Annotated in this window: 359 protein-coding genes, 7 tRNA genes, 4 pseudogenes and 1 riboswitch (1 of these 371 only partly in view); of the genes and pseudogenes, 185 read left to right on the top strand and 185 right to left on the bottom strand. The window is 70.8% G+C overall.

Translation table 11 applies throughout. From position 1 onward, the window contains the following. The first annotated feature begins 190 nt into the window (after window positions 1–190). Entirely contained in the window at window positions 191–946 is a 756-nt protein-coding gene (locus HQN59_RS06970; protein ID WP_176067400.1) for a TIGR04255 family protein, read from the top strand. Between the two features lie 368 nt (window positions 947–1,314). Further along, the gene (locus tag HQN59_RS06965) at window positions 1,315–1,809 is read left to right on the top strand and encodes a hypothetical protein (protein WP_176067398.1); all 495 of its coding nucleotides are present in this window, start codon (window positions 1,315–1,317) and stop codon (window positions 1,807–1,809) included. Between the two features lie 350 nt (window positions 1,810–2,159). Here the strand turns inward: HQN59_RS06965 and HQN59_RS06960 are convergent, their stop codons facing one another. The 7 genes from HQN59_RS06960 to HQN59_RS06930 all read right to left on the bottom strand — a co-directional run bounded on the left by HQN59_RS06960 (window position 2,160) and on the right by HQN59_RS06930 (window position 9,493). Next, a complete protein-coding gene (locus tag HQN59_RS06960; RefSeq protein ID WP_176067396.1) occupies window positions 2,160–2,639 on the bottom strand; it encodes a hypothetical protein in 480 nt (159 codons plus the stop codon). Then, entirely contained in the window at window positions 2,636–2,998 is a 363-nt protein-coding gene (locus tag HQN59_RS06955; RefSeq protein WP_176067394.1) for a hypothetical protein, read from the bottom strand. Before HQN59_RS06955 ends, HQN59_RS06960 begins: the two co-directional genes overlap by 4 nt. A 256-nt stretch (window positions 2,999–3,254) precedes the next feature. Further along, window positions 3,255–3,330: transfer RNA gene (locus tag HQN59_RS06950), tRNA-Thr, on the bottom strand. Between the two features lie 73 nt (window positions 3,331–3,403). After that, window positions 3,404–4,657, bottom strand: coding sequence for a diphosphate--fructose-6-phosphate 1-phosphotransferase (locus HQN59_RS06945; protein WP_176067392.1), 1,254 nt, complete (start codon window positions 4,655–4,657; stop codon window positions 3,404–3,406). Window positions 4,658–4,667: 10 nt separating this feature from the next. Beyond that, window positions 4,668–7,349 (bottom strand): aminopeptidase N, encoded by a 2,682-nt coding sequence (pepN, locus tag HQN59_RS06940; RefSeq protein WP_176067390.1) that lies wholly within the window; start codon window positions 7,347–7,349, stop codon window positions 4,668–4,670. Window positions 7,350–7,368: 19 nt separating this feature from the next. Further along, window positions 7,369–8,473, bottom strand: a protein-coding gene (gene prfB / locus HQN59_RS06935) for a peptide chain release factor 2 (RefSeq protein ID WP_176067388.1) whose coding sequence is annotated in 2 segments (ribosomal slippage) — window positions 7,369–8,391 and window positions 8,393–8,473 — 1,104 coding nt in all. Because the reading frame shifts where the segments join, the coding sequence is not laid out codon by codon here. 78 nt (window positions 8,474–8,551) lie between these two features. Continuing rightward, entirely contained in the window at window positions 8,552–9,493 is a 942-nt protein-coding gene (locus HQN59_RS06930) for an alpha/beta fold hydrolase (RefSeq protein WP_176067386.1), read from the bottom strand. Between the two features lie 80 nt (window positions 9,494–9,573). On the opposite strand from HQN59_RS06930, the gene HQN59_RS06925 reads away from it, so the two are divergent. After that, entirely contained in the window at window positions 9,574–10,065 is a 492-nt protein-coding gene (locus tag HQN59_RS06925; RefSeq protein WP_176067384.1) for a GNAT family N-acetyltransferase, read from the top strand. Continuing rightward, complete coding sequence (locus HQN59_RS06920; RefSeq protein WP_342451141.1) at window positions 10,062–11,792, top strand: acetate--CoA ligase; 1,731 nt, start codon at window positions 10,062–10,064, stop codon at window positions 11,790–11,792. Before HQN59_RS06925 ends, HQN59_RS06920 begins: the two co-directional genes overlap by 4 nt. Window positions 11,793–11,849: 57 nt before the next feature. Here the strand turns inward: HQN59_RS06920 and HQN59_RS06915 are convergent, their stop codons facing one another. Beyond that, window positions 11,850–12,317, bottom strand: a complete 468-nt coding sequence (locus tag HQN59_RS06915) for a CHRD domain-containing protein (protein ID WP_217703865.1) — start codon at window positions 12,315–12,317, stop codon at window positions 11,850–11,852. Between the two features lie 143 nt (window positions 12,318–12,460). Here HQN59_RS06915 and HQN59_RS06910 point away from each other — a divergent pair, with 143 nt between their 5' ends. Both HQN59_RS06910 and HQN59_RS06905 read left to right on the top strand, forming a co-directional pair. Beyond that, the gene (locus HQN59_RS06910; protein ID WP_176067382.1) at window positions 12,461–13,423 is read left to right on the top strand and encodes a YihY/virulence factor BrkB family protein; all 963 of its coding nucleotides are present in this window, start codon (window positions 12,461–12,463) and stop codon (window positions 13,421–13,423) included. An 89-nt stretch (window positions 13,424–13,512) separates the two neighbouring features. Beyond that, on the top strand, window positions 13,513–14,565 hold the full coding sequence (locus HQN59_RS06905) for a YihY/virulence factor BrkB family protein (RefSeq protein ID WP_176067380.1): 1,053 nt from the start codon (window positions 13,513–13,515) through the stop codon (window positions 14,563–14,565). A gap of 54 nt (window positions 14,566–14,619) precedes the next feature. Here the strand turns inward: HQN59_RS06905 and HQN59_RS06900 are convergent, their stop codons facing one another. Further along, complete coding sequence (locus HQN59_RS06900; RefSeq protein ID WP_342451140.1) at window positions 14,620–15,258, bottom strand: M23 family metallopeptidase; 639 nt, start codon at window positions 15,256–15,258, stop codon at window positions 14,620–14,622. Window positions 15,259–15,260: 2 nt separating this feature from the next. After that, a complete protein-coding gene (locus HQN59_RS06895; protein ID WP_176067378.1) occupies window positions 15,261–16,268 on the bottom strand; it encodes a L,D-transpeptidase family protein in 1,008 nt (335 codons plus the stop codon). 152 nt (window positions 16,269–16,420) lie between these two features. Between HQN59_RS06895 and HQN59_RS06890 the strand changes: the two genes are divergently transcribed. The 5 genes from HQN59_RS06890 (at window position 16,421) to HQN59_RS06870 (ending at window position 20,688) form a co-directional block, all read left to right on the top strand. After that, window positions 16,421–17,647, top strand: coding sequence for an MFS transporter (locus HQN59_RS06890; RefSeq protein WP_176067377.1), 1,227 nt, complete (start codon window positions 16,421–16,423; stop codon window positions 17,645–17,647). A 328-nt stretch (window positions 17,648–17,975) separates the two neighbouring features. Further along, window positions 17,976–19,178 (top strand): SorT family sulfite dehydrogenase catalytic subunit, encoded by a 1,203-nt coding sequence (sorT, locus tag HQN59_RS06885; protein WP_176067374.1) that lies wholly within the window; start codon window positions 17,976–17,978, stop codon window positions 19,176–19,178. 31 nt (window positions 19,179–19,209) lie between these two features. After that, entirely contained in the window at window positions 19,210–19,569 is a 360-nt protein-coding gene (gene sorU / locus HQN59_RS06880; protein ID WP_176067531.1) for a SorU family sulfite dehydrogenase c-type cytochrome subunit, read from the top strand. An 18-nt stretch (window positions 19,570–19,587) separates the two neighbouring features. Further along, on the top strand, window positions 19,588–20,271 hold the full coding sequence (gene plsY / locus HQN59_RS06875) for a glycerol-3-phosphate 1-O-acyltransferase PlsY (RefSeq protein WP_176067373.1): 684 nt from the start codon (window positions 19,588–19,590) through the stop codon (window positions 20,269–20,271). Window positions 20,272–20,334: 63 nt separating this feature from the next. Then, window positions 20,335–20,688, top strand: a complete 354-nt coding sequence (locus tag HQN59_RS06870; RefSeq protein ID WP_176067371.1) for a RidA family protein — start codon at window positions 20,335–20,337, stop codon at window positions 20,686–20,688. A 49-nt stretch (window positions 20,689–20,737) separates the two neighbouring features. On the opposite strand, the gene HQN59_RS06865 is transcribed toward HQN59_RS06870, so the two are convergent. After that, window positions 20,738–21,964, bottom strand: coding sequence for a tryptophan--tRNA ligase (locus HQN59_RS06865; protein ID WP_176067369.1), 1,227 nt, complete (start codon window positions 21,962–21,964; stop codon window positions 20,738–20,740). A gap of 56 nt (window positions 21,965–22,020) precedes the next feature. On the opposite strand from HQN59_RS06865, the gene purN reads away from it, so the two are divergent. The 3 genes from purN to HQN59_RS06850 all read left to right on the top strand — a co-directional run bounded on the left by purN (window position 22,021) and on the right by HQN59_RS06850 (window position 25,348). Further along, complete coding sequence (gene purN / locus HQN59_RS06860) at window positions 22,021–22,653, top strand: phosphoribosylglycinamide formyltransferase (protein ID WP_176067367.1); 633 nt, start codon at window positions 22,021–22,023, stop codon at window positions 22,651–22,653. 76 nt (window positions 22,654–22,729) lie between these two features. Further along, the gene (locus HQN59_RS06855) at window positions 22,730–23,989 is read left to right on the top strand and encodes an RsmB/NOP family class I SAM-dependent RNA methyltransferase (protein WP_176067365.1); all 1,260 of its coding nucleotides are present in this window, start codon (window positions 22,730–22,732) and stop codon (window positions 23,987–23,989) included. A gap of 135 nt (window positions 23,990–24,124) precedes the next feature. Further along, on the top strand, window positions 24,125–25,348 hold the full coding sequence (locus HQN59_RS06850; RefSeq protein ID WP_176067363.1) for a DesA family fatty acid desaturase: 1,224 nt from the start codon (window positions 24,125–24,127) through the stop codon (window positions 25,346–25,348). Window positions 25,349–25,550: 202 nt separating this feature from the next. Here the strand turns inward: HQN59_RS06850 and rpmG are convergent, their stop codons facing one another. The 3 genes from rpmG to trxB form a co-directional block, all read right to left on the bottom strand. Continuing rightward, window positions 25,551–25,721, bottom strand: coding sequence for a 50S ribosomal protein L33 (gene rpmG / locus HQN59_RS06845; protein ID WP_176067361.1), 171 nt, complete (start codon window positions 25,719–25,721; stop codon window positions 25,551–25,553). An 18-nt stretch (window positions 25,722–25,739) separates the two neighbouring features. After that, on the bottom strand, window positions 25,740–25,973 hold the full coding sequence (gene rpmB / locus HQN59_RS06840) for a 50S ribosomal protein L28 (protein ID WP_176067359.1): 234 nt from the start codon (window positions 25,971–25,973) through the stop codon (window positions 25,740–25,742). A 76-nt stretch (window positions 25,974–26,049) separates the two neighbouring features. Beyond that, window positions 26,050–27,006, bottom strand: coding sequence for a thioredoxin-disulfide reductase (gene trxB / locus HQN59_RS06835; protein ID WP_176067357.1), 957 nt, complete (start codon window positions 27,004–27,006; stop codon window positions 26,050–26,052). A gap of 171 nt (window positions 27,007–27,177) precedes the next feature. On the opposite strand from trxB, the gene HQN59_RS06830 reads away from it, so the two are divergent. The 3 genes from HQN59_RS06830 to lolA all read left to right on the top strand — a co-directional run bounded on the left by HQN59_RS06830 (window position 27,178) and on the right by lolA (window position 30,947). Then, window positions 27,178–27,840, top strand: a complete 663-nt coding sequence (locus HQN59_RS06830) for a Crp/Fnr family transcriptional regulator (RefSeq protein ID WP_176067356.1) — start codon at window positions 27,178–27,180, stop codon at window positions 27,838–27,840. A gap of 64 nt (window positions 27,841–27,904) precedes the next feature. Continuing rightward, a complete protein-coding gene (locus tag HQN59_RS06825; RefSeq protein ID WP_176067354.1) occupies window positions 27,905–30,280 on the top strand; it encodes a DNA translocase FtsK in 2,376 nt (791 codons plus the stop codon). Window positions 30,281–30,329: 49 nt separating this feature from the next. Beyond that, entirely contained in the window at window positions 30,330–30,947 is a 618-nt protein-coding gene (gene lolA, locus HQN59_RS06820; RefSeq protein WP_176067352.1) for an outer membrane lipoprotein periplasmic chaperone LolA, read from the top strand. 153 nt (window positions 30,948–31,100) lie between these two features. On the opposite strand, the gene HQN59_RS06815 is transcribed toward lolA, so the two are convergent. Both HQN59_RS06815 and HQN59_RS06810 read right to left on the bottom strand, forming a co-directional pair. Then, on the bottom strand, window positions 31,101–32,354 hold the full coding sequence (locus HQN59_RS06815) for a beta-ketoacyl-[acyl-carrier-protein] synthase family protein (protein WP_176067350.1): 1,254 nt from the start codon (window positions 32,352–32,354) through the stop codon (window positions 31,101–31,103). After that, window positions 32,338–32,613: an acyl carrier protein gene (locus tag HQN59_RS06810; protein ID WP_176067348.1), complete on the bottom strand. Its 276-nt coding sequence runs from the start codon at window positions 32,611–32,613 to the stop codon at window positions 32,338–32,340. The genes HQN59_RS06815 and HQN59_RS06810 overlap by 17 nt, the downstream gene beginning before the upstream one ends. Window positions 32,614–32,723: 110 nt before the next feature. Between HQN59_RS06810 and HQN59_RS06805 the strand changes: the two genes are divergently transcribed. The 10 genes from HQN59_RS06805 to HQN59_RS06760 all read left to right on the top strand — a co-directional run bounded on the left by HQN59_RS06805 (window position 32,724) and on the right by HQN59_RS06760 (window position 43,172). Continuing rightward, a complete protein-coding gene (locus HQN59_RS06805) occupies window positions 32,724–34,112 on the top strand; it encodes an AAA family ATPase (protein WP_176067346.1) in 1,389 nt (462 codons plus the stop codon). Between the two features lie 370 nt (window positions 34,113–34,482). Then, complete coding sequence (locus tag HQN59_RS06800; RefSeq protein WP_176067344.1) at window positions 34,483–35,406, top strand: branched-chain amino acid ABC transporter permease; 924 nt, start codon at window positions 34,483–34,485, stop codon at window positions 35,404–35,406. Between the two features lie 7 nt (window positions 35,407–35,413). After that, window positions 35,414–36,631: a branched-chain amino acid ABC transporter permease gene (locus HQN59_RS06795; protein ID WP_176067342.1), complete on the top strand. Its 1,218-nt coding sequence runs from the start codon at window positions 35,414–35,416 to the stop codon at window positions 36,629–36,631. Continuing rightward, window positions 36,624–37,451 carry an ABC transporter ATP-binding protein gene (locus tag HQN59_RS06790; protein ID WP_176067340.1) on the top strand — a complete coding sequence of 276 codons (828 nt, stop codon included), beginning with the start codon at window positions 36,624–36,626 and terminating at the stop codon, window positions 37,449–37,451. The genes HQN59_RS06795 and HQN59_RS06790 overlap by 8 nt, the downstream gene beginning before the upstream one ends. A gap of 52 nt (window positions 37,452–37,503) precedes the next feature. Further along, window positions 37,504–38,241 carry an ABC transporter ATP-binding protein gene (locus HQN59_RS06785; protein WP_176067337.1) on the top strand — a complete coding sequence of 246 codons (738 nt, stop codon included), beginning with the start codon at window positions 37,504–37,506 and terminating at the stop codon, window positions 38,239–38,241. Window positions 38,242–38,342: 101 nt separating this feature from the next. Continuing rightward, the gene (locus HQN59_RS06780) at window positions 38,343–39,380 is read left to right on the top strand and encodes an NAD(P)H-dependent flavin oxidoreductase (RefSeq protein WP_176067335.1); all 1,038 of its coding nucleotides are present in this window, start codon (window positions 38,343–38,345) and stop codon (window positions 39,378–39,380) included. Beyond that, window positions 39,377–40,018: a LysE family translocator gene (locus tag HQN59_RS06775; RefSeq protein WP_176067333.1), complete on the top strand. Its 642-nt coding sequence runs from the start codon at window positions 39,377–39,379 to the stop codon at window positions 40,016–40,018. The genes HQN59_RS06780 and HQN59_RS06775 overlap by 4 nt, the downstream gene beginning before the upstream one ends. Window positions 40,019–40,268: 250 nt before the next feature. After that, complete coding sequence (locus HQN59_RS06770) at window positions 40,269–41,606, top strand: NAD(P)/FAD-dependent oxidoreductase (RefSeq protein WP_176067331.1); 1,338 nt, start codon at window positions 40,269–40,271, stop codon at window positions 41,604–41,606. A gap of 28 nt (window positions 41,607–41,634) precedes the next feature. Further along, window positions 41,635–42,366 (top strand): lysophospholipid acyltransferase family protein, encoded by a 732-nt coding sequence (locus HQN59_RS06765; RefSeq protein ID WP_342451139.1) that lies wholly within the window; start codon window positions 41,635–41,637, stop codon window positions 42,364–42,366. Then, window positions 42,363–43,172, top strand: a complete 810-nt coding sequence (locus HQN59_RS06760) for a glycosyltransferase family 2 protein (protein WP_176067329.1) — start codon at window positions 42,363–42,365, stop codon at window positions 43,170–43,172. Before HQN59_RS06765 ends, HQN59_RS06760 begins: the two co-directional genes overlap by 4 nt. 188 nt (window positions 43,173–43,360) lie before the next feature. On the opposite strand, the gene HQN59_RS06755 is transcribed toward HQN59_RS06760, so the two are convergent. From HQN59_RS06755 to HQN59_RS06685, 15 genes are all read right to left on the bottom strand, one after another. Then, window positions 43,361–43,873 carry a hypothetical protein gene (locus HQN59_RS06755; RefSeq protein WP_176067327.1) on the bottom strand — a complete coding sequence of 171 codons (513 nt, stop codon included), beginning with the start codon at window positions 43,871–43,873 and terminating at the stop codon, window positions 43,361–43,363. A gap of 93 nt (window positions 43,874–43,966) precedes the next feature. Continuing rightward, window positions 43,967–44,590, bottom strand: coding sequence for a hypothetical protein (locus HQN59_RS06750; protein WP_176067325.1), 624 nt, complete (start codon window positions 44,588–44,590; stop codon window positions 43,967–43,969). 71 nt (window positions 44,591–44,661) lie between these two features. Beyond that, window positions 44,662–45,396, bottom strand: a complete 735-nt coding sequence (fabG, locus tag HQN59_RS06745; protein ID WP_176067323.1) for a 3-oxoacyl-ACP reductase FabG — start codon at window positions 45,394–45,396, stop codon at window positions 44,662–44,664. After that, entirely contained in the window at window positions 45,393–45,890 is a 498-nt protein-coding gene (locus HQN59_RS06740; RefSeq protein ID WP_176067322.1) for a hotdog family protein, read from the bottom strand. The genes fabG and HQN59_RS06740 overlap by 4 nt, the downstream gene beginning before the upstream one ends. After that, a complete protein-coding gene (locus tag HQN59_RS06735) occupies window positions 45,887–46,693 on the bottom strand; it encodes a polysaccharide deacetylase family protein (RefSeq protein WP_176067529.1) in 807 nt (268 codons plus the stop codon). Before HQN59_RS06735 ends, HQN59_RS06740 begins: the two co-directional genes overlap by 4 nt. Window positions 46,694–46,734: 41 nt before the next feature. Next, on the bottom strand, window positions 46,735–49,263 hold the full coding sequence (locus tag HQN59_RS06730; RefSeq protein ID WP_176067320.1) for an MMPL family transporter: 2,529 nt from the start codon (window positions 49,261–49,263) through the stop codon (window positions 46,735–46,737). A gap of 11 nt (window positions 49,264–49,274) precedes the next feature. After that, window positions 49,275–49,955: a LolA-related protein gene (locus HQN59_RS06725; protein ID WP_176067318.1), complete on the bottom strand. Its 681-nt coding sequence runs from the start codon at window positions 49,953–49,955 to the stop codon at window positions 49,275–49,277. Further along, window positions 49,915–50,877: a lysophospholipid acyltransferase family protein gene (locus HQN59_RS06720; protein WP_176067316.1), complete on the bottom strand. Its 963-nt coding sequence runs from the start codon at window positions 50,875–50,877 to the stop codon at window positions 49,915–49,917. Before HQN59_RS06720 ends, HQN59_RS06725 begins: the two co-directional genes overlap by 41 nt. Beyond that, a complete protein-coding gene (locus tag HQN59_RS06715; RefSeq protein WP_176067314.1) occupies window positions 50,874–51,368 on the bottom strand; it encodes an ApeI family dehydratase in 495 nt (164 codons plus the stop codon). Before HQN59_RS06715 ends, HQN59_RS06720 begins: the two co-directional genes overlap by 4 nt. Next, window positions 51,365–52,726, bottom strand: a complete 1,362-nt coding sequence (locus HQN59_RS06710; RefSeq protein WP_176067312.1) for an AMP-binding protein — start codon at window positions 52,724–52,726, stop codon at window positions 51,365–51,367. The genes HQN59_RS06715 and HQN59_RS06710 overlap by 4 nt, the downstream gene beginning before the upstream one ends. A 76-nt stretch (window positions 52,727–52,802) precedes the next feature. Further along, entirely contained in the window at window positions 52,803–53,459 is a 657-nt protein-coding gene (locus HQN59_RS06705; RefSeq protein ID WP_176067310.1) for a COG4648 family protein, read from the bottom strand. A 20-nt stretch (window positions 53,460–53,479) separates the two neighbouring features. After that, the gene (locus HQN59_RS06700) at window positions 53,480–53,749 is read right to left on the bottom strand and encodes a phosphopantetheine-binding protein (RefSeq protein ID WP_176067308.1); all 270 of its coding nucleotides are present in this window, start codon (window positions 53,747–53,749) and stop codon (window positions 53,480–53,482) included. Between the two features lie 185 nt (window positions 53,750–53,934). Then, a complete protein-coding gene (locus HQN59_RS06695) occupies window positions 53,935–54,924 on the bottom strand; it encodes a Bug family tripartite tricarboxylate transporter substrate binding protein (protein WP_176067306.1) in 990 nt (329 codons plus the stop codon). Beyond that, entirely contained in the window at window positions 54,921–55,937 is a 1,017-nt protein-coding gene (locus HQN59_RS06690) for a CsgG/HfaB family protein (protein WP_176067304.1), read from the bottom strand. Before HQN59_RS06690 ends, HQN59_RS06695 begins: the two co-directional genes overlap by 4 nt. Window positions 55,938–56,118: 181 nt before the next feature. Then, window positions 56,119–57,165, bottom strand: a complete 1,047-nt coding sequence (locus HQN59_RS06685) for a CDP-6-deoxy-delta-3,4-glucoseen reductase (protein WP_176067302.1) — start codon at window positions 57,163–57,165, stop codon at window positions 56,119–56,121. Between the two features lie 90 nt (window positions 57,166–57,255). Here HQN59_RS06685 and HQN59_RS06680 point away from each other — a divergent pair, with 90 nt between their 5' ends. Together HQN59_RS06680 and HQN59_RS06675 are read left to right on the top strand one after the other, a co-directional pair. Further along, window positions 57,256–58,275, top strand: coding sequence for an NAD-dependent epimerase/dehydratase family protein (locus HQN59_RS06680; RefSeq protein WP_176067300.1), 1,020 nt, complete (start codon window positions 57,256–57,258; stop codon window positions 58,273–58,275). Continuing rightward, window positions 58,272–59,171, top strand: coding sequence for an NAD(P)-dependent oxidoreductase (locus HQN59_RS06675; protein WP_176067298.1), 900 nt, complete (start codon window positions 58,272–58,274; stop codon window positions 59,169–59,171). The genes HQN59_RS06680 and HQN59_RS06675 overlap by 4 nt, the downstream gene beginning before the upstream one ends. A gap of 115 nt (window positions 59,172–59,286) precedes the next feature. Here the strand turns inward: HQN59_RS06675 and HQN59_RS06670 are convergent, their stop codons facing one another. After that, on the bottom strand, window positions 59,287–60,348 hold the full coding sequence (locus HQN59_RS06670) for a S1C family serine protease (protein WP_176067296.1): 1,062 nt from the start codon (window positions 60,346–60,348) through the stop codon (window positions 59,287–59,289). Window positions 60,349–60,520: 172 nt separating this feature from the next. After that, window positions 60,521–61,114 carry a rhomboid family intramembrane serine protease gene (locus HQN59_RS06665; RefSeq protein ID WP_176067294.1) on the bottom strand — a complete coding sequence of 198 codons (594 nt, stop codon included), beginning with the start codon at window positions 61,112–61,114 and terminating at the stop codon, window positions 60,521–60,523. Between the two features lie 120 nt (window positions 61,115–61,234). Here HQN59_RS06665 and HQN59_RS06660 point away from each other — a divergent pair. Next, window positions 61,235–61,319 (top strand) — tRNA-Leu (locus tag HQN59_RS06660). A gap of 32 nt (window positions 61,320–61,351) precedes the next feature. Here the strand turns inward: HQN59_RS06660 and HQN59_RS06655 are convergent. Next, on the bottom strand, window positions 61,352–62,344 hold the full coding sequence (locus HQN59_RS06655; protein WP_176067292.1) for an acyltransferase family protein: 993 nt from the start codon (window positions 62,342–62,344) through the stop codon (window positions 61,352–61,354). Window positions 62,345–62,443: 99 nt separating this feature from the next. On the opposite strand from HQN59_RS06655, the gene cysM reads away from it, so the two are divergent. From cysM to HQN59_RS06640, 3 genes are read left to right on the top strand one after another with little or no spacing between them, the layout of a single operon-like run. Then, on the top strand, window positions 62,444–63,358 hold the full coding sequence (gene cysM, locus HQN59_RS06650) for a cysteine synthase CysM (protein WP_176067290.1): 915 nt from the start codon (window positions 62,444–62,446) through the stop codon (window positions 63,356–63,358). A gap of 25 nt (window positions 63,359–63,383) precedes the next feature. Beyond that, complete coding sequence (locus HQN59_RS06645; RefSeq protein ID WP_176067288.1) at window positions 63,384–63,920, top strand: NUDIX domain-containing protein; 537 nt, start codon at window positions 63,384–63,386, stop codon at window positions 63,918–63,920. 48 nt (window positions 63,921–63,968) lie between these two features. After that, window positions 63,969–64,196, top strand: a complete 228-nt coding sequence (locus HQN59_RS06640; protein ID WP_176067286.1) for a sulfurtransferase TusA family protein — start codon at window positions 63,969–63,971, stop codon at window positions 64,194–64,196. Window positions 64,197–64,240: 44 nt separating this feature from the next. On the opposite strand, the gene galU is transcribed toward HQN59_RS06640, so the two are convergent. After that, on the bottom strand, window positions 64,241–65,107 hold the full coding sequence (galU, locus tag HQN59_RS06635; protein ID WP_176067284.1) for a UTP--glucose-1-phosphate uridylyltransferase GalU: 867 nt from the start codon (window positions 65,105–65,107) through the stop codon (window positions 64,241–64,243). A 95-nt stretch (window positions 65,108–65,202) separates the two neighbouring features. On the opposite strand from galU, the gene HQN59_RS06630 reads away from it, so the two are divergent. Continuing rightward, complete coding sequence (locus HQN59_RS06630; RefSeq protein WP_176067282.1) at window positions 65,203–66,180, top strand: NAD(P)-dependent oxidoreductase; 978 nt, start codon at window positions 65,203–65,205, stop codon at window positions 66,178–66,180. On the opposite strand, the gene HQN59_RS06625 is transcribed toward HQN59_RS06630, so the two are convergent. Further along, window positions 66,122–69,079 carry a valine--tRNA ligase gene (locus tag HQN59_RS06625; protein ID WP_176067280.1) on the bottom strand — a complete coding sequence of 986 codons (2,958 nt, stop codon included), beginning with the start codon at window positions 69,077–69,079 and terminating at the stop codon, window positions 66,122–66,124. The two genes, HQN59_RS06630 and HQN59_RS06625, sit on opposite strands and share 59 nt — an antisense overlap. Window positions 69,080–69,655: 576 nt before the next feature. After that, window positions 69,656–70,633 (bottom strand): GMP reductase, encoded by a 978-nt coding sequence (locus HQN59_RS06620; protein WP_176067278.1) that lies wholly within the window; start codon window positions 70,631–70,633, stop codon window positions 69,656–69,658. A 175-nt stretch (window positions 70,634–70,808) separates the two neighbouring features. On the opposite strand from HQN59_RS06620, the gene mdtD reads away from it, so the two are divergent. The 3 genes from mdtD to HQN59_RS06605 all read left to right on the top strand — a co-directional run bounded on the left by mdtD (window position 70,809) and on the right by HQN59_RS06605 (window position 75,591). Then, window positions 70,809–72,215 (top strand): multidrug transporter subunit MdtD, encoded by a 1,407-nt coding sequence (gene mdtD / locus HQN59_RS06615; protein ID WP_176067276.1) that lies wholly within the window; start codon window positions 70,809–70,811, stop codon window positions 72,213–72,215. Between the two features lie 45 nt (window positions 72,216–72,260). Next, window positions 72,261–74,756, top strand: coding sequence for a UvrD-helicase domain-containing protein (locus tag HQN59_RS06610; protein WP_176067274.1), 2,496 nt, complete (start codon window positions 72,261–72,263; stop codon window positions 74,754–74,756). A gap of 142 nt (window positions 74,757–74,898) precedes the next feature. Next, entirely contained in the window at window positions 74,899–75,591 is a 693-nt protein-coding gene (locus HQN59_RS06605; protein WP_176067272.1) for a VIT1/CCC1 transporter family protein, read from the top strand. Window positions 75,592–75,666: 75 nt separating this feature from the next. Here the strand turns inward: HQN59_RS06605 and HQN59_RS06600 are convergent, their stop codons facing one another. After that, window positions 75,667–77,211 carry a CzcE family metal-binding protein gene (locus tag HQN59_RS06600; protein ID WP_176067270.1) on the bottom strand — a complete coding sequence of 515 codons (1,545 nt, stop codon included), beginning with the start codon at window positions 77,209–77,211 and terminating at the stop codon, window positions 75,667–75,669. 140 nt (window positions 77,212–77,351) lie between these two features. Between HQN59_RS06600 and HQN59_RS06595 the strand changes: the two genes are divergently transcribed. Next, the gene (locus tag HQN59_RS06595) at window positions 77,352–78,611 is read left to right on the top strand and encodes a glutamate carboxypeptidase (protein ID WP_176067268.1); all 1,260 of its coding nucleotides are present in this window, start codon (window positions 77,352–77,354) and stop codon (window positions 78,609–78,611) included. 12 nt (window positions 78,612–78,623) lie between these two features. Here the strand turns inward: HQN59_RS06595 and HQN59_RS06590 are convergent, their stop codons facing one another. The 8 genes from HQN59_RS06590 to HQN59_RS06555 are packed head-to-tail and all read right to left on the bottom strand — an operon-like array spanning window position 78,624 to window position 86,118. Beyond that, entirely contained in the window at window positions 78,624–79,982 is a 1,359-nt protein-coding gene (locus tag HQN59_RS06590) for a DUF58 domain-containing protein (protein ID WP_176067266.1), read from the bottom strand. 23 nt (window positions 79,983–80,005) lie between these two features. Continuing rightward, entirely contained in the window at window positions 80,006–80,995 is a 990-nt protein-coding gene (locus tag HQN59_RS06585; RefSeq protein ID WP_176067264.1) for an AAA family ATPase, read from the bottom strand. Then, on the bottom strand, window positions 80,992–82,395 hold the full coding sequence (locus tag HQN59_RS06580) for a DUF4350 domain-containing protein (protein WP_176067262.1): 1,404 nt from the start codon (window positions 82,393–82,395) through the stop codon (window positions 80,992–80,994). Before HQN59_RS06580 ends, HQN59_RS06585 begins: the two co-directional genes overlap by 4 nt. Further along, window positions 82,392–83,129: a DUF4129 domain-containing protein gene (locus tag HQN59_RS06575; protein ID WP_176067260.1), complete on the bottom strand. Its 738-nt coding sequence runs from the start codon at window positions 83,127–83,129 to the stop codon at window positions 82,392–82,394. Before HQN59_RS06575 ends, HQN59_RS06580 begins: the two co-directional genes overlap by 4 nt. Continuing rightward, complete coding sequence (locus HQN59_RS06570; RefSeq protein WP_176067258.1) at window positions 83,113–83,844, bottom strand: hypothetical protein; 732 nt, start codon at window positions 83,842–83,844, stop codon at window positions 83,113–83,115. The genes HQN59_RS06575 and HQN59_RS06570 overlap by 17 nt, the downstream gene beginning before the upstream one ends. After that, on the bottom strand, window positions 83,841–84,857 hold the full coding sequence (locus tag HQN59_RS06565) for a stage II sporulation protein M (RefSeq protein WP_176067256.1): 1,017 nt from the start codon (window positions 84,855–84,857) through the stop codon (window positions 83,841–83,843). Before HQN59_RS06565 ends, HQN59_RS06570 begins: the two co-directional genes overlap by 4 nt. Window positions 84,858–84,870: 13 nt before the next feature. Beyond that, window positions 84,871–85,560 carry an RDD family protein gene (locus HQN59_RS06560; protein WP_176067254.1) on the bottom strand — a complete coding sequence of 230 codons (690 nt, stop codon included), beginning with the start codon at window positions 85,558–85,560 and terminating at the stop codon, window positions 84,871–84,873. Between the two features lie 48 nt (window positions 85,561–85,608). Beyond that, window positions 85,609–86,118 carry an RDD family protein gene (locus tag HQN59_RS06555; RefSeq protein ID WP_176067253.1) on the bottom strand — a complete coding sequence of 170 codons (510 nt, stop codon included), beginning with the start codon at window positions 86,116–86,118 and terminating at the stop codon, window positions 85,609–85,611. A gap of 152 nt (window positions 86,119–86,270) precedes the next feature. Here HQN59_RS06555 and HQN59_RS06550 point away from each other — a divergent pair, with 152 nt between their 5' ends. Then, window positions 86,271–88,085 (top strand): OPT/YSL family transporter, encoded by a 1,815-nt coding sequence (locus tag HQN59_RS06550; RefSeq protein WP_176067251.1) that lies wholly within the window; start codon window positions 86,271–86,273, stop codon window positions 88,083–88,085. Between the two features lie 125 nt (window positions 88,086–88,210). Continuing rightward, on the top strand, window positions 88,211–89,014 hold the full coding sequence (locus tag HQN59_RS06545; protein ID WP_176067249.1) for a hypothetical protein: 804 nt from the start codon (window positions 88,211–88,213) through the stop codon (window positions 89,012–89,014). A 7-nt stretch (window positions 89,015–89,021) separates the two neighbouring features. Here the strand turns inward: HQN59_RS06545 and HQN59_RS06540 are convergent, their stop codons facing one another. The 7 genes from HQN59_RS06540 to HQN59_RS06510 all read right to left on the bottom strand — a co-directional run bounded on the left by HQN59_RS06540 (window position 89,022) and on the right by HQN59_RS06510 (window position 94,758). After that, window positions 89,022–90,557, bottom strand: a complete 1,536-nt coding sequence (locus tag HQN59_RS06540; RefSeq protein ID WP_176067247.1) for an alkaline phosphatase D family protein — start codon at window positions 90,555–90,557, stop codon at window positions 89,022–89,024. Continuing rightward, window positions 90,554–90,907 (bottom strand): hypothetical protein, encoded by a 354-nt coding sequence (locus HQN59_RS26005; protein ID WP_246294710.1) that lies wholly within the window; start codon window positions 90,905–90,907, stop codon window positions 90,554–90,556. The genes HQN59_RS06540 and HQN59_RS26005 overlap by 4 nt, the downstream gene beginning before the upstream one ends. Further along, window positions 90,894–91,586 carry a P-loop NTPase family protein gene (locus HQN59_RS06530; RefSeq protein ID WP_176067245.1) on the bottom strand — a complete coding sequence of 231 codons (693 nt, stop codon included), beginning with the start codon at window positions 91,584–91,586 and terminating at the stop codon, window positions 90,894–90,896. Before HQN59_RS06530 ends, HQN59_RS26005 begins: the two co-directional genes overlap by 14 nt. Before the next feature lie 179 nt (window positions 91,587–91,765). Continuing rightward, a complete protein-coding gene (locus tag HQN59_RS06525) occupies window positions 91,766–92,542 on the bottom strand; it encodes an SDR family oxidoreductase (protein ID WP_176067243.1) in 777 nt (258 codons plus the stop codon). Beyond that, complete coding sequence (locus HQN59_RS06520; RefSeq protein ID WP_176067242.1) at window positions 92,535–93,341, bottom strand: BPSS1780 family membrane protein; 807 nt, start codon at window positions 93,339–93,341, stop codon at window positions 92,535–92,537. The genes HQN59_RS06525 and HQN59_RS06520 overlap by 8 nt, the downstream gene beginning before the upstream one ends. After that, on the bottom strand, window positions 93,338–94,306 hold the full coding sequence (locus tag HQN59_RS06515; protein WP_176067240.1) for a homoserine kinase: 969 nt from the start codon (window positions 94,304–94,306) through the stop codon (window positions 93,338–93,340). The genes HQN59_RS06520 and HQN59_RS06515 overlap by 4 nt, the downstream gene beginning before the upstream one ends. Window positions 94,307–94,419: 113 nt before the next feature. Next, on the bottom strand, window positions 94,420–94,758 hold the full coding sequence (locus HQN59_RS06510; RefSeq protein WP_176067238.1) for a hypothetical protein: 339 nt from the start codon (window positions 94,756–94,758) through the stop codon (window positions 94,420–94,422). A gap of 99 nt (window positions 94,759–94,857) precedes the next feature. Between HQN59_RS06510 and polA the strand changes: the two genes are divergently transcribed. After that, window positions 94,858–97,617: a DNA polymerase I gene (polA, locus tag HQN59_RS06505; protein WP_176067236.1), complete on the top strand. Its 2,760-nt coding sequence runs from the start codon at window positions 94,858–94,860 to the stop codon at window positions 97,615–97,617. A 78-nt stretch (window positions 97,618–97,695) separates the two neighbouring features. On the opposite strand, the gene HQN59_RS06500 is transcribed toward polA, so the two are convergent. The 4 genes from HQN59_RS06500 to HQN59_RS06485 all read right to left on the bottom strand — a co-directional run bounded on the left by HQN59_RS06500 (window position 97,696) and on the right by HQN59_RS06485 (window position 103,293). Beyond that, on the bottom strand, window positions 97,696–99,609 hold the full coding sequence (locus tag HQN59_RS06500) for a Mur ligase family protein (protein ID WP_176067235.1): 1,914 nt from the start codon (window positions 99,607–99,609) through the stop codon (window positions 97,696–97,698). Window positions 99,610–99,626: 17 nt separating this feature from the next. Continuing rightward, window positions 99,627–100,586, bottom strand: coding sequence for a methyltransferase (locus HQN59_RS06495; protein WP_176067233.1), 960 nt, complete (start codon window positions 100,584–100,586; stop codon window positions 99,627–99,629). Continuing rightward, window positions 100,573–102,072, bottom strand: coding sequence for an iron-containing redox enzyme family protein (locus HQN59_RS06490; RefSeq protein WP_176067231.1), 1,500 nt, complete (start codon window positions 102,070–102,072; stop codon window positions 100,573–100,575). The genes HQN59_RS06495 and HQN59_RS06490 overlap by 14 nt, the downstream gene beginning before the upstream one ends. 246 nt (window positions 102,073–102,318) lie before the next feature. After that, entirely contained in the window at window positions 102,319–103,293 is a 975-nt protein-coding gene (locus HQN59_RS06485; protein WP_176067229.1) for a Ppx/GppA phosphatase family protein, read from the bottom strand. A 195-nt stretch (window positions 103,294–103,488) separates the two neighbouring features. On the opposite strand from HQN59_RS06485, the gene HQN59_RS06480 reads away from it, so the two are divergent. Further along, entirely contained in the window at window positions 103,489–104,256 is a 768-nt protein-coding gene (locus HQN59_RS06480) for a ZIP family metal transporter (RefSeq protein ID WP_176067227.1), read from the top strand. Between the two features lie 52 nt (window positions 104,257–104,308). Here the strand turns inward: HQN59_RS06480 and HQN59_RS06475 are convergent, their stop codons facing one another. From HQN59_RS06475 to HQN59_RS06460, 4 genes are all read right to left on the bottom strand, one after another. Further along, window positions 104,309–104,746, bottom strand: a complete 438-nt coding sequence (locus tag HQN59_RS06475) for a universal stress protein (RefSeq protein ID WP_176067225.1) — start codon at window positions 104,744–104,746, stop codon at window positions 104,309–104,311. 111 nt (window positions 104,747–104,857) lie between these two features. Next, the gene (locus tag HQN59_RS06470) at window positions 104,858–105,736 is read right to left on the bottom strand and encodes a sulfurtransferase (RefSeq protein WP_176067223.1); all 879 of its coding nucleotides are present in this window, start codon (window positions 105,734–105,736) and stop codon (window positions 104,858–104,860) included. Then, window positions 105,733–106,665: a DMT family transporter gene (locus HQN59_RS06465; protein WP_342451138.1), complete on the bottom strand. Its 933-nt coding sequence runs from the start codon at window positions 106,663–106,665 to the stop codon at window positions 105,733–105,735. The genes HQN59_RS06470 and HQN59_RS06465 overlap by 4 nt, the downstream gene beginning before the upstream one ends. A gap of 33 nt (window positions 106,666–106,698) precedes the next feature. Beyond that, entirely contained in the window at window positions 106,699–107,808 is a 1,110-nt protein-coding gene (locus HQN59_RS06460; protein ID WP_176067221.1) for an aromatic ring-hydroxylating oxygenase subunit alpha, read from the bottom strand. 333 nt (window positions 107,809–108,141) lie between these two features. On the opposite strand from HQN59_RS06460, the gene xseB reads away from it, so the two are divergent. The 4 genes from xseB to folE2 all read left to right on the top strand — a co-directional run bounded on the left by xseB (window position 108,142) and on the right by folE2 (window position 112,058). Next, window positions 108,142–108,348, top strand: coding sequence for an exodeoxyribonuclease VII small subunit (xseB, locus tag HQN59_RS06455; protein ID WP_246294709.1), 207 nt, complete (start codon window positions 108,142–108,144; stop codon window positions 108,346–108,348). Continuing rightward, window positions 108,345–109,232: a polyprenyl synthetase family protein gene (locus HQN59_RS06450; protein ID WP_176067219.1), complete on the top strand. Its 888-nt coding sequence runs from the start codon at window positions 108,345–108,347 to the stop codon at window positions 109,230–109,232. The genes xseB and HQN59_RS06450 overlap by 4 nt, the downstream gene beginning before the upstream one ends. Next, window positions 109,229–111,151: a 1-deoxy-D-xylulose-5-phosphate synthase gene (gene dxs, locus HQN59_RS06445; protein WP_176067217.1), complete on the top strand. Its 1,923-nt coding sequence runs from the start codon at window positions 109,229–109,231 to the stop codon at window positions 111,149–111,151. Before HQN59_RS06450 ends, dxs begins: the two co-directional genes overlap by 4 nt. A gap of 115 nt (window positions 111,152–111,266) precedes the next feature. After that, on the top strand, window positions 111,267–112,058 hold the full coding sequence (gene folE2 / locus HQN59_RS06440; protein WP_176067215.1) for a GTP cyclohydrolase FolE2: 792 nt from the start codon (window positions 111,267–111,269) through the stop codon (window positions 112,056–112,058). A 228-nt stretch (window positions 112,059–112,286) separates the two neighbouring features. On the opposite strand, the gene HQN59_RS06435 is transcribed toward folE2, so the two are convergent. From HQN59_RS06435 to HQN59_RS06410, 6 genes are all read right to left on the bottom strand, one after another. Further along, the gene (locus tag HQN59_RS06435) at window positions 112,287–113,750 is read right to left on the bottom strand and encodes an alpha/beta hydrolase domain-containing protein (RefSeq protein ID WP_176067214.1); all 1,464 of its coding nucleotides are present in this window, start codon (window positions 113,748–113,750) and stop codon (window positions 112,287–112,289) included. A 201-nt stretch (window positions 113,751–113,951) separates the two neighbouring features. Further along, window positions 113,952–114,842: an SPFH domain-containing protein gene (locus tag HQN59_RS06430; protein ID WP_176067212.1), complete on the bottom strand. Its 891-nt coding sequence runs from the start codon at window positions 114,840–114,842 to the stop codon at window positions 113,952–113,954. A gap of 15 nt (window positions 114,843–114,857) precedes the next feature. Beyond that, window positions 114,858–115,499, bottom strand: a complete 642-nt coding sequence (locus HQN59_RS06425; RefSeq protein WP_176067211.1) for an L-threonylcarbamoyladenylate synthase — start codon at window positions 115,497–115,499, stop codon at window positions 114,858–114,860. A 71-nt stretch (window positions 115,500–115,570) separates the two neighbouring features. Then, window positions 115,571–116,539, bottom strand: a complete 969-nt coding sequence (locus HQN59_RS06420; protein WP_176067209.1) for a 3',5'-nucleoside bisphosphate phosphatase — start codon at window positions 116,537–116,539, stop codon at window positions 115,571–115,573. 28 nt (window positions 116,540–116,567) lie between these two features. After that, window positions 116,568–118,331, bottom strand: coding sequence for a single-stranded-DNA-specific exonuclease RecJ (gene recJ, locus HQN59_RS06415; protein WP_176067207.1), 1,764 nt, complete (start codon window positions 118,329–118,331; stop codon window positions 116,568–116,570). 10 nt (window positions 118,332–118,341) lie between these two features. Next, the gene (locus HQN59_RS06410) at window positions 118,342–119,298 is read right to left on the bottom strand and encodes a hypothetical protein (protein WP_176067205.1); all 957 of its coding nucleotides are present in this window, start codon (window positions 119,296–119,298) and stop codon (window positions 118,342–118,344) included. Window positions 119,299–119,364: 66 nt separating this feature from the next. Here HQN59_RS06410 and HQN59_RS06405 point away from each other — a divergent pair, with 66 nt between their 5' ends. Together HQN59_RS06405 and HQN59_RS06400 are read left to right on the top strand one after the other, a co-directional pair. Next, window positions 119,365–120,621: a lipoprotein-releasing ABC transporter permease subunit gene (locus HQN59_RS06405; protein ID WP_176067202.1), complete on the top strand. Its 1,257-nt coding sequence runs from the start codon at window positions 119,365–119,367 to the stop codon at window positions 120,619–120,621. Beyond that, on the top strand, window positions 120,614–121,387 hold the full coding sequence (locus HQN59_RS06400) for an ABC transporter ATP-binding protein (protein WP_176067200.1): 774 nt from the start codon (window positions 120,614–120,616) through the stop codon (window positions 121,385–121,387). The genes HQN59_RS06405 and HQN59_RS06400 overlap by 8 nt, the downstream gene beginning before the upstream one ends. A 40-nt stretch (window positions 121,388–121,427) precedes the next feature. Here HQN59_RS06400 and HQN59_RS06395 read toward each other — a convergent pair whose 3' ends face one another. Beyond that, window positions 121,428–121,724 carry a DUF2277 domain-containing protein gene (locus HQN59_RS06395; protein ID WP_176067198.1) on the bottom strand — a complete coding sequence of 99 codons (297 nt, stop codon included), beginning with the start codon at window positions 121,722–121,724 and terminating at the stop codon, window positions 121,428–121,430. A gap of 50 nt (window positions 121,725–121,774) precedes the next feature. After that, on the bottom strand, window positions 121,775–122,131 hold the full coding sequence (locus HQN59_RS06390; RefSeq protein ID WP_176067196.1) for a PilZ domain-containing protein: 357 nt from the start codon (window positions 122,129–122,131) through the stop codon (window positions 121,775–121,777). Window positions 122,132–122,413: 282 nt separating this feature from the next. Between HQN59_RS06390 and HQN59_RS06385 the strand changes: the two genes are divergently transcribed. Next, window positions 122,414–123,028 carry an alpha/beta hydrolase gene (locus HQN59_RS06385; RefSeq protein WP_217703863.1) on the top strand — a complete coding sequence of 205 codons (615 nt, stop codon included), beginning with the start codon at window positions 122,414–122,416 and terminating at the stop codon, window positions 123,026–123,028. Between the two features lie 6 nt (window positions 123,029–123,034). On the opposite strand, the gene HQN59_RS06380 is transcribed toward HQN59_RS06385, so the two are convergent. The 15 genes from HQN59_RS06380 to map all read right to left on the bottom strand — a co-directional run bounded on the left by HQN59_RS06380 (window position 123,035) and on the right by map (window position 130,762). After that, on the bottom strand, window positions 123,035–123,490 hold the full coding sequence (locus tag HQN59_RS06380) for a metallophosphoesterase family protein (protein ID WP_176067192.1): 456 nt from the start codon (window positions 123,488–123,490) through the stop codon (window positions 123,035–123,037). Between the two features lie 13 nt (window positions 123,491–123,503). Then, on the bottom strand, window positions 123,504–123,854 hold the full coding sequence (locus HQN59_RS06375; protein ID WP_176067190.1) for a hypothetical protein: 351 nt from the start codon (window positions 123,852–123,854) through the stop codon (window positions 123,504–123,506). A gap of 56 nt (window positions 123,855–123,910) precedes the next feature. Then, window positions 123,911–124,363 carry a DUF2784 domain-containing protein gene (locus tag HQN59_RS06370; RefSeq protein ID WP_342451137.1) on the bottom strand — a complete coding sequence of 151 codons (453 nt, stop codon included), beginning with the start codon at window positions 124,361–124,363 and terminating at the stop codon, window positions 123,911–123,913. Further along, window positions 124,360–124,740, bottom strand: coding sequence for a VOC family protein (locus HQN59_RS06365; protein WP_176067188.1), 381 nt, complete (start codon window positions 124,738–124,740; stop codon window positions 124,360–124,362). The genes HQN59_RS06370 and HQN59_RS06365 overlap by 4 nt, the downstream gene beginning before the upstream one ends. A gap of 31 nt (window positions 124,741–124,771) precedes the next feature. Further along, on the bottom strand, window positions 124,772–125,230 hold the full coding sequence (locus HQN59_RS06360; RefSeq protein ID WP_342451136.1) for an MAPEG family protein: 459 nt from the start codon (window positions 125,228–125,230) through the stop codon (window positions 124,772–124,774). Beyond that, on the bottom strand, window positions 125,206–125,475 hold the full coding sequence (locus tag HQN59_RS06355; RefSeq protein WP_176067186.1) for a YciI family protein: 270 nt from the start codon (window positions 125,473–125,475) through the stop codon (window positions 125,206–125,208). The genes HQN59_RS06360 and HQN59_RS06355 overlap by 25 nt, the downstream gene beginning before the upstream one ends. A 40-nt stretch (window positions 125,476–125,515) precedes the next feature. Then, a complete protein-coding gene (locus HQN59_RS06350; RefSeq protein WP_176067184.1) occupies window positions 125,516–125,806 on the bottom strand; it encodes a hypothetical protein in 291 nt (96 codons plus the stop codon). Then, entirely contained in the window at window positions 125,803–126,219 is a 417-nt protein-coding gene (locus HQN59_RS06345; protein ID WP_176067182.1) for a hypothetical protein, read from the bottom strand. The genes HQN59_RS06350 and HQN59_RS06345 overlap by 4 nt, the downstream gene beginning before the upstream one ends. A gap of 16 nt (window positions 126,220–126,235) precedes the next feature. Further along, complete coding sequence (locus HQN59_RS06340; protein WP_425342693.1) at window positions 126,236–126,994, bottom strand: TSUP family transporter; 759 nt, start codon at window positions 126,992–126,994, stop codon at window positions 126,236–126,238. 54 nt (window positions 126,995–127,048) lie between these two features. Next, on the bottom strand, window positions 127,049–127,540 hold the full coding sequence (locus HQN59_RS06335; protein WP_176067179.1) for a TspO/MBR family protein: 492 nt from the start codon (window positions 127,538–127,540) through the stop codon (window positions 127,049–127,051). Between the two features lie 123 nt (window positions 127,541–127,663). Continuing rightward, window positions 127,664–128,182: a GFA family protein gene (locus HQN59_RS06330; RefSeq protein WP_176067177.1), complete on the bottom strand. Its 519-nt coding sequence runs from the start codon at window positions 128,180–128,182 to the stop codon at window positions 127,664–127,666. A 244-nt stretch (window positions 128,183–128,426) separates the two neighbouring features. Continuing rightward, window positions 128,427–128,663 (bottom strand): hypothetical protein, encoded by a 237-nt coding sequence (locus HQN59_RS06325; RefSeq protein WP_176067175.1) that lies wholly within the window; start codon window positions 128,661–128,663, stop codon window positions 128,427–128,429. 6 nt (window positions 128,664–128,669) lie between these two features. Next, a complete protein-coding gene (locus tag HQN59_RS06320; RefSeq protein ID WP_176067173.1) occupies window positions 128,670–129,212 on the bottom strand; it encodes a cysteine hydrolase family protein in 543 nt (180 codons plus the stop codon). Window positions 129,213–129,342: 130 nt separating this feature from the next. Continuing rightward, window positions 129,343–129,765 (bottom strand): hypothetical protein, encoded by a 423-nt coding sequence (locus tag HQN59_RS06315; RefSeq protein ID WP_176067171.1) that lies wholly within the window; start codon window positions 129,763–129,765, stop codon window positions 129,343–129,345. A 250-nt stretch (window positions 129,766–130,015) separates the two neighbouring features. Then, on the bottom strand, window positions 130,016–130,762 hold the full coding sequence (map, locus tag HQN59_RS06310) for a type I methionyl aminopeptidase (RefSeq protein ID WP_176067169.1): 747 nt from the start codon (window positions 130,760–130,762) through the stop codon (window positions 130,016–130,018). A 102-nt stretch (window positions 130,763–130,864) separates the two neighbouring features. Here map and HQN59_RS06305 point away from each other — a divergent pair, with 102 nt between their 5' ends. Next, window positions 130,865–131,230 carry a hypothetical protein gene (locus HQN59_RS06305; RefSeq protein ID WP_176067167.1) on the top strand — a complete coding sequence of 122 codons (366 nt, stop codon included), beginning with the start codon at window positions 130,865–130,867 and terminating at the stop codon, window positions 131,228–131,230. Window positions 131,231–131,254: 24 nt separating this feature from the next. Here HQN59_RS06305 and HQN59_RS06300 read toward each other — a convergent pair whose 3' ends face one another. The 23 genes and pseudogenes from HQN59_RS06300 to HQN59_RS06190 form a co-directional block, all read right to left on the bottom strand. Continuing rightward, a complete protein-coding gene (locus HQN59_RS06300) occupies window positions 131,255–131,674 on the bottom strand; it encodes a GNAT family acetyltransferase (RefSeq protein ID WP_176067165.1) in 420 nt (139 codons plus the stop codon). Between the two features lie 59 nt (window positions 131,675–131,733). Then, window positions 131,734–132,156 (bottom strand): VOC family protein, encoded by a 423-nt coding sequence (locus HQN59_RS06295; protein WP_176067163.1) that lies wholly within the window; start codon window positions 132,154–132,156, stop codon window positions 131,734–131,736. Continuing rightward, the gene (locus HQN59_RS06290) at window positions 132,153–132,662 is read right to left on the bottom strand and encodes a GFA family protein (protein WP_176067161.1); all 510 of its coding nucleotides are present in this window, start codon (window positions 132,660–132,662) and stop codon (window positions 132,153–132,155) included. The genes HQN59_RS06295 and HQN59_RS06290 overlap by 4 nt, the downstream gene beginning before the upstream one ends. 257 nt (window positions 132,663–132,919) lie before the next feature. Further along, a complete protein-coding gene (locus tag HQN59_RS06285) occupies window positions 132,920–133,345 on the bottom strand; it encodes a VOC family protein (RefSeq protein ID WP_176067159.1) in 426 nt (141 codons plus the stop codon). A gap of 59 nt (window positions 133,346–133,404) precedes the next feature. After that, entirely contained in the window at window positions 133,405–134,445 is a 1,041-nt protein-coding gene (locus tag HQN59_RS06280; RefSeq protein ID WP_246294708.1) for an alpha/beta hydrolase family protein, read from the bottom strand. 48 nt (window positions 134,446–134,493) lie between these two features. After that, window positions 134,494–134,919: a GNAT family N-acetyltransferase gene (locus HQN59_RS06275; protein WP_217703861.1), complete on the bottom strand. Its 426-nt coding sequence runs from the start codon at window positions 134,917–134,919 to the stop codon at window positions 134,494–134,496. 71 nt (window positions 134,920–134,990) lie between these two features. Beyond that, on the bottom strand, window positions 134,991–135,377 hold the full coding sequence (locus HQN59_RS06270) for a TfoX/Sxy family protein (RefSeq protein ID WP_176067157.1): 387 nt from the start codon (window positions 135,375–135,377) through the stop codon (window positions 134,991–134,993). A gap of 11 nt (window positions 135,378–135,388) precedes the next feature. Beyond that, window positions 135,389–135,793, bottom strand: coding sequence for a nuclear transport factor 2 family protein (locus HQN59_RS06265; protein WP_176067155.1), 405 nt, complete (start codon window positions 135,791–135,793; stop codon window positions 135,389–135,391). Continuing rightward, a complete protein-coding gene (locus tag HQN59_RS06260) occupies window positions 135,774–136,046 on the bottom strand; it encodes a cysteine-rich CWC family protein (protein ID WP_176067153.1) in 273 nt (90 codons plus the stop codon). The genes HQN59_RS06265 and HQN59_RS06260 overlap by 20 nt, the downstream gene beginning before the upstream one ends. A 93-nt stretch (window positions 136,047–136,139) precedes the next feature. Then, the gene (locus HQN59_RS06255) at window positions 136,140–136,592 is read right to left on the bottom strand and encodes a PaaI family thioesterase (RefSeq protein ID WP_176067151.1); all 453 of its coding nucleotides are present in this window, start codon (window positions 136,590–136,592) and stop codon (window positions 136,140–136,142) included. A 230-nt stretch (window positions 136,593–136,822) separates the two neighbouring features. Next, window positions 136,823–137,299, bottom strand: a complete 477-nt coding sequence (locus HQN59_RS06250) for a hypothetical protein (protein WP_176067149.1) — start codon at window positions 137,297–137,299, stop codon at window positions 136,823–136,825. A gap of 96 nt (window positions 137,300–137,395) precedes the next feature. After that, the gene (locus HQN59_RS06245; protein WP_342451135.1) at window positions 137,396–137,728 is read right to left on the bottom strand and encodes a bleomycin resistance protein; all 333 of its coding nucleotides are present in this window, start codon (window positions 137,726–137,728) and stop codon (window positions 137,396–137,398) included. A gap of 254 nt (window positions 137,729–137,982) precedes the next feature. Continuing rightward, window positions 137,983–138,600 carry a LysE family translocator gene (locus HQN59_RS06240; RefSeq protein WP_176067145.1) on the bottom strand — a complete coding sequence of 206 codons (618 nt, stop codon included), beginning with the start codon at window positions 138,598–138,600 and terminating at the stop codon, window positions 137,983–137,985. A gap of 93 nt (window positions 138,601–138,693) precedes the next feature. Beyond that, window positions 138,694–138,960 (bottom strand): hypothetical protein, encoded by a 267-nt coding sequence (locus tag HQN59_RS06235; RefSeq protein WP_176067142.1) that lies wholly within the window; start codon window positions 138,958–138,960, stop codon window positions 138,694–138,696. A 158-nt stretch (window positions 138,961–139,118) separates the two neighbouring features. Then, the gene (locus HQN59_RS06230) at window positions 139,119–139,532 is read right to left on the bottom strand and encodes an OsmC family protein (RefSeq protein ID WP_176067141.1); all 414 of its coding nucleotides are present in this window, start codon (window positions 139,530–139,532) and stop codon (window positions 139,119–139,121) included. A gap of 79 nt (window positions 139,533–139,611) precedes the next feature. Beyond that, entirely contained in the window at window positions 139,612–139,992 is a 381-nt protein-coding gene (locus tag HQN59_RS06225) for a Rid family hydrolase (RefSeq protein WP_176067139.1), read from the bottom strand. A 94-nt stretch (window positions 139,993–140,086) separates the two neighbouring features. Continuing rightward, complete coding sequence (locus HQN59_RS06220) at window positions 140,087–140,326, bottom strand: hypothetical protein (RefSeq protein WP_176067137.1); 240 nt, start codon at window positions 140,324–140,326, stop codon at window positions 140,087–140,089. A 92-nt stretch (window positions 140,327–140,418) separates the two neighbouring features. Further along, window positions 140,419–140,565 (bottom strand): annotated as a pseudogene (locus HQN59_RS26000) (sodium/proton-translocating pyrophosphatase); the annotation flags it as partial. An 847-nt stretch (window positions 140,566–141,412) separates the two neighbouring features. Next, entirely contained in the window at window positions 141,413–141,748 is a 336-nt protein-coding gene (locus HQN59_RS06210; RefSeq protein ID WP_176067133.1) for a hypothetical protein, read from the bottom strand. Between the two features lie 346 nt (window positions 141,749–142,094). Further along, a complete protein-coding gene (yidD, locus tag HQN59_RS27000) occupies window positions 142,095–142,559 on the bottom strand; it encodes a membrane protein insertion efficiency factor YidD (protein WP_176067131.1) in 465 nt (154 codons plus the stop codon). An 82-nt stretch (window positions 142,560–142,641) separates the two neighbouring features. Next, the gene (locus HQN59_RS26995; RefSeq protein ID WP_425342692.1) at window positions 142,642–142,848 is read right to left on the bottom strand and encodes an HNH endonuclease; all 207 of its coding nucleotides are present in this window, start codon (window positions 142,846–142,848) and stop codon (window positions 142,642–142,644) included. Beyond that, window positions 142,824–143,189, bottom strand: coding sequence for a hypothetical protein (locus tag HQN59_RS06195; RefSeq protein ID WP_176066329.1), 366 nt, complete (start codon window positions 143,187–143,189; stop codon window positions 142,824–142,826). The genes HQN59_RS26995 and HQN59_RS06195 overlap by 25 nt, the downstream gene beginning before the upstream one ends. Before the next feature lie 188 nt (window positions 143,190–143,377). Further along, on the bottom strand, window positions 143,378–143,629 hold the full coding sequence (locus HQN59_RS06190; protein WP_176067127.1) for a hypothetical protein: 252 nt from the start codon (window positions 143,627–143,629) through the stop codon (window positions 143,378–143,380). Window positions 143,630–143,763: 134 nt separating this feature from the next. On the opposite strand from HQN59_RS06190, the gene HQN59_RS06185 reads away from it, so the two are divergent. The 3 genes from HQN59_RS06185 to ftsH all read left to right on the top strand — a co-directional run bounded on the left by HQN59_RS06185 (window position 143,764) and on the right by ftsH (window position 150,762). Continuing rightward, on the top strand, window positions 143,764–145,131 hold the full coding sequence (locus HQN59_RS06185) for an integron integrase (RefSeq protein WP_176067125.1): 1,368 nt from the start codon (window positions 143,764–143,766) through the stop codon (window positions 145,129–145,131). A gap of 3 nt (window positions 145,132–145,134) precedes the next feature. Then, the gene (locus HQN59_RS06180; RefSeq protein ID WP_176067123.1) at window positions 145,135–148,311 is read left to right on the top strand and encodes an error-prone DNA polymerase; all 3,177 of its coding nucleotides are present in this window, start codon (window positions 145,135–145,137) and stop codon (window positions 148,309–148,311) included. 282 nt (window positions 148,312–148,593) lie between these two features. After that, entirely contained in the window at window positions 148,594–150,762 is a 2,169-nt protein-coding gene (gene ftsH, locus HQN59_RS06175) for an ATP-dependent zinc metalloprotease FtsH (protein WP_176067121.1), read from the top strand. Window positions 150,763–150,805: 43 nt separating this feature from the next. On the opposite strand, the gene HQN59_RS06170 is transcribed toward ftsH, so the two are convergent. Beyond that, complete coding sequence (locus HQN59_RS06170; RefSeq protein ID WP_176067119.1) at window positions 150,806–151,306, bottom strand: GNAT family N-acetyltransferase; 501 nt, start codon at window positions 151,304–151,306, stop codon at window positions 150,806–150,808. Continuing rightward, a complete protein-coding gene (locus HQN59_RS06165) occupies window positions 151,303–151,656 on the bottom strand; it encodes a GFA family protein (protein ID WP_176067117.1) in 354 nt (117 codons plus the stop codon). Before HQN59_RS06165 ends, HQN59_RS06170 begins: the two co-directional genes overlap by 4 nt. A gap of 354 nt (window positions 151,657–152,010) precedes the next feature. Between HQN59_RS06165 and HQN59_RS06160 the strand changes: the two genes are divergently transcribed. The 3 genes from HQN59_RS06160 (at window position 152,011) to HQN59_RS06150 (ending at window position 153,403) form a co-directional block, all read left to right on the top strand. Continuing rightward, window positions 152,011–152,196, top strand: a complete 186-nt coding sequence (locus HQN59_RS06160; RefSeq protein WP_176067115.1) for a hypothetical protein — start codon at window positions 152,011–152,013, stop codon at window positions 152,194–152,196. An 82-nt stretch (window positions 152,197–152,278) separates the two neighbouring features. Beyond that, entirely contained in the window at window positions 152,279–153,115 is an 837-nt protein-coding gene (locus tag HQN59_RS06155; RefSeq protein ID WP_176067113.1) for a 2OG-Fe(II) oxygenase, read from the top strand. A 96-nt stretch (window positions 153,116–153,211) separates the two neighbouring features. Further along, window positions 153,212–153,403 (top strand): hypothetical protein, encoded by a 192-nt coding sequence (locus tag HQN59_RS06150; protein ID WP_176067111.1) that lies wholly within the window; start codon window positions 153,212–153,214, stop codon window positions 153,401–153,403. Between the two features lie 97 nt (window positions 153,404–153,500). Here the strand turns inward: HQN59_RS06150 and HQN59_RS06145 are convergent, their stop codons facing one another. Next, complete coding sequence (locus HQN59_RS06145; RefSeq protein WP_176067109.1) at window positions 153,501–154,607, bottom strand: S-(hydroxymethyl)glutathione dehydrogenase/class III alcohol dehydrogenase; 1,107 nt, start codon at window positions 154,605–154,607, stop codon at window positions 153,501–153,503. Window positions 154,608–154,832: 225 nt separating this feature from the next. On the opposite strand from HQN59_RS06145, the gene cls reads away from it, so the two are divergent. Further along, entirely contained in the window at window positions 154,833–156,086 is a 1,254-nt protein-coding gene (cls, locus tag HQN59_RS06140; RefSeq protein WP_176067516.1) for a cardiolipin synthase, read from the top strand. 21 nt (window positions 156,087–156,107) lie between these two features. On the opposite strand, the gene HQN59_RS06135 is transcribed toward cls, so the two are convergent. After that, window positions 156,108–157,817, bottom strand: a complete 1,710-nt coding sequence (locus HQN59_RS06135) for a phospholipase D family protein (protein WP_246294707.1) — start codon at window positions 157,815–157,817, stop codon at window positions 156,108–156,110. On the opposite strand from HQN59_RS06135, the gene HQN59_RS06130 reads away from it, so the two are divergent. Next, window positions 157,816–158,355, top strand: coding sequence for a peroxiredoxin (locus HQN59_RS06130; protein WP_176067107.1), 540 nt, complete (start codon window positions 157,816–157,818; stop codon window positions 158,353–158,355). The genes HQN59_RS06135 and HQN59_RS06130 overlap by 2 nt on opposite strands. Before the next feature lie 211 nt (window positions 158,356–158,566). Further along, a complete protein-coding gene (locus tag HQN59_RS06125; protein ID WP_176067105.1) occupies window positions 158,567–159,097 on the top strand; it encodes a hypothetical protein in 531 nt (176 codons plus the stop codon). Window positions 159,098–159,325: 228 nt separating this feature from the next. Here HQN59_RS06125 and HQN59_RS06120 read toward each other — a convergent pair whose 3' ends face one another. After that, entirely contained in the window at window positions 159,326–159,718 is a 393-nt protein-coding gene (locus HQN59_RS06120; RefSeq protein WP_176067497.1) for an FKBP-type peptidyl-prolyl cis-trans isomerase, read from the bottom strand. Between the two features lie 112 nt (window positions 159,719–159,830). After that, on the bottom strand, window positions 159,831–160,472 hold the full coding sequence (locus HQN59_RS06115; protein ID WP_176067103.1) for a DsbA family protein: 642 nt from the start codon (window positions 160,470–160,472) through the stop codon (window positions 159,831–159,833). 94 nt (window positions 160,473–160,566) lie between these two features. On the opposite strand from HQN59_RS06115, the gene HQN59_RS06110 reads away from it, so the two are divergent. Beyond that, a complete protein-coding gene (locus tag HQN59_RS06110; protein WP_342451134.1) occupies window positions 160,567–161,058 on the top strand; it encodes a hemerythrin domain-containing protein in 492 nt (163 codons plus the stop codon). A gap of 1 nt (window position 161,059) precedes the next feature. Here HQN59_RS06110 and HQN59_RS06105 read toward each other — a convergent pair whose 3' ends face one another. After that, on the bottom strand, window positions 161,060–162,706 hold the full coding sequence (locus HQN59_RS06105; RefSeq protein WP_217703860.1) for an ABC transporter ATP-binding protein: 1,647 nt from the start codon (window positions 162,704–162,706) through the stop codon (window positions 161,060–161,062). Here HQN59_RS06105 and HQN59_RS25785 point away from each other — a divergent pair. The 3 genes from HQN59_RS25785 (at window position 162,696) to HQN59_RS06095 (ending at window position 164,835) form a co-directional block, all read left to right on the top strand. Continuing rightward, entirely contained in the window at window positions 162,696–163,091 is a 396-nt protein-coding gene (locus tag HQN59_RS25785; protein WP_217703858.1) for a hypothetical protein, read from the top strand. The genes HQN59_RS06105 and HQN59_RS25785 overlap by 11 nt on opposite strands. 21 nt (window positions 163,092–163,112) lie before the next feature. Further along, window positions 163,113–163,850 (top strand): class I SAM-dependent methyltransferase, encoded by a 738-nt coding sequence (locus HQN59_RS06100; RefSeq protein ID WP_176067099.1) that lies wholly within the window; start codon window positions 163,113–163,115, stop codon window positions 163,848–163,850. 124 nt (window positions 163,851–163,974) lie between these two features. Next, the gene (locus HQN59_RS06095) at window positions 163,975–164,835 is read left to right on the top strand and encodes a PEP-CTERM sorting domain-containing protein (RefSeq protein ID WP_176067097.1); all 861 of its coding nucleotides are present in this window, start codon (window positions 163,975–163,977) and stop codon (window positions 164,833–164,835) included. Window positions 164,836–164,896: 61 nt separating this feature from the next. Here HQN59_RS06095 and HQN59_RS06090 read toward each other — a convergent pair whose 3' ends face one another. Both HQN59_RS06090 and HQN59_RS06085 read right to left on the bottom strand, forming a co-directional pair. Then, window positions 164,897–165,190, bottom strand: coding sequence for a hypothetical protein (locus tag HQN59_RS06090; RefSeq protein WP_176067095.1), 294 nt, complete (start codon window positions 165,188–165,190; stop codon window positions 164,897–164,899). Window positions 165,191–165,320: 130 nt separating this feature from the next. Next, on the bottom strand, window positions 165,321–167,153 hold the full coding sequence (locus HQN59_RS06085; RefSeq protein ID WP_176067093.1) for a glutamine--tRNA ligase/YqeY domain fusion protein: 1,833 nt from the start codon (window positions 167,151–167,153) through the stop codon (window positions 165,321–165,323). Between the two features lie 145 nt (window positions 167,154–167,298). On the opposite strand from HQN59_RS06085, the gene HQN59_RS06080 reads away from it, so the two are divergent. Further along, window positions 167,299–167,643, top strand: coding sequence for a hypothetical protein (locus HQN59_RS06080; protein ID WP_176067091.1), 345 nt, complete (start codon window positions 167,299–167,301; stop codon window positions 167,641–167,643). Window positions 167,644–167,786: 143 nt separating this feature from the next. On the opposite strand, the gene HQN59_RS25995 is transcribed toward HQN59_RS06080, so the two are convergent. Continuing rightward, window positions 167,787–168,260 (bottom strand): hypothetical protein, encoded by a 474-nt coding sequence (locus HQN59_RS25995; RefSeq protein ID WP_246294706.1) that lies wholly within the window; start codon window positions 168,258–168,260, stop codon window positions 167,787–167,789. A 22-nt stretch (window positions 168,261–168,282) separates the two neighbouring features. On the opposite strand from HQN59_RS25995, the gene HQN59_RS06075 reads away from it, so the two are divergent. From HQN59_RS06075 to HQN59_RS06065, 3 genes are read left to right on the top strand one after another with little or no spacing between them, the layout of a single operon-like run. Further along, window positions 168,283–169,839 (top strand): M14 family metallopeptidase, encoded by a 1,557-nt coding sequence (locus tag HQN59_RS06075; RefSeq protein WP_342451133.1) that lies wholly within the window; start codon window positions 168,283–168,285, stop codon window positions 169,837–169,839. Window positions 169,840–169,897: 58 nt separating this feature from the next. Then, window positions 169,898–170,800, top strand: coding sequence for a cytochrome b/b6 domain-containing protein (locus HQN59_RS06070; RefSeq protein WP_176067087.1), 903 nt, complete (start codon window positions 169,898–169,900; stop codon window positions 170,798–170,800). After that, complete coding sequence (locus tag HQN59_RS06065; protein WP_176067085.1) at window positions 170,797–171,585, top strand: molybdopterin-binding protein; 789 nt, start codon at window positions 170,797–170,799, stop codon at window positions 171,583–171,585. Before HQN59_RS06070 ends, HQN59_RS06065 begins: the two co-directional genes overlap by 4 nt. A 65-nt stretch (window positions 171,586–171,650) precedes the next feature. On the opposite strand, the gene HQN59_RS06060 is transcribed toward HQN59_RS06065, so the two are convergent. Together HQN59_RS06060 and HQN59_RS06055 are read right to left on the bottom strand one after the other, a co-directional pair. Further along, complete coding sequence (locus HQN59_RS06060; RefSeq protein WP_176067084.1) at window positions 171,651–173,192, bottom strand: flagellin N-terminal helical domain-containing protein; 1,542 nt, start codon at window positions 173,190–173,192, stop codon at window positions 171,651–171,653. 148 nt (window positions 173,193–173,340) lie between these two features. Next, window positions 173,341–174,939, bottom strand: coding sequence for a helicase HerA-like domain-containing protein (locus tag HQN59_RS06055; protein WP_176067082.1), 1,599 nt, complete (start codon window positions 174,937–174,939; stop codon window positions 173,341–173,343). An 86-nt stretch (window positions 174,940–175,025) separates the two neighbouring features. On the opposite strand from HQN59_RS06055, the gene HQN59_RS06050 reads away from it, so the two are divergent. The 9 genes from HQN59_RS06050 (at window position 175,026) to HQN59_RS26760 (ending at window position 183,335) form a co-directional block, all read left to right on the top strand. Continuing rightward, on the top strand, window positions 175,026–175,754 hold the full coding sequence (locus tag HQN59_RS06050) for a YebC/PmpR family DNA-binding transcriptional regulator (RefSeq protein WP_176067080.1): 729 nt from the start codon (window positions 175,026–175,028) through the stop codon (window positions 175,752–175,754). 27 nt (window positions 175,755–175,781) lie between these two features. Next, entirely contained in the window at window positions 175,782–177,107 is a 1,326-nt protein-coding gene (purD, locus tag HQN59_RS06045) for a phosphoribosylamine--glycine ligase (protein ID WP_176067078.1), read from the top strand. 20 nt (window positions 177,108–177,127) lie between these two features. After that, window positions 177,128–178,060 carry an oxygen-dependent coproporphyrinogen oxidase gene (gene hemF, locus HQN59_RS06040; RefSeq protein WP_176067076.1) on the top strand — a complete coding sequence of 311 codons (933 nt, stop codon included), beginning with the start codon at window positions 177,128–177,130 and terminating at the stop codon, window positions 178,058–178,060. After that, window positions 178,057–178,638, top strand: a complete 582-nt coding sequence (gene nadD / locus HQN59_RS06035) for a nicotinate-nucleotide adenylyltransferase (protein ID WP_342451132.1) — start codon at window positions 178,057–178,059, stop codon at window positions 178,636–178,638. Before hemF ends, nadD begins: the two co-directional genes overlap by 4 nt. Then, window positions 178,639–179,463, top strand: a complete 825-nt coding sequence (gene rsfS, locus HQN59_RS06030; protein ID WP_176067074.1) for a ribosome silencing factor — start codon at window positions 178,639–178,641, stop codon at window positions 179,461–179,463. It begins immediately after the preceding gene. Window positions 179,464–179,512: 49 nt separating this feature from the next. Next, the gene (rlmH, locus tag HQN59_RS06025; RefSeq protein WP_176067072.1) at window positions 179,513–179,980 is read left to right on the top strand and encodes a 23S rRNA (pseudouridine(1915)-N(3))-methyltransferase RlmH; all 468 of its coding nucleotides are present in this window, start codon (window positions 179,513–179,515) and stop codon (window positions 179,978–179,980) included. Beyond that, entirely contained in the window at window positions 179,980–180,615 is a 636-nt protein-coding gene (locus HQN59_RS06020) for a Maf family protein (protein WP_176067070.1), read from the top strand. Before rlmH ends, HQN59_RS06020 begins: the two co-directional genes overlap by 1 nt. Before the next feature lie 69 nt (window positions 180,616–180,684). Then, on the top strand, window positions 180,685–182,166 hold the full coding sequence (gene rng / locus HQN59_RS06015) for a ribonuclease G (RefSeq protein ID WP_176067068.1): 1,482 nt from the start codon (window positions 180,685–180,687) through the stop codon (window positions 182,164–182,166). Then, window positions 182,163–183,335 (top strand): glycosyltransferase family 9 protein, encoded by a 1,173-nt coding sequence (locus tag HQN59_RS26760; protein ID WP_176067066.1) that lies wholly within the window; start codon window positions 182,163–182,165, stop codon window positions 183,333–183,335. Before rng ends, HQN59_RS26760 begins: the two co-directional genes overlap by 4 nt. Before the next feature lie 47 nt (window positions 183,336–183,382). On the opposite strand, the gene HQN59_RS26755 is transcribed toward HQN59_RS26760, so the two are convergent. The 4 genes from HQN59_RS26755 to HQN59_RS05990 form a co-directional block, all read right to left on the bottom strand. After that, a complete protein-coding gene (locus tag HQN59_RS26755) occupies window positions 183,383–184,504 on the bottom strand; it encodes a glycosyltransferase family 9 protein (protein WP_176067064.1) in 1,122 nt (373 codons plus the stop codon). Then, entirely contained in the window at window positions 184,501–185,091 is a 591-nt protein-coding gene (locus HQN59_RS06000) for a peroxidase-related enzyme (RefSeq protein ID WP_176067062.1), read from the bottom strand. The genes HQN59_RS26755 and HQN59_RS06000 overlap by 4 nt, the downstream gene beginning before the upstream one ends. Further along, on the bottom strand, window positions 185,088–186,836 hold the full coding sequence (msbA, locus tag HQN59_RS05995) for a lipid A export permease/ATP-binding protein MsbA (RefSeq protein ID WP_176067060.1): 1,749 nt from the start codon (window positions 186,834–186,836) through the stop codon (window positions 185,088–185,090). Before msbA ends, HQN59_RS06000 begins: the two co-directional genes overlap by 4 nt. A 149-nt stretch (window positions 186,837–186,985) precedes the next feature. Then, window positions 186,986–187,762, bottom strand: a complete 777-nt coding sequence (locus tag HQN59_RS05990; protein ID WP_176067058.1) for a glycosyltransferase family 2 protein — start codon at window positions 187,760–187,762, stop codon at window positions 186,986–186,988. Window positions 187,763–187,854: 92 nt separating this feature from the next. Here HQN59_RS05990 and tolB point away from each other — a divergent pair, with 92 nt between their 5' ends. The 6 genes from tolB (at window position 187,855) to HQN59_RS05960 (ending at window position 191,780) form a co-directional block, all read left to right on the top strand. Further along, the gene (gene tolB / locus HQN59_RS05985) at window positions 187,855–189,171 is read left to right on the top strand and encodes a Tol-Pal system beta propeller repeat protein TolB (RefSeq protein WP_425342690.1); all 1,317 of its coding nucleotides are present in this window, start codon (window positions 187,855–187,857) and stop codon (window positions 189,169–189,171) included. Between the two features lie 43 nt (window positions 189,172–189,214). Next, complete coding sequence (gene pal, locus HQN59_RS05980) at window positions 189,215–189,787, top strand: peptidoglycan-associated lipoprotein Pal (RefSeq protein ID WP_176067056.1); 573 nt, start codon at window positions 189,215–189,217, stop codon at window positions 189,785–189,787. 11 nt (window positions 189,788–189,798) lie between these two features. After that, complete coding sequence (gene ybgF / locus HQN59_RS05975) at window positions 189,799–190,596, top strand: tol-pal system protein YbgF (protein WP_176067054.1); 798 nt, start codon at window positions 189,799–189,801, stop codon at window positions 190,594–190,596. Continuing rightward, on the top strand, window positions 190,593–191,348 hold the full coding sequence (locus HQN59_RS05970) for a tRNA threonylcarbamoyladenosine dehydratase (protein ID WP_176067052.1): 756 nt from the start codon (window positions 190,593–190,595) through the stop codon (window positions 191,346–191,348). Before ybgF ends, HQN59_RS05970 begins: the two co-directional genes overlap by 4 nt. A gap of 242 nt (window positions 191,349–191,590) precedes the next feature. Next, window positions 191,591–191,663: transfer RNA gene (locus tag HQN59_RS05965), tRNA-Lys, on the top strand. Window positions 191,664–191,704: 41 nt separating this feature from the next. Further along, window positions 191,705–191,780 (top strand) — tRNA-Lys (locus HQN59_RS05960). 232 nt (window positions 191,781–192,012) lie between these two features. Here the strand turns inward: HQN59_RS05960 and HQN59_RS05955 are convergent. From HQN59_RS05955 to HQN59_RS05935, 5 genes are all read right to left on the bottom strand, one after another. Then, window positions 192,013–193,290, bottom strand: coding sequence for a TRAP transporter large permease (locus tag HQN59_RS05955; RefSeq protein ID WP_176067050.1), 1,278 nt, complete (start codon window positions 193,288–193,290; stop codon window positions 192,013–192,015). Continuing rightward, window positions 193,287–193,781 (bottom strand): TRAP transporter small permease, encoded by a 495-nt coding sequence (locus HQN59_RS05950; RefSeq protein WP_176067048.1) that lies wholly within the window; start codon window positions 193,779–193,781, stop codon window positions 193,287–193,289. The genes HQN59_RS05955 and HQN59_RS05950 overlap by 4 nt, the downstream gene beginning before the upstream one ends. 98 nt (window positions 193,782–193,879) lie before the next feature. Beyond that, window positions 193,880–194,851, bottom strand: a complete 972-nt coding sequence (locus HQN59_RS05945; RefSeq protein WP_176067046.1) for a TRAP transporter substrate-binding protein — start codon at window positions 194,849–194,851, stop codon at window positions 193,880–193,882. Between the two features lie 151 nt (window positions 194,852–195,002). Then, window positions 195,003–195,701 (bottom strand): DUF899 family protein, encoded by a 699-nt coding sequence (locus tag HQN59_RS05940; RefSeq protein ID WP_176067045.1) that lies wholly within the window; start codon window positions 195,699–195,701, stop codon window positions 195,003–195,005. A 176-nt stretch (window positions 195,702–195,877) separates the two neighbouring features. Beyond that, window positions 195,878–196,231: a DUF1428 domain-containing protein gene (locus HQN59_RS05935; protein WP_176067044.1), complete on the bottom strand. Its 354-nt coding sequence runs from the start codon at window positions 196,229–196,231 to the stop codon at window positions 195,878–195,880. A gap of 378 nt (window positions 196,232–196,609) precedes the next feature. On the opposite strand from HQN59_RS05935, the gene HQN59_RS05930 reads away from it, so the two are divergent. Further along, on the top strand, window positions 196,610–197,320 hold the full coding sequence (locus tag HQN59_RS05930; RefSeq protein ID WP_425342689.1) for a Crp/Fnr family transcriptional regulator: 711 nt from the start codon (window positions 196,610–196,612) through the stop codon (window positions 197,318–197,320). A 49-nt stretch (window positions 197,321–197,369) separates the two neighbouring features. Here the strand turns inward: HQN59_RS05930 and HQN59_RS05925 are convergent, their stop codons facing one another. The 8 genes from HQN59_RS05925 to HQN59_RS05890 form a co-directional block, all read right to left on the bottom strand. Next, a complete protein-coding gene (locus HQN59_RS05925; protein ID WP_176067042.1) occupies window positions 197,370–198,338 on the bottom strand; it encodes a Bug family tripartite tricarboxylate transporter substrate binding protein in 969 nt (322 codons plus the stop codon). A 173-nt stretch (window positions 198,339–198,511) separates the two neighbouring features. Beyond that, the gene (gene kce / locus HQN59_RS05920) at window positions 198,512–199,453 is read right to left on the bottom strand and encodes a 3,5-dioxohexanoate:acetyl-CoA acetone transferase (RefSeq protein ID WP_176067040.1); all 942 of its coding nucleotides are present in this window, start codon (window positions 199,451–199,453) and stop codon (window positions 198,512–198,514) included. A 44-nt stretch (window positions 199,454–199,497) separates the two neighbouring features. After that, window positions 199,498–200,232, bottom strand: a complete 735-nt coding sequence (locus HQN59_RS05915; RefSeq protein WP_176067038.1) for an ABC transporter ATP-binding protein — start codon at window positions 200,230–200,232, stop codon at window positions 199,498–199,500. Beyond that, window positions 200,229–200,984 carry an ABC transporter ATP-binding protein gene (locus HQN59_RS05910; RefSeq protein ID WP_176067037.1) on the bottom strand — a complete coding sequence of 252 codons (756 nt, stop codon included), beginning with the start codon at window positions 200,982–200,984 and terminating at the stop codon, window positions 200,229–200,231. The genes HQN59_RS05915 and HQN59_RS05910 overlap by 4 nt, the downstream gene beginning before the upstream one ends. Continuing rightward, entirely contained in the window at window positions 200,981–202,267 is a 1,287-nt protein-coding gene (locus tag HQN59_RS05905; protein ID WP_176067035.1) for a branched-chain amino acid ABC transporter permease, read from the bottom strand. Before HQN59_RS05905 ends, HQN59_RS05910 begins: the two co-directional genes overlap by 4 nt. Then, on the bottom strand, window positions 202,267–203,208 hold the full coding sequence (locus tag HQN59_RS05900; RefSeq protein ID WP_176067033.1) for an ABC transporter permease subunit: 942 nt from the start codon (window positions 203,206–203,208) through the stop codon (window positions 202,267–202,269). Before HQN59_RS05900 ends, HQN59_RS05905 begins: the two co-directional genes overlap by 1 nt. Before the next feature lie 53 nt (window positions 203,209–203,261). Further along, on the bottom strand, window positions 203,262–204,503 hold the full coding sequence (locus HQN59_RS05895; protein ID WP_176067031.1) for a branched-chain amino acid ABC transporter substrate-binding protein: 1,242 nt from the start codon (window positions 204,501–204,503) through the stop codon (window positions 203,262–203,264). A 44-nt stretch (window positions 204,504–204,547) separates the two neighbouring features. Next, window positions 204,548–205,339 carry an SDR family oxidoreductase gene (locus tag HQN59_RS05890; RefSeq protein ID WP_176067029.1) on the bottom strand — a complete coding sequence of 264 codons (792 nt, stop codon included), beginning with the start codon at window positions 205,337–205,339 and terminating at the stop codon, window positions 204,548–204,550. Between the two features lie 230 nt (window positions 205,340–205,569). Here HQN59_RS05890 and HQN59_RS05885 point away from each other — a divergent pair, with 230 nt between their 5' ends. The 5 genes from HQN59_RS05885 (at window position 205,570) to HQN59_RS05865 (ending at window position 213,963) form a co-directional block, all read left to right on the top strand. Then, complete coding sequence (locus tag HQN59_RS05885) at window positions 205,570–207,531, top strand: helix-turn-helix domain-containing protein (protein WP_176067027.1); 1,962 nt, start codon at window positions 205,570–205,572, stop codon at window positions 207,529–207,531. 241 nt (window positions 207,532–207,772) lie between these two features. Then, window positions 207,773–209,491 carry a tannase/feruloyl esterase family alpha/beta hydrolase gene (locus HQN59_RS05880; RefSeq protein ID WP_176067025.1) on the top strand — a complete coding sequence of 573 codons (1,719 nt, stop codon included), beginning with the start codon at window positions 207,773–207,775 and terminating at the stop codon, window positions 209,489–209,491. A gap of 103 nt (window positions 209,492–209,594) precedes the next feature. Further along, the gene (locus HQN59_RS05875) at window positions 209,595–210,197 is read left to right on the top strand and encodes a hypothetical protein (RefSeq protein WP_176067024.1); all 603 of its coding nucleotides are present in this window, start codon (window positions 209,595–209,597) and stop codon (window positions 210,195–210,197) included. Between the two features lie 120 nt (window positions 210,198–210,317). Next, window positions 210,318–211,904 carry a carboxylesterase/lipase family protein gene (locus HQN59_RS05870; protein ID WP_176067023.1) on the top strand — a complete coding sequence of 529 codons (1,587 nt, stop codon included), beginning with the start codon at window positions 210,318–210,320 and terminating at the stop codon, window positions 211,902–211,904. A gap of 304 nt (window positions 211,905–212,208) precedes the next feature. Next, window positions 212,209–213,963 carry a carboxylesterase/lipase family protein gene (locus HQN59_RS05865; protein WP_176067021.1) on the top strand — a complete coding sequence of 585 codons (1,755 nt, stop codon included), beginning with the start codon at window positions 212,209–212,211 and terminating at the stop codon, window positions 213,961–213,963. A 144-nt stretch (window positions 213,964–214,107) separates the two neighbouring features. On the opposite strand, the gene HQN59_RS05860 is transcribed toward HQN59_RS05865, so the two are convergent. The 3 genes and pseudogenes from HQN59_RS05860 to HQN59_RS05850 form a co-directional block, all read right to left on the bottom strand. Then, window positions 214,108–214,824, bottom strand: a complete 717-nt coding sequence (locus tag HQN59_RS05860; protein WP_176067019.1) for a hypothetical protein — start codon at window positions 214,822–214,824, stop codon at window positions 214,108–214,110. Window positions 214,825–215,213: 389 nt separating this feature from the next. Beyond that, a pseudogene (locus HQN59_RS05855) lies at window positions 215,214–216,497 on the bottom strand (PQQ-dependent sugar dehydrogenase); the annotation flags it as partial. Next, entirely contained in the window at window positions 216,494–216,931 is a 438-nt protein-coding gene (locus tag HQN59_RS05850) for a DUF2231 domain-containing protein (RefSeq protein ID WP_176067016.1), read from the bottom strand. The gene HQN59_RS05850 and the pseudogene HQN59_RS05855, both read right to left, overlap by 4 nt. Window positions 216,932–217,089: 158 nt before the next feature. Here HQN59_RS05850 and HQN59_RS05845 point away from each other — a divergent pair, with 158 nt between their 5' ends. The 7 genes from HQN59_RS05845 (at window position 217,090) to HQN59_RS05815 (ending at window position 224,657) form a co-directional block, all read left to right on the top strand. Then, on the top strand, window positions 217,090–217,530 hold the full coding sequence (locus tag HQN59_RS05845) for a FecR family protein (protein ID WP_217703856.1): 441 nt from the start codon (window positions 217,090–217,092) through the stop codon (window positions 217,528–217,530). A gap of 4 nt (window positions 217,531–217,534) precedes the next feature. After that, window positions 217,535–218,170 (top strand): OmpA family protein, encoded by a 636-nt coding sequence (locus HQN59_RS05840; RefSeq protein WP_176067012.1) that lies wholly within the window; start codon window positions 217,535–217,537, stop codon window positions 218,168–218,170. Between the two features lie 12 nt (window positions 218,171–218,182). After that, window positions 218,183–220,285 carry a CHASE2 domain-containing protein gene (locus HQN59_RS05835; RefSeq protein ID WP_176067010.1) on the top strand — a complete coding sequence of 701 codons (2,103 nt, stop codon included), beginning with the start codon at window positions 218,183–218,185 and terminating at the stop codon, window positions 220,283–220,285. 34 nt (window positions 220,286–220,319) lie between these two features. Beyond that, window positions 220,320–221,324: an SGNH/GDSL hydrolase family protein gene (locus HQN59_RS05830; RefSeq protein ID WP_176067008.1), complete on the top strand. Its 1,005-nt coding sequence runs from the start codon at window positions 220,320–220,322 to the stop codon at window positions 221,322–221,324. Between the two features lie 167 nt (window positions 221,325–221,491). Continuing rightward, entirely contained in the window at window positions 221,492–222,346 is an 855-nt protein-coding gene (locus tag HQN59_RS05825) for a DUF3014 domain-containing protein (RefSeq protein WP_342451131.1), read from the top strand. Continuing rightward, window positions 222,343–223,536, top strand: coding sequence for a cation:proton antiporter (locus tag HQN59_RS05820; protein WP_176067006.1), 1,194 nt, complete (start codon window positions 222,343–222,345; stop codon window positions 223,534–223,536). The genes HQN59_RS05825 and HQN59_RS05820 overlap by 4 nt, the downstream gene beginning before the upstream one ends. Further along, complete coding sequence (locus tag HQN59_RS05815; protein ID WP_176067004.1) at window positions 223,536–224,657, top strand: YbdK family carboxylate-amine ligase; 1,122 nt, start codon at window positions 223,536–223,538, stop codon at window positions 224,655–224,657. Before HQN59_RS05820 ends, HQN59_RS05815 begins: the two co-directional genes overlap by 1 nt. A 9-nt stretch (window positions 224,658–224,666) precedes the next feature. On the opposite strand, the gene HQN59_RS05810 is transcribed toward HQN59_RS05815, so the two are convergent. Next, window positions 224,667–225,026, bottom strand: a complete 360-nt coding sequence (locus HQN59_RS05810; protein ID WP_176067002.1) for a hypothetical protein — start codon at window positions 225,024–225,026, stop codon at window positions 224,667–224,669. 257 nt (window positions 225,027–225,283) lie between these two features. On the opposite strand from HQN59_RS05810, the gene yghU reads away from it, so the two are divergent. The 12 genes and pseudogenes from yghU (at window position 225,284) to HQN59_RS05750 (ending at window position 238,895) form a co-directional block, all read left to right on the top strand. After that, a complete protein-coding gene (yghU, locus tag HQN59_RS05805; RefSeq protein WP_176067000.1) occupies window positions 225,284–226,153 on the top strand; it encodes a glutathione-dependent disulfide-bond oxidoreductase in 870 nt (289 codons plus the stop codon). A gap of 43 nt (window positions 226,154–226,196) precedes the next feature. Next, window positions 226,197–226,834, top strand: a pseudogene (locus HQN59_RS05800) (glutathione S-transferase family protein). Between the two features lie 77 nt (window positions 226,835–226,911). Beyond that, window positions 226,912–227,586 (top strand): response regulator transcription factor, encoded by a 675-nt coding sequence (locus HQN59_RS05795; RefSeq protein ID WP_176066998.1) that lies wholly within the window; start codon window positions 226,912–226,914, stop codon window positions 227,584–227,586. Further along, entirely contained in the window at window positions 227,573–228,976 is a 1,404-nt protein-coding gene (locus HQN59_RS05790; RefSeq protein ID WP_176066996.1) for a sensor histidine kinase N-terminal domain-containing protein, read from the top strand. The genes HQN59_RS05795 and HQN59_RS05790 overlap by 14 nt, the downstream gene beginning before the upstream one ends. Window positions 228,977–229,110: 134 nt before the next feature. Continuing rightward, window positions 229,111–229,809, top strand: a complete 699-nt coding sequence (locus HQN59_RS05785) for a TerC family protein (protein ID WP_176066994.1) — start codon at window positions 229,111–229,113, stop codon at window positions 229,807–229,809. Between the two features lie 10 nt (window positions 229,810–229,819). Next, on the top strand, window positions 229,820–230,251 hold the full coding sequence (locus HQN59_RS05780) for a universal stress protein (protein WP_176066992.1): 432 nt from the start codon (window positions 229,820–229,822) through the stop codon (window positions 230,249–230,251). A 364-nt stretch (window positions 230,252–230,615) separates the two neighbouring features. Continuing rightward, complete coding sequence (locus tag HQN59_RS05775; RefSeq protein WP_217703855.1) at window positions 230,616–232,244, top strand: MFS transporter; 1,629 nt, start codon at window positions 230,616–230,618, stop codon at window positions 232,242–232,244. 407 nt (window positions 232,245–232,651) lie between these two features. After that, window positions 232,652–233,914, top strand: coding sequence for an MBL fold metallo-hydrolase (locus HQN59_RS05770; protein ID WP_176066990.1), 1,263 nt, complete (start codon window positions 232,652–232,654; stop codon window positions 233,912–233,914). Between the two features lie 145 nt (window positions 233,915–234,059). Further along, window positions 234,060–234,680: a methylamine utilization protein gene (locus HQN59_RS05765; protein ID WP_176066988.1), complete on the top strand. Its 621-nt coding sequence runs from the start codon at window positions 234,060–234,062 to the stop codon at window positions 234,678–234,680. Then, complete coding sequence (locus HQN59_RS05760) at window positions 234,677–237,082, top strand: putative bifunctional diguanylate cyclase/phosphodiesterase (RefSeq protein WP_176066986.1); 2,406 nt, start codon at window positions 234,677–234,679, stop codon at window positions 237,080–237,082. The genes HQN59_RS05765 and HQN59_RS05760 overlap by 4 nt, the downstream gene beginning before the upstream one ends. Window positions 237,083–237,201: 119 nt before the next feature. Beyond that, the gene (locus HQN59_RS05755; RefSeq protein ID WP_342451130.1) at window positions 237,202–237,939 is read left to right on the top strand and encodes a hypothetical protein; all 738 of its coding nucleotides are present in this window, start codon (window positions 237,202–237,204) and stop codon (window positions 237,937–237,939) included. Window positions 237,940–238,130: 191 nt separating this feature from the next. Next, the gene (locus HQN59_RS05750) at window positions 238,131–238,895 is read left to right on the top strand and encodes a hypothetical protein (RefSeq protein ID WP_176066985.1); all 765 of its coding nucleotides are present in this window, start codon (window positions 238,131–238,133) and stop codon (window positions 238,893–238,895) included. Window positions 238,896–238,997: 102 nt separating this feature from the next. Here the strand turns inward: HQN59_RS05750 and HQN59_RS05745 are convergent, their stop codons facing one another. Together HQN59_RS05745 and HQN59_RS05740 are read right to left on the bottom strand one after the other, a co-directional pair. Next, window positions 238,998–239,201, bottom strand: a complete 204-nt coding sequence (locus HQN59_RS05745) for a DUF2783 domain-containing protein (protein ID WP_176066983.1) — start codon at window positions 239,199–239,201, stop codon at window positions 238,998–239,000. Further along, window positions 239,198–240,856 (bottom strand): FAD-dependent oxidoreductase, encoded by a 1,659-nt coding sequence (locus tag HQN59_RS05740; RefSeq protein ID WP_176066981.1) that lies wholly within the window; start codon window positions 240,854–240,856, stop codon window positions 239,198–239,200. The genes HQN59_RS05745 and HQN59_RS05740 overlap by 4 nt, the downstream gene beginning before the upstream one ends. 173 nt (window positions 240,857–241,029) lie before the next feature. Here HQN59_RS05740 and HQN59_RS05735 point away from each other — a divergent pair, with 173 nt between their 5' ends. The 4 genes from HQN59_RS05735 to HQN59_RS05720 are packed head-to-tail and all read left to right on the top strand — an operon-like array spanning window position 241,030 to window position 243,561. After that, window positions 241,030–241,530, top strand: a complete 501-nt coding sequence (locus HQN59_RS05735) for an aminoacyl-tRNA deacylase (protein WP_176066979.1) — start codon at window positions 241,030–241,032, stop codon at window positions 241,528–241,530. 37 nt (window positions 241,531–241,567) lie between these two features. Then, window positions 241,568–242,599 (top strand): metal-dependent hydrolase, encoded by a 1,032-nt coding sequence (locus HQN59_RS05730; protein ID WP_176066977.1) that lies wholly within the window; start codon window positions 241,568–241,570, stop codon window positions 242,597–242,599. A 37-nt stretch (window positions 242,600–242,636) separates the two neighbouring features. Further along, window positions 242,637–243,080: a hypothetical protein gene (locus tag HQN59_RS05725; RefSeq protein ID WP_176066975.1), complete on the top strand. Its 444-nt coding sequence runs from the start codon at window positions 242,637–242,639 to the stop codon at window positions 243,078–243,080. 13 nt (window positions 243,081–243,093) lie between these two features. Beyond that, complete coding sequence (locus tag HQN59_RS05720) at window positions 243,094–243,561, top strand: DUF6152 family protein (RefSeq protein WP_176066973.1); 468 nt, start codon at window positions 243,094–243,096, stop codon at window positions 243,559–243,561. Between the two features lie 15 nt (window positions 243,562–243,576). Here HQN59_RS05720 and HQN59_RS05715 read toward each other — a convergent pair whose 3' ends face one another. Together HQN59_RS05715 and HQN59_RS05710 are read right to left on the bottom strand one after the other, a co-directional pair. Beyond that, window positions 243,577–246,180 (bottom strand): DUF1631 family protein, encoded by a 2,604-nt coding sequence (locus HQN59_RS05715; RefSeq protein ID WP_176066971.1) that lies wholly within the window; start codon window positions 246,178–246,180, stop codon window positions 243,577–243,579. 284 nt (window positions 246,181–246,464) lie between these two features. Beyond that, window positions 246,465–247,274, bottom strand: coding sequence for an ElyC/SanA/YdcF family protein (locus HQN59_RS05710; RefSeq protein WP_176066969.1), 810 nt, complete (start codon window positions 247,272–247,274; stop codon window positions 246,465–246,467). Between the two features lie 135 nt (window positions 247,275–247,409). On the opposite strand from HQN59_RS05710, the gene msrA reads away from it, so the two are divergent. Next, on the top strand, window positions 247,410–247,949 hold the full coding sequence (msrA, locus tag HQN59_RS05705) for a peptide-methionine (S)-S-oxide reductase MsrA (RefSeq protein ID WP_176066967.1): 540 nt from the start codon (window positions 247,410–247,412) through the stop codon (window positions 247,947–247,949). Between the two features lie 239 nt (window positions 247,950–248,188). Further along, on the top strand, window positions 248,189–249,187 hold the full coding sequence (locus HQN59_RS05700; protein WP_176066965.1) for a manganese catalase family protein: 999 nt from the start codon (window positions 248,189–248,191) through the stop codon (window positions 249,185–249,187). 136 nt (window positions 249,188–249,323) lie between these two features. On the opposite strand, the gene HQN59_RS05695 is transcribed toward HQN59_RS05700, so the two are convergent. Together HQN59_RS05695 and pdxH are read right to left on the bottom strand one after the other, a co-directional pair. Beyond that, entirely contained in the window at window positions 249,324–250,646 is a 1,323-nt protein-coding gene (locus HQN59_RS05695) for an Nramp family divalent metal transporter (protein WP_217703854.1), read from the bottom strand. A 242-nt stretch (window positions 250,647–250,888) separates the two neighbouring features. Then, entirely contained in the window at window positions 250,889–251,524 is a 636-nt protein-coding gene (gene pdxH, locus HQN59_RS05690; protein WP_176066961.1) for a pyridoxamine 5'-phosphate oxidase, read from the bottom strand. Window positions 251,525–251,767: 243 nt separating this feature from the next. On the opposite strand from pdxH, the gene HQN59_RS05685 reads away from it, so the two are divergent. Beyond that, window positions 251,768–252,397, top strand: coding sequence for a nucleotidyltransferase family protein (locus HQN59_RS05685; protein ID WP_176066959.1), 630 nt, complete (start codon window positions 251,768–251,770; stop codon window positions 252,395–252,397). Window positions 252,398–252,428: 31 nt separating this feature from the next. Here the strand turns inward: HQN59_RS05685 and HQN59_RS05680 are convergent, their stop codons facing one another. Both HQN59_RS05680 and gloA read right to left on the bottom strand, forming a co-directional pair. Beyond that, window positions 252,429–253,034, bottom strand: coding sequence for a gamma-glutamylcyclotransferase (locus HQN59_RS05680; protein WP_176066957.1), 606 nt, complete (start codon window positions 253,032–253,034; stop codon window positions 252,429–252,431). Window positions 253,035–253,130: 96 nt separating this feature from the next. Next, window positions 253,131–253,517 (bottom strand): lactoylglutathione lyase, encoded by a 387-nt coding sequence (gene gloA / locus HQN59_RS05675; RefSeq protein ID WP_176066955.1) that lies wholly within the window; start codon window positions 253,515–253,517, stop codon window positions 253,131–253,133. 304 nt (window positions 253,518–253,821) lie between these two features. On the opposite strand from gloA, the gene HQN59_RS05670 reads away from it, so the two are divergent. Beyond that, a complete protein-coding gene (locus HQN59_RS05670; RefSeq protein WP_176066953.1) occupies window positions 253,822–254,304 on the top strand; it encodes a MarR family winged helix-turn-helix transcriptional regulator in 483 nt (160 codons plus the stop codon). Further along, window positions 254,285–255,547 (top strand): MFS transporter, encoded by a 1,263-nt coding sequence (locus tag HQN59_RS05665; protein WP_176066951.1) that lies wholly within the window; start codon window positions 254,285–254,287, stop codon window positions 255,545–255,547. Before HQN59_RS05670 ends, HQN59_RS05665 begins: the two co-directional genes overlap by 20 nt. 24 nt (window positions 255,548–255,571) lie before the next feature. On the opposite strand, the gene HQN59_RS05660 is transcribed toward HQN59_RS05665, so the two are convergent. After that, a complete protein-coding gene (locus tag HQN59_RS05660; RefSeq protein WP_176066949.1) occupies window positions 255,572–256,534 on the bottom strand; it encodes an MBL fold metallo-hydrolase in 963 nt (320 codons plus the stop codon). Between the two features lie 177 nt (window positions 256,535–256,711). On the opposite strand from HQN59_RS05660, the gene HQN59_RS05655 reads away from it, so the two are divergent. Beyond that, window positions 256,712–257,287 (top strand): hypothetical protein, encoded by a 576-nt coding sequence (locus HQN59_RS05655; RefSeq protein WP_176066947.1) that lies wholly within the window; start codon window positions 256,712–256,714, stop codon window positions 257,285–257,287. Window positions 257,288–257,381: 94 nt separating this feature from the next. On the opposite strand, the gene HQN59_RS05650 is transcribed toward HQN59_RS05655, so the two are convergent. After that, window positions 257,382–260,303 (bottom strand): aconitate hydratase, encoded by a 2,922-nt coding sequence (locus tag HQN59_RS05650; RefSeq protein ID WP_176066945.1) that lies wholly within the window; start codon window positions 260,301–260,303, stop codon window positions 257,382–257,384. A gap of 198 nt (window positions 260,304–260,501) precedes the next feature. Between HQN59_RS05650 and HQN59_RS05645 the strand changes: the two genes are divergently transcribed. From HQN59_RS05645 to HQN59_RS05600, 10 genes are all read left to right on the top strand, one after another. After that, complete coding sequence (locus tag HQN59_RS05645; protein ID WP_176066943.1) at window positions 260,502–261,902, top strand: surface carbohydrate biosynthesis protein; 1,401 nt, start codon at window positions 260,502–260,504, stop codon at window positions 261,900–261,902. 14 nt (window positions 261,903–261,916) lie between these two features. After that, window positions 261,917–262,981: an N-acetylneuraminate synthase family protein gene (locus HQN59_RS05640; protein ID WP_217703853.1), complete on the top strand. Its 1,065-nt coding sequence runs from the start codon at window positions 261,917–261,919 to the stop codon at window positions 262,979–262,981. Beyond that, window positions 262,978–264,135, top strand: a complete 1,158-nt coding sequence (gene neuC, locus HQN59_RS05635; protein ID WP_176066941.1) for a UDP-N-acetylglucosamine 2-epimerase — start codon at window positions 262,978–262,980, stop codon at window positions 264,133–264,135. Before HQN59_RS05640 ends, neuC begins: the two co-directional genes overlap by 4 nt. A 32-nt stretch (window positions 264,136–264,167) precedes the next feature. Next, window positions 264,168–264,884, top strand: coding sequence for an acylneuraminate cytidylyltransferase family protein (locus tag HQN59_RS05630; RefSeq protein WP_176066939.1), 717 nt, complete (start codon window positions 264,168–264,170; stop codon window positions 264,882–264,884). 92 nt (window positions 264,885–264,976) lie between these two features. After that, a complete protein-coding gene (locus tag HQN59_RS05625) occupies window positions 264,977–267,364 on the top strand; it encodes an ELM1/GtrOC1 family putative glycosyltransferase (protein ID WP_176066937.1) in 2,388 nt (795 codons plus the stop codon). 167 nt (window positions 267,365–267,531) lie between these two features. Continuing rightward, the gene (locus HQN59_RS05620; RefSeq protein ID WP_246294705.1) at window positions 267,532–268,680 is read left to right on the top strand and encodes a fatty acid desaturase family protein; all 1,149 of its coding nucleotides are present in this window, start codon (window positions 267,532–267,534) and stop codon (window positions 268,678–268,680) included. Beyond that, window positions 268,677–269,693 (top strand): diacylglycerol kinase family protein, encoded by a 1,017-nt coding sequence (locus tag HQN59_RS05615; RefSeq protein ID WP_176066935.1) that lies wholly within the window; start codon window positions 268,677–268,679, stop codon window positions 269,691–269,693. Before HQN59_RS05620 ends, HQN59_RS05615 begins: the two co-directional genes overlap by 4 nt. After that, a complete protein-coding gene (locus tag HQN59_RS05610) occupies window positions 269,690–271,477 on the top strand; it encodes an ATP-binding cassette domain-containing protein (protein ID WP_176066933.1) in 1,788 nt (595 codons plus the stop codon). The genes HQN59_RS05615 and HQN59_RS05610 overlap by 4 nt, the downstream gene beginning before the upstream one ends. Continuing rightward, window positions 271,470–272,432, top strand: coding sequence for a lysophospholipid acyltransferase family protein (locus HQN59_RS05605; protein WP_176066931.1), 963 nt, complete (start codon window positions 271,470–271,472; stop codon window positions 272,430–272,432). The genes HQN59_RS05610 and HQN59_RS05605 overlap by 8 nt, the downstream gene beginning before the upstream one ends. Further along, on the top strand, window positions 272,429–273,430 hold the full coding sequence (locus HQN59_RS05600) for an NAD-dependent epimerase/dehydratase family protein (RefSeq protein ID WP_176066929.1): 1,002 nt from the start codon (window positions 272,429–272,431) through the stop codon (window positions 273,428–273,430). The genes HQN59_RS05605 and HQN59_RS05600 overlap by 4 nt, the downstream gene beginning before the upstream one ends. A 136-nt stretch (window positions 273,431–273,566) precedes the next feature. Here the strand turns inward: HQN59_RS05600 and HQN59_RS05595 are convergent, their stop codons facing one another. Together HQN59_RS05595 and HQN59_RS26750 are read right to left on the bottom strand one after the other, a co-directional pair. Next, window positions 273,567–274,529, bottom strand: a complete 963-nt coding sequence (locus HQN59_RS05595; protein WP_217703851.1) for a hypothetical protein — start codon at window positions 274,527–274,529, stop codon at window positions 273,567–273,569. Further along, on the bottom strand, window positions 274,526–275,653 hold the full coding sequence (locus HQN59_RS26750; RefSeq protein WP_342451129.1) for a CDP-alcohol phosphatidyltransferase family protein: 1,128 nt from the start codon (window positions 275,651–275,653) through the stop codon (window positions 274,526–274,528). The genes HQN59_RS05595 and HQN59_RS26750 overlap by 4 nt, the downstream gene beginning before the upstream one ends. A gap of 79 nt (window positions 275,654–275,732) precedes the next feature. On the opposite strand from HQN59_RS26750, the gene HQN59_RS05585 reads away from it, so the two are divergent. The 6 genes from HQN59_RS05585 (at window position 275,733) to HQN59_RS05560 (ending at window position 282,776) form a co-directional block, all read left to right on the top strand. Next, window positions 275,733–276,623, top strand: coding sequence for a metallophosphoesterase family protein (locus HQN59_RS05585; RefSeq protein WP_176066927.1), 891 nt, complete (start codon window positions 275,733–275,735; stop codon window positions 276,621–276,623). Between the two features lie 68 nt (window positions 276,624–276,691). Further along, window positions 276,692–277,135, top strand: coding sequence for an HIT family protein (locus HQN59_RS05580; RefSeq protein WP_176066925.1), 444 nt, complete (start codon window positions 276,692–276,694; stop codon window positions 277,133–277,135). Window positions 277,136–277,301: 166 nt separating this feature from the next. Next, window positions 277,302–279,590 carry an LptF/LptG family permease gene (locus tag HQN59_RS05575; RefSeq protein WP_176066923.1) on the top strand — a complete coding sequence of 763 codons (2,289 nt, stop codon included), beginning with the start codon at window positions 277,302–277,304 and terminating at the stop codon, window positions 279,588–279,590. Continuing rightward, window positions 279,587–280,801, top strand: a complete 1,215-nt coding sequence (locus HQN59_RS05570) for a CDP-alcohol phosphatidyltransferase family protein (RefSeq protein ID WP_176066921.1) — start codon at window positions 279,587–279,589, stop codon at window positions 280,799–280,801. The genes HQN59_RS05575 and HQN59_RS05570 overlap by 4 nt, the downstream gene beginning before the upstream one ends. Continuing rightward, window positions 280,801–281,943 (top strand): dATP pyrophosphohydrolase, encoded by a 1,143-nt coding sequence (locus tag HQN59_RS05565; protein ID WP_176066919.1) that lies wholly within the window; start codon window positions 280,801–280,803, stop codon window positions 281,941–281,943. The genes HQN59_RS05570 and HQN59_RS05565 overlap by 1 nt, the downstream gene beginning before the upstream one ends. Beyond that, window positions 281,940–282,776, top strand: a complete 837-nt coding sequence (locus tag HQN59_RS05560) for an NTP transferase domain-containing protein (protein WP_176066917.1) — start codon at window positions 281,940–281,942, stop codon at window positions 282,774–282,776. Before HQN59_RS05565 ends, HQN59_RS05560 begins: the two co-directional genes overlap by 4 nt. A 188-nt stretch (window positions 282,777–282,964) precedes the next feature. Here the strand turns inward: HQN59_RS05560 and HQN59_RS05555 are convergent, their stop codons facing one another. Both HQN59_RS05555 and HQN59_RS05550 read right to left on the bottom strand, forming a co-directional pair. Continuing rightward, the gene (locus HQN59_RS05555) at window positions 282,965–283,765 is read right to left on the bottom strand and encodes an NTP transferase domain-containing protein (protein ID WP_176066915.1); all 801 of its coding nucleotides are present in this window, start codon (window positions 283,763–283,765) and stop codon (window positions 282,965–282,967) included. Between the two features lie 103 nt (window positions 283,766–283,868). Further along, window positions 283,869–284,525: a 4'-phosphopantetheinyl transferase superfamily protein gene (locus tag HQN59_RS05550; RefSeq protein WP_176066913.1), complete on the bottom strand. Its 657-nt coding sequence runs from the start codon at window positions 284,523–284,525 to the stop codon at window positions 283,869–283,871. 215 nt (window positions 284,526–284,740) lie between these two features. Between HQN59_RS05550 and HQN59_RS05545 the strand changes: the two genes are divergently transcribed. The 4 genes from HQN59_RS05545 to spt all read left to right on the top strand — a co-directional run bounded on the left by HQN59_RS05545 (window position 284,741) and on the right by spt (window position 290,198). Further along, entirely contained in the window at window positions 284,741–286,684 is a 1,944-nt protein-coding gene (locus tag HQN59_RS05545; RefSeq protein WP_176066911.1) for a non-ribosomal peptide synthetase, read from the top strand. A 199-nt stretch (window positions 286,685–286,883) separates the two neighbouring features. Then, the gene (locus HQN59_RS05540; protein WP_176066909.1) at window positions 286,884–288,704 is read left to right on the top strand and encodes a fatty acyl-AMP ligase; all 1,821 of its coding nucleotides are present in this window, start codon (window positions 286,884–286,886) and stop codon (window positions 288,702–288,704) included. Between the two features lie 10 nt (window positions 288,705–288,714). Continuing rightward, window positions 288,715–288,984, top strand: a complete 270-nt coding sequence (locus HQN59_RS05535; protein ID WP_176066907.1) for a phosphopantetheine-binding protein — start codon at window positions 288,715–288,717, stop codon at window positions 288,982–288,984. Beyond that, window positions 288,981–290,198, top strand: a complete 1,218-nt coding sequence (spt, locus tag HQN59_RS05530; protein WP_176066905.1) for a serine palmitoyltransferase — start codon at window positions 288,981–288,983, stop codon at window positions 290,196–290,198. The genes HQN59_RS05535 and spt overlap by 4 nt, the downstream gene beginning before the upstream one ends. A gap of 7 nt (window positions 290,199–290,205) precedes the next feature. Here spt and HQN59_RS05525 read toward each other — a convergent pair whose 3' ends face one another. Together HQN59_RS05525 and serC are read right to left on the bottom strand one after the other, a co-directional pair. After that, window positions 290,206–291,396: a phosphoglycerate dehydrogenase gene (locus HQN59_RS05525; RefSeq protein WP_176066903.1), complete on the bottom strand. Its 1,191-nt coding sequence runs from the start codon at window positions 291,394–291,396 to the stop codon at window positions 290,206–290,208. Then, window positions 291,389–292,471: a 3-phosphoserine/phosphohydroxythreonine transaminase gene (serC, locus tag HQN59_RS05520; RefSeq protein ID WP_176066901.1), complete on the bottom strand. Its 1,083-nt coding sequence runs from the start codon at window positions 292,469–292,471 to the stop codon at window positions 291,389–291,391. Before serC ends, HQN59_RS05525 begins: the two co-directional genes overlap by 8 nt. 147 nt (window positions 292,472–292,618) lie before the next feature. Here serC and HQN59_RS05515 point away from each other — a divergent pair, with 147 nt between their 5' ends. Further along, a complete protein-coding gene (locus HQN59_RS05515; RefSeq protein ID WP_176066899.1) occupies window positions 292,619–294,085 on the top strand; it encodes a PQQ-dependent sugar dehydrogenase in 1,467 nt (488 codons plus the stop codon). Here HQN59_RS05515 and HQN59_RS05510 read toward each other — a convergent pair. The 5 genes from HQN59_RS05510 to HQN59_RS05490 form a co-directional block, all read right to left on the bottom strand. After that, window positions 294,072–296,183 (bottom strand): EAL domain-containing protein, encoded by a 2,112-nt coding sequence (locus HQN59_RS05510; protein WP_176066897.1) that lies wholly within the window; start codon window positions 296,181–296,183, stop codon window positions 294,072–294,074. The genes HQN59_RS05515 and HQN59_RS05510 overlap by 14 nt on opposite strands. Further along, complete coding sequence (locus tag HQN59_RS05505) at window positions 296,180–297,046, bottom strand: alpha/beta fold hydrolase (protein WP_176066895.1); 867 nt, start codon at window positions 297,044–297,046, stop codon at window positions 296,180–296,182. The genes HQN59_RS05510 and HQN59_RS05505 overlap by 4 nt, the downstream gene beginning before the upstream one ends. Before the next feature lie 227 nt (window positions 297,047–297,273). Then, window positions 297,274–298,095 (bottom strand): hypothetical protein, encoded by an 822-nt coding sequence (locus HQN59_RS05500; protein WP_176066893.1) that lies wholly within the window; start codon window positions 298,093–298,095, stop codon window positions 297,274–297,276. Then, the gene (locus HQN59_RS05495; protein ID WP_425342688.1) at window positions 298,092–299,147 is read right to left on the bottom strand and encodes an HpcH/HpaI aldolase/citrate lyase family protein; all 1,056 of its coding nucleotides are present in this window, start codon (window positions 299,145–299,147) and stop codon (window positions 298,092–298,094) included. Before HQN59_RS05495 ends, HQN59_RS05500 begins: the two co-directional genes overlap by 4 nt. Window positions 299,148–299,160: 13 nt before the next feature. Beyond that, a complete protein-coding gene (locus HQN59_RS05490; protein WP_176066891.1) occupies window positions 299,161–300,147 on the bottom strand; it encodes a malate dehydrogenase in 987 nt (328 codons plus the stop codon). 300 nt (window positions 300,148–300,447) lie between these two features. Between HQN59_RS05490 and sdhC the strand changes: the two genes are divergently transcribed. The 26 genes from sdhC (at window position 300,448) to arsC (ending at window position 325,975) form a co-directional block, all read left to right on the top strand. Further along, window positions 300,448–300,879, top strand: coding sequence for a succinate dehydrogenase, cytochrome b556 subunit (gene sdhC / locus HQN59_RS05485; RefSeq protein ID WP_176066889.1), 432 nt, complete (start codon window positions 300,448–300,450; stop codon window positions 300,877–300,879). Window positions 300,880–300,913: 34 nt separating this feature from the next. Beyond that, window positions 300,914–301,276 carry a succinate dehydrogenase, hydrophobic membrane anchor protein gene (gene sdhD / locus HQN59_RS05480; protein ID WP_176066886.1) on the top strand — a complete coding sequence of 121 codons (363 nt, stop codon included), beginning with the start codon at window positions 300,914–300,916 and terminating at the stop codon, window positions 301,274–301,276. Further along, window positions 301,276–303,084: a succinate dehydrogenase flavoprotein subunit gene (gene sdhA, locus HQN59_RS05475; RefSeq protein ID WP_176066884.1), complete on the top strand. Its 1,809-nt coding sequence runs from the start codon at window positions 301,276–301,278 to the stop codon at window positions 303,082–303,084. Before sdhD ends, sdhA begins: the two co-directional genes overlap by 1 nt. A 60-nt stretch (window positions 303,085–303,144) precedes the next feature. Next, on the top strand, window positions 303,145–303,849 hold the full coding sequence (locus HQN59_RS05470) for a succinate dehydrogenase iron-sulfur subunit (RefSeq protein WP_176066882.1): 705 nt from the start codon (window positions 303,145–303,147) through the stop codon (window positions 303,847–303,849). 1 nt (window position 303,850) lies between these two features. Continuing rightward, window positions 303,851–304,201, top strand: coding sequence for a succinate dehydrogenase assembly factor 2 (locus HQN59_RS05465; RefSeq protein WP_176066880.1), 351 nt, complete (start codon window positions 303,851–303,853; stop codon window positions 304,199–304,201). Beyond that, window positions 304,198–305,511, top strand: coding sequence for a citrate synthase (gene gltA / locus HQN59_RS05460; RefSeq protein ID WP_176066878.1), 1,314 nt, complete (start codon window positions 304,198–304,200; stop codon window positions 305,509–305,511). The genes HQN59_RS05465 and gltA overlap by 4 nt, the downstream gene beginning before the upstream one ends. Window positions 305,512–305,839: 328 nt before the next feature. Further along, on the top strand, window positions 305,840–307,249 hold the full coding sequence (gene leuC, locus HQN59_RS05455) for a 3-isopropylmalate dehydratase large subunit (protein WP_176066876.1): 1,410 nt from the start codon (window positions 305,840–305,842) through the stop codon (window positions 307,247–307,249). 61 nt (window positions 307,250–307,310) lie between these two features. After that, window positions 307,311–307,955 carry a 3-isopropylmalate dehydratase small subunit gene (gene leuD, locus HQN59_RS05450; protein WP_176066874.1) on the top strand — a complete coding sequence of 215 codons (645 nt, stop codon included), beginning with the start codon at window positions 307,311–307,313 and terminating at the stop codon, window positions 307,953–307,955. Window positions 307,956–307,995: 40 nt separating this feature from the next. After that, window positions 307,996–309,099, top strand: coding sequence for a 3-isopropylmalate dehydrogenase (gene leuB / locus HQN59_RS05445; RefSeq protein ID WP_176066873.1), 1,104 nt, complete (start codon window positions 307,996–307,998; stop codon window positions 309,097–309,099). Window positions 309,100–309,181: 82 nt separating this feature from the next. Beyond that, entirely contained in the window at window positions 309,182–310,312 is a 1,131-nt protein-coding gene (gene asd / locus HQN59_RS05440) for an aspartate-semialdehyde dehydrogenase (protein ID WP_176066871.1), read from the top strand. Between the two features lie 205 nt (window positions 310,313–310,517). Further along, the gene (locus HQN59_RS05435; protein ID WP_246294704.1) at window positions 310,518–313,274 is read left to right on the top strand and encodes a motility hub landmark protein FimV; all 2,757 of its coding nucleotides are present in this window, start codon (window positions 310,518–310,520) and stop codon (window positions 313,272–313,274) included. 28 nt (window positions 313,275–313,302) lie between these two features. Then, window positions 313,303–314,088: a tRNA pseudouridine(38-40) synthase TruA gene (gene truA / locus HQN59_RS05430; protein ID WP_176066867.1), complete on the top strand. Its 786-nt coding sequence runs from the start codon at window positions 313,303–313,305 to the stop codon at window positions 314,086–314,088. Window positions 314,089–314,124: 36 nt separating this feature from the next. Beyond that, window positions 314,125–314,778 (top strand): phosphoribosylanthranilate isomerase, encoded by a 654-nt coding sequence (locus HQN59_RS05425; protein ID WP_342451128.1) that lies wholly within the window; start codon window positions 314,125–314,127, stop codon window positions 314,776–314,778. A 21-nt stretch (window positions 314,779–314,799) separates the two neighbouring features. Next, window positions 314,800–316,050 (top strand): tryptophan synthase subunit beta, encoded by a 1,251-nt coding sequence (trpB, locus tag HQN59_RS05420; RefSeq protein WP_176066865.1) that lies wholly within the window; start codon window positions 314,800–314,802, stop codon window positions 316,048–316,050. Then, window positions 316,047–316,844, top strand: coding sequence for a tryptophan synthase subunit alpha (gene trpA / locus HQN59_RS05415; RefSeq protein WP_176066863.1), 798 nt, complete (start codon window positions 316,047–316,049; stop codon window positions 316,842–316,844). The genes trpB and trpA overlap by 4 nt, the downstream gene beginning before the upstream one ends. A 10-nt stretch (window positions 316,845–316,854) precedes the next feature. After that, complete coding sequence (gene accD / locus HQN59_RS05410) at window positions 316,855–317,727, top strand: acetyl-CoA carboxylase, carboxyltransferase subunit beta (protein ID WP_176066861.1); 873 nt, start codon at window positions 316,855–316,857, stop codon at window positions 317,725–317,727. Between the two features lie 67 nt (window positions 317,728–317,794). Next, complete coding sequence (gene folC, locus HQN59_RS05405; protein ID WP_176066859.1) at window positions 317,795–319,135, top strand: bifunctional tetrahydrofolate synthase/dihydrofolate synthase; 1,341 nt, start codon at window positions 317,795–317,797, stop codon at window positions 319,133–319,135. A gap of 80 nt (window positions 319,136–319,215) precedes the next feature. After that, complete coding sequence (locus HQN59_RS05400) at window positions 319,216–320,184, top strand: SPOR domain-containing protein (protein ID WP_176066857.1); 969 nt, start codon at window positions 319,216–319,218, stop codon at window positions 320,182–320,184. 6 nt (window positions 320,185–320,190) lie between these two features. Continuing rightward, window positions 320,191–320,703 (top strand): CvpA family protein, encoded by a 513-nt coding sequence (locus HQN59_RS05395; protein ID WP_176066855.1) that lies wholly within the window; start codon window positions 320,191–320,193, stop codon window positions 320,701–320,703. Window positions 320,704–320,723: 20 nt separating this feature from the next. After that, complete coding sequence (gene purF / locus HQN59_RS05390; protein ID WP_176066853.1) at window positions 320,724–322,298, top strand: amidophosphoribosyltransferase; 1,575 nt, start codon at window positions 320,724–320,726, stop codon at window positions 322,296–322,298. Further along, a complete protein-coding gene (locus HQN59_RS05385; RefSeq protein ID WP_176066851.1) occupies window positions 322,295–323,554 on the top strand; it encodes an O-succinylhomoserine sulfhydrylase in 1,260 nt (419 codons plus the stop codon). The genes purF and HQN59_RS05385 overlap by 4 nt, the downstream gene beginning before the upstream one ends. After that, window positions 323,551–324,951 carry a glutamate--tRNA ligase gene (gene gltX / locus HQN59_RS05380; protein WP_176066849.1) on the top strand — a complete coding sequence of 467 codons (1,401 nt, stop codon included), beginning with the start codon at window positions 323,551–323,553 and terminating at the stop codon, window positions 324,949–324,951. The genes HQN59_RS05385 and gltX overlap by 4 nt, the downstream gene beginning before the upstream one ends. Window positions 324,952–325,033: 82 nt before the next feature. Beyond that, a tRNA-Ala gene (locus HQN59_RS05375) sits at window positions 325,034–325,109 on the top strand. Window positions 325,110–325,148: 39 nt separating this feature from the next. Next, window positions 325,149–325,224: transfer RNA gene (locus HQN59_RS05370), tRNA-Glu, on the top strand. A 42-nt stretch (window positions 325,225–325,266) separates the two neighbouring features. Next, window positions 325,267–325,343 (top strand) — tRNA-Asp (locus HQN59_RS05365). Between the two features lie 275 nt (window positions 325,344–325,618). Beyond that, complete coding sequence (gene arsC / locus HQN59_RS05360) at window positions 325,619–325,975, top strand: arsenate reductase (glutaredoxin) (RefSeq protein ID WP_176066847.1); 357 nt, start codon at window positions 325,619–325,621, stop codon at window positions 325,973–325,975. Between the two features lie 101 nt (window positions 325,976–326,076). Here arsC and HQN59_RS05355 read toward each other — a convergent pair whose 3' ends face one another. From HQN59_RS05355 to HQN59_RS05340, 4 genes are all read right to left on the bottom strand, one after another. Continuing rightward, entirely contained in the window at window positions 326,077–326,238 is a 162-nt protein-coding gene (locus HQN59_RS05355; protein ID WP_176066845.1) for a hypothetical protein, read from the bottom strand. A 180-nt stretch (window positions 326,239–326,418) separates the two neighbouring features. After that, window positions 326,419–327,675 (bottom strand): pyridoxal-dependent decarboxylase, exosortase A system-associated, encoded by a 1,257-nt coding sequence (locus HQN59_RS05350; RefSeq protein WP_176066843.1) that lies wholly within the window; start codon window positions 327,673–327,675, stop codon window positions 326,419–326,421. A 22-nt stretch (window positions 327,676–327,697) separates the two neighbouring features. Next, complete coding sequence (locus tag HQN59_RS05345; RefSeq protein WP_176066841.1) at window positions 327,698–328,390, bottom strand: GNAT family N-acetyltransferase; 693 nt, start codon at window positions 328,388–328,390, stop codon at window positions 327,698–327,700. 115 nt (window positions 328,391–328,505) lie between these two features. Continuing rightward, on the bottom strand, window positions 328,506–330,146 hold the full coding sequence (locus HQN59_RS05340; RefSeq protein WP_176066839.1) for an acyl-CoA ligase (AMP-forming), exosortase A system-associated: 1,641 nt from the start codon (window positions 330,144–330,146) through the stop codon (window positions 328,506–328,508). 184 nt (window positions 330,147–330,330) lie between these two features. Here HQN59_RS05340 and HQN59_RS05335 point away from each other — a divergent pair, with 184 nt between their 5' ends. The 10 genes and pseudogenes from HQN59_RS05335 to HQN59_RS05295 all read left to right on the top strand — a co-directional run bounded on the left by HQN59_RS05335 (window position 330,331) and on the right by HQN59_RS05295 (window position 340,868). Then, window positions 330,331–330,594 (top strand): acyl carrier protein, encoded by a 264-nt coding sequence (locus HQN59_RS05335; protein WP_176066837.1) that lies wholly within the window; start codon window positions 330,331–330,333, stop codon window positions 330,592–330,594. Further along, the gene (locus HQN59_RS05330; RefSeq protein WP_176066836.1) at window positions 330,594–331,445 is read left to right on the top strand and encodes a hydrolase 2, exosortase A system-associated; all 852 of its coding nucleotides are present in this window, start codon (window positions 330,594–330,596) and stop codon (window positions 331,443–331,445) included. Before HQN59_RS05335 ends, HQN59_RS05330 begins: the two co-directional genes overlap by 1 nt. Beyond that, complete coding sequence (locus HQN59_RS05325) at window positions 331,442–332,335, top strand: hydrolase 1, exosortase A system-associated (protein ID WP_176066834.1); 894 nt, start codon at window positions 331,442–331,444, stop codon at window positions 332,333–332,335. The genes HQN59_RS05330 and HQN59_RS05325 overlap by 4 nt, the downstream gene beginning before the upstream one ends. A 70-nt stretch (window positions 332,336–332,405) precedes the next feature. Continuing rightward, entirely contained in the window at window positions 332,406–333,185 is a 780-nt protein-coding gene (locus HQN59_RS05320; protein ID WP_176066832.1) for a tetratricopeptide repeat protein, read from the top strand. Between the two features lie 190 nt (window positions 333,186–333,375). Further along, entirely contained in the window at window positions 333,376–334,659 is a 1,284-nt protein-coding gene (locus HQN59_RS05315) for a glycosyltransferase (protein ID WP_246294703.1), read from the top strand. Between the two features lie 49 nt (window positions 334,660–334,708). Continuing rightward, window positions 334,709–337,093 (top strand): diguanylate cyclase family protein, encoded by a 2,385-nt coding sequence (locus HQN59_RS05310; RefSeq protein WP_176066830.1) that lies wholly within the window; start codon window positions 334,709–334,711, stop codon window positions 337,091–337,093. A gap of 252 nt (window positions 337,094–337,345) precedes the next feature. Further along, window positions 337,346–338,710 (top strand): annotated as a pseudogene (locus HQN59_RS25975) (S8 family peptidase); the annotation flags it as partial. Window positions 338,711–338,713: 3 nt separating this feature from the next. After that, window positions 338,714–339,712 carry a discoidin domain-containing protein gene (locus HQN59_RS25970; protein WP_342451142.1) on the top strand — a complete coding sequence of 333 codons (999 nt, stop codon included), beginning with the start codon at window positions 338,714–338,716 and terminating at the stop codon, window positions 339,710–339,712. Between the two features lie 5 nt (window positions 339,713–339,717). Then, on the top strand, window positions 339,718–339,882 hold the full coding sequence (locus HQN59_RS05300; RefSeq protein ID WP_176066826.1) for a hypothetical protein: 165 nt from the start codon (window positions 339,718–339,720) through the stop codon (window positions 339,880–339,882). Further along, entirely contained in the window at window positions 339,879–340,868 is a 990-nt protein-coding gene (locus HQN59_RS05295) for a right-handed parallel beta-helix repeat-containing protein (RefSeq protein ID WP_176066824.1), read from the top strand. Before HQN59_RS05300 ends, HQN59_RS05295 begins: the two co-directional genes overlap by 4 nt. On the opposite strand, the gene HQN59_RS05290 is transcribed toward HQN59_RS05295, so the two are convergent. From HQN59_RS05290 to HQN59_RS26670, 7 genes are all read right to left on the bottom strand, one after another. Then, window positions 340,865–341,527 carry a methyltransferase domain-containing protein gene (locus HQN59_RS05290; RefSeq protein ID WP_342451127.1) on the bottom strand — a complete coding sequence of 221 codons (663 nt, stop codon included), beginning with the start codon at window positions 341,525–341,527 and terminating at the stop codon, window positions 340,865–340,867. The genes HQN59_RS05295 and HQN59_RS05290 overlap by 4 nt on opposite strands. Next, complete coding sequence (locus tag HQN59_RS05285) at window positions 341,520–342,275, bottom strand: glycosyltransferase family 2 protein (RefSeq protein WP_176066822.1); 756 nt, start codon at window positions 342,273–342,275, stop codon at window positions 341,520–341,522. The genes HQN59_RS05290 and HQN59_RS05285 overlap by 8 nt, the downstream gene beginning before the upstream one ends. 4 nt (window positions 342,276–342,279) lie before the next feature. Further along, entirely contained in the window at window positions 342,280–343,053 is a 774-nt protein-coding gene (locus HQN59_RS05280; protein ID WP_176066821.1) for an SDR family NAD(P)-dependent oxidoreductase, read from the bottom strand. Further along, a complete protein-coding gene (locus tag HQN59_RS05275; RefSeq protein WP_176066819.1) occupies window positions 343,050–344,426 on the bottom strand; it encodes an FAD-binding protein in 1,377 nt (458 codons plus the stop codon). The genes HQN59_RS05280 and HQN59_RS05275 overlap by 4 nt, the downstream gene beginning before the upstream one ends. After that, window positions 344,390–345,370 (bottom strand): flippase-like domain-containing protein, encoded by a 981-nt coding sequence (locus HQN59_RS05270; RefSeq protein ID WP_176066817.1) that lies wholly within the window; start codon window positions 345,368–345,370, stop codon window positions 344,390–344,392. Before HQN59_RS05270 ends, HQN59_RS05275 begins: the two co-directional genes overlap by 37 nt. A gap of 52 nt (window positions 345,371–345,422) precedes the next feature. Beyond that, window positions 345,423–347,336 (bottom strand): hypothetical protein, encoded by a 1,914-nt coding sequence (locus HQN59_RS05265; RefSeq protein WP_176066815.1) that lies wholly within the window; start codon window positions 347,334–347,336, stop codon window positions 345,423–345,425. 347 nt (window positions 347,337–347,683) lie between these two features. Next, window positions 347,684–351,022: a hypothetical protein gene (locus HQN59_RS26670; RefSeq protein WP_176066813.1), complete on the bottom strand. Its 3,339-nt coding sequence runs from the start codon at window positions 351,020–351,022 to the stop codon at window positions 347,684–347,686. A 270-nt stretch (window positions 351,023–351,292) separates the two neighbouring features. Continuing rightward, window positions 351,293–351,378: riboswitch (cyclic di-GMP riboswitch) on the bottom strand. Window positions 351,379–351,699: 321 nt separating this feature from the next. Here HQN59_RS26670 and HQN59_RS05255 point away from each other — a divergent pair. After that, complete coding sequence (locus tag HQN59_RS05255; protein ID WP_342451126.1) at window positions 351,700–353,295, top strand: asparagine synthetase B family protein; 1,596 nt, start codon at window positions 351,700–351,702, stop codon at window positions 353,293–353,295. Between the two features lie 26 nt (window positions 353,296–353,321). On the opposite strand, the gene HQN59_RS05250 is transcribed toward HQN59_RS05255, so the two are convergent. After that, the gene (locus tag HQN59_RS05250) at window positions 353,322–354,074 is read right to left on the bottom strand and encodes a class I SAM-dependent methyltransferase (RefSeq protein WP_176066809.1); all 753 of its coding nucleotides are present in this window, start codon (window positions 354,072–354,074) and stop codon (window positions 353,322–353,324) included. A 152-nt stretch (window positions 354,075–354,226) separates the two neighbouring features. Between HQN59_RS05250 and HQN59_RS05245 the strand changes: the two genes are divergently transcribed. After that, window positions 354,227–355,327, top strand: a complete 1,101-nt coding sequence (locus tag HQN59_RS05245; RefSeq protein ID WP_176066807.1) for a glycosyltransferase — start codon at window positions 354,227–354,229, stop codon at window positions 355,325–355,327. 63 nt (window positions 355,328–355,390) lie between these two features. Here the strand turns inward: HQN59_RS05245 and HQN59_RS05240 are convergent, their stop codons facing one another. Then, window positions 355,391–356,254: an FkbM family methyltransferase gene (locus HQN59_RS05240; RefSeq protein WP_176066805.1), complete on the bottom strand. Its 864-nt coding sequence runs from the start codon at window positions 356,252–356,254 to the stop codon at window positions 355,391–355,393. 303 nt (window positions 356,255–356,557) lie between these two features. On the opposite strand from HQN59_RS05240, the gene HQN59_RS05235 reads away from it, so the two are divergent. Continuing rightward, complete coding sequence (locus tag HQN59_RS05235; protein WP_176066803.1) at window positions 356,558–357,376, top strand: ABC transporter permease; 819 nt, start codon at window positions 356,558–356,560, stop codon at window positions 357,374–357,376. A gap of 57 nt (window positions 357,377–357,433) precedes the next feature. On the opposite strand, the gene HQN59_RS05230 is transcribed toward HQN59_RS05235, so the two are convergent. The 3 genes from HQN59_RS05230 to HQN59_RS05220 are packed head-to-tail and all read right to left on the bottom strand — an operon-like array spanning window position 357,434 to window position 360,793. Then, window positions 357,434–358,174, bottom strand: a complete 741-nt coding sequence (locus HQN59_RS05230; protein WP_176066801.1) for a class I SAM-dependent methyltransferase — start codon at window positions 358,172–358,174, stop codon at window positions 357,434–357,436. Window positions 358,175–358,178: 4 nt separating this feature from the next. Beyond that, the gene (locus tag HQN59_RS05225) at window positions 358,179–359,477 is read right to left on the bottom strand and encodes a glycoside hydrolase family 99-like domain-containing protein (RefSeq protein WP_176066799.1); all 1,299 of its coding nucleotides are present in this window, start codon (window positions 359,475–359,477) and stop codon (window positions 358,179–358,181) included. Continuing rightward, on the bottom strand, window positions 359,474–360,793 hold the full coding sequence (locus HQN59_RS05220) for an ABC transporter ATP-binding protein (RefSeq protein WP_176066797.1): 1,320 nt from the start codon (window positions 360,791–360,793) through the stop codon (window positions 359,474–359,476). Before HQN59_RS05220 ends, HQN59_RS05225 begins: the two co-directional genes overlap by 4 nt. A 492-nt stretch (window positions 360,794–361,285) precedes the next feature. Here HQN59_RS05220 and HQN59_RS05215 point away from each other — a divergent pair, with 492 nt between their 5' ends. The 8 genes from HQN59_RS05215 to HQN59_RS05180 all read left to right on the top strand — a co-directional run bounded on the left by HQN59_RS05215 (window position 361,286) and on the right by HQN59_RS05180 (window position 369,572). After that, the gene (locus HQN59_RS05215; RefSeq protein WP_176066795.1) at window positions 361,286–362,368 is read left to right on the top strand and encodes a glycosyltransferase family 2 protein; all 1,083 of its coding nucleotides are present in this window, start codon (window positions 361,286–361,288) and stop codon (window positions 362,366–362,368) included. A 5-nt stretch (window positions 362,369–362,373) separates the two neighbouring features. Then, window positions 362,374–363,435: a glycosyltransferase family 2 protein gene (locus tag HQN59_RS05210; protein WP_176066793.1), complete on the top strand. Its 1,062-nt coding sequence runs from the start codon at window positions 362,374–362,376 to the stop codon at window positions 363,433–363,435. Between the two features lie 37 nt (window positions 363,436–363,472). Then, window positions 363,473–364,654, top strand: coding sequence for a glycosyltransferase (locus HQN59_RS05205; RefSeq protein WP_176066791.1), 1,182 nt, complete (start codon window positions 363,473–363,475; stop codon window positions 364,652–364,654). 81 nt (window positions 364,655–364,735) lie between these two features. Further along, window positions 364,736–365,746, top strand: coding sequence for a glycosyltransferase (locus tag HQN59_RS05200; RefSeq protein ID WP_176066789.1), 1,011 nt, complete (start codon window positions 364,736–364,738; stop codon window positions 365,744–365,746). Window positions 365,747–365,759: 13 nt separating this feature from the next. Further along, complete coding sequence (locus HQN59_RS05195; protein ID WP_176066787.1) at window positions 365,760–366,713, top strand: glycosyltransferase family 2 protein; 954 nt, start codon at window positions 365,760–365,762, stop codon at window positions 366,711–366,713. Window positions 366,714–366,786: 73 nt separating this feature from the next. Continuing rightward, complete coding sequence (locus HQN59_RS05190; protein WP_246294732.1) at window positions 366,787–367,467, top strand: glycosyltransferase; 681 nt, start codon at window positions 366,787–366,789, stop codon at window positions 367,465–367,467. A gap of 67 nt (window positions 367,468–367,534) precedes the next feature. Beyond that, complete coding sequence (locus HQN59_RS05185) at window positions 367,535–368,578, top strand: glycosyltransferase family 2 protein (RefSeq protein WP_176066783.1); 1,044 nt, start codon at window positions 367,535–367,537, stop codon at window positions 368,576–368,578. A 73-nt stretch (window positions 368,579–368,651) separates the two neighbouring features. Then, a complete protein-coding gene (locus HQN59_RS05180) occupies window positions 368,652–369,572 on the top strand; it encodes an FkbM family methyltransferase (protein WP_176066781.1) in 921 nt (306 codons plus the stop codon). Between the two features lie 1,603 nt (window positions 369,573–371,175). Here HQN59_RS05180 and HQN59_RS26745 read toward each other — a convergent pair. The 8 genes from HQN59_RS26745 to HQN59_RS05140 form a co-directional block, all read right to left on the bottom strand. Next, a complete protein-coding gene (locus HQN59_RS26745) occupies window positions 371,176–372,084 on the bottom strand; it encodes a class I SAM-dependent methyltransferase (protein WP_176066779.1) in 909 nt (302 codons plus the stop codon). Window positions 372,085–372,125: 41 nt separating this feature from the next. Then, window positions 372,126–373,112, bottom strand: a complete 987-nt coding sequence (locus HQN59_RS05170) for a hypothetical protein (protein WP_176066777.1) — start codon at window positions 373,110–373,112, stop codon at window positions 372,126–372,128. Further along, window positions 373,109–374,086 carry a polysaccharide deacetylase family protein gene (locus tag HQN59_RS05165; protein ID WP_176066774.1) on the bottom strand — a complete coding sequence of 326 codons (978 nt, stop codon included), beginning with the start codon at window positions 374,084–374,086 and terminating at the stop codon, window positions 373,109–373,111. Before HQN59_RS05165 ends, HQN59_RS05170 begins: the two co-directional genes overlap by 4 nt. After that, window positions 374,086–375,420, bottom strand: a complete 1,335-nt coding sequence (locus HQN59_RS05160; RefSeq protein WP_176066772.1) for a putative O-glycosylation ligase, exosortase A system-associated — start codon at window positions 375,418–375,420, stop codon at window positions 374,086–374,088. Before HQN59_RS05160 ends, HQN59_RS05165 begins: the two co-directional genes overlap by 1 nt. A gap of 59 nt (window positions 375,421–375,479) precedes the next feature. Next, a complete protein-coding gene (locus HQN59_RS05155; RefSeq protein WP_176066770.1) occupies window positions 375,480–376,676 on the bottom strand; it encodes a glycosyltransferase family 4 protein in 1,197 nt (398 codons plus the stop codon). Next, window positions 376,673–378,031, bottom strand: coding sequence for a UDP-glucose dehydrogenase family protein (locus tag HQN59_RS05150; RefSeq protein ID WP_176066768.1), 1,359 nt, complete (start codon window positions 378,029–378,031; stop codon window positions 376,673–376,675). The genes HQN59_RS05155 and HQN59_RS05150 overlap by 4 nt, the downstream gene beginning before the upstream one ends. A gap of 79 nt (window positions 378,032–378,110) precedes the next feature. After that, window positions 378,111–379,316 (bottom strand): TIGR04063 family PEP-CTERM/XrtA system glycosyltransferase, encoded by a 1,206-nt coding sequence (locus HQN59_RS05145; protein ID WP_176067465.1) that lies wholly within the window; start codon window positions 379,314–379,316, stop codon window positions 378,111–378,113. Window positions 379,317–379,321: 5 nt separating this feature from the next. Next, window positions 379,322–380,699: the 3' portion of an XrtA/PEP-CTERM system amidotransferase gene (locus tag HQN59_RS05140; protein ID WP_176066766.1), read on the bottom strand. 563 nt of this gene lie beyond the right edge of the window; 1,378 of the gene's 1,941 nt are visible here — the last part of the coding sequence; its start codon lies beyond the right edge, outside the window; it ends in the stop codon at window positions 379,322–379,324.

Raw genomic sequence — 380,699 nt, 5'->3', positions numbered from 1 at the left:
GCTTGCGCGTCTTCTTGGTCGAGAGATTCAGGCCGAGTCCGAGCTGCTTCATGCTCGCCATCGTCGCGCCGGCGCCGACCTCATGCAAGACGGGTCAGCACGGGGTTATGCAGACCTTCCCTAGGCGGTCAGCTCTTCCAGCTGCTCTGAGGTACGCTCTTATGATCGGATAAACAAAGGAACGCCGCGGATGCCCCGCTACCAACGGAACTTTCTGACAGCGGTGATCTGTCGTGTCGACTTCGAGCGTCTGCCCGTGCTCGGGGCCGCCGAGCGGCCGCCTCTCTCGCTCGCGATCGGCGAACTTTTCCCGGCTCTCACTACCAAGCCTAATACCGAGCTGGCGGTGAGCGTGGGGCCAAGCGGAACCCATGTTAGTCAGAAAACACCGTCGACCATATATGAGCATCGCAGGGCCGGCGAGGAATTCCCTTTTGTCGCCCTTAGTTCCGAACACATCGCCCTAGAGTACAGGAAGGGTTACCAGGACTACTTGTCTTTCCGCTCAGAGATCGCTCACGTGATGCGAGCGTTGCTGGAGCAGCATCCCACATTGATCGCCAATCGGGTTGGTCTGCGCTACATCAACCAGATAGTTTTTCCCACCGGTGCCCCGCTTGATTGGAACGGCCTTATCAATCCCGAGCTTGTCGCCAGCGTGTCTGCAGGTTTGCCGGGTGGAATGAAGCTGGCGCGCTCTCTTCATCAGATGCAATCGTTCAACGATGAAGTGACCCTCACGAGTACCTACGGCGCGTCTAATCCCGACTATCCGGGCGAGCTTGTAAGGCGTCATTTCGTACTCGACTTCGATGCTTCCCGGACACGAGTCGCGTGTAGCGATTTGATTGAGGCAATTGGCCGCCTGAATGCCGCTTGCGAAGACGCATTTGAGCGCAGCATCTGTGACGAATTGCGAAACATTATGGGGCGCATTGATGACTAACCATCAACCCTTACCGACTCAACCTGATAGTACTGCCGAATCAGGCAAGGCCGTGACTGCTAGCACCCCAACGCTGGTGCACATGTCAGAAGAGCTCGAGAAGGCCATAGAGTCGCTAAGAAATGAACTCGCGCTCGCTATACCGACCTACGAAGCGGCCAATGTGAGTTTTTCGACTTCGGTAGACGACGTACGTCGCGCGATCGACCTGTTGCGCGAGGAATTGGCTCAGTCGGCGGCACGATACGCGACGGCGCAGCCGCGCAGGATCGTTACGCGATATGCCCTTAAGTAACCTAGAGCCTCGGTACTATCGTTCGGAGCTACCTAGATACGAGCAAGGGGACGTCCTACGGGACGTTGTCTTGGTGGAGTGGGCTGAAGAGCAAGGCGGCACCATCGAAGTTCGGTCCAGACAGCTACCGTACTGTGTAATCCTGTCCCAGGATTGTGACCTCGAGCACGATTACAACCAACGCCAAGACTCCACCAGAGCAGACAACGACAAGTACCTCCTGACGCTTTTGCTCGCGCCGGCATACCCGGCCGAGATATTCCGCGAAGGCGCCCACCTCCAGGAGCAAGACCTTAAGATGCAGCGCATCAACAGTACGGCGTGGAAGCAACTCACTCAGAATGGCATGATGAGGTATCACTTCCTCACTGGACGAGCGGAGCTTCAGGTCCCGGACCTCGTTATAGACTTCAAGAGCTTCCTTACAACACCGCGCGAGGTGCTTTATCGGCCGGAGTTCGCGTCGAACTACTTGGTGACCTTGGAAGTCATTTTCCGCGAACATTTATCCGGTCGTTTCGCGCACTACTTGAGCCGCATAGGGCTGCCTGATTTTTCCTCGCCGTAACTGGAACACCCGTTAAGGTGCGGCGTTTAGCGCAGCCCCGCTTCTAGAGGTGCACGCGGGTCGCGATTTGACTGCCTCACCTTCGCGCACATCCGCTGAATCGAGCGTTGCGCCGAGCGGGATCCTGCCGCCGATCCGGAGATCGGTCACATGTTGCCGGTGCAGCAGGCGTTCGACCGCCTGGAAACCTGGCCGCTCGCGGACCCTGCCGAGGCTGCAAAGGCGTTCAGCGGTCGCTTCTGCCGGCCTCGTGGAGTATTGCCCCACCCCAAAGAAACCCCTGAAATTCCGGCCGCCTACAACCGAGCTGGGAGGTGCGGGCGATGGAACCAGGCCGTCGGCACCCAAAGCTACGCTACACGCCCGCGAGGGAACTGAGCGTCTTTACTGTCAGGAACAGCGTCTTCTTGGGTAAGCGGAAACCGACGGCCGAGGGCAAAAGGCCCAAGTTCGACGCGCAAATCGCTATCGTCCGCGATCCAGACTATTTCAGTAGGAGAAAAGATGTGAGATAAGGCTTTGGCGGCTCGAACCGGCTCAAAGCCCATCTCCGTGGCTCTAGTTACGTCCATGCTGAGGGTAAGCAAGCCTTCTGGTTCCTCGGCATAGCGGCGAGCAAGCACTACGAACGACTCATCCTGCTTCAGCTCGATACGCAGCGCGGCGGCCATGAACCAGCCTAGGTCATCGACAAACGTTTGGAATTGTCCCTGAGCCAGCCCTTCGTCGCTGTACTTAATAACCAAGACGGGCTTGAAGGCTGCAGACTCCTCCAGGTTCCTCACCGGGATCCAGGAAACGCGAGGTTCCTCCACGTCTTTCCCTTTCACAGCTGAAGGTCAACGCCACCCTGCAAGTTCAGCTGGCCGACGTATCGAACGCGTGTGAAGCGTACCGGAATCATGGCGAAGTTCGGGTTAGCAGGAACCAGCACCGCATGGCCAGATTGCGCAGACCACATCTGCAGACAGCCGAGCATCGGCACTCTGTAGCTCGGCGGTAGTGGGGTTTCGAACTCGACGCCATCTTGGTTGGGTGGTAGCGGGCCATAGTACGCCTTCACAGCCGCTATGGCGCCGCCATTGGGCGCTTGCCCCCAAACCTGTCCAGAGTTCAGCTGAAGAACCATGACCCCGAGGTCTTGGTTGGGGAGGCCCGTTGCGACTCGATGATAGATCTCGATGGGCAAGGGACCTCCCATAGCTGCTTGCCAAGCAAGCCGTTGAGGTAGCTGTACGCTGGCGGGAATAGCCCAAAACCAGCGCTAAGCCATTGACTTGTATCTGAGCCTGGCGGAGAGGGCGTACGCTCCGTACCACTAAGAAAGCGAAGGGGCGGCAGGCCGATCGAACAACCCTGCGCCCTTCGTCTTACATCGGCCCTTACATGGCACTTCTTGCGTAGTGAACAGCTTGGCTAAACCGCAGCCAAGCTGTTGATTTTGTTGGTGCCGGTGAGAAGAGTCGAACTCCCGACCTTCGCATTACGAATGCGCTGCTCTACCAACTGAGCTACACCGGCGTTGCACCCCGAGCAAGGCTCGGCGGCAAACCCGAGATTCTAGCCTACGGCCGAGTCGATGGGCGCCGTTCGCTCAGGCCTTGATGTCGAACGGTGTCAGCTTCTTCTCGACCAGCGCGTTCTTCAGCGTCACGTACACCGGCAGGCCGTCGCGATAGGTGGGTGCGTCCTCGCCCTGGATCAGCGGTTGCAGATAGCGCCGGCATGCATCGGTGATGCCGAAGCCGTCTTCGGTGATGAAGTCGCGCGGCATGAACTTTTCTACATTGGCGACTTCCGACAGCGGCGCCGAGCCGATGCGCCACTCGTAGGGCGCGTCGGAAACGCGTTCGATCGTCGGCATCACCGCATTGGCGCCATCGAGCGCGAGCTCGACCGCGCGCCGGCCGACCGCGTAGGCCTGCTCGACGTCGGTCCTCGACGCGATGTGGCGTGCCGCGCGCTGCAGGTAATCCGCGGTCGCCCAGTGGAACTTGTGGCCGAGCGCTTCCTTGACCATGCCGGCGACGACCGGCGCGGCACCGCCGAGCTGGGCGTGGCCGAATGCGTCGCGGGTGCCCTGCTCGGCGAGGAACGTGCCGTCGGGGTGGTGACAGCCCTCCGACACCACCACCGTGCAGTAGCCGTATTCCTTGACCTTGCGGTCGACCTGCGCGATGAACGCGGCGCGATCGAACTCGATCTCGGGGAAGAGGATCACGACCGGGATGCCGTGCTGCTCGATCAGGCCGCCGGCGGCGGCGATCCAGCCGGCGTGGCGCCCCATCACCTCGAGCACGAACACCTTGGTCGACGTGCGCGCCATCGAGCGCACGTCGAACGACGCCTCGAGCGCCGACACCGCGACGTACTTGGCGACCGAGCCGAAGCCGGGGCAGCAGTCGGTGATCGGCAGGTCGTTGTCGACCGTCTTCGGCACGTGGATCGCCTGCAGCGGATAGCCCATCGACTGCGACAGCTGGCTGACCTTGAAGCAGGTGTCGGCCGAATCGCCGCCGCCGTTGTAGAAGAAGTAGCCGATGTCGTGCGCCTTGAAGACCTCGATCAGGCGCTCGTACTCGCGCCGGTTCTTGTCGAGCGACTTCAGCTTGTAGCGGCACGAGCCGAACGCACCCGACGGCGTCGAGCGCAGCGCGGCGATGTCGGCGTCGCTCTCGCGGCCGGTGTCGATCAGGTCTTCGGTGAGCGCGCCGATGATGCCGTTGAGGCCCGCGTACACGGTGCCGATGCGGCCGGCGTTGCGACGCGCGGTCTCGATCACGCCGCAGGCCGAGGCGTTGATGACGGCGGTGACGCCGCCCGATTGCGCATAGAACGCGTTCTTCACGGGGCTTCCTTCAGGTCTGGGGTTCGTTGCCGAGCGCGCGCCCGACGATCTCGCGGGTGTCGCTCGAGAGCGTGGGATGCGCGGCGACGCGGCGCAGGGCGGCCTCGGCAAGGCCGCGATACGGCTCGGCGAGCTGCTTCCAGCGGTCCATCACGCGCGCCATGCGCGCGGCGAGCTGGCGGTTCATGGCGTCGAGCTCGAGCACGCGGTCGGCCCAGAACGCGTAGCCGGCGCCGTCGGCGCGATGGAAGCCCGCCGGGTTGCCCATGCAGAACGCGCCGATCAGGCTGCGCGCGCGGTTCGGGTTGGCGAGGCTGAAGTCGGGGTGATGCAGCAGGCGCTTGACGGCCCCGAACACCTCGCCGTCGCGCTCGGGCGCGCTCGCCTGCATCGAGAACCACTTGTCGATGACGAGCGGCTCGTTCGCGAAGAGCGCGTGGAAGCGCTCGAGCGCGGGCTTCGCGAGCGCGGCGTGCGAGCCGAGCAGGGCGCCGAGCGCACCCTGGCGGTCGGTCATGTTCGACGCGTCCTTGACGCGCTGGTAGGCGCGGCCCGGCCACGCCTCGTCGCCGCGCGCGACCGCGTCGATGCAGAGCATCGAGAGCGCGAGGTTGACGAGCGCGCGGCGGCCGGCGTCGACCGGGTCGGGCCGGTACGCGCCGGTCACCTGCAGCGTGTCGTACGCCCACTCCCAGTCGGCGCGCAAGGCGCCCGCGAGCTGCGCCTTCATCGACTCGCGCACCGCGTGGATGCGCTGCGGGTCGACCCGCTCGAGCTGCTCGGCGACGTAGATCTCGCTCGGCAGCGTGAGCACGAGCTCCTTGAACGCCGCGTCGAGCTCGGGGCTGCGCAGCACGCGCCGCATGGCGTCTACGAACGCGCTGTCGAGCGTGTCGGGCGCGTCGCCGGCGACGGCGGCGAGGATGCGCGCGAGGGCCAGGCGCTGGCCGGCTTCCCAGCGGTTGAACGGGTCGCTGTCGTGGTTCAGGAGGACCAGCAGCTCGTCGTCGCCGAGGCCGTCGGAAAGCACGACCGGCGCCGAGAAGCCGCGCAGCAGCGACGGCACCGGCGGCTCGTCGACGTTGACGAAGGTGAAGAACGCCTTCGCCTCGTCGAGCACCAGGAGGCGCGAGGTCGCGCTGCTCGGCGTCTCGTCCTCGAGCTCGACCGGCAGGGCGCGCCCCGAGCGGCCGATCAGGCCGACGGTGATCGGGATCACGAACGGCTCGGCACCCGGCCCGGCGGTCGGCCCCGGCGCCTGCTCGAGCCCGAGCGTGTAGGTGCGGGTCGGCGCGTCGTAGCGGCCGCGCGCGGTGACGCGCGGCGTTCCGGCCTGCGCGTACCAGCGCTTGAAGCCCGGCAGGGTGCGTGCGAGCTCGCTCTCGGCGTTGGCGTCGGCGATGGCCTGCGCGAAGTCGTCGCAGGTGACGGCCTGGCCGTCGTGACGCTCGAAGTAGAGCGTCATGCCCCTGGCGAAGCCGTCGCGTCCGACCAGCGTCTGCATCATCCGCACGACCTCGCCGCCCTTCTCGTAGACGGTCGCCGTGTAGAAGTTGTTGATCTCGACGTAGCTGTCGGGCCGCACCGGGTGCGCCATCGGCCCGGCGTCCTCGGGGAACTGCACCTGGCGCAGGCCGCGCACGTCCTCGATGCGCTTGACCGCGCGCGCCGATGCGCTTTCGACCATGTCCATGCTGAATTCCTGGTCGCGGAAGACCGTCAGGCCCTCCTTCAGGCTCAGCTGGAACCAGTCGCGGCAGGTGACGCGGTTGCCGGTCCAGTTGTGGAAGTACTCGTGGCCGACGACCGACTCGATGCCGAAGTAGTCGGTGTCGGTCGCGGTCGCCGGCGTCGCCAGCACGTACTTCGTGTTGAAGATGTTGAGGCCCTTGTTCTCCATGGCCCCCATGTTGAAGTCGCCGACCGCGACGATCATGAAGCGCTCGAGGTCGAGCGGCAGCTTGAAGCGCGCCTCGTCCCACACCACCGACGCGACCAGCGAGTTCATCGCGTGCTCGGTCTTGTCGAGATCGCCACGCCGCACCCACACCTGCAGCAGGTGCTCGCTGCCCGAGCGCGTGCGGATGTGCTGCTCGCGCGCGACCAGGTCGGCCGCGACCAGCGCGAACAGGTAGCTCGGCTTGGGGAACGGGTCGTGCCACTTCGCGAAGTGGCGCCCGCCTTCGAGCTCGCCCTGCTCGACGAGGTTGCCGTTCGAGAGCAGCACGGGGTACTGTGCCTGGCTCGCGCGCAGCGTGACGGTGTAGACCGCCATCACGTCGGGCCGGTCGAGGAAGTAGGTGATGCGTCGGAAGCCCTCGGCCTCGCACTGCGTGAAGAAGCCGCCGCCCGAGGTGTAGAGCCCCGACAGCTGGGTGTTCTTCTCGGGGCAGCAGGTGTTCCTGATCTCGAGCGTGAAGTCGCCCTCGGGCAGGTTGTCGATGACCAGGAAGCCGGGCTCGTGGCGGAACGACACCGACTGCCCGTCGGCGAGCACGCGCGTCAGGTTGAGCTCCTCGCCGTGCAGGCGCAGCGGCCCGGCGGGCACGGCGCGGTTGCGCTCGACGGTCATGCGGTTGATGACCATCGTCTTGGCCGGATCGAGGTCGAACGTCAGCTCGACCGTGCGGATCCAGAACGGCGGCGGCGCGTAGTCCTCGCGGCGCACGAGCGGGGCGGTGTCGGTTCGCATGGTGCTTTCGTGGCGTGGGTCAGACGCCTTGCTTCAGGCTCGCTTCGATGAAGGGGTCGAGGTCGCCGTCGAGCACCTTCTGCGTGTTGCTGATCTCGAGGTTGGTGCGCAGGTCCTTGATGCGGCTCTGGTCGAGCACGTAGCTGCGGATCTGGTGGCCCCAGCCGACGTCGGTCTTGGTGTCCTCGAGCTTCTGCTGCTCGGCCATGCGCTTTCTCATCTCGTGCTCATAGAGGCGCGAGCGCAGCATCTGCCAGGCCTCGTCGCGGTTGCGGTGCTGCGAACGGTCGTTCTGGCACTGCACGACGATGCCGGTCGGCACGTGCGTCAGGCGCACCGCCGAGTCGGTCTTGTTGATGTGCTGGCCGCCCGCACCGGAGGCGCGGAAGGTGTCGGTGCGCACGTCGGCCGGGTTGATGTCGATCTCGATCGAGTCGTCGACCTCGGGGTAGACGAAGAGGCTGGCGAAGCTCGTGTGACGGCCGCCCGCCGAGTCGAACGGGCTCTTTCTCACCAGCCGGTGCACGCCGGTCTCGGTGCGCAGCAGGCCGAACGCGTAGTCGCCCTCGACCTTGATGGTCGCGCTGCGGATGCCGGCGACGTCGCCCTCGGTCTCTTCCATGACCTCGGTCTTGAAGCCCTTGCGCTCGCAGTACTTGAGGTACTGGCGCAGCAGCATCGACGCCCAGTCGCACGCCTCGGTGCCGCCCGCGCCGGCCTGGATGTCGATGAAGCAATTGCTCGGGTCGAGCGGGTTGTCGAACATCCGCCGGAACTCGAGCTCCTTGATCGCGTCCTCGAGCTTGGCCGCGTCGGCCTCGATCGCGAGCAGGCCGTCGGTATCGCCGTCGGCCTTCGACATCTCGTAGAGCTCGCTGTTGTCGGCGAGGTTCGACGTCAGGTGGTCGATCGTCGAGACCACCGTCTCGAGCGAGCGCTTCTCGCGGCCGAGTTCCTGCGCCCGCTTGGGCTCGTTCCAGACGTTGGGGTTCTCGAGGGCGGCGTTGACCTCGTTCAGCCGCAGAGCTTTGCGGTCGTAGTCAAAGATACCCCCGTAGGTCGACCGTGCGCTTCGTCAGGTCGGCCAGGCGAGTACCGATTGCATTGATGTGTTCGACGTCCATGTGGTGCTCGCGAAATGAGTTCAGCCGCGGATTTTCTCACGCGCCCTCTGCAGGTGCCCGCGGTGGCGGGGAAGGGCTTCAGCCGGCGAGGAAGCGCTCGAGCAGGCGGGCGAGCTCGTCCGGGCGGTCGTGGTGCAGCATGTGGCCGGCCGGCGCCAGCACGTGGCGTTCGGCATTCGTCACGACGTCGAGCCGGCGATGGAACTCTTCCTTCGTGTAGCGGTTGCCCCACCACGTCTCGGGGCTGCTGAGGTCGCCTTCGACCCACAGCACCGGCGCGCTGATGCGCTTCCAGAACTCGAGCCACTCGTCGACGCGCGGCAGGATCGGGTTCGGCCGCTTGTGCGCCGGGTCGCCGAGGATCTCGAACTCGCCCGGCGTGCCGTCGGCGTTCGTGACCTGGCGCGACCAGTGCGCGGCGAGCCAGGCCGCTCGATCCGGGCGCAGCAGCGGGTTGGTCTTGCGCAGGCGCTCGGCGACCGCATCGAGGTTCGCATAGGTGCGCAGGGACTGCACTTCCTTCAGCGAGTCGAGCCACTCGCGCATGCGGCCCGGCGCCTGCTCGGCCTTCGACGCCGGCATGCCGAAGCCTTCGAGGTTGACGAGGCGGCGGATGCGTTCGGGCCGCACGCCGGCATAGAGCATCGCGACGTTGCCGCCCATGCTGTGGCCGACGAGGTCGATCGGGCGTCCGCCCGCCGTCTCGGGCAGCGCGTCGAGCACGGCGTCGAGGTCGCCAAGGTAGTCGGGAAACCAGTACGAGTCGGCCTGCGGCGCATCGGTGAGGCCGAAGCCGCGCCAGTCGAGCGCGATCGCGAAGCGGTTGTCGGCGAGCGCATCCATGACGAACTGGAACGACGCGGCGACGTCCATCCAGCCGTGCAGCAGCACGAGCGGCGGGCGCGCGGCGCTCACGCTTGCCGCGTCGCCCCACTGCAGGACGTGGTGCGCGAGGCCGCGTGCCTCGAGGAAGGTGCTGCGCGCAGCGCGCCGCGGCGCGTAGGGTCCGGTGTCGTCCATCGCGGCAGACTGTAGCGGTGTCGCCGGGCACCGGGTCTGCCGCAGGGCGCGCGCCCCGGGGCCGATGCAAGAATGCCTCGATGACCTCGCCACCCGCTTTCGCGCTACGCGCCGCAGCGCCGCGCGACCTCGACGCGATCGTCGGCCTGATCGGCGAGCTCGCCGAGTACGAGCACCTCACCCACCTGCTGCAGGTCACGCCCGAGCGCCTCGCGCCGCACCTGTTCGGCGAGCGGCCGGTCGCCGAGGCGTGGGTGGCCGAGCTCGATCACGGTGCGGTGGTCGCGTTCGCGCTCTTCTTCACCAACTTCTCGACGTTCCTCGCGCAGCCCGGGCTCTATCTCGAAGACCTGTTCGTGCAGCCCGCCGAGCGCGGCCGCGGCATCGGCCGTGCGCTGCTCACCCGCCTGGCGCAGCTCGCGGTCGAACGCGGCTGCGGCCGCTTCGAGTGGAGCGTGCTCGACTGGAACGAGCCGGCGATCCGCTTCTACGAGCGCATGGGCGCGACGGTGATGCCCGACTGGCGCATCTGCCGCATCGCCGGCGACGCCTTGCGCGGGTACGCGGCGTGACCGCGGCGCGCACGCGGCGCACGCCCAGCGCGCCCCGCGACGACCACGCGGCGCTGCACGCGGCCTTCCGCTGGCAGGTGCCGGCCGACTTCAACATCGCGGCGGTCTGCTGCACGCGCTGGGCTGAGGCGACCCCCGACGCCATCGCCGTGATCTACGAGCACGAGGACGGCACGCGGGCCGACTTCAGCTTCGGCGAGCTCGAGTCCGCGTCGAGGCGCCTGGCGGCCGCATTGACGCAACTCGGCGTCGCGCGCGGCGACCGCGTCGCGATCGTGATGCCGCAGCGCTTCGAGACCGCGGTCGCGCACATGGCGATCTATCGGCTCGGCGCGGTGGCGATGCCGCTCTCGATGCTGTTCGGCCCCGACGCGCTCGAGTTCCGCATCAACGACAGCGGTGCGCGCCTCGCGATCGTCGACGAGTCCGGGATCGGCAACGTGCGCGCCGCTCGCCCGCTCTGCGCCGGGCTCGAGACCGTGCTCTCGGTCGGCCGCGCCGAAGGGGAGGGCGACGTCGACTGGAGCGCGGCGCTCGCCGACGCGCCGCCCGCCGCGCCGACGGTCACGACGGCCGCCGAGGAGCCGGCAATCCTCATCTACACCAGCGGCACCACGGGCCCGCCGAAGGGCGCCCTGCTGCCGCAGCGGGTGCTGATCGGCCACCTCACCGGCTTCATCGCGAGCCAGGACTGGTTCGGCTTCGATCCGTTCGACCCCACGAAGCCTTCGGGCGCGGTGTTCTGGTCGCCGGCCGACTGGGCCTGGGCCGGCGGCTTGATGGACTCGCTGCTGCCTGCGCTCTATTTCGGCCGACCGATCGTCGCCTACCAGGGCCGATTCGCGCCGGACACGGCGTTCGCGCTGATGGAGCGGCACGGCGTCACCCACAGCTTCCTGTTCCCGACCGCCCTGAAGGCGATGATGAAGGCGGTGCCGCGACCGCGCGCGCGCTACCGGCTGGCGCTGGAGGCGATCATGAGTGCCGGCGAGGCGGTCGGCGACGCCGTCTTCGCGTACGGCCGCGACGAACTCGGCCTCACCATCAACGAGATGTTCGGCCAGACCGAGGTCAACTACATCGTGGGCAACTGCGCGCGCTTCTGGCCGGCGCGCCCCGGCAGCATGGGCCGGCCGTATCCCGGTCATCGCATCGCGGTGATCGACGACGCCGGCGTCGAGTGCCCGCGCGGCACGCCGGGCGACGTCGCGATCCATCGCCTCGATGTCCACGGCGACCCCGACCCGGTGTTCTTCCTCGGCTACTGGAACCGGCCCGACGCGACCGCCGCCAAGTTCACCGGCGATCCGAACGACAGCTGGTGCCGCACCGGCGACCTCGCGGTCATGGACGACGACGGCTACCTCTGGTACCAGGGTCGCGGCGACGACGTCTTCAAGGCCGCCGGCTACCGCATCGGCCCGAGCGAGATCGAGAACTGCCTCGTCAAGCACCCGGCAGTCGCCAACGCGGCGGTGGTGCCCAAGCCCGATGCCGAGCGCGGCGCGCTGGTCAAGGCGTACGTGGTGCTGGCGCCCGGCCATGCGGCGTCGGACGCGCTGGTCGACGAGCTGCAGCGCCACGTGCGCGGCAAGCTCGCGCCGTACGAGTACCCGAAGGAGATCGAGTTCATCGATGCCTTGCCGATGACGACCACCGGCAAGGTGCAGCGCCGCGTGCTGCGGCTGCGCGAGGCGGAGCGGGCGGCGGTGCCGCCCTCACGCTGAGCGCCGCGGCAAGCGCGGCGTCAGCGTTCGAACGTGCGGCCTCGACGGCCGCGCGTTTCAGAGCGGCTTGACCTGACCGCGGATCTCGCCGCCGGGGTTCTGCGCGGTATGCACGTTCACGTACCAGCGGCCGGCCAGCAGGTCGGCCTCCTGCGCCGGGGTCAGCGTCGCGGTGCCCTGGATCGGGCTCGCGGCGCTCGGGAACGGCACCACGACGCCGGCGTTCTGGCCGGGCTCGGCCGGGCCGTGGAAGTGCGCGGCGGTCGCCGGGCCGCTGAGGCCGCTGTAGGTGGCGGCCCAGGTCAGCGTGCGCGTGTTGTGTTCGTAGGTGGCGGTCAGGAAGCCCGCGCCACCGGTCTTGACTGGCGGCACTTCGCTGGTGCCCGAGAGCTGCGCGGCGAGCGTGCTGACCTTCGATGCCGCCTCGCTCTGCGCACTCGACGAATTCGACATGCTGCCGCAGCCACCGAGCGCCACCGCGACGGCGACGATGGCGGATTGCAGTGCGATTCGTGAGCTGATCATGAGGGGCCTCCTGGAGTGTGTTGGGGTTCGAACGTGGCAAGCGCGGGCAGGGCCGCGCCGGGCGCCGCATCATAGGTCCTGCAACCCGGTGCGTACGCTCCAGCGCAACGCCGTTTCATTTTGGAAACCCTCGTACTTTCCCTATGTCCCGACCTCCGATCCGCACCCTGCTGCAGCAGGCGCTCACCGCCTGGCGCGACGACCACGCGTCGAGCCTGGGCGCCGCAATCGCGTACTACGCGCTGTTCTCGCTGGCGCCGCTGCTGCTGATCATCGTGTCGATCGCGGGGCTGGCCTTCGGCCGCGAAGCGGCCGAAGGGCGCGTCGTCGCCGAGCTGAGCGGGCTCATGGGAATCGACAGCGCCGCGGCGCTGCAGGCGCTGCTGCGCAGCGTGTCGCGGCCCGAGCAGGGTGCGTTCGGCACCATCGTCGGAACGCTGCTGCTCGTGGTCGGCGCGACGGGGGTGCTGAGCGAGCTGCAGGACGCGCTCGACCGCATCTGGCAAGCGCCCGAGCGACCGGTCGGCTCCGGGCTGATGCAGCTGCTGCGCGGCCGCGTCGCCGCGCTCGGCATGATCATGGCGGTCGGCTTCCTGCTGGTCGTCTCGCTCGCGCTGAGTGCGGCGATCAGCGCACTGACGCAGTGGTCCGGGCAGGAGCCGACCGGCTACGGCCTGCTTCTCGAGGTGGTCAACTTCGCACTCAGCTTCGGCTTCGTCTCGGTCGCGTTTGCCGTGCTCTACAAGGTGATGCCGCGCGCCCGCATCGCCTGGCACGACGTGTGGGTGGGCGCGACCTTCACCGCGCTGCTGTTCACCGCCGGCAAGTTCCTGATCGGGTACTACATCGGGCGCGCCGGCGTCGCTTCGGGGTTCGGGGCCGCCGGCTCGGTGATCGTGCTGCTGGTCTGGATGTACTACTCGGCGCAGCTCTTCCTGCTGGGCGCCGAGTTCACCTGGGTGTACGCGCACGCCTGCGGCTCGCGGCAGCACCTCAAGGCCGAGACTTCGGCGGCGCCGATCGAACCTGTGGTCGAGCCCACCGAGCTGCTGTCCGAGTCGCGCCAGCGCCTGCGTGACGCACTCGAGCCGGCACGCCGCCGCTGACTTGGCGGGCGCGGCACTTGCCTGCGTCTCGTCACAACAAACCCGCGGCTGCCGCATGGCGGCGCCGCGCCGACGAGGGGGAAGCGGGCATGAACCTGAAGGGAATCATCAAGCCGTCGCAGATCTGGCCGCTGATCAAGCAGTCGGTGAACGCGTGGATCGACGACTACGCCCCGAGCATGGGCGCGGCGCTCTCGTACTACACGATGTTCTCGATCGCGCCGCTGCTGCTGATCGTGATCTCCGTCGCCGGGCTGGTGTTCGGCGACGAGGCGGCGCGGGGCGAGATCTTCGCCCAGCTCGGCGGCCTGATGGGCGCCGATGCCGCCAAGGGTGTCGAGGGTCTGCTCGCCAGCGTCAGCAAGCCCGAGGAGGGCATCGTCGCGACGGCGGTCGGCCTGGTGGTCCTGCTGATCGGCGCGACGACGGTGTTCGGCGAACTGCAGGACGCGCTCGACCGCATCTGGCGTGCGCCGGTGCGCGACAAGAGCGGTGGCATCTGGGGCCTTCTGCGCGCGCGCCTGCTCTCGTTCGGGATGATTCTCGGGATCGCCTTCCTGCTGATGGTGTCGCTGGTCGCGAGTGCCGCCCTTTCGGCGCTCGGCAAGTGGTGGGCGCCGTTGTTCGGCGGCTGGGAAGTCCTGCTCCAGATCGTCAACTTCCTCGTCAGCTTCGTCCTGGTGACCGGCATCTTCGCGATGATCTACAAGATCATGCCGCGCGTGAAGGTCGAGTGGCGCGACGTCTGGGTCGGTGCCGCCGTCACCTCGCTGATGTTCACCATCGGCAAGTTCCTGATCGGGCTCTACATCGGCAAGAGCGGGGTCGCATCGGCGTACGGCGCGGCCGGCTCGCTGGTGGTGGTGCTGCTCTGGGTCTACTACTCGGCGCAGGTGTTCCTGCTCGGCGCCGAGTTCACCTGGTGCTATGCCAAGTCGCACGGCTCGCTGCAGGGCGTCGCCGACGCGGCGGCACCCGACGCGGCCGCCGGTGTGCCGACGCGCAGCGACGACGGCGTGTCGAAGGACGCCGCTCCGCCCAAGCCCGAGCGCTCGGTGCCCGAGAAGATCGGTCTTGCGGTCGGTGCCGTTGCGGCGGCTCGCATGGTGCTGGCGGCGCTATCGACCGACAAGCCGCGGTAGGCGCGCGAGCGCTCGAGGGCTGCTGCCCCGCGGTGCGCCGGCCGCGGGTCGGGCTCAGCGCGTCTTCGGCACCAGCAGCGGGTACGGGTTGATCGGCGTGCCCTTCCACCACTGCCGTTCGGGGCCGAGCTTGAACAGCGCGAAGTGCAGGTGCGGCGCGTCGGGGCGCGCATTCCCGGTCGAGCCGACATAGCCGATCAGGTCGCCTCGACGGAGCTGCATGCCTTCCCGGATGCCGGGCGCGTAGCCGGCCAGGTGCGCGTAGTAGTACGCGTACGTGCCGGTCGGGTCGAACTGGTAGAGCGTGATGCCGCCGGGCTTGCTGTCGAACAGCTTGGCGACGGTGCCGTCGGCGACCGCGTGCACCGGCGTTCCGTGCGGCGCCATGATGTCGATCGCCTCGTGCGCGCGCTCGCCGCCACCGCGCGACTGATCGAACATGTCGTTCAGCTCGCCCGGCGCGACCCCGGGTACCGGGATCAGCAGCGCGCCGCCCGACGCCTCGGGAGCCGATGGCGCCGAGGCCGGCGGCGGTGGTGCAGGGACGGGCGTCGGTGCCGACGCCGGAGCGGGAGCGCTCGCGGGCCCTACCGGCGCCGGCACGTCGACGCGCTTGCAACCGGCGGCCAGCGCCACTGGCAGCATCAGCCAGCGCCAATCCGGCGCTCGCGTGCGCCGCGGCGACGCCGTCACCGCTACTCCTGGACGTCGACGACGAGGCCGGGCTTGACGAGCAGCGCGAGGCGCTCGACGTCCCAGTTCGTGAGGTGAAGGCACCCGTGCGTCTCGGCGCGGCCGAGCTTCTCGGGTGCCGGCGTGCCGTGGATGCCCCAGTGCGGCTTGCTGAGCCCGATCCAGGTCACGCCGACCGGGTTGTTCGGGCCTGCCTTCAGCACCGTCTTCTGGTGCTCGGGCTTGGCGTCCCACATGAGCTTGGGGTCGTAGGTGAAGGTCGGGTTCTTCACCTCGTTGACGATCTTGAGCTGACCGACCGGCAGCGGGTCGTTGGCGCCGCCCATGCTGATCGGGAACGCGGCGAGGACCTGCTCGTTGGCGCCGAGCACCCAGAGCAGCCGATCGGCCTTGTGCACGCGCAGCAGCGTGGCTTGCGGGAGCTTGTCGGGATTGCGGCCGATGTCGGCGACGACGATCTCGTCGCCCGCCTCGAAGCGCTTGCCGGGGTTCAGCTCGCGCAGCAGGCGCGGCGACATGTGGAAGCGTTCCCCCAGCATCTCGGTGACCGTCTCGTAGCCGAGCACAGGCAATTGCGCGCGCTCCATGACGTCGGCCGGGACCTTGGTGAACGGACCTTCGGCGTCGGCCGGCGTGATCGCATAGACAGCCGCCACACGCCCTGGGTCGGCCCGCAGCGCTTCCCAGGTCGCCGCGTCCACGCGGCCGCTCGGCTGCAGGTTGCGGGCACGCTGGAATGCGCTGACGCTGCGCCGCATGTTGGTGCTGAAGCGCCCGTCGATCTCGCCGGGCGAGAACCACGCGCGGTCGAGCAGGATCTGGGCACGGATCACCGCGGGGCCGCGCGAACCGTTCTGCAGCAGCGGGGTGTCGGTCGCCTCGTTGAGCCGAGCGGCTGCCGTCGCGGGGTCGACCGGCGCGGCGGCCGCTCGCCGGGGCTTGGCGTCGGCGAGCACGGGTCCGCAGGCCAGCGCCGCCAGCATCGAGAGGAGGGTGCGTCGGGTCGTCATCGCGGGTTCCGCAGGGAGTCTGGGGCGGCATCTTCGACGCGCGGCGTCGCGCCGCGACTAGGACGACGCCCCGACTTGAGGCACCGGCCGTCCGACAACGGGCACGCGGTGCGCCGCGAGCGCGAGAATCGCCGTTCCGCACCAGCGCCGCCATGCAGCACGCCGCCGACTCCCGTTACGCCTGGACCCGGCTCGGCGTCTCGCTCGCGCTGATGACGATCGGCAGCGGTGCGATGTACGTGATGGCCGTCGTGCTGCCGCCGGTGCAGGCCGAGTTCGGCGTCGCGCGCTCGTCGGCCGCGCTGCCGTACACGCTGCTGATGATCGGCTTCGGCTTCGGCGGCGTGCTGATGGGGCGCCTCGCGGACCGCTTCGGCGTGATGCTGCCCGCGCTGATCGGCAGCGCCGGCCTCGCGGCCGGCTTCGTCGGCGCCGGCTTTAGCACGAGCCTCGGCACGTTCGCCGTGCTGCACGGCGTGCTGCTCGGCCTTTTCGGCGCCTCGGCGACGTTCGGGCCGCTCGTCGCCGACACCTCGCTCTGGTTCCTGAAGCGCCGCGGCACCGCGGTCGCGATCTGCGCCAGCGGCAATTACCTCGCCGGCGCGATCTGGCCGCCGATCGTCCAGCGGTCGATCGAGGCGTTCGGCTGGCGCCACACCTACATCGGCCTCGGCGTGTTCTGCGCGCTGACGATGCCGCTGCTCGCGATGCTGCTCCGGCCGCGGCCGCCGCTCGCGCGCGACGCGGCGCCGGGCAGCATCGACTCGGCGGCGCGCCAGCGTCCGTTCGGGATGTCGCCGCGGGCGGCGCAGGCGCTGCTCTGCGTCGCCGGCACCGCCTGCTGCGTCGCGATGGCGATGCCGCAGGTCCACATCGTCGCGTACTGCGGCGACCTCGGCTACGGCGCGGCGCGCGGTGCGCAGATGCTCTCGTTGATGCTGGCCGCCGGCATCGTGAGCCGGCTCGTCTCGGGCGCGATCTGCGACCGCATCGGCGGTCTGCGCACGCTGCTGCTCGGGTCGGTGCTGCAGGGAATTGCCTTGCTGCTCTTCCTGCCGTTCGACGGCCTCGCGTCGCTGTTCGTGATCTCGGCGCTGTTCGGGCTGTTCCAGGGCGGGATCGTTCCGTCGTACGCGATCATCGTTCGGGAGCACTTCGCCCCGGCCGAAGCCGGGCAGCGCGTCGGCACCGTGCTGATGTTCACCCTGTTCGGCATGGCGCTCGGCGGCTGGGTCTCGGGCAAGGTGTTCGACCTCACGGGGTCGTACCACGCCGCGTTCGTCAACGGCATCGGCTGGAACCTCGTGAACCTCGCGATCGCGCTGCTCCTGCTCTGGCGCACCGGGCGCGGACGCCGCTTCGCGCCGCTGCCGGTCTGAGCGACCCGGCCGGCCGGCGCCCGCTCGGCCGCCGTCTTCGGCAGCGCCGGGCCGTACGTTCGAGCGATCCGCGCGCGTCATTCGGATTGGACCAACCAATGCGGCGCATCGGTCCGACCAGCCGTCACCTGCGTCGGGCGTGACACACGCCGCTGTCGCGCGTCGCGCCGACGCGACAACGAGCCCGATCTGCGCGAACTAGTTGGTCCGTCTCCCGACGACGTGCCGGCACGCGGTTTCACGACCCCACCCCACTCCGATACTGCGCCCGCGCGGCCCCCACCAGGGTGCGGCCGCTGCCTTTCCACTGCCTCGAGATCGGAGCCCGATGAGCACGAACGACTTTCCCCTGCGCCGCCGCCAGCTGCTCGCCGGCAGTGCGAGCGCGCTCGCCGCGAGCGGCCTTGCCACGTTCACCCGGGGTGCCTCGGCGCAGACCGCGCGTCCGTTCCCGCCGAACCTCGAGTGGAAGGACCCGGCCAACTTCATCGTCCACAACGCGCGCGAGCTCGAGACCAAGCGCAGTGCGTTCGGCACCAGCGCGATCACGCCGGCCGAGCGCCTGTTCGTGCGCGCCAACCTGCCGACGCCGGACCCGTCGATCGTCGCCGACCGCGACGCCTGGACCGTGTCGATCGAAGGCGTGCGCAACCCGCGAACGCTGAGCATCCGCGAGCTCAAGGCGATCGGCATCGAGACCACGACCTCGGTGCTGCAATGCTCCGGCAACGGCCGCGGCTTCTTCCCGAGCAAGCCGACCGGCGCGCAGTGGACCGTCGGCGCATCGGGCTGCGTGGTGTGGAGCGGCGTGCCGATCCGCTACCTGGTCGACGCGCTCGGCGGCCTCGATGCCGGCGTGCAGTTCATCACTGGCACCGGCGGCGAGAAGCTGCCGGAGGGCGTCGACCCGCTGAGCGTGGTGGTCGAGCGCTCGGTCCCGCTGCGCGCGCTTCCCGACGCCCTGCTCGCATGGGAGATGAACGGCGCGCCGCTGCCGCTGATCCACGGTGGCCCGCTGCGCCTCATCGCGCCCGGCTTCCAGGGCATCAACAACGTCAAGTACATCAAGCGCCTCGCGTTCAGCGCGACCGAGTCGAAGGCGCGCATCCAGCAGCTCGGCTATCGCATGGCGCCGCTCGGCGGCAAGGCCGACCCGAGCCAGCCGTCGGTCTACGAGATGGGCCTCAACTCGTGGGTCAACGGCCCGGGCGCCGACGGCGCCCCGGTCAAGGCCGGCACGGTGTGGGTCCACGGGGTCGCGTTCAGCGGCGGCACGCCGATCCGCAAGGTCGAGGTCTCGACCAACGGCGGTCGTGACTGGCTGGAAGGGAACTTCATCGGTCCCGACCTCGGCCGCTTCGCGTGGCGCCAGTTCGCGCTGCCGGTGAAGATGGCGCCCGGCACCTACCAGGTGACGAGCCGTGCCACCGATGCGAGCGGTGCGGTGCAGGTCGAGAACCGGGTCGAGAACCTGAGCGGCTACAACAACACCAGCTGGCGCGATCACATCGTCGCCGTCACGGTGGCCTGACGCGGTGACGACGACATCCCGGGTGCGCTCGCTGCGGCCGCCGCTCGATGCGCGCCTCGCCGCGGCGCTCGCCGCACTGCTGCTTGGTGCCGGCATCGCGGTCGCGCCGCGCGCCCATGCCGCCGACGACGCGGCGCAGCTCGCGCTCGGCAAGGCCCTCTTCACGAAGGACGCGAGTCCGGCGTGCGCGGTCTGCCACACGCTCAGGGACGCCGGCGCCGCCGGCGAGGTCGGCCCCAATCTCGACGAGCTGCAGCCCGACCCCGCGCGCATCACCAAGGCGCTCAACAACGGCATCGGCAACATGCCGTCGTTCAAGGGCTCGCTCAGCCCGGCGCAGATCGAGGCGCTGGCGCGCTACGTGTCGAAGGCGAGTCGCGCCACGAAGTAGAGAAGCGACAATCCAGCAATGGATGCGTCGACCTTCACCGCGCTGGCGTCCCTGGCCGGCTACCTCATCGGTTCGCTCTCGTTCGCGGTGATCGTGAGCCGCCTGATGCGCCTGGACGATCCGCGCACCTACGGCTCGAAGAACCCCGGCGCGACCAACGTGCTGCGCTCCGGCAACCGTGCCGCCGCGGTGCTGACGCTGGCGCTCGACGCGCTCAAGGGCTACGTCCCGGTGGTGCTGGCGGCATGGGTCGCCGCCGAGCACCGCTTGTCGTCCGACGCCACCGAGTGGGCGCTGGGCTGCGTCGGCCTCGCCGCATTCCTCGGCCATCTCTGGCCGGTGTTCTTCCGCTTCCAGGGCGGCAAGGGCGTCGCCACCGCCGTCGGCGTGCTGTTCGGCCTCAACCCGTGGCTCGGCCTCGCGAGCCTCGCGACCTGGCTGATCATCGCCGCGTTCTTCCGCTACTCGTCGCTCGCCTCGCTGGTCGCGGCGGTGTTCGCGCCGTTCTTCCAGCTGTTCGGCTGGGGCGGCGGCCCGATCGCGCTCGTGCTGGTGGTGATGGCGTTCCTCTTGTTCTGGCGCCACCAGGGCAACATCAGGAAGCTGATCGCCGGCACCGAGAGCAAGCTCGGCGCGCGAGCGGCCCCGCCGGCCGCGAGCCCGACGCGACCTGTCGCGCGGCGCCGCCAGCGCTCGCGCTGAAGGCGCTGTCGCCTGCCGCGTCACGCGCGTGACGCGGCGTCACTCCACCTCGAAGGAAACCTCATGACGCAAGGACTGCGCCGCTTCCACGTCGGCGATCGTCTCTCCGAGATGACGATCTTCAACCAGACCGTCTATCTCGCCGGCCAGGTCGCCGCCGACGCGAGCGCCGACATCCGTGGCCAAACCCGGCAGGTGCTGGGCGAGATCGACAAGCTGCTCGCCGAAGCCGGCACCGACAACGCGCACATCCTGATGGCGCAGATCTTCCTGCCCGACCTCGCCGACTTCGACGCCATGAACGAGCTCTGGGAAGACTGGGTCGCGCCGGGCGACGCGCCGCCCCGCGCGACGATCCAGGCGAACCTCGCCAAGCCGCAATGGAAGATCGAGATCGTGGTCACCGCCGCGCTCTGATGCAGCACGGTCGACGTCGTCGAGGCCGGCTCCGCCGGCCGGCCGGGCCTCAGTAGCTGAGCCCCATCGCGTCGCGGACGCTGCGCATCGTCTCGCGGGCGACCGTCCGTGCGCGCTCGGTGCCAACCTCGACGATCCAGTGCAGCTTCCGGGGGTTGGTGAGATACGGCTCGGCGCGCTCGCGCCACGGCTGCTGCTCGGCCTTGATCGCATCGATGACCGGCTGCTTGCAATCGAGGCAGCCGATGCCGGCGGTGCGGCAGCCGTGCGCCGCCCACGCCTTGGTCGGCTCGTCCGAGTAGACGAGGTGGAACTGCCAGACCGGGCAGCGTTCCGGCTCGCCGGGGTCGCTGCGGCGCACGCGCGCCGGGTCGGTCTGCATGCGGCGAATCTTCTTCTCGACCTCGGCCGGCTCCTCGCGCATCGCGATCGCGTTGCCGTAGCTCTTGCTCATCTTCGCGCCGTCGAGCCCGGGCAGGCGCTTCACCTCGGTGTGCAGCGCGTGGGGCTCGCGCAGGATCGCCTTGCCGGTGCCGCGCAGGTAGCCCTCGAGGCGCTCGCGGTCGGCCGCGCCGAGGCTCGCGCTGTCCGCGATCAGCGTCCGCGCGTCCTCGAGCGCCTGTTCGCTGCCGCCCTCCTGGAACGCCTTTCGCGCCGCCTCGAACGCGCGCGCGCCGGCCTTGCCGAGCTTGGCCACGGCCGCCTGCGCGAGCGCCTCGTGGTTCGGCTCGCGGCCGTACAGGTGGTTGAAGCGGCGCGCGACCTCGCGCGTGATCTCGACGTGCGGGGCCTGGTCCTCGCCGACCGGAACGTAGGCCGCGTTGTAGATCAGGATGTCGGCGGCTTGCAGCAGCGGGTAGCCGAGAAAGCCGTACGTGGCGAGGTCCTTGTCCTTGAGCTTCTCGATCTGGTCCTTGTAGGTCGGCATGCGCTCGAGCCAGCCGAGCGGCGTTCCCATCGCGAGCAACGTGAAGAGCTCGGCGTGCTCGGGCAGCCGGCTCTGGATGAAGATGGTCGAGCGGTCGGGGTCGATGCCGGCGGCAAGCCAGTCGGTCACCATGTCGTAGGTGTTCGCCGCCACGACCTCGCGATCCTCGTAGTGCGTGGTCAGCGCGTGCCAGTCGGCCACGAAGTAGAAGCAGTCGTAGCCGTCCTGCAGGCGTACCCAGTTTTTGAGCGCGCCGTGGAAGTGGCCGAGGTGCAATGCGCCGGTGGGCCGCATGCCCGAGAGCACACGCTCCCTGGGCGAGGTGTCGGGCAGGGAATCGGTCGTCATCGGCGGCTTTCGTGGGGGCCGTGATTGTAGGTTCCGGCCCGTACACTGCCGCCCGCATGAAGAACATCGTGATCGCGATCTCGGGCCGTGGCTCGAACATGGAGGCCATCGTCCGCGCTTGCGAAAGCGAGCGGTGGGACGCCCGGATCGCGCTCGTCGTCAGCAACCGCGCCGACGCCGGCGGGCTCGTCTTCGCGCGCGAGCGCGGCATCGCCACGGCGGTCGTCGACCACAGAACGTTCGCCTCGCGCGAGGCGTTCGACGCCGAACTGGCGGACGTCATCGACGCCGCCGCGCCGGCGGTGGTGGTGCTCGCCGGGTTCATGCGCATCCTCACGCCGGGGTTCGTCGCGCGCTTCGCCGGGCGACTCGTGAACGTGCACCCCTCGCTGCTGCCGGCGTTCCCCGGGCTCCATACGCACCGGCGCGCGCTCGACGCCGGCTGCAAGGTCGCCGGCGCGACGGTGCACCTCGTGACCGCTGAGCTCGACCACGGCCCGATCGTCGCGCAGGCGGTGGTCCCGGTGCGCGCCGGCGACACGCCCGACGACCTGGCGGAGCGCGTGCTGGTGCAGGAGCACGTGCTCTACCCGCGCGCGGTGCGCTGGCTCGCGGCCGGCGAGCTGCGCATCGACGGCGACGTGGTGCATCACACGCGCGGCGAGTCGCAGCTGCTGGTCGCGGCCTGAGGCCGGCGCGCGCTCGTCGGAGCGCCCGCGGCCCGCGGCGCCGCGGGCGTCGAACCCGGCCCGCGATAATTCCGCGATGCATCCGAACGCCCTCATCGAGCACGCGACCGAGCTGCTGCACCGGGTGTTGCGCTTCGACAAGCCCGCCGATGCGGTGGTCTCCGATTTCTTCCGCGAGCACCGCGAGTTCGGACCGCGCGAGCGTGCGACCCTCGCCGAGACCGCCTTCGACGTGCTGCGTCAGCGCCTGCTGTACCAGCACCTGGCGCAGTCCGGTAGCGGGGAGATGGAGCGCCGCCTCGCGATCCTCGGCTGGCACGGCAACGCGGGGTTCCTGAGGGCGGCGCTCAGCGACGCCGAGCGCGCCTGGCTCGACCGTGTCGGGCAGATCGACCGCGCGAGCTTGCCGGAGAAGCTGCGCCACAACCTGCCCGACTGGCTTGCCGAGACGCTGCAGCCGCAGCTCGGCGACGAGTTCTGGCCGTGGGTCGAGCGCGTCTCGGCGCCGGCACCGCTCGACCTGCGCGTCAACACCTGGCAGGCCGACCGGAATGCGGTGCAGGCCGAGCTCGCCGCCGCCGGTATCGACGCGCAGCCCACGCCGTACTCGCCGATCGGCCTGCGGATCGACGGCAAGCCGGCGCTGCAGAAGCTCGACGTCTTCAAGCGCGGCGCCGTCGAGGTGCAGGACGAGGGCAGCCAGCTCCTCGTGATGCTGACCGGCGCCAGGCGCGGCGAGATGGTGGTCGACTTCTGCGCCGGGGCCGGCGGCAAGACGCTCGCGCTCGGCGCGCAGATGCGCAACACCGGCCGCCTCTACGCCTTCGACGTGTCCGGGCACCGCCTCGCCGCGCTCAAGCCGCGGCTCGCGCGCAGCGGACTCTCGAACGTCTACCCGGTGCAGATCGCGCACGAGCGCGACGACCGGATCCAGCGCCTCGCGGGCAAGATCGACCGCGTGCTGGTCGACGCGCCGTGCTCCGGGCTCGGCACGCTGCGCCGCAACCCCGACCTCAAGTGGCGGCAGTCGCCGGAAGGCATCGCCGACATGCGGCCGAAGCAGGCCGCCATCCTCAAGGCGGCGGCGCGCCTCGTGAAGCCGGGCGGGCGCCTGGTCTACGCCACTTGCAGCCCGCTCGAGGCCGAGGACGAGGACGTGGCACGCGAGTTCGCCGAGAGCCATCCGAACTGGGCCGCGCTGCCGGTGTCCAGCCTCCTGGAGGCGGCGCACGTCGCGGCGGCCCAGACGCTGGTCGCCGGCGAATACCTGCGGCTCTGGCCGCATCGGCACGGGACGGACGGTTTTTTCGCCGCGGTCTGGCAAAAGGGCGGCTGAACCGGTCCTCCCGAGGGAACCAAGCCCGCGAACAGCACTCCATATCCTGCGTTTCATAGGGGATTGCCCAAACCCCTTTGAATAGAATGCGAGGCTGCCCGAATCCCCGGGTGGACCAACGGAGAAAGCTGCTCGATGGATGTTCTGATTTCGGTGCACGACGCGCTGGTGGACTGGTTGGCTCATGGTCTGGCGTCGTTCAGCGGGTGGGAGATCCTGGCTTTCACGCTGGTCGCGACGCACATCACGATCGCGTCGGTGACCATCTTCCTGCACCGGGCGCAGGCACACCGCGCGCTCGAGCTGCATGCGATCCCGTCGCACTTCTTCCGCTTCTGGCTCTGGCTGACCACCGGCATGGTGACCAAGGAGTGGGTTGCGATCCACCGCAAGCACCACGCCAAGTGCGAGACCGAGGACGACCCGCACAGCCCGCAGACGCGCGGCATCAAGACCGTCCTGCTGACCGGCAGCGAGCTCTATCGTGCCGAGGCCAAGGTCGACGAGACGGTCAAGAAGTTCGGCCACAACACGCCCGACGACTGGATCGAGCGCAATCTCTACACCCGCTACAGCTGGCAGGGCGTCGGCGTGATGCTGATCATCGACCTGCTGCTGTTCGGCGCGGTCGGTGCCACCGTGTGGGCGGTGCAGATGCTGTGGATCCCGATCACCGCCGCCGGCATCATCAACGGCCTCGGCCACTGGTGGGGCTACCGCAACTTCGAGGCGGTCGACGCCAGCACCAACATCTCGCCGCTCGGCCTGATCATCGGTGGCGAGGAGCTGCACAACAACCACCACACCTACCCGACGTCGGCCAAGCTGTCCGTCAAGCCGTACGAGTTCGACATCGGCTGGGCCTACATCCGCGGCCTCGAGATGCTCGGTCTCGCGAAGGTTCGCAAGACGGCGCCGCAACTCAAGCTCGGCAGTGTCAGGCCGGTTGCCGACGGCAAGACGCTGGAGGCGATCATCGCCAACCGCTACGAGGTGATGGCCAAGTACGCGCGCGGTCTGCGCCGCGTGAGCAAGTCCGAGCTGCAGCGTCTCAAGAGCGAAGGCGTGACCTGCGAGAACCGTCTGGGTGCGTTGCAGGCCGCGCGTCGCTGGCTGCACCGCGACGCCGACAAGATCCCCAGCTCGGTCAAGCCGCAGCTCGAGCAGGCGATCGCCGTCAGCCCGGGCCTGGCTCAGCTGGTCGCGATGCGCGAGGAGCTGCGCTCGCTCTGGACCCGCACCAACGTGTCGGCCGAGCAGCTCGTCGCCGACCTGCAGGCCTGGCTGCGCAAGGCCGAAGAGAGCGGCATTGCCGCGCTCCAGGAGTTCGCCTTGAAGCTGCGCGCCGCGCACGCCTGACCGGCGCCCGCGACGCGGGCACGCCGAACGAGAAAGGGTCGCGCAAGGCGACCCTTTTCGTTTGTGGGGTCGGCGAAACGGTCCGTGTTCGTGCGGCTGTTCTGCGTGCGGCCGGTCGCCCAAGAACAAAGAGCCGCATCAGCGGCTCCACAAAAGCAAAGAGCCGCATCAGCGGCTCTTTGTCATCGCAAGCTCGAGCGTCTTACTTGAGCTTGGTTTCCTTGTAGGCGACGTGCTTGCGCGCCACCGGGTCGAACTTCATCATCTCGAGCTTTTCGGGCGTTGTCTTCTTGTTCTTGTCGGTCGTGTAGAAGTGACCGGTACCCGCCGTCGATTCGAGCTTGATCTTCTCGCGTCCGCCTTTTGCTGCCATGGTGTGCTCCTCGTGCGGTTAGATTTCGCCGCGCTGACGCAGGTCGGCGACGACGCTCTCGATGCCGACCTTGTCGATGAGGCGCAGACCGGCGTTCGACACGCGCAGGCGCACCCAGCGGTTCTCGGCTTCGATCCAGAAGCGGCGGTACTGCAGGTTGGGCAGGAAGCGACGCTTGGTCTTGTTGTTCGCGTGGGAAACGTTGTTGCCGACCATCGGCCCCTTCCCGGTGACTTGACAGACGCGTGACATGACGCTTCTCCGTTGAGCAAAGCCGATGATTATAGCGTGTCCAGCTGCGCCGGCTACCCCTGCGTCCCGCTCGGGTTCACCCGGCCTGCTCGAGGAAACGCTGCGCGTCGAGCGCGGCCATGCAGCCGGTGCCTGCGCTCGTGATCGCCTGGCGATACACATGGTCCTGCACGTCGCCGGCCGCGAACACGCCCGGCACGCTGGTCATCGTCGCCATCCCCGAGAGCCCGCTGTGGGTGAGGATGTAGCCGTCCTTCATCTCGAGCTGGCCCTTGAACACCTCGGTGTTCGGCTGGTGTCCGATCGCGATGAAGCAGCCGCTCACCGCCAGCTCGCTCGTGCGGCCGTCCTCCGTGCTGCGCAGGCGCACGCCCGTCACCCCGCTCGCATCGCCGAGCACCTCGTCGAGCGTGTTCCACAGGTGCAGGTGCATCTTCCCCTCGGCCACGCGGGCCATCATCTTGTCGACGAGGATCGCCTCGGCGCGGAACTTGTCGCGACGATGGATCACGTGCACGTTGCGGGCGATGTTCGAGAGGTAGAGCGCCTCCTCGACCGCGGTGTTGCCGCCGCCCACCACGCAGACGTCCTGGCCGCGATAGAAGAAGCCGTCGCAGGTGGCGCAGCCGCTCACGCCGCGGCCCATGAAGGCCTGCTCGGAGGGCAGGCCCAGGTACTTGGCCGACGCCCCGGTCGCGACGATCAGCGTGTCGCAGGTGAAGGTGTGCGAGTCGCCTTCGAGCCTGAACGGCCGTGTCGAGAGGTCGACGCGGTTCACGTGATCGAACACGATCTGCGTATCGAAGCGCTCGGCGTGCTTGAGGAAGCGCTGCATCAGGTCCGGCCCCATCACGCCGTCGACGTCGGCCGGCCAGTTGTCGACCTCGGTGGTCGTCATCAGCTGGCCGCCCTGCGCAATGCCGGTCACCAGAACCGGCTTGAGGTTGGCGCGTGCGGCGTAGACCGCGGCGGTGTAGCCGGCGGGGCCCGAGCCGAGGATCAGGACTTTGGCGTGGGGATGAGGGGTGGTCATCGGGTCGGGAGTGTGGCGACGAGGCCAATCGGAGGGGCCGAAGTCTGACATGCGGCCGAAAAGGACTGGCATCAAGGCGTGCAATGGTCACAATAATGGCGCTGTCGCAGCCGAGAAGGCTGCCGCAGGCGCTCAATCCGTGGCGGACTGCTCAACGAAAGGCTTACCCAGATGGCGATGCTGTCGAACCTCGATCTGATCCGACGCGTGCCCCTGTTCTCGCTGCTGACCAACGAGCAGGCGCAGGGCATCGCCGACAGCGTGGTCAAGCGCCGCTTCCGGCGCGGCGAGATCGTCGTCGAGCACGGCAAGAAGTCGAACGCGCTGTTCATCCTGCTCACGGGGCGCTGCCGCGTGCTGACCGCCGACTCGCGCGGCCGCGAGGTCATCCTCGCGGTGCTGCAGTCGGGCGACTACGTCGGCGAGATGAGCCTCATCGACAACGAGCCGCACTCGGCCACCGTGCGCGCCGAGCTGCAGACCGACATGCTGATCCTCGGCCGCGCCGAGTTCGCTCGTTGCCTGCCGGAGAACTCGAGCCTTTCCTACGCGATCATGCGCGGACTCGTGCAGCGCCTGCGCAGCGCCGACCGCCAGATCGAGTCGCTCGCGCTGCTCGACGTGTACGGGCGCGTCGCCCGCACGCTGCTCGACATGTCCGAGATGGAGGGCGACCAGAAGGTGATCCGCAGCAAGGTGTCGCGCCAGGACCTCGCCAAGGTGGTCGGCGCCTCGCGCGAGATGGTCAGCCGCGTCATGAAGGACCTCGAGAGTCGCGGCATGGTGCAGACCCAGGAGAACGGCTGGGTCGTGATCAAGGAACTCGGCACCTGATTCCGGCGCTTGCCGGGCGGCATCGCGGCCGCGCCGGCGGTCGACGCTCGGCGACAATCGGCCGATGACGTTTCCCCTCGCTTCCCTGAGCGGCGATGCGGCGCTGCCGGGCCTCAAGCGCGGCAGCTCGCGCGGCGCTGCCCGCACTCCGGACCCGACGCCGGCCGAAGCCGAGCCGCGCTGGAGCATGCAGGCCAAGCTGTTCGTCGGCGGCATCCTGTGGCTGCTGGCGTTCATCGCGCTGGCCACCCACAACCCCGGCGACGCCGCGTTCTCGACCACCGGCAGCAACGCCGTCACGATGAACAAGGCCGGCGCGATCGGCGCCTGGTGCTCGGACCTCGCGTACTTCCTGCTCGGCTATTCGGCCTGGTGGCTGATGCTGTGCGGGCTGCGCAGCTGGCTCGGTGCGCTTGCCCGGGTGCTGCGCGGCTCGGCGGGGCCGATCGTGCGCGACGTCGTCGGGCCGCCGTGGTGGCACGCCTGGCTCGGACTCGTGCTGGTGCTCGCCGCGAGCACCGCGCTCGAATGGACGCGGCTCTACCAGTGGGAGCCGAGCATCGCGGGCGGGCACGCCGGCGGCGTGCTCGGCTACAGCCTCGGGGTCGCGAGCCAGCGCCTGCTCGGCTTCGCCGGGTCGGGTGTGCTGTGGATCGCGGTGCTGGTCGCCGGCACCTCGTTCGCGCTGCGCTTCTCGTGGCTCGGCGTCGCCGAGGCGATCGGCGGCGCGCTCGAGTCGCTGCGCAGCCGCAGCGTCGAGCGCATCGAACGCGCCGAGGACGCTCGCCTGGGCGCCCAGGCGGTGCGCGAGCGCGAGGAAGACGTCGGCGTCGAGCAGCAACTCCACGAAGTGCACCTGCCGATCGTGATCGAGCCCACGGTGGTCGACGTGCCCAAGAGCGAGCGCGTCGTCAAGGAGCGGCAGAAGCCGCTCTTCTCGGAGCTCGTCGACACCAAGCTGCCGCAGGTCGATCTGCTCGACGCCGCGCCGCCGCGCATGGAGTCGGTCGCGCCCGAGGCGCTCGAGATGACGTCGCGCATGATCGAGAAGAAGCTGCGCGACTTCGGTGTCGAGGTGCGCGTGGTCGCGGCGTCGCCGGGCCCGGTGATCACGCGCTACGAGATCGAGCCGGCGGTCGGCGTGAAGGGCGCGCAGGTGGTCAACCTCGCCAAGGACCTGGCGCGCTCGCTCGGGCTTGTGAGCATCCGCGTGGTCGAGACCATCCCCGGCAAGACGACGATGGCGCTCGAGCTGCCGAATGCCAAACGTCAGACCATTCGCCTCTCGGAAGTGCTGGGCTCCCAGTCGTACCACGACGCATCCTCCCAGCTGACCATGGGCCTGGGCAAGGACATCGTCGGCCAGCCGGTGGTCGCCGACCTCGCGAAGATGCCGCACTGCCTGGTCGCCGGCACCACCGGCGCGGGCAAGTCGGTCGGCATCAACGCGATGATCCTCAGCCTGCTCTACAAGGCCGAGGCGCGCGACGTCCGCCTCATCCTCATCGACCCGAAGATGCTCGAGATGAGCGTCTACGAAGGCATTCCGCACCTGCTCTGCCCGGTGGTCACCGACATGAAGCAGGCCGCGCACGCGCTCAACTGGTGCGTCGGCGAGATGGAGCGGCGCTACAAGCTGATGAGCAAGCTGGGCGTGCGCAACGTCACCGGCTACAACAAGCGCATCGCCGAGGCCGCCGAGCGCGGCGAGACGATCGCCAACCCGTTCAGCCTGACGCCCGAGGAGCCGGAGCCGCTCGAGCGCCTGCCGTTCATCGTGATCGTGATCGACGAGCTCGCCGACCTGATGATGGTGATCGGCAAGAAGATCGAGGAGCTGATCGCGCGGCTCGCGCAGAAGGCGCGCGCGTCGGGCGTGCACCTCATCCTGGCGACGCAGCGGCCGAGCGTCGACGTCATCACCGGCCTCATCAAGGCCAACATTCCGACCCGGCTCTCGTTCCAGGTGTCGAGCAAGATCGACAGCCGCACCATCCTCGACCAGATGGGCGCCGAGGCGCTGCTCGGCATGGGCGACATGCTGTACCTGCCGTCCGGGACCGGGGTGCCGATCCGCGTGCACGGTGCGTTCGTCAGCGACGAGGAAGTGCACCGCGTCGTCAACTACCTCAAGAGCCAGGGCGAGCCGAACTACATCGACGGCATCCTCGAAGGCGGCACCCTCGACGACGGCGGCGATCCGTCGACCGCCGACCTCGCGGGCGGTGGCGGCGGCGAGAACGACCCGATGTACGACCAGGCCGTCAGCGTCGTCCTGCAGCACCGGCGCGCGTCGATCTCGCTGGTGCAGCGTCATCTGCGCATCGGCTACAACCGCGCCGCGCGCCTCCTGGAACAAATGGAGAAATCCGGGCTCGTATCGGCGATGGCAACCAACGGCAACCGCGACATCCTGGTGCCGCCGCGCCCGGCCGAATAGACCCGCCGCCGCCGCGTCGACCGCAGGCGCGGCCAACGGAAGCTCCCGAATGAGAACACTCGTCTGCGCCCTCGGCCTCGCCTCGGCGGCGCTCGTGGCTCCGGCACACGCCGACCCCGCCGCGACGCTGCGCGAGTTCGTGCGCGACGTGAAGAGCGGCACCGCGACGTTCACCCAGACCGTCACCTCGCCCGACGGCGCGCGAAGGAAGACATCGACCGGCAGCTTCGAGTTCGCGCGCCCGAACCGCTTTCGGTTTGCCTATCAGAAGCCGTTCGAGCAGGTGATCGTCGCCGACGGCCAGAAGGTCTGGATCCACGACGCCGACCTCAACCAGGTGAGCACGCGCAAGCTCGGCGCCGCGCTCGGCGCGACGCCGGCGGCGCTGCTCGCCGGCGGTTCGCTCGACGGCGACTTCGAGATCTCGAATGCGCCGCCCGCCGACGGTCTCGAGTGGGCCGAGGCGAAGCCGAAGGCGAAGGACGATGCGTTCCAGTTCTTCCGCGTCGGCTTTCGCGGCAAGGACCTCGCGGCGCTCGAGATCGTCGACAGCTTCGGTCAGCGTTCGCTGCTGCGCTTCGGCAACTTCGTGGCGAACGCGCCGGTGCCCGCGGAGCGCTTCCGCTTCACGGTGCCCGCGGGCGCCGACGTGATCGAGCAGCCCTGACGGGCTGCTTGCCGGACGACGCGCTCGCACGGAGTGACGCGGCGGGGGCCGGCCCGTTCCGCGCTCCTCAGGGTGTAGCGCCGGCGCGGGTCGGCGGGGAGCCTGTCGGGGAAGACCGGTCACGGCGTCGCGTCGACGACGCCGCGCCGGCACTCAGGCGTCGAGCCGCGACGCGATCAGCACGGCGTTCGTGCCGCCGAACGCGAACGAGTTCGACATCGCGTGGGCGAGCGCGGGCGCGGGGCGCGCCTCGCCGAGCACCAGGTCGAGCGCGAATGCCGGGTCGACGGCGCTCGTGCCGGCGGTCGGCGGCAGACGGCCGGCATCGAGCGCGCGCAGGGTCGCCAGCAACTCGACCGCGCCGCCGGCGCCGAGCAGGTGGCCGTGGATCGCCTTGGTCGAGCTGACCGGCACGCCGGCGGCGCCGAACACCGTGGCGAGCGACGTCGCTTCGGCGGCATCGCCGGCGAGCGTCGCGGTGCCGTGCGCGTTGACGTAGCCGATCGCTGCGGCGTCGAGGCCGGCGTCGGCGAGCGCCGCCCGCATCGCGCGGGTCTGGCCGGCTGCGTCGGGGTTGGTGATGTGGACGCCGTCGCAATTGGTCGCGTAGCCGGTGAGCGCCAGACGCGGGCGCGCGCCGCGCTCGCGCGCGGCGGCGGGCGCTTCCAGGACGAACGCCGCGGCGGCTTCGCCGAGCGCGAAGCCGTTACGGTCGGCCGCGAACGGCCGGCACACGGCGGAAACGTCGCCGCCGGCCGGCACCGGCGCCAGCACGCGCATCGCCTGCCAGCTCGCGAGCACGCCGGGCGTGAGCATCGACTCGCTGCCGCCGGCGATCGCGACGTCGATCCAGCCGGCGCGGATCGCCCGCATCGCCTCGCCGATGGCGACCGCCGCCGACGCGCACGCGCAGGCGTAGGCGAGAGCGGCACCGCGCGCGCCGAAGCGAAGCGCGAGCTCGGCGACCGGCGCATTCGGCATCGTGGTGACGACGCTGGTCGGGCGCATGCGGCGGCGGCCGGCGTAGACCGTGCGGCAGGTCGCCTCGAAGGTCGCTGCGCCGGCCATCCCGCTGCCCCAGAACACGCCGAGCCGCTCGTGCTCGGCGCGTTCGTCGAGGCGCGCCGCCCGCGCGGCCGCCTCGGCGGCGGCGAGCGCCATCGCGGTGCCGCGGTCGAGCGGGACGCGCGACGGCGCAACGACAGTGCTGGCGTCGAACGCTGCCGGGGCGACGACCACCGGCGGCAGGTCGATTCCGGGCAGATCGAGGCTTTGCACGCGAAGGCCCGAGCGGCCGGCGAAGAGCGCGCCATCGAAGGCCGCCAGGTCGTTGCCGAGGGGGCTGACGACGCCGACGCCGCTGACCGCGACCGGCGCCCCGGCGGGCCGGCTAGCCGGCGACGTCATCGACCGGTTGCCGGGCCGCGACCGCCTCGTCGATCAGGTCCGAGAGACGCTCGAGCGTGACGCCCGCCTCGCGCGGATCGAGCCGGTCCTCGGGGATGCGCACGTCGAAGCGGTCCTCGACCGCGAAGACGAACTCCATCAGCGCGAGCGAGTCGAGGCCGAGCCCGTCGAGCGTGGCCGCGGGGTTCGCCTTCTCGGCGTCGACGTGGAACTGATCGACCAGAACGGAGGCGATCGTCGCGAAGGTCGGAGGGTTCATGCAGGGCGGCGCTGCAGCCGGAAGGCCGATGATCGATCTTATGTCGGCGGCCCGTTTTCGACCGGCGCGGCAGAATCGCGCGCCATGTCGCCGCTTTCCGTGCGTTTTCCGTGAGCCAGGCATCGCTCGAGCTCGACGCACCCGACGTCGGCGCGCCGCTCGCCGAACGCCTGCGCCCGAAGACGCTCGACGAGGTGATCGGCCAGCGCCACCTGCTCGGGCCCGGCAAGCCGCTGCGCGTCGCGTTCGAGTCCGGGCGCCTGCACTCGATGATCCTGTGGGGCCCGCCCGGCGTCGGCAAGACGACGCTGGCGCGCCTGATGGCCGATGCGTTTGCGGCGCAGTTCATCGCCATGTCGGCGGTGCTCGGCGGCGTGAAGGACATCCGCGAGGCGGTCGAACGCGCGCAGGCCGCGCGCGCGGCGGGCCGCGCGACGGTGGTGTTCGTCGACGAGGTGCACCGCTTCAACAAGAGCCAGCAGGACGCCTTCCTGCCGCACGTCGAGTCGGGCCTGCTGACTTTCATCGGGGCGACCACCGAGAACCCGTCGTTCGAGGTCAACTCGGCGCTGCTGTCGCGCGCGACCGTGCACGTGCTGAAGACGCTCGACGACGCCGACATGACCGAGCTGCTCGTGCGCGCGCAGGCGCTGCTCGCCGCGCCGCCGCTCACCGATGCGGCGCGCACCCGGCTGATCGGCTATGCCGACGGCGATGCGCGCCGGCTGCTCAACGCCTACGAGAACCTGGTCGCGACGGTGCGGGCCGGGCAGCGACCGGCCGGTCGCGACGGGGTGGAGTCGCCGAGCCACGCCGCGGCGCCGGAAGCGATCGACGAGGCGGCGCTCGAACAGGCGCTCGGCGAGCAGCTCCGCCGCTACGACAAGGGCGGCGAGCAGTTCTACGACACGATCTCGGCGCTTCACAAGGCGGTCCGCGGCAGCGACCCGGATGCGTCGCTCTACTGGTTCGTGCGCATGCTCGACGGCGGCGTCGACCCGCGCTACGCGGCGCGCCGCATCGTGCGGATGGCAAGCGAGGACATCGGTCTCGCCGACCCGCGTGCGCTGCGCCTCGCGCTCGACGCCGCCGAGGTCTACGAGCGCCTCGGCTCGCCCGAGGGCGAGCTCGCGCTCGCGGAGGCGGTGGTCTACCTCGCGGTCGCGCCCAAGAGCAACGCGGTCTACCGGGCCTACAACGACGTGCGCGCGTTCATCAAGCGCGACACCACGCGGCCGGTACCGCTGCGCCTGCGCAACGCGCCGACCGCGCTGATGAAGAGCCTGGACTACGGCAAGAACTACCGCTACGCGCACGACGAGGCCGGGGGCTTCGCCGCGGGCGAGAGCTACTGGCCCGACGGCCTCGAGCCGCCCCGCTTCTATCAGCCGGTCAGCCGCGGGCTCGAGATCCGCATCGGCGAGCGGCTCGCCGAGCTGCGCGCGCTGAACGACGCGGCGCGCGCGGAGGCGCCGGCACCCGATCCGACGGACGGCTGAAGCGCCGGCGCCGGGCGCGCGCCGAGCGGGCTTCGCGACCGCGCTGCCGCTCGTGGCCTGATGCGGCGTCTGACCGCAGTTACCCGCTGAGGCGCCGCGACGCTCGGGCACAGAATGGTCGGACCGGCCGTGCCTCGGCGCTGCCGGCGAGAGCCGCCGCCGCGGCCGCGTCGAGCCAGCCGACGTGCACAACCGAGACCCTGCTCGATACGCGTTCGCCTGCCGGCGCGTGCCGCGCCGGACGTACGCCGGAGCGTCGCAGGCTCGGGCTGGCGCGGATCGTGCTGCGACCCTGGCGCGAGCGTCTGGCCGGCCCGCGCCTGAACCCTAGAATCCGCCCGACCCGCGGCCCGACCCGAAAGCCAATCGAATGGATACCTTCATCCAGCAGATCATCAACGGTCTGGTGCTCGGCAGCGTCTACGCGCTCATTGCACTCGGCTACACGATGGTCTACGGCATCATCAACCTCATCAACTTCGCGCACGGCGAGGTGCTGATGGTCGGTGCGCTGACGAGCTGGACCGTCGTCACCGCCCTGGCCGATTACGGCCTGCCGGGCTGGCTGCTGCTGCTGATTTCGCTCGCCGCGGCGATCGTCGTCTGCACCATCCTCAACTTCGTGATCGAGAAGGTCGCGTACCGGCCGCTGCGCAACGCGCCGCGCCTCGCGCCGCTGATCACCGCGATGGGCATGAGCCTGCTGCTGCAGACGCTCGCCATGATCATCTGGAAGCCGACCTACAAGTCGTACCCGATCCTGCTGCCGAGCGAGCCGTTCTTCATCGGCGGCGCGGTGATCAACACCGTGCAGATCGTCATCCTCGTCGTCACCGCCGTCACGCTCGCCGGGCTGATGTACCTCGTCAACCGCACCCGGCTCGGGCGCGCGATGCGGGCCACCGCCGAGAACCCGCGCGTCGCCGCGCTGATGGGCGTGCGGCCCGACACCGTGATCTCGGCGACGTTCGTGATCGGCGCGGCACTCGCCGCGCTCGCCGGCGTGATGTACGCGGCCAACTACGGCTCGGTGCAGCACACGATGGGGTTCCTTCCGGGCCTCAAGGCGTTCACCGCGGCGGTGTTCGGCGGCATCGGCAACCTCGCCGGCGCGATGGTCGGTGGCGTCCTGCTCGGCCTCATCGAGTCGTTCGGTGCGGGCTACATCGGCATCATCACCGGCGGCGTGCTCGGCAGCCACTACCAGGACATCTTCGCGTTCGTCGTGCTGATCCTGGTGTTGACGCTGCGTCCGCAGGGCCTGCTCGGCGAGCGCGTCGCCGACCGCGCGTGAGGTGGCGATGAACCTGCGCAGCAACCGGCTCGTCGTCTTCCTCGTCGCGGCGCTCGCGCTGCTGGTGGTGCCGTTCGCGATGCAGCACATCTCGATGGTGCTGAGCGGCAACCCCGGCAACGCCTGGGTCCGCATCGTCGACATCGCGCTGCTCTACGTGCTGCTCGCGCTCGGCCTCAACATCGTGGTCGGCTACGCGGGGCTGCTCGACCTCGGCTACGTCGCGTTCTACGCCGTGGGCGCGTACATGTTCGGCCTGCTCGCGTCGCCGCACCTCGCGAGCACGTTCCCGTGGATCGCCCAAATGTTCCCGAACGGCATCCACACGCCGCTGCTGCTGGTGGTGCCGCTCGGTGCCTTGCTGGCGGGCGCCGCCGGCGTGCTGCTCGGCGCGCCGACGCTCAAGCTGCGGGGCGACTACCTGGCGATCGTCACGCTCGGCTTTGGCGAGATCGTGCGCGTCTTCATGAACAACCTCGACGCGCCGGTCAACATCACCAACGGCCCCAAGGGGCTGAGCGGCATCGACGAGATCAAGATCCCGTTCACCGACTTCAGCCTCGGCACCACGCACGAGGTGTTCGGTCTCGAGTTCCCGAAGGTCACGAACTACTACTACCTGTTCGTCATCCTCGTCGTGCTCGCGGTGGTGATCTGCTACCGGCTCGAGCGCAGCCGGATCGGCCGCGCGTGGATGGCGATCCGCGAGGACGAGGTCGCCGCCAAGGCGATGGGCATCAACACGCGCAACCTCAAGCTGCTCGCATTCGGCATGGGCGCGACCTTCGGCGGCGTCGCCGGCGTGATGTTCGCGTCGTTCCAGAGCTTCATCTCGCCCGAGTCGTTCAGCCTGCAGGAGTCGATCATGATCGTCGCGATGGTCGTGCTCGGGGGCATCGGGCACCTGCCGGGCGTGATCGTCGGCGCGCTGCTGCTGGCGGCATTGCCCGAGGTGCTGCGCTACGTCGCCGGGCCGCTGCAGCAGATGACCGACGGCCGTCTCGACGCCGCGATCCTGCGCCAGCTGCTGGTCGCGCTCGCGATGATCGGCATCATGCTGGCGCGCCCGCGGGGCCTCTGGCCTTCGCCCGAGCACGGCCGCGCACTGCCGCAGCCCAAGGTCGGCGCCGAAGGCGAGCCCGATCCGGCGCTGCCGCAACCGGTCGCGAGCGGCACCAGCGCGGCGACCAACGACCCGCACCCGAGCGGCACCCGCCATGCGTGAGGCCAGCGTCGAAAGCCAGCCGGCGCTCACGGCCGGTGCCGGCACCCGTCCGCCGGTGCTGCAGGTGCGTGGCGTCTCCAAGCGCTTCGGTGGCCTGCAGGCGCTGTCGGACGTCGGCATCACGATCCAGGAAGGCCAGATCTACGGCCTGATCGGCCCGAACGGCGCCGGCAAGACAACCTTCTTCAACGTGATCACCGGGCTCTACACGCCCGACGCCGGCAGCTTCGAGCTCGGCGGCCGGCGCTACGAGCCGTCGGCGGTGCACGCGGTCGCCAAGGCCGGCATCGCGCGCACCTTCCAGAACATCCGCCTGTTCGCCGACATGACCGCGCTCGAGAACGTGATGGTCGGCCGCCACGTGCGCACGCACTCGGGGCTGATCGGCGCCGTGTTCCGCACCGCCGCGTTCAAGGCCGAGGAGGTCGCGATCGCCGAGCGCGCGCGCGAGCTGCTCGACTACGTCGGCATCGGCGCGCTCGCCGACTACAAGGCGCGCACGCTGAGCTACGGCGACCAGCGCCGCCTCGAGGTGGCGCGCGCGCTCGCCACCGAGCCCAAGCTGATCGCGCTCGACGAACCCGCGGCCGGCATGAACGCGACCGAGAAGATCGTCCTGCAGCAGCTGATCGAGCGCATCCAGGCCGACGGCCGCACCATCCTGCTGATCGAGCACGACGTGAAGCTGGTCATGGGTCTGTGCGACCGCGTCACCGTGCTCGACTATGGCAAGCCCATCGCCGAGGGCACGCCGGCCGAGGTGCAGCGCGACCCGAAGGTGATCGAGGCCTACCTCGGCGCCAGCCACAAGCCGCACTGATGCGCGCACCCGAACCCTCGACCGCCGACCGCCTGCCGCCATCACCGCGCCCATGACGCCGAACCCGACCCCGTCCGCGGCCGCGCCGCTGCTTCGCGTCACCGGCCTGCGGGTCGCCTACGGCGGCATCCAGGCCGTCAAGGGCATCTCGCTCGACGTCGCGGCCGGCGAGCTGGTGAGCCTGATCGGTGCCAACGGCGCCGGCAAGACCACCACGCTGAAGGCCATCACCGGCTCGCTGGCGGCTGCCGGTGGCGACATCGAGTTCCTCGGTCGCAGCATCCGCGGCCAGGGCCCGTGGGAGCTCGTCAAGCAAGGCCTCGTGATGGTGCCCGAGGGGCGCGGCATGTTCACCCGCATGACGATCACCGAGAACCTGCAGATGGGCGCGTTCGTGCGGCGCGATGCCGACGTCGCCGCCGACATCGACCGCGTGTTCTCGATCTTTCCGCGCCTCAAGGAGCGTCGCAACCAGCTCGCCGGCACGATGAGCGGCGGCGAGCAGCAGATGCTCGCGATGGGGCGCGGCCTCATGGCGCGGCCCAAGCTGCTGCTGCTCGACGAGCCGTCGATGGGCCTGTCGCCGCTGATGGTCGACAAGATCTTCGAGGTCGTCGGCGACATCCACGCGCAGGGAACGACGATCCTGCTGGTCGAGCAGAACGCGAGCCGCGCGCTCGAGCTGGCGTCGCGCGGCTACGTGATGGAGTCGGGCGAGGTCACGATGGGCGGTGCCGCAGACGACCTGCTGCACGACCCGAAGGTTCGCGCGGCGTACCTGGGCGAGTAGGGCGGCCGGGCCGCACGGCGGCCGCAACGTGGCGAAACCGGTTTGACGGCGTTCGGAGCGCGGCCGGAGAATCGCTCGCCGTTCTCTCCTGGTGCGACACCATGAACCTGCAGCAGCTCCTCGGCATCGACCTGCCGATCATCCAGGCGCCGATGGCGGGCGTGCAGGGTCCGGCCCTCGCGATCGCGGTGTCGAATGCGGGCGGTCTCGGGTCGCTGCCCTGCGCGATGCTCGCGCCCGACGCGCTGCGGCGCGAGCTCGCCGCGATCCGCGCGAACACCGAGAAGCCCTTCAACGTCAACTTCTTCGCCCACGAGCAGCCGGTCGCCGACGCCGGCCGCGAGGCGGCCTGGCGCGCCGCGCTCGCGCCCTATCACCGCGAGTTCGGCATCGACGCGGCGACGATCCCCGAAGGTCCCGGCCGCCTGCCGTTCAGCCACGAAGCCGCCGATCTGCTTGACGAGTTCCGGCCCCCGGTCGTGAGTTTCCACTTCGGACTGCCGGCGCCCGACCTGCTGCAGCGGGTGCGCGCCATGGGCGCCAAGGTGCTGGCGTCGGCGACCACCGTCGACGAGGCGCTCTGGCTCTCGGAGCGTGGCGTCGATGCCGTCATCGCGCAGGGCCTCGAGGCCGGCGGACACCGCGGCATCTTCCTCTCGGACGACCTCACGACCCAGGTCGGCACCTTCGCGCTGGTGCCGCAGATCGTCGCCCGTGTCAGGGTGCCGGTGATCGCCGCCGGCGGCATCGCCGATGCGGACGGCGTCGCCGCCGCGCTCGCGCTCGGCGCCGCCGGGGTGCAGCTCGGCACGGCTTACATGCTGTGCCCCGAGGCGACGACGAGCGCGCTGCACCGCACCGCGCTCACCAGCGACGCGGCGCGTCACACCGCGCTCACCAACCTCTTCACCGGACGGCCGGCGCGCGGCATCGTCAACCGCCTGATGCGCGAACTCGGGCCGATCGGACCCGCGCCCGAGTTCCCGCTCGCCACTGCCGCGATCGCACCGCTGCGCGCGCGCGCCGAGCAGGCCGGCAGCGGCGACTTCTCGCCGCTCTGGGCCGGCCAGAACGTCAGCGGCTGCCGCGCCGTTCCGGCCGCCGAGCTGACGCGCGCCCTGATGCCGGACCGACGATGAGCGACGCGGCGCCGGCGCTGCCGCTCGTCGCCGCCTTCGTGCTGGCGAGCACCGCACTGGCGGTAACGCCCGGCCCGGGCGTGGTGTACGTCGTCACGCGCACGCTGGCGCAGGGCCGGCGCGCCGGCCTGGTGTCGGTCGCCGGCGTGGCGCTCGGCAACTGGGGCAACGCGCTCGGCGCCTCGCTCGGCCTCGCGGCGCTGTTCGCAGCCTCGGCGCTGGCCTTCACCGTCGTCAAGGCCGCCGGCGCGCTCTACCTGTTCTGGCTCGCGTGGCAGACCTTGCGCGGCGCCGGGCCGGCCGCGGCCGCGCCGCCGGGCGCGCGGACGCCCGCGCTGTTCCGCGACGGCTTGGTGGTCGCGCTGCTCAACCCGAAGACGGCGCTCTTCTTCGCCGCCTTCTTGCCGCCGTTCATCGACCCGGCCGGCTCGACGCTGCTCCAGGCCGCGGCCTACGCAAGCGCCTTCGTCGCGATCGCGGCGGCGAGCGACGCCGCCTACGTGTGCGCGGCGGCGCGCGTCGCGCCGCGCCTGCAGGGCATCGGTTCGCTGCGCCGTGCCGGCGCGTGGCTCGGCGCCGCCGTGTACGCCGGCCTCGGCGTCTACGCGCTCGCGAGCGGCTCGCGCCCGTCGCGTTGAGCGCGGCGGCCCGAGCGCGGCTCGGGCGGTCGCAAGGCGCCGTCGAACGGCCGCGCGAAGGCGATTTCGGGGCGTCCACGCTCTCGGCCGGGCGGCTCCCGCCGCCCGCGGCGCATGCGTTGGCCTGCCGTTCGTGACGCAGGCCCGCAACCGCCCGCGCAGGGGATGAAGCGGGTCGGCGCGACGATAGAATCGCGCTCCATTCGAGTGACCGCCCGGGCGCGCCCGGCGACCGTAGCCAGGAGCGCCGATGCAGAGCCGGCCGACCCAGACCGACCTCCCGCCCGCGACCGCCGTGAAGACCTGCGACGTGCTCGTCATCGGAGGCGGTCCCGCCGGCTCGACGATCGCCGCGCTGCTCGCCGAGCGTGGCCGCGACGTCGTCGTGATGGAGAAGGCGCAGCACCCGCGCTTCCACATTGGCGAGTCGCTGCTGCCGGCCAACGTCACCTTGTTCGAGCGCCTCGGCGTGCGCGAACAGGTCGAGGCGATCGGCATGCGCAAGTGGGGCGCCGAGTTCGTCTCGCCGACCCACGACCACGAGTCGGCGATCGAGTTCGCCGAGGCCCACGACAAGTCGATGCCGTACGCCTGGCAGGTGCGCCGCTCGCAGCTCGACGAGCTGCTGTTCCGCAACGCCGCCGCCAAGGGTGCGCGCACGCTCGAAGGCACCCGGGTGCGCCAGGTCGAGTTCGACGACGCCGGCGCGACCGTGCAGGTCGATGCCGCCGACGGCACCCGGGAGACCTGGCGCGTGCGTTACGTGGTCGACGCCTCCGGGCGCGACACGCTGCTCGCGAACCAGTTCCGCTGCAAGGAGAAGAACCCGCGCCACAACAGCTCGGCGCTCTACGCGCACTTCACCGGGGTCGAGCGCTCGCTCGGCAAGCGCGAGGGCAACATCCAGATCTACTGGTTCGAGCACGGCTGGTTCTGGTTCATCCCGCTGGCCGACGGCGTGACCAGCGTCGGTGCGGTGTGCTGGCCGCACTACCTCAAGACGCGCAAGAAGCCTCTCACCGACTTCTTCATGGACACGATCGCGCTCTGCCCGAAGCTCGCCGCCCGCATGCGGGGCGCGACGCTGGTGTCGGAAGTGCACGCCACGGGCAACTACTCGTATTCCAGCTCGCGCAGCAGCGGCGAGCGCTACGTGATGCTCGGCGACGCCTACGCGTTCGTCGACCCGGTGTTCTCGTCGGGCGTGCTGATCGCGATGCAGACCGCGTTCGAGGCCGTCCAGGTGGTCGAGACCACGCTCGAGCGGCCGGCTGAGGCGGCGGCCGCACGGCGCCGCTTCAACCGCCTGGCGCGTCACGGCCCGCGCGAGTTCTCGTGGTTCATCTTTCGGGTCACCAACCCGACGATGCGCGAGTTCTTCATGTCGCCTCAGAACCCCTTCCGCGTCAAGGAAGCGCTCATCTCGCTGCTCGCCGGCGACATCTACGGCAAGACGCCGATCTGGCTGTCGATTTTTGTCCTGAAGGTGCTCTATTACCTCGTCTCGATCGGCAATCCCCGGCGAACCTGGGACGCCTGGCAGCGGCGCCGCTTCAACATCCGCGACGTCGGCGCTCCCGCCTCCTGAGCGCCCGAGCGTCGGCCGGGTGACCGCGGTGCGGCCGCCCCGTCTCCACCATCGTCTGCTGTTCGCCGCGCTGATCGTTCAGCTCGGCGTGACGATGCTGGCGTGGGACCTCGTCTCGCCGCTGCTGCAGGCCCTCCTCAGCCGGCGCCGCGGCAGCGCGGTCGGACGCGCCGGCATCTCGTGGGTGTTCCGCTCGTTCATCGCGAGCGCGCAGGCGCTCGGCATGATGCGCGTCGACTCGGGCGCGCTCGACGCGCTGTGCGACGAGCCCGGCGGCCTCATCGTCGCGGCGAACCACCCGAGCATGCTCGACGCCGTGATCCTGACGGCGCGGCTGCCGCGCGGCGTCTGCGTCATGAAGGCCGAGCTGATGCGCAACGTCTTTCTCGGCGCGGGCGCGCGCCTCGCGCGCTACATCTGCAACGACTCGCCGCGCGCGCTCATCCGCGACGCCGCCGCGACCCTGCGCGAGGGCGGCCAGCTGGTGCTGTTCCCGGAGGGCACGCGCACCGTGAGCGGCCCGATCGACCCGTTCCGGCCCGGCATCACCCGCATCGCGCAGCTCGCGCAGGTGCCGATCCAGACCGTGATCATCGAAACCGACTCGCCGTACCTGCGCAAGGGTTGGCCGCTGCTGCGCGTGCCGCCGGTGCCGATCGTCGTGCGCGCGCGCCTCGGCGAGCGCTTCATGCCGGACGCCGATCACCGGGCGACGCTGGCGCGCCTCGAGGCCTACTTCGCGGCGGAGCTGCGGTCTTGACGCCGTCGCCGACCCACCTCGTCATCATCCCGAGCTACAACACCGGCGCCACGGTCTACGCCACGGTGCGCGCGGCACGGGCAGCGTGGGCGCCGGTCTGGGTGGTGGTCGACGGCAGCACCGACGGCACCGCCGAAGGCCTGCAGCAGATGGCGCTCGACGACCCGGCGCTGCACGTGATGGTGCTGCCGACCAACTGCGGCAAGGGTGCGGCGGTGCTGCACGCGCTGCGCGCCGCGCACGCCTCAGGTTTCACGCACGCGCTCACGATGGACTCGGACGGGCAGCACCCGGCCGACCTGATCGGGCCGTTCATGGCCGAGTCGCAGCGTCTTCCGCACGCCATGGTGCTCGGCCGACCGGTGTTCGACGCTTCGGCCCCGCTGCTACGGGTGCGCGGACGTCGCATCTCGAACGCCTGGACCAACCTCGAGACCCTCGGCGCCGGCATCGACGATTCGCTCTACGGCTTTCGCGTCTACCCGATCGCGCCGCTGATCGCGGTCATGGAAGGCCAGCGCTGGATGCGCCGTTTCGACTTCGACACCGAGGCGGTCGTGCGGCTCGCCTGGCGCGGCGTCTCGCCGCTCAACATCGCTGCGCCGGTCAAGTACCTGCGACACGACGAGGGCGGCGTCTCGCACTTCCGCTACGGCCGCGACAACGCGCTGCTGAGCTGGATGCATCTGCGGCTGATGGGCGGGTTCCTAGTGCGGCTGCCGCTGCTGCTGCTCAGGCGCGCCAGCGGCCGGCCGCCCTTCGACCTGCGCCGCCGATCCGGTCGCCGGCGGCCCGGCGGGCGCTGACCCGGACGGGCGCGGCGCGCCAGGCCTCCGGCCGAATCCCGGCCCGCCTCGAACCTGGACTTGGGCGCCGATCGGTAACGGCTTGCCTCGACGCGCGCTGCCGCGGGCCGCTGACGGCGTTCCCGTGCGAGAGCTCGGGCGCTTCAGTCAGCGAGGTGAGGTCCGGCAGGCGTCCCGCGCCAGCCAGGTCAGCCCGCGCCGCTGCCGGTCTGGCCACCGCTGCCGCGCGGCGGCGGGTTGCCGGTGCCCGGTGGCGGCCGATCGGCGCCACCGCCGCTGCCTTGGGCGCCGGTGAGCCCCTGCGACGACCCGGACGGCTGACCGTCGGCCATGCCGGTGCGCTCGCTCTGCGAGCCAAGCGTGCTGCCGGCGCGCGATCCCATGCCTTCGCCGACCGCCTGACCGGCACGATTGTCAGCCGAGGCATCGCCGCCGCTCTGCGCCATCCGGCCGGTGGTGCCACGCGAGGCGTCGGTGCGGGCGTCGGTCGCCTGCTGCGGATCGGCGCCGCCGTAGTTGGACACGCCGCCGCCGCTGCCGCTCTGGCTGCCAGCTTGGCCGCCGCTGCTGCCGGAGCCCCCGCCGTTCCCCGGCCGCGCCTCGCCACCACTCTTGCCGTCGTAGGTCTTGGGCGCGACGCCGCCTTGGGTCTCCTGATCGCGCTGGTTCTCGGGCGTACCGCCCCCTGCTGCGTTGCTCATCGCTTCTCCTGTGCTGCGGCGCCGTCGCGCCCGGTGTGGTGGCTCGGCAACCGTGGTGCCCGCCGATGCGCTGGCGTGTTCGGCGCCTCGGCCTCAGGCGCCCCGCATCAGGTCCGGCAGCCCCGGCGCCTTGGGCTCCGAGCCCTCCTGCGAGTTGGAGTCAAACAGGTTGTCGCTGCCCGTGCCGCCGGCGGCGCCAGTCTGGTTGAGGCGTTCGGCCGGGTTCGGCGAGCCGAGCCCGACGCCCGACAGGCCGGTTGCCGCCGTCTCGCCACCCGGCACCGCCGTGCGTGCGACGCCGCTGTCGTTGCCGCTTGCGGCGCCGCCCGACTCGCCGCGACCGGCGGCCGACGCGAGCGGGTCGGGGTGCGCCCCGACCGAGCCGGTCATCGCGCCCGTCGGGCCGCTCGACCCGGTGAGCGACCCGCCGGCTTCGCCGCTCCGGCTGCCGCCCGATTCGCCGGGCGACTTCACCGCGGGCGCGGCGCTGGCCGCCGCCGGCCCCGCGGTGGCGCCGCTTTCGAGCGGCGACGTCGGCGCCATCGCGCCGCCAGCCGCGCCACGCCGACGCGCGCGGTCCTCGCCGCCGGCGAAGAGATTGTCGCTCGCGTCGCCGGCCTCACCGGCAGCACCGTCGCTCTGACGTCGCTTCTTCAGAAGGACGTTGGCAGCGAGGTACGCGGCGCCGAGCGCCAGCGTGAAATTCCTGAGGCTCATGGGTGTCTCCGATCGCGACGGTGCGGTGTCGCGGAGACCATGGGCAATCGACGGACCGGCGTCGCGCGCGCTCAGATCATCGCGCCGTTGATCGAGATCACCTGCCCGCTGATGTAGCCAGCGTCGTCGGAGGCGAGGAATCCGACCAGCGCCGCGACCTCGTCGGCGCGGCCGGCGCGCTTCATCGGCACGATGCGCTCGATCGCGGCGGCGTCGAACGCGGCATCCGCCATCCCGGAGGCGATGATCCCGGGCGCCACCGCGTTCACGGTGATGCCGCGGCTCGCCACCTCGAGCGCGAGCGCCTTGGTCGCGCTGTTGAGCGCGCCCTTGGCCGCCGCGTAGTTCACCTGGCCGCGGTTGCCGGTGAGCGCCGCGACCGACGACACGTTGACGATGCGGCCCCAGCGCGAGCGGATCATCGCCATCATCAGCGGCTGGGTGACGTGGAAGAAGCCGTTGAGCGACACGTCGATCACCCGGCTCCACTGTTCGGCGCGCATCGCCGGGAACACCGCGTCGTCGTGCAGCCCGGCGTTGTTGACGACGATCTGCACCGAACCGCCGGCCAGCAGCCGGGTGCAGGCGGCGTGCGTCGCCGCCGCGTCGGTGACGTCGAACGCGATCGCCTCGGCGCTGCCGCCTGCGGCGCGGATCGCGTCGGCGACCTCGACGGCCTGCTCGAGACGCCGGTTGGCATGCACGACGACGTGGGCTCCGTTGTGCGCCAGGCGCTCGGCGATGGCGCGGCCAAGAGCGCCGCTGGCGCCGGTGACGAGGGCCCGCCGCGGAGTGGAAGCTTTCATCGGGGTTCGATCGAGGTGTTGAGGACGACGGCGGCGCGCCCGCTCGCGACCGCGCTGCCGCGGTGCGTGACGTCGAATGCGTAGAGGATCTGGCGCGCGTCGCCGGCCTGGCGCGTGGCTTCGATGCGCAAGGCGTCCGGCGGGAACGCGTCGGCTGCGCCCTCGGCCGCGTCGGTGCCCGCCGGCAGATCGTCGAGCCGCCAGCGTGCCAGCACCACGCCGCGCGCGCTCGCCAGATAGCCGGCGGAAGGCTCGACGCCCGCCGCGCGGCCGAGCAGCGCGCCGTGCAGCGCCATCGCCTGCGCCGCGTATTCGATCGTCGCGCTCGCCAGCAGGCCGCTGCGCGTGCGCAGCGGGTGGCGCGGGTCGCGGTGGTTGGTCGCGACGCAGACGATGCGCGTCGCGTCCCAGCTCTCGAGGCGATCGAGCAGGCACATCGGACCGCGGTGCGGGATCAGCCGCTCGATCGCGGCGTGGTCGAGGTGTTCGTTCATCGGTTCGCGTCGGTCGCCGGACCGTCGATCGCCTCGGGCAGCGTCACGCTGTGCAGCCCGGCGGCGGCGCAGCGCTCGAGCAGCGCGGGCAGCACTTCCAGGATCACCGGCCGGCCGCTCGGCGCGCGCGCCGCATTGCCGTCGTGCAGCAGCAGGATGTCGCCCGCGGCAAGGCCCCGCGTCAGCGTCTGCAGCACGCGTGCGGGTTCGTGGCGCACGGTGTCGAAGCCGCGCCGCGTCCAGCTGACGAGCTGCAGATCGAGGCGGCGCAGCTCGCGGTCGAGCAGCGGGTTGCGCAGGCCCGCCGGCGCGCGAAAGAACCGCGGGCGGATGCCGGTGACGGCGCTGACGGTGTCCTGCGCCGCGCCGAGCTCGCGCGCGAAGCCGCGCGGCCCGAGCAGCGAGAAGTTGTGCGCGTGGCGTTGGCTGTGGTTCTGCACGCTATGGCCGCGCGCGACGATCTCGCGGCAGAGCTCGGGGTGGCGCGCCGCCCGGTCGGCGATGCAGAAGAACGTGGCGCGCGCGCCGTGCCGGTCGAGCAGGTCGAGCACCGCCGGCGTGACGTCCGGCTCCGGGCCGTCGTCGATCGTCAGCGCGACCTCGCCGCGCTCGGCGGATGCGGCGGGCAGGCGACGCAGGTTCGGGCCGAGCCAGGTCGAGCGCGGCCACAGCCCGGCGGCGGTCAGCGCGACGTGGTTGAGCGCGACCGCCCCGGCCGCCCACTCCCACTGCCCCGGGAACGCGAGCGCGCCGGCACCGGCCCCGACGTGGCAGGCGACGCTCGCGGCGACGAACGGCGGCATGCGGTGCGACGAGGCCTCGCCCGGGCCCCCGGCGGGCCGGCTCACGCGCGTTCTCCTGCACGCGTTGCGGCGGGCGCCGCCCGCTCGTGCACGAACGCGGCCGACAGCAGCAGGCAGGCGAAGGTGCCCGGCGCGACGACGAGCCCGATCGCCTTGAGCACCGGCATGCTCGAGAGCGCGAGCAACACGAACGACGTCACCGCCGTGAGGTTGGCGAGCAGCAGCGACGCCAGCGTGTCGGCGTCGGCGCTGCCGGTCTCGCGCAGGCTGTCGAAGAAGAGCGCGTAGTTGGAGCCGATCGCGACGACGAGCAGCAGCCCCACGAGGTGCAGGATGCCGAGCGCGACGCCGCTCGCGGTCAGCACCGCCAGCACGATCAGCACCGCAGCGCCGATCGGCTGGGCGATGCCGACGAGGCGGCGCCAGCTGCGCAGATAGAGCGCCAGCAGGGCGAGCACCGCGACGGCGCCGACGCCCGCCTGCAGCAGCGCGCGCTGCAGGTAACCGGCGTAGATCGCGTCGAGCTCGCGCTTGGTGTCGACGATCTGCGCGCCGGGCACGTCGGCGAGCGCCTTGCGCACGGCCGCGGTGTCGATGCCGCGCGGGGGCGCGTGCAGGCTGAGCAGCGCGCGCCACGGCTTGCCGTCGTGGCCGCCGATCAGCATCGCGTCGACCGCTGTGCGCAGCGGCGTCTGCTCGATCGCGGCGCGGTCCAGCGGCGCGAGCCGGCGCGCCGCGTCGACGTCGGCGATGAATGGCTCGAGGCGCGCCGCGGCGATCGGTCCGTCGACGGTCGCCTGCGCGAGCCGCTCGCGCAGCGTCGCGGCATCCGGCAGCGCCGCCAGGCGCTGGCGCTGCGTCTGCGGGCTCGGCAGCATGCGCGCCGGCGAGTCGTAGCCCTGCAGCGCGCCGGCCTCGACGAGGCGGTCGAGGCGCCGGCCGGCCGCTTCGGCGGCCGCGAGCGCCGCCGCTTCGCTCGCCGCGCTCAGCACCACCAGCGTGCCGGCGTCGGCCGCACCCACGTCGGCGCGCAGCTCGGCGTCGCGTTCGATTTCGGCCGGAGAAACCGGGCTGAGGCCGGAGAGCTCGCCGCGCCACGGCGACGGCAGCAGCACGAGCGCGACCACCGCGAGCGCGGTCAGCACGAGGCACGGCACCCGCGCGCGCGGCAGTGCCGCGGTCGCGCGGCCGGTCAAATGGCCGAGGCGGGCGCGCAGCGCCGTGCCCGGGGCGCCGTTCGGCGCCAGCACCGGGAACACGAAGCGCGTCGTCAACGCCGCCGCCGCAAGGCCCGCGACCGAGAACACGCCGAGCTGCGCGAGCCCCGGAAAGCCCGCGAAGATCAGCGCCGCGAAGCCGCAGATCGACGTGAGGAGGCCGAGCCGCACGGTCGGCCAGCTGTCGCGGATCCAGTGGGCGGCGCCAGTTTCGGCGCTGTCGCTCGGTGCGGGCGCGGTCGACGCTGCCGGGCCGCCGGCCGGCGCACCATAGGGCGTCGCGCGAGTGATGGTCGCGGGTTCGGACGATGCGGACGCTGGCGTGCCGTTCGCCGCCGCGCTGATGGCGGTGCCGCCCGCCGGTCGGCGTCGCGCCTGGATCAGGTAGTAGATCGCGTAGTCGACCGCCTCGCCGATCAGCGTGGTGCCGAAGCCGAGCGTCATGCCGTGAACCTGGCCGAAGCCGAGGCTCACCGCCGAGATGCCGGCGAGCACGCCGCTGGCGACCGGCAGCACCGCGATCGCCAGCGAGCGCAGGGTGCCGAACGCGACCAGGAGCAGGGCGACGACGAGCACGCTGCCGGCGATCGCGAGGCGCTCGACCTCGCTCTTGATCCTCGCGCGCGAGGAGACCGCGAAGCTGGCCGGGCCGGTCACGACGAGGCGCAGCTCCGGATCGCCGAGTGCGGCGAAGCGCATGTTCACCGCGCCGAGCGCGCGCTCCTGGCCGTCGATGTCGGAGCCCTCAGCGTGCGTCACGGCGACGAGCACGGCGCGCTCGGTGGTTCGCGACGCCCAGACGCCGCCGACGCTTGCCGGGCCGCGCTCGGGCAGCATCGCCTCGGCCATGCGCGCCGTCTCGCCGGTCGGGTCGCGGAACAGGATCGGCTTGATCATCGACCCCGCCGGGGTGCCGAGCAGCGAGACGGTCTCGTCGATCGCGGCGCGCAATCCCTCGACCGTGAAGCGCTCGGCTGCGACTGCCGGGCTCAGCTGGTAGCGGTGCTGGAACAGGAACTCGCCGGCCGCCTGCCACGGAGCGGTGTCGCCGTTGTTCACCGAGTCGAACTCGCCGCTCGCGCGCAGCTCCGCGCCGAGCCGCCGGGACGCCGCAGCGCGCTTTTCCGCGCTGCCGCCCTCGATGCCGATCAGCACCAGGCGCGCCGCACTGCCGCTGGTCAGCTGGTCGAGCATCGCTGCCTGCTCGGCGGTGGGAGCGGTCGGCAGGAACGCCGTGAGGTCGGCGACGTAGTGGCTGCGCGCGGCGATGCCGGCCGCGACCGCGAGAAAGCCGAGCCAGACCCACAGCGCGGGCCGGCGCGACCAGCGGCGCGGCGTCGGCGAGGTGTGCATGCGGTGCGCGGTCAGCGCGCCGGCGATGCCGGGCGTGCGCCCGGCCGGGCGTTGTCGCCGGCGCGCCTGGCGTCGCCGACCGGCTCGATCGTCATCACCGAACGGTCGCCGTCGGCGAGCTGCACCGCGACCTCGCGCACGATCTCGGCGCGGCCCGAGACCCGCACCGACGCGACCTGGCCGCGCATGCGCGCCTCGCGCGGCACCAGGTCGAGCTGCCAGGCGTCGAGGCTGCCCGAGACGGTGGGAACGAACAGCTTCTCGAGCGCGGCGCGGTTTCCGGTCAGGGTGCCGCGGATCGCCTCGACGATGACTGCCGCTTCGGGCACGGCGTCCAGGTCCATCGTGCGGCTGCGTCCGCCGCGCGACATCGTCACCTGGTTGCCGCTCACGGCGAGCCGCTCGTTGGTCGGGCGCAGCGTCTCGCGCACGAACGTGTCGGGCGCCTGGAACGAGAGCCGCCCGGTCGATTCGACGGTGCGGTCGAGGATCTGCACCTCGCGACGCTCGACGAACGTCGCTTCGCCGGCACGGGTGCGGGCGAGCGCCTGCATCAGCTGCGCGAGATCGAGCGGCGCGCCGCCCGCGAGCGCCGCGCCGCCGAAGAGCCCCAGCGCCGCCGCGAGCACGCGCCGACGGGCGCCGCACGCGTCAGCCGGCAGCGTCGGATGCAGGTTCGGCAGCGGTCTCATCGAATGCCCAGAAGTCGAAGAAGTTGAACCAGTTGTACGGCGCCTCGCGGCAGAGCGCCTCGAGCGTGGCGACGTAGCGCTCGAGCCCGGCGCGGATGGCGGCGTCGCGCTCGGCCGGCGGCGTCGCGCTGAAGTCGGCGATCTGCGCGAAGCGCAGCTCGTACGCGCGCCCGCCGCGGTAGATGCCGGCCATGAAGACCACCGGCCGGCGCAGCATCGCGGCCAGGCGGAACGGGCCGTCCGAGAAGGTCGCGGGGCTGCCGAGGAACGGCACCCGCACGTTGCGCGAGCGCGCCGACTGCACCGGCAGCGTACGGTCGGCCAGCAGGCCCGCGACGCCGCCGTCGTCGAGCCAGCGCTTGAGCGCGATCATCGCGTCGACCTTGCCGAGGCCGATCGTGTGCAGGCTCGCATCCGGCGCGAGCGCCGCCAGCGTCTCGTTGATCAGCCGGGCGTTGTCCTCGTACATGACCATCGCGACGCGCAGGCCGTGTTCGTGGCCGATCGCACGCAGCGCCTCGAAGCTGCCCACATGGGCGCCGAACAGCAGGGCGCCGTCGCCGCGCTCGAAGGGGTCGAGGATGGTGCGGATGCCGGTGGCGTGCACGTCGAACTGCTCGAAGCGCTCCTGCAGCAGGTAGACGCGGTCGAGCACCGTCGAGGCGAACGCATGGAAATGGCGGTAGACGTCGAGCGCGGTCGGACGCCGGCCGAGCGCGCGCGCGAGATAGCGCCGCGACTCGCGCCGCGCCGCGCCGGCGGCCAGCACGAAGTAGAGCGCGATCGGATGCAGCAGCAGGCGCGCCCCTGGGCGGCCGAGCGCGATCGCGACGTTGCGCATCGCGCGCAGCCAGACGAGGCTCCCGCGCTCCCGGTGCTCGGTCCAGCGCGCCGGCGGGCTGGTCGCCTCGCGCGCCTTCATCGACCGCCGCCCGCGGCGGGCGCGGCGTCCGAGCGTGCCGGTGCGCGCTCGACGAGCCCGGTCGCGGCATCGCGTTCGGCGTCGGCAGCGACGATGCGCACGTCGAAGCGAAGGCCGTTCGGCGCGTCGGCGAAGCGGATCGCGAGGCGCGTGCCGGGCCCGACCGCGCCGAGGAACTTCACCTGACCGATGCGCGGCGCGCTGCCGATGCGCGCGGCGAGCGCCGGCGCGGCGGCGGCGGCCTCGAGCACCTCGGCGAGCAGCACCACGCCCGGCAGCAGCGGATTGTCGGGAAAGTGACCGTCGAACGCGGGATGGTCGGGCGCGACGTCGATCTCGACCGTGTGCAGCGCGGCGCCACGCGGGTCGGCGGCGTCGGGCGACCGCGGCACCGACGCGTCGCCCGGCTGCGCCAGCGTCGCGCCAGGGGATCGGCTGGCCACCTCGTGCGGCTCGCGCCCGGTAGCGGCGTTCGGGCCGGCGTCGCTCATCGCGCGGCGCCGCTGCCACCCAGCGTGGCCGCGGCGAACTCGGCGAGCCGTCCCGCGGTGAGCTTGCCGGTCGCCTCGCGTGGCAGCGCGTCGACGAACACGACGCGGCGCGGCAGGAACGCCGCGTCGACCCGCGTGCGCAGCGCATCGACGACGGCACGGCGCGCGAGCGTCGGGGCGACGACGAACGCGACCAGGCGGACGATCTCGCTGCCGTCGTCGGGCGGCATCCAGAACGCGCCGTCGACGACGCCGTCGATCGTGTTCAGCTGGTGGTTCAGGTGACCGAGCGAGCTGCGCTTGCCGGCGATGTTGACGAGGTCGTTCGAGCGGCCGAGCAGGCGGAAGGTCTGCGGGTCGAGCACCTCGAGCACGTCCGCCAGCGGCGTCGGCGCGCCGACATGGCCGCCGCTCACGACCGTCTGCGCGCCGTTGCCTTCGAGCGCGAGGCCGTCGAAGACGCGCCACGCGGCGCCCGCGGTGGTGCGCCGCGTCGCCACCTGGCCGGCCTCGGTGCAGCCGTAGATCTCGAGCAGCGGCGCGCCGAACGCGGCCTCGGCGCGCGTCGCGAGCTGCGGCGTGAGCGGGGCGGTTGCGCTGAGCAGCAGGTCGATCGGCGGCAGCTCGATGCCGGCGTCGAGCAGCGTCTTCAGGTGGAACGGCGTCGTCACCAGCATGCGCGGGCGCGGCGCGCGCGCCAGCGCCCGTGCGATGTCGGCCGGGTAGAACGGCCGCTCGTTGTCGAACGCGGCGCCGCCGACCAGCGCGAGCAGCACCGTCGACTCGAAGCCGTACATGTGCTGCGCCGGCACGGTCGCGACCAGCCAGACGCCGTCGAGGCTGCGGCGCCCCATCGCGTCGGCGAGCCGGCGCGCCTCGGCGCGCGCGTTGAGCACCAGGAGGCCCCAGCGCTTGAGGTGCGGCACCGGCGCGCCGGTCGATCCGGAGGTCAGGACCTGGGCGACCACGAAGTCGGTGCCGATCTCGGGTGCGGCCGCGGCGTTGCCGCGGGACTCGTCGGCGAGGTCGGGGTAGGCGAACGCCGGCATGCCGTCGACGGCGTCGGGCTGGTCGGCGAGCGCGTAGACGCTCGGGAACAGGCTCTTCAGCCGCGCCAGCGTGTCGGGCGTGTGGTTCGACGGCAGCAGGCTCGTGTGGCCGCGCGCCATCGCCGCGCCGAGCGCGACGCTGAAGCGATAGCGGTCGGCGGTCAGGCTGAGCAGCGGGCCGCGCTCGGGAAGCCGCGCGGCGAGCCGTGCCACGTGGGCGAGGTAGTCGGCGCGCGAGACGACGTGCTCGCCGCGCCGCGCGAGCGGTCGCGAGAGGTCGTCTAAGTCGAGTAGCGGGAGCGTCGTCATCGCGCGACCTCGCGGCGGCGTGCGGCGACGCGGGTTGCGCGCTGGCTCGGCGGCGCGCTCGGCGACAGCGGGGCGCTCACGGCCGACGCTGCGGCGCCGGCGGCGTCGGTGCCGCCCGCCCGTGCTGCGAATAGGCGCGCACCGCATCGATGAGGCGAGTGCGCTCGAACTCGGGATGCAGCACGAAGCGCAGCCAGTACTCGCCGATGAAGAGCACGCCCATCGCGAGCGGCGTCACCAGGTTGGCGAACACCGCCCACGCCTCGAACGGCGCGGCCACGAAGAGCAGCACCGACAGCGCCGCCATGCTCGTGAAGTACGCGACCCAGACGATGGTGAGCTTGCGCGTGTAGACCTTCTTGGCCGGTGTCAGCGGCCCGTGCACGCGGTCGGCGAGCGCCGTGATCAACGGCGTCGCACCGCGGCGCAGGGTGACGCCGAACACGGCGGCGAGCGCAAGGTGCACGGCGACGTGCTGGCCCAGGTAGACCAGCGGCGCGCTCGCGCCGGCGCCTGCCATCGCCATGCCGACCAGACCGGCGGCGAGCGCGAAGCCGAGCGCGGCGACGACGCGCCAGCGCTTGCGCCAGGCGACCAGCGAGGCGCCGACCAGCAGCGGCACCACGAGCGCCACCGCGAGCCACGCCGAGCCGGGCGCGGCGGTCATCAGCCAGTGCGTCAGCGCGACGTAGGTGAGCGTCGCGACGGCGATCGCGGCGTAGCGCATTCGCATGCCGGTGCTCGCGCGTGACCTCAGGCCTTGCGCTGCTCGGCGATGTGGTCCGCCAGGCTCGCCAGCGAGCGGAAGATGCGCACGTTGTCGGCATCGTCCGAGCGCATCTGGAAGCCGTAGCGCTGCGAGACCACGAGCGCAACTTCGAGGATGTCGATCGAGTCGAGCCCGAGACCTTCGCCGTACAGCGGCGCGTCGGGATCGATCGATTCCGGCGCGACGTCGAGGTTGAGCGCTTCGACGAGGAGAGCGGCGACTTCGCGCTGCAGGTCGGTTTGGACGAACGACATTCGGGTGGAACTCGAGGGAATCGGGGCGCCGCCGGGCCGGGCGCGAATACCGCGCCGACCGTGCCGAGGGCGGCGGGAAGGGCGCGAGTCTAGCAAAGCACCCCTGCGTCAAGACCCGGCGAAACGGTGCGGAAAGGCCGCGGGCGTGACGGCCGGCGCGCCGACGGCGCCGGCGGTCGGCGGCACTACTCGACCGTCGCGCCGCTCAGCTTGACGAGCGACTGGTACTTCGCGAGCTCGCGCTGCACGAAGGCGCCGAACTGCTCGGGCGCCATCGGTGCCGGTTCGGCGAGCAGCGTCGCGAGGCGGGCCCGGATGTCGGGTGCGTTGAGCGCGTCGACGAACGCCTTGTTGAGGCGCGCGGTCACCTCCGCCGGCAGCCGCGCCGGGCCGAACAGGCCGAACCAGGTGTCGATGTCGAACCCCGCAAGCCCCGCGAACTCGCGCGAACGGCCGGCCTCGGCGATCGTCGGCACGTCGGGCATCGCGCTCGAGCGACGCGCCGTCGTCACCGCGATGGCGCGCAGCTTGCCGGCCTTGATGTTCGCGGACGCGGCGGCGAGGTTATCGAAGTTGAGGTCGACCTGGCCCGAGAGCAGCGCCAGCTGCGCCGGGTTGCCGCCGGCGTACGGGATGTGGACCATGAAGACGCCGGCGCGCGACTTGAACATCTCGCCCGCCAGGTGCCCTGCGCTGCCGTTGCCGCCGGAGCCGTAGTTGAGCTTGCCGGGGTTGCGGCGCGCGTAGCTCACGAGGTCGGCGACGCTCGAGATACCCAGCCTGGCCGCGGTGTCGGCGTTCATCACCAGCACGTTGGGCACCTGCGCGACCAGCGTGATCGGCGTGAAGTCGCGGATCGGGTCGTACGGGATCTTCGCGTAGAGCCACGGGTTGATCGCGTGGGTGGCCACCGCGCCCATGACGATGCTCGTGCCGTCCGGCGCTGCCTTGGCGACCGCGTCGGCACCGAGATTGCCACCGGCGCCAGCGCGGTTCTCGACCACCACGGTGCCGAGCGTGTCCTTGACCTTCTCGGCCAGCGCGCGCGCGACCACGTCGAGCGGGCCGCCCGGCGGATAGGGAACGATCAAACGCAGCGGGCGCGCGGGTTGGGCGAAGGCGGCGCCACTCACCGCGACAGCGGCAGCGGCGCCGAGGACGGCTCGACGCTTCATGGTTTCTTGAGGAGGATGGTCTTGACCCAGCCGTCGCCGCGCGAGGAGGTCACCTTCGAGTAGCCGTTCTGCTCTTCGCCGAGCAGCAGCACCTCGTCGGTCCGGGTGAGAGTCTGCATTTCGCCGGCGCCGTCGCGCGGCTGGCGCAGCACCTTGACGCCGGCGATCTTCGGCAGCATCACGTCGCCGGCGGCGCCGGCGTTGGCGCGCACGCTCATCGCGGCGTTCTGCTGCGACGCTGCGCTGCCGCGCGCCTGCACCAGCGAAGGGTTCTCGCGGATGTTGCGGACGATGTTGTTCCAGTTGTCGATGAACGAGGCGACGATCACCTTGCCTTCCGGCGTGCGGGTGTAGCCACCGCCGGCGGCGGCAAGGCCGCCCCAGAGCGCACCGCCGACGGCGAAATCGGTCTTGCGCGCGCTGCCTTGCGCCGCCGCGACCTGGATGCCCGAGCGCGAGTCGACCAGCAGCAGGTTGGTTTCGGCCTCCTTGAACTTGACGCCACCGGCGATCGCGCCGAGGGCCCGGCCATGGCGACCGCCGAGCAGGCCGCCGATCGCGCCGCCGACGCCGCCGGTGTCGTTCTCGCTGAACACCACCGAAGGCGTCACGATGAAGTCGGCGGCGACCATCTGGCCGCGCCCGATGTTGGAGTCGCTCTGCAGCTCGCCCGACTTCGCGAGCGAGCGCTCCTGCATCATGCTGTTCATGCCGACGCCGCGCTCGACCACCTGGAAGCAGTTGGACTGCTGGATCAGCATGCGCAGCACCTGCGTCGGCGAGCCGAGCCCGTAGCGCTGCAGGTTGGCGCCGACCTGGCTCTGCGGCTCGACCACCGCGAGCGTGCCCTTGGGCGCGCTGCAGCGCTCGAGCTCCTCGTTCGCCCCCTGCGCGCCGTCAGGACCGGCGCCACCCGTGGCGAGCGAGCCGCCGCCGCCGAGCGTCTGCGCCGCCGCCGGCAGCACCAGGAAGGCGGCTGCGGCGAGCAGCCAACGCGAAGGGATGTGGTTCATGACGTTCCTCGGCTCGGTGGATGGCGGCGCGGCCGGCGGCAACGCGCATGCCGCGGTGAAAGGCCCCGCAACAGGGGCGGGATTTTCGCCGAAGCCGCCGGGAGCGGGTGTGTTTTCGCTCACCCGAACGGCGGATGGTCAGCCGGCGCCGACCGCGCCGCGTGCGCGCGTGCGGATGCCGTCAGGCGCCGTGCTTGTCGGCCTCGGACGTGAACGAGTCCGCGTAGAACTCGTCGTCAGGCAGCCCGCAGCGCGCGACGAAGTCACGCTCGGCGGACTCGACCATGATCGGCGCGCCGCAGGCGTAGACCTGGTGCTGCATCAGGTTCGGGTGGTCGTGCATCACCGCGTGGTGCACGAATCCGGTACGGCCGGTCCAGCCGTCCTCGGACTTGGGCTCCGAGAGCACCGGGATGTAGCGGAGGTTCGGCATCCGCGCCGCGGCGGCCTCGGCCCACTCGTGCATGTAGAGATCGGCGCGGCTGCGTGCGCCCCAGTACAGCGTCGCCCGCCGCGTGCTGCCGTTGATGTCCATGTCCTCGATGATCGCCTTGATCGGCGCGAAGCCGGTGCCTGAGGCGAGCAGGATGATCGGCTTGTCCTCGCCCGAGGTGTCGTCGCGCAGGAAGAAGCTCCCGAACGGCCCTTCGGCGCGCAGGATGTCCTTTTCCTTGAGCGTGCTGAACACCTGATCGGTGAACTTGCCGCCCGGCAGGTGACGGATGTGCAACTCGACCGCGGGCTTCTCGCGGATGGTGAGCGGCGAATTCGCCATCGAGTAGCTGCGCCGCGAGCCGTCGCGAAGGATGAACTCGATGTACTGTCCGGCGCGGTACTGCAGCGGGTCGTTGGCCGGCAGCTGCAGCTGGACGATGGCGACGTCAGGCGCGGGCTTGTCGATGCTGATCACGCGGCACGGGAGCTTTCTGACCGGGAACTCGCCGGCTCCTGGCACCATGCGCGCCTCGAGCACGATGTCGGTCTGCGGCGCGGCCTGGCAGGTCAGCATGAGCCCGGCGTCCTCTTCGGCCGGGCTCAGCGCCTTGACCTGATGCGCGCCGTGGATCACGCGGCCTTCGAGCAGGCGGCACTTGCAGGAGCCGCAGGCGCCGTCCCTGCAGCCGTAGGGCAGGCCGACGCCCTGGCGGATCGCTGCGGCGAGAATCGGTTCATCGCGCGAGACGGTGAAGGTCTTGCCGCTCGGCTGGACGGTGACGGTGAATGACATGACGGGTCCTGGATGCGGGCGCGATTTTGCGCGCAGTGCGTGGGCGCCTCCGAGCGGCGCGGTGGCGGCAGCGCCGTCGCGGCAAGCCGGATGCCGATGAGCCCGGCCGGCGTGTCGCGGTTCCGTCGCCCCGTGCTGCTGATCGTCGGCTGCGGCGACGTGGGTCTCAGGGTCGCGCGCCGGCTCGCCGGGCGCTGGCGCGTGCTCGCGCTGACGACGCAGCGCGAGCGCGTCGGCGAGCTGCGCGCTGCCGGCGTCGTGCCGCTGGTCGGCGACCTCGACGTGCCGGCGACGCTGGGCCGCCTCGGCGGCGTCGCCTACGCGGTGCTGCACCTCGCACCGCCGCCGGGTGTCGGGGCCACCGATCCGCGCAGCGCGGCGCTGATCGCCGCCCTGGCGCGCGGCGGGAGGGTGCGGCGCGCGGTCGTCGTCAGCACCAGCGGCGTCTACGGCGACTGCGCCGGCGCACGCGTCGACGAGACGCGGGCGCTCCGGCCGACGACCACGCGCGCCCGGCGCCGTGTCGACGCCGAACGGCGCTGGCGCCACTGGGGCCGCGCCGGCGGCGTCGCGGTCACGCTGCTGCGCGTGCCGGGCATCTACGGTCCCGGCCGCGGCGAGCATCCGGGGCTGCGCGGCGCCAAGGGGCAGCCGGTGTTGCGTCCCGAGGACGACGTCTACACGAACCACGTACACGCCGACGACCTGGCGCGGGCCTGCATCGCCGCGCTGCACCGCGGCCTGCCCCAGCGCGCGGTCAACGTCTCGGACGACAGCGCGCTTCGGATGGCCGACTACTTCGACCGCGCGGCCGACATCGCCGGCCAGCCGCGCCCGGAGCGCGTCTCGCGCGCCGAGGCCGCGAGTCGGCTCGGCGCCGCGTCGATGAGCTTCCTCGGCGAGTCGAGGCGGCTCGTCAACACGCGCCTCAAGCGCGAGCTGCGGGTGCGGCTGCGCTGGCCGACGGTGGAAGAGGGGCTGCGCGATCCGGGGTGGGGGTTGGCGACGGTGCGCGCTCCGCTTGCCGACGCCGCGCACGCTGCGCCGGCCCGACCCCGCGCGCACCTGCCGGTTGCCGTTGCCGAAACGCCCGGCGTCGCGTCCGCATGAAGGTGCTGCTGCTCAAGCTCGCGACGCCCGCCGCGCCGCTGGTCGACGCCATCCGAGCGCTCGATCCGTCGATCGAGCTGCTGCCCTACCACGCCGATGCGTCCGACGCCGAGCTCGCGCAGGTCGAGGTCGCGCTCGGCTGGAGCCTGCCGGTCGGCGTTGCGCCGCGGCTGCCGCGCCTCGCCTGGGTGGCCTCGGTCGCCGCCGGCGTCGAGAAGCTGCTCGCGCCCGACCTGCCGCCGCAGGTGGTGGTGTCGCGCATCGTCGACCCGGAGCAGGCGGTCGGCATCGCCCAGCACGTCGCATTGATGGCGCTGCGCCACGTGCGCGGGCTGCCGATGTACGAGGCGCAGCAGTGCGAGCGGCGCTGGGTGCGCGAGCCGATCGCCGCGGCGCACCCGCGCGTCGCGGTGCTCGGCGCCGGCGCCGTGGGCCGCGAAATCGCTCGCGTGCTCGATGCGCTCGGGTTCGCGGTGCGCACCTGGAGCCGCAGCAGCGGCGGGCCCCTCGACGAGGCGTTGGCTGCGGCCGACATCGTGGTCTGCGCGCTGCCGCTGACGCCCGCCACCCACGCGATCCTCGACGCGCACGCGTTCGCCTTGATGCCGCGCGGCGGCTACGTGATCAACGTGGCGCGCGGCCAGCACGTGGTCGAGGCAGACCTCATCGCGGCGATCCGGGCGGGCCACCTCGCCGGTGCCGCGCTCGACGTCCAGGCGCACGAGCCGCTGCCGGCCGACGACCCGCTCTGGAGCGTGCCGGGCGTCGTGATCACGCCGCACATCGCGGCGCAGTCCTCGACCGCGACGATCGCCGCGCAGTTCGTCGACGCCGTGCATCGGCATCGGCGTGGCGAACCGGTGCCGAACCGGGTCGATCGGGCGCTCGGGTACTGACCGGAGCAGCGTCGACGGTGACGCGGCCGCCCGCGTGCGTCAGGGGGACGCGCCGGCCGCGCCAGCGCGTGTCGTACCCGCGGAGCGCTTCGCGTTCAGCCGTGCCGACGCGGTGTCAGACCCCTTGCGGCCGCTTGAACGTCTGCAGGCGGTCGGCGGTGGTGGCGCGGATGGTCCGCTCGGCATCGGCGCGGCGGATGCGCAGCTCGACCTCACGCACGACGCCGCGCTGCCAAAGCGCCGTGTAGAACGCGTGCAGCGTGGTCGCCGCGCTGCCGTCGATGCCGAGGATCTCGTCGCCGACCCGCAGCCCCGCGCGCTCGGCCGGGCTGTCCTCGGCGACGCGGATCACGCGCAGGTGGTCGTCGGCCTCGATGCAGTTGACGCCGAGCCAGGCACGGCGCGACGCCGCCGAGGCACCGCGAACGCGCAGCTCCGCCAGGATGGGCTTGAGCAGGTCGACCGGCACGAACATGTTGCCGCGCAGGCCGGGAGCGCCGATGCCGGTCGCGTCGGCGACCACCAGCGAGCCGATGCCGAGCAACTCGCCGTCGGCGTTAAAGAGGCCGGCGCCGCTGTGGTCGACGCGCGCCGGCGCGGTGAAGAGGGCGTCGTCGATGTGGTATTCCCAGTAGCCCGAGAACGGCCGCCGCGACACCAGCCGCGAGATGCCGAGCGTCGCGATCTGGCCACCGCTCGCCACCAGCAGCGGCTCGCCGTCGACCAGCGCGGCCGCGTCGCCGAGCGGCGCCGGCGCGAGCGCGAGCGGCGCGAGCGCCTGCAGCAGGCCGAACCCGGTAGCGACGTCGTAGGCGACCACGCGCGCCGGCACACGCCGCCCGGCGCCGTCGACGAGATCGACGCGCTCGGCCTCGACGATCAGGTAGCCGATCGTCAGCACGAGGTCGTCGTCGCCGATGACCACGCCCGAGCCGATCCGCGCGCGGCCGAGCGTCGCCGCCGACGGCGCGTCGTCGATCGAGAGCGTCTCGACGCCGACCACGGCGTGGCTCGCGCGTTCGAGCGCCCGCGTGCGGGCTTCGGTCTGCTGCGCCTGCACCGCCGCGGTGTCGAGCGTCTGCGCGGCGAGCGGCGCGGCGAGCAGCACGGCGAGCCCGGCGAGCAGCCAGGCGGCGATGCGCCAGGCACGCGACGCGGCGCCGGTGCGGGGCGCCAATCGACGCAGGTCGCGCCTCCACGCGGGCTCGCCCGCGGGTCGAGCAGCGCCTCGGCGATCCGTGGAATCGATCGGCCGGATGTCCATCATCGCCCCCTCTCGGCCGTGGCGCGGACGTCGAGTCGCCGCGCGGGCCACGCCGATCGACAAGCAATCGGCGTTCCGAGTTGGGCTAGCGGCGGCGGTTGCCGAACGGTGGCCGTCCGGACCAGTAGCGCAGCATCAGCAGCCCGCCGAGCATGCCGCCGAGGTGGGCGAAGTGAGCCACGCCCGAGTTCATCACCCACACGCCCTGGTAGAGCTCGTAGAGCCCGAACAGCGTGACCAGGTACTTCGCACGGATCGGGATCACGAAGAACAGCAGGATGGTGCGGTTCGGGAACAGCATCGCGAACGCGAGCAGCAGCCCGAAGAGACCGCCCGACGCGCCCACCGTCGGCGACGTCGAGCCGAGCACGATGCTGACCACGATCTGCGTCAGCGCCGCTGCGAGCACGCTCGCGAAATAGAACTGCAGGAAGCGCCGGCCGCGCCAGACGTGCTCGAGCTCGGAGCCGAACATCCACAGGCCCAGCATGTTGAACAGCAGGTGCCAGAGGCTGCCGTGCAGGAACGCGTACGTCACCAGCTGCCAGGGCATGAAGTTGGTGCCGAGCGGCCACAGCGCGAACCACATCCACAGCGGATGGCCGAGCAGGCTGTCGAGGAAGAAGATGCCGACGTTCGCCAGCAGCAGGGCTTGGGTGACCGGAGGCAGCGGCGGCATGGGTGCAGGCGAAAGTCGAGCCGGCGAGTCTACGTGCGCGCGGCGCGGCGCCACTGCGCTCTCGCGACGGCGCTCGCCGGAGGCGCTGTGGCAAACTCCGCCGCTTCGTGCGAGCCCCGTGCCTCGGTGGCGAAATTGGTAGACGCGACGGACTCAAAATCCGTTCCCGCAAGGGGTGTCGGTTCGATTCCGACCCGAGGCACCAGCAGCGGGCGCATCGCGTGCGCCGTGCGGGAATCAGGCTCCCGCAGCGCCCGCCGGGCCGCCGAAGTCGCTGGCGGCCGAGACCTCGAACTTGCGGCGCCGGCGCCGGCGCGTCAGCAGACGCTGCAGGAACAGCGTCGTCGGCCGCTCTATGCGAGCGTGCACGAACCATGCGGCGAGCGCGATGGTCCCCAGCAGCGCGCCGGTGAGCCAGGGCGAGCGCGCGAAGGCTGCGGCGAAGGGCAGCGCCAGCACGATGGCGATCGGGTGGATCAGGTAGACCGCGTACGAGTGGTCGCCGAGCCGACTCGCGAGCGTCGACTTCAACTCGATGGCAAGCGCGCCGGCGACGATGCCGATCGCGCCGAGCGACCACCAGGCGGTCTCGCGACCCTGGCCCAGCCCGATGCACGCGGCGCCGACTGCGAGCAACAGCACGCCGCCGCGGCGCGAACGCGGCAGCCGGCCGGCGACGTGCGCGATCCCGATGAGGTAGCCGACCGCGAACAGCAGCATCAGGCTGCTGCGGAACATGCCGGCGCCCGCCCAGTTCCACGGGTAGAACTGCAAGGCCAGCAGGAGCAGCGGCAGCAGCCAGGGCCGCCCGAGGCCGAGTGCGAACAGCACGTAGAAGACGAGCTCGTATTCGAGCGTCCAGCCCACGTACAGCACCGGATAGCCGCCGTCCAGCAGTGCGCGGCTGAACGTCATCGACTGCGCGAGCGCGCCGGGGCTCGACGGCACGAGCGCTGCCATCAGCAGCGTGGCGAGCAGGTAGATCGGCGCGATGCGCGCGATGCGCCGATGCAGGAAGGCAGCGCGCGTCGTTGGCCGCTCATGCGTGGCGACGACCATGATGAGGCCGCTGATGACGAAGAAGATCTCGACGCCGGCGCCGCCGCGCGACCAGAACAGCCAGGCGACGAAACCGTCCGGCTCCGAGTCGAACAGGAACTGCTCGACGTGGCGCGTCACGACCATCCAGGCGGCGACGGCTCGAAGCGCCTGAATCGAAGTGATGGTCATCCGCGATTGTTTCGGGGCGCCATGGCGGCAGTGCGGGCGCTCGCCGGTAGGAAGTCACGCTCCACGCGCGGCTGCGACAATCGGCACGAAGGAGACCCCATGAGCCAGGCGCCGCAGTACCCGACGATTGAAGACACCATCGGCAACACGCCGCTGGTGCGACTGCAGCGTCTCGACCGCGCCGCCAACGAGGCTCGCGGAAACGTGATCCTGGCCAAGCTCGAGGGCAACAACCCCGCGGGGTCGGTCAAGGACCGGCCGGCGATCAGCATGATCCGGCGCGCCGAGGAGCGCGGGACCATCAAGTCGGGCGACACGCTGATCGAGGCGACTTCCGGCAACACCGGCATCGCGCTCGCGATGGCCGCGGCGATCCGTGGCTACCGCATGCTCCTCATCATGCCGGAGGACCTGAGCGTCGAGCGCGCGCAGACCATGAAGGCGTTCGGCGCCGAGCTGATCCTGACGCCGCGCTCGGGCGGTATGGAGGTGGCGCGCGACCTCGCGCTGCAGATGCAGGCCGACGGCAAGGGCATCGTGCTCGACCAGTTCGCCAATCCCGACAACCCGCGCGTCCACCTCGAGACCACGGGCCCGGAGATCTGGCGCGACACCGACGGGCGCATTACCCATTTCGTGAGTGCGATGGGTACGACCGGCACGATCACGGGCGTCTCGCGCTATCTGAAGAGCCGCAACCCGCAGGTGCGCATCGTCGGCGCGCAGCCGAGCGAAGGCTCGCGCATCCCCGGCATCCGCAAGTGGCCGCTCGAGTACCTGCCGAAGATCCACGACCCGAGCGCGGTCGACCAGACCGTCGACGTGAGCCAGGCCGACGCCGAGGAGACCGCGCGCCGCCTCGCCCGGGACGAGGGCATCTTCGGCGGCATCTCGGCGGGCGGCGCGTGCTGGGTCGCGCTGCAGGTTGCCGGGCAGGTCGAGAACGCGACCATCGTGTTCGTCGTCTGCGACCGCGGCGACCGGTACCTGTCGACCGGCGTGTTTCCGGCCTGACGGCCAGACGCCCGAAGGACCGGCAATGAGCCACGCGGTGCGCTTCTGCGTGAACTGCGCGACGCCCCTCGAGGCGATCACGGCTGACGAGGACGGCGGTCCGAAGACGCGCCTGCGCTGCCCGGCGTGCGGGTGGACGCACTGGAACAACCCGACGCCGGTGCTCGCCGCCGTCATCGAGCTCGTCGATCGTGACGGCGCGGTGCTGCTCGCCCGCAACGCGGCGTGGCCGGGCAAGATGTTCGGCCTCGTCACCGGCTTCATGGAGGCCGGCGAGACGCCGGAAGCGGGCATCGCCCGGGAGATCGCCGAGGAAACCTCGCTTGCGGTCGATACGCTCGACCTGATCGGCGTCTACGCGTTCGAGCGCATGAACCAGGTCATCATCGCGTACCACGCGTCGGCGCATGGCGAGGTGCGGCTCTCGCCCGAACTCGTCGAGTATCGGCTCGTGGCACCCCGCGACGTGAAGTGCTGGCCCGCCGGCACCGGTCACGCGCTCGCCGACTGGCTGCGCTCGCGCGGCATCGAGCCGCAGTGGCTGGGCGGCAGCGCCGCCTGAAGCCGCGGCGGGAGAGGGCCCTCGGGCGCTTACCTAGAATCCGCATCGATGCAAGCCCACAAAGAGCTCGACACCCGCGGGCTGAACTGCCCGCTGCCGATCCTGAAGGCCAAGAAGGCGCTCGCCGACATGTCGAGCGGCGACATCCTGAAGGTGGTCGCGACCGACCCGAGCTCGATGCGCGACTTCCAGGCGTTCGCGCGCCAGACCGGTCACGAGCTCGTCGAGCAGACCAGCGCGAACGCAGAGTTCGTGCACTTCCTGCGCCGGCGCTGACGCGGCGGCGACCGCAGCCGCGCCGAGGGCGCCCACGCCGGCCGTCAGAGCTCGAGGCTGCGCAGGTAGGCGCGGAAATCCTTGCCGAGGCTCGGGTCCGCCAGCGCGAGCTCGACGTTGGCCTGCAGCCAGCCTTCCTTGCTGCCGCAGTCGTAGCGCGTGCCTTCGTAGCGGTACGCGTAGACCTTCTCGTGCGCGAGCAGGCCGGCGATGCCGTCGGTGAGCTGGATCTCGCCGCCGACCCCGCGCGGCTGGTTGGCAATCTCGTCGAAGACGCGCGGGGTGAGCACGTAGCGGCCCGACACGCCGAGCAGTGACGGCGCGACCTCGGGGGCGGGCTTCTCGACGATGCCGGTGATGTCGACCAGGCGGTCGCCGTCGGGATTGCCGGCGACGATGCCGTAGCGCTTGGTGTGCTCGCGCGGCACGTCCTGCACCGCGATCATTGACGCCCTCTTCTCGGTGAAGCGCTCGACCATCTGCTGCAGGATCGGCGGCTCGCCGATCATCAGGTCGTCGGGCAGCAGCACCGCGAACGGGTGGTCGCCGACGACGTGACGCGCGCACAGCACGGCGTGGCCGAGGCCGAGCGCCTGCGCCTGCCGCACGACGACGCACTCCATGTCGTGCGGCTTGACCGCGCGGACGGTCTCGAGCAGTTCGTTCTTTCCGGCCGCCTCGAGGGCGGTCTCGAGTTCGTAGGTGAGGTCGAAGTGGTCCTCGAGCGCGCGCTTGTGACGGCTGCTGACGAAGATCATCTGGCGCACGCCCGCCGCGTAGGCCTCTTCCACCGCGTACTGGATCAGCGGCTTGTCGACGACCGGAAGCATCTCCTTGGGCATCGACTTGGTGGCCGGCAGGAAGCGGGTGCCGAGGCCGGCGACCGGAAAAACCGCATGGCGGACTAACATCGCGTCAAAATCCTTCGCTCATCTGCTGACACAAATTCTGGCATGCGCACCCACCGGACCTGCGCCCGGGACGGGCACGCTGAACGGCCGATCGCATGACCCTCCTGATCGCTGATTCGCTCGAGGCGGACGTGCTCGATTGGCTTCGCGAACGCCATGCCGTGCGCGAAGCTCCCGAACTGGCCAACGACCAGCGTGCGTTGCGGCGCGCGCTGTACAACGTGAGGGCAATGATCGTGCCGGCGAGCGTGACGCTCGACGCGCAGACGCTGCACCATGCGCCGGTGCTGCGGGCGGTGGGTCGCATCAGCGCGGGCGCCGAGAGCATCGACCTCGAAGCCTGCGCACGCGCGCGCATCGAAGTCGTGCGCAGCCCGGCCGCGTCGGCCACCGCCGAGGCCGAGTTCGCCGTCGGCGCGATGCTCTCGATGCTGCGCCGCGTTCCGGTCAGCGGTTCCGATGGTCTTCCCGTCGGGCGTGAGCTCGGCGCCGCAACGATCGGACTTATTGGCATGCCGCCCGCCGCGCGCTCGGTCGCGCAGATGCTTGCCGGTTTCGGCTCGCGCGTAATTGGTTACGACCCGGCCTTGCACGCGAGCGACGGCCTCTGGTCGCGCTGGCGCGTCGCGCCGGTCGGCCTGCGCGAGCTGATCGAGAGCGCCGACGCAGTGTGCGTGCTGCTCAGCTACTTCAGCCGCTTCCGCGGGCTGCTCGGCGAGCGGTTCCTACCGACCTGCAAGCCGAACCAGGTACTGGTGTGCCTCAGCTACTCGGGCCTGTTCGACGAGACCTGCCTCGCCGATGCGCTCAGAAGCGGCCGCATCGCTGCGGCCTGGCTCGACAGCCTCGAGCCCGGGGCTCTCGAGCCGGGCCGGCCCCTGCACGGCATCCCGACCCTGCAGGTGACGCCGCGGGTCGCCAGCATCACGCGCGAATCGCGTCAGCGCACCGCGTGGGCGGTGGCGCGCCGCATCGACGACATCCTCAACCTCGACGCCAGCGTGGCGCGCGAGTTCAGGGCGACAGCGCCAAGCGGGACTGCTGATCTCGGAGCCGGTCCATGGTTGCCGTGAAGTCGTCGACCCGACGCCGCTCCTGATCGACCACCGCTGCCGGCGCGCGCGCGAGGAAGCCGGCGTTGTCGAGCTTGGCGCGTGCCTTGGCGACCTCGCCCTCGAGACGCGCGATCTCCTTGCCCAGACGCTCGCGCTCGGCGGCGACGTCGATCTCGACGTGGAGCGCCAGGCGCGTCGCGCCCTGCACCGCCGTGGCGCTGTTCCGCGTCGCCTCGACGAACGCCGCCTCGTCGGCGAACACCTTGACGTCCGAGAGACGCGCAAGTGCCTTCAGCAGCGGCGTCGCGCTGCCGATGAACTCGGCGTCGCCCAGCGTGTAGAGCGGCACGCTCTTGCCCGGCGGCAGCTGCATTTCGCTGCGCAGGACGCGACAGGCGCCGACCAGGCTCTTGAGCGTCGCGACCCAGGCATCGGCCGCGGGATCGACCTTCTCGAGCTGCGCCTTGGGATACGGCGCCACCACGATGCCGTGCACCGGGGAGCTGTCGCTGCGACCCGCGGCCGGCGCGACGCTCTGCCACAGCTCGGCAGTGATGAACGGCGCGATCGGGTGCAGCAGGCGCAGCACGGTCTCGAGCACGCGCAGCAGGGTGCGCCGGGTCGCGCGTTGGGCGGCGTCGTTGCCGGCATGCGCGGCTTCGCGCAGCTGCACCTTCGCGATCTCGAGATACCAGTCGCAGTACTCGTCCCAGACGAACGCGTAGATCGCGTTGGCGACGTTGTCGAGGCGGTACTCCGCGAAGCCTTGCGCGACCGCCGCCTCGACGCGCTGCAGCTCGCCGGTGATCCAGCGGTCGGCCGACGAGAAGGCGAGGTAGTTGTGGAACGGCTGCCCGGGTGCGCACTCGGCCTTGGTGTGCTCGGCGAGGCCGCAGTCCTGACCCTCGCAGTTCATCAGCACGAAGCGGGTCGCGTTCCAGAGCTTGTTGCAGAAGTTGCGGTAGCCCTCGCAGCGCTTGGAGTCGAAGTTGATGCTGCGCCCGAGACTCGCGAGCGAGCAGAACGTGAAGCGCAGCGCGTCGGCGCCGAAGCCGGGGATGCCTTCGGGGAACTCCTTCTGCGTCGCCGCGCGGATCGCGGGAGCGGTCTCGGGACGACGCAGACCCGTCGCGCGCTTGTCGAGCAGCGGTTCGAGCGCGATGCCGTCGATCAGGTCGACCGGATCGAGCACGTTGCCTTCGGACTTGCTCATCCGCTTGCCGCTCGCATCGCGCACCAGGCCGTGGATGTAGACGTCGCGGAACGGCACCTCACCGGTGAAGTGCACCGTCATCATGATCATCCGGGCGACCCAGAAGAAGATGATGTCGTACCCGGTGACGAGAACCGACGACGGCAGGAACAGCTCGAGCTCGCGTGTCTTCTCGGGCCAGCCGAGCGACGAGAACGGCACCAGCGCCGACGAGTACCAGGTGTCGAGCACGTCGGCGTCGCGGCGCAGGGCCGGCGGGCTGGCGAGGCGGCCGTCGAGACGTTGCGCCTCGCCCGCGTCACCGCGTGCGTGCGCGGCCTCGGCCTTGGCGAGGGTCGCGGTGCGCCAGCGCAGCAGCGCCTCGGCCTCGTCGCGGGCGACCCAGGCGTGGCCCTCGTCGTCGTACCACGCCGGGATCTGGTGACCCCACCAGAGCTGGCGCGAGATGCACCAGTCCTGGATGTTGGTCATCCACTGGTCGTAGGTGTTGACCCACTGCTCGGGAACGAAGCGCACCCGGCCATCGGCGACCACCTCGATCGCCTTCTGCGCGAGCGACTTGCCGTCGGCGCCCGGCCGGCTCGTCGCGACGAACCACTGGTCGGTGAGCATCGGCTCGACCACCTGGCCGGTGCGCGTGCAGACCGGCACCATGTTCCTATGCGGCACTGCCTTCTCGAGCTGGCCGGCGGCTTCGAGGTCGCGCAGCACCGCCTTGCGGGCATCGTAGCGGTCGAGCCCGCGGTATGCGGCCGGGCCGTTGTCGTTGATCTTCGCGTCGAGCGTGAAGATCGTGATCATCGGAAGGTCGTGACGCAGCGCGCAGGCGTGGTCGTTGAAGTCGTGCGCGCCGGTGATCTTGACGGCGCCCGACCCGAACGCCGGATCGACGAAGTCGTCGGCGATGATCGGGATGCGGCGGTCGCAGAGCGGCAGGTCGACGTAGCGGCCGACCAGGTGCTTGTAGCGTTCGTCCGAAGGGTTCACCGCGAGCGCGCCGTCGGCCAGCATGGTCTCGGGGCGCGTCGTCGCGATGTGCATGCCGGCCATCGGCGTGCCGTCCACCGCCGCCAGCGGGCCATCGCTGAACGGGTAGAGGATGTGCCACATGAAGCCGTCGCGCTCCTCGCTCTCGACCTCGAGGTCGGAGACCGCCGACTTCAGCACCGGGTCCCAGTTGACGAGCCGCTTGCCACGGTAGATGAGGCCCTCGTCGTAGAGCTTCACGAAGGTGTCGGTGACGACCTTCGAAAGCTTCGCATCCATCGTGAAGTACTCGCGGCTCCAGTCGACGGAGTCGCCCATGCGCCGCATCTGCCGCGTGATCGTCGCGCCGGAGCTGTTCTTCCACTCCCACACCTTGGCAAGGAACGCGTCACGGCCGAGATCGTGACGGCTGACGCCCTGTTCCTGCAGCTGCCGTTCCACCACGATCTGCGTCGCGATGCCGGCGTGGTCGGTGCCCGGCACCCACAGCGTGTTGGCGCCGGTCATGCGCGCATGCCGCGTCAGCGCGTCCATGATCGTGTGCTGGAACGCGTGACCCATGTGCAGCGTGCCGGTCACGTTGGGTGGCGGCAGCTGGATCGCGAACGACGGCTTGGCAGGATCCAGCGTCGGCTGGTAGACCCCGCTCTGCTCCCACAAGGGAGCCCAGCGCGCCTCGATGGCAGCAGGCTCGAACGATTTGGCGAGTTCGGTCATTGGCAGTCGGCGCGACGCGGTTCTCTACGAGGGGACGCGCGTTCGCAGACCGCGAACGGCGGGGGTGGAATTGTAGGTGAGCGCCCTATGGGGCTGCCGCTGTGGTCACCAGCAGCTTGAGGCCCACGCGAGCCGAGATCACGGGGTAGCCCGCTCCGCTCATGGTCCCCCGGAACGCCGCTGCGCGCCGTTCCTCCTCCTTAACTTCGCTGCGCGGACCACCCCATGCTCTCGGCTCGAGCCGTGCTGCGTGAGAGCACGAGAAGCATGCGAGGCTTGAATGCCGGTGGAGGATTGCGGGCGCTCGGAGGTGGCGGTGGGTGAGCGGGCCACAATCTCGGCGGGAAAGTGACCCCCACACGAGTCAACCCAGTGAGCTCTGTTCGCTCTACGCGCCGAAATGCTCCGGTCTCGTAGGGACGCGCGGCACGCTGCTGGCCGAGAGCATGGGGTGCCCGGCGCAGCGGGGAGGGACGGGGTGTAACCCCGGCCCGGAGGACATGAGCGGAGCCGGGTACCCCGTGATCTCGGCCCGTGCGGCTCGTAGGCGCGACGCGGATCTCGGCCGCTTCCGCGCTACATCAACAGATGCTCGCCCGCGTTGTCGCCGCCGAGGATCACGTAGTTGACCTTGCGGATGTCGGCGAGCCGGGTGCCGCCCGCGTACGAGATCGAGCTCTGCACGTCCTCGCGCATCTCGCGCAGCGTGTCGGCGAGGCGCCCCTTGATCGGCTCGAGGATGCGCTTGCCTTCGACGTGCTTGTATTCGCCCTTGTTGAAGTCCGAGGCCGAGCCGTAGTACTCCTTGTAGAGCTTGCCGTCGACCTCGACGGTGCGGCCGGGCGACTCCTCGTGGCCGGCGAACAGCGAGCCGATCATCACCATGCTCGCGCCGAAGCGGATGCTCTTGGCGATGTCGCCGTGGTCGCGGATGCCGCCGTCGGCGATGATCGGCTTGGTCGCGACGCGCGCGCACCACTTGAGCGCCGAGAGCTGCCAGCCGCCGGTGCCGAAGCCGGTCTTGAGCTTGGTGATGCAGACCTTGCCGGGTCCGACCCCGACCTTGGTGGCGTCGGCGCCCCAGTTCTCGAGATCGATCACCGCTTCGGGCGTGGCCACGTTGCCGGCGATGACGAAGGTGTCCGGGAGGCGTTTCTTGATGTGGCCGATCATGCGCTGCACCGTGTCGGCGTGGCCGTGCGCGATGTCGATGGTCACGTAGTCGGCGCCGACGCCGTCGGCCGCGAGGCGGTCGATCGTCTCGTAGTCGGCCGCCTTGACGCCGGCGCTCACGGAGACGAACAGGTTCTTCTCGCGCATGCGCCGCGCGAACGCGACGTTGTCGACGTCGAAGCGGTGCATCACGTAGAAGTAGCCGTTGGCGGCGAGCCATTCGACGATCGGCTCGTCGACCACCGTCTTCATGTTGGCGGGCACCACCGGCAGCGCGAAGGTGCGCGGCCCGAACACCTGCGAGGCGTCGCATTCGGCGCGGCTTTCCACCCGGCACTTGCGCGGCAGCAGCAGGATGTTGTCGTAGTCGAAGATTTCCATGGCGCGGGGAGCGTACCCGATCGGCGCGGGGCACGGCCGCGCCGCCGCACAAGACCGTACCGGTCGCGGCGCTGCCGCGCACGTCGGTCCGATGCGCCGGCGCGCGTCTTGCCACACTCGCGCCGCGCCGACCGCTCGGCGCCCGCTCGTCTCACTGCCGCCGGAGGATGCCCCGATGCTCGACCCCGCGACCCGCCGCCTCCTGCCGTGGCTCGTCGCGATCGCGTTCTTCATGCAGACGCTCGACTCGACGATCCTCAACACCACGCTGCCGCGGATGGCCGAGAGCCTCGGCGAGAGTCCGCTGCGCATGCAGTCGGTCGTCATCGCCTACATGCTGACGGTGGCGCTGTTCATCCCGGCGTCGGGCTGGCTCGCCGACCGCTTCGGCACGCGCCGGGTATTCCTCTCGGCGATCGGCCTCTTCAGCTTCGGCTCGCTGCTCTGCGCGCTGTCGCCGAGCCTGCCGTGGCTGGTCGCGGCGCGGGTGGTGCAGGGCATCGGCGGCGCGCTGCTGCTGCCGGTCGGGCGCCTCGCGGTGCTGCGCGCGTTCCCGCGCGACGAGCTACTGAAGGTGCTGTCGTTCGTCTCGATCCCGGGCCTCGTCGGGCCCTTGGTCGGACCACCGCTCGGCGGCTGGCTGGTGGAAGTCGCGAGCTGGCACTGGGTGTTCCTGATCAACTTGCCGGTCGGCGCGCTCGGCGTGCTCGCGGCGATGCGCTACATGCCCGACCTGCGCGGCGCGGCCGGGCAGCGTTTCGACGTTGCCGGCTTCGTGCTGTTCTCGCTCGGCCTCGTGCTCGTCTCGCTCGGCCTGCAGGGGCTCGGCGAGCGGGCGCTCAGCGTCGCGCTCTCGTTGCTGATGCTCGCGGCAGGGCTCGCGGCGATGTCGGCGTACTGGTTTCACGCGGCGCGCCACGAACGGCCGCTGTTCAGCCTGGCGCTCTTCAAGATTCCGACGTTCTCGATCGGCATCGTCGGCAACCTGTTCTCGCGCCTCGGCAGCGGGGCGATGCCGTTCATGACCCCGCTCTTCCTGCAGCTCGGCCTCGGCTACTCGCCGAGTCGCGCGGGCCTCACGATGGTGCCGACCGTGATCGGCGCGATGCTGATGAAGACGGTCACCGAGCGCGTGATCCGCGGCTTCGGCTATCGGCGGGTGCTGGTCGTCAACACGCTGCTGCTGGGCCTCCTGATGGCGAGCTTCGGCCTCGTCGGGCCGGCGACCCCGCATGCCGCGGTGCTGGTGCTGCTCGGCGTGTTCGGGCTCGTCAACTCGATGCAGTTCACGGCGATGAACACGCTGACGCTCGGCGACCTCGACGACGCGCGCGCATCGTCGGGCAACAGTCTGCTCTCGGTGGTGATGCAACTCGCGATGAGCCTGGGCGTCGCCTGCGCCGGCGCGCTGCTCGCGGCGTTCGGCGGCCACGCCGGGCGCGGCGAGCCGATCGAGCTGCGCACCTTTCACCTCACCTACGTGTGCCTGGGTGTGCTGTCGGGGCTGGCCGCGGGCATCTTCGCGCAGCTCCGGCGCACCGAAGGCCCGGCCGGGCGGGCCGCGGTGGTCGACGAGGGCTGAGCCCCCGCGGGCCGGCCGGAAGCGGTCATCGCGGACAATCCCGCGATGACGTTCGACCCCCAGGCAGCGAGCTCGTCGCTGCTGCAAAACCTCAATCCGGAGCAGCTCGCCGCGGTCACGCTGCCGCCGAAGCCGGCGCTCATCCTGGCCGGCGCCGGCTCCGGCAAGACGCGCGTGCTGACCACGCGCATCGCCTGGCTGATCCAGACCGGCCAGCTCTATCCGGGCGGCGTGATGGCCGTCACGTTCACCAACAAGGCCGCCAAGGAGATGCTGACGCGGCTCGGCGCGATGCTGCCGATCCCCGTGCGCGGCATGTGGATCGGCACTTTCCACGGCCTGTGCAACCGGTTCCTGCGCGCGCACTGGAAGCTCGCGGGGCTGCCGCAGGGCTTCCAGATCCTCGATTCGAGCGACCAGTTGTCGGCCGTCAAGCGCGTCATCAAGGCGATGAACCTCGACGAGGAGCGCTACGTCCCCAAGCAGGTGACGTGGTTCATCGCCGCGCAGAAGGAGGAAGGCCGGCGTCCTCCCGACGTCGAGGTGCGCGACGAGCAGTCGCGCCTGATGGTGCAGGTGTACGCGGGCTACGAGGCGCAGTGCCAGCGCGAGGGCGTGGTCGACTTCGCCGAGCTGATGCTGCGCGTCTACGAGCTGATGCGCGACAACGCCTCGCTGCGCGAGCACTACCAGCGGCGCTTTCGCCACATCCTGGTCGACGAGTTCCAGGACACCAACCGCCTTCAGTACGCCTGGCTCAAGATGTTCGCCGGCCCCGAGACCGCGGTGTTCGCGGTCGGCGACGACGACCAGAGCATCTACGCCTTTCGGGGCGCGCAGGTCGGCAACATGGCGGCGTTCGAGCGCGAGTTCCACGTCGAGCAAGTCATCAAGCTCGAGCGCAACTACCGCTCCTTCGGCAACATCCTCGATGCCGCCAACGAGCTGATCTCGCGCAACCAGAAGCGCCTGGGCAAGAACCTGCGCACGGAGGCCGGCCCGGGCGAGCCGGTGCGCGTGCACGAGTCGCCGACCGACTACGCCGAGGCGCAGTGGTTCGTCGACGAGGCGCGCCAGCTGCACCGCGAAGGCACACCGCGCAGCGACATCGCGCTGCTCTACCGCAGCAATGCGCAGAGCCGGGTCATGGAAAGCGCGCTCTTCAACGCCGGCGTTCCGTACAAGGTGTACGGCGGCCTGCGCTTTTTCGAGCGCGCCGAGGTGAAGCACGCGCTCTCGTACCTGCGCCTGATCGAGAACCCCAACGACGACACCAGCTTCCTGCGCGTCGTCAACTTCCCGGCGCGCGGCATCGGGTCGCGCACGCTCGAGCAGCTGCAGGACGCCGCGCGCGCGAGCGGGCGCAGCCTGTACCAGAGCGTCGGCGCCCTGTCCGGCAAGGGCGGCAACAACCTCCAAGCATTCGTCGCCAAGGTCGACGCGATGCGCGAGGCGACACGCGGGCTCACGCTGCGCGAGATCATCGTCCACGTGCTCGAGGCGTCCGGGCTCGTCGATTTCTACAAGACCGACAAGGAAGGTCGCGAGCGTCTCGAGAACCTCGAGGAACTCGTCAACGCGGCCGAGGCGTTCGTCACGCAGGAAGGGTTCGGCAAGGACGCCGTCGCGCTGCCGATCGACGAGCACGGCCCCGGCGTGTTCGGCGGGACCGCGGGGCGCGCGGAGTTCAACACGCCGGGTGCCGAGGCGGTGGAGGATGGCTCCTCGATCGAGCCGGCGCGCGCGCGGCCGGGCCTGTTCGATGGCGCGGGCGGCCGGTCCGCGCCGGCGCATCAAGGCGCCGGGGCCGCGGTGCCGGACGGTGCCGCCGCGGCGCTCGCGGCCACCGTGACGCCCGACGCCGAGACCGGCGAGATCATGTCGCCGCTCGCCGCGTTCCTGACCCATGCCTCGCTCGAGGCCGGCGACAACCAGGCGCAGGCCGGGCAGGACGCGATCCAGCTGATGACGGTGCACTCCGCCAAGGGGCTCGAGTTCGACTGTGTCTTCATCACCGGCCTCGAGGAGGGCCTGTTCCCGCACGAGAACTCGGCGTCCGACCCGGAAGGCCTCGAGGAAGAGCGGCGCCTTATGTACGTGGCGATCACGCGGGCGCGCAAGCGCCTCTACCTCAGCTTCTCGCAGACGCGGATGTTGCACGGTCAGACCCGCTACAACGTCAAGAGCCGCTTTTTCGACGAGCTTCCCGAGAGCGCGCTGCGCTGGATCACGCCGAAGAACCAGGGCTTCGGCTCGGGCTACAGCCGCGAGTACCAGGCGGCGTGGTCGCGTGGCAGCGGCCTCGGCTCGATCGTGGGCACCGGGCGCGAGCCGGCGCCGCCCCCGAAGCCACTGGTCTCGGCCAAGCCGCCCGCGCACGGCCTGCGCTCGGGACAGAGCGTGTTCCACACCAAGTTCGGCGAAGGCGTGATCCTTACCCTCGAGGGCGCGGGCGACGACGCGCGGGCGCAGGTCAACTTCGGCCGCCACGGCACCAAGTGGCTCGCCCTCGGCGTCGCCAAGCTGACGCCGGTGGAGTGAGCGGTATGGCGGGGCTCTCGGCACCGGGCATTCGCGAGCCGCAGCGCCTGGGTGGCCGCGACGGCCGCTCGGGGCGTCGGGCGCCGGCCGGGGCGCGGCACGCCCCGCGCTCAGCCGCCGCGGGCGGCTGAGCAAAACCGCCGTGCGCCGCCACGTCGAGCATCACCGCAACGACCGCATCGGCTGGCTGCGCGCCGCCGTGCTGGGTGCCAACGACGGCATCGTGTCGACGGCCAGCCTGGTGCTCGGCGTCGCCGCCGCCGGCTCCGGGCGCAGCGGCGTGCTGGTGGCCGGCGTCGCCGGGCTGGTCGCGGGTGCGATGTCGATGGCGGCCGGCGAGTACGTCTCGGTCCATTCGCAGGCGGACACCGAGCGCGCCGACCTCGACCGCGAGCGCCAGGAGATCGAGGCCGATCCCGCCGCCGAGCAGCGCGAGCTGACCGCGATCTACGTCGGCCGTGGCCTCGACCTCGCGCTCGCGCGTCAGGTCGCCGCGCAGCTCAGCGCGCGCGACGCGCTCGCGGCGCATGCGCGCGACGAGCTCGGCATCACCGAAGCGCTCGCCGCGCGGCCGGTGCAGGCTGCGCTCGCCTCGGCGGCAAGCTTCTCGATCGGCGCCGCGCTGCCGCTGGCGGTCGCCGCGTTCGGGCCGGAGCCGCAGCTCGTCGCGTGGACCGCGGCGACCTCGCTGGTCTTCCTGGCGCTGCTCGGCGGCCTCGCCGCACGTGCCGGTGGCGCGAACGTCGTGACCGGCGCGTCGCGCGTCGCCGGCTGGGGCGCGCTCGCGATGGCGGTCACCGCCGGCGTCGGCGCGCTGTTCGGCGCGGTGACCTGACGCGCCGCGCGGCGCGGCGCGCGCTCGGCCGCTCCCTGACGGCGCGCCCTTCACGGGACGGTGCCCGCGCGCCGCTCACGAACGCCGCGGGTAGAGCGGATTGGGCGCGACGTACACCGTGACCTTGTGGTCGAGCAGCCCCGGCGGGGCGATCACGGCGAGTTCGAAGGCGTCGCGCCGGCCGCCGAAGTTCCAGACGAAGCTGCGCCCGCCGACGTCGAAGCGGATGGTCTCGCCGCCGGTGACGTTGACGTAGCGCGTGTCGGGGCGAATCGCGATCGTCCGGGTCACCGCCGAGGCGGCGCCGGGGTTGCCGTACATCACCTCGTTGACCGGCTCGCGGCGGGTGGCTTCGGCGGTGGTGGTGGCGGGCGCTGGCGGCGAGGCTGCGACGGGCGGCGCGGCGGTTCGCGCGGCTGGCGGCGCGGCGACGACCGGCCCGGTGCCGGGCGCGACCGACTGGGCTGACGGTGCTTCGGCGGCCGCTCGCCGAATCGGCCTCGATGCGGGCGCCGCCGGGTTCGCGGGCGCACCGCTCTCCGGCAACCGAGCGGCGCCTCCGGTCGAATCGCGTTGCCTGCCCAGCGCCTCGCCAGGCGGCGGGACACGCCGCGCCGCCGCTTCGCTGCGCGGAGCGGACGCTGCCGCGGTCCGCGCGTGCGGCGCAGGGGGACGCGCCGCCGCACCGGTGGCTGAAGCCGAAGGCTGGTCGACCGCAGACGACCGCCGCGCGTGCGAGGTCGCGCTCGCTGCGCCATCGCGCGCTGGTTGCGCCGCGTTCGGCCCTGGCGCTGCGGGCGCTGGGTTTTCGCTCGGCGGGGTGGCGACGGCATTCGGCGCCGCCGGGGTCGCCGCAGGGTTCGCGCGCGGCGGCGCGCTGGCCCCCGTCGCTGCCGGCGGCGGGCTCGGCGACGCGGGCGGCGCCAGGTCCGGGGTCGCCGCCGCGCCGCCGTCGCGCGGCGTCGTCGCCACGATCTCGGCGCCGCTGCGCGCGAACGGGTCGGCCGGACGCGGCTGCAGCCACTGCCAGGCGAGGTAGCCGACACCGGCGGCGAGCACGACGAGCGGCGCGAGGATCCGGACGCGCCGCCCCAAACCGGGCGCTGCGCCGCCGCTCGTCGGCGCGACGTGCACAGCCGCCGGGCTTGGCGCGGGTGCCGCATCGACGTACGGCAGCAGCGCGTCGATCAGTAGCTGCACGTCCGAGCGCCAGCGCGCGTGGGTCAGCTCGACGCTGTTGCGGAACGACAGGTCCTTCAGGTCGTCGGGCAGCTGCTCGGGGCGCGGCATGCTCGCCTGCTGCACCAGCACCGGAACCACCGGGATGTCGCGGCGCAGCGCGCTCGCGGTCTCGAGGCGCACGAAGTCATAGGGGTCGTCGAGGCGGCGCTTGCCGTCGGGGTCGGCGGCGTTCAGCCAGTTCCTGCCGATCAGAGCGAGCAGCACGCCGCACGACGCAACCTGCTGCTCGATCACGCGGCGGAAGTCGCGGCCCGGCTCGATGCCGGCGACGTCCATGAAGACCGCCTCCTTGCCGAAGCGGTCGACGAGGTCCTCGAACAGGCGCCCCGCGTAACCCTCGGTGTCGTCGCGCCGGTAGCTGATGAAGATCGCCCGCATGCCGCTCCTTGTGCCGCCTGCGCGCGTCGCGGCGGGCCTGGATCGCGCGTTGTATCACCGGGCCACGCGGCGGCACACGCGCCGCTATGCTCCCGCATCGTCGCGGCGGTCCTGGCCGGCGCGCCTGACCGGAGCCTTCGATGACCTTCCGCCCCCTCGCCCGACTCGCCCCGCTCGCGTTCGCGATCCGCACCTTCCTCGCCAGCGGCAGCGCGCTCGCGGCACCCGACGCCAAGCTGCTCGCCGCCGCACAGCAGGCGCAGCCGGCGCTCGTCGAGACGCTGCGCGGCCTGGTCTCGATCGAGTCGGGCAGCGGCGACGTCGCCGGCCTCGCCAAGATCGCCGACGTGCTCGACCAGCGCCTCAAGGCGCTGGGGTTCACCACGCGGCGTCACAAGTCGCCGGTCGGCGCGCAGGCCGACACGGTGGTCGGCACGCTGGCCGGCACCGGCACCCGCAGGATCATGCTGCAGGGCCACATGGACACGGTCTACCGCGAAGGCGTGCTCAAGGAGCAGCCGATCCGGCTCGACGGCAACAAGCTCTACGGCCCGGGCATCGCCGACGACAAGGGCGGCATCGCGGTGGTCCTGCACGCGCTACAGATCCTGCGCGACGCCGGCTGGCGCGACTACGCGAGCCTCACGGTGCTGTTCAACCCCGACGAGGAGGTCGGCTCGCGCGGCTCGGGCGAGCTGATCGCGAGCCTTGCCGGCGAGCAGGACTTCGTGCTGTCGTGCGAGCCGACCGCCGCCAAGGAGGTCGCCAAGACCGAGGCGCTGCTGCTCGGCGCCGCCGGGACCGCAACGGCGACGCTCGAGGTCAAGGGGCGTGCCGCGCACGCGGGCGCCGCGCCCGAGCTCGGCCGCAACGCGATCCTCGAGATCGCGCACCAGATGCTGGCCACGCGCGACCTGCAAAAGGAGATTCCGGGCGTCACGCTGAACTGGACCAACGTGATCTCGAACAAGGCGACCAACCAGATTCCCGAGCTCGCCACCGCGATCGGCGACGTCCGCATCACGACGCCCGGCGCCGAGCAGAAGCTCGACGCCGCGCTGCGCGCGAAAGTCGCCGAGACCCGGCTGATCCCCGACACCCAGACCACCGCGACGCTGGTCGTCGGCCGCCCCGCGTTCCTGGCCGGCCCGCGCGGCCGCGCGCTCGGCGAGCGCGCGCAGGCGATCTATCGCGAACTCGACCGCGACCTCGCGCTGGTGCCGATGACCGGCGGCGCGACCGACGCCGCGTTCGCGGCGCGGCCCGGCAAGGCGGTCGTCCTCGAGAGCTTCGGCCTTGCCGGCTTCGGCTATCACGCGCGCGACGAATACGTCGAGCTCGACTCGATCGTGCCGCGCCTGTACCTGATGACGCGGCTGCTGCAGGAGATCGCGAAGTAGCGGGCCGACGGCTCAGAGCAGGCCGGCGCGCTTGACCGCCCGGTAGCGGTTGACCAGCTCCGGCGCCAGCTGCTGAGGCTCGACGTCGAGCAGCAGCGCGTCGCGCGCGGCGAGACGCGCGAAGGCGTCGTCGCGTGCCTGCGCGAACAGGTGGGCGCCGGCCGCCTCGATGGCGTGGCGGTGCGTGACCAGGGGCTGCTCGGCGAGGTCGCGCAGCGCGCGCTCGCGCAGGCTGGCGAGCAGCACCAGGTGACGCGTGCGCAGCAGCGCCAGCGCGGGGCCCAGCTCGCTTGCGTCCTCGTCGCGGAAGTTGGTCAGCACCACGACCAGCGAGCGCTTGCTGCGCCAGCGCAGCAGCGCCGTCGCGGCAGCGACGTAGTCGGAGTGCGTGGCCTCCGGCTCGATGTCGTAAAGCGCGCCGATCAGCGCGTTGAGCGAGTTCACGCCCTTGCGCGGCGCGAAGCGGCGGCTCCGCTCGGGCGCGGTGCCGAAGGTGAGGGCCCCGACCTCGTCGCCGTCGCGCAGCGCGACGTAGGCGAGCAGCATCAGCGCGTCGAGCGCTGCATCGAAGTGGCTGCCGTGGCGTGCCGCGAGGCCGTCGTCGGCGCGCATGCGCCGCCCGCAGTCGAGCAGGAACACCACGCTCTGATCGCGCTCGTCCTGGTACTCGCGCACGATCGGGCGCCCTTGCCGCAGCGTCGCCTTCCAGTCGATGTCGCGGATGGCGTCACCGGCGCGGTAGTCGCTGAGCTGCTTGAAATCGGTGCCCGCGCCGCGCTGCGCGACGCTCTTGATGCCGATCTCCGCCAGGCGATGGTCGCCGGCGAGCCAGGCATAGCGCGCGACCGCGGCGAAGTTCGGGTAGACGTGGCGCGTCTCGCGCTCGCCGATGCGAACGACGAGCTCGAAGGCGCCGAGGCGGCTGCGCACGCGCAGCGTCGCGGCATCGAAGTCGACCGGCCCGCGCCGCCGCGGGCGCACGTGATAGCCGATCTCGACGCTGCTCGCCGGTGCGACGTTGCCGGCGAACGGCAAGCCGTCGACGTCGATCGACGGATCGACGCCGTCGAACAGGGCAACGCGCCAGTTCCGCGTTCCCGGGTTCGCGAGCTGCCCGCCGAGCGGTCGCCGCACGCCCACCGCGAAGGCCGCCGGCAGTGCCCGCGTCCAGTGCAGCGGCGCAGCGCGCCAGGCGCGCCGGCTGACGATCACGTCGGCGATCGCCGCGACGAGCGCGGCCGCACCCAGCCACGCGCTCGCTGCCGTGACGCTCGGCAGCGAGGCCCCGACCAGCAGCGCCGCCGCCGCCGCGCCGGCAAGCGCGGCGACGACGGCCACGCCGGCCGGCGATGGAACGAGGCCGATCCGCACGTCGGGGCTGTGGGGTGGACGGCTCAGAGCCGCGGCGCCTCGACCGCGTGCAGCAGCCCGGCCAGCAGTTCGTCGAGGCGCCGACCCTCGAGCTGCGCGTCGGGCGCGAGCAGCACGCGATGACGCAGCACCGGCAGCGCGCAGCGCTTGATGTCGTCGGGCGTCACGAAGTCGCGCGCGTCGAGCAGCGCGGCCGCGCGCGCCGCGCGCACCAGCGAGATGGCGCCGCGCGGCCCGGCGCCCGACGCGAGGCCGAGCCCGCCGCGGGTGGCGCGTGCGATCCGCACCGCGTAGTCGACGACGCGGTCGTCGACGCGCACGTACGCCGCCATCCGCTGCAGCGACTGCACCACGCGTTCGTCGGCGCGCGGCGTCACGCCGTCGAGCGGCAGGCGGTCTCCGGCCTGCTCGGCGGTGGTCCGCTGCACGATCGCGGTCTCGTCCGGCAGGCCGGGGTAAGCGATCTCGATCTTCAGCAGGAAGCGGTCGAGCTGGGCTTCGGGCAGCGGATAGGTGCCTTCGGTGTCGATCGGGTTCTGCGTGGCCAGCACCATGAACGGTCGCTCGAGCGGCAGCGTCTCGCCTTCGAGCGTGACCTGGTATTCCTGCATCACCTCGAGCAGCGCGCTCTGCGTCTTCGCCGGCGCCCGGTTGATCTCGTCGGCGAGCAGCAGGTTGGTGAATACCGGCCCGCGGCGGATGCGCAGCGTACCGATGGCACCGCCGTCGCCCGGCTCGAGCACGGCGTAGCCGGTGATGTCGGACGGCATCATGTCGGGCGTGAACTGCAGGCGCGCGTAGCGCAGCGACAGCGCCTTGGCGAGGGCCCGCGCGAGCAGCGTCTTGCCGAGCCCGGGCACCCCTTCGATCAGCACATGCCCCGACGCGACCAGCGCGATCAGCGTCTGCTCGACGGCTTCGCGCTGGCCGACCACGGCCTTGCCCACCTCTTGTCGCAACACGCCGAGCACCTCGGCGGCGCGGCTGACGTCGGCTTGCTGCAGGGTCGTCATGGGTCGTTCCTTCTCGGGTTTGACGGGTCGGGCAAGGGAGTTCGGCGTTCGCACAGTCCGCGGCGCGCGATCTCGAGCACTCCGAGCGTGCCGGCGAGCCCGCGCGGCGTGCGTTCGCGGGGCGGCTCCATCGCTTCGGCCAGCGCGTCGACGTCGATGCGGGCCGCCCCGGCGATCGCATGGGCACGTTCGCTCGTCGACAGCAGCGCGGCGTAGCCGGGCACGCGCTGCCGGGCCGTGCTCTCGAGCGCGCGCAGCGCGGCGCGATGCAGCGCGATGCCGCCGTGCTGCGCGATGAAGCTCGCGGTGCCGCCGATCTGTTCGACCATCGAGCGGCGCGCCAGCGGCGCCGGCGCGATTCGCGCACCGAAGCGCGGCGCCGCGCGCCAGAGGCCGAGGGCGAGCGCGAGTGCGGCGAACACGAAGGCGGGCCAGGCGGCGTTCCAGAGCACGCGCAGCAGCGCGGTGCGGCTCTCGTCGGCGACGAACCAGACCGCGTCGCCGCCTCGCAGGTCGAGCGTCGCCACGAGCGCGCGCGCGTTGTCGCCTTCGAGCAGCAGCCCGTTCGTCCACGCACCCGCCACCGTGCTCACGCTGATCCGGCCGGCGCCGACGGGCACCGTCGCGATCCGGTGTCCGCCCGAGCCGCTCAGCAGCCAGCTCGCCTCGACGCCGGCGTGCGGGCGCAGCGTGCTCGACGGATAGCCGCAGAGCCGATGCTGACGCGCGCTGTCGAGGCGCGGCGGCAGCGCAGGCGCGACCTCGAGCATGCGGCATGGCTTGGCGAGCGCTGTCAGCCGCGGCCAGGCAGGCGCGGAGGCCGGCGCGCGCGTGCCACGGGTGTCGCGTCGCGATCTCGCGGGCGCGTCCTCGGCGTCGGCGTCGTCCTCGCCGTCGATGTCCGTCTCGGCATCGGGCTCATCAAGAGGCGGCGCGCCCGGGGCGGCGCCGCGAGGCGACGGACTGGCCGGCGCTCGGCTGGCCGCGCCAGCGGGCGGGCGCGACGGCGGGTCGCGCACCTCCCGCAGCGGCACCCACGCGTGCAGCGCCGAGTCCTGCATGGCGATGCCTTCCGGCAGCACGAGGTGGCCACCGTCGGCGACCCAGCGCTGCAGCTGCTCGGCGCGTCCCGGAAAGAGGTTCCAGCTCACGGAGGTCAGCAGCAGGGTGGCTCGCGAAGGCGGAAGCTGCGCGAGATTCTCGGCACTGCTCACACGGGCTCCCAGACGGCGCAGCAGCGCCTTCGCGGCGTAGTGCGGGTCGCGTGTCGCCTCGCCGGACGGCGGCACCTCGCGCTCGACGTTCACGCGTTCGAGGTTGCTGCCGAGCCACCAGGCGGCGAGCACCAGCACGACCACGCCGGCGAGGGTCCAGGCGACCTTGCCGAGCCGCACCGTCACCCCAGCCGGGCCTCGAACTCGTCGCAGATCGCCAGCACGGCGGCGTCGCCCGGTTCGTGCCCGCCGTACACGGCGAATTGCCACGCAGCCACCAGGCGTGCCACGTAAGCAGCCGTGTCGCCCGCCACGGTCGCGCGTGCGGCCTGCACGCATTCGCCTTCGGTGGCGGCCGCGCCGATCGCCACGCCGTGCCGATGCACCAGCCGCGACAGCGCGCCACGGTAGAGCAGCGAGAGCGCCGCGCGGCGTTCGCCGGCCTGCCAATGCCGGCGTGCGGCGGCGCCGATGTCGGCGGGCAGGCTGTCCGGGCGAATGTCGAGATCACGCACGTGGCTCGGAATGCCGAGCGCCTGCTCGCCGGCCGCGGCGCCGCGCACTTGCATCCAGCGCCGTGCGGTGACGAGCAGCATCGCCGCCAGGGCAGCGCCGATGATCCAGGCGAGCGCGCGTCCGCCTTCGGCGAGCCAGCCGGCCAGCTTCGCGACCCAGCCGAGGGTCGAGGCGGCGTCGTTCGCGCCGGGATCGCTGCCGCCTCTCCTGAGGCGCCAGGTCGGTTCGTTGCGGGTGCCGCCGAGCAGCGGATCGGCGCGCAGCGCGGACGCGGCTTCGGCGACCTGCACCGCCGTCACGCGTTCGCCCGCGTGCAGAAGCGACGCCGGCCACGCCAGTGCGGTGGCCAGCGCGCAGACGGTTGCGGCGTGCGCGGCGCGCCGTGCTCTAGGCGGCGAATGCAAGGCGGAACTCCTGCTCGATGTCCCAGGCTTCGAGCTCGACGCGGCGGTTCAGGTACATCGCGAAGCCGGCGCCGACGAAGAACGGCTCGGCGATGCAGACGGCGAGCGCATAGGCGGCGAACGTCAGCGCCGACTCGAGGCGACCCTCGCCGAACAACGCCATGAACCAGGCGCCGCCGCGTTCCGGCGGGGCGAACCAGAACGCGAAAGCGGTGAGCCCCAGTAGCAGTGCCAACTCGACCCAGCCGAATGCCCACTGCATGGCGAACGCAACGCCGCGCCGGCCGTGCAGGATCAGGTCGCGGCGTCGCCGCGACTCGGCGCCGCGCTGCCCCTCGAGCTGGTGCACCGGCGCGACGTACGAGCGCCAGGGCGAGAAGCGGCGTCGCGTCAGGGTCGGCAACAGCTGCGACCACCACACCTCGCGGCGCGCGTTCCAGAGGTCGGTGAAGGTCGTCGGCTGACCGAACACCGCACGCGCCAGCACGAACAGCAGCGTGCGATCCAGCCACGGCTTGAACCAGAACAGCAGCAGCGACGGCAGCCAGGGCGCGAGCTCGATCGTCGAGAGGGCGAGCAGCAGCGTCACCGCCGCGACCGGTGCGCCGGTGCGCACGACTGATCGAAGGTTCGCGCCGACGAGGCGCACGCCCAGATCGCTCGCTTCCATCATCGAGCGCGGCCGCAGGTCGATCGCGATCGCGTCGACCCTCATCGCGACGCCCCGGCGCTCGCGCCGGCCGCGCTGGCGCGGCGCGGCCTGCCTTGCAGCGCGAGGTACGCGGCGATGCCGATCCAGCACGCGGCCCCGACCCCGAGCTTGACGGGTGCGTCGATCCAGCGCGCCGCCGACCAGAACGCCTCGAGCGCCGCGGCGACCACCAGCATCCCGAAGGCGCCGGCGACGAGCAGCACCGCGTCGCGTGCCGCGTGCTGCAGCGCGTCGAGCCGGTCGCGTCGGCCCGGCGCGATGAGCGCGCCGCCGAGCAGCAGGCCGGCTGCGCCCGACACCACGATGCCGGTCAGCTCGAACGCGCCGTGCGTCACCACGAACGAGTAGAAATTGCGGGCGTGCCCGGCCTGCGTCAGATAACCCGCCACGGCGCCGATGCTGATGCCGTTGTAGAGCAGGCAGAACAGGCTTCCGATGCCCGCGAACAGGCCGCTGGCGAAGCACTGGAAGGCGATCGAGACGTTGTTGCGGACGTAGTGACCGAACATCAGCCAGTCGGCTTCGGCGCCGCTACGGCCGATCGGCTCGTCGCGGTCGCCGTACATGGCGTCGAGCCCGCGCACGGCGGCGGCGTCGTGCACCGTCAGCACGAAGGTGGGCTCGAGCCAGCAGGCCACCCCGATGGCCAGCATCGGCAGCGCCAGCCCGGCGGCCGCGAGCCAGAAGCACACCGGATGACGCCGCAGCGCTGCCGGGAACTCGATCGCGAAGAGGCGCGCCAGACGCGCGAGCCCGAGTTCGCTGCGCCGGTAGACCGCCTCGTGGGCGCGCTGCGTGAGCGCCTCGAGACGTTCGACCAGATGCCTCGGATAGGCGCGGGCCTGTGCGATGGCCAGGTGCTCGCAGGCGGCGCGATAGAGCGCCGCGACCCGTGCCGGGTCGGGCCGCTGCCAGCCGGTGCCGCGGCGGCGCCACCGCGCCAGGTTCTCGAGGGCGTCCTCGAGCTCGCGCCAGGCGTCGGCGTGCTCGGCCTCGAAGCGGAGCGGAGTCGTCATGCGCGGGCAGGCGTCAGCGTTCGCCGATCAGCCAGTGGGCGACGCCGAGCAGCTCCTTGCCGGGATCGCGCCGCGCGCCCGCCGGCAGTGCCGCGCTCGCGAGCTCGGCGAGTTCATCCGCACGCGCCGGCGTCAGGCGCGGCACGCGCCCGGCCCACGCGACGATCGCGGCCTGTGCGCGCGGTGCGAGGTCGGCCGCCGGCGCGAGCGGCGCCGCCGCGGGCGGTGCGCCGTGCAGGCTCACCACGTGGCGGTGGACGACGAGGGTTCCGGCCGCGAGGTCGCCGAGCCGCTTGAAGTCCGGGCGCAGCAGCATCGAGAGCGCTCCCGCCGCGTAGAAGAAGGGCAGGAAGTCGGCCGCGCGCAGCAGGTTGCGGGTGAGCGAAGCGGCCGGCGTGATCGGCAGGCCCGAGTCCATGACGACGCGCAGCCCGACCGCGCGCTTGCCGGGCGTCGCCGCCCCCGGCAGCAGTTCGAAGAGCACGGCGTAGAACCAGTCGATCGCGAAGTACAGCAGCAGCGCCAGGCCCCAGCCGAACTCGCCCAACGTGGCGAGCAGGCGCGCGAGCGGGGCGAACAGCACCAGGCGGATGCCGAAGTCGATCACGAACGCGTAGAGCCGCGGCATCACACCCGCCGGCCGCAGCGAAAGGCCGATGCCTTCGGGCGTCTCGGCCACGTAGCGCGTGTCCAGCAGCGTCATCGCCGCCGTCGGCACCACGGCGTCGTCACGGGCGGGCGCCCGGGAAGATCAGGCTTTGACGACGATCGTGTCGGCGATGTTGTCGTGCAGGCACTTGCGCGATTCGCGGAAGATCAGCAGCGAGTCGATCAGCACGATCAGCATGCCGATATACGGCACGAGCACGATGAGGTTGACCGGCAGGATGCGCAGGCCGACGAGCCGGCCGAACGTGGCCGCGCTGCCGTCGCTGCGCACGATGCGGATGCCGAGCAGCTTCTTGCCGATGGTCTGACCCTGCGTCGCGAGCAGATAGCCGTGCAGCAGCAGGAAGAGGACAAGACCCAGCACCAGGTTGGTGAGCATGAAGCCGACCAGGGCGCCGTCGGCGGGCGGCCGGAACGGCGACAGCGGGGTCACGAACGACAGCACCGCGACCGCGATGCCCTGGATCACGGCGTCGATGATGACGGCCGCGAGTCGTCCGCCGCGGCTTGCCAGCGCGCTGGTGGACGCCGCGACGTCCTCCACATGCACCGTCGGCGGTGCGAATCGGTTGCCTTCGTCGATGCTGGCCATCGGTGTCTCGTTGGAAGTGCGGGGCCGGGCCATGCTAGCAGCGGGCCTTCGCCCGACTGGCCGGGTTTTCGCGGCGTACTGCGCACGCACGGGCTGCGGCTAGCATCGGCCGCCCGTCAACGGCGGCAGGCACTTCCCCGAAAGACTCCCCCATGCGACGAGCGAGCGAGCCGGAAACCCTGCCGCGCTGGCGCTGGCTGCCGAGCGCGGGCAGCTGGCGCTACCACGCGTTGCTCGGCGCTCTCGGCGTGCTGGTGCTGGGGCCGCTCGGCGGCGTCACCGCGGCGTACATGAACTTCTCGCTCGGCTTCTTCGTCGGCGGGCAGGTGCTGGCGGGCATCCTGGGGTCGACGGTGACGGTGGGCTATGGGCCGTCGGGCAAGCACGGCGCCAACTACGTGCAGACGGCGGCGGCGTCGGTGGCCGGCATGAGCGGGATGGGCGTGCTGATCCAGGCGATGGTCTGGCTCGACCTCCCGCAGCCGCCGGCGTGGCAGCTCGTCCTCTATTTCCTCTGCATCGGCATGTTCGGGGTCGGCGTCGGCATGCTGTGCACGCCGATCCTGGTCGACCGCCTGCAGCTCACGTTTCCGTCGGGCCTGGCGGTCGCCAACATCCTGTGCGCGCTTACCGACCCGGCGCTCCTGCGCGCATCGGTGCGCCAGCTCGGCGGCGGCGTCGTGGCGGGCATCGTCGCCGGCCTTGCCGTCGCGCGCGGCGGGCTGCTGGCGGCGATCGAGCTCTCGGCGTCGACCTTCGGCGCCGGGCTGGTGGTCGGCGCGCGCATCGGCATTCCGGCGGTCGTCGCCGGCCTGCTCGGCGTCGCGCTGCTGCCGACGTTCGTCTCGATGGGCTGGCTGCAGCCGGGCGACCCGCCGCGCAAGATCACCTTCCTGATCGCGCTCGGCATGATCATGGGTGCCGCGGCAGTCGACCTGGCGCTGATCGGCTACGGCGCATTGCGGCGCTGGCGGGCGTCCGGTGCCCCACGTGAGGTGCCGGACCGAGGCGTCGGCTGGAGCCGCCGCAACACGCTGCGCCTGGTGCTCTGGACCGGCGCCTGGGCGGCCGCCCTCGTCGCCACCGGCCACGCGGTGCTCGGCCAGCCGGTCGGCTTCCTGGTGCTCGCCGTCGCGCTGGTCTTCGTGTTCGCGCTGGTCAACGGCATCTCGCTCGGCATCAGCGACTCGAACCCGATCTCGTCCGCATTCGTCGTTGCGGTCGTGCTGATGGCCGCGCTCGGCCTCGCCGACGCAGGCGTGGGTCTGATGGCCGGCACCGTGCTGCTGGTCTCGACCAGCGTCGCCTGCGACATGCAGCAGGACCGCTCGACCGGCTGGCGCCTCGGCAGCAATCGCCTGCTGCAGTTCCGCTACCAGGTTGCCGGCATCGGCGTCGGCGCGCTGCTCGCGGTCGGTCTGGCGCAGCTCTTCATGGCGGCGTACCCGGTGCTGCGCCTCGACCAGACGCTGATGCGCGCCGGCGAGCAGCCGGCCGAGTGGAGCGCCGCGATGACGTACAAGTTCGTGGGCGTGCTGCGCGGCCTCGGCGCCCACGACCAGCGCTTCCAGCGCAGCGCGATCGGCGTGGGCGTCGGGCTCGGCCTCGCGATCGAGCTGCTGCGGCGCGCGCTGCGCTCGCGGCCCGCGTACCGGCGCTTCGTCGCCGCGGGCCGCGCCGGGTTCGCCACCGATTTTGTGGTCGATGCGGTGGTGCTGCCGTCACCCTATGCGTTCTCGTTCGGCGGCTTCGTGAACCTGCACACGGCCGTCTGGTTCGGCGCGGGAGGCGTGGCGTCGAGTCTCTTCGAGACGCTGGCGAGGCCGCCGCGCGGCGCCGCGTCCGGCGCGCTGCCCTCCGACATGAGCCGCAGCTCGCTGCTCGGCGGCGGCCTCATCGCCGGCGACGCCCTCGCCGCGCTGGGCATCGGCATCGCGGCGCTGGCCTCGACACTGCTCGCGGGCTGAAGGGCTGTTTCGCCGCTGCGGCTCGCTGGCCCTCGCACGATCGCGGGCACCCGTGCAAGGCTGGGCGCGGCCGTCGCAGCGGCGTACGATGACCCGCTGCCCCAGCCAACCTGCGGAGGCATTCCGTGAAGCACACCGTCATCGCTGTTTTCGACCACGCCGACGACGCGCGCCGCGCGGCCGAGGCGCTGAGCGCGCGCGGCATCGCCCGCGCCGACGTGCACCTAGGGCGCGCCGGCGCCGGCGCGCCCGGTGAACCGCCGGTGCCGCCGTCCGCGCAAGTGGAGGGCGGGCCCGGGCAGGGCCTGCTGCATCGCCTCTCGGCCCTGTTCGGCGTCGCCGAGCCGCACCTCGGGCACTACACCGAGGCGGTCGAGCGCGGCGCCTGCGTCGTCAGCGTCGACGCCCACGACGAGGCGGAGGCGCTCGCCGCACGCGACGCGCTCATCGCCGCGGGCGCCGTCGACATCGACGATCGGGTCGAGGAATGGCAGCGCTCGGGAGCGCCCGCCACGCCGTCGGGCGCCGACGCCCAAGGCAGCGCCGGCACCGCTCGCGGCGCGGTGCCCGCCGCGAGCGGTGCGGCAGCGCCGACTGGCGGCTGGCGCGGCGTCGCGGTGCATCGCCAGGAGGTCAGCATCGGCGGCGTGCGCGTCTACGGCCACACCGCCGTGCGCACCTTCGACGATCTCGATGCCGAGCTGCGCGCCGACCATGACGCGCGCGATCCCGATGGCTCGCGCTACGAAGAGCACGAGCCGGCGTATCGCCACGGCCACGCGCTCGCCGACGAGCCGCGCCACCGCGGCCGTTCATGGGACGAGATCGAGCCCGAAGCGCGCGCCGACTGGGAGCGCCGGCATCCGGAAAACGCGTGGGAACGCTTCAAGGCGTCGGTGCGGCACGCCTGGGAGCGCGCCACGCACTAGGGAGGCGTCAGTCGACGAGCACGCCGGGCCGCCCGGCGTCGACGGCGAAACGGGCCGCGGTCGAGACCGTGCTCGCCGGGTCCATGACGTCTTCGACCACGCGCAACTCGGCGTGCATGCGCTCGGGGCCGAAGCGCAGCCGCGTATAGCCGCGCCGGTCCGCACGCGCGTGGCGCACGTGCGGGTTGAAGCGCGCGATCGCGTCGATGCGCGCCTGGGCGAGCGACGGGCTGGTGATCGAGGTGCCGCAGAACTCGGTCGCGACGACCTTGCCGCGCGGGTCGCCGAAGTCGGTCTTCAGGTCGGCGACGTAGCTCGCGTGAACGTCGCCGCCGACCACCACCACGCCGCCAAGGGCGCGCTCGGCGACCTGACCAAGCAGGCGCCGGCGCGCCGCCGGATAGCCGTCCCAGCCGTCGGTCCAGACACGCGGCTCGCCGCCCTCGGCACCGGGGGCGGCGAAGCGCGCCATCAGCGTCTGCTGGGCGACGACGTTCCACGGCCGCGCGAGGTCCCAGCCGCCGGCGAGCCAGCGCTCCTGCTCGGCGCCGAGCAGCGAGCGCGCCGGATCGTCGAGCTCCGCGCAGTCGGTGCGCGTGAGGACGCGCGAGCCGCCGTGTGCGCCCGAGCAGGCCTGCGGATCGCGGTACTGGCGGTCGTCGAGCAGGTGGATGCGCGCGAGGCGCCCCCAGTCGCAGCGGCCGACGATCCGCATCTTGGGGCCGCGCGGCCGCAGCGCCTTCTGGAACGGCTGGTGCTCCCAGTAGGCCTGGTACGCCGCCGCGCGCTGGGCCGCGAAGCCGGCGTCCGAGGCGGGGCCGTTCAAGCCCGCGTAGTCGTTGGCGACCTCGTGGTCGTCCCAGACCAGCAGCCAGGGGCACGCCGCGTGCGCCGCCTGCAGCGCCGGGTCGCTCTTGTAGGTGGCGTAGCGCGCCCGGTATTGGTCGAGCGTCGCGGCGCGGCCGCCCTCGTGGCGGCGCAGCGCCTGGCGTGGCGACGCGCTCTCGTAGATGTAGTCGCCGAGGAATAGCACGAGGTCGACGTCGTCGCGCGCGACCTGGCGCCAGGCCGCGTAGTGGCCGGCGTCGTAGCGCTGGCAGCTCGCGGTGACGAGGTCGAGCGTCGCCGCGGCGTCGGGTGCCGGCGCGGTGCGCGTGCGGCCGACCGCGCTGACCTCGCCGAGCGCGATGAAGCGATACCAGTAGCTGCGCTCCGGTGCGAGCCCGGCCGGCTCGGCGTGGACGCTGTGCGCCCACGCGGCTTCGGCCACCTCGACGCCGTGCGCGACCAGCCTGGCGAACGCCTCGTCGTGGGCGATCTCCCAACGCACCGCCACGCGATCGGCGAGCCCCTCGCCGGTGAGGCGGGTCCACAGCACCATGCCGTCGGGGCGCGGCTGACCTGAGGCGACGCCGAGCGCGAAGCGCGGCCCGGTCGACGCAGCGCTGCCGCGCGTCGACAGCCAGGGGGCGAGCAACAGGGCGGCGCTCTGCGCGACGGCGCGGCGGCGCGCCGGCTGTTCGGGCGGCGCCCGGTCGGTCACTTCTTGGCGGGCGGCGGGTCGCTGCTCGGCAGCACCAGGTCGGCGCCGGCTTCGACCACCTTGCCGGTGACCTTGGCGGTCGTCGTCACGACGGTGGCGCCGACGGCGACGGCGGCACCGGCGACCGTGACGACCGCGCAGCCGCCCAGGCTTGCGGCGCCGATCAGGGCGGCGACGACGACCGCCGGCCGGGGCAGACGCGCCGCCGCGGCGCATCGACCGGCCGCGACTCGCGGTGAAGCCCTAGCGCCCGCGCCGCCGGCCGAGCTGTCCAGCGGTCCGGCACATTCCGGCCAGCGCGGCAGCGCCGCTGGCCGTGTCGCCTGAAGCGAGTTCTCAGGGGCCGACATCGTCCAGCTCGCGGTACACGTCGCGCAGCCACATCTTGACGCGCTGGCGGTCCATCAGCCCGAGCGCGGCGCCCGGTTCCTGGTTCGAGCCGGCGTTCCAGAAGCTGCTGTCGGCGGCATCGATCTTCTGCATCACGTTGTCGGGGAGCTTGCGGATCGAGACGACCTTGGCGCCGAGCTCGATCGCGCGCGCCTGCTCGCCCGACTGCTCGAGCGTCGAGAAGTCGTTGCCGCGCAGCTGGTTGCGCACCAGCACGTACTTCACGCCCGTGCCGAAGCGGTCGAGCAGGCGCTTGAGCAGGTCGACGGAGTCCTTGCCGCTGTCCATCACGTGCCAGTAGGTGATCGTGAGGCCGAGCTCGTCGGCGAGCGACACCACGCCGGCTTCTTCCATCCAGGCGACCAGCGGGTCGTGGGTCTGCGCCGCGAGGTCGACGACGATGCGGCGCTCGGGCTGCTCGACCGCGGCTTCGACGATCGAGTCGAGGTCCTGCGGACGATCGACCGCGATCGGCGTGGCGTAGCCGGCGTAGAAGCGCATCAGCGCGCCATGCGAGCGGTCGGTGTCGAAGCCGGCGAACGGGATCTCGCGGTCGATGAGGTACTGCATCAGCACGCGCGCGACCAGCGACTTGCCGACGCCGCCTTTTTCGCCGCCGATGAAATGGATGTGGGCCATGGAAATCTCGTGAGGCCCGGGCGCCGGCTCGGGCGAGCCGTCGCGGACGGGCGGGATACAGGGTCGACCCGCATCCTAAGGGTTGCCCCGTGCGGCTGCCCGCAAGCGTGCAGCAGGCGGGGGCGAATCGCGGGGGTGTGGCGTGGCGTCGACGCGCCTGCCGCGCCGCTGCCTGGACGTCAGCCGCGGCCGACGAACGGCATCTTGGTCGCCATGACCGTCATGAACAGCACGTTGGACTCGAGCGGCAGGCTCGCCATGTGGACGATCGCGTCGGCGACGTGCGCGACGTCCATGCGCGGCTCGACGCGCATCGAGCCATCCGCCTGCAGCACGCCCGACGCCATGCGCTCGGTCATGTCGGTCGCGGCGTTGCCGATGTCGATCTGCCCGCACGCGATGTCGTGGGCGCGCCCGTCGAGCGCCGTCGCCTTGGTGAGGCCGGTGATCGCGTGCTTGGTCGCCGTGTAGGGCGCGCTGAGCGGACGCGGCGCGTACGCCGAGATCGACCCGTTGTTGATGATGCGACCGCCTCGGGGCGACTGGCGCTTCATGATGCGGAACGCCTGCTGGGTGCAGTAGAACGCGGCATCGAGGTTGATGCCGACCACGCTGCGCCACTGCGCCGGCGTCAGTTCGTCGAGCGGCACCGGCGGGGCGCCGCTGCCGGCGTTGTTGAACAGCAGGTCGAGACGCCCGAACGTGGCCTCGACGCGTTGGAACAGCGCCGCGACGGCATCCGGGTCCGAGAGGTCGGCCGGCGCTGCAAGCGTGCGCCCGGCGGCGTCGCCGGCGGCCGCCCGAGTCGCCTCGAGCGCGTCGGCGCGGCGCCCGGTGAGCACCACGTGCCAGCCGGCGGCGAGCAGAGCGAGCGCGCTGGCCCGGCCGATGCCGCTGCCGGCGCCGGTGACGAGGGCGACGCGCGGCGCCGGGTTGGGGGAAGCGGCATCAACCATGGAGCATCCTCGGGGAATCGGCCTCGCCGGCGAAGCAGTCGGCGAACGTGAACCAGAGTGTCGCGTAGAACACCGTCGTCAGGATCAGACTGAGCGGCATCGCCAGGATGGTCGGCGCCGCGGGCCCGAACACCAGGAGTCCCAGGCTGATCGCGATCAGCATCCCGAACATCAGCCCGACCCAGACCAGCGCGTAGACGACGAAGGCACCACGGTTGCGCCAGATCGCGACGCTGCTGAAGAACAGCGACTTGACCCAGCTCACGCCGCCCCAGTGCACCAGCGCCGGCGCATGCCAGAACGGCACCGACACCAGCGAGGCGAGCAGCACCCGCATGAGCAGGCCGATCTGCAGGCGCGGCTCCGCGAGCCGGGCGGCGACCCCGTCGGGGTTCCGATTGCTCGTCGGCACCGATTCGACGAACGCGTCGAGCGCGCCGCCGTCGATGAGGTCCGAGAGCGCCATCACCACGAGGGTCGCCGCGGCATAGGCTGCGCCGAGCTTGAGCAGCTCGATGCGGCGCTCGCGCGGCGAGCGCGCCAACTCGACGAACGCGGCCGGCACCGGTGCCTCGCGGCGCTGCGCGTGGCGCGTGGCGATCATGAAGAGCAGCGAGCCCGCCGGCAGCAGCACCAGCAGCACCACCACGCCGAGCAGCGGCACCAGGCTCAGCACCATCATCGCGAAGATGCCGAGCACCAGGACGCTGGCGAACGCCAGCGGGTAGCGCGCGAAGGCGCGGAAGCCGTCGCGCACCCAGGCCGCTCCGCGCGCCGGCGCGACCAGGTTGAGCCTCATGCCGCAGCGCTCGCCGGCGGGTGGTACGGCTCGTCGATGCGGGCGCGCAGCACGCGCTCGAAGTGCGTCGGGTCGTGCGCCTTCAGCAGCGCGGCGTCGCGCGGCAGGTGCAGGTCCCACAGGCGCGAGACCCAGAAGCGCAGCGCGCCGGCACGCAGCAGCGCCGGCAGCAGGCGGCGCTCGGCGCTCGCGAGTGGTCGGACCGATTCATAGGCGCCGACCAGCGCATCGGCACGCTCCGCCAGCAGGCGTCCGCTGGTCGCGTCGACGCACCAGTCGTTGATGGCGACCGCGATGTCGAAGCCGTAGGTGTCGGTGCCGGCGAAGTAGAAGTCGAAGATGCCGCTCAGGCGCCCGTCGTCGAACAGCACGTTGTCGCGGAACAGGTCGGCGTGGATCGCGCCGCGCGGCAGCGCCGCGTAGGCGGCCGACGCGGCCACGCCGTGCTGGTAGGCGAGCTCGTGCTGCAGCAGGTCGCGCTGCTCGGGGTCGAGGAACGGCAGCACCGACGGCGCCGTCGCCGTGCACCAGTCGAGGCCGCGCAGATTGGCCTGCTGCAGCGGGAAGTCGGCGCCCGCGAGGTGCATGCGCGCGAGCATCGCGCCGAGGCTGGCGCAGTCGGCCGCGTCGGGCGCGAGGTGATGGGCGCCGGGCAGCCGGTCGACCACCGCGGCGGGCTTGCCGTGCAGCTCGAGCACGAGGTTGCCGTCGCGATCCGGGCGCGGCCGCGGCACCGGCATGCCGCGTTCGGCAAGGTGCTCCATCAGCCGCAGGTAGAACGGCAGCTCATCGCGCGCCAGGCGCTCGAACAGGGTCAGCACGAAGCGGCCGCCCGTGGTGTCGGCGAAGTAGTTCGTGTTCTCGATCCCGGCCGGGACGCTGTGCAGCTCGCGCAGCTCGCCGATGCCGAGGCCGGCGATCAGGGCAGCGGCGGCGTCGAAATCGACTTCGGTGAAGACGGCCATCGGTCAGCGGCGTGCCGCCGGTTTGCGGTGCCGCATGCGCGCGACGCGCCCGACGGCCGGGTTCGCGCCGGCCGCCCGGCCCGCGTTCGAAAAAGGTCGCGACACGCGCGGGCTCAGAACTGCAGCACGTTCCACACGCGCCGGCCGGCCGCGCCGCGCGACGTGTTGGCCGCGAACCCGAGGTCGCGCGAGCCGTCGCCGGTGAGGATCTCGTAGCTCTGCTTCGTGCCCTTGGTGGTGACGACGATGCGCTGCAGCTGCCCACGCACCCGCAGCTCGTCGATGCGCGTCGTGTCGTCCTCGATCACCGTCTGGCGGACCGCCGGCTCGCCCGGTGCCGGTCGCGCGGCTGCCGCGGCCTCGGCAGGCGTCGCTGCGGCTGCCGGGGTATCGGCGGCCCACGACGCGGTGGCGGCGAGCGCAAAGGCGAGGGCGGCGCAGGTTCGGACCATGGCGCGGATTCTAGGCACTGTCGGCAGACCCTTCGGGCGCGCGGGGACAGCGCCGCGCGGGCCTGCCGGGCGCCTGCGGCCATCCTTCACAATGACCCGATGACCGACAAGACCCTGCTGCTGGTCGACGGCTCCAGCTACCTGTACCGGGCCTATCACGCCCTTCCGGACCTGCGTGGCGTCGGCGGCAAGCCGATCGGCGCGATCCACGGCGTCGTCTCCATGATGAAGAAGCTGCGCGACGACAACCCGGCGCTGCACGGCGCCTGTGTATTCGACGCACAAGGTTCGACCTTTCGCAACGAGCTCTACCCCGACTACAAGGCGAACCGCTCGGCGATGCCGCCCGACCTCGCCGAACAGATCGAGCCGATCGTCGAGGCCGTCAAGCTGCTCGGCTGGCCGGTGCTCAGTGTTCCCGGCATCGAGGCCGACGACGCGATCGGCACGATCTCGTGCATGGCCGCCAAGGGCGGCTTCGAGGTCGTCATCTCGACCGGCGACAAGGACCTCGCGCAGCTCGTGGGCGATCGCGTGACGCTGATCAACACCATGAGCAACGAGCGTCTCGACATCGCCGCGGTGACCCAGAAGTTCGGCGTGCCGCCCGAGCGCATCGTGGACTACCTGGCGCTGGTCGGCGACTCGGTAGACAACATCCCGGGCGTCGACAAGGTGGGCCCCAAGACCGCCGCCAAGTGGATCGCCGAGCACGGCTCGCTCGACGGCGTGATCGCCGCGGCGCCGACGATGAAGGGCATGGCCGGCGAGAACCTGCGCAAGGCGCTCGACTGGCTGCCGCAGGGCAGGCGCCTCGCGACCGTGGTGACCGACTGCGACCTCAGCGCGCACGTGCTCGGCTGGCCCGAGTTCGAGTCGCTCAAGCTCGGTGAGATCGATCGCGACGCGCTGATCGCGTTCTACGACCGCTACGGCCTCAAGAGCCTGCGCCGCGAGCTGGAGACCGGCGTGCCGCGCGGCACCCGCGGGCGCGGCGTCGCGGCCGGCGCCGAGCTGCCGCCGCCCGACCCGGTGCCGGTGCCGTCGGAAGCGATGGCGACGCGCTACGAGACCATCGTGACCATGGACGCGCTGGACGGGTGGATCGCGAAGATCGCCGAGGCACCGCTGGTCGCGCTCGACGTCGAGACCGGCACGCTCGACCCGATCCGCGCGACGCTGATCGGCCTCTCGTTCTCGGTCGCACCGGGCGAGGCCGCGTACGTGCCGCTGCGCCACGATTACGCCGGCGCGCCCGACCAGCTGCCCGTCGCCGACGTGCTCGAGCGCCTGCGGCCCTGGCTCGAGGATGCCGACAAGGCCAAGGTCGGGCAGAACACCAAGTTCGACAGCCACGTGTTCGCCGGCGCCGGCGTCGCGGTGCGCGGCTACGTGCACGACACCATGCTCGAGAGCTACGTGATCGAGGCGCACCGCCCGCACACGCTCGAGAGCCTGGCGTTCCGCCACGTCGGGCGCACGGCGCTCGCCTACGAGGACGTCGCCGGCAAGGGCGTCAACCAGATCCCGTTCGCGCAGGTCGACGTCGAGCGGGCGGCGCGCTACTCGTGCGAGGACAGCGAGATGGCGCTGCACGTCCACCAGGCGCTCTGGCCGCGCCTGGCGAGCCATCCTGAACTGCGCGACGTCTACGAGCGCATCGAGATGCCGACCTCGCGCGTGCTCGGCCGCATCGAGGCGGTCGGTGTGCTGATCGACAGCGCCCTGCTCGCGTCGCAGAGCCAGGAGCTCGCCGCGCGCATGTCGGCGCTCGAGCAGCAGGCCTTCGAGATCGCCGGCCAGCCGTTCAACCTCGGCAGCCCCAAGCAGATCGGCGAGATCCTGTTCGGCAAGCTCGGCATGCCGGTCAAGCGCAGGACCGCGAGCGGCGCGCCGTCGACCGACGAGGACGTGCTGCAGGAACTCGCCGCCGACTACCCGTTGCCGGCCAAGCTGCTCGAGCACCGGAGCCTCTCGAAGCTCAAGGGCACCTACACCGACAAGCTGCCGCTGATGGTGAACCCCGCCACCGGCCGCGTTCACACCACCTATGCGCAGGCGGTCGCGGTGACGGGGCGCCTGTCGAGCAACGACCCCAACCTGCAGAACATCCCGATCCGCACGCCCGAGGGCCGGCGCGTGCGCGAGGCGTTCATCGCGCCCCCGGGTTGCTTGATCCTCTCGGCCGACTACTCGCAGATCGAGCTCAGGATCATGGCGCACATCTCGGCCGACGACGGCCTGCTGCGAGCGTTCGGCGAGGGCATCGACATCCACCGCGCGACCGCGGCCGAGGTGTTCGGCATGGCGCTGGCGGACGTGACGCACGAGCAGCGGCGCTACGCCAAGGTCATCAACTTCGGCCTGATCTACGGCATGAGCGCGTTCGGCCTCGCGCAGAACCTCGGCATCGAGCGCAGCGCCGCCACCGCGTACATCGAGCGCTATTTCAGCCGCTTCGCGGGGGTCAAGCGCTACATGGACGAGACGCGCGCGTCGGCGCTGACGCGCGGCTACGTCGAGACCCTGTTCGGGCGGCGCGTGCACCTCCCGGAGATCGCCAAGCCGGGCCCGCGCCGCAGCGCGGCCGAGCGCCAGGCCATCAACGCGCCGATGCAGGGCACCGCGGCCGACCTGATCAAGCTCGCGATGATCGCGGTGCAGGACCTGCTCGACCGCGAGCAGCGTGCGACGCGGATGATCATGCAGGTGCACGACGAGCTGGTGTTCGAGGTGCCCGACGCCGAGCTCGAATGGGCGCGGAACGCGATCCCGGCGACGATGGCGAGCGTCGCCGAGCTGCGCGTGCCGCTGGTCGCCGAGGTCGGCGTCGGCCCGAACTGGGACCAGGCGCACTGACGGAGCTCGCGGCGCGACGGCGCGACGGCCCGCACGCGCGCCGCGGCCGCGACGAACGGTCGGACCACCCGACATCGGTCAGGCCATTGCGCTCCCGGTGTGCATCTCGCGCGCGATGCGCTCGGCGGCTTCGGGGTGCGCGTGCCGCACGCCGGCCACGAAGTCGTCCAGGGTGCCGGCGCAGGTGAATACCAGCAGGTCGCCGGCGCGGCAGCGCGCGAGGCCGAAGGCGAGCGCGGCGCGGATCTCGCGCTGCACGTGGACTCGGTCGCCGTCGACGAACTCGTGCGCGCCGGCGACGATCGCCGCCGCGTTCTCGCCCGGCTGCCGGCCGCGCGGGTTGAGCTCGTAGACGACGAGCTCGTCGAACGCGCGCCCGAACGCGGCACCGACCTCGGCCAGGTCCTCCGAGCGCCGGTCGCCGGGCGCGGTGATCACGCCGACGAGGCGCCCTGGCGCGGCGCACAGCCCGCGCGCGGCGGCGACCAGCGCCTCGCACGCCGCCAGGTTGTGCGCGTAGTCGACGATCACGCGGATGCCGTCGACGTCGAACTCGTTCGAGCGCAGCGGGTTGCGGCGAGCGTCCGAGGTGAACGTCGCCAGCGCGTCGGCGATCGCGTCGTGCGCCAGCCCCACCGCCATCAGCGCCGCCGCGGCGGCGAGCGCGTTGGCGACGTTGAAGCGGGCATGGCCGCGCATCGAGATCGGCATCGCGGCGGCGTCGATCAGGCGCTCGACGTTCAGCTCCGACATCGCTCGCTCCCGCTTCGTGCCGGCGAGCACGAGCCAGCCGTCGCCGTCGAGCCACGCCGCGCGGCCGCCCGCGGCGACATGGCGCGCGACGCCGGGGTTATCGGCCTCGAGCGAGAACCAGACGACCTCGCAGCCGGGCTGCAGCTCGGCCGCCATCGCGAGGCAGTGCGGGTCGTCGGCGTTGAGCACCGCGCTGCGAAAGGCACGGCGCGCGATCAGCCCCTTCACGCGCGCCAGGTCGTCCATCGTCTCGACGCCGTCGAGGCCCAGGTGATCGCCGGCGACGTTGAGCACGACGCCGACGTCGCAGCGGTCGAAGCCGAGCCCGCGCTTGAGGATGCCGCCGCGCGCGGTCTCGAGCACCGCCACGTCGACCTCGGGCGCGGTCAGCACCGCGCGCGCGGACCAGTAGCCGGTGCAGTCGCCATCCTCGACGCGCTGCCCGCCCAGGTGCATGCCTTGCGTCGTCGTCGTGCCGACGCGGCGCCCGCTGCGCTGCAGTGCGTACGAGACGAGCTGTGTCGTCGTCGTCTTGCCGTTGGTGCCCGTGATCGCGATCAGCGGGATGCGACCGTCGTCGCCCGATGCGAACCAGGCGTCGATGCGGCTGCGCGCGGCGCGGCGCAGGGCAAGGGCGGACGGCGCGCGCGCCAGCCCGGCGGGCGGACCTGCCGCCGCATCGGTCGGACCATGGGGCGGAGCGGGCCGGTGTGCCCTCGCCACCGCGGCGTCATCTGCGGATTCGCCCTTGACGACGCGCAGCCGGCTGCCCCAGCCGAGCTGGAACGTCGGCGCCTTCCCGTCGAGGCGCAGCACCGGAACTCCGCGCCGGGTGGCCGCGGCGAGAAGGGCGGTGGTCGCCGGGTCGACCGCGTGGCGGCGCGCCAGCACGCCCAACGCGTTCACGGCTCGGTCGATCTGCCACGCCTCGCCGCGTGCGAGCGCCGCGACGGCATCGACGGCGAGCCTCAGCGCCCGCTCGACCACGGCCTCGCTGCGGTACGCGCTGACGATGCGCCAACGCCCGGGCTGGCCCGGAACCGGGTCGACGCGGGGCGGCACGGCACGCGCGCCGGCGCGGCGCTGCAGTTCCGCGGCGAGCGACGCGACGCGCTGAGCGATGGAGGGCTCTCCGGCCGGGACCCTGTCGCTCGCATCGACCTCGACCACGGCGACGTAGCGCGGCTGCGGCGCGTGCAGGTTGGGGCCGCGCAGGAAGCGCGTCGCGACGATGCGCATCGCGTCGGCGCGCCGCTTCAGCGCGCGAGCGTGAGCGTCAGCAGGACCGCGGCGATGCGGTCCGCATGGGCGTAGGCCGGCTCGAGGAGCTCCTCGCCGAACACGTCGGGGTCGAGCTCGCGGTAGCGCCAGGTGGCCGGGCGGCCGGCCAGCCTGCTGGCGAGCAGCTCGCCGAAGCGATCGACGCCGCCCTGGATCGCGACGCCGGTGTAGAGCAGAAGCGTTCCGCCCGGCGCGAGCTTGTCGACCGCGGCGTCGACGATGCGCAGCGAGAGGCCCTCGCCCGACGCCCCGCCGCCGTGCCGGTACTGGCGCTCGCCGGGATCGAGCAGGTACGGCGGGTTGGCGACGACGAGGTCGAGCCCGCCGTCGACGGCGGCGAGCAGGTCGGAGTGGCGTGTCGCCAGGTTCGTCACGCCCGCGAGGCGCGCGTTGATCGACGTCAGGCGCAACGCCTCGGCGTTGATGTCGGTGGCCAGCACCTCGGCGTCGGGCCAGGCGCGCGCGATCACGACCGCGCCGGCGCCGGACCCGCAGCCGACGTCGAGCGCGCGCCCCCTCGGCGTGGGGTTCTGCTCGATGTGGCGTTCGAGCGCCGCGGCGAAGCGGTACGTGTCCGGGCCGAAGAACACCGCGTCGGCGGCCTCGGTCGGGTACGCCGAGTGGAAGAACAGGTCGCTGCCCAGCGTCGACGCGCGCAGTCGGCTGCGCAAGCCGTCGCCGGTGTCGTCGATCACGCCGGCTTCCTGCATCGGCGCGAGCAGATCGGCCGGCAGCAGCTCGGCTTCGAACGGGCGGCTCCAGCCGAAGACGTCCTCGACGCTGCGCGCGCGCGCGTTGCCGGGGCGCCCGTTCACGCGCGCGTGGGTCGCGGGCGTGACGGTGGTGAAGCGGTAGCCGCGCGCCTTCAGCGCCTTGCCGAGGCGCAGCAGGGCGGCGTCGCGCGGCGCGAGCGACGCCGCGTCAGCAGGCTTCATCGAAAAGGCGGCTGAAGACCCTGGTTGCGGCGAGACCGACCGCCGAGTGGTGGTTGGCTGGCGACATCAGCTCGCGCGCGGTGGCCATCGCCGCGCGGCGGTCCGGCGCAGCCAGCAGGCGCTCGCGCAGCGCGGCGCGCTCGCCGTCGAAGTCGTCGGCGTCGCCGGCGGTTTCGCGGCGGACCACTTCGACGAGCGAGCGCGCACGCGGCGGCACGCCGGCGCTCACGCTGCCCGGCGCGGCGGCGGCCGGCGGCGGACGAAAACGCCGCGGCGTGCGCCGCTCGCCGGCGCCGGCCTGCTCGCGCGGCTCGGCGACGATCCAGTCGTGGATCAGCTGCTGCTCATAACGGTTGAAGACGCCGAACATCGGCGCTCGCTCGCTCTGGATCAGCTGCCAGAAGCGGCTGTTCTGCGGGTCCTGCCCGCGCCTGATCCAGCCGTTCGATTCGAGCGCGGCGAGGAACGCCGGCAGGCTGCCCGGCTCCGAGAGCCAGTCGCTCACCAGCCGGCCGCCGATGCGGCAGTAGTCCGAATGCAGCGCGGCGCCGATCGCTGCCTTGTCGGCGAGCACGGCCACGAGCTCGCGCTCGAGGTCGAAGCCCTCGATCACGTCGGTCGTCCCGGCGCCGAGGCCGTTCAGCTTGTAGCCGGCCGCGACGCGGCGATAGAACGCGCGCGGGTCCGCGAGGCGCGGCAGCGCGTTCAGAAGCCCGTCGACCGCCTTCCGGGCATGACCGGTCGCCGCGTTGTCGACCGTCACGTGCAGCGTGAAGTAGTAGGGGTCGATGCCGAGCTCGCTGAGCTCGTAGGCGCTGATCAGCAGGTGCAGCGGCAGCTGCTCGTAGCCGAGGTTGAAGCCGATCACCTCGGGCAGAAAGTCGGCCGCATGGTGCGCCAGCGACAGCTGCAGCGCGCCCTGCACGTAGTGCTCGTCGCGCAGCTGGTCGGCGAAGTGCTCGCAGCCGTTGGCGTCGAGCAGCTTGCGGTAGAGCACGACGTGGTTCTTGTCGGGCGAGCCTTCGCCGAGCTCCTCGAGGTAGATGCGGATCAGCGCGGCGTAGTCGGGGTCTTCGGCACGACCGAGGAGACCATACAGCCAGGCGCCGTCCACCAGCTTGGTCGGCGCGACGCCGCGCAGGAAGTGCAGCGCGTGCGAGCGGCACGAGAAGTAGCGGCGCGGCGCGCCGGCCTGGCGCTCGGCGAGGTACTCGCGGTATTGCGCACCGACCCGGCGGTTGCCCTCCTCGAGCCAGTCAGCGAGGGCGCGCGGGTCGTCGGGCAGGTCGCTCTCGAGGTCGGCCGCGGCTTCGAGCCGGTCGGCCAGCCAGCTGCGCGACGCCGCACGCGCCAGCTCGTCGATCTGACCGGGCGTGCCGCCATGCTCGCGCAGGAGGGCGTGATAGATCGATTCGGCGCGGCCGCGACGCGGGTTGAGCTCCGGCGTCGGAGCGGGTTCTCGGCGGGGACTGACGACTTGCAGCATGAAGGGGGCGGCCATTCCTGGGGCGACGCGTCGGCGACGCGCTCGAACCACGCGAGGGCAAGCGATGTACCCAGCCGCTGGCGGGGCGTGTCGGGCACTGTGGCGGCCGCACGGTCGCGCCGGGCCGTCCGCCGCTAGTCGGCGCTCGCATGGCGATGCGGCCGGCGCGCAGCCGTGGCGCTTCGGCGCTTCCGGTGTCGACCGGGAGCCCGTCCTCCGCGGCGGCGCCCCAGCGGCGACGGGCTCTCAGCCGGCGCCGGTTCTTGTCGCCTCGAGGTCGGCGATCAGCCCGTGGCGCAGCGCGCCGGCGGCGGGCTGCAGGTCGTCGATGCCGAGCCGGCGCACCAGCGTGTGGAGGATCGACAGGCACCCCGCGATCACCTGGCGGCGCTCGTCGGTGAGGCCCGGCAGGTCGAGCCGGTCGACGTGCCCGGCGACGAGGCAGCGCTCGATCAGCGCCTCGAGCGCGTCGGGACCGACCGCGCCCCGGCCGAGGCCGGTCACCCGCAGCACCCTGGCGATCGCCGAGACGGTGCCCGACGAGCCGAGCGCCTCGGCCCAGTCGGCGCGCGCGAAGCGCCCGATCGCCGGCTCGAACAGCGCGGCGGCCGCGCGCTCGGCAGCGCCAAAGGCGGCGGCGTCGAGCCGGCCGTCGGCGAAGTGCTGCATCGAGAGGCTGACGCTGCCGATCGGGAACGACTCGGCGTCGATCACCTCGCGATCGCAGCCGACGATCAGCTCGGTCGAGCGCCCGCCGACGTCGACCACCAGGCGCCGCGCCGGCGACGGCTGCAGGCGCGCGACGCCGGCATAGATGAGGTGCGCTTCGTCGCGTCCCCCGATCACCTCGACGGGAAAGCCCAGCGCGGCCTCGGCGCGCGCCAGGAAGGCCGCGCGGTTGCGCGCCTCGCGCAGCGTCTGCGTCGCCACGGCGCGCACCTGCTGCGGCGCGAAGCCGGCGAGGCGCTCGCCGAAGCGTTCGAGGCAGGCGAGGCCGCGTGCCGCCGCCCCGGCCTCGAGCAGTCCGTCGGCGCCGAGTCCGCCGCCGAGCCGGACGGTCTCCTTCATCGCGTCGACGCAGCGATAGCGGCCGCCCTGCCACTCGCCGATCTCGAGCCAGAAGCTGTTCGAGCCGATGTCGACCGCCGCCAGATGGCCTGCGCCCGACGGTACGAGCACGGCCGGCAGGCTGCGCAGGGTGGTGGCGGCGAGCGGCTTCACGGCCGCATTGTCGGCGAGCCCCGCATCGCCCCCTCGGGGGCTGGCGCAGGCGCCGTGCGTTCCTTCCTAGAATGCAGCCCGCCGACCCGACGAGCAACGATGCGCGACGAACTTCATCCTGCCGAGCGCATCGCCGATGCTCCCGTGCGGCCTGCCTGAGTTGCGCGCGGGCATCGCCGGCGGCGTCGCGCGGTCATGACGCTCGCCTACATCGTCGCCGCGACCGTGCTCGGCGGCCTGCTGTCGGTGCTGATCGCCGCCAGCGTGACCCTCACCGTCCTGAGCCGCGTGGTCCAGCACCTGGTGAGCCTCTCGACCGGCGTGCTGCTCGCCACCGCGCTGCTCGATGTGCTGCCGGAGGCGTTCTCGAGCGGCGCCAGCCCGCACCGGCTGTTCGCCGCGCTGCTCGGCGGGCTGCTGTTCTTCTTCCTGCTGGAGAAGGCCGAGCTCTACCGCCACGGCCACCACCACGAGGGCGACCCACACCACCATCACCACGGCTTCGACGCCCAGCAGGCCGGGCGCGGCGGCTGGAGCGTGATCATGGGCGACAGCATCCACAACTTCTGCGACGGCATCATCATCGCCGCCGCCTTCCTGGCCGACACCCGGCTCGGCGTGGCGACGTCGCTGGCGATCATCGCCCACGAGATCCCGCAGGAAGTGGGCGACTACATCGTGCTGCTGAACGCCGGCTTCTCGCGCGGCAAGGCGCTGTTCTACAACGCGCTGTCAGGGCTCGCCGCGGTCGCGGGCGGCGTGCTCGGCTACGCGCTCGTCGGCCCGTGGGAGGCCGCGTTCCCATACCTGCTGGTGGTCGCGGCGAGCAGCTTCATCTACGTCGCGGTCGCCGACCTCATCCCGCAATTGCAGCACCGGCTCGCCCTCAGCGCGACGCTGGCGCAGCTGGCCTGGCTGGGCGCGGGGCTCCTGATCGTGGTCGCGGCGGGACACCTGCACTGACCCGGCGGCCGCACCGGCCGCGCATCCGCGCGCCATGCGGCCGCGCCAACAGCTACTGGCGGATCACCAGCACCGGCACCTTGGCGTGCGCGAGCACGTCCTGCGTCTCGCTGCCGAGCAGCAGCGCCGAGAAGCCGCTGCGGCCGTGCGAGCCCATCACCAGCAAGTCGCAGCCGTTCTCGGCGGCGTATTCGACGATCGCCTCCCACGGGTGCACGGCGTCGACCGTGGCACCCTGGCACGGCACGCCGGCGTCGCGGCACGCGGCCTCGACGGCCTGCACGTGGCGCATCGCGTTGCTTTCCTGCATGTCGAAGAACGCCTGCGGCGGCGTCGGCTGCAGCTCGGCGAGCGCGCCGTAGGGAAACGGCTCCTTGACCGAGATCGTGTGGATCTCGGCCCCCAGCGTCTTGGCCAGACCGATCGCGGTCTCGGTGGCCCTGCGGATCACGTCGGATCCGTCGGTCGGAACGAGGATTCGCTTGAACATGGCAGGTCTCCGTGGTTGGCAGGTGCCGCCCGCGGCGGCTCGGGTCAATCTACCCGACGCGCCAGAGGTGCGGAATGCAGACCGCACCCGATGCGGGCGAGAGGACCGGTCCTAGCCGCGTGCGACCGGTCGCTGCGGGTCGCTCGACCACTCGCTCCACGAGCCGGGGTAGAGCATCGAACCGGCGAGGCCCGCGTGCTCCATCGCGAGCAGGTTGTGGCAGGCGGTCACGCCCGATCCGCACTGGTGGACCACCGCCTCCGGGCCCTGCCCGCCGAGCAGCGGCTCGAACTCGGCGCGCAACTGCGCCGACGTCTTCCAGCGCCCGCTGGCGTCGAGGTTGTCTTTCCAGAAGCGGTTCAGCGCGCCGGGGATGTGGCCGGCGACGGCGTCGAGCGGCTCGACATCGCCGCGGAAGCGCTCGGCGGCGCGCGCATCGATCACCCGGAGACGCCCGAGCCCCGCGGCGAGCCGCTCGGCATCAATCACCGGGGGAATGGCCCGCTCGTCGCCGCCCGCGGCGGACGCCTGGGTCGGCACGGCCGTCGAGGCCGGCGTTGCGGCGCCGGCGTCGGCCGCGACCACCTCGCCGCCGGCCTCGCTCCAGGCGCGCAGGCCGCCGTCGAGCACCGCCACCTCGCAGTGACCGGCCCAGCGCAGCAGCCACCACACGCGCGCCGCGTAGACGTCGCCGTTGCGGTCGAGCGCGACCACCTGCACACCCGGCGCGACGCCGATGCGGCCGAGCAGCGCGCGGAAGGCGGCGCGTTCGGGCAGCGGATGGCGGCCGTTGGTGCCGGTCTTGACGCCCGAGAGATCGCGGTCGAGGTCGAGGTGGATCGACCCGGGCAGATGCGCGCTGCGCCACTCGCGCGCGCCCCAGGCGGTGTCGGCGAGGTCGAAGCTGGCGTCGACGACGACCCGCGGCGCGCCGCTCGCGCGCAGCGCCTGCAGTTCGTCGGCGCGGATCAACGTGGTGTACGAGCTCATGCGGTGTTCACGGGGTCGGAGGCGGGGACGACGGCGCGTCGGACGCGCAGCAACGAGGCGAACACGCCGGCGGCGACGATCAGCAGCATGCCCGCGATCGCCGTGGCGGTCACCGGGTCGTCGAACAGCCAGACGCCGTAGCCGAACGAGAAGGCGATCGCGAGGTACTGCAAGCTCGCGTTGACGAGCGCCCGACCGGTGCTGTAGGCGCGCGTCATCAGCAGCTGGCCGGCGGTCGCGAGCACGCCGTTGCCGATCAGCAGCGCGAAGCCGCGCAGGTCGAGCGGGTGAAAGCCGCCGCTCGCGGCAAGCAGCACGAGGCCGACCAGGGCGCCTCCGAGCGAGAAGTAGAAGACCGTCCGGTACTCGGGCTCGCCCGCGCGGCCGAGCGCGCCGACCTGCAGATAGGCGGCTGCCGCGACGACGCCCGACATCAGTCCGACCAATCCGTGCCAGAGCTGCTGCTGTTCGATGGTCGGGCGCAGCACCAGCGCCACGCCCGCGAAGCCGAGCAGCACCGCGACGACGAGGCGGGGATCGACGCGCGCCGAGCCGAGCAGTGCGGCGCCACCGAGCATGAAGACGGCGATCCACACCGACGACATGTAGTTGAGCGTCACCGCGGTCGCGAGCGGCAGATGGGCGAGCGCGTAGAACCAGAAGCACATGCCCGCGACGCCCGCGATGCTGCGCCAGAAGTGCATGCCGGCAACCCGCGTCTTCAGCGAGCCGCCGTGCAGGCGCGCCGCGCCGGCCATCAGCACGACGCCGAGGAGGCCGCGGTAGAACACGATCTCGCCGGTGCCGTAGTCGCTCGAGGCCAGCTTGACGCAGACGCCCATGCTCGCGAAGAGCAGCGACGCCAGCACCAGCAGGAGCGGCGGCGAGCGCGTCCAGGCGCGCCAGTCGAGCGCGCGCGCCCCGGCCACGTCAGACGTCGCGGCGCTGGCGCGCGGCGGCACTCAGCCGAGGACGCGCCGGTACCACTCGTGGAAGTGCTGCATGCCGTCTTCCATCGGGCTCTGGTACGGGCCGACCTCGTTGTCGCCGCGCTCGAAGAGGGCGCGCCGGCCGGCGTCCATGCGCAGGGCGATCTCGTCGTCCTCGACGCAGGTCTCCCAGTAGGCCGCGCGCTGCGCCTCGACGAACTCGCGCTCGAACGCGGCGATCTCCTCGGGGTAGAAGAACTCGACCACGTTGAGCGTCTTGCGCGGGCCGCGCGGATGCAGCGTCGAGACCACCAGCACGTGGGGATACCACTCGACCATCACGCCGGGGTAGTAGGTGAGCCAGATCGCGCCGTGCTTGGGCACGTCGCCGTTGCGGTAGGCGAGCACCGCGTCGTGCCACTTGCGATACGCGGGCGAGCCCGGCTTGGCGAGCTCGTTCTTCGGTCCGACCGTTTGCACCGAGTGGTTGGCGCCGAACTCCCAGCGCAGATCCTCGCAGGTCACGAACTGGCCGAGGCCGGGGTGGAACGGCGCGACGTGGTAGTCCTCGAGGTAGACCTCGATGAACGTCTTCCAGTTGTAGTCGCACTCGTGGACCTGCACGTGGTCGAAAACGTAGCCGTCGAAGTCGAGGTCGGCCATCGCGCCGAGCCGGCCGAGGTCGGTCGCGACGTGGCGGCTGCCGACGGGCGCTTCGAACACCAGCCCGTTCCAGGTCTGGATCGGGTAGTTGTTGAGGTTGAGGCAGGGGTCGTCGGCGAAGTGCGGGGCGCCGATCAGCTCGCCGTGCAGGTCGTAGGTCCAGCGGTGCAGCGGGCACACGATGTTCGAGCGCGTGTTGCCGCGCCCGCGCAGCATCACCGCCTGGCGGTGCCGGCAGACGTTCGAGATGAGCTCGAGCCCGCTGGGCGTGCGCACCAGCGCGCGCCCCTCGCCTTCCTGCGGCAACGCGTGGTAGTCGCCGACCTCGGGCACCGACAGCTCGTGACCGATGTAGCGCGGGCGGCTCCTGAACAGACGCTCCACCTCCCGCTCGTGCAGCGCCTCGTCGAAATAGGCACTGACCGGCAGCTGCGAATGGCTTCGCTCGAGGGCTTCTCGGGTGACGCGCAGATCCGACATGGTCGCGGTGTCTTTCGTAAAACGTTGCAAAACCGCGCAGACCGCGCGGCTGCTGCCGCACCATCGCGGGCCTCGTGCGACGCGCTGGCGCTGCGGGGAGATGGCGGGCGGCGGATTGTATCCGGGGGGTCCCGGGCCCCCGCCGCGGTGTGCTAGGAAGTCCGACGGGCCGTGCGTGTAAGCCGGAAATGGCTCGACGGGCCTGCCGCAAGCCCCCGCAGATGGGGTCCGACCCGCTGACTACAATCGCGGTTTTCGATCGTGATGGCCCAAACCTCTTCAAACGCCCTGGCGGACGCTTCGCCTGCGACCGCCGCGGGCGGCGCCGCCACGATGCCCACCAGCTACGAGGACGCGCTGGCCGAACTCGAGGCGCTGGTCGCCGCCATGGAGGGCGGCCAGCTCGCGCTCGACGGGCTGCTCGCGAGCTATCGCCGCGGTGCCGAGCTGCTCAACTTCTGCCGGGCCCGCCTGGTCGCTGTCGAACAGCAGGTCAAGCTGGTCGAGGACGGTCAGCTCAAGCCGTGGCCGAATCCATGAACTCCGAACGTTTCGATGCCTGGGCCGCGGGCGAGATCGACGCCGTCGAGTCGGCGCTCGACGCCTGGGTGCCGGCCGAGTCGCCGGCCGGGCTCGGCGAGGCGATGCGCTATGGCGTGCTCGACGGCGGCAAGCGCCTGCGTCCGCTGCTCGCGCTCGCCGCGGCGCAGTGCGTCGGCGGCGCTCACGATGCGGCGCTGCGTGCCGCCTGCGCGGTCGAGCTGATCCACGCCTACTCGCTGGTCCACGACGACCTGCCGTGCATGGACAACGACGTCCTGCGGCGCGGCAAGCCCACCGTGCACGTCAAGTTCGGCGAGGCGCAGGCCATGCTTGCCGGCGACGCGATGCAGGCGCTGGCCTTCGAGATCCTCACGCCCGAAGCGGGCGTCGAACCGGCGCTGCAGGCGCGCCTGTGCGGCCTGCTCGCGCGCGCCGCCGGGCATGCCGGCATGGCCGGCGGGCAGGCGATCGACCTGGCGTCGATCGGCGTCTCGCTCGACGAGCGCCAGCTGCGCGACATGCATCACAGGAAGACCGGTGCGCTGCTGCAGGCGAGCGTCCTCATGGGCGCGGCCTGCGGCGACGCGACGCCGCAGCAGTGGGCCGCGCTGTCGGAATACGGCGACGCGATCGGCCTCGCGTTCCAGGTGGTCGACGACATCCTCGACGTCACCCAGGCCTCGGCGACGCTCGGCAAGACGGCCGGCAAGGACGAGAACAACAACAAGCCGACCTACGTGAGCGTGCTCGGTCTCGACGCCGCCAAGCGCCACGCCTGCGAGCTGCGCGACACCGCGCAGGCGGCGCTCGCGCGCAGCGGCCTCGCGGACGCGAGCTGCCTGCAGATCCTTGCCGATCGCGTGGTCGAGCGCGACTCATGACGCCGATGAAGCACGCGTTGCTGGAAAAGATCGCGAGCCCGGCCGACCTGCGCCGGCTCTCGCGCGCCGAGCTCAAGCAGCTCGCCGTCGAGCTGCGCGACTTCATCGTGCAGAGCGTCGCGCAGACCGGCGGCCACCTGTCGTCGAACCTCGGCACGGTCGAGCTGACGATCGCGCTGCACACGGTGTTCAACACGCCGCACGACCGCCTGGTGTGGGATGTCGGCCATCAGACCTATCCGCACAAGGTGCTGACCGGGCGGCGCACCCGCATGCCGACGCTGCGTCAGCTCGGCGGCATCTCGGGCTTTCCGCGCCGCGAGGAAAGCGAGTACGACACCTTCGGCACCGCGCACTCGTCGACCTCGATCTCGGCGGCGCTCGGCATGGCGGTCGGCGCGCGCCAGAAGGGCGAGCCGCGCAAGGCGGTCGCGATCATCGGCGACGGCGCGATGACCGCCGGCATGGCCTTCGAGGCACTCAACAACGCCGGCGTCTCGCAGGCCGACATGCTGGTCGTGCTGAACGACAACGACATGTCGATCTCGCCGCCGGTCGGCGCGCTCAACCGCCACCTCGCGCGGCTGATGAGCGGCAAGTTCTACGCGGCCGCGCGCGACACTGCCAAGACGGTGCTGAAGAACGCGCCGCCGCTGTTCGAACTGGCGCGCCGGCTCGAGGAGCACGCCAAGGGCATGGTCGTGCCGGGCACCATCTTCGAGGAGTTCGGCTTCAACTACGTCGGGCCGATCGACGGTCACGACCTCGACTCGCTGATCCCCACGCTCGAGAACCTGCGCGCGATGCGCGGCCCGCAGTTCCTGCACGTGGTCACCAAGAAGGGCTACGGCTACAAGCTCGCCGAGGCCGACCCGGTGCTCTATCACGGGCCCGGCAAGTTCAACCCGGCCGAGGGCCTGGTCGCACCGAAGACGCCGCCCAAGGTCACCTTCACGCAGGTGTTCGGCGAGTGGCTGTGCGACATGGCCGCGAAGGACGAGCGCCTCGTCGGCATTACGCCGGCGATGCGCGAGGGCTCGGGCCTGGTGGAATTCGAACGGCGTTTCCCGCGCCGCTACCACGACGTCGGCATCGCCGAGCAGCACGCGGTCACGTTCGCCGCGGGACTGGCGTGCGAGGGCCTGAAGCCCGTCGTCGCGATCTACTCGACGTTCCTGCAGCGCGCCTACGACCAGCTGATCCACGACGTCGCGATCCAGAACCTGCCGGTCGTCTTCGCGCTCGACCGCGGCGGCCTCGTCGGCGCCGACGGCCCGACGCACGCCGGCGCCTACGACCTCGCGTTCCTGCGCTGCATTCCGAACGTCGCGGTGCTCGCGCCGGCCGACGAGAACGAGACCCGGCAAGCGCTCTACACGGCGTTCATGCACGACGGGCCGGCGGCGGTGCGCTACCCGCGCGGCAGCGGCGTCGGCGTCGCGGTGTCCGCCGAGATGACGGCGATCCCGTTCGGCACCGGCGAGCGGCGTCGCGAGATCGCGCGTCCGGCCGGGCAGGGCGGTCCGCGCATCGCGATCCTCGCGTTCGGCACGCTGCTCTACCCGGCGCTCGCCGCCGCCGACAAGCTCGATGCGACCGTTGCCAACATGCGCTTCGTCAAGCCGCTCGACACCGCGCTCGTTGCCGAGCTCGCGCGCACGCACGACGCGCTCGTGACGATCGAGGAAGGCTGCGTGATGGGCGGCGCCGGCAGCGCGGTGCTGGAGGCGCTCGCCGCCGCCGGCATCGAGATCCCGGTGCTCACCCTTGGCATCCCCGACGTGTTCGTCGAGCATGGCGACCCGGCGCGCCTGCTCGCGCAGATCGGGCTCGACGCCGCCGGCATCGAGCAGTCGATCCGGCGCCGCTTCGGCGTGCCCGCGGCGCCGGTGCTGGTGCGCTCGGCCGCGGGGCCCTGAGCGGGGCGGCCGCAAAGCCCCAGCCGCGCGCGACCGGGGCGATACTGGCAAGCTGACCGGCGGCGCGCAGCCGCAGTGGGTGCGGTGGGCGCGCCCGCGAAGACCCGAGAGCTCGATGACCAACCTGATCGACGTGCTGCACATCCCCGATACCCAGGGCTCGCTCGACGTGCGCAGCCTGCCGATCCAGCGCGTCGGCATTCGCGGCATCCGCTACCCGCTGCTGCTCCAGGTGGCCGGTGCCGAGCAGCCGACGGTCGCCAGCTGGGACCTCGACGTCGCCTTGCCCGCCGAGCAGAAGGGCACGCACATGTCGCGCTTCGTGGCCTGGCTCGAGTCGCTCGACGACGCGCTCGACCCGGCCTCGCTGCGCGACGGCCTGGCCCGCATGCTGACGCTGCTCGATGCCGCCGAAGGCCGCGTCGAGGCGCGCTTCCCGTTCTTCATCAGGAAGCGCGCGCCGGTCTCGGGCGTCGCCGGGCTGCTCGAGTACCAGGGCAAGCTGGTCGGCGAGACGCGCGGCGGCACGACCCACATCTGGGCCGAGGTAGTGGTGCCGGTGAAATCGCTCTGCCCGTGCTCGAAGGAGATCTCCGACTACGGCGCGCACAACCAGCGCTCGCACGTGACGATCGCCGTCGAGCTGCTCGAGGACATCGGCTGGACCGAACTCGTCCGCTTCGCCGAGGACTCGGCGTCGAGCGAGCTGTGGTCGCTGCTCAAGCGCACCGACGAGAAGTGGGTCACCGAGCACGCCTACGAGAACCCCAAGTTCGTCGAGGACCTGGTGCGCGACGTCGCCCTGCGCCTCAACGGCGACGCACGGATCGGCGCCTACGTCGTGGACGTCGAGAACTTCGAGTCGATCCACGCGCACAGCGCAGCGGCGCGGATCGAGCGGCGCTGAGGCTGCGCGAGGCGCAGCAGGCAGGCACCGCGTCACCTGTTCAGCGGGAGCGGGCAGCGCTGGCGCGGCCTGTGTCACGCTTGACGGCGCGCCCTCCGACGCGCTCGACCGCAACAGCTCCCGCCGCGGGGAAGCGGGCGCTGCGATGCCGATCTTTCGCGTGCAACCGCGTTGATCGACGGCACCGGCGCCGGCCCGTTGCGCGTGGACCCCGGCGCCGGCGCCTGCTCAGCGGCCGATCGTGGAGCTCTGCGCCGCAGCGACCGTCTCGTCGGCCTCCGGCCGCAGCAGCACGCCGGCAGCGACGTTGGCCTCGACCGCTTGCCGCACGGCAGCCACGTACGCGGCGTTGGTCGGGTAGAGCGTCGCGAGCGTCGCCGGATCGAACGGCTGGTGCGACCCGAACAGCGTGCAGAAGCCCGAGCCCGAGTTGACGCCGGTGTTGGTCGCGGTCGGCACCGCGATCTCCGCGAGGCGGATGCCGCCGAGCGCGTTGCCGCGCGCGTCGCGCACCGCGGTCGACGGCGTCGTCGCGTTGCCGAAGGACGCGATCTGGATGCGCGGCGCGACCGGCGGCGGCGTGCCGTCCTCGATCCAGCGTGCCAGATGGTCGTAAGCCGGCATCAGCACGTGGCCGACCGGAACGTGACTGAGCGCGGGCAGCGCGCACGCGGTGCTCGCCTGCGGCAGCGAGTCGCGGATCAGCATCGGCGTGCGCACCGCGCCGCTCTGGAAGCTGACGTGCGAGGCGCCGGCGACCTCCCAGGTCCGCAGGCGGTCGCTGTCGTCCTGGCGCGCGAGCGCTTCGCGCAGCAGCAGCACGTCGTTCTCGGTGTTGATCTTCATCACCTTGACGTCGACGTCGGTGCGCAGCGTGCCGCCCAGGCCGAGGAACAGGTAGTAGCCGTCGAACAGCTGGTGCAGTGGCTCGATCGAGTTGTAGTAGGTGACGAGGCGGCCTTCCGACTGCGAGACGCCGCTCGCGATCAGCATGCGGCCGCTCCTGGGCAGGTTGCCGAGAGGGTCGACGCCGGTCGGCCGGCCGACCGCCTTCGCGCCTTGCGCGAACACGTCGTACGACAGCGCGTCGTTGACGATCGTCCCGCCCGCGGTCACGTCGAGCGAGCCGTAGCGCACCGGGCTCCACGAGACGAGGCCGGTGCCGGCCTGGTGCACGCCGACGCGCTGCGCCGAGATGCCGACGTACGCGTAACCCTCGCGCATGAAGAACGCGGCCGAGCTCTGCCACAGCGCATCGAGGTTGTAGCCGCTGGTCACGTTAACCCACTCAACGATCACCCAGCCGTTGAAGCGGCTCGCCTCGGTCGGCCGGCGCACGATCATGCGCGACTTGTAGCGGTGCCCGCTGGTCGCCACGCTGCCGGTCGCGAGGCTCGGTGTCTGGTAGGTGTTGGCCGTGCCTTCGAAGAAGTACTCCTCCTCGACGTAGCCCTTGGACGCGAGGTCGAACTGCGTGGCCAGCTGCGGGTAGTTGTGCGAGGGGTCGCCCGGCGTCACGGTCACCGGGATGGGCCCCGTCACGGTCGCGTCGGCGACGCTGCTGGTGGCGGTCAGGCGCGGCACGTAGTCCGAGCGGTCGTCGTCATCGCCGCCTCCGCCGCAAGCGGTGACGAGCGAGCAGGCGAGCGCGATCAGCCACGCCGGGCCGCGCCATGAGGGCAAGCCATTCATCGAAGGGTCTCCTGTCGTTGCCGCGTCTGTGCGCGGTGAGTGATGCCGCAGCGCGCCGCGCGCTGCGTGCGCGGCCTGCGGCAAGGCGCATGCCGGTCGCGACGACAGAGGTGCCTTGGGGTCGGTCGAGCGGTCAGCCGAGCCCGCAGGAGCCCGCCTCCACGACGGCGTCCGGCGTCGACCAGCCGGTGGGCGGACCCGTCAGCCCTGCAGGCCGGCGTTGACCACCGGCGTCGCGTCGTGGTCCGAGCAGAGCACGACGAGCAGGTTGCTCACCATCGCCGCGCGCCGCTCGCCGTCGAGCTCGATCACGCCGCGCTCCGCCAGGCCGTTCAGCGCGAGCTCGACCATCCCGACCGCGCCGGCGACGATCTTGGCGCGCGCCGCGATGACGGCTTCGGCCTGCTGGCGGCGCAGCATGGTGCCCGCGATCTCGGGCGCGTAGGCGAGGTGGGTGAGCTTGGCGTCGACGACGACGATGCCGGCCTGGTCGAAGCGCTGCTGCAGCTCGCGGCCGAGCGCGATCGAGACCTCCTCGGTGCCCGAGCGCAGCGTCACCTCGGCCTTGTCGGTCGTGCCGAGGTCGTCGAAGTTGTCGTAGGCGTAGCTGAGCGCGAGATGGCGCAGCCCCGACTCGGTCTGGGTGAGCACGTAGCCTTCGTAGTTCTCGACGTCGAAGCTCGCGCGGGCGGTGTCGTCGACGCGCCAGACCACGGTGGCGGCGATCTCGATCGGGTTGCCGCGCAAGTCGTTGACCTTGAGCTTCTCGCTGTTGAAGTTGCGCGCGCGCACCGAGATCTTGGTCTTCGCGTAGAACGGGTTGGCCCAGCGCAGGCCTTCGGAGCGGTCGGTGCCGCGATAGCTGCCGAAGAACATCAGCAGCGCGGCCTGGTTCGGCTGCAGCATGTAGAGGCCGAGGAAGCACCATGCGGCCACGAGCACGGCAAGGACCAGCGTCGCCAGTCCGGCGAGTCCGCCGGCGCGCGACATCGTGAAGAGCACGCATGCCAGCAGCGCGAGCACCCCGATGCCGAGGTACACGAAGCCGTTGCCGGACGTGATGGTGCGCTCGCGCGTCTCCTGGTTCGCCATGCGTCGTTCTCCTGATCAGGCAGCTTCGTCGAGCGTGATGCCGAGCACGCGGGCATCGCCGCGGCCCTGGCGCACCAGCGTCGGCAGCTCGCTCGTGAGGTCGATCACCGTCGTCGGTTCCATCGGGCAGGCGCCGGCGTCGACGATCGCCTGCACCGACCTCTCGAGCCGCTGGCGGATCTCGGCGGGGTCGTTGAGCGCCTCGCCGTCGCCGGGCAGCATCAGCGTGGTCGCGAGCAGCGGTTCGCCGAGCAGCTCGAGCAGGCACTGCGTGACCTTGTGGTCGGGCACGCGCAGGCCGATGGTGCGGCGCGACGGGTGCGAGACGCGGCGCGGCACCTCCTTGGTCGCCTCGAGGATGAACGTGAACGGGCCGGGCGTCGCGAGCTTGAGCAGCCGGTACTGGCGGTTGTCGACTCGCGCGTAGCTCGCGAGCTCGCTGAGGTCGCGGCAGAGCAGCGTGAGGTGATGCTTGTCGTCGATCGCGCGGATCCGGCGCAGGTTCTCGGCGGCCGCCTTGTCGTCGAGGTGACAGACCAGGGCGTAGCTCGAATCGGTGGGGATCGCCGCGATGCCGCCGCCGTGGAGGATCTGCACCGCCTGCTTGAGCAGACGCAACTGCGGGTTGTCGGGGTGGACCTCGAAGTACTGAGCCATCGGCTCATTGTGGGCGAGCGGCGTGCCCGTGGGCAGCCGGCGATCCCCTGTCCACCGGCGCGCGCCGGCGCTCAGCTCGGCCGGTGGATGCGGTGCGCGAGCGCTTCCCACACCGGCGTCAGCTGCGCCGGCAGCGGCGGCAACGTGCCCAGGTCGGTATGGCTCTCGGTCGGGCTGTGGAAGTCGCTGCCGCGCGAGGCGAGCAGGTCGAACTCGCGCGCGGTCTCGGCGTAGCGGCGCGCCTCGGCGGCGGTGTGGCTGCCGGTCACGACCTCGACCGCGCGCCCGCCGTGCGCCTTGAACTCGCTGAACAGCGCGTACTCCTCGTTCGGCGTGAACTTGTAGCGCGCCGGATGCGCGATGACGGCGATGCCGCCGGCGTCGGTGATCCACGTCACCGCGTCGCGCAGCGTCGCCCAGCGGTGCGGCACGAAGCCCGGCTTGCCTTCGACGAGGAAGCGGTTGAAGACATCCTGCGTGCTGTCGCAGACCCCGGTGTCGACCAGGAAGCGCGCGAAGTGGGTGCGCGAGATCAGTTCGGGGTTGCCGACGTACTGCAGCGCGCCCTCGAAGCTGTCCTTGATGCCGACCTGCTCGAGGCCGGCGGCCATTTCCAGCGCGCGCTCGCGGCGGCCGCCGCGCGTGCGCCGCAGGCCGGCGGCGAGCTCGGCGTCGTCGGCATCAAAACCGAGCCCGACGATGTGCACCGTGACGCCCGCGAACGAGACCGAGATCTCGCAGCCGGTGAGATACGACAGACCGAGCGCGAGGGCGGCGTCGCGCGCCCGATACTGGCCGCCGATCTCGTCGTGGTCGGTCAGCGCCCACAGCTCGACGCCATTCCGACTGGCGCGCTCGGCGAGCGCTTCCGGCTCGAGCGTGCCGTCCGACACCACCGAATGGCAGTGCAGGTCGGCGTTCAGTGCGGCAGCGGCATTCACGCCGCCGATTGTAGGGAGCGGGTCTTCTCCCCACGCGCGTGGACCCAGGCGGCGCAGGCGCTGCCAGATCTTGCCGAGTCGCTGTCCTTTGGCCTGCATGGCGTCGTTCCCTGGAGCCGTCAACGCGTCAGAACGCCGCCTCGACGACCATCTGCACGCGCTCGACGCCGTTGTAGCTGTCGACCGTCAGGCGATAGGCGACGCGCACGCGTTCCCCGATCGGCTCGCAGCGCCCGAACCAGATCGCCTCGCGCAGCGTGCCGTCGACGCGCAGCGTGAGCTTGAGGTGCTTCTCGGCGACGAGGCGCTGCGCGACGACGTCCGCCTCGGCGCTGAAGAGCGGTCCTTCGAACGCCTGGCCCCAGACCTGATCGTCGAGGCGGCGGATCGTCTCGGCGTTGAAGTGCTCGACCCCAAGAGGGCCGTCGCTGAGCAGGGTGCGCGTCAGCGCCGCGGGCGCGAGCCACTCGCGCGCGACCTCGCGCAGCGCCGCCTCGAACGTCGCGAAGCCGTCGGCGGCGACCGTGCAGCCGGCGGCCATCGCATGCCCGCCGAAGCGCTTGAGCAGCTCCGGGTGGCGCTTGCTGACGAGGTCGAGCGCGTCGCGCAGGTGAAAGCCGGCGATCGAGCGGCCCGAGCCCTTGAGAAGCCCGTCCTTGCCGCGCGCGAACACGAAGGTCGGCCGATGCAGCCGTTCCTTCACGCGCGACGCGACGATGCCGACCACGCCCTCGTGGAACGAGTCGTCGAAGATCGCGACCGCCGGCGGCGTCGCGCCCGCTTCGAGCGCGGCGCCGGCCTGGCGTGCCACCGCTTCCGCGAGGTGCAGCTCGGCCTGCGCGTTCATGCCGCCCTCGATCGAGCGGCGTTCGCGGTTGATGCCGTCGAGCAGGACCGCGAGCTCGTCGGCGCGTGCCGGGTCGTCGGTCAGCAGGCACTCGATGCCGAGCGTCATGTCCGCGAGGCGTCCCGCCGCGTTGACGCGCGGGCCGAGCGCGAAGCCGAGGTCGAACGCGCACGCGCGTGCCGGGTCGCGCCCCGCGACGCGGAACAGTGCCGCGACGCCCGGCTGCATGCGCCCGGCGCGGATGCGCTTGAGGCCTTGCGCGACGAGTCGCCGGTTGTTGACGTCGAGCTTGACGACATCGGCGACGGTGCCGAGCGCGACCAGGTCGAGCAGCGTGTCGAGGCGAGGCTGCGGCGGTGCGCCGTCGCCGGCCCCGAACACGCCGCGCCGGCGCAGCTCGGCGCGCAGCGCGAGCAGCACGTAGAACGCGACACCGACGCCGGCGAGGCTCTTGCTCTCGAAAGCGCAGGCCGGCTGGTTCGGGTTGACGATCACGTCGGCGTCCGGCAGTACGACGCGGCCGTCGACCAGCGCCGGCAGGTGGTGGTCGGTCACCACGACGGCGAGGCCGTGCCGGCGCGCGTGGGCGACCCCGTCGAGGCTGGCGATGCCGTTGTCGACCGTCATCAGCAGGTCGGGGCGCTGCTCGCGCGCGAGGTCGACGATCGCCGGCGTGAGACCGTAGCCGTGCACCGCGCGGTCGGGCACCACGTAGCCGAGCGTGCCGGGCGCGGCGCCGAGCAGCGCGAGGCCACGCAGCGCCACGGTGCAGGCGGTCGCGCCGTCGCAGTCGTAGTCGGCGATCACGCAGATGCGGCGCCGCTCGGCGATCGCATCGGCGAGCAGGCGCGCCGCGGCGTCGGTGCCGCGCAGCGTCGGCGGCGCGAGCAGGCGCTCGAGCGCGGGGTCGAGCTCGTCGGGGCTGCGCACGCCGCGCCCGGCGAACAGGCGCGCCAACAGCGGGTGCACGCCGGCCTGCTCGAGCGCCCAGACGACGCGCGGCGGCGCGTCACGGCGCACGATCTGCGGGGTGGCCGGGCTCATCGGTGCGTCCTCACAGCGCAAGCAGGCGTTGCTGCACCGGCTCGCCGCGCTGCCAGCGCGCGGCGACGCGGCCGAGCCACGAGCGGGGCGCGCGCTCGAGGCGCTGCCAGGCGCGCTCGCCGCAGAGGGTGAGCGCGACGTGTTCGCCGCGGCTCGCCGCATCCGCGAGCGAGCCGACCGTACCGGCATCGAGCGCGCGCCACGCCGCGGCCCAGCCGCGCCAGTCGCCCGCGAGCATCGGCGTGCGCAGCGAGCTGTCGACGACGACGTCGAGCGCCGGCGTCGGTTGCGCACGGCCACAGCCGCTCAGCCAGAACGAGTTCACCGGCAGCGTGCCGCGCCCTTCGCGCGCCTCGTTGACGGGGTGCGAATAGAGCAGCATCTGGCACTCGCTCTGCAGGCGCTGCACGGTGCGCGAGAGCCTGCGCGCGGCGTCGGGCAGTTCTCCCTGGCTGCGCAACCAGTGGTCGACGCTGCGGCCGATCGCGCGGTCGATCGACGCGGTCGGATAGCCGTCCAACCCGTCGGCCGCGACGTACCAGCGCCCGGCGGCGCCCCAGGTCGGCGCGAGGCCCTCGCTCGCGAACAGCTCGCGCACGGCGTCGAAGAGCGCGCGCGACTCGTCCGCGTTCAGGGCGAGCGCCGACGGGTCGACCAGCGTCACGGTATCGCGGCCGACGTGCCAGTGCACCGGCGTGAGAAGGCCCCAGGCCGCGGTGCCGACGTCGATGCCGTCGGCGGCGGCCGCGTGCGCTGCGAACGGCAGCGCGCCGTCGGCGCCGCGCCAGCCGCGCAGCCCCGCCAGCGCGCGTTCGTGCGGCGGCGAAAGGGTGTATTCGTCGGCGCGGTCCTCGCTCGCGGGCGCGAGCTCGCGCAGCAGGCGGGCGAGGTTCGGCAGCTCGGCCTCGCGCAGCACGTGCTCGGCGGCTTCGGCGACGGCCGAGGCGAACGGTATCAGCAGGTGCATCGCGCAATTATCCGGCCGGCCCTTTCCCGCATGGCGGCGCGACCCCTCGGGTAGCATCGCCGCCGCATGAGAGCCCCCTACGAGATCGAGATCGGCTGGCGCTACACGCGGGCCGGTCGGGCGGGGCGCCGCAACCGCTTCATCTCGTTCATCTCGGGGGTGTCGATGCTCGGCATCGCCCTCGGCGTCGCCGCGCTGATCATCGTGCTGTCGGTGATGAACGGCTTCCAGAAGGAAGTGCGCGACCGCATGCTGTCGGTGATTCCGCACGTCGAGATCTTCGACGCCACGGGCGCCGCGCTCCCCGACTGGCGCGCGACCGCCGCGGGCGCGCGCCGCAAACCGCAGGTGGTCGGCGTCGCTCCGTTCATCAACGCGCAAGCCCTCATCGCGCGCGGCGACGAGACCCGCGGCGTCGTCGTGCGCGGCATCTCGCCGGCCGACGAGGCGAGCGTCACCGAGCTCGCCGCGCGCCTGCAGGGCACGGCGCTCGCGCGGCTGGTCCCGGGCGAATGGGGCATCGTGCTCGGCGTCGAGCTCGCGCGCTCGCTCGGCGTGCGCAACGGCGACAAGGTGACGCTGGTGCTGCCCGGCGGCCAGGTCACGCCCGCGGGCATGGTGCCGCGCGTGCGCGCCATGACGGTGGTCGGCGTGTTCGACGCCGGCCACTACGAGTACGACAACGGGCTGGCGATGGTGCACGTCGACGACGCGGCGAAGCTGTTCCGCGTCGAGGGTCCGACGGGCGTGCAGCTGCGCCTGAAGGACCTCAACCAGGCGCCGCTGGTCGCCGCCGAGCTGCAGCGCGACGCGTCGCCCGGGCTCGTGGTGCGCGACTGGACCCGCACCAACCGCAACTGGTTCTCGGCCGTGCAGGTCGAAAAGCGCCTGATGTCGATCATCCTGACGCTGATCGTCGCGGTCGCCGCGTTCAACCTGGTGTCGATGCTGGTGATGACGGTGACCGACAAGCAGTCCGACATCGCCATCCTGCGCACGCTCGGCGCGAGCCCGCGCTCGGTGATGGCGATCTTCATCGTGCAGGGCGCGATGGCCGGCATCATCGGCACGCTCTCGGGCGTCGGCCTCGGTCTGCTGGTCGCCTACAACATCGACGTCATCGTGCCGGCGATCGAGCGCCTGCTCGGCATGACGTTCCTGCCGAGCAGCGTGTACCTGATCGACCGCATGCCGAGCGATCCGCAGCAGGGCGACATCGTGCCGATCGTCGTGACCTCGCTGGTGCTGTCGCTGCTCGCGACGCTCTACCCGAGCTGGCGCGCGAGCCGGGTGCAGCCGGCCGAGGCGCTGCGCTATGAGTGAGCGCAGGGCTGCCGTGGCGCAGGCGCGGGCGACGGAGCGCGTGCCCACGGGCGAGGGGGCCGGCGCGTCCGCGGCCGTGCCGGCCGGTCCCGTGATCGACGCGCGCGGCGTCCACAAGCGCTTCACCGAAGGCACCGGCAGCTCGCGCCTCGACGTCCACGTGCTGCGCGGCGTCGACCTGCAGGTGCAGCCTGGCGAGACGCTCGCCATCGTCGGCGCGTCGGGCTCCGGCAAGAGCACGCTGCTGCATGTGCTCGGCGGCCTCGATGCGCCGAGCGCCGGCCAGGTGCTGCTCGCCGGGCGCGACTTCGCGCGCATGGGCGCGGCCGCGCAGGGCGAGTGGCGCAACCGCCAGCTCGGCTTCGTCTACCAGTTCCACCACCTGCTGCCGGAGTTCACCGCGCTCGACAACGTCGCGATGCCGCTGCGCATCCGCCGCGTCGATCGCGCCGAGGCCGAGGCGCGCGCGGCGGCGACGTTGCAGCAGGTCGGACTCGGCGAGCGCACGCGGCACCGGCCTTCGCAGCTCTCGGGCGGCGAGCGCCAGCGCGTCGCGATCGCGCGCGCGCTCGTCGGCGAGCCGGCGTGCGTGCTCGCGGACGAGCCCACCGGCAACCTCGACCGCGAGACCGCGGCCGGCGTGTTCGCGCTGCTGCTCGAGCTGGCGGCGAGCCGTCGCATGGCGATCGTCGTCGTGACCCACGACGAGAGCCTGGCCGAACGCTGCGGGCGGGCGCGCCGGCTGGTGAGCGGTCAGCTTGGCTGACGCGGGTCGGCGGCCGCGCAAGGCTGGCCGCGCCGCTCCTTCAGTCGGCCGTATCGACCGGCGCGGGAACGCGCCCGAAACGTTCCGCCGACCGCGCCCTGGCGCGCTCGGCTTCGACCACGCGGTCGCGCGGCGGCGCGTTGGTCACCAGCGAGGCGATCAGGGTGCGTGCCGCGGCGGCGACGTCCTCGACGGCCCGATCGAACGCCGCCGCGTTCTGGCGCGACGGCACGTTGAAGCCGCTCAGCTTGCGGACGAACTGCAGCGACGCGTCGCGGATCTCGAGCTCGGTCGCCGGCGGGTCGAAGTTGAACAGCGTCCGGATGTTCCTGCACATGCCAAACCCCTCGTCGGTCACCCGAGGCACTTCCCGCGAAGCTGCGGAAGCTAGCTGCCCAGGTAGCGGTTGATCGCGTCGGCCGCCGACTGCGTGAGGTCGCCGAACTGCAGGCCGATCTTGAAGCCGCTCTCGCGGCTGCTGAAGATGCTGTGCACCACCACCGCGTCGATCTCGACCGCGATCGCGCCGCGCGGCTGCGCCGGCGACGCGATCCCGATCGTGCAGCGCGAGCCCGCCGGCGGGTTGATCGCCGCCACCACGCCCATGCCGCCGACGCTGAGATCGAGCGTGCGGACGACGACGGGCGTCGCACCCGACAGACGCAGGGCCGCATTGGCGCGCAGCGTGCGGCGCTCCTGCTTGCGACGCTCGGAAGCGGCAGGGGTGAGGTTCGGGATTTCCATCGGGCGCGGGGAGTCACGTGAGCCGCGAAGGCTCAGGGCGAATGCGGAGGTCGGATGCGGGAAGGCCGGTGCCGGCGGCGATTGCGGAAGCAGCAGGGCACGGCGCCGGCCGGCGGAAGTGGCGGATGGTAAAGGCTCACGGAAACGCGCGCGCGGCTCGGCATCGAGCAAGGCGCGATCGGTGCGACCGCTTGCACGGCCGCGGCGTTCCGGATGCCGGCAATGGCGCGAGGTACGCGGTTTGCCGCGCCGGTCGTGCCGCGCTCGTGCGGCGCCTTCCGCATGGCAACGATGACCGCCTTCAGGCCGCGCACGCTCCGCGTCGACGGTGCCGACGTGGCGTGTCTCCATCTGGCCGCGGCGGCACCGCGCGCATCGGTGCTGTGGGTGTTCGGCTCGGGCGGCGGCTTCCACGGTCCGGCCGGCGGGCTCTACGACCGGCTCGGCGCTGCGCTCGCGCCCGACGGCGTGACGTCGCTCCAGGTCGCGTACCGGCGCCCCGGCGAGCTCGGCCCGTGCGTCGCCGACGTGCTGGGCGGCGTTGCCGCGCTCGTGCAGGAGGTGCCGGGGCCGCTCGCGCTGGTCGGCCACTCGTTCGGCGGCGCGGTGGTCATTCGCGCCGCCGTCGCGAGCCCGTGGGTGACCGCGGTCGCGGCGCTCTCGAGTCAGGCGTACGGAACCGAGCGGGTCGGTGCGATCGCGCCGCGCCCGATCTTCCTTCTGCATGGCACCGACGACGAGGTCCTGCCCGCCGCGTGCTCGCAGGACATCCATTCGCGCGCCGGCGAGCCGAAGCTGCTGCTGCAACCGCGCTGCCGCCACGGCCTCGACGAATGCCGCGACGAGCTCGACCGCGAACTCGGCGCGTGGCTGCGGGGGGAGCTGCTGGGCGCGTAGTGCCGTTCAGGCCAGCAGGTCGACCGTGCGCGCGCTCACCGCGCCGCCTTCGATCACGAGCTCGCCAGCCGACACGGGAAGCTTGAAGCGCCGGGGCCCGGCGCTACCCGGGTTCACGTGGAGCACGCCGTCGCGCTCGCGCACCGCGGCGCGATGCGAGTGGCCGGCCACGACGACGCGCGGCGGCGCGCCCGCGTCGTGCACGAAGTCGGCGAGGTCGTGCACGACGTGGATGCGCACGCCGTCGACCACGAGCTCCGCATGCTCGGGGATCGCCGCCGCCCAATCGGCGCGGTCGTTGTTGCCGCGCACGACGGTGAGCGGCGCGATGGCGGCGAGCGTGTCGAGGATCGCGGGCCCGCCGATGTCGCCGGCATGCACGATGCGGTCGCTGCCGCGCAGCCAGGCGAGCGCTTCGGGGCGCAGCAGCCCGTGCGTGTCGGAGACGAGCCCGATCCGCATCGCCGTCGGCCGGTCAGGGGCGGTACGGCGAACGGGAGCCCTCGCAGCCGTTGCCCTGGAAGGTCCAGCCGACGACCCTGGCGTCGACGAGCTCGAAGCGGGTCATGCAATTGAGCTGGACGGTCATCGCCGATGGTCCGGGGCTCGGATCGTGCGTTCCGGGCAGGTAGAACGAGCGTCGGCTTTCATACGTCACGAAGCGACTCCCCGCCGAGTCGGTGGTCGCGCTCGGCGGCCCCCAGAAACGCACCAGCTCGGCTTCGCTCGCGCCGCTCCAGCTGCGCAGGAACCCTTCGTAGGGCGGGGCCGACGCGCAGGCGCTGAGCGCGGCCACGAGGATGGCGATCGGGACGAGGCGGGTCATGGCAGGCGTGAGCGGTTCTAGGCGCGTGATCATGGCACCGCAACCCGCCGCATGCCTCACGCCTGACGGCGGGTCGCGAGCGGTCGCGCACGTCGTCCGTCGCCGCCCCGGCGCGGCGGATAGCGCAGCCACGCCGCGAGCACCGCGATCCCGAAGGTCGTATAGGCGAGCACGAACACCCACTCCGGCGCGTCGTGGAAGAGCACGCGGCCGAGCCAGTGCTCGATGAAGCCGCCCGCGTAGCCGGCGCGACCCGCGGCGCTGCGCAGCGCGTTCTCGAGCGTCGTCAGCGGGCAGGCGATGCCGAGCCACGACTCGGCGACGACGATGCCGATCGCCGCGAGGTGCGCGGCCCGGAAGCGCCAGCCGTTGACCCAGCGCCAGCCGAGCGCGTTGCCGGCCCACACGAGCGGAAGCCCGGCGACGACGAACGCGGCGACCGCGACGTGCAGCACCAGCACCGCATCGGCAAGTGCACCGAGCACGGCGGGCGTCGCGATCGCGCTCACTCCCAGACGTTGGCGCCGTCCGCGAAGTCGTCGCGCTGCGGCTTGACGACGCAAAAGCGCTGGCCGGTCGGCGCCTCCATCACCCACCACGTCTTCACCTGCGCAACGCGGCGTGCGCCGAGCGCCTCGAGGCGCCGCACCTCGGCCTCGACATCGTCGGTCTCGATGTCGACGTGAACGCGGCTCGGGTGCTCGACCGCCTGCACCAGCACGTCGGGTTGCGACGCCGGGGTGTCGAGCCGGCGGTAGCGGCTGCCGTCGGGGTCGTCGTGCGGGTCGACGCGCCAGCCGAGCGCGCGCGACCAGAAGCCGGCGGCGGCGTCGACATCGGAGGTCTGGCAGTCGATCACGACGGCAGCGAGTCGGCTTCGGTGCATGGCGGCTCCTGGTGCGGGCGCCGGCGTGCGTTCAGCCGGCAGCGGCGACGTGCCGACCGGCCAGCACCCAGAGCGCCGCGAGCACCACGTTGCTGGCCGCGAATGCGGTCAGCCGGTGCAGCACGCGGTTGTACGTGAGATGGATTGCGCTGTGAACGACCCTGAGCCCGACGTAGGTCCACGCCAGGGCGACGGCGGTGGCGGTCGCGCCGGCGGTCACGTAGAGCAGCAGCGCGACCACGTAGAACAGCACCGGCACCTCGAGCAGGTTCATCAGGTTGCGATTGGCGAGGCTCACGCGCGGCGGCACCGCCGCCGACTCGCCGTAGCGGAAGTCGTCGACGCCGATCTCGCGGCGCAGCCCGGCGCGCACCCGCGCGACCGGCACCAGCAGCAGCACCACCGCGGTCCACGCCGCGAGCGCGAACACCGGGTGCAGGATCGCGGCCTCGCGCACGACAGCGTTCAGGGTGCCAGCACCTCGTGCCACGGCTCGAACGTGTGGCGGCCGACCACGCCGTGCACGACGAAAGGGTCGCCGGCCGCGAACGCCTCGGCGGCCGCGCGGTTCACGAAGACGCCGAGCGCGCCGACCGGCGGGTCGCCGTAGGGGCCCGCCATCAGCAGCTCGCCGCGGGCGTGGAACTCCGCAAGACGAGCGACGTGGCCGGCCTGGTGCTCGGCCACGCGCGCGAGCCCGTCCGGGGCGATCTCGTAGAACATCAGGACCTTCACGCGTGCTCCCTTGCGTTGATGCTCGTCGTTCGCTGGCGCCTCAGGTGGCGCCGCGCACCAGCCCGACAACGATCGCCGCCCCCGCGGCGGCGACGAGCCAGATCGCGGTGCGCACCAGCAGCGCCCTGTCGAGGCCGCCGGCTTGCGTCGCCGGGCCGAAGCCGACGACGAAGGCGTGTGCCGGGACCGCGACCAGCAGGACCGTTCCGACGATGAGGTTGATGGTGTCGTCGCCGCCCGCACCGCCGATCAGCGGCCACAGCAGCGGCCAGGCGGTCCCCGAGAACAGGCCGGCGAGGGCGGCGGTGACGCGCGTCGGCGTGATCGTCATGGCAGCGCGTCGGGCGGGTTCGAGTCGCTCGGGATCGCGCGCCAGGTGTCGATGCAGTGCGCCGCGAGCGCGGTGACCCAGGTCGGGCAGTCGGGGTCGAAGGCGACGCCGAAGCGCGGGCTGACCACGAAGCCGCCGCGCGTGAATGCGCTCGGGTCGTTGGCGTGCACGAAGCCGTCGAGCGCGGCGAACGGGACGTCGTTGGCGCCGAAGTAGACGATCGGTGCGCGCATCGAGACCTCCTCGAGGCGCCCGTTGTCCTGGAAGCGGAACACGACGTTGCCGTAGTCGAGCTCGTCGAGGCCGACGCCGTTGCGCACCGCCTGCAGCGGCGCGCCACGCTCGGCCTCGACCTGCTCGCGCGTCGCGCTGAACGGCGTGCGGTCGACCTGGACGAAGGGCTCGAGTCTCATCAAACCGGGCTGGCCGTCAGCGCAGGAACGCGTCGTAACTCGTCTTCACGATCAGCGCCGCTACGACGACGACGAACACGATGCGCACGAACCCGGCGCCGTGCTTGAGCGCCAGGTGCGCGCCGAACAGGCTGCCGATGACGTTGGCGATCGCCATCGTGAGCCCGACCTGCCACCAGATGTGGCCCTTGATCGCGAATAGCGTGAGCGCCGCCAGGTTGGTGGCGACGTTCAGCACCTTCGCCGACGCCGCCGCGTTGAGGAAGTCGAAGCCGAGGAAGCGGACGAACAGGAAGATGAAGAAGCTGCCGGCGCCGGGCCCGAAGAAGCCGTCGTACCAGCCGACCGCCGCGCCGATCGCGCATGCGACGAGGGTCTGGGTGCGTCCCGAGTGCAGCGGCGCGTGCTCGTTGCCGAGCGTCTTGTTGACGAGCGTGTAGATCAGCACCGCGAGCAGGACCAAGGGCAGCAGGCGGCGCAGGAAGCCCGGGTCGATGGCGGTGACGAGCCAGGCGCCGGCGAAACTGCCGAGCAGGGCAGCGCCGGCGGCGGGCACCAGCGTGCGCCACGGCATCCGGACCCGGCGTGCGAAGCGCGCCGTCGCCATGGCGGTGCCCCAGACGCCCGCGCACTTGTTGGTGCCGAGCAGGGTCGCCGGGGGCGCGCTGGGGAAGGTGGCGAACAGCGCAGGGACCAAGATCAGCCCGCCGCCACCGACGATGGAGTCGATGAGCCCGGCGAACAGAGACGCGACCGTCGCGAACGCGAGCTCCAATGACATCGCGGCAAATGTAACACCCGGTCCGGGAGAACCCGGGGCCCGCGGGCGCTACAGCAGGAACGGGTTGGCCTGCCAGACGCTGTACGTGAGCGCCGAGGCGAAGGCGACCCAGGCGAGATACGGCACGAGCAGCAGCGCCGCCAGCCGGCTCGTGCGCCAGAACGCCGCCGTCGTGGCGACGATGAGCGCGGCGAGCACCAGCACCTCGAGGGTGGCCCAGGCACCCAGGTGCCAACGGAAGAACAGCCACGACCAGAGCGCGTTGGCGACGAGCTGTGCGGCGAACAGGCCGAGCCCGAGCGGCGTGCGCCGCGACGAGCGCCAGACCAGCCAGACCGCGACCGCCATCGCCACATAGAGCGTGGTCCACACGGGCCCGAAGACGCCCGACGGCGGCGCCCACGTCGGCTTGACGAGCCTGGCGTAGAACGACGGCGCGTCGACCGATGCGGCGGCGCCGAGCGCGGCGGTCGCGAACACGGCCAGCAGCCAGCCGACGAGGCCGAGGCCTTGCCGCGAACGCGAGGCGGGTGGATTCATGCGAAGCAGGAGGCGGGCGGCGGGCGCGTCGGTTGCGAGGTGGCGGAGCATACCGGCGTGGTCCTGACCGGCGCGTCGAGGCGGTCTCGGTGGGCGTCCGCGGCCACCCCCTCGCGACCCGCGTCAGCGTGGCGCGTTCGCCGCCGCGAGCGCCGCGCGGTACGCCTTCACCTGCGGGGCGATGGCGGCCCGGCGCGCCAGGCTCTCGGCGCTCCACACCGCGTCGGCCTCGTAGTACGCGGCGAACGACGGGACGCCGTCGGGGATCACGACCCAGGGCTGCCGGGACGCCGTGAAGATGTGGACGTCGGGCGGCAGCAAGTCGGGATCGTCGAGGGTGCCGATGCGAACGAACGCCGTCACCGGGCCCGAACCGGCGTAGTGGCTCCAGACCGCCACGCGACAGGTCGGGCAGCGCGCGATCCTCTGGCCGGCGCCGCTCTCCGAGGGCGTCTCGACGAGCTCCGGGCTGGCGGCGAGGCTGGTGACGCGGCTCGCCTCGATCATCCCGTTCAGCGCGAACGACGCACCGCTCTCGCGCTGGCACCAGCGGCAGTGACAGCAGTGGACGACGAGCGGCGCCGACTCCATCCGGTAGCGCACGGCCCGGCAACTGCAGCCGCCTTCGACGGGGTAGGGCATGGGGCGCGGCTCCGTTGCGTGGTCGACGCGGCCGATGGTGCATGCGGCGGCGCGGGTGCGCCAGCGCACCGAACTCGATGGCGTCACCCGAAGCCTAGCCGTATCGCTTCGCTGCGGCGCGGGTGACCGCGACACCTGCTCGCGGATGCGTCCGACGGGCCGTGTGCCGGACGCGCGAGCGACGCCGCGCGTGACGGATCGCGCGCTGCGGCGGGCCGACTCGTTGCGTGGGCCGTTCGTGCCGCTACGGCAGCGGACCGATGCGCTCCATCAGCGACGGCCTGCCGCGCCAGGCGCTCACGCACGCATCGACGCCGAGCAGACCCAGCACGGCCGCCGCGGCGAGCGAGCCCAGCAGCGTCGCTGCGCTCGCAAGCGCGAGGACGACGCCCGCGAGCCCGACGAAGAACACGCCGAACGCGGCGATCACGATGCGGTGTCCGCGGCGTGGCGGCGCGGCGCTCGGCAGCGGTCGCTTCATGCCACGTCAGGCCGCCGCGAAGCGGAGCTCATCGGCGCGTACCGGCGTCGCGCGCGGGCCGAAGCTCGCGATGTTGGCGAGCGTCGCGTTGTGGTGCGCGATCACCTGCGGCGCCGACAGCACCGCATTGCCGGCAGACGTGTGCGCGTCGGCGACCAGTCGCACCGGGTAGCCGAGCGCGAGCGCGCGTCGCACGCTGGTGTCGACGCAGAACTCGCTGTGCATGCCGCAGACCACGAGCTCGGCGACGCCGAGGCGCTGCAGAAGCTCGTGCAACGCGGTGCGGTGGAACGCATCGGGCGTGGTCTTGGGGACGCGATGGTCGCGCGGCTCGACGACTAGCGCGTCGGCGAGCTGCCACGCGCGCGTGCCATGCTCGAGATAGCCGGGCCCCGACTCGTGCTGAACGAACACGACCGGTACGGCTGCGTGCCTGGCGCCGACGGTGATGCGGTTGATGCGTTCGATCGTGCCGGCGCAGTCGAACGCGGCGCCGGGACCTTCGCAGAGGCCCTGCTGCACGTCGATGACGAGAACCGCGCTGCCCATCCGTGTCGCCCCTCCCGAAGGTGTCGATGATGACCCCGCGCGTGCCGCACGCTCAAGGCCCGGCTGACGAAAGGAACGACCGCCGTGAGCCTCCGACCCGCGGCGTTTCGGGACCGTGTCGATCGACGAGCTAGAGCGAAAGCAGCACGACGCCCCACACGATCAGCACGAGCTGGAGCAGGTTGATCGCAAGCGCGGCGATGTGGATGCGCCGGAAATCGCGGATGGATCGCTGATCGTCGCCCTGGATGCGGTTGCCCAGCTGCTGCATCGCCGGGATCAAGGTGCGCCGCAGCAGCAGCGTCACGGCGAGCAGCGCGCCCGCGCCGAGCGCGAACCGCAGCCTTCCCCACAGCGCATAGCTGACGCACGCCCCCAGCGAGGTGCCGATCGCGACCTTGTAGTACAGGTTGAAGAACGACCGCACGAAGCGTGCGTCGAGCGGCGTGTCGTGCTTGAGCACGAGCAGCGGAAGCCCGCCCATCAGGAAGTACGCGGTGCAGACGAGCATCGCCACCGTGAAGCCGAGCGAGGGATAGATGGCCGCATTCATCCGCGCCTCCTGCAGCCGGCGCGCACGGGCGCCGGCGTGGCGTCGCGAGGTCGATCCCTACCCGAGGGCCGCAGGGCGACGCGTCGGATGCGATCGCGATCGCCGACCCGGGCTGCCCTCGGCCGGATCGGCTCCGCGACGGAGCGACGATTCTGCGCTCGCACAGGCGCGCTTGAGCCCACGTTCGCGCGAACGGCTCGACGTCGCTTCGTCCGACGATCCGCAAGCTGACGAGCGGGCCGTCGGCGCCTCAGTGCCGCGTCACGACGATCGGCGCGCCCTTCGTGATGATCATCGTGTGCTCGTACTGCGCCGACAGGTTGCCGGACGCGCCGACCAGCGTCCAGCCGTCGGCCGCCTCGCTGAGCACGCGGCTCCTGGTCGACAGGAACGGCTCGATCGTGATCACCATCCCGTCGTGCAGCAGGCGGCGATCGGCCGGGTCGAAGTACCCGGGGATGTGCTCGGGCTCCTCGTGCAGCGAACGGCCGACGCCGTGGCTGCCCAGGTTCTCGATGACCTTGAAGCCGTACGCCCTGGCGGTGCGCTCGATCGCCGCGCCGATGCCGCTGATCGGCTTGTCGGCGCGCGCCTGCTTCATCGCCTGCTCGAGCGCGGCGCGCGTCGCGTGGCACAGGCGCGTCTTCTGCGGGTTGGTCGGGGGCACGACGCGGGTGCCGCCGGTGTCGGCGAAGTAGCCGCCGAGCTCGGCCGAGACGTCCACGTTCACGACGTCGCCGGCGCGGATCACGCGCTCGCCGGGAATGCCGTGCGCCGCTTCCTCGTTGACGCTGATGCAGGTCGCGCCGGGAAAGTCGTAGGCAAGGCGCGGCGCCGACCGCGCACCGTGGCGCTCGAGCAGCCCGGCGCCGATCGCGTCGAGTTCGCGTGTGGTCATGCCGGGCTCGACGGCATCGAGCATCTCGTGCAGCACGTGTGAGACGATCCTGCCGATGCGCTTGAGTGCAGCGACGTCGTCATCGGTTTCGATGGTCATGCGATCTCCTGCCGTCATCCTCATTCGTGACCCTGCGGCGGCTGCGGCGTGCCGCGAAAGGGTCGGACCAACCGGATTGTGGCCCCCGCGCCTTCCACTGCCATGCCCATCCAGCAACCCCGCACGCTCGTCACGCCGAACACGGCCCTGCGCGCCGCGATGGGCGCCATCGCACTCGTCGCGCTGTCGAGCGCGTACGCGGACCCGAACGCGCCGGTCTCCAACGCGGCGTCCGCGGTCACCGGACCGGAGGCTCCGCGCGCCGCGAGCGCAGCCGGGCCGGCGCCGGCCGCCACCGGCGCTGCCGCCAGCGTCGAACGCATGCCGCAGGTCGTCGCCTGCAAGCCGCGCTCGAAACCCATGCTGATGGGCAGCGGCCCCGGCCAGGAGACCTACTCGGTGATCTGCGCGAACGGCTACGGCCTGCTGGTGCAGTGCCTGTCGGGCGAGTGCAAGGTGATGAACTGAGCGGTATGACGGCGCTCGTGCCGATCAATCGTCCGCGATCAGTCGCTTGCCGAGCGGCACCGCCTCGTCGACCGCATAGCCGAGGTGCCGGTAGAAGTCGAGCACCGTGCGGTTGCTCGACCTGACGAGCAGGTTCAGCTTCGGGCAGCCGCGCGCGGTGAGTGCCGCCTCGACCCAGCGCATCAGCGCGGCGCCATGGCCGCGCCCGCGCATCTCGGGCGCGACTGCGAGGTAGTTGACCCATCCGCGGTGGCCGTCGAAACCGGCCATCACGCTGGCGACGACGCGGCCGCCGAGCTCGCCGACCACGAACAGCTCGCGCTGCACGGCCAGCTTGCGCGCGATGTCCTTGTGCGGATCGTTCCACGACCGCGTGAGGCCGCACGCGTGCCAGAGCGCGACGACGGCGGCTTCGTCGGGTTCGAGGAACGGGCGAATGTGCATCGGTGCAGACGGTGTCGGTGACCATGGCGCGCACGGCGCCGCTGCGATGAAGCGACGCCTTAGCCCAGCGTGTCGAGTCCCGGGTTGTACGCGACCTCCCACAGGTGCCCGTCGGGGTCGGTGAAGCAGCCCGCATAGCCGCCGTAGAACGTCGCCTGCGCGCGCTTGACGATGCGGGCGCCGGCGCGCGCGGCCTCGTCGAGGACCGCATCGACCTCGCGTTCCGAAGCGACGTTGTGCGCCAGTGCGAACTCGGTGCTGCTCGGCGGCTGCAACGCAAGGCGGGAGTCGGCGGCGAGGCTTGCGCGCGGCCAGAGCGCGAGCTTGAGGCCGCCTTCGAGATCGAAGAACGCCACCGCGCCGTTCTCGAACTCGGTGCCGACGATGCCCTTGGTCGCGAGGCCGAGCCCGTCGCGATAGAAGGCGACGGCCCGCTCGAGGTCGTTCACCCCGAGCGTGACGAGCGTGATGCGCGGCTTCATGGCGCGGCGTCCTCACCGGCCGAGGTGAGCCCGTGCTGCGCATGCCACTCCGCGAGCGAGAGGTCCGGGTATTCGTCGAAGCGCGCGTCCTGCGGCTCGCCTTCGATCTTCACCCACGGCGCCTTCGAGCCCACCATGCAGTGCACGTACTCGGGCGGCATCGGCAACGGTGTGTCGATCGCGCTCGCGTGCGGATGCACGAGGTCGGGCCAGCTCGGGTCCCACAGCCAGAGCGCGCTGCCGCACCCGGCGCAGAAATAGCGCCGCGCGCTGCTCGTGTGGGTGCCCTTGCCGTCGTCGTTCGGCAGCTGCGCGCGGTAGATGCGCAGGTGCCGCTTGCCGGTCACCTTCATCGTCTGCGTGATCGCGCCGAGGTTGATCGCGTAGCCACCTGCGCCGGCCGTCTTGCGGCAGATCGAGCAGTAGCAGCGCATGAACGGAACCGGCTCGCGCGACTCGACGCTGAACCGGACCTTGCCGCAATGACACGAGCCTTCCAGATGCACGGGCGAATCTCCTCGAGGTGATGGCCGGCGGAGCGGAACCGCTCGCCGCGGGTGGCCTGCAGAGCGCCGAGACGCATCCCGACCGCATCGGCCGAACCGAGCGCGCCACCGCGCCGGCGGTGCGACCACGCGCCGGCCGATTCTGCGCGGCCGCGCTCAGGCCCGCACCCGCGGCGCGCGGCGGCGATGCGCCCGCGTCGAGGGGCGCGCGGCCGTTCGTGGTCGACAGGCTCGGCGTGGCGTGGGTCTGCGAACGTTCAGGCGCCGACGCTGATCGACGACGGGTGCAGTCCCGGGTCGGCATGGCAGACCACGCACAGCTTGTTGCCTTCGGTATCGCGGAAGTAGGCGCCGTAGTAGTGCGCGTGGTACTCGGGACGCGGACCGGGCGCGCCTTCCGAGACGCCGCCGTTCGCGAGCGCGACCGCATGCGCGCGATCGACGACCGCACGCGACTTGGCCATCAACGCGACCATCTGGCCGTTGCCCGCGTCGTGCGCGCGCTGGTCGAACGGCTTGCCGATCAGGAACAGCGGTCGCGGGTCCGGATGCGACTGCCAGCCGGCCCACGGCCGCGACGGATCGCAGAAGCGTTCGGCGACGCCGAGCACCGGCATCAGGGCGCGGTAGAAGGCGAGGGCGCGGTCGAAGTCGGCGACGCCGACGAAGATGTGCGAGAACACGGCAGGCGGCCTCCTCGGGGTCGATGGACATGTCGCCGCGGGCGCGACATGCCGGGTGGTCAGTGCGGCAGCAGGAGCTTCTCGAAGAAGTCCGCGATCCTGCCATTCAGGAGCGGCAGCGTGCCGGCGCGGTCGAACCCGGGTGGGTCGGCGAGCAGGTGCTCGGCGATGCTGCCTTTCTCGAGCGGCGGCAGCGGCGAGAGCATCGCACCGTGGCTGCCGTCGGCAAGGCGCATCATCACCTCGCAGCGCGGCTCGCACGCCTGGCGGATGCGCTCGACATGGAAGGCGGGAACCTGGTTGACGTCCTTGTCGGCGATCACGAGGCCGAGCGGCACCTTGGGGCTGGCGAGCGTGGATGGGTCGAAGTCGGCGGCGAACGGCACCATCGCGATCACCGCCTTCACGCGCGCGTCGACGTGGCGCTGCGGCGTGTCGTCGCTGAAGCGCCACGCGATCACGCGCCTGGCGAGCCACCGCTTGACGCCGTCGAGCCAGTCGCCGCCCAGCAGCGTCGTGAAGCCCACGCACGACGAGAAGTCGTCCTCCATGTGCCGCATGCAGTGGTCGCGAAAGCGCGCCGGCGACCACTCGCCGCCGGCCAGCGTGAGCGCCGTGTGGCCGCCTGCCGAGCCGCCGAACACGCCCACCGCGTCGAGCGCGAGCAGCGGCGCGAAGCGCGGGTCCGCGCCGACGCGGTCGATCGCGCCGCTCACTTCGCGCGGCCGCTTGACCCAGCTCTCGGGTCCCGGCGTCGACGGGTCGCGAGCGTTGTCGCCGGCATGCTGCGGCAGGGCGACGACGAAGCCGCGCCCGACCAGGGTCCGCGCCAGATCCGCGTGCACCCACGGCGCGCCGCCCGAACCGTGCGAGACGACCACGAGGCGGCCGTTGCCCTTCGCGGGCGCGGCGTCCCCGGCCCACGACAGCCGGAACGGTCCGACCGATGCCGCCGATTCGGCCGCCCGCGTCGGATAGAAGACCGTGATGCTGCCGCCGTCGCCCTGCGGCAGCTGCGTCATCGCCATGCCGAGCCGCTCGGCGTGGCTGCTCGCCGCGCCGAGGCCGGCGAGAACGATGGCGGTAAGAGTCCGCATCATGATGACGGCGTCCGCGGGATGGTGTCTGCTGAGGAGCGGCGAGGTGACTCAGACCAGCCGCTCGAAATGCTGCTCGTTGACCGCGCTGCCCCAGCGGGCGCCTGCCTGCTGGTGAACGAGGCGAAAGCCGTGCTTCTCGTACAGGTGCCGCGCCGCATCGAGCCCTTCGAACGTCCACAGGTGGACGCGTCGATGGCCTCCGGCATCGCAGAAGTTCAGCGCGTCCGTCAGCAGCCGTGAGCCGAGGCCGGAGCCGCGCACCGCGTCGCCGGTGATGAACCAGCGCAGGTGCGCGCCTGCGAAATCACGGCCATCGATCGCGATGGAGCCCTGAACCTCGCCGCCGTCGAGAGCCAGCCAGAGGCCGTCACGCGCTCCGTCGCAACGCTCGCAGAAGTCGGCGAGCTCACGCGCCACCACCGCCTCGAAGGGGACGCCGAAGCCGACCAGGCGGTGGTAGTAGGAGGCGTGCAAGCGCACGATGGCGCCGATGCAGCCGGGGAGGTAGCCGCGATGGACGTCGATGGCGCTTGCTCCGCCGAGCCTCAGGCGCCGCGCGAGCCGACGGCTTTCCGGCTGACCATCTTGCGCGCCGTCGCCGCGGCCTTCCGCGTGGGCGACTTCGGCTTCGGCAGGGGCAAGGCGTCGGCGGTCACCACCAGAGCCTGCTGGAGCAGGGCGCGGTCGTCGATCTGCTCGTCGAGCCTGAAGTAGAGCTTGCTGCCGGGGTATGCCGGCGCCTGCGTCACCTCGCCGAGCACGGCGCGGCCCTCGTCGGTGGGCTTGAGGAAGAGCTGGTTGTCGCAGGCGAACGCCACCACCCGGCCGTGCAGGTAGAGCGCGTACTCGCCGAACATCTTCTTGAACGAGAGCTCGCCGCCGAGCCCGGATTGGCTCTGGACGAACTCGACGAAGGCTCGATCGGTGGCCATCTGCGGTGACTCTAGCGCTCGCCGGCACGCAAGGCAGGCCGGTTCTTGCGGAAGGAGTTCTTCACCGCGATCTTGCCGGCGCGCAGCGTGAACAGATCGCAGCCGTTCACCTCGACGCGGCTGCCGTCTGCCTGCGTGCCGGTGAAGGTCCACTCCGAAACGGCGCGATCGCCGTGCACGACGTGACGGGCGCCGCCCCAGTGCGCATCGGGAAACGTGGCCCACACGTCGGCGTAGGCAGCCCGCACGGCTTCCCGGCCGACGTGGCGCGCTCCGCACGCTTCGGGCCCGGCGGAAGCTTCGAACACGCAGTCGTCGGTCATGAACGCCATCAAGGCATCGACATCGTGCCGGTTGAAGGCGTCGGCAAAGGCCTGCAGGAACTCGGGCGTGACTTCAGCGTTCGCTTCGGGCATGGGGCACCTCCACTTCGGCTTCGGCGCCGCCGCCGCTTCGTCGGGCGACGCCACGCGCGGCACACGCCGCGCAGATGCACGCCCGTCCCGCTGCCGTCGGCGGCACCGACGCGAGCAGCTCGGCGGAGAACGACGCGTCGGCGCACCAGCAACGGTTCGCCGGGTCCGTGCCACCGGCAAGCGCGCACTGATTCAGCTCGCCGCAGAGCGGGCACGACGAGGTGTCTGTCGGTGGTGCAGCGGCCGTGCGCATCGCGCCGCTACTGTGGCACACGCGAGTGGCGCGCGGCGACCGCTTACCCGACGACTGCGGGTGCCGCTCGGCGGGGGCGTTCGCGAGCAGGCGCTACCGGGCCGGCGCGACCATCGCCGTGGCAATGGCCAGGTGCGGGGCGCCAGCGTCGATGCCGTTCGACAGGAAACCTTCCGCGAAGGCGAAGCTCCTCGCCGAGCGGACCACGTGGGCACGGAACGCGAGCGACTCGTTCGCCCGCGCCAGCGACAGGAACTTGACCGAGAGCTCCAGCGTCACCACCACTTCGGCCTCGTACTGCGCGAGGCCGGCAAGGACGAACGCTGCGTCGAAGCCGGCCGCGATCACGCCGCCGTTGATGGCACTCGTGCCACCGCCGCCTTGCAGCCCGGCGTCGAGCCGCGTGAACCCGATGACCGCCGTGCCCGGCGCATCGAACGAACCGCGAAAGCCGAACCACACGACTTCGTGGCGAGCGTTGAACCGCGCGAGCTTGGCGTCGCGCTGCTCGGCGCTCAGGCGAAACGGGATCGACGGGCTTTGCATGGGGGTGCGACGTGGACCGAGACGCGGCGGTGTCGCTCATTACGCCGATGCCGGGCGCGCGCGGCAACGCCGTCTGCCGGCTGCAGGCGTAGCCGGCGAGAGAGACCGAGACGCGCGCTCGGGAAGCACGACTGCAGCTGCGCAGCAGGTTGGCAGCCACAGCAGGGTGGCGACGAGCCACGGTCGGCGCGGCTGCACGCCCGTTTCGCCGAGTCGATCGCGTGACGCGCTCATTCGGGGCGGATGCTGCCGTTGAGCTCGACGAACGCGGCGCCGTGAAAGCGCGCGCCGAGCGTGTGCTCCTCGTCCCAGGTGACCGCGAGGGCCACTTCCGACATGAGCTGGCCGTCGAGCAGGGTGACGGAAGCCGACAAAAGTTCGACGCTGGCCCAGATGCTCGCCGGGTCGGAGCCCGACGGCAGCGGTGTGCGTGGCGCCTCGGACTCCCCGGCGAGCACCGCTTCGCGATACGGAGCGAGGTGCTCCGCGAGCGCGCGGGCGACGGCGTCCGCTTGCTGCGCCCACACGCGCGGCAGGTCCCTGGCAGCCGCCAGCGCGCCGGCGTCCGGGCCACGACGTGGCCCTTCGATGGCCAGAGGAAGGTCTCCTGCGCCGAGACGGAGCCGGCCGCGCCAGCGCCGACCGGACCGCCGGAGCTCGCCCAGGGTGGCGTCGACGAACGGGCGCGCCTGGAGGAAGTCGAACATCACCGGCTGCGCCGCGGCAGGCGTCGGTCGGCGATCGGGAACGATCGGGGCGCCGCGGCGCGACGCGCCTGCTGCGAGCGCCGTGCGGTGAATGGATCAGCCATCGGCCGGCTCGAAGAACGTGACGAGATTTCCGTCGGGGTCGAGGATGGAGAACTCTCTCGAGCCCCAGGGCTTGGCCTCGAGCGGCGCGTTCGGATGAACGATCCCGAAGGCGGCGCATGCCTCGAACAGCTCAGCGACCCCGTCGACCTGCACCCTGCAACTGGTGTTCTCCGCAATGTGCCGCTCCGCGCAGGCCCAGAAGTGGATGCTGACCGCTCCGCGCCGCACCACCCCGTAGACCCCTTGCTGCGCGTGAACGCTGGAAAAGCCGAGCTTCGACGCGAAGAACCCGACAGACCGCTCGATGTCGAGCGATGCCAGCACGGGTGTTGCCGATACGAACCGAACATCTCGAGTCATTGCGTGCGTTCCTTCAAAGCGAGGCTTCGATCGATCGTCCGACGATGCTTCGAGCGCCCTAGACGCTCACGCGGGCCGGCCGCGTGCGTGGCAGGCTGCGCTCGTGGCGCGATGCGGCATCCGACAGGGCGGCCGCCGAACCGCGGGCGTCGCCAGGACGGCCATGTGCCGCTGCCGGGGAGCGGCGGGCTGTCGGTCGAGGCCTGCATCACGAGGCGTCAGGCCGCGCGCCTCGAACTCGCGACGAACAGGCCCAACGCCACGAGGGTGGCGCCGCTTGCCTTGTTGAGCAGACCGGCGCGACGCCGCCCCGCGGCGCCCGGCCGCACGAGTCGCGCGGCGCCATGGACGGCGGCGACGTCCACCAACGTGTTGAGCGCCACGCACAACGTGCCCATGACGACGAGCTGCATCGCGATCGAATTGCCCCCGCTGAGGAACTGCGGAAGGAACGCCAGGAAGAACAATGCGGTCTTCACGTTGAGCGCCTCCACGAAGACCCCCTCCAGCAGCGCACGACGGGCGCCGCGAGCCTCGCTGGCGATCCGCGCCGGCGCGGGCCGCGAGAAGAGGAGCCTCACGCCGAGATAGACGAGATAGGCTGCGCCGACGTACTTCACCACCGAGAACGCCAGTGCCGACCGGGCGAGCAGCACGGACAGACCCGTCGCCGCAGCCGCGACGTGCAACAGACCACCGATCGCGGTGCCGGCGCACGAGGCCAGGCCCTCGGCTCTGCCGCCCGCGGCGGTTCTCGCGACGACATACGCCAGGCCGGGGCCGGGCGTGATGGCCAGCAGCGAGGCAGCGAGAAGGAACGCGACGGAAGGAAGCATGGCGGCGTGCGAGTCGGTCGGCTCGAGGGTCGGCGCGATTCGGCAGCTCAGGAGCCGCGAAACGGCCTCTCGACTGTCCTGTGGATGGAGAAGCTAGGCGCGATCATCTCGTACCTCATGCAAGCCGAGCCGCTCGCCGAGCGTCGCGAAGCACTCGGGGCAGAGCCAGTCGTCGTTGGCGAGAACATAGCCGTCGTGAACCGCGTCCGGCGTCGGTGCCTCCGCGATCTTCTGCCAGCACAGGATGCAGTGGTCGTGATCCCACGATGGCCTCGGCATCCTGTACGGGCGATGCCGAACAGCCGACCCGGCCAGCCCAGGTGGCGCATTGCGCAGCCGCCAGTCGTCGCTCTCGGGCATGACGACTCAACGTCCCGAGCGATCCGCCCCGGCGCCACCGTGCGCGCAGCGCTCGATGCCATCGACGGCCGGAGCGGCCAAGCGACGGCTGCCGTCGCGCTTTGACGCGAGCGAGCGCCTGCGCGGTACGCCCAGCGGAAGCCGAGCGGCGCTGACGCTCACGCAGGTTCCGACCACGGCACGAGCGCGACCTGCGTGGGTGCGCGGAGCGTGTTGTGTACCTCGGCCACGGCGTCGGTCTCGCGCAGCAGCCGATCGAGCCGCTCCGCCGATTCCGGTGAGTGGACCCGAGCGCGGTAACGGACGTTCGACGCCGCCAGACCGACGCCGAGGAAGTCGGCAGAAGCTTCGACCTCGACGCTGTGTACCTGCAAGCCGAGGCGCCGGGCTTCGCGGTAGAGGTCGTTGCAATAGCAGGTTGCCAGGCCAGCATCAGAAACTCGCCTCCGTTGACGGCGGACCCGTCGCCACGCTCCCGGGCCGGAACGTCGATGTTCCTGGACGTTGCCTTCCGTGCAGACAGCAGCGGCGTGAGCCTGGCCGGAGTTGCGCAGCGTGGCGGTGATCTTCATGCGCTGTCGGGTTCGATCGGCTGCTTCGTGAAGCCTGGTTCGACACGCCGTGCTCGGGGACGTCGCCTCGATCGACGAGTCAGGCCTCGGCGATCGCCGCGATCGAAACCTTGAGTCCAGGGATGCGCGCGGGCAGCTTCGCACCCTGTCGAGCAGGAGGATCCGAGGGAAACCACTTGAGCCACTCTTCGTTCATGCCCGCGAAATCGTCCTCATCGGCGAGTATCACGGTCACGCTGGCGAGCTTCGAAAGGGAGCTTCCCGCTTCTTCGAGGATGGCGCGGATGTTCGCCAGGCACTGCGCAGTCTGCTCCTGGATCGTCGATCCCTTGATCGCTCCGGTCGCAGGATCGATGGGGGCCGTTCCGGAGACGAAGACCAAGCCGGCGACCTTGACCGCCTGGCTGTACGCCGCGGGTGGCTTCGCCGCTTTCGGAGTGAACACGATGTGACGGGCCACGGTGAGTCCTCCTTGATGTGCGGCGACTTCGCCCGGGGCCGAACGTTCGACGTGAGCGGCCGCCGCAGGCAAGCGTAGCTCGCCGGAGAGCGGACTACCAGCGCCAGACCTCGGCAGGGCTGAGCCACGGCACGTGTTCCTTGGCGGCGCGCAGGGCCTCTTCACCCGAACCGAACGATAGGTGAGCGTACTGGCCCAGAGACTGCCACCGGCCAGCGCCGTCGTGCTCGGCGCGGTACTGCTCGAATCCGAAGGTCCCGTCTTCGCGGGCGAAGAAGTCGATGCAGTGCGTGCCGTCGGGCGTTTCCAACGACGCAAGTACCGTGCTTCTCATCGTGAGTAGTGGACTCGATGTGAAGGTGAGCGGCGGCGGGCGGCAGACCACGTGGAGCGACACTGGCCACGCACGTAGCGCGCCCTGTCGTTGGGGCCGTGGGCGTCGATCGCGACCACGAATCCGGCCATGCTCAGCATGGCGGTCGCCGCGACGGCGATGCCATCGAGGCCGGCGAGCCAATACGCGATCATGACCGCGGCGCAGACGAAGAGCACCGGCGACGCCGTCGAGCGCATCGGTCAATGGGTATCGAGTTTCAGCTGACCCGACTCAACAGCAACCTCCAACCGTAACGCGAGGGTGCCATCCCTAGTGTGAATGAACCAGTAGGACGCAGGTCCTCCGCAATTCGATCTGCCTTTGTAAGGCCCAATCGAATGCGTGCCCGCAGTCAAGTCACCCCCAAGGATTTTCGTAGCTTCACCGGTGAACGCACAATAGTTCTTGAATAGCGCGGTCTTGTCAGTTGCGCGCAAGAAAAGGAGCCGTGCATTGCTAGTTTGTAGGCGAGCCCATTTCTCGGGATCCTGTGATCTGCACGCGGCAACCATGTCAGTCAGCAGTGCGATTCCCTCGCCTTTCGAAATGTGTCGTTGAGTGGCATTTTCGATTCTTGCGCAGTCCTGCGCCCCCACGTTGCTGGCGGCAGCAGCGGCAAACAGAAGAGCGGTATAGGACGGTTGGGGCACAGAGACTCCCGCAAAAGAGATTCAGATGCCTAACGTTCGACATGAGCGGCATGACGGGGGAAGGCAAATCCTGCCGTGGCATGTCCGCTCGATGGAGGGGTTAGGCCTCACTTGCTCGCTGCTCCCAAATGATGCCGACCGCGGCTGCAACGCTTACCGCCACAACGGCTGGCCAAAAGGGAAGCTCCGTCGGCAGGAGCATCACGTACACACCGGCTACAACGACGGAGACTCCCAGGATCGGGCACCAAACACGCCAATAGCCGATGTCGCCCACAAGCGCCACCAGCGCGACTGCGAGGTGTCGGAGCATGACGGCTAAAGTCCGAGTTCAGCGGGTTCCGAAGGCAATCCATTGCAACGATGAGTTGGGCGGCGCTCTGCCACGGGCGGACTAGAACAGCGTTTCGACGACCCGGAATATCAAAGCTGCGATGGGCCCCAGCATGATGATCGCCAGCACGCCCAAAAGGAGAGTGCCATCGACCCCGGGATGATCAAGGCGGAACTGCTTCACGCGACCAACGAGGTTGTCGGGCGAACCGTCGGCACGCGCGCGGAGCAGGTACTTGCCTGGGCGCCACGCCTCAAGCAGAGCGGGTGCTAGCAGCGCTGCAGGGATCAGTGCACCTGCAGCGGCTTTGAACGCCCCCTGAACGGCAAGGGCGATCGCGAGGGCGGCGAAGCTCCCGACAAACGCGACTACGAGCACTTTCGCCCAGCTACTCACCGGTTCCCCCTGGCGCCGCACAACATTCGAACAGCGGCGGCGCCGGGCGCGAAGCGGCCTTTGCGCCGTCCGCTCAATGGAGCGGTCAGGCCACACCATCATGAACGCGCGCTCTTTCCACGGTGCGTTCCCCTTAGGCGATCCGCGCATGAGAAGCCCTTGTGAGGCGAGACGTACCTTTGATAAGTATCGATGGTGGCGAGCACTGTGGCTTCAAGCATGAGGCCTAACGTTTAAGCTGAGGGGCGCGCACAGGCAAGGGGCTTGGGCCGCGAGGCGCATGATTGAACAGCGAGCGCATCGCGGCCCAAGCGCCTTGCCGAAGCGCGTCCACTCGAGCGAAGGGTTAGGCCTCACCGTCTCGGCGTTTAGGTGGAGAGCGTCTTTGGGGCGGGATGTAGACGTACTTCTCCTTCTCCATGCTCTTGCGTCGGTGGTCCCGCCGTTCGCGGCGCGGCCAATCACAACCGCCGCAATCGCAGCAACTGAGGAAATCACAAACCTTGGAGAGTCCGCGACCGCTCGGAAGATCACAGTCGGAGTCACACGGCAGGTCGCAGTCGCAAACGCCCCGCTCAGGATGGAGGCGTTGACTCCTGAAGGCGAACCGACGATGGGAAACTCCGCATCGATACGTTCGTTGGCGTAGCAGGGTCAGCCCACCGACAACTCCGTGGCGCCGAATGACGCGGTAGCCCAACGTCGAGCAGCTCGCACGCCCGGTGTGTTGACGGTAGGCGCAGCAGAACCCCTTGTACGGCGAGACGAAGCGTTGGTATGCGCGGATTGCGGCGAGGACGACTGTGCGCAAGTTGTGTGGGCCCTAACGTTTGACATGAGCGGCGGCCACAGGCAGGCGGAGCCTGCCGGAGGACGTCCGCTCGATGGAGGGGTTAGGCGACATGGGCGTTCGCAAGCCTGTCGAGCCCGTCCCAGCCATCGACGATGGGCTCGCGATGCCTCGGATCTGCCAACTCGGATTCGGCAAGCGTCCATTCGCCTCGGCCGAACTGACAGCAATAGCATGCGGTGACAAGGTTTGAGAGCTCGTGCGTGCCACCTCTGCTGTGAGGAACTACGTGGTCCAACGAAGCGGCCATGCCATACAGCGCCGCATGTCGCGCATATTTCGCCATTCTGCCAATGCGTTTCGGTAGGAAAGGCCGTCAGCAAGATAGACCGAGCTCGACGCGAAATGACCTTGGTTTGACAGAACCGGCATCTCCATCCCATCGCGTACGAAGACCGTGAACTCGTCCGCCAAGCTTGGCATGCGTGTTGGACTCCTTCGTTCGGGCGGCAAGACGCTCGGGCGCTTCACCTGGCGATGAACTTCAGCTGTCAGCGGCCCGACGAGCCGGATGGTTCGCTCGCGAATCACTGGCATGTCTGCAAGCACAAGGAGCGAGGATGTCATCTCGCGATCGTCGAGCGCGTGCAAGTCCGCCGCTGCATCCAATAGCTTGGCCGCGAGCTCCTGCTCCGGAATCTGTGCGAGAAGGCACCGTCGCATTTGTGTCGCCTAACGTTGGACATGAGCGGCGGGCCAAAGCGTGGGCAGCACGCTTTGGAACGTCCGCTCGATGGAGGGGTTAGGCGACACGAGCACTTGGGACATGCCGGTACAACTCAGGTCGACCTTCCGCGAGAGCCAATGAGCCCGACCAAGCCGAGAACAATGCCAGCGCAAAGGAACAAGAAAGCAAGGGTGTTGTCCGGTTCCGCTGGAACGATTCGGACGTAGCCTGACGATCCGCTACCGCTGGTCGTCAGAAGATCGACGGGCAGGAAATCAGCCAAAGGTGAAAGCAGAAAAAGCGCCATTGCGACCATGAAGCCGCCTAGGTAGAGAGCAGTCCGAATCAGGAGGCGCGTCTTCATGTTGCCTAACGTGATATCGCGCTGCTTAACGGCCGCCGGTGCTGCGTAACCTGGATGCCCCCACGGCGCTGAGCGCCTCTTGTGGCGGTTGGTTGCTGCGATTATGCTGTATGCCCATACAGTACCAAACGGCCATGAAGATCGCCCGGGAGCCGTTGCCGGCGTTGCAGTCGACGCGCCTGCTCGATCAGGTGCGCGAGCGCGTACGTTACCTGCACGACAGCATTCGAACCGAGCAGGCTTACGTGCATTGGGTGCGCGCGTTCGTGCGATTTCACGCACTGGCGCGCCATCCGGCGGACATGGGTGCGCCCGAGGTCGAGGCGTTCCTGTCGTGGCTCGCGAACGAGCGGCACGTGTCGGTGTCCACGCACAGGCAGGCGCTTTCGGCGCTGGTGTTCCTCTACCAGAAGGTGCTCGGCCTCGATCTGCCCTGGCTCGCCGAGATCGGGCGGCCCAAGGGGCATCGGCGCCTGCCGGAGGTGCTCACGCACCAGGAGGTGGCGCGCCTGCTGATGCTCGTCGATGCCGAGCATCGCGTGCTCGCGCAGCTGCTCTACGGCACCGGCATGCGCCTCATGGAAGGCCTGCGCCTGCGGGTGAAAGACATCGATTTCGAGCGTCGTGCCGTGGTGGTGCGTGAAGGCAAGGGCGCCAAGGACAGGGTCGTGATGCTGTCGCTTTCGCTGGTGCCGGCGCTGCGCGAGCAACTGGCCCGCGCGCGTCTGCTGTGGGCGGACGACCGTGCGGCGGGACGTGCCGGCGTCTTCATTCCGGACGCACTCGACCGCAAGTGCCCGCGCGCGGGTGCGTCGTGGACGTGGTTCTGGGTCTTTCCGCATGCCGAGCTCGCCACCGAACCTCGCACCGGCGAAGTGCGCCGGCATCACGTGTACGACCAATCCTTCCGGCGCGCGTTCAAGCGCGCGGTCGGCCGCGCCGGCATCGGACGACCTGCCACGCCGCACACGCTGCGCCATTCGTTCGCCACCCACCTGCTGCAGGCCCGCTACGACATCCGCACCGTGCAGGAGTTGCTCGGCCACAGCGACGTCAGCACCACCATGGTCTACACGCACGTGCTCAGGCTTGGTGGCGGGGCGGTGCGCAGTCCGCTCGATGCCTTGGGAGCGCAGGACATGACAGGCCTGCGGGGAGCGCCGGACACGACGGGCCTTCAAGGGGTGCTGGACATGACCAGCCTGGGGAGAGTGACGAGCATTTCGGGCCCGGCGGACATGCCGGTCGCGAGAGGCATGCCGCGCGCGAGGGGAACGTCGGGCGTACCGGGCGTACCGGGCACGCCCGGAACGTCGGGCGTCCTGGGCACATCGGGCACCCCGCAAGCGCGGGGCGAACCCGACGAGGCGGGCCGTCCGGCCCCTGCCGGGCACGCGCCGCTGGTCGCGCGCATACCCGACGTGCCGTACGCGGTGCAGGGCGGCGTGCTGCTCCGGTTCGAAGCGGCCGGCAGTAGGCGCACCGCCTCGCCACCCGTCTGACCCGTGTCGCTGCCTCTCTACGCCGAACTCCACTGCCGCACCAACTTCAGCTTCCTCAGCGGCGCCTCGCGCCCCGAAGAGCTGGTGATGCGGGCGGTGCAGCTCGGCTACAGCGCGCTCGCGATCACCGACGAGTGCTCGCTGGCGGGGGTGGTGCGCGCGCACATCGAGGCCAAGGCGCAGAAGCTGCATCTCGTCGTCGGCAGCGAGATGCGGCTCACGCTGCCGCAGAGCACCGGGGTGGGCGCGCCGCACGCGCGGCTGGTGCTGCTCGCGCAGTCGCGGCGCGGCTACGGGAACCTGTCGCACTGGATCACGGTGGCCCGACGTCGTGCGGACAAGGGCAGCTACCTCGCGCACCCCGGCGACGTCGAGGGCAAGGTGCCGAATGCGCCGATGCTCGCCGGGCTGCCGGGCTGCTTCGCGCTGCTGGTGCCGTCGGCCGAGCAGTCGTTCGAGGACGTGTTCGCGCACGCGATGTGGCTCAAGACCTGGTTTCAGGAGCGCGCCGCGATCGCGCTCGAGCTGCTGCACCGCGCCGGCGACGACGACCTCGTCGACACCGTGCACCGGGTCGCCGGGTTCACGGGGTTGCCGATCGTCGCGGCCGGCGACGTGCTGATGCACGTGCGGTCGCGAAAGCCTTTGCAGGACACGCTCACCGCCACGCGCCTGGGTCTACCCATCGCCGAGTGCGGCAGTCGGCTCGCGCCGAACGCCGAGCAGCACCTGCGCTCGCGCGGGCGCCTGGCCAAGCTGTACGAGCCGGCCTGGCTCGAGCGCACGGTGGCGATCGCCGGCGCCTGCGCGTTCTCGCTCGACGAGCTGCGATACGAGTACCCGCAGGAGATCGTGCCGCCGGGCGAGACGCCGACCAGCCACCTGAGGAAGCTCACGTACGCGGGCGTTCCGGTGCGCTTTCCGAAGGGTCTGCCCGAAGAGTACCGGCAGACCATCGAGGACGAGCTCGCGCTGATCGAGCAGCTCCAGTACGAGGCGTACTTCCTCACCGTCGCCGACATCGTGCACTGGGCGCGTGACCAGAAGATCCTCTGCCAGGGCCGCGGCAGCGCGGCCAACTCGCTGGTCTGCTACTGCCTCGGCGTCACCGAGGTCGACCCGCGGCGTGCCACGCTGCTGTTCGGCCGCTTCATCAGCGTCGAGCGCAACGAGCCGCCGGACATCGACATCGACTTCGAGCACCAGCGCCGCGAAGAGGTCATCCAGTACATCTACGGCAAGTACGGCCGGCACCGCGCGGCGCTCACGGCGGTGGTCATCAGCTACCGGCCGCGCTCGGCGGTGCGCGACGTCGGACGCGCGCTCGGCATCGACGGGCAGCGCGTCGACGCGCTCGCCAAGAGCCACCACTGGTTCGACGGCCGCGCGATCAGCGACGCCAGCCTGCGCGAGAACGGCTTCGATCCGGAGGCGCCTCTGGTGCGCCTCTGGGTCGAGCTCACCGGCGAGCTGATCGGCTTTCCGCGCCACCTGTCGCAGCACCCGGGCGGCTTCGTCATCGCCAAGGAGCGCATGTCGGAGCTGGTGCCGGTCGAGAACGCGGCGATGCCGGACCGCAGCGTCATCCAGTGGGACAAGGACGACCTCGACGCGCTCGGCCTGCTCAAGGTCGACATCCTCGCCATCGGCATGCTGAGCGCGATCCGTCGCGCGCTCGGCCACATCGGCGAAAAGGCGGGCACGGGGCCGCTGCGCATGCAGGACATCCCCGACGGCGACACCGCGACGTACGACATGATCTGCGCCGCCGACACGGTGGGCGTGTTCCAGATCGAGAGCCGGGCGCAGATGAGCATGCTGCCGCGCCTGCGACCGCGCTGCTACTACGACCTGGTGGTCGAGGTCGCGATCGTGCGGCCGGGTCCCATCCAGGGCGGCATGGTCCACCCGTACCTCAGGAACCGCGGCATCGCCGACGAGGACGTCGACTGCCCCGAGGAGCTCAAGCCCGCGCTGCTGCGCACCAAGGGCGTGCCGATCTTCCAGGAGCAGGTGATGCAGATCGCGATGCTCGCCGCCGACTTCACCGCCGGCGAGGCCGACGCGCTGCGTCGCGCGATGGCGGCGTGGCGGCGGCGCGGCGGGCTGGGGCCGTTCCACGAGCGGCTGGTCGGCCGCATGGTCGAGAAAGGCTATGACCGCGAGTACGCCGAGCGGATCTTCAAGCAGATCGAGGGCTTCGGCGAGTACGGCTTTCCGGAGAGCCACGCCGCCGGCTTCGCGCTGCTCGCCTACGTGAGCAGCTGGATCAAGTGCCACCATCCCGACGCCTTTCTCGCGGGCCTGCTGAACAGCCAGCCGATGGGCTTCTACGCGCCGGCGCAGCTGGTGCGCGACGCCCGCGAGCACGGCGTCGAGGTGCGCCCGGTCGACGTCTGCATCAGCGGGTGGGAGAGCGTGCTCGAGATCGAGGAGGGTGAGGCCGCGGTGCGCACGCTCCACCCGGTACGTCTCGGCCTCGGCCGCATCAACGGGCTCGCCGAGGAGGTCGCCAAGCGCATCGTCGCGGCGCGCACCGAGGCGCCGTTCGCGAGCGTCGAGGACCTCGCCCAGCGCGCCCGTCTCGACGCCCACGACCTCGCCGCGCTCGCCGGCGCCGACGCGCTGCGCCCGCTCGGCGGCAACCGGCACCAGGCGGCGTGGGCGGTGGCCGGCATCGACACCCGGCCGACGCGCATGCTGCGCGACACGCGGGGCGACGAGGCGCCGGTCGCGCTCGCGGCGCCGAGCGAAGCCGAGAGCACGCTGGCCGACTACCGGTCGGTCGGCCTCACGCTGAACCGCCACCCGGTCGGCCTGCTGCGCGAGCAGCTCGCGCGCTTCCGGGTGCAGCCGGCGGCGACGCTGCGCACCTACCCGAGCGGCCGCCTCGCGCGCGCGAGCGGCCTCGTCACGCATCGCCAGCGCCCCGACACCGCCAAGGGCACGGTGTTCGTGACGCTCGAGGACGAGACCGGCGCGGTCAACGTGATCGTCTGGGCGCGCATTGCCGAGGAGCAGAGAAAGCCCCTGCTCGGCGCGTCGCTGCTCACCGTCTACGGCCAGTGGCAGTGCGAAGGCGAGGGCGACCAGGCGGTGATGCACCTCATCGCGTCGCGCCTCATCGACCACAGCGCGCTGCTGCACGGTCTTGCGACGAGGAGCCGCGACTTCCGCTGAGCGTGGCGCCAGCGCGTGTGCTGCGTCGGAGCAAGCGGCGCGCACCGGAAACGCCGCCGCTCTCGCTGAACACGCAAGCCCGCTGCCCGGGCGAGCACGCAGCATGGTGCGATCGACCTCGCTGCCGGTGTCGGCTCACGGCGACACGGCGCCACGCCGCTGGCGATGTTCTCGGCCGTGCCTCGGTGTGTCGGCCTGCCGAAGTCAGCCTGGGTGCATCGATTGCCTTGCGCCGGCGTCCCACCGTACCCATATCGGTTACCCCAAGACCTCGCGAGTGCCATGAGCTGGAAAGACCGTCTGTTCGGCAAGTCATCGCCCGCCGGCACGCCGCGTCGCACGCCCGGCGTCCCCGCGCGCGGCCCCGACGGCAAGGTCCTGCCGCCGACGATCCCGCCGCGCCAGGCCTGGTGGACCTTCGTCGCGATCCTGCTCGCCAACTACCTGCTGGTGCGCTTCCTGTTCCCCTCGGCCGGCGACCCGCTGACGATCCCCTACACCACGTTCAAGGAGGAGGCGGGGCGCGGCAACGTGCAGTCGATCTACAGCCAGGGCGCGAGCATCGAGGGGCGCTTCCACGCGCCGGTCACCTGGCCGGCGCCCGGCGCGAGCGAACCGGTCGGCCGCCCGCGCGCCCTGCGCGCGCCGGCGCCGCCGACGACGCCGCGCACCGCCAGCACCTTCACCACCACGCTGCCGGCGTTCGTCGGCCCCGACCTCGAGAACTTCCTGATCGAGCACGACGTCGAGATCAGCGCGGTGCCGATCCAGTCGGGCAGCGCCTGGTCGACGCTGCTGTTCGGCTTCGGCCCGGCGATCCTGCTGATCGGGTTCTACGTATGGCTGTACCGGCGCGCCGCGCAGGGCGGCGGGCTCGGCGGCGGCCTCATGGGCATCGGCAAGAGCAAGGCGCGCCGCTACGATCAGGAGGCCGGCGCCGAGAAGGTGACGTTCGAGGACGTCGCGGGCATCGACGAGGCCGAGAACGAGCTGGTCGAGATCGTCGACTTCCTGAAGGCGCCCGAGAAGTACACCCGCCTCGGCGGCTCGGCGCCCAAGGGCGTGCTGCTGGTCGGCTCGCCGGGCACCGGCAAGACGCTGCTCGCGCGCGCCGTCGCCGGCGAGGCCGGCGTGCCGTTCTTCTCGATGAGTGCGGCCGAGTTCGTCGAGATGATCGTCGGCGTCGGCGCGGCGCGCGTGCGCGACCTCTTCAAGCAGGCGCGCGACAACGCGCCGGCCATCATCTTCATCGACGAGATCGACTCGATCGGGCGCGCGCGCGGCACGGTCGCGATCGGCGGCTCGAGTGAGCAGGAACAGACGCTCAACCAGATCCTCACCGAGATGGACGGCTTCTCGGGCCGCGAGGGCGTGATCGTGCTGGCCGCCACCAACCAGCCCGACGTGCTCGACCGCGCGCTGCTGCGCCCGGGTCGCTTCGACCGGCGGGTGGTCGTCAACCTGCCCGACCGCAAGGGCCGCGAGGCGATCCTCAGGGTGCACACGCGCAAGGTGCCGACGGGCGCCGACGTCGACCTGGCCGAGCTCGCCGGCACGACGCCGGGGCTCTCGGGCGCCGACCTGCGCAACCTCGTCAACGAGGCGGCGCTGCTCGCCGCGCGGCGCGGCCAGGACGACGTGCGCCAGAAGGACTTCATCGACGCGCTCGAGAAGATCGTGCTCGGGCCCGAGCGGCCGCTGCTGCTGAGCCCGGAGGACCGGCGCCGCATCGCGTACCACGAGAGCGGCCACGCGATCCTCGGCCTCGTGATGCCGGGCGCCGACCCGGTGCAGCGCGTGACCATCGTGCCGCGCGGACAGGCGCTCGGCGTCACCTACCAGCGCCCGCAGACCGATCGCTACAACTACCCCGAGGCGTACCTGCGCGCCCGCATCGTCGGCATGCTCGGCGGCCGTGCCGCCGAGGACGTGGTCTACGGCACCAAGACCACCGGCGCGGAGAACGACATCGAGCAGGCGACCCAGCTCGCCCGCAACATGGTCACGCGCTGGGGCATGAGCGAGGAGCTCGGCATGGTGCAGCTCGCGCCGCGCGACAACGGCTACCTCGGCGGCGGGGGCGGCTTCGCGGGTCCCAAGCCGTTCGGCGAGCGCACCGCCGAGCGCATCGACGCCGAGGTGCAGCGCATCATCGACGAGAGCTACGCGCTCGCGACCCGGCTGCTGCGCGAGCACCGGCGCCAGCTCGACGCGCTGGTCGAGGCGCTGCTGCAGCGCGAGACGCTCGACGAGAAGGAGATCCTCGACGTGACCGGCCTGCCGCCGGCGCCGCCGCTGCGCGAGCTGCCCGAGGCGGCGATGCACGGGCCGGCCGCACGCCCGGCACCGGCGCAGACGCCGTCGACCGAGATGCCGGCATCCAGGGGCGGTGAACCGACGGCCGGGGCGGCGCCGTCGCCGGACACGCCAGGGGGCCGGCCGGGAGGCTGATCCACCCGATCGTCGTTGGGGGCAGGGCGCCGCGCCGGCGCCCTCAGCGCAGCAGCGCCATCGCGTGCAGGTCGCGGTACTCGCCGTCGATCAGGCTGCCGCGCCGCACGATGCCTTCGTGCTCGAAGCCGAAGCGCTCGTAGAGGCGGCGCGCCGTCGGGTTGTCGGTGCGCACGGTCAGCTCGATGCGGGTAAGTCCGCGCGCCCACGAGCGGTCGATCGCCCCCTGCATCAGCTGCGCGCCGAGCCCGTGGCCACGTGCCTCGGGAACGAGGCCGATGCCCAAGAGGCCGATGTGCGCGCGCGACTGACCGAAGATCGGCGCCACGTCGACCCAGCCGACCACCTGCGCGCCGACACGCGCGACGAGGTGCGGCCAGCCGCCATCGGCGAGCGCGCGGTAGAAGGCGACCGATCGCTCGTACGGCGGCGCGGTGGTGGCGGCCAGGAACCGCTTCTCGCGCGCGACGACGTCGAGGGCCGCGTGCAGGCCGGGGTAGTCGCCTTCGCGGGCGTCGGCGACGGCGGCCTCGAGCGAAGTCACGCCGAGCGGCCGTCGTACTCGCGGACCGGAATGCTCGCGAGGTCGATGCCCTCGATGCAGCGCAGGTTGACGGCCGCCATCGGCTGGCCGTCCGGGCCGGTCGCTTCGGCGTACGGGTGAATGCCGCAGGTCGGGCAGAAGCGGTGCCGGATCCGGTGCTGGTTGAAGGTGTAGCTGCTCGCCGTCTCGTCGGGCGTCTTCAGGCGCAGGTGCTCGCGCGGCACGAACCAGAGCAGCGAGCCCTTGCGCTGGCACATCGAGCAGTTGCAGGCGAGACCGCCGTCGATCGCTCCGTCGACGTCGAAGGCAACGCGGCCGCAATGGCAGCTTCCGGAATGGGTTGTCGTCATGGGGGTGGAGCAGTGGAACCGCAGACGCGCAGGCTAAGCGCGTTCCGCGCCTGAATGCGACCTCGTGGGTGCGGGAAAACCCACACGACATTCGACACGCGGCCGACGGGCCCTCCGCAACGACATTCGCGCGGCGCGACGCTCGGGCGCGCCGCCATGGCGCGCGCCGCACCCGATCGGTGCACTCGCCGCGGCTCGATCGGGCGCAGGTGGTCAGCCGTGCACCCCGACGTCACCGATGTAGGAGGGCGCTCACAGCGCGCCGCGCGAGCTTCCGAATGCCTTCGCGGAGCTACTTGCCTACAGTCACTTCACGCCATCCAAGTTCGTCTGCAAGCTGTTCGGGAGCCCGCCATGTTGTCCACCAAAGCCATCTACGCCCTGGTCGCTGTCGCGTCGCTCGGGTTGGCTGGGGTCCAGGCGAGCAACGTGCACGCGACCGCCGTCGAAGCGACGGTGGTGGCCCTGGCGCAGGATACCGGGGCTCCCGCTCCGACGACCGCCGCGCGTCGGGCGCTCGCGCCCGCAGCCAAGCACTGATCCCCGCCTGCGGGCCGGCGGCGCCGCCTGACGCGGCCGGCCGCAACGGCGCCGGGGCAGGCGTGCGGCAAAATCCGGCGCGATGAGCGCGCAGACCGTCACCCCCGAGCTCAAGGCGTGGATCGTCGCGCAGGCGACGTCCGGCGTGTCCGCCGAAGCGTCGCTGGAGGCGATGAGGCAGAGCGGCTGGGAAGAGGACGTCGCCATTGCCGCCCTCGAGTCGACGCTGACCGAGCACCTCGCCCGCATCAACACGCCGCCGGTGCCGGTGCCGCAGGTCAAGGGCGGGCTCGACGGCACCACCATCGAGATCGACGGCCACGAGATCGGCATCGTCGCGTCGCTGCATCACCCGCGCGTGGTGGTGTTCTCCAACCTGCTGACGCCCGCCGAGTGCGACGAGATCATCGCGCTCGGGAGCATGCGCCTGGCGCGCTCCGAGACGGTCGAGACGGAGACCGGCTCCAGCGAAGTGAGCGACGCCCGCACCAGCGACGGCATGTTCTTCGAGCGCGGCGAATTCGAGGTCTGCGCCCGCATCGAGGCGCGCATCGCGACGCTGCTCGGCTGGCCGGTCGAGAACGGCGAGGGGCTGCAGGTGCTGCGCTACCGGCCGGGTGCCGAGTACAAGCCACACTACGACTACTTCGACCCGGAGCGGCCCGGTACGCCGGCGATCCTCAAGCGCGGCGGCCAGCGCGTGGCTTCGCTGGTCTGCTACCTGAACACGCCCGATCGCGGCGGCGCGACCATCTTCCCCGACGTCGGTCTGGCGGTGGCGCCGATCCGCGGCAACGCGGTGTTCTTCAGCTACGACCGCCCGCACCCCTCGACCCGATCGCTGCACGGCGGCGCGCCGGTGATCGAAGGCGAGAAGTGGGTCGCCACGAAGTGGCTGCGCGAGCGCCGGTTCGACTGATCGCCGTCGCGCCGAAAGCCTGTCAACCGCCGTCCCGGATGCGCCGTTGTGTCGCCGAGCGCTCGCTCAGCACATCAACTCACGGAGATCCGTTCCATGAAGAAACTCATCGCTGCCGTCGTCGTCACCGCCTTCAGCGTCGGCGCGTTCGCCCAGCCGGCCGCCAAGACCGACCCGGCCGCCTCGGGTGCCGCCACCGGCATGAAGCACGACAGCAAGAAGGCTGCCGCCAAGCCGCACGCCAAGAAGGACATGAAGGCCAAGAAGGGCGCTTCGGCACCGGCCTGATCGCCTTTTCGAGCGAACAGAAAAAGCCCGGCAGTGCCGGGTTTTTTTCGTCCGCGCGGCGCTTCGCCGCGCGGGAGCAGCAGGCGGCGTGCCGCGGTCAGTAGATCACCACCGAGCGGATCGACTCGCCTTTTTCCATCAGCTCGAAGCCGCGGTTGATGTCTTCGAGCGGCAGCCGATGCGTGATCAGCTCGTCGATGCGGATCTTGCGGTCCATGTACCAGTCGACGATCTTGGGCACGTCGGTGCGGCCGCGCGCGCCGCCGAACGCCGAACCTTCCCACTTGCGGCCGGTGACGAGCTGGAACGGCCGGGTCGAGATCTCGGCGCCGGCCGGTGCGACGCCGATGATGATGCTGCGGCCCCAGCCCTTGTGCGTGCATTCGAGCGCCTGCCGCATGACGCTGGTGTTGCCGATGCACTCGAAGCTGAAGTCGACGCCGCCGTCGGTGAGCTGCACGATCGTGTCGACCACGTTCGGCGTGTCGCGCGGGTTCACGAAATGGGTGATGCCGAACTGGCGCGCCATCGCCTCGCGCTCGGGGTTGAGGTCGACGCCGATGATCTTGTCCGCGCCCACCAGCCTGGCGCCCTGCACGACGTTGAGGCCGATGCCGCCGAGCCCGAACACCGCGACGTTCGCGCCGGCCTCGACCTTGGCGGTGAACAGCACGGCGCCCACGCCGGTGGTCACGCCGCAGCCGATGTAGCAGACGGTGTCGAACGGCGCGTCGGCGCGCACCTTGGCGAGCGCGATCTCGGGCACCACGATGTGGTTGGCGAAGGTTGACGTGCCCATGTAGTGCAGGATCGGCTTGCCGTCGATGCTGAAGCGACTGGTGCCGTCGGGCATCAGGCCGCGGCCCTGCGTCGACCGGATCCGCTGGCAGAGGTTGGTCTTGCGCGAGAGGCAGAACTTGCACTCGCGGCACTCGGGCGTGTAGAGCGGAATCACGTGGTCGTCGGGCCTGACGCTGGTCACGCCCGGCCCGACCTCGAGCACCACGCCCGCACCCTCGTGGCCGAGGATCGCGGGGAACAGCCCCTCGGGGTCGGCGCCCGACAGCGTGAACTGGTCGGTGTGGCAGATGCCGGTCGCCTTCACCTCGACCAGCACCTCGCCGGCGCGCGGGCCTTCCAGGTCGACCGTCTCGATGCTCAGCGGCGCACCCGCGCGCCATGCCACCGCAGCCCTCGTCTTCATCGTCGTCCTCCGTCCTGAATGCGACCGGCAGGATAGCCGGACGGCGCCGCCGCCGGCCGTCGCATCGGGTGCTTTGCCTACGCCGCGCGGGCGGGTGCCGCCCGTAGCATCGGCGGCGGCGTGCGTCGGGGGGCCGACGCGAGCAGCCGACAGCAGGAGAGATCCCTCATCGTGTTCCGCTGGTTTCCGCGCGGCCGGGTCCGCAAGAAGACGTTCTGGCTAGGCATCGCCGGCGCGGTGCTCGCGACCGCGATCGGCGCCGTCCTCGCGTTCAACCTCTCGACCGGCGAGGCGCACATCGAGCACAAGGCCGAGCGCCTCTACACCGTCGACGACCCGCAGTTCCTGCGCATCATGGGCTCGCTGCTCGGGCCGCCGGTCACCACCGGCAACCGCTATCGCGTGCTGCTGAACGGCGACCAGATCTTTCCGGCCATGCTCGCGGCGATCCGCTCGGCCAAGACCTCGGTGAGCTTCGAGACCTACATCTACTGGTCGGGCGAGATCGGCCGGCAGTTCGCCGACGCGCTCTCCGAGCGCGCTCGGGCGGGCGTTCCGGTGCACGTGCTGCTCGACTGGGTCGGCAGCAACAAGCTCGACGAGGCCTCCGTGGAGCGCATGAAGGCGGCCGGCGTCGAGATCGAGAAGTTCCACCCGCCGCACTGGTCGCACCTCGGGCGGCTCAACAACCGCACCCACCGCAAGCTGCTGGTGGTCGACGGCCGCATCGGCTTCACCGGCGGCGTCGGTATCGCCGAGAAATGGACCGGGAACGCGCAGGATCCCGACCACTGGCGCGACACCCACTTCGAGATCGAAGGGCCGGTGGTCGCGCAGATGCAGGCGGTGTTCCTCGACAACTGGATCAAGGCGACCGGCAAGGTGCTGCACTCGAGTGCCTACTTCCCGCCGCTTCAGCCGGTCGGCACCGGCGCCGCGCAGATGTTCAGCAGCTCGCCGACCGGCGGCAGCGAGAGCATGCAGATGATGTATCTGCTCTCGATCACCGCGGCGTCGCGCACCATCCGCATCGCCAACGCGTACTTCGTTCCCGACGATCTCTCGGTGCGCGCGATGGTCGATGCCCTCAAGCGCGGCGTGAAGCTGCAGATCATCGTGCCCGGCACCCACACCGACGCCGAGATCGTGCGCACCGCGTCGAAGGCGACCTGGGGCGAACTGCTCGCCGCGGGCGCCGAGATCTACGAATACCAGCCCACCATGTATCACTGCAAGGTGATGATCGTCGACGACGTGCTTGTCTCGACCGGCTCGACCAACTTCGACCCGCGCTCGTTCCGCCTCAACGACGAGGCGAACCTCAACGTCTACGACGCCGCGTTCGCGAAGGAGCAGGTCGCGATCTTCGAGCGCGACCTCGCGCAATCCAAGCGCTACACGCTCGAGCACTGGCACGCGCGGACCTGGTGGGATCGCACCAGCGAGAAGATCGTCTCGCTGATCGAGTCGCAGCTCTGACCGCTGCGGCGCCGCGCGGCGCTAGAGCAGCTGCTCCGGCACGAACCAGCCGAGCAGCATGTTGTGCAGGCGCAGCCACCACGACGATTCGGGCTCGACGCCGAGCACGATCTCGCGGTCCTCGTCGAGGGTCAGCCATTCGAGCCGGCTGCTCCCGGGGTGCAGGCGCACGCGATACGCGCCTTCGAGGCGGCTGATGCTGACCACCCGCAGCAGCTCCTTGGCGAGCGCCGGGCTGTCGATGAACATGCCGAGCTCGGTATTGGCGTTGGCCGAGCGCGGGTCGAGGTTCATCGAGCCGATGAACACCCGTTTCTTGTCGACCACCGCGGTCTTGGCGTGCAGGCGCCCCAGCGACGAGCCGAACATGCCCAGGCGCACCGTCTTCTGGGTGCGCGTCGGGCTCAGCTCGTAGAGGTCGACCCCGGTCGCGAGCAGGCGCCCGCGGTAGCGCGCGTAGCCGTTGTGGACCAGCGGTTCGTCGGTGGCGGCCAGCGAGTTGGTCACCACCGTCACCTTCACGTTGGCGCGGCGCAGGTTCTCGAACGACTGCATGCCGAGCGAGCCGGGGATCAGGTAGGGCGAGGTGATGACGAGCTCGTCCTCCGCACGCCAGACGTTCATCATCACGTCGTTGGTGACGCTGGTTTCGTACGCCATCTCGCGCGTCATGCTGCGCACCTTCTCGGGCGGGTCGGCGAACGCGCGCGCCTTGCCCCAGACGAGGCCGATGCGGCCCGACTCGAACTCCTCGCCGATCGGCCCGTAGCCGAGCACGTCGACCGGCGGCAGATCGAGCGGCGGCGCCGGCGGCCCAACGGCCATCGCGGCGTCGAAGGCGGCGCGTGCCTGCGCGGCGTCGCGCCGCGTCGGCCCGACCGCCTCGATCGGGTAGACCACCTCGCTGTTCCAGTAGCGGTCGAAGATGGCGCCGAGGTCGCGCACCACCGCGCCCACCACGAACGCGTCCATGTCGACGAAGTTCTGCGAGGTGTGGCGCAGGAAGTACTCGTCGGCGATGTTGCGGCCGCCCGCGATCGCCATCGAGCCGTCGGCGATGAACAGCTTGTTGTGCATGCGGTGGTTGAGCCGGCTGAAGTCCCACAGCGCCACCGCGAAGCGCGCCGCCGTCCCCCGATTGCGCGCGCAGCAGAACGGGTTGAAGAGGCGCACCTCGACGTTCGGAAATGCGGCCAGGCCGCGCAGCAGCTCGTCGGTGCGCGAGGTGTAGAGGTCGTCGACCAGCAGGCGCACCCGCACCCCGCGTGCGGCGGCGTCGCGCAGGGCGGTCAGGAGCAGGCGCCCGGTGCCGTCGTTCTCGAGCACGTAGTACTGCACGTCGAGCGAGCGCGTCGCCCGTTGCGCGAGCTGCAGCCTCGCCTCGAGCGAGTAGCCACCGTGCGGCAGCAGGCGCACGCCCGACTGGTCGTCGGCCGGTGTCGAGGCGATCGCGATGCGGGTCAGCGGGCTCGTCAGATCGGGCGCCAGCATGGTCGACGCAGGACGCGGCGGCGCCGGTGGCAGCGTGCCGCAGCCGCCCAGCGCAAGCGCGAGCAGCAGCGCGAGCAGCCAGCCGATGCCCGGCATGCGCGCGGCAACCGCTACGGCAGCGGCGTGGTTGCTCCAGGCCGGCAAGGGCATCTGGTCGTGGGGGTCGGCGCGCGCGGCATGACGCTGCGCCTGGGCGATCTGGCAAGATCGGCGGCCCCATGCACTGACGGAGATCGGCATGAACAAGGTTCTCGCGCTGGTGGGGCTGCTGCTGGGGCTCTCGAACCCCGCGGCCGCGGCGCTCGACATCGGCGACACGGCGCCAAACTTTACTGCGCAGGCGGCCCTCGGCGGAAAGGTTTTCCGCTTCTCCCTGACGGAGGCACTGAACAAGGGTCCGGTCGTCCTCTACTTCTTCCCGGCCGCGTTCTCGGTCGGATGCTCGATCGAGGCGCACGAGTTCGCCGAGGCGATCGGCCAGTTCGAAGCGCTCGGCGCCACCGTCATCGGCGTTTCCGGCGACGACATCGACACGCTCGGCAAGTTCTCGGTGCAGGCGTGTCAGGGCAAGTTCCCGGTCGCCTCCGACGCCGGGCTCGGCGTCGCCAAGTCGTACGACGCCCAGATGACGCTGCGCCCGGAGTACGCCAACCGCATCTCGTACGTGATCGCGCCGAACGGCTCGGTGGTCTACAACTACCAGAGCCTCAACCCGACCCGCCATGTCGAGAAGACGCTGGCCGCGCTGCGCGACTGGAAGGCACGGGCGAAGCCGTAGGCGGCGTGGCAGCAGCGCAGGCGTAGGAGCCGGCTCACAGCAGTCGGGCGGTGGGGACGACCACGCACCGCGGCTCGTTCCTGTTCAGTCGGCGCGCTTCGGCTGCGATCCTGCCGGCCGAGGTTCGACGCAACGACAGGGCGCGACGGTGGCACCTGCCCGCCGGCCGGCTCGCGTCGATGCCGGACCGCCACTCGACAGGAGATCACGAATGAGCACGAGCACCACCCCCATGCTGACCGGCCTTTTCCGCGACCGCGACAGCGCCGAGCGCGCCTACCAGTCGGTGTCCGACCGCGGGTACTCGCGCGACGATGTCGACGTGGTCATGTCCGACGAGACGCGCGAGCGCCACTTCGGCACCACGAGCGACGGCCGCGAGACCGAACTCGGCACCAAGGCCGCCGAGGGCGCCGGCATCGGGGGTGCGATCGGCGGCAGCCTCGGCGCCATCGCTGCGGCGATCGCGGCGGTCGGCACCACGATCGCGCTGCCCGGCCTCGGTCTCGTGATCGCCGGGCCGCTCGCCGCGGCGATCGCGGGCGCCGGTGCCGGCGCGGCGACGGGCGGCGTCGTCGGCGCGCTGATCGGCTGGGGCATCCCGGAAGAGCGCGTCAAGCACTACGACGAAGGCATCCGCCAGGGCGGCATCCTGATGGGCGTGCGGCCGCGCAATGACGAGGATGCAAGCTACTTCGAGGACTCGTGGAAGCAGCACCGCGGCGAGCACGTCTACCGCTGAGCGACACCCGTCGCGCCGCGCCGAACCCTCGGGCCGCGGTTTCGCGGGCGCTCGCGGAGCCGCCGCTTCGCGGGCCCTCGCCGAGCCGCGGCTCGCCGGGTCTTTGCAGCCGGTCGCCGGCGTGAAGCCGGAAGCAGAAAGGGCGCACCTGGGTGCGCCCTTTCGTTCGTCGACCCGCCGGATCGACCTCTAGGCGAAGCTAGCGGTCGGGTGATCCCGGCCTGCGCGTCAGCGTGCGATCTCGAGCAGTTCGATCTCGAACTGCAGCGTCGCATTGGGCGGGATCACGCCGCCGGCGCCGCGCTCGCCGTACGCGATGGCCGGCGGGCAGGTCAGCTGCGCCTTGCCGCCGACCTTCATCTTCTGCACGCCTTCGGTCCAGCACGGAATCACGCGGTTCAGCGGGAACGAGGCGGGCTCACCGCGCTTGTAGGAGCTGTCGAACTCCTTGCCGTCGGTGAGGGTGCCGCGGTAGTGCACCTTCACCGTGTCGGTGGCCGACGGGCTCGCGCCGTTGCCCTCCTTGAGCGACTTGTAGACCAGGCCGCTGGCAGTCGGGGCGTTGGCACCGGCGGCGAACGCGCTCGGCACGAGGGCGGCGGCAAGGAGGCAGGCAAGCATCGATTTCACGAGAAGACCTTTGGGCTGAGGTTGAAGGAAGAGAGGGGCGATTTTCGGCGGCGCGCACGCTGTCCGCCCGACCGGCGCCGCGCATGCGGGCCGAGGCCCGCGTTCAGGCCGGACCGTGCGCCGTCGCGACGCCGGCGAGGCGCTCGCGAAGCGTGTCGATCGGCACATGGCCGTGCGTCACCAGGTGCAGGTGGTCGTCGTGCTCGGCGAGCAGCGCGGGAAAACCGCGAATGCCCCACTCGTGCGTCTGCGTGAAGTCGCGCAGCGTGGCGGCACGCATCGGCTCGGATGCGAACGCGCGCGCGAAGTCGGCACGCTGAAGGCCCAGGTTCTCGGCGACGTCCGCCAGCACGTCGGCCTGCGTGACGTCGCGCGCCCCGGCGTAGAACGCGTGCTGCACCGCCTCGAGGTAGCGCCAGGTCAGGCGCGGCGCGAGGTGGCGCACGGTGACCACCGCGCGGCTCGCCGGCTCGGTGTCGTAGACGAAGCCGGGCGCGCGCAGGGCGCTCTGCGGACCGTCGGCGAACGGGCGGCCGGTCGCCTCGGCGACGTGGCGCCAGTGCCCGGCGATCTCGTCGGCGCGCGCGGGATCGAGCGGCTCCTTCGTGAACGGGCGCAGCCCGCCCATGACGATGGCGAGCTGCAGCGGCGCCGCGTCGCCGGGCGCGGTGAGCAGCGCGTCGAGCGTGACGCCGAAGCCATAGCACCACGAGCACATCGGGTCGGCGACGTAGATCAGGTTCATCCGCGCGATGCTACGCCAGGGTGGTGGCGGGAGCGGGTCTTGCTGCTAGCCTCGCGACGGCTGCGCGGCAGCCGTGCGACCAACCGGAGAAACCGTGAACGACGCTGTCGAACTGTTGACGCACCAGCACCGCTCGCTGGAACGCAAGATGAAGACGCTGAAGGAATCCGACGATCCCGGCGAGCAGGCACGCCTGCTCGCCGAGGTCGGCGACGAGCTCACCGTGCACATCACATCGGAGGAGGAGATCTTCTACCCCGCGGTGAACGAGTGCCGCACCGAGGATGTGCTGCTCGAGTCGCTCGAGGAGCACCTGTCGCTCAAGCGCCTGCTCGCCGACTTGCTGGAGCTGCCGGTCGAGGCGCAGACCTTCGCGCCCAAGTTCCAGGTGCTCAAGGAGCAGACCGAGCACCACCACAAGGAAGAGGAAGAGCATCTGTTCCCCAAGGTGAAGCAGATGATCCCGGCCGAGCAGCGCGCCGAGCTCGGGGAACGGATGCTCGCGCTGCAGGTGCGCATGAAGATCGAGGGCGACCCGCGCGAGGCCGTCGCCGATCAGACCGACGAGGCCGCGCCGCTGAAGTAGCTCAGGTCGCCAGGCCCTGGCTGGCGTTGCCGTCGTCCTGCGCGCCGGCGACCTGCAGGCGCCAGAGCGTCTCGTAGGGCCCGCCCTGGTGCTGCAGCACCGCCGGCGGGCCGTCCTCGACCACGCAGCCGTTGGCGATGACCAGCACGCGGTCGAACGACGCCACCGTGGCCAGCCGATGCGCGACCGCGACCACGGTCTTGCCCCGCATCAGGCGCGCCAGCGCGATCTGGATCTCGCGCTCGGACGCGCTGTCGAGCGACGAGGTCGCCTCGTCGAGCAGCAGGATCGGCGCGTTCTTCAGGAACGCGCGTGCGATGCCGATGCGCTGGCGCTGCCCGCCCGAGAGGCACACGCCGCGCTCGCCGACCAGCGTGTCGTAGCCCTGCGGCAGGCACTGGATGAAATCGTCGCACTGGGCGTCGCGCGCCGCCGTCATCACCTCGTCGATGCTCGCGTCGGGCCGGCCGTAGCGGATGTTCTCGAGGATCGAGCGGTGGAAGAGGGCGACGTCCTGGGGGACGACCGCGATGGCGCTGCGCAGGCTGTCCTGGCGCACGTCCTTCACGCATTGGCGGTCGATCCAGACCTGCCCGCTGGTCACGTCGTCCAGGCGCTGGATCAACGCGAGCAGCGTCGACTTGCCGGCGCCGGACGGGCCGATCACGCCGACGCGCTGGCCGGCGGGGATGTGCAGGTCGAGGCCGCGAAACACCGGCATCGCCGGGTCGTAGCCGTACCAGACCTTGTGCAGGCGGATCGAGCCGCCGCGCGGCACGAAATCGGCGGGCTCGGCCGGATCGTCGACGCGGTGCGGCCCGCCGATCGCATCGAGCATCTCGCGGATCACCGCGCTGTTCTGGGCGACGCCGACCAGGGCGAGCGCGAGGTCGCGCGAGCCGTGCAGGATGCGGAAGGTGAGCGCGCTGACGATGACGACGTCGCCCGGCGTGTTGTTGCCGTTGCGCCAGCCCTGGACCGCCCACACGAGCATGCCCCCGGCCATCAGCCAGAGGCACACGTCGTGCAGCACGCGTGCCTTTTCGGTGTGCAGCCAGCTCGCGCGTTGGGCCGCCGCCTCGATGCCGAATGCCTGCTGCAGGCGCCGGTACTCGCGGTCGCGCGCGGCGAACGACTTGACGGCCCACATGTTGGCCACCGTGTCGACGAGGTCGCCCGAGACGCGCGCGCTTTGCTCGGCGTAGGCGTGGTGGAGCGGGCGGCCGCGGCTGCCGAACAGCGTGACGGTGCTCGCGACTGCCGCGGCCGAGGCGACCAGCGCGTACGCCATCGCCGGCTCGATGCTGAACAGCACCACCACGGCGCCGATGAAGTCGACGCAAGGCGGGATCACGTGCCAGGTGAGACTGCCGAGCAGACCGCCGACAGCGCCGGCGGTGGCGGTGACGCGGCTGCCGAGCGCGCCGGACATCTGATTGGCGAAGTACTGCATCGGGTGCCCCGCGAGATGGCGGAACAGGTCGAGCCGCACGGCGACGCCGACCCCCACCACGGTGCGGCAGCCGAGCCAGCCGCCGAGCCGCCACAGCGTGCTCTCGACCGCGATCAGGCCGACGAAGACACCGACGAACTGCCAGATCTGCGCGGCGCGGCGGTCGTCGGTCATCTGGTCGACGATGAGCTTCATCGCATACTGCGCGGCCACTGCGCAGCAGGTCGCGCTGATGACGATGGTCAGCAGCGTGCCGAACTGGAGCGGACGGCGCGCGACCTGGCTGAGCAGGAACGGCAGGGTGCGGCTGGCGAGCACGGGTGACCTCGGCGAAACGCACGCCGAGGCAAACTTCGTGCCGCCTGCGCGCGGGCGCCTTCACGGCTCCGGTGCGTCGTTCGCACCGCTCGGTCGGGCGCAACGTTCATCGTCGATCGGTTGCTCGCGCAACCGATCGGCGCAAGTCCATCAGGAAGTTCATGACCCCGAGATCGTTTCGAGAAGTCTTCGTGCGCCGCGCGTTGGTGGCGCCTTCCATCCGGCGGGTGCGCTGCGCGCCAATGTCTCAGGCCGTCGGTGACGGCCGCCCCGGCTCGCCCCGATGAGCGGGTCGACGACCTCCTTCGCGCGCGCGCTCGTCGGCGCGGCGGCCGAGCCGTATCGCGGGGCCGGGCGCTACGCCTGGCACTTCGCGCGCGGCAAGCTCGGCGGCGATCCGGCGTTCACGCAACTGCTCGCGCGCGGCCTGCTCGCGGGCCGCAAGCGCATCGTCGACATCGGCTGCGGGCAGGGCCTGCTCACCGCGTGGCTCGAGACAGCCCGCGAGGCGGCCGCGCGCGGTGCATGGCCGGCCGCTTGGCCGCCCGCTCCGCAGCCCGAGCACGTGATCGGCATCGAGCTGATGGCACACGACACCGCGCGCGCCGAGCGCGCGCTCGCGCCGTCGGTGGCCATGGGGCGCGCCAGCTTCGTCACCGGCGACATGTGCAAGGTGGCGTTTCCGCGGTGCGATGCGGTGGTGATCCTCGACGTGCTGCACTACGTGCCATTCGCCGCGCAGGACGACGTGCTGACCCGCGTGCACGACGCGCTCGCGCCCGGCGGCGTGCTGCTGCTGCGGGTCGGCGACGCGGCCGCCGGGCTGCCGTTCCGCATCAGCAACTGGGTCGACCACGTCGTCACCACGCTGCGTGGCCATCGTCTCGGCGAGCTCTACTGCCGGCCTCTCGCCGCCTGGCGGGAGAGCCTGCAGCGGCTCGGCTTCGCGGTGGAGACGATGCCGATGAGCGAGGGCACGCTGTTCGCGAACGTGCTGCTGGTCGCGCGCAAGGCAGGCTGACGGACGCTGGTTCGTTCGCGGCGCAGGTCGTGCCGTGGCGCGCACTTACCGCCTGTCGCGGCGATTTGACGCGCTCCGAATTGGGGCGGCAAACTGCGCGTCCCCTACTACCGAAGGCGTTTCCATGAGCACTCTGCTGCGCACTCTTGTCCTGGGCGCCACCGTGGCCGCCTCGTTCGAAAGTGCGGCGATCGTGGTCGAGATTGATCGCTTCACGATCAGCCGCGACGGCGTTGTCGTCTTCGACGACACCTTCAACGACGGCGCTGCGCCGCCGTCGGCACCCAACTTTTCGACGGGCGCGCCGCTCACCTACAACGTGCAGGGCACGCTGCCCGCGGGCTCGGAATCAGGCGGCCGCCTGCGCCTCAATACCGATCTCGGCATGCCGACCGCGAACGCCGTCGGTCTGCCGCGCCGCATCGTCGGCGCGCTGCTGCCGACCGACATCGCGGCCGGCGGCACGCAGCTCGGGCTGGGCAACGTGCTGTCGGAATCGGGGCTGTTCGGGCTCGTGGTGCCGACCGGGCCGATGTTCTCCACCTACGGCATCCGCTTCACCGACGCCGCAGCGGCGGGCGCGCAGCAGTTCGTGCAGCTCGGCGTGCGCTACAACGACGTCGCAGGGCGGCCCGAGGTCTACTACATCCTGCAGGACTTCGTCGCCAATACGGTGACGACGCTCGGCGCGAGCCTGCTCGCGCCACCCGTCGGCGCCGACCAGATCCAGCTGACCCTCGACCGTCGGAGCACCTCGAACGGGGACGTGTTCGGGAGCTGGTCGTTCCTGTCCGCCGGCGCCAACATCGGAGGCGGCAGCTTCGCGACCCCGGGCACCGTATTCGCCGGCGAGAGCTTCGTGCGTGGGCAGTTCTTCGCTGCCGAGGACGTGACCACGGCAGCCATTCCGGAGCCGGCCGGTGCGGCGCTGCTGCTCAGCGCGCTCGGCGCGGCGGGCCTCTCGGCGCGGCGCCGCCGGCGCTGAGGTTCGCGGCGCTCACCTCCTGCGGTGCGCCGCTAGGGATAAGCGCTCGCCGGCCGAGCGGTCAGGCCGCGGCCACGCTCGCCGCGCTGGCTTCGTAGCGTGCCCGTGCACGCTCGGCCTCGTCGATCAGCGCGTCGAGTCCGACCAGCAGGTCGTCGCGCGAACCGAACGGGCAGGCGAGGAACAGATCGCTGGTGCGCGAGGCGAGGATCTGGTGACCGGCTGCGCGTGCCCAGCGGCGCAGCTGGAAGTAGCTGAGCAGGACGAGTCGCCCCAGGTCACCGGTGCGCCGCGCCGCGTGGAGCTCGGCGAGGATGTCCTCGAGCTCGAGCACCAATCTCGGTTCGGTATTCATGTTGCGGCGCAGCATAAACCCTTCCGCGATGCCTTGCAGCGGCGGGGGTGACGGGGTTCCGCTGCCGCGCGTGCGGCCGGCAACCACGCCGCCTCGAAAAACGAGGCTCGGCCGGCGCGCCGCCGCGCAATCAGCGCGTCGTCCAGGTGTCCTTCAGCGTCGCCGTGCGGTTGAACACCGGGCGGTCGGCGCGGTGGTCGACGCGGTCGGCGACGAAATAGCCGTGGCGCTCGAACTGGAACCGGTCGCCGGGCTGCGCGGACGCGAGACCCGGTTCGGCGTAGCCGTGGACCACCTTCTTGCTCGCAGGGTTCAGCACCTCGAGCATGTCGCGGCCGTCGGCCTCGGGCTGCGGATCGGTGAACAGCCGGTCGTAGAGCCGCACCTCGATCGGCAGCGCGTCGCCGACGCCGACCCAGGTGATGGCGCCCTTGACCTTCACCGCGTCGGCACCGGGCGTTCCGCTCTTGGTGTCCGGAACGATCTCCGCGAGCACGGCCGTCACGCGGCCGTCGGCGTCCTTCTCCATGCCGGTGCACTCGACCACGTAACCGAAGCGCATGCGTACCCGGCTGCCGGCGAGCGGCGAGCCGTCCGCACCGGCGCGTGGCGGGAACAGGCGGAAGTAGCCCTTGCTGGGCACCTCCATGAAGTCGTCGCGCTCGATCCAGACCTCGTTGGTGAACGCGAAGTCGCGCCGCCCCATCTCGGGCTTGGCCGGGTGGACCGGCGCGTGGCAGGGCTCGCGATGCGCGAGGCTGCCGAACACCGCGTCGAAGTTGGTGAGCTTGAGCCTGAGCGGGTCGAGCACCACCGACGCGCGCGGCGCCTTCGGGTCGAGGTCGTCGCGCAGCGCGGCGTCGAGCGCGGCGTACTCGGTCCAGCCGCCGGCCTTGCTGGTGCCGGCGCGGTCGCACATCAGGCGGATCGCCTCGGGCGTGTAGCCGCGCCGCCGCAGCCCGACGAGGGTCGGCATGCGGGGGTCGTCCCAGCCGTCGACGTGCTTTTCCTCCACCAGCTGACGGAGCTTGCGTTTGCTGGTGACGACATAGGTCACGTTGAGGCGCGCGAACTCGTGCTGGTGCGGGCGCGGCCGCGCCAGCAGCCCCAGGTCGCACAGCGTCTCGAGCAGCCAGTCGTAGAACGGGCGCTGGTCCTCGAACTCGAGCGTGCAGATGCTGTGCGTGATGCCCTCGAGCGCGTCCTCGATCGGGTGCGCGTAGGTGTACATCGGATAGATGCACCACGCGTCGCCGGTGTTGTGATGGGTCGCGCGCTTGATGCGGTAGAGCGCCGGGTCGCGCAGGTTGATGTTGGGGCTCGCCATGTCGATCTTCGCGCGCAGCACGGCGGCACCGTCGGCGAGCTCGCCGGCGCGCATCGCGCGCAGCCGCGCCAGGTTCTCGGCCGGCGTGCGGATGCGGAACGGACTGTCGGTCCCGGGCGTCGAGAAGTCGCCGCGATTGGCGCGCATCTGCTCGGCGCTCTGCTCGTCGACGTAGGCCAGGCCCGCCTCGACCAGCGCCTCGGCGGCGCGGTACATGAACTCGAAGTAGTCGCTCGCGAAGTAGCGGTGCTCGCGGCGCGTGCCGGGCCGCTCGGGGTCGGGCGCGGTCCAGTCGAAGCCGAGCCAGTGCACCGCCTCGGCGATCGCATCGACGTATTCCTGCTCTTCCTTCTCGGGGTTGGTGTCGTCGAAGCGCAGGTGGCAGACCCCGCCGTACTCCTCGGCGAGTCCGAAATTCAGGGTGATGCTCTTGGCGTGCCCCAGGTGCAGGTAGCCGTTCGGCTCGGGCGGGAAGCGCGTGCGGATGCGCGCGGCATCCAGCGGGCCGCCCGCATGGTGCGCGGCGTCGCCCGGCGAGCCGGCGAAGCGCCGGTCCGCGTAGGTGCCGGCCGCGAGGTCGCGCTCGATGATCTGGCGCAGGAAATTGCTCGGCTTGGCGTCGGGAGTCGTGGTCATGGGGTCGGTCGACAGGCAGCGCGGGCGCGGATTCTAGGTTCGCGGTCGCCGCGGCTTCACTTGTCTTTACCTTGCGGCCCGGAACCGCGGCCGCGCGGCGGGCGTCCAATCGAGCGTTCCGGAAGCGAGCGGAAGGAGTGACGCGATGAAGAAGGGCTTGTTCGTCGGGCTGGCAGCCGCCGCCGCGCTGCTGGGGACGGGCGCCGCGCACGCCGGCGGCGTGCACTGGTCGGTGGGGATCGCGGTGCCGCCGGTGCAGACCATCGTGAGCAACGGTCCGGTGTACTACCCGGCACCGGGCTACTACGCCCCGCCCCCGGTGGTCTACGCGCCGGCGCCGGTGTACCACGTGCCTGCCTACCGGTCGTACTACTACCCGGCGCCGGCGGTGGTCTACAGCACGCCGTACGTGCGGCACCGTCATGACGGCTGGCGCGGGCGTGACGGCTGGCGCGACGGCGGCTGGGGTCGCGGGCGCCACCGGCACTGAGCGGTATTCGGCGCGGCGATCGGCCGCGCCGGCACGCGAGCCGTCGAGTCCGCGCGCCAGTCGCCGCGCCGCGGAACTGCAGCCGGGGTTCGAGCCGATCGAAGAGCCGAGCCCGGTCTCCGGGCGTTCGATCGGCGCCGCGGCTACCATCCGCCGCGAGGCCCGACATCGCGGGCCGCGAGTCGACCACCTTTCATGCACCCGTGCGCGCGGTATCGCCCTGCCTGCCGACGACCCCGCAGCACGCGTGCATGCGCCGGCGGCCTTGCGCCGCGCTCCCGCACCCGTTGGCTCGCCGAAATCGGCCTCATGGTCGCGCTTGCCGGATGCGCGGCGGCGAAGACGCCGGCGGCGTCGAGCTCCGAGCGCGCGGTCGTGCCGCCGCCGCTCGCCGCACCGCTTTCCGGCAGCGCGCCGACGCCGCTCGTGCAGCCGGCGGTGCGCTCGCTTGCACCGACGACGGCATTGCAGGCGTCTGCACCGCCCGTCGGCGGGACGAGCGCCGCGCCGGCGCCCGCGCCGGCTAACGCGCCATCCGCGCCTTTGTCCGTCGTGCCTGCGGCACCGGCGGCGGCGGCCGGTGCGGCACCGGTCGTTCCGCCGTCGCCGAGCGTCACCGAGACCGCGCCGGTTGCCGCGGTGCTCCAGCTGCCGGCCGTGCAGGCGCGCTTCCCGGCGCCGTCGGCGGTCTATGCGACACCGGGGCTCGCCCCCGGCGCGACTCGCTACACCTCGAACCGCGAGGTCGCCGAGTTCCTGCGCGAGCTCGAGGGGGCGAGCGCCGCGTCGGGCACCTTTGCGACGGTGGTCGCGGCCGGCACGTCGCAGCGCGGCGAGCCGATCGAGGCGCTGGTGCTGGCGCGCGGCGTCGGCATGGCCGACGTCACGACGACGGGACTGGCGGCGAATCGTCGCCCCACGGTGCTGCTGATCGGCCAGCAGCACGGCGACGAGCCCGCGCCGGCCGAGGCGCTGCTGGTGGTCGCCCGACAACTGCTCTCCGGGCCGCTCAGCCGGCTGCTGGATCGCATCAACGTCGTGGTGCTGCCGCGCGCCAATCCCGACGCGGCCCAGGCGGGACAGCGCCTCACCGCGAACGGCATCGACGCGAACCGCGACCATCTGCTGCTGCGCACATCCGAGGCGCGCGCGCAGGCGCGCCTGATCGAGCACTTCGATCCGGTCGTCATCGTCGACGCCCACGAGTACCCGGCGCTCGGCCGCTGGCTCGAGGCGTTCGGCGCGCTGCCGCGGGCGGACGCGCTGTTCCAGTTCGCGACGACGGCCAACGTCGACCCGTTCATCACCCGTGCCGCCGAGGAATGGTTCCGGCAGCCGCTGATCGCGAGCATGCTTCTGGAGGGTCTGGCGCTCGACTGGTATCACACGCTTCCGGACGAAGGCCCGGTCGGCGCCGAGCGCCAGGTCGCGATGGGCGGCACGCGAGCCGACAGCGCGCGCAACGTGCAGGGCCTGCGCAACGCGGTGAGCCTGTTGATCGAGTCGCGCGGACGCGGCCTCGGTCCCCTGCACCTCGAGCGGCGCGTGCACACGCACGTCACCGCGCTCGCCAGCATCCTCGCCAGCGCGGCGAACCGTGCCGACGAGCTGGTCAAGCTGCGTGCGCTGGTCGACCAGCGCGTCGCCGGGCTCGCGTGCCGCGGCGAGGTGCTGATCGACGCGGCGCCGACGCCGAGCGAGTACGAGCTCACGCTGATCAATCCGGCGACCGGCGCCGACAAGAAGGTTGCCGTCGGCTGGGACTCGGCGCTCGCCCTCACGCCGCTGAAGACGCGGCGGCGCCCGTGCGGCTACTGGCTCGACGATCGCGAAGAGACCGCGGCGGAGCGGCTGCGCGCGCTCGGCGTGCAGATCCTGCGCGTCGACGAGGCCGGCGAGCTGCGCGCCGAGGGCTATCGCGACGCGCCGCGCGAGCCCGGCCGCCGCGTCGACGCGGTGCTCGCGATCGGCTCGGCGGGCGCGAACATGCCGTCGGTCCAGACGGTGCGTGCGCTGGTCGACGCACCCGCCGGCAGCTACTACATTTCGCTCGAGCAGCCGCTCGCCAACCTGGTGGTCGCCGCGCTCGAACCCGACAGCCCGGTGAGCTTCGTCACCCATGGTCTGATCAGCAGCCTGGCCAGCGTGGCGCGCGTGCTCGGCCGCCCCGAGCTGCGGATGAGCCCGATCCCCTAGCCGCGCGGCGCCGCGCTGGCCGGCGAGCGAGTCGAGCGGCCGCAGCTGGAGACACCCCATGCAGGTCGTTCCGAGTCCCGACACTGCGCCCGCCGGCGCGCCGCCCGCGCCACGGCCGCAGCGCGTCGCTTCGATGGAGGGCGCGCCGACGGCACGCCGCTTCTATCGCCACCGCCTGCCGGTGCGCGTGATGCACTGGATCAACGTGGTCTGCCTTGCCATGCTGCTGATGAGCGGGCTCACCATCTTCAACGCGCACCCGGCTCTCTACTGGGGCCGCGACTCGAACTTCGCCGATCCGTGGCTCGCGCTGTCGGCCGAGCGGCGCGGCGACGAGTGGATCGGCGTCACGACGCTCGGCGACCGCCGCTTCGTCACCGACGGCGTGCTCGGCGTCTCGATGGAAGGCGAGCGCCGCACCGTTCGCGGCTTTCCGGCCTGGGCGACGGTGCCGAGCGGCCAGTGGCTCTCGATGGGCCGGCTGTGGCACTTCTTCTTCGCCTGGATCTTCGTCGTCAACGGCATCGCATACGTGCTCTACACCGTCTTCAGCGGCCACCTGCGGCGCGACCTGCTGCCCACGCGCACCGAGTGGCGCGGGATCGGCCGCTCCATCTGGGACCACGTGCGCTTTCGCCACCCCACCGGCGACGCGGCACGGCGCTACAACGTGCTGCAGAACACCGCCTACCTCGTGGTGATCTTCGGGCTGCTGCCGCTGGTGGTGATCGCGGGCCTCGCGATGTCGCCGCGCCTCGATGCGCTGTGGCCCGGCTGGGTCGACCTGCTCGGCGGCCGCCAGTCGGCGCGCAGCCTTCACTTCCTCGCCGCCGTCGGCCTCGTGGTGTTCGTTGCGATCCATGTCTTCGAGGTGCTGGTGAGCGGGGTCTGGAACCAGCTGCGCTCGATGGTCACCGGCTGGTACACCTTGCCGGCCGATCGGCACGGGGAGGCGCGATGACCGAGAACGGCCATGCCGCGAGCCGGCGCGGCGTGCTGCGCGGCGCGCTCGCCGCCGCCGGTAGCGCGCTGCTCACCGGCTGCGACCGTCTGTCGCAGACGCCCGCGGTGGTCGGCGTGCTGAGCAGCGTGCAGCACCTCAGCCGTGCGGTGCACCGCGGACTCGTCGGGCCGCATGCGATGGCACAGGAGTTCGGCCCGGAGGACATCGCACCGCAGTTCCGCAGCAACGGCACCTTGATGCCGCGCGACGCCGACTACCAGGCGCACCTCGCGGCGGCCTTCGCCGACTATCGGCTCTCGATCGGCGGCCTGGTCGAACGCCCGCAGGCGTTCACGCTCGCCGAGTTGCGCGCGCTGCCGTCGCGTACCCAGATCACGCGCCACGACTGCGTCGAGGGCTGGAGCTGCATCGGCAAGTGGACCGGGGTGCCGCTCGCGCACCTGCTCGGCATGGCACGTCCGCTGCCGGCGGCGCGTTACGTGCTGTTCCGCTGCTACGACTCGATGGACGCGCCGGCGCCGGGCCGCGACTCGCGCTACTACGAAAGCATCGACCTCGACGAGGCGCGCCACCCGCAGACCCTCGTCGCCTACGACCTCAACGACCGCGCGCTGCCGGTCAGCAACGGGGCGCCGCTGCGCCTGAGGGTCGAGCGCCAGCTCGGCTACAAGCACGCCAAGTACCTGCAGTCGATCGAGCTCGTCGAGCGTTTCGACCAGCTGCGCGGCGGCAAGGGCGGCTACTGGGAGGACCAGGGCTACGAGTGGTACGCGGGGATCTGAAGGCAGACGTTCTGCCGGCGCTCGATCGGTACCGTAGCCTCAGGCAAGGGCGGCTGCAGCTCGCCTCAGCCCTTCAGCAGCGTCAGCACGTGCGATGCCGAGGCGCTGGTCTGCGCCAGCATCGCCGTCGCCGCGTCCTGCAGGATTCGTGAGCGCGTGAGCTGCGCGGTCTCGGCCGCGAAATCGGCGTCGGCGATGCGGCTGCGCGCCTCGCCGGCGTTGACGGCGCTCGCGCCGAGGTTCTCGACCACCGAGGCGAGCCGGTTCTGCATCGCACCGAGCGCACTGCGGCGCTCGTCGAGCGCGGCGATCGCGCGGTCGATCGTGGTGATCGCGCTGCTCGCGCCGGCGGCGGTGGAAATGTCGATGGTCGGCGTCACGGCGACGACGCCCGAACCGCCGCCCACGGGCGTGCTCGAGAAGGTGCCGCTCGAGCCGAAGAGGGCGCTCCCGCTCGCGGTGGCGACCGTGAACGGGCCCGAGCTGCTCGTGAGCGACACCACGCCGCCGACGATCGCGTTCAGCGGCCCGCCGGAGGTCAGCGTGACGGCCGCGCCGCCGCTGCCGGTCACCGACATGGCGACCCCGCCGAACCCGGTGTAGGAGCCGATGCGGATGTCCTCGCCGGTCGTGTTGGTCAGCACCAGGCCATTGGCCGTCGCCACCGCCGTGACCTTGGTCGCCACGGTCGCGGCGTTGATCGCGTCGGCGAGCGGGGTGTAGTCGCTGCCGTTGGGCGACCCCATCACGACCGCGTAGTTGAGCGCGTGGTTCGGCGCGTCGAGGATGAACCCGACGAACGCCGGCGGGCTCGCGAACGTCAGCGTCGCCGTGGTCGCGGCGGTCGCGATGACGCCGGTGGCGCCGGTCTGCAGGTTGATCTGGTCGCGGATCAGGTCGGCCGAGTCGTTGGGCGCCACGCCGAGGGTGATCACCGCCGAGCCCAGACTGCCGGTGATCGTCGTCGATCCCCCGTCCGTGAAGTTGTTGCGGTCGTCGAAGTTCGCCGACAGCTTGGCGGCGCCGAGCGTGCCGTTGCCGGTCGCGGTGCGGAGTTCGTTGCTCGTCGGCGTGCCCGGCACCGTCAGTTGCACCGCGACGAGGTCCGAAAGGCGCGAGGCCGCGACGCCGAAGCGGACGGTCTGGCCGACTTCACTGCCGACCTGCCACTGCTCGTTCGCCAGCTCGCCGGTCAGCAGCGGCTTGCCGTTGAAAGTCGTCGCGTTGGCAATGCGGTCGATCTCGGCACCCAGGCTCGCCACCTCGAGCTGCAGCGCGGCGCGCTCGGCCGACGAGTAGGTGCCGTTGGCCGACTGCACCGCCAGCTCGCGCATGCGCTGCAGCATGCCGCCCATGCTCGACAGCGCGCCTTCGGCGGTCTGGGCCAGCGAGATGCCGTCGTTGGCGTTGCGTGCGGCCTGGTCGAGCCCGCGGATCTGCGCCGTGAAGCGATCCGCGATCGCGAGCCCCGCGGCGTCGTCGCGCGCGCCGTTGATGCGCAGCCCGGTCGCCAGCCGCGCGATCGTCGTCGCCAGCGCCTGTTCGGTGCGCTGGGCGTGACGCTGCGTGGCGAGCGAGGCGAGATTAGTGTTGATCGTGGACGGCATCGTCCGGCGGCGACCTCGGGCGTGCGAAGACCTCGTCATCCGCCCCTTGCGGATGCCGATCCGGCCCTCCTCGTCGCTATCGGCTGCGGGTGGTCCGGCTTGAGCGCCTGCGCTCGGCCGCGACGGGCTGGCGCGCGGCGCCCCGGGCCTAGCGCCGGCTGCGCTTGGCTCCGCCGCCGAGCAGCCCGCCGAGCACGCCGCGCACGATCTCGCGGCCGACCGTCGAGCCGATGGTGCGCATGGCCGAGCGCGCGGCCGCCTCGGCGATGCCTTCCCGGCGGCCGCCGCGTGGCCCGGTGCTGCCGAACAGCACGTCCTTGAGGCCGCCGAAGACGCCCGAGCCGTCGCCACCCCCGGCGGGAGGCTGCGCGACACCGCCGCTGCCGGGCACGGCCGTGCCACCGATCGCCGGTGGCGTACCCGCGCTTGCCTCGGCACGCCCCTTCAGCTTCTCGTACGCCGATTCGCGGTCGACCGTCTTCTCGTAAACGCCGGCGACGATCGAGCCGCTGATGAGCGCGGCGCGCTCGGCCGGCGTGATCGGGCCGATGCGGCTGCCCGGCGGCACCACGAACACGCGTTCGGTGACGCTCGGCCGACCCTTGGCGTCGAGCAGGCTGACCAGCGCCTCGCCGACGCCGAGCTCGGTGATCGCCGCCTCGACGTCGAGCTGCGGGTTCTCGCGCATCGTGCTGGCTGCGGCCTTGACGGCCTTCTGGTCGCGCGGGGTGAACGCACGCAGCGCGTGCTGCACGCGGTTGCCGAGCTGGCCGAGCACGGTGTCGGGAATGTCAAGCGGGTTCTGGGTGACGAACCAGACGCCGACCCCCTTGCTGCGGACCAGCCGCACGACGAGCTCGATGCGCTCGACCAGCGCCTTCGGCGCGTCGTTGAACAGGAGGTGCGCCTCGTCGAAGAAGAACACCAGCTTGGGCTTGTCGAGATCGCCGACCTCCGGGAGCTGCTCGTAGAGCTCCGACAGCATCCACAGCAGGAAGGTCGCGTAGAGCCGCGGGCTCTGCATCAGGCGGTCGGCGGCGAGGATGTTGACCACGCCCCAGGCCGCGCCCGGCGTCCCGCCCGCCGGCGCCGCCGCGGTCTGCAGGAAGTCCTGGATGTCGAGCATCGGCTCGCCGAAGAAGCGGTCGCCGCCCTGGGCCTCGATCTGCAGCACGCCGCGCTGGATGATGCCGATGCTGGCCGCGCTCACGTTGCCGTACTGCGTCTTCAGCTCGCCGGCGTTGTCGCCGACGTACTGCAGCATCGCGCGCAGGTCCTTGAGGTCGAGCAGGAGCAGGCCGTTGTCGTCGGCGACCTTGAAGACGATCTGCAGCACGCCCTGCTGCGTGTCGTTCAGGCCGAGCATGCGGGCGAGCAGCAGCGGGCCCATGTCGCTCACGGTGGCCCGCACCGGGTGGCCCTGACCCCCGGCCGGGTCGGCACCGAACACGTCCCACAGCGTCGCAGGGCAGGCCGCCGGCGCGGGAGGCTCGATGCCGCGGTCCTTCAGCACCGCCGCGAGCTTGGGGCTGATGCTGCCGGGCTGGGTGATGCCGGTGAGGTCGCCCTTCACGTCGGCCATGAAGACGGCGACGCCCAGCGCGCTCAGGCTCTCGGCCAGGCGCTGCAGGGTGACGGTCTTGCCGGTCCCGGTCGCACCGGTGATGAGGCCGTGCCGGTTCGCCATTTCCGGGAGCAGCAGGCACTCGACGCCGTCATGGCGAGCGAGCAGGATCGGTTCGGCCATGCGGTCCACCCTCGCACGTAAAATTGCAGTCTATCGAACAACGAACCGTCCTCGGCCGTGGGCCAGGCGCGGTGGCAAGGGAGCATATGGCCGGGCATTCGAAGTGGGCCAACATCCAGCACCGCAAGGGCCGGCAGGACGAGAAGCGCGGCAAGATCTGGACGCGGATCATCCGCGAGATCGTGGTCGCTGCGCGCCAGGGCGGCGGCGACCTCGGGATGAACCCGCGCCTGCGGCTGGCGGTCGAGAAGGCCAAGGCCGCCAACATGCCCGCCGACACGGTCAAGAAGAACATCGACAAGGCCACCGGCTCGCTCGAAGGCGTCAACTACGAGGAGATCCGCTACGAGGGCTACGGCATCGGCGGCGCGGCCCTGATCGTCGACTGCATGACCGACAACCGGGTCCGCACCGTGGCCGAGGTGCGCCACGCGTTCAGCAAGTACGGCGGCAACCTCGGCGCGGAAGGTTCGGTGGCGTTCCAGTTCAAGCACGTCGGCCAGTTCGTGTTCGCGCCGGGCACCGATGAAGACAAGCTGATGGAGGTCGCGCTCGACGCCGGCGCCGACGACGTCGTCACCGACGACGACGGCGCGATCGAGGTGCTGTGCGCGCCCGGCGCGTTCGAAGCGGTGAAGGCGGCGCTCGCCGCCGCCGGCTTCGTCGCCGAGGTCGCCGAGGTGACGATGCGGCCCGAGAACAGCGTCGAGCTCGGCGGCGACGACGCCACCCGCATGCAGAAGCTGATCGACGTCATCGAGGACCTCGACGACGTGCAGGCGGTCTATCACAACGCCGAGCTGCAGGATGCGTAGCGCGAATCGGCGCGCGGTGCGGCGCGCATGAAGGTCCTCGTCATCGGCAGCGGCGGGCGCGAGCACGCGCTCGCCTGGAAGCTCGCGCAGTCGCCCAAGGTGCACAAGGTGTTCGTCGCGCCCGGCAACGCAGGCACCGCCGCCGAGCCGCAGATCCAGAACGTCGCGATCACCGACCTCGCGAAGCTTGTCGAGTTCGCCAAGGGCGAGAAGGTCGCGCTCACCGTGGTCGGCCCCGAGGCGGCGCTCGCCGCCGGCGCAGTCGACCTGTTCCGCGCGCGCGGCCTGCGCATCTTCGGGCCCACGCGCGCGGCGGCTCAGCTCGAGAGCTCGAAGTCGTTCGCCAAGAACTTCATGCAGCGCCACGGCATCCCGACCGCGGCCTACCGCACGTTCGACGATGCCGCCCTGGCGCACGCGCACGTCGACGCGTCGCCGGCACCGATCGTCGTCAAGGCCGATGGCCTTGCCGCCGGCAAGGGTGTCGTCGTCGCGATGACGCGCGACGAGGCGCACGCGGCGATCGACGCGATGCTCGGCAGCGCCGAGGCGACCAGCGCCGCGCCGGCCGCCCCGGCGCGCCGCGCTGGCGACGACGTGCCGCGCGCCCGCGTCGTGATCGAGGAGTTCCTCGCCGGCGAGGAGGCGAGCTTCATCGTCGTCTCGGACGGCACGCGGGTGCTGCCGCTCGCCACCAGCCAGGACCACAAGCGCCTGCTCGACGGCGACCGGGGGCCCAACACCGGCGGCATGGGCGCGTACTCGCCGGCGCCGGTCGTCACGCCGAACGTGCACGCGCGCGTCATGCAGGACATCGTGCTGCCGACGATCGACGGCATGGCGGCCGACGGCACGCCGTTCACCGGGTTCCTGTACGTCGGCCTGATGATCGACGCCGAAGGTCACCCGCGGGTCGTCGAGTTCAACGCGCGGCTCGGCGACCCTGAAGCGCAGGTGATCCTGATGCGCCTCAAGACCGACCTCGTCGACGTGCTGTCGAGCGCGACCGCGCCGACGGGTTCGGCGCCGGCGCTCGACGAGATCGCGCTGCAGTGGGACCGCCGCTCGGCGCTCGGCGTGGTGATGGCGTCGAGCGGCTACCCGGAGCGCCCGCGCACCGGCGACGCGATCTCGGGCCTGCCCGCCGACGCCGCCGACTGCAAGGTGTTCCACGCGTCGACCGCCGAACGCGACGGCACCGTCGTCACCAGCGGCGGCCGCGTGCTCTGCGTCACCGCGCTCGGCGACTCGGTGAAGCTCGCCCAGCATCGCGCCTACGAGACGGTGCGCAGCATCCACTTCGACGGCGCGCAGGCGCGGCGCGACATCGGCCACCTGGCGATCAAGCGTTGACGCCGGTGCCGCATGCAGCGATGAACCCGCGACTCGTCCGCGACTACCTGCTGGGGCTGCAGCGCCGCATCGTCGGCCCGCTCGAGGCCGAGGACGGCATGGCGTTCGTCGTCGATCGCTGGGCGCGCGAGCCGGGCGGCCGCCTCGAAGGCGACGGCATCTCGTGCCTCCTCGAGGGCGGCGCCGTGTTCGAGCGCGCGGGTGTCGGCTTCTCGCATGTGCGCGGCCCCGAGCTGCCGGGTTCGGCCACCCAGCATCGCGGCGAGCTCGCCGGCTCGCCGTTCGAGGCCCTCGGCGTGTCGCTGGTGCTGCATCCGCGCAACCCGTACGTGCCGACCGTCCACATGAACGTGCGCATGCTGGCTGCGTTGCCGCCGACGGGGTCGGGGCGCGCGGCGGTCGCCTGGTTCGGCGGCGGCATGGACCTCACGCCGATCTACGGCTTCGACGACGACGCGCGCCACTTCCACCGCGTCAACCGCGACGCCGTTGCGCCGTTCGGCGCCGACGCCTACCCGGCGTTCAAGCGCTGGTGCGACGAGTACTTCTTCCTCAAGCACCGCGGCGAGCCGCGCGGCATCGGCGGCATCTTCTTCGACGATTACCGCGAGGGCGGCTTCGACAACGGTTTCGCGCTGATGCAGGCGGTCGGCGACGCCTTCCTCGACGCCTACCTGCCGATCGTGCGGCGCCGCCGCGGCCTCGCCTACGGCGAGCGCGAGCGCGACTTCCAGGCCTACCGGCGCGGTCGCTACGTCGAGTTCAACCTGGTGTGGGACCGCGGCACGCTGTTCGGACTGCAGTCGGGCGGCCGTACCGAAAGCATCCTGATGTCGATGCCGCCGCTGGCGGCGTGGCGCTATGACTGGCAGCCCGAGCCGGGCTCGCCCGAGGCGCGCCTGTACACCGACTTTCTGCGCCCGCGCGACTGGGCCGCCGAGGCCGCCGAGTGAAACGCGTCGGCCTGTTCGGCGGCAGCTTCGATCCGGTCCACCACGCACACGTCGCGCTCGCGCGGCAGGCGCTCGACCAGCTGGCGCTCGACGAGGTGCGCTGGATTCCGGTCGGGCTGCCGTGGCAGAAGGCGCGCGAGCTCGCGCCGGCAGCCGATCGCGAGGCGATGGTGCGGCTGGCCATCGAGGGCGAGCCGCGGTTCGTGCTCGACCGCATTGAACTGCGCCGCCGCGGCCCCAGCTTCACGCTCGACACGGTGCGCGAGCTGCACGCCGCCAACCCCGGCACCGACTGGTTCCTGATCCTCGGCCAGGACCAGTACGCCACGCTCCACACCTGGCGCGACTGGCGCGAGCTGCTCGGCCTGGTGACGATGGTCGTCGCCAACCGGCCGGGCGCGTCGGTTGCCATCAACCCGCAGGTGGCGGACTTTCGACATCAGGCGGTCGTGCTGCCGATGATGGACATCTCGTCGACCGAGGTGCGGCGTCGCGCCGCGGCCGGCGAGCCGATCGACGACCTCGTGCCCGAGGCCGTTGCGGAATATATCGAGCGACGCCATCTCTACAGGAGCTGAATGGACATCCGCAAGCTGCAACGCGCCATCGTCGATGGTCTGGAGGACGTCAAGGCCCAGAACATCGTGGTCTTCAACACCGAGCACCTGTCGCCGCTGTTCGAACGCGTGATCATCGCGTCGGGCACCAGCAACCGGCAGACGCGGTCGCTCGCGACCAGCGTGCGCGAGGCGGTCAAGGAAGCGGGGCTTCCGGTGCCGCGGATGGAAGGCGAGAGCAACGGCGAGTGGATCATCGTCGACTGCGGTCAGGCGGTCGTCCACGTCATGCAGCCGCCGATCCGCGAGTACTACCACCTCGAGGAGCTGTGGGGCGAAAAGCCGGTCAAGCTGAAGCTGGGCTCGGCGACGCCGCGACTCGTCAAGGCGTCCGAGGGTGGCGACGACGACGACGAAGCCGTGCCCGCGAAGAAGACGAGTCGCCGGCGTGCCGCCAGCTCAGAAGCCGGCGAGGCCGCCGGCGGCGAGGCCGCACCGCCGGCCAAGCGCGCGAGTTCGTCGCGCAGCACGCCGGCCAAGCGCGCCGCGCTCGACGGCCCGACCCCCAAGCGCGCCGTCAGCGCCGAGAGCGCCGACGCCAGCCCGGCGCCGGCCAAGCGCGCGTCGACCCGCCGCAGTGCCGCTGCCGATGCGCCCGCCAAGAAGGCACCGGCGCGCAAGACCATGCCGGCGAGCTCGCGCGGCACCGTCACCCGCGTCACCGGTGTGAAGGGTGCGACCGCCAAGAAGGCGAGCCGCAGCGCGGCCGGCGAAGGCAGCGGCGCGACGCGAAAGCGCGCGACCGGCGCCGGCAGCGCTGCCCGCAAGACCTCGCGCAGCGCGTGAGCCCGGCGCCTGCCGCGTCGCAGCGACGCGGCGCCTGCGCGGCATCGGTGTGAAGCTCCTCCTGGTCGCGGTCGGCCAGCGCCAGCCGGCGTGGGCCGACACCGCGTTCGAGGCGTACGCCAAGCGCTTTCCGCCCGAGCTGCGGCTCGAGCTGAAGGCGGTCAAGGCCGAGACCCGCGACACCCGGACCGCGGCGCAGCTGATGGCGGCCGAGAGCGCGCGCATCGAGGCAGCCCTGCCGCGCGGCGTGCGCCGCGTCGTCTTCGACGAGCACGGCGACCGCGTCACCTCGCGCCAGCTCGCAACGCGCCTCACCGGCTGGCTGGCCGACGGGCGCGACGTGGCGCTGCTGATCGGCGGCCCCGACGGCCTCGCCGATGCGCTGAAGGGGAGCGCCGACGAGTCGCTGCGCCTGTCCGACCTGACGCTGCCGCACGCGTTCGCACGCGTGCTCGCCGCCGAGGCGCTCTACCGCGCGTGGAGCATCACGGTCAACCATCCGTACCACCGCGAGTGATGGCGCGTCGCGAGCCCGCCGCGTTCGTCTATCTCGCGTCGCAGAGCCCGCGTCGGGCCGAGCTGCTGCGCCAGCTCGGCGTTGCGCACCGTCCCTTGCTGCCCGAGCCGCACGAAGACGCCGAGGCGCTCGAGCACGAGATCGTCGGCGAGCGCCCCGATGCCTACGTCGAGCGCGTGACGCGGGCCAAGCTCGCAGCGGCGCATCGGCGCCTGCGCCGGATCGGCGCGCCGCCCGCGCCGATCGTCTGCGCCGACACCACGGTCGCTCTCGGTCGGCGCATCTTCGGCAAGCCCGCGGACGCCGACGACGCCGCGCGCACGCTGCGCGCGCTCGCCGGCCGCACGCATCGCGTGATCACCGCGGTCGCGATCGGGGCAGGGCGTCGCGAGTGGGTTGCGGTCAGCGTCTCGAAGGTTCATGTCGTCGAGATGACGGACGCCGACATCGCCGGCTACATCGCGAGCGGCGAGCCGTTCGGCAAGGCCGGCGCGTACGCGATCCAGGGCGCCGCGGCAGCCTGGATCGACCGGATCGACGGCAGCTACACCGGTATCATGGGTCTGCCGCTGTACGAGACGGCGCAGCTGCTGCGCGCCGCCGGCGTCGCGATCGGGTCGCCCGCGCCGGGCTGACCGGGCGCCACGCAAGGGCTCGCGAGAACACCTCCACAAGCCCGCTCAGCGTCAATCGCCTTCGCCTCGATGCAAGACATCCTGATCAACTGGGCGCCGCAGGAAACGCGGGTCGCCATCGTCGAGAACGGCGCGGTCCAGGAGCTGCACATCGAGCGCACGCTCGAACGCGGGCTGGTCGGCAACATCTACGCCGGCAAGGTCGCGCGCGTGCTGCCGGGCATGCAGTCGGCGTTCGTCGACATCGGCCTCGAGCGCGCCGCGTTCCTGCACGTGGCCGACGTGCAGGTCAACGGCGTCACGCCGCGCAACGACCACGCGTCGCCCGGCGCGCCGCAGACGCCGATCGAGCGCCTGGTGTTCGAGGGTCAGGCGCTCACGGTGCAGGTGATCAAGGACCCGATCGGCACCAAGGGCGCGCGCCTTTCCACGCAGGTGTCGATCGCCGGCCGGCTGCTGGTCTTCCTGCCGCAGGACGACCACATCGGGATCTCGCAGAAGATCGGCTCGCACGAGCTGCGCGAGCAGCTGCGCGCGCGGATGCAGGCGCTCGCGCACGGCGGCGACGCACCCAATGGCGGCTTCATCCTGCGCACCAACGCCGCTGACGCGACCGATGCCGAGCTCGCCGACGACATCGCCTACCTGCGCAAGACCTGGGCCGCGGTGCGCGAGCGTGCGTTCAAGTCGCCGCCAGGGACGCTGCTGCACCAGGACCTGACGCTCGCCGAGCGGGTGCTGCGCGACCTCGTCGACGACGCGACGCAGTCGATCCGCATCGATTCCAAGCAGCAGTACGACTGGCTGCTGCAGTTCGGCCGCGAGTACACGCCGGGCGCCGTCGGCAAGCTGCAGCACTACGCCGGCGAGCGCCCGATCTTCGACCTCTTCAACATCGACGACGAGATCGCCAAGGCCCTGCTGCGCCGTGTCGACCTGAAGTCGGGCGGCTACCTGATCATCGATCAGACCGAGGCCCTGACCACGGTCGACGTCAACACCGGCGGCTTCGTCGGCGCGCGCAACTTCGACGACACGATCTTCAAGACCAACCTCGAGGCGGCGCAGGCGATCGCGCGCCAGCTGCGCCTGCGCAACCTCGGCGGCATCGTCATCATCGACTTCATCGACATGCAGCGCGAGGAGCATCAGGCCGCGGTGCTCGCCGAGCTGAGGAAGCAGCTCGCGCGCGACCGCACCAAGGTCACGGTGAGCGGCTTCACGCAGCTGGGCCTGGTGGAGATGACCCGCAAGCGCACCCGCGAGTCGCTCGCCCACATGCTGTGCGAGCCGTGCCCCACGTGCCACGGCAAGGGCGAGGTGAAGACCGCGCGCACGGTCTGCTACGACATCCTGCGCGAGATCCTGCGCGAGGCGCGCCAGTTCAACCCGAAGGAGTTCCGCGTCGTCGCCTCGGCCTCCGTCGTCGAGATGCTGCTCGACGAGGAAGGCCAGCACCTCGCGGGCCTTTCGGACTTCATCGGCAAGCCGATCTCGCTGCAGGCCGAGCCGCTCGGCTCGCCCGAGCAGTACGACATCGTGCTGCTGTGACCGCGCCGCGGCCGCAGGTCCGCAGCAACCTCGTCGTCGCGACGCGCCAGATCGGCGACGTGCTGCTGACGACGCCCATGATCCGCGAGGCGCGCGCGCTCTGGCCCGAGGCGGCCATCGACGTGCTCGGCTTTCCCGGCACGCTGGGGATGCTGAAAGGCAACCCCGACGTGCGCCGGCTCATCGAGACGCCGCCCGGCAGCGGCGGCCGCTCGGCGCTGCGTCTCGCGACCGAGCGGGGCCTCTGGCGCGCGTACGACCTCGCGCTCGTCACCCAGCCCAACGACCGCGCCCACTTCTACGGCTTCGTCGCCGCGCGGCTGCGTGCCGGGCTGATCGGGCCGAAGCCGGGCACGACGTGGTGGAAGCGCCTGCTGCTGAAACACGCCGTCGTGATCGCCGGCGACGCCGGTCGGCTGCACGCGGCGGAGGACAACCTGTGGCTGCTCGAGCCCTGGCGCCATGCGCCGAGTGACGCGGAGGGGGCGAGCCCCACGGTCTCCGGCGCAGCGCTCGCGACGCCGCCGCTCGCACCCGATCCGCCGGCGATCACCGTCGTGCCACCGCCCGCCGCGCCGTTGCCGGCCGACATCGACGCGCTGCTCGCGGCGATGCCGGTCGTCGTCCACGTGCCGGTGATGTGGCGCTACAAGGCGTGGCCGGTCGAGTCGTTCCGCGAGCTGATCGCCACGCTGGTCGCCGACGGCCATCAGGTGGTGCTGACCGGCGGCCCCTCAGCGAACGACAGGCGCGCCGTCGCCGAGATGGCGCAGATCGCGCCGCCGCCGCGCGTTCTCGACGTCTGCGGTCGTCTCGACTTCGGACAGCTCGCGACGCTGCTCGGCCGCAGCGCGCTCTACATCGGCACCGACACGTCGGTGACGCACCTCGCGGCCGCGTGCTCGGTGCCGACGATCGCGCTCTTTGGTCCGACCAATCCGATGCGCTGGGGTCCGCTCGACGCCGCGCTGCCGATCGATCGACGTTACGCCATGCAGAGCGACGCGCCGCAGCGGCGCGGCCGCGTGATCCTGATGCAAGGCCCCGGCGCGTGCGTGCCGTGCGCCGGACGCGGCTGCGAAGGCCACGACGAGAGCCACAGCGCGTGCCTCGACGCGCTCGCGCCGGCGCAGGTGATCGCCGAGGCGAGGGCGGTGCTGCGGCGGTAGGCGAAGCCCCGCGCGTGCCGCGTGTGCCACCGAACGCTGCTGCCTGCTCAGTCGCGCGCGGTGTCGGGCGCGATGCCGCGCGCGTCGAACAGCGCGAGCGCCGCGTCGACCACCGCCCCCGGCGCGATGCCGTTGACGTCCGCGCTCGCCGAGACGAGCGTGCGCCCGTCGAAGTCGGGCGGCACGCGCCAGACCGGCAGGCTGGTCGCGTCGAAGAGCGCGAGCATCGGCGTCTCGGTCGTGCAGGCGAGATGCATCAGGCCGCCGTCGACCGCGAGGACCGCTGCGCTCGCGGCCATCGCGTTGCGCGTAACGGCGATGTCGGTCTTGCCGACGAGGTCGAGCACGTCGGCGTCGCCGCCGGCGAGCGCGGCGCGGACCGCGTGCGCGAGCGCGGCGCCGTTGCTGCTGCCGAGCAGCGCGATGCGCCGATGGCCGCGCGCGACCAGGGCGCGCGCGACGTCGGGCCAGCCGCAATAGACGCGGTGCGGCTGCACACCGCCGAGCGTGATCGCGATGCGTCCGGCGGCGGCCTCGGCCAGCGCCGGCGACGCCGGGACGTCGAGCTTCTGGCGCGCGTGCCGGTGCTCGGCCGCCGCGTCGAGGCGCACGCCGAGAAGGTCGGCGAAGCGACGCGTTGCGAGCAGCCCGCGCTGGTAGTCGTAGGCCAGGTAGTCGCCGCGCACCGATACCCACGGCAGCCGCGGCGCCATGCGGCGCTTGGGCGCGAGCGCCTTCCAGCCGCGGCTGTCGACGATCGCGAAGTCGTGATCGATCGCGCCGAACGGCTCGTCGGGGCCGATCACGCGACGGAACCAGCCATCGCCGCGGTACACGCCGGCGAGCGCACGCGGCAGCACCACGTCGACGGCGATGCCGTGCTCGACCAGCAGGCTGCGCGGCGCGAGGTCGAGCAGCGAGTCGCCGATCTGCGGCATCTCCGGATGAAACCACACCGCGCGCCGCCACGCCGGGTCGATGCGCGAGGTTTCGAACGCCGCCTGGCCGCTTGCCGCCACTTCGCCGCGCCGGCGCGCGGCGCGGAACGCGAGCCGCCACGGGCCCTTGCGCGCGTAGAGGCCTGCGTCGTCGTTCGGCACCGGCGGCTCGACCGGCTGCGTCACCGCGTGCCGGGCCAGGCGCACCAGTGCGGCGGGCGCCGCGCTCACCGGCCTTCGCGCGGCACGCGGCCCAGCAGGTAGAACTCGTCGTTCGGGCGGATCGACGCCACGTTGGCGAGCCGGTTCGAGAGCCCGAAGAGACCGGTGATCGCGGCGATGTCCCAGGCGTCGTCCGCGCCGAACCCAGCTGCGGCGAGCGCCGCGAAGTCGGCATCGTCGACCGCCGCCGAGTCGCGGCAGACCTTCATCGCGAAGTCGAGCATCGCCTTCTGGCGCGGCGTGATGTCGGCCTTGCGATGGTTCACCGCGACCTGGTCGGCAATCAGCGGGTTCTTCTCGTAGACGCGCAGGATCGCGCCGTGCGCGACCACGCAGTAGAGGCACCCGTTGGCCGCGCTGGTGGCGACGATGATCATCTCCTTCTCGCCCTTGCTGAGCCCCGACTCGCGCAGCAGCAGCGCATCGTGATACGCGAAGAAGGCGCGGAACTCGTCGGGCCGATGCGCGAGCGCGAGAAAGATGTTCGGCACGAAGCCGGCCTTCTGCTGCACCGCGAGGATCTTCTCGCGCACGTCGTCGGGTACGTCGGCGAAGTCGGGCACCGCGTAGCGGCTGATCGGTCGGTCCATTCTCATCCCCTGAATTGCAGCGCGTGCAGGCGCGCGTAGAGGCCGCCCGCGGCCAGCAGTTCCGCGTGCGTGCCGTGCTCGACCACGCGACCGGATTCGAGCGCCACGATGCGGTCGGCACGCTCGATCGTCGAGAGGCGGTGCGCGATCACGAGGCTGGTGCGGCCCTGCATCAGGTGCTCGAGTGCCTCCTGCACCAGGCGCTCGGACTCGGAGTCGAGCGCCGACGTCGCCTCGTCGAGGATCAGGATGGGCGCGTCCTTGTAGATCGCGCGCGCGATGGCGAGGCGCTGGCGCTGGCCGCCGGAGAGCTCGCTCGCGTTGTGACCGACCACGGTGTCGATGCCGTTCGGCAGCGCCTCGGCAAAGTCGAGCAGGTTGGCGCTTTGCAGCGCGGCGCGCACCCGGTCGGTGTCGACGTCGGCGCCGAGCGCGACGTTCGCGGCGACGCTGTCGTTGAACAGCGCGACGTCCTGGCTCACCAGCGCGAACTGGCGGCGCAGGGCATGCACGTTCCAGTCGGGAAGAGGCACGCCGTCGAGCAGCACCACGCCGGCAGTCGGCTCGAAGAAGCGCGGCAAGAGGTTGATGAGGCTCGACTTGCCGGCGCCCGACGGCCCCACGAGGGCGACGGTTTCGCCCGGCTGCACGTCGAGGTCGACGCGGTCGAGCGCCGGCTGGTCGTCGCGGTAGTGCAGGCTCACGCCGCGCAGCTCGATGTGGCCGCGCGCGCGCCCGGGGTCGTGGCTGCCGCTGGTCTCGGACGACGAGGTGTCGATCAGCGTCACGCCGCGATCGAGTGCCGCGAGGCCGCGCGTGATCGGCACCGACGCTTCCGAGAGGTGCTTGATCGGCGCGATCAGCTGGGTCAGCGCGACGATGAAGGCGACGAAGCCGCCGACGGTCGCGCCCGAGTCGTTGCCGCTCTGCCAGAGCGCCACCGTGATCACCGCGGCGAGCGCGGTCGACGCCAGCACCTGGGTCAGCGGGGTCATCGTCGCCGCAGCGATCACCGCCTTCAGCGACACGCGGCGCAGGCGCTCGCTCAGAGCGGCGAAGCGGCCGGCCTGCTGCGGCTGCGCGTCGTGCAGGCGCACGCTGCGCCAGGCGAGCACGTTCTCCTCGACGACGTACGCGAGCTGATCGGTCGCGCCCTGCGCCTCGACCGTGAAGCGGTGCAGGCGCCGGCTGTAGTAGCGCATCACCAAGGCGACCGCCGGCAGGAGCACGCCGACGATCAGCGTGAGCTGCCAGTTGAGGTAGATCAGGTAGGCGAGCAGCACCACCAGCGTCAGCGAATCGCGCACCAGGTTCTGCAGCGCGTAGACGAGCTGGTTGGCGCCGCCCTGCACCTCGTAGGTGAGGGTGTTGATCAGGTTGCTCGCCGCATGGCGTGCGAAGAGGGTCGGTTCGGCGTCGAGCACGCGCGCGAACATCGCGCGGCGCATCTGCATCACTCCCAGGTTCGCGGCCCACGCCATGCCGTACTGCGCGACGAAGCCGGCGAAGCCGCGCGCGACCGTGAGCCCGATCACCGCGAGCGGCACCGCCCACAGCGGCACGCCGCCGGTGCGGAAGCCGTTGTCGAGCAGCCACTTCATCAGCATCGGGATCAGCGGCTCGGTCAGCGCGCCGCCGACCGAGCCGACCAGCGCGAGCACCAGCCCGCGCTTGCTGCCGGCGAAGAACGGGGCGACGCGACGCAGCCGCTCCAGGAGCCCGCGGCGGTCGAGCTTGGGCGGGTTGCTCATCGGCGCGTGTGACGCGGCTCGGCGCGCCCGCCGCTGTGGGAGGCCGCTGAACCAGTAGGTGAGGCGAGGGGGATCACGAGGCAGTCAGGGAGTTCGTCGCGCGGCCGGCACGCCGCGTGCCCCGCGGGCGGCGCGAGTCGGGCCAACCCTCACCCACGGAACTCCGGGCGGGTCGGCGGACTCTGCAGGAACTTCAGCTTCAGGTACTTGTAGTACGCGTACTCCGCGTTGTAGATCGCCAGCATCAACCCGTGACCGCCATCGAGGAAGCCCAGCCGGATGACGTACGTCCGGAAGAACGCGAATCCGCCGTGCAGCAGCGCCTTGCCGAGGGAGCCGCTGCGGCCGCGTGCGAGCATGTCGCGCGCGTGCCCGGTCGAGTAGCGGTCGAGCTTCCCGAGCACGTCCGAGAGATCGGGATAGCTGTAGTGGACGATGCTCGCCTGCAGCGTGCCAATCGCTCCATCGACGGTCATGTGGGCGTGCAGGAAGTGGTCGGTGAAGCTCGACCTGGAGCGCAGGCCGAGGCGCAGGGTGTGATCCGGCCGCCAGCCCGAATGCTCGATGAAGCGGCCGACGAACTCCGAGACGCGCGGAATGCGATAGCCGGCGAAGGTGGTCGTGCGGATCGCCGCGATCACCTCGTCGCGCAGCGCCGGCGTGATGCGCTCGTCGGCGTCGAGCGAGAGCACCCAGTCGCCGGTCGCGAGCGCGAAGCCGCGCGCCACCTGCGGGCCGTAGCCGGGCCAGTCGGTCGCCACCACCCGCGCCCCGGCCTGCTCGGCGAGGGTCGCCGTACCGTCGCTGCTGCCCGAGTCGAGCACCAGCACCTCGTCGGCGAACGACGCGCTCGCGACGCACGCGGCGATGTTCGCCGCCTCGTTCTTCGCCACGATCACCACGGTGAGCGTCGGGGAGGCGGGCATGGGCGGGCAGGCGGCTTGCACGGCTCGCCAGCGAGCCGCATCAGGGTTGTTCTCTATCATCATTGTTTCAGATCAACCGGGCCCGCTCCCCTGTGAAGACGTTTGCATCGCTCGTCCCGCGCGCCGGTCGCCTGTCGCGGCGCGCCTTCCACGCCGCCGCGCTCGGCGCGGCGCTCGCGCTGAGCGGCGTCGCCGCCGCGCAGTTCCGCGTCGAGATTGCCGGCGTCGGCGCGACCCAGCTGCCGATCGCGATCCCCGCGTTCCGGGGTGAGGCGGCCGCCGCCCAGCCGATCTCGCGCATCGTGCGCGCCGATCTCGAGCGGAGCGGCGCGTTCCGCATCGTCGACGCGCCCGGCGCTCTCGACGAGACCAGCCAGCCGTCGATGAGCGAATGGCGCTCGCGTGCGGTCGACGCGCTCGCCGCCGGCTCGGTGTCGCGCCTCGCCGACGGCCGTGCCGACGTGCGCTTCAAGCTGTGGGACGTGGTCAAGGGCGCCGAACTCGCCGGGCAGAGCAACGCGGTCGACCCGAGCGACCTGCGCCTCGCGGCGCACCGCATCGCCGACACCATCTACGAGAAGCTCACCGGCGAGAAGGGCGTGTTCTCGACCCGCATCGCCTACGTCACGCGCGGCGGCGGGCGCTACACGCTGCGCGTGGCCGATGCCGACGGCGAGGGCGGGCAGGTCGCGCTCAACAGTGCCGAGCCGATCATTTCGCCGGCATGGTCGCCGAACGGGCGCGAGCTGGCGTACGTGTCGTTCGAGAAGCAGAAGGCGGTCGTCTACACGCAGGACGTCGGCAGCGGCGCGCGCCGCGCGATCGCCGACTTCAAGGGCTCGAACAGCGCGCCGGCATGGTCGCCCGACGGGCAGAACCTCGCGGTCACGCTGTCGCGCGAAGGCGGCTCGCAGATCTACCTGATCAGCCGCAACGGCGGCACGCCGCGCCGCGTGACCAACAGCCAGGCGATCGACACCGAGCCGGTGTTCTCGCCCGACGGCGCGTCGATCTACTTCGTGAGCGACCGCGGCGGCAGCCCGCAGATCTACCGCACGCCGGTCAGCGGCGGCGCGGTCGAGCGCGTCACCTTCAGCGGCAGCTACAACATCAGCCCGGCGATCAGCCCCGACGGCCGCACGCTCGCGTACATCAGCCGCTCGGGCAACGCGTTTCGCCTGTGCACGCTCGACCTCTCGGCCGGCGGTGCGCAGCCCAACGTGCTCACCGACACCAGCGACGACGAGAGCCCGAGCTTCGCGCCGAACGGCCGGCTCATCGTCTACGCCACGCGTGCCGGCGGCCGCGACGTGCTGATGACCACCACGCTCGACGGAAAGATCAAGGCCCGGCTCACCTCGTCGAACGCCGACGTGCGCGAGCCGGTTTGGGGCCCTTACGGGCGCTGACGATGCGCATGAAGCGCACGAACACTGAACGAGGACTCGCACCATGAACACCACCTCTCTCTTCAAGCTGCGCACGCTGACGCTGGCGGTCGCCGCCGTCGCCCTGGCCGGCTGCTCGTCGGTCAAGCTCGACGACAAGCCGCCGGTCGAGTCGCGCGACGCCTCGGCGACCAGCGGTGCCGCGGGCGGCGCAGGCAGCGGCGCCAATGTGGGCGGCGCGAACTCGCAGAGCCGCATCGCGTCGGTCGACCTGACCCGCAACGCGAACAACGACGCCGCCAACAGCAACGTGCCGCGCGTCGTCTACTTCGATTTCGACAGCTTCGTCGTCAAGGACGATTACCGCCCGGTCGTCGAGGCCAACGCGCGCCTGCTGTCGCAGAACCGCCAGCGGCGCGTCTCGATCGAGGGCCATACCGACGAGCGCGGCGGCCGCGAGTACAACCTCGCGCTCGGCCAGAAGCGCGCCGAAGCGGTTGCGCGCTCGCTGCAGCTGCTCGGCGTGCCCGAGTCGCAGGTCGAGGCGGTGAGCTTCGGCGAAGAGCGTCCGGCGGTGCAGGGCAGCGACGAAGCGGCGTACGCGAAGAACCGCCGTGCCGAGCTGAACAGCCGTTGAGCACGCGCACGATGACGACGATGCGTGCGCGCTGGCCGGGCCCGGTCGCGGCGCTGGCGCTCGCGCTCGGCACGCTGGCTGCGCCGGGCGCGCACGCCGCGCTGTTCGAGGACGACGAAGCGCGCCGCGCGATCCTCGACCTGCGCCAGAAGGTCGATCAGATCGGCGAGCAGCAGCGCGCGCGTCAGGCCGAGGCGATGACGCAGCTCACCGAGCAGATCACGCAGCTGCGGCGCAGCGTGCTCGAGCTCAACAACCAGATCGAGCTGCAGCGTGGCGAGACGGCGAAGCTGCGCGGCCAGAACGAGCAGCTCGCGCGCGAAGTCGCCGAGCTGCAGCGCAAGCAAACCGACGTGCTGCAGGGCGTCGAGGAGCGCATCCGCAAGATCGAGCCGCAGAAGGTGACGCTCGACGACCGCGAGTTCACCGCCGACCCGGAGGAGAAGCGCGCCTACGACGAGGCGCTCGCTGCCTTCCGCCGTGGCGAGTTCGACCGTTCGGCGACGGCGCTGCAGGCGCTCCTCAAGCGCTATCCGAGCTCCGGCTATCGGGACGCCGCGCTGTTCTGGCTCGGCAACTCGCATTACGGCAAGCGCGAGTACAAGGAAGCGGTCGGCGCGTTCCGCTTGCTGGTCACGCAGTTCCCCGAGAGCCCGCGGGCGCCCGAGGCGCTGCTCGCGATCGCCAACTGCCAGGCCGAGCTGAAGGACACCAAGGCGGCACGTCGCACCATCGACGAGCTGCTCAAGGCGTACCCGAAGTCGGAGGCCGCGCTCGCCGGCCGCGAGCGCCTCGTGTCGCTGAAATGACGCCCGAGCCGGGCGCGCTCGACGCGCCCGACCTCGAGCGCCGCTTCAGCGGGCTGGCGCGCCTGTATGGCGCCGACGCGTACGCGCGCATCCGCCAGCTGCACGTGGCGGTGGTCGGCGTCGGCGGCGTCGGCTCCTGGGCTGCCGAGGCGCTGGCGCGCAGCGGCATCGCGAAGCTCACGCTGATCGACCTCGACCAAGTCTCGGAGTCGAACATCAACCGCCAGGTGCAGGCGCTCGGTGTCACGGTCGGGCAGGCCAAGGTCGACGCGCTGCGCGCGCGCATCGCCGACATTCATCCGGGCTGCGACGTGCGCACGATCGAGGAGTTCGTCGACGAGACGAACTGGCCGGGCCTGGTGACCGACCGGCCCGACGCCGTGATCGACGCCTGCGACCAGGTTCGTGCCAAGGCCGCGCTCGGCGCCTGGGCGATCGCCGAGCGCGTGCGCCTCGTCACCGTGGGCGCTGCCGGCGGCAAGCGCGAGCCGCACAAGGTCGACGTCGACGATCTGGCGCGCGTGACGCACGACGCCCTGCTGGCGTCGCTGCGACAGCGTCTGCGCAAGTTCCACCGCGCGCCGCGCACCGGCCGCATCGGTATCCGCTGCGTGTTCTCGCGCGAGCAGGCGGTGCCCGGCGGCGAGACGCAGACCGATCGCAGTCTCAACTGCCACGGCTACGGTTCGAGCGTCGCCGTGACCGCGACCTTCGGCATGGTCGCGGCAGGGCTGGTGCTGGCCGACAGCTGAATGCATGACGCCGGTCGCGTCGTGCAGGCATGGCGTGCAAGCGCATCGCACCCGCGCCGCGCGGCTTGCGGCTGGCGCTTCTGCTTGCGAGCGGCCGCAGTCCGCCTGGGGAGCAGCTCGTCGCGATCGCCGGGCTGCCCGGTGCGGGTTCTTGCCGAGGCTCATCCGGAGCCTGCTAAGATCGCGCGCTTGCCTTCCGGCGAAAGCGAACGCCACGGCCCCGATATAATCGTCGGCTCAGCGGGTTGTTAGCTCAGTTGGTAGAGCAGCGGACTTTTAATCCGTAGGTCGTGGGTTCGAGCCCCGCACAACCCACACCACGGCCGTCCGGCGGTTGCGGTACACCGAAGAAATTCGGGCTCTTAGCTCAGTTGGTAGAGCAGCGGACTCTTAATCCGTAGGTCGAGTGTTCGAGTCACTCAGGGCCCACCAAGACATCGAGGGGTCAGCTCATTCAGGCTGACCCCTTGTTCTCTTGGCATTCCGCTACGTAGCCGAGAACGTCGCAGCCGATCCGTCGGTGCCGAGTCGCGAACGCGTGCCGCAGCCAGTGCCAGCGGGAGTGTTCGATGCAGGCGCGCTCCACCGGGGTCGTGCAGGCCCTGATCACGCAAGCTGATGGCGCGGCATCGACGCGTCACCCCGCCGTCCGCAGCGACGGGCGCTATTTCGCGTAGACCAGGTCGCGCAACTCGAGCGAGATGCCGGGCACGTAGGTGATCACCATCAGGCAGGTCAGGATCACCAGCACAAACGGGATCAGGTAGGGAACGATGCGGTCCAGCGAGATTCGCGCGACCGTGCAGGCCGCGAACAGGTTGACGCCGAACGGCGGCGTGACCATGCCCAGTGCCAGGTTCACGACCATGACGAGTCCGAAATGCACCGGATCGATGCCGAAGTGCTGCGCCACCGGCGCGAGGATGGGCGCCAGCACGATGATCGCCGCGCTGGTCTCGATGAACATGCCGATCACGAACAGGGCGACATTGACTCCCAGCAGGAACATCGCCGGGGACTGCAGCACCTCCTGCAGCCAGCGGCCGATGGCGTCGGGCACGCCGGCGCGGGTGATCAGGAAGGCGAACAGGCCGGCATTGGCGATGATGAACATGATCACTGCCGACGACACCACCGACTTGCGCAGCACCGCGTACAGGTCGGTCGGCCGGATCTCGCGATAGATCAGCGTGCCGACCACCAGCGCGTAGAGCACCGCCACCGCCGACGCCTCGGTCGGCGTGAAGACGCCGCCATAGATGCCGCCGAGGATGATCACCGGCATCAGCAGCGCCCAGCCGGCGCGCCACGTGGCCGTGCCGACCGCGAGCCGGCCCTCGCCATCGTTCTTGCCCAGCTTCTTGAACTTGCAGTAGACGTAGACGAAGGCCATCAGCGCCAGGCTGATCAGGATGCCCGGGCCGAAGCCGGCGATGAACAGCTCGCCGATGGAGACCTCGGCGCTCACGCCGTACAGGATCATCGGGATCGAGGGCGGAATGATCACGCCGAGCTCGGCGCTGGTGGCCTGCAGCGCGGCCGCGTAGCCGACCGGGTAGCCGTGCTTGATCAGCGCAGGGATCAGGATCGCGCCGATCGCGAAGGTGGTCGCCACCGACGAGCCCGAGACCGCGGCGAAGATCATGCACGTCAGCACGCAGGTCATCGGCAGCCCGCCCTGCACGCCGCCGACCAGGCTCTTGGCGAAGTCGACGAGCCGGCGCGAGATGCCGCCGGTCTCCATCAGATTTCCAGCCAGGATGAAGAAGGGGATGGCCGCGAGCGGAAACTTGTTGATCGCGTTGAACATCTCCTTCACGGAGATGAGCATGTTCGCGTTCGAGGCCTGGATGCCGAGCACCGCGGCCAGGCCGATCGAGACGGCCACGGAGATGGTGAGTGCGAAGCACACCACCATCGTGGTGATCATGACCGGCGTCATTGGGCCGTCTCGAGTTCGTTGCGTTTCGGGTCGATCAGGTTGGCCACGATGCCGATGACGCAGAACACGCCGCCCACCGGCAGCGCGGCGTAGGCCCAGAACATCGAGATCGATTCGAGCCCGGCCATCGACTGCACGCTGCCGCGCCGTGCGTAGTCCGATCCCCACCAGATGATGACGCCGACCAGGCTCAGCGACGCCAAGCACACGACCCAGTCGAGCACCCGGCGCACCTGAGGTGGGCTCCAGCGGTAGAGCACGTCGACGCTCACCATCGCGCCCTGGCGAAAGGCCGTCGGAATGCCCATGAACACCATCCAGATCAGGCTGACGCGGATCAGGATCTCGGACCACTCCGCCGGTTGCTCGAGCACGAAGCGCGTGATGATCTGGAACACGCCGAGCGAGGCGGCGACCACCAGCATGCCGCAGGCGATCGCCATCGCGAGCGCGGTGGTCCAGCGGTCGAGCGCGAGAAAGGCGGATTTCATCGGCAACACCGGGGCATTCGGGCGACACGCGCGTGCGAGTCAGGCCGCACGGGCGCCGGCCGCCGCGAGGCGTTCGCGGCGGCAGGCGAGACACGCACCTACTTGAACTCGCGGATCTTGTCGAGGTTGGCCTTGCCGAACTGCTTCTCGAACTCGGCGCTGACCGGCGCCAGCGCGGCGACGAACCTCGCCTTGTCGACGCTGTCGATGACGGTCATGCCCTTGGCTCGCAGGTCGGCCACGCCGCGCGCGTCGTCCTCATCGACACGGGCGCGGTTGGCCCTGATGGCGACTTTCGCGGCCTCGAGGAAGGCCTGCTTGTCGGCGGCAGGGAGCCTGTCGAACGCGGCCTTGTTCATCAGGAAGATGCAGGGCGAGTAGACGTGTCCGGTCAGCGTGAGGTGCTTTTGCACCTGATCGAACTTGGCCGAGATGATGACCGGCAGCGGGTTTTCCTGGCCGTCGACCGTGCCCTGCTGGAGAGCGGTGAACACCTCCGGGAAAGCCATCGGCGTGGTGACGATGCCGAAGGCCTTGTAGGCGGCGATGTGCACCGGGTTCTCCATGGTGCGCATCTTCAGGCCCTTCAGATCCTCGGGCGTCTTCACGTCGCGCTTGCTGTTGGTCATGTGACGGAAGCCGTTCTCGGCCCATCCCAGCGCCTTGAAGCCCTTGGCGTCGAACTTGCCCAGCAGGTCCTGGCCGATCGGGCCGTCCAGCACGGCGCGCGCGTGGGCCTTGTCACGGAACAGGAAGGGAACGTCGAGGATCTTGGTATCGGGCACGAAGTTCGGCACCGGGCCGGTCGACGTGAACGTCAGTTCCTGGGTGCCGAGCTGTACCGCCTCGATCGATTCGCGCTCGCCGCCGAGCGCGCCGTTGTAGAAGGTCTCGACCTTGTAGCGACCGTTGGTGCGCGCCGCGACTTCCTTCGCGAAGGTATCGATCGCCACGCCCTGGTGCGAGTTCTGCGCGGTCGAGATGCTGATCTTCATGGTCGTCTGCGCGAGGGCCGCGCTTGCGATGCCGAGGCCGAAGATCAGGCCTGCCGCCAGTTGGCTCAGTCTCATGGGATGTCTCCTGGTGGAAATACGTGCGGGCGAAGGCCGTTGAGGCGACCACAACTATGCCGCATGGCGGCGCTCGGCCGTCAGCGAGCAAACGCGCGCCGATTCGAGGGGCGGCGGGCGGCCGAGGCGAGCTGGCGGCTTGGCCGAACGCCTAACGGTCGTACCGCAACTTCGGGTACCAGTCCGTCCCGCGTCCCTCGGGCGTCCAGTCGAGCACATTCCAGAGCGGCGTCGGATCCGGCGCCAGGTGCGGGTCCTGCCCGGGGTCGGCGGTCTCGGGGCCGCCTTCTGCGGCCCAGAACAGGCGGACGGTCTCGCCCTCGCGCTGCCACACGAACACGCCGGCGCCTTCGTCCCCGTCGACGAGCGTCCGATAGTCGCGGGCGAAATCGTCGCCGATCGTCTGGTAGAAGTTCAGGTGCGACCAGCCGCGCTCGCGCGCGAAGGCCAGCTGCCGGGCGACCGGCGAGCGGCCCACGATCGCCAGTGCCAGCCGCTGCTCGATGTCGGGCGCCGGAATGTCGAGCGAGCCGACGAAGGAGGTGCACATCGGGCAGGGCCGCTCGCGCTCCGGGCCGAACATCCAGAAGTAGGTGAAGAGCGTGTCATGCTCGCCGAACAGGTCGACGAGCCCCAGTTCCTTGCCCTCGGCATCGAGGAACCGGTAGTCTCGGGCGACGCCCCCCGGCGGCAAGGCGCGGCGCATCGCGGCAACCCGGGCAATGTGTCGCCGCAGCTCGATCTCCTCGGCAAGCAGGGCGGTGCGCGCCTGACGGTACTCACGGCTCTCGTTGGGAAAGGGCTTGCTGCCCGAGGCTGCCATCTCGGCAGCGGGTTTCAGGGTCGACATCGTCTTCACTCCTTCGTCTGCCCAAGTGGATCGGTCATTGGCATCCGCGCCGCGACGAGACGGCGCGTTCATCGCGAATCTCGGCGCCGAGGGGCCGCCGCGGGCGGCGTTCGCGTTCGCGGCCGCAGCGCCACCGATTCGACTTCGGTTCGCGTGCGCGCACGCGGCAGCGACTTCTAGCGCCGTTCGTCGAACACGACCTCGAAGCCCCCGAAGATCATGCGCGCGCCGTCGAACGGCATGTCCATGTCGTCCATGCGAGGGTCCTCGCGCATCTTCTTCACGGCGGCGTCACGAACCTCCCTCGACGGATACTCGATCCAGGAGAAGACGACGCTTTCGCCCTCCTGCGCCTGCACGGCTCGCAGGAAGTCGGTCTGCTTGCCTGCGGGAACGTCGTCGCCCCAGCATTCGACGTGGCGGGTCGCGCCGAACTCCCGGAATAGCGGCCACGCCGCGGCAGCCGCTGCGCGGTAGCGCTCGCGGTTTTCGGTGGGGACGGCGAGAACGAATCCTTCTACGTAGTTCATGCGTGCCTTTCAGGTCGGATCAGCCGGCGGACCGCCGGCATGGTTTGGTCGAACGGCGCGAGCCCGATTCGACAGCGTGCGGGTAAACGCGGAGCGCGACGTCCACGCGGAGGTGCGTGCGGACGGGGCCACTCGAGCCGGAGAACGCCCGCGAATCTCCAAAATCGAGGCGACGACGTCGTGAGCGTCGCCGCGCCAGGCGAGCTCGCCCGCGGACCATGAACCGCCGTGTCGTGCGCCGCGCAACAGATCCCCTGTCAAACGCGCCGGGTCTGCCGTGCCATAGCGCACGCTCGACCGCCAGGGCCGACCGAAGGCCGATCCGGTCACACCCGGACACCGACACTCGCGCGGCGCGTGTGCGCCAAGGCGGTCGATGTGAGTGGGGTGAGCGTGGTGACCAGGACGGTGCATGTCGATCTGATTCGCGCGGTTCCCCTGTTCTCCTGGGTGACGGACGAGCAGGCCCGCGAACTCGCGGAGGGTGCGACCCGGCGACGCTTCCGGCGCGGTGAAAACCTCGTCGAGCAGGGTGGCAAGAGCGGCGCGCTCTTCATCCTGCTGAACGGCAGCGCGCGCGTGCTCGCCGCCGATCGCCGCGGCCGCGAGGTCAGCCTCGCCGTGCTGCGCCACGGCGATCCCGTCGGCGAGATGAGCCTGATCGACGACGAGCCGCATTCGGCGACGGTACGCGCCGAGGTGCAAACCGATGCGCTGGTGCTCGGCCGCGCCGAGTTCATGCGGCTCCTGCCCGGCGACACGAGCCTCGCGCACGCGCTCATGCGCGGCCTGGTGCAGCGCCTGCGCGGCGCCAACGAGCAGATCCAGTCGCTGGCGCTGCTCGACGTCTACGGGCGCGTCGCCCGGGCCTTGCTGTCGATGTCCGAAGTGGTCGACGAAGGCAGGGTCATCCGCGAGCGCGTCTCGCGCCAGCGGCTCGCCGAGATCGTGGGAGCGTCGCGCGAGAAGGTCGGCCGCGTGATGAAGGAGCTCGAGGCCAACGGCGTCGTCCACCTCGACGCGCGCGGCTGGTTGACCTTGCGCGACGGGATGCAAGCCGGCAGTTCCGGCAGGCGATCGCTGTACTGACGCGCTCGGCAGGTCGCCTGCGGGTCATCGACGCGCGAAGCGCTGGCGTTCACTCGGCCTTCACGCCGCCTTGCTGCACGATGGCGGCCCAGGTCCGGCGCTCGCGCTCGAAGAACGGCTTGAATTCGGCCGGCGTCATGGTGTGGACTTCGGCACCCTGCGACACCAGCCGCTCGCGGACCTCGGGCGAGCGGATGATGCGGATCAGCTCGGTGCCCAGGCGTTGCACGACCGCCGGCGGCATGGCGGCCGGCGCCAGCACACCTTGCCAGGTGCCGGACTCGAAGTCCCTGACGCCTTGCTCCGCGATCGTCGGTACGCTGGCGAGCAGCGGCACGCGCTGCCGCCTCGAGACGCCGAGCACCTTCAGCTTGCCGGCCTGCACCTGGGGCAACGTCGCCAGCATGCCGTTCATCAGGACCTGCGTCTGTCCCGCGACCGTATCGCCGATGGCTTGGGCGCCGCCCTTGTAGGGGATGTACTGCCACTTGGCGCCGGTCGCCTTCTCGACCGCGATGCCCGCGAGATGAGGAGCGCTGCCGATCGCGGTCACGGCGAAGTTCAGACGCTCCTTCTGCGACAGCGCGACCAGTTCCTTCAGGTTGGCGGCGGGCACGGACGGGTGGACCACGAGCAGATGCGGCGAGTACGCCAGCATGGCGACGCCGCGCAGGTCGGTCGATGGGTCGAACGGCAGCTTGTTGTAGACCGAGGGCGTGATCGCGAGCGCGCCCACGTCGCACAGCAGGATGGTATGGCCGTCGTTCGACTTGACGACGGAGTCGGTGCCGGTATTGCCGTTCGCCCCCGGCCTGTTCTCGACGATGACGGTGGTCTTGAGCGCTTCGGCGAGGGATTGGCTGATGGCCCGCGCGATGATGTCGGATGAGCCACCCGGCGAGTACGGCACGACGATGCGCAGCGGCTTGCTCGGCCAGTCCGACTGGGCAGAGGCGCTCGCGCCCAGAAGCGAGACCGCGAAAAGCCCGCAGAGCTTGATCAAGGTCAGGCGGCGCATGAACGTTCCTTTGCGGTGGCGGAACGCGATTGTGCGGGCCTGCGGAGCGGCGTCGCAAGAGGCGTCGCCCTTGTGCGCAACCGGGTGTATGCGCTCGATCCCACCTTGGCGTCACGCCCGGCGACGCGGGGCTCCGGCTCCGCTCCAGCGGTGCCCTGTCGGGCCCGCACGGGCTAGATGCCCGTGGCGTCGCGTCCCTTGAGCCCGAGCATGCTGCGAGCATCGTCCGGCGTCGCGATCTCGAGCGACAGCTCTTGCAGGATGCGGCGGATCTTGCGCACCTGTTCGGCGTTCGATCGGGCCAGGCTGCCCCGATCGAGGTAGAGGCTGTCCTCGAGACCGACGCGCACGTTGCCGCCGAGCACCGCGCCCATGGTCAGCAGCGACATCTGGTGGCGCCCCGCGCCGAGCACCGAGAAGCGGTAGCCGCCGCGGCCGAACAGGCGATCGGCCGTGGTCTTCATCATGACGACGTTCTCGGGATCGGCGCCCATGCCGCCGAGGATGCCGAAGATGCTCTGGATGAACAGCGGTCCCTGGATCAGCCCGGCGTCCACGAAGTGCGCCAGCGTGTACAGGTGACCGACGTCGTAGCACTCGAACTCGAAGCGGGTTCCGCAGTCCTCGCCCAGCACCTTGAGGATGTGCCGGATGTCGCGGAACGTGTTGCGGAAGATGAGGTCTTCCATGCCTTCGACGTACGGCTGCTCCCAGTCGTAGCGCCACTCCGCGTACTTGCGCGCCACGGGGTGGATCGTGAAGTTCATCGAGCCCATGTTGAGCGAGCACATCTCGGGCTGGGCCTTGAGCGGGTAGGCCAGACGCTCCTCGAGCGTCATTCGCGTGCTGCCGCCGGTGGTGATGTTGATCACCGCGTCGGTGGCATCGCGGATGCGCGGCACGAAGCGGTCGAACACCGCCGGGTCGGCGCTGGGTCGGCCGTCGACGGGGTCGCGTGCGTGCAGGTGCAGGATGGCGGCGCCGGCCTGTGCCGCCTCGATCGCCTGCTCGGCGATCTGCTCGGGCGTGAGCGGCAGGTGCGGCGACATCGTCGGCGTGTGCACCGAGCCGGTGACGGCGCAGGTGATGATGACCTTGTCGGAAGCGCTTGCCATGGAGGTTCTCCCTGCGGCCGGGGTGTGGCGGACGATGCGAATGGTCAGACCGCCAGCCACTGCGCCAGCAGGTCGCGGTCTGACTCGAGCTGCTGCGGCGATCCCTCGAAGACGATGCGGCCGTGGCCCATCACGCACACGCGGCTCGAGACCTTGAGCGCGATGGCCAGCTTCTGCTCGACGAGCACCACCGAGAGGCCCTTGCGATGCATGTCCTGGATGCACTCGCCGACCTGGGCGACGATCTTCGGCGCCAGGCCCTCGGTCGGCTCGTCGATCAGGATGGCGAGCGGGTTGCCGAGAAGCGAGCGGCAGATCGTGAGCATCTGCTGCTCGCCGCCCGACAGGTTGCCGGCGCGCGTCGAGCGCCGCTCCTGCAGCTGCGGGAAGTAGTCGAACATCTCCTGGATGCTCCAGCGGTGCGCCCCGGCGACCGGCGGCTGCTCGCCCATGCGCAGGTTCTCGTCGACGGTGAGGTTGGCGAAGACCTCGCGCTCTTCCGGAACAAACGCCAGGCCCGCGCGGCAGATCGCGTGAGGGCTCGCTCCCGCGAGCTGCCGGCCCGCCAGCGTGACCGTGCCGGCGCTCGGCGGCACCAGCCCCATCATCGCCTTCAGCGTCGTCGAGCGACCCGAGCCGTTGCGGCCGAGCAGGCTCAGCACCTCGGCGCGGCCGACCTCCAGCGTCACGCCGCGCAGGATGTGGCTCTTGCCGTAGTGGGCGTGAAGGCCCTCGACCCGCAGCAGCGGAGCGGCCGCGCCGGTGCCCGCGGCGTTCATGCCGCGACCTCCTCGCCGAGATAGGCTTCGCGCACGCCCTGGTGGTTGCGGATCTCGTCGGGGGTGCCGGTCGCGATCACCTGGCCGTACACCAGGACGCTGATGCGGTCGGCGAGCGAGAACACGACCTCCATGTCGTGCTCGACCAGGAGCAGCGCGCGGCCGGCGGTGACGGCGTGGATCAGCTCGAGCGTGTACTGCGTCTCCTCGGTCGACATGCCGGCCATCGGCTCATCGAGCAGGACCAGCTTCGGGTCGCAAGCCAGCGTCATTGCGAGCTCGAGCGAGCGCTGTTCCGAGTACGACAGCTCGCCGGCCAGCGTGGTCGCGCGAGCCTGCAGCCGCACCTGCTCGAGCAGCGCCTGGGTCCTGGCGCGGATGCTGGCCAGCCCTTCGATGCGACGCCAGAACGTGTACTGCACGCCGTCGCGCTGCATGGCGGCGATGCGCACGTTCTCGAACACGGTCAGCTTCGGGAAGATGTTGGTGATCTGGAACGAGCGGCCGAGCCCGCGCCGGTTGATGCGTTGCGGGCTCCAGCCGGCGATCGCCTGGCCGTCGAACACGATGCTGCCGGCGCTCGGCGCGAGGTTGCCGGAGATCAGGTGGAACAGGGTCGACTTGCCGGCGCCGTTGGGGCCGATCAGCGCGTGCCGCTCGCCGGCCTGAACGTCGAGGTCGACGCCGCGGATGATCTCGGTCGGGCCGAACGACTTGCGCACGCCGCGCAGCGACAGGATCGGTGGACTCATGGCGCGGCGCTCGACGAGGCGGCGCGGGCGATCGGCTCGGCCGCGGCGGGTGAGCTGCGTGCGACCAGCGCCGCATGGCGCAGCCGCGCGAGCCACGCCAGCGCGGCACCGGCTGCCAGCAGGGCGGCCGGCACCAGCCAGGTGAGCGCGGCCGTCGGCGCCCACGCGCGTCCGAACATGCTGATCGGCGGCAGGGCCGGTGCCATGCGCGCGAGCGCGCGGTAGTCCTGCGAGAAGAGCCGCTGCGCGGCCTCGACGACGAAGACGGTTCCGGCCGCCAGCAGCAGCGTCGCGCCGATGGCGAGCACGACCAGCGGCAGCACCGCCATCGCGCCGTGACGTTCCACCAGGCGCGCCGTGGTCGAGCCCAGCCCGGTCAGGCCGGTCGGCAGCACCATCATCACCAGCACGAAGAGGATGCCCTGGTAGAGCAGCCACGACTGCGTCGCGTCCGAGACCGCGTAGCTGAAGAACGTCATCAGCGCCGCGCCGAGGGCGGGGCCCAGGAAGGTGCCCACGCCGCCGATGTAGCTGTTCAGCACCACCGATGCGGACACGCCCGCATCGAAGACGACGTAATTGACGGCCTCGTTGCTCAGGGTCTGCAGGGCGCCGGCGATGCCCGACAGCATCGCCGACAGGGCGAAGGCGGAGACCGCGAGCCCGTGCGAGTCGTAGCCGAGGAAGCGCAGGCGCTGCGGGTTCTCGCGCAGCCCGAGGGTCAGGCGGCCGAGCGGTGTCGCGGCATGCGCGTAGAGCACCGCAAGCCCCAGCAGCACCCACACGAGCGTCAGGTAGTAGACCTGCTCGGTCGAACCGAAGCTCAAGCCCCAGGCCGGCATGCGCATCGACGAGATGCCGGACTCGCCCCCGAACCAGCCCTTGAGCTGCGGGGCCAGCGCATGCAGCAGCTCGGCAATGGCCAGGGTGATCATCGCGAACGTGGTGCCGCTGCGCTGCGTCGCGAACCAGCCGGCGACGACCCCGAACGCAAGGCCCGCCAGGGCGCCGACGAGCGGCAGCAGCGGCGTCGGCAGAAGGCCGCTGCCGCCGAGGGCGTTCATCGCGTGCACCGTCGCGAATGCGCCGACGCCGAAGTACGCCGCATGGCCGAACGAGAGCATGCCCGCACGCCCGCTCAGCAGGCTGTACGCGCAGGCGAAGAGCGCAGCGATCAGCATCTGGATCGCCGCGTTGAGGAGCCCTGCGGGCAGCAGTGCCGGCAGCGCCGCGAGCAGGGCGACGCCAGCGCCCGCGATCGGCAGCAAGGAGCGCCGCGTCATCAGGCGCGCTCGCCCATGAGCCCCGAGGGCCGCAGCAGCAGGACCAGCAGCATCAGGGCGAACGGGATCGTCGCGGCCAGGCTCGACAGCTTGAGCGTGAGCAGGCCGCCCACGCCGCGCGCCCAGTCGCCGGCGCCCACCAGCGCCGCGAGGTCGGCAAGGCTGACGTCGATGCCCACCGCCAGCGAGGTGAGCACGCCGATCAGCAGCGAGGCGAGCATCGCGCCGCCGAGCGAGCCGAGCCCGCCCACGACCACGACGACGAACACCGTGACGCCGATCTCGAGCGCCATGTTCGGGTTGGTGGTGTAGAAGGCACCCGCCACCGCGCCGGCGAGCCCCGCGAGCGCCGCGCCGATCCCGAACACGCCCATGAAGACGAGCTGGACGTTGTGGCCGAGCGCCTCGACCATGCGCGGCCGGTAGATCGCCGCGCGCACCACGATGCCGACCCGGGTGCGCGTGAGCAGCAGGTAGATCGCGGCGAACATCGCGATCGCGATCGCCCCCATCAGCACCCGGTAGACGGGGTATTGCTGGCTGCCGATCGCAAACGCCGAGAAGTCGAGCGCGCGCGGCACCCGGTAGTCGACCGGATAGTTGCCGAAGAACAGCTTGATCAGCTCGGCGATGATGAACGACAGGCCGAACGTGAGCAGCAGCTCGTGCGCGTGCCCGTGGTGGTGGACCCGGCGCAGGAAGCCGCGTTCGACGATGACGCCGACGGCGCCCACGAGCAGGGTCGCCAGCACGACCGCCGCGCCGAACCCGAGCAGCCCCTGCAGCGTGTACGCGAAGTACGCGCCGAGCATGTAGAACGACGCGTGCGCGAAGTTGAGCACGCCCATCATCCCGAAGATGAGCGTCAGACCGGCCGACACCATGAACAGCAGCAGGCCGTAGATCACGCCGTTCAGGACGGCGAAGATGAAGGTCTCCACGGCTCAGGAGCGAGGCTCGGACATCAGGATCGCCGGGTGGCGCGCGGCGACGCTCAGGACGGGCGCTGCATCTTGCAGCTCGCCTGTGCCGGCGCCGCCGCCTGCTCGGCCGAGAACACCTTCACCGGCTTGAAGCCCAGATCGGTGCCGTCGGCCTTGAACCGGGCGTCCTTCGAGACCATCGACACCACCATCGGCATCAGCGCCTGATGGTCCGCCGCGCGCACGCTCATCTCGCCCATCGGCGTGGCCAGCCTGGTCGATTCGAGCGTCTTTGCGAACGTGTTGACGTTGAGCGCGCCGCCTTCGGGCTTGGTGCGCTTGAGCGCCTCGGCCACCATCTCGAGCCCGAACACGGTCTGCGGCTCGATGAAGACGGGAACGTGCCCCATCTTGGCCTTGTAGTCGTCGACGAAGCGTTGCCCTGCCGCACCGGCCGCCTCGGGGTTGAAGGTGTGCGCGATGAAGTGGCCAGCGGCCAGGTCGCCGGCGTTGGCGATGTTGCCGGGCTGATCGAGGAACACGGTGCCAAAGCGCGCCTTCAGGCCGGCCGCCTTGGAGGCCTTCATGAGCAGCAGCAGGTCGTTCGACCAGTTGCCGGTGATCACCGTGTCCGCGCCCGATGCGCTGATCTTGGCCACGTACGGCGCGAAGTCCTGGATCTTGTTGACGTCGTGCAGCGTCTTGTCGACGACCTTGTAGCCGCCGGCCGCCGCATTGGCGACGATGGCCTGCTCCATGTCCTGGCCCCACGAGTAGTTCTGGTTGATCGAGTACACCTGCGTGCCGAGCGCGTTGGCCTGCTTCATGCCCTCGACCATCGCCTTGACGCGCATCTGCGCGTTGCCGGCGAACCGGAAGTGGTGGAAGTTGCACTTCTCGCCGGTGAGCTCGAGCGCCTCGGCCCCGACGTTGATGTACACGAGACCCTTGTCGGGATTGCGCAGGTTGTGCTTGCGCACGTCCTCGGTGATCTGACCGCCGATCGCCGAGGAGGCACCCTGAACGACGATCTGCACGCCATCGGCGATCGCTGCCTTGAGCTTGTCGGAGGCGCCCGCAGGACCCCCCTGGTTGTCGTACTCGACCAGCTGCACGGGCTCGCCGTTCCAGCCGCCGGCGGCATTCAGCCGGTCGACCGCATAGCGCACCGCGGCCCGGTAGGCCTGTCCGGTCGACGCCTGCGGACCCGAGAGCGTCTCGAGGACGGCGATCTTTACAGGGGCGGCCTGCGCAAGGCCGGAGAACAGAAGGCCGGCGGCAAGTCCGGTGCGAAGAAGGGGGGTGTGAAGCATCGTGTCTCCAGCTAGAGGAATGGCGGCTCTGGTCGCCGCTGTTTTCAGAGGTACTCGACGTTGCCGTCGATGCTGATGGCCTGACCGGTGAGGTTGCGGGCCGCGGGCGTGCAGAGAAAGAGCGCGAGTGCCGCCACGTCGTTGGCGGTGACCATCCGGCGCAGCGAGATCTTCTCGAGGTAGCGCTCGCGCATGGCGTCGACGCCGATGCCCAGGGCCTCGGCACGCGCCGCGATCACGGCGTCCATGCGGGGGCCCTCGACCGTTCCCGGAAGGATCGCGTTGGCGCGAATGCCGCTCGGCCCCAGCTCGATCGCCAGCGACTTCACGAGGCCGACGATCGCCCACTTGGTCGACGCGTAGGGTGTCCGGAACGGGTAGCCGAGCCTGCCGGCGACCGACCCCATCGCGATCAGGCAGGGACTTGCGGTCGACTGCCGGAGCAGCGGCACCGCGCGGCGCGCGAAGTAGTACTGGCTGTTGAGGTTGACGTCGACGGTGCGCTCCCACGCACTGGCGTCGATCGACTCGATCGGCCCGGTCGGGCCGGCGATACCGGCGTTGCTGACGAGAACGTCGAGGCCGCCGAGCGTGCCGCGCACGTCGTCGAACACCAGGTCGACGTCGGCCGCGACCGACGCGTCGGCCATGCTGGCGGTGATCGCCGGCGTCTCCGCCGTGAGGCGATCGAGCGCCGCGCGGTCGACGTCGCACACGTGAACGCTCGACCCTGCCTCGTGGAAGGCGCGTGCGATTGCCGCGCCGATGCCTGCTCCGCCCGCTGTGACGAGGACCCGCAGGCCGGCAGCGGGACGAAGGGAGTCGAGGATGGACATGGGTGGGTGCGGACGCTCGTTGCGGGCAGCGCACCCGAAGCCGGTGCGTTGCGTGCAGGCAGTCTCGCCAGACGCATGGCCGAACCCAATGTCATGCGCGCACACATGCAGCGCCAATTCGATGTTCTCGCATCCCCCCGACCTGCCTCGACCGACACCGGCCTCTGCTAGCCTTCGACGCTGATGCGGCGACTCGTGCTTTCTCGTTGCCGCCTTGCCGAAGGAAGGTGATGGGTCAGGTCATTCGCATGGACAGCAACGAGGCGCCGGTCCGTGAGCTGATCGAACTTCTGCACCAGGGCGCGCCGGCCGACGAGTTCGCCCGACGACTCGCCGACGTCGATGCATGGCCCGTCGCAAGCCCGGGGAGGTCCGAGATGGTCGAGACCGTGCGCATGGCGATGGCCGTGCGCAACCGTCTCGAGCTGCAGCAGGAGCGCGAGCGCGGGCTGCTCGCCGTGATCGAGTCGGCGCAGGACCTCTCGAGCCGGCTCGATCTGCAGGGCCTGCTCAGCGCGATCGTGTCGCGGGCGCGCAACCTGCTCGGCTCCGACCTCGCATGGCTGTCGACCTACGAGGCCGATCCGGACGAGTTCCACGTGCTGGTCGTGGACGGCGCGTTGAAGCAGAGCACGTCGGCGATGGTCGCGCGCCGCGACCGCGGGGTTGCCGGCCTCGTCATGTCGACCCGGCTGCCGTTCACGACGCCCGACTACCTGGCCGATACGCGCTTCGCCCACGATTCGCGGCTCGACGATGCGTTCCGCGAAGAGGGCATCGCCGCACTGGTGGGCGTGCCGCTGATCTGGAACGGCGACGTCATCGGTTTCCTCTTCGTCGCCGATCGCTATCACCGCATGCACACCGCGCAGAGCATCTCGATCCTGTGCACGCTGGCGACTCACGGAGCGGTCGCGCTCAAGAACGCACGCGACTTCGAGGGCGTGAGCGCGGCGCTCGCGCGTGCCGACGAGTCGCGTGCCGAGCTGGAGCGGCACCTGCGCAACATCCAGGCCGCCGCGGACGCGCACGAGCAGATCATGTCGCTGCTCGCGCGCGGTGCCTCGCTGGCGACGCTCTGCCAGTCGATGGCCGAGTTGCTGCGCGGCAGCGTTCTGGTGCTCGACGAGGCCGCCGTGATGGTCAGCAAGGGCTCGGCGAGCGGCTATGCCTCGGACGCCATGAACCGCTACGCGCCGCACGCCGAGCACAGCGCCGACCTGATGCGGGCGATGCGGGTCAGCCGCGAGAGCGGGCGATCGGTGGTCGCGTTCGAAGCCGCCGGCGAGACGTGCCGCGTGATGGCGGTGATCGGCGGCGACGACATTCTCGGATCGGCGCTGCTGTTCCATCGCGACGGCCTGGAGGAGGTCGCGATCCGGACGTTCGAGCGCAGCGCGAGCGTCATCGGCGTCGTGCTGCTGTCCCAGCAGCGCATGGAAGCGACCCGCAACCGCAACGCCTCGGCCCTGCTGCGGTCGCTGGTGTCGCCGCGCCAGGACGACCCGGCCCTGCTGGCCAACCGCGCCGAGCAGCACGGCATCGATCTCGCGAGGCCGGTGTCGCTGGTGCTGGTCGAGATGGACGGGGCGCGTGCGGGTTACGCCGCGCGCCGCTTCGGGAGCCTGACGCCGCTCGCGCAGGCGCTGACCGACGACATCGACGGCGTCCTGGTGGTCCTGTGTGCGGCCAGTCGAGCCGCCGACGTGCGGCAGACCGTCGCGACGTGGATCGAGCAGGAGCTCCGCTGCGGGCATCGCGGCGTGGTGTCGCGCCCGGTCTCGGCGCCCGCCGAGATCCCGGCGCTCTACGCAACCTTGCGACGTGCCCTCGGCGTGCTCGGCCGCATGGGCGTGCACGGTCAGATCCTCGGCCAGGACGAGCTCGCGATCTATTCGACGCTGTTCGAGACGCACGACCGCGCCAGCCTCGCGAACTTTCTCGACGCCAGCATCGGTCCGCTGCTCACGCACGATCGCAAGCGCGGCTCCGAGCTCGCCGCCACGTTGCTGGCCTACTTCGACTGCAACCAGAATGCGAAGACGACCGGACAGCGGCTCGGCATTCACGTCAACACGGTCCGGCAGCGCCTCGCCTCGATCGAAGACCTGGTCGGCCACTGGGGCCAGGCATCGCGTGCCCTCGAGCTGCACATTGCGCTGCGGCTGTGGAGCCTGAGCGGGCCTGCGTAGCAGCGCGCGCCGGAGCCGCACCCAGCTCCCACGCCCGAGCCGACCGAAGCGTCACCCGCCTTCTCGATCGGCTTCCGGACGCCGCCGCGTGGCGCCAGCGAGGGTTTTCGCGATGGCCGCGCCTCACATCGGCCGCCCGTTCGCGATGTGCCGGCCCGACATTGAAGCGGTGCGAGGCTCGCACCGAGACTCCGTGAAGGCCCGCGCTCGCCGGGCGAACGACGACACGCACGGAGACGACATGCAGTTGAAGAGGTGCTGGACCTATCTCGGGCCGCTCGCGGCGCTCGCCCTGGTCGCGGGCTGCGGAGGTGGCGGTGGTGGTGACGACGACGAGCCGGCGCCGCCGCCGGCTGCCGTGCCGCTGGCATGCGCGCAGCTCGCCGGAATGGTCATACCGGCCGCAGCGATCGGTCTGCCGACCAGCGGCGGCACCGTCACGACCGCCGCGGTCGTGGCGGCGAGCGGTTCCGGCGCGACCGCCGTTCCCGAGCATTGCCTCGTCAACGCCAGCATCGCGCCGGTCGACCCTGCCGCGCCCCGCATCCTGTTCCGCGTCGCCCTGCCGACCACGTGGAACACCAAGGTCGTCATGCTCGGCGGTGGCGGCTTCGACGGCTCGATCCCGAACGTCGTCGGCAACGTCCCGCAAGGTCCGACCAATGCGGCGACGCCGCTCGGCCGCGGCTACGCGACCTTCGCGAGCGACTCGGGGCACCAGGCCAACGCATTCGGCTCGCAGGACGCCTCGTCGTTCAGCAACGACGAGGCGCTGCGCAACTTCGGCGGCGACGCGCTCAAGAAGACACGCGATGCCGCGGTGTTCCTGATCAAGGCACGCTACGCGTCCGAAGGCCCCAGCAAGGCGTACTTCGCCGGCGGCTCGACCGGCGGCCGCGAGGCGCTCGCCGCCATCCAGCGCTGGCCGGCCGACTGGAACGGGGCGATCGCCTGGTACCCGGCGTGGAACGACTTGGCCGCCCTGCTCGCCGGCCAGAAGGTCAACCGCATGCTGTCGCAGCCCGGCGCCTACCCGAGCCTTGCCAAGCGCGGCCTCCTGCTGCAGGCATCGCTGCAGGCCTGCGACGGCCTCGACGGCGTCGTCGACGGGGTGGTCAGCAACCAGGTCAAGTGCAACGCCACGTTCGATCCGGCCACCGCCACGATCAACGGGGCGCCCTTGCGCTGCCCGGGTGGCGCTGACACCGGCAACACCTGCCTGTCGGACCTGCAGATCCAGGTGCTGAAAACGTTCGAGAGACCGACCCGCTTCAACTTCCGGCTCGCCAGCGGCGAGACCGAGTACCCGGGATTCAACGTGTGGGGCAGCGATCTCGGCCGCACGACGACATCGCCGCTGCAGCCGACGATCAACTTCCTGGCCTGGGGCAGCGTGGCGCCGGGCGAGCCGATGCCGACCAGCGGGGGCCCTTACGTGGGGCTCTTCCTCGACCAGTTCGTGAAGTACGCGGTGACGCGCGACCCGAACTTCCGCTCGCTCACGCTCGACCCGGAGAACCCGGGCCCGTGGGCCGGCCGCCTCAGCGAGCTCAGCACCCAGCTCGACACCAGCACCGACATCTCGGCGTTCGTGGCGCGTGGCGGCAAGCTGCTGCTCGCGCACGGCCTCTCGGACGTGCTGGTGGCGACGCGCGCCACCGAGCAGTACTACCAGCGGCTGCAGGCGCAGATGGGCCCGGCGTTCGTCGACACCTTCGCGCGCTACTATGAGGTGCCGGGCTTCGGCCACGCGGCGAGCAGCGTGTTCAACGCGACCTGGGACTCGCTGACCGCACTCGAGAACTGGGCCGAGAAGGGCACCGCACCGACCAACCAGGTGACCACCGACACCGCCGGCGTGCCGGGCCGCACGCGCCCCTTGTGCGACTACCCGAAGTGGCCCCAGTACCGCGGCACCGGCGACGTCAACCTGGCGGCATCGTTCGTCTGCGTGAACTGACGCCTGTGCGTGCCGCGGCGTTCCCCGTAGGGCTGCACGTGTCGACGCGAGCTCTCGTCTCGCGTCTCGCTTCCGCAGTATCCATCGTCCGAGGGAGTCACTCATGAGCTGTCGCAAACTCCTCGCTGCCGGCGTGCTTGCGCTTGGCACCTTGCTCGGTACGGGCGTGGGCGCCGCCCCCACCCGTTACGAGGTCGGTCCCGAGCTGGTGACGAACGGCGGCTTCGAAAGCGGCAATTTCAGCGGCTGGAATGCCAGCTTCGATCCGACGCTCAGCGGCGTCGACGGTGTCGCGGCGCACAGCGGCAGCTTCGGCGCCTACTTCGGTGAGATCGGCACGCCCGGAACCCTCGTGCAGTCGCTCGCCACGTTGCCCGGCAGCTACTACAACATCCACCTCTGGCTGCGCAGCGACGGGCAGCGCCCGAACTCCTTCGACGTGCTCTGGGGCGGCCGTAGCGTGTACAGCGTCCTCGACGTGGCGGCGTCGGCGTTCACCGAGATCGTGCTCGATCCACAGGCGAGCTCAGCGCTGACGACGCTGGAGCTGCGCCTGCGCAACGACAGCGGCTTCTTCGAGATCGACGACATCTCGGTGCGCCAGCTGCCGGAGCCGATCACGCTGGCGCTGGTCGGCCCCGGGCTGTTCGGCCTCGCGCTGGCGCGTCGCCGCAAGGTCGGCGAAGCGAAGCCAGCCGCTGCCTGAGCACCGGCGCCCGGGTGCGTGCACCGGCACATGGAGGCAGGCGCGACCGCCGCTCCAGTGCACCGCAGCGCCACCGCCGGCTCGTCGCCACCGTTCTGCTTTCCCGTTGGAGACCTCGGTATGAACCTTCTGCAAACGATCTTGCTCAGGGCGTTCGGCGTCGCCGCATTGGCGCTGACCACGTCGGGCGCGTTCGCGGTCGCCCTCGAGCCGCCGCAGATCGTCTCGAGCGTCACGGTCCCTACCGACAAGGGACCGGTGACCGGCGCGGCATCGGCGACGATGAACATGTTTCTTGGCATCCCCTATGCCGCCCCGCCGGTGGGCGCGCTGCGCTGGCGGGCCCCGCAGCCGAGCACTGCGTGGCCGAAGCTGCGCGCGACCCGGTTCGCCAACCACTGCCCGCAGCTTCCCGGCCCCTACGGGCTCGCCGGCTCCACCGAGGACTGCCTCTACCTGAACGTCTACGCGCCCAACGCAGGGCCGGGCCGTCACCCGGTGATGATCTATATCCATGGCGGGTCGAACAAGGTGGGCGAGAGCGATGCGCTCGATCCGACGGATCTCGTTGCGCAGAACGTGGTCGTGGTCACGATCAACTACCGGCTCGGCGTGCTCGGTTTCCTTTCTCATCCGGCGCTCAGCGCCGAGTCGCCGGACCGCGTGTCGGGCAACTACGGCATCCTCGACCAGCAGGCGGCGATGCGCTGGGTCCAGCGCAACATCGCCAATTTCGGTGGCGATCCGAACAACTTGACGCTTTTCGGCGAGTCGGCGGGCGGGCTTGACATCCACACGCATCTCGCGTCGCCGCTGGCCGCCGGGCTGTTCCACCGCGCAATCGTTCAGAGCGGCGCCTACGCCGTGAACCAGAGCTCAATGGCCGCGAACGAGAACCGCGGCAATGCGTTCGGCGCGCGCTACGGGTGCCCGGCCCCCACAACGGTCGACTGCCTGCGCTCGATCTCGGTTGCGAATGCGCTGGCCGAGCCGGCGAGCACGGCGATATCCGGCCCGGTCGTCGACGGCGTCGTGCTGAACGAGACCATCAACGCGGCGTTGGCCTCCGGGCGGTTCAATCGCGTCCCGGTGATGGAGGGATCCAACCGCGACGAATGGCGCCTCTTCGTCGGCACCACCGAGCTGGCAACCGGCACCCCGCTCACTGCCGAAGGCTATCCGGCGGCCATCACGGGGACGCTGGGCGTCACTGGGGCGACGCGTAACGCCATCATTGCCGAGTACCCGCTCGTCAACTATGCGAACCCCTCGTTCGCGTTTGCCGCACTCGTCACCGACACGGTGTATGCCTGCAGCTCGCGCAAGGCGATCCGGCAGATGGCCAACTTCGTTCCCGTTTATGCCTACGAGTTCAACGACCCGGATGCTCCGCAGACGTTCCTGCCGCCGGTGAGCTTTCCCTATGGCTCGGCGCATGCCTCCGAGCTCAACTACCTCTTCAAGCTGCGACCTTCGATCCCCGACCCGGTGCCTCTGAACGCCAACCAGCGACTGCTGTCGCAGGCGATGGTTCGGTACTGGACCCAGTTCGCGCGCCAGGGCAACCCCAACTCGGCAGCGACGCCACTCTGGCCTGCCTACGACAGCGCAACCGACCAGCGCCAGTCGCTGACGCCGCCGACGCCCTATACCCAGTCGAGCTTCGCCGTCGATCACCACTGCGCGTTCTGGGCTCCGGGCACCTGACGGCGCACCGCAACCGGAATCCAGTTCTTGGCCTCGAGGTCTTCAAGGCGGCTGCCCGGGAGTAGGCGTTGCACCTCCACCGGCGGGTGCATCAAGGCCCGCGCCAGTTGCTCGGGGTCATGGTCGACGCGCCGGGCAACACCAAGCGCCGCTGACCCGCGCCGCGAGCGAACCTCCCGCATTGGCGCGGCGACGGATTGCCCGATGCAGGTCGACGCTCTAAGCTGACTCACCAACCTCGCCATGCGAGCAGGCGACACGTGACGGCGACGAGCCGTCAGCATCAATTGACATGGAGACAAACTTGAACGGATTCATTTCGAAGGGCCGTGCCGCCGTGCTTGCGGCGGCCATCGCAGGAGTCGGGCTGATGGGGTGCGGAGGCGGCGGCGGAGGCTCGGACGACGGGCCGAACCTGGTCCGTGCCACCGAGTACGGGCAGGTCGAAGGCGTGACCGAAAGCGACACGGCCGCGCTGTCGTGGCGCGGCGTGCCGTTCGCCAAGGCGCCGGTCGGCCCGCTGCGCTGGCAGCCCACGCAGGCGCCCGATGCCTGGACCGGCGTGCGGCCCGCGAAGGAGTTCACCGAGGCGTGCACGCAGATCGGCGGGCTGTTCGGGCCGGCGCCGAAGGGCAAGGACTACAGCGCCGTATGGGAGACGTTCTACAAACCGATCGGCTCGGAGGACTGCCTCTACCTGAACATCTGGAGCCCGGCGGCCGACGCGACCAAGCTGCCGGTCATCGTCTTCATCCACGGCGGCAGCAACGTCGTCGGCGCGTCGTTCGACCCGCTCACCGTCGGCGGCAATCTCGCGAAGAACGCCAACGCGGTGGTGGTGACCGTCGCCTACCGCCTCGGCGTGATGGGCTGGTTCGCGCACCCGGCGTTCAACACCGGCGACCCGCTGCGCGACTCGGGCAACTTCGCGCTGCTCGATCTCATCCAGTCGCTCAAGTTCGTGAAAAACAACATCGCCAATTTCGGCGGCGACCCGGGCAACGTGACGATCATGGGGCAGTCGGCCGGCTCGACCAACGTGAACGCGCTGATCGTCTCGCCGCTCGCCACGGGCCTCTTCCACAAGGCGGTGTCGCTGAGCGGCGGCGTGGGCGGCAGTGCGCCGGCCGCGGCGGTGAACAAGGCCAACGCGTTCATCAACGCGCTGCTGATCAAGGACCGGCTCGCCACCGACAAGGCGTCGGCCGACGCGTACCGGAACGCTCAGACCAGTGGCTGGATCCGCAACTACGTGATGTCGAAGAGCGCGGCCGACCTCTACAACATCCAGGTCGACCCGACCGGCGGCAAGTGGGGCACCGGCTCGCGCACCTTCGAACCGGGTTCGACCAGCGCGACGCTGTGGTCGACGGTGGCGCCGATCCTCGACGGCACCGTGATGCCGGCCAACGCGACCACCGCGATCCGCAACGGCAACTTCAGCAAGGTGCCGCAGCTCGTCGGCAACACGGCCGAGGAGGGCAAGCTGTTCTCGTCGGCGTTCCGGGTCGACGACTACACCCGCGTGAAGTGGATGAACGGCACCTACCTGGGCACCACGAGCGGGCTCAAGCTCGAGGACGTCGTCGACGCGAGCATCGTCTCGCCGCTCACGCCCGAGAACTACGACATCTACACCTTCAACAACGCCAATCGCGTCAGCCCGGCGCCGAGCATCACCACCGCGACGTTCTGGGCGCTTTCGAACTCGAGCAACACCGCGTACTACCCGCAGGTCCCGATCTACGCATACGACTTCAAGTGGAACGAGGAGCCCGCGCCGTGGAACCAGGTCTACGGCGCGTGGCACACGGGCGATCTGGCGTTCATCTTCGGAAACTTCACGCTCAACCTGCAGGCGTTCGGCTGGAGCAAGGCGAACGAGCCCGGGCGTCTGGCGCTTTCGAAGCTGATGCAGCAGAGCCTTGCCGCGTTCGTCCGCACCGGCGACCCGAACACGCCCGCGCTCGGCGTGAAGTGGGAGCAGTGGACGCCGACCGCGCCGCGCCGCGTCGCGTTCGACGCCTCGCTGACCCAGGCGAGCGTGACCGAGGAGTAGGCCTCGCCGTTGCATCGCGGCGCTGACGCGAAGCAGCGGCGTGGGCATCGGGCCACGCAAGCGTGCCGACACCCGACGGCCCGACGCGGCCTGGCGAGCGGCCATGGTCGCCCAGATGCCGCCGCGGCAGCCTGGTCTGACCGATCAGTTCGGCCGTGCGGGCATCAGCCGCCGCGCGACGAGCAGGGCCGCAAGCGCGAGGCTGCCGAGCGCGAGGCCGCCCGGCGCCGGCAGCTGCCCGACATCGGCGACGTCGAGCCGCACGTTGTCGAACCACGCGAACGCGTTGGTCCCGAGCGTCTCCTGGCTGAGACGGATCGCGAGGCTCTGGCCGTCGAACGGCGCGACGAACCCGGTCGAGAGGTCGACGAAGGTGCCGTTGGGCAGCGCCGCGCCGGTGACGGTGGCGAGTGCGGCGCTGACGCCGTTCACCAGCAGCTCGATGCCGACGATGCCCGGCTGGTCGCCCTGCAGGTCGTCGCCCAGGCTCACGGTCAGCGTGTAGAGCCGGCCGGCGAGGGTGGTCGCGACCGGCGCCGTGGTGGTGAGCGTGCCGCGCCCGCCCGCATCGATCACCGCCGCCTGACCGCCGAGCGCGGTGCCGGGCAGCGGCGCGTTGTCGCCGTTGGTGCCGGGAAACTCGCTGCTTGCGGCGTCGATGACGTAGAAGTCTACGACGCCGGTCACGATTGCCTGGGTCCAGCCCGGCACCGAGTTCGCCGAGTTGCCGAGGCCGATGTCGCCGAGCAGGTCGGGGTTCTCGAACGAGAAGTTCGGCACCGCGATGGGTGCCGCGTGCGCTGCGGCCGCGAGGCCGGCGCACGCCAGCGCTGCCGCCAGCGTTCTGCACGGGATGTTCATGGGAGTGCTCCTGCGGCACGAACGGGTGCCGTACCGCGGCGCGGGGCGGCGCACGAAGCGCGGCTTTACCTCCGCGCCCCGTTGGCGTCAAGTGGCGATCGCACGTGGCGCCTTCTGCTCCGCGCCCGGCCCGGGCAGGAGGCGCTTGCCAGCGCCGCTCAGCGCATCCCTGCGGCGCTCGCCGCGCCCGGTGCGCTCGCGGCGTCTCCCGCGCCCGCGCCCGGCGCGCCCTGGGTCGCTTGCCCGCCGGCCGGGTCGGTCGCACCGCTCGCAGGCCGCTCGGTCGTCTGGCCTGCGGCGCCCGACGCGCTGCTGGAGGCGTCCGAGGCAGCGGCTCCCGGCGTGACCGGCGCCGCCGTGCTGCGCGTCGCACCGGCCGGCCCGCCGACCGGCGTCACCCGCCACAGCGTGTTCGACAGGTCGTCGGCAACGAGGAGGGCACCGCGCGGGTCGACCGTCACGCCGACCGGGCGGCCGCGCGTCTTGCCGTCGTCGCCGTAGAAGCCGGTGACGACGTCGACCGGGCTGCCGGCCGGACGGCCGTCGCGGAACGGGACGAAGATGACGCGGTAGCCGCTCGGCGGATTGCGGTTCCAGCTGCCGTGCTCGCCGACGAAGAGACCGTCGGCGAAGCGCGACCCCATCGCGGGCGTCGAGAACGCCAGCCCCAGCGCGGCGACGTGCGAGCCGAGGCCGAAGTCGGGCTTGATCGCGGCGGCGACCTTGGCCGGATCCTGCGGGCGCACCCGGGTATCGACGTTCTGGCCCCAGTAGCTGTACGGCCAGCCGTAGAAGCCGTTCTCGCGCACCGACGTCACGTAGTCGGGCACCAGGTTCGAGCCGAGCTCGTCGCGCTCGTTCACGGTGACCCAGAGGCGCCCGGTGCCGGGCTGGATGGTCAGCGCGGTCGGGTTGCGGAGGCCCGTCGCGTACGGCCGGTGCGCACCGGTCTGGGCGTCGATCTCCCAGACCATCGCACGGTCCAGCTCGGCCGCCATGCCGCGCTCCGTGATGTTGCTGTTGGAGCCGATGCCGACGTAGAGGAAGCGGCCGTCGGCGCTCGCCGTGAGGGACTTCGTCCAGTGGTGGTTGATCTGCGACGGCAGGTCGGTCACCTTGACCGGCGCGCCGGCGGCGGTGAACTGCCCCGGCTGGTAGTCAAAGCGGACCAGCGCATCCTGGTTGGCGACGTAGAGCCGGTTGCCGATCAGGGCCAGGCCGTACGGCGCGTTGAGATCCTTCGCGAACACGCTGCGCGACTCGTAGACGCCGTCGCCGTCGGCGTCGCGCAGCAGCGTGAGGCGGTTGCCGCCCTTCACGGGGCTGGTGCCCTTGGCCTTGATGATCCCGGCGATCACGTCCTTGGGCGTCAGCGCGGGCGCGCCGCCGCCGCGCCCCTCGGCGACCAGGATGTCGCCGTTCGGCAGCACCAGCGACTGGCGCGGGATCTGCAGGTCCGTCGCGATGGCGATGATCCGGTAGCCCTCGGGCACCTGCGGGCGGCGGTCGCCCCAGCCTGCGGGGTCGGCGATCTTCATCGTGGGAAGAAGGCCACGCTGCGGTTCGGGCAGCGGCGGGTCGGCGCCGTAGACCGGGGGCTCGGCGCCGCCCGAGCAGGCGACGAGCAGCGCCAGCGGGATGACCGCAAGGGCGAAGCGGGCGGGCGCCTTCATGGCCGCACCTCCACGCGATCGGTGGCGAGGCCGAGCCAGCTCGCCACCGCGATCAGAACGAAGACGACGACCGCGAGCACCACGCCTTCCGGCAGCGTCGCCGCGGCGTCCTTGGCGTGCATGAACGAGTTGACGAGGCCGAGAATCCAGCCGACCAGCAGCAGACCGCCGGCGAGCAGCGGGCGGCGTCGGCCGCGCTCGGCGCCGAGCAGCGCAATCACCGACCAGAGCAGCGCCAGACCGCTCAGCAGCAGCGCGCCGGCGTTGAGCCAGGACGCGAAGTTCTTCCACTGCACCTGGTCGCTGTTGGCGTAGGCGATGTCGCTCAGCAGCACGCCAAGGAAGAGCGGTACGCTGCCCGCGAACAGCAGGGCGCGCAGCGGATGGACCCAATCGTGGTGAGTCCGGCGAACGTCGTAGGTGGCAGTAGTCATGCGGGTTTTCCAGCAATCGAGGTGCCCGACGCGACGAGCGGTCGACGGGCCGGCTCAAGTCGTCGATGGCAGCGCCGATATGCGGGGCGAAGCTGTCCGAAGGCTTTGCGGCATCGGCGTCCGCCGGCCCCGCCCGTTTGCGTCACCGGAACCATCCCTTGAGAAATCTCGCGCTTGCCGCCGCCGCCTCGCTGGCGCTCCTTGCCACCTCGGCGCGTGCCGACGACCCGCACGTCGCGCTGCTGAAGAACGTCACCGGCACCATCGCCGTCCACCGCGGCGGGGCCAGCGTACCGGCGGTCTCGGGAATGACGCTGTTCGTCGCCGACCGGCTGGTGTCGAGCCCCGGTGCTTCGGCCGGCATCGTGTTCAAGGACGGCACGCTGCTGACGCTCGGCCCGGCCACCGAGGTGCAGGTGCGCGACTACGTGTTCAAGCCCAAGGAGGCGACCTACGCGTTCGACGTGTTCCTGGCACGCGGCAGCGCGGTCTACTCGTCCGGCAAGATCGGCAAGGTCGCGCCCGAGGCGGTGAAGGTCGGGACACCCACGGCGACCGTCGGCGTGCGCGGCACGCGCTTCATCGTCGAGGCGGAGTGACGGCATGACCCATCTCCGCTTGCTGCGCGCGGCGCGCCTGTTCGGGACGCTGCTCGGCGCCGCCTGCATCGCGCTCGCCGGCTGCGCCAGCGCGCCAGTGACCACCGGCCGCACGACCGTCATCCTGCTGCCCGACGAGGACGGCAAGGTCGGCGCGGTCACCGTCTCAGGCGACGGTGGCGCCCAGCAGCTCGACAGCGCGTTCAGCTCCACGAGCGTCGGCGGCGCCGCGCCGCGCAGCGCGCCGGCGGCCACCGAAGCAGCAGTCGACGCCGCTTACGCCGACCTGCTGAAGGCGCAGCCGCCGCGGCCGCGCACCTTCGTGCTGAACTTCCTGCTCGACCGCGCCGTGCTCACCGAGGCGTCGAAGGCGCTGCTGCCGGAGGTGCTCGATGCGGCCCGGCGCAGGAAGCCGACCGAGATCACGATCTTCGGCCACGCCGACTCGAGCGGCACCCGCGAAGGCAACCTCAGGCTGTCGGCCGAGCGCGCCCAGGTGGTGGCCGACTGGCTGCGCCGCAGCGACCCGGCGCTCGACCGCATCGACGTGCAGTACTTCGGCGACCAGGAGCCGCTGGTGCCCACGCGCCCCGGCGTTCCCGAGCCGCGCAATCGGCGCGCCGAGATCATGATCCTCTGACGGGCAGCGGCGATGTCGATGCAAGCGGTGATCGGCCGCACGGCCGAGCGACTCCCGCGGCGCGGGGCGGCGCTGCTCGCGACCCTCGGTCTGGGTGTCGCGCTGCTCGCGGGCGGGCTCGGCGCGACCGGCAGGGCGCCGGTCGCGACGCTCGACCGTGCGCTGCTCGACGGCGTGCTGCGCCACACCGCGTCGGGCGAGACCGCACGCGGCGTCGCGGTGGTCGACATCGACGACGTCAGCCTTTCCGCGGTCGGCCAGTGGCCGTGGCCGCGCTACCGGCTCGCCGCGCTGATCGAGCGCGTCGCCGCCGAGCAGCCGGCGGCGATCGCGCTCGACATCCTGCTTCCGGAGGCCGACCGCGCGTCGCTGACGACGGTGCGCGACACCTTCCGGCGCGACTTCGGCGTCGAGCTCTCGCTGGACGGCGTGCCCTCGGGCCTGCTCGACAACGACGGCTATCTCGCGGAGGTGGTCGCGCGGCGCGACGTCGTCGCCGGGCGCTACTTCTACTTCGACCACAGCGGCGCGAGCGCCGACGTTCCCGCGAGCGCAGCCATCGCCATCGAGGGCCGCGACGACCTGCTCGACCTCGACGTCGCGACCGGCGTGCTCGAGAGCGCCGGTCCGATCGCCGCGCGCACGCGCAGCGCCGGCTTCGTCAACACGCAGATCGATCCGGACGGCGTGCTGCGACGGGTGCCGCTGCTGATCGCGCACGGCGGCCGCGCCCATCCGAGCCTCGCGCTCGCGGCGCTGACGAAGGCGCTCGGTGTCGCATCCGCGCGTGTCGAGAGCGGCGCGAGCGGCCTCGCGCTCGTGGTCGGGCCGCATCGCGTGCCGATCGACGCCAAGGGCTACGCCACGCTGCGCTTCGCCGGCGGGCCCGAGCGCTACCCGGCGATTCCCGCGCTCGGGGTGCTCGACGGCAGCGCGCCGCTCGCCGGCCTGCGCGGCAAGGTCGTCTTCATCGGCTCGTCGGCCGCCGGCCTCAACGACCTCCACAACACCGCGCTCGACGCGCGCTTTCCGGGCGTGCGCATCCAGGCCGCGATGGCCGAGAACGTGCTGCGCGACCGCCACGTGCAGGTGCCGTCATGGCGCGGCAGCGCGGTGCTGGCAGCGTGCCTCGCGCTGGCCGCCGCGATGGTCGCGCTGTTCGTGCTCGGCAGCGGCATCGCGCTGCTGGTCGGCGGCAGCGTCGCGCTCGCAGCCGGCGCGCTCGCCGCGAGCGTCGGTCTCTATCTCGGCACCGGCATCTTCGTGTCGGGCGCCGCGCCCGCCGCCGTGGTGGCGGTGCTGTTCGTCGCGTTCGCGCTGGCGCGCTTCGGCCTCGAGCGGCAGCGTGTGCAGGCGGGCATGCGCGCGCTCGCCAACGCGCGCCAGGTGACGATCGAATCGATGGCCGCGGTCGCCGAGACACGCGATCCCGAGACCGGCGCGCACATCAAGCGGACCCAGCACTACGTGCGCGCCATCGCGAGCGAGCTGCGACGCGCCGGCCACCACCTCGACGTGTTGACGCCCGAATACATCGAGCTGCTGTTCCTGTCGGCGCCGCTGCACGACGTCGGCAAGGTCGGCGTGCCCGACCACATCCTGATGAAGCCGGGACGGCTGACGTTCGACGAGATGGAGCAGATGAAGCGGCATGCCGAGTTCGGTCGCTCGATCATCGGCAGCAGCGCGCGTCACATCGACGGCGACAACTTCCTCACCATCGCCGGCGAGATCGCGGCCACGCACCACGAGAAGTGGGACGGCACCGGTTACCCGCACGGGCTCGCCGGCGCGGACATTCCGCTCTCGGGCCGCATCATGGCGGTCGCCGACGTCTATGACGCGCTGATCAGCCGGCGCTGCTACAAGGAGCCGTTTCCTCACGCGGTCGCGACGAAGATGATGCGCGACCTGCGCGGCAGCACGTTCGATCCGCTGGTGCTCGACACGTTCTTCGCGATCGAGGACGAGATCGAGGCGATCGCCGCCCGCTACCGGGATGCGGAAGGCGACGAGCCCCACGCGAGTCTTGAGCTGCCGGCGGCCGAACGCGCCACCCGCGCGCCGCCGCGCCATTCACCGACCCGGCCCGCACCGCTGACCGCCACCGTGTGACGCTACGATCCGCGGCAACCATAAGGAGGGTGCCGTGAACGTGTTGCGCAAGCTGTTGATGGGTTGTGTGATCGGCGTCGCTGCGGGAGCGGCGACCGCAGCGCCGTACACCGGGGTCTACGTGTTCGGCGACAGCCTGTCCGACAGCGGCAACCTCGCGCTCGCGATCGGCGCGGACCCGGCACAGGTCGTCACGAGCAACGGCTACATTCCCGCGCGCCCGTACGCGTCGGGGCAGTTCACGAACGGCAACGTCTGGGTCAGGGCGTTCGCCAACGGCCTCGGCCTCGCCTCGTACGGCCTGCCGAGCCTTGCGGGTGGCGGCGACTTCGCGTTCGGCGGTGCGCGCACCGCCACCGACCCGCCCGGCTCGCCGCCGAGCCTGGCGACGCAGGAGGCGATGTTCCTCGGCAGCGTCGGCGGGGTCGCGCCGGGCTCGGCGCTCTACGTGCTCGCGGGCGGCGGCAACGATGCGCGTGATGCGCTGGTCGCGGCGGCGACGTCGGCCAACCCCGGCGCCGTGATCGCGGCCGCCGCCGCGGGCTTCGCGCAGACCATGGGTCTCCTGGTCGACACGCTGCAGGCTGCCGGCGCGGTCGACATCATCGTGTGGAACATCCCCAACGTCGGGCTGACGCCGGCGGTGCGTGCGCAAGGTGCGGGCGCGACCTTCCTCGCCGACCAGATCGCGCGGGCGATGAACGGAGCGCTGCAGGCGCGCCTTGCGCTCGAGAGCGAGGTGTCGGTGTTCGACCTCTATTCGCTGCAGAACAGCCTGGCGACCAACCCGTCGTTCTATGGTCTGACCAATGTCGCCGATGCGTGCGGCGCGGTCGCGAACTGCACGCCATCGAGCTATCTGTTCTGGGACGGCATCCATCCCACCGCGGCCGGCCACACCTGGATCGCGCAGGGCATGCTCGCGATCGCCGCCGTGCCGGAGCCGGCGAGCGCCGCCCTCGTGCTGACCGGTCTGCTCCTGCTCGGTGCGGGGCGGCGCGGCGCCGCCTCGCGCGCCTTGACACGCCCGCGGGCGTAGCGCGGCGAGCCCTCCGCAGCGCGCGTGAAGGCGCGCGGAACTTCGGCGCGCGAGCGTGGTCCGCTACGCATGACCGACCCGAACCTGCGGGGCCTGAGCGCACGGCCGTTCGCCTCCTTCCTTGGCCTTCCTGCAAGCGCGCGCCGTGCGTCGTCGCGGCCCTCGCGGTGAGAAAGGCACTCGTCGCCGGCGCGGTCGGCGCCGTGGTGGTGGCGCTCGCGGCGATTTTGTGGCCGCGCTCGCGCCCGGCCGAAGCCCCGCCCATCGCCGAGCCGGTGCGGGTCGAGCAGGCCGGGCGGCCGGCCGAGCCGGCGCCGCCCTCGGCGTCGGCGGTATCGGAACTGCCGATCCGCCACCCGATCGTCGCGCCGCCCGAGGCGCCGCCGAGCGCCGACGTGCGCGATGCGCTGGTCGACCTGTTCGGGCGCCGCGCGCTGGTGTCGATGTTCCAGAGCGACGACTTCGCTCGACGCTTCGTGGCGACGGTCGACAACCTCGCGCGCCGCCATGCGGCGTCGCGGCTCTGGCCGGTCAACCCGGCGCCTGACCGCTTCATGGTCGAGTCGCGGCCCGACGGCACCGTGATCGCGCCGGACAACGCGCTGCGCTACACGCCTTTCGTGCTGCTCGTCGAGACCGTGGACATCGACGCCGCGGTGGCGACCTACCGGCGCTTCTATCCGCAGTTCCAGCAGGCCTACCAGGAGCTCGGCTATCCCGGGCGCTACTTCAACGACCGACTGGTGGAACTGATCGATCTCCTGCTCGCGACGCCGACGGCGGACGGCGAGCTCAAGGTGCATCTGCCGCCGATCAACGGTCCGATCCGGCCCGAGCGCCCCTGGGTGCTGTACCAGTACGACGACCCGGCGCTCGAGGCGCTCAGCTCCGGCCAGCGCCTGCTGCTGCGCATGGGGCCGGTGAACGCGCGGCGCCTCAAGGCCAAGCTGGCCGAGGTGCGCCGTCTCGTCGCGTCGGATACCGACGTGGCCGCGCCCGCGTCCGGGGCGGCTTCCCGATGAGCGAGAGCCTCGCCGCGCTCGGCGGCTCGCTCGCCTGGCCGCTCGCGGTCGCCCTCGCCTGGGTGGTCGGCGAGGCGGGTCACCGCTGGACGGGCCTGCCGCGCATCAGCCTCTACGGAATGGTCGGCTTCGTGCTCAGCGGCGCGCAGCTCGGGTTGCTGACCGAGCCGTCGGACGGCACGCTGCTGCTGGTCGCGAGCGCGGCATTCGGCCTCATCCTCTTCGAGTTCGGCTACCGCGTGAACCTGCGCTGGCTGCGCACCAACCCGTGGATCGGCGCGACCGGCCTGCTCGAGGCGGCGACCACCTTCGTCGCGGTCGGCACGGTGGCGTGGCTTGCCGGCATGCCGACGCTGAGTTCGCTGCTGCTCGCCTCGCTTGCGATGTCGACCTCGCCGGCGGCGCTGATGCGCGTCGTCAACGAGGAACGCAGCTCCGGGCAGGTCACCGAGCGCGTGCTGCACCTGGCGGCACTCAACTGCGTACTGGCGGTGCTCGCCTTCAAGCTGATCGTCGGCGTCTGGGTGTTCGACACCTCGGGCAACGTCTGGCGCGCGCTCTCGAGCAGCGTGCTGGTGCTCGCCGTCTCGGCCGGCCTCGGCGTCGCCTTCGGCGTCGCGGTGCCGGCGCTTCTGCGGCGCTTCGGTCGCACCGGTCCCGACGCGACGGTGGCGATCGCGATCGGCGTGATCGTGCTGGTGGCGGTCGCGCACGCGTTTCGCTTCTCGCCCGTGGTCGCCGCACTGGCGTTTGGTCTGACCGCTCGCCATCGGCGCGTCGCCCTCAACCAGGCCCAGCGCAACTTCGGCGCGCTCGGCGACCTGCTCACGGTGGTCCTGTTCGTCTACGTCGCGACCACGATCGACTGGCAGCGCGCCTGGGCCGGCCTCGGCCTCGCGTTCGCGATCATCGCGGTGCGCCTTCTCAGCAAGACGCTGGTGGTCGGCACGCTCGCACACGTGAGCGGCACGACCTGGCGCAAAGGCTTCCTCACCGGTGTCGCGCTCACGCCGATTGCCGTGTTCGCGGTGCTGATGCTGGAACAGACGCGCTTCCTCGGCGTCGATCTCATCGACCAGCTCGCGCCGCTCGCCGCGATGACGCTGGTGCTCGAGCTGATCGGGCCGGTGGTCGCGCAGCGCGCGCTGGTGCTCGCGGGCGAGAGCGCCGACGATCGGGAGGTCCACTGATGGCGCTCGAGCCGTTCAAGAGCTCCGAGTCGCTCACGCTCGGCGTCGAGCTCGAGCTGCAGCTCGTGAGCCTCAGCGACTTCGACCTCGTCGACGCGAGCCCCGACATGCTCGAGGTGCTCGGGCGCCGGCCGTTTCCCGGCAACGTGGTGCCCGAGATCACCGAAAGCATGATCGAGGTGTCGACCGACGTGCACCGCGACCACGCCGGGCTGCTCGCGCAACTGCGCGAGATCCGCGATGCGCTCGTCGGCGCCGGTGATCGCCTCAACGTCGGCGTGTGCGGCGGCGGCACCCATCCGTTCCAGGAGTGGGGCCAGCGGCGCATCTTCGCCAAGCCGCGCTTTCGCGAGGTGTCGGCGCTCTACGGATACCTCGCCAAGCAGTTCACCATCTTCGGCCAGCACATCCACGTCGGCTGCACGTCGGGCGACGAGGCGCTGTTCCTGCTGCATTCGCTCGGCCGCTACATCCCGCACTTCATCGCGCTGGCGGCGTCGTCGCCGTTCTTGCAGCGCCACGACACCCGCTTCAACTCGGCGCGGCTCAACTCGGTATTCGCGTTTCCGCTCAGCGGGCGGGCGCCGTTCACGCTGAGCTGGCACGACTTCGAGACGGGCTACTTCGCGCGCATGGCGCAGACCGGCATCGTCGGCAGCATGAAGGACTTCTACTGGGACATCCGGCCCAAGCCCGAATTCGGCACGATCGAGCTGCGCGTGTGCGACACGCCGCTCGCGGTCGAGACTGCCGCGGCGCTGGCGGCGTACCTGCAGGCGCTGTGCGGCGAGCTGCTGCGCGGCGGCGCGCCGGCACCCGCTGAAGACGACTACCTCGTCTACAACTACAACCGCTTCCAGGCCTGCCGCTTCGGGCTCGACGGCATGGTGGTCGATCCGCGCAGCTACGAGAACCGGTCCCTGCGCGACGAGATCCGCAGCACCGTCGAGGCGTTGCAGGCGGCCCCCGGCGCGAGCCGTTCCGACGCTGCGTGGGGGCATCTGCTCGGCGTCGCGCAGGCCGGCAGCGACGCCAGCTGGCTGCGCGAGCAGTTCGGCTCGAGCGGCAGTGCCGAAGGCATGGTCGACGGCGCGCTCGCGCGCTTCCGCGGGCTGCGCTGACGGCGCCGCTCAGCGCGCCGACGGCATGGGAGCCGGCGCCGCAGCGGCGTCCGGGCGCGGCGGTCGGCGGCGGTAGTGCCACTGCAGCGCCAGGTTGATCGCGACCGATGCCAAGTTGATGACGTAGAGCCAGAACACCGGCTCGACCGCATCGAGATCGATGCCCGCTGCAGCGGCGAGCTTGGCGCTCGCCCCGGCCGCGTAGCCGCAGAGAATGATCGCGGTGAACGCGCGGCCCTGGCCCTCGGCACGCCGGCGCACCAGCATGCGCAGCGTCGCCACCGGCCAGGCGATGCCGAAGCACACCAGCATGAGGGCCTCCAGCAGGCTCGCGGGCGAGAGGTTCGGCAGGAGTTCGGCGACATCCACGGCGGTTCTCCTTCGGCAAGGCCGACGCGCCCGCAGCTCGGCGACGGGCGGCGCGGCGTCGCCATGTTCAGCCTTCGGGGCGGCTGCGGAATCGCGCGAATTGGGGGCGAACGTGACCGCGGACGTGCGGCCCGTGCGTGCTGGAAGCGGGTGCCTGCGGAGCCGGCGGCGTCGATGCCGCGAGCGAGCGGTGGGTGCGGCGAGCGCTTCGGTCCGCGCCCGGGTACCGTTGCAGCCCTCGCATCCCGGAGCGCCCGATGACCGACCCCTACACCCCGCCCAAGGTCTGGACGTGGAACAAGGCCAGCGGCGGCCAGTTCGCCAGCATCAACCGGCCGGTCGCCGGGCCCACCCATGAGAAGGAGCTGCCGGTCGGCCGGCATCCGCTGCAGCTGTACTCGCTCGGCACCCCCAACGGGGTGAAGGTGACGGTGATGCTGGAAGAGCTGCTTGCACTCGGCCATGCCGGCGCGGAGTACGACGCCTGGCTGATCCGCATCAACGAGGGCGACCAGTTCGGGAGCGGCTTCGTCGCCGTGAACCCCAACTCGAAGATCCCGGCGCTCGTCGATCGCAGCGGGCCCGAGCCGGTGCGCGTGTTCGAGTCGGGTGCGATCCTCGTCTACCTGGCCGAGAAGTTCGGCGCCCTGCTGCCGCCCGACGGTGCGGCGCGCGCCGAGTGCCTGTCGTGGCTGTTCTGGCAGATGGGCAGCGCGCCGTTCCTGGGCGGCGGCTTCGGCCACTTCTACGCCTACGCGCCCGAGAAGATCGAGTACGCGATCGACCGCTACGCGATGGAGGTCAAGCGCCAGCTCGACGTGCTCGACCGGCGCCTCGGCGAGAGCGAATACCTTGCCGGTGCCGCGTACACGATCGCCGACATCGCCGTCTGGCCCTGGTACGGCGCCTTGGCCAAGGGCCAGCTCTACGGCGCGGGCGAGTTCCTCGACGTCGCGAGCTACACGAACGTGGGGCGCTGGGCCGACGCGATCGCGCAGCGGCCGGCGGCGCGGCGCGGCCGCATGGTCAACCGCACGTTCGGCAACCCGGCGAGCCAGCTCCACGAGCGGCACGACGCGAGCGACTTCGAGACGCGCACGCAGGACAAGATCGGCACTGCCGGCTGAACCGATGCACGCCGGCGCACGCGCCGCACCCGCGAGAACCCGCATGACCATCACGCTCTACGACTGCGCCACCGCGCCGAGCCCGCGCCGTGCCCGCATCCTGCTCGCCGAGAAGGGCGTCGCCCACGCCACGGTCGCGGTCGACCTGCGCAGCGGCGAGCAGTTCGGGGACGCCTACCGCCGCATCAACCCGCAGTGCACGGTGCCCGCGCTGCGCATCGACGACGCCGGCCCGGTGCTCGCCGACAACGCGGCGATCACCGCATGGCTGGAAGCCGAGTTCCCGGAGCCGCCGCTGCTCGGCCGCACGCCGCTCGAGAAGGCCGAGGTCGCGAGCTGGAACTGGCGCGTCGAGTTCGAGGGGCTGCTCGCGATCGCGGAGGCGATGCGCAACCGCGCGCCGTCGATGGCGAACCGCGCGCTGCCGGGGCCGGTCGATCACCCGCAGATCCCGGCGCTCGCCGAGCGCGGGGTGCGCCGCGTCGAGCAGTTCTTCGTCGCGCTCGACACGCACCTCGCCGGCCGCGCGTTCATCGCGACCGACGCTTCAGCGTCGCCGACATCACGGCGGTGGTCGCGGTCGATTTCGCGCGGGTGGTGAAGATCACCCCGGGCGACGCGCATCCGCACCTCGTGCGCTGGCGTGCCGCCCTGGCGAATCGGCCGTCGATGTCGCTGTAGCGGCGCGGTCCGCCTGCCGGGGAGCGGCCCGCGCCCCTCCGCTACGATGCTCCGTCTCCCGGTCCAACCACCACCCGATGCGGATCCTGCTCGTCGAGGACGACAAGGTGCTCGCCGACGCGCTGTCGCGCGCGCTGGTGCAGTCGGCGCACGCGGTCGACATCGTCGGCACCGGCGAGGAAGCCGACCACGCGCTACTGCTGGGCATCCACGACCTCGTCATCCTCGACATCGGCCTGCCGGGGCTCAGCGGCCTCGACGTGCTGCGGCGCCTGCGCGCGCGCCGCGCCACCACGCCGGTGCTGATGCTGACCGCGCTCGATTCGCTCGATGACCGCGTGCGCGGGCTCGACCTCGGCGCCGACGACTACCTCGCCAAGCCGTTCGACCTGCCGGAGCTCGAGGCGCGCGTGCGCGCGCTGCTGCGGCGCGGCGCCAACTCGACGCCGTGGCTCGAGCATGGCCTGCTCAGCTTCGACACCGTCGGGCGGCGTGTCTTCCACGACAAGCGGCCGGTCGAGCTCTCGCCGCGCGAACTCGCGATGCTCGAGCTGCTGCTGATGCGCGCCGGCCGCGTGGTCAGCAAGGAGCAGATGGCCAACCACCTCTACGGCTGGGGCGAGGAGGTCGCCGACAACGCGATCGAGGTCAACATCTACCGCCTGCGCAAGAAGCTCGAGCCGCTCGGCTGCGAGATCCGCACCGTGCGCGGCATGGGCTACCTGATGGATCGGGTCGGTGAAGGCGCCTGAGCCGCGCCTGCAGCGCAAGCTCCTGGCGTGGCTGCTCGGGCCGCTGGCGGCGCTGCTGGTGCTCGACACCGGCGTCGCCTACTGGAACTCGGTGCGCTTCTCGAACCTCGCGTACGACCGTGCCCTCTTCGAGATCGGCCGCGAGATCGTGCTGCACGTGCGTGCCGAGCCGGCCGGCCCGCGCCTGGACCTGTCGGATGCCGCCGGCAACATCCTGCTGCGCGATCCCGACGACCTGCTGTACTACCGCGTGGTCGCGACGGACGGGCGCCTGCTCGGCGGCGACCCCCAGATGCCGCAGCCGCGCAACGGCGCCGCCGCCGCGTCGCCGCGGCCGGCCCGCTTCTACGAGGACGTGGTGCACGGCGAGCCGGTGCGCATGATGGTCGCGTGGCTGCCGGTCGGCAGCGCGGCGGCGCCGACGCAGGTCCGCATCCAGGTGGCCGAGACGCTGCACAAGCGCACCCGCTTCGCGTGGGAGATGGTGGCCAACGTGGTGCTGCCGCAGGTGCTGCTGATCGTGATGGCGACCGCCGTGGTGTGGTTCGGCGTCTCGCGCGGCCTGCAGCCGCTGCAGCGTCTGCGCCGCGCGGTGTCGGACCGTTCGCACCTCGACCTCAGCCCGATCGCGACCGACGACGTGCCCGGCGAGGTGCGGCCGCTGGTCGACGAGGTCAACGAGCTGATGGCGCGCCTCGGCCGCACGTTCGACTTCCAGAGCCGTTTCGTCGCCGACGCCGCGCACCAGCTGAAGACGCCGGTCAGCGGCCTCAAGGCGCAGATCGAGCTCGCCTTGCGCGAGACCGATCCGGAGCGCGTGCGCCACTCGCTAGCCCAGCTCTACATCAGTGCCGATCGGCTTTCGCGGCTGGTGCGCCAGCTGCTCTCGCTCGCGCGCAACGAGCCCGGCGCGCTCGACGCGATGCAGCTGCACCCGGTCGACCTCGACGCGTGCGCGCTCGAGGCGAGCATGGAGTGGGTGCCGGAAGCGATCCGCCACGAGATCGACCTCGGCTTCGAGGGTGCCGGCGAGCCGCTGATGATCGACGGCGACCCCGACCGCCTGCGCGAGCTCATCAACAACCTCATCGACAACGCGATCCGCTACAGCCAGCGCGGCGGCCGCGTCACGGTGCGCACCGAGAAGACCGCGGCCGACCAGTGCCGGCTCGGCATCAGCGACGACGGTCCGAGCATTCCGGTCGAGGAGCGCCAGCGGATCTTCGAGCGCTTCCATCGCCTGCTCGGCAGCGGACAGGACGGCAGCGGCCTCGGCCTCGCGATCGTCAGCGAGATCGCGACGCTGCACGGCGCGCGCATCACGCTCGAGGAGGACACCGACGGCGTCGGCAACACCTTCAGCGTGTTCTTCCGCCTGCGCAGCAGCTGAGCGAGCGCGGCTGTCAGGCGGCTGTCAGGTGAGCGACAACCTCGCGACAGCGCGCCGGAAGGAAGGCGTCAGAACAGGTTCTTAGTCTTCGCGGCGATCCGAGCCAGTCCGGCTCCGACGTTCGAGGAGACCCCATGTCGTTCCTGTCCACCCCCGAGTTCTGGATCGCGCTATCCCAGATCATCCTCATCAACATCGTGCTGAGCGGTGACAACGCGGTCGTCATCGCGATGGCCTCGCGCTCGCTCTCGCCGTCGCAGCAGAAGAAGGCGATCCTCTTCGGCAGCGTCGGGGCCATCGTGTTGCGGATCATCCTGACCTTCTTCGCGGTCTACCTGCTGACGCTGCCGTACCTCAAGCTGGTCGGCGCGGCGCTGCTGTTCTGGATCGGCGTGGGCCTCCTCAAGGGCGACGACGGCGAAGAGGAACTCGAAGGCCATTCGAGCCTCGCCGCGGCGATCAAGACCATCGTCGTCGCCGACCTCGTGATGAGCCTCGACAATGTCGTCGGCGTCGCCGCCGCGGCCAAGGGCAACGTCCCGCTGCTGGTGTTCGGCCTCGTGATCAGCATCCCGCTGATCATCTTCGGCAGCACCATCATCCTCAAGCTGATGGGGCGCTTCCCGATCATCATCACGCTCGGCGCGGCGCTGCTCGGCTGGGTCGCCGGCGAGATGGCGGTGAGCGACCCGTCGATCGAGGCGTGGACCACCTCGCATCACGCGCTGCACACGATGGTTCCGGTGATCGGCGCGATCGCCGTCGTCGCCATCGGCAAGTGGCTGACGAGCCGGCAGCAGCAGCTGCATGCGGCCGACCAGACCGCGGCTTGAGGAGGCCAGCATGAAGCGCGTCCTCGTCCCCGTCGATCCCACCCAGCCGGCGCGCACGCGCTCGGCGATCGAGCAGGTCGTGCGCATGGCGCGTGACGAGCCGCTCACCGCGTGCCTGTTGCGCGTGCAGCCGAAGGTGTCGGGCCACGTCTCGATGTTCTTCGACCCGCGCGAGCTGCGCGAACTCCAGCAGACCGCCGGCGCCGAGGAGCTCGAGCCGGCGCGCGCACTGCTCGAGGCGGCCGGCGTGCCGTGCACCTGCACGGTGCTGGTCGGGCGCAGCGCGCCGACCATCGTCGCGGCGGCGCGCGACCTCGGCTGCGATCGCATCGTGTTCGCCAAGGAAGAGCCGAGCCTCGCCGCGAGCCTGTTCGGCTCGCTCGCCCATCAGGTGCGCCAGACGCTCGGAAGCGCGGCCGACCTGCGCGTGATCGGGTCCTGAGCGTCGGCCGTTCGGCCCTCGGCCCGTCGGCGGCAGCGTCGGCGGGCCGTTCGTTCGTGCGAGCGGCCGATCAGGCGCGGCGGCGCGTCGCTCCGTCGGCATCCGAGGCGACGGCACGCGTCGCTCGCGATGGTCTCGACGATCGCGAGCGCGCGCGGCGAAATGCCGCAGCGCCGTCCTCGGCCGCGCGGGCGGCCGGCGGGGCGGCTTCTATCATCGGGCTGGTCTTTCCGGATGCTGCTGCCGTGCCCCGACTCCCCGACTCGCTCGCCGCGCCGCCGCCTGAGGCTCGCGGCACCTCGTCTTCGCGCGTGACCGCGCATCGCCTGCTCGCGCGCCGCGCGCGGTGTCGCGCGGGTCGGCCTTGAACCCGGCCGCCGCGCTCGGGGGCTGGATCGACCGCAACCTGCTCGCGCTCGGGCGCGAGATGCGCTGGTCGTACCTGCCGCCGCTGATGGTCTACGTGGCCGCCGGAGTGTCGGGCCTCACCGCCATCGTCGGCACGTTCTACGTGAAGGAGCGGCTCGGCCTCTCGGCCGGCTTCCTCGCCGCGCTCGGCTTCTGGGCGACGCTGCCGTGGTCGCTGAAGATGCCGCTCGGCCACCTGGTCGACCTGGTGTGGCGCTGGAAGGCGCTGCTCGTCTTTCTGGGCGCCGGCCTCATCACGGCGAGCATCGTGATCATGATCGGCCTCCTCGGGCACACGGAGGCGCTGCGCGCGATCGCGCCGATCGAGGCCTGGTACGTGCTGTCGGCGCTGCTCGCGCCGATCGGCTACGTGGTGCAGGACACCGTCGCCGACGCGATGACCGTCGAGGCGGTCCCGCGCTACGAGGCCGACGGCACACCGGTCAACGAGGCGCGCCGGCGCTCGATGCACACGACGATGCAGACGCTGGGCCGGGTCGCGATCATCGGCGGCAGCGTGCTGGTGTCGTTCGCCAACGTGGTGCTGCTGCGCGACGCGCCGAACCTGCCGCCGGCGCAGGTCGGCGCGCTCTACCTGTTCGTCTACGAGCTCGCGCTGGTGATCCCGGTCGTCTCGGTGCTCGGCGTCATGCTGGGCCTGTGGCTGCGCTGGCGCGATGCCGCGCGGCTGCGCGCCGCCGGTTACGCGCCGGCGGAGGTCGACGCGATGCTGAACGCCGTTGGCGAGCCGCCGCCGGTCAACTGGTGGATCCTCGGCGGCGGCCTTGCGTTCGCGGTGGTGTCGGTCGCGGTCGGGCTCGGCGACGTGCCGGTGGGGCAGGAGATCATCTTCGCCGCCTCGATGGCGATCGTGCTGTTCCTGATGTGGCGCCTGACGCGCGAGCTCGACCCCGAGCCGCGCAACGTGCTGGTCGGCACCGCGCTCGTCATCTTCGTGTTCCGTGCGGTGCCCGGGCCCGGCGAAGGGCTCACCTGGTGGTTCATCGACGGCCTCGGATTCGACCCGTCGTTCATCGCGCGCCTGTCGCTGATCGGCAGCGTGCTGACGCTGTTCGGCCTGTTCCTGTTCCGCCGCTTCATGGCCGAGCGCTCGATCGCCTACATCGTCGGCTGGCTCACGATCGCCGGGACGCTGCTCAGCCTGCCGGTGCTCGGCATGGTCCACGGCCTGCACGAGTGGACCGCGGCGATGACCGGCGGCCTCGTCGACGCCCGCACGATCGCGATCGTCAACACCGCGCTCGAGTCGCCGCTCGGGCAGATCTCGATGGTGCCGATGCTGGCGTGGATCGCCAACTCGGCGCCCGACCGGCTGAAGGCGACGTTCTTCGCGGTGATGGCGTCGTTCACCAACCTCGCGCTCGCCGCATCGCAGCTCGGCACCAAGTACCTCAACGAGATCTTTCTCGTCACGCGCGAGGTCAAGGACAAGGCCGGCCGCGTCAGCGTGCCGGCCGACTACAGCGAGCTCGGCGTGCTGATCGCCGCGAGCCTCGTGCTCGGGGTGGTCCTGCCGTTCGCGGCCATCGCGTTCGTGAAGGCGACGCGCTTCCGCAGCGCCTGAGCGACTTCCCGCGGCGCGGCGCGGCGCGCCGTCGGCGCCGCGGCCTCTGCGCAGCGATACGACCGCTGCTCAGCCGCATCACCGCCGCGCCGAGCGGCGGAGCGGGCGCTCGTATCGGCTGAGGAGCGCGCCCGCGCCGAGCGGGCCACGTGCGGCGCGGCCGTCGGCGGCGGGAGCAGCTGCCGGGACCGCGTTTCTACTGACGAGATTGCGCGAACGATGGCTTGCCAGCGCCGAGCGTGCGTGCACACTCGGCCGCTGGCATGCATTCATCCGCTCCGCCGCGCGTACTCAACGCGCAAGTCGTGGATGCAGGACGGGTTCGGTCACGCGGCGCTGCCGGCGCTCGGCCGCGTGGTGCTTTCCGCGCGCCGGCGCCGCTCAGCAACGAACGCACGGAGACACCCATGACCCACCGCAAGAGACTGATCCAGCCCCTCGTCGCCGCCGGGGCACTGCTCGCCGTCGCCGGCACTCACGCCGCAACGCCGTTGGCGGAAGCGCGCGCCAAGATCTTCGGCTTCGAGAACGTCGACGCCGCGACCGGCGCGGTGAAGAAGGACAAGGTGGTGTTCTCGTGGCTGGGCCACAACGCGGCGGCGGTGTCGCTGCTCGGCCGCGTGATCATGCTCGATGCGTACATCCCGCGCCTCGAGGTCACGCCCGGCCGCACGCCGCTCGTCATCAAGGACCTCGTCGATCTGAAGCCGGAGGCAATCTTCATCGGCCACGGCCACAGCGACCACGCCGACAACGCCGCGTTCATCGCCGCCAGGACCGGCGCGACGCTCTACATGACGCCGGAGGCGTGCGGCACCGCGCAGACCGCGCTCGCCCGCATGAAGAACGACCCGTTCATGCAGGCCGACCCGAACTTCGCGATCCCGCCAGCGACGACGATCAGCTGCGTCGGCATCACGTCGAGCGGTTCGGTGCCGGCAACCGAGCTGGTCCGGATCCGCCAGTTCGAGCCGCTGGTCTGCATCAACGGCTTCCGCGCCCTGCATTCGGTCGCGTTGCCGCCCGACCCCGACTGGGGCCCGGTGCAGGTGGTCGACACACCCGACCCGCGCGACCCGACGCTCTTCCCGCCCGGCGTTCCGCTGACGCCGACCAACCCGCGCCAGGCCGGCCAGCAGGACCTGCGACAGGGCCCAGGCCCGGGCGGTGCCGACCAGCTCGACTTCCAGTTCGTGCTGCGCACCGGCTACAACTTCAGCCTCTTCTACAACAACTCGATCGGCGCCTTCAAGGAAGGCAAGGGCAGCAACTGGCCGAACGGGGTGCCGGCCGACGGCCAGCGCGTGCTCAACCTGATGCGCAGCCTGCCGAACACCGACCTGAACTTCTCGTCGTTCTCGTCGGGCAACACCGACGAGAACGGCTGGCGCGACCTCGTCTACCACCTCGAGGCCCTGCGCCCGCGCATCGTGACCTCGGGCCACGCGCCCATCGGTGCGGCGCTGCAGTACTACTCGGGGGTGCTCAACCACCTGAAGCTGATGGAGCAGCCGCGCAATGCGTGGCCGGGCTTTCCGCGCGGCAACTGGCCGGTGATCCGCAACCACACCGACCCCACCGACCTCCTCGAGCCCGAGGTCTACCAGCCGGGCGATCCGGCGTGGTTCAACCCGGAGAAGGCGGCGCGGGTGGCGCAGCACTGCTCGTGAGCGAGGTGCCGCACGGCGCGCGAGGCGCCGTGCGGAATTGACGCGCCCGCGCGGCACGCGCGACGCCGCGCGTTCAAGCCTCGGGTCCGGCGGCCGATAGTGGAAGCGGGCGTGCTCCGCCCGCTTCCTGCGCCGTTGCCGCCCCATGCCGACCCGCCCGCTCACGCTCGTCCTCGCCGCCTTTCTTGCCGCGTCGCTTTCCTTCGCGGCGCACGCCGCCACCGTCAACGTCGTCGTCAACGACGCCGCGGGGCGCCCGATCCCCGACGCGGTGGTGATGCTCGAGCCGGTGACGGGCACGTTGCCGACCAGGCCGCTCGGCACGGTCGAGATCGCGCAGATCAGGCGCCAGTTCACGCCGGCGGTGACCGTGGTGACGGTCGGGACGCCGGTCACGTTTCCGAACCAGGACACGGTCCGCCACCACGTCTACTCGTTCTCGCCCGCCAAGAACTTCGAGCTCAAGCTCTACGCCGGCTCGCCGCACGCGCCGGTGGTGTTCGACAAGCCCGGCATCGCGGTGCTCGGCTGCAACATCCACGACCAGATGACGGCCTGGGTCGTCGTCGTCGACACCCCGCTCCACACGCGCAGCAGCACGGCCGGTCGCGCCAGCATCGGCAGCGTGCCGGCCGGCGCGTATCGCCTGCGCGCCTGGCACCCGGGCATGCCGGGGCAGGCCGAGCCGACGTCGACCCCGATCAGCGTCGCCCAGGCGGACGTCGAGCAGCGCGTCCAGCTGAACCTCGCGGCGACGCCGAAATGACGTTGCGGGTTCCCTTCTGGGAACGCTCGATCGGGGTCCGCATCATCGTGCTGTTCCTGGGCATGCTGCTCGCCGTGCAGCTGGCGAGCTTCACGGCACTGCAGGCGAGCCTGTCGCAGCACGCGCATCGCGTGCTGCCGAACCAGCTGCGCGAGGGCGAGCGTCTGCTGCAGAGCCTGCTCGAGCGCAAGGCCGGCGCGCTGGTCGACGGCGCGCGCCTGCTGGCTGCCGACTACGGCTTTCGCGAAGCGGTGAGCTCGAACGACGCCGACACCATCGTGTCGGTGCTCGCCAACCACGGCGCGCGCATCGGCGCGACCGAGGCGGCGCTGCTCGGCACCGATTTCGCGCTGCGCGCGAGCACCGCGGCGCACCCGAACGAACTCGTCGCCGTCGCGCACCAGCTGCGCGACTCGGCGATCGCCGGCCAGCCGAGCACGATCGCGCTGGTCGCCGGCACGCCGCACCAGGCGGTGCTGGTGCCGGTGCGCGCGCCGCTCGTCGTCGGCTGGGTGCTGATGGCGTTTCCGGTCGACCCGCACCTCGGCGACGACATGCGCGACCTGTCGGGGCTCGGCCTCACGCTGGTGTCCCGGCGCAGCCCCGACGGCCCCTGGCGCCTCAGCCTCACCAGCCTGGATGCGGGGCGCAGCGCCGGCCTCGTCGGCGAGAAATGGCCGGCGTCGGCGATCGACCAGCCGATGACCTCGGTGATGGCCGCCGGCGAGGAGCTCGGCGTGCGCGTCATGCCGCTCGGCCGCCCGCCGGCCCATGGCGCGGCGCCCGACATCCTTGCGCTGGTGTCGCTCTCGGTCGACGACGCGGTGCGCCTGCCGCGCGACCTTCAGCTCGCGCTGATCGGCATCACCCTGCTCGCGATCGGCGTGTTCGCGGTCGGCAGCGTGTTCACCGCGCGCCGCGTCACCACGCCGCTGCGCGCGCTCGCGGCCGCAGCCGAGCGCCTGGGCGCCGGCGATTTCGAGACGCCGATGCGCGGACAGCGCCGTCACGACGAAGTCGGCGAGCTGTCGCAGGCGTTCGAGCGCATGCGCACGCGCGTGGCCGAGAACCAGGCGCAGATCCTGCGCCTCGCGTACTGGGACAGCCTGACCGGCCTGCCGAACCGCGCGCGCTTTCGCGAGGCGGTCAACGACGCCATCGCCGAGCGGAGCACGATCGCGGTGGTGATGCTCGACCTCAACCGCTTCAAGCACGTCAACGACGTGCTCGGCTACCGCATCGGCGACCTGCTGCTGATCCAGGTCGGCCAGCGCCTCGCGAGTCACCTGGTGCGCGAAGGCGAGCTCGTCGCGCGCCTGAGCGGCGACGAGTTCGGCATCCTGCTGCGGGTGCCGCACGCCGCGCTCGCGCTCTCGATCGCCGAGCGGATCGAGCGCGCGTTCGACGAGCCGCTCGCGCTCGAGGAACACCGCGTCGACATGCGCGCGGCGATCGGCGTGGCCTGCTGGCCGCAGCACGCCGACGACGGGGACGCGCTGCTCAACCGCGCCGAGCTTGCGATGTACGCCGCCAAGCGGCGCAGCAGCGGGCCGGTGCTGTACGCGCCGTCGATCGACGTCGCGAGCGCGCAGACCCTGACCCTGCTCACCGAGCTGCGCGAGGCGGTCGAGCGCGGCGAGCTGCGCCTCTACCTGCAGCCCAAGCTCGCGCTAGACGACGGCCGCGTGATCGGCGCCGAGGCGCTGGTGCGCTGGCAGCACCGCGAGCGCGGCCTGGTGCCGCCGGGCGAATTCATCCCGTTCGCCGAGCAGACCGGCTTCATCCGCGTGCTCACACTGTGGGTCTTCGAGGAAGCGGCGCGCCACCATCGGCGCCTGGGTGCCGGCGCCGCCGAGCTGGTGCTCTCGGTCAACCTCTCGACGCGCGACCTGCTCGACCCCGAGCTGCCGCTCAAGTTCGCCGCGGTGCTGGCGCGCCACCGGGTGCCGGCCGAGGCGTTCTGCTTCGAGATCACCGAGAGCGCGATCATGGACGACCCGGCGCGCGCGCTGGCGATCCTCGATCGCCTGAGCGAGATGGGCTTCCAGCTCTCGATCGACGATTTCGGCACCGGCTACTCGTCGCTCGCGTACCTGAAGCGCCTGCCGGTCGACGAGATCAAGATCGACCAGTCGTTCGTGCGCAGCATGCAGAGCGAGCGCGACGACGCGACGATCGTGCGCTCGACGATCGACCTCGCGCACAACCTCGGCCTGCAGGTGGTCGCCGAGGGCGTCGAGAGCGCCGAGGTGTGGAACATGCTGCGCGAGCTCGGCTGCGACCAGGCGCAGGGCTACCACATGGGCCGGCCGATGCCGGTCGACGAGTTCGCCCGCTTCGTCGAGCGCAAGCCGGCGTCGCTGCCCGCCGGCGCGCGTGCCGTCGCGCTGACGCTGCACTGACGACGCCACGACGCCCTGAAGCGCCGAACCGGCGGGTGTTTCGCCGCGTTATCCGCGCACCGGCACGAGACGGGCCCGCGCATCCTCCCGGGCAAGGGGATCGGATGGGGACTCGTGTCGTGAAACGCTCGGCCGGCTGGGCCGCCATCGCGCTGGCGCTCGCCGCGGCACTCGCCGCGGCGCCGGCGCGCGCGGCCGATCCCGGCTACTACGTGGTCACCGTCTACGACGACCCCGGCGTGCGCAACCTCGACCTGCGCTACTGGTCCGTGAAGCCGAAGGACGGCCATGCGGTGCTCTGGCCCGAGATCGGCCTCGGACTCAACACCGGACGCTGGTACACCTTCGTGCTCGCGAGCTGGATCACCGGCCGCGACACGCCGACCGAGCTCAGCACGCTGTCGTGGCAGAACGACTATCTGCTGACGCAAGGCCAGTGGCCGATCGACGTCGCGGTGCACACGCTGCTTGCGGTGCCGCGCGACGGCGCCGGGCCCAAGACGATCGAGATCGGGCCGGCGCTGCAGACCGACGTCGGCCGCACCCAGCTCAACGCGAACGTCTTCCTCGAACGCAGCTTCGGCTCGCAGTCGGAGCACCCCGCGCGCCTGAAGTACCAGTGGCAGGTGCGCCATCGCTGGCGCCCCTGGCTGCACGTCGGCGCGCAGGGCTTCGGCGAATCGGGCCGCTGGAGCGACTGGGAGCCCGACACGCCCTCGCACCGCGCCGGGCCGGCGCTGTTCGGCACGCTGCCGTTCACCGATCGCAAGCTCACCTGGCAGGCCGCGTGGTTGCACGGCAAGACCTACGGCCAGCGCGGCTCGATGTTCACGGCCTACCTGCGCACCGCGTTCTAGCGACATCCTCCACATCGCGGAGGTGGCACGTCCGACGACGGGCATCAAAGCTGCCAAACTGCCTCGTGAACCCGGGTTGCCCACGCGCGACGCCAAACGTATTTGGACAGCCTGCTAGGGCATAACCCGGTTGTGGCGCTATGCGGGCGTGCCGAGAGTGAAGCGCCCAAGCCTGCTGAGCGAGGTGCAACGTGTCGCTAGTCAACAGCTTCTTCGATGGCTCGCTGCTCGGCAGCGAGCGCCTGATGCGGGCGCGCGAGTTCTACGCCCCCGAGCGCACCCCGCCGTCGCCGCAGGTCGCTTTCGAGCGCTGGACCCAGCGCCTGGTGGTGCAGAGCGAGCTCGGCACCGCGCGCGAGCTCGCCGGCCTCTCCGATGCCGAGCTCGAGGCCCTGCAGAGCGAGTTCATCCGCTGCCCGACGCGGCCGCGCTCGGCCTACGTGCGCGGCGGCATCTGGGCCGGGGTGGCGCTGGTCGCGCTCGGCTGTCTCAGCGCCGGGCTCTCGCAGGCGAACATCGGCAACGATGGCGCGACGGGCTTCTTCGAGGTGGCGGCGATCGGGCTCCTGATCGCCGGCCTGGTCGCGTTCGGCTGGAGCCTCGTCGCCTCGTTCAGCGCGTCGCACCTCGACCTCAGCTACGGAACGCTCGGGCTCTACGTCGGCGAGCTCGACGAGCAGCATCCGTGGCTCTACAAAGCGGTGAACCTGGTGCGCCTCGAGCCGGCGGCGGGCTACCGCCGCCGCGTGCTCGCCGAGCGAGGCCGGCTGCGCGGCGTCGACTACGTGCTGATGCGCGAGCTCGTCAAGGCGCACGACCAGCTCGAGCAGACGCGGCCGGCGCGCCTCGTCGCCGAGCAGTTGCAGACGCTCGGTACGCCCGGCGGGCCGCCGCTCGACAGCGCCACCCCCGAGCCGCGCCTGGTGCAGGTCGGCGCGGGCGGCGCGCGCTCGTAGGCGCGCGCGAGCACGCCTCGCGGCAGCTTTCGGGCCGGTACTCGCCGGTCGGTGCGTGGACCGCTCGCGGGGGAGCGGCCGGGTGGTGACTCCTCGCGGCCTTCAGCCGGGTTCGACCTCATCGGCGCTGGTGCGGGCCGCCTCGATGCATTCGAGCAGCACCGCGTGATCGCCGATCTGGTTGGCGAGCAGCAGCACGAGGCGGGCGTTGAGGTCGGCGCTCCGCACGGGGTCGAGGTGCTCGTGCGCGGCGACCCAGGCCGCATAGAACGCGTCGGGCTGTTGCAGGTTCGGTTGCGTCTTCATGCGGGCTCCAGGGCGCGACTTCCGGCGAGCGCGGTGGCGACCGCGTCGGCGAGCGCGTCGGGATCGGCGTCGGCGATGCGGCGCGCCAAGTAGCCGTCGGGCCGCAGCAGGCAGAGCGTGCCGGGCGCGGCGCCGAGGTGGCGGGCCAGCGTGCCCGAGGGGTCGCCGAGCGTCGGCAGGCGCGTCGTGCCGCCGATCGCGACCAGCCGCACCGGCAGTCGTTCGGCCGCCTGCAGCGCCGCGTCGACGTCGGCAGGCGACGGCTCGAACCACAGCCCGAGCAGCGCGCTGGCGTCGCGCAGCAGGTGCACGAGCCGGGTCGGCTGGCCGTCGGCTGCGAGCAGCGGCACGTTCTGCACCGAGCACGCTCCTTGCGGCAGCCACGGCGCCGGCGGATACGGATTGGCGATCGACATGCGGCCGGTGTTGACGAGCGGCCGCGCGAAAGCGTAGCGCCGCGCCAGCGCGATGGCGGCGCGCCGCAGCGTGTGCTCGGCCGGCGAGCGCGGCGCGAGGAAGCGTGCGGTGCGGCTCGTCACCTCGAGGTTCTCGACCGTGGCCGCGCGACGCTCGGCGTGATAGGTGTCGAGCAGGGCATCGCCGGCCCGGCCCTCGAGCACCAGCGCGAGCTTCCAGCCCAGGTTGGCGGCGTCCTGGATGCCGCTGTTGCCGCCGCGCGCTCCGAATGGACAGACCACGTGCGCCGAGTCGCCGATGAAGAAGACGCGGCCGTGCCGGAACTCGTCGAGCAGGTGGTCGCGGTACTGGTACGGGCCGATCCAGACGAACTCGAACTCGACGTCGGGCCCGAGCTGGCGGCGCAGACGCGAGCCGGTCACCTCCGGGCGGCTGATCGCCTCCGGATCGCTGTTCTCGGCCATCTGGTAGTCGATGCGCCAGACCTCGTCGCCCATCAGGTGCTGCCAGACCGCGCGACCGTCGTTGAACGGCGCGTCGATCCAGGTCCAGCGCTCGGTCGGCAGCGGCTTCTCGAAGCGCACGTCGCTGATGCACCAGCGGTCGGTGCTGCGCGAGGGGTGCGCGTCGAGCCCGAGCTGGTTGCGGATCGGGCTGTTCGCGCCGGTGGCGTCGATCAGGTAGTCGGCCTCGAGCGCGTAGTCGCCGGCGGGCGTCTCGATACAGGCGACCACGTGGTCCGGGTGCGGCTCGATGCGCGCGACGCGATTCCTCCAGCGCAGCTCGACGCTGCCGAGCGCCCGGATGCGCTCGACGAGAAAGCCTTCGATGTAGAACTGCTGCAGGTTGATGAAGGGCGGCTGCACCGAAATACTGTCGGCGTCGAGGTTGAAGCCGTAGACCTCGCTGTCGCCCGAGTACGTCTTGCCGACCGACCAGGTGACGCCTTTCTTGGCGATGCGTTCGAAGATGCCGAGCCGGTCGAAGATCTCGAGGCTCTTCTGCGCGTAGCAGATGCCGCGCGACGACGCGCCGCGCGCGCCGACGGTGTCGTCGTCGTCGAGCACGATGGCGCGCACGCCGCGCTGCGCCAGGTCGCAGGCGAGCGTCAGCCCCGACAAGCCGCCGCCGACGATCACGACCGGGTAGCGCCGGCGCGTCACGGCGCCGATGTCGGGCGGCACCACGAAGGGGTAGGTCGGCAGCTCGTACGGCGCCGCGAATCGGAACGTCTCCATCGCTCGTGTCTCCTCGCGCGTTCCGGCCGGCTCGCCTCGGCGCGAGGCGCGGCGCGTGGACCCGCTGCCGCGATCCTATGATCCCGTCGACCCGCCGCCGGGCGGGGTTCTCGCCACCCCGCTGCGGTGCCCCGTACCGCGTCAACCTCGAGGCGGCTCGTGCCGCGCGTTCCATGCCGAAGAAGTCGTCCCACGTCAGCGCCACCCCGGCGACCCAGCTGCTGCGCCAGGCCGGCGTCGCGTTCAGCGAACACGTGTACGACTATGTCGACAAGGGTGGCACCGCCGAGTCGTCGCGCCAGCTCGGCGTCGACGAGCACGCCGTCGTCAAGACGCTGGTGATGCAGGACGAGCGCGCGCACCCGCTGATCGTGCTGATGCACGGCGACTGCCAGGTCAGCACCAAGAACCTGGCGCGCGCGATCGGCGCCAAGACGGTCGAGCCGTGCACGCCGGATGCCGCCGAGCGTGCGAGCGGCTACCAGGTCGGCGGCACCTCGCCGTTCGCGACGCGCAAGGCGCTGCCGGTATGGGTCGAGGCGAGCATCCTCGAGCTGCCGCGCATCCTGATCAACGGCGGCCGCCGCGGTTACCTCATCGGCATCGAGCCGAAGGTGCTCGTCGACGTGCTCGGCGCGAAGCCCGTGAACTGCGCGCTGCGCGCCGGCGCGTGAGCAGGCCTCGGCAGCCCGCGCTGCGGCACCGCTGACGATGGATTCGCTCTCGCAGATCGGACTCGGCGCCGCCGTCGCGGTCGCGGTGATGGGCCGGCGCACGCCGGTCTGGAAGGCCGCGCTGTGGGGTGCGGTCGCCGGCACGCTGCCCGACCTCGACGTGCTGATCGATCACGGCGACCCGATCCGCAACATGGTGCTGCACCGCGCCGAGAGCCATGCGCTGTTCTGGCTCAGCGCCGTGTCGCTGCCGTTCGGCGCGGCGGTCGCGCGACTTGCGCGCGAGCCGGAGCGCTGGCGGCGCTGGTGGCTGGCGACGTGGCTCGCGTTGATCACGCATCCGCTGCTCGACGCGATGACGGTCTACGGCACACGGCTGGGCCTGCCGTTCACCGACCGGCCGTTCGGCGTCGGCAGCATCTTCATCGTCGATCCGCTGTACACCCTGCCGCTGCTCGTCGGCACCGGCTGGGCGCTGGCGCGGCGCGGCGGCAGACGCGCGCTCGCGGCCAACGCCGCCGGGCTCGCGCTCAGCACGGCGTACCTCGCGTGGAGCGCGGCCGCGCAGCAGCACGTCGAGAGCGTCGCGCGCGCCTCGCTCGCGGCGCAGGGCGTCGCGGTCGAGCGCCTGCTCGTCACGCCGACCGCGCTCAACACGGTGCTGTGGCGCATCGTCGCGGTGTCGGGCGATGCGTACCACGAAGGCTTCCACAGCCTGCTCGACGGCTCGCCGCGCGTCGCGTTCGACCGCTTCGAACGCGGTGCGGCGCTCGAAGCGCTGGTCGGCTCGATGGAAGGCGTTCAGCGCATCGCGGCGTTCAGCAAGGGCTTCTACAAGCTGCAGCAGGATGGCGCCCTCGTGCTCGTCAGCGATCTCCGGATGGGGCAGGAGCCGGTCTACACGTTCACCTTCACGGTCGCGGCGCGCGAGGGCGCTGCGCCAAGGCCGGTGGCGCCGCGGCTCGTCTCGTCGCGGCCCGACCTCGCGGTCGCGTTGCCGTGGCTCTGGCACCGCCTGCTTGGCGAGCCGCTGGCGCCGCCGCGCGCGGCGCTGGCGTCGCGGCCGTGAGCGTCGCAGCCCCGGCACCACTGCGAGCCTGACGCACATGCGGGCACTCGCCGCGTTCGACGGGCTCGCCTGGGTCGCCGCGCACCCATGGCTCTACCCGGCGCTGGTGGTCGTCCACGTGGTCGGCGTCGCGCTGCTGTTCGGCAGCCTGGTGCTGGTCGAGCTGCGACTCTGGGGCTTCGCCCGGGAGCTGCCCCTGCGGCCGTTCGCGCGCTTCGGGCTGGGCCTCACCTGGGCGGGCTTCGGGGCTGCCGTGGCGAGCGGCGTCGTGCTCTTCCTCAGCCAGCCCGCCGACCTGCTCGGCAACCGCGCCTTCCTCGTCAAGATGGCGCTGATCGCCGCCGCCGGCCTGAACGCGGGCGCGTTCCACGCGCTCCGCGGCCTCGAGCGGGCCGGCGCGCTGGCACGAGCGCAGACCACGCTTTCCCTGGGGCTTTGGCTGGCCATCATCATCTGCGGCCGCTGGATCGCCTACGACTGACGAGGAGCAACCCATGCAACGCCGAACCGTACTGACCGCGCTCGCCGCCTGGCCCGCCGGAGCCGCGCTCGCCCACCACGGCTGGAGCAGCTTCGACCAGGACCGGCCGCTGTACCTCGAGGGCGTCGCCCGCAACGTCGCGTGGCGCAACCCGCATGCCGAGTTCGACCTCGAGGTGCCTGCCGACCTCAGGGTCCCCGCCGACCTGGCGCGGCGCCCGGTGCCGGCGCAGAGCGCGAGCGTCGACGGCGCACGGGTGCTCGCCGAGGCGAAGACGCCGACCCGCCGCGACAAGGTCTGGCACGTCGAACTGTCGCCGCTGACGCGTCTGCAGGCCTGGAAGGTGCCCGAGATCCGCAACGGGGACCGCGTGTCGATGGTCGGCTTCACGTTCGCCGGCGAGAAGGGCGAGCCGGTGCTGCGCGTCGAGTACCTGTTCGTCGGCGCCAGCACCTACGGCCTGCGCTCGTCGCCGGCCTGAAGCCGGCGGCGGCCGTCAGGCTCCGCCGGCGGCCGGGCGCGCGGCGTTGTCCTGCTCGGCGAGCTGCTGGCGTGCCCGCGCAGTCGCGCGGTCGATCAGCGGGGCGCCTTCGTAGCTGCGCATTCGGTGCGCCTGGCAGAGGCGCTCGAGCATGCGCACGGTCATCGAGATCGTGCGGCGGTCCTTGGAGCCGTGGGTGAAGAGGAACAGGTTGCGCCCCGGGCTCATGTAGGTGAGGCGCACCTTCTCCCACTGGTCCTTCAGGTGCAGCTGGTACGACTGGCCGATGTGCAGATGGTCGCGCAGCTGCGGGCCTTCGGACGGCTCGGCATCGGCGCCGGCTGCATCGTCGACGTCGACGTCGGCGTCGGCCGCCGTCGGCGCGGGCGCCACCGGGTCGGGCAGGTCGAGGTTGATGTCGAGCGCCTCGCCGGGCCATACCGGCGGCCGGCCGTCGACCGGTGCCGACCAGTCGACCGCGGTTTCGGCGAGCAGGCCGACGTTGCGCGCTTCCTCGGGCGAGAACTGCGGCTCGACCGCCGCGACCGGCAGCGCCGGCTCGTCGGCGTCGCGGTCGAGGTCCTCGGGGCGCGGAATCGGGGTCCGGAACGCGGTCTCGACATGCTTCATCAGCATGTTGTGGTCGAGCTCGCTGCCGGGCGGCAGCTTCAGCGAGCCTGCGTGCGCGGCCACCAGGCTGCTGAAGAAGGTACCGCGCGCCGGCTCCGGCCATTCGATCAGCGCGACGCCGTCCTTCAGCGTCGTCATCAGCTTGGGCAAGGTCGCGAGGAACTGACGGCGCTGCTCGGCCGAGCGCTTGGGCTGGATGCTGGCGACCAGGTCGTAGCCGGCGCGCCGCAACTGCCTGACGAGCGCGGACTCGCCGCCCTGGCGCTCGGCCGCGGTCATGATCACCTGCCCCCAGACCTGCGACAGGAACTCCTTGACGAAGCCCGGCAGGGCCAGCGGATCGAGCGCGCCGCGCAGCTGCAGCGTGAAGCGCTGGATCAGCCGCCACTCGCGTTCCTTGGCCTCGAGCGTCGGGCCGGCCGGTGTCGCTTCGACCTCGGCGGCGGTCTGCTCGGCGACGAATTTCTCGAGCGCGAGCAGCTTCTCGCTGTAGATCTCGAGCTGGTCGAAGTCGCCCTCGACGATCTCCTTGACGAGCTGGCTGACGCGGACCAGCAGCTCCTTGCCGGGACCGCTCCTGAACTCGTCGTATGCCGCAGCGAGCGACGACACGCGGTTGATGAAGCGGCGCACCGGGTGGCGCCGCGACGCGAAGAAGTTCGGGTCGCGCAGGGCCACGCGCAGCACCGGCAGCTGCAGGCGCGCGATCTGGCGCGCCATCGGCGACGGCACCCGGGGATCGGAAAGGATCTGGTCGAACAGGCTGCTGACGACGTCGATCACCATGTGATCGAGCTTTCCGCGCGAGGCCTCGATCAGCTCGTCGCGGTGGGCTCGGATCAGGTTGACCGCCATCAGCTCGCCGACGCCCTCGAGCGCGCCGCGCACGCTGCGCGCCGCGTCGAACGCGCCGAGGCCGGAAGCTGTCGTCTCGCCGTAGCGGCTCGGCGGGAACAGACCGCCGTGGCTGTCGACGCCGTCGAGGTTGTCGCGCGTCGTCGCGTGCGCGCTGCCGATGCGCTTGAGCAGCGCCATCATCTCGGCGTCGGCCTGGGCGAGCGGCGTGTTCGGCGCCGGCGGCGTGCTGCGAAGCGGCTGGCCGGCCGGCGCGCCGCGCATCAGGCGATCGAGGAACGCGGCGGCGCCGGCGCTGTCGAGGCCTTCGGGCAGCATCGCGTCCGAACCGCCGATGCGGCCCATCAGCGAGCTCTGCCAGCCGCGCAGCGCGTCCCCGGGCTCGGCGACGCCGAGCGTGCCGGCCGGCAGACCCGGCAGATCGGGAATGCCGTAGTTCGGAAGCGGCCGGCCCTGCAGCGAGCGCTCCCAGAAGCGCTGCATCTCGCCCGGGCCGTCGATCGCGCCCGTCGCCGCCTTGGTCGGCACCACGGCGAGGTCGGCCGGCCGCACGTCGCGCGCCTTGAGGTCGTCGATGATCTGCCGGTAGCAGGCGGGCAGCGCCTTCGCGAAGATCTGGCCGAGCTCGCGTCCGACCACCTTCTGGATCTCGACGTCCTCGCTGATCGTCTCGATCGCCTCGTGCAGCGCGGCGCCGATCACCTGGGCGCGCAGCGGGTTGCGCTCCGGGTCGGCCGCGCCGTGCCGCAGCAGCGCGCTCGTGTAGCGCGCCAGCTCGAGCAGCTCGGTCTCGCAGGCGTGCGAGATGAACTGCGCAATGCGGTCGAACGAGATCTTCTCCTCGATCGCGTCGCCCTCCACCAGGCCGATGGCGTCCCAGTCGGTCTTGGCGCGCTCGCCGGCGGCGTCCTTGCTGTCGATGTCCTCGGCGACCCTCTGGCGCAGTGCCTTCGCGAAGCTCGCGACGAAGCCGGTCTGGCGCTGCATCAGATGGACCTGCGCGAACGCGAGCTGGCCGCGCTGGTGGTAGGTTGGCGCCGTCCGCATCAGCGCGAGCAGGTGATTCGCCGCCTCGACGACGGCCGTCGAGGCTGCCGCCCGGATCAGCTCCTGGGCTGCGTTCAGCGCAGCCATCGTCGTGGGATCGCTCGAGCTCATACGGATCGTGAGGTGTCGTGCTGCCGCGTCGGCGCCGTCGGCTCGCGGTGTCGGCCCGGGGCTCAAACGGCGCCGCCGGGCGGGTTGTCGGCCGGCTCGGAGGACGCCAGCAGCCATGCCCCGGGCGGCACCGGCCGGGGCAGCGCGAGTATCGCCCGCGTCGAACGCCTTTCAGCGCAGGAAGAACGCCGATGCGTGCCGTAGTGACGCTCCGGCGGCTCTGCGTGAGCGGTAGCGCGCGTCGCGAGCTCGGCGAAGCGTCAGGCGCCGGCCAGCAGCCCGAGCAGCTCGTGCACGGTGTCGCGCATGTCGCCGTAGCCGCTGTTGGTCGGCAGCCACCTGACGCCGGCCTTCTGGCTGCGCCGCGCGAGGCCCATTGGCGCCGGCTCGATGCGCATCGTGCCGGCGGCCGCCTCGTTGAACGCACGCAGCGCGCGCGGCATGTGGTAGCCGTGCGTCACCAGGAGGACGTGGCGCACCCCCGCGGCACGCAGCATCTCGACGCTGTAGCGCGCGTTCTCGCGGGTATCGCGCGCGCGGTCCTCGAGCCAGCGCAGGGGCCGGCCGAACTCCTCGGCGGCGATCTTGGCGGCGGCGCTCGCCTCGGAGGTGCCGCCCGTATCGGCCCAGCCCACGCCGCCGGTGAACAGCACCGGCGCATGTGTCTTCTGCGCAAGGTAGAGGCCGTAGCGCAGGCGCTCGAGCGAGCGCCAGTTCAGCGTTCTGGCGCCGTACTCGGCGGCCGGCCCCTCGATGCCGCCGCCGAGCACCACGATCGCCGGCGGCGGGTTGCCGCGCGCCTCGGCGCGCAGCTCGGCGATGCGGGCCTCGGTGAGCGCCGGCGGCCGCGGCAGCAGCCAGTGCGAGACCGGCCCGGCGACCGCGGCCGACGCCGACAGCCAGACGAGCGCGACGCCGGATGCGACGAGGCCCCAGCCGAGACGGCGCCGCCGCGCGAGGAACCACGCCCCGACGACGATGAGCACCAGGAACGGCATCGGCGGCAGCACAAGCGCTGCGACGTACGGCTTCCACGAATCGATGCCCAGCCTGACGAGCGCCTCGTTCACGCGTCTCCCTTAGCTCTTTCTCGGCGGCGGCGGATTGTGCCGGACGCGCAAGGGGCACCCGGCAGCCGATGCGCGGCGGCGTCGACGCTGCCGCAGAATCCGCGGGCGCCGCTCGGGCGCTCGACGGAGGACGCGATGGGCGAAGGCATCGAGACGATCACGCTGGGCGGCGGCTGCTTCTGGTGCACCGAGGCCGTGTACGAGCGTGTCGACGGCGTGGTCGCGGTGGAGTCGGGCTACGCCAACGGCACGACCGCCCACCCGACCTATGCCGACGTCTGCAGCGGCCGCACCGGCTACAACGAGGTCGTTCGGGTGAGCTTCGACCCGCAGCGGATCACCCTGCGCGAGATCCTCGAGATCTTCTTCGCGGTGCACGACCCGACCACCCTCAACCGCCAGGGCAACGACGTCGGCACGCAGTACCGGTCGGGCATCTACGTGCACGACGACGAGCAGGCGCGCGTCGCACGCGAGGTGCTCGCCGAGGCGAATGCGGCGCACCGCGGCCGCGCGGTCACCGAGATCGAGCCGGAGCGCAACTACACGCGCGCCGAGGCCTACCACCAGCATTACTTCGCCAACAACCCCAACCAGGGCTACTGCGCGATGGTGGTCGCGCCCAAGGTCGAGAAGTTCAGCAAGACCTTCAAGAGCCGGCTGCGGGCTGCCTAGGAGGGCTTTGTGCCGGGCGCGCGGCGCGGGAGCGCCGCGCGCGCCTCGCGTGCCTCCGCGGCCAGAGGCCGGGCGAGCCTCGGCATGAGGGATCGATCGGTTACTTGCGCACGCCCGTGCCCGGGGACGTGCAATCAGGCCCATGGCAGCCGCCAATCGGCACGGGCACAGGGCTTGCCGACCTGGGCCCGCAACCCGATCAGCCACGAGCCGCGTGCTCACACCCCGAAGGAGCTTCAATGTTCGCTCACAACAAGCGATTGCAATACACCGTCCGCGTCACCGAAAGCAATCCAGGTCTTGCCAACCTCATGCTCGAACAGTTCGGCGGTCCGCAGGGCGAACTCGCCGCGGCCTGCCGCTACTTCAACCAGTATCTCGGCGAGGACGACCCCGGCCGGCGCGACATGCTGATCGACATCGCGACCGAGGAGCTGAGCCACCTCGAGGTGATCGGCACCATCATCGCCATGCTCAACAAGGGCGCGAAGGGCCGCCTGTCGGAAGCGGTCGACAGCGAGGCCGACATGTACCGCCAGATCTCCGGCTACGGCAACGGCTCGCACGTGACCCAGGTGCTGTACGGCGGCGGCCCTCCGTACACCAACTCCGGCGGGCAGCTCTGGAACGCGGGCTACATCGACACCATCGGTGACCCCGCCGCCGACCTGCGCTCGAACATCGCCGCCGAGTCGCGCGCCAAGATTGTCTACGAGCGCCTGATCGCACTCACCGACGACCCGGGCGTGAAGGACGCGCTGGGCTTCTTGATGACGCGCGAGATCGCCCACCAGCAGTCGTTCGAGAAGGCGCTCTACTCGATCCAGCCGAACTTCCCGCCCGGCAAGCTCGCCGGCAAGGCCGAGTTCACCAACGTCTACTTCAACATGTCGACCGGCGACGGCGATGCGCGCGGCCCGTGGAACAGCGAGCCGACCTTCGAGGTGCGCGAGGCGACGCCGGCCGTCGACGGCGGCAGCGGCCTGCCGGAGGTCACCATGGAGAAGGGCGACCTTGCCGTGGCCGAGAAGATGGCCGTTCGCCTTCAGTCCGACGTGACGGTCGACCCGGTGACCGGTGCGATGCTCGGCATGGGCGGCCTCGACGCCAACGGCACCGCTGCCACCGGCGCCGATGCGTCGCCAGGCATGGCGCCGCAAGCGGCGAAGGAGAACGCGATGATGCAGGCGCAGTCCGGCACCCGCGAGCCGCCGCTCGCCGCGACGACCAAGGCCTGAGGCAAGGGAGCCGGTCCGCGGCTCCTGGCTTCGACTCGAAAGCAGCGCCGGCGACGGCGCTGCTTTTTTCTTGGTGCTCCCGAACTGCGGGGTCGGCCGCCTCGCGGGCCTCCAGCGGCAAGGCCCGCGGCCCGGTTCAGGTCAGCGTGCGCCAGATCAGCACCAGGTTGAGCACGATGATCGTGGTCGCGATCAGCGCCGCCACGATGGCCGTGGTCCGACCGTTCGCGAAGCTGCCCATGATCGAACGCTGGCTCGTGTAGCGGATCAGCGGAACGATCGCGAACGGCAGTTGCAGGCTGAGCACCACCTGGCTCGCGATCAGCAGCTTGGCGATCGCCGACTCGCCGTAGACCAGCGTCACGAAAAGCGCCGGCACGATCGCGATCGAGCGGGTCAGGAGGCGGCGCACCCAGGGCGGAATGCGCAGCTGCAGATAGCCCTCCATCACGATCTGCCCGGCGAGGGTGGCGGTCACGGCCGAGCTCTGGCCGGACGCGAGCAGGGCGAGCGCGAAGGTGGTGCCGGCGACCGTGGTGCCGGTCATCACGGCGAGCAGGCCGTGCGCGTCCTCGAGTTCGGCGACCTGGAACTGCCCGTTCGCATGGAACGCCGCTCCCGCCATCACGAGGATCGATGCGTTGATCACGAACGCCAACGCCAGCGCCGCGATGATGTCGATCGTCGCGTAGGTGATCGCGACCTTCTTGCCGCCGGCCCCCGGGTCGGCCGGCCGCGACTTCACCGCCGACGAGTGCAGGTAAAGGTTGTGCGGCATCACCGTCGCGCCGATGATCCCGATCGCGATGTAGAGCATGCCGGGGTCCAGGACGGTGCGCGACGTCGGAACGAAGCCCGCGAACACCGCCTGCCACTGTGGCTGCGCCATCGCGACCGTGATGCCGAGGCAGACCACCACGATCGAGATCAGGCTGATCACCAGCGCCTCGAGATAGCGGAAGCCGCGCTGCTGCAGCCACAGCACGAGCAGCACGTCGAGCACGGTGAGCGAGACGCCCATGGCGAGCGGCAGGCCGAACAGGAGCTTGAGCGCGATCGCGGTGCCGATCACCTCGGCCAGGTCGGCCGCGCAGATCGCGATCTCGCAGAGCAGCCACTGCCATACCACGCTGCCGGGCCGCGAATGGGCACGGCACGCCTGCGCGAGGTCGAGCCCGGTGACGATGCCCAGGCGTGCGGCCAGCACCTGCAGGAACATCGCCATCGCGCTCGAGAGCATCACGATCCAGAGCAGCGCATAGCCGTAGGTCGAACCGCCGGCGAGGTCGGTCGCCCAGTTGCCGGGGTCCATGTAGCCGACCGCGATGAGGTAGCCCGGGCCCAGGAAGCCGAGCAGACGGCGCAGCGAGAACGGCCGCGCCGCCGGTGGCAGCGGAGGGCGCGGCGACAGCGGCACCTCGCAGGCGAGCGTGTCACCCGAGCCGTGCGGCCTGAACATTCCTGAAGACATGGGTCCCTTGCAAGCGATCGATCGTGCGCGGCGAAGGCAAACCTTGTGCCGCGCTTCGATGATGCGCGACGCCGCGGGCGGTCGGGAGAGGCAAAGCCCGATGCGGCGCGGGCGCCTGCGCACGCAGGCTGCCGACGATGGTGAACGCCGCGGTGCGCACCCGCCGATCGGGCAACGGCTCGCCGGCGTCGTTCGACGACGACGGGTCGCTCAGGCGCCGCGCCGCCCGATCAGGGTGCCAGGCGTTCGCGCACCCATTGCCGCCCCTCGAGCCGGTAACGCAAGCGGTCGTGCAGGCGCGACGGGCGCCCTTGCCAGAACTCCCAGCGATCCGGAACCAGCCGCAGGCCGCCCCAGTGCGGCGGGCGCGGCGGCTGCAGGAGGAAGCGCGCGCTGTAGCGCGCGGCGCTGGCGACGAGCTCGGCACGCGACGCGATCACCTCGCTTTGCGGCGATGCCCATGCACCGATGCGCGACTCGAGCGGGCGCGACGCGAAGTAGGCGTCCGACTCGGCCTCGTCGACCTTCTCGACACGGCCCTCGATGCGCACCACGCGCTCGAGCTCGACCCAATGGAATTGCAGCGCCGCGTACGGATTGGCGGCGAGCTCGCGGCCCTTGCGACTCTGGTAGTTCGTGTACCAGACGATGCCACGTGCGTCGTAGCCCTTGATCAGCACGATTCGGGTCGAGGGTCGGTGGTCGGGGCCGACCGTCGCGAGCGTCATCGCGTTCGGCTCGGGCAGCCTGGCAGCCAGCGCCTGCTCGAGCCAGCGCGAGAACTGCTGCAACGGGTCGGCGGCCGATGCCGATTCGTCGAGCGCGTCGCGCTCGTAGCTCTTGCGCAGCGCGGCGATGTCGTCCATGCGGCGCAGTATAGAAAGTGCACCGGGCAGGGGTGGCGCGGCTTCGCGGTTCGCGGTCGGGTGGAGCGCCGGCGAGGCATGCGGCTTGCACGGGCAGGCCGCTCCCGGTTTCGACCCGGGGGAACCCTTTCAGTGAACACACCACTATCGAACCCGGGGTCGACCTCCGATCCTTCGACCCACTCGTCTTCCGTTTCTCGTGCGCCGCGCCGTGTCGCGGCCGCCAGCCCGAACCCCCACGCCATGACCGACTCGGTGGCTGTCGTCGTTCTTGCCGCCGGACTCGGTTCCCGCTTCGGCGGGCCGCTGCACAAGCTGGCCCAACCGCTCGGCGACTCGACCGTGCTGTCGCGCACGCTCGAGACGTCGATCGCGACCGGGCTGCCGGTCGTCGTCGTCACGACGCAAGGCCTTTCCGAGCTGGCGCGGCGCAGCGTCGCCGCGCGCGACGTCGTCGTGGTGCCGCCGGTCGGCTCGGCCGGCGGACTCGGCATGGGCTACTCGATCAGTGCCGGCGTGACGGCGCGTCCCGACGCCGCCGGCTGGATCGTGCTGCCGGGCGACATGCCGCTGGTGCGACCGAGCACGCTTCTGCGCGTGGCTGCAGCCCTGACCGACCATCTCGTCGTCTATGCGCAGCACCAGGGGCGGCGCGGCCATCCGGTCGGCTTCTCGCTGGGGCTCTACTCCGACCTCGTCGCGCTGAGCGGAGACGAGGGCGCGCGGCGGCTGCTCGCGCGCTACCCCGCGCTGGGCCTCGAGGTCGACGACGCCGGCGTGCTGATCGACATCGACACGCCCGACGACCTCGCTGCGGTGCGCCACCGCGCACCGGCCGGCGAGCAGCGCGCGCCGAGCAACGTCGGCGTCTGACGCGCGCCGCTCCGCCGGGCTCGCCCGGGCCTCAAGGCGCGAGCGCGTGCCGGCGCGCGAGTTCGACGATGCGCTCGATGTCGCGGTCGACGATGCCGTGGCTGCGCAGGCACGTCGCGGTGTCGAGCAGGTAGGCGAGCGTGCTGCCGTAGCGCCCGCTCGCGTGGCGCAGGATCTCGACCATCTGCTCGTCCGGCACGCAGCCCGTGTGAGCGGGGCTGTGCCGGCTCAAGGTGAAGGCGAGCGCGGGCACGCGACCGAGCGGCGTCCTGCACGGCAGCCACTTGGCGTCGTAGATGCCCGTCGGCATCTCGCGCCTCCAGAGCTTTTCGAGCTCGGCATCGGCGATGCGCTGCTCGATGCGGTAGGCCTTGCCGCGGCACGAGCCGCCCGGCACCAGCGCGAACACGAGCCCCGGCCGCTCGGGCGTGCCGCGGTTGACCCGCGAGCGCATCTCGAGCGCGCGGTGGAAGCCGTACACGGTCGCCGCGCGTTCCTCGACGAACTCGAACTCGGGGCGCCAGATCAGCGACGCGTAGCCGAACACCCAGAGGTCGCCGTGACCGCCCCAGGTGCGGCGCGCCTGCGCGAGCAGCGCGTGCGGGTCGCGCGCGCCGGGTAGCGCGGCGTGCGTCATCGCCGGCGCGTCGTGCCGCCCGCGCGACGGGCTCGCAGACGCGCGGCCGGACGCTGCGACGCGGAACGCGGGCTCGGCTTCACGCCGGCCAGGCTCCTAGGTCCCACGCTGGATCAGCTCGATCTTGTAGCCGTCGGGGTCCACCACGAAGGCGATGATGGTCGAGCCGCCCTTCACCGGCCCGGCCTCGCGCGTGATCGTGCCCCCGTTGGCGCGGATCGTCTCGCAGGCCGAGGCGACGTCGTCGACGCCGAGCGCGAGGTGGCCGAACGCGGTGCCGTGCTCGTAGCTCGACACGCCATGGTTGTAGGTGAGCTCGATCTCGGCGTGCTCGGGGTTGCTGCCGTAGCCGACGAACGCCAGCGAGTACTGCTGCTCCGGGCGATGGGTGGTGCGCAGCAGCTTCATCCCGAGAACGCGCGTGTAGAAGTCGATCGACCGTTCGAGGTCGCCGACGCGCAGCATGGTGTGGAGGAATCTCATGGTGGGAACCGAAACGAAAACGCCGAGCGTAGCGTCTGAGCACGTCTCGTGCCGCTGGTGAAAGCGAATGCTTGTAGATACAATCGTCGGCATGGCACGACGAGCGGACGGATCGGCAAGGACGATGCAGCGGTCGAAGCACGCCGAAGCGACGGGGGTCGTAACGTCCGGCACGACCCACCTGCGGCCCGCCGCCGGCGCGCCTTCTTCACCGGCCCGGCGCGCGACGCGTGATCCGGGTGCGGAGGCGGCCGGCCCTGCCGCGGCGGCCGCCCAGTCGCCGACGTCCGGCCCGGCGGACGACATGCCGCGCATCGCCGCTCCCGATCCGGCCGCCCGCCCGCAGGGCTGTACCAATCTCAAGCTGCGCCAGCTCACGCGCCGCGTCAGCCGGCAGTACGACGCGGCGGTCGCCGTCGCCGGGCTCAAGACCACCCAGTACTCGCTGCTCTCGGCCATCGTCGCGCGCGAGCCCATCGCACCCGGGCGCCTCGCCCGCCTGCTCGAGATGGACGCGTCGACGCTGACGCGCAACCTGCAGCCGCTGATCGGCGCGGGCTGGGTCGAGGTCGGCGCCGGCGGCGACGCGCGCAGCCGCGTCGTGACCGCGACGTCCTCGGGTCGCGCCAAGCGCGCCGCCGCGCAGGCCGAATGGAAGCGCGCGCAGCTCGCGCTCAACCGCCAGCTCGGCGACGAACGCGTCGTCCGCCTGCACGCCTTGCTCGACGAATGCCTGCGCATCGTCAACGCCGCACCAGGAGACAGCGATGAGCCCGAAAGCCCCTGAAGCCGCCGCCGTGCCTGCTGCGAGCCGCCGCCGCATGGCCTTCTGGCTCGTCCTGCTCGCCGCCGCCGGCACCTTCGCGGTCACGATGGGTGCGCGCCAGTCGATGGGGCTCTTCATCGGTGCGCTCAACACCTCCACCGGACTCGGCCTCGCGGCGATCAGCCTCGCGTTCGGCTTCGGCCAGCTCTGGTGGGGTCTCACGCAGCCGTTCGCCGGCATGGTGGCCGACCGCTGGGGCAGCGGCCGCGTCATCGTCGTCGGCGTGCTGATGGTCGCGCTCGGCACCGCGCTGGTGCCGTTCGCGTCGACCACCTGGGGACTCGTGCTCGTGATCGGCGTGCTCGCCGCCGGAGGCGCCGGGCTCGCCGGCGTCTCGGTGCTGATGGCGGCGACGAGCCGGCTCGTCGCGCCCGAGCGGCGCGGCATCGCGAGCGGCATCGTCAACGCCGGCGGGTCGTTCGGGCAGTTCGTGTTCGCCCCGATCGCGACCGGCGTGATGGCGATCGGCGGCTGGGTCGCCTCGCTGCAGACGCTCGCGCTGGTAACGCTGCTCGCGCTGCCGGCCGCGTGGGTGCTGCGCGGCACCGCGCGTAGCGATGCCAAGCTGGCGGGCGCCGCGGCGCCGCGCGCCGAGCCGGTGCGTCAGGCGCTCGGCCGGGCCTTCGCCAACCCGAGCTACGGGCTCCTCTGCGCGGGCTTCTTCGTCTGCGGCTTCCACGTCGCGTTCATCGCGACGCACCTGCCGGGCGTGATCGCCGCGTGCGGGCTGCCGGCGAACGTCGCCGGCTGGGCGCTCGGCATCATCGGCCTCTTCAACATCGTCGGCAGCCTGGCAATGGGCTGGGCGGTCGGCCGCTGGCGCATGAAGTCGCTGCTCGCGCTGGTCTACGCGGCGCGCGGCGTCGCGGTGCTCGCGTTCGTGCTCGCGCCGAAGACGACGCCGGTGGTCATCGTGTTCTCGGCGTTCATCGGTCTGACCTATCTCTCGACCGTGCCGCCCACCGCCGGACTCGTGGCCAAGTTCTTCGGCACCGCGAACATGGCGATGCTGTTCGGCATCGTGATGCTGTCGCATCAGGTCGGCGGCTTCCTCGGCGCCTGGCTCGGCGGCAAGGCGTACGAGGCGTCGGGCAACTACGACTGGATGTGGTACGCCGACATCCTGCTCGCCGCCGCCGCGGCGCTGGTCAACCTGCCGATCCGCGAGGCGCCGGTCGCGCGCCGGGCCGCCGTCGCCGCCTAGCGGGCAGCGCCGCAGCTGCGGCGCTCAGGCCCGCTCTTCGGTGCGCGCGAGCCAGATGTCGATGCCCTGCGCGTTGAGCTCGAGGTCGAGCTCCAGCAGGTCACGGATCGTCGATTCGTCGAGCGTGACGCCGTGGCTGCGCAGGCTGCCGAGGTGGATCTGCGCAAGGCGCTGGCGCAGCGCGTCCTTGCGCGCCGGGCCGGGCTCGAGCGCCTTCGCCGCGGCCACCATCTCGTCGAGCTGGTCGAGCAGCAGCGCAGCCAGCCGCGGCACGTCGCCGACCCGGCCGAAGTGCGTGAGGTACATCGCCTCGGGGCCGTGACTCAACATGCGCTCGACCGAGTGCCGCAGTGCCTCGGGCTGGAACTGCACCGGCGTCGTGGTCGGCATGATCCACGCGCCGACGGCGGTGTCGAACTCGCGATACGAGAGGCCGAAGGTGTCGCCGGTGAACCAGCCGCAGCTCGCGGCGTCCCACACGCAGTGGTGGTGCATCGCGTGGCCCGGCGTGTCGATGAAGACGAGCGGCCGCCCGGCGAGTTCGAGCGTCATCCCGTCGGCGGTCTCGACCACGCGCTCGCGCGCGACGCCGACGATCTCGCCGTACGAGCGCCGCACCTCGTCGGCGCCGTAGACCGCCTCGGCACCCTTGACGAGGTGGCTCGGGTCGACGAGGTGGCGCGCGCCGCGCGGGTGCACCACCAGGCGCGCGCCGGGCAACTCGCGCATCAGCAGGCCGACGCCGCCGGCGTGGTCGAGGTGGACGTGGGTCGCGATCACGAAGTCGACCGCGTCGCGGGCGAGGCCGAGCGCATCGAGCGCTTCGAGCAGGCGCGGCACCGAGTGGTTGGTGCCGGCGTCGACGAACGCCGCACGGCCGTTCTCGATGATCAGGTAGCTGGCGTCGAAGCGCGGCCGGTGGAACCCGGTGTCGACGACGTGGATGCCGTGGCCGAGCGGCTCGACGAAGGGCAGGGGTCGGGTCATGCGGCCGCCGGTTGAATGGGGCTGCCGATTCTACGAACGCCGCTGGTGAAGCCGTCGGACGCGCTGCGCGGCATGGGCCGAAGGTCGGGAAACGGCTTGTCGCTCGGTGCGTCGCGCCGCGAGCCGGAACAATCGGACCGACAACGTCGACACGATCGAAACGTCGAAGGAGCGATCTTGAGAACGAAGACGAAAGCCGCCGCGGCCGCGGCTGCACGCGCAGCCACCCGAGCGAAGGAGGGAACCGCAAAGGCCGGCAGCGCACGTCGGCTCGGCGTCGCGGCGGCCCTGGCCGCTGCCGCGCTCGCCAGCGCGTGTGGATCGCTCGCCCCCGGCGCGCTCGCGACCGGCACGCCGATCGCACAGGCGCGGCGGGCGCTCGGCGGGCCGACCGGCGAGTACGCGCTGCCCGGCGGCGGCACGCGGCTCGAGTTCGCGCGCGGGGTGTGGGGCCGGCGCACCGACATGCTCGACTTCGATGCCGCCGGGCGGCTCGTCGCCTCGAGCCAGGTGCTGACCGAAGCGAATTTCGCCGCGGTCCGCCCGGGCATGACGTCCGACGAGGTGCTGATGCGGATCGGCCACCCGGCCGAGCGCTTCGGCGTCGCGCGACCGCCGAGCACGATCTGGAACTATCGCTACTTCAGCGGCGACTGCGTCTGGTTCCAGGTCGGCATCGACCCGGCGGGCCGCGTCATCGAGAGCAACTACGCGCAGGACCCGGCGTGCGACCCGGGCGGCGCGCACGAATAGAAGGCGCCCCGAAAGCACTCGGCCCGACGCGAGGTCGGGCCGAAGTGGAAGGCAGGACGCGAGGAGCGGCGAGCGCCCCTGGCGTGGCGCCGCGTCAGGCGGCGAGCAGCTGACGCAGCACGAACGGCAGGATGCCGCCGTGCCTGTAGTAGTCGACCTCGATCGCGGTGTCGATGCGCAGCACCAGCGGCACGCGCCGCTCCGCTCCACCGTCCGCGGGGCGGATCACCAGCGTCGCGTCCTGCTGCGGACGGATGTCGGTGCCGACCTCGATGTCGAAGGTCTCGTCGCCGCGAATGCCGAGCGACTGCCACGAGTCGTCGCCCTTGAACTGCAGCGGCAGCACGCCCATCCCGACGAGGTTCGAGCGGTGGATGCGCTCGAAGCTGCGCGCGACCACCGCCTTGATGCCGAGCAGCTGGGTGCCCTTGGCGGCCCAGTCCCGGCTCGAGCCGGTGCCGTATTCCTCGCCCGCGAAGATGACCGTCGGCGTGCCTTGGGCCATGTACTTCATCGCGGCGTCGTAGATGAACATCTTCTCGCCGCCCGGCTGGAACAGCGTGACGCCGCCTTCCTCGCGCGAGCCGTCGGGGCCGGGCGGGATCATCAGGTTCTTGATGCGCACGTTGGCGAAGGTGCCGCGCATCATCACGTCGTGGTTGCCGCGCCGCGAGCCGTACGAGTTGAAGTCGGCCTTCTGCACGCCGTGCGCCTTGAGCCACTGGCCCGCCGGCGACGCTTCCTTGATCGCACCGGCCGGCGAGATGTGGTCGGTCGTGATCGAGTCGCCGAAGAGGGCCATCGTCCGTGCGCCGCGCACGCCGGCCTCGGTGACCTGCGGCGTCATCGTGAAGCCCTGGAAGAACGGCGGCTCGGCGATGTAGGTCGACGCCGGCCAGTTGTAGACCTGGCCGGTGACGCCCCTGATCTTCTCCCACAGCTTGCCGGGCTCGTGCTCGACCTTGTCGTAGTTCGCCTTGAACGACTTGCCGTTCATCGCGTACTTCATCAGCGCCTGCACCTCGTCGCTCGATGGCCAGATGTCGCCGAGCCAGACGTCGCGGCCGCCCTTGCCCTTGCCGACCGGCTCGGTCATCAGGTCCTTCAGCACGCTGCCGGCGATCGCGTAGGCGACGACGAGCGGCGGGCTGGCGAGGAAGTTCGCCTTCAGGTTGGGGTGGATGCGGGCCTCGAAGTTGCGGTTGCCGGACAGCACCGCGGCGCACACCAGGTCGTTGCCGGCGATCACCTCGTTGATCTCGGGCGTCAGGTCGCCGGCGTTGCCGATGCAGGTGGTGCAGCCGTAGGCCGCGACGCTGAACCCGAGCTTCTCGAGGTAGGGCAGGAGACCGGCCTTCTCGAGGTACTCGGTGACGATGCGCGAGCCCGGGGCGAGCGAGGTCTTGATGTGCGGGCTGACCTTGAGGCCGGCCTCGACCGCCTTCTTGGCCAGGAGACCGGCGCCGATCATCACGCTCGGGTTCGAGGTGTTGGTGCACGAGGTGATCGCGGCGATCAGCACGTCGCCGTTGCCGATCGTGAGATCCGCGCCGAGCGGCTGCGCCGACGGGACCACCGACTGCGCGGCCTCGAGCGTCGGCTTGTTGGCGTTCATCTCGTCGACCGGGCGCGGTGCGCCCGGCTTGACCGAGGGGTTGCGCGGCACCCGGCGCCCGGGCTCGTCGGGGTCGACGGCGCGCGTGCTCGCGAGGTGGCGCGTGCGCAGGTGCTCGGCGGGCTGGTTGAAGCCGTTTTCGGCGGGCGACTTGCTGAACAGGGTGGTGAACGTGTTCTTCACGTTGCCGAGCTCGATGCGGTCCTGCGGACGCTTCGGGCCCGCCAGGCTCGGTGCCACGGTGCCGAGGTCGAGCGTGACCACCTGCGAGTAGTCGACCTGGCCGCGCGTCGGCGCGCCGAACATGCCCTGCGCCTTGAAGTAGGCCTCGAAGGCCTCGATCTCGGCGCGCGTGCGGCCGGTGCCCTCGAAGTACTCGATCGTCTTCTCGTCGACGGGGAAGAAGCCCATCGTCGCGCCGTACTCGGGCGCCATGTTGCCGATGGTCGCGCGGTCGGTCAGGGCGAGGCTGCCGGTGCCTTCGCCGAAGAACTCGACGAACTTGCCGACCACCTTCTCGCGCCGCAGGATCTCGGTGACGGTGAGCACGAGGTCGGTCGCGGTGACGCCTTCGCGCAGGCGACCGGTGAATTCGAAGCCGACCACGTCGGGGGTCAGCAGGTAGACCGGCTGGCCGAGCATCGCGGCCTCGGCCTCGATCCCGCCGACGCCCCAGCCGACAACGCCGATGCCGTTGATCATCGTCGTGTGGCTGTCGGTGCCGACCAGCGTGTCGGGGTAGTACACGGGCGTGACGCCGCGCTTGGCGCTGGTCTTGTGGACGCCGCGCGCCAGGTACTCGAGGTTGACCTGGTGGACGATGCCGAAGCCCGGGGGCACGACGCCGAACGTGTCGAACGCCTGCATGCCCCACTTCATGAACTGGTAGCGCTCCTGGTTGCGCTGGAACTCCAGCTTCATGTTCAGGTCGAGCGCCTTGCGGCTGCCGAAGTAGTCGATCATCACCGAGTGGTCGACCACCAGGTCGACCGGCACCAGCGGCTCGATCGTCTTCGGGTTCTTGCCCATCTTGTCGGCGACGTTGCGCATTGCCGCCAGGTCGGCCAGCAGCGGCACGCCGGTGAAGTCCTGCAGCACGACACGCGCGACCACGAACGGGATCTCGTCGACGCGCGGCGCGTTCGGCTGCCAGTTGGCGAGCTCCGCGACGTGCTCCCGGGTGACCTTCTTGCCGTCGCAGTTGCGCAGCACCGACTCGAGGATGATGCGGATCGAGACCGGCAGGCGGTCGACGTTCGGATAGGTCTTGGCGAGCTCGCGCAGCGAGAAGAACTCGCCGATCTTCCCGGAGGCGGTCTGGAAGTGCTTGCGGGTGTTCTCGAAGGCGTGGGGGCTGGCGCTCTCGGCGTCGGCGACGGCAGTGCTGGCGTTTGCGGGCATGGTCGGGTCCTGAGGTTTTGCGGCGGAATTGTGCCGCGCTCACGCGATCGTCGCTGCCCTGGAAGGTTGGAATGAATTGCGCTGGCGGCACGAGCGCGCCGCGGTCGGCGCGCGGGCGGGCGGCCTGGAGCGCGTCCCTATAATCGCCGCCTCCCCGAGCGCGTCGGCCGTGCCGCAGCTCGCCTCTTGCCGCGGGCCATGAGCGCCCGACCGCTCGCCGCGATCGCGTCCGCAGCGCCAGCCCAGCCCACATCGTTCGTGAAGCATCTGATCCTGCCGGTCGAGACCGCCGCGCGCGAGCTCGACGCCAAGCTGCTTCTGGCGGTGCACGCCGTTCAGCGCGGCGTCGCGGTGACGCTCGGCTTGAAGGCGCTGCTCAACCTCGCGATCGACCGCTTTCCGGCGGGCGTTTTCCTGCCGCCGAACTTTTCGCGCTCGAGCGAGAAGATGATCGCGATCGCCGGCCAGCTCGGTCACCGCGTCGTCGGCTGGGACGAGGAGGGGCTGGTCTGGATCAACGAGGCGATGTACCGCGAGCGCCGCGTCAGCCGCCGCTCGCTCGCTGGTCTGGAAAAGGTGTTCGCCTGGGGCGCGCAGCAGGCCGATGCCTTGCGGCCCGCCCTCGACGGCCTCGACGTCGACCTGGTGCTGGCGGGCCACCCGCGCGCCGACCTGCTGCGGCCGGCACTGCGCGCCTCGTACGCGGCGCGCGCCGAAGCGCTGCGCGCCGAGCTCGGCGATTTCATCCTCGTCAACTCGAACTTCGGCTGGCTCAACCATGCGCTGCGCTACGGCTTCACCGCCAACGGCGAGCGCGACCTCGCGGCGCTGGCCGCACGTTCGGGGTTCCCGGCCGACTACCTCGCGCATCGGCTCGCGCTCTACAACCGCTTCGTCGAGGTGCTGCCGGCGATCGCGCGGCGCTTTCCGGACCGGCAGATCGTGATCCGCCCGCATCCGTCCGAGAGCGACGTCGACTGGCGCCGCGCCAGCGAGGGCCTGGCCAACGTGACGGTGCGCTACGACAGCGAGCTGATCCCGTGGCTGCTGGCGGCGGGGCACATCATCCACAACGGCTGCACGACGGCGCTGGAGACCGCGATGCTCGACCGCACGCCGATCTCGTACCGGCCGGTGATCTCACCGAGGCACGAGATCCCGCAGCCGGCGCTGGTCAGCGTCGAGGCGCGCACGCCGGCCGATCTGCTCGATCTGCTCGGCGACGGCGGGCTGACGCGGCGCGTCGAGGCGCCGGTCGCAACCAACCTTGCCGGCCTCGTCGCGTCGGCCAGCGGCGCGCTCGCCAGCGAGCGCATGGCCGCGGTGATCGACGCGATGCTGTCCGAGCCGCGCCCGCCGGTGAGCCGGTGGCGCCGCCTCGGCGGCCGAGCGGCCGCGATGCAGCGCCGCATGAAGCATCGGCGCACGTCCGCGGCAGGCGATTCGTCGCGCAATCCGGCCTACTACTCGCAGAAGTTCCCGCCGACGCCCGTCGCCGAGATCGAGGCCCGCACCGCAGCGTTCGCGGCCGCGCTCGGCCTTCCCGCACCGCGCGTCGCCGAGATCTCGGACCGCGTGTTCCGCCTCACGCCGGCCTGACCCGGCACATCCTCATGTCGACCACGAACACCGAACGCCGCCACTGGCTCGTCGCGCCCGAGCCGGGCGCCGCCTGCTCCGTGGTGGCCGAGATCGCGCAGGCGCACGACGGCAGCCTCGGCCAGGCGCACGCCTACATCGACTGCGCGGCGGCGGCCGGCGCCGACGCCGTGAAGTTCCAGACCCACATCGCGGCCGCCGAGAGCACGCCCGCCGAGCCCTGGCGCGTCAAGTTCAGCCGCCAGGACGAGACCCGCTACGCGTACTGGAAGCGGATGGAGTTCACGGCCGAGCAGTGGGCCGGGCTCAAGGCGCATGCCGAGGACAAGGGTCTCGTCTTCCTCAGCTCGCCGTTCTCGATCGAGGCGGTCGAGCTGCTGCGCCGCATCGGCATCTCGGCGTGGAAGGTCGCCTCGGGCGAGCTCACCAACCTGCCGATGCTGCGCGAGATCGCACGCGACCGGCGTCCGATCATGCTGTCGACCGGCATGAGCCCGCTCGACGAGATCGAGCCCGCTGCCGCGCTCGTTCGTGACGCCGGCGCCCCGCTCGCGGTGTTCCAGTGCACCACGCGCTACCCGTCGCCGCCCGAGACGATCGGCCTCAACGTGCTCGACGAGCTGCGCCAGCGCTTCGGCTGCGCGGTCGGTCTGTCGGACCATTCGGGAACCATCTTCCCGGCGCTCGCCGCGTCCGCCGCGCACCGCATCGAGGTGCTCGAGATCCACCTCACGATGAGCCGCGAGATGTTCGGCCCCGACGTGCCAGCGTCGGTCACGCCGCCCGAGCTGCGCACGATCTGCGACGGCATCCGCTTCATCGAGCGCATGCGCGCCGCACCGGTCGACAAGTCGCGCGTCGACCCGTCGGTGGGGGCGATGCGCGACATCTTCTTCAAGAGCGTGGTCGCGCTGCGCGACCTGCCGGCCGGCAGCGTGCTCGCGCGCGAGGACCTGGGCGTCAAGAAGCCCGGCACCGGCATCCCCGCGGCCGAGCTCGACCGCGTGGTCGGCAAGGTGCTGCGGCGAGCCGTCGAGCGCGACGTGCCGCTCGGCGCCGACGACATCGAGGCCGCTTGAAGCGCAAGGTCTGCGTCGTCATCACCGCGCGGCCGAGCTACGCGCGGGTGAAGACCGCGCTCGAGGCGATCCGCGCGCACCAGGGGCTCGAGCTGCAGCTGGTGGTCGCCGCATCGGCGCTGCTCGACCGCTACGGCAATGCGCTGCAGGTGATCGAGGCCGAGGGCTTTCGCGTCGACCGCACGGTCTACATGATCGTGGAGGGCGAGAACCTCGTGACGTCGGCCAAGTCGACCGGCTTCGGTCTCGCCGAGCTGGCGACGGTGTTCAACGACCTCAAGCCCGACATGGTGGTCTCGATCGCCGACCGCTACGAGACGATCGCGGCGTCCGTGGCGGCGGCCTACATGAACATCCCGCTGGTCCACCTGCAGGGCGGCGAGGTGACCGGGTCGATCGACGAGAAGACGCGTCACGCGAACACCAAGCTCGCCGACATCCACCTGGTTTGCAGCGAAAGCGCGCGCGTGCGCGTCGAGCGGATGGGCGAGCGCAGCGACCGCGTCTATCTGACCGGCTGCCCGTCGATCGACCTCGCGCGGCAGGCGCTCGAGGCCGAGCCACGCGACCTCGCGGCGCTCGCTGCGGCGTACACCGGCGTCGGCGCACCGGTCGACCTCGCGCGGCCTTACCTCGTCGTCATGCAGCACCCGGTGACGACCGAGTACGCCGAGGCTCGCCGGCAGACCGCGACGACGATCGACGCGATCGACGCGCTCGGCGTGCCGACGCTCTGGTTCTGGCCCAACGTCGACGCCGGCTCCGACGGGGCTTCGAAGGCGATCCGCAACGCGCGCGAAAACGGGCGCCTCGCCCATGCACACTTCTACAAGAACATGCGTCCGCTCGACTTCCTGTCGATCCTCGTCAACAGCCGCGGCATCGTCGGCAACTCGTCGGTCGCCCTGCGCGAGTGCGCCTTCCTCGGCGTGCCGGCGGTCAACGTCGGCAGCCGCCAGCAGGGGCGCGACCGCGGCCGCAACGTGGTCGACGTCGGCCACGACGCCGAGGCGATCGCCACCGCGGTGCGCCGCATGTGGTCGAGCAGCGAGCGGCCGCGCGACCTGATCTACGGCGACGGCCATGCCGGCCGGCGTATCGCCGATGTGCTGGCGACGGCGCCGCTGTCGATCGAGAAGATGCTGACCTACTGATGGCCGCCGCGCGCGCGAGGAGCGAGCCCTAGATGCTGCGCGGCGAACCGCTCACCGCGATCATTCCCGTGCGCGGCGGCTCGCGCGGCATCCCCGGCAAGAACCTGCGCCCGGTGGCCGGCGGCGACAGCCTGCTCGAGCGCGCGATCAAGCTCGCGAACCGCGGCGCGGCGATCGACCGCGTGATCGTCAGCACCGACGACCCCGCGATGCACGCGATCGCGACCCGCCACGGCGTGCAGTCGCCGACCCTGCGCCCGGCGCATCTCGCGGACGACACCGCGACCACACTCGCCGTCGTCGACCACGTGCTCGCGGAGTGCGGCGTCGACCGCGGCGCGCTGCTGATCCTGCAGGCGACGTCGCCGTTCCGCACGCTCGCGGACCTCGACGCGGTGTGCCGGCTCTACGCAAGCAGCGATGCCGACGCGGTCGTGAGCCTCGCCGAAGTCGACGAGCCGCGCCCGGAAAAGCTCAAGCGCCTCGTCGACGGCTACGTCGCGCCGTACCTCGGCAGCGGCTTCGAGGGCCCGCGCCAGGCGCTGCCGCAGCCCCTGCGCCTCAACGGCGCGTTCTACCTGGTCGGCCTCGACGCGTTCCGGCGCGAGCGCAGCTTCCTGCCGCGGGCGACGCTGCCGTACCTGATGCCCGACGCGCGCAGCCACAACCTCGACTCGTCGACCGACTGGCAGGTCATGGAAGCGATGATCGCGGCGGGTCACTGGCGCCTCGAAGACGTCGGGCCTTGAGGCGCATGCGCCGCGAGCAGGGCGACACGGCCGCGTCGAGGGCGCGGCGGGGCGCGGTGTAGCATCGCCGACCGCTTCTCCCGCGCCGCCGCATGAGTTCCAGCCAACCCGTGGCATCGGCCGTGGGCACCTCGTTCGACACCGCGCGCGGCCCCGCCGCCCGCCCCGAGGACGGCGCGCGAGCCGCACCGGCATCCGGTGCGGCGGCCGACCCGGCGCCGCTGATCGAGCCGATCGTGCTCGCGGCGCGGCCCGGGGCACCTGACCGGCCCGCGGTGCGGATCTTCCTCGGCACCGAGCCCGCGCAGTACCGCGCCGAGCGCATCTTCGTGTTCGCGCTCGAGCAGGTGCGCAACCCCGACCGGCGCTACGAGATCTACCGCATGAGTCGCCTTCCGGCCTTCGACGAGAAGGGCTGGCGCACCGGGTTCACCAACTACCGCTTCGCGATCCCGGCGCTCGCCGGCGGGCACGGCCGCGCGATCTACAACGACGTCGACCAGGTCTGGTTCGGCGACCCGGCCGAGCTGTTCGACCAGCCGATGGACGGCCACGGCTACCTGGCGCTGTCGCCGCGCGACACCGCCGTGATGCTGATCGACTGCGCGCGCATGCTCGCCTGCTGGAGCTACGACGCGGCGCGTCGGCGCAGCAAGAAGAGCCTGCACGCCGCCGCCGAGGCAGAGCCGGGCCGCTGGGGCGCGCTCGATCCGGTCTGGCACGCGCGCGACACCGAATTCGTGCCCGGCCGCTCGAAGCTGCTGCACTTCACGGCGCTCGACGCGCAGCCGTGGCAGCCGCTGCGCGACCAGTACACGTATCGCATCCACCCGCACGCCGAGCGCTTCCTCGCGCTCGAGCACGCCGCCGACGTCGCCGGCTGGGAGCTCTACCGCGCGGAGCGGCCCAGCCCCGGCTTCACCGCGGCATGCGAGCGCGCGCGCGAGCTCGACGCCGCACTGCCGGCGGACGTCGCGGCGCTGGCGCGCGAGCTCGGTGTCGCGAGCATCGGCCACGTCGGTGCCGCGACGCTCGCCGCGCCGACCGGCGCAAGCACTCGGCGCATCGGCCTCGGCGAGCTGCGCGATATCCCGACCCAGCGGGTCCACGCGGTCGCCGCGTGGGGGCTCGAGCAGGCGCCGCCCGAGGACCTGCCGTGGCTCGTCGATCGCTTGTTCGCGCGTGCCGGCAAGCTCGTCTACGTCGCGGCGACGCTGCGGCGCGACGGTTCGATCGCGAGCCACGTCGAAGGCTGGCGCCGGCTGCTGCGGCGTGTCGGCGCGCGTTACCCCGACCGTTGCTGGCAGCTCGACTGTCGCGATGCGTCGGGCCATCTGCAGCGCTTTCGCGCCGATCGCGCGGCGCGGGCGTCGGTCGCACCCACGGTCTGGGTGCTGCTCGGCAGCCACGCCGGCGACAACGCCCAGCTGGTCGCGATCGCCGACGCGCTCGGCTGGCCTTGCGAGACGAAAAAGGCGGTGTTCAGCCGCACCGCGTATCGCGTCAACGCATGGCTCGGCGGGCGTCTTTCGCCGAGCCGCATCGCGGGCCTCGCGGCGCCGTGGCCCGACCTGGTGATCAGCGCCGGGCGGCGCAGCGCCCCGGTCGCGCGCTGGATCCGGGCGCGCTCGGGCGGGCGGGCCCGCATCGTCAACATCGGTCGCTCGCGCGTCCCGCTGTCGCGCTTCGACCTCGTGCTGACGACGCCGCAATACGGCGTGCCGCTCGCCGAGAACGTCGTCGGGCTGCCGGCGCCGTACGTCGCCCCGCGCGGGGTCGATGCGGCGGCGCGGGCGCGCTGGACACAGCGTTTCGCGACGTTGCCGCGGCCGTGGATCGCGCTTCTCGTCGGCGGCAGCGCCACGCCCTATCGCCTCGATCCCGGCGCTGCCGCAGCGCTCGGCCGCCAAGCGAGCGAGGCGGCCCGTGCGCGCGGCGGTTCGCTGCTCGTCACGACCAGCCCGCGCACGTCGACCGACGCCGCTCGCGCGTTGCTCGAGGCGATCGACGCACCGCACTGGAGCCACCAGTTCGGCGCCGGCGACGAGAACCCGTACGCCGCGTTGCTGGCGCTCGCCGACGCCTTCATCGTCACCGGCGACAGCGCGACCATGCTGGCCGAGGTGAGCCTCACCGGGCGGCCGGTGGCGGTGTTTCCGACGCCGATTCGCCGTTCGGGCAAGGCGCGGCTGCGGCACGCGGTCGAGCGCTGGTGCGGGGTGGTCGAGCGCGACGCCGGCGACCGCGGCGTGGAGCGCCAGCAGGGCTGGCGCGCACGCGCCTACCTGGCCGCCGTCGCCGCGGGCCTGCGCCGCGAGCGACGCTTCGAGCCGCTCCACGAGGCGCTCGGCCTCAGCACGCTGCCCGGCGGGCTCGACGCGCCGCCGGGCCTGCCGCCGGCGCTGCTCGAAGCGGCACGCGCCCGCGCGATCCGGGCCATTCGCGAACTCGTCACCGCCGAGCGACCGCTCCTGCCATAATCCCGCGGCTTCGCGCGGCCGGCCTGGCCGCGGCGCGGTCCCGGCCGCGCGCTCGTCGGCGCTCCCCACGCTCCTCGCGTGCCCGAGCGACGCACCGCCATCCGGCGAGCAGGCGCGGACGCGAGGCCGCGCGCCGCCGTTCCAGGTCCGCCGCCGTCCGTTCCTCCATGAAAGCTCCGATCGTGCCTGCTGCCGCGCTGATGAACGCCCCTGTCGATGGTGCCGAGCTCCCGGACCCCGCTGCCGACACGGCGCCGCACGCCGAATGGCGCGAGGACGCGCGCCGCCTGATCGGCGAGCTGTTCCAGCGCTCGCCGGCGATCTACTGGGTCGACTTCCTGGCGAGCACGTCGCTGGCGTGGGCGTTCGGTGCGCTCTACATGCTGGCCGACGGCTGGAGCGCCTGGCAGCTCGTGGGTCTGCTGGGCGCGAGCGTGTTCTTCTTCCGCGCCGGCACCTTCATCCACGAGATCGTCCACATGCCGGCGCGCCAGATGGTCGGCTTCAAGCGCGCCTGGAACGCGCTGATCGGCATCCCGCTGCTGATGCCGTGGATCATGTATCGCAACCACACCGAGCATCACAACCACCGGCTGTTCGGAACGCCGGCCGACGGCGAGTACCTGCCGCTCGCGTCGTCGCCCATCGGCGAGACGATCAAGTACCTGGCGCAGGCGCCGCTGCTGCCGCTGTTCCAGCTGGTGCGGTTCGGCGTGCTGGCGCCGCTGTCGTGGCTGTTCCCCAGGTTCCGCGAGTGGGTGCTGACGCGCGCGTCGGCGGCGGTCTCGAACCCGTACTACCGCAAGCGCTTCCCCAGGCGCGACGAGCGCCACCTGAAGATGGTGGAGGCGCTGTGCTTCGCCTACCTGGTGGTGCTGGGCGTGCTCACCTGGCGCGGCGTCATCGAGGCCCGGCACCTCGGCCGGGCCTACATCCTCGTCGCGCTGACGCTGGCGCTGAACTGGGTCCGCAACCTCGCCGCGCACCGCTACGGCAACGACGGGCGCGGCATGACCCTCGCGCAGCAGGTCGAGGACTCGATCAACATCACCGGCCAGACCTGGCTCACGGTGGTGCTGTTCCCGGTCGGCCTGCGCTACCACGCGCTGCACCACATGTTCCCGGCGCTGCCGTACCACAACCTCGGCCGTGCGCACCAGCGCCTGATGGAAGGGCTGCCGGCCGACTCGCCGTACCGCTCGACCAATCGCGCGAGCTTCTTCGCCGGCGTGCGCGAGCTGTGGGTCTCGGCGCGCCGGACTTCGCGTCCGCAGTCGTCGATGCAGCGCTGGTCGGCGCCGACGCCGCGCACTTGAAGCCGAGCGGCGCCGGGCAGGGGCTCGGCCCTGCGGGTCGCCTCGCGATCGACCGAACCCCGCTCCTCCTCGTCAATCCGCTGAGCTTTCGCGCGTCGCGCGGGCTCGCCGAGCGCGCGATCGCGCTGGCGACCGCCCACGGCGCCGAGGTCGAGTGCGTCGATGGCAGCCCCGAGGCGACGAGCGCGGCGGTCGAGCGCATCCTGGCGCGGCGGCAGCGCCACGTGATCGTGCTCGCCGGCGACGGCACCGTGCACGCGCTGATCGAGCGCCTGGCCGAACGGCCGGCTGGAAGCTGGCTTCCCGACCTGCTGGTGCTGCCGGGCGGTCGCAGCAACGTCACCGCCGCCGACCTGCTGCCGGGGTTCGATGCGCTCGGGGGGCTGCGCAGCGGACTCGAGCAGCTGCGCGCGGGCGTCTGGGACGGCTCGATCGTCGAACGCAGCGTGCTGCGCATCGACCAGCCCGGTTTGCCGCTGCGCCACGGCTTCCTGTTCGGCGGTGCCACCGTCGACACCATCATCCGGCGCGCCCACGCGTACCGCGCCGGCGGCAGCGGGCTGCTCCGTACCGGGCATCTCAGCACCCCATGGTTCGCGCTCGGCCTGGCGGCGCGCGCGCTGCAGGGGCGGGCGGGCCTGACCTGCCCACGTCTTACGGTTCGCGCCGACGGCCTCGGCGACCTCGACGGCCGCGTCAGCCTGCTCCTCGCGTCGACCCTGCTGCACCGGCGCGGTCTGCTCGACCCCTACGCCGAACGCGGCACCGGCGGGCTGCGCGTGACCGCCGTCGCGGCCGGCGCGCCGCGCTTCTGGCGCTCGCTGCCGCGCCTGGTGCGCGGGCGATACTCGGCCGCGATGAACCGCGCCAACGGCTACTTGAGCGGGCGCTGCGACCGCCTCGAGGTGCTCGGCCTCGCCGGCTACGTGCTCGATGGCGAGAAGTTCGACGTCGACCCGGCGCGGCCGGTGGTCGTCAGCGCCGGCCCGGCGCTCCGCTTCTTCAGCCGATGAAAGCCTCACCCGCGGACCGGGCTCCGGCCGACCGCAACAAGCGTGGCGCGCTGCCGATGATCACGGCGTTCGTGCGCGCCTACCCTGGGCGCAGCGTCGCCGCGCTGTTCGCGGTGCTGCTCGCCGGCCTGATGGACGGGCTCGGCATGTCGATGCTGCTTTCGATGCTGACGCTGGCGACGCGCGAAGGCGCGCCGAGCGCCGAGCCGTCGCTGCCGGAGCGCGTGGCCGCGCAGGTCGCGCAGACCCTCGGGATGGAGCCGAACGCCGGCGTGCTGCTCGGTCTCGCGCTGGCGCTCATCACGCTCAAGGGCGCGCTCTCGCTGCTCGCCAACCGGCAGGTCGGCTACACCGTCGCGCACATCGCGACCGACCTGCGCCTGGCGCTGATCCGCGCCGTGATGGGCGCGCGCTGGCGCCATCACCTGCGGCAATCGGTGGGCGGGCTCTCGAACGCGGTCGCGACCGAGGCCCAGCGCGCGTCCGACGCCTTCCAGCACTGCGCAGACATGACCGCGATGCTGCTCAACGCGCTGATCTACATGGGCATCGCGCTCTCGATCTCGTGGCAGGCGGGGCTCGCCGCGGCGCTCGCCGGAGCCGTGCTGCTGACGCTCCTGCAATCGCTGATCCGCTCGTCGCGGCGCGCCGGGCAGAACCAGACCAAGCTGATGAAGGGCCTCCTGACGTCGATCAGCGGCCAGCTCGCGGCCGCCAAGGCGCTCAAGGCGATGGCACGCGAGGGCCATGTCGACGCGCTGCTGTCGGACCAGACCAAGAAGCTGCGCCGCGCGATCCGGCGCCAGGTGGTGAGCCGCGAGGCGCTCTCGGCGCTGCAGGAGCCGCTGCTCGCGATGATGGTCGCGGCGGGCTTCTTCCTCAGCCTCGTGGTGCTGAAGATGCCGATGGCGGCGGTGATGGTGATGCTGTTCATGCTCGCCCGCGTCGTCAGCTACCTCTCGAAGGCGCAGCGCGCGTACCAGCAGGTGGCGGTGCGCGAGAGCGCGTACTGGTCGCTGGTCGACAGCATCGACGCCGCGGTGGCGCAGCGCGAGCCGCGCGGCGGCGAGCGCACCGTCCCGCTCGCCGATTCGATCCGCTTCGAGGCGGTGAGCTTCGCGCACGAGGAAGGTCAGACCATTCTGGCGGACGCCTCGTTCACGATCCCCGCCCAGCAGCTCACGGTGTTCGTCGGTCCGTCGGGCGCCGGCAAGACGACGGTGCTCGACCTCGTCGTGGGTCTCCTGCAGCCGACCGCGGGCCGCATCGTCGTCGACGACGTGCCGCTCGGCGAGCTCGACCTGCGCCAGTGGCGGCGCCAGATCGGCTACGTGCCGCAGGAGTCGATCCTCGTCAACGAATCGATCGCCTACAACGTCGCGCTCGGCGAGGAAGGCATCGGCGAGGACGACATCCGCGCCGCGTTGGCAGCGGCCGACGCGCTCGACTTCGTCGACGCGATGCCCGAAGGCATCGAGACGCCGGTCGGCGAGGGCGGCTCGCGGCTTTCCGGCGGGCAGCGCCAGCGTCTGGCGATCGCGCGCGCGCTGGTGCACCGCCCGAGCCTGCTGATTCTCGACGAGGCGACCAGCAGCCTCGACCGCGACGCGCAGGCCGCGGTCATCGAGACGGTGCGTCATCTCAAGGGCAGCCTCACCATCCTCGCGGTGGCGCACCAGGATCTGCTCGTGCAGGCCGCCGACCGCGTCTACCGGCTCGCCGGCGGGCAGGTCAGCACCCCCGTGCGGCGCGACCCGGTGACCGAGCAGCCGGTGCATGGCTGACTCGTCCGTGCGCCTTGCGCTGCGCCGCGCGCGTCGGCGCGCCACTTTTCTCGTCGCGCGCACGCTGGTGCGCGCGATCGGCTTCACGCAGGCCATGCGCGTCGGCGGCTGGGCCGGTGAGCTGCAGTACCGTCTCGACCTCGCCGGCCGGCGCCGCCTGCAGCACGACATCGCCGGCGTGCTCGGGCGGCCCGCGGGCGACGCCGGCGTCGCGGCGCTGCTGCGCGAGGCGTACCGCGCGAGCAACGGTGCGGTGCTCGAGACCATGGCGATGCTCGACCGCCGCCCGCCCGACGACGTGCTCGCCGCGCACGCCGAGATCGAGGGGCTCGACCACCTGCGCGACGCGCTCGCCGGCGGGCGCGGCGCGATCCTGCTCGCTGCCCACATGGGCAACGCCGCGCTGCTGCCGGCGCGTCTGGCGGCGCTCGGCTGGCCGGTCGCGGTGGTGTACCGCGAGGCCCGCATGATGTCGGCGGGCTTCTTCCAGCAGGGCCTCGAGCGCTACGGCATCGAAGGCATCCTCGCCAACGCCGGCATCCGCGCCTACGCCCGGATGGTCGCGGCGCTGAAGAAGGGCGCCGTCGTCTTCATCATGCTCGACCAGGGCGTCAAGCACGCGAAGGACGGCATGCTGCAGCGCTTCGTCGGCAAGGACATGCCGATGCCCGCCGGCCCGGCGCAGCTTGCCCGGACCGCGCGCGCGCCGGTGCTGCCGGTGCTGACGAGCGCGGCGAGCCCACGCTGGCGCTTCGAGATCGGCGCCCCGGTGGCGCTCGGCGGCGCCCGGCTCGAGGACGACGTCGCGACGCTGTGCGGCGTCAGCGAGCGCCAGATCCTGCAGCATCCGCAGCTCTGGAGCTGGCACCACCGGCGCTGGCGCAGGTTCCCGCTCGCCGCGGCGACCACATCGGCGAGCGCGAACGAACCGACGCCGTCGGCGGCTGTGCGGTGAGCAGCGCGCCTGCTCGAACGCCGCCGGCGGACCACGCACCGCTGGTGGCGGTCACCGGCGCGACGGGCTTCATCGGCCGGCACCTTCTCGTCGCGTTGTCCGAGGCCGGCTGGCGCGTGCGCCTGCTGCTGCGTCGCGACCCGACCGAGCTCGCGGCGCTCGGCATCGCGCCGCAGGTGGTCGCGGGATCGCTGGCCGACGACCGGGCCCTCGAGCGCCTGGTCGATGGCGTCGACGCCGTCATCCATGGCGCCGGGCTGATCAAGGCGGCACGCCGCGCCGACTTCTTCGCCGTCAACCGCGACGGCGCCGCGGCGCTCGCCCACGCCGCGCGCCGTGTCGCGCCGCAGGCGCCGTTCGTCCTCGTCTCGAGCCTCGCCGCGCGCGAGCCCGCGCTTTCGGACTACGCCGCGAGCAAGCGCGCCGGCGAGAACGCGGTGCTCGACGTGCTCGGCGAGGGCGCGACCGTGCTGCGCCCGCCGGTGGTCTACGGGCCCGGCGACCGCGAGACGCTGCGCTTCTTCCAGCTCGCGCGCGGCCGCTGGGTGCCGCTGCTCGGCGCCCCCGATGCGCGCGCGGCGCTGATCCACGTCGGCGATCTGGTGCGGCTGATGGCGCTGCTGGTGGCCGAACGGCCTGCTGGTCGCGTCGTCACCGCGGCCGACGCGCGGCCCGAGGGCTACCGCTGGGACGAGCTGCTCGGCGCTGCGGCGCGCGCCGTCGGCAACCCGGCGCCGCGTTTCGTACGCGCCCCGGGCTCCGCGCTGCGCGGCGTCGCCTGGGTCGGCGACGTGGCGCGTGCGTTCGGCTCGGCGAGCATGCTCAACTCGCAGAAGCTGCGCGAGTTGCGCCACCCCGACTGGTCGGTGAGTGCGGCCGAGCACGCGCGGCCCGAGGGCTGGGCGCCGCGCCACGACATCGACAGCGGCTTTGCCGATGCAGTGGCGTGGTATCGAGCCGCCGGCTGGCTGCCCGACCGCGCCTCGACCGCGCACTGAAAGGCGGCGCCGAGCTCGCGCCCGTGCAGGGCCTGCCGCACGAGGTCGGCTCATCGCGAGCGCCAGCGCTGGGTGCGTCGGCTGACGCATCGCGCTTCGACGAGCGCCGCCGAGGCTGGGCTTCGGCGGTCGACGATCAGCGCAGCACGCCGCGCCGCCTGAGCCGCGCGTAGAGCAGCGGCGCCGCGAGCAACGGGTGGCGGCGCTGGAACGCGCTCGGCTCGATCCGGTAGCCCGAGTGGCGTTCGACCTTCCAGGCGACGTAATCGATCGCGTTGTCGAACGTGGTCGCCGCCTTCAGGAGGCGCAGCAGGTTGAGCGGCCGGCCGAGGCGCTGGCGGCGCTGCCAGCGCCGCTCGGCGGCGCGCCGTTCGGCGTCGCCCAGCCGCGGCGCGAGCGCGCCGGCCGCAGCGACGTCGAAGGCGATGCCGGCGGCCTGCCATGCGGCGGGCAGCAGCTCGGCATAGCGCGCGGCGTCGCTGGCGACGAGGTCGACGCCGCGGCTGGTGCGCTCGACGCGCAGCTCGGTCGCATAGGTGCGTGCGAAGAGGGCGCGCCAGTACGCGAGCGGCTCGCCCTCGCGCGGCCCGAGCACGGCGGCCCAGTGCGCCGCGGTGACGACGGCGCCGGCCACGGCGTGCCGCATCTGCTCGCGTTCGACCGGCGAGCGCGCCAGCACGCAGGCGCACGGCTGCGAGAAGCGCGCCCACAGCGTGGTGTCGATGCGGGCCGGGCTCATCGCATGCGCGAACTGGTCGAGCGTCATCACCGCGTACTTGGCGCGCAGCGTGCGCCCGCCGATCGCATGTTCGACGTAGCCCACGCGCGGCGGCAGAACCCGGTTGGCGAGCGCCGCGGCGCGCGAGCCGGGCCAATCGGCGGCCCTGTCGACGAGCACGTAGAAGTCGAGCACGCCGTCGAGTTCGGCGTCGCGCAGTGCCGAGCCGTAGAACAGCACGCCGGCGGTCGCCGAGCCGGCGCGTGCGGCGAGCCCTGCGGCGAGCGCGGCGACGGGCGCCGCGACCGGCCGCTGCCACTCGCGCTCGATCAGCGCCTCGACGGCGTCGAGCGCAGCCGCGGCGCCCGCGCGAGCGGTCATGTCGCGGCGGCGAGCCACGAGCGCAGCGGCCCGCGGCGTCGTTCGATCGCGGCCTGCACGATGCGCAAGGCGTGGATCACGAGCGAGACCACGGTCCAGACCGCGACCGCGACGATGCCGATGTCGGGGCGGCCGGCGAGCACCGCGACCGTGAGGATCAGGAGGTTCGGGTTGCGCCGCGCGGTGACGAGACGGAACTTGCTGTCGAAGCGGCGCCAGACGTGCATGTCCATCTTGAAGCAGGCGATGAAGATGCCTTCCTCGACGCGTTGCAGCACGTAGCCGGCGACGATGGCGGTCAGCACCCCCGCGCCGTTGTCGATCGGCCAGCCGGCGGCGGGCAGGCCGACGATCCAGGCCCACCACCAGAACGGCGGGTGCACGAGGTCGATGCCGTGGTCGTAGACGTTGCCGAGCGGCGACGACTGCAGGGTCACGCGGGCGAGCTTGCCGTCGACGGTGTCGAGGAAGGTCATCGCCCACGCGGCGACGAGACCCGTGGCGTAGTGGCCGGTCCAGAACAGCGCCATCGCGATCAGCACGAGCACCAGGCTCGCCGTCGTCACCTGGTTCGGCGTGATGCCGACGTTGGCGCACCAGCGCGTCACCGCGCGGGCCGGGCGCGGCCACACGTAGAGCGTGACGAGGTCGGTGACGCCCTTGTAGGACGCGCCGAAGACGCGCTGCTCGATCTGCGGCAGCGCGTCGCCGGTCAGCGGCAGCAGGTAGGGCGGCTCGCGTTTCCGGAGCGCGTCGTTGTAGCCGTCGGCGAGCTCGGCCGGCGTGACGCGGCGCGCGCCGGCCGGGGCCTGGCCGGCGGCGACCTGCCGCGCGGCGTCGTCGACGGCGGCGCTGTCGACGCTCGCGGCGACGACCCGACCGTCCGGTCCCGCCAGCGCGAGATCGGCGGTCGCCGCAGCGAGGCCGCGCACCAGCGCCTCGTCGTAGACCCAGTCGGCGCGCAGCAGCACGTGGCGCTCGGCGCTTGCGGCATCCGAGGTCGCGCCGACGCGCGCGAACTGGCGCTGCAGCCGCACCTCGGACGGCAGGCCCCAGACGCGGAGCGGGCTCTGCCCGACGACGCGTCCGGCGACGCGGCGCGGCTCGACGGGAGCGGGCTTCACGAGGTGGCGTCGGCCGGGCGCGACGGGAGGTTTGGCATCATCGGACGGTGGAATTCGTAAACGCAGCCGGCTATTTTCGATGAACGGCTTCGTGCTGGCCCACGCGTCCGACCTCCACCTGCCGTTCGAGCCGCGGCTTCGTCCGAGTCAGCGGCTCTCCAAGCGCCAGCTCAGCGCCTGGTCGTGGCAGCGCCGCAAGGCACTGCACCGGCCCGAGATCCTCGACGCGCTCGCCGCCGACATCCGTGCCCAGGCGGTCGACCACGTCGTGATCACCGGCGACGTCACCAACTTCTCGCTGCCGGGCGAGTTCGGCGCCGCGGCCGAGTGGCTGCGCGCGCTCGCGCCGCCGGGCGCCCTGAGCGTGGTCCCCGGCAACCACGACGCACTGGTGCGCCTGCCCGAGGCCGAGGGCCTCGGGCACTGGCGTGACTGGATGCCAGGCGAAGCCGGTTGGCCGTGGCGGCGCCGTTTCGACGGCGTCACGCTGATCGGGCTCGACTCGGCGTTGCCGACGCTGCCGCTGCTCGCCCGCGGCGCGCTCGGCAGCGAGCAGCTCGAACGCCTCGAGGCGGTGCTCGCCGAGGAAGGCGCTGCAGGGCACGTGCGAGCGGTCGCGTTGCACCATCCGCCCGCCGAAGGCGCGGTGAGCCGGCGCAAGGCGCTCGCCGACCGTGCCGCGCTGCGCGCGGTGCTGCGCCGCGCCGGCGCCGAGCTGGTGCTGCACGGCCACGCGCGCGATGCCCGCCTCGACGCGCTCGCCGGCCCCGCCGAGCCGATCCCGTGCCTGTGCGTGCCGTCGTCGTCAGCGGTGCCGAGCGCGGTCGACGAGGGTGCGCGCTGGCATCGACTGGTGCTGCGCGGGGGCGCACGCCCGAGCGCCGAGGTGCGGGTGCGGCGCTGGTCGATGCTCGACGGCGCGTTCGTCGACGCCGGCACGTACGAGCTGCTGCTGCCGCGGAACGCGTGAGCGGTTCGCGCGAGAATGGCGCGCTTCGTGCGAACCGCACCTCCCGAGCAGCATCGGCTGCGATGACGATGGCGAACGCCACAGAAACCAAGTTCGGCGATCCGGCGATGCGGCTCGCGCAGGGCGAGCGCTGGACCGTGCTGCTGCGGCCCAAGCAGCCGACGCTGGGCTCGCTCGTGCTGGTGTGCCGCGAACCGGTGCGAGCCTTCTCCGACGTCAGCGTCGAGGGGTTCGCCGAAATGCGCGCCATGGTGCGCCGCATCGAGGCGACGCTGCGCGAGGTGGTCGGGTACGAGCGCATCAACTACCTGATGCTCATGATGGTCGACCCCGACGTGCACCTGCACGTGATCCCGCGCTATGCCGGCGCGCGCGAGTTCGCCGGCACGAGCTTTCCCGACGCGGCCTGGCCCGGTCCCCCGGCGCTCGAGCCGGCGGTCGCGCTCGATGCGGACGCCGCCGCGGCGCTGCTCGAGACGCTGCGCGACGCCTGGTCGCGGGCGGCGGGCTGACACCGTGCAGCTCGCTGCTCGCGGTCGCGGCGCGGCCGACTTCCGGTTGGCTGCCGGCCGCCGCCGGCCGGGTGCGCACGCCGGCCCCCCGCCGGCCGATCGTGACGGGCATCCGCCCGGCTCGCGCGCGCCGGTCGGCGCCCCCCGCCACCGCTAGAGGCGCGCGTTGCGCCCCTTCGTTCCCGACCGCCTCGACCGCCACGCGCTGCGCCTCCTGATCGTGCCGCTGGTGGCGGCGCTGGGGGTGCTGCTGATGTCGCAGCTGCTCGAGCGACTGCTGCGCCTGTTCGACATCGCCGCATCGTCCGGCGCGCCGCTCTGGAGCGTGCTGCCGATGGCGGCCAACCTGGTGCCGCATTACCTGGGCATGGCACTGCCGATGGCGTTCACGGCGGCGATCTTCATGGCCGCCGCCACGCTGGTCGACGACAGCGAGCTCGACATCATGCTGTCGTCCGGGCGCTCGCTGGCACGCATCGCCGCCCCGTATTTCGCGCTCGGCGCGCTGCTCGCCCTGTTCAACCTCTATCTCTTCAGCGAGTTGCAGCCGCACACGCGCTACGGCTACCAGGTGGCGGTGCAGCGCGCGGTCCAGACCGCGTGGGTCGCCCGCATCGAGGAGAACCGCTTCGTCGACACCGGCCAGGGCAACGTCTTCAGCGCCGATACCGTCGATGCCGACGGGCGTGGCCTCAGCAACGTGTTCGCCGAGCGAAGCACGCCGCAATACGAGGAGATCACCACCGCGGCGCGCGGCCGCCTGGAGCCGCGCGGCGACGGCCGCGGCTGGACGCTCGACCTGCAGCGCGGCCTCGTCGTGCGGGTCGCCGACGGCGCGGTGGTCTCGACGCTGCGCTTCCCCGAAGGCGTGGCGAGCCGCGACCTCACGCCGCGTGGTCCGCCGTTCCGCCCGCGCGGGGCGTCGGTGCGCGAGCGCACCTCGGCCGAGCTCTGGCGCGACATGCGAAGCGGCGGCCGCGACCCCAAGGTCGCCGCCGAGTTCCACGGCCGTCTCGCGCGGGCGCTGATCCCGCCGCTGCTGCCGCTGATCGCGTTGCCGCTCGGCATCGCGTCCAAGCGCGGGCGGCGCGCGCCCGGCGTGGTGTTCGCGACGCTCGCCCTCTTCGCGCTGCACCACGCGCTGCAGTTCGGCGAGCGGCTCGCCGACAGCGGCCGCGTCGCGGCGCTGCCGGCGCTCTGGCTTCCGTTCCTCGGCTTCGCGCTGCTCGGCGTCTGGATCTTCCGGCGCAGCCTCGCGTGGCCGGGCGACAACCCGGTGACGCGTGCCGTCAACGCGATCGAGAGCGCGTTCGAGCGCGGCATCCGCGAGTGGTGGCCCTCGCGCGACCGCGAGCGCGCCGCCACGTCGCTGCGCAAGTCGCGCCTCGCGCGCGGCACGCTGCCCGGCTATCTGCGTCAGCGCGTCGGCCTGCAAGTCGTCGCGGTCCTCGCGGTGCTCACCGGGCTGATGCAGCTCCTCGACCTGCTCGGCGTCACAAACGACGTGCTGGATCGCGGCCAGGGCCTGCGCGACCTGCTGCACTACGGCTTGCTGCGACTGCCCGCCGAACTGGTGCTGGGCCTGCCGCTCGCGATGCTGCTGGGCACCCTGCTCGCGCTGCGCGCGATGGCGCTGCGCCTCGAGATCGGCGCGATGCGCACGTCGGGGGTCAGCCTGATGCGCGTCCTCGCCTACCTGCTGCCGCTCGCGGTGGTGCTGGCGCTCGCGCAGTTCGCGGTCAGCGAGCGCGTGCTGCCGCGCACCGAGACGGCGCTGCGCCAGTGGTGGAACGCGAGCGCGCCGGCCGACGACCCGGCGGCGCGGCGCTGGGCCCACACCAGCACCGGCCCGGTGTCGATCGAGGCGATCAGCCCGGACGGGCGGCATCTGCAGCGCCTGCGCATCTACCAGCGCGATGCCAGCGGCCTCATCGCGTCGCGCATCTCGGCAGCGAGCGCGCGCTGGAGCGACCAGCGCTGGCAGCTCGAGGGGGTCACCGAAGTCACGCTCGCCGACGGCGCGGTGCGCCGCGTCGACGCGCCCGCGCGCGAGTGGCAGACCAACCTGCGCCCCGACGACGTGCTGCGCCTCGACGTGTCGCGGCCGTACCTGTCGAGCGCGATGCTCGCCGACGTGCTGACCGGCGCGCGCGTCGGCACCCAGGCGACGAGCTACTACCGCACCGCGCTCTACCGCTCGTTCGCCGCGCCGCTCGCGGTGATCGTCATGCTGCTGCTCGCGCTGCCGGTCGCTGCCGCGCTGCCGCGCGACCGCCGCGGCGGTCGTGGCATGCTCGCGGCCCTCGCACTCGGACTCGCCTTCCTGTTGTGCGACGGCATGTTCGGCGCTTTCGGCTCGAGCGGCCGTCTGCCGGCGCCGCTCGCCGCCTTCGCGGCGCCTCTTCTTTTCGGCCTGTTGGGCCTCCTGCGGGTGCGCGCCTGCGAACGTCTATGAATCTCTGGATCGATACCGCGTCGGCCGCGTCGGCCGAATGCCTGTTCGGCGTCGCGCCGCTCGAGCGCCTGCGCCTCACGGCCGGCAAGGTGAAGGGCATCGACGCGGTCACGTTGTCGGGCCCCGACGCGGGCGCCGCGCGCTGGCTCGGCGCGCGCGGCGACAGCTCCGGTGCGCCGCTCGGCACGCGCCTGCGTGCCGCGCTCGTGACCAGCCCGGGCGGCATCGTCGCCGTCGACGGCGCCAACGCGGTCGACCCGCGCCTCGTGGGCTACCTCGCCGGTCGTGCGGCGCCGTGCGTCGCCGCGCGTGGCGAGGGTGCCCAGCGTGCGGTGGTGCTGCGCCTCGACCCGCCGCTCGCCGATGCAATTCCGCCGGATGCGCGCGACCTGCGCGAAGTGGCCGACGCGTTGCTCGCTGCCGGCCGCATCGCGCCGCTCGCGGAGGCCGATTTCCCCGCCTACGTCGACAAGCTGCGGCGCTCGCTGCCGTACTGGATCTACGCGGTCGACGGTGCGGCGACGCGGCGGCGCCTCGAGCGCCAGATGTTTTGGGACAACTACAAGGGCTCGACCGACCTCTTGACGCGATACGTGTACCCGCCGCTGGTCTGGCCGCTGGTTCGCCTGTGCATCCGCCTCGGCATCCACCCGAACGCGGTGACGCTGCTCTCGGTGGTCCTCACGTTCGCCGCGGTGCCGCTCTTCGCGCGCGGCGACTTCCTGCTCGGCTTCGTCTGCGCGTACGGCATGAGCGTGCTCGACAGCGTCGACGGCAAGCTCGCGCGGGTGACGCTCACCGACTCGAAGATCGGCAACGTGCTCGACCACGGACTGGACCAGGTGCACCCGCCGTTCTGGTACTTCGCATGGGCCTGGGGGCTGGGAGCGCGCGCGTGGGCCGACCCGCTCTACCAGGCCGCGGTCTGGCTGATCGTGTTCTATTTCGCCGACCGCATCGTGCTGGCGATCGCCAAGCGCCGCATCGGCTTCGCGCTGCACGCGGCGACGAAGCTCGACGGCCGCGTGCGCAGCTTCATCGCGCGCCGCAACATCACGATGACGATCATGGCGTTCGCGCTGCTGGTCGGCGCCGGGCCGGCCGGGTTCTACCTGATCACGGCCTGGCAGGGCCTGACGTTCGCCTGGCACAGCGCTCGCACGATCTGGCTCGGCTTTCTCGCGCGCGGTCGGGCGCGCCCGGAGTTCTGATGGCAAACCTCGAAATCATCCCGGTCAGCACGTCGGCCGAGCTCGACCGGTTCATCGCGCTGCCGGCGCGCCTGCACGCCGGCGACCCGCACTTCGTGACGCCGCTGCAGCAGGAGCGTCGCGACGCCCTCTCGCCGAAGAAGAACCCGTTCTTCGCGCATGCCGAGGTGCAGTTCTGGCTGGCCCGTCGCGACGGCCGCGACGTCGGCCGGATCAGCGCGCAGGTCGACCGCCTGGTGCCCGACCCCGAGGTCGGCCACTTCGGGATGATCGCGGCCGAGGACGATCCGGCGATCTTCGCGGCGCTCTTCGAGACCGCCGAGGGCTGGCTCCGCGCGCGCGGCAAGCGCCGCGTGCTGGGCCCGTTCAACCTCTCGATCAACGAGGAGACGGGGCTCCTGATCGACGGCTTCGAGACGCCGCCGATGCTGCTGATGGGGCACGACCGGCGGTACATCGGCGGCCGCCTCGAGGCGCTCGGCTACGCCAAGGCGAAGGACGTGATCGCCTATCTCGTGAACATCGAGCGCGAGCTGCCGGCGTCGGCGCGTCGCCTCATCGACCGCCGGCAGGCGTCGACGCTGACGGTGCGCAACCTCGACGTGAAGCGCTACCGCGAGGAGTTCGACACCGTCACCGAGATCTTCAACGACGCCTGGTCGCGCAACTGGGGCTTCATCCCGTTCACCGAGGCCGAGATCGCTCACATGGCCAAGAGCATGAAGCCGCTGATCGACCCGCGCTGCGTCGTGATCGCCGAGATGAACGGCAAGGCGATCGGCTTCGGCATCGCGCTCCCGAACCTCAACGAGCTGATCACCGACTTCAACGGGCGCCTGCTGCCGTTCAACTGGGCCAAGCTGCTGTGGCGCCTCAAGCGCGGCGCGAAGACGGCGCGGGTGCCGCTGATGGGCGTGCGGCGCAGCTTCGACGGCGGCCTGGTCGGCGGCCTGGTGCCGTTCCTCATCATCGACGAGCTCGCCAAGGGGCTGCGCGCGCGCGGCGCGCGCGAGATCGAGCTGTCGTGGATCCTCGAGGACAACCGGCCGATGCGCAACGTGATCGAGTCGCTCGGCGCGGTCGCGTACAAGACCTACCGCGTCTACGAAAAGGCGCTCGGCGCGCCCGTCCCGGCGGCGTGACGGCGCCCCAGCAGGCGCCGCGCGGCCTGACCGCACTGGTGCTGGCGGCGACGCGGCCGGGCGGCGACCCGCTCGCGGCGGCGGCCGGCGTCAGCCACAAGGCGCTGATCGAGGTCGGCGGCCGCACGATGATCGAGCGCGTCGTCGGCGCGCTCGCCGCCGTCGCCGCGGTCGCGCGCATCGTCGTCGTGATCGAGCGCCCGGAGCTGCTGCGCGGACTTGCGGGCGTCGAGGGCTGCGGCAAGCCGGTCACCACGCGCGCGCCCGAGGCGGGCCCGAGCGCGAGCGTCGCGGCCGCGCTGGCTGCCGAAGGCGTGCCGCTCCTCGTCACCACCGCCGATCACGCGCTGCTCCAGTCGCGCTGGATCGACGAGTTCCTGGCTGCGTGCCCGCCGGAGGCCGACCTCGCCGCCGCGCTGGCGCGGCGCGACGCGGTCGAGGCCGCCGCGCCGGCGACGCGCCGGACCTGGCTGCGCATGGCCGACGGCGACTTCTCGGGCTGCAACCTGTTCCTGCTGGCGCGGCCGGCGGCGGCCGGTGCGATCGCGTTCTGGGGCGAACTCGAGCGCGAGCGCAAGCGCCCGCTGCGCATGGTGCGTCGCCTCGGCTGGACCTTCGCGCTGCGCTACCTGCTCGGGCGCCTGTCGCTTCCGGCCGCGGCGGCGCGCCTCGGCCAGCTCGGTGGCGGCGCACGCCTCGCCGTGGTGAGCCTTGCGGACGGACGCGCGGCGATCGACGTCGACAAGATGGACGACCTCGACCTGGTGCGGCGCCTGGTCGCGGCCGACGCGGCGCGGGGTGTCCCGGCGGCCACCGGAGTGGACGGGAACTGAGACGCAGCGCTGCGTGCACGGCGCCGGCGCCCGACTTGCAGGTGGACCCGATGGCGCCGGAGGGCGCCGGTCGAAGACGCCTGCAGCGCCTTCGCAGCGCTCGCATTCGCCATCGCCTGCAACCCTCAGCAACGCTGATCGCACCCGAGGCAGCGCCCACGGCCAGCCCGCGCGCGGGCTGCAGGTCGTCAGGCTGTCTGCAGATCGGTGTGCGCTGCCGCGGCGTGCGACTTCGCCTGCCAACCGGCCGAGAGCGAGCGCACCCAGGTGAGGTCGGCAGGGAAGTCGAGCTCGCCCCAGTCGAGGCCTTCGATCGACTCCACGCGCACGTCGACGCCGGCGTTGGCGAGGCGATGGATCGCCGACAGATACCAGAGCGCCGGGCCTTCGGGGGTGCGCATAGTGCGCTCGATCTCGGCGACGAAGTGACCGGCGCCGGTGGCGTCGAAGCGCAGGAAGCCGATCGACTCGCCGTCGGTGCGCTCGGCCGGCAGCGTCTTGCCGATCGCGCGCAGGCGCCCGCCGTCGGTCTCGACCTTCATGTCGTCGGCGTCGTAGCTCGGCTTGCGGTCGATCGTCACGGTGATCGGCGCGGCCGGCGCGTCGACGAGGCGCTGCGCGATCGCCGGCTCGAACAGCGTGTCGCCGTTCAGGATGAGACAGCCGCCCGCGATCTCGGCGCGCGCCATCCAGCAGCTCGCGAGGTTGTCGGCGAGCTTGTAGAACGGGTTGAAGAGCGTGCGCACGGCAAGGCCGGGCGGAGCGATCCGCTCGAGCGCCGCCTCGACCAGATCGGCGCGAAAACCGGTGACGACGACCGCCTCGGGAATGCCGGCCGCGGCGAGCCCGCGCAGCTGCCACTCGAGCATGCTGCGCCCGCTCAGGTCGAGCAGGCACTTGGGCAGTTGCTCCGTCAGGGGCAGCAGGCGGCTGCCCTGTCCGGCAGCGAGGATGACCGCCCGTTGCGGCAGGGAAGGGAATGAGCGCACCAGTCCTCCAGATTTCGTGGGACGCGAGCTTACCGTCCCCGACGGCCGGTTCCGTCGCAAGACGCGGGCCGGACGCAATCCGTCACGTGAGCGCCACGGCGCCTCAGGTGAGCGCGCGCTCCAGCGCCGCGCGCTCGATGCGCGTCAGGCTGATCGGTTTCGGACCGTCCGCCAGCGCCAGGTGCGCAGCGTAGCCGGGGCCGACCGCGAGCGCCGGCGTCCACCAGAGCGTCCCGTTCAGCGACGCGTGTTCGGGGCCGACCATGGTGTCGACCGCGGGAACCGCGGCCAGCCCCGCCGTGCCGGCTGCCTTGACGACCGCCTCCTTGCGGGTCCAGATCGCGAGGAAGCGTTCCGGGCTGACGCCGGCCCACGCCCGTTCGGCCTCGCTCAGGTAAATGCGGAAGTGCTCGGCGTTCGCGGCACCGAGCGCCTCGACGTCGATGCCGACGGCACCTGCGGTCGACAGCGCGCAGGCGACGAGGCCGTCCGCGTGCGAGACGCTGATGTCGACCGGAACGCCGAGGCCGAGACGCCCGCCGGGTGCCTCGTGCATCGACTGCAGCGCCGCGGGCGGGTGGCCGAGCCGCAGCAACCCTTCGGCCAGCAGTCGCGTCCCGAGCAGCGAGCGCGCGCGGCCCCGCGGTTCGGGGCGTGCCGCGATGCGCGCGCGCCGCGCCGGCGGCAGCAGGTCGAGCCAGGCGCGTTCGAGCGATGCGGGCAGCGCGAACTCGGCGCCGATCAGGACGTTGACCGCCACGGCTGCAGGGTGGTGCGCATGGGCGGCATAATCGCAGGTTTGCCGGATCACCCGCCGGGCGGAACCTTCGACGGCTCCCGCCATCCGGGGCCGCCCCGCCGCTCGCGCAGCCGCCTTGCTGCGCTCGAGGCGCGGACTCCGGCCGTTACCCGTTTCGAGCTGGTCGCTCGCGCACCGCGCGTTCGCCGCCGACGGCGTTTGTCCTGACCTAGCCGATGCCGCGATTCGAGACGCTCAGCGCGATCCTGCCTGCCGCCAGCCGCGATGACCGTGAGCTCACGTTCATCGACGGCGTCGACGAGCAGCGCACGATCACGTTCGGCACCCTGCGCCATCGCGCGCTCGCGCTGCTCGGCGCGCTGCAACGCCGCGGTCTCGGGCGCGGCGACACGATGGTGCTCTTCGTCGGCGACAACGAGCGCTTCGTCGAGATGTTCTGGGCCTGCGTGCTCGGCGGCATCGTGCCGGTGCCGCTCGCTGCCGCCGGCGCCGACGAGCACGTGGTCAAGCTGCTGCGCGTGTTCGCCCAGCTCGAACGCGCGTCGGTCTACATCGACCGCGCCGGCCTCGAGCGCCTCGACGCCCACGCTGCGGCGCACGACCTGAGCCGCGATGCCGCCCGGCTGCGCGAGGCCGCGCTGCTCGCCGGCAGCTTCGATGCATCCGGCGCGGCGGGCGAGGCGACCGACCCCGATCCCGACGACCTCGCGTTCATCCAGTACTCGTCGGGCTCGACCGGCTCGCCCAAGGGCGTGATGCTGACCCACCGCAACCTCGCGGTGAACATCGCCGCGATGATCGATGCGGCGAACCTGACCGATCGCGATTCGTCGCTCAGCTGGATGCCGCTGTCGCACGACATGGGGCTGATCGGCTTTCACCTGAAGATGCTGGCGTGCGGCGCGAGCCACGCGATCATGCGGACCGACCTGTTCGCGCGCCGCCCGCTGCTCTGGCTCGAGCTCGCGAGCCGGCGCCGCGTGACGCTGCTGTCGTCGCCGAATTTTGGCTACCAGCACTACCTGCGGCAGTACGCGCTGCGCCCGCCCGAGCGGCTCGACCTCTCGAGCGTGCGCCTCATCTACAACGGCGCCGAACCGATCTCGGCCGATCTGTGCCGGCGCTTCGCCCGGACGATGGCGCCGCACGGCCTGCGCCCCGAGAGCATGTTTACCGTCTACGGGCTGGCGGAGGCGACGCTCGCGGTGAGCTTTCCGCGTCCGGGCTCGAGGCTCGCGACGATCGAGCTCGAGCGAGGGCAGCTCGGCGTCGGCGAGCGCGTGCGCGCGGCCGCGCCGGGAGCGCGCGGCGCCGAGTTCGTGAAGGTCGGCAGCGCGGTGCCCGACGTCGAGATCCGCATCACCGATTCGAGCCGTGCGCCGGTCGGCGAGCTCGTCGTCGGCCATGTCGAGGTTCGCGGGGCCAACGTCACTGCCGGCTACTACCGCGACCCGGTCGAGACGGCCGCTCGCCGCTCCGCCGACGGCTGGTTTGACACCGGCGACCTCGGTCTCGTCGCCGACGGTCAGCTCGTGATCACCGGGCGTGCCAAGGACCTCGTGATCGTGAACGGTCAGAACCACTACCCGCACGACCTCGAGCGCATCGCCGAAAGCGTGCCCGGCATCGAAACCAACCGGATCGCCGCCGCCGGCGTGCGCGGACCCGATGCCGAGAGCGAGGAGCTCGCGCTCTTCGTGCTGCATCGCGGCGACCTCTCCAGCTTCGCGGCGAGGGCACTCGCATTGCGCGAAGCGGTCGCGCGCCAGGCCGGCGTCGAGGTGGCGCACGTCGTGCCGGTCGCGCGCATTCCGAAGACGAGCAGCGGCAAGCTGCAGCGCTACGCGCTCGCCGCCGCCTTCGAGGCCGGCGAGTTCGACGTTGTGCGTTCCGAGCTGACCTCGCTGTTGCAGCCCCGCAACACCGAGGTGCCCGCGTCGACGCTCGCTGCGCTGCTGGCGATCTGCCGGCGCACCATTCCCGAGCGCGCGATCGGACCTGATACCAACCTGCTCGACATCGAGCTCGGCTCGCTGGCGCTGGCGCGCCTGCACGAGGCGATCGAGCGTCAGTTCCCCGGGCGCGTGGAGGTCAGTGACCTGCTCGATCACCCGACCCTGGCAGCTCTCGCGGCCAGGGTGGACGAGGTCTCCTGCTGAGGCTTTGCACCACGATGAAAGTCAAGTCAAACCCGATGAACGTTGCGCCGCCGATGGGCACTGTGGCTTTTTGGTTCCACTCAGGCACGCGCGTTGCGTCGCACGCTGCGTGCACGCTACATTTTCGTGTTTTTGGGGCGGAGCCTTGCATGGCAGAGGAGTCGTTGTTGAGGGGTAGCCTGTGAGTTCGAGCCTTGCCGTGAACCGCGCAGAGCCTCTTCACGACGGCCCGGCCCCGACACCGACCGTCAGCGGCGTCGCGCTGCGCAGCGCCGACTTCGCCACCCTCGCCGAAGCGCTCGACTACGCCGCCACCGGCGATTCCGGGTTCAACTTTTACGATGGCCGCGGCGAGCTCACCGCCACGCTGCCGTATCGCGTGCTGCGCGAGCGCGCGCTCGAGATGTCGCGTCACCTCGCGCCGCTCGGTCGCGGTCAGCGCCTGGCTCTGGTCGCCCACACGCACCCCGACTTCGTGGTGATGTTCTACGCGTGCCAGTACGCGGGCCTCGTGCCGGTGCCGCTGCCCGCGGCGGTGCACCTGGGCGGGCGTGAGGCCTACATCCGTCACCTGCGCCAGCTGCTGCGCGACTGCAACGCGGTCGCCGCGTTCGCGCCGTCCGAGTTCATCGGCTTCCTGCACGAGGCGAGCGAAGGCCTTTCGATGACGCTCGCCGGCACCGCCGACGACTTCCGCACCCTCGCGGTCGCGTACGACGCGCCGCCGCCGCCGGCGCCGGAAGAGCTCGCCTACCTGCAGTACACCTCGGGCAGCACGCGCTTTCCGCGCGGCACGATGATCCGCCAGTCGGCCGTCATGGCGAACCTGCGCGGCATCTTCAACGACGGCTTTCCTCTGGTCGAGGGCGACCGCTTCTGCTCGTGGCTGCCGTACTACCACGACATGGGCCTCGTCGGCATCGTGCTCGGCTGCGTGGCCACCCAGCGCTCGGTCGACTTCCTCCCGACTCGCGACTTCGCGATGCGCCCGCGGCTCTGGCTCAAGCTCATCTCGCGCAATCGCGCCACGATCTCGTTCAGTCCGCCGTTCGGCTACACGCTGTGCGCACGGCGCCTGCGCGCCGGCGACACCGACGCGCTCGACCTCTCGTCGTGGCGCGTCGCCGGCGTCGGCGCCGAGATGATCCACCCCGAATCGCTCGGCCAGTTCGCCGCCGCGGTCGCGTCGGCCGGCTTCGATGCACGCGCCTTCCTGCCGTGCTACGGCATGGCCGAGTGCTCGCTCGCGGTCAGCTTCGCGCGCCCCGGCGAGGGCGCGACCAGCGACCAGATCGACGTCGACCTGCTGTCCAGGGGCGGCGAGGCGCGCGCGGCGAGCGCGGGCGGCAAGGTCAAGACCTTCATCAACTGCGGCAAGCCCTTGCCCGGCTACGAGGTCGAGATCCGCGACGATCGCGGCGCCGTGCTCGGCGAGCGCCGCTGCGGCCGCATCCACCTGCGCGGTGCGAGCGTGATGTCGGGTTACTTCGGCAACCACGAGGCGAGCCGCGAGGTGCTGAGCGAGGACGGCTGGCTCAACACCGGCGATCTCGGCTACCTGGCCGACGGCGCGCTCTACATCACCGGTCGCGCCAAGGACCTGATGATCATCAAGGGCCGCAACATCTGGCCGCAGGACCTCGAGTACCTGGCCGAGCAGCAGCCCGAAGTTCGCCCGACCGATGCCTCGGCGTTCTCGGTGCCCGACGACGACGACGGCGAGACCGCGGTGCTGGTGGTTCAGGTGCGCGAGTCCGATCCGGACCGGCTGGCGAGCCTCAGCGAGCGCCTGCAGAAGGCGATCCAGTCCGAGTTCGGCATTCAGTGCCTGGTCGAGCTGGTCGCACCGCACACGCTGCCGCGCACCTCGTCCGGCAAGCTCTCGCGCAGCACCGCGCGCAAGGAGTTCCTGCAGCGCCTGAGCGACGTGGCGTTGAGCGAGCCGCGCATCGGCCTCGTCGCGCAGCCGGCGCCGGCGCGCGCCGCGCGCGAGGAGCTCGCGCTCGCGGCCAGCCGCTGAGGAGCGCCGCGTGACCGACACCACGGCGCGCGTGGAGGCCGCCATTCGTGCCGCCCTTGGCACCATCAAGCCGGCGTCCGCCGATATCGACGGAGACGCCGACCTGGCGCTCGTCGCCGGCCTCGACTCGGTCGAGGTGATGGACCTCGTCATGGAGATCGAGGACCGGCTCGACGTCTCGATCCCGGTCGAGAGCCTCGCCGAGGCGAGCACCGTCAACCAGCTGCGCACCGGCATCTGCCGCCTGATCGACGGCGGCGCGCCGGCCGGGCCGGCGTGAGCCTGTTCGACAAGTTCGCGCCGCAGCGCGCGCTGCAGGCGAGCCTCGCCGAAGCCGGCGGCGTCGCGCCGATCGCGACGCCGATCGACGCCGTGCAGTCGGCGACCTCCGGCACCATCGGCGGGCGTCGCGTCATCCTCGCGGGTACCAACAACTACCTCGGGCTCACGCACGACGCGACGTGCCGCGCCGCGGCGATCCAGGCGATCCAGAGCTTCGGCACCGGCACCACCGGCTCGCGCATGGCGAGCGGCAACTTCGCCGGCCATCGCGCACTCGAGCGCGCGCTCGCCGACGCGTTCGGCTGGCCGGCCGCCATCGTGTTCTCGACCGGCTACCAGGCCAACCTCGGCGCGCTGTCGGCGCTGGCCGGTGCCGACGACTTCCTGCTCGTCGACGCCGACAGCCACGCCAGCATCCACGACGCCTGCCGCCTGAGCGCGGCGACCACGATCCGCTTCCGCCATAACGACGTCGAGAACCTCGCGCGCCGCCTCGAGCGGCTCGGCGACGACGCACGTCGCACGCTGGTGGTGGTCGAGAGCCTCTACAGCACGCGCGGCGACCGGGCGCCGCTGCGTGAGATCGTCGACGTGGTTCGGCGTCACGGCGCCTTCCTGCTGGTCGACGAGGCGCATTCGTTCGGCGTGTTCGGCGCGCGCGGCCTCGGCATCTGCGAGGAGCTCGGCCTCCTCGACGAGGTCGACTTCATCGTCGGCACGTTCTCGAAGAGCCTGGGCGGCGTCGGCGGCTTCTGTCTCAGCCGGCACGCCGACCTCGAGCTCGCCCGGATGGTGAGCCGGCCGTATATCTTCACGGCGTCGCCGGCGCCGCCGGTGATCGCGGCGACGCACCAGGCGCTGCGCCTCGTGCTCGCCGGGCACGATCTGCGCGAGCGGCTGCAGCGCCACGCCGCCCACGTGTACGCCGAGGTCGCGCGCCTGGGCTATCAGCTCGGCACCGACACGCCGGGGCCCGTCGTCGCGCTGGTGTTCGAGACGCGCGAAGGGGCGCTCGGCGTCTGGCAGGGCCTCATGGACGCGGGCATCTACACCAACCTGATGATCCCGCCGGCGACGCCGTCGGGTCTGAGCCTGGTGCGCATCAGCCTCAGCGCCGCACACAGCGACGACGACATCGCCCACATCGTCGCCGCCCTCGCGCACCTTGCCGAGCCGCAGACCGCGGACGGCGTGACCGCTCCGGCGATCTGAGCCGGCGCTAGTCGCGCAGCGGCAGGTAGCGCACCGAGAGCACGCCCTCGATCGCGCGCAGCGCGTCGAGCGTCGCCGCGCCGACGTCGCTGTCGACGTCGACCAGCGTGAACGCGACGTCGCCGCGCGACTTGTTGACCATGTTGTGGATGTTGAGCCCCGCTTCCGCCATCGCGGTCGAGATCTGGCCCAGCATGTTCGGCACGTTGGCGTTGGCGATCGCGACGCGGTAGCGCGACTCGCGCGTCATCGACACCGCCGGGAAGTTGACCGCGTTGGCGACGTTGCCGTGCTCGAGATAGTCGCGCAGCTGGTCGACCACCATCGAGGCGCAGTTCTCTTCGGCCTCCTGCGTCGAGGCGCCCAGGTGCGGCAGCGCGATGACGCGCTCGTGGCGCACCGACGCCGGACTCGGAAAGTCGCACACGTACCACGCCGGCGTGCGCGTCGCGAGCGCCTTCAGCACCGCCGCCTCGTCGACGACGCCTTCGCGCGAGAAGTTGAGCAGCACCGCGCCCGGCTTCATCGAGCCGACGTTGTCGGCGTTGACGAGGTGGCGCGTGGCCTCGATCAGCGGCACGTGCAGCGTCACGAAGTTGGCCTGGCGCAGCACTTCGCCGACGCTCGCGGCCTTCTTCACCTGTGCCGGCAGGCTCCAGGCCGCGTCGACCGTGATCTCGGGGTCGTGGCCGAGCACGTTCATGCCGAGCTTGATGGCGGCGTCGGCGACCAGGCATCCGATCTTGCCGAGGCCGACGATGCCGAGCGTCTGGCCCGCCAGCTCGCTGCCCGCGAACGCCTTCTTGCCTTCCTCGACCGCGCGCTCCATCTCGGCCTCGGGCTGCTCGGGGTGCAGTCCGGCGACGAAGCCGAGCGCGGGCACCAGGTTGCGCGCCGCCAGCAGCATGCCGGCGAGCACCAGTTCCTTGACCGCGTTGGCGTTCGCGCCGGGCGCGTTGAACACCGGCACGCCGCGCGCACTGAGCCGGGCCACCGGGATGTTGTTGGTGCCGGCGCCGGCGCGCGCCACCGCCAGCACGCTCGCCGGGATGTCGCCGGCGTGCATGTCCGCGGAGCGCACCAGGATCGCGTCGGGCGCCTCGACGTCCTTGCCGACCCGGTAACGCCCCTCCGGCAGGCGCTTCAGCCCGCGTGCCGAGATCTGGTTCAGCACGCGGACGTTGAATGGCCTATCCATTCGACGCCTCGAACTCTTTCATGTAGGCGACCAGTGCCTCGACGCCCTCGATCGGCATCGCGTTGTAGATCGAGGCGCGCATGCCGCCGACCGAGCGATGGCCCTTCAACTGCTTCATGGCGCGCGCTTCGGCGCCCTTCAGGAACGCCGCATCGAGGCTCTCGTCGCGCAGCTTGAACGGTACGTTCATGAGCGAGCGGTCCTCGCGCGCGATCGGGCTCGTGTAGAAGTCGCTCGAGTCGACGAAGTCGTAGAGGATCGCCGCCTTGCGCCGGTTGTGCGCCTCGATCGCCGCGAGGCCCCCCTGGTCCTTGATCCAGCGGAACACGAGCCCGGCGATGTAGATCGCGTAGGTCGGCGGCGTGTTGAGCATCGAGTCGTTGGCCGCCTGCTGCGCGTAGTCGAACGCGGTCGGCGTGATCGGCAGCGCCTGGCCGATCAGGTCGTCGCGCACGATCACGATCGTGAGGCCGGCCGGGCCGATGTTCTTCTGCGCGCCGGCGTAGATGAGGCCGTAGCGGCTGACGTCGATCGGGCGCGACAGGATGTTCGACGACATGTCGGCGACGAGCGGAACGCTGCCGGTGTCGGGCGTCCAGTGGTACTCGACGCCGCCGATCGTCTCGTTCGAGCAGATGTGGACGTACGCCGCGTCGGGGTCGAGGCGCCAGGCGTCCTGCTTCGGAATCGCCGTGAAGTTGCTGCCCTTGCCGCTCGCCGCGACGTTGACGGTGCAGTAGTGGCCCGCTTCCTTGATCGACTTCTTCGACCAGTCGCCGGTGTCGACGTAGTCGGCGCGCGTCTTGCCGCGCAGCAGGTTCATCGGAACGATCGCGTTCTGGCCGATCGCGCCGCCCTGCAGGAACAGCACCTTGTAGTTGGCAGGAATCGCGAGCAGCTCGCGCAGCAGCGCCTCGGCCTCGGCGTGGATCGCGATGAACTCCTTGCCGCGGTGGCTCATCTCCATCACCGACATGCCGGAGCCGTGCCAGTCGAGCATCTCTTCGGCCGCGAGGCGCAGCACCGGTTCGGGCAGCGCCGCGGGGCCGGCGCTGAAGTTGAAAACGCGTGTCATGGAAGCTCCGGGAGAACGCCATCGAGGCGAGGGCAGGAGCGTCGATTATCGGGACGCGCCCGGCGCCCGGCATCGGTGAAGGCACCCGGGCAGGACAAGACTGCGCGGCATCGCCAGAATCGGCGGGTCGCGTCCGAGGAGATCGCCGTGCGCCCGTCCAGCTCCATCATGGCCCGATCGCCGCGGCGCCTGCCGGCTGCCGCTGCCGCGCTCGTCGGCGTCGCGCTCGTGGCGTGCGGGGGCGGCGGCTCGGGCGGCACCCCGGTGGGCGAGCTCGACAGCGTGGCGCCGAGCGCGGCGCTGAGCGCGCCCGCGCCGCTCGCGAGCGGCCTGGCCGGCACGCTCACGCTGCAGGCGAGCGCCAGCGACAACGTCGGCGTCGCCGCGGTCGAGTTCCAGGTCGATGCGGTCCAGGTCGCGAGCGTCCCCGGCCCGGGGCCGTACAGCGCGACGATCGACAGCAATGCCTGGGCCTCGGGCCAGCACGTGCTGCGCGTGCGCGCGCGCGACGCCGCCGGCAACGTGTCGGCGTGGAGCAGCGCGACCGTCGAGTTCGGCGGCAGCCGTGTGGTGCCGGCCGGTTTCACGCGCAACCTCGGCTGGGTCGGGGGTCTCGTCGACGCGACCGCGTTCGCGCAGGCCCCCGACGGACGCTTCTTCGTCGCCGAGCAGGGCGGCACGCTGCGCGTCGTGAGGGGCGGCGTGCTGCTCGCCGAGCCGTTCGTGCGCCTCAACGTCGATTCGCGCGGCGAGCGCGGCCTCATCGGCGTCGCGCTCCACCCCGACTTTGCCGCCAACGGCTGGGTCTACCTGCACTACACGACACCCGAGGGCGGCGCGCACAACCGGATCAGCCGCTTCACCGCGGTCGGCGACGTCGCCTCGGCGGGAAGCGAGGTCCGCATCGCCGACCTGCCGGTGCTGTCGACGGCGACCAACCACAACGGCGGCGCGCTCCACTTCGGGCCGGACGGCAAGCTCTACGTCGGCGTCGGCGAGAACGCCAATCCCGCGAATGCGCAGAACCTCGCCAGCCCGCTCGGCAAGATCCTGCGCTTCAACGCCGACGGCACGATCCCGGGCGACAACCCGTTCGCGGCGAACGCGAGCGGCCTCGCGCGCGCGGTGTGGGCGTACGGCCTGCGCAACCCCTTCACGTTCGCCTTCGAGCCGGGAGGCAGCCGCATGTACATCAACGATGTCGGCCAGAACGCCTGGGAGGAGATCGACGCGGGCACGGCCGGCGCCAACTACGGCTGGCCGGCCTCGGAAGGGCCGGTCAACGTGAGCGCCGGCACGACGCCGCCGCTGTTCGCGTACGGTCACGCCCCGGCGGCGCCGCCGGGCTCGGGGCCGGGCGGGTTCCTCACCGGCGTCGCCATCGCCGGCGGCAGCTTCTACCCGGCGAGCGGCACGTTCCCGGCCGAGTACCGCGGCAGCTACTTCTTCGCCGATCTCGGCAGCGGCTTCGTCGCCCGCTACGACGCGGCCAACCAGGCTGCCTACGCGTTCGCGCAGGTCGGCAACAGCCCGGTCGACCTGCACGCGTCGCCGTTCGACGGCGCGCTCTACGTGCTGACGCGCAGCGCGATCGCGCGGATCAGCCGGCCGTGAGCGGCGCGGCGTGCGGCCGCAGGCTGTCGCGCCAGGCGGCGACCGGCACCGGCTTGCCGACGCCATAGCCCTGCGCGGCGTCGACGCCGATCTCGCGCAGCGCGGCGAGCGTCGCGGCGTCCTCCACCCACTCGCCGACCGTCCTCAGCCCGCACAGCGTGGCGATGCGCCGGATCGACTCGACGATGGCGCGGCTGACCGGGTCGGCGACGAGGTCGCGCACGAAGCTGCCGTCGATCTTCAGCACGTCGACGGGGAGCTTCTGCAGGTAGGTGAACGACGAGAGGCCGACGCCGAAGTCGTCGAGCGCGAAGCGGGCGCCGCGCGCCTTCATGGTCGCGATGAAGGTCAGCGCGGCCTGCAGGTCGCCCATCGCGGCGGTCTCGGTGAGCTCGAAGCAGATCCGGCGTGCGTCGACGCCGGTCGATGCCAGACACGCGGCGACGTGCGCCGAGAACCCCGGATCGCCGAACGACTGTCCGGACACGTTGATCGAGACCTCGACCTCGGGCGTGGCGGCCAGCCAGGCGAGCGTGTGCTCGACCACGTAGCGGTCGATGTCCTGCATGCGCCGATAGCGCTCGGCCGCGGGGATGAACTCGCCGGGTCCGAGCAGCCGGCCTTGCTCGTCGCGCAGGCGCAGCAGGATCTCGCCGTGCGGCGCAGCCGAGTCCACCAGCGGCACGATCGGCTGGAAGAACAGCACGAAGCGGCGCTCGGCGATCGCGTCCTGGATCCGGGCGACCCAGCCCATCTCGCCACGCCGCTGCTGCACCACCGCGTCGTCGCGGCCCGACCACTTGGCGCGATTGCCGCCGGCTTCCTTGGCGGCGCCGCAGGCGACGTGCGCGGTTGCCATCACCGTGGCGAGCGGATCGGCGGGCGAGAGCGGCGCGAGACCGGCGCTGGCGGTGAGGCGCTGCGCCTGGCCCTGCCATTCGAAGCGGTGCTCGGCGAGGGCCTGGCAGAGCGTGGCGGCGAGACGCAGCGCGTCGTCCCTTCCGCAGCCGGCGAGCACGATCGCGAACTCGTCGCCGCTGACGCGCGCGACGATGTCGCTGTGACGCAGCGACCCCCGCAGCACCTCCGCGACCTGCACCAGCAGGCTGTCCCCGGCGCGATTGCCCAGCGTGTTGTTGAGGACGCGGAACTGATCGACGTCGAGGTGGCACAGCACGCCGGCGCGCTCGCCCTGCACCTCGACGAGTTCCTGCGCACGGCGCTCGAGCTCGGCGCGGTTGAAGAGCCCGGTGAGCCGGTCGTGCACCGCCTCGTAGGCGCGCCGGCGAGCGCTCATCTGCTCGTCCGTGACGTCGCGGCCGACCCAGACCGCGCCGATCATCGCGCCCGAGGCGTCGCGCAGCGGCGCCATCGATGCCGAGACGAGCCGGCGCACGCCGTCGTGGCGCCACAGCGCGATCGGCCGCTCGCTGCGCACCGGCTCGTCGCGCGTCGGGTTCCACGTCAGCGGCTGCGGCGGGTCGGTGTCGGTCCGGATCTCGCCGAGCCCGGCGATCGGCGCGCCGACGAGGTCGGCGCGCGAACGCCCGACCAGCGCTTCGGCGGCCGGGTTCATCGAGGTGACGTTGCCGTCGCGATCGGTCGTGATCACCGCGTCGGCGATCGACTCGAGCGTCAGCAGCAGTTCGTCGGAGCGCGCGCGCAGGCGCTCGTTGCTCCGGGCGAGCTCCGCAGCTGCGTCTTCGGCGCTGCGCCGTGCCGCCTTGAGTTCGCGCTCGTGGCGGCGGATCTCGGAAGCGTCGAACGCGGTGATCGAGATGGCGCCCGCGCGCCGGATCGCGCTCACCAGGAGCGGAACGCGCTTGCCCGGCGCGCCGGCGAGGTCGAGCGCGATCTCATGGGCGAAGCCCTGCACCTCGAGCATCGGCACGACGTGCGTTTCGAAGAGGATGCGGCTCGCGGGCGCGAGCAGCTCCTTGAGGCGCCGCCCGACCACCTGGTCGGCGGGGGCAGCGCACCACTCGGCGAAGCGCCGGTTGAGGCTCAGCACGCGGCCGTCGGCCGCCGTGGTCAGCACCCCCCACGGCAGCGCCTCGTCCGCGAGCGGAGGCGCCGCGCCCTCCGCCTGGCGCGTCACGCCGCGAGGGCAGGCAGGCGCGCGGCGGCGCGCGCGCGTGCCGCCGCTTCGCGCTTGTTGGACTTCGCGATGCGAGCGACGAACGGGCGCAGCGCCGCGATCGTTTCCCGCGGCGCGCTGAGGTGCGGGCAGTGACCCGTCGCCTTCAGCACCTTGAGCTCGCTGCCGGCGATGTGGCGGTGCAGGTAGCGCCCGACCTCGATCGGCGCCAGTGCGTCGTCGCTGCACTGCAAGACGAGACAGGGCACCCGCACGTCGGCAAGGTCGGGGCGGCTGTCGGTGAGGAAGGTGACGCGGGCGAAGTGGCGTGCGATGTTCGGGTCGGCGCGGCAGAACGTCGAGGCCAGGTCGTCGGCGAGGTCGGGCTGGTCGGCGTTGCCCATGACCACCGGCGCCATCATCCGCGACCACGCGAAGTAGTTGCTGTCGAGGGTGTCGAGCAGCTGGTCGATGTCCTCGCGCTCGAAGCCGCCGACGTAGTCGCCGTCGTTGATGTAGCAGGGCGACGGTGCGACGAGCACGACGCCGCCGAGCAGGTCGGGGCGCATGCGCGAGGCGAGCAGGGCCGTCATCGAGCTCACCGAGTGGCCGACCAGGATCGGCCGGAGCACGCCGAGCGCCTCGCAGATCTCGACCAGGTCCTCGGCATGGCCTTCGAGCGTCGCATGGCGCTCGAAGTCGTAGCTCCCCGGCGCCGAGCCGCCATAGCCGGCGAGGTCGACCTGCACCACGCGGTGCCTGTCGAGGAAGGCGGGAGCGACGTGGCGCCAGACGTTCTGGTCGCAGCCGAAGCCGTGCGCGAAGACGAGGGTGGAGGGGCCGTCGCCCGCGGAACGGACGTTGTGGCGCTTGAGAACGGACATGCGGCGGACTCGGGGCGAGGGGCGATCTCCGCGCGACGGCGCCGCACGGGCGAGGGATCACCCGCCCTTATCGGCCGTCTTCGTCCGGGCCGGACCTTTCGCTCGCGGATCGCCGGCTTTGCCGTGACCATTTCCACGCACGGCGCAGCCCGGCGTGGGGCGTCCGCGACGCCGGGCCGCCCGGCTGAAGCGCGCCGAAGCGGTCCGGCCGAGGCGGGCCCATGCGCCTACTTGACCGCCGGCGCGGCCGGCAGAGCGGCGGCGGTGGTGACGTCCGCAGCAGGCGCTGCGCTCGTCGAAACCGGGCTGACCGACGTCGCCGCCGCCGGGCGCATCGGCGACGCGCCGCTCGCCGGGGTGGCCGGCGCGATCGGCGCCGGGCGTGCGTCGGGCGGCGGCAGCGACCCGGGGGCGACCAGCAGCGCCGGCGCCGCAGCCGGCTGTGTCGCGCCCGTCTCGGCCTTGGCGCCGGCGAGCTCGGCGGCCTTGGCGGCCTTGGCCGCGTCGATCAGGGCGCGCTGGCTCGGGCTGATGCACTCGTCGACGATGCGGCGCGCGGTCTTCACGTTCAGCAGCATCGATTTGCTGGCGATCTGCACCATCAGCGTCTCGCCGCGCACGTCCTCGAGGCGGATCGCGCCGGTCGACGAGAGCACCGGCTTCATCAGCCACTGCGACTTGCCGGCCATGACGTCGACGTAAGCCGCGTTCTTGGTGCTCTTGCCGATCTGCACGGTCTGGTCGAACTCGCATTCGTAGCGACCGTAATAGACCATCTCGGCGGCCGCGACCTGCTCGGGCGTCGCGTCGGGGATCACCGGTGCCGCGGGTGCGGCAGCGACCGTCTTGCGTGCGCCGCGGGCCGACTTGGCCGACGCCTTGGCGTCGCCGTTGCCTGCCTTGGCGTCGCCGTTGCCGGGCTTGGCGGCGGCGCTCTTCGTGGCCGGCTTGGCGCTCTTCGTGCTCGCCGTCGCAGAGACGGCGGGCAGCGCCGCGAGGCCGAACGCAAGCGCGACGGCGGCGCTCAGGGTGTGGATCGAACGGATCATCGGGTGGGTTCCTCGGAAAAGAAGCGGCGGCGCAGATCGCTCGGCAACGCGCCGCCGGTGCGGTGAGCGCGTTCGAGAACGGCCCAGAAATAGCGGTAGCTGGCGCGGTCGTGCAGCACGTCGCCGCGCCGGATCGGCGCCCACTGGGCAGCGATCGCGAGATCGATGATCGCCGCGGCCTCGTCGACCTCGGCCGCGCTCGGGCTGAACGCGGCGACGATGGGGCGGATCTGGCTCGGGTGGATGCTCCACATGCGCGTGTAGCCGAACTCGCCGGCGGCACGCGTCGCGGCGGCGCGCATGGCCACGTCGTCGTTGAACTCGGTGACGACGCAGTGCGAGGGCACCTTGGCGCGACCGTGACAGGCGGCTGCGATCTCCAGCTTGGCGCGCACGACGAGGGGGTGGCTGAACTGTCCCGCCGACGTCATCGCCGAGCCGGGGATCGCGCCGCGATGCGCCGAGACGAAGTCCATCAGGCCGAACGAGAGCGACTCGATGCGCGGGTGCGCGGCAAGCGCGTCGACCTCGCGCAGCGCCGCGTGCGTCTCGACGAGCGCGTGCAGCGGGATGCGGCGCTCGAGACCGGCCGCAGCCGCCGCTTCGTCGATCGCGCGGCAGGCACGCTCGACGTCCGCGGCGCCGTTCACCTTCGGCAGCATCAAGTAGGCGACACGAGCGCCGGCGCGGCCGACCAGCGTCGCCACATCGCCTTCGAACGCCGGATGGTCGACCGGATGGACGCGGGCGCCGACCCGGCCGTGCGCGTTGGCGGGCGAAGTCAGCAGCTCGGCGATCAGCGCCGCATGCTCGGCCTCGCCGCCGATCGGCGCGCCATCCTCGGCGTCGAGCGTGACGTCGAACACCGGCCCGAGCTCGCGCTGCAGCTCGAGGCTCTTCCTCATGCGCGGCTCGACGCCGGCGTAGTGATCGCACACCGGCAGCAGCGGTGCGTGGTCGCCGGCGCCGAACAGCGCCTCGCGCGGATGCGGCGCCGAGCCGAGGTCGGCCGCCGAGGCTGACGGCACGCTCGGGCGCGAGGCGTCGTTCAAGCGGACGCGCAGCTCAAAGCAGGTGCTTGACGCCGTCCTGCTCCTCGAGCAGTTCCTTCAGCGTCAGGTTGATGCGCTCCCGGCTGAAGGCGTCGATCTCGAGACCCTCGACCAGCTTGTACTCGCCGTTTTCGGTGGTGACTGGGAACCCGAACACGACGTCCTGGGGGATGTCGTACTGGCCGTCCGACGGGATGCCCATCGTGACCCACTTGCCGTTCGAGCCGAGCACCCAGTCGCGCATGTGGTCGATCGCCGCGTTGGCGGCCGACGCCGCCGACGACAGGCCGCGCGCCTCGATGATCGCCGCGCCGCGCTTGCCGACGGTCGGCAGGAAGGTGTCGCGGTTCCAGGCGTCGTCGTTGATGAGCTGCTTGACCGATTGGCCCCCGATCGTCGCGAAGCGGTAGTCGGCATACATGGTCGGCGAGTGGTTGCCCCAGACCGTGAGCTTCTCGATCGACGCGACCGGCTTGCCGGTCCTGGCCGCGATCTGGCTGGCCGCGCGGTTGTGGTCCAGGCGCAGCATCGCGGTGAAGTTGCGGCGCGGCAGGTCGGGCGCGCTCTTCATCGCGATGTAGGCGTTGGTGTTGGCCGGGTTCCCGACCACCAGCACCTTGACGTTGCGCGACGCAACGGCGTTGAGCGCCTTGCCCTGCGCCGTGAAGATCTGCGCGTTCGCCGAGAGCAGGTCCTTGCGCTCCATGCCCGGGCCGCGCGGGCGGGCGCCGACCAGAAGGGCGTAGTCGACGTCCTTGAACGCGGTCATCGGGTCGCTGTGCGCTTCCATGCCGGCGAGCAGCGGGAACGCGCAGTCCTCGAGCTCCATCATCACGCCCTTGAGCGCCTTCTGAGCCTTCTCGTCGGGAATCTCGAGGAGCTGCAGGACGACGGGCTGGTCCTTGCCCAGCATCTCGCCGGCAGCGATACGGAAAAGGAGGGCGTAGCCGATCTGGCCGGCTGCGCCGGTGACGGCGACGCGAACGGGGGACTTGCTCATCGAAAGCTCCGGAAGGGGGACAAGGCGGCCGGGCGACCCGGATCCGCGCGTGCCGCGAGTGTAGGTCAGCGCCCCGGCGGGTTGTCGGCTTGGCCCGACGCCGGAGAAGCGTGCGACGGCAACTTGTCGCGTTGGGTGCACGGGCGCGCCACGGCCTCTGCGGTGGCCCGCGCAAGCCGGCTCGCCAGCCGATCCGGACCGCCGTCGGCGGCCGCGGGCACGGCCGCCGCCCGACGAACCTGCTGCGTTGCAATAAACTCGACAGGTTGAACGGCAACTAGCCACCCACACAAGGCTGCAATGGCGACCTCACCGACTTCACTCAGGCAACGGCCGGTATACCGAAACATCCACGTTACGCAGCTCACGGGATATCGGCTCCCGCCGTCGGGCTGGGTCTCGATCCTGCACCGCATCAGCGGCGCGCTCCTGTTCCTGCTGATGCCGTTCGTCATCTGGCTGTTCGACACCAGCGTGACGTCCGAGATCTCGTACGAGCGCTTCGCGGCCGCCTACCGCAGCGGTGCCGGCTGGTTTCCCGGCTGGTTCGTCAAGCTCGTGACCCTCGGCCTCATCTGGGGCTACCTGTTCCACTTCATCGCCGGCCTGCGTCACCTCTGGATGGACGTGACGCACTCGGTCAGCAAGCAGTTCGGCCGCACCTCGTCGATCGTCACGCTCGTGCTCAGCACGCTGCTGACCGTCGCGCTCGGCTGGAAGCTCTTCTTCTGACGCGCCCGCGGCACTGATCAAGGACAGGCGAGAGATGCACAAGAATTTCTGGACCCGCCGCACGGTGGTCGGCGCGCACTACGGCATGCGCGACTGGCTTTCGCAGCGGGTGACCGCCGTCGTCATGGCGCTCTTCACGATCGCGGTGGTCGTGCAGGTGCTGATGCCCGGCGAGATGGGCTACGACCACTGGGCCGCGATCTTCTCGCGTCAGTGGATGAAGGTGCTGACCTTCGTGACCGTGCTGGCGCTGCTCTGGCACGCATGGGTCGGCATGCGCGACGTCTGGATGGACTACATCAAGCCCGTCGGCATTCGCCTCGTCTTGCAGGTGGCGACGATCGCGTGGCTGGTTGGCTGCGCGGGCTGGGCAGTTCAGGTTCTGTGGAGACTTTGATGCAAGGGCAACCCGCGGTCTCGTCGACCGTTTCGAAGCGGCGCTTCGACGTCGTCATCGTCGGTGCAGGCGGCTCCGGCATGCGCGCCTCGCTGCAGCTCGCGCGCGCCGGCCTCAGCGTGGCGGTGCTCTCGAAGGTGTTCCCGACGCGGTCGCACACTGTGGCCGCGCAGGGCGGCATCGGCGCCTCGCTCGGCAACATGTCCGAGGACAACTGGCACTACCACTTCTACGACACCGTCAAGGGTTCCGACTGGCTCGGCGACCAGGACGCGATCGAGTTCATGTGCCGCGAGGCGCCCAAGGTCGTCTACGAGCTCGAGCACTTCGGCATGCCGTTCGATCGCAACCCCGACGGCACGATCTACCAGCGCCCGTTCGGCGGCCACACGGCGAACTACGGCGAGAAGCCGGTGCAGCGCGCCTGCGCCGCGGCCGACCGCACGGGTCACGCGATGCTGCACACGCTGTATCAGCAGAACGTGAAGGCGCGCACCAACTTCTTCGTCGAGTGGATGGCGCTCGACCTGATCCGCGATGCCGAGGGCAGCGTGGTCGGCGTGACCGCGCTCGAGATGGAGACCGGCGAGCTGCACGTGCTGCAGGCCAAGACGGTGCTGCTGGCGACCGGCGGTGCCGGCCGGATCTTCGCGGCATCGACCAACGCCTTCATCAACACCGGCGACGGGCTGGGCATGGCGGCGCGCGCCGGCATCCCGCTCGAGGACATGGAGTTCTGGCAGTTCCACCCGACCGGCGTCGCCGGCGCCGGCGTGCTGCTGACCGAGGGCTGCCGCGGCGAGGGCGCGATCCTGCGCAACAGCAACGGCGAGCGCTTCATGGAGCGCTACGCGCCGACCCTGAAGGACCTGGCGCCGCGCGACTTCGTCTCGCGCTGCATGGACCAGGAAATCAAGGAAGGTCGCGGCTGCGGTCCGAACAAGGACTACATCGTCCTCGACATGACCCACCTGGGCGCCGAGACGATCATGAAGCGGCTGCCGAGCGTGTTCGAGATCGGCCACAACTTCGCCAACGTCGACATCACGCGCGAGCCGATCCCGGTCGTGCCGACGATCCACTACCAGATGGGCGGCATCCCGACGAACATCCACGGTCAGGTCGTCGCTCCGAAGGATGGCGATCCGAACGCGGTGATCGGCGGCCTCTACGCGGTCGGCGAATGCTCGTGCGTCAGCGTCCACGGCGCCAACCGCCTGGGCACCAACTCGCTGCTCGACCTCCTGGTGTTCGGCAAGGCCGCTGGCGACCACATCGTCGCCAGCAACCTGAAGGCCGAGCCGCACAAGGCGCTCCCGGCCAACGCCGCGGACGCGAGCCTCGCCCGCATGGCGCGCCTCGACGCGAGCACCGGCGGCGAGTACGCGCAGGACGTCGCCAACGACATCCGCAAGGCGATGCAGATGCACGCCGGCGTGTTCCGCACCCAGGCGCTGCTCGACGAAGGCGTCGTCAAGATCCGCGAGATCGCCGAGCGCGTGAAGTCGATCCACCTCGGCGACAAGTCGAAGGTGTTCAACACCGCGCGCGTCGAGGCGCTCGAGGTCGACAACCTGATCGAGTGCGCGATGGCGACCATCGTCTCGGCGGCCGCGCGGCGCGAGAGCCGCGGGGCCCACACGGTCGACGACTACGCCGACACGCCCGAGCACCCGAACGGCCGCAACGACGAAGAGTGGCTCAAGCACACCCTGTACTACAGCCAAGGCCAGCGGCTCGAATACAAGCCGGTGCAGTTGAAGCCGCTGACCGCCGAATCGATCCCACCCAAGGTACGAACCTTCTGATCGGCGTGCCGGCGCGCGCGCCCCGCGCCCCGGCAGCCGCTCAGCCAGTCGAAAGTTCCCATGGCTCTGCGCAATTTCCAGATCTACCGCTACGACCCCGACACCGGCGAGCGGCCGCGCATGCAGTCGATCTCGGTCGAGATCGGCGACAACGACCGCATGCTGCTCGACGCCCTGATGAAGCTCAAGGCGATCGACCCGACGCTGAGCTTTCGCCGCTCGTGCCGCGAAGGCGTCTGCGGGTCGGACGCGATGAACATCAACGGCAAGAACGGCCTGGCGTGCCTGACCAACATGCGCGCGCTGAAGGACCCGATCGTCCTCAAGCCGCTGCCCGGCCTGCCGGTGATCCGCGATTTGATCGTCGACATGACCGAGTTCTTCAAGCAGTACGACTCGATCAAGCCGTACCTGGTGAACGACGACGTTCCGCCCGAGCGCGAGCGCCTGCAGTTTCCCGAGGAGCGCGAGGAGCTCAACGGCCTCTACGAGTGCATCCTCTGCGCGAGCTGTTCCACCGCGTGCCCGAGCTACTGGTGGAACCCCGACAAGTTCGTCGGCCCGGCCGGTCTGTTGCAGGCGTATCGCTTCATCGCCGACACGCGCGACCAGGCGACCGGCGAGCGCCTCGACAATCTCGAAGACCCTTACCGCCTGTTCCGCTGCCACACGATCATGAACTGCGTCGACGTCTGCCCGAAGGGGCTGAACCCGGCGCTGGCGATCGGCAAGATCAAGGAACTGATGGTCCGACGCGCCATCTGAGGTGGCTACCCAGGCGCTCGAAGCGCGTGCCAGCGACCCGTCGGCCGGCGATCCGCCGATCGACGAACGCGCGCTCAGCAAGCTGCGCTGGCGCTGCCGGCGCGGGCTGCTCGAGAACGATCTGTTCGTCGAGCGCTTCTTCGCCGCTCACCCCGTCGTCACTCAATCGCAGGCGCGCGGTCTGCTCGCGCTGATGGACCTCAGCGACAACGACTTGCTCGACCTGCTGCTGCGTCGCAGCGAGCCCGGCTCCGGCCCCGAGTTCGCCGACATGCGCGCGGTGTTGCACCTGATGCGCGCGCCGGCGCCGCGCATCGACCCCGTTCACGAACCCTCGAAGGAAAACGCATGAGCCCGTCCGACGTGAAAGCAACGCTGACCTTTTCGGACGGCAGTCCGTCGATGGACCTGCCGATCTACAACGGCACGGTGGGCCCGGACGTCATCGACATCCGCAAGCTCTACGCGCAGACCGGCAAGTTCACCTACGACCCCGGGTTCCTGTCGACCGCGTCGTGCAACTCGACGATTACGTACATCGACGGCGACAAGGGCGAGCTGCTGTATCGCGGCTACCCGATCGAGCAGCTGGCGCAGAACTGCAACTACCTCGAGACCTGCTACCTGCTGCTCAAGGGCGAACTGCCGAACCAGAAGGAGCGCGACGACTTCACCAAGCTCGTGACCAACCACACGATGGTCAACGAGCAGATGCAGTTCTTCCTGCGCGGCTTCCGGCGCGATGCCCACCCGATGGCGATCATGACCGGCCTGGTGGGGGCGCTGTCGGCCTTCTATCACGACAGCACCGACATCCATAACGCCGAGCACCGCGAGATCTCGGCGATCCGGCTGATCGCCAAGATGCCGACGCTGGTGGCGATGGCCTACAAGTACACCATCGGCCAGCCGTACATCTACCCGAAGAACGATCTCACGTACGCCGGCAACTTCATGCGGATGATGTTCGCGACGCCGTGCGAGGAGTACACGCCCAACGAGGTGCTGGTGCGCGCGATGGACCGCATCTTCATCCTCCACGCCGATCACGAGCAGAACGCGTCGACGTCGACCGTGCGGCTGTGCGGCTCGTCGGGCACCAATCCGTTCGCGGCCATCGCCGCAGGGGTCGCGTGCCTCTGGGGACCGGCGCACGGCGGCGCCAATGAGGCCGCCCTCAACATGCTCGAGGACGTGCACCGCATGGGCGGCGTCGAGAAGATCGGCGAGTTCGTGCGTCAGGTGAAGGACAAGAGCTCGGGCATCAAGCTGATGGGCTTCGGGCACCGCGTCTACAAGAACTACGACCCGCGCGCCAAGCTGATGCGCGAGACCTGCCACGAGGTGCTCGACACCCTCGGCCTGCACGACGACCCGATCTTCAAGCTCGCGATGTCGCTCGAGAAGATCGCGCTCGAGGACGAGTACTTCGTCGCCCGCAAGCTCTACCCGAACGTCGACTTCTACTCGGGCATCGTGCAGCGCGCGATCGGCATTCCGGTGAGCCTCTTCACGGCGGTGTTCGCGCTCGCGCGCACGGTGGGCTGGATCGCCCAACTCAACGAGATGATCGCCGACCCCGAGTACAAGATCGGCCGCCCGCGCCAGCTCTACACCGGCGCGACCGCGCGCACGCTCAAGCCGATCGAGCAGCGCGGCTGAGCGCGGAGCGCTCCGCCAGGCCACTTTGCGAGGTGGGTTCCACACCGACCCGAGCGATGAGGGCACCGCCTGCGACGTGATCGCGACGAGAGAAGGCACGGCCCAGGCGTGCCTTTTTTCGTGCGAGAGCTCCGGCGGCGCGCGGGACAAGCGAATGCAGGCAGGGCACTTGCTTCGCTTCGCTGATCTTGCGCTCCGCTGCGCACCGCCGCCGCGCGCCGGTGGCCGGCCCGAATGCCCGCATCCGCGTCGTGAATGACCGGAGGCACGGCCGCACCATCGTGAAGCCCTAAAATCGGCGGTTTTCCGTTCGAGAGGCAAGAGCGCGATGGGCCGCACGCTGTACGACAAGATCTGGGACGAGCACGTCGTGCACAGCGAGCCCGACGGTACCGCGGTGCTCTACATCGACCGTCACCTCCTGCACGAGGTGACCAGCCCGCAGGCGTTCGACGGTCTCGACATGGCCGGCCGCAAGGTCTGGCGCCTGTCGGCGAACCTCGCGGTCAGCGACCACAACGTGCCGACCACCGACCGCTCGCACGGCATCGCCGATCCGGTCTCCAAGCTTCAGGTCGACACCCTCGACGCCAACTGCGACCGGACCGGCATCACGCAGTTCAAGATGAACGACGTGCGCCAGGGCATCGTCCACGTGATCGGCCCGGAGCAGGGCGCGACGCTGCCGGGCATGACGGTGGTCTGCGGCGACTCGCACACGTCGACCCACGGCGCGTTCGGCGCGCTCGCCCACGGCATCGGCACCAGCGAGGTCGAGCACGTGCTCGCCACGCAGACGCTGCTCGCGCGCAAGGCGAAGAACATGCTGATCCGCGTCGACGGCGTGCTGCCGCGCGGCTGCAGCGCCAAGGACGTGGTGCTCGCGATCATCGGCAAGATCGGCACCGCCGGCGGCACCGGCTACACCATCGAGTTCGCCGGCCCGGTGATCCGTGCGCTCAGCATGGAAGGCCGCATGACGGTCTGCAACATGGCGATCGAGGCGGGCGCTCGCGCCGGCCTGGTCGCGGTCGACGAGATCACGCTCGCCTACATCGAAGGCCGTCCGTACAGCCCCAAGGGCGCCGAGTGGGACCTGGCACGGCGCTACTGGTCGACGCTGCACTCCGACCCGGACGCGCATTGGGATGCCGTCGTCACGCTCGACGCGTCGACGCTGCGCCCGCAGGTCACCTGGGGCACCTCGCCCGAGATGGTGGTGTCGGTCGACGGCCGCGTGCCCGACCCCGATCGCGAAAAGGACCCGGGCAAGCGCGACGCGATCGAGCGCGCGCTCACCTACATGGCGCTCGTGCCGAACAAGCCGGTCACCGACATCCACATCGACAAGGTGTTCATCGGCTCGTGCACCAACTCGCGCATCGAGGACCTGCGCGAGGCCGCTGCCGTGGTGCGCCGCCTCGGCGCGCGCGTCGCGCCGAGCGTCAAGCTCGCCATGGTCGTGCCCGGCTCGGGCCTCGTGAAGCAGCAGGCCGAGCGCGAGGGGCTCGACGACGTCTTCAAGGCGGCCGGATTCGAGTGGCGCGAGCCCGGCTGCTCGATGTGCCTGGCGATGAACGCCGACCGGCTCGACCCCGGCGAGCGCTGCGCCTCGACCAGCAACCGCAACTTCGAGGGCCGTCAGGGCGCCGGCGGCCGCACCCACCTCGTGAGCCCGGCGATGGCCGCCGCGGCCGCGATCGAAGGCCACTTCGTCGACGTCGCCCAGCTCGCCTGACGCGGCAGGCCGGCCGGTCCGGTCGCCGTCGTCGTCCCATCTTCTTTCGTCCGAGTCCGCCATGAACCCGTTTCGCGTGCATACCGGCGTCGTCGCCCCGATGGATCGCGAGAACGTCGACACCGACGCGATCATCCCCAAGCAGTTCCTGAAGTCGATCCGCAAGGCCGGCTTCGGGCCCAACCTGTTCGACGGCTGGCGCTACCTCGACGTCGGAGAGCCGGGGCAGGACCCGGCGTCGCGCCGACCCAACCCGGACTTCGTGCTGAACCAGCCGCGCTACCAGGGTGCATCGATCCTGCTCGCGCGCAAGAACTTCGGCTGCGGCTCGTCGCGGGAGCACGCCCCGTGGGCGCTCGAGCAGTACGGCTTTCGCGCGCTGATCGCGCCGAGCTTCGCCGACATCTTCTTCAACAACTGCTTCAAGAATGGCCTCTTGCCGATCGTGCTGCCGGAAGCGCAGGTGAGCCGCCTGTTCGACGAGGTGGCGGCGTTCGTCGGCTACCAGCTCACGATCGACCTCGAACGCCAGGTGATCGTCAAGCCCGACGGCGGCGAGATCGCGTTCGACATCGAGCCGTTCCGCAAGTACTGCCTGCTCGGCGGCTACGACGACGTCGCGCTCACGCTGCGTCACGCCGACAAGATCCGCGCCTTCGAGGCCGAACGGCTGCTCGCGAAGCCCTGGCTCGCGAACCGGCTGTGAGCGCGCGCGTGCCGCAGGACCTCCCTCACGAAAGCGCCGCATGACGACCAAGAAGATCGCCGTTCTCGCCGGTGACGGCATCGGCCCCGAGATCGTGGCCCAGGCGCTGCGCGTGGTCGACGCGCTCGAGCTCGACGTCACGACCGAAGAGGCGCTGGTCGGCGGTGCCGCCTACGACGCGTACGGCCACCCGCTGCCTCCCGAGACGCTGGCGCTCGCCAAGGTGGCCGACGCGGTGCTGTTCGGTGCGGTCGGCGACTGGAAATACGACAAGCTCGAGCGGCGCCTGCGCCCGGAGCAGGCGATCCTCGGCCTGCGCAAGGAGCTCGGCCTCTTCGCCAACCTGCGGCCGGCGATCTGCTACCCCGAACTCACGGCGGCATCGAGCCTCAAGCCCGAGCTCGTCGCCGGCCTCGACATCCTGATCATTCGCGAGCTCACCGGCGACATCTACTTCGGCCAGCCGCGTGGCCGCCGGGCCGCGCCGGACGGCGCGTTTGCGGGCGCCGACGAGGCGTTCGACACGATGCGCTACACGCGCCCCGAGATCGAACGCATCGCCCACGTGGCGTTCCGCGCCGCGCGCGGTCGCAACAAGCGGCTCACCAGCGTCGACAAAGCCAACGTGCTCGAGACCTTCCAGTTCTGGAAGGACGTGGTCACGGAGGTGCACGCCGAGTACCCCGACGTGACGCTCGACCACCTGTACGTCGACAACGCGGCGATGCAGCTGGTGCGCGCACCCAAGAGCTTCGACGTGATCGTCACCGGCAACATGTTCGGCGACATCCTGTCGGACGAGGCGGCGATGCTGACCGGCTCGATCGGCATGCTGCCGTCGGCGTCGCTCGATTCGAGCGGCAAGGGCCTTTACGAGCCGAGCCACGGCAGCGCGCCGGACATCGCCGGCCGCGACGTGGCGAACCCGCTCGCTACAATCCTCTCCCTCGCCATGCTGCTGCGCTACTCGCTCGACCACGCCGACGCGGCCAACCGCGTCGAGGCGGCGGTGCGCGAGGTCCTCGCCAGCGGCCACCGCACGGCTGACATCGCCGGCTCCGGCGAGCGCGCGATCGGCACCCGCACGATGGGCGACGCCGTCGTTGCCGCGCTCGGCCGCACCACCGGGATTACCAAAGCCTAAGGCCGCACCGGCTCGTCGCGTCCGTCCGCCGGCACGCAGAGCCGGGCGGTCGAAGACTCCATTTCTACTGTAGGAGCGACGAATGACGACACTCACGGGTTTGGTTGGCTGGCGCGGCATGGTCGGCTCGGTCCTGCTCGAGCGCATGCAAGCCGAAGGCGACTTCGATCTCATCGAACCGGTCTTCTTCAGCACCAGCAACGCCGGCGGCGCCGCGCCCTCGTTCGCGCGCAACGAGACGAAGCTGCGGGACGCGTACGACCTCGAGGCGCTCAAGCGCTGCGAGATCATCGTCACCGCGCAGGGCGGCGAGTACACCAAGGACGTCTACGGGCGCCTGCGCGCCGCAGGCTGGAACGGCTACTGGATCGACGCGGCCAAGACCCTGCGCATGCAGGACGACTCGGTGATCGTGCTCGACCCGGTCAACCTGCCGGTGATCAAGGACGCGCTCGCGCGCGGCGTCAAGAACTACATCGGCGGCAACTGCACCGTCAGCTGCATGCTGATGGGCGTCGGCGCGCTGTTTAAGGCCGACCTCGTCGAGTGGATGACCTGCACCACCTACCAGGCGGCGTCGGGCGGCGGCGCGCAGCACATGCGCGAGCTGCTCACCCAGTACGGCACGCTCAACGCCGAGGTGCGCGACCTGCTCGACGATCCGAAGTCGGCGATCCTTGAGATCGACCGTCGCGTCGTCGACCGCCAGCGCTCGATGTCGGAGGCCGAGACGGCGCACTTCGGCGTGCCGCTCGGCGGCAACCTCATCCCCTGGATCGACGTCGATCGCGGCGACGGCACCAGCCTCGAGGAGTGGAAGGGCGGCGCCGAGACCAACAAGATCCTCGGTCGTAGCGGCGACGAGGTGGTGCCGATCGACTCGATCTGCGTGCGCATCGGCGCGATGCGCAGCCACAGCCAGTCGCTCACGATCAAGCTCAAGTCCGACGTGCCCCTGGCCGACATTGAGTCGATGATCGCTGCCGACAACGCCTGGGCGAAGGTGGTGCCGAACACGCGTGCCGCCTCGGTGCGCGAGCTCACGCCGGTCGCGGTGAGCGGGACCATGCAGATCCCGGTCGGACGCCTCCGCAAGCTCGCGATGGGGCCGACCTACCTGGGTGCGTTCACGGTGGGCGATCAGTTGCTGTGGGGTGCGGCAGAGCCGCTTCGGCGCATGCTGCGCATCGTGCTGACCGGCTCGGCCGGCTGACGGGCGCCGCTCCCGCGCGTTCGCGTGGGCCGAAATCGCGTTGTTGCCCCGCAACACGAGCGTGCAGATCGCGCGCTCGCCGGCTTGGGCTGAACGTCAGCCATTGCATGAGCTTGTTACCCTATCTGGCTGATGCTATGGTGATTTCCACCTCGGCCTGGGCGCGGCTATGGCCTGCGCGCGAACCGTCCATCTGGGAGACGCCTTGAAGAGAAATACGAAGTCTGCTGGGCGTCTGGCCCTGACTGCGATCGCTGCGGCGACGCTCAGCCTGGCCAGCCCGCTCGCGTCCGCATTGGGCCTCGGCAGGCTTTCCGTGCAGTCGGCGCTCGGCGAAGCGCTGCGTGCCGAGATCGAGATCACCAGCATCTCGGCCGAGGAATCGGCCAACCTCCGGATCCGCGTCGCGCCGCCCGAGGCCTACCGCGCCGCCGGCGTCGAATACAACCCGGTGCTGCCGGGAACCCAGGCGGTGCTGCAGCGCCGCGGCGACGGCCGCATGTTCGTGCGCCTGATGAGCGACCGCGGCGTGCAGGAGCCGTTCGTCGACGTGATCCTCGAGATCTCGTGGGCGACGGGCCGCCTGGTGCGCGAATACACGCTGCTGTTCGATCCGCCGGCGAACGTCGCACGCGCCCAGCCCGCGCCTGCCCCGACGCCCCCGGCCTTCGCGCCGCTGCCGCGCGAAGCGGCCCCCGTGGCACGTCCGCTGCCGCCGGTCGCGCGTGACACCGAGGACCCTGCGCGCACGGCCGCCCGTGAGGCCGCTCGCGAGGCGGCACGTGCCGCCCGCGACGCACGCGCCGCCGAGCGCGCCGCCCAACGTGCCGCCGCGCCGGTCGACGCGCCGACGCGCGCCGCCGCGCCGACCGCGCCCGCGGCTGGCGCTGGCGACGCGGTTCGCGTCCGCCCCGGCGATTCGCTCTCGCGCATCGCGTCGCGCACGCTGCCGAGCGGCGTCTCGCTCGAACAGATGCTGGCCGCGCTCTATCGCGCGAACCCGCAGGCGTTCATCAACGACAACATCAACCGCCTCAAGGCGGGTGCGGTGCTGACCGTCCCGTCGGCCGCCGACGCACAAGGCATTCCGCCGAGCCAGGCGCGCCAGATCATCACGGCGCAGAGCGCCGATTTCGGCACCTACCGCCAGCGCCTGGCCGGCAGCACGCCGGCGACCCCGCCGGCCGACAGCCCCCGCCAGTCGGGCGGCAGCGTGCAGGCGTCGATCGACGATCGCCGGCAGGGCGCGGCGCCGTCACCGGATCGGCTGACGCTCAGCAAGGGCGGGGCGCCGGCGCGCTCGGCCGAGGAAGAACGCATCTCGAAGGAGCGCGAGCTCGCCGAGGCGCAACGCCGCGTCAACGAGCTGACGCGCGCCATTAACGACCTGCGCGGCGGCGCTGCCGGGAGCGCGGCGACGCCGCCGACGACCACGGCTGCGGCACCGACGGCGCCGGCGACGATCCCCGCGGCGCCCGGAAGCGTCACGCCGGGTGCCACCGGCTCCGCAACGGCGGTGCCGCCCGCCAGCACCGGCACAGCGACTCCGGCGCCGGGTGCGACGACCGCGACACCGGGTACGACCGCCACGGCACCCGCGCTGCCGGGCGTCGCCGGCCCCGCCAGCGCGGTCGCGCCGCTGCCGCCGCTGGCCGGTGCGGCCTCGGCGGCGTCGGCGCCGGGCAGCGTCGTCGCGACCGCTCCGGCGGCGTCCGCGGCCTCGGCTGCACGTGCCGGCAGTGCGCCGGCCGGGGTCGCCCGTGCGCCGGTCACGGCTCCCACGCCTGCCGCCGAGGAGCCGAGCCTGCTCGGCAGCCTCTTCCAGGACAACCCGCTGGTGCTCGGCCTCGGTGCGGTCGTGCTGCTGCTTGCCGGCTACGGCGCGTATCGCTACGCCAAGCGCCCGAAGAAGGAGACCAGCGAGACCTCGTTCCTCGAGAGTCGCCTGCAGCCCGATTCGTTCTTCGGCGCGAGCGGCGGTCAGCGCATCGATACCCGCGAGTCGGGGGCGAGCTCGTCGTCGATGACGTACTCGCTGAGCCAGCTCGACGCGATCGGTGACGTGGATCCGGTGGCCGAGGCCGATGTCTATCTCGCCTACGGCCGCGACCTGCAGGCCGAGGAGATCCTCAAGGAGGCGATGCGCAGCACGCCGGATCGCCTGGCGATCCGCACCAAGCTGCTCGAGGTCTACGCCAAGCGCCGCGACACCAAGGGCTTCGAGGTCCTGGCGACGCAGCTCTACGGGCTGACGCACGGCCAGGGCGAAGACTGGGCGCGAGCCCAGGAGCTCGGCGCGCAGATCGACCCCGAGAACCCGCTCTACCAGGCCGGCGGTGCGCCGTCGCACGGCGACTCGCGCGACGCCGACGCCGGCCCGCCGACCGAGCCGCTCGGCGCCAGCACGCTGCCGCAGTCGTTCGACTCGATGCCGGCCTCGTTCGCGCCGACCTCGATCTCGTCGGTGCCGGCGACCGACAGCATGTTCGCGACGGTCGACTTCGACCTCGACGACCCGAACGCCGGCTCGCCGTCGCAGACGATGCCGCTGGAGCCGACGCTGCCGCCGGCGTCGGCCCCGGCGACTGCGGCAAGCTCCGACGCATTCGCGCCGTCGACGCTGAAGATGCCGCTCGCCGGCGGCGCCCCGCGCCCCGCGGGCCCGGATCTGCGCAACGAGCCGCTGAACTTCGACCTCTCGGGCTTCACGCTCGACCTCGACAAGCCGGCCGACGCGCCGGCGCCGAGCGCCGCGCCGGCCACCGACGACGACGCGCTCGGCCTGCCGTTCGTCGACGACGGCAGCGGCCCCGACCCGCTCGCCCGCAAGCTCGAGCTGGCCGAGGAGTTCCAGCGCATCGGCGACCACGACGGCGCCCGCGAGCTGCTGCGCGAAGTCCTCACGACCGCCACCGGCGGCACCAAGGCCAAGGCGCAGCGCATGCTCGACAGCCTCGGCTGAGCGGGCCCGCGGCTGGCCCGCTCGTTCGGTGCAGCGGATCGCGCTCGGCGTCAGCTATCGCGGCGTCGCCTACCACGGCTGGCAGAGCCAGCCCGACGGCAACACGGTGCAGGACCGCCTCGAGGCGGCCCTCGCCGCGTTCGCCGACCGCCCGGTGCGCACCTCGTGCGCCGGTCGCACCGACGCCGGCGTGCATGCACTGAACCAAGTCGTCCACTTCGACACCGAGGTGTCGCGCGCGCCCGGCTCGTGGGTGCGCGGCACCAATCGCTTCCTGCCGCCCGACATCGCGGTGCAGTGGTGCCGGCCGGTGCCGGCGAGCTTCCATTCGCGCGCCAGCGCACGCGGCCGCCGCTACGTCTACGTGCTGCGCGAGTCGCCGGTGCGCCCGGCGCTCGAGGCCGGCCTCGTCGGCTGGTCGTTCCGGCGCCTCGACCTCGCCGTCATGCAGGACGCCGCACAGTGCCTCCTCGGCGAGCACGACTTCGGCGCATTCCGTTCGTCCGAGTGCCAGGCGGCGTCGCCCGTGAAGGTGCTGCGCGCGATCGGCATCGAGCAGCGCGGTGCCTACTGGCACTTCGCGTTCGACGCCAACGCCTTCCTGCACCACATGGTGCGCAACATCATGGGCTCGCTGGTCGCCGTCGGCAGCGGACTGCGCGCGCCCGGCTGGCTCGGCCAAGTGCTGGCCGCGCGCGACCGCACCCGCGCGGCGCCGACGTTCGCCCCTGACGGGCTCTACTTCCGTGGGCCGTACTACGATGCGGCCGATGCAATTCCCGACCGCACCGCAGCCGACGACTGGCTGCCCTGAGTCAGCCGACGCCCCGGCGTCGGGAGCGGCGCCCGCGTGACGGTGACCGACCGGACCCGGATCAAGATCTGCGGCGTCACCAAGCCGGCCGACGTAGACGCGGCCGTCGAGGCGGGCGCCGATGCGATCGGGCTCGTGTTCTACCCGCCGAGTCCGCGCGCCGTCAGCGTCGCTGCGGCGCGTGCGCTCGCCGCGCGGCTGCCGCCGTTCGTGACGCCGGTGGGCCTTTTCGTCAACGCCGACGACGAGCAGATCGACGCGGTGCTCGATTCCATCCCCGGCATGCTGCTGCAGTTCCATGGCGACGAGGACGCGGCCGAGTGCGAGCGCCACCTGCACCCGTACCTCAAGGCGGCGCGGATGCAGCCGGGGTTCGATTTGCTAGACTTCGCCGCCCGCTTTTCGACGGCGCGCGGCTTCGTCCTCGATGCCCACGTCGAAGGTTATGGCGGCGCTGGAGAGGTCTTCGATTGGTCGCTCATTCCACCCGGCGTTCAGCGTCCCGTCGTTTTGTCTGGTGGGTTGCATGCTGCCAATGTGATCCGCGCGATCGAGCAGGTACGGCCCTGGGCCGTTGACGTCAGCTCCGGCGTCGAATCGAGCCGCGGCGTCAAGGACGCCGCCGCGATCCGTCGCTTCTGCGACGCGGTTCGCGAAGCCGATGCCCGGCTCGCCGCCGCCGAGGCCTGAACCTCTCGAAAGCCTTTTCTCATGTCGACCTATCAACAGCCCGATGCCAGCGGGCACTTCGGCCCGTACGGCGGCAGCTTCGTCGCCGAAACCCTGGTCCACGCGCTCGACGAGCTCAAGGCGTGCTGGGACGAGGCGCAGCGCGACCCCGCGTTCGCGGCCGAGTTCCGCTCCGAGCTCGCCCACTTCGTCGGTCGCCCGAGCCCCATCTATCACGCCGCGCGCACCAGCCGCGAGCTCGGCGGCGCGCAGATCTACCTCAAGCGCGAGGACCTCAACCACACCGGCGCGCACAAGATCAACAACACCATCGGCCAGGCGCTGCTCGCCCGGCGCATGGGCAAGCCGCGCGTCATCGCCGAGACCGGCGCCGGCCAGCACGGGGTCGCGACCGCGACGATCTGCGCGCGCTACGGGCTCGAGTGCATCGTCTACATGGGCGCCGAGGACGTGCGCCGGCAGGCACCCAACGTGTATCGCATGAACCTGCTCGGCGCGACCGTGGTGCCGGTCGAGAGCGGCTCGCGCACCCTCAAGGACGCGCTCAACGAGGCGCTGCGCGACTGGGTGACCAACGTCGAGAACACCTTCTACATCATCGGTACGGTCGCGGGCCCGCACCCGTACCCGGCGATGGTGCGCGACTTCCAGCGCGTGATCGGCGACGAGTGCATCGCGCAGATGCCCGACATGGCCGGCCGCCAGCCCGACGCGGTGATCGCCTGCGTCGGCGGCGGCAGCAACGCGATGGGCATCTTCTACCCCTACATCGAGCACGCGAACACGCGCCTGATCGGCGTCGAGGCGGCAGGGGCGGGCATCGAGACCGGGCGCCACGCCGCGTCGATCAGCGGCGGCAGCCCCGGCGTGCTGCACGGCAACCGCACCTACCTGCTGCAGGATGCCAACGGTCAGATCATCGAGACGCACTCGATCTCGGCCGGGCTCGACTACCCCGGCGTCGGCCCCGAGCACGCCTACCTGCACGACATCGGTCGCGCCGAGTACGTCGGCATCACCGACGACGAGGCGCTCGCCGCGTTCCACCATCTCTGCCGCACCGAGGGCATCATCCCGGCGCTCGAGTCGAGCCACGCGGTGGCCTACGCGATGAAGCTCGCGCCGACGCTCTCGCCCGACAAGGTGCTGCTCGTCAACCTCTCCGGTCGCGGCGACAAGGACATCGGCACCGTCGCCGAGCACGACGCCCGCGATCGGTCGGGCGACGTGCCCGAGGCGGAGCGCCAGGCTGCTGCCGAGGTGATCCGATGAGCCGCATCGGAGCCCGGCTCGCGGCCCTGCGCGAGCGCGGCGGCAAGGCGCTCGTGCCCTACGTCACCGCGGGCGACCCCGATCCGACGTCGACCGTCGCCGTGATGCACGCGCTGGCACGCGGCGGTGCCGACGTGATCGAGCTCGGCGTCCCGTTCTCCGACCCGATGGCCGACGGCCCGGTCATCCAGAAGGCGAGCGAGCGCGCGCTCGCCCGCGGCGTCGGCCTGTCGCGCGTGCTCGGGATGGTGCGCGAGTTCCGCAAGCAGGACGCCCACACGCCGGTCGTCCTGATGGGCTACGCCAACCCGATCGAGCGCTATGGTGCCGAGCGCTTCGTCGACGACGCGGCCACGGCCGGCGTCGACGGCGTGCTCGTGGTCGACTACCCGCCCGAGGAATGCGAGTCATTCGCGGCGCTGCTCACCGGGCGCGGGCTCGACCCGATCTTCCTGCTCGCACCGACCTCGAGCGACGCGCGCATCCGCCGCGTCGGCGAGATCGCTCGCGGCTACGTCTACTACGTGTCGCTGAAGGGCGTGACCGGCGCCGGCCACCTCGACGTGGACGCGGTCGCGCGAATGATCCCGCGCATCAAGGCGCACGTGCAGCTGCCGGTGTTCGTCGGCTTCGGCATCCGCGACGGTCGCACCGCACAGGCGGTGGCGGCGCGCTCGGACGGCGTCGTCATCGGCAGCACGCTCGTCACGCGGCTCGAGAGCGCGAGTGCCGACGAGGCGCCGGTGCGTGCCGAGGCGTTCGTCGCCGAGATTCGCGCGGCGCTCGATTCCTGAAAGGACCTCCATGAGCTGGCTCGAAAAACTGCTGCCGCCCAAGATCCAGCCGACCAACCCGAGCGAACGCCGCTCGGTGCCGGAAGGGCTGTGGGTCAAGTGCCCGGCGTGCGAGACGGTTCTCTACAAGACCGATCTCGAAAAGAACATCAACGTCTGTCCGAAGTGCGCGCACCACCACCGGATCGGCGCGCGCGCGCGCCTCGACGCATTCCTCGACGCCGAAGGGCGCTACGAGATCGGCCAGGAGGTGCTGCCGGTCGACGCGCTCAAGTTCCGCGACTCGAAGAAGTACCCCGAGCGCCTGAAGGATGCCCTCGAGCACACCGGCGAGACCGACGCGCTGGTGGTGATGGGCGGCGCGCTGATGAGCCTGCCGGTCGTCGTCGCGTGCTTCGAGTTCGAGTTCATGGGCGGCTCGATGGGTTCGGTGGTCGGCGAGCGCTTCGTGCGCGGCGTGCACACCGCGCTCGAGCAGAAGACGCCGTTCATCAGCTTCACCGCGACCGGCGGCGCGCGCATGCAGGAGGGCCTGCTCAGCCTCATGCAGATGGCCAAGACCAACGCCGCGCTGACCCGGCTCGCGAAGGCGCGCCTGCCGTACATCAGCGTGCTGACCGACCCGACCATGGGCGGCGTGTCGGCGAGCTTCGCGTTCGTCGGCGACGTCGTCATCGCGGAGCCGAAGGCCCTGATCGGCTTCGCCGGCCCGCGCGTGATCGAGAACACCGTGCGCGAGAAGCTGCCCGAGGGCTTCCAGCGTGCCGAGTTCCTGCTGCAGACCGGCGCGATCGACATGATCGTCGACCGGCGCGAGCTGCGCCCGACGATCGCGCGCCAGCTGGCGATGCTGCAGCGGCTCAGCTCGGACGCGGTCGCCTGAGCGCCGCCGTGGTCAGCGCCCGGGCGATCAGGGCGGCCGGCGCCGCGGCGCACCGCGGGCGCGCGTCGTGAGCGCGCCCGACCCGGCGGGTCCTGCGTCGGCGAGCGTTTTCGCGCCGGCGACCCTCGACGACTGGCTCGCCCACTGCGAGCGCATCCACCCGCGCGAGATCGAGCTCACCCTCGACCGCGTGCGCACGGTCAAGGACCGCCTCGGCATCCGCTTCGACGCGCCGCTGATCACCGTCGCCGGCACCAACGGCAAGGGCTCGACCTGCGCGATGCTCGAGTCGATCGCGCTCGCGGCGGGCTACCGCGTCGGTCTCTACTCCAAGCCTCACCTCGTGCACTTCGAGGAGCGCTGCCGCATCGACGGTCGGATGGCCCAGGCTGCTGAGCTGGTGCCGCACTTCGAGGCGGTCGAGGCGGCGCGCGGCGACGTCAGCCTGACCTACTTCGAGTTCACGCTGCTCGTGATCGCGCGCCTGCTCGCGGCGAGCGATCTCGACGTCGTGATCCTCGAGGTCGGGCTCGGCGGGCGGCTCGATGCAGTCAACGTGTTCGACAGCGACTGCCAGATCATCACCAGCATCGCGATCGACCACATCGAGTACCTCGGCACCGACCGCGAGGCGATCGGCCGCGAGAAGGCCGGCGTGATGCGCGCCGGCAAGCCCGTGATCGTGGGCGACCCGGTGCCGCCCGACAGCGTGATCGAGGCGGCGCGTGCCATCGGCGCGGACCTCTGGCGGCCGGGCGTCGACTTCAGCTACGGCGGCGATCGCACGCAGTGGAGCTGGGTCGGACGCAGCCAGCGCTGGGCGAGTCTCGCGTACCCCTCGCTGCGCGGTGCCAACCAGCTGCTCAACGCCTCGGCGGTGCTGGCCGCGTTCGACGCGCTGCGCAGCATGCTGCCGATCAACGCGCAGGCGGTGCGCCAGGGCTTCGCCAAGGTGCAGCTGCCGGGTCGCTTCCAGATCGTTCCGGGGCGCCCGACGCTGGTGCTCGACGTCTCGCACAACCCGCATGCGGTGGCGACGCTCGCGCAGAACCTCGACCAGATGGGCTTCTTTCCACGCACCCACGCCGTATTCGGTGCGATGCGCGACAAGGACATCGCCGAGATGCTCGCGAAGATGGCGCCGCTCGTCGATCACTGGCACTTCACCGACCTGCCGGCTCCGCGGGCCGCGCGCGCCGCCGAGCTGAACGCGATCTACCGCGCGGTGGGGCAGGGCGCGCCTGCCGGCGCGTCCACCGAGGAGCACGCCGGCCCCGTTGCGGCGCTGGGTGCGGCCCTCTCGGCCGCAGACCCCGCTGATAGAATCGTCGTCTTCGGTTCGTTCTACACGGTCGGCGCCGTCCTTGAAAACGGGCTGCCGCCGCTGGCCGGTCAGCAGCCCGGCTAGACACCTGCCGCGGCGCGTTCCGCACCGCGCGACCCCCGCGCCAACGATCCCGCCGCCGGCGCCCGAGCAGAACCCTTTTCATGTTCAAGTCCAAGCCCGACGCAGCCCCCCGGCCCGCCGCCGAACCTGGCGATCCGGTCCAGCAGGCGCGCACCCGGGCTCGTCAGCGCCTGATCGGCGCGGTGGTGCTGCTGGTGGTCGGCATCATCGGCTTTCCGCTCGTCTTCGAGACCCAGCCGCGGCCGATCCCGGTCGACATCCCGATCGAGATTCCGAGCAAGGACAGGGCACCGCCGCTCACCATGCCGGCCGAGCGCGCGCCGCTGCACGACGCGACGCCACCGCCCGAGGTCGCGCGCGCCGACGCACCCATCGGCGCCGCGCCGCGAGCGCGTGGCGAGGACGGGATCATCACGGAGCTGGCGTCGGAAGGTGGCCGCGAGGTCGCTCCGCGTGCGGCTCCAGCGGCGAGTGCCGTGGGGCATGCGGCGGTCGCGGCCGGGTCGTCGTCCGCGGCGAGCACGGCGCCCGCTTTCTCCCGTGCGGCGTCGACGCCCGCGCGCGCTGCATCGACGCCGGCGCGCGCCGCGTCGGCGCCGTCGCGCCCCGCGTCCACCCCGGCGCGTGCTGCGTCGGCACCGACCCGCGTGGCCTCGGCACCGGCTCGCGCCGCTTCGGCCCCGACTCGCGCTGCTTCGGCCCCCGCGGGTACCGCCGCCACCGCCGCGTCCGACACACTCCGCCGCAGCGCCTCGGGCGCCGACGACGGCAACCGCGCCAAGGCGCTGCTCGAAGGCCGTGGCGCCTCGAGCGCCGACGCGAGCCGTTTCGTCGTGCAGGTCGGCGCGTTCAGCGACGCCCACGCTGCGCGCGAAACGCGCCAGAAGATCGAGCGGCTCGGTCTCAAAACCTACACCCAGGTCGCGCAGACGCCTGGCGGTCCGCGCGTCCGGGTCCGGCTGGGCCCGTTCGCCTCGCGCGGCGAGGCCGACGCCGCGCTTTCCAAGGCACGCGCCGCCGGACTCGGCGGCGTGGTGCTCGGGCTGTGACGCCCGATGCCGGATTCGATCGGCGGGGTCGACCTGTGCCTGATCGGCGTGCTCGTGCTCTCGATGCTGGTCGGTGCCGTGCGCGGGCTGGTCTACGAGCTGCTCGGCTTGGCCGGCTGGGTGGTTGCCTACGTGGCGGCACGCATGCTGGCGCCGCTGCTCGCCCCGCACATGGGCCTCACGGGGCTCGGCTCGGCGGCGAATTCGGCAGCGGCGTTCGTGCTCGCCTTCGTCGGCGTGCTGATCGCGTGGGGGCTGCTCGCCAAGCTGATCCGCGCGATCATCCACGCCACGCCGCTGAGGCCGGGCGATCGCGTGCTGGGCGCCGGCTTCGGCGTGCTGCGCGGGGTCGTGGTGCTGCTCGCGCTGGTCGCCGCGATCGGTCTGACGCCGATTGCCGGCGCCGCGCCGTGGCGCGCATCGACCGGCGTCGACGCGCTCACCCGCGTGCTGCAGCGGCTCGGGCCGTTGCTGCCCGGCTACTTGTCTCCCTGGATCGCGTCGCCACCTGCGACGTGAACTGAACCGAGGTCTCCACCATGTGCGGCATCGTCGGCGTCATCTCGAAAACGCCGGTCAACCAGATGATCTACGACGCGCTGCTGCTGCTGCAGCACCGCGGGCAGGATGCCGCCGGCATCGTGACGATGCAGGGTACGCGCTGCTTCATGCACAAGGCGCGCGGGATGGTGCGGGACGTCTTCCGCACCCGCAACATGCGCGCGCTGCCGGGCACCGTCGGCCTCGGCCAAGTGCGCTACCCGACCGCGGGCAACGCCTACAGCGAGGAAGAGGCGCAGCCGTTTTACGTGAATGCGCCGTTCGGCATCGTCCTCGTGCATAACGGCAACCTCACGAACGCCGCGGCGCTGAAGAAGGAGCTGTTCGACGTCGACCGGCGCCACATCAACACCAGCAGCGACACCGAGGTGCTGATCAACGTGCTCGCGCACGAGCTCGATGCCGCGACGAGCGGCAAGGCGCTCACCCCCGACGCGGTGTTCGCCGCGGTCGCGGCGGTGCACAAGCGCCTCAAGGGCTCGTACGCGGTCATCGCGCTGATCGCGGGGCATGGCCTGCTCGCGTTCCGCGACCCGTACGGCATCCGCCCGCTGTCGTTCGGCGCGGGTGGCGACGCCGACGACCGCGAGGTCATCGTCGCCAGCGAGTCGGTCGCGATCGTCGGCAGCGGGCATGCGGTGACGCGCGACGTGGTCCCCGGCGAGGCGATCTTCATCGACCTCGACGGCAAGGTGCACGCACGTCAGTGCGCCGAGCGACCGATGCTGAAGCCCTGCATGTTCGAGTACGTGTACCTGGCGCGGCCCGACTCGGTGATGGACGGGGTGTCGGTCTACCAGGCGCGTCTCAATCTCGGCGAGACGCTGGCCCAGCGCGTCATCTCGACCATCCCGCCGAAGGACATCGACGTCGTGATCCCGATCCCCGAGTCGAGCCGGCCGTCCGCGATGCAGCTCGCGCAGCGCATCGGCAAGCCCTACCGTGAAGGGTTCGTGAAGAACCGCTACGTCGGCCGTACCTTCATCATGCCGGGGCAGGAAGTGCGCAAGAAGTCGGTGCGCCAGAAGCTCAACGCGATCGAGGTCGAGTTCAGGAACCGCAACGTGCTGCTCGTCGACGATTCGATCGTGCGCGGCACGACGTCGCGCGAGATCGTGCAGATGGCGCGCGAAGCCGGCGCCCGCAAGGTGTACCTCGCGTCGGCGGCGCCGCCCGTGCGCTTTCCGAACGTCTACGGCATCGACATGCCGACCGCGAACGAGCTGATCGCGCACGAGCGCAGCATCGAGGAGATCCGCGCGTTCATCGGCGCCGACGCGCTGATCTACCAGGACGTCGAGGCGATGAAGCGCGTGGTGCACAAGCTGAACCCGGCCCTCGACGGCTTCGAGGCGTCGTGCTTCGATGGCGTCTACGTGACCGGTGACGTCAGCCCGGCCGACGTCGCGGCGCTCGCCGCAGGGCGCACGCAGCAGCACGACGGCGCTGACGGCATCGCGGGGGCGGAGGGCCCCAACCCCGACGAGATGGCGAGCGGCGATGCCGCGGACCGCTCGCGCCTGGCACTGCAGAACGCGACGGAGCTCGCATGAGCGGCGACCCGAGGAAGATCCCGCGCGTCGATCTGCCCGCCGGCACCCGGCGCGACACGCTCGCGGTGCGCGAAGGCCTGCCGGCGTCCCCGTGGGGCGAGAACTCGGAGGCGCTGTTCCTCACCAGCAGCTTCGTGCAGCCCGACGCCGCGACGGCGGCGCGCCGCTTCGCCAACGAGGAAGAGGCGTTCATTTACTCGCGCTTCACGAACCCGACGGTGGCGATGTTCGAGCGCCGCCTCGCTGCGCTCGAAGGCACCGAGGCGTGCATCGCGGCGGCCAGCGGCATGGGCGCGATCCTGCTGCTCGGCATGGGCCTTCTGAAGGCGGGCGACCACGTCATCTGTTCGCAAAGCGTGTTCGGCTCGACGGTGATGCTGTTCGGGCGCGAATTCGCCAAGTTCGGCGTCGAGACCAGCTTCGTGCCGCAGACCGACGTCGCGGCGTGGCGCGCGGCGGTGCGCCCGAACACGAAGCTGCTGTTCGCCGAGTCGCCGACCAATCCGCTCACCGAGGTGTGCGACATCCGGGCGCTCGCCGCGATCGCGAGCGACTGCGGCGCCTGGCTGGCCGTCGACAACTGCTTCTGCACGCCCGCGCTGCAGCGCCCCGTCGAGTACGGCGCGCACATCGTCATCCACTCGGGCACCAAGTACCTCGACGGCCAGGGCCGCGTGATCGCCGGCGCGCTCTGCGCGAGCCAGAAGCTGATCGACGAGAAGTTCATGCCGGTGATGCGAACGGCCGGCATCACGCTCTCGCCGTTTAGTGCCTGGGTGGTGCTGAAGGGTCTCGAGACGCTGTCGATCCGCATGGAGGCGCAGTCGAAGCGCGCGCTCGAACTCGCGCGCTGGCTCGAGGCGCGGCCCGAGATCGAGCGGGTCTACTACCCTGGCCTGGCGTCGCACCCGCAGCACGAGCTCGCGATGGCGCAGCAGGCCGGCTCGGGCGGGGCGGTGGTGTCGTTCATCGTGCGCGGCGCGGCCAGTGATCCGGCGAGCGCGCGCGCCGCCGCGTTCCGCCTGATCGACTCGACGCAGATCTGCTCGATCACGGCCAACCTGGGCGATACCAAGACGACGATCACCCACCCCGCGAGTACCTCGCACGGGCGCCTGACCGAGGAGCAGCGCCTCGCCGCCGGCATCACGCAGGGCATGGTGCGGGTCGCGGTGGGTCTCGACGACGTCGCCGATATCCAGGCCGACATCCTGCGCGGTCTGCTGCCGCCTGCCGACGCTCCCCGAGACCGATGAGCCGAGCACCCGTTCGTACCCGCATCGCGCCGTCGCCGACCGGATTCCTGCACCTCGGCACCGCGCGGACCGCGCTCTACTCGTGGGCGTATGCGCGCCACCACGGCGGCAAGTTCATCCTGCGCATCGAGGACACCGACGTCGCGCGCTCGACGCAGGAATCGGTCGACCAGATCATCGCGTCGATGCACTGGCTCGGCCTCGATGCCGACGAGGGCCCGGTCTTTCAGATGCAGCGCCTCCAGCGCTACCGCGCCGTCGCCGAGCGCATGGTCGCCGACGGAACGGCGTACCGCTGCTACTGCACGCCCGAGGAGCTCGACCAGATGCGGGAGGCGCAGCGCGCGCGTGGCGAGAAGACGCGCTACGACGGTCGCTGGCGCCCCGAGCCCGGCAAGACGCTGCCGCCGGTACCCGAAGGCATCGCACCGGTCATTCGCTTGCGCAACCCGCCGCATGGCGAGGTGACCTGGAACGATCTGGTCAAGGGGCCGATCACGATCAGCAACCGCGAGATCGACGACCTGATCATCATGCGCACCGACGGCGTGCCGACGTACAACTTCGCGGTGGTCGTCGACGACTTCGACATGCGCATCAGCCACGTCTTTCGCGGCGACGAGCACGTCAACAACACGCCCTGGCAGATCAACATCTTCAACGCCATCGGCGCGCCGCTGCCGGTGTTCGCGCACGTGCCGATCATCCTCGGCGACGACGGGCAGAAGCTTTCGAAGCGCCGGGGCGCGGTCAGCGTCACGGCGTACGAGGAAGCCGGCTATCTGCCCGAGGCGATGCTCAACTACCTGGCGCGGCTGGGCTGGAGCCACGGCGACGAGGAGCTCTTCAGCCGTGCCCAGCTCGTCGAGTGGTTCGACGGCGAGCACCTCTCGAAGAGCCCGGCCCAGTGGGATGCCGCCAAGCTCAACTGGGTGAACGCGCACTACATCAAGCAGAGCGGCGACGACGCGCTGGCCGGCCTGGTCGCGACGCAGCTGCAGCGCCGCGGTATCGAGGCGCGTGGCGACGAGCGCCTGGCGCGCCTGTGCGCGCTCTTCAAGGACCGCTGCTCGACGACGGTCGAGCTCGCCGATTGGGTATCGATGTACTTCGGCGACGTCGCACCGGGCGCCGACGACGTGGCGGCGCACGTCACGCCGGCGGTCGGGCCCGCGCTCGCCAGCCTCGCGGACCGGCTCCGCACCGTCGAATGGAACAAGGCGGCGATCGCGGCGGCAGTCAAGGAGACGCTCGCCGAGCACAAGGTCAAGATGCCGCAGCTCGCGCCGGCGGTGCGCGTGCTGGTGTGCGGCCGCGTCCAGACGCCGTCGATCGACACTGTGCTCGAGCTCTTCGAGCGCGACGTCGTCACGGCGCGTTTGCAGCGCCCCGTTTAGTGCCTATAATGCTGGTTTTTCGCTGGTACCCAAAGGCGCATCGATTGAGGCGCTCGAAGGTGATTCGATCGAAGGCTTATTCGGGGGTATAGCTCAGCTGGGAGAGCGCTTGCATGGCATGCAAGAGGTCAGCGGTTCGATCCCGCTTACCTCCACCAAGATCAAAGATGCCGATCGATCGGCACGAAGAGTTAGAAGTCCCCTTCGTCTAGAGGCCTAGGACACCACCCTTTCACGGTGATTACAGGGGTTCGAATCCCCTAGGGGACGCCAAGTCAGCGCGCCGTATGGCGGCGTAGCGACGGGCAGAAAGCTGGAGTGGTAGTTCAGTTGGTTAGAATACCGGCCTGTCACGCCGGGGGTCGCGGGTTCGAGCCCCGTCCACTCCGCCAACATCGAACGGGTTGCAGCAGAAATGCGGCAACCCGTTTTTCTTTTGCGGCCAACTTGCCGCCGTCAATTCGACCCTTGTGTCGGCAGCGAGGCGCCTCAAGTTCGCGTGTCGCTCGGCGGCAGTGTGTGGGGCGGTGCGAATGGGTGGGCCGCTTGGCTCGGCTTCGCTGCCGCTTCGCTCCCGCTTTGGCTGAAGGCTCGCGCGCTAGCTCACCCCTGATCACAGCTGACTTGGGACCGGCAAGCGACCGCACGAGCCGTCTGGAGACTCGCCTTGTCGGATACGGTCATCTATCACAACCCCGCGTGCGGAACCTCGCGCTCGGTGCTGACGGCGCTTCGCGCCGCGGGCATCGAGCCCAGCATCGTCCAGTACCTGAAGACGCCGCCCTCGAAGCAGAAGCTGCGTGAGCTCGCGGGTGCCGCCGGTATTCCGGTGCGGCGCCTGCTACGCGAGAAGGAACCGATCTACAACGAGCTCGGTCTGGCCGATGCAAACCTCACCGACGACAAATTGCTCGACGCGATGCAGCAGCATCCAGTGCTGATCAACCGGCCGATCGTCGAGACGCCGCTCGGGACGCGCCTGTGCCGCCCGGCCGATCGCCTGAACGAGATCCTGCCGCGCTAGCCTCACTTACGCTGCAGCGGTCCGGCCCATCTGTGGTTCGAGCCGCGCCGATGGACAAACGCCCGCGGCAGCGGGCGTCTCGAGTCGGCTCGTGTGTCATCTCACAGCAGGTTGGCGAGTCCGTTGATGCCCAGACCCAGTACCGCCAGGTAGCTGGCCCAGAAGCCGACGAGCGGCCAGTCGAAGTGGGCACGCGGGGCGCGGCGTGCCAGGGAACCCATCGCGAGATGGACGGGGCGAGGTAGTGTCGAGAAGCCGTTCAAGGTGCGTCCTCCTTCGGCGCTCTGCGCGGCGGAAAGCACCACCGCGCTTCGTCGAGCCCAATGTGGACCGACCATTCGGGCGCGCGAATCGGAGCGCCGCCTGACCCGGTGTGCGCGTGGACACCGCCGCCTCGTAGTCCTTCGCCGACAATGCAGCGGTGATGGCCCGCGGGCAATGCGTCAGGCCATGACCTCGACCACGGCCGGGTGGCTCAGAAATCCCTGCGGACTGGCGCTCGCCCCATACGCTCCGGACTGGAACACGACCACGAAGTCGCCCGGTTCCGCCACCGGCAGCTCCATCTTGTCGGCGAGCAGATCGAGCGGCGTGCAGAGCGGTCCGACCACCGAGGCGCGCTCGCGCTCGCTGCCGCCGTGACGGGTGACCACCGCCACCGGATAGTTCTTGCGGACGACCTGGCCGAAGTTGCCCGAGGCCGAGAGGTGATGGTGCAGCCCGCCGTCAGTGACCAGGAACACGTGGCCGCGCGAGACCTTGCGGTCGATCACGCGCGCGACATACACGCCGGCTTCGCCGACGAGGTAGCGGCCGAGCTCGATCACGATGCCCGCGTGGGGCACGTCGCGGCGCGCACGCTCGACGAGCTCGTGCAGGTTGGCCGAGATCGGCGCCAGGTCGAGCGGACGCTCGCCGGGGAAGTAGGGGATGCCGAAGCCGCCGCCGAGGTTGAGCACCCGCAGCGGGGCCGGCGCGTGCTCGGCCAGGCGCAGTGCGAGGTCGTACGACTGCCGCTGGGCGTCGCAGATCGACTCGGCACGCAGGTTCTGCGAGCCCGCGAACAGGTGGAAGCCTTCGAAGCCGAGCCCGGCGGCGCCGATCCCCGCGAGCAGATCGGGCACCGCTTCGACGTCGACCCCGAACTGCTTGGGCCCGCCGCCCATCTTCATTCCCGAGCCCTTGAGCTCGAAGTCGGGATTGACGCGCACCGCGACGCGCGCGGCAACGCCGAGCTCGTCGGCGATCGCTTCAAGCAGGACGACTTCGCGCGTCGACTCGACGTTGACCAGCACGCCGGCGGCGACGGCCTGGCGCAGCTCGGCTGCCGTCTTGGCGGGGCCGGCGAAGCTCACCTCCGCCGGCGGCGCGCCGGCGTCGAGCGCGACCAGCAGCTCGCCGCCCGAGGCGACGTCGATGCCGTCGACGCGCGGCGCGAGATAGCCGACCAGCGCGGGAAAGGGGTTGGCCTTCATGGCGTAGTGCAGCTTCACCGCGGCCGGCAGCGCATCGCGCAACTGCACCACGCGGCGATCGAGCTGCGCGCGGTCGTACGCGTAGAACGGCGTGCGGCCGACGCGTTCGGCGAGCCGCGCGACCGGCAGGCCGCCGATCGTCAGCGTGCCGTCGGCGGACCCGAAGTGGTCGAGCGCGGCGTGCACCGGCGGGCCGGCATCAGGGGAAGCGGTGGGGTTCGGCACGAAAGGTCCTGTCGGAAGAGAGTCAGGCCGCGGCGGCCGGGCCGGGGTTCGGCACCTGCAACGCGAGGCGGCGGCGCCGCGTGAGCCCGACGAACGGCGCGGCCGAGGACAGCGTCAGCTCGGTGTGGCCGAGCTTGACGAAGAGCGCGCTGCCGACCGGCCGCGAGCCGAGGCGCGCGTGCGCACGGCGCGACGCGAGGTTGAAGCGGTTGACGCGGCTGAACGAGCGCGCCACGCCGCGCTCGCGAAGGTACGCGAAGGCCGCGTCCCACACCGCCATGAAGCCGATGCCCATGCGGTGCTCGGGAAACACGTAGAGGTCGAAGTCCCAGGCGTCGCCGGGCGCGGGCAGGCGGAAGTCGCAGCGCACCTCGTCCTCCTCGTAGCGCCCAAAGCAGAACCACACGTGGCCGATCAGCACGTCGAGCCGGTAGACGCCGAGGCACACCGCACCTTGCGCGAAGCGGGACACCTTGATCTCGGGGCGCGCCAGCAGGCGCTGCATGTCGGCGTCGTGTTCGGCGATCTCGTGGAAGCGGATGTTCTTCGAGAGCCGGGGCGGCAGCAGCGGCTTGTCTCCGATCGGCTGCACCACCAGCTCGTAGAGGTAGACGCCGCAGCGGTGCGAAATCTTGCGAAGCACCCGGTCGAGCAGGTAGACCGAGCCGGCGCCGACGCCGAGCTCGCCAAAGAGCGCCCTGAGCTTGCTCAGCATGCGCCACGCGCCTGGCCGCAGGAGCGCACGCGCAGAGCCTCGGCTGCCGACCGGCGACGCACGCAGCCCCGCGCACGCAACGTGGAGCCCGAGCGGGAGGTCGTCGCGGCCGCCCTCACGGCGCGGCGCTCAGCGCCGGCTCGGGCGCCGCGGCGGCGTCGCGCAGGCTTTGCGCGATCTGCTTGCGGTCGATCTTCCCGTTCGGGTTGCGCGGCAGCGGCCCGGCGACGCTGTCGATGGACGCCGGCACCATGTAGGCCGGCATGCGGACGCGGCAGGCGGCCAGCAGAGCCGGCACGTCGACTTCGAGCGCGCCCGCGGGGGGCGTCGCGACGATGTGGATCGCCTGACCCATCACCGCATGGTCGACCCCGAGCGCGGCGCATTCGCCGACGAGGCGGGTCGCGTAGAGCACCTCCTCGACCTCGCTCGGGCTCACGCGATAGCCCGACGTCTTGATCATCTCGTCGCGCCGGCCGATGAAGTAGAGGTAGCCCTCGGCGTCGCGACGCACCGTATCGCCCGAGAACACGGCGTACTCGGGGAGCTGCAGCCCGGCGTCGCGGCCGCCGATGCCGGCCGGCAGCAGGCGGTAGCGCTCGGCGGTCTTGGCGGCATCGCCCCAGTAGCCGAGGCCCACCAGCGCGCCGCGGTGCACGAGTTCACCCGGCTCGTCGACGCCGGCTTCGCTGCCGTCGTCGCGCAGCACCAGGATCTCGGCGTTGGGGATCGCCTTGCCGATGGAGTCGGGTCGGCGGTCGACCTGGTCGGGCGGCAGATAGGTCGAGCGGAACGCCTCGGTCAGGCCATACATCAGGAACGGACGCGCGCTCGGCACGCGCCGGCGCAGCAGGTTCAGCGTCTCGCGGGGCATCCGTCCGCCGGTGTTGGCGAAGTACCGCAGGTGCTCGTCGATCGTCGCCGGCCACTCGAGCTGGGCAAGCTGGATGTAGAGCGGCGGTACCGCGGTCAGCCCGGTGACGCGCTCGCGCTCGAGCGCCTTCAGCACGTCGCGCGGCATTAGGTAGTTGAGCAGGACGACGCGCGCGCCGCTGTGGAACGCGGTGGTGAGCTGGCTGAAGCCGGCGTCGAACGACAGCGGCAGCGCGGCGAGCAGGGTGTCGCCGGGGTGGTTGCCGAGGTACGAGGCCACGCTCTTCGCGCCGGCGACCATGTTGCGATGCGACAGCACCACGCCCTTGGGCGCGCCGGTGCTGCCGGAGGTGTAGAGGATCGCGACAACGTCGGTATCGATCACGCGGTGCAGGGCGGCGGGCCGCACTTCCCGTACCGCATCGCGCCACGCCAGCGTTGACGTCGCCTGGGCGGCGCGCGGCGCGGTGGGCGCCCCCGCGTCGGTGAGCACCACGTGGCGCACGCTCGGACAGGTCGCAAGCACCCCGTCGAGCAGGGCCAGGCGCTCGGGCGACGTGACGAGCACCCGCACCGCGCAGTCGCGCACGATGTGGCCGACCTGCTCGGGCTTGAGCAGCGGGTTGATCGGCACGAACACCGCGCCCGCGGCTGGCGCCGCGAAGCTGGCCACCACGCCTTCGACGCGCTTTTCGAGGAAGATCCCGACGCGCTCGCCGCGCCGTACGCCGAGCTCGCCGACCAGCGTCGATGCGAGCGCCGCCACGTCGTGCTGAAGCGCGGCGTAGCTCATGGTGATGACGCCGGCGCAGAGGGCCGGCGCGTCGGGCCAGCGCTCGGCGCCGCAGGCGATCAGCTCGTGCAGCAGGGTCGATTCGGGCATGCGGCAGGCGGTCGGGAGAGAGCCAAAAAGTATCGCATGCGGCACCTCGCGGTCAGGCGCTGCCACGGACGCCGGATCAGGCGTCGGTCGGCTGTGCGGTGCAGTCCTTCACGGAGGACGGGCACCGGCGCCGGACGGTCGCGGCCTAGAATTTCCGCTTCACCGGAACGCAGAGGACGTTGGCATGGATGTCATGCAGGAAGTCACCCGATTGCTCGATGACGTGTTGAGCCTGAAGGGACGCTCGGCAAGCTTCACGCGCCAGACGCATCTGCTCGGTGCCGTTCCCGAGCTCGACTCGATGGCGGTGGTGACGCTGATCACCAGCCTCGAGGAACGCTTCGGCATCGTGATCGACGACAGCGACATCGACGGTGACGTCTTCGCGACCGTCGGCACGCTCACCGATTTCGTCGCCGGCAAGCTGGAGCGGCCGACCCCGGCGTGATGGATGCTGCTGCGCGGCGGGTTGCGACGACGACGGACGCGTTCTTCCTCGCCTCGCCCGGGCGCGCCGGCGGACGCCGCTTCTGCCTCCTCAACGCGCCGGCCGACCCGCGTGGCACGATCGTCTACGTGCACCCGTTCGCCGAGGAAATGAACAAGTCGCGCCGCATGGCCGCGCTGCAGGCGCGTGCGTTCGCGGCGGCCGGCCATGCGGTGCTGCAGGTCGATCTGTTCGGCTGCGGCGACAGCAGCGGCGACTTCGGCGACGCGGCCTGGGACGACTGGATCGACGACGTGCAGCTCGCGAGCGACTGGCTGGTCGCGCGCTTCGGATCGACGCCGCTGCTGTGGGGGCTGCGCGCCGGTTGCCTGGTGGCGCTCGCGGCGGCCGAACGAGCCGGCGAGCCGCGCACGGCTCTCTTCTGGCAGCCGGCCGCTTCGGGCAAGACCGTGCTGCAGCAGTTCCTGCGGCTGCGCACCGCGGCCGAGCGGCTGGCCGGTACCTCGGGCGGTGGGGTCGAGGATCTGCGCGATCGCCTCGCGGCCGGCGAGACCATCGACGTTGCCGGCTACCGAATTGCCCCGGAGCTCGCGGCGGGGCTCGAGGCGGCGCGGCTCGAGCCCTCGTCGGCCGTCGACCGCCTGGCTTGGCTCGAGATCGCGAGCGGCGACCACCCCGCGCTCACGCCGGCGGGCGCGCGTGCGGTCGACAACTGGCGCGCCGCAGGCGTCGAGGTCGATGCCGACGCGGTGTCGGGCCCGGCGTTCTGGCAGACCACCGAGATCGAGGTCGCGCCGGCGCTGATCGACGCCAGCGTCCGCGCGCTTGGCAGCGCGCGGCTTGCCGCATGAACCAGGTGGGCGAACTTGTGAACTTCGACCGCGCCCATGCGGCGTCGTCGGTGCGCGAGCAGGCGCTGCTGATCGACTGTGCCGGCGAGCGCCTCGTCGCGATCGCGCACCTGCCGGCCGAGGCGTCGAGCACCGGCGTCGTCGTCATCGTCGGCGGCCCGCAGTACCGCGCCGGCAGCCATCGCCAGTTCGTTCTGCTCGCGCGCGCGGTGGCCGCCGCCGGTTACGCGGTGCTGCGCTTCGACGTGCGCGGCATGGGCGACAGCGGCGGCGACGTGCGCTCGTTCGAGGACCTCGATGCCGACGTCGGCGCGGCGATCGACCAGCTCCAGCGCAGCGCGCCGTCGGTTCGCCAGGTCGTGCTGTGGGGCCTCTGCGACGGCGCCTCGGCCGCGCTGCTGTACTGCGATCGCACCGGCGATCCGCGCGTGGCGGGCGTCTGCGCGCTCAATCCCTGGGTGCGCTCGGAAGCGAGCCTCGCCAAGACGCACCTCAAGCACTACTACCGCCAGCGCCTGCTGCAGCGCGAGTTCTGGGCCAAGCTGCTGCGCTTCAAGGTCGGTCCCAATGCGATCGCCGACCTGCTGCGCAAGACCGCGGCAGCCGCCGCCGGCGATCGTCCCGACCAGGATGATGCCGTGTCGTATCAGCAGCGCATGGCGCGCGGCTGTGCTCGCCTCAAGGGGCGCCTGCTGCTGGTTCTGAGCGAGAACGACCTCACCGCGCGCGAGTTCGCCGACCACGTCGCGGGCGAAGCCGCCTGGCAGCGCGAGCTCGCCCTGCCTCGCGTCGAGCGCCGCACGCTCGAAGGCGCCGACCACACGTTCTCGTCGCTCGCCGCTGCTGCCGCGGTCGAGCGCATCACGATCGACTGGCTGGCGCGTGCATGACCCCGAGGCGAGGTGGGAGTCCCGCCGTGGCAGCATCACGCCCTGTCCCGTGGATCGAACGCGAACCGAGATGAATCCGATGAAGCCAGACCGTCGAGGCACGCAGGCGTGCCGTTGGACATCGCTGCTGGGCCTGGTCGCGGGCGTCGCGCTGGCTGGCTCTGCCGCGGCGCAGACGCCGCAGAGCTGCGGCGAACTCCAGAACGCCTACGGGCCCTTCGACTACCGCACGAGCAAGAATGAGCTGCGGGTGGTCGAGGACCACCACTTCACGCGCAAGGTCGAGACGCTGACGGGTGGTCAGGAGGGCTACATCGGCGGAGACCTCGACTACACGCTGCGGGCGTCGCCCAACCACCACCGCGCGCTGGTGGCGGTGATGGGCTGGGGCGAGAAGAACAAGTCGCCGCAGCCGCGTGATCTGCCGCGTCCGGTCGAGTGCTACTTCGAGCGTGCGTTGCGCTTCAAGCCCGACGACACCACGGCGCGCATGCTCTATGCCAACTACCTGCTGCGCAACAACCGCACGCCGCAGGCCGTGGCCGAACTCGACCGTGTGGTGTCGATGGCAGGGGACAACGGATTCACGCACTTCAACGCCGGGCTCTTCTATTTCGACGCGAAGAACTACGACAAGGCGCTCCAGCAGGCGCACACCGCCCAAGCGCTCGGATTCCCTCGCACCGACCTGAAGCAGAAGCTCGTGGCGGCTGGCAAGTGGCGCGACGCGCCGGCGGCGCCCGCGGGCGCGGCGTCGGCCACGCCCGCTGCGGCGGCGGTGTCGACCGCGTCGGTTGCCGCGGCGGCGTCGGCTGCCTCGACCGCAGGCGCAAGCACGACTGCACGGTGAGGCGAGGGCAGAGGGCGTCGTCGTACGGCAGGCGGGCGCGCCGTGCGCTGTTCGGCGCATCGTGCTGAGCAGCGGGCAGCGCAGGGTGCCGCACGTTGAACCGGTCCGCCGGGTCGCGCGGAGTCAACTGATCGCCATGAGCGGAGGCCGGCCCTTCACGCGCTCCTCCCGCAACGCCGCCGGCTGACTCTTGCAAGACTCGTCCACGCTGCCGCGGCGCGCCTTGATGGTCGCGTTCCACTTCCCGCCGCTCGCGGGAAGCAGCGGCATCCAGCGCACCCTGCGCTTCGTGCAGCACCTGCCAGCCAACGGCTGGGAGCCGCTGGTTCTCTCGGCCGACCCACGCGCCTACGAGCGCACCAACGATGACCTGAACCGCGAGGTTCCGGCTTCGACCGTGGTCGAGCGTGCACGCGCGTGGGACGCGGCGCGGCACCTGTCGATCGGCGGACGCTATCTCGGCTGGACCGCGCGTCCGGACCGCTGGATGTCTTGGCGTTTCGACGGCGTGCGGCGCGGCCTGGCGATGGTGGGGGCGCATCGGCCGGCGCTCATCTGGTCGACCTACCCGATCGCCACCGCGCACCTCATCGGTGTGGCGTTGCACCGGCGCACCGGCCTGCCGTGGGTCGCCGACTTCCGCGATCCGATGGCACAGGACGGCTACCCGCCCGACCCGAAGGTGTGGCGCAGCTTCGACCGCATCGAGCAGCTCGCGATGCGCCATGCGAGCCTGTGCGTGTTCACGACGCCAGGCGCGGCGCGCATGTACCGCGAGCGCTACCCGACGGCCGCGGATCGCATCGTCGTGATCGAGAACGGCTACGACGAGGAGAGCTTCGCGCGCGTCGACGCGGCTGCGGTGGCTGCCGAGGGTCCGCTCAACGCGGGTGCGGTCACGCTGCTGCACAGTGGCATCGTCTATCCCGGCGAGCGCAACCCGGTGCCGCTGTTCACCGCGCTCGGCGCTCTGAAGGCGAGCGGACGCATCGAGGCCGCAAAGCTCAAGCTGCGCTTTCGCGCGGCGGTCCACGACGATCTGCTGCAGCGTCTCGCGCGCGAGCACGCGATCGAGGACCTGATCGAGACGCTGCCGGCGGTCGGTTACCGCGATGCGCTCGCCGAGATGCTGCGCGCCGACGCCTTGCTGGTGATGCAGGGCAACGACTGCAACGAGCAGATACCGGCCAAGATTTACGAGTACCTGCGCGCGCGCCGGCCGATCCTCGGCCTGGCCGACCCCTCCGGTGACACCGCCGGCGTGCTGCGCGCCGCAGGACTGGATGCAATCGCGCCGCTTGAATCCGCCGATGCGATCGGGCGGCTGCTGCCCGCGTTCATCGATGCCGTGCGACGTAACGAGGCATCACTGCCGGGCGACGCGGCCGTCGAGGGCGCGTCGCGCCGCGGCCGCGCCGAGGCGCTCGCCGCCTGCTTCGACCGTCTGATCGTTCGACCGTCGCGCGCGCCGTGAGCGGCTCGCGGTCACCCACCGGCATGCGAGCCGTCGGGCGAGGCGGCGCGTGAGGCCTCTTGCCGCTGCTCTCGGGCTCGGCGGTCTCGGCTTCGGCGGCTGGCTTGCGCTGCAGCATCCGCTCAACGGCCCGGCGGTGCTGTCGCTGTTCGTCGCCGCAGCGTTGCTTGCGATGCTCCGGCCGCGTGCTGCGTTGGTGGCGGTGTTCGCGCTGCTGCCGGTGCTGTCGTTCGCACCCTGGACCGGCTGGCTCGTGGTCGAGGAGATCGACCTTCTGGTGCTGGCGGCCGTGGCAGGCGCTTCGTTGCGGCATGCGGTGACAAGTTCGTCGTCCGGCCGGCACCGGGCGAGGATCTGGCCGACGACCGCCCTCCTGGCAATCGGCCTGTTCGCCGCGTCCAGCGCCATCGCGGCGGTGCTGGGCGTCATGGATGCCGGGGGCTGGGCGTTCGACCTCTACCAGGGGTACCGCGAGCCGCTCAACAGCCTGCGCTTGCTGAAGCCGTTCGTCTGGGCGTTGTTGCTGCTGGCGCTCTGGCGCTCGGAAGCCGCGCGCGATCCGAAGGGGGCAGCAGCCGCGCTCGAAGTCGGACTCGTCGCGGGGCTGGGGCTCGCCGCGCTGGCAGCGTTGTCGGAGCGACTGGCCTTCACCGGCCTGCTCGACTTCTCGAGCGACTACCGTACGACCGCGGGCTTCTGGGAGATGCACGTCGGTGGAGCTGCCTTCGACGGCTTCCTCGCGCTCACGGTGCCGTTCGCGATCCGCATGCTGCAGCGCCCTCGCTCGCGCTTTCATTTCGCGCTCGCACTCGGCGTCAGCGCCCTGGCTGCGTACGCGTGCCTGACGACCTTCTCGCGCGCGATCTACCTTGCGGTTCCCATGGGGGTGGCACTCACCATGTGGCTGGGCTCGTCCGCTGAACAAGCGCCGTCTGCAAGCCGCCGAGCGATGCGACCCTGGCTGGCGGCATCGATGTGGCTGCTCTTCTGCGGCGCGGCGCTTTGGGTGTTTCCCGCCAGCGGTTACCGCGGCATGCTCGCGCTGCTCGGCGCGTGCGCCGTGTTGCTGCGGCTCGTGGCGGCGGAAGATGCCGCGCCGGGCAAGGCTTGGCAGGACCTTTTGCTCGCGTCCGTCGCGTCCAGCGCCATCGTCGTCGCGTCTGCGGCGGGGGTACCGAAGGGCGCGTATTTGTCCTACGGTGCCCTGGTCCTCTGCGCTCTGGGCCTGTCGTTTACACGAGCCGGAACGCGCGCTCGGCTTGCCGGGCTGGAATTCGGGATCGTGCTCGGTGTCGCGGCGGTGGCCCGGCATTGGGGCGGCGACGCTGCCCTCGCACGCATGCTGCCCGTTGTGGCAGTGCTCGCCGTGCTCACGCTTGCCGCGGCCGTTGTCCCTCGCGGGCAGGCACCCGCGCCAAGCGGGCCACTCGCACTTCGCGGACAGCTGCTGCTGGTCGCTGCGATGGGGCTCGCCGCAGCCGGCGTCGGCGTTCTCGGCGGCGGCGCCTACATGAGCGGGCGCTTTTCGACTTCCGAGCAGGACCTCGGCGGCCGAATCGCACACTGGCGTGACGGGCTCGCGCAGCTGCGCACGCCGATCGATTGGACTTTCGGAATCGGCCTCGGGCGCTATCCCGCGCGCCATGCGCTCGATCATGCCGCCACCGACGCCGCCGGCGACTACCGGGTGATCGACGGCGCAGAAGGGCCGATGCTCGTCCTGACCGGCGGTCGCCACGTGCTCGGCTGGGGTGAGATGCTGCGCTTCTCGCAACGCATCGACGAACCGCTCGTGCCGCTTGAAGTCCGCGTACGCGGTCGTGCGGAGCACTGGGTAAGCCTGCACTTCGACGTGTGCGAAAAGCACCTGCTTTACGAGGCGCGCTGTGCGACCGGGCAGGTGGGCATATCGGCGGGCGAGTGGCAGACCGTGTCGGCAGCCCTGAAGGGGCCGGCACTCTCGGCCGGCAACTTGATCGCACCGCGTCCGATCGTCTTCTCGATCGCGAACGAGACACCAGGAAGCCGTGTCGAGATCGCCGAGCTTTCGGTGCGCGACGCCACCGGCACCGAGCTGCTGCGCAACCGCACGTTCTCCCAGCGAGGTGCGCACTGGTTCTTCAGCAGCGATCGGAACCACATGCCGTGGCACCTGAAGAACGTGCTCGTCCACACGCTCTTCGAGCAAGGGGTGACCGGACTGATCGCGTTGCTCACGCTGGTGGGCGTCGCGTTCGCGCGTGTGGCGGCGGGCGACGCGCGCACGCATCCGCTCGCCCCTCCGATCGCGGGCGCCTTGGCAGGGTTCGCCATCGTCGGCGCGTTCGACAGCCTGCTCGACGTGCCTCGCGTCAGCCTGCTCTTCTTCGTGCTCGTGCTGATCGCTTCGACCGACCGGCTTCGCACGGCCTTGCCGCCGAGCCCCGAGCGTTGAGGCGGCGCTTCGGCTGATCGGCTCCGCAGCGCAGGGTTGTTGCGGATTGCAACCGCAAGCAGACGCGGCAATACCACACGGCGGCGACCCCCGCGCAATGCCCTGATCCGTTTCCGGTCGCTGCGTTTTCGCGAGGCGGGCTGCGAGAATTGCGGCCGGCCATGGCGCTGCTCCTGAGCGCTGTCTGCAGCCGAGTCACCCGGCCGAGAGCGCGTCCTGCCTCTCGCGTGACGCACTCAAGGGCTTTCAACGATGAATTTCGTTTCCGGCGCGCCGCGCGCCCTTCTCGTCGCTTTGTCTGTCGCCGCCGCAGCACCGGCGTTCGCCGGCGGGCGCGCTCCCGATGCCGCGCAGGCGCTTGTCGCGGCCGACGCGACCGACCGCATCATCGTGCGGCTGCGCGACGTCGCCGCGGCAGACCCCGATCGCCGCATCGCCGAGATCGCGAGCCGCATCGGCGAGCGCGCGCAGCGCCTGCGCGGCATGTCCGGCAACAACCATGTGCTCGCCCTGCCGGGGCGGGTGTCTCGCGCCGAGGCGCGCGCGATCGCGCAGCGTCTGGCGCGCGACCCGAGCGTCGCCTACGCCGAGCCCGACCTGCGCATGGTTCCGCAACGCGTGCCGAACGATTCGCTCTACCAGTACCAGTGGGACCTCTTCGAGCCCGCCGGCGGCATCAACCTGCCGGCCGCCTGGGATCGCACCGTCGGCTCGAGCGGCATCGTCGTGGCCGTGGTCGATACCGGCGTCGTCGCCCACGCCGATCTGGCCGGGCGGCTGGTCGCCGGCTACGACTTCATCTCGTCGACCACCGCATCGAACGACGGCAACGGTCGCGACGCCGACGCGTCCGATCCGGGCGACTACGGCTGCAACAACGCGTCCAGCTCGTGGCACGGCACGCACGTCGCCGGCACCATCGGCGCGGCCAGCAACAACGGCAGCGGCGTCGCCGGCATCAACTGGGTTTCGAAGATCCAGCCGATCCGCGCGCTCGGCAAGTGCGGCGGCTACACGTCCGACATCGTCGACGGCATGCGCTGGGCCGCCGGCATCCCCGTCGCCGGCGTCCCGAACAACCCGACGCCTGCCCGCGTGATCAACCTCAGCCTGGGCGGCGAGGGCAACTGCGGCACGACGTTCCAGAACGCGATCAACGACATCAATGCGCGCGGCAGCGTCGTCGTGGTCGCGGCGGGCAACAGCTCCGTCAACGTCGCCACGACGGCGCCGGCGAACTGCAACGGTGTGATCGCGGTCGCGGCGACCACCCGCAACGGCGGACACGCGAGCTACAGCAATTACGGCACCGGGATCACCATCGCGGCACCGGGCGGCGGCAATGGCGGGGCGATCCTCTCGACGCTCAACGGCGGAAGCACCACTCCGGCCGGCGACACGTACGCCAGTTACCAGGGCACCAGCATGGCGACCCCGCACGTCGCCGGTGTGGTGTCGCTGATGCTGTCGGTGAATCCGTCCCTCACGCCAGCCCAGGTCACCTCGATTCTCAAGTCCACGGCGCGTGCCTTTCCGGCGGGCACCGGTGACGACTGCGCCACGACCACTTGCGGGGCCGGCATCGTCGATGCGGCGGCGGCAGTCGCTGCCGCTGCGCCGGTGACACCTCCTGTGGACACCGGATCGGGGCGCGTCAACTTTGCACTCGCGTCGCTCGGCGCGAGCGCGACGGCATCCAGCACGTACTCCGACTACTACTACCCGGCCCGTGCGGCGATCAACGGCGACCGCCGTGGCATGGGCTGGAGCACTGGCGCGGAGGCGGGTTGGAACGATGCGACGGGGAGTGCCCATCCCGATTGGCTGCAGGTCGACTTCGGAACGACGCGCTCGATTGCAGAAATCGATGTCTACACATTGCAGGACAACTACACCAGCCCGCAGGAGCCCACGGAAGGCATGACCTTCGCGCAGTACGGCATCCTTGATTTCGAGGTGCAGTACTGGACCGGATCGGCGTGGCAGACCATCTCGGGCGGTAGCGTCACCGGCAACAACAAGGTGTGGCGCAAGTTCACCTTCACGCCGATTTCCGCCCGGCAGATCCGCGTCCTGGTCCTCAATGCCGCCGGTGGTTACAGCCGCATCGTCGAGGTCGAGGCTTACGGCGCTGCCCAGGGTTCGAACGTTGCACTCCAATCGAACGGCGGCACGGTCGTGGCGTCGAGCACCCACTCGACGGCATTCCCCGCGAGCGGCGCCAACAACGGCGACCGGCGTGGCCTCAACTGGATGTATGGCGGCGGCTGGAACGACGGCACGCAGGGAAGCTGGCCCGACGTGCTCCAGGTCAACTTCAACGGCAGCAAGAACGTGACCGAGATCGATGTCTTCACGCTGCAAGACGCCTACGGGAACCCACAGGAGCCCACCGAGACGATGACGTTCAGCCAGTACGGGATCACCGACTTCGAGGTGCAGTACTGGAACGGTTCGGCTTGGGCCACGGTGCCTGGCGGTTCGGTGGTCGGCAACGATCGCGTTTGGCGTCGATTCACCTTCCAAGCGATCACGACCAACAGCATCCGCGTGGTCGTCACCGGTGCATTGGCGGGCTACAGCCGCATCGCCGAGATCGAGGCTTACGCGGTCCCGTAAGTGCAATGGCGACGTCGCACCTGAAGGTACGTGTTGCCGGGGCACTGCGCTCGAAGTTGCGCCACGATCGCCTGACCACCGCGAATCCCGTCGTCGAACGGCATATGACCGGGCGGTTGAGTGCGTTGCGCACGCGCCGTGGCATCGGCAATCGCTGCGCTGCGCCGTGAGACGTCGCGACCTCCTTGCCACATCGCTGGCGCTGCTCGGCACCGGCGTTTCCGCCCGCGGTCAGACAGGTCGCGGCGAGGCGGTTCGACCGGTCTTGCGGGTCGGACCGGCCCGTGAGGTCAGAACGTTGCGCGAGGCTGCGCGACTCGCGAGTGCCGGTTCACTGGTCGAGGTGGACGCGGGCATCTACCGCGGCGACACCGCGGTGTGGGAACGAGACGGCGTCACCTTGCGCGCCGTCGGCGGTCGCGTGGTTCTCGACGCTGACGGTGCATCGGTGGAGGGCAAAGGCACCTGGGTGGTGCGGGCCGCCAACATGGTGGTGACGGGCTTCGACTTCACGGGATCTCGGGTTCCCAGCCTCAACGGCGCCGGTATTCGACTGGACCGCGGCTCGCTCCGCGTGGTGGGTTGCAGCTTCATCGGCAACGAGATGGGCATTCTGACGGGGAACGACCCCGCCACCGAACTCGATGTCGAGGACAGCGAGTTCGCGCGCAACCTGGTCGGCGATGGTCAGAGTCATCTCCTCTACGCCGGCACCATCGCTCGTCTGGCCGTCAAGGGCAGCTACTTCCACGACGCCAAGGTCGGGCATCTTCTGAAGACTCGCGCCGCGCTGAACGTGATCAGCGACAACCGGCTCACCGACGCGGAGGGCAGCGCCAGCTACGAGCTGGAGTTTGCGGTGGGTGGTATTGCCGTCGTGACGGGCAACCGGATTCAGCAATCCGCCCTCACCGAAAACCCGGTCATGGTGTCGTACGCTGCCGAGGGCTATCGCTGGCCGGCCAACGTGCTGCGCATGCACGGCAACACCCTGATCGACTCGTTGCCCTCGGGCGGGACGTTCGTTCGTGTTGCACCGGGTCCGGTCGAGGTTCGCATCAGCGGAAACCGCGTCGCGGGGAACGGGCGCTGGGACGTCGGTCCCGGCGCCGAGTTGGTCGACAACGCGACGATCCCTGCACCCGTCGCTCGCTAGGCGACCGGCTTGCGGCCGACGATGACGAACTGGCGTCCGAGAATGCGCCACGCAGGCGGAAACGCCAGATAGAGGCGGACCAAGGCCGGGTGCTGCGGCAGGCGGCTGGAGGTGGAGAACGGCACGAACCGGTCGATCAGTTCCTGGATCTCGAAGCCCGCCTTCTCGAAAGCTTCACGGCACGACAGGTGCGTCAGCGGCAGCACGTGGTCGTAGTAGTCCCAGTACTCGCCCGGTGCATAGCGCAGGTTCGGCTGCATGGCGACGTAGGCTCCGCCGGGGCGCAGCACGCGCAGGGATTCCTTGAGAACGCGATCGAGAACTTCCTTCGAGGGCAGATGCTCGAAGAAGTTGCTGCTGAAGCAGACGTCGACGCTTCCGCCTTCGATGCACGACAGATCGTCGGCGCTCTGCAGGTGAAACTCCGTGCCCGGCGGGAGAAACGAGCCCGCTTCGGGATTGAGATCGATTGCGATCTTGCGGCCAGCGTGGATGTAGCGCAGGAACTCGCCATACCCGGATGCGAGTTCCAGGACCGTTGCATCACGGGCGACGTAGCGCTGGAAGAACTGTTGGCAGAGGACCTTCCAGACGGCGTCCTTGCTCGCGCGCTGCTTGTCGGAAAAGCGCACCCTGTACAGGTGCATCAGGTCATCCACCGCTGAGACTCCTGGGCTGCCGAGAGCGGCCCGAGGGCAGGTGGTAATGGTCCGAGAACATCTCCCGTCTGACGCGGAGCATGTCGTCGATGGTGCGCCGGATGTTCTTCATGCTGGTTGCCGAGCCGCGTCCGAACGTGCGCGGGAATGTCTGGATGCCGAGTTCACCGACCGGATAGCCGCGCAGCATCGTCTTGATCGCGAGCTCGGCGCCGATGAAGGGGCTGTTGCTGGTGAGTTCGATGTCGTCGAGGATCGACCGGTGGAAGGTGCGGATGCCGGTCGACACGTCGCGGAACGGCGTGCGGAAGAGGCGCCTCAGCACGAGGTTGTAGACGAACGAGATGAAGATGCGGTTCGTCGAATAGAGCTTCTTGTAGCGGAAGGCGATGATGAGCCGATAGAAGTGGCGAACCTCGAGCATCTTGCGCAGATCCGAGACGGCATATTCGTTGTCGCCATCCACCATGCAGATCCACTCGTACCGAGCCGCTGCCACACCCGTGCGCAATGCCGCCCCGTAGCCGCGGTTCTGCGGATGGTGGATCGCGCGGACGATACCCGGATGCTCGGCGGCGAGCTCGTCGGCGATCGCCCCCGAACGATCGGGAGAGCCGTCGTCGACGACCAGGATCTCGAACTCCGACGCATAGCCACGAAGCAGCCGGAGACCTTCCTCGACCACGGTGCGGATCGTCCGCTCGTCCTTGTAGGCGGGGAAGAACAGACTGACGCTCAGATCGGACATGACTTCAGAACCGTAGGCGTCGGAAGATGGACCAGGGGAGGAGGCGCACGACCATGCAGATCGGTCGCCAGATGGCAGGGTGGTATTTCACGCCGAACGCCGCCGATCGATGTTGGTAGATATACCCGGCCAGGCGCTCCGGGGACGCGCGCGTGAAGGGCGCCGTCTTGCCGAAAGCAAGATTCGTGTCCAGATAGCCCAGAACGTAGAACTGCACGCGCACCGAGGTGGTGGACAGGGCGTGCCGAAGGCTTTCGAAGTACGACTGCAACGCGCGCTTGGCGGCGGCGTACGTGGCGTTTCGAGTGCGCCCTCGCACCGCGGCGACGCTGCCGAACCCCACGACCAGCCCGGCGGGGGCGGATCGCAGGCGCGGCAGGCAGTGCACGACGATGTCGCGGATGCTGCCGAAGTTGGCTCTCTCGATCGCGAGCTGCTCGGTGCCCGCCAGGTCAGCTCGGTCTTCGTCGGCGTTCATCCCGGCTGGCGCGAGAACGACCGTAAGCGGCGGGAGGGGCTCGAGTGCGAGATCAAGCTCGCCGAGGTCGAGGTTCGCCTTCCGCAGGTCCATCGCCACTGCTGCCGCCCCGACTCCGAATCGCAGGCGCAGATCGGCCGCGAGTGCCTCGAGATCGCGTCGGTCGGACGAGAGCAGGACCACCGCGTAGCCGGCCGCCGCAAAGCGCTGCGCCAGCTGGCGCCCAAGCCCGGACGAGCCGCCGAGAACGAGGCAAGTCTGCTCGAGGGGCGCGCCCGTTCCAGCGCGGGCGCGGGTCACAGGTCGAGGCGCCGCGACATTTCGGATTCGTAGAGACGCTGCGGGTCCCAGTCCCGCAGTCGCGCCCGGAACGACGCGTAGTGCGGCAGCGAGGCTGCGGCCACGCTGCCGGGCAGTCGCGAATCCTTGATGACGTTGGGCTGGCTGCGCGTCTCCATGACGAGTCGATCAAGGCCCGCAAGGAAGCGCAGCGTGCGCGCCTCGCGTACGAGGTCGATCGCGACCAGCGTTCCAGAGCCGCACATGCCCAACGACCGGCCGTTGCCGCGAAACCGCTTCAGCGACAACATCGTCGCGGCGGGGTCCACCGCATCGAAGAGTCGGGTGATGCCCTGCAGGAACGCTTCCCAATGCTCGTCGTCCACGAGGACCTGTGCTTCGGCCAGGCCGCGCCGCCCGAACATCCGGTGGTACAGGGTCTGACTCGTAAACGGAAACGAAGCATCGAAGACGCTCTTGCGCTGGTGCGGATGGCGCAGCGCGCTGCGGCGGAAATAGGCGTTCGCCCAGCGGGACGACGCAGGAGTCCAGAGACAGGCCGGCAGCCGTCCGCGCGAGTACGGCGTCATGGGACGGCAGTCGGGCCCCTTCGGAGGTTCGGGTTCGCTCGCCCACGAGCCGCAGAACACGAGGCCTTTGCCGAAGGCACGCCCGCGCAGCGTGCCGTCGTGCCAGCTGTACGCGAACTCATGGTTCTGCCCGAGCACCTCGATCATGTCGCGCGCCGCGGTCAACGACTCGACCGCGCTCGTCGCAATGGTGTAGGCGGGCCCGGTCTGCGCGACGAGGCGCAGTGTCGCGTCCACGATCACACCGGTCAGACCGAACCCTCCACAGGTGGCATCGAACAGGGCGGGCTCGCGCTCCCGTGCGATCTCCCGAAACCCGTGCGCAGGGTGGTAGAGCGTGAGGGCGGACACCCAATCGTTGAACGTTCCGTCGCGGTGCGGGTTCTTCCCATGCACGTCGGCGGCGATGCAGCCACCGACGGTGATCGTCGGATAGCCTGGCAGAACCGGCATCAGCAACCCGCGTTGCGAAGCCCAGATCGACAGCCCGCCGATCGACGCCCCAGCCTCCACGCGCAGCGTCTTCTGCACCGGGTCGAAGGCGATCATCCGGTCGAACGAAGCCATCTGCTGGACGATGCTGCCCGCGCCGAAGCTCGCGGCGGCGTATGACATCCCCGCGCCACGGGCGATTCGCTTCGCCGAACCCAGATCGGCCTCGATGTGGCGATAGCGGTCGGGGCGCTGCAGCAGCCCGTTCGCGGCGACCGCACCGTCGAACGTCACGAACCGGGCGGGCTCCAGCGCCGGCGTGCCGCCACCGCCACTCACCTTGCCACCGCCTTGCGCGTGCGGTGCAGCCACGCGTAGAGGATCGCGCCGACGACCGTCACGCTGCCAAGTAGAAGGACCTGCACCAGCGTGGCCGCGGCGAAGGCAGGCGCGGCCGCATGCCCAGCGGTGCCCAGCGCGATCACGAAAGCGAATTGCAGCGTGCCCAGGTTGGCCGGAGCTGCCGGCAGTGCCGCAGCGATCCCGGCAACCCCGATGAGCAGGACGATCGTCGCGGGCGTCGGCCGGACACCCACCCCGGTCAGCATGGCCCACATGGCTACGCCGTTGAGCGTCCACACGAGCAGCGAGGGAGCGATCAGAGGAAGCAGCTCGCGAGGTTCGCTGACGGGGCGCAGCCCGATCGCGAGGGCGGTGAACGCCCAGCGCAGCTGCGCCGACCTGAGACTGGCCGCAGAACGCCCGTATGCGGCCAGCGCGATCAGCGCGACCACGAACCCCAGCGCGACGGCACCGGTCACGAACAGACCGTCGACGATGCTCGAGCGCGTGCTGATGGTCCCCGCGGCGGGGCGGTCGCCTGCCAGCGTCATGACCCCGGCTGCAGCGCACGCGACCACGGCCAGGACGTCGAGCACTCGCTCGAGCACGATCGTTCCCATGACGGCCATGCGCGAGACCCCGTATCGCTTGCCGATGAAGTCGGCCCTGAACAGCTCGCCCAGTCGTGCGGGCAGCGCGTTGTTGGCCGCATAGCCGACGATCAGCGACAGCAGCACCTGCCTGGGTCCGAGTGCAGCAACAGGCCGCAGCAGGCGGCGCCAGCGCGTGCTGCGGACGACGATCTCGAGCCAGTACAGCGCGATGCTCACGGCGATCCACTGCGGCGACGATGCCTTCAGGACGCGCAGGAGATCATCGAATGCGATCGAGCGGACGGTGAAGCCCAGCAGGACGGCACTGATGGCGAAGCCGAGAGCCCCACGGATCCACTTCGCGTCCACTGGCAACAGCACCGCTAGCTCCCGAAATCGCCAGCCGCTCCGGAGTTCCGCAAGGGCCTCGAGGTCACCGACGAGCCTCGATCGCGACGTGGCTGAACGTCACGTCGATCGCGTCGGCGTACACAGGCGCCACGGTCCTGGGTTCCGGCGCGTCGATGCGCAGTCTAACCACCCGCGGTACGGCTTCGACGTTGCCGCCGTCGCCGAACACCGCCGTCCAGTCGCTTGCGGTAGCGACGAGCGGGCTCAGCAGGAATGGCTCTCCGGAGAAACTGGGCTCGAGGCGCGACCTGCGCTCGCGACCGTCTTCGAGCTCGAGCACGAGATTCACCACGGGGGCCTTGAACAGGACGTCCTGAATGCGACCCCACGCCGTGCGCTGAAGCCGGACCTGCACCCAAACGTTGCCTTCGGACTGCGGCACCGCGAGGCGCTGACCCCAACGAACCTGCTGCGGCCGACCGATTTGCCACTCGATGCGACGCGGCTCTGCCCGGCGGTGCAGCACGACCTGACGAGCGTAAGCCCGGTCCACTTCGTAAAGCGCGGCGAGCGTCGGCCAGAGCGCACCCTCGTCCTGTGCGACATGCCGGGAGTCGATGGACTCGATGCCGAACAGCAAGGTCGCGGCGGCTCGCGGACCCTCCAGGTGCTCGCGGTTGATGCGTATCAGCGTGGGGTTGTAGACGGCGAAGCTCTGGAACACGGGTCTGGGTCGGTAGCTGGCGCCTTGAGCCAGAAGAGGCGCGGCGTTCCACGGGTACACGTCGACGGGACCTTGCAAGGCGGGAAGCGGGTCGCTGCGACGGATCGACTCGATCGCCTGCGCGTGATCCGCGCGAAGCGACGCGAGGTGTCGACCGCTCGTCAACGCCGCCATCGCATTGATACTCGCCCGCACCGAGCCGCCCAGCGGCAGCGGTGCCTGCTCGCCCGGAGCCTCGCTTGCGTAGTCGAAGTTCCGGCGGATCGCAACCACGCTGGATACCACACACAGCAGGACGAGAATGACTCGCGCACGGCGCGTCCGCAGGCGCGACGAGAAATGGGCGGCCGCGAGAGCGAGGCCTGCGGTAAGGCCACCCCAGGCGATTACCGCATGCGTGTCATGCCTGACGAAGCCCGCCTTGAATACCATGAAGAGAAACATCACCAGAGCGGCAAGCGGGAGCCAGTCGGTCCAGGGGTTCGTCGCGATGCGTGCAGAGCGCCAGCTCGAATACCCCGCGAGCACCACGAAAGCGACTGCAAGGACGACGAAAGCAACAGGGTCGAGCCAGCGCCACGACCAGACCTGCATTGCCTCGCTGTACCCGCCAGCCACTGCGAGGGAACTCCAGACGAACTTCGCGTATCCCGCGAGACTCTGACCCGCGACGACGTGAAGCGCGAGCGATCCCAGCGCATACACGAGCAAATAGGCAGGCATGCGTTTGCCGCGTCGGCAACGTTCGGCGTCCATCATCAGGATGATGACGAAGCCGAGCATCCAGAACGTGAACTTGACGAGACTGGCCAGTGCAGCGAGCAGGCAAACGAGAACGCCGAACACGCGAGCGGGCGTGCCTGCGCGCTGGACCACCAGCACCAGCAACAACGGAAGAACGAAGAAGGCGGTGTCGCTGAACAGCATCGCGTTGAGCATGCTCGCGCGCACACCGAGCAGCACCAGCGCGGCGATCGCGATCGCTTCCCATGGCTCGGCGTCGCGTAGCAGGAAGGCGGTTCCCGTCCCGAGCGCCAGCGCCAGCAACGTCCACGCACCGAGTACCCATGAGTAGGTCAGCGGATCGAACAGCCGCGCGTACAGAAAACCGAAGGGACCAAATGTGAAGACGAGGTCCGAGCCGAATTGCCACCCGTTCACGAAGGCATGGTTGAGCACCATTGCCCACGAAGGATCAAGGCCGCTGCGGGGCATCGACGGCACCCACGGCGGCAGCAACACGAGCGCCGCTGCACCGAGCAGCACGTGCAAGCGCACGTGGTAAAGGACCGAGTGCCGAGTGGTGTGCACGCCGAGAATCGAAAACGAACTGAGCCTGCGCAACGAAGGGCACGCTGCAGGGCAGGTGGCCGCAGCGCCGCTCGATCATCGCTCATGATGGTTGTTCGCCGACGAGCAGGCACGACAACACGCGCCCCGTGGACGAACAGTCCGGAACGCGCGCATCTGCGGGGCGCTTCGTGATAGGGCGAGCAGGGTCGCGACGCCGCAGAACCGCGGCCCTGATCACGTGCGGGAGCCAGCAAGAAAGCGGGCCCGCTTGCAAGCTGCGAGCGGGCCCGTCTTGGGGACAGGAGCGGGCTAGCGCCCGCGCCGGCTTACTTCGACAGGCGGAACACCCACGCGTTCTCGTCGATCGAGTTGATCATCGCGAACACGTTGTACTGCGGGATGTAGCCCCAGCGACCGAAGGTGCCCTGGTACGGGGCAGCCGACGTCGGCCCGGGGCCGGTCGCGACCTGCGTCCAGACCAGCGTGTCCATGTCGAGCGCCCAGACTTCCGAGCCGCCGTGCCAGGCGACGATGCGGTCGGCGACTGGGTCGTACGCCACGCCGGGCGACTGCTTCCACGACACCAGCCCCGGGGCGTTGGTCGTCTGCAGCGTCGTCATCTCGTTCGTGCTCAGGTCAATGACCTGCACGCCGTTGCCGAGCATGACGAACTTGCGACGCTTGGTGTCGATCGCGGCGGAGAGGTGGTAGTCCACAGCGTGGTCGGCGAGCTTGCGGTAGCTGTTGGTCTCGAGCGAGTAGGCGTAGAAGGCTGCCGTGTCTTTGACGAACACCTGCTTGGTGGCGGCATCGTAGACCGCCATCGTGCCGAAACCATCAGGAAGCGAGCGCGCCAGCATCATGATCCAAGCGTTGGTCTTGTAGTCGTAGGTCCACGTCGCGGCGTCCGACACACCTCCGCATGGGGCGAGCGAGCCGTTCACGGCGAAAAAGCGATCGGCATGCGCGAGGTACGTGAGGCCATCGTAGGTATGTCGCGAGGTTGGGGTTCCGTCGGAAAGTGCCGACGTGCAGTTTGACTGGCCTGTCTTCGGACTGGGCTCGACAATGCGCTTGATGCTCAGCGTTGGCAGGTCAAGTGCATACATCTCATTGCCGTAGTAATCGGAGTGTCCGCCGCCCCAGACAAGCAGGCGGCTGCGGGCCGTGTCAACCGTACCACCGTTCCAGGTGTCGACGATCGCGCTTGGATACCCGCGCTGAGGAGTACTAGGAAGCACCGAGCGGATCTTCGTGTTCGGCAGTTCCATCCACTTGCCCGCGCCGAGCGAGGCGATCGCGGCGGGTGCGGCCGGCGACGTTGCAGGGCCTGCGGCCGGCGTGCCCGGAATGGTTCCGGCCGATTGGGGCCCCGTGACGACTGGGATCGGGCTTGGCGCGGGCGCCGGGGTCGGTGTCGGAGTCGGAGTCGTGATTACGCTGCTAGGCGGGGGCTCGACGCGCGGCTTGACGCCCCAAACGGGGTTCACATCGTAGTCTGCCGCCTGCTGGGGCCAGTTCGACGCGGACGTGACCCGCTGCCAGGCCGCCACCGCGCCGGCGGCGTTATGGTCGACGGCGTAGGCGAGCGCCGGCATCAGGTTGCCCCAATAGCCAGTCCCTAGGACCGGGTAGCCGCTCTCGAGCGAGTCACCCGGGTTGCCCGACATCGGAACGCCCACAGCACGGGCCATCTCGCCCCAGCTCGCGTACCAGGGGCCGGTGCCGCCCCACCAATCAGTATTGGCTTTGGGTGCGTAAGGTGTTGTGTACTGAGCGCCATAACGGTACGACCAGTCGCTCGCCGCACCGGTGCCTAGACGGCCCACGACGGAGCGGTACTTCCAGGAAAGGAATCCGTCGAGCTGCGTCTGAACCGAGTCCTTGTGCGCGGCTAGATCTTTGATGTAGCCGAAGGTAGCGGTAAAAAAGTCGTCCTGCCAAGTTGCGCTCACCAGTGGGTCGCCGCTTCCATAATTAGCGTACGGCTGCACCAGCCCCAGGGGATTGCTCGGAACGGCGATGTAGCGGTTGTAGTAGTAGCTGACGTTATCGCTGAGGCTACTGACGAACTCGTTGCGGAGAGGGTCTGCGTCGGGCGTGAGCACGGTCGCCTGCGCGAGCGTGCGGATCGCCCACGCGGCCCCGCGCGTGGTGTTCGCGCCGGCGCTCGTTTCGAACACACCTTGCGCGTAGAAGCGAGTGTTGTCGCCGTTCTTGAGATAGTTGGAGAACGCGACCTGCTGAGCCTCCTCGATGAAGTAGTTCCAGCCGCTGATAACGTATGCCATGTAGCCCATTGAGGGCTGGTGGCTGGACCCGAAGGTTGGCGGCATGCCGCCCGTGGCCGTCGGGGTGTACGTGCCCTTGGTCGATGTTCCGGTGCCGTTGACACCGTTGCTGCCCTCGGAGACGAGGTTCGGGTAGGCCGATATCCTGGGCACCCGGTTGGTGGTCTCGTCGCGGAAGTGCGTGCCGTAGCGGCCCGCCGCATAACCGTTGATGATGACTGCGTTCCACGCCCGCGGGTCGCCGCCAGACGTGAGATAGACGACATCCCACTCAGGTAGTAGACCGATAGATGCGTCGTAACCAGTATCCCCCATCGCCACGGGTAAATTGCTCCGTTCGAGTGGGGTGTACGCCTGCGCCAAGCGACTGAAGAGTGCGCTGTTCGCGGGCGTGTTCGCGCGGTAGTTCGGCACCAGCTTCGTCGCCATCAGGTAGGCGGTGTCGTGGCGCGGCGTGACCTTGGGGTCGTTGCCGAACCAGTGCGTGAGAGCGGTGCCACTGGCGAGCACCGCACGCTGATGATTCAGCAGGTTGAGTGCCTGCGAGAAGCGCGGCATGCCGCCGAGCGTGAACGTCACCGTGCCGGCCTTGTTGGTCGGCGCGGCCACCCTCAGGTATCCGTTTTCGACCCAAGGCAGGACCTCGACACGTCCGCCCTTGTAGGCGCGCACTTCGAGCCAACCCACCAGGTGCGGGTCGTTGCCGATCGGCTTGCGGAACGTCCAGGCCGACATCTGCGGGCCGCTCACGACTGCCTGCTCGGGCTTGTCCCAGTCGGTCGTGGTCCAGTTCGCGGTACCGAACGAGCCATACTGGATCGACGCGGTGATGCCGGTCGTCTTGAGGTCGGCGCTCGATAGGGCCGCTGTGGCCGCAGGCTCCGCGGCGACGCTGAGAGCGATCGTCTTCGGCGAATTGGCGGTGAGGTCCGCGCGACCCGAGATCACCGCATACTTCGCACTGCCGTCGGGCCAGCGGTTCTTGACCACGAACTGCGACTCGGCGCCGCTCGCGGTGAGGATCTTGCCCGAGGGCACGTCGCCCTGGCGCAGCGCCTGGCCGAGCGTGAACGGCAGGGCGCTGCCGCCGACGCTGCTGGTTAGCCCGAAGCTCAGCGATATCGGAGCCGCCGGGGTGGGCGAAGGCGCGGGTGCAGGTGCGGGCGCGGGGGCGGGTTCGGGGCGCGGCGGTCGCGTCGCGAGGATGGTGTCGGAAATGGTGGGATCGGTCGGACCAGGAGCCGGAGCGACCGAGGCAACGGGTCCGTTGTCGACGTTGCTGGGAGAACCGCCCCCGCCGCCGCAAGCGGCGACGAAAAGGCAGGTCAGTGCTTCGAGAGATGTCAATGCGATGCGGCGAGAGTCAAGGTCCACGCGTATTCTCCGCTGGGGATCCGACCACCTGTTTCCAAGGTTTGCGGTCGGCAAAGGGTGACGACGAGCAAGCGAAGAACGCCGGCGACGAGGCGCATGGCTGCGCCACGACCGAAGCAGTCGGACGGATACGACCGGAAACAGCGGAACTGGCGGAGAGGCGTGCGTCAGCTCAGGTGGGCGAGCCGAACCACCGGAATTTCCGGAACGCAGCAGCCATGCGGCGGCGCTGCTCAGCTCGCGATGCGTGTTTCGCGAGCCTCGAAAACATCTGGCAATCCAGTCGTCCTGCGGCGTTTGCCACGGGACCTGAGACTTTGCACCCCCCGCTCACACGAGGTTCGCCCTGTTACAGATAGCGTCCGTTCGATCGCGCCGGGCAGAACCGGCGACCTTCAGAACTTGCTGCTAGCGTAACCTTAGTCGATGCCTCCGATCCGCATGACAGAGCCCGAAAACACACCCACTTCGAAGTCGGCTGCTGCCGCAGCCCCTTGGCTCGTGATATGTGCACGCCGGCGCATGTGCGCCAGCGCAGCCATCGCCTCGAACATTCGACGCGAACGAACCCGACGCCCCGTGGTCTGCGCCGCATGACGAGCGAGGCCGACACGCTGGCTGCTGGCCGTCCACGCTTTTCGGACCCGACCCTTGCCCGCAAAGCCGAACGCGAGGGCGTGACTGCCGCATGGCTCGAGAGCCTCGCGACGCGCTCGCCGCAGCAGGCGGCGGCGGGCCTCGACGGCGACTTCGCCATCGCGGTGCGCGAGCCGTCGGGCCGTACCGTGCTCGCCGTCGATCGCTTCGCGATCCGCACGCTGTGCTATCGCATCCACGAGGGGCGCCTGCGCTTTGCCGAACGCGCCGACCAGCTCGCGGATGCGACCAGCAACGTCGACCCGCAGGCGATCTTCGACTACCTCTACTTCCACGCGATCCCGTCGCCGCGCACTGTCTTCGACAACGTACATCGCCTGCCGCCGGGCCACTGCGCATGGTTCGAGGACGGTGTGCTGCACGTCGAGCCGTACTGGACGCCGCGCTTCGAGCCCGCCTCACGCGCATCGTTCGACGAGCTCAAGGCCGAGTTCAGGCAGCTGCTGCACCAGGCCGTCGCGCGCCAGCTCGACGGCAGCGTTCCGGCCTGCTTCCTGAGCGGCGGCACCGACAGCTCGACGATTGCAGGCCTGATCGGCGAGGTCGCGGGCCGGCCCGCGGCGGCGTATTCGATCGGCTTCGAGGCCGAGGGCTACGACGAGATGGAGTACGCACGGATCGCCGCGCGCCGCTTCGGCAGCACGCACCACGCGTACTACGTGACGCCCGACGACCTCGTCGCGAGCATCCCCGAAGCCGCCGCCGGGCTCGACCAGCCGTTCGGTAACTCGTCGACGCTTCCCGCGTTCATCTGCGCGCGCAACGCGCATCGCGACGGCATCACCCGATTGCTCGCCGGCGACGGCGGCGACGAGCTGTTCGGCGGCAACAGCCGCTACGCCAAGCAGCGCGTGTTCGACGCCTATGCCGGCGTGCCGTCGCCGCTGCGCGGCGTGCTCGAAGGGAGCCTCCTGCACACGCCGCTCGGGCGTCTGCCGCTCGCTCGCAAGGGCGCGAGCTACGTCGAGCAGGCGAGGGTGCCGATGCCCGATCGGCTGCAGATCTACAACCTGCTGCTGCGCCTGGGCACCGAGCGCGTGCTCACGCCGAACTTCCGCGCGGCCATCGATGTCAGTTCACCGCTCGCTCAGCAACAGGCGGTGTGGAAGGCCGCCGATGCGGCGAGCCCGATCGATCGCACGCTGGCCTACGACTGGCGCTACACCCTCGCCGAGAACGACCTGCCGAAGGTGCGCGAGGCGACGCGCCTGGCCGATGTCGAGGTTGGATTTCCGCTGCTCGACACCGACCTCCTTCGGTTTTCGATGCGCCTGCCGGCGCACTACAAGTTGCGCGGCTTCACGCTGCGCTGGTTCTTCAAGGAGGCGCTGCGCGGCTTCCTGCCGGACGAGATCATCGCCAAGAAGAAGCACGGCTTCGGCCTCCCGTTCGGCGTGTGGGCGCTGCGGAATCCGGGCCTGCGCGAGCTCGCGTTCGACTCGCTCGCGAGCCTCGCGCGGCGCGACATCGTCGAGCCCGCGTTCATCGACGAGCTGCGCGATCGGCGGCTTGCCGAGCACCCGGGGTATTACGGCGAGATGGTGTGGGTGCTGATGATGCTCGAGCAGTGGCTCGAGCAGAACGGGCGTCGCTCGACCGTCGCGGCGAGTGCCTGAAGGCCCCTTGGGTGCAGCCGGCGCCGTCAGACGTCCTTGCGTTCCAGCAGCACGAAGAGGAACGCCGGTCGTCGCGGCGCTCGCGCTTCCCAGCGCCAGACGATGCGCTGCGCGAGCTTGCCGATCAGGTTGGGCGGCGGCGATGGCGTGGTGGAGCCGCAGCGGAAGCAGCCCCAGGTGCACGGGTGCCAGGCATTGCCCACCCGTGTGCGCAGCCAGTACAGCCAGTCGGGCGCATAGCCTTCGGTCGATCCCGCCATCGCGTAGCGCACCGGCCTGAAGGCGGGGAACAGTTGCTCGAGACGCGCCTCGTCGAAGTGATGCAGGTGGCCCATCGCGTTGACGACGTAGCCGCACGAGGGGCACTTCGACAGCTCGTTCCACACGCGCTGCCGGTTCGGCACCGACACCAGCACGTGGCGCCGCGACACGCGGGCCAGCTCCGCGACGCCGTCCTCGAGAACGTCGTCCTCGAGGTGCTCGAGCACTTCGGTGCACACCGCGAGGTCGAACGACTGGTCGCGGAAGGGCAGTGCCGCGATGGTCGCGAACGCCAGCGGGTGCGTGATGGATGCCGGCGCCTCGCCCGGCAGGTCGATGCTCACCAGATCGTAGCGGGCGAGAATGCTGCTCACCCGCTGGTCCTTGAAGCCGATCTCGAGGCAGGTCGCCGCGTCGGCCGGCAGCATCTCGGCGGTGCGTGCGAGGCGCTCGCGCTCGCGATCGGTCAGCTCGATAGTCGTGTCGGCGATTTCACCCACATGCTCCATCGCTCCCATTACTTCTCCTTCCGGGCCTCGCTGCGCGCGCCGCACGCGATGCGCGGGGAAAGGACTCGAACTTGGCTGGCTAGCGGCATGGGGGGCAGGGCTTGATCTCGATCTTCGAGCCGCTCTGTCACGGCCCGGAGCATTCTCCCGTAAACGCCGGCATGGTCCGTGTCGTGCGCTGTGCGTTTCCCGACGAACCGATCGCATTCCACGGCGCCGCCAGCCATATCGAGCATGTGCGCGCCGCCCTCGGCGGCAACGTCGACGGCATCGCGTGGCATGACGCCGACGTGGCGCCGCGCCGCGCCTCGACGCGCGAGCGCTGGCGGCGCGACCTCGCGCTGCTCCACCGCGTGGTGCGCGAGAACGCCCGCGCCGGCTCGGGTGGCCACCTTCTCTCGCTGCAGACGATCCCGACCGTGCTGTTGCCCGCCGCGGCCTTGCGCATCAGCGGCCTCGCGCGTCGGCCCATCTTGGGCGTGCTGCACGGCTACCTCAACGAGGCGCTCGGCTGGCGCTCGCGCAATCCGCTGGTGCGCGCGATCGACATGCGTTCGGCGCTCGACATCGCCGCACCGCGTGTCGGCCTGATCGCACTCGAGACCGGCATCGCCGACGCCGTGGCGGCATCGATGCCGCAGGTCGGCGCGCGCATCGCGACGCTGCGCCATCCGCTGCCGGAGGTCGAGCCGCACGACACCGCAGGCGCAGCGCCCCCCGTCCGCATCGGCTTCCTCGGCCTGGCGACACGTGCCAAGGGCTTCGACGCCTTCGTGGCCGCGGCGCGCGCCGCAAAGGCGCTCCACGGCGACGCTGTCGAGTTCCACGCGGTCGGCCGTTTTCCGCCCGGCAGCGAGTGGAATGTCGGCGAATTGCAGGCATTCCTCGCCACCCTGCCGTCCGCCGAGCCGGTGCCGCGCGAGCGCTTCGACCAAGCCCTCGCGAGCTGGCACTACGTGTGTTTGCCATATCGGGCAGACCATTACACGCTGTCGGCGAGCGGAGTGCTCCTCGACGCGCTGGCGCACGGGAAGCCGATCATTGCCGGTGCGACTCCCGCGGTGCGCGAGGTGTTCGCGGAGGGGCACCCGGGCGTCCTTGTCGCGGACCTCGACCGGCTGGCGCAGGCCATCGACGAGGTGATCGCGACCTTCAGTGTCGAGCGGTGGGAAGCCGAGAAGGCCGCCATGCGGCGCGCGCGAGAGCGTCGCACCCCCGAGCGTCTGGCGGAGGACTACCGCGCGCTGGTGGCGAAGGCCTGAGACGACTACAGGCGGCTGCCCGCGAACGCCCGAGCAACCGCGCCGGCGAGCGCGATCGTTGGCCTACGCAGCGGCCGCCGTCGGGTCCACCAAGCGCCGATTGCTCAGCACCGTCGTGATCGCCGCCTGCCCGTCGCACTGGCGCGGCCCGGCGCGCCAGTCGAAGCCGAGTTCGGCAAGTCGGGCGAGCAGCCCGTTGGCGCGATCGCGGCCGAGCGACCACGGGTGCAGCTCCATCAGCAGCCATGCCACGCGCTCGCTCAGCAGATCGGCTTCGCGCTCGATCACGTCGGCTTCGCCGCCCTCGATGTCGCAGACCAGGGTGAGGACCTCGAAGCCTCGCCTCGCGACGATCTCGCCAAGGCTCACGGTCTGCAGGCGAATGTCACGCCAGATCGGCGAGTCGTTGACGCTCACCGCGGTGCTCGCGAGGAAGTCGTTGGAGTTCGCGAAGAACACCGCCTCGGCTGTTCCGTAGCCCACCATGCGGTGCAGGATCTCGAACGAGCATCCGTTGAGCCCGCGGTTCGTCTCGAGGAGCGGCACGAGCTGAGGGTTCGCCTCGACCACGACATGGCGGGTGGGCTCGGCGAGGCGGCGGTTGACGATGCACGACACCACGCCGACCGCCGCGCCGAACTCGACGACGGGCAGGGCGGGGTCAAGGAAGGTCGCGATCGCGCGGCGCTCGGCGGCCTCGTAGCTCTGCGCCGTGAACCCGCCCTTGGCCTGTCGCGAGATGCACGGGCTGTCGAGGCTGAAGCGGCAGCCGTCGATCTCGACGCGATTGCCGTTCAGCTCGATCAGCGTGCCGCGCGCGAGCTGGGCCAGGCTGTCGGCCGAGGCGTGCAGACGGTTCCATCGCCAGCGCATGGCGTCTGGCAGCGTTCCGTCGCGGGCAGTGCGAAGCAGGCGCGACACGATCATTCGCGGACTCCTGGTGCTCAAGGCCAAGCCGCTGGCCGGCGGCCACTGGAACGGCTCGCCGACTGTACGCAAAGGCGTGCGCGCCGCAAGGCGCGATTGCCCGGAAAAGTTCGCCTCGGATCGCACGAAGCGCACTGCACACCGGTCGATCGGCGGCGGTTGGCCCGAGTGCCCCGGGTAAACTCGCGCGCCGAAGCCGCCGGTCGACACCATGCCGACCTTCCGGGCAGATGCGATGCGCGCCTTGGTGCGCACTTTGATCGCGGCGCTCCAGATCTCCGTCCCCTCACGCACCACCCGACGATGCTCCAGTTCGCCGCGAACCTTCTGCGCTACCGCGAGCTCGTCGCGATCATGGCGTGGAAGCAGATCATCGTCCGCTACAAGCAGTCGTATCTCGGGCTGGCCTGGGCGGTGCTGAAGCCGCTGACGCTGATGCTGGTGTTCACGCTGCTCAACAGCTTCGTGAACATTCCCTCTGCGGGGATTCCTTACCAGGTGCTCTCGTTCACGGCCCTGATCCCCTGGATCTTTTTCCAGGAGTCGACCTCGGAGGGTGTGAGCAGCATCGTCTCGAACGCGCAGCTCATTCGCAAGATCTACTTTCCGCGCGAGGTTTTTCCGCTGACCGGCGTGATCACCAAGCTCGCCGAGTTCTGCATCAACGTGCTGGTGCTCGCGTTGCTGATGGCATGGTTCGGCGTGATGCCGGCCGCGACCATCGTGTGGGTCCCGCTGCTGCTCGTCTACACGATCTTCGCGTCGCTCGCGTTGGCGCTCGCCGGGGCTGCGCTGAACGTCTTCTACCGCGACGTGGGCACCATGCTGCCGCTGCTGCTGCAGCTGATGATGTACGCCTCGCCAGTGATCTATCCGCTCGAGGTGGTGCGCAACAAGCTGGTGGGCGAGCAGGTCGCCGGCGAATGGTCGGACGTGCTGTACTTCCTGTACACGCTCAACCCGCTCGCCGGCATCATCGACGCCTTCCAGCGTACCGTTCTGAAGGGCCAGGCGCCCGACATCGGGGCGATCTGGCCCGGGCTGGTGCTGACGGCGATCCTGCTGCCGGTGAGCTACGCGCTCTTCAAGCGCGCGGAGCAGTCGTTCGCCGACATCGTCTGAGGACGTCCGCGCTGCGGCGCCAAGGGGTAACACAGCGTCCCGCGAGGCACGGCTGGTCTAGGCGCGGCGCGGCGCGGTCATGCGGCACAGCAGCACGTGCTGGCAGCCGAAGAGTCGCGGAAAAGCCCGCGTCAGCGCGCGTATCAGCGTGCGGCGCACCTTGCCAGGCATCCAGCGCCACGGCACCTCGGCGTACTCCGGCAGGTCGACACCGGCCGATACGGTTATCGCCTCGACCTCGAAGCCGGCGCGCTCGACCAGCTCGCGGATGGTGCGCGCGGTGAACCAGCGCAGGTGGGTCGCATCGAGGATGCCGACCGGCGCGTAGTCGAAGTTCCCGAGCAGCAGCGAGAACCGCACGCTCCAGTGAGCAACGTTCGGCACCGAGATCAGGATACGGCCGCCCTCGACGAGACCCTCGCGCATCAGGGTGAGCATCGCGGCCGGATCGGGCAGATGCTCGAGCACGTCCGAACTCATGATCACGTCGAATCGGCCGCGCTCGGCGAAGTAGGCGCGATCGAGAAAGCCGCAGGTGGTCTCGATGCCGCGCGCGTTCGCAATCGCGGCGCGCTCGGCGTCGGGCTCGACCGCCGCGACGCTGTTGTTCTTGCCGCGGTTCGCGATCAACGTGACCGACCCGGTGCCGCAGCCGACGTCGAGCACGCGCACCCCGGCCGGCATCAGGCGCTGGCAGATGCCGGCGACCTCGAACGGGTTGTCGGACTGGCCGTCGTAGCGCGCCGCGCGTACGCGTTCGGCCAGAAAGCCGGCGGCGCTGGTATCAGGGGTGTTCATCGGTTCAGATGCCGAGTTGCGGCGCCATGCGGCGTGCCTTGCGCTGCGCACGTTCTACGAAGCGCCGCACGCGTTCCATGCGAGCGGTCCACGCCGGCGGCGTCGAGCGCGCGAGGTCGGCAGAGCGGTCGGCGATGAAGGCGGCCAGTGTCTCGGATTGCCGCGCCGCTGTCAGCGCACGCGCGGTTTCGCGGAGGTAGGCATGGCCGTAGTGGCGGTCAGGCTCCAGGTGAGCGCCCTCGGCCCACTCGTTCCACGCGTTCACGAAAAGCATTCGCCGGTCCGCCGGCTGCGTCGCGATCGTGGTCTGGCACGCGCGCGCCAGCCATGCCCCGTACTTGCGAGGCGTGGAACCCTGGTACACGCAGCCGGCCTTGGTGCGCCGCGCTTCGTTGTCCCAGCCCGGGCACACGCCCTTGAACACCGGGTGCGGCGCGTTCGGTGTCGCCTGCATCGACTCCACCAGTTCGTCGTAGCTGAACAGCGTGCCGCGAAACTCCAGGTCGAACAGGCGGTGCAGGTGCTCGCGGCGCCGCTCCTGGCTGCCGAAGCCGGCGGGCGGGAATTCGAACGAACCGTCCATGCCGTTCGTGGTGGCGGGCGGTTCGCCTTCCCGATGCACCGTGAGGATGTACGGATCGGCCTCGCCGCGCGACAGGAAACGATCACGCCAGCGCCGCGTCGTCGCCCCGGCATCAGGCAGGAGCCTCGGCTGATACAGCATGAGGAGCGGCCGGCCGTCAATACGCACGTACCGCCGGTCGCGCGTCAGCTCGAGAAAGGCGTCGGCAAGGGCGATGTCGTCCTCGGCGCTGTAGCGCTGCTCGAGCAGCAGCTGCTTCTCGAGGCCGTCCCAGCGCCGGGTCCAGTTCTCGTTGGCCCAGCTCACGAAGAACGGCAGGTCGATGTCGGGTGCGGCGAGCAGCGCTTTGATCGGCTGGTCGAGCAGGCGCTTGCCGCCGAACCAGTAGTAGTAGAAGCAGAAGCCCGCGACGCCATAGCGCTTAGCGAGTTCGGCCTGTGCGCGCAGCGTGTCGGCAACGCGCAGGTCGTAGAAGCCCAGGTCGGCCGGCAGATGCGGCTGGTAGTGGCCGCGAAAGCGCGGCAGCGCCTTCGTGACGTTGGTCCACTCGGTAAAGCCCTTGCCCCACCAGGCGTCGTTCTCGGGGATCGCGTGGAATTGCGGCAGAAAGAACGCGTACAGCGACACCGGCAGCGCGCCGTCTACCCGCACGTCGTCGCCCGCCGCTTCGTGGAAGGGTCCCGGCCCGAGGTTGTGCTCGAGCTGCTCCAGAAAGTTCACGAGATTGCGGGCGCTTCGCGCGTGCCAGCGAGCACCGGCGCGGGCGGAGCCTGCTCGACTGCGGCAGGCAACGGCAGCGGGTCCTGCCAGCGCGCGTCCAACTCGAAGAAGCCGGCGCGGTCGGCGTGCAGGATCGGCGAGGCCGGGCTGTCGAGCACCTGAAAGTGCACCAGGTTCTCGCCGTAAAAGAGAAGGCGCGTCGACGACCCGTCCGAGATGCCGACGCGGATCGCGTAGACGCCCGGGATCAGCGGGCAGCAGGCGACGCGGCAGTTGCTCTCGTATTCGCCCGGCTCGAGCCGGTCGAGCGTGACCTCGTAATCGCTGTTGTGCGTGGTGATGTAGAGCAGGTCGGTCGTGTGCACGCCGACGCCGAACACCGGGCGGTTGATCGCCTTGTTGACGCGATAGCGCACGCGCAGCGAGAAGTCGTGCTTGTAGACCACCGAGTCGGCGCTGTTGCCGGCGGCGTCGACGAGGTCGATCGCGAGCACGTCGATATCCTCGGAGACCAGCGCGTTGCCGAGTGCGCTCGCCGAGGCGGTGCGGCTCACGGTCTGCTTGATCTTCTCGTCGCTACGCTTGTAGAACAGCTCGCAGGCGGTATTCGGCTCGTCGTCAGTGAGGACGCGGCCGTGGTCGAGCAGGATGACGCGCGAGCAGAGCCGCTCGACCTGGCGCAGGTTGTGGCTGACCATCAGCACCGTCTTGCCCTGGCGCTTGATCAGGTCCTCCATGCGGTCGAAGCACTTGCGCTGGAAGGCCATGTCGCCGACCGCGAGCACCTCGTCGACGATGAGGACATCGGCATCGACGCTGGTCGCGATGCTGAAGCCGAGCCGCACCGCCATGCCCGAGCTGTAGCGCTTGAGGGGCGTGTCCATGAACTCGGCGAGCTCGGCGAAGTCGATGATCTCGTCGATCTTGCGGCGGATGTCGCGGTAGCTCATGCCGAGCAGCGCCGCGTTGAGATAGATGTTCTCGCGACCGGTGAGGTCGGCGATCAGCCCGGCACCGACCTCGATCAGCGGGGCGATGCGGCCGCGCACCGCGACGCGGCCGCGCGTCGGGGCGGTGATGCCCGCGAGAATTTTCAGCAGCGTGCTCTTGCCGGCGCCATTGGTGCCGATGATGCCCAGCACCTCCCCCTGCTCGACGGCGAAATGCACGTCGTCGAGCGCGCGGAACGGCTGGCGGCGCGGAGCGCGCGGGCCGACGCCGATGCTCGAGAGCAGGTTCCGAAGGTTGTTGCGCAGCGTGGTCGTCTGACCGAGCCGGAACTCCTTGGTGACGTGGTCGACCTCGATGACCTTCATGGGCGCGGCGACGGCGCGGCGGCCGCGCGCGGGCATCGGGCCGCGGCGGCGCGTTCGAGGACGAGCGGGTGCAGGATCATTTGCATACAAGAGGAGGGGGCGCCTCGGGCGGAGGGTCCCGGACGGCTCGCGCGGCGTTTGCCACGGATTGCCAGCCGTGCTGGCCCAACATTCCGCGTCGGGGCCCCGGGGCGGCGAGTCTAGCGCGAGCCCCTGACGATGGACTTGCCCAGCCGCGGCGGCGACGCGCATCTTCGTCTCGCGGGAGGGGCAAGGTTGTGCCATCGGTCGGCCCCCGCGCGCGAACGTGCGGTTCCGCACGCGCCGGCGCCGGCAGGGGTGGCAAACTCCAGCGCGCTCGCCGGCCGGCCGCGCTCCGGCTGCTCCGGCTCCTGCATCTAGCGGCCCCAACGGCGCACACCACAATCGTGGGTTGCCGTTTCGGAGTGCGATTCCGCGCCGCCACGGTCTGACCCTTCAACCGCCGGTTCCATGCTGCCCATCGTCGAGGAGACTCTCCTGCCTGTCGGAGCGCCCGTCGCGTCGGCGGAGCCGTCGGTCGCGATCATCGTCCTCAACTGGAACGGCCGCGCCGACACGCTCGAGTGCCTGGCCTCGCTGGAGCAACTCGACTATGTGAACCGGTCCCTGATCGTGGTCGACAACGCGTCCGACGACGGCTCGGCCGAGTCGATCCGTGCCGCCTACCCGCACGTGACGGTGCTCGAGACGGGCGCCAACCTGGGCTACGCCGGCGGCAACAACGTGGGCCTGCGTCACGCCTGCAGCCAGGGCTTCGACTACGCGCTGATCCTCAACAACGACACGATCGTCGATCCCGGCCTCGTGAACGCGCTTCTCGAGAGCCAGCGCGAGCGCCCCGACGTCGCGATCTGGGGCGCTCAGATCTTCTACTACTCGCGCCCGCAGACGGTGTGGGTCGCGCGGGCGCGCTGGAATGACCGCACGCTCTGGTTCGACCTGCCCGAGCGCAACGCCAAGCCGCTCGTGAGCCCCGCACCGCTCGACAGCGACATGGTGATCGGCTGCTGCCTGTTCGTGTCCTGCGCCAACGTGCGGCGGCTCGGCGAGCTCGACGACCGCTTCTTCCTCAACTTCGAGGAAACCGACTGGTGCTACCGCGCGCGCGCCGCCGGGCTGGGGGTTGCGGTCGCACCGGGTGCGAAGCTCTGGCACAAGGTGAGCTCGTCGTTCGGCGGTCAGACGCCGCTCTGGCAGTACTTCATGGCGCGTAACCGGCTGCTCTGGGCCGAGATGCACCTGCCGCCCGCGACGCGGCGCCGCATCCTCGCCGATTCGCTGGCGATGATCGCGCGCAACTTCCTGCCGCGCCCACGGCCCGGGCCGGAGCCCTGGCTCAAGCGCCTCTATTGGTCGTACCGACCGTGGCGGGAGGCGCTTTCCGAGGAGGGGCTGCACTTCGAGCTCGCCGGCTATCTGCTCGGTCTGCGCGACTACTTCCTGCGCCGCTTCGGCGACTGCCCACCCGTGATCCGCCGGCTCGACCAGCGCGCACGGGCACGCCGTCGCGCGTTCGCGGCCAAGGTGGCGTGAGCCCGATGGGTGCGATGCACGAGATGCGGGCTCAGGCGCCTGGCAACGCCGCAGCGAGCGTGGCCGTGTCGGTCATCGTCCCGACCTTCCGCCGGCCCGAGGGCGTCCAGGCGTGCCTGCGCAGCCTGCTCGCTCAGGAGGTCGGTGTGACGTTCGAGATCGTCGTCGTCGACAACGATTCGGGCGACGACACGCCGAACGTCATCGCCGGCCTCGCCGCCGAGGACCCGCGCGTTCGCTACCTCTGCGAGACCGGGCGCGGCGTCTCGTTCGCCCGCAACCGCGGCGTCGCGGCGACCACGGCGCCGATCCTCGCCTTCATCGACGACGACGAGACCGCGGCGCCCGACTGGCTATCGGCGATCGTGGCGGCGTTCGAAGCGCATCCCGAGGTCGACTTCATCGGCGGGCGCGTGCTGCCCATCTGGGGCGAGCCGTGTCCGAGATGGCTGTCGCACGACCACTGGGCGCCCGCGGGCCTGATGGACCATGGCGAGCGCACCTTGCCGATCGGCATCGAGCGTCCGTGGCCGCTCGGCACCGGCAACCTCGCGCTGCGGCGCCGGGCCATCGAGGCGGTGGGCGCGTTCTCGACGGACTTGCAGCGCGTCGGCACCGGCATCGGTTCGACCGAAGACCACGAGTTCGTGCGTCGCCTCTGGCGCGCGGGCTTCAAGGGCCTCTACGTGCCGGCCGCGCTCGCGCATTCGCCGGTGCCGCCCGCGCGCATGCGCAAGGACTACCACCGACGCTGGCACCACGGCCATGGCGTCTACAGCGCGCGCATGCGGCTGATCGAGCCGCCCGTCGATGCGCTGACGCTGTTCGGCATGCCGGCGTACTACTACGGCTTCCTGGTGCGCGAGGTCGCGTCGTGGCTCGGTGCAACCCTGGGCCGGCGCGCTGCAGAGGCCTTCCTGCACGAGGCACGTGTTCGCGACCTCGGCAGCTACATCGCCGAGACCTACCGCCTGCACCGTCGCGCCGGCGGTGCCGGGCCGCTTTCCGAACTGCGCCGTTTCGTCGGTGCCTATCGGCGCAAGAAGACCGTCCACAAACCCATCTGACGGCTTGAGGCATTGCCGCAAGCCGTTCGCCGATCACGTGCCCTCTTCCGCCACCGACTCTTCACGCGACTCGCTCCTGCGAGTCGCGCACGTCATGCCGTGGCGCGCGATCGGCGGCACCGAATGGGCGACCCTGCGCATGCTGCGCGGGACCGATCCGCTCGGCATCGACAACTTGGTGTTCGCGCGCTCGGATGCGCCGCTGGTGCGCGAGTTCTTCGAGCGCGAGGGTTATGCGGTCGAGCTCTACGACGCCACCGCGTTCGACCGCGGCGCGGTCTCGTATGCGCGCGCGACGATGGCGCTCGCGCGGCAGTTCCGGCGCGCCAAGGTGCGCGTCGTGCACGGCGCCGACCTCGCGGCCGGTTTCGTCGCGGCGCTCGCTGCCCGCACGGCCTTGCTGCCGATGGTCTGCCACGTGCGCAACCCGTACCCCTGGCTCACGCCCTACGAGCGCGTGTGGACAGCTGCGCTTGCACAGCGCCTCGTTTTCGTGTCCGAGGACGCGCGGCGCAGTTTCGGCAGCGCGGCCAAAGGCGGCCGCCAGATCGCCGCGCGCAAGGGCGTCGTCATCTACGACGGCGTGATGCTGCCCGCGACGGCGGGCGACACGAAGAGCGAGGCCGCAGTGGCGGTGCGCCGCGAGTTCGGTTGGGGGGCGTCCGATCGCGTGATCGGCATGGTCGCGCGCCTGGCTCAGCAGAAAGACCATCTGACGCTGCTGCGTGCCGCCGAGCGCGTGGTCGCCGAGTGCCCCGACGCGCGTTTTCTCTTCATCGGCGGCTGCGGCCCCGAGAAGCAGGAGCTCGCGCACGGCGAACGCGTAAAGGCGGCCATCGCGGCGTCGCCGGCTCGCGATCACGTGGTTTACGCGGGTTTTCGTGGCGACGTGCCGCGCTACACAGCCGCGTTCGACATTGGCGCGCTCAGCACGCATTTCGAAGGTTTCGGGCTCGTGCTGCTCGAGGCGATGGCGCTCGGGAAGCCGATCGTCGCCACTGCGGTCGGCGGCGTGCCCGAAGTAGTGGTCGACGGCCACACCGGGCTGCTGCATTCCGCCGGCGACGCCGACCGCCTGGCCGAGCACATCGTCGCGCTGCTCCGGGACCCGGCCCGGGCGGCGACAATGGGCGCAGCGGGCCGTCAGCGCGTCGCGACGTCGTTCAGCCCGGCCGAGACCGCGCGTGAAATCGTCGGTGTGTACCGTGCCGTCACCTGACCGCCGCCCGCCCGGCGCTCGTATGCTGGCCGCCTGCGCGACGCACCCGGCGCGTCCCTGACCCGCGCCACAGGAGCATCCTTGGACGTTTCCGTCATCGTCTGCACGTACAACCGGGCCGCGCTGCTGCCCGCTGCGATCGAGAGCATCCTCGCGCAGCAGGCCGGGTCGCTGCGCTACGAGCTGATCGTCGTCGACAACAACTCGCCCGACGACACCCGCGAGGTCGTCGCGCGCTACCTGGACGACCCGCGCTGCACGGTGCGCTATCTGTTCGAGCGCCAGCAGGGCCTCTCGCACGCGCGCAACGCTGCCATCGCGGCGGCCGCGGCGCCGATCCTCGCGTTCACCGACGACGACGTGGTGGTCGCGCCCGACTGGGTCGCGGTGATCCATCGCACCTTCGCGGCGCGTCCCGACATCGCCTGCCTCGGCGGCAAGGTGTTGCCGCGCTGGCAGGAGGAGCCGCCGGCGTGGCTGACGCGCGACCATTGGGCGCCGCTTGCGCTGGTCGACCGGGGCGAGCGCCAGGTCGAGGCCAGCGACGCGGTGCGGCTGTGCTTCGTCGGCGCCAACCTGATCGTGCGCAAGGAGGTGTTCGACTCGGTGGGCCTGTTCGCGCCGCGCCTGCAGCGCGTGAAGGACGGGATCGGCTCGACCGAGGACCACGAGTTCCTGCTGCGCGTCTATGCCACCGGACGGCGCGGGCTCTACGTGCCCGAGCTCGTCGTCCACGCCGAGGTGCAGAGCGAGCGGCTCACCAAGGCGTATCACCGCCGCTGGCACTCCGGGCACGGCGGCTTCTGTGCGCTGATGCATCTGGTCAAGCCCGCCACCGGCGCGGCGACGCTGTTCGGCGTGCCGAGCTACTTCTACCGCACCGTGCTGGAGGACGTTACGCGCTACGCAGTGAGCCTGCTGCGCGGCGATCGCGAGCGTCGCTTCATCAACGAGAACGCGGTGCGCTTCGGCGTCAACTACCTGCGCATGTCGCGCCGCATGGCGCTGCAGGACGGCCGCTCGGCGCTCGCCGAGTTCGCAGGGTTCGTGCGCGGCTTCGTCTCGGCGCGGCTGCGCCGGGAGCGCGCCTGAGGTGGCGGCGTCGATGGTCGACAGCGTGGTGAACGCCGCCGCGGCGCTGCGCTTCAGCGCCGTGATCCCGGTCTACAACCGGGAGCGCCACATCGCCGCGGCGATCGAGTCGGTGCTGCACCAGACTTATCCGGTGCACGAAGTGATCGTCGTCGACGACGGCTCGAAGGACGGCACGGCCGAGGTGCTGCAGCGCATCGCGGCGAGCGACCCGCGGGTGCGGCATGTGCGCCAGCGCAATGCGGGCGCCGCCGCCGCGCGCAATCGCGGCATTGCAATGGCGAGCGGCGACTGGATCGCGTTCCTCGACTCCGATGACACCTGGACCCACGACAAGCTCGCCAACACCGTGCGCGCGATCGAGGCTACGCCCGACGTCGAGTTCATCCACACCAACCGCAGCCAGGTGCGGCTCGACGGCACCGGTGAGCCCGGGCGCATCACCGACCCTGCCAAGCTCGCCGACAAGCGCTACCTGATGAACGGCTACAACATCAAGACCACCACGGTGGTCGTGAAGACGTCGCTCATGAAGGCGCTCGGCAGCTGGTTCGCGACCGACATGAAGACCTGCGAGGACTACGAGCTGTTCTGGCGCGCGGTCGCCAAGGCAAAGGCCGTGGCCTACATTCCGAGCTGCGACGCGGTGGTCCACCTGACGGACGACGGCCTCTCGCGCACAGGTCGCGAAGTCGACCTGGTGCGCGACAACGTCACCGCTATCTCGCGGTCCGCTCATTGGATTTCCAGCCAGTGTTCGGAACGCGAGTTCGTGGGCATTCTGCGTGCGCGCTTGTATTGGGAGTATCGATCGCTGTTGGCGCAGTTATTGCGGCTGGGAGAGTTGCGAGCGGCAGTTCGTGAATGGCTATTGGCGCGTGCTTGCTTCGGCGGTTCGAGAGCTCTCAGGCTCGCCGCAGCCGCTATTTCGGCGGCAGCGCGGCCGGGGTCGGTGTCGACTCGCTGAAACCATATGCGATGTTCGACAAGATTCGCTTCCCCTTGCGTGCACCCTCCCGTCAGGAGCTTCCCGCGTGTTGATGTTCGCCGTCTGTGTCGGCTCCGACGACAAGTTCGACGCCTACGCGCGCCCCAGCATCGAGCGCGTGATCGGGCCTGATGCGCAGCTCGTCGCCTCGCGCGGCAACCGCTCGATCTTCACGGCGTACAACGCGTTTCTTGACGCCGCCGCGCAGCACGATGGACTCGAGGCGCTCGTCCTGCTGCACGAGGACGTCGAGATCCGTGACGCCGCGTTCGCCGACAAGATCCGCGAGCTGATGCGCGATCCGGCGATCGGGCTCGCCGGGCCGATCGGCGCCTCGGGTGTTCGCAGCCTCCGGTGGTGGGAAGGCACCATCAAGGGCCGCTGCGAGGAGCCCCGCTTCGCGCTGCACTACACGCACGGCGTGCACGACGTCGACGTGCTCGACGGACTGATGCTGGTGCTGAGCCCGTGGGCGGTGCGCAACCTGCGCTTCGACGAGCATCGCTTCGACGGATTTCACGGCTACGACGCCGACATCTGTCTGCAGGCGCGCAGGGCCGGCAAGCGCGTCGTCGTCTTCGACACCGATGTGTTCCACCACACCAAGGGCGGCTACGGCGACGAGGCGGCGTGGCAGCGTGCCGATGCCGCGTTCCGGCGCAAGTGGCGCAGCTTCCTGCGCTGGACTTCGATGAAGCTGCGCGTGCGCAAGCTCCTGGAGGCGGCCGGCTGACCATGCAAGCGCATCGTACGCATCCGCTCGGCACGAGCCGTCGGCGACCGGCTGCCAGGGCTTCGACATGATTGCGCCGCAGGTGAGCATCTGCCTGCCGCTCTACAACGGCGAGCGCTACCTGCAGGAGTGCCTCGACTCGGTGACCGGCCAGACCTTCGGCGACGTCGAGATCATCCTGATCGACGACGGCTCGACGGACGGCACGCTCGACATCGCCGAGCGGTTTGCGCGGCTCGATTCGCGGGTGCGCCTGCTGCGCAACACCGCCAACCTCGGCCTCGTCGGCAATTGGAACCGCTGCCTCGACGTCGCGCGCGGCACCTGGATCAAGTACGTGTTCCAGGACGACGTCCTCGATCCGGCCTGTATCGCCGCGCTATACGAGGCAGCGCACGGGGATGCGCTGCTGGTCGCGTGCGAGCGCTCGTTCCTGTTCGAGGACGGCACCGCATCGGCGACCCGCGATAGCTATGAGCGGCACGCCAAACAGATCCACGCGCTGTTCGCGGGCGGTCACCTCTCCGCCGAGGCGCTGCAGCGCTTCGCGATCGAGCAGTTCTGCGTAAACCCGCTTGGCGAGCCGACGTCGGTGATGGTGCACACGCGTGCGTTCGAGCGCTTCGGCCGTTTCAACCCCGACTTCGTGTCGCTCTGCGACCTCGAGTTCTGGTTGCGCGTGGGTGTCAACAGCGGGGCTACCGTGGTGCCCCGGTCGCTCGCATCGTTCCGTGTGCACGGCGCGGCAACGAGCGCGATCAACCTTGCGGAGCGCCTGTACCGCAACACGACGCTCGATCCCCTGCTGCTGCTGCACGAGTACCTGCACGCGCCGCATTTCGCAGGCGTGAGGAGCATGGCCGGCCGCATGGGCTCGCCGCTCGCGGCGCGGTTTCGGAACCGGAAACACTGGGCCCGTGCAACGGCAGAGTGGGCACGTGCCGCTTCGCACGGCCGGAGCAGCCAGTCGAACGATCTGCGCCAGATCGCTCGCACGTATCCGGCGCTACGGACCGGACACGTGGAGCACATGCTGTGGCGGGCGTCCCTTAGACTGCGCGGGCGCGGCGCGCCCGTTCCCGAGAGCCTGTTGGACACGCCTTCGCGCTGATCTGGGCGTCCTGCCACGGGGCACCGCCGCTCTGCGTGCGCCCTCGCCGGGCACTCTCGTTTCCGGAGCACCTGTGCAGACATCCGCCTCCACGCTCGCCCAACCGGCTCCCAAGCTGCCGCTGCTCGCGCGCGCGCTGCGCTGGTACCTGCGCAGCGACGTCAAGGGCCAGACCCGCATCGCGCCGAAGCTGACCAACCTCGCAGCGCGCTATCGGTCCGACCTGCAGATCGTGCCGATCCAGATCGAGGACTGGGCTCCGGTGTACATGGACCTGCGCCAGCCGAACTCGGTGCAGTGGCTCAAGGGCTCTCCGTGGGACAGCTCTCCGCGTGAGGTGGAAGAGCAGGCGGTGATGCGCCGTTTCGTGAAGCCCGGCGACGTGGTGTTCGACATTGGCGCCAACATCGGCTTGCACACCGCGCTGCTGTCGAAGCTGGTCGGTGCAACCGGCAAGGTTTACGCGTTCGAGCCGAACTCCGAGATCGGGCCGCTGCTCGCCCGCACGATCGCGGGCATGCCCAACGCCACGCTGATCCCGGTCGCGCTGTCAGACCGCACCGCCAAGTCGGTGCTCTACGTGCCGGGCCTTTCCGAAGTCGGCAGCCTCGCCGACTGGACGGCGGGCGAGTACGGCGACACGCACCTGGTGCGCTGCAAGGAGCGCACGCTCGACAGCATGATCGAGAGCGGCGTCTTGCCTAAGCCGCGGTTCATCAAGTGCGACGTCGAGGGTGGCGAGCTCAAGGTGTTCCAGGGCGCGCGCAACTGCCTCGACGCCGCCGACGCCCCGGTCGTGCTGTTCGAGGCCAATGTCTACACGTCGCGCGGTTTCGGCCTCAACGTGTCGGCGGCCAAGCGTTTTCTTCAATCGCTAAAGCGTGCCGCGTTCGAGTTTTATTCCGTTGGCGGGGGTGGGGAGCTCAGTCCCGCGACGGCGCTGCACCCCGTGCACTCGAACGTGCTAGCAGTTCCGGAAGTCAGGCGGCACTAGGTCGCCTAATGCTCGCAACCGGCGATGGCGCACCCGCTCGGTTTACCGTCAGCAAAAAATCCCCACCACGTTTTCCTCAAGGCTTGACGCGGCGAGATGCATCTCGATGTTGCGAAGGGCGCCCAAATGCCGATTACTCTCTCGGCAGCGACGCGATACGACCAGGACACGATGAACATCTCACAATCGAACGCTGCTCAACTGTCCAGCGAGTTGCCGGTGATATGCGTGCACGAAGACAGGCCTCGGAATCTCGTCGGGGTAAAGCTAGCTGTGCTCAGTTGCGCTCGGCACGCCCCCGCATTCCGTTTGCTAGTCAATTGTCCCAGTGCGCCGGCTTCTTTCATCAGTTGGCTTGCCGATCAACCCAACGCTAGCCGAGTAGAGCTGCAAGACTCGGGGAGCAAGGGGTGGAATGTAAAGCCTTCGATCCTGTTGCAGTTATTGGATAATTACACTGATGTGGTGTGGTTTGATTCGGACATCCTCGCCACGCGGGATTTCTCCGGACATTTTCGCGACCTTTCCCCTGAAACGCTGGTCGTGACGGAGGAGCCCTTGTGGGGACAGCAGCAGGGCGGTGTCTCTAGGACCATTGCTTGGGGCTTGGAGCCTGCACGCTCCCTCGAAAGCACCGTCAACTCTGGCCTCGTGCGGGTTACTCGGCACCATGTGAAAATGCTTGAAGCATGGCAGGCAATGCTCTGCCACCCGGCTTATGTCGAAGCGCAGGCACACCCCTGGTTCGAGCGTCCTTTACACATGCTCGGAGACCAGGAGGCGCTCACGGCCCTGCTTGCGTCTGTCGAATTTGCACACCTTCCGCTGCACTACCTTCGCCGTGGACGAGACATCGCCCAATGTCTAGGGCCCGCGGGATTCACCCCGTCGGAGCGGCTGAGGGCGATGATCCAAGTAGGGCCTGCATTCATTCACGCCATGGGACCGAAACCGTGGCAACGAGAGGCTGTCGCGCCACCGCTTTGGCGCCGATCAGAGCCCGTGCTCGCAACCTCGCGGCAGTGGTTCGAGTACATGTCCTCGGACCTCTCGCCGTACTTGCTAGCAGCGAGGGCGTATGCGGAGGCACTTCGCGACGACGGCATCTGGACGCGACCCCGTTCGCGTTTGGCGCGCTTGCTTTCGTCAAGCGCGAGCGGCTACGCGGCCCCGGGCCTGATGCTCGCCGTCTTCGACCACTGCACGCGGTGGATGCTTCGAGCGTCCGGTGTTGCTCGCCACACGCGCATCACGCGCTCCGTGCTGACCGAGCGACCTTTTTAAATGCGGCAAGACACGTCCGACGGTGCTTCGCCGCGAGTCCCCTGCCGTAAGCGCCCTGAACCGGCCTAACGTTGCTGATGGCTCTGCATCGAACCGCTCGCCCCGCGAGCTCGAGAAGGGGCGATCTTGCGAGATTTCGAGCGGTTCAACGACATCGTATTGCGCATCGCGCCGAACATGTGCCTTCATATGCGAATGCTGCCAAAGCTCTGGCCGGGCTGGCTTGACACGGCGCCCGGTGCACTCGACGTGCTGGCGGTCCAAAGGCCGCGAAACCAGGTTGCTTGGCCCTCACGTGTGGCGTGGCGCTGCCCGCTGCTCACTTCATCGCCAGCCAGATGCCGCCGGCTGGATTCTTCTCGAAGCGCGGCATGTGCCGGCGGATCGCGTCCGCGTGGTGGATCGCGAGATACGAGCTGAAGAAGACGATGCGGAAGCGGTCATTGAATTGCAGGAACGCCTTCAGCATGTAGTTCTCGTTCCAGGCGCGGCCCTGCATCAGCCACATCTTCGGGTACTCGAACGGCCAGAAGATGTCGTGCACGTGTACGAGCACGCCGCGCTTGAGGCGCGGTAGGACGTAGGTGAGCAGGTGCACCACGTCGCTGCCGATCTTGGCGACGTGCGACGAATCGATGAAGAGGATGTCGTTGGCCTCGAGCTTGTCGAAGAGCTCGAGCGGGACGTCCTGCACCGGCTTGGCGTGGACGGTGCAGCGCTCGCGGTCCTCCGAGCGAAGCAACCCGAGCAGGCGTTCGGGGTAGGGGTCGATGAAGTCGAACTCGGTCGACGAGCCGAGGAAGCGATCGTCGACATCGAGCATCGCGGCCGATGAGTGGCCCGAACCGACCTCGATGATGCGGCGCGGCCGCACGTGCTGCATCAGCAGCGCGAGCACGATCGAGTCGCCGTACGAAAAGTACGGATTCTCGTAGCAGTAGCGGTGGCCGGGTGTCTCCGTGTCGGGAAAGTCGAGGTTGGTGTAGTGCACCGCCATTGCCTCGAGCAGCTCGAGCTGCCGCTCGACGCAATTGTCGATCCCGGGAATCTCCTTGACGGACGAGTCGAACAGCGCGGCCTTGTTCTGCTTCACGAACTGCTCGTCGGGGAGCGGCGAGTAGAAGTGGCCGGGCGGATAGAAAGTCACGTAGGGGTCGAGCGCCTGCGGGGCGAGCGAACGCACCAGGCGCCGCTTGCAGCGGCGAGCGAACCGAACGAGCTGATCCACCAGGCGATCTCCCTCTGCAGCTGCCGTTTTCATCTGACCTGTCATGGGGTGCCGCGGCGATCGTCGGGGCCCGTCTCGAGCAGGCGTGGCGGGATCGATGCGGCTTGCCAATCGCGACCGGCGCGCAGCGCCTTCATCGCGCGCAGCGTGAGCGGTGAGCGCCAGGCCAGCTTGCGCGCTTCGCCGGGCCGATTGTCGGCCCAGTGCAGGACCAGTCCTTCGATGGTCGGCGGCAGCCGCTCCGGCGCGCGGCGTTCGACGCCGAATACGAACGAGATGGCACGTCGCTCGAGTTGGCCGAGCGCCTGCCGCCGCATGCGTCGCAGGTAGCCGCCGAGGGCGCGGTAGGTCCACCACGGTTCCATGTGCTTGTCCCACGTCGCGTCGGCCGCGACCGCGATGTGCGCGTGCATGTCGAAGCGGGTGTCCGCCGGTGCCATGCCGAAGGCCAGGGCGGCGCCGAGCACGGTATCGGTGCGGTAGGTCCCCACGGGCAGACGAAAGCCGCGTGCGCGGATCAGCTCCATCGTCGAGCGGCGCAGCGCGTGCAGGTTTCCTTGCAGGCCGCCGTGCTCGATCATCTCCCTGCGCAGGCGACCTGCGGAGGGGCCGCGCGTCGGCACGCCGGTCGCCGCAAGGCTCGCCGGCTGGCGCGCCAGGGCTGCGGCGAGCCTGCGGAACGCGTCGGGCTCGGCGTACACGTAGCCGTCGAGGAACACCGTAAGGTCTGCCGGCGACCACACGTGGTGCACGTACCAGTTCCAGGCGTTTGACTTGTCACCCGGCGCGAGCTGCCACACCCGCACGGCGACGCCCGCGCGTTCGATCGACGGCGTGCGTCGGGCGAGCGCCGTCGCGAGCGGCTCGTTGCCGTTGACCATCACGTCGATCACCGCATCCCCGTCGCTTGCGGCCACCGCCGTGGCGACGCAGCGGGCGAGGATGTCGACACTTTCACGGTAGGCGAAGATCGCTGCGCGCAAGGCCGTCATCTGGTTGAAGCGCAGCGGGCTAATTGCTCTATTCACGGATTGAACGTCGCGAGCGCCTGGGCACAGCGCAACGCGAACTTTGGCATCGAGCGGTCCCACGGACTGAACCGCGGCAGCTCGAAGATGATCGAGCGCGCGGTCGCGACACCGCGGCGCGTCGAGACGGCGCTCCGGAAACCTGCCTTGGCGACCAGGCCGACGTCGCGCACGGTGTAGTCGACACCGGGCACGCCGTTCGGGTAGGCGAAGCTCTCCACCGGCCGGCCGATCCACTGCGCGAGCTGCTCGCGGCCGGCGCCGATCTCGTCGGCCGCGGCGGCGTCCGACAGAGTGGCGAGGATCGGGTGCGTCATGGTATGGCCGCCCAGCTCGTGACCGGCGTCGGCCAGCGCCCTAAGTTGCGCCGGCGTCATCATGGTGTCCGCCTCGGCGGGCAGGCCCGCGCGGTGCGCGAGCTCCCGGGCGACTTCGCGGCGGCGCTTCGGCTCGAAGTACTTGAGGTCCTTCAGCAGGCGCTCGCAGGCGGCAACGCGGCTCTCCGCGTCGTGCCAGAGGTACTCGCCGAGGCCGACGTCCGTGGCGTCGATGCGGTCGCCCGTGCTCGCGCGCACCGCCTCGATGACTTCGTCGTTCCACATGCGTCCGCCGTCGATGTAGCCGGTCGCGATGAAGAAGGTTCCCGGCACGCGGTGGCGTTGCAGGATCGGCGCGGCGACGCTGAAGTTGTCGGCGTAGCCGTCGTCGAAGGTGATGCACGCGCTGGCGGTCGGCAGCGAGCCCATCGCGAGGCGCTCGACCGCGTCGCCGAGGCGCAGCACGTTGAAGTTGGACGCGACGAACGAGACGATCCGTTCGAAGCGCGCGGCGTCGGGTTCGGAGGGCAGCAGCGGGTCGGGCCTCGCCAGCACCCGATGAAAGATGAAGATCAGCAGCTTGCCGCGACGGCCGGACGGTGCGAGCAGCCCGTAAACGCTGAAGCGCCGTGCCGGGCTGTCGAGTACCGCAGACATCAGAGGGCGGGTTGACGCTGGCCCGGCGCGCCGGTGGGCCCGGCGGGACGGCCAGGTTCCGGGGGTGCCGGCCAGAGGCGCGGCTGCGCAATCGGCTGAACGTGCGCAGCGACGTGCTGCTTGACCAGCAGCATCGCGACCACCGATGCGACCATCAGGTCGTAGGGCAGGTCGAAGTAGGCCAGGCTCAGGAACGCGCCGCCGGTGAAATAGCCGACCAGCGACACCTGCAGCATGCGCGAGAGATGCATCGCCCACTGCAGCTCCGGAACGCCCGCCGCCAGCCGGGTTACCGTCTTGGCGTGCTTCCAGGTGAAGAACCAGATCAGCAGGAACAGGAAAAGGCCCACGAACCCGTGCTCCCCGAGCACCTGAAAGTAGATGCTGTGTGCCGCGTGCACGTCCCACGCGACCGGCGCGTAGCGCGCGAACACGGGGTACTCGTAGATGCTGAACCCACCGCCGAAGAAGTTCGACTTCGCCAGGTTCCACGCCATCTCCCACGCGTTCAGGCGCCCCATCGCCGAGGCGTCCTGCTCGTAGTTCTGGATCGTGCCCATCCGGGCCCACCAGGCGTCGGGCATCATCGACAGCGCCACTATCCCGATGAAGAAGAGGGCGAAGCCCCACAGCATCTTGCGGTCGCCCTTCATCCACATCATGAACGACATCGCCGCGATGGCGAGGAACGCGCCGCGCGACCAGGTGCCGAGCACCGTCACCGCGGTGAGGCCGAGCGTGGCCCACAGGCCCGCGCGCACCCATTTCTGGGTCGCCTGCGTCTGCAGGTAGCGGATCAGCGGGATCGTCATCACGAGCGCGAGCGCCAGCTCGTTGTTGCCCTCGATGAAGCCGCCTGGGCCCCAGACCAGGTAGTTGCCGCCGTTGAGGATGGTGAACAGGCCGCCCTTGGCGCCGTAGAACGCCAGCGAGAAGACCAGGATGCCGACGAACCAGTCGAGCTTGTGCTTGGTGTTGATGAGCGCCAGGCACACGAAGGTCATCAGGTAGATCTTGGCCGAGCGGATGAACAGCGGCATGCTGTCGTCGAAGTAGAACGAGAACGGCAGCGTCACGCAGGTCCAGAGCCAGAACGCGAGCAACGCCATTGCGGCCGGGCTCTGGAACGGCGACCAGCGGTCCTTAGTCAGGAACAGCCCAGTCATCGTAGCAAGCGCTGCGACCATCGCGTGGGAAGCGCCGCCGCTCGCCCACGTGAGAGAGTGCGGATTCATAACGCTCAGCCACGTCCAAAGAATCACGCCGATCCAAGGGCGTTTAAGTGCGCATAGTGCACCAGCCCAGACGACTACGTAGAGAGCGATGTCGCGCATCAAAGTCTCCCAGACTCGAGACAGTGAGTACCGCGTGATACCAACTTCATGACGGCCTCTTAGCTGGCAACAATCGAGCGGAACAGCGAAACCTGCGACCTACTTGTGCTGGACCAGCTGAAACATTCCGCGTACCGACGGACGTCGACGCGGCTTGGTGGGTTGGCTAACAGAGCTCTAATTCCTTGAGCTACTGAGTGAGCATCTCGTCTGGGTACAAGTTGCCCAGTACGGGGCGGAGCCATGACCTCGGCAGTACCCCCGACATCCGTTGCAACTACAGGCGTACCGCAGGCCATTGATTCCAAGAGCACGTTCGCCCATCCCTCTCTGCTTGAAGCAAGCACCAACATGTCGGCGGCGCTATACCACACGGGCAATTGCTCGTTCGGTACCGCCCCAGCCAGGCATACGTGTGACTGTAGATTCAGACGAACAACTTGTTGTTCGAGGCGGCTGCGCTCTTCGCCTTCCCCCACGATAAGCAGGGTTGCATCAGGATAGTCACGTACCAACTGTGCCATTGCCTCGACCACGAGGTGGTGGCCTTTTCGCTCGATCAGGTGACCGACAGATAAGATGAGCGGGCTACCGCCGAGGCGCAGATTTTCTCGGGCAATGCCCTGCTGCACGGGCTGAAATCGCTGGAGATCAACCCCATTGCGCATAACATGCAGGTGTCCGTCATCTATGCCCCAGCCCCTAAGTACCTGCACGAGTGCGTCACACACGCCGATCGAGGCGGCAGCCCTGCGTGCGGCCCATTGCATCATGTGGCGTGGCAGCGTGTACTTGGGGATTAGATTCAAGTCGGTGCCGCGCGCCGTGATGGTGAAAGGTTTATGGAAATATCGTGCCAGAATCGCTGCTGCCACGCCGTCAGGATAGTAGTAATGAGCGTCGATCAAGTCGAAGTCGTAACCTTCACGTATAAGCCCTCTTATCGTTCTAATCGAAGCTGCCGCCAGCAACAGGGGTGCCACGGTCATACCAATCTTCGGTATGAGGGGATAGCGCGGGTGTAAGACGTCGATGCCGTTGCGCCACTCGCGTACCGGAGTACGTGCGATACGTCCGTATTCGCCGAACCTCCGGCTTGTTGAGAAAAACCATGGGACAGGAGCTATGACCTTCGTCTCCACCTCCCCATTGTTCAACAACTCGCGGAGTCGAGTTTCGACAAAAATCCCATGTACCGGTCTGACGCTGCTTGGGAACAGAGTCGAGAAAAGTAACGTCCGCAGTCTGGCTTTCATGGGACAAGCTCCGAGGGCCGCTCCGGAAGCGTATCGCCTCTTCCAACAGCGTAGTACTCGAACCCGCCTGCAGCCATCGTAGAAGGTTCGAACAAGTTACGACCGTCGAAAATGATTGGGCTTCGAAGAAGCTTCTTCAACGCCGTTAGCTCAGGACTGCGAAATTCACGCCACTCAGTCATCACCAAGAGTGCGTCGGCACCTTCGACCGCACGCATTCGATCTGATACGAAGTTGACTCCGCTAAGGTGCGCCACAAGCCTTTGGGCAGCTGTCGCCGCGATCGGATCGTAGGCTTGCACTCGTGCGCCTCTCTTCACGAGTTCTTCGAGAACCACGAGGCTTGGCGCCTCGCGCATGTCGTCTGTCTCTGGTTTGAAGGCGAGACCCCAAATTGCGAGTGTGCGTCCGTTCAGTTGCTCGCCAAATCGGCTTACCACTTTGTCCGCGAGTATGCGCTTTTGGCGGTGGTTGACCCTGTCGACTGCCGTTAATACTTCTAGGTCGATACCGTACTCTCGACCTGTGTGGACCAAAGCTCTCACGTCCTTTGGAAAGCAGGAGCCGCCATATCCAGCGCCGGCATATAGAAAGTGCGTGCCGATACGCCGGTCGCTGCCTATACCTCGGCGTACGAGTTCGATGTCGGCGCCGACCTTTTCTGCCAGCCGCGCCAAGTCGTTGACAAAGCTTATCCTCGTTGCAAGCATCGCATTTGCCGCATACTTTGTGAGCTCCGCGCTGCGTACATCCATGACGTGGAGGCGATCATGGTTTCGGGTGAAGGGTGCATAGAGCGATCGAAGTAGCGAAATCGCTTCGTCATCTTCGCTGCCTATGACCACCCGATCCGGTCGCATAAAATCGTCGATTGCAGCACCCTCCTTCAGGAATTCGGGATTGCTCGCAACCGCGAACCGGGTTTGCACTCCGCGTTCGCTGAGTCGCATTCCAATCTGCGCTTGCACTCGGTCTGCGGTACCGACGGGCACGGTACTCTTGTTTACGATTACTCGGTAGTCAGTAAGGAGGGAACCAACTTTGTCGGCGACTGCTAAGACGTGCTGAAGGTCCGCGGACCCATCCTCAGCCGCAGGCGTTCCGACTGCAATGAAGATGATCAGGCCGTGCGCAATAGAAGAGGCAAAGTCGGTCGTAAAGCGTAGCCTGCCTGCTGCGGAGTTTCGTTCCACAAGTTCAGGCAAGCCGGGCTCATAGATTGGTATTGAACCGGCGGACAATAACCGGATCTTACTTGCGTCGGTGTCCACGCAAAGCACATCGTTCCCCATCTCCGCCAGACAGGCCCCTGTGACCAACCCGACGTATCCAGATCCGACAATGGATATTCTCATGTATTGCTTCTTCTGCTAAGGCTGCCGCTTGCCCTCTCGGGGGTGCCGCGTCCGGCTGAGCTAGTAGCTCGAACAGCCACTAGATCTGAGTGGCGAACTTCTTGAATATGGGGGCGTACTTCGAGACGCTAGTACGCCACGTTCGTTCGTTAACGGCAAACTGTCGCGCTTGCTCTCGAATCCCGCTCCACGAAGCGCGATCCTCGGTCAACTTGAGTACTGCGGCACTTAATGCCGCCGCGTCACCCGCTCGAAAGAGCACACCGGTAGCCCCGTCGCGGATCAGCTCGCGATGCCCGCCGACGTCGCTCGCAACGACGAGACGCCCCTGCGCCATGGCCTCGAGCGGCTTGAGCGGCGTCACGAGCTCCGTCAGGCGCATGCGGTGGCGCGGGTAGGCCAGCACGTCGACGAGGTCGTAGTAGCGGTTCACCTCGTGGTGCGGCACGCGTCCGGTGAAGACCACTCGGCCGGCGATGCCGAGCCGCTCGGCCTGCGCCTTCAGCGCCGCCTCCTGCGGCCCGCCGCCGACCAGCAGCACGCGCACGTCGGGGCGCTGGCGCAGGATCGCCGGAAGGGCGTCGAGCAGCAGGTCGAGACCCTCGTAGGCATAAAACGAGCCGATGAAGCCGACCACGGTGCAGCCGGTGAGGCCGAGGCGCTCGCGCAGCGAATCGTCGGGCGTGCCGCCCGGCTGGAAGTTCTCGATGTCGACGGCATTCGGGATCACCGTCACCTTGCCCGCGGCGATGCCGCGCCCGACGATGTCGCCGCGCAGCCCTTCGCAGATCGTGAACACGTGATCGGCGGCGCGCAAGGCGCGCGTTTCCAGGTGACGCGTCAGGCGGTAGCGCAGACTTCCTTCCCTGGTGCTGCCGTGATCGACCGCCGCATCTTCCCAGAACGCACGCACTTCATAGAACACAGGCAGGCCGAGGCGCCGCCCGACGCGCAGCGCGGGCAGTGCGTTCAGCACCGGCGAATGCACGTGCAGGAGCTGTGGGCGCACGGTCGCGGCGACCTCGGTGACGCGGCGCTCGAGCTCGCGCATCAGGCGCAACTCGCGCAGGCCCGGCAGGCCGGCGTCTGCGTCGGCGAGCGGCGTGCGGAAGAAGTGCAGGTCGTCGACGTCCTCCTCGGCCGACGTACCCGCGCCCTGCTTGGGGCTCGTCAGATGGAAGGTCTGCCAACCGAGACGGCGCTGCTCGCGCAGGATGGCGAGCGTGCGGAACGTGTAGCCGCTGTGCAGCGGGATCGAATGGTCGAGCACGTGGAGGACGCGCAGGCTCATCACGCCACCATCGCCTCGGTTGCAACGGCACCGGTGCTCGCCACGCCGCCATCGATGACGTTGCGCAGGAACGCCTCGAACATCAGCAGCGTCCAGAGCGGCGCGCTGTGCTCGCGGACGCCCGACTGGTGCTCGTCGACCAGGCGCTGGAGCACGCGGCGCTCGAACCAGCCGGTGTCGGCGAGGCGCTCGCCGAGCACGGCGTCGCGCACGCGTTGCTTCAGGGGCCCGCGGAACCAGCGCGTCAGCGGCACCGCGAAACCCATCTTCGGGCGGTACAGCACGTCATGCGGCAATTGCGGCTCGAGTGCCTTCTTGAGCAGGAACTTGCCGGTACCGCCGCGCAGCTTGAGCGACGAGGGCAGGGTGGCCAGCCACTCGACCAGTTCGTGGTCCATCAGCGGCTCGCGCACCTCGAGCGAGTGCTGCATGCTGGCGCGGTCGACCTTGGTGTTGATGTCGCCGACCAGGTAGGTCTTGAGGTCGAGGTACTGGATCAGCGCGAGCGGATCGTCGGTGCCGGCGTTCGCGGCGTGCCGCGAGAACACGTCCTGAGCGTTGTAGCCGCCGAGTTCGCCTTTCATGCGCGCGCTGAAGAGGGCCGCGCGCTGCGGGCCGCGCAGGATCGACACCGAGTGGAAATAGCCCTCGACCGCGCTGCGCGCCATGCCCTCGAACGTGGTCTTGGCGCGGAACACGCGTGGCGCCCAGTCCGCCTTCGGGTAGAGGCGCCCCAGCGTTCCGAACAGCGGGCGGCGCAGCCCCTCCGGCAACGCCGAGCGCATGCGCTCCTCCATCAGATGCATGCGGTAGCGCCGATAGCCGCCGAAGCTCTCGTCGCCGCCGTCGCCCGACAGCGCGACCGTCACGTGCTTGCGCGCCAGCTGGCAGACGCGGTAGGTCGGGATCGCGGAGCTGTCGGCGTACGGTTCGTCGTACGCCCGCGCCAGCGTGTCGATCAGGTCGTAGTCGTCGCTCCTGACCGTCTCGACCGAATGATGCGTGCGGTAGCGGTCGGCAACCATCTTCGCGAACGCGGCCTCGTCGTACGCCGGGTCGTCGAACGCGATCGAGCAGGTGTTGACCGGGTCGGTCGAGACCCCGGCCATCATCGCGACCACCGCGCTCGAGTCGACCCCGCCCGAGAGGAACGCCCCGAGCGGCACCTCGGAGATCATGCGCAGGCGCACCGATTCGCGCAGCCGCTCGACCAGCTCGGCGCATGCGTCGTCCTCGCCGATCGGGTTGTCGAGCGTGAAGCGCACGTCCCAGTACGGCTGCGGCGCGGGCACCGGTCGGCCGCGCCGGATGGTGAGCGTGTGGCCCGGCGCGAGCTTCCTCGCCTGCGCGAAGATCGAACGCGGCTCGGCGACGTAG

The sequence above is a fragment of the Rhizobacter koreensis genome (genome assembly GCF_013366375.1).
GTDB lineage: Bacteria > Pseudomonadota > Gammaproteobacteria > Burkholderiales > Burkholderiaceae_C > Schlegelella_A > Schlegelella_A koreensis.
This window is presented reverse-complemented; position numbering and strand designations above follow the sequence as displayed.

Excerpts from the sequence above, each read along its gene's own strand:
- HQN59_RS06970 (WP_176067400.1), top strand. The coding sequence starts at position 191 with ATGCCCCGCTACCAACGGAACTTTCTGACAGCGGTGATCTGTCGTGTC.
- pepN (WP_176067390.1), bottom strand. The coding sequence starts at position 7,349 with ATGCGAACCGACACCGCCCCGCTCGTGCGCCGCGAGGACTACGCGCCG.
- HQN59_RS06930 (WP_176067386.1), bottom strand. The coding sequence starts at position 9,493 with ATGGACGACACCGGACCCTACGCGCCGCGGCGCGCTGCGCGCAGCACC.
- HQN59_RS06925 (WP_176067384.1), top strand. The coding sequence starts at position 9,574 with ATGACCTCGCCACCCGCTTTCGCGCTACGCGCCGCAGCGCCGCGCGAC.
- HQN59_RS06915 (WP_217703865.1), bottom strand. The coding sequence starts at position 12,317 with ATGATCAGCTCACGAATCGCACTGCAATCCGCCATCGTCGCCGTCGCG.
- HQN59_RS06910 (WP_176067382.1), top strand. The coding sequence starts at position 12,461 with ATGTCCCGACCTCCGATCCGCACCCTGCTGCAGCAGGCGCTCACCGCC.
- HQN59_RS06905 (WP_176067380.1), top strand. The coding sequence starts at position 13,513 with ATGAACCTGAAGGGAATCATCAAGCCGTCGCAGATCTGGCCGCTGATC.
- HQN59_RS06895 (WP_176067378.1), bottom strand. The coding sequence starts at position 16,268 with ATGACGACCCGACGCACCCTCCTCTCGATGCTGGCGGCGCTGGCCTGC.
- HQN59_RS06890 (WP_176067377.1), top strand. The coding sequence starts at position 16,421 with ATGCAGCACGCCGCCGACTCCCGTTACGCCTGGACCCGGCTCGGCGTC.
- sorT (WP_176067374.1), top strand. The coding sequence starts at position 17,976 with ATGAGCACGAACGACTTTCCCCTGCGCCGCCGCCAGCTGCTCGCCGGC.
- plsY (WP_176067373.1), top strand. The coding sequence starts at position 19,588 with ATGGATGCGTCGACCTTCACCGCGCTGGCGTCCCTGGCCGGCTACCTC.
- HQN59_RS06870 (WP_176067371.1), top strand. The coding sequence starts at position 20,335 with ATGACGCAAGGACTGCGCCGCTTCCACGTCGGCGATCGTCTCTCCGAG.
- HQN59_RS06865 (WP_176067369.1), bottom strand. The coding sequence starts at position 21,964 with ATGACGACCGATTCCCTGCCCGACACCTCGCCCAGGGAGCGTGTGCTC.
- purN (WP_176067367.1), top strand. The coding sequence starts at position 22,021 with ATGAAGAACATCGTGATCGCGATCTCGGGCCGTGGCTCGAACATGGAG.
- HQN59_RS06855 (WP_176067365.1), top strand. The coding sequence starts at position 22,730 with ATGCATCCGAACGCCCTCATCGAGCACGCGACCGAGCTGCTGCACCGG.
- HQN59_RS06850 (WP_176067363.1), top strand. The coding sequence starts at position 24,125 with ATGGATGTTCTGATTTCGGTGCACGACGCGCTGGTGGACTGGTTGGCT.
- rpmG (WP_176067361.1), bottom strand. The coding sequence starts at position 25,721 with ATGGCAGCAAAAGGCGGACGCGAGAAGATCAAGCTCGAATCGACGGCG.
- rpmB (WP_176067359.1), bottom strand. The coding sequence starts at position 25,973 with ATGTCACGCGTCTGTCAAGTCACCGGGAAGGGGCCGATGGTCGGCAAC.
- trxB (WP_176067357.1), bottom strand. The coding sequence starts at position 27,006 with ATGACCACCCCTCATCCCCACGCCAAAGTCCTGATCCTCGGCTCGGGC.
- HQN59_RS06830 (WP_176067356.1), top strand. The coding sequence starts at position 27,178 with ATGGCGATGCTGTCGAACCTCGATCTGATCCGACGCGTGCCCCTGTTC.
- HQN59_RS06825 (WP_176067354.1), top strand. The coding sequence starts at position 27,905 with ATGACGTTTCCCCTCGCTTCCCTGAGCGGCGATGCGGCGCTGCCGGGC.
- lolA (WP_176067352.1), top strand. The coding sequence starts at position 30,330 with ATGAGAACACTCGTCTGCGCCCTCGGCCTCGCCTCGGCGGCGCTCGTG.
- HQN59_RS06815 (WP_176067350.1), bottom strand. The coding sequence starts at position 32,354 with ATGACGTCGCCGGCTAGCCGGCCCGCCGGGGCGCCGGTCGCGGTCAGC.
- HQN59_RS06810 (WP_176067348.1), bottom strand. The coding sequence starts at position 32,613 with ATGAACCCTCCGACCTTCGCGACGATCGCCTCCGTTCTGGTCGATCAG.
- HQN59_RS06800 (WP_176067344.1), top strand. The coding sequence starts at position 34,483 with ATGGATACCTTCATCCAGCAGATCATCAACGGTCTGGTGCTCGGCAGC.
- HQN59_RS06795 (WP_176067342.1), top strand. The coding sequence starts at position 35,414 with ATGAACCTGCGCAGCAACCGGCTCGTCGTCTTCCTCGTCGCGGCGCTC.
- HQN59_RS06790 (WP_176067340.1), top strand. The coding sequence starts at position 36,624 with ATGCGTGAGGCCAGCGTCGAAAGCCAGCCGGCGCTCACGGCCGGTGCC.
- HQN59_RS06785 (WP_176067337.1), top strand. The coding sequence starts at position 37,504 with ATGACGCCGAACCCGACCCCGTCCGCGGCCGCGCCGCTGCTTCGCGTC.
- HQN59_RS06780 (WP_176067335.1), top strand. The coding sequence starts at position 38,343 with ATGAACCTGCAGCAGCTCCTCGGCATCGACCTGCCGATCATCCAGGCG.
- HQN59_RS06775 (WP_176067333.1), top strand. The coding sequence starts at position 39,377 with ATGAGCGACGCGGCGCCGGCGCTGCCGCTCGTCGCCGCCTTCGTGCTG.
- HQN59_RS06770 (WP_176067331.1), top strand. The coding sequence starts at position 40,269 with ATGCAGAGCCGGCCGACCCAGACCGACCTCCCGCCCGCGACCGCCGTG.
- HQN59_RS06755 (WP_176067327.1), bottom strand. The coding sequence starts at position 43,873 with ATGAGCAACGCAGCAGGGGGCGGTACGCCCGAGAACCAGCGCGATCAG.
- HQN59_RS06750 (WP_176067325.1), bottom strand. The coding sequence starts at position 44,590 with ATGAGCCTCAGGAATTTCACGCTGGCGCTCGGCGCCGCGTACCTCGCT.
- fabG (WP_176067323.1), bottom strand. The coding sequence starts at position 45,396 with ATGAAAGCTTCCACTCCGCGGCGGGCCCTCGTCACCGGCGCCAGCGGC.
- HQN59_RS06740 (WP_176067322.1), bottom strand. The coding sequence starts at position 45,890 with ATGAACGAACACCTCGACCACGCCGCGATCGAGCGGCTGATCCCGCAC.
- HQN59_RS06735 (WP_176067529.1), bottom strand. The coding sequence starts at position 46,693 with ATGCCGCCGTTCGTCGCCGCGAGCGTCGCCTGCCACGTCGGGGCCGGT.
- HQN59_RS06730 (WP_176067320.1), bottom strand. The coding sequence starts at position 49,263 with ATGCACACCTCGCCGACGCCGCGCCGCTGGTCGCGCCGGCCCGCGCTG.
- HQN59_RS06725 (WP_176067318.1), bottom strand. The coding sequence starts at position 49,955 with ATGAGACCGCTGCCGAACCTGCATCCGACGCTGCCGGCTGACGCGTGC.
- HQN59_RS06720 (WP_176067316.1), bottom strand. The coding sequence starts at position 50,877 with ATGAAGGCGCGCGAGGCGACCAGCCCGCCGGCGCGCTGGACCGAGCAC.
- HQN59_RS06715 (WP_176067314.1), bottom strand. The coding sequence starts at position 51,368 with ATGAGCGACGCCGGCCCGAACGCCGCTACCGGGCGCGAGCCGCACGAG.
- HQN59_RS06710 (WP_176067312.1), bottom strand. The coding sequence starts at position 52,726 with ATGACGACGCTCCCGCTACTCGACTTAGACGACCTCTCGCGACCGCTC.
- HQN59_RS06705 (WP_176067310.1), bottom strand. The coding sequence starts at position 53,459 with ATGCGAATGCGCTACGCCGCGATCGCCGTCGCGACGCTCACCTACGTC.
- HQN59_RS06700 (WP_176067308.1), bottom strand. The coding sequence starts at position 53,749 with ATGTCGTTCGTCCAAACCGACCTGCAGCGCGAAGTCGCCGCTCTCCTC.
- HQN59_RS06695 (WP_176067306.1), bottom strand. The coding sequence starts at position 54,924 with ATGAAGCGTCGAGCCGTCCTCGGCGCCGCTGCCGCTGTCGCGGTGAGT.
- HQN59_RS06690 (WP_176067304.1), bottom strand. The coding sequence starts at position 55,937 with ATGAACCACATCCCTTCGCGTTGGCTGCTCGCCGCAGCCGCCTTCCTG.
- HQN59_RS06685 (WP_176067302.1), bottom strand. The coding sequence starts at position 57,165 with ATGTCATTCACCGTCACCGTCCAGCCGAGCGGCAAGACCTTCACCGTC.
- HQN59_RS06680 (WP_176067300.1), top strand. The coding sequence starts at position 57,256 with ATGCCGATGAGCCCGGCCGGCGTGTCGCGGTTCCGTCGCCCCGTGCTG.
- HQN59_RS06675 (WP_176067298.1), top strand. The coding sequence starts at position 58,272 with ATGAAGGTGCTGCTGCTCAAGCTCGCGACGCCCGCCGCGCCGCTGGTC.
- HQN59_RS06665 (WP_176067294.1), bottom strand. The coding sequence starts at position 61,114 with ATGCCGCCGCTGCCTCCGGTCACCCAAGCCCTGCTGCTGGCGAACGTC.
- HQN59_RS06655 (WP_176067292.1), bottom strand. The coding sequence starts at position 62,344 with ATGACCATCACTTCGATTCAGGCGCTTCGAGCCGTCGCCGCCTGGATG.
- cysM (WP_176067290.1), top strand. The coding sequence starts at position 62,444 with ATGAGCCAGGCGCCGCAGTACCCGACGATTGAAGACACCATCGGCAAC.
- HQN59_RS06645 (WP_176067288.1), top strand. The coding sequence starts at position 63,384 with ATGAGCCACGCGGTGCGCTTCTGCGTGAACTGCGCGACGCCCCTCGAG.
- HQN59_RS06640 (WP_176067286.1), top strand. The coding sequence starts at position 63,969 with ATGCAAGCCCACAAAGAGCTCGACACCCGCGGGCTGAACTGCCCGCTG.
- galU (WP_176067284.1), bottom strand. The coding sequence starts at position 65,107 with ATGTTAGTCCGCCATGCGGTTTTTCCGGTCGCCGGCCTCGGCACCCGC.
- HQN59_RS06630 (WP_176067282.1), top strand. The coding sequence starts at position 65,203 with ATGACCCTCCTGATCGCTGATTCGCTCGAGGCGGACGTGCTCGATTGG.
- HQN59_RS06625 (WP_176067280.1), bottom strand. The coding sequence starts at position 69,079 with ATGACCGAACTCGCCAAATCGTTCGAGCCTGCTGCCATCGAGGCGCGC.
- HQN59_RS06620 (WP_176067278.1), bottom strand. The coding sequence starts at position 70,633 with ATGGAAATCTTCGACTACGACAACATCCTGCTGCTGCCGCGCAAGTGC.
- mdtD (WP_176067276.1), top strand. The coding sequence starts at position 70,809 with ATGCTCGACCCCGCGACCCGCCGCCTCCTGCCGTGGCTCGTCGCGATC.
- HQN59_RS06610 (WP_176067274.1), top strand. The coding sequence starts at position 72,261 with ATGACGTTCGACCCCCAGGCAGCGAGCTCGTCGCTGCTGCAAAACCTC.
- HQN59_RS06600 (WP_176067270.1), bottom strand. The coding sequence starts at position 77,211 with ATGCGGGCGATCTTCATCAGCTACCGGCGCGACGACACCGAGGGTTAC.
- HQN59_RS06595 (WP_176067268.1), top strand. The coding sequence starts at position 77,352 with ATGACCTTCCGCCCCCTCGCCCGACTCGCCCCGCTCGCGTTCGCGATC.
- HQN59_RS06585 (WP_176067264.1), bottom strand. The coding sequence starts at position 80,995 with ATGACGACCCTGCAGCAAGCCGACGTCAGCCGCGCCGCCGAGGTGCTC.
- HQN59_RS06570 (WP_176067258.1), bottom strand. The coding sequence starts at position 83,844 with ATGAGGGTCGACGCGATCGCGATCGACCTGCGGCCGCGCTCGATGATG.
- HQN59_RS06565 (WP_176067256.1), bottom strand. The coding sequence starts at position 84,857 with ATGACGACTCCGCTCCGCTTCGAGGCCGAGCACGCCGACGCCTGGCGC.
- HQN59_RS06560 (WP_176067254.1), bottom strand. The coding sequence starts at position 85,560 with ATGACGCTGCTGGACACGCGCTACGTGGCCGAGACGCCCGAAGGCATC.
- HQN59_RS06555 (WP_176067253.1), bottom strand. The coding sequence starts at position 86,118 with ATGGCCAGCATCGACGAAGGCAACCGATTCGCACCGCCGACGGTGCAT.
- HQN59_RS06550 (WP_176067251.1), top strand. The coding sequence starts at position 86,271 with ATGCGACGAGCGAGCGAGCCGGAAACCCTGCCGCGCTGGCGCTGGCTG.
- HQN59_RS26005 (WP_246294710.1), bottom strand. The coding sequence starts at position 90,907 with ATGTCGGCCCCTGAGAACTCGCTTCAGGCGACACGGCCAGCGGCGCTG.
- HQN59_RS06530 (WP_176067245.1), bottom strand. The coding sequence starts at position 91,586 with ATGGCCCACATCCATTTCATCGGCGGCGAAAAAGGCGGCGTCGGCAAG.
- HQN59_RS06525 (WP_176067243.1), bottom strand. The coding sequence starts at position 92,542 with ATGGTTGATGCCGCTTCCCCCAACCCGGCGCCGCGCGTCGCCCTCGTC.
- HQN59_RS06520 (WP_176067242.1), bottom strand. The coding sequence starts at position 93,341 with ATGAGGCTCAACCTGGTCGCGCCGGCGCGCGGAGCGGCCTGGGTGCGC.
- HQN59_RS06515 (WP_176067240.1), bottom strand. The coding sequence starts at position 94,306 with ATGGCCGTCTTCACCGAAGTCGATTTCGACGCCGCCGCTGCCCTGATC.
- HQN59_RS06510 (WP_176067238.1), bottom strand. The coding sequence starts at position 94,758 with ATGGTCCGAACCTGCGCCGCCCTCGCCTTTGCGCTCGCCGCCACCGCG.
- polA (WP_176067236.1), top strand. The coding sequence starts at position 94,858 with ATGACCGACAAGACCCTGCTGCTGGTCGACGGCTCCAGCTACCTGTAC.
- HQN59_RS06500 (WP_176067235.1), bottom strand. The coding sequence starts at position 99,609 with ATGCGCATCGTCGCGACGCGCTTCCTGCGCGGCCCCAACCTGCACGCG.
- HQN59_RS06495 (WP_176067233.1), bottom strand. The coding sequence starts at position 100,586 with ATGAAGCCTGCTGACGCGGCGTCGCTCGCGCCGCGCGACGCCGCCCTG.
- HQN59_RS06490 (WP_176067231.1), bottom strand. The coding sequence starts at position 102,072 with ATGCTGCAAGTCGTCAGTCCCCGCCGAGAACCCGCTCCGACGCCGGAG.
- HQN59_RS06480 (WP_176067227.1), top strand. The coding sequence starts at position 103,489 with ATGACGCTCGCCTACATCGTCGCCGCGACCGTGCTCGGCGGCCTGCTG.
- HQN59_RS06475 (WP_176067225.1), bottom strand. The coding sequence starts at position 104,746 with ATGTTCAAGCGAATCCTCGTTCCGACCGACGGATCCGACGTGATCCGC.
- HQN59_RS06470 (WP_176067223.1), bottom strand. The coding sequence starts at position 105,736 with ATGAGCTCGTACACCACGTTGATCCGCGCCGACGAACTGCAGGCGCTG.
- HQN59_RS06460 (WP_176067221.1), bottom strand. The coding sequence starts at position 107,808 with ATGTCGGATCTGCGCGTCACCCGAGAAGCCCTCGAGCGAAGCCATTCG.
- xseB (WP_246294709.1), top strand. The coding sequence starts at position 108,142 with ATGCCCACCAGCTACGAGGACGCGCTGGCCGAACTCGAGGCGCTGGTC.
- HQN59_RS06450 (WP_176067219.1), top strand. The coding sequence starts at position 108,345 with ATGAACTCCGAACGTTTCGATGCCTGGGCCGCGGGCGAGATCGACGCC.
- dxs (WP_176067217.1), top strand. The coding sequence starts at position 109,229 with ATGACGCCGATGAAGCACGCGTTGCTGGAAAAGATCGCGAGCCCGGCC.
- folE2 (WP_176067215.1), top strand. The coding sequence starts at position 111,267 with ATGACCAACCTGATCGACGTGCTGCACATCCCCGATACCCAGGGCTCG.
- HQN59_RS06435 (WP_176067214.1), bottom strand. The coding sequence starts at position 113,750 with ATGAATGGCTTGCCCTCATGGCGCGGCCCGGCGTGGCTGATCGCGCTC.
- HQN59_RS06430 (WP_176067212.1), bottom strand. The coding sequence starts at position 114,842 with ATGGCGAACCAGGAGACGCGCGAGCGCACCATCACGTCCGGCAACGGC.
- HQN59_RS06425 (WP_176067211.1), bottom strand. The coding sequence starts at position 115,499 with ATGGCTCAGTACTTCGAGGTCCACCCCGACAACCCGCAGTTGCGTCTG.
- HQN59_RS06420 (WP_176067209.1), bottom strand. The coding sequence starts at position 116,539 with ATGCAGGCCAAAGGACAGCGACTCGGCAAGATCTGGCAGCGCCTGCGC.
- recJ (WP_176067207.1), bottom strand. The coding sequence starts at position 118,331 with ATGAGCCCGGCCACCCCGCAGATCGTGCGCCGTGACGCGCCGCCGCGC.
- HQN59_RS06410 (WP_176067205.1), bottom strand. The coding sequence starts at position 119,298 with ATGCACCTGCTGATACCGTTCGCCTCGGCCGTCGCCGAAGCCGCCGAG.
- HQN59_RS06405 (WP_176067202.1), top strand. The coding sequence starts at position 119,365 with ATGAGAGCCCCCTACGAGATCGAGATCGGCTGGCGCTACACGCGGGCC.
- HQN59_RS06400 (WP_176067200.1), top strand. The coding sequence starts at position 120,614 with ATGAGTGAGCGCAGGGCTGCCGTGGCGCAGGCGCGGGCGACGGAGCGC.
- HQN59_RS06395 (WP_176067198.1), bottom strand. The coding sequence starts at position 121,724 with ATGTGCAGGAACATCCGGACGCTGTTCAACTTCGACCCGCCGGCGACC.
- HQN59_RS06390 (WP_176067196.1), bottom strand. The coding sequence starts at position 122,131 with ATGGAAATCCCGAACCTCACCCCTGCCGCTTCCGAGCGTCGCAAGCAG.
- HQN59_RS06385 (WP_217703863.1), top strand. The coding sequence starts at position 122,414 with ATGGCAACGATGACCGCCTTCAGGCCGCGCACGCTCCGCGTCGACGGT.
- HQN59_RS06380 (WP_176067192.1), bottom strand. The coding sequence starts at position 123,490 with ATGCGGATCGGGCTCGTCTCCGACACGCACGGGCTGCTGCGCCCCGAA.
- HQN59_RS06375 (WP_176067190.1), bottom strand. The coding sequence starts at position 123,854 with ATGACCCGCCTCGTCCCGATCGCCATCCTCGTGGCCGCGCTCAGCGCC.
- HQN59_RS06365 (WP_176067188.1), bottom strand. The coding sequence starts at position 124,740 with ATGCACCGAAGCCGACTCGCTGCCGTCGTGATCGACTGCCAGACCTCC.
- HQN59_RS06350 (WP_176067184.1), bottom strand. The coding sequence starts at position 125,806 with ATGACGATCACGCCGACGCGCGTCACCGCCGCCCTCGCCGGCCTGTTC.
- HQN59_RS06345 (WP_176067182.1), bottom strand. The coding sequence starts at position 126,219 with ATGAGACTCGAGCCCTTCGTCCAGGTCGACCGCACGCCGTTCAGCGCG.
- HQN59_RS06335 (WP_176067179.1), bottom strand. The coding sequence starts at position 127,540 with ATGAATCCACCCGCCTCGCGTTCGCGGCAAGGCCTCGGCCTCGTCGGC.
- HQN59_RS06330 (WP_176067177.1), bottom strand. The coding sequence starts at position 128,182 with ATGCCCTACCCCGTCGAAGGCGGCTGCAGTTGCCGGGCCGTGCGCTAC.
- HQN59_RS06325 (WP_176067175.1), bottom strand. The coding sequence starts at position 128,663 with ATGAAGCGACCGCTGCCGAGCGCCGCGCCGCCACGCCGCGGACACCGC.
- HQN59_RS06320 (WP_176067173.1), bottom strand. The coding sequence starts at position 129,212 with ATGGGCAGCGCGGTTCTCGTCATCGACGTGCAGCAGGGCCTCTGCGAA.
- HQN59_RS06315 (WP_176067171.1), bottom strand. The coding sequence starts at position 129,765 with ATGAATGCGGCCATCTATCCCTCGCTCGGCTTCACGGTGGCGATGCTC.
- map (WP_176067169.1), bottom strand. The coding sequence starts at position 130,762 with ATGACCATCGAAACCGATGACGACGTCGCTGCACTCAAGCGCATCGGC.
- HQN59_RS06305 (WP_176067167.1), top strand. The coding sequence starts at position 130,865 with ATGCCCATCCAGCAACCCCGCACGCTCGTCACGCCGAACACGGCCCTG.
- HQN59_RS06300 (WP_176067165.1), bottom strand. The coding sequence starts at position 131,674 with ATGCACATTCGCCCGTTCCTCGAACCCGACGAAGCCGCCGTCGTCGCG.
- HQN59_RS06295 (WP_176067163.1), bottom strand. The coding sequence starts at position 132,156 with ATGAAGCCGCGCATCACGCTCGTCACGCTCGGGGTGAACGACCTCGAG.
- HQN59_RS06280 (WP_246294708.1), bottom strand. The coding sequence starts at position 134,445 with ATGATGCGGACTCTTACCGCCATCGTTCTCGCCGGCCTCGGCGCGGCG.
- HQN59_RS06270 (WP_176067157.1), bottom strand. The coding sequence starts at position 135,377 with ATGGCCACCGATCGAGCCTTCGTCGAGTTCGTCCAGAGCCAATCCGGG.
- HQN59_RS06265 (WP_176067155.1), bottom strand. The coding sequence starts at position 135,793 with ATGCCCGAAGCGAACGCTGAAGTCACGCCCGAGTTCCTGCAGGCCTTT.
- HQN59_RS06260 (WP_176067153.1), bottom strand. The coding sequence starts at position 136,046 with ATGCGCACGGCCGCTGCACCACCGACAGACACCTCGTCGTGCCCGCTC.
- HQN59_RS06255 (WP_176067151.1), bottom strand. The coding sequence starts at position 136,592 with ATGCAAAGCCCGTCGATCCCGTTTCGCCTGAGCGCCGAGCAGCGCGAC.
- HQN59_RS06250 (WP_176067149.1), bottom strand. The coding sequence starts at position 137,299 with ATGTTCGACTTCCTCCAGGCGCGCCCGTTCGTCGACGCCACCCTGGGC.
- HQN59_RS06240 (WP_176067145.1), bottom strand. The coding sequence starts at position 138,600 with ATGCTTCCTTCCGTCGCGTTCCTTCTCGCTGCCTCGCTGCTGGCCATC.
- HQN59_RS06235 (WP_176067142.1), bottom strand. The coding sequence starts at position 138,960 with ATGCCCGAGAGCGACGACTGGCGGCTGCGCAATGCGCCACCTGGGCTG.
- HQN59_RS06230 (WP_176067141.1), bottom strand. The coding sequence starts at position 139,532 with ATGAAGATCACCGCCACGCTGCGCAACTCCGGCCAGGCTCACGCCGCT.
- HQN59_RS06220 (WP_176067137.1), bottom strand. The coding sequence starts at position 140,326 with ATGAGAAGCACGGTACTTGCGTCGTTGGAAACGCCCGACGGCACGCAC.
- HQN59_RS26995 (WP_425342692.1), bottom strand. The coding sequence starts at position 142,848 with ATGGCCGCTTCGTTGGACCACGTAGTTCCTCACAGCAGAGGTGGCACG.
- HQN59_RS06190 (WP_176067127.1), bottom strand. The coding sequence starts at position 143,629 with ATGAAGACGCGCCTCCTGATTCGGACTGCTCTCTACCTAGGCGGCTTC.
- HQN59_RS06185 (WP_176067125.1), top strand. The coding sequence starts at position 143,764 with ATGAAGATCGCCCGGGAGCCGTTGCCGGCGTTGCAGTCGACGCGCCTG.
- ftsH (WP_176067121.1), top strand. The coding sequence starts at position 148,594 with ATGAGCTGGAAAGACCGTCTGTTCGGCAAGTCATCGCCCGCCGGCACG.
- HQN59_RS06165 (WP_176067117.1), bottom strand. The coding sequence starts at position 151,656 with ATGACGACAACCCATTCCGGAAGCTGCCATTGCGGCCGCGTTGCCTTC.
- HQN59_RS06160 (WP_176067115.1), top strand. The coding sequence starts at position 152,011 with ATGTTGTCCACCAAAGCCATCTACGCCCTGGTCGCTGTCGCGTCGCTC.
- HQN59_RS06155 (WP_176067113.1), top strand. The coding sequence starts at position 152,279 with ATGAGCGCGCAGACCGTCACCCCCGAGCTCAAGGCGTGGATCGTCGCG.
- HQN59_RS06150 (WP_176067111.1), top strand. The coding sequence starts at position 153,212 with ATGAAGAAACTCATCGCTGCCGTCGTCGTCACCGCCTTCAGCGTCGGC.
- HQN59_RS06145 (WP_176067109.1), bottom strand. The coding sequence starts at position 154,607 with ATGAAGACGAGGGCTGCGGTGGCATGGCGCGCGGGTGCGCCGCTGAGC.
- HQN59_RS06130 (WP_176067107.1), top strand. The coding sequence starts at position 157,816 with ATGAACAAGGTTCTCGCGCTGGTGGGGCTGCTGCTGGGGCTCTCGAAC.
- HQN59_RS06135 (WP_246294707.1), bottom strand. The coding sequence starts at position 157,817 with ATGCCGATCTCCGTCAGTGCATGGGGCCGCCGATCTTGCCAGATCGCC.
- HQN59_RS06125 (WP_176067105.1), top strand. The coding sequence starts at position 158,567 with ATGAGCACGAGCACCACCCCCATGCTGACCGGCCTTTTCCGCGACCGC.
- HQN59_RS06120 (WP_176067497.1), bottom strand. The coding sequence starts at position 159,718 with ATGCTTGCCTGCCTCCTTGCCGCCGCCCTCGTGCCGAGCGCGTTCGCC.
- HQN59_RS06115 (WP_176067103.1), bottom strand. The coding sequence starts at position 160,472 with ATGAACCTGATCTACGTCGCCGACCCGATGTGCTCGTGGTGCTATGGC.
- HQN59_RS25785 (WP_217703858.1), top strand. The coding sequence starts at position 162,696 with ATGAGCTTCATCGCATACTGCGCGGCCACTGCGCAGCAGGTCGCGCTG.
- HQN59_RS06105 (WP_217703860.1), bottom strand. The coding sequence starts at position 162,706 with ATGAAGCTCATCGTCGACCAGATGACCGACGACCGCCGCGCCGCGCAG.
- HQN59_RS06100 (WP_176067099.1), top strand. The coding sequence starts at position 163,113 with ATGAGCGGGTCGACGACCTCCTTCGCGCGCGCGCTCGTCGGCGCGGCG.
- HQN59_RS06095 (WP_176067097.1), top strand. The coding sequence starts at position 163,975 with ATGAGCACTCTGCTGCGCACTCTTGTCCTGGGCGCCACCGTGGCCGCC.
- HQN59_RS06090 (WP_176067095.1), bottom strand. The coding sequence starts at position 165,190 with ATGAATACCGAACCGAGATTGGTGCTCGAGCTCGAGGACATCCTCGCC.
- HQN59_RS06085 (WP_176067093.1), bottom strand. The coding sequence starts at position 167,153 with ATGACCACGACTCCCGACGCCAAGCCGAGCAATTTCCTGCGCCAGATC.
- HQN59_RS06080 (WP_176067091.1), top strand. The coding sequence starts at position 167,299 with ATGAAGAAGGGCTTGTTCGTCGGGCTGGCAGCCGCCGCCGCGCTGCTG.
- HQN59_RS06070 (WP_176067087.1), top strand. The coding sequence starts at position 169,898 with ATGCAGGTCGTTCCGAGTCCCGACACTGCGCCCGCCGGCGCGCCGCCC.
- HQN59_RS06065 (WP_176067085.1), top strand. The coding sequence starts at position 170,797 with ATGACCGAGAACGGCCATGCCGCGAGCCGGCGCGGCGTGCTGCGCGGC.
- HQN59_RS06060 (WP_176067084.1), bottom strand. The coding sequence starts at position 173,192 with ATGCCGTCCACGATCAACACTAATCTCGCCTCGCTCGCCACGCAGCGT.
- HQN59_RS06055 (WP_176067082.1), bottom strand. The coding sequence starts at position 174,939 with ATGGCCGAACCGATCCTGCTCGCTCGCCATGACGGCGTCGAGTGCCTG.
- HQN59_RS06050 (WP_176067080.1), top strand. The coding sequence starts at position 175,026 with ATGGCCGGGCATTCGAAGTGGGCCAACATCCAGCACCGCAAGGGCCGG.
- purD (WP_176067078.1), top strand. The coding sequence starts at position 175,782 with ATGAAGGTCCTCGTCATCGGCAGCGGCGGGCGCGAGCACGCGCTCGCC.
- hemF (WP_176067076.1), top strand. The coding sequence starts at position 177,128 with ATGAACCCGCGACTCGTCCGCGACTACCTGCTGGGGCTGCAGCGCCGC.
- rsfS (WP_176067074.1), top strand. The coding sequence starts at position 178,639 with ATGGACATCCGCAAGCTGCAACGCGCCATCGTCGATGGTCTGGAGGAC.
- HQN59_RS06020 (WP_176067070.1), top strand. The coding sequence starts at position 179,980 with ATGGCGCGTCGCGAGCCCGCCGCGTTCGTCTATCTCGCGTCGCAGAGC.
- rng (WP_176067068.1), top strand. The coding sequence starts at position 180,685 with ATGCAAGACATCCTGATCAACTGGGCGCCGCAGGAAACGCGGGTCGCC.
- HQN59_RS06000 (WP_176067062.1), bottom strand. The coding sequence starts at position 185,091 with ATGAGAATGGACCGACCGATCAGCCGCTACGCGGTGCCCGACTTCGCC.
- msbA (WP_176067060.1), bottom strand. The coding sequence starts at position 186,836 with ATGAGCAACCCGCCCAAGCTCGACCGCCGCGGGCTCCTGGAGCGGCTG.
- HQN59_RS05990 (WP_176067058.1), bottom strand. The coding sequence starts at position 187,762 with ATGCCCGCCTCCCCGACGCTCACCGTGGTGATCGTGGCGAAGAACGAG.
- pal (WP_176067056.1), top strand. The coding sequence starts at position 189,215 with ATGAACACCACCTCTCTCTTCAAGCTGCGCACGCTGACGCTGGCGGTC.
- ybgF (WP_176067054.1), top strand. The coding sequence starts at position 189,799 with ATGACGACGATGCGTGCGCGCTGGCCGGGCCCGGTCGCGGCGCTGGCG.
- HQN59_RS05970 (WP_176067052.1), top strand. The coding sequence starts at position 190,593 with ATGACGCCCGAGCCGGGCGCGCTCGACGCGCCCGACCTCGAGCGCCGC.
- HQN59_RS05955 (WP_176067050.1), bottom strand. The coding sequence starts at position 193,290 with ATGACGCCGGTCATGATCACCACGATGGTGGTGTGCTTCGCACTCACC.
- HQN59_RS05950 (WP_176067048.1), bottom strand. The coding sequence starts at position 193,781 with ATGAAATCCGCCTTTCTCGCGCTCGACCGCTGGACCACCGCGCTCGCG.
- HQN59_RS05945 (WP_176067046.1), bottom strand. The coding sequence starts at position 194,851 with ATGAGACTGAGCCAACTGGCGGCAGGCCTGATCTTCGGCCTCGGCATC.
- HQN59_RS05940 (WP_176067045.1), bottom strand. The coding sequence starts at position 195,701 with ATGTCGACCCTGAAACCCGCTGCCGAGATGGCAGCCTCGGGCAGCAAG.
- HQN59_RS05935 (WP_176067044.1), bottom strand. The coding sequence starts at position 196,231 with ATGAACTACGTAGAAGGATTCGTTCTCGCCGTCCCCACCGAAAACCGC.
- HQN59_RS05925 (WP_176067042.1), bottom strand. The coding sequence starts at position 198,338 with ATGCGCCGCCTGACCTTGATCAAGCTCTGCGGGCTTTTCGCGGTCTCG.
- kce (WP_176067040.1), bottom strand. The coding sequence starts at position 199,453 with ATGGCAAGCGCTTCCGACAAGGTCATCATCACCTGCGCCGTCACCGGC.
- HQN59_RS05915 (WP_176067038.1), bottom strand. The coding sequence starts at position 200,232 with ATGAACGCCGCGGGCACCGGCGCGGCCGCTCCGCTGCTGCGGGTCGAG.
- HQN59_RS05910 (WP_176067037.1), bottom strand. The coding sequence starts at position 200,984 with ATGAGTCCACCGATCCTGTCGCTGCGCGGCGTGCGCAAGTCGTTCGGC.
- HQN59_RS05905 (WP_176067035.1), bottom strand. The coding sequence starts at position 202,267 with ATGACGCGGCGCTCCTTGCTGCCGATCGCGGGCGCTGGCGTCGCCCTG.
- HQN59_RS05895 (WP_176067031.1), bottom strand. The coding sequence starts at position 204,503 with ATGCTTCACACCCCCCTTCTTCGCACCGGACTTGCCGCCGGCCTTCTG.
- HQN59_RS05890 (WP_176067029.1), bottom strand. The coding sequence starts at position 205,339 with ATGTCCATCCTCGACTCCCTTCGTCCCGCTGCCGGCCTGCGGGTCCTC.
- HQN59_RS05885 (WP_176067027.1), top strand. The coding sequence starts at position 205,570 with ATGGGTCAGGTCATTCGCATGGACAGCAACGAGGCGCCGGTCCGTGAG.
- HQN59_RS05880 (WP_176067025.1), top strand. The coding sequence starts at position 207,773 with ATGCAGTTGAAGAGGTGCTGGACCTATCTCGGGCCGCTCGCGGCGCTC.
- HQN59_RS05875 (WP_176067024.1), top strand. The coding sequence starts at position 209,595 with ATGAGCTGTCGCAAACTCCTCGCTGCCGGCGTGCTTGCGCTTGGCACC.
- HQN59_RS05870 (WP_176067023.1), top strand. The coding sequence starts at position 210,318 with ATGAACCTTCTGCAAACGATCTTGCTCAGGGCGTTCGGCGTCGCCGCA.
- HQN59_RS05860 (WP_176067019.1), bottom strand. The coding sequence starts at position 214,824 with ATGAACATCCCGTGCAGAACGCTGGCGGCAGCGCTGGCGTGCGCCGGC.
- HQN59_RS05850 (WP_176067016.1), bottom strand. The coding sequence starts at position 216,931 with ATGACTACTGCCACCTACGACGTTCGCCGGACTCACCACGATTGGGTC.
- HQN59_RS05840 (WP_176067012.1), top strand. The coding sequence starts at position 217,535 with ATGACCCATCTCCGCTTGCTGCGCGCGGCGCGCCTGTTCGGGACGCTG.
- HQN59_RS05835 (WP_176067010.1), top strand. The coding sequence starts at position 218,183 with ATGTCGATGCAAGCGGTGATCGGCCGCACGGCCGAGCGACTCCCGCGG.
- HQN59_RS05820 (WP_176067006.1), top strand. The coding sequence starts at position 222,343 with ATGAGCGAGAGCCTCGCCGCGCTCGGCGGCTCGCTCGCCTGGCCGCTC.
- HQN59_RS05815 (WP_176067004.1), top strand. The coding sequence starts at position 223,536 with ATGGCGCTCGAGCCGTTCAAGAGCTCCGAGTCGCTCACGCTCGGCGTC.
- yghU (WP_176067000.1), top strand. The coding sequence starts at position 225,284 with ATGACCGACCCCTACACCCCGCCCAAGGTCTGGACGTGGAACAAGGCC.
- HQN59_RS05795 (WP_176066998.1), top strand. The coding sequence starts at position 226,912 with ATGCGGATCCTGCTCGTCGAGGACGACAAGGTGCTCGCCGACGCGCTG.
- HQN59_RS05785 (WP_176066994.1), top strand. The coding sequence starts at position 229,111 with ATGTCGTTCCTGTCCACCCCCGAGTTCTGGATCGCGCTATCCCAGATC.
- HQN59_RS05780 (WP_176066992.1), top strand. The coding sequence starts at position 229,820 with ATGAAGCGCGTCCTCGTCCCCGTCGATCCCACCCAGCCGGCGCGCACG.
- HQN59_RS05770 (WP_176066990.1), top strand. The coding sequence starts at position 232,652 with ATGACCCACCGCAAGAGACTGATCCAGCCCCTCGTCGCCGCCGGGGCA.
- HQN59_RS05765 (WP_176066988.1), top strand. The coding sequence starts at position 234,060 with ATGCCGACCCGCCCGCTCACGCTCGTCCTCGCCGCCTTTCTTGCCGCG.
- HQN59_RS05760 (WP_176066986.1), top strand. The coding sequence starts at position 234,677 with ATGACGTTGCGGGTTCCCTTCTGGGAACGCTCGATCGGGGTCCGCATC.
- HQN59_RS05745 (WP_176066983.1), bottom strand. The coding sequence starts at position 239,201 with ATGAAGACGCAACCGAACCTGCAACAGCCCGACGCGTTCTATGCGGCC.
- HQN59_RS05740 (WP_176066981.1), bottom strand. The coding sequence starts at position 240,856 with ATGGAGACGTTCCGATTCGCGGCGCCGTACGAGCTGCCGACCTACCCC.
- HQN59_RS05735 (WP_176066979.1), top strand. The coding sequence starts at position 241,030 with ATGCCGAAGAAGTCGTCCCACGTCAGCGCCACCCCGGCGACCCAGCTG.
- HQN59_RS05730 (WP_176066977.1), top strand. The coding sequence starts at position 241,568 with ATGGATTCGCTCTCGCAGATCGGACTCGGCGCCGCCGTCGCGGTCGCG.
- HQN59_RS05725 (WP_176066975.1), top strand. The coding sequence starts at position 242,637 with ATGCGGGCACTCGCCGCGTTCGACGGGCTCGCCTGGGTCGCCGCGCAC.
- HQN59_RS05720 (WP_176066973.1), top strand. The coding sequence starts at position 243,094 with ATGCAACGCCGAACCGTACTGACCGCGCTCGCCGCCTGGCCCGCCGGA.
- HQN59_RS05715 (WP_176066971.1), bottom strand. The coding sequence starts at position 246,180 with ATGGCTGCGCTGAACGCAGCCCAGGAGCTGATCCGGGCGGCAGCCTCG.
- msrA (WP_176066967.1), top strand. The coding sequence starts at position 247,410 with ATGGGCGAAGGCATCGAGACGATCACGCTGGGCGGCGGCTGCTTCTGG.
- HQN59_RS05700 (WP_176066965.1), top strand. The coding sequence starts at position 248,189 with ATGTTCGCTCACAACAAGCGATTGCAATACACCGTCCGCGTCACCGAA.
- HQN59_RS05695 (WP_217703854.1), bottom strand. The coding sequence starts at position 250,646 with ATGTTCAGGCCGCACGGCTCGGGTGACACGCTCGCCTGCGAGGTGCCG.
- pdxH (WP_176066961.1), bottom strand. The coding sequence starts at position 251,524 with ATGGACGACATCGCCGCGCTGCGCAAGAGCTACGAGCGCGACGCGCTC.
- HQN59_RS05685 (WP_176066959.1), top strand. The coding sequence starts at position 251,768 with ATGACCGACTCGGTGGCTGTCGTCGTTCTTGCCGCCGGACTCGGTTCC.
- HQN59_RS05680 (WP_176066957.1), bottom strand. The coding sequence starts at position 253,034 with ATGACGCACGCCGCGCTACCCGGCGCGCGCGACCCGCACGCGCTGCTC.
- gloA (WP_176066955.1), bottom strand. The coding sequence starts at position 253,517 with ATGAGATTCCTCCACACCATGCTGCGCGTCGGCGACCTCGAACGGTCG.
- HQN59_RS05670 (WP_176066953.1), top strand. The coding sequence starts at position 253,822 with ATGCCGCGCATCGCCGCTCCCGATCCGGCCGCCCGCCCGCAGGGCTGT.
- HQN59_RS05665 (WP_176066951.1), top strand. The coding sequence starts at position 254,285 with ATGAGCCCGAAAGCCCCTGAAGCCGCCGCCGTGCCTGCTGCGAGCCGC.
- HQN59_RS05660 (WP_176066949.1), bottom strand. The coding sequence starts at position 256,534 with ATGACCCGACCCCTGCCCTTCGTCGAGCCGCTCGGCCACGGCATCCAC.
- HQN59_RS05650 (WP_176066945.1), bottom strand. The coding sequence starts at position 260,303 with ATGCCCGCAAACGCCAGCACTGCCGTCGCCGACGCCGAGAGCGCCAGC.
- HQN59_RS05645 (WP_176066943.1), top strand. The coding sequence starts at position 260,502 with ATGAGCGCCCGACCGCTCGCCGCGATCGCGTCCGCAGCGCCAGCCCAG.
- HQN59_RS05640 (WP_217703853.1), top strand. The coding sequence starts at position 261,917 with ATGTCGACCACGAACACCGAACGCCGCCACTGGCTCGTCGCGCCCGAG.
- HQN59_RS05630 (WP_176066939.1), top strand. The coding sequence starts at position 264,168 with ATGCTGCGCGGCGAACCGCTCACCGCGATCATTCCCGTGCGCGGCGGC.
- HQN59_RS05625 (WP_176066937.1), top strand. The coding sequence starts at position 264,977 with ATGAGTTCCAGCCAACCCGTGGCATCGGCCGTGGGCACCTCGTTCGAC.
- HQN59_RS05620 (WP_246294705.1), top strand. The coding sequence starts at position 267,532 with ATGAAAGCTCCGATCGTGCCTGCTGCCGCGCTGATGAACGCCCCTGTC.
- HQN59_RS05610 (WP_176066933.1), top strand. The coding sequence starts at position 269,690 with ATGAAAGCCTCACCCGCGGACCGGGCTCCGGCCGACCGCAACAAGCGT.
- HQN59_RS05605 (WP_176066931.1), top strand. The coding sequence starts at position 271,470 with ATGGCTGACTCGTCCGTGCGCCTTGCGCTGCGCCGCGCGCGTCGGCGC.
- HQN59_RS05595 (WP_217703851.1), bottom strand. The coding sequence starts at position 274,529 with ATGACCGCTCGCGCGGGCGCCGCGGCTGCGCTCGACGCCGTCGAGGCG.
- HQN59_RS05585 (WP_176066927.1), top strand. The coding sequence starts at position 275,733 with ATGAACGGCTTCGTGCTGGCCCACGCGTCCGACCTCCACCTGCCGTTC.
- HQN59_RS05580 (WP_176066925.1), top strand. The coding sequence starts at position 276,692 with ATGGCGAACGCCACAGAAACCAAGTTCGGCGATCCGGCGATGCGGCTC.
- HQN59_RS05570 (WP_176066921.1), top strand. The coding sequence starts at position 279,587 with ATGAATCTCTGGATCGATACCGCGTCGGCCGCGTCGGCCGAATGCCTG.
- HQN59_RS05565 (WP_176066919.1), top strand. The coding sequence starts at position 280,801 with ATGGCAAACCTCGAAATCATCCCGGTCAGCACGTCGGCCGAGCTCGAC.
- HQN59_RS05545 (WP_176066911.1), top strand. The coding sequence starts at position 284,741 with ATGCCGCGATTCGAGACGCTCAGCGCGATCCTGCCTGCCGCCAGCCGC.
- HQN59_RS05525 (WP_176066903.1), bottom strand. The coding sequence starts at position 291,396 with ATGGATAGGCCATTCAACGTCCGCGTGCTGAACCAGATCTCGGCACGC.
- serC (WP_176066901.1), bottom strand. The coding sequence starts at position 292,471 with ATGACACGCGTTTTCAACTTCAGCGCCGGCCCCGCGGCGCTGCCCGAA.
- HQN59_RS05505 (WP_176066895.1), bottom strand. The coding sequence starts at position 297,046 with ATGTCCGTTCTCAAGCGCCACAACGTCCGTTCCGCGGGCGACGGCCCC.
- HQN59_RS05500 (WP_176066893.1), bottom strand. The coding sequence starts at position 298,095 with ATGATCCGTTCGATCCACACCCTGAGCGCCGCCGTCGCGCTTGCGTTC.
- HQN59_RS05490 (WP_176066891.1), bottom strand. The coding sequence starts at position 300,147 with ATGAGCAAGTCCCCCGTTCGCGTCGCCGTCACCGGCGCAGCCGGCCAG.
- sdhC (WP_176066889.1), top strand. The coding sequence starts at position 300,448 with ATGGCGACCTCACCGACTTCACTCAGGCAACGGCCGGTATACCGAAAC.
- sdhD (WP_176066886.1), top strand. The coding sequence starts at position 300,914 with ATGCACAAGAATTTCTGGACCCGCCGCACGGTGGTCGGCGCGCACTAC.
- sdhA (WP_176066884.1), top strand. The coding sequence starts at position 301,276 with ATGCAAGGGCAACCCGCGGTCTCGTCGACCGTTTCGAAGCGGCGCTTC.
- HQN59_RS05470 (WP_176066882.1), top strand. The coding sequence starts at position 303,145 with ATGGCTCTGCGCAATTTCCAGATCTACCGCTACGACCCCGACACCGGC.
- gltA (WP_176066878.1), top strand. The coding sequence starts at position 304,198 with ATGAGCCCGTCCGACGTGAAAGCAACGCTGACCTTTTCGGACGGCAGT.
- leuC (WP_176066876.1), top strand. The coding sequence starts at position 305,840 with ATGGGCCGCACGCTGTACGACAAGATCTGGGACGAGCACGTCGTGCAC.
- leuD (WP_176066874.1), top strand. The coding sequence starts at position 307,311 with ATGAACCCGTTTCGCGTGCATACCGGCGTCGTCGCCCCGATGGATCGC.
- leuB (WP_176066873.1), top strand. The coding sequence starts at position 307,996 with ATGACGACCAAGAAGATCGCCGTTCTCGCCGGTGACGGCATCGGCCCC.
- asd (WP_176066871.1), top strand. The coding sequence starts at position 309,182 with ATGACGACACTCACGGGTTTGGTTGGCTGGCGCGGCATGGTCGGCTCG.
- trpB (WP_176066865.1), top strand. The coding sequence starts at position 314,800 with ATGTCGACCTATCAACAGCCCGATGCCAGCGGGCACTTCGGCCCGTAC.
- trpA (WP_176066863.1), top strand. The coding sequence starts at position 316,047 with ATGAGCCGCATCGGAGCCCGGCTCGCGGCCCTGCGCGAGCGCGGCGGC.
- accD (WP_176066861.1), top strand. The coding sequence starts at position 316,855 with ATGAGCTGGCTCGAAAAACTGCTGCCGCCCAAGATCCAGCCGACCAAC.
- HQN59_RS05400 (WP_176066857.1), top strand. The coding sequence starts at position 319,216 with ATGTTCAAGTCCAAGCCCGACGCAGCCCCCCGGCCCGCCGCCGAACCT.
- HQN59_RS05395 (WP_176066855.1), top strand. The coding sequence starts at position 320,191 with ATGCCGGATTCGATCGGCGGGGTCGACCTGTGCCTGATCGGCGTGCTC.
- purF (WP_176066853.1), top strand. The coding sequence starts at position 320,724 with ATGTGCGGCATCGTCGGCGTCATCTCGAAAACGCCGGTCAACCAGATG.
- HQN59_RS05385 (WP_176066851.1), top strand. The coding sequence starts at position 322,295 with ATGAGCGGCGACCCGAGGAAGATCCCGCGCGTCGATCTGCCCGCCGGC.
- gltX (WP_176066849.1), top strand. The coding sequence starts at position 323,551 with ATGAGCCGAGCACCCGTTCGTACCCGCATCGCGCCGTCGCCGACCGGA.
- HQN59_RS05345 (WP_176066841.1), bottom strand. The coding sequence starts at position 328,390 with ATGCTGAGCAAGCTCAGGGCGCTCTTTGGCGAGCTCGGCGTCGGCGCC.
- HQN59_RS05340 (WP_176066839.1), bottom strand. The coding sequence starts at position 330,146 with ATGCCCGAATCGACCCTGCTGCACGAGCTGATCGCCTGCGGCGCCGAG.
- HQN59_RS05335 (WP_176066837.1), top strand. The coding sequence starts at position 330,331 with ATGGATGTCATGCAGGAAGTCACCCGATTGCTCGATGACGTGTTGAGC.
- HQN59_RS05330 (WP_176066836.1), top strand. The coding sequence starts at position 330,594 with ATGGATGCTGCTGCGCGGCGGGTTGCGACGACGACGGACGCGTTCTTC.
- HQN59_RS05325 (WP_176066834.1), top strand. The coding sequence starts at position 331,442 with ATGAACCAGGTGGGCGAACTTGTGAACTTCGACCGCGCCCATGCGGCG.
- HQN59_RS05320 (WP_176066832.1), top strand. The coding sequence starts at position 332,406 with ATGAATCCGATGAAGCCAGACCGTCGAGGCACGCAGGCGTGCCGTTGG.
- HQN59_RS05300 (WP_176066826.1), top strand. The coding sequence starts at position 339,718 with ATGGCGACGTCGCACCTGAAGGTACGTGTTGCCGGGGCACTGCGCTCG.
- HQN59_RS05285 (WP_176066822.1), bottom strand. The coding sequence starts at position 342,275 with ATGTCCGATCTGAGCGTCAGTCTGTTCTTCCCCGCCTACAAGGACGAG.
- HQN59_RS05250 (WP_176066809.1), bottom strand. The coding sequence starts at position 354,074 with ATGGGAGCGATGGAGCATGTGGGTGAAATCGCCGACACGACTATCGAG.
- HQN59_RS05245 (WP_176066807.1), top strand. The coding sequence starts at position 354,227 with ATGGTCCGTGTCGTGCGCTGTGCGTTTCCCGACGAACCGATCGCATTC.
- HQN59_RS05240 (WP_176066805.1), bottom strand. The coding sequence starts at position 356,254 with ATGATCGTGTCGCGCCTGCTTCGCACTGCCCGCGACGGAACGCTGCCA.
- HQN59_RS05235 (WP_176066803.1), top strand. The coding sequence starts at position 356,558 with ATGCTCCAGTTCGCCGCGAACCTTCTGCGCTACCGCGAGCTCGTCGCG.
- HQN59_RS05230 (WP_176066801.1), bottom strand. The coding sequence starts at position 358,174 with ATGAACACCCCTGATACCAGCGCCGCCGGCTTTCTGGCCGAACGCGTA.
- HQN59_RS05220 (WP_176066797.1), bottom strand. The coding sequence starts at position 360,793 with ATGAAGGTCATCGAGGTCGACCACGTCACCAAGGAGTTCCGGCTCGGT.
- HQN59_RS05215 (WP_176066795.1), top strand. The coding sequence starts at position 361,286 with ATGCTGCCCATCGTCGAGGAGACTCTCCTGCCTGTCGGAGCGCCCGTC.
- HQN59_RS05210 (WP_176066793.1), top strand. The coding sequence starts at position 362,374 with ATGGGTGCGATGCACGAGATGCGGGCTCAGGCGCCTGGCAACGCCGCA.
- HQN59_RS05195 (WP_176066787.1), top strand. The coding sequence starts at position 365,760 with ATGGTCGACAGCGTGGTGAACGCCGCCGCGGCGCTGCGCTTCAGCGCC.
- HQN59_RS05190 (WP_246294732.1), top strand. The coding sequence starts at position 366,787 with ATGTTCGCCGTCTGTGTCGGCTCCGACGACAAGTTCGACGCCTACGCG.
- HQN59_RS05185 (WP_176066783.1), top strand. The coding sequence starts at position 367,535 with ATGATTGCGCCGCAGGTGAGCATCTGCCTGCCGCTCTACAACGGCGAG.
- HQN59_RS05165 (WP_176066774.1), bottom strand. The coding sequence starts at position 374,086 with ATGTCTGCGGTACTCGACAGCCCGGCACGGCGCTTCAGCGTTTACGGG.
- HQN59_RS05160 (WP_176066772.1), bottom strand. The coding sequence starts at position 375,420 with ATGCGCGACATCGCTCTCTACGTAGTCGTCTGGGCTGGTGCACTATGC.
- HQN59_RS05155 (WP_176066770.1), bottom strand. The coding sequence starts at position 376,676 with ATGAAAGCCAGACTGCGGACGTTACTTTTCTCGACTCTGTTCCCAAGC.
- HQN59_RS05150 (WP_176066768.1), bottom strand. The coding sequence starts at position 378,031 with ATGAGAATATCCATTGTCGGATCTGGATACGTCGGGTTGGTCACAGGG.